Below are 355,088 nucleotides of genomic sequence, written 5' to 3'. Positions count from 1 at the left end.
AATTGCCGTCGAGCCCTCGCTCATCCCCTAGTGGCCAATCTTGCGGCTTGGCTGCACGGGGTTGCTGATCCCGGACACCGATCCCGGCGAGAATCCTTGCCGTCAGAGAGGTGTCCGCTTAGCAAGCTAGGACGTACTTTCGTAGCGTTCAAGCGCGAGGGCACTGCCCTGGAATGGAATGAAGGCTACAGATATCTAAGCCTAAGGCAGTAGCAAGACACTTGAGTTTTATAAAGTGAGTAGCTGGCCAATCAAACCTTGAAATGCTCCACTAGATTTTGTTGGTGATTGGCGAGACGGTTCAGGTCCTGACTGACCTGTGCCGACTGATCCGCTTGGCCAGAAAGAGACTCCGTTACGTCCCGTATGGCTGCCACGTTGCGATTGATTTCCTCAGCCACGGCGCTCTGCTCTTCTGCTGCACTGGCAATCTGCATATTCATATCGGTGATTACCGCGATAGCGTCACCAATACTCTTGAGCGCAGCTACAGCATGCTCCACTTTCGCAACACTGCCTTGAGCATGTGTGTGGCTGTCATGTATCGACTCAACGACCTCGCGGGTATTCTTCTGCAACCCTTCGATCACCTCTCGGATTTCTTCGACCGAATCCTGGGTGCGCCTGGCCAGATTGCGGACCTCATCTGCCACCACGGCAAAACCTCGTCCAGCATCTCCGGCGCGTGCAGCCTCAATTGCGGCGTTCAGCGCCAACAGATTCGTCTGTTCGGAAACCGCTCGAATGACCTCCAACACCGAGCCAATACGCTCACTGCTGTTAGCTAGCGTCCGGACCTGAGCCATGGCCGCGCTCATCTCGCTTGAAAGCTGCGAAATCGCTTGAGTCGTGACATCTATTACAGCCAGCCCATCGCGTGACGCCTGATCGGCGTTGCGTGCGGCTTCGGCCGCCATGGCCGCACTGCGAGCGACGTCCTGTGCTGTCGCACTCATCTCGTTCGAAGCCGTCGCGACCTGCTCGACCTCATGGAATTGCTGATGCATACCCGAACTGGTCTGACTGGCGATGGCTGCCGCTTGATTCGCCGTGCTACGTGCGTCCAGCACCGAGCTCTTAACGTCCGCGAAAATAGGCTGGAGCTTGTCGAGAAATCGGTTGAACCAACCAACGAGCTCTCCAAGTTCATCTTGATAACCATATTCAAGGCGCCGTGTCAGATCACCCTCTCCGGAAGCAATATCCTTGAGCATGTTCGCAACGCCTGTAATTGGCCGAGTCACGCCTCGGGCCGTCAGTGACACCAGGAGTAATCCCAGGATCGCTGTACCCAAGCCGATGACTAACTCCAGCCAAGCGCCTTCGGACTTGCGCGCATCCATTTCAGACTCCAGCGCCCTGGCCGGCGCCAGCAGAACGTTCGTCGGCATTTCCAGAATGATTGCCCACGCTTTAGAGCCCGGTATGGGTTCGAAGGGCGCCAGAACCTGCAGGCTACCTCCCGCATCACGTTTGGTGATCCGTCCCTGATTGAGCAGGCTCTTTATATCTGGCGCCGCTTCAGGGAAGACCTGGGCCAACTGATCGCCAAGTCGAGCAATGTCCCGGCTGTGCCCTGCAAACAAACCTGCTGGCGTGACGATGCTGATCCCACCTTGTCCCTCGAAAAGCCCTGCGCTGCCACTTAGAGCCAGCTCCTGAAGCGTACCGATGCGGATATCCATCCCCACTACGCCAAGCACTTTCGCATCGTCAATCACCGGAAAGGCGAGCGTCGTGATCAGTTCTTTCTGACCCGATGTTTCATCGAAGTAGGGTTCCAGCAGGCAGGGTTCTCGGCTCTGCAGCGGGCAGTGGTACCAGGTGTTGTAAGGGCTGCCATCGAGCATGGGGGTGGTGTCGTTAATCACTGCTTCGGAAGGCGCCAGACCGCTGATCTGACCGTTTTGCTGGGCCCAATAGGCAGAGAAACGCCCCACTTCATTACTGGCTGCATCGGATTGGCCCAGAAACTGAGTGTCCTCACCGATGGCGTTCGGCTCGGCGATCATGTAGATGCTCAGCAACTGAGGGCTCGCCTGCAGTGCTTCTTTTACTTGCTGATTCAGGTTAAGGCGCACTACGCCAGGCTCGATTTGTAATTCCCGAGCTAGCTTGAGAGTGGCAATTACCTGTCGAGTCAGGTTCGCCCCATCCTTATAGGACGACAGGAAGTAACGCTGAATCATCAAGGCTTGCGCCTTACCTTCACCTTCCAAGCGCTCTTGCGCGGAAGTCGCCAGCATTTGCGTACTGGTCGCTTTTACCAGTTCAGTGGAGACACTCATGCGATGCAGCGAAACACCTATAAGGATCGCTACGGTCGCTAACAGGCAGAGCCCCGCAAGAAGTGTAATTTTCCATTGAATGGACAATTTGTTCACGAGCATGGTGAGCGTCCCTGAGCAGGCGGCGAGGTGTGCTGAAACATGACCTATGACTGCTGCAACTTCCGTTTCTTAAGCGTTTGCCCCAGACAATATGCAGACCTCTGAGAATCGCTGGATTCACTTATCAATCTGCATGCTTCAGCTCAGGAGTTTTCTGGGGCCAACGCTGACAGGCACAGGCGTTGTGAAACTTGGTAAGTTTGCGTGACCAGCGCTCACTGCACCGAGAACCTCATACGCTCAGACACAGGTATTTGATCTCCAGGTAATCCTCGATACCGTATTTGGAGCCTTCACGGCCCAAGCCCGAGGCCTTCATGCCGCCGAACGGTGCGACTTCATTGGAAACAAGACCGGTGTTGACGCCAACCATGCCGTATTCCAGGGCTTCCGCCACACGGAACACACGGCTCAGGTCACGCGCAAAGAAGTACGAGGCCAGACCGAACTCGGTGTCGTTCGCCATGGCGATGACTTCAGCTTCGTCTTTGAAACGAAACAGTGGAGCCAGTGGGCCGAATGTCTCTTCCTTGGCCACGGCGGCATTGTTTGGCACGTTGGTCAGGATGGTCGGCTCAAAGAAGTTGCCTTCGATGGATTTGCCGCCGGACAGCAGGGTGGCGCCTTTGGCAACTGCGTCGGCAATATGTTCCTTGACCTTGGCCACGGCTTTTTCGTCGATCAGGGGGCCGGCGTTGGTGTCATCTTCCAGACCGTTACCGACCTTCAATTTGGCCACAGCCACCTTCAGCTTCTCGGCGAATGCGTCGTAGACCGAATCCTGGATGTACAGACGGTTGGCGCAGACGCAGGTCTGGCCGTTGTTGCGGTACTTGGAAATGATTGCGCCTTCGACGGCCTTATCCAGATCTGCGTCGTCGAACACGATGAACGGCGCGTTACCACCCAGTTCCAGCGAGACCTTCTTGATGTCCTTGGCGCATTCGGCCATCAGCTGACGACCGATTTCGGTCGAGCCGGTGAAGGTCAGTTTGCGTACGATCGGGTTGCCGGTCAGCTCGCTGCCGATGTCGCCGGCGCTGCCAGATACCACGTTGAATACGCCATTCGGGATGCCGGCACGCTGCGCCAGTTCAGCCAAGGCGAACGCGGTGAATGGGGTTTGCGAGGCAGGCTTGAGTACCATGGTGCAACCGGCGGCCAGGGCCGGGCCGGCTTTACGGGTGATCATCGCGGCCGGAAAGTTCCAGGGCGTGATGGCGGCGGTGACGCCAATCGGCTGTTTCATCACGATCAGGCGCTTGTCCGGCTGGTGTCCTGGAATGACGTCACCGTAAATACGCTTGGCTTCTTCGGCGAACCACTCGATAAAGGAAGCGGCGTACACGATTTCACCCTTGGCTTCGGCCAATGGTTTGCCTTGCTCCAAAGTCATAAGACGCGCCAGGTCGTCCTGATTCTCGATCATCAGCTCGAACCAGCGACGCAACTTGTTCCCACGCTCCTTGGCGGTCAGCGCACGCCAAGCTGGCAGTGCCTTGTCCGCAGCTTCTATGGCACGGCGGGTTTCGGCTGCGCCCATTTTCGGCACGCTGCCCAGAATCTCGCTCGTTGCCGGGTTGTCGACCTTGATTGTCTGACCACTGTCCGCGTCAACCCACGTACCATCGATGAAGGCCTGCTGGCGGAACAGCTGAGAGTCTTTGAGTTGCATGATGAACTCCGATTTCAATACGGGAAGGCTGGCGACACCGCTGTGCCGCCATTGAGACAAGTTGCTAGCGACGGATCAGACCAGAGCACTTCTTCTCTTGATTTCACTGTTGAGAATGAAATCATTTTCCGAGTAGTCCACCGGACAATCGATCACGTGCACGCCTGGCTCGCTGATGCAGCGCTGCAACAGTGGCAGGAAGCCCTCGGCGTTTTCCACGCGATGGCCCTGAGCGCCGTAGCTTTGCGCATACATGACGAAGTCCGGGTTGCCGTAGTCCAGGCCAAAGTCGGTGAAGCCCATGTTCGACTGCTTCCAGCGAATCATGCCGTAGCCGCCGTCGCGCAGGATGATGACCGTCAGGTTCATCTTCAGGCGTACCGCAGTTTCCAACTCCTGGCTGTTCATCATGAAACCGCCGTCACCACACACCGCGACGACCGGGCGATCCGGACAGACCAGGTGCGCCGCCATGGCCGACGGCAAGCCAGCGCCCATGGTGGCCAGAGCGTTGTCGAGCAGCACGGTATTCGGCTTGTGCGCCTTGTAGTTGCGCGCGAACCAGATCTTGTAGATGCCGTTATCCAGCGCGACGACGCCATCGGATGGCAGGGCCTGGCGTACGTCGGCGACGAAGCGTTGCGGGTAGATCGGGAAGCGGCTGTCGTCAGCTCCCTCGACAATCTGCTCTTCATTGGCCTCGCGAATCGTCATCAGTCGGCTGAAGTCCCAATGTTCCTGAATCTGCAAGGCTTCGCCGATCTGCCAAACGGCGTTGGCGATATCGCCGATCACTTCCACCTGTGGGAAGTACACGGCATCGACTTCGGCGGAACGGAAGCTGATATGGATAACTTCGGTACCGCCACGCATCATGAAGAACGGTGGCTTTTCGATTACGTCGTGGCCGATGTTGACGATCAGGTCGGCGGCCTCGATGGCGCGGTGCACGAAATCGCCCGCGGACAGCGCGGCGTTGCCCAGGAAACGTGGATGACGCTCATCTACCACGCCCTTGCCCATCTGGGTGGTGACGAAGGGTATGCCGGTCTTGTCGATCAGTTGCTTGAGCACCTTGGCGGTCATCTTGCGGTTGGCGCCAGCGCCAATCACCAGAATCGGAGTCCGGGCGTTCTGCAGTTTCTCGACCGCACCTTCAATCGCCTTGTGCTCGGCCAGCGGACGACGGTGCAGGCTCGGTGGGATCGGCGTGCTTTCGGTCTGCTCGGCGGCGATGTCTTCCGGCAGTTCCAGGTGCACGGCACCGGGCTTTTCTTCTTCAGCCAGGCGGAAAGCTTCACGCATGCGAGCCGGAATGTTGTCGGCCGAGGCGAACTGGTGGGTGTATTTGGTGATGGGAGCCATCATCCCGCATACATCGATGATCTGGAACCGGCCCTGCTTGGACTTCTTGATCGGCTTCTGGCCGGTGATCATCATCATCGGCATGCCGCCCAGATAGGCATAGGCACCGGCGGTCACCAGGTTGGTGGCACCAGGACCGAGGGTCGACAGGCTGACGCCGGTCTTGCCGGTCAGGCGGCCGTAGGTAGCGGCCATGAAACCTGCGGACTGCTCATGACGGGTCAGTACCAGCCTGATCTTCGATTTGCGCAGCGACTCCAGCAGGTCGAGGTTTTCCTCTCCCGGAATGCCGAATACGTACTCGACACCTTCGTTTTCCAGGCATTGCACAACAACATCAGCGGCCTTGGCCATTGCTTCACCTCACTGTCTGTAGGCGCTTGCGCGCGATTTAAGGTTGAGGTACCGCCACGCCAAAGATGCCGTTCTGGTCTTCATCCTCTCCCGCACTGAAAGCTGCTGCCTCGATGTGATAGACCGTCGGCTCTTCCGAAAAATATTTCTCCAGAGCCAGCATGAAAGCCTGGTGGTCGTCACTCGCTTCGAAACCCGGCGTATGGTCCTCAAGTGACGCCCAGCGCACGATCAGGTTGAAGCGCTCGGGGCTTTCGATACCGGGCGCGAGCATGTGGCCGCCATAACCCTTGGCGCGGCGAAGCAGAGGCGCAACCTCGGCAAATGCACGTTTGAACTGTTCAACTTGTTCGATGTGAACGGGCAGCAGAGCGATTTCATAAATCATGGGGGGCACTCCTTCATATTTAGTTGAATGATTAAAAGTGCACGCTTATGGGGCGAGCGAGGGCTCGACGGCAATCGCGACTTTCCCGCGAAGACCGTTGTTAGGGGTCTCCAGCAGCGCATGCGCGCTTGCAATGTCAGCGAGCGAGTAGACCGCGCCAACATGGGGGCGCAACTGGCCGCGCTCGACCAATGCCTTCAGTTCATCGAGCTTGCCGCGGTTCTGGCGGGTGAAGACGAAGTGGTAGCTGGCGTTCTTGCCCCAGGCCTGAATGAGGTTCTGCGGCTTGGCGATGTCCACGATCGAAACCACGCGGCCGAGCTGGGCGAGCGCGTCGGGGCTGCGGGTCAGGGTGTCGCCGCCGATGGTGTCGAAGATCACATCCACGCCGTGGCCATCGGTTTCTCGCAGGATGGCGTCAACGTAATCCTCTTGTTCGTAGTCGATGACCACGTCGGCACCCAGTCCCCGGGCGAACTCGAAGTTCGCTTCACGCACGGTGGTGAACACCCGGGCGCCAATGGCTTTGGCCACCTGGATCGCCACGTGGCCGACGCCACCGGCGCCGCCGTGGATCAGAATGCTTTCCCCGACCCTGAGCGATACGCGCCCGACCAGCGCTTCCCAGACCGTTCCGCCGACCAGCGTCAGGCTTGCCGCCTCGAGGTGGCTCAGCGATGCCGGCTTCTTGCCGATGATGCTTTCGGACGCGACGTGGTACTCGGCATAACTGCCGTCACCTTCGAAAATCTGCGTGGTGTACCAGACTTCGTCGCCTGGCACGAAGCTCGTCACACCCGGGCCGACGGCTTCGACGACACCGGATACGTCATGCCCGGTAATGGCGGGAAGGGGCACGTAGTCGACGTAGTCGCCGCGACGCACCTGGTAATCCAGCGGGTTGATGGAGGTTGCGTGAACCCGCACCAGCACTTGGCCTGCCTGCGGTACGGGTTTGGCCACTTCGCTCAGTTCGAATGCGTTCGGGCCGCCAAAGGATTTGAGTACTTGCGCTTTCATTGTAAATCCTCGTATCTATGAGGCTTGAGAGTGCTCAAGCCGAGCATGTTTCTTTCAGCATGCGATTCACAAAGAGGTCGCAGGCAGCGCTCTTGCTTGTTCCTCTGGCCGCCGGGTAGAAAAGCGTATTACCAGCGGCAGTCATTTGCATTGGACCAAACGATGGTTCTGGAATCAGGGTGTTGTGATAAGTTCAGATGCGCAGGCGTGCGGCAAGACTGAGCGTACTGGCGAGACTTCAAGAACAAACTTACGGAGTTCTTCAGGCCTTGCACGTCGGCAGATGTCGTGTCGTCTGCGGAGCATCAGTGACTATGGTGTTCACGGGCATTTCCTTATTCAGGCGGTTACTTACTCGATAGCTTGAAGTGATTCCGGCAGGACCTGGCCACCATCGATAATCAAGCTTTGCCCTGTGATGTAGCCGGCTTCGCGGCTGGCAAAGAACATGACAGCGCTGGCAACGTCTTCGGGAGTACCCAGGCGCTTGGCCGGAATCGAAGCGGCTACGCCGGCCTGGTACTCGGCATCCACATCCAGGAAGCCTTCGGTGATGATGTTGCCGGGGAGTACCGCATTGACGGTGATGCCGTCCTTGGCCAATTCGATCGCCGCAGTGCGCATGAAACCCAACTGCGCTGCCTTGCTCGCGCCGTAATGAACCCAACCGGGTGAACCGGTGACGGGGCCCGTGATCGATGAGGTGAGGATCACTCGACCGTATTCGGCTCGTCGCAGGAGGGGAAGGGCGGCTTGCACGCACAGGAATGTGCCCTTGGCATTGGTTGCCAGCACCCGATCCCAATCGGCTTCGCCCAGGTTTTCCAGGGTCGAACTGGGGAAAATGCCAGCATTGCAGCACAGCACGTCGAGCCCACCGTGCATCTCATCCAGAGTACGCATCAATGCCTTGACGGAAGCGGAGTCAGCCACATCGGCGGCCACCCCTTGTACGTGCAGCCCATCAGCGCGCATACCGGCTGCGACGGCTTCGACCTTTTCAGCGTTGCGGGCGGTGATCAACACGCGCGCGCCCTGAATAGCAAACTGCCTGGCAATTCCAAGGCCTATGCCACTGCTGGCACCGGTGATCAGGACACTCTTGCCACTTAATGACGAGAACATCTGCACAGCTCCTGTCCAATTAGGTTGACTGGCATCGTCAGTCAAACCGTGGATACACGCTTGACCGCTTGGCACATTTTTGTGCTCAGCGATCAAAAACCAATAAAAAACAGGGTCTATGTTTTGCAGTTCAGTCATCGACTGGCTTTCAAGTATCAGCGTTGGCCGCTCCACCTGGCCTCCTTGAAGTTGTCACTGATTCGAGGAAAACCGATAGAAAGAGACCGGTGGTCGCTGATAATTCTGTCTGTATCGAATGTTGATAAGCTGAGTGAGATGTCCCCACAGGATGTGTTAAGAGCGGCATGAATTTTGCTTTGATGTTGTGCTTGTCAAAACCGACCTAGCGGTCTCATCAGCATTCATGTGAGAGGTTGCCATGCAACTTGCCACTACGCGACGACTCGCCGATCAGCTTCAATCCATTGGAGTCCTCAGTTCGGCTGCGACGGGCCTGGCTGAATTCATCCAGCAGAAAGGTGGCGATGCAGACCGAATCTTCGGTCATGCGGGGTTCGACCCTGAGCATCTGCAGCATCCAACGTTGAGCCTTGATCTCAAGCAGTATTGCGCTGTTTTCGAAGAGGCCGCACGCCAGACCCAGGATGACAATTTTGGTTTGCGCTACGGTAATCAGTTCAAGCCCGACAGCCTGGGTATGCTCGGCTATGTCGGCATCTGTTCGGAAACCCTGGGAGACGCACTGCGTAACGTGGTGAAGGTGTTTCCTGTCCATCAGCAAGGCAGTCTGCTGCGGCTTGAGGTGGTGGGCGAATGGTGTCGGCTCGATTACCAGGTCCAGTACGGTGCGATATTTCGCAAGCGTCAGGACGCTGAATTGTCCATTGGCATGTTCACCAACTTGATGCGTCACGCACTCGGCCAGAAATGGGCCCCTGAGCAGGTTCATTTCGAGCATCCTCAGCCGGAGGCCTGGCACGAGCACTGTAAGGCCTTCGATGCTCCCGTCTTCTTCGGCCAGCCTTGCAATTCGCTGATGTTCAGGAAGAGTGCGCTGGAGAAAGCCATGCCCGATCGTGATGGTCGCCTGCTGGCCATCGTCATGGAAAGCATGGAACTGTTGGCGCGCCAGTGGGGCGAACAGCAGGGGGGGCATGGCATCATCAACGATGTGCAGGCGCAGATCCGAATTCAGCTGGCCGAGGGTGAGCCCAGTCTCGAGCAAGTGGCGGACCTGCTGAATCTTACAAGCTGGAGCTTGCAACGACGGCTTGGTGAGAAAGGATTGACCTTCTCCGCTCTGGTCGAAAAGGTGCGCCAGGAACTGGCCCAGTACTACCTGACCCGGACGAGCTTACCCATCTCCGAGCTCGCACTTCTGCTTGGTTATTCAGAAACCAGTGCTTTTTCGCGCGCTTTCCGGCGTTGGCACGGGGCGAGCCCGAAACAGTGGCGCAAGTCTGACGCGTAATTCGGTCGGCATCTCAGGACCCGATGCCGCCGCCAAAGCGCTATTTCTTGAACGTGTCCTCATTTCGTTCATGACGCATCATCGTAGTGCGACCTGGGCGAGCCCATCGTTCAAATATCGCCGGCATAGATCAACGCTTTGTTTAGCCCAGTTCGCACCCAGGTTGCGTACTTGCTGGGTGTCAGCATGGGTTCCGGTCCAGGCCAGAAGCTGGATGCGCCGCTGGATGATGAAGGTCGGGATCATGGCAATGTCGTACGCCGTCAAACGATTAACCGCTGCATAACCGGCCAGCCAATGTTCGATCCAGTCATTCAGTCGATCATGATGCTCGTAGAAGCTCAGGGCTGAAGCCAGGTCATGCATGTACCAGCCAAAACCGCAGTCATCGAAGTCGATAACGTGCGTGTGTTCATGATCGACCAGCAGATTGGCCAAACGCAGATCGGCATGAATCAAACCGTAACGCTTGGCGTCCTGACCGTAGCTCGCCAGCTCGTTCTCCACGCGCTGTAACACCTCCTCGATCAAACCAAACGCGCTGCTGTCCAGATTGACCGCATCTCGCCAGTTGCCCCAGTGCCCCTCGGGGCCGACCATGCTTTGGTGATTCCAGACAATCCGGCGAAAGTCGGCAGGACGCTGCCATTGCTGGCTGTGCTGATGCAGCTTTGCGGTAATGGCGCCCAGCCGCATGAAGGCACTGACGTCGACATCTGCAGTGGGCTCGGCCCCGTTGACCCAGTTGAACAGCACCAGATTGAGTTCCTTGCCAACTCCTATCTCAGCACTCTGCACATAGTGCCCGTCCAGGCCAATGATGGGCCGCGGAACTCGAATGCCTGATGCCTGCAGAGCGCTTAGCCAGTCCAGTTCGCTCTCGATATCGGACCGCTGGTGATAGCCATGCTTGTGCACGCGCAGGGCATAACGATGCCCGCTCGGTGTGTCGATACGATACGTAGCGTTCTCGGAGTGACACAGCAGTGTTACTTGCCCTTGCACATGGGGTGGGTAGCAAAGCGCGAGCATGCGAATCGCCACATCTTGCAGGGTCTGAAGGCCGATCTCTTCTTCTTTTGCAGTGCTCATGTGCCAGCTCCAGCGTGTTCTGAGGAAAGTCAGCATCAGGATGGAGAGACTGTCGCGGGTGTGCTTGACCCTGGGAGGGGGGAATCTGACTGCAGAGGACAATTACAAGATCCAAGTCGAAAAGTTGACCGCAGCGCAGATAACGAATCTGCCAAGGTCAAGTCACGAGAAGAAACCAGCGGCACTATCTCCATCACGCATCTGATACCTGGATGCCGCTTCCGGTACTTCTTTGCACGTCTAGTGAGGCCGTTCACCATGTTGAAAACCAACGCTTTTTCGCAGGAAAGCAGTCACTCACTCTCGCCGCGTACCCGCGAGATGATCGAGCGTCGGCGGCGTTTGCTAGGCCCTGGCTATCAATTGTTCTATCAGAACCCGCTGCACCTGGTGCGTGGTGAAGGTGTCTGGGTCCACGATGTCGATGGGCAGCGCTACCTGGACGTCTATAACAACGTGCCCTCGGTCGGACATTGCCATCCGCATGTCGTCGAGGCGCTGTGTCGTCAGGCGCGCCTACTCAATACGCACACTCGTTACCTGGACGACAACATCCTGGATTTCGCGGAGAAACTGCTGAGCACCATGCCCGCCGAGTTGAGCCAGGCAACGTTCACCTGCACCGGCAGCGAGGCCAACGACCTGGCCGTGCGTATCGCCCGTGGATATACCGGCGGTACGGGTGTGATCGTGACCCGCTACGCCTATCACGGGCTTACCGCCAGCATTGCCGAGTTGTCCTCTTCGCAGTTCTCGCAGATCGCGGCGAGCCCTTGTGTGCGCACGGTTGCGGCGCCGATACATAGCCCGGAAAACCCCGATGAAGTCGGCCGACGTTTCGCTGCCGATGTGCGTGCTGCGCTGGCTGATATGCGCAGTCACGGTATCAAACCGGCGGCACTGCTGCTGGACTCGTTCTTCACCAGCGATGGCGCTTTCTTCGAACCATCCGGTTTCTTGCGCGAAGCCGTCGAGGCCGTGCGAGAGGCCGGCGGCCTGTACATCGCCGATGAAGTCCAGCCGGGCTACGGGCGTTCGGGACGTCATATGTGGGGCTTCCAGTGCCATGGTCTGGTCCCGGATATCGTCACCCTGGGCAAGCCGATGGGTAATGGCCACCCTACCGCTGGTATCACGGTCAAGCCACAGATCCTTGAGCGTTTCGCCAACGAGTCCGGCTATTTCAACACCTTTGCCGGTAATCCGGTTTCGTCCGCTGTTGGCTTGGCGGTGCTGGAGGTGATCGAGCGGGAAAACCTCATTGCCAATGCCCACGAGTCCGGCAAGTTCATGCTCGATGGGCTCAAACACCTGGCCGCACGCCATCCGGTCATCGGTGATGTGCGCGGCATGGGGCTGTATCTGGGCGTCGACTTCACTGCTCCAGATGGCACGCCTGATGCCTCGACCGCTGCAAAAGTGGTCAATGGACTGAGAGAGGAGCATGTACTGATCGGTGCTGCCGGCCCACACGTCAATACCCTCAAGATCCGCCCACCGCTGGTATTCCAGCGCGAGCATGCAGAGATCTTCCTGAACAGCCTGGAGCGTGTGCTCGAGCGACTCTGACCGGCGCAGCGGTGCTGCGCTCGACAATCACAACAACAATGTCACGGAGAACACCATGATCTACGCGAAACCCGGAACACCCGATGCGGTCATCCAACTCAAGCCGCAATATGGCAACTATATCGGTGGAGCGTTCGCGGCCCCGGTCAAAGGCCTGTACTTCAGCAATACCAGCCCGGTCGATGGCTCGTTGATCGGTGAGTTCCCACGCTCGGGCAGCGAAGATATCGAGTTGGCCCTGGATGCCGCCCATGCTGCTGCCGGCGCCTGGGGCCGCACCAGCGTGCAGGAACGTTCGCATATCCTGCTGAAAATCGCCGACCGTATCGAGACCAATCTCGAGCTGCTGGCCGTGGCCGAAACCTGGGACAACGGCAAGGCCGTTCGCGAAACCCTGAATGCCGACGTACCCCTGGCCGCCGACCACTTTCGCTACTACGCAGGGTGCATCCGCGCCCAGGAAGGCAGCGCCGCTGAAATCGATGAACACACAGCGGCCTATCACTTTCACGAGCCCCTTGGCGTGGTCGGGCAGATCATTCCGTGGAACTTTCCGTTGTTGATGGCCGCCTGGAAACTCGCTCCCGCCCTGGCCGCAGGTAACTGCGTGATCTTGAAGCCTGCCGAGCAGACGCCGTTGTCGATTACCGTGCTGATGGAACTGATCGGCGACCTGCTGCCGCCGGGCGTGCTCAATGTGGTGCAAGGCTATGGCCGCGAAGCCGGCGAGGCCCTTGCCACCAGCAAGCGTATCGCCAAGATCGCCTTCACCGGCTCCACTCCGGTGGGTTCGCACATTCTCAAGTGCGCCGCCGAGAACATCATCCCCTCGACCGTTGAACTCGGCGGCAAGTCGCCGAACATCTTCTTCGAAGACATCATGAGCGCCGAGCCGGCCTTTATCGAAAAGGCCGCCGAAGGCCTGGTGCTGGCGTTCTTCAACCAGGGCGAGGTGTGCACCAGCCCGTCGCGCGCGCTAGTGCAGGAGTCCATCTACCCGCAGTTCATGGAAGTTGTGCTGAAAAAGGTGCAGCAGATCAAGCGCGGCGACCCGCTGGACACCGACACCATGGTCGGTGCCCAGGCCTCTCAGCAGCAGTTCGAGAAGATCCTCTCGTACATGGACATTGCCCAGGAGGAGGGCGCTGAGTTGCTGACCGGTGGCAAGGTGGAGAAGCTCGAAGGCTCTTTGGCCACCGGCTATTACATCCAGCCGACCCTGCTCAAGGGCCACAACAAGATGCGCGTGTTCCAGGAGGAGATCTTCGGCCCGGTAGTGAGTGTCACCACCTTCAAGGATGAGGCCGAAGCCCTGGCCATCGCCAATGACACCGAGTTCGGCCTGGGCGCCGGGGTGTGGACTCGCGACATCAACCGTGCCTACCGAATGGGTCGCGGCATCAAGGCTGGCCGCGTATGGACCAACTGCTACCACCTGTACCCGGCACATGCCGCATTTGGCGGCTACAAGAAGTCCGGGGTAGGGCGCGAGACCCACAAGATGATGCTCGACCACTACCAGCAGACCAAGAACCTGCTGATCAGCTACGACATCAACCCGTTGGGGTTCTTCTGAGTACTGCCATAGCCACTCTCTATTTCGCCTCACGCCGCCGTGCAGGTGCATGGCGGCCGTCATGAAGAGGACCCGACTTATGTCCATTGAACAAGAACAAACAATCAGCTTCGCACGCGGTGTCGAAACTGAAAGTGTCGATGCGCAGTATTTCCAGAATCGACAGTTGAAGCAGGGTGCAGCGGGATGGGTGCTGCTTATCGGTCTGGGTGTTGCCTATGTGATATCGGGAGATTTTGCCGGCTGGAACTTCGGCCTGGCCCAAGGCGGGTGGGGCGGCATGTTCCTCGCTACCTTGCTGATGGCTGCCATGTACTTGTGTATGTGCTTCTCCATGGCTGAGTTGTCTTCGATGATTCCAACCGCCGGTGGCGGTTACGGCTTTGTCCGCACAGCCTTCGGGCCTTGGGGCGGGTTCTTCGCTGGCGCTGCGATCCTGATGGAGTACGCCATCGCGCCAGCCGCTATCGCGGTTTTCATAGGCGCCTACTGTGAATCACTGTTCGGCGTTGGTGGCTGGCCGATCTACCTGGCGTTCTACACGGTGTTCATCGGTATCCATGTGCTCGGTGCGGGAGAGGCCCTGAAGGTGATGTTCGTCATTACGGCAGTGGCGGCCATCGCACTTGGCCTGTTCATCGTGGCTATGGTTCCGCACGTCGAGGTCGCCAACCTGTTCGATATCCCGGCGAGTGAAGCCATGGGCGCCAGCAGCTTCCTGCCATTTGGTTATGTCGGTATCTGGGCTGCGATTCCTTACGCGATGTGGCTGTTCCTGGCCGTGGAAGGTGTCGCTCTGGCTGCAGAGGAAACCAAGAACCCTACACGCGATCTGCCACGTGGCTTGATCGGCTCTATGCTGGTGCTGCTGATCTTCGCTGCGTTGATTCTGTTTGTAGGTCCGGGAGCGGCCGGTGCCCAGGCGCTGATGGATTCCGGTAATCCGTTGGTGGCGGCCCTGGAGGCAGTGTATGGAGGTTCGACCTGGATGAGCCAGTTCGTGAACCTGGTTGGCCTCGCCGGGCTGATCGCCAGCTTCTTTTCGGTCATCTATGCCTATTCGCGGCAGATCTTTGCCCTGTCGCGCGCGGGCTACCTGCCACGCAAGCTGTCGGTCACCAATCGCAACAAGGCGCCGGTCCATGCGCTGGTGGTACCGGGTGTCATCGGCTTCGGCCTGTCGCTGACGGGGCAGGGTGACCTGCTGATCCTGGTCGTGGTCTTCGGCGCGACGTTGTCCTACGTGCTGATGATGGCGGCGCATATCTCCCTGCGTATCCGTCGCCCGGACATGCAGCGTCCCTATCGCACGCCAGGCGGCATCGTCACGTCATCATTCGCCTTGATCCTGGCGGCGATCGCCCTGGTCGCCGGCTTCCTGGTAGACCCGAAAGTGATGATGGGTACTGCGGCAATCTACGGGCTCTTCATTGCCTACTTTGCGTTGTACAGCCGTCACCACCTTGTATCCGGCACACCAGAGGAAGAGTTCGCGGCTATCCAGAAAGCCGAAGAAGCGCCTCATTAGTCGCCAGGCGAGGCCTTTCAACACCTGAATCAGAGCTAACAATCAGCCACTGATGGCTACCTGCTTGGCGGGTAGCCTTCCTACAGGAAAACCTCATGTCGATTTTCGAAACTGGCCTGACGCCCTTGGTGGTTAACCACGTAGCGCTCTCACCGCTGAGCTTCATCGAGCGCACCGCAGCTGTTTACGGACAATATCCTGCCGTCATCCACGGTCCCTTAAGACGCAACTGGCAAGACACCTACGCGCGTTGCCGGCGTCTTGCCAGTGCGCTCAGTCGCCGGGGCATCGGTAAGGGCGATACGGTTGCGGTGATGCTGCCCAACATCCCGGCGATGCTCGAAGTGCACTTTGGCGTGCCGATGATTGGCGCGGTGCTCAACACGCTGAACGTACGCCTCGATGCGTCGGCGATTGCCTTCATGCTTGAACACGGCGAGGCGAAGGTGTTGATCACTGACCGCGAGTTCCACACCGTGATCCGTCAGGCCCTGAGTTTGCTGGCGCATCCGCCATTGGTGGTCGATGTCGACGACCCCGAGTACGGCGAAGGCCAGGCGGTCAGCGACCTCGACTACGAGGCCTTCCTCGCCGAGGGCGACCCCGAATTCGCCTGGCAGTGGCCGGAGGACGAATGGCAGGCCATCAGCCTCAACTACACCTCCGGCACTACCGGTAACCCCAAAGGCGTGGTCTATCACCACCGTGGCGCCTTCCTCAACGCCATGGGCAACCAGATGACCTGGGCGATGGGTAACCATCCGGTGTACCTGTGGACGTTGCCGATGTTCCACTGCAATGGCTGGTGCTATCCCTGGACCGTCACCGCGCTGGCCGGTACCCACGTCTTCCTGCGCCGGGTCGAGCCGCAGAAGGTGCTGAGCCTGATTCGCGAGCACCGTGTCAGCCACCTGTGCGGCGCGCCAATCGTGCTCAATGCGCTGGTCAATTTGCCGGATACAGACAAGGCGCTCATCGAGCATCCGGTCGATGCCATGGTGGCCGGAGCAGCACCGCCGGCGAAGGTCATTGGCGCGGTTGAGGAGATGGGCATCAAGGTCACCCATGTGTATGGGCTCACCGAAGTCTATGGGCCAGTGACGGTGTGCGCGTGGCATGGTGAGTGGGATGACAAACCGCTCGACGAGCGCGCCAGGATCAAATCACGTCAAGGGGTACGCTATCCGACACTGGAGGGGCTGATGGTGGCTGATCCGCAAACCTTGCAACCTGTGCCGAACGACGGGATTACCCTTGGCGAAATCTTCATGCGCGGCAACACGGTGATGAAGGGCTATCTGAAAAACCCTGATGCGACCCGTGAGGCTTTCGCTGGAGGTTGGTTCCACACCGGCGATCTCGCTGTCCGACACCCGGACGGCTACATCGAAATCAAGGACCGACTGAAGGACATCATCATTTCCGGCGGCGAAAATATTTCCACCATCGAGATCGAGGGTGTTCTCTATCGCCATCCGGCCGTTCTGGAAGCTGCGGTAGTCGCTCGGCCGGACGAGAAATGGGGGGAAGTACCTTGTGCGTTCATCACCCTTAAAGAGGGGTATAGGGCCACTCGAGAGGAGGACATCGTTGGATTTTGTCGCGAGCAGCTGGCCAGTTACAAATTGCCTAAAACCGTGGTGTTCCGTGAGCTACCGAAGACCTCGACGGGCAAAATACAGAAATACTTGCTGCGCGACTGGGCCAGGGCGCTCTGACAAAGTCCGCGGCCATGGGCGCTTGTGTATACGTTGGCGTTTTGGTGCAACCCGCGTACAGCGAGCCTTGTTGAAAACTGTGGAGAGGGACGTGCATCGTCCTGGCAGCGGCAAGGTACCAACCAGTACAAGCAGGGTGAGCGAACTCGCCCACGGGATCCGCTTCATCCAACCACTAACCCATTCGGTGGTAATGGCAGTGCTGTTTTGTAACGCACCTGCTTCAGCGCAAAGCTCGAGCGGATGTTCGCGACACCGGGGATTTTGGTCAGATGATCAAGGATGAAGCGCTCCAGCGCCTGAATGTCAGGCACTAGCACGCGTAGCAAGTAATCGGCGTCTCCTGTCATCAAATAACATTCCATCACCTCCGGCCGCTCGGCAATGGCGCTTTCGAAACGCGCCAGTGCATCGACCACCTGTTTTTCCAAGCTGACGTGAATGAACACGTTGACATGCAGACCCAGCAGCTCCGGGGCCAGCAGCGTGACCTGCTGACGAATCAACCCAAGCTCCTCCATGGCCTTGACCCGGTTGAAACAGGGGGTAGAGGAAAGATTGACCGCGCGCGCCAGTTCGGCATTGGTTATGCGCGCATTCTCCTGCAGCCGGTTGAGAATCACGATGTCGGTCCTATCAAGCTTGCGCATTAAACTTTTCTCCATAAATCAACAACAGAAGAATATTTGACTAAAACTCCGCTGTTTTACAAGTCAATTAGGAAAGTATCTCCGCCTCAGGACCATTAGGCTGTTCTGTACCCACTAATTGCTTCAGGAGGTCATCATGACGACCTGCCCGCAAAGCCTGAGTACCGAGGCTCGAAACGCTCCAATATCCGACCGCATTTTGCTGACCCCTAGAGTCAAGGGGATCGCGTTGCTGCTCTTGGCGATCCTGGTATGGGGCGTCAACTGGCCGGTCATGAAGGCGGGACTTGATCACGTCACCCCCGTTTGGTTCTCAGCCAGCCGCTTCGCACTTGGCGCCTTGTGCCTGTTCCTTCTGCAATTGGCGACCGGCACCCTGTACCGACCCCGTCGGCGCGATTTGCCACTCTTGCTGAGTGTTGGTCTGTTACAGATGCTTGCCTTTACACTGCTCGGCGCGCTGGCCATGACGGACCTCCCAGCGGGTCGCTCGGCTGTGCTCGCCTACACGACTCCGCTATGGGTGACTCCATTGGCCGTGCTCGTCTTTCGTGAACGTCTGGCCCCTCGTCAGCTGTTCGGCGCCGCCCTCGGCATGTTCGGCGTAGCCGTGTTGTTCAACCCGCTGGCGCTGGACTGGAACAATGCGAACCTAGTGCGCGCAAACCTGATGTTGCTGATCGCATCGGCCTGCTGGGCGCTGTGCATTCTGCACCTGCGCTACGCAAACGTACGCGCTACGGCCTATGAGCTTGCTCCTTGGCAAATGCTCGTCGCTGCCATTCCCCTGCTGGTGCTCGCACGAATCGTCGAGGGGCCATTCACAGGCGATGGCTCAATGACGTTCTGGCAGATCGTTTTGTTCGTCGGCCCGCTGGCGACTGCTTTTTGCTTCTGCGCCGTCAACGCCGCAAGCATGTGGCTACCGGCTACGAGCATGTCACTGGCCATGTTGGGTGTGCCGCTGGTGGGCTTGATTAGCTCGGTGTTCTGGTTTGGTGAGAGCTTGAGCATCAGTCTCATTGCCGGTGTGCTTGCGATCTCTGCAGGTATTCTCCTTGCCATGTTGAAGACACGAGCCGGCGGAACATCGTGAACAATCGAACGGCAAGCTCACACCTTGCCGTCGCTGATCCGACAGTCAGTTGCGAGGCAGCCAGAAGGTGAATTGATGAGCGGCGCACCTCGGATCAGTACGGCACTAAACGCAGCGCCAGGTAGACGGCGATGCCATGGTTTGGGCCAGGTGAACACCGACCCTTTTGATGGCACAAAGTGCGTGCATCGAGCTTTGATCGAATACGGCTACCGATGATTTCGGTATCGGCCCGCTTGATAGGGCTTTCTACCGCGATAGCCGCTCAAACTCAGCAGTTCTGCGCCTATTTATGGCGGACGCGAAGTGTTGCTTTGAACGTCGCAGCTCTGGCGTTCCAGAAAGTTGTCCTGAGCCAGGCATAGCAATGCTTGTGTTCGCAGCTCGGTGGTGATCAGCCAGGCATAAGGTCGCGTGCCGCCACTACTTTGGCCATAGCATCCGTAAACGGCGGATTTCTTTCAAATGATTCGATCATCAACTCCGAGAGGATGCGCACTTTTTGCGCTGGGTGCGCGCTGGGCGGCCGCACGATGTAAACGTCTCCTACAGGCAGTGGATAGCGAGTCATGATCGGAACGAGTGCACCTGACGCCAGATATTCATAAGTGACACAATCGGGGAGCCACGCAATACCGAGCCCCGCTGCCGCAGCACTGGCCAGCGCCGCGCCGTTATCGCTCTTGAAGCGTCCCTGCGGCTGCACGGTGATGACCTTGTTTCCATCCATGAAGCGCCAACTTTCGGCGCCGAGCAACGCCTGGTGGGCGGCGATTTCGTCCGGCGTCTCGGGGGCTCCATGTGCCCTGATGTAGTCCGGGCTGGCGACGAGCTTGCCGTAAATCTGGCCCACTCGTTTCGCCAGCAGGTTCGAGTCGCGTAGGGCGCCGACCCGGATGGCACAATCGAAGCCTTCCGCGACCAGGTCGACGAAGCGATCTCCGTAGGCCGCATCAATCTGAAGACAAGGGTAGCGGCGTGCCATCTCAGCAAGCACGGGGGCAAAGTGTATCGGGCCGGAGGAAAGCGGCACTGCGACCCGCAATCGACCACGAAGATCCCCGGTGGGAAGAATCGTTTCTCTGGCTGTCTCAATCTCGGCACTGGCTCGGGCCGCATGTTCCCGGAATGTCATACCCGCTTCTGTAAGCGCGGCGCCGCGGGTGGTTCGTGCAAGAAGCTGGATGCCAAGGTCCGCTTCCAGTCGGAACAGTCGCCGACTGACGATTGATTTGGAAACTCCAAGGTGGCGCGCGGCGGCTGAGATTCCGCCAGCATCAGCGACCTCAACAAATGTTTGCAGGTCTTCGAGATTCAATCCGGCGTTCCCCATTCCGCGACACAGCTAGGCGCAGAGCGACACTACCCCATCGTTAATCGCGACAGCAATACTGTGTTCAAGCAGCGTCGCCTCACAGCCTGATCGGCGACAGTCAAAAATGTACAGCTCTGCGTAGGTGCCTAACATGATGAACAGAAATGATTTGCGTCGGGCGGATATCAATCTGCTGGTAGTTTTCGAAACCATGATGCACGAGCAAAATGTTAGCCGTGTCGGCGAGAAACTGTTCCTTGGGCAACCAGCAGTCAGCGCTGCCTTGGGGCGCCTTCGCCACCTGTTCGATGACCCCTTGTTCATTCGCACCGGGCGGGTAATGGAGCCTACATCCCGCGCCCAAGAAATTTTCTCCAACCTGACCCCTGCGCTTGACAGTATTGCTGCTGCGTTGGGCAAGTGTCAGGCGTTCGACCCTACAACGAGTGAGGCCACTTTTCATATTGGTCTTTCCGATGACGTCGAATACGCCTTGTTACCCACTCTGCTACGCCGCCTACGCGTCGATGCACCGAACATAAGGCTTGTGGTACGTCGCGCCGATCAATGGCAATTGCCCCAGCTGCTTGCATCCGGGGAGATTTCGCTTGGCATCAGCCATGCCTTGCAGCTGCCGGCCAACGCGCGGAGTAAGCATTTGCGGTCGATTCGCCCGATGTTGCTGCGGGCTGACTCACAGGCTGGCGCACTGAACCTGGAAGAGTTCTGTCGGCGGCCCCATGCCGTGGTGTCGTCCATGGGCAACGTTATCGAGAATGCCGACCGGGCCCTCCATTCGCTTGGGCGTCAACGTAAAGTCGTACTCGCGGTGCCGCAGTTCAGCGCCTTACCCATGCTACTCGAAGGCAGCAGCATGATTGCCATCGTGCCGGAATATGTTGCTCAGGCCATGTCTGGACCGGGGGGCTTGAGAGCTGAAGCCGTGCCAGTTGCACTTCCTCAGCAAGAGCTATCGATGGTCTGGAGAGGGGCTGCTCACAGTGATCCGGGCGAACGGTGGTTGCGTTCGCGATGCTGCACTTTATTAGGGAGGCGGCCCGAAGAACCTGTTTCCCAGGATCTATCGAGTGTAATGATTGCGGCCGCTGCCTGATCGGACGTTCAGGGTTCCCATCGAACTCGATGGTCTATGCCGCCGAAGGCATGGATGAAGACGCACTCTACAAACACATCAAAGGCATCCTGGAAGAACGCTAGGTCCGGTGGGGCGTGCCGTCTGATGGCTATCGATCAGCTACCGGATGGCCGCTGGAAAGTCGATGTGGAACCCATCAAGGGCAAGCGCTTTCGCAAGACGTTCAAGACCAAGGGTGAAGCCCAGCGCTTCGAAGCATCCTGCAGGGGCAAGGTGGTCGAAAACCCAGACTGGTCGCCCAGGCCGAAGGACCGTCGCACGCTCGATGCTCTGGCCAAGCGCCTGCGAAATCCCCGGGGCGCCAAGCTCGACCCACACAGCTACGCTCAGGATCGCCGGATCAGGCTAGGGGAGGGCGCCGCCCAAGGCTGAACAACGAATTGGGCAACCTGCGTGCGGTCTACAACGCGCTGCGTGGTTTGGGTGTGATCGACTGCGCCAACCCGCTCGCCCTGGTGAAGCCGCTCAAGTTGCAGGAACGGGAGTTGTCCTGGCTGACCACCGAACAGATCGCCGAGCTGCTGGAAGAGATACGGCGCGGCTGCGACAACCCGCACGTCGAGATAATCGCTCTGATCTGTCTGGCTACCGGTGCTCGATGGTCAGAGGCTGAGAAGCTGAAACCGACCGGCCTGCGCAATGGCGTTATCACCTTCAGCGGAACCAAGAACGGCAAGGTTCGTTCGGTGCCGATCACTGCAGAGCTGGAAGCCAAGATCGTCAGGCACTGGAAGCAGCACGACCAGCCAAACTCGGCCATCACCTCGTTCCGCCGAGCCTTGGCCAGGACGACTATCCGCTTACCGAAAGGCCAGGCCGCCCACGCCCTCCGACATACATTTGCCAGCCATTTCATCCAGAACGGCGGGAACATCCTCAACCAGCAGAAAGTCCTGGGGCATTCCAACCTGGTCATGACCATGCGCTATGCGCACCTGGAGCCGGATCACCTGCAGGATGCTGTTAGGTTTGGACCGCTTAGTTAGGCTTAGGCGGTTAACAAATAAAAAAGGCCGGCAATGCCGACCTTTTCACTACACGACCAGATTCAGGCCCAGAGCGGTAGGATTCGCTCTAGCATCTCCCTTTCTTGGCTTGACCCGGTGGGCAGTGGGGTGGACCGCCGCCGCCGTCGCCAATATCAATGCCTATGCCTGGTAGCCTCAAGCTACAGCCCGAAATAAGAACCGCAGCCATGATCAGGGCGACAATTCGTGTGGTCATTTAGCAATTTCCTTTCATACGATGCCCTGGTGGGCAAAAATTTCCGCCGCGATGATCGCCGATGTCTAAGCGAATGGCGTCTGCGTCACCTATACGGGCGTGAACGCCTGGCGCGCTGAAGCTGCAGCCAGTCAGCGCAAGAACCGACACAAGCGTTATCAATGTCATGTAATTCATTGTTGTGCACCTGAACTCAAGCGCTGCAGTTCGGCTACCCGTAAACGGAGTTCGCAGCTACTTGAGTCGTTGGACGCTTGGGTTTGATGTCCGTTCCGTTGGCTGGGCACGGTGAAAAAACCGTTTCGACACCTTTTCGATGCCCAAAGAAAAACCCCTGACTTTCTCTAGGAAAATCAGGGGCTTATTTGGTGGAGCCGGGGGGATTTGAACCCCCGTCCGCCAGTTCTCCACTGTCGGTACTACATGCTTAGCCGTGTCTATTGAGTTAACCCTCAGCCGCCCGACGGGCAGGGTGCATTGGGCGAGTTGTGTAAGTTTTAGCCACTTCGTCCACAACGTACTACGCGGCGATCCTGTTCTGCATGACAATCACTTCAGGTTTACAGGCATCCCCTAGTGATCGCTGGAGCCGAAGCTACCAGAAGGACTAGTCGCGCCGCTTACGCAGCGAGAGCGTAGCCCTCGTAGTTTTCGTCATTGGCAACTATAGAAAGTTGCAACAGTTGATTTACGACTTCTGTTACCAAGTCGGCATGCACCTCGAGCTTCGCTACCGGCGTCGAATCCTAATCGGCCCCAAAACTTTTCGGTTACAGATAGGACGCTGAGTGTACGGCAAAGGTTCCTCAGCGTCGACTGCGGATTCCATCACGGGAAGCTATGATGGCGCCTCGCATCCGCCCGCGCCCTCTGCAAAGGAGCCGTAATGCCGAGTTCTAGCCGCTACCCTCTACGTCAGTGGATCTGGCGAGCGTTCGTGCAAAGCGCGCTGATCCCGCTGATTCTGGTGGAGTCGGTGCTGATCGCGGTATATCTGCTGAGCAATCAGGCGATTCGTGACGCGCAGATCGAGCATCTGCAGGAAACGGCCGTGAAAGATCTGGCTAGTGCCGCGTTGCGCGAAGCGCAGATCATCGACGGGCGGCTGCGCTCTATCGAGTCGCTGGTGCAGGTGTACCGCGATGGCGCTCACAAAGCGCTGCTCGATACCCGTTTTCAAGCAGACGAACTCGAGCACCAACGCCATGCGATCACTGACAGTGGCGTGTTCTATACCCGTAGTGATGACGGGCGCGCGGCATCCTTCTACGCCAACAGCACGCCACTTGCCCAACAGGATCACGCCAAGGTCATGCGTCTGTCGCAACTCGATCCGCTGATGCGTTCGATTAAGCAGGCCAGCCCCTTGGTAGCAGCGCTGTATTTCAATACCTGGGACAGCTACAACCGCATCTATCCCTGGTTCGATACGCCCGCGCAGTATCCCCACGACATGGTGATACCCGATTACAACTTCTATTACCTCGCCGACGCCAAGCACAACCCCGAACGCAAGGTGATGTGGACCGAGGTTTACCTCGACCCGGCAGGCCTAGGGTGGATGATGTCGGCCATTGCCCCGGTGTATCGCGATGACTTTCTCGAAGGCGTGGTCGGTCTGGACGTGACCGTCAGCCAGGTACTGGGCGAGATCGCTGAGCTCAGCGTGCCTTGGCGGGGCTACGCGATGCTGGTCAGCCATGACCACAACATCATGGCGCTGCCGAAGGCCGGGGAGTTGGATTTCGGCCTGCGGGAGTTGACCCAGTACTCCTACGAGGAGGCTGTGCGCCGTGAGGTACTCAAGCCCGAGGACTTCAACCTGGCCAAGCGTGAGGGTATGGAGCCATTGCTGCAGGCGATGAACGCGGGCAATGGCAACGTGCAGGAGGTGCTGCTCGGCGGCCGCAAGCAACTGGTGGCCTGGAGCGAAATACCGCAAACCGGCTGGCGCTTGCTGCTGGTGGTGGACGAGGAGCAGATTTTCCAGGAAACCAACCAGTTGGCCGAGCGTTACATGCAGATCGGCTACCTGCTGATTGCCGGTCTGGTAGCGTTCTATCTGCTGTTTTTCGCCCTGATGTGGCTGCGTTCGCGCAAGCTGAGCAAGCAGCTGGCCGAGCCCATCGATGGCATCGTCGACATGGCGACCAGCCTGGGGCAGGGCAAATATTTGCCAGCCGTGCCGGGCAGTCATATCGCCGAGGTCAGTCGCCTGGCCGATGCCGTGCAGCAGGCCGGCAAGCAGCTCAAGGCCAGCGAGCATGAGCGGCAGGAGGCGCAGAGCATTCTGCAACTGGTGCTGGAGAGTACAACTGAAAGCCTCTGGCAGATCGACACCACTGATCTGACCATCGATCTCAGTGAGCGCTTCGTTCGACGTTTTGGCCTGGGTGCGAATCACTTGACGCTGAGCGAGTTCAACCAGCGCGTACACCCCGACGATCTGGAACGTCTGCGTCACCTGCGCAAGCTGTTCGCTGACAGCGGCGAGGAGTACTTCGACGCAGAGTACCGCTATCTCGATTGTCGCGGCGATTACCTCTGGCTGCTCAGCCGTGGCAAGGTCCTCGCGCGCGACGCGAGCGGTTGGCCGCTGCGCATTGCAGGCACGCACGTCGACATCACTCGGCTCAAGCAGGTGCAGGAAGAACTGCGCCACGCCAGCCTTGAGGCGCACGCGGCCAGCCAGGCCAAGAGCCGCTTTCTGTCGAGCATGAGCCACGAACTACGCACACCGCTCAACGCCATCCATGGTTTCGCCCAGTTGATCGAGATGGAAGCGCAGGACAAGCAGGACGCCAGGCTGGAGACCGATTACGCGCGCGAAATCGTCACCGCCAGTCGCCATCTCACGTCATTGGTCGACGACATTCTCGACCTGTCGAGTATCGAGAGTCGGCGCCAGCAGTTGCAATTCCAGGCTATCGAAATCGGCACGCTGCTCAGCGGTTGTGCAGAGCTGGTACAGCCCGAAGCGCAGCAGAAACAGCTGCAACTGCAGGTGATGGAGGCGGCCAACCCGCCCTTGTTTGTGCAGGGCGACCCGCGCCGGGTACGACAGATTCTGCTCAACCTGCTGTCCAATGCGATCAAGTACAACAGCCCGCGCGGCATGATCCGCATGGGCTACGAGGTGCGTGCCGACTGTGTGCGCTTGTGGGTGGACGACACTGGGCCGGGTCTTTCCAGCGAGCAGCAGGCGCAGTTGTTCAAGCCGTTTCAGCGTCTGGGCCGGGAGAGCTCGAATATTCCCGGCACCGGTATCGGGTTGGTGCTTTGCCGCGAGCTGGCCACGCTGATGGAAGGCGAAATTGGTGTGCGTAGCGAGCCCGGTGTCGGTAGTCGTTTCTGGCTCGACATACCCAGTGCAGCCAGCCCCGATGTGTTGGGTGACGAGACTGCCGAGGTGCCGGCGCAGGCTGTGCAAAATCTGGTGCACGTGCTGTGCGTGGAGGACCACCCGGCCTGCATGAAGATCCTGCAGGCATCGTTGCGTGAGTTTGCCGAGGTTCGGGGCGTGAGTTCATGCCAGCGGGCGCTGGCCGAATTGCAGGAAAGTGAGCCTGCATTGGTGTTGCTGGATATCGATCTGCCTGACGGCAATGGGCTGGATGTTCTCGACGCCATGCGCGCTGAGCCGCGTTTGCGTGATGTGCCGGTGATGGTGATCAGCGCGGTGGCCGACGCACGTTTGCTCGAGGATGCCAAGGCGCGCGGCGCTTCGGCCTGCCTGAGCAAGCCGGTGGATCTGCAGGAAGTGCGTCAGGTCGCGCTGGGCTTGCTGTACAGCGGTTATTGAGCGAGCCCAGCGTGATTCATTCGCTGGCGGCCAGCAGGTCGAGGGCCTCGCCCAGCACCTTGACCGACTCGGCATGATCCCCGGCCTTGTGCAGAGCTTCGCCTTCGGCGCGCAGCTCCTGCACCTTGGCCAGTACCTCGGGGTCGGCGGGCGGATCGCTTTGCAGCAGTGCGTCGATCTTGGCCATGTCCTGCGGACAATGCATGGCCCACAGCGGCAGGCTGATCAGGGCAGCGGCGAGAAACATGAGTGTGCGGCGCATGGCGACTCTCCTGAAACGGGTGGCGGGAATTTCAGTATAGAAGCCTGTTGTCTGCACGTTGGTGTTCAGTACTGATACCAGCGCAGCTCCAGCTTCACTTCGTTTACCGGGCTGGCCAACTGGCTGAACTCGCGCTGCGCGCTGAGGCGCAGGCCGAGATTGCGTGACACTTCCCACTGCTGGTTGAGCGACAGACGCCGGCGAACTTCGCCGTTGTGAAAGTAGTCGCCGGCCATTTCCAGAGTCAGGTTGCCCAGCGGGTTGCGCCACAGCATCCCGCCATTGAAGCCCAGAGCAGGGGAAATCACTGCAGCGAAGTCCTCGTTGTATTCCAGGCGTGCAGTACCAAGGGCGAAGCCGAGCAGGTTGTCGCGCAGTTGCCAGGTGGCGCCAGCGCCGCCACTGATATGGCCGACCAGCGGGGTGTCGCCATCTTCGCCGAGTACCCGCTCCAGGCCGCCGCCGATCTGCCAGGACAGCGGCTGTAGCAGGGCGTTGCGCGGTGTCAGCGAGCGGATGTTGGCCAGGTCCAGGCGCTGCAGCTGCCAGTGGTTGTTCTCGTACTGACGCAGCTTGAGCTGGAGAATCTCGATCTGTGCGCCGAGGGGGAAGCCATCTAGATTGTCGTTCAGGTCGTGGTAGGCCATGCGCAGGCCGTACTCGGCGAAGGCGCGCTCGTCACGGCTGCCGCCGGCCAGCTGCCAGGTGCGCGATTGATGGCCTTCCTCGGGCAGCGGCGGACGCTCAACGTCCAGTGCCGGCGGCGGATTGCGGCTGATGGCGCCGAGCAGCTGGAAACTGCGCTGGGCGTTGCTGCTGCGCTCTTCGTCGTTGGCGTGGTAGCGCACCAGGCGGAAGGCAGCATCCTGCATCAAGGCACGGCGCTCGGCGGGCAGGGCGGTGAAGGCGGCGTCGCCCAGTTGCGCGGGATCCTGGCTCAGGCGCAGTACCCAGTCCTGCTCGTTGGCGTCCAGCGGGGCGGCACGCTCCAGCAACTCGCGCTCACGCGACGGGCGATAGTCGATGTGCTCGATCAGCCCGGCGTCCTTGACCGCGCGCACGGTGTCGGTGGGGATGGCGGTGAGCGGGAAGTGCTCGGTCAGCTCGATGCCGGGGCGGGCGATTTCCAGCAGCTCGAGCAGGCGGTAGGAGCAGTTCTCGTCGAAGAAGAAGTAGTCGAAGCGGATCTGCTTGAGCTCCCAGACGTGCTCGACCATGCGCGCAGTTTCTTCCGGCGTCAGGTTCAGGCGGTATTCCCACAGGTCGCGGTTTTCCAGGCGGTTGTACTCGCTGAGCTTGTCGCGGTAGGGCACCAGAGCGAACAGGCCGGGGTAGCCGCCCATCAGGCCACGCCAGGCATAGAGGATGCTGTTGTCGTCACCTTCGATGAAGGCGCCGAAGTTCAGCGCATAGCTCAGCAGCGCGGTGTTGTGGCTGTCGATGTCGGGCTGGTCGATGCGCAACAGGGTATGGCCGAACATCGACGAGGGGCTGTTCAGGTAGGCCGCGGGGAACACCAGCACCGTGCTGTGCGGATTGACGTCGGCGATCCACTCGCGGTATTCGGCGCAGTCCGGGTTGGGCAGGTCGTCGAGCTGCAGTTGCGCTTTGAGCCAGCGGGTGCGCGCCGGGTAGATGCACTGTGGGTGGCGGTCGCCCAGTTCGGCGGGTTGGTACAGCGCCTGCAGGGTCGCCTGCAGTTCGGCTGCAGGGTCGCTGTCGCCTTCTTCTGCGAGGAAGAAATCGTCGTCGTCGACATAGCTGCGCCAGCCGCCGAGCTTGCCGGTCTCGTAGTGGCCGAGGGCGATCCAGTAGGAGTCGTTGGCCAGTTGTTCGAGCGTGGCAGCATGCAGGGGAAGACTGAGGCTCAGGGCAAGGACGGTGAATATCCGTTTCAAGATCGCTGTTCTTCTGGTCATGGCGGTGGCCGAGCTTTGGCCAGGCTGTCGAGTGGTGTCAAGGCAGTCGAACAAGACATTTCGCGCAAGTGCTGACCCGCGTCAGTCACGGGTTTCGCGCAGCGCATCACACTGAGCGCTCTTCAACGCAAGGAGATAGCTCATGGCTCACCGTGATGTGCTGGACGCTCTGCTGCATGACTACACGACCCGTGCCGAGGCGATTCGCCGCGATCTGGGGCGCATCCATTCGGCGGATTTCGCCGAGCAGGCGCAGCAGCGGCAGAATGACGAAGTGCTCGAAGCGCTGCTGGCTGAGGCCGAACAGGGAGCGCTACTGGTGCGCCAGGCGCAGCAGCGCCTGGCCGAGGGGCGCTATGGCGAGTGCCTGTGTTGTGGCGAGCCGATCGAAGCGGCGCGTCTGGCAGCCCTGCCAGTTGCCGAATACTGCCTGGGGTGTGCGCAGTTCAACTGAGCGGCTGCTCCACCTCTTGCAGCAGGCGCCGGGCGGCTGAGTCGGCGGCATCGATGTAAGGTTGCAGGACGCTGGCCGCACCGGCGCGAGTGAAGGCCTCCAGATCACCTTCGCGGAAGGCGCTGAGGGTGACGTTGCCGCGAAAACCGGCGCTGCGTGCGGCGCGCAGGAGCAGTGCATTGACCTCGCGCTGCGGAATGGTGCTGACCAGTGCACGCGCCTGTTGCAAGGGCAGATGGGCGATGAAGTCGGCATCTTCGGCATCGCCATAGCACACCGCCAGGCCTGCCCTGCGGGCGCTTGCCAGGGCCTGCGGGTCAAAGTCCACGCCCAGCACGCGCAGCCCTGCATCCTGCAGGCGATGGGCCAGTTGGCGACCATAGCGCCCCAGGCCATACACGATGACTTCCGGTCGGGTGTGATCCGGAGCGTTGTCCTCGGCGTTTTCGCGGTGGGCTACGCGCCGTTCGAATATCCCTAGCCAGGGAGAAAGGCGCTCGAACAACGGCTGCGCGTACAAGATCATATAGGTGGACAGGGTGATGGTGATGATCCCCACCAGAGTGGTCAGCCCCAGCGCTGCGCTGCCCACATGGCCGAGGCTGATGCCCATGGCGACGAAGATGATCGAGAACTCGCTGATCTGCGCCACTGTAAGTCCGGCCATGAAGCCGGTGCGTTTGCGATAGCCCATCGCGCCCATGATGGCCATGACGATCAGCGGGTTGCCGATCAGCACGAATAGCGACAGCAGCACGGCGCTGCCGATCTGTTGGTGCAGGTAGGAAAAATCCAGCTGAATGCCCAGATGCAGGAAGAAGAACAGCAGAAGGAAATCGCGCAGGCTGGTCAGCCGACTGGCGATGGCTTCACGCAGTGGCGTCGACGCCAGGCAGAAGCCTGCGATGAACGCGCCCAGCTCCTTGGACAGACCCAGCGCCTCGGCGCCGCCGGCCAGCAGCGTGCCCCAGGCGATTGCCACCAGCATCAGCAATTCCGGCGAGCGGGCCATGGGCGCCAGCAGGCGCGGCAGGACGAAGCGCACCAGCAGGTAGAGCAGCACAAGGCTGGCCAGCAGCGCGCCGACCAACGCCAGTGGTGGCAAGCCAATCTTTTCGCTGCTGGCTGGTTGATACAGGCTGATGACCAGCATGGCCAGCACCACGGCGATGTCCTGCACGATGAGAAAGCCCATGGCGATGCGCCCGTGCAGCGAGTCGATCTCGCCTTTGTCCGACAGCAGCTTGACGATGATGATGGTGCTGGAAAATGTCAGCGCCACGGCCACGTAACCAGCACTCGCCCAGTCCAGCCCCAGCAGGCGGCACAGGACCAGACCGGCGATGATGGTGAAGCTCAGTTGCCCCAGGCCGGTGGCCAGGGCGACGGCGCCCAGGGTGCGTACCAGATGCATGTCCAGCTTGAGGCCGACGACGAACAACAGCACCGTGATGCCGATTTCCGACAGCAGGCTTATCGAGCTGTGATCACCGGCCAGATTCATCGCAGCTGGGCCGGCGATGATACCGACCAGGATGTAGGCGATGATCAGTGGCTGGCGCAGTCGTACGGCGAGCATGCCCAGCAGAGCAGACAGGCTGAGCAGGGCGGCGATTTCCTGAAAGGCACTCATAGGCAAGGCTCTCGATTGTGGTGCTGCCCGTCGTGGCCACAGGCTTTGCAGAGGAACTCGTGAAAGCTTATTGCAGACCCGATTTAGCGTATTGCCATGAATCAAGCCTTGATCCCTTTCGCGCCACAGGCCCAGAATCACCCCATGTTTTGCGGAAACTTCCGCCCGCTATAAGGATCGCCAATGTCCAAGCGTAGCCTCGATGCTTTGCGCCTTGTCCCCGACTCACTGACCCGCCCCTTCGCCCCCGAGCAGTTCAACTTCAGCAGTACCGATGATCTCGAACCTTTCCGCGGCGTACTGGGCCAGGCCCGCGCGGTCGAGGCCCTGCAGTTCGGCGTGGCCATGCCGCGTCCAGGTTATAACGTTTTCGTCATGGGCGAGCCCGGCACCGGGCGCTTCTCCTTCGTGCAGCGCTACCTCAAGGCCGAAGCCAAGCGTATGGAAACCCCGGCCGACCGGGTCTACGTCAACCATTTCGATGAGCCGCGCGAACCACGTGCACTGGAACTGCCATCCGGCACCGCGAGTGCGTTCATCGCCGATATCAATCAGTTGATCGACAACTTGCTGGCCACCTTCCCGGCGGTATTCGAAACACCGACCTACCAGCAGAAGAAGAGCGCCATTGATCGCAGTTTCAACAAGCGCTACGACCAGGCACTGGACGTGATCGAGAAGCTGTCGCTGGAGAAGGGGGTGGCCCTGTACCGCGACAGCACCAATATCGCCTTTACCCCAATGGCCGAGGGCAAGGCGCTGGACGAAGCCGAGTTCGCTCAGTTGCCGGAGGCCGAGCGCGAGCGCTTCCACGCGGATATCGCAGCGCTGGAGGAGCGCCTGAACGAAGAGCTGGCCAGCCTGCCACAGTGGAAGCGCGAGTCGAGCAACCTGCTGCGTCAACTCAATGAAGAGACCATCACCGTTGCCCTGCAACCCCTGTTGGCCCCATTGTCGGAGAAGTACGCGGAAAACGCAGGTGTCTGCGCCTATCTGCAGGCCATGCAGGTCAACCTGCTGAAAACCGCCGTCGAGCAACTGGTGGATGTCGACAAGGCCGACCCGCAACTGCGCAAGCTGCTGGAGGAAATGTACTGCCCAAGTCTGGTGGTCGGTCACCACGCCAACGGCGGTGCACCAGTGGTGTTCGAGTCGCACCCAACCTACGACAACCTGTTCGGCCGCATCGAATACAGCTCCGATCAGGGCGCGCTGTATACCAGTTACCGCCAGCTGCGCCCCGGTGCGTTGCACCGTGCCAACGGTGGCTATCTGGTGGTCGAGGCGGAAAAGCTGCTCAGTGAGCCTTTCGTCTGGGAAGCGCTGAAGCGCGCCCTGCATTCGCGCCAATTGAAGATGGAATCACCGCTGGGGGATCTCGGCCGTATTGCGACCGTCACACTCAACCCGCAGGTCATTGCGCTGCAGCTGAAAGTCATCATCATTGGCTCGCGTCAGCTTTACTACGCGCTGCAGGATGCCGATCCAGACTTTCAGGAGATGTTTCGCGTACTGGTCGATTTCGACGAGGACATCCCGCTTGCCGAAGAAAGCCTGGAGCAATTCGCGCAGTTGATGAAAACGCGTACCTCGGAAGAGGGCATGGCGCCCTTGACCGGCGCTGCGGTGGCGCGCCTGGCCACACACAGCGCGCGTTTGGCCGAGCACCAGGGACGCCTATCGGCGCGCATCGGTGACCTGTTCCAGCTGGTCAGCGAGGCCGACTTCATTCGTCAGCTCGCCGGGGAAAACATCACCGACGTCGGCCATATCGAGCGCGCGCTCAAAGCCAAGGCCACGCGCACCGGACGTGTGTCGGCGCGGATCATCGACGACATGCTGGCCGGCATCATCCTCATCGACACCTGCGGCGCTGCCGTCGGCAAGTGCAATGGCCTGACCGTGCTGGAAGTGGGCGACTCGGCCTTCGGTGTGCCGGCACGGATTTCCGCCACCGTCTATCCGGGCGGCAGCGGCATCGTCGATATCGAGCGCGAAGTCAGTCTTGGCCAGCCGATTCACTCCAAGGGCGTGATGATCCTCACTGGCTTTCTCGGGAGCCGCTATGCCCAGGAATTCCCGCTGGAAATCTCCGCCAGCATCGCCCTGGAGCAGTCCTACGGTTACGTCGACGGCGATAGCGCCTCGCTTGGCGAGGTCTGCACGCTGATCTCGGCGTTGTCACGCACCCCGCTCAAGCAGTGCTTCGCCATCACCGGTTCGATCAACCAGTTCGGCGAGGTACAGGCGGTCGGCGGTGTCAACGAAAAGATCGAAGGCTTCTTCCGTCTCTGTGAGGCACGGGGCCTGACCGGCGAGCAGGGGGTGATCATCCCGCACTCCAACGTCGCCAATCTGATGCTCGACGACCGCGTATTGCAGGCGGTGCGTGCGGGGCAGTTCAACGTTTATGCCGTGCGCCATGTCGATGAGGCGCTGAGTCTGCTCGTTGGTGAGGCGGCTGGCCATCCAGACGAAAAGGGTCGCTTCCCCAAAGGCAGCGTCAACGCCCGCGTGGTCGAACGTTTGCGCGATATCGCCGAGATCGGGCTGGAGGAGGAGATCAAACCGGCCGACGCGGACAAGGCGAAAGCCGAAGCTGAGGCGGCCGCGGCGAAACCGGCCAAGGCACCACGGCGCAAGAAAGGCGAGGGTGAGGGCGCAACGAGCTGATCATATCTTGCACGATTGTCCCGGATTGTCCCGGATTGCCCCGGGACAGACGCGCAGGCGTTCTTGCTCACGTCTCATGCACAGGGTTATCCACAGATTGCGTGGATAACTTTGGCCTTCACAGTTCGGCCACTCGGGGTGTAGGCTGGAACCTGGATTCCGCGAGGGTCGCCGCCATGCCGCGTAGCCTCTGCCTCACCCGCCAATGCCTGGGCCTGGTCACCCGCATCGAGTGCGCGATCAAGCCACTGGCAGGAGACAACGGACGTTGGACACTGCTTTGCGCTGCCGGTATGTCGGGAGCACAGCCCTCGGCTATCAAGGCGCAGGGCCCGTTCTATGGACCTTCTGTCGCTGAGGACGCGCTTACGGCGATTGCCGAGAGCCTGGCCCTGCAAGGCTACATAGAATGCTGCGAACCGCCGATCTGGTGTTTGCATCTGCAGGCCGAACTACGTCGTGTCAACGGCGAACGCCACAACCCCTCCGGACCATTCCAGCGTCACCCCGAAACCGATGGACAAAGCTGAAACGCCTGAAGCAAGGCGCTTTCGGGCAATCCTGACATTACTGCTGGGCTGGGGTTATCCACAGTACCAGGGGCACCTTCTGTTGGTGCAGTGCGATGGGTATACTCGCCGCGATTTTCCCATCCTTCAGTGAGTTCTCCATGGAACGCTTCATCGAAAACGCCATGTACGCATCGCGCTGGTTGCTGGCGCCGATCTACTTCGGTCTCTCTCTTGCAGTGCTGGCATTGTCGGTCAAGTTCTTCCAGGAGCTTTACCACATCCTGCCGCAGATATTTTCCCTCGCCGAAGCCGACGTGATCCTGAAGCTTCTGTCGCTGATCGACATGGCGCTGGTCGGTGGGCTGCTGGTCATGGTGATGCTGTCCGGCTACGAGAACTTCGTTTCACGCCTGGATATTCACGAAGGCACCGAGAAGCTCAGCTGGCTTGGCAAGATGGACTCCAGTTCGCTGAAGATGAAAGTGGCGGCGTCCATCGTGGCCATTTCGTCCATCCACCTGCTCAAGGTGTTCATGGATGCGAAGAACTACGATCTGGAATACCTGAAATGGTATGTGCTGATTCACCTGACGTTCGTCGGCTCTGCCTTCGCCATGGGCTATCTGGACAAGGTCACCAAGCACGACTGATCCGAGGCCGCTTCACAACCGCCCGTCCGAATGCGACGGGCGTTTTGTTTTTTGGACTTGAGCTTTCTCTTTGTTGTACAAGAATCAATTTTGTATAGGCTCTTGTACAATTTAAGGTAGGAGGCAAGACCGATGAATCTGCATGATCTGTCCGCTCACGCTCACGCCGGACGCGTCGAAGAACTCAATCTGATCTCACTGGAAGGTGGCATTTATCTCCTCGAAGCGAGGATGGAGGGCCGCGCTCATCCGATTCTTACCGACAGGGGCAGCACGCTGAACCTGCGTTCGGTTGAGCATGCGCGTGACGTTCTGCAGGAGATGCCGGCGCTACCTTTCTTTCTGGTGCACAGCTCGGTACATGACGAGATGTGCGGCATGCCATCGGCCGACAATAGCCTGCGCGTGCCCATCGCCTTTCGTTCCGGCTGGTGACGGCAGCCTTCGCACCGGCCGCGACGTTGCAGGGTAAAGCCCTGGCGGTCGTGGAGGTGAAGACCACTGGGGCTCACCCGGCACGTGATGCCATCTGGGAGCTGGCGATCATCCAGGTCGATGCTGAGGGCTGTGTCGTGGAGCGTCTGCACTGGCTGTTCGAGCCCGGTGTCGCTTTGCCTGTGCACTTGCTCAACCTGAGTGGTCTGCATCCACTGGAATTACGCGGTCAGCCGCGTATCGAGAGCGAGGCGCATGCGATAGCCGCTGCCATTCGCGGCCGCGTGCTGGTTGGCCACAACCTTCGATTCAGTCTGGCGTTCTTACGTCGCGCACTGCCTGACTGGAGGACGCAGCGCTCGCCGCAGCTCTGCACGCTGCGCCTGGCCCGATCGGTTTTGCCGGAGCTGGCAGGTGCCGGTTTCGATGCGCTTTGTGCGCATTTTGGTATCACGCGTTTCTTCCGTGACCGCGCCGTGCCGGACGCAGAGGCCGTGCTGGCACTGGCTCGGCATTTGCTGCAGCAGGTCGCCCCGGCGGCGCTGGGGCATCAGCTGCGAAGCGCAGCACGGCCTCCGTTGCTGGCCGCAGAGCGTTTCGCCCAGTTGCCGGAACGTCCAGGGGTTTATTACTTCCTGGGCGACGGCGATGCGCAACTGTATGTGGGCAAGAGTCGCAACCTGCGCCGCCGGGTGATGTCGCACTTTCAGAACGATCACCGCGACCGCCGCAGCCTGCAGATGGTGCAGCAGATCCGCGATGTGCAGGTGGCAATCACGGCCGGTGAGTTGGGGGCTCTGTTGTTCGAGTCTGCCGAGATCAAGCGTCTGCAACCCCTGTACAACCGTCGTCTGCGCAAGCAGCGCGAGCTGTTGACCTGGGCGCTGGCGGGCGAGCCTGGCGATCTGCGCATCGAATTGCTCCAGCACCAGGCTTTGACGCCAGGGCTCAGGCAGGCCGGATTGTTCCGCTCGCGACATCACGCGCGTCAGTGGCTGCTTGAGCAGGCGCGGCAGCGACGCTTGTGCCTGCGTGTGCTCGGTCTGGAGGAGGGCGACGGTGCGTGCTTCGCCTATCAGCTGGGGCGCTGTGCCGGCGCCTGTTGTGGCGAGGAGTCGCGGCAAGCACACGATGAACGGTTACTCGCAGGCGCCGAACATCTGCAAACCCAGGCCTGGCCATGGGCCGGACCGGTCGCCCTGGTCGAGCGTGATGACCAGCACGGTCTCACCCAATGGCATGTGCTCGATCAATGGCGCCATCTCGGCACGGTCGATGGCCTCGAGCATGCCCGGTCATTACTGACCAAGCGTCGTGGCGGTTTCAACCTCGACACCTATCACATCCTGCTCGGCCACCTGCGCCGCCATCCGAATATGGAGATCGTGCTGCTGTGAGTGTTCGTCGTCTGCTTCTCATTCTGGGTGACCAGCTCACTGATGGCCTTGGTGCGTTGGGCGACATCGACCCGGAGCAAGATCATGTGCTGCTGGCCGAGGTGATGGAGGAGGCCAGCCATGTACCGCACCATCCGAAGAAAATCGCGCTGATCTTCAGCGCCATGCGCCATTTTGCCGAAGCGCTGCGCGAGCGGGGCATCCAGGTGCACTACGTGGCACTGGATGATCCGGACAACATTGGCTCGCTGCCTGGCGAGTTGCTGCGCTGGACGCAACGGCTCGATCCTGCCGAAGTGCATCTGACCGAGTGCGGTGACTGGCGTCTGGAGCAGGCGTTGCGTCATTGCGGCGTGCCGATTCACTGGCACCCGGACAGTCGTTTTCTCTGTACTCGCGAAGCTTTTGCCGTCTGGGCCAAGGGGCGCAAGCAACTGCGCATGGAGTTTTTCTACCGTGAGATGCGTCGCGACAGTGGCCTGTTGCTCAACCCCGATGGCACACCAGAAGGAGGCGCCTGGAACTTCGACGCCGACAACCGCAAGTCGTTGCCAAAAGGTGTGCATCCGCCTTTGCCGTTGTGCGTCGAGCCGGACGCCATCACGCGTGACGTACTGGCGTTGGTCGGGCAGCGTTTCGCTAGTCACTACGGCAGCCTGGAGGGGTTCGATTATCCGGTGACCGCCGAGCAGGCCGAGCGCCTCTGGCAGCATTTCCTCGACAATGGCCTGGCCGACTTTGGTGACTATCAGGACGCCATGGCCGATGGCGAACCCTTTCTCTTTCACTCGCGCATCAGCGCCGCGCTGAACATCGGCTTGCTCGACTTGCGGCGGATCTGCGCCGAGGTCGAGGCGGCCTATCGCGCCGGCGACGTGCCGCTGAACGCCGCCGAGGGCTTCATCCGCCAACTGATCGGCTGGCGCGAGTACGTGCGCGGTATCTATTGGCTGCGCATGCCGGAGTACGCCGAGGGCAATCGCTTCGGCAATTCACGTGCGCTGCCGGCGTTCTACTGGACCGGCAAGACGCGGATGAACTGCATGCGCCAGGCCATCGGACAGACCCTGGAGCATGCCTACGCGCACCATATCCAGCGACTGATGGTGACCGGTAATTTCGCCTTGCTCGCGGGCATCGCACCCAAGGATATCTGCGACTGGTACCTCGCTGTGTACATGGATGCCTTTGATTGGGTCGAGCTACCCAACACCCTGGGCATGGTGATGCATGCCGACGGTGGCTACTTAGGTTCCAAGCCGTATTGCGCCAGCGGCCAGTACATCAAACGCATGTCCAATCATTGCCAGGGTTGCAGCTACAAGGTGAGCGAGAGCACCGGTGAGTCGGCCTGCCCCTTCAATGCGCTGTACTGGCATTTTTTGATGCGCCACCGCGAGCCCCTGGAGCGCAACCCGCGTATCGGCATGGTCTACCGCAACCTGGCGCGCATGACCGAGGCCAAGCAGCAGGCGCTATGGGACTGGGGCGAGCACCTGCTGGCGAAACTCGATGCCGGAGAAATGCTGTGAAGAAGACTGAGCTGCCGGTGAAGACCTGTGCGGTCTGCGGCCTGCCGTTCAGCTGGCGCAAGAAGTGGGCGCGCTGCTGGGACGAGGTGCGTTATTGCTCCGAGCGCTGCCGGCGTTCGCGTAAGCCGGGAGCATCCTAGGTACCCGCGGCGAGCAACGCCGAGCCCTGTATCTGTGCTAGTCTGGCCGGCCTTTTTCACAGCCCCAAGCGGAGCCTTTCATGTCCGAACTCAACTTCAGCCCCGATCTGTCCTCCGATGAAGGTCGTGTCAGCTACGGCATCGGTCGTCAACTCGGTGGTCAGTTGCGTGACAACCCGCCGCCCGGCGTTGACCTGACGGCCATCCTCGCCGGCCTGACCGACGCCTTCAGCGGCCAGGCCAGCCGTGTTTCCGAGGCCGAGCTGGGCGCCAGCTTCAAGGTCATCCGCGAAATCATGCAGGCTGAAGCGGCCGCCAAGGCCGAAGCCGCTGCTGGTGAAGGTCGTGCCTACCTGGCCGAGAATGCCAAGCGCGAAGGCGTGACCGTATTGGCCTCCGGCCTGCAGTATGAAGTGCTGGTCGCTGGCGAGGGCGCCAAGCCATCTGCCGAGGATCAGGTGCGTACCCACTACCACGGCACGCTTATCGACGGCACCGTGTTCGACAGCTCCTACGAGCGCGGCCAGCCGGCTGAATTCCCGGTTGGTGGCGTGATTCCGGGCTGGGTCGAGGCGCTGCAACTGATGGGCACCGGCAGCAAATGGCGCCTGCACGTGCCGAGCGAGCTGGCCTATGGCGCCCAGGGCGTCGGCAGCATCCCGCCGCACAGTGTGCTGGTATTCGATGTCGAGCTGCTCGACATTCTGTAAGCGAAATGCGTAGGTAAGTCGTAGGGTGGACAACGCTGTTTTTGTCCACCACGGTGACGGTGGACGGATGAAGCGTCGTCCACCCTACGCCATACAAAACGACCCTTCTGCAGCGTAGAAGGGCCGTTTTGTCTTTCAGGACGGGCGCAAGGCCCGTGCGTAGCAGTACAGAAACAGGCTGCGCACCAGCTCCTTGAGCACGATAGGTTCGCTGGAGCTGAGCTCGTGCAAGTCCAGGTCGCCCTGGTCGCGCAGTTCGTCGAGGGCTTCTTCTTCCAGCATGGCGCAGACCTCCCCGGTTTCGCGGTTGAGGATGCGCAGGTATGGATGCGGGCGGTCCAGCCAGGCATCGATCAGGTAGGTCATGGCAGGTCTCCTTGGCTGTCATTACGTAACTGAGAATAATTCCTATTACGTAAATAGCAAGGGTTAATTGCGACCTTTTGTCGTTTGCCTGTTCTCAGTGGGGGCGGACATGTCGAATGTTTGTCCGCCCTGTGTACCTACCCCGCTAGCGAGCGGGAGGGCCGTAGCCTGCGTTACGGCGTCTATTCTGCTGCCCAGGCTGTCGGCGCTGGGGCGAACCGCGCGCTGCGTGCCACGCCGGTCCGCTGGTCGGCTCATGAGCCCAGGCGGCGAGTCACTTCGCCCAGTTGCCCGGACATGTCGTGCAGGTTGCGGCTGGCCTTCTGCGTGCGCTCGACGTTGTCCTGGTTGGAACTGGCGATGGCGGTCAGCTCGGTGAGGTTGCGCGAGATGTCCTCGGCTACCGACGTTTGCTCTTCGGCTGCCGTGGCAATCTGCTGGTTCATGTCGCGGATGGCCTCCACTGCCTCGGTGATGCGCTGCAGCATGGCGCCGGCTTCGGTGACCTGGATCACACCCTGTTCGCTGCGCTGCTGGCCGCTCTCGATGGCGCGTACAGCGTTCAGTGCGCCGTTCTGCACGGTATCGATGATCTGGTTGATCTCGGCGGTGGACTCGGCGGTGCGCTGGGCCAGGGTACGTACCTCGTCGGCGACCACGGCGAAACCACGGCCCTGTTCGCCGGCACGCGCGGCTTCAATGGCGGCGTTGAGGGCTAGCAGGTTGGTTTGTTCGGCGATGCCGCGGATCACCTCCAGCACCTTGCCGATGCGCCCGCTGTCGCTTTCCAGGCGACGGATTACCTCGGCGGTATTGGCGATCTCGCCGCGAATGTCGGTGATGGTGGCGATGGTCGATTGCATCACCGTGCTGCCCTGGCGCGCCGAATCGTCGGCATCGTTGGCCGCGTTCGCGGCGTCGGCGGCATGGCGTGCGACTTCCTGGGCGGTGGCGGACATCTCGTGCATGGCGGTGGCGACCTGATCGGTACGCTCGAACTGCTCGCTGACGCCCTCGGTCATGCGTGAGGCGATGGCGTTCAACTCGCTGCTGGCGCTGTCGAGGTTCTGCGTACTGTGGTGCAGGCGCTCGCTGGTGCTGGCGAGGAAGTCGCGCAGGGTATTCGCGGCGCGCGCCAGCAGGCCAAGCTCATCCTTGCGGGTGCTTTCCACGCGTTGGCCGAAGCGGCCTTGGCTGAGCTGATCGACATGGCCGATCAGATGGCGGATGGGGATGATCAGATTGCGATTGACCAGCCACAGACTGAATACGGCGATGACCATGGCCGCGGCCAGCATCACGAGGGTGCCGCTGAGAATGGTGCGCGCGGCGCTGGCATTGATCTGCTCGGCCTGGCTCAGGCTGTTCTGGCGCAACTGCTCGACCAGCGCGGTCATCTGCTCGCTGGCGGCGCGGTCGATGCCTTTTACCGCCGCATCGCCAGCCTGGGCATCGGCACCGGCGGCGACGAAGGCGTCGCGGCCCTTGCGATAATTGCCGCCGAGCGCCTGATGTTCGCTGCGCAGGCGCTCGACCTGCGTCTTCAACGCCGGGTCCGCAGCGGCGACTTGGGTCAACTGACCGAGAAGGTCCTGCACCTTGCGTTCCTGCGCTTCGAACTGGCCCCAGTAGCGTTGCAGGTTGGCGCTGTCCTGGCCGCGCAACAGGACGTTCTTCCATTCCTGCACCTGGATCTTGAATTCGACATTGGCCGCGTCGATCAGGCGCGAGGATTCCAGCGGTCCGTCGAGCAGGCCACGGTAGGACTGAATGCCGCTGGAGAGGAAGCTGAAGCAGGCCAGTGCGGTAATCAGGATCAGCGCCAGACTGCCGCCGAGCAGGGCGAGAATCTGCGCGCGCAGGGATTTTTGCAGGAACATGATGGGATGCCTCGGAGGTCAGGCGGAGCGGGACATATTCAGCGTAGACGGTGAATGTTGCAGATTTGTGAAACGTCTAGACGTGTCCGGCAAATGGCCATGAGCAGGCCAGGCCCTGGCGGGGATTCCGATGCTTGAATGATTGCGCAATCATCTTAATCTGGCTCGGGTTGTCCATCTTCGGCGGCCCATCGGGGCGCCGAGTTTCATCACGAGGAAGATGTCATGACCGATAACGTCGCTCCACGCGCCGACGACGACCGTATTACCTGGCTCAGCCTGCGCTCGGTAGCGCTGCCGCTGGCCAACCCGATCAGCGATGCCAAGGTGCTGACCGGACGGCAGAAGCCGATGACCGAGATCGCCATTCTGATCGCCGAGATCGAAACGTGCGATGGTCACCGTGGCCTGGGCTTCAGCTATTCCAAGCGCGCCGGTGGTCCCGGCCAGTTCGCCCACGCACTGGAGGTGGCGCCTAACCTGATTGGCGAGAACCCCAGTGATATCGCCAAACTCTGGGACAAGCTGTGCTGGGCTGGCGCTTCGGTCGGTCGCAGCGGCTTGGCGACCCAGGCCATCGGTGCTTTCGACGTCGCCTTGTGGGATCTCAAGGCGCGCCGCAGTGGCCTGTCACTGGCACGTTTGCTCGGCAGCCATCGCGATTCGGTACGTTGCTACAACACCTCCGGCGGCTTTCTGCACACACCGCTCGATCAGTTGCTGAAGAACACCGACATTTCCCGCGAAAAGGGCATTGGCGGTATCAAACTCAAGGTCGGCCAGCCCGACTGGGCGCTGGATATCCACCGCGTCAGTACCGTGCGTGAGCATCTGGGCGAGAGCTTCCCGCTGATGGTCGACGCCAACCAGCAATGGGACCGTCCGACCGCGCGGCGCATGTGCCGACGCCTGGAACCCTTCGACCTGATCTGGATTGAGGAGCCGCTGGACTGCTACGACGCGGAAGGCCATGCCGAGCTGGTGCGCCTGTTCGATACGCCGATCGCCACCGGTGAGATGCTCACCAGCCCGGCCGAGCACTGGGAGTTCATTCGCCAGCGCGGCGCCGACTTCCTCATGCCCGATGCGCCGCGTGTCGGCGGTATCACGCCCTACCTGCGCGTGCAGACGCTCGCCGAGCAAGCCGGCATGACCCTGGCACCGCACTTCGCCATGGAGCTGCACGTGCACCTGGCCGCGAGCCACACGCGCGAGCCCTGGGTCGAGCATTTCGAGTGGTTGGAGCCGCTGTTCAACGAGCGTCTGGAAATTCGCGACGGACGCATGTTGGTGCCGACTCGTCCAGGCCTTGGCCTGAGCCTGAGCGAGCAGGTTGCCGGCTGGACGGTGCAACAGGCGGAAGTCGGCAAACGCGCTTGAACGTCAGTTCTGCGGATAGATGTCGCGAGCGGCCTGGCGCACGGCAGCGATCATCGACGGCAAGGCAGGGTTGTCGTTGTCGTCGCGCCATACCAGATGCAACTCCCCGCATACGCCTGCCGGTAGCGGCAGGTCGCGGAAACGCACCTGCTCGAAGCGGATTGCACTGGCGCTGCGTGGCACCAGTGCCAGCCCCATGCCGGCATTGACCAGCGACAGGATGGTCAGGGTCGAGCCCAGCGCCTGAACGAATTCAGGCTGGATGCCGCTTGCGCGAAACAGGCCGGTGTGCAGTTCGTTAAAGGGCTGCCAGGCGGTATGCGCGTAAAGAATGAAGGGCTGACCATGGAGCATATCCAGAGTCGGCCTTGCGTGTTGCGCCAGCGGATGTCCGGCGGGCGCGGCCAGCACGAAGGGTTCGCGCAGCAGGCATTCGCTGATCAGCCCGGGTTGCTGCAAGGGCGCGCGCACGATGGCCAGGTCCACGCGCCTGGCGCGCAGTGCCTGCACCTGTTCGAAGGTGCTCATTTCCAGCAAGGCGATATCCACGCCCGGGCGTTCACGTTTAGCCTCAGTTATCGCGCGTGGCAACACGTCATACACCGCGCTGGCGACGAAGCTGATATTGAGCGCGCCACTTTCGCCGATGGCGGCCAGCCGGGCGCTCTGCGCGGCGCGGTGGGCCTGATCGAGCAGCGCCTGGGCTTCGACGAAGAAGGCACGGCCAGCCGCCGTCAAGGCAACCGAGCGGGTGCTACGGGTGAACAGGCTCACGCCAAGCTGATGTTCGAGCAACTGGATCTGCCGGCTCAGCGGCGGCTGGGTCATGTTCAGGCGTTCGGCGGCGCGACGGAAATTCAGCTCGGCGGCCAGGGTGGTGAAACAGCGCAGTTGAGCCAGGTCGAACATTGATTCATTTCAGGTATCAAACTAGTGGTTTATTAGATTAGACCTGGATCAATGAGCGCGTCCATTATCTTGCTCAAGCCGCTGCAGTGGCGTTGTAGAGGGCTGGAGACGAAAGAGGCGGGAGTCGGAAATGAACCGCCCCCTGAGCAGAGGGGGCGGCAAGGTGGTGGGTGTCAGGTGCGCAGGATTTCGTTGATCGCGCTGGGTTTGGGACGCAGCGCGCTGAACACCTGCCAGAGTATGAACGCCAGGGCCAGGCCGAGGAAGGTGCCGGCAATCGGATTGGTGAAGAACTCGGCGAAGCTGCCGTCCGACAGCATCAGGCCACGGCGCAGGTTGGTTTCCGCCATTGGCCCGAGGATGAAGCCGATGATGAACGGCGCCGCTGGCATCCCGGCCTTGACGAAGGCATAGCCGAGCAGACCGAACAGCAGGATCGACCAGACGTCGAACAGGCGGCTGGACAGGCCGAAGGCACCGACCACGCAGAGCACCAGAATGATCGGCAGCAGAATGTGCTTGGGCACGTCGAGCAGCTTGATGAACAGGCGCAGGCCGTAGAACTCCATGAACAGCATCATGCAGGTGGCGACGATCAGCGCGGCGAAGATGGTGTACACCAGCGGACCTTGGCTGATGAACAGTAGCGGGCCGGGCTGGATGCCGTGGATCAGGAAACCGCCGAGCATGATCGCGGTCACGGTGTCGCCGGGGATGCCCAGGGTCATCAGCGGCATCATGGCGCCACCGATACCGGCGTTGTTGGCCGTTTCACTGGCGACCACGCCGCCGATGTTGCCCTTGCCGTAGGTGTGACCGTCTTTCGCGCGCTTCTTGGCGATGATGTAGGACACCAGGTTCGAGGTACCGGCACCGATGCCCGGCAGGATGCCGATACCCAGGCCGATCAAGCCGGAGCGGCCAGCGTTGGGCAGTTGTTCGCGGAACTCCTTGAGCGAGAAGCCGAAGCCCTTGATGTTCTTCATGCTCACCGACCTGGCCTTGCCCTGCACGGCATGACGGCCGCTCTCGGCGAGCTTGATGATCTCGGCCACGGCGAACATGCCGATCATCACTGTCAGCATCGAGAAACCGCCGTTGAGCTCGCTGACACCGAAGGTGAAGCGGCGCACGGCCTCGACCGGTGCAATGCCGACGGTGGACACGGCGATACCCAGCGCACCGGCGAACAGCCCCTTGACCATGGAACCAGCGGATAGAGTGGCGATCAGGGTCAGGGAGAACACCGCAATGGCGAAGTATTCATGCGGGCCGAAGCTCAGGGCCACCTTGGCCAACTGCGGGGCGATGAACATCAGCGCGACGATGCTGAAGATGGTGCCGAGGAAGGAAAACACGATACCGACGCCCAGCGCCTTGACGCCGTGGCCCTTTTCCATCAGCGGGCCGCCATCGAACACAGTCGCGATCGATGACGGCGTTCCTGGAATCTTCAGCAGAATCGCCGAAATCAGCCCGCCCGAGGTGGCACCGATGAACAGCGCGACCAGCAGGGAAAGACCCGCCTGTGGGCCCATGGTGAAGGTCAGCGGCAGGCACAGTGCTACAGCCATGGTCGCGGACAGGCCGGGTACCGCGCCGAAGACGATGCCCATGGCCACGCCGACGGCCATCAGCATCATGATGTTGAGTGAAAAAACGGCACCGAAGCCTTGCTGCAGTAATTCGAGCATGGTCGATCCTCAGATGAAGTTGTTCAGCAGGCCAGCGGGCAGCAACAGATCGAAGGCCTCGCGGAACAGCAGGAAGATGATCGCAGAGCAGGCAACGGCAATCAGCAGATAGGTCAGGTGTCTGGCTTTCTGGTTTACCGGCGTCAGCACGAGGAACTGCAGATAGAGGTAAACCACGGTCATGATCGGGAAGCCCACTGGGCCGAGCAGGGCCATGTAGCCGAGGATCAGGCCGAGGGTCTTGAAGACGGTCTTGGGTTCTATGACTTCAGCCGGTTGCTCTTCAGCTTCTGTCGGCACCGGACTTGCGGGTTCGGCGGCAACCTTGGGTTTGGCAAAGGCGCTGATCAGTTGCATCACGCCAAGCAGAGACAGGAATCCGGCCAGCAGTTTCGGCAAAGTGGCCGCATCGACACCGTCATGGCCAGGCAACTGTTGCGCCATGACCAGGTAGGCAAGGCTGGCGCCGAGCATGGCGATGCCAATGATCAGTTCTTTTTTGTTGAGGGTGTTCATCATGTACCTCGATGTTCTGAGGCGCAGCCCCGGCCCGAATCGATCGGGTCGGGGCTGCGTTATGGCTTACTTGGCCTTGCGCAGCTCATCCTTGAACTGCATGAAGTCTTCGCGGGTCTTGGCCAGAATCTGCTTGGTCTCTTCGGTGCCGTAGAACGCGACCGGTTGCTTGAACTTCTTCAGGTCTTCGGCGTACCCAGGTTGCTCGGTGATCTGCTTCATGATGTCAGACATCTTCTTCACGATTGCCGGGTCGGTGCCTTTCGGGAAAGCCACGACATAGGGCTTGTCCATGGTGATGTCCAGGCCTTGCTCCTTGAGGGTCGGAACCTCGCCGAGCATGGCGTTGCGTTCCTCGTTGGGCTGGCCCAGTGCGACCATTTGCCCGCCCTGCACGTAGTCCTGTACGGAACCATAGGTGATGGCGCCCATGTCCAGACGACCACCGAGCATGCCGACCACGCGGTCGGATACGGTGCCACCGTCGACCATCTTCAGTTTGATACCGGTGAGTTTTTCCAGCATCAGGCCCTGGATGTGGGAGAAGCTGCCCATCTCTGTGCCGTAGGTAATGCTGCCGGGGTTGGCTTTCGACTTGTTCACCAGGTCCTGCATGCTGCTCACGCCGGATTGTTTGGAGGCAACGAATACGGTGCTCTTGTCGACGCCAGCGATGCAGGAAACATCGAAGGTCTCGAAGCTGTCTTCGGTCAGGCCGGCCACTTCGTTGACGATCAGCTGGCCCGGGTGGGTGAAGAGAATGGTGTTGCCATCCGCCGCTGCGCCCTTGACCTGTTCGGCTGCCAGGGTGCCACCACCGCCAGCGACGTTGGTCACCACCATGGTCTTGCCGGTGATCTCGTTGAAGTACTTGGCCATCATGCGGGCGTTGAAGTCGGTGTCGCCGCCGGGGTTGGCGATCACCACCACCTGGATTGGGCGAGTCGGCCACTTGACCTCATCGGCGAGGGTGGCGGCGTGGGTGACCAGGGCGCCGACACCGACCAGGGCAGAAAGGAGAGAAGCGCGGAATGTTTTTTTCATTGGAATACTCCGGTTTGGGATGAAAGCCGCGCGAGTCAGTCGCGGCCGAGGCTGGGACGTTTCGGGTCGTACTGCCAACCCGGAACCAGGTATTGCATGGCCATGGCGTCGTCACGCGCGCCGTTGGCCACCTTTTTATAGAGCTCGTGAGCGGCCATGATTCGCTCCATGTCCGGCTCGATGCCGAGGCCGGGCTTGTTGGGAACCTCTACCTGACCACCGATGATCTGCAGCGGTTCGCGGGTCAGGCGCTCTTCGCCTTCCTGCCAGATCCAGTGCGTGTCGATGGCGGTGACGCGGCCCGGCACGGCTGCGGCGGCATGAGTGAACATGGCCAGGGAAATGTCGAAATGGTTGTTGGAGTGCGAGCCCCAGGTCAGGCCGAATTCCTCACACACCTGGCCTAGGCGGACGGCGCCCTGCATGGTCCAGAAGTGCGGGTCGGCCAGTGGAATGTCCACCGCCTCGAGGCGCAGTGAGTGGCCCATTTGCCGCCAGTCGGTGGCGACCATATTGGTGGCGGTAGGAATGCCGGTGGCACGCTTGAACTCGGCCATCACCTCGCGGCCGGAATAGCCGTTCTCCGGGCCACAAGGGTCTTCGGCGTAGGCCAGCACATGGTTCTGGCCTTGGCACAGGGCGATGGCTTCATCCAGCGACCAGGCGCCGTTGGGGTCGAGGGTGACGCGGGCGTCAGGGAAGCGCGCCTTGATCGCGCGGATGGCATCCATTTCCTCGGCGCCACGCATCACGCCGCCTTTGAGCTTGAAATCGTTGAAGCCGTAGCGCGCATGGGCGGCTTCGGCCAGGCGGGCGATGGCCTGCGGTGTCATCGCGGCCTGATGGCGCAGGTGATACCAGTCGTCCGCTGAGCCTTTGCCGGCGAGGTAGGGCAGGTCGCTGCGCTGGCGTTCACCTATATAGAAGAGGTAGGCGAGCATCGGCACGCTGTCGCGTTGCTGGCCGCTGCCAAGCAGTTCGCAGGCCGGCACGTCCAGATGTTGGCCGAGCAGGTCGAGCAGGGCGGCTTCTACTGCGGTGATCACGTTGTCCAGGCGCAGGTTGATCTCGTGCGGCTGCTTGAGCACACGTGCCTCGGATTCGGATGTGACCTGATGCTGGGTGGTCTGTGGCCCTTTGGCCGGCCCGGCGATGGCCTGGCGCAGACTATTGAGGATGTGGTTGTAGCGGCCGACCGGTTGGCCGATCACCAGTTCGCGGCAGCGTTCCAGTGTCTGACGGATGCCTTCGCCACCGGGGACCTCACCACAGCCGATGCGTCCGGCATTGTCCTTGAGCAGCACCAGATTGCGGGTGAAGTAGGGGGCGTGGGCGCCACACAGGTTTAGCAACATGCTGTCATGGCCGGCAACCGGGATGACTTGCATCTCGACGATCTGAGGTGTGCTGTTGCGGGGGGCTTCGTACATCTTGGCAGGGGCTCCGGACTTGGTGCGGCCCTCGGCCGCAATGGCGAAGGTACGGTTCAGTCGTGCACCGGGATCAGGAAGCGATCCGCGCTGCAGCAAGCTTGAGCATGGGCAAGGATGGCAACGAAGCCAGTGCAGGCTGCGCCGTGCTGACGGGGGCTGGCAGCGATGTAACGATGCGCACGTTGGCAGCAGGTAGCGGCAGTGAAGGTCTGTGACATGACCTGGCCTCGTTTGTTTTTATTGGAATGTCATAAGTTGTCGTATGACTTGGTGAAATTAGTACCAGTCTGTTCCTGACCTGTCAACGCTGCTCATGACCAATGATGATTGCGCTGCCATTTCCGTTGGCGTGATCATGGAGCCTGCTCTAGTCTGAGCTTGGCGCTTGTGTAGCGGTTTTCTGGATAGGCGGGCGAGGGGAGGGAAATCTTCGACGAACGGACGATATAAAAACTGGTGTTTTTTTTGTTGTTGTACGATAACGTATCTCCACAGCTGCGGCTGACGCTATTCCTCACAACTCGCTTTACTAGGGTGTTCGCATAATGAATCCACAAGAACTTAAGTCCATCCTCTCTTCTGGTCTGCTGTCTTTCCCGGTGACCGACTTCGATGCCGCCGGTGATTTCAATCAGGCCGGCTACGTGCGCCGCCTCGAGTGGCTGGCGCCTTACGGTGCTTCCGCCCTGTTCGCTGCCGGTGGTACTGGCGAGTTCTTCTCCCTGGCGCCGGACGAATACAGCGCCGTGATCAAGACAGCCGTTGATACCTGCGAGAAGTCCGTGCCTATCCTGGCTGGCGTTGGCGGCCCGACTCGCGTTGCCATCCAGATGGCGCAGGAAGCCGAGCGTCTGGGCGCCAAGGGCTTGCTGCTGCTGCCGCACTACCTGACCGAAGCCTCTCAGGACGGCGTCGCCGCTCACGTCGAGCAGGTCTGCAAGTCGGTGAAGATCGGTGTGGTGATCTACAACCGTAACGTCTGCCGCCTCAATGCCAATCTGCTGGAGCAACTGGCCGAGCGCTGCCCGAACCTTATCGGCTACAAGGACGGCCTGGGCGACATCGAGCTGATGGTGTCGATCCGTCGCCGCCTGGGTGAGCGCCTGACCTACCTCGGCGGCCTGCCGACCGCTGAAGTCTATGCTGCGGCTTACCGAGCGCTGGGTGTTCCGGTCTATTCCTCGGCTGTGTTCAACTTCATCCCGAAAACCGCCATGGACTTCTACCGCGCCATTGCCGCAGAAGATCACGCCACCGTTGGCAAGCTGATCGACGATTTCTTCCTGCCTTACCTGGATATCCGCAATCGCAAGGCCGGCTATGCCGTGAGCATCGTCAAGGCTGGTGCCAGGATCGTCGGTTACGACGCTGGTCCGGTCCGTGCGCCGCTGACCGATCTGCTGCCGGACGAGTACGAAGCCCTGGCCAAGCTGATCGAAGCGCAGGGCGCGCAGTAACACCGCAGGTGGCCGCTCGCGCCTGCGAGCGGCTCAGTCGCGCTCCGGCAGGCCGGGAGCGACCGCGCTGAACCATTGTCGAACCCGCATAAGAACAACAGGGTAACGCTCATGACTTCACAGATTCCTGCCGCTGTCGGCACTCCGCTGATCACCGAGCTGCAAGTCGTACCGGTAGCCGGTCAAGACAGCATGCTGCTCAACCTGAGCGGAGCCCACGGCCCGTATTTCACTCGCAACATCCTCATTCTCAAGGACAGCGCCGGCCATGTCGGTGTCGGCGAAGTCCCCGGCGGCGAGGGCATTCGCAAGACCCTCGAAGACGCACGCTCCATGCTCGTCGGCCAGCCGGTCGGCAACTACAACGCATTGCTCAATCAGGTGCGCCGCGCCTTCGCTGATCGCGATTCCGGCGGTCGCGGCCTGCAGACCTTCGACTTGCGCATCACCATCCACGCCGTCACCGCGCTGGAGTCGGCGCTGCTCGACCTGCTCGGCCAGCACCTCGGCGTACCAGTCGCCGCCCTGCTTGGCGAAGGCCAGCAGCGTGATGCGGTGGAGATGCTCGGTTATCTGTTCTTCGTCGGTGACAAGGACAAGACCGACCTCGCTTACCGCGACGAGCGCGATGCCGACGATGCCTGGGAGCGTGTGCGTAATCAGACCGCGCTGACCCCGGAAAGCATCGTCCAACAGGCCGAGACCGCGCATGCGCGCTATGGCTTCAACGACTTCAAGCTCAAGGGCGGCGTGCTGCATGGCGAAGCCGAAGTCGAGGCAATTCGTGCCCTGGCCGCGCGCTTCCCCGAGGCTCGTGTGACGCTGGACCCCAACGGCGGCTGGTCGCTGGATCAGGCCATCGCCCTGTGCCGTGACCTGCATGGCGTGCTGGCCTATGCCGAAGACCCTTGCGGCGCCGAGAACGGTTATTCCGGTCGTGAAGTGATGGCCGAGTTCCGCCGCGCCACCGGTCTGCCCACCGCGACCAACATGATCGCCACTGACTGGCGGCAGATGGGCCACACCATCTCCCTGCAATCGGTGGACATTCCACTGGCCGACCCGCACTTCTGGACCATGGCCGGTTCCGTACGTGTGGCGCAGATGTGCAACGACTGGGGCCTGACCTGGGGCTCGCACTCGAACAACCACTTCGACATCTCGCTGGCCATGTTCACCCACGTCGCCGCCGCTGCACCGGGCCGAGTGACCGCCATCGACACGCACTGGATCTGGCAGGATGGCCAGTACCTGACGCGCAACCCGCTGCGTATCGAAGGTGGCCTGGTGCAAGTGCCGAAAACGCCGGGTCTGGGCGTCGAGCTGGACTGGGACGCACTGGCCAAGGCGCACGAGCTGTATCAGGCCAAGGGCCTGGGCGCACGTGACGACGCGGTGGCCATGCAGTACCTGATTCCGGGCTGGACCTTCAATAACAAGAAGCCCTGCCTGGTGCGCTGACGGAGTCGGTCGCCATGCGACCTTCCCGTTGAGTCGGTGGCCCGGTGCCTTGTGCCGGGCCTGTCGTCCCCTACGCGAGCTTTGCCGATGCCAGATGCCAAACCGGGGCGGGTGCGCTACAGCATCCTGCTGATGCTGTTTCTGGTCACCACCATCACTTTCGCCGATCGCTCCAGCCTCTCCGTCGCCGGTTCGGCGATGCAGGCCGGCCTGGGCATCGACGCGGTGACGCTTGGCTACATCTTCTCGGCATTCGGCTGGGCCTACGTGATCGGGCAGATTCCTGGCGGCTGGCTGTTCGACCGCTTCGGCACCAAACCCGTCTATACCCTGGCGCTGTTCATCTGGTCGGCCCTGACCCTGCTGCAGGGTTTCGTTGGCTGGCTTCCGACCACCTGGGCGGTGACCTCGATGTTTTTACTACGGCTACTGGTGGGTTTCGCCAGCGCGCCGTGCTTTCCCGGCAACGCCAGGATCATCGCCTCCTGGTTTCCCACCGCCGAGCGCGCCACCGCCACGGCCATTTCCAGTTCGGCGCAGTACGCCGCCACCGCGCTGTTTGCCCCATTGATGGGCTGGGTGGTGCAAACCCTGGGGTGGCAAGCGGTATTCATCGTACTCGGTTGCCTCGGTCTGGCGCTGTCATTGCTGTGGTTGAAGCAGCTGTACGGGCCACGCCAGCACCCGCGTATCGAGGCGGCCGAGTTGGCGTACCTGGAGCGCGGCGGGGCACTGATCGATCTCGAAGGGCAGCGTGGCAGTACAGGCGGCTCGCAGTGGCGATACCTGGGCCTGCTGCTGCGTCAGCGCACGATGATTGGCATCTATCTCGGTCAGTACTGCAACAACGCCATTACCTACTTCTTCCTGACCTGGTTCCCCGTCTACCTGGTGCAGGCGCGCGGCATGAGCATTCTCGGTGCCGGTTTTGCCGCTGCATTGCCGGCTATCAGTGGCTGTGTCGGCGGCGTGCTTGGCGGGCTGTTGTCCGACGGCATGCTGCGTCGCGGTCATTCGCTGACCCTGGCGCGCAAGCTGCCGATGGTGCTCGGCCTGCTGCTGTCGAGCAGCCTGATGCTGTGCATCTTCGCCGACAGCGACACTGCTGTGGTGGCGCTAATGGCCCTGGCGTTCTTCGGCAAGGGCCTCGGCTCGCTGGGTTGGACGTTGGTGGCCGACACCTCGCCACGGCAGATCCTTGGCCTGTCCGGTGGGTTGTTCAACACCTTCGGCAACCTGGCGGCGATCACCACACCCATCGTCATCGGCTACCTGGTCAGCCATACCGGTTCTTTCGATGCGGCATTGGCCTATGTCGGCCTCAATGCCCTGCTGGCGGTCGTCAGCTTCGGCCTGATCGTCGGCCAAATTCACAGGGTCGAGCTCGGCGCAGGAGGGGGCGATGATGCCACTCCCTCCAAGCCTGGCTCGGTATCCTGAACGCACAACAGGAGCACGCAGCATGCAGTTGATTCCCCATCAGGATTCGCCCCGCTACATCCGCCTGCACCCGACCGACAACGTCGGTGTGGTGGTCAATGACCAGGGCGTCGCCGCTGGCGGCCAGTTCGACGATGGCCTCAAGGCCGCCGAAGGTATCCCGCAAAGCCACAAGGTGGCGCTGGTGGACATCGCCGAAGGTGGCGAAGTGGTGCGCTATGGCGAGGTGATCGGTTATGCACTGAAACCCATCGTCGCCGGTAGCTGGGTCACCGAACAGGTGCTGCGCATGCCCGAGCCACCTGTGCTGGACAACCTGCCCAAAGCGACGATCAAGACCTCGCCCGGCGAGCCGCTGCAGGGCTACAGCTTCGAGGGCTTCCGCAACCCGGATGGCACGGTCGGCACGCGCAATATCCTCGGTGTCACCACCACCGTGCAGTGCGTGGTCGGCGTGCTCGATCACGTGGTCGAGCGCGTGCGCAAGGAACGCCTGCCCAAATACCCCAACGTCGACGATGTGGTGGCGCTGTCGCACAGCTACGGCTGCGGCGTGGCAATCAACGCGCCGGACGCCGTGGTGCCGATCCGCACCCTGTACAACATCAGCCGCAACCCCAACTTCGGCGGGCAGGCACTGGTGATCAGCCTCGGCTGCGAGAAGCTGCAGGCCAGCCAGTTGATGGATGGTGATCAGCTCACCAACGGCATGGACGAGGAGGACTGGCTGTTCCGCCTGCAGGATTCCGGCACCGGTTTCACCGGCATGGTCGAGCAGATCATGGGCATGATCGAGGAGCGCCTGAAGGTGCTCGATCAGCGTCGCCGCGAGACGGTGCCGGCTTCCGAACTGGTGGTCGGCATGCAGTGCGGCGGCAGCGATGCCTTCTCCGGCATCACCGCCAACCCGGCTCTGGGGGTGGCCGCCGATCTGCTGGTGCGCGCCGGCGCCACCGTGATGTTCTCCGAGAACACCGAGGTGCGTGACGGCATCCACTTGCTCACGCCGCGCGCCGCCAGCGTCGAGGTAGCCGATGCGCTGATCCGCGAGATGGACTGGTACGACCGCTATCTGTCGCGCGGCATGGCCGATCGCAGCGCCAACACCACGCCGGGCAACAAGAAGGGCGGGCTGAACAACATCGTCGAGAAGGCCATGGGCTCCATCGCCAAGTCCGGCAACAGCCCGATTGCCGGCGTCGTGGCGCCCGGTGAGCGCATCCGTGGCAAGGGCCTTTGGTTCTGCGCCACGCCGGCCAGCGACTTCATCTGCGGCACCCTGCAACTGGCGGCGGGTATGAACCTGCACATCTTCACCACCGGTCGTGGCACGCCCTATGGCTTGTCCATGGTACCGGTGATCAAGGTGGCCACGCGCACCCAGCTGGCCGAGCGCTGGCCGGACCTGATCGACGTCGACGCCGGGCAGATCGTCTCCGGGCATATGACCCTGGAGGAAATGGGCTGGCATATCTTCCAGCTCTACCTGGACGTGGCCAGCGGTCGCAAGCAGACCTGCGCCGAACACCTGCGCCTGCACAACGACCTGGTGCTGTTCAATCCGGCGCCGGTGACCTGAGATGAGTGGCCTGCCCGATGATCTGCTCCAGGCGCTGCGCGACGTGGTCGGCGAGGCCGGCCTTATCCTCGATGCCGAGCGCATGCAGAGTTACCTGAGCGACTGGCGTGGCGCCTATCGCGGCCAGGCGGCTGCCGTGCTGCGGCCGGCCTCGACCGAGGAGGTCGCTGCCGTTGTGCGTCTGTGCGCGCAGGCCGGCGTCGCGCTGGTGCCGCAGGGCGGCAATACCGGCCTGTGCGGCGGCTCTATTCCGGACGACTCAGGGGCGCAGATCGTGTTGTCGCTGACGCGCATGAAGCGCATCCGTGAAGTGGACGTGGCCAACGAAACCATTACCGTCGAGGCCGGGGTGATCCTGCAGCAACTGCAGGAGGCCGCCGCCGAAGTCGGCCGGCTGTTCCCGCTGTCGTTGGGTGCTGAGGGCAGCTGCACGGTCGGTGGCAACCTGGCGACCAATGCTGGTGGCACCGCCGTGCTGCGTTACGGCAACATGCGCGACCTGGCGCTGGGGCTGGAAGTGGTGCTGCCCGACGGGCGCATCTGGGACGGCCTGCGCGGCCTGCGCAAGGACAATACCGGCTATGACCTCAAGCACCTGTTCATCGGCAGCGAGGGTACGCTGGGCATCATCACCGCCGCCGTGCTCAAGCTGTTCCCGGCGGTGCGCAGCCTGACTACCGCCTGGGTGGCGCTGCCCAGCCCACAGGCAGCCGTCGAGCTGATCGGGCAGATGCGCGGTTTGTGCGGCGACCGCCTGACAGGTTTCGAGCTGATGTCGCGGCAGAGCGTCGAGTTCGTCCTGCGCCATGTCACCGGCGTCAGCGATCCCTTCACCGAAGCGCATCCCTGGTACGTACTGATCGAACTGAGCGATACCCAGTCCAATGCGCCGTTGAACGAGATGCTCGAGCAGGGCATCGGCGAGGCGTTCGAGAAGGGCATGGTGTTGGATGCTGTGCTGGCTGGTAGCGATGCGCAGGTGCGCGCCTTGTGGGCACTGCGCGAGGGCATCTCGGAGGCGCAGAACCACGAGGGGCCGAGCCTCAAGCACGACATCAGTGTGCCGGTCAGCCGTATTCCCGACTTCATTGCGCGTACCGACCAGGCGCTGCTGCAGGCCTTTCCTGGCGTCCGTATCGTGGCCTACGGGCACGTCGGCGACGGCAACCTGCATTACAACATCAGCAAGCCAGTCGGCGCCGAGGATGGCCCGTTCAGGGCGCAGGCCGAGGCGATCATGCGGGTGATCTACGATCAGGTCCTGGAAGATGCCGGCAGCATCAGCGCCGAACATGGCCTGGGCCAGTCCAAGCGGCTGGCCGCGCAGCACTACAAGGCGCCGTTGGAGCTGGAACTGATGGGCCGCATCAAGCAGGCGCTGGATCCATCCGGGCTGATGAATCCGGGCAAACTGCTGTAGAACGCATGATCGAAACAGGAGGAACCATGAGCAAACTCAAGGTGCTGCAGATCGGCCCGCTGAGCGAACGCTTCAATCGCGAGCTGGCCGACGAATACGAGGTCAGTGCGCTCTGGCAGCAGGCCGAGCCACTGGCCTTTCTGCGCGAGCAGGGCGAGCAGTTCATCTACATGGTGTCTTCGGCGCGTTTTGGCTGCACGGCTGATCAGCTGGTGCTGCTGCCGAATCTGCGCGCCATCTGCAGCTTCGGTGTCGGCTACGATCCTTATCCGCTGGATCTGCTGCGTGACCGTGGCATCGCCCTCAGCACCACGCCGGACGTGCTCAACGACTGCGTGGCTGATCTGGCCATGGGCCTGATGATCGACAGCGCGCGGCGTCTGTCCGAAGCGGATCGCTTCGTGCGCAGCGGCGCCTGGAGCAGCACCACGGGCTTCCCGCTGGCGCGTCGGGTCAGCGGCAAGCGCCTGGGCATCGTCGGCCTCGGCCGCATCGGTGAAGCAGTAGCGTTGCGCGCTTCGGGGTTCTCCATGCCGGTGCGTTACCACAACCGCCGTGCGGTCGAGGGCAGCGCTTATCAGCACGAACCCGATCTGCTGGCACTGGCGCGCTGGGCGGACTTCCTGGTGCTGACCTGCCCGGGTGGCAAGGGTACCCATCACCTCATCAACGCCGAGGTGCTCGAAGCGCTGGGGCCTGATGGCTTCCTGATCAACGTGGCGCGCGGCTCGGTTGTTGAAGAGAGCGCACTGATCACAGCACTGCAAAAGGGTGTGATTGGCGGTGCGGGCCTCGACGTCTTCGAGCGCGAACCTCAGGTGCCGGCTGCATTACGTGAGCTGGACAACGTGGTGCTACTGCCGCACGTCGGCAGCGCCAGTGCCGAGACCCGCCAGCAGATGGCTGATCTGGTGCTGGACAACCTGCGCGCCTTCATCGCCACTGGCAGGTTATTGACTCCGTTGTAGAGCGGGTGCAACCCGCCAATCAAGGCGGCGGGTTTGACCCGCCCTACGGCTTCGCGTGTATTCATGAAAGGCCGCTGAATACGCCGGGCGGCATCTGCAGCCTGGCCTATCGTTACATCGCCACAAGCGCTGTAATCGTTTTCTAACTCACTGCCGCATCCTCGGCGCATCACAAGTGCGTCGTTTTTTCTCCTGTGCGCTGATGTGGCTGCCTCATGCCCTGTAAACTGTGACGTTTTCCGCAGGCAAGGACTCTCACCGTGCAGTCGGTCATCTCCATTTCGCAACTGAACAAGATCTATGCGTCCGGGCACCCGGCCCTGCAGGGCATCGACCTGGATATTCGCCAGGGCGAGATCTTCGCCTTGCTCGGCCCCAACGGCGCGGGCAAGACCACCCTGATCAGCATCATCTGCGGCATCGTCAATCCGGGCGAGGGCCGGGTGTTGGTGGCTGGCCACGACATCGTCCGTGACTACCGCGCGGCCCGCTCGCAGATCGGGCTGGTGCCGCAGGAGCTGGTCAGCGACGTGTTCGAAACCGTCTGGGCGACGGTCAAGTTCAGCCGTGGGCTGTTCGGCAAGAAACCCGATCCGGCCTATCTGGAGCAACTGCTCAAGGACCTGTCGCTGTGGGACAAGCGGGACGCCAAGATCATGGAACTGTCCGGCGGCATGAAGCGCCGGGTGATGATCGCCAAGGCCCTCTCGCACGAGCCGCAGATTCTCTTCCTTGACGAGCCCACTGCCGGTGTCGACGTCGAGCTGCGCCGCGACATGTGGAATATGGTGCGCCGCCTGCGCGAACGCGGTGTGACCATCATCCTGACCACCCACTACATCGAGGAGGCCGAGGAAATGGCCGACCGCATCGGGGTGATCAGCAAGGGCCGGATCATCCTGGTGGAAGACAAGCAGGTGCTGATGCACAAGCTGGGCAAGAAGCAGCTGACCCTGCATCTGCAGCAGCCGTTGTCCTGCGTACCGGCCGAGCTGGCGCGTTATGGTCTGGAGCTGGTGGATCAGGGGCATGCGCTGGTGTTCACCTTCGATGCCCAGCACGAGAACACCGGCATCGCCGAACTGCTGCGTGAACTCGCCCAGCACGGCATTGACTTCAAGGACCTGCAGTCGAGCCAGAGTTCGCTGGAGGAGATTTTCGTTTCATTGCTGGAGGAGTCGCGCGCATGAACCTGTATGCCATCAAGGCCATCTACCTGTTCGAGCTGGCGCGCACCTGGCGCACCCTGCTGCAGAGCATTGCCACGCCGGTGATCAGCACCTCGCTGTATTTTGTGGTATTCGGTTCGGCCATCGGTTCGAGCATGACCCAGGTGCAGGGCGTGAGTTACGGCGCCTTCATCATTCCGGGGCTGATCATGTTGGCGCTGCTGACCGAGAGCATTTCCAACGCTTCGTTCGGCATCTACATGCCCAAGTATTCCGGGAGCATCTACGAGCTGCTGTCGGCGCCGGTGTCCTACTTGGAGATATTGATCGGCTATGTTGGCGCGGCGGCGACCAAGTCGGTGATCCTTGGTCTCATCATCCTGCTCACGGCGCGACTTTTCGTCGATTTCGAGATTCAGCATCCCATCTGGATGGCGGCGTTTCTGGTGCTGACGGCGCTGACCTTCAGCCTGTTCGGCTTCATCATCGGCGTGTGGGCCGATGGCTGGGAGAAGCTGCAGATTGTCCCGGCGCTGATCGTCACGCCGCTGACCTTCCTGGGCGGCGCCTTCTATTCGATCAGCATGCTGCCGCCGGCCTGGCAGACGGTGACCCTGTTCAACCCGGTGGTGTACCTGATCAGCGCGTTCCGCTGGAGCTTCTACGGCGTTTCCGACGTCAATGTCGGCGTCAGCCTGGCGATGGTGCTGGGCTTTCTGGCGCTGTGCATTTTGCTGGTGGGCTGGATCTTCAAGACCGGTTACCGGCTCAAGAGCTGATGCCGGGCGCGAGCGCGGCATTCGCGGCTGAAGTCGCGAAACGGTAGAAACGAAGGGGCACATCATGTGCCCCTTGTTCATGTCAGCATGGTCATTTTTTTCATCCACCACCGAGGTGGATCGATAAGCATGCAGGGCGGGTTAAACCCGCCATGAAGGGGGCGGGTTGCAGCCGCCCCACGGCTTCCGTTTGGCGGCGATCAAGGTCGATTCGTCGCGGCTGGAGCCTCTCCCACAGATGCCTTGCCTCGTTCACTTCACCCGCAGTTCGCACTCGAAGGTTTCGGCCGGCGGCACGTTCGGCTCCCAGGGTTGCTGGTAGGTCAGTAGCAGCCGGCCTTCGCCCGGTTCGCGAGCGCTGAAGCGCCAGGTGGAAATGCCGCCAGCACCCACCAGTCCGGCGTCTTCCGGATTGCTGTACACCTCCGGGCCAAGACTTTGCAGCACGTTCGGCGCCGCGTCGCGCACCTCCCAGCGAAAGCCGGTAGTGGGGTTGCTGGGCAGGCTGAGAATCAGTTGCTGGCCCTTGTTCAGCGTCAGCGGGCACTGCCGGTCCTTCTTCAATTCCAGCGTACCGGATTGATGGGCGCAGGCCGTAAGCAGGGCCAGGGCGGGCAGGGTAAGCAGGCGCAAGGTGGCGTGCATGATGAACTCCAGTCGAACAAAACCTGGCCCAGCATAGCCGCACCGAGGTGCGGCACGCGAGCCGGAGGGTGCGCCGTGCGCACCTTGGTCAGTCGAACAACACCTTGGCTACGTCACCATAGCGTTTGGCGAAGTGCACGGTCAGGCCTTCCTTGAGGTAGTCTGGTAGTTCCTCGTAGCTGCCGCGATTGGCCTCAGGCAGGATCAGTTCGTAAATCTTCTGCCGCCGCGCCGCGATCACCTTCTCGCGCACGCCGCCGATGGGCAACACCTGGCCGGTGAGGGTCAGTTCGCCAGTCATGGCCACGCCTTTCTTCGGCGCCTGGTTGCGCGCCAGGGAGAGCAGGGCGCTGGCCATGGTGATGCCGGCGCTGGGGCCGTCCTTGGGTGTAGCACCTTCCGGCACGTGCAGGTGGACGAAGGCCTGGTCGAAGAAGGTCGGGTCGCCACCGAACTGCTTGAGGTGCGAGCTGACGTAGCTGTAGGCGATCTCCGCCGATTCCTTCATGACCTCGCCGAGCTGGCCGGTAAGCTTGAAGCCGCGATTGAGCGTGTGGATGCGCGTCGCCTCGATCGGCAGGGTGGCGCCGCCCATGCTGGTCCAGGCCAGCCCGGTGATCACCCCGGTGCCGGCCAATACCCGCTCGTTGCGGAACACTGGCATGCCCAGGGCTCCCTCCAGGTCCTTGGCGCCGATGTGAATCTTCGCCTCGGGATCGTCCAGCAACTTCACCACCGACTTGCGCACCAGCTTGCCCAACTGTTTCTCCAGCTGACGCACGCCGGCTTCGCGGGCGTAGCCCTCGATCACTGCGCGCAGCGCCGCGTCGCTGATGGCCAGGCGCGCTTTCGGTACACCCGCTTTTTCCAACTGCTTGGGCCACAGATGGCGCTTGGCGATGGCGAGTTTTTCCTCGGTGATGTAACCGGACAGGCGGATCACTTCCATGCGGTCGAGCAAGGGCCCGGGGATGGAGTCGAGGGTGTTGGCGGTGCAGACGAACAGCACCTTGGACAGGTCCAGGCGCAGGTCCAGGTAGTGGTCGAGGAATTCGACGTTCTGCTCCGGGTCCAGCGTTTCCAGCAGCGCCGAGGCGGGGTCGCCCTGGTAGCTGGTGCCCATCTTGTCGATCTCGTCGAGCATGATCACCGGGTTCATCACCTCGGCTTCCTTCAGCGCCTGCACCAGCTTGCCGGGCATGGCGCCGATGTAGGTGCGGCGATGGCCCTTGATCTCCGCCTCGTCGCGCATGCCGCCTACCGAGAAACGATAGAACGGCCGGCCGAGCGATTCGGCGATGGACTTGCCGATGCTGGTCTTGCCCACGCCGGGCGGACCGACCAGCAGCACGATGGAACCGGCGATCTCGCCTTTGAAGGCACCGACGGCAAGGAACTCGGTGATGCGCTGCTTGATGTCGTCCATGCCGGCATGGTGCTTGTCCAGCACCTTGCGCGCGCGGCCCAGATCGAGCTTGTCCTGGCCCTGTACACCCCAGGGCAGGGCGGTGGCCCAATCCAGGTAGTTGCGCGTGACGGCGTACTCGGGCGAGCCGGTCTCGAGGATCGACAGCTTGTTCAGCTCCTCATCGATGCGCTTCTGCGCCGGTGCAGGCAGGGTCTTGCCTTCGAGGCGGGCAAGAAATTCCTCGCGATCCGCGCTCTTGTCATCCTTGCTGATGCCCAGCTCCTGCTGGATCAGCTTGAGCTGTTCCTTGAGGAAGAACTCGCGCTGGCGCTCGCCAATCTGCTTGTTCACCTCGGCCGACAGCTCTTTCTGCAGGCGGCCGACCTCGACCTCCTTGCGCAGCAGCGGCAGCACCTTCTCCATGCGCTTGAGCATGGGCACGGTGTCCAGCACTTCCTGCAGCTCATGGCCGGAGGCGGTGGTCAGGGCTGCGGCGAAATCAGTGAGCGGCGAGGGCTCATTGGGACTGAAGCGATTGAGGTAGTTCTTCAGCTCCTCGCTATACAGCGGGTTGAGCGGCAGCAGCTCCTTGATCGCATTGATCAGCGCCATGCCGTAGGCCTTGACCTCGTCACGCGGGTCGGCCGGCGGCTGGGGATATTCGACTTCGGCCAAGTACGGACCGCGACGGCTCAGCCAGCCGCGAATACGCACGCGGGTCAGTCCCTGGGCGACGAACTGCAGTTTGCCGCCTTCCTCGCTGACGTGGTGTACACGCACCAGAGTGCCGTGCTCGGGCAGGCTGTCCAAGTCGAACTCGCCGTTCTCATCCGGTGGGTTGTCGACGAAGAACACCGCCAGGCACTTGTGCTCGGTGTTGTCCACGCGCTTGAGCGTGCGCCCCCAGGGGTGCTCGTTGACGATCACCGGCAACACCTGCGCGGGGAAGAACGGGCGGTTGTTGATGGGTATGATGTAAAGCTTGTCCGGCAGCCTTTGTGCGGGCAGCACCAGGCCGGTGGTGGATTGCACGTTGTCGTCGACAGCTTCGGAGTGGATGTCCTGATCGTTCATGGAGCACCTTTGCTTGCACGTTGGTTGCTACATGGGGCGACCTCGGGATTATTTCAACGTTTCAGTCGAGGCTCAGGCGAATGCCCAGCAGGCGCTGTTCGATCAGTGGGGTGAGCAGGGCGAAGCACTCGCCGGGCGCCAGGCGAATCTGCGTCGACTCGATCAGATCACTCTGCAGGCGCTCGATCAGCGCGAGCAGATGCGCGTCCTGCTCCTGATCGAGCATGCGGTTGCAGAGAAAGCGCAGTTGCATCTGCAGGCCGGGCGGGCAGCGTTCGTAATTGGCCGCGCGCACCGCCAAGCCACGCAGCCTGGCGAGGTCTTCGAGCGAGCGGCAGGCTTCGCCGATCCCGCGAATTCTGGGGTGATGCTGACGGTAAAGACGATCCTCGAGCTGTTCGATCACCGCCAGCAGAGTTTCGATCAGTCGGCAGTGGGCATCGAAGTCGGCGGGTTTGCGGCGCAACTGTGGCCAGTGTTGTTGTAGAGGGGGTAGTTGCATGCTGGCACCAGGCCAATTCAGCCAGAGCTGATCCAGCTGCTGCGCCTGCGCATTGCGCAGCGCGACGCTCGCGGCATCCTGCTGCGCGCCCAGCCCGCGATGTTTCTGCAGGGCCTGCAGCAGGTCGAGGCAGCGCTGCACGATCTCGGTATCCGCCTGTTTGTTGGCTTTCAACTGGCGATTTTCTGCGCGGTGGGTGAGCCAGTAGCTCAGCATGAGCAGCACGACCAGCAGGGGCAGAAAAATGAGGGCGGCATCGCTCATTGGGGTTCGCTTGTTGTGGTCGGTCGAGAGGGGCGAAGCAACTCTCCTGCCATTTGCCGGGGTTGCGTAATTCGGCTCAGCGAAGGTTCCCGGATGCACAGTAATAGAGCCTGAAGGTGTTCGGAGCTGCGACTTGGTGCGTTGGTTTTCAGGTGCATTGGTTGCTATAGGTGCAACCATTTCGCTGATAGGTGGTTGCGGCGTTTTTGCTTGGAAAGGAGTAAAGTGCAACCCTTGTTTCGTGCCGCCAGTCTTTTGCGATGCTGCAAGCCCGTGTGATCCGCCTGGATGAACAGGCCCATGAACATGCCCATGACCATCACCAGTTGGTGATGTCTCTGGTCGGCCGCGCCGAATTCGAAGTCGGCGGTCGTGGTGGCGAGGTGTGCCGCATGCGCGCCTGCCTGGTGCCGGGCGATGCGGCCCACCAGTTTGCCGGTATGGGCGACAACCGCATGCTGATTCTCGATCTGGACGAACAGGACACCCCCAGCGAAGACCTGGAGCTGCTCCACCGTCTGTTCGAAACACCGCGTTATCCCGCCCTCGATGTCGATTTCCAGCACCTGCTGAGCTATGCCGGCGCAGAGCTGGAGCGCTACGGCAGTGACTCGATCCTGGCGCGCTCTCTTGGCGGCGTTCTGTTACGTGCCCTGCATCTGCGCCTGTTCGGCGAACAGCGCCGGCAGCCGCAAGGGTCACTGGATCTGCAGCGCCTGGATGATTACATCGGCGAGCACCTGGCGCGGCGCATCAGCGTCGCGGAGCTGGCGCAGGAAATGTGCCTCAGCCCCAGCCACTTCCACGCCCAGTTCAAGGACAGCGTCGGCCTCACGCCCCACCAGTACCTGCTCCAGACCCGCCTCGACCGCGCTGCGCGCATGCTGCGCGAAAGCAACCTGCCGTTGGTACGCATCGCCGAGGAGTGCGGTTTCTCCAGCCAGAGTGCGCTGACCACCGCCATGCGCCGCTACATGGGCCTGACGCCGAAGCGACTGCGCGCGGCCTGATCGGTAGAGGCGCTGTATCTATGCTGTCGTAGCCTGGATGCAACCCAGGAATCACCGTGTACGGATTTGCGAGGGTTGCAGTCCGTGGGGTGGGTTAGCCGCCTGTCACTTTTTTGATCACGCCACCGCATCTGCAGCGGCGTAACTCACCATTGGCGCAACGTGATCCATCGCTTGGTGGGTTATGCGACGCACCACGACAGCGCTTGCTTGTCGATCCGCTTCCCGCGTCGCTAACCCACCCTGCGAGAAGCCGTGCGACCGACATTTGATCCGTGTCGCGACGCTAGGCGTAATTTTGCGGGCTCAACTGACGCTCGATCAGCTCGATAAGGATGTGCAAGGTCTTGATGTGCAGTTCCTGCACGCGGTCGGCGAAGTCACCGCCCGGGGCGCAGATGCACACGTCGGCCAGGCTTTCCAGCAGCGAGCCGGGTTTGCCGGTCAGGGCGATCACCTTCACACCCAGGGTCTTGGCGACTTCGGCGGCCTTGACCACGTTGGGGCTCTTGCCGCTGGTGCTGATGGCGATCAGCACGTCACCTTCGCGGCCATGGGATTCGATGTAGCGCGAGAAGATGAAGTCGTAGCCGAAGTCGTTGGCCACGCAGCTGATGTGGCTGGGGTCGCTGATCGACACGGCAGCGATGCCCGGACGGTTCTTGCGGTAGCGCCCGGTCAGTTCCTCGGCGAAGTGCATGGCATCGCACATCGAGCCGCCATTGCCGCAGGAGAAGGCCTTGCCCTTGTGCTCGAAGCTCTCGACCAGCAGTTCGGCGGCCTTCTGGATATTGCTCAGGGTCTGTTCGTTGGCGAGGAAGGCCTCCAGCGCGCGCTGGGCTTCCTGCAGGCTGTTGCGGATATGTTCGATCATCGCGTCTCAGAACCTCAAGGGAGTTCAGGGCTGGAATAGAAGGCCGTCAGCACTTTCACCAGGTGCTCCAGGTCGTGGCTGCCGGCCAATTCGCGAATCGAGTGCATGGCGAAGGTGGGCAGGCCGATGTCGACCGTGCACACGCCGAGCTGGCTGGCAGTGATCGGGCCGATGGTGGAGCCGCAGGCCATGTCGCTGCGCACTACGAAGCTTTGCACCGGCACTTCGTTTTCCAGGCACAGGTGGCGGAAGAAGCCGGCGGTTTCGCTGTTGGTGGCGTAGCGCTGGTTACTGTTGATTTTGATCACCGGGCCAGCGTTGAGTTTGGGCCCGTGGTTGCCGTCGTGCTTGTCGGCGTAGTTCGGGTGTACGCCGTGAGCGTTGTCGGCCGATACCAGCAGCGAGCGTTGGATGGTGCGGACGAAGGCGTCGCCGTCTGGCAGCACGCGGCGCAGCACCTGCTCGAGGAAGGGGCCGTCCGCGCCACAAGCCGAGCAGGAGCCGACTTCTTCGTGGTCGGTGCAGACCAGTACACAGGTTTCCTCGTCGTCCGCGTCGATCAGCGCCTGCAGGCCGGCGTAGCAGGACAGCAGGTTGTCCAGGCGCGCGCTGGCGATGAAGTCCTGATTGAGGCCGACGATGGCGGCGCTCTGAGTGTCGTAGAAGCTCAGTTCGTAATCGAGTACCGCGTCCGGGTTGAAGTCGTGCTCCATGGCCAGCTGTTCGGCGAGCAGGGCGCGGAAGTCGGCGGTTTCGCTGCTGGCGAGCTGGGCGAGGATCGGCGGTAACTCGTTCTGCGGGTTGATCGCCCAGCCCTGGTTGGCCTCACGGTTGAGATGGATGGCCAGGCTGGGGATCACGGCGATGGGCTGGTAGAAGTCGATCAACTGGCTCTCGACCTTGCCGTCGCGGCGGTAGGTCACGCGGCCGGCCAACGACAGGTCACGGTCGAACCAGGGGGCGAGCAGGGCACCGCCGTAGACTTCCACGCCGAGCTGGAAGAAGCCCTGACGCTGCAGCTCGGGGTTTGGCTTGACGCGCAGGCACGGGCTGTCGGTATGCGCGCCGACCAGGCGAATGCCGCCATCTACGGCCGGACGCTTGCCCAGCTTGAAGGCGATGATCGAGGAGTCGTTGCGGGTCACGTAATAGCGGCCACCGGCTTCGGTGTGCCAGGGCGCGCGTTCGTCGAGGTGCCGATAACCGGCAGCTTCCAGGCGCATCGCCAGGCTGGTGGTGGCATGGAAAGGGGTCGGCGAGGCGTTGAGAAAATCGAGCAGGCCTTGGATCAGTTCTTCGCGCATGTATCACTCCGGACAGCGATGGCGCAGTGTAACCGTTTTGCCTGTTCTTGGCAGAACGGCGCGTGCATGGCCCGGATAGAGAGCGGCAATATTGCGTGCGGCACGGCAGCATCGGGTGATGGCTGCACGGAACAAAAAAGCGGATACCGACAGAGCCTCGACCTGCCGGTATCCGTGCGCTGCAAATCAGAATTTGTAGGTGGCCGAGAGGCTGAACACGTCACCCTTGGCTTTCACCTCGCCATCCATGCTGGCGCCGCCCAGGCGGTCCTGGTTGACGGTGCGCAGGCGCGCCTTGTCGACGAACTGATGGGAGTAGGCGGCGTCGATGCTCAGGTTTGGCTCGGACGCGAAGCGGTAGCTGCCGCCGAAAGAGACGAAGGTGCGGTCGCCATCGGGAATCCGCGCGTCACGGGTGGAGTTGCGCGTGGGCGTCTGATCCAGCGCCACACCGGCACGCAGGGTGAGCTCGTTGGTAACGCGATAATCGCCGCCGATCGAGTACATCCAGGTGTCCTTGTAGTCGTAGGGAATGACCACCAGGGTATTACCGTTGGATTCGAGCTTGAGCTCCTTGAACGATGACCATTGTGTCCAGGTAACGCTGGCTCCCAACGAGAAGCGGTCGTTGAACTCATGGACCCAATCCAGCGTGGCGCTGGCAGGTACATCCAGGCGGGACTTGGCGTCGGCACCGTCCGGGTTCAGATTCAGGCCGGGGAAGGCCAGTTCGATGGCGGTGGCATCGCCGAATATCGGAGGAAACAGCGGGTTGGTCAGCAGATCATAGGAATATTGATCTGCATGGATGTTGTAGTCCCCTTCGAGCTTGTTGCGAATGCGGGCGTGATAGTTGATGCCCAGGGTGTCGCGCTCGGTAGGTTTCCACGCGACACCGGCAAACCAGCCGAAAGAGGTGTTGTCCACCTTCACCCGGATCAGTGCGTCGCTGATACCTGGTGGCAGGCCCAGCGGCAGTTGGGACGATGGGGTGCCGGCAGCGGCCAGCAGATCGAGGTTCTGGCTGATAAAGCCCTTGGTGTGCTGGACGATGACGCCACCGCCGACGGCGAAGGCATCGTTGACCTTGAAGGACAGGGAGCCAGTCAGGCCGACGGTCTCGATCTTGGTATCGACCGCGAAGTCCTGACCTTTCCAATCTCCATCCCAGGTGGTTTGCGCGCCCATGGGCACCACCTGGCTCAGGCCGAAGCTCAGTCGATCGTTGATCGGCATGACCAGAAAGCTGGTGGGCAGCGCCTTGCCGAAACCACCCTGACCGCCATCGTTGGTGATGGGACCGTTATCGATGATGTTGCCGGTCGGGTTACCGGCCGGGTCAAATTCCAGGTCGCGATCCGAGCGCGGGTTGCCCTGATTGTCATAGACGTTGCCTTTGTACTTCAAACTGATCCGTGCATGGTGCACGGACACCTGAGCGACGTTGTGGTCGATGAACGCCATGGCGGCAGGGTTGTTGAAGGCGGCGCTGGGGTCGTTCTTCCACATCGACCCGCCAGCGAATGCTCGGCCCCAGCCTGGCGTGCCGTAGGTTGGAACACCGAATGCGCCCGCCTGAACCTGGGAGGCGGCCAACATGGAACCTGCCAGGGCGGCAATCCAGAGAGTTCGGTGTGCGTTGGCAGAGAGAATATTATTTTTATTGCGCATGGCTGATCTCTTTTGTCTGAGAACTTCATTACTTCCAATAACCCGCGTCCGCATCGAATCGATCAATAACGGCGCGGGTTACTACTACGTGCCGGCCTGCACCTGTCAGTTGACCGAAATGGCCGGCGCCTGAACGTTCAGAGAACGGATATTGCAGTTGCCCGCCAATGCCTGTGCGGAGGTGACGCGCAAGGTGTGGTTGGAGTTGGTCCATTGCACATTGATGGTGGTCGGGCCTGCGCAGTTGGAGGCCGGGATCAGGGGCGGAGCACCGGCGATGGTGAAGCCAACGCCGGATACGGTACCGAGCCAGGTCTCGCCACCGTCGGTGGTGGTGCTCGGAGTCAATGTCCACGGCAGGCCGGTGATGCTCGGCAGGGCGCACAGGCCACTGCCACTGACGGTTACGGTATTGATATTGGCGCTTGCCCCACCGGCATTGATGGTGCCGTTGAAGACCACGTTGCAGTTCACCGTTGCGCCAAAGGACGAAGGTCCCGAAACACCGATGGTGCCCGTTGCGGTGAACGGGGAGCCGCCAGTGATGGTGGCCGCCGAGGCCATGCCGGAAATACCCAGGCCGATTGCCAGAGCACCGATGACACTTACCAGTTTGTTGTTTTTCATTGTTTCCTCACTAACAGATTGTTGTTGTATGTATGGCTGTTACGAGACGCACAACAAAACACAGACCTCTCTCTTCCAGCCCGAACTTCCCGAACAGTCCCGAATGCTTTTTCAGGCCGGCGCTCGGGATACAGCTAACTGAATGCAGGTGTTGCCATGTGCATGCAGTTGGCTGTTTTGCAGGCGAAGCAAAAGTTCGCCGAATCGCGGTGAAACGTCCTTATTTCTTGCCGGGTGTAATGGCTGAAGAAATAGAGTGGAAGACTGCAGCATGCCGAGGCGTGACGTGATTTCGCCCAGGCAGGAAACAGGCGCGGATGAAGAGTTGCCTAGCGAGCAGTTCCATCTGGTTCAAGCTCCCTGTCATGTTGGTGGCAGGACCGTTCGAGTTGAGCGATATGCAGACCATGCGGTGCAGTCGGCGGGCTCGTTGTCTGCCTCTAAGGTAATCTTCCGGGGCGAAAGAAAACCCCAGCCAAGGATGGGTTGGGCTGCTGACCGATCGATCAACTGTGAATAACCGGGAAGAAGGTACACACCGCCTGTCGCCGATCCCTACCAATGGATGGGGGCGGTGTGATCAGTTTGGGACTCGTACGTAACCGGGCTCGAGCCCGAAGACTTCCAGCCCATCAGGCATCGAGCGTCCGGCCTCGACTTCGACCACGCTGACGGGATGCTGGGGTGCGCTGCGGTAGTCCAGCAGCCACTTGTCCCCGGCTCGACGCATTGCGGCGGCGGGCACAACCAGCGCTTCGGGGTTGTGATAGGTGAGGATGCTCAGCTTGGCGCTCATGCCCAGCCTGACCTGGCGCATCTGCACTTCATCCAGTTCCGGGATGCTCACCACGACTTCGAACTGGGAGCTACCACCGGGGACGCTACCGCCAAGGGCCTGGCCGCCCACCGCCATGACCTTGCCTTGCAGGTGCTGGTCATCGAAACCGTCGCCGGTAACGTCGACCGGCTGGCCTTCTTTCAGCTGGTTGACGTCCAGTTCGGCGACTCGGGCAATGACGCGCAGTCCCTCGATGCTGGCGAGGCCGAACAGGGGCTGGCCCTGGCTGACTCGGCTACCTGTCTGCAGCGGGCCTTTGGCTGCCTCTTCGGCGCTTATGCCGGGGGCCTGCACGACGATGCCGGAGAACGGCGCAAGGATCTCTCCTGAGGTTATCTGTCGGCTCAGGGCCGCGTGCTTGACCTCGGCATTGGCCAGCTCCATCTCGGCGATCTGCCGGTACTCGCCGCGGCCGCGCTCGAGCACGGCTTGCAGCTCCGCTTCTGCGGCCTGCAGGTCCATGCGCTGCAGCTGTGTCTGTCGTTCCAGCTCTTCCAGTTCGTTGCGGGCCACGATGCCTCGTTCATGCAGCGAGCGCGTGTCCTTGAGTTTCTGTTCGTTGCCGTCCAGGCCCATCTGCACGCTGCGCAAGGCGCGCCGCGCCCGGCTTACCTCCTGTCCCGCCTCCCAGTCCTGAAGTTCGCGCACCGTGCGACGGGCCTTGAGCAGCGTGGAAAGGGCATCACGCACCTGCACCTCCAGCTCGCTGGCATCCATGCTGAGCAAACGCTCGCCCTTGATGACTCGTTGCCCAGGTTCGACGAGGTTGCTGGCGATGTTGCCGCCAAACGGAGCATTGATGCTGACGGTGCGCTCTGGCTCTATGCGGCCGACCAGACCGATACGGTGCTCCAGGTTGCTCGGCTGCACGGCCAGCCAATGCCCGGAGGGTGGTTCGGCAGTGGCGCGTGGCTGCATCTGGAACGACAGCGCTGCGATGCCCGCCAGCAGTGCGAGTCCGGTGATCATCAGGCGCGGTAGGCGCCAGTGTTTGCGCTCAGTGGTCATTGAGAATGATGTCCCAGCTTTCCAGTGTCATGCCCAGGGTCAGGTCCAGCTGCGTCTGCGCGTTGAGGTAGGCGATCACGGTGCTGAGACGAGCGTTCTCGGCGTTCTGCAGATCGCTTTCGAAGCTCAGCACCTGAAAGTTGCTGGAGCGTCCGGCCGCCAGCTTGTCCCGTTCGATCGCCAGCTTGCGCCTGGACAGTTCCACGCCACGCTGGGCGATTTCGTACTGGCGCCAGCGGGTGCTCACATCCCGTATGACATCCTTGACGTTGCGAATCAGTGCCTGCCTGGCATCGGCCAACTGCAGTTGCTGATCTTCGACGTTGACTCGGGCATGTACTTCTCCCTGGCGTCTGCTCAGATCGCCGATGGGGATGTCGAGCCGTATGCCGGCATAGCTGTCCCAGCTGCGATCTGCGCCATTGCCATAGGTCGAGCCGTAGCGATCTCTGGCCTGATTTGCACCGACTTCGAGCGACAGATCCCAGAGGCTCTGGTTCTTGGCGAGCAGCAGGTTGATGTCCGCTTGCTGGCGCATGATCAACTGGCGCAGAAAGTCGGGTTGCTGTCGCTCGGCCAGACTGATGGCCTGGCTGGGGTCGATCTCGATCGCTTCAGCGTGCAGGGCGTCGGTTGCCCGCACTGGCGAAGAGAGGTCCAGCGCGAGCAGGCGCAGCAGCTCCAGGCGGCTGCTGTCGACCAGATTGGCCGCTTCCTCGACGCCCAGCTCCTGGCTGGCCAGGCTGGCTTCGGTCTGCACCACCTCGAACTCCGCCATCCGCCCGGCTTCGATCATCGCCTGGTTGACGCTCAGCAGCTCTTGCGAGCGCTGAAGGGCAGCCCTGGCGATACCCAGTTGCTCCTGGGCTCGCAGCAGCTCGCGGTATGCGAAGATGATCGCCGCGACGGTCTGCGAGATGCCGGCCTTGAGGCCGAGCCTGTTGGCCTCTTCGGTCAGTTGCGCGAGTCGCAGTGGCGCGGTGGTGACGTCGCGTCCAGCGCCACGCAGCAGCGGCTGGATGATGCTGAAGTCGACGCCGTCGTTGCGGCGCCAACCTGCCTGGTCGGCTTGCGAGTGGAACTTGCTCCAGCCTAGGCTGACTACGGTGCCATATTCTCCCAGCACGGTCGCTGTGGCGCCGAACTGACCCGCACGCTGACGATCGGCATGCCCCCGCGAGGCTCGGTAGCTGTTGGAGAGGTACAGTTTGGGATTGAACGCATCTTCCGATACCCGCAGGTCGAACTTGTCGGCAATGCGCCAGAGATAGGCGCTCTTGATCGAGCGGTTGTTGCGCAGCCCAAGAAACACCGCGTCGACCAGCGACAGGTCGGCCATCTGTTCACTGAGCAGTTCAGCGGGCGCGGGATTGGGCATGCTGGGTGCCGAAGGGCGCAAGGGTTCTTCCCGCCATGCCTGTGCTGGTGCGCTGAGGGTGACGATGAGGAGAGCGCCGAGCGCCAGTCGCCTACTCATCGCGCAGCGCCTCTACCGGTTGCAGGCGCGAGGCGGCGACGGCCGGATGCAGACCGAAGAACAGGCCGACCAGTACCGTACTGCCGATGCCCAGGGGCAGCGCGCCGGGGGCCAGAAAGAATGCCCAGCCAGACAGCTGCGCATAGCCCCAGCCGCCCGCCATACCGAGGACGGCGCCCAGCAGCGCGCCAACGCTGGTCAAGGCCACGGCTTCGACCAGGAACAGGTTGCGGATATCTCTGCGCCGTGCACCCAGGGCCAGGCGCACGCCGATTTCCCGGCGGCGCTCGCTGACGTTCATCAGCATCACGTTCATCACCCCCACACCGCCACCGATCAGCGAGACGACGCCGAGCGCTGCCAGCAGGTAGGTGAAGGTTCGGGTCTGCTGTTGCATGCCCTCGAGGATCTGCTGCGCGAAGATCAGGGTAACCGGAGCATCCCCAGCGATGCGCTGGGCGAGAGTCTGGCGCAGTTGCTCGCCGGCCTGGATGACTTCTTCGGCGCTGTTGGCGCGGGCCACGACGTGGCTGATCTGTGGTACGGGATTGATGCGCGTCATGCCCTCCATGGGGATGAACAGCGTTTCGTTGGCATTGAACGGCAGGAGCATGCCGGGGGCACCTTCCTGGAGAATGCCGACGACCCTGAATTGATAGGACTGCAGGCGTAGCTGGTCACCCGGTTGCAGCGGATCATCCGGTAGGCTCAGGGCCTGTGCCAGCGAGGCGCCGATGACCACATAGGCTTCCTTGCGGTCGAACTCCGACAGCGAGCGACCGCTGGCGATATTCAGGCGTGCGGCCTCGAACAGTGCCGGGTCGGCGCCGATGATGTTGGCGTTGCCGACCCGTCCCTGGAAGATCGCCGGTGCGCCATAGGTCATCACCGGAGACAGGCTGGCAACGGCCGGGGTTTGCCGACTCAGTGCTTCCACGCTCAGACGCAGGGGCAGGCCGTCGCGCCCGGTGGGTTGTGGTGGCAGCTGCAGCACCAGGGTATCGCTGCCCAGGTTGCGGAAGATGGCAATCGACTGCGCTGCGGCATTGCCGCCGATGTTGAGCAGGGCCACCACCGAGCAACTGCCCATGACGATGCCCAGCAGGGCCAGCAAGGAGCGCCGACCGAGCATTCGCAGGCTGTTCAGCGCCTCGAGCAGTATCTGTGCGGCGCTCGGTCCGCTGCTGAACGGCATGCTCAGGCTCATGCTGAGCCGGCCTCGCGCAGCAGCCCCTGATGCACCTCGACCCGGCGCGCCAGGCGGTTGGCGATCAGGGGGTCATGGGTGACCACGATCAGCGTGACGCCTTGCTCGCGGTTGAGCTCGATCAGCAGTGCCATGATCTCTTGGGCCGTGCTGGCATCGAGGTTGCCGGTCGGTTCGTCGGCGAGAATCAGTGCAGGCTTGCCGACCAGCGCGCGGGCGATGGCTACGCGCTGGCGCTGCCCACCGGACAGGCTGGCGGGACGATGTTCACTGCGTTCGCCCAGGCCGACCCTGACGAGCATGGCGTGCGCTTGCTCGCGCGCCTGACGGGGCGCGATGCCGCGATAGGTCAGGGGCAAGGCGACGTTGTCCAGCGCGCTGAGGCGGGGAAGCAGGTTGAAGCTTTGGAAGACGAAACCGATCAATTGGTTACGCAAGGCGGCCAACTGGTCAGGGCTGGCCTGGGCGACGTCGATGCCATTGAGGCGATAGTTGCCGGTATCGGGCAGATCGAGCAGGCCGAGTACGTTGAGCAGGGTGCTCTTGCCCGAGCCGGAACTGCCGAGGATGGCGCAGCTTTCCCCATGCGCGATCCGCAGGCAGACGTCGCCGAGGATGTGCAGCGTCTTGTCGGCAAGCCGGTAGTGCTTGCCAATGTGCTGCAACTGGATGAGCTGTTCTTCGTTATTGTTTTCGAGCATCCCGATGCCACTGCCTGCGTCCATGTCGATGAACCACTGAGCATCGCCTTGTCAGGCATTTCCTGGCGCCGAGGCCTCCGGGAAATCAAAGGGCAGTCGTCCCTCTGAAAGCGGCCGCAACAGGGCCATGCCCGATAGCAGGATTGGCAGCGCTGGCTTGTCTGTAAAGCCAACTTTCTTCTGGTTCGGTTGGGCAGTGTTACCGATGCTCACACTGCCTGTGCAGAGCGGGTGAGCATGCCAAGACAGGTGCTGGATGAGGGCAGCGGGCTGCCCTCGACGCCGACGGCCGATCAGAACGGCGCGGGGCACTCGAAGCGCATGCGTTCGCCCGTTTGCGGGTGGGTGAGGGCGAGCATGCTGGCATGCAGGCACAGACGCTCATGGGCGGCCAGGGCCTGCTCATGGGCGTAGAGGCGGTCGCCCAGCAGCGGGTGACCGATAGACAGCATGTGCACGCGCAACTGGTGCGAGCGTCCGGTTATGGGCGTCAGTTCGACCCTGCACCAGTCGCCGCAGCGCTCGACGATGCGCCAGTGGGTCAGTGCATGCTTGCCCAGTTCATGATCGACGACATGGCGTGGCTTGGTCGGCGGGTCGTAGCGCAACGGCAGGTCGATGCTGCCACTGTCGGCCTGCGGCTGGCCCCAGCACAGGGCGGTGTAGGCCTTCTCGGTTTCACGGTCGTGAAACTGGCGTGACAGCTCGCGGTGGCTGTCGGCGTCACGGGCCAGGACGATGATGCCGGAGGTTTCCCAGTCCAGCCGATGCACGATGCGTGCTTCCGGGTAGCCGTTTTCCTGCAGGCGGGTGACCAGGCAATCCTTGTTGTCATCGGCGCGGCCGGGCACCGACAGCAGCAGGGTGGGTTTGTTGATCACCAGCAGGGCGGCGTCCTGGTGGAGAATTTCGATCTGGCTCAGCGGCATGGGGCATTCTGGTTGGATTGGGCGATAAAAGCGAATGGCGGCCGTAAGGCCGCCATTCGTATGATCCAGTTAAAAAACCATCCTGGGCGCTGCGAGCTAGAGCCATGCAAGGCAAAAATAGGCGAGGAAGCGGAGTGTACTTTTGTACATGAGCATTCCGAGCCTGTTTTTAACGCAGCAGGGCCAACGCGCAGCAAGTCCAGATAGATTTTTCAACGATCCGGCAGGGTAATGTTCAACTCCAGGATCGAGCAACTGCCCTGGTTTTCCAGTGCGACCTGGACCTGATCCGATTCGATGTTGACGTACTTGCGGATCACTTCCACCAGCTCCTGCTGCAGGGCAGGCAGGTAGTCCGGCTGGCTGCGCTGACCACGCTCGTGGGCAACGATGATCTGCAGGCGCTCTTTGGCGATGGATGCGGTGGTTTCCTTCTTGCGCGAACGCAAGAAGTCAAAAATATTCATTCTCGACCTCCAAACAGGCGCTGCAGGAAGCCCTGCTTCTTCACATCCAGGAAGCGGTGTGCGACTTCCTTGCCAAGCAGGCGATCGACTGCGTCGCTGTAGGCCTGGCCGGCATCGCTCTGGTCATCGAGGATGACCGGGATACCCTGGTTGGATGCCTTGAGCACGGCCTGGGATTCGGGGATCACGCCGAGCAGGCGGATGGCGAGGATTTCCTCGACGTCTTCGACGCCGAGCATCTCGCCCTTGGTGACGCGCTCGGGGTTGTAACGGGTGAGCAGCAGGTGTTCCTTGATCGGCTCTTCGCCTTTCTCGGCGCGGCGCGATTTGCTCGCCAGTAGGCCGAGCATGCGGTCGGAGTCACGTACCGAGGACACTTCCGGGTTGGTCACGACGATGGCTTCGTCGGCGAAATACATCGCCAGGTGTGCGCCTTTCTCGATACCGGCCGGCGAGTCGCAGACCACGTATTCGAAATTCTGCGACAGCTCGGTGATGACCTTCTCGACGCCTTCCAGGGTCAGCGCGTCCTTGTCACGGGTCTGGCTGGCGGCCAGCACGTACAGGTTCTCGAGGCGCTTGTCCTTGATCAGGGCCTGGGTCAGGGTGGCTTCGCCGTTGACGACGTTGACGAAGTCGTACACCACGCGGCGTTCGCAGCCCATGATCAGGTCGAGGTTACGCAGGCCGACGTCGAAGTCGACGATGACGGTCTTGTGCCCGCGCAGGGCGAGGCCGGTACCAATGGCAGCGCTGGTGGTGGTTTTACCGACGCCACCTTTGCCGGAAGTGACTACGAGGATCTTGGCCAAGGTGATTCACCCCAAAAAATGAAAATAACGCGGGAGTCCGTCGGCCAATCGAGGCTTCCAGATGCCCTTTTTGTGTCCGTAAAAAGTGGCCGCAGTATCCGTTAAAGGCGGGTGATGTTCAACACGTCACCCGACAGGCTGACGTGCACTGCATCGCCCCACAGCGGGTCGCGGCGCAGGTCTTCGGCGACCTTGTAATGGCCGGCGATCGACAACATTTCGGCGCCCATTTGCTGACAGAAAATCCGTGCCTTGGTGTTGCCCTTGATGCCCGCCAGGGCGCGGCCACGCATGGGCGCGTAAACATGGATGTTGCCATCGGCGAGAAGTTCCGCCCCGGCGCTGACCGGTGCCAGCACGATCAGATCGCCACCCTGGGCATAGATCTGCTGGCCGCCGCGCACCGGGCTGGTGATGATGCGGCTGGGTTTGTGCTCGGGTTCGGCCGGTTTCTCTTCGATTTTCCTTGGCGCTGGATCGAGGAGACGTTCACGTGCACCGGAAGGCGGCAGCACCGGCAGATCCATGGCTTCGGCAGCGGCGACGTCGCTCTCCCGTGAGGCACGGATAGCCAGGGTGCGCAGGCCATGGCGGCGGCAGACGGCCATCAGCTCGGCCAGATCCAGCTCACCTTCGCCTTCCGGCAGTTTGTCCAGGGCCAGCACCAGCGGCGTGTTGCTGAAGAAGGCCGGGGCCTGGGCGACTTTTTCCGTCAATTGCGCGTCGAGGCGTTCGAGATCGTTGTGCGCCAGTTCCATCACGGTGATGGCGAGCATGCTGCCCTTGAGCTGGAATACGGGGTCTTGGGCGAGGAGGTCGGCTTGGCTCATGGTGGTGCGATGGGCCTTCTGGCGAGTCAAAAGATGCCCGGACTTATAGCGACATAGGCCGCATGCCGCAAGCTGCGCAAGTCAGTGAGTCAGGGGCGGGATGAACGCTTGGCTGTCGATTCGCCGTCGCGATCTGCTCTGCTGGCAGTGCTGTCAGCGAGCTGGCTGGGAAAACTGCGTTAGAATGTGCGGCTTTGCAAGTGATCGGAAACGTCTCATGGATCGCCCCCGCTTTCGCGCCTGTTTTCTTCATCCGCGCTTCTGGCCGCTGTGGCTGGGCTTAGGGTTGCTATGGCTGGTGGTGCAGCTGCCGTATGGCGCACAGCTGAAACTGGGGCGGGCGCTGGGTTGGCTGATGTACCGCACGGCAAGCTCGCGCCGGCAGATCGCCGCGCGCAATCTGGAACTTTGCTTCCCCGGCAAGAGCGCTACCGAGCGCGAGCGCCTGCTCAAGGACAACTTCGCCTCCACGGGTATCGCCTTCTTCGAGATGGCCATGAGCTGGTGGTGGCCCAAGGCACGCCTGGCGCGGCTGGCGCATGTGGAAGGTCTCGAACATCTGCAGCGGGCGCAAGCCGCGGGGCAGGGCGTGATCCTGATGGCGGTGCACTTCACCACCCTGGAGATCGGCGCGGCGCTGCTCGGTCAACTGCACACCATCGACGGCATGTACCGCGAGCACGACAACCCATTGTTCGACTTCATCCAGCGTCGTGGCCGTGAGCGCCACAACCTCGATGCCAGCGCCATCGAGCGCGAGGACATTCGCGCCATGCTCAAGGTGCTGCGTGCCGGCCGCGCTATCTGGTACGCGCCGGATCAGGACTACGGCCGCAAGCAGAGCATCTTCGTACCGCTGTTCGGCATTGCGGCGGCGACGGTGACTGCCACCAGCAAGTTCGCACGTCTGGGCAAGGCACGCGTGGTGCCTTTCACCCAGCAGCGCCTGGCTGACGGTAGTGGTTATCGTCTGGTAATCCATCCACCGCTCGAAGGCTTCCCCGGTGAAAGCGAAGAGGCCGATTGCCTGCGCATCAACCAGTGGATCGAGCAGGTGGTCAGTGCCTGCCCCGAGCAATACCTGTGGGCGCACCGGCGTTTCAAGACGCGCCCCGAGGGCGAAGCGAAGCTGTACGGTACGCGCAAGTAGCGCACCTATACTCAACAGAAAATCAGGATTGGCCGATGACAGCAGCTGCCCACCCCCATGAGCCCGTCACCGGGCTGATTCTTTCCGGCGGTGGAGCGCGGGCGGCCTATCAGGTCGGGGTGTTGGCAGCCATCGCCGATCTACTGCCGGACGCCTCGCACAATCCCTTTCCAGTGATAGTCGGCACCTCGGCCGGGGCAATCAATGCCGTCGGCCTGGCCTGTGGCGCGCTGCAGTTCGGCGAGGCGGTGCGGCGCCTGACCTCGGTCTGGCAGGGCTTTCACACCCATATGGTGTACCGCAGCGACTGGCCTGGCGTGCTGCGTCAGGCGGCGCGTTTCGTTGGCCATAGCTTGCTCGGCCTGGGCCGCGATGTTCCGGTGGCCTTGCTCGACAGTTCGCCGTTGCGCGAGTTGCTGGAGCGCGAACTCGACTTCTCCGGCATCGCCGCAGCCGTGCGCCATCGCCAGCTGCGAGCGGTAGCAGTGACGGCCTTCGGCTACGAAAGCGGTCAGACGGTGACCTTTTATCAGGGCCGCGCCACCATCGACCCCTGGTTCCGCCATCGTCGCGTCGGTGTACCGACTCGTCTGCAGCTGGATCATTTGCTGGCCAGCGCATCGATTCCGCTGATTTTTCCGCCGATGAAGATCAACCGTGAATATTTTGGGGACGGCGCGGTGCGCCAGGCGGCGCCGATCAGCCCGGCGTTGCACCTGGGTGCCAGTCGCGTGTTGGTGATCGGCGTGAGCGGCAATGCCCAGCTCGAACCCGATGCCGAGCTGCCGCGCGTGATGAGCACCCGGCCGCCGAGCCTGGCGCAGATCGGCGGACACATGCTCAACAGTACCTTCATCGACAACCTGGAAACCGATATCGAGCTGCTCGAACGACTCAACCAGATGAGCGCACTGGTGCCGCCGGAGCGGCGTCCCCGTGGATTGGGGTTGAACCCGGTGGACGTGCTGGTGATCGCGCCGAGCCAGCCGCTGGATCAGATCGCCGCCCGTCATCAGCGTGAGCTGCCCAAGGCGCTACGCCTGTTTCTGCGTGGCCCAGGGGCGACCAAGGCCGGCGGTGCAGGCGTACTCAGCTATCTGCTGTTCGAGCCCGGTTACTGCAGTGAACTGATCGAGTTGGGCTATCAGGATGCGATGACGCGCAAGGCCGAACTCTGTCGTTTTCTCGGGCTGGTCGAAGTGGCGCAGCCTGCCTGAGCCGCATCGTTTGATAGTTGGTAGGGTGTGCTGCGCGCACCGGGTGGCTCCCCTGCTGGCAGGCGGTGCGCGCGGCGCATCCTACGGCTTGTCGGCTCTGGTGTTTCAGGCCAGTACGCCATCACGAAAATCGCGCATGGCTTGCTCGATTTCCTCGCGGCTGTTCATCACGAACGGTCCGTACTGCACGATGGGTTCGTTCAGTGGTGTACCAGCGATCAGTAATACCCGTGCGCCATGGGTGCTGGCCAGGTGCAGCTCACCTTCGTCGGATAGCCGCACCAGACGCCCGGCGCTGACCGGTTGTGCACTGGCCTCGGGCAGCTCGAGCAGGCCTTGGTAAACGTACAGCATGACCCGCTGACCATCGGCCAGGCGCGGTGCGACCTTGCTGCCGGCCGGCAGGTGCAGGTCGAACAGCTGAGGCTGGGTGTGTGGACGCTGCACGGCGCCGGCCTGGCGAATCTCGCCGTCATCGAATTCACCGGCGATCACCACCACCTCGGCGCCGGACGCCGTGGTGATGCGCGGGATGTCGGTGGCTGGAATGTCGCGATAGCCCGCTTCACCCAGCTTGTCCTTGGCCGGCAGGTTGAGCCAGAGCTGGAAGCCACGCATGGCGCCGGACTCCTGCTCGGGCATCTCGCTGTGGATGATGCCGCGCGCAGCCGTCATCCATTGCACGCCGCCGCTGCCGAGCAGGCCGACGTTGCCCAGGTGATCTTCGTGGCGCATGCGCCCTTCGAGCATGTAGGTGATGGTTTCGAAGCCGCGATGCGGATGCGGCGGGAAGCCGGCGATGTAGTCGTCGGGATTGTCGGTGGAAAACTCGTCGAGCATCAGGAACGGGTCGAAACGCTCCAGGCCAGGCCCGCCGATCACGCGGTTGAGGCGCACACCGGCGCCGTCTGAGGCGGGTTGGCCAGGCTGGATACTGATGACGCGGCGTTGCGAGGTCATGGCGGGCTCCTTGAAGGGTAGGAATGACGCCATGCTAGTCGCATTGAATCGATATTTGGGTGGAAAATTCACCGCCAATGCATCGATAATTTCGATGCATTGGCGAAGGTCAGTCAGCAATCTTCAGCTTGCGCGACTCGTGATAGAAGTAGCGGATCTTCTCGTACTCGAACGGCGAGTTGAGTTGGCCATAGCGGAAGCCGGTATTGGCGCGGGTGTCGACGATGCGCAGTGCGGTGATGCCGGGATTGCTGCGACTGGCGTCGGCCACATCGAGGTAATTGACCGCATTCTCCAGGCCGTAGTCCGCCACCAGCCCACCGGTGTCGCGCAGGTTCGACGGCCCTAGCAACGGCAGCATCAGGTAAGGCCCAGCGGGTACACCGTAGTAGCCGAGGGTCTGGCCGAAGTCTTCGCTCGATCGTGGCAGGCCCATTTTCGTCGCCGGGTCCCAGATACCGCCGACACCCAGGATGGTATTGAACAGCAACCGCGCGGTGCTGTTCATCGCGCGTTGGCCCTTGAGCTGCAGCACGCTGTTGGCCAAGGTGGGAATTTCGCCGAGGTTGTTGAAGAAGTTGTGTACGCCGGTTTGCACCAGGTCCGGCGTGACATAGCGGTAGCCGTCAACCACGGGCAGGAACACCCACTGATCGAAACGGTAGTTGAAGTGGTAGACGCGGCGGTTCCACGACTCCAGCGGGTCATAGACCTGCAGGGCGTCGCTGGAGGCTCGCTCGAATTCCTGTTGATCCAGCCCCGGATTGAACTGCAGATTCTGCAGCGGGTTGGTGAAACCGTCTGCGTCGACCTGGCCCTCGGCCAGTGTCTGCCCGCTGGCCAGCAGCAGGGCGATGATAAGCGTGCTGTGTTTAACCACGGAAGAACTCCAGCATGGCGTCGGCGTTGACGCGATAGTTGAGGTTGCCGCAGTGCCCGCCGCGCGGGTAAAGGGTCAGGCGGTCGCCAAAGGTGCGGCGCAGGAAGCCGATGTCGCCCTGGCCGAGGATCAGGTCGTCGGCATTGTGCATCACCGAGACCTTGTCGCTGCCTCTGAGGTAGTCCTCCAGCGCATACAGGCTGCTCTTGTCGACCAACTGGTTGAGGCTGCCGCCATCGTATCGAGCACGCCACATGGGCATCAGTTGCTCGGCGATATAGCAATCGAAGTCGCAGCGCAGAGCCATCTGGAAGAACGGCGTGAGACTGGTGCTCTCGGTGATGCGGTAGTCGCGCGGGGTAATCAGGCCACGGCGGTTGAGCAGGTCCGAGGTGAACACGATGTCGGCAGACGAGAAGCGGAACGAGGTGCCGATCAGCATGGCCATCTGTTCGTCCGAGAGCCGCTCCGTGGACTGCTGGAAGTCGTAGAGCATGGCCTCATTGATGTCCAGATAGCCCTTGTCATTGAAGTAGCGGGTCAGCTTGCTCAATACCAGGTCATAGAAGTTGGTGCTGTTGTCGATGCCCTGGACCTTGGTCTGCACCAGTTTGTCCAGATTGGTGATGGAGGTGTAGAGGTTGACTGGCGGGTTGAGCAGCAGCACGCGTTTGAAATCGAAGGCGCGGCGGGTTTCATCGAGCTGGCTGACAAAGGCGGCATGCAACGCGCCGAGGCTGTAACCGGTTAGCAGGAACTCGCTGACGTCGAGCTTCGGGTGTTGGGCGCGTACGGCCTGCATCACGCGGTATAGGTCGTCGGCATCGTCCGGGCTGTAGCCAGGTGTGGCGAAGCGCGAGGCGGCGGCCATGAAATCGTAGCTGGTTGGCGATGACAGCTGCACGACGTGGAAACCGGCGCCGTAGAACAGCTTCTTCAGGTATTCGGTGGTGCCGCTGGCGTAGTGTGCGCCAGTGCCAGCGATGATGAAGATCAGCGGCGCACGGCCATTCTGCTGGGCCAGACGGTAGTGCAGTTTGGTCACCGGCCAGAAATTGTCCAGCAACTCGAACTCGCGATCCGGGCGCAGGCGTACCGAGTAGTCGCTTTGTCTGATGTCACCGTCGGCAGGGAGCTCCGGGCGTAGCTCGGGTGGCGTGGTGGCGATGGTCGCCTCGAACGGGTTGGCCAGTGGATAGCCGTAGCTTTGCGCATCCACATCGGCGGCCATCGCTGAGGCACAGAAGGCCAGGCCACCGAGCAAGGCGGCGAGTCGGACAATGCTGGGCATGTGCTAAGTCCCTTTGAATAAGAGAGCGTCTGGATTGAACAGCTGGCTTATGACAGCAACAAGCTGGGCAAAGTGCCAGACTATCCTGCCTTATCGCAGGGGAACTTGAGTAATTTGAGTGAGGCGTCGCTGGCGTCTGGCCGGTTGCAGGCTTTTCCAGTCAGGCGTGATGGTGCAGCCAGGCATGTTTGGGACGCTCTGCCGACGGCTGACGACGGCGCTCGAAACGTTGCCAGACCTTCTCGTGGAAGTAGAAACCCACCGAGTTGCACAGCGGCTCGATCGCTGCCACCAGGCTACTGGCTGCCACGCTGCCGGTCAGTGCATAGGTGACACCGAAGGCAATGCAGAAGTGCATGATGGTGAAGGTCAGTGTCTTGAGCATGCTGCACCTCGTTGAGAATCATTTCGTCATGTGGAACAGACTAGTCCTGTTCGCCAGCGCTGGGAAATGTGGGCTTTGCATGGTTTTGATAGTCAAGGTCAATCGATTTTTGTGTTCATAAAGTCTCTTTCTATTTATTTTGCCCCAGGGTGGCTGCGTTAAGGTGGTGCCCTACTTCGATGGAGTCGGACGATGCAGATCAGTGATATTCCCTTTGGCGTGACGGACTGGGCGGCGATAGCGACGACCGAACATCCGGGTGAGCGTGGCGTGGCACGCTGGCGCACGGGTCAGTTCGGCGCGCTGCGTGTGCGTATGGTCGAGTATTCGCCGGGCTATCTCGCCGACCACTGGTGTCACAAAGGGCATGTGCTGTTGTGCCTGGACGGTGAGTTGACCACCGAGCTCGAGGATGGCCGGGTATTCGTGCTCAAGCCCGGTATGAGTTATCAGGTGGCGGATGGGGCCGAGGCCCATCGTTCCTCGACAACATCCGGCGCACGCCTGTTCGTGGTGGACTGAGCCGCGATGCTGTGGCGCATGGCTGCTGACGCCCTGGTTCTGGTGCACCTGGGCTTCATCCTGTTCGTGCTGCTGGGTGGCTTGCTGCTGCTGCGTTGGCCGCGGTTGTTCTGGCTGCACCTGCCTGCAGTAGTCTGGGGCATCGTGGTGGAGTGCTTGCATCTGGGTTGCCCGCTGACGCCCTGGGAAAACCAGATGCGCCGAATGGCCGGGCAGGCGGGCTATGAGGGCGGCTTCATCGAGCACTACCTGATACCGCTGATCTATCCGGCTGGGCTCACGCCACAGATTCAGCTCTGGCTGGGCGCGATCGTGGTGCTGGTCAACCTGATCGTTTACGTCTGGCTGATCTGGCGCTGGCGCAATAAGGCTTGATCCCGATTTGCCCTGCCTATTCATAAGTCTGATGAAGGCGCGGGAGCTTTATTGCCTTCGCTACACTGGCAGCCATTGCAACCAGACATTGAAGGCAGGGCTGCTATGCAAAACCGCATGATGATCACTGGCGCAGGCTCCGGCCTGGGACGCGAAATTGCCCTGCGTTGGGCGCGCGAGGGTTGGCTACTGGCGCTGGCCGACGTCAACGAGGCCGGCCTGACCGAAACCTTGAAATTGGTACGCGAGGCCGGTGGCGACGGCTTCACTCGTCGCTGCGACGTGCGTGACTACAGCCAGCTGACCGCCCTGGCGCAAGCCTGCGAAGAGCAGTTCGGTGGCATCGACATCGTCGTCAACAACGCCGGTGTCGCTTCCGGCGGCTTCTTCAGCGAGTTGTCGCTGGAGGACTGGGACTGGCAAATCTCGATCAACCTGATGGGCGTGGTCAAAGGCTGCAAGGCATTTTTGCCGCTGCTGGAAAAGAGCAAGGGCAAGATCGTCAACATCGCCTCCATGGCCGCGCTGATGCAGGGGCCGGGCATGAGCAACTACAACGTTGCCAAGGCCGGCGTGGTGGCCCTGTCGGAAAGTCTGCTGGTAGAGCTGCGTCAACTGGAGGTTGGCGTGCATGTGGTCTGCCCGTCGTTCTTCCAGACCAATCTGCTGGATTCCTTCCGTGGCCCGACCCCGGCGATGAAGGCGCAGGTTGGCAAGTTGCTGGAAAGCTCACCGATCAGCGCGTCTGATATCGCCAATTACATCCACGATGAGATGGCCAAGGGCAGTTTCATGATTCTGCCGCACGAAATGGGTCGTATGGCCTGGGCGCTGAAGCAGAAGAACCCGCAGGCGCTGTACGACGAAATGGCCAGCATGGCCGAGAAAATGCGTGGCAAGGCCAAGCCTGCCAGCTGATCACAAGGTCAGCTATTTGCACCTGCAGGCTTGCCTGGCATGGCCTGCAGGGGTAGGGTGGCCGCCCCGGCCTGCCTGCCGTAATGACTTCGGATAACTCGTGAAACCTGTCCCTCGGGCCCTGTTGCTGGTGGCCCTGGTGCTGGCGGCGATCAATTTGCGCCCCGGCATCACTTCCCTCGCGCCGCTGATCGAGCGCATCGCTGCGGAGCTGTCGCTGAGCCGCAGCTTCATCAGCCTGACCACGGCCTTGCCGGTGCTGTGCATGGGTCTGCTCGCGCCCTTGGCGCCGCGCCTGGCGATGCGCTGGGGCCTTGAACGCACCATCGTGCTTTGCCTTGGGCTTATTGGCCTGGCGCTGCTGGCGCGTCTGGCTGCGCACCAGAGCGTGGTGCTGATCGGCAGTGCCATCGCTTTGGGAGCCGCCATCGCGGTTGCCGGGCCTTTGTTGTCGGGCTTCATCAAGCGTCACTTCGCCAGCCAGATGGGCCGTGTGGTGGGCTGGTACTCACTGGGCATGGCCATCGGCGGTGCTGGCGGTGCGGTGCTCACGGCTCCGGCTACGGCGCTGTTTGGCGATGCCTGGCACCTGGGGCTGGCGGTGTGGGCCGCGCCTGCGTTGTTCGGGGTGATGCTTTGGCTGTGGTTACCCAATCAGGCCAGCGCCGCTGACGAGCAGGAGGGCGGTGGTTTGCCCTGGCGGCAGCCACGCGCCTGGCTGATCAGCTGCTTCTTCGCCATTCAGGCGGGCTTGTTTTATGCCATCGCGACCTGGGCGGTAGCGCGCTATCACGAAGCTGGGCTGAGCATGCTGCGCAGTAACTCGCTGCTCAGTCTGGCCATGCTCATGGGGCTGCCCAGCTCGTTTCTGCTGCCCTGGCTGGCACAGCGCTATAATGCGCGCTATCCACTGCTGCTGGCGTGCGGGGCGGTCACCTGCGGTTGCCTGGCGATGGTCACCTTCACGCCGCGCTTCGTTCCCGAATTGTGGGCGGTGATTCTGGGCTTTTCGCTGGGCGGCTCCTTCGCCCTGTCGCTGGTGCTGCCGCTGTACGAAGCCGGCTCGCCGCTGGCGGTCAGCCGCTGGACAGCGATGATGCTGTTCACCGGTTACAGCCTGGGCTGCCTGACGCCCATTCTCACCGGGCTGGCACGTGATCTGTCCGGCAGCTACCGTCTGCCATTCGCGGTGCTCACCGGACTGGCACTGGTGATGACGCTAGTGGCCTGGCTGTTGGGCCGTAGCCGACGCCAGGCTCGCTGAAGAATTGGCAGCAGTTCCTTTCTTGCCCAGACGTGCTGTGTTAGAAGGCGTTCTGCTTTTTCAGGAGTGCCGGTGTGGAGTCCGAATCCATCGTCTATGGCTGCATCCGCGACTGGCCCTCGGATGATCCCGAGTTGCGTCGCCTGCGCCGTGAAACCAACCATGGCGTGCTGGCCGAGTTGCCGGCCGGCGAGCTCTGGCCGTTTCTCGGCCGCGAGATGTTCTCTTTCTGCGACCTGCCCGGTGCCGGGCTCTACCAGACCCAGGTGATTCACTTCGGTGCCAGCTATGGCGCGATCGAGTACGAGTGGAACCTGTGGATCGAAGCCTTCGAGGCGCTGCTCAAGCGCCTGTATTGGGCCAGCGCGGTTGTGCACCTGGAAACCGAGCTCAATGGCATGCACACCTTCCGCTGGGAGTCCGATAGCGGCTTTCACAGCCCGCAGGAGGGGGGGTTACGCGTGCGCTGCGCCTGGGAGCGTGAAGGCGCCTTGCGCGGTTAGGGGACGAGAATGATCAACTATCTGTGGTTCCTGCTGGCGGCCTTGTTCGAGATCGCCGGTTGCTACGCCTTCTGGATGTGGCTGCGGCTCGATCGCAGTGCCTGGTGGGTGCTGCCTGGATTGGTCAGCCTGGCGCTGTTCAGCCTGATTCTGACCCGCGTCGAAGCCTCGTTCGCCGGTCGCGCCTATGCCGCCTATGGCGGTGTGTATATCGTCGCTTCGCTGGTGTGGCTGGCGCTGATCGAAAAGACCCGGCCGATGCTCAGCGACTGGTTGGGCGCTGCGCTGTGCCTGGCAGGCGCCACCATCATCCTGCTGGGACCGCGGCTGCATGCCTCCTGATCTTCTTATAAGTATCGGAAGTAAAAAGTTCCGCTGTCATCAAATCTTTATATATCAGCAACTGAGCTGAAATAACCCCTCGCCAAGATTCCCCCAGCACGAACGAGCCAATAGCTCGGGTGTTTTCAACACTAAAAGTCCAACAGGGGAATTTCTCGATGATCCGTAAGCACTTCGCCGGTTTCGTAGCCAGCGCCCTGGCTCTGGCCGTTTCCGCCCAGGCTTTCGCCGGTACTGTCACCACTGACGGCGCCGATATCGTGATCAAGACCAAAGGCGGTCTGGAAGTCGGTACCACCGACAAGCAGTTCGGTTTCAAGATTGGCGGCCGTCTGCAAGCAGACTACAGCACCTTCGACGGCATCTATACCGTGAACGGTGACAACGCCGATGCTGCCTACTTCCGCCGCGCTTTCCTCGAGCTGTCGGGCTATGTCTACAAGGACTGGGCTTACACCTTCAGCTACGATTTCTCTCACAACGCCGGCAGCTCTGAAGATGGTTACTTCGACGAAGCTTCCATCGCCTACAACGGTTTCGCTCCGGTCTCCATCAAGGTAGGTCGTTTCGACCCTGAATTCGGTCTTGAAAAAGCCACGAGCTCCAAGTGGGTGACTGCTCAGGAGCGTAACGCTGCTTACGATCTGGTTGACTGGGCCAACGCCCATCAGAATGGTCTCGGTATCCAGGTTTCTGGCAGCGCAGGTGATTCGCTGTACGGTTCCTTCGGTCTGAGCGCCAAAGACCAGAACGATGTCGATGGTGAAAGCACCAAGCAATTCAACCTGCGCGGTGTTTTCGCTCCGATGCACGAAGCCGGCAACGTTCTGCACTTCGGTGTCAACTACGCCCAGCGTGACCTCTCCGACACCGCGTTCGACGCCCGTATTCGCAGCCGTATGGGCATGCGTGGCGTGAGCACCAGCGGTGGTAACGATGCGGGTACCAACGGCAACCGTCTGGTTCTGGGTGGTACCAACGTTTCGCCGGCAGGCTCCTACGACAACGATAGCGCCCTCGGTGTTGAAGCCGCATTCGCCATGGGTCCGTTCTCGATTCAAGGCGAATACATCAAGCGTGAAATGGAAGCTGACAGCGCTGCCTTCGACGATATCGAAGGTGATGGCTACTACGCTCAGGTGGCGTACACCCTTACCGGTGAAGCCCGTGGCTACAAGCTCGGCAAGTTCGACAGCATCAAGCCCAGCAACAAGCAGATTGGCGCCTGGGAGCTTTTCTACCGCTATGACCACCTGTCGGTAGACGACGACAACGGTGCTCGTGCAGCTATCAGTGACATTGAAGCCAAGGTCCACAATTTGGGTGTCAACTGGTACGTCAACGACTCCGTCAAGATCAGCGGTGTCTACGTCAAGGCCAAGGTCGACAACTCCACCAACGCCAATGGCGACGACGACGGCGACGGCATGGTATTCCGTGCTCAGTATGCGTTCTAAGTAATACCTGGTTGCTCCTTTGAACCCCGCCATGTGCGGGGTTTTTTATTGTTACCAGCTTGGCGCCATGTAGCCGAAAACATCGCCATTTCATTCGCCGTACATTTCAACTGAACAAAAAAGCCCCAGACCTGCTGGGGCTCTCTGACCTCTGCGATCAGTTTTGCTTCTGGAAACGCTCCAGTGCTTCTTCGATAAGCTGTCGCGCCTCGGCTGCATTGCCGTAGCCATTGAGTTCGACTTTCTTGCGACCTTCCGGCAACTGCTTGTAGACGCGAAAGAAAGCTTCGATGCGCTGGCGTTCAATCAGAGGCAGGTCATCGACATCGAGGATCTTGTCGTAAGTCGGATCGACATCACTGCTGGGGACACCGATTATCTTCTCGTCCGCCTCCCCACCGTCGATCATTCTCAGCACCGCGACCGGGCGGAACTTGATCAGCACCCCTGGATGCAGCGCTTCGCGGGTGAGTACCAGCGCATCGAGCGGATCACCGTCGCCACCCTGGGTGCGTGGCAGCGAGCCATAGTTGGCTGGATAGGCAACCGGCATCGACTGGAAACGGTCGACGAAAACCAGACCTTCTTCGTTGATCTCGTATTTGGTGATGCTGCCGGCTGGAATCTCGACTGCCATGTGCACTTGATTCGGTGCGTCTTTTGCCTGCGCTGCATGGAAGGGATGAACGATACCAGGCGCTGCGAGGGCGCCGGGGGCGACGAAGCTGATGGCAACGCCGAGGGCAAACAGTGATTTACGCATGATGAGTCCAGAGAAGATTGAGGGGTAATAAGCCGGCAGCCATCTTGCTGGCGCCTTGTTAGAGATATATTGCAGTCTGGCTTCTGGGATTCAGTTCATGCCCCTCACCATCATCGACTCGCTTCAAACGTTACCCGCCGACGTCTGGGATGGGCTGCTGATACAGCCACAACCCTTTCTGCGTCATGCCTTTCTCAGTGCGCTGGAGGACAGCGGCAGCGTCGGTGGCCGCAGTGGCTGGCAGCCCTCGCACCGGCTGTGGTGCGATGAGCACGGCAAGGTGCAGGCAGCATTGCCGGCTTATCTGAAGCAGCATTCCTACGGCGAATACGTGTTCGACCATGCCTGGGCCGATGCTTGCCGGCGCGCCGGTATCGGCTACTACCCCAAACTGCTGGGCGCCGTGCCGTTCTCTCCGGTGAGCGGAGCACGCTTGCTGGGTGATGCCCGTGCGGCCGGGGAGTTGCTTGACGCGCTGACAGCCGGATTGAGCCAGGAAGCGTTGTCGAGCCTGCACATCAATTTCACCAGCCCGGCCTGTGATGCCGTGATGGCACAACGACCGGGGTGGCTGGAGCGCTTGGGTTGCCAGTTCCATTGGCACAATCGGGGTTACCGGGATTTCCAGGACTTTCTCGATGCGCTCAGTTCGCGTAAGCGCAAGCAGATGCGCAAGGAACGTGAACAGGTGGCGGGGCAGGGCATCGAGTTCGACAGGCGCCTGGGCGGCGAATTGAGCGAGGCGGACTGGGATTTCGTCTATCACTGCTACGCCAACACCTACCACGTACGTGGCCAGGCGCCCTATCTGACGCGGGACTTTTTCAGTCTGCTGGCTGAACGCATGCCCGAGATGATTCGGGTGGTGTTCGCGATGCAGCGTGGCCGTGCGCTGGCCATGGCCTTCAGCCTCGCCGATGGCGATACCTTCTATGGCCGCTACTGGGGTTGTCTGGCCGAATTCGATCGGCTGCATTTCGAAACCTGCTTCTATCAGGGCATGGAGTTGGCCATCGCCGAAGGTCTGCAGCGCTTCGATGCCGGGGCGCAGGGCGAGCACAAACTGATCCGGGGCTTCGAGCCGGTTCTCACCCGCTCATGGCACTATCTCCGTCACCCGGGACTGCATGCTGCCGTTGTCGATTTTCTCGAACAGGAGCGCTCTGGCATGCGGGTTTACGCGCAAGAGGCGCGAAGCTATCTGCCTTTTCGCCAGCCTGACAACGGCTGATCGAGCGATCAGGTTATCGGCGGAGGGCCGAAACAGCTGTTTGCCGGAAGTTCCCCGAGTCGGAGATTTCTGTAAAAACTCCAGAGCTTTCAGCAAGAAGCCCGCTCGCTTCTGCCACTAAATTCCGCCCTTCACTTTCGTTACGACCGTTTTTGTCTGCGTCTATTGGTCAGACCAGCATTGCTGGGCTAGACCGATAAGAGAGGTTCTTGCAGTCGAACTGTGGTGGTAACGCGATTCGGTGGCCGCAGGCGCAAGCCAGGGAGGTCAGGGAAAGTGCTCAGGCACTTGCCGATGCAGTGACGAGGTGGTGGAGGTTTCACTGCACCGGTATCTGCCTCGATCATGCCCACTCGATATCGGTGTGACGAGGAAGAGAGACCGGAGCCCCGCATCCGCAAAAGCGGGTGCACTTTGCCAATCAGGGCACGGTGCCCGAGAACAACAAACGAGAGGGGAGCCCCCCAAAATGACAGCTAGTACTCCAATGCTCGTCACCTTCGTGGTGTACATCGCAGCCATGGTGCTGATCGGCCTGATCGCCTATCTGCGTACCAAGAACCTTTCCGACTACATCCTGGGTGGCCGCAGCCTCGGTAGCTTCGTTACCGCGCTGTCCGCCGGCGCCTCCGACATGAGCGGCTGGCTGCTCATGGGCTTGCCGGGCGCGATCTTCGTCGCCGGCATTTCCGAAAGCTGGATCGCCATAGGCCTGGTCATCGGCGCCTACCTGAACTGGTTGTTCGTCGCCGGTCGTCTGCGCGTGCAGACCGAGCACAACGGCAACGCCCTGACCCTGCCTGACTACTTCACCAATCGCTTCGAAGACAACAGCCGCATTCTGCGCATCTTCTCGGCGCTGGTGATCCTGGTGTTCTTCACCATCTACTGCGCCTCCGGCGTGGTGGCCGGTGCTCGCCTGTTCGAAAGCACCTTCGGCATGTCCTACGAGACTGCGCTGTGGGCCGGCGCCGCAGCGACCATCGCCTACACCTTCATAGGCGGGTTCCTGGCGGTGAGCTGGACCGACACCGTGCAAGCCACGCTGATGATCTTCGCCCTCATCCTCACCCCGATCGTGGTGATGATCGCCACCGGTGGTTTCGATCCGGCCATGGTGGCGATCGAGGCTGTCGACGCCACCAACTTCGATATGCTCAAGGGCGCCACCTTCGTGGGGGTGATTTCGCTGATGGCCTGGGGCCTTGGCTACTTCGGCCAGCCGCATATCCTGGCGCGCTTCATGGCCGCCGATTCGGTCAAGTCGATCCCGGCTGCTCGCCGTATCTCGATGACCTGGATGATCCTGACCCTGGCGGGTGCCGTTGCCGTAGGTTTCTTCGGTATCGCCTACTTCGCGGCGCACCCGGAAGTGGCTGGCCCGGTCGCCGAGAACCCGGAGCGCGTGTTCATCGAGCTGGCCAAGTTGCTGTTCAACCCCTGGATCGCCGGTATCCTGCTGTCCGCCATCCTGGCTGCGGTGATGAGCACCCTGAGCTGCCAACTGCTGGTGTGCTCCAGTGCGCTGACCGAAGACTTCTACAAGGCCTTCCTGCGTAAAGACGCTTCGCAGACCGAGCTGGTCTGGGTCGGCCGCGCCATGGTGCTGCTGGTCGCGTTGGTCGCCATCGCCCTGGCGGCCAACCCGGACAACCGCGTCCTGGGCCTGGTGTCCTACGCCTGGGCCGGCTTCGGCGCTGCGTTCGGTCCGGTGGTCATTCTGTCTCTGCTGTGGAAGGGCATGACCCGCAATGGCGCCCTGGCTGGCATGCTGGTCGGTGCCGCTACCGTGATCGTGTGGAAAAACTGGATCGGTCTGGGTCTGTACGAGATCATCCCGGGCTTCATCCTCGCTACCCTGGCCATCGTCATCTTCAGCCGTATCGGTCAGGCGCCGAGCCAGTCGATGCTGAGCCGCTTCGACAAGGCCGAGAGCGAATACAAGTCGGCGTAACCTTGCCGGCCTGACCCAAAGGCGATGACTGCTCGGCAGTCATCGCCTTTTTCGTTATGGGGGTTCTAAGATAGGCCCACTCTTTTTTGACGGATGCTTTCATGACCAGCAACGACCCGCTCCACGGCCTGACCTTGAAGGCGATTCTCTCCGCTCTGGTGGAGCGCATTGGCTGGGAGGGCTTGGCCCGTCAGGTCGATGTCCGCTGTTTCAAGCACGAGCCGAGCATCAAATCGAGCCTGACCTTTCTGCGCAAGACGCCCTGGGCACGGACCAAGGTCGAGGAACTCTATCTGCAGCAATTCAAGTCCTGAGGTCGCTCAGGCCATCAGTTGAATTCGAGCCCCAGCGCCCGCAACGCCTGCCGATAGCTGTTGCCGGCCATGCGCAGGCCGTTGTTGTGGTTGGCGCCGTCGATCAGCAGCAGCTGCTTGGGTTCGTTGGCGGCGGCGAACAGCGCCTCGCTGAAGCGCGAGGGCACGTAGCGGTCGTCTCGCCCGTGGGCGATCAGCACCGGGATACCGACATCACCGATCTTGCCCAGCGAATCGAACTCCTGCGACAGCAGCCAGCGCACGGGCAGCGAGGTATTGGTTACCGCTGCCGCCACATCACCCAGGTTGGTGAAGCTGGACTCGACGATCAGGCCGGCGGCCTGAGCAGCCTCATCTTCGCCAGCCAGTTCGTGCGCCAGGTTGACCGCCACGGCGCCACCCAGTGAATGACCGTAGATGAAGCGCTTGTCCGCCTCTGGCTGCAGGCGTGCCAGGTGCTGCCAGGCGATCAGGGCGTCCTGGTAGACGCTACGCTCGGAGGGCAGGGCGCCTCGGCTTTGGCCGAAGCCGCGGTAGTCCACTGCCAGTACCGAGAAGCCCATGGCATGCAACTGTTCGATGCGAAACAGCTGGCCGGTCAGGTTCCAGCGCGAACCGTGCAGGTAGAGCAGTGCCGGGGCATCCTTGCGCGCCGCGGGCCACCACCAGGCATGCAGGCTTTCATCGGCCGTCAGGTTCGCGGACTGCAGTTGCACCTCCTCGAGGCCAGCGGGCAGACCACTGAACCAGCGGGCGGTGCCGGGTTCGATGCGAAACACCAGCTCGCGCTCGGTCTGCTCCAGTTTTGCGCAGCCAATCGGCAGCAATACCAGCAGGCAGGCCAGGATGATCAGGCTCAGGCGACGGCGGCGGAGCAGGGCGAACCTGGATGAGGACATCGGCGATACTCATGAACGACAACGGATGATGCTGCCATGGACTGCATATCCGGTGCCGGGTTTCGCCAGCCGCTGGTCGCTGTGGTTACCAGGTATTACCGCCGGCTGATCTGCGTTGCACTCAGCGGGGTGCTGCAGAGCGTGGCGCTGCCTGGTTCGAGATAGGGTGCGAGGATCGGCGCCATGCCCTTGAGCACCTGTACCGGTAGTGCCGAGGTGAAGGTGAAACGCTCCGCCTCGCGTCCCGGTACGAAGGCGGTCAGGGTGCCATAGTGACGAGGGCCGAGGAAGAACACGAAGGTAGCTGTGCGGTTCATCGCCCGCGAGCTGATCACCCGCCCGCCGGCGCCGACGCTTTCGATGCGGTTGTCGCCGGTGCCGGTCTTGCCGCCCAGGGTCAGATCACGGCCGTCCTGCAACTTGAAGGTGCCCTGCAAGCGCCTTGCGGTGCCGCCTTCGACCACCTGGGAAAGTGCATTGCGCAGCGCGGCGGCAACTTCCGAGGGCATCACCCGCCTGGCGCCGTGGGTGTTGCGCTCGACCCGCGTCTCGTAAGGCGTGTCGGCAGCAAAGTGCAGTTCGTCGATGCGCAGCACTGGTTGGCGAATGCCGTCGTTCTGGATGATGCCCATCAGTTCGGCCAGCGCTGCCGGCCGGTCACCGGAACTGCCTAGGGCAGTGGCCAGGGAGGGCACCAGGTGTTGGAAGGGATAGCCGAGGTTTTTCCAGCGTCGGTGAATGTCGGAGAAGGCCTCCACCTCCAGCATGATGCGGATGCGGCTGTCGCGGGCACTCTTGTGCCGGGTGCGCAGCAGCCAGCCATAGACTTCCTGGCGCTCGTCGACGCTGGCTGCCACTGCGTCGCTGAAGGTGGCCTGCGGGTTGTCGATCAGATAGCCCAGCAGCCACAGTTCCAGCGGATGCACGCGAGCGATATAGCCCTGATCCGGCAGGCTGTAGGCGCCAGGGCCGTAGTCCTTGTACAGACGCGCGATGCGTTGATCGGTGAGTTTTTCCTGTGGCAGTTGCGTCCGCAGAAAAGCGGCGAAGGTTTCTTCATCGGCCTGCGGCAGCAGGTAGCGGTGCACGGCGCCCAGGCGCACAGAGGTCTGGCGCAAGCCGCTGATGAAGGTCTCCAGGCGCTGCTGCTGCGGCTGGCCCTGGTATTTGCGCCAGAAACGCAGCAGGAAGGTGCGCCCCTCCTGGTCGGCGAAACGTTGCAGGTATTCCTGACGGCGTGGGTCCTTGTCGTCCTTGAGCAGTTCGGCGCTGTTCTGGTAGGTGCTGTAACGCACCAGGTCGCGCATCAGACGGACGAACGGAAGATTGATCGACTCGCGCAGGGATTCACGCAGGGTCGGGTTGCGGCCGTTGTCCTCGCGGCGGAAGTTGCCGAAGGTGTGCAGGCCGCCACCGGTGAAGAAACGTTCATGCGGGCTGGCCGAATAGCGTCGTTCCAGTGCGGCCTCCAGCATGCTGGCCAGATCACCGCCGGGGTTGGCCTGCAGATAGGCGACGGCCCAGTGGCTCAGGTAGTCCTGCGTGGCGATCTCGACGTTGCGCAGCTCGGCCAGGCTCTTGTCGGCATGGCGCTGATGCAGCTCGGCGATGATTTCGAGATAGGTCGCCAGCACCCGTAGCTTGGCGGTGGAGCCCAGCTCCAGCTTGCTGCCTTCGTTGATGTCGAACGGTTGATCGGTGCTGTCGGTCTGCACGCGCACTCGACTGCCTGTTGCCGTGCGTTCGAACAGGGTGAAGCTGTAGCGCACCTCGGCGGTCTTTTCCGGGGACAGCAGGCGCTCGCCGAACAGGCCGATCTTGCCAGTGAACTCGGGGTCGGCCAGGCGCTGCAGGTATAGGCTGGCATCCTGCTGAAGGTCGCGTTGCAGGGTGCTGCGTGCGGCCAGATCGAGGCGGTCCAGGTCGTACAGGGGCATGCCCAACAGGTTGGACAGGCGTGAGCGGGCTACGCTGATGCCCTTGTCGCTTTCCACCGGCCGTAGATTGGGCTCCAGTTGCCAGTCGCGGTATCGCAGCTTCTGCGTCAGCGCCGCGTCACGCAGTACGGGGTCGATCAGGCCGCCGGCAGCCAGCAGGCGGATATGACTCTCCGTCAGCGCCTCCATCTCCTTGCGTCCTTGCGCCAGGTAGTAGGAAGGACGACGCTGGGCAATCATCAGCGACAGCACCTGGCGCAGGGCCAGGCCACGTTCAGCCATGCTGGCGCCGGGCGTACGGCCAGGGTCGAGCAGCGCATTGCTGCGCTCGAAATCCGCGCCATACCAGATGCGCAGGCCATCGGCCAGGCCATGAACCTCGCCATGCCCCGGCGCTGCGGACAGCGGTACGCTGTTGAGGTAATCGCGCACGATGGTCTGACGTGCTTCGAGGGTCTCAGGTCCCTGTTGGTAGGCACGCACGCTGGCGGAGATCATCTGCCGCAGCTTTTCTTTCGCCGACAGCGTCAGGCCGTCGGGAGAGTGCCGGTACTTCTCCAGCTGGGTCGCCAAGGTGCTGCCGCCAGCAGACTGATCCTGCACATCGAGCACCTTGCCGATCTGCGACAGCGCGGCCATGGCGAACCGTGGCCAGTCCACCGCCGGGTTGGCGAGTGGCTGATCGCTATCGAGCAGATGACGGTTCTCGATGAACAGCAGGCTGCTCACTACCAGCGGCGCAATGCTGGCGAAATCGGCATAACCCTGTTGTGGATAGCGGAACTCGTAGAAGGGGGTGCCACGACAGTCGCTGATGCTGAGGCCGGTTTGGCTTTTCTCGGCGAAGGGCGGGAACAGGCCGCGACGGCTGTAGGCCATCAGTGCCGGAGAGAAGCGCGCCTGTTCGCTGATCAGGAAGTCGCGTTGTTGCAGGCGCTCCAGCATCAGTGGCAGGTAGGTGTAACCCTGACGTTTGTCGAAGGGGCCATCAGCCGGGTAGAGAATATCCGGGCTGGGCCCTGGCTCAACGCGGTAGGTGAGAGTAGCGGCATAGCGGCTCAATTCACGGGCCTGGAAGTGCGCGCTGCGCAGCTCGAAAAACAGCACAGCGGCTGCAGTGGCCAACACCGATGCCAGTAGCAGGTAAAGCACCAGACGCCAGCGGCGTGGTCGCGGGGCCGGCTTGTCATCGACCGCCGGCAAGACGTTCGACGCAAGTTCGCGGTGTTGAGGATCCGATTGCCATAACGCGCCCATAATCCACCGGCTTGGCCTATCTGCTCCACGGAAAACACGAGACTGTCACTCGCCGGGCTCTACCCCTGGCGCCTCGTCTACTTAGTTATCAGCTTAGCCGCTGTGAACGGGGCTGACCGGCGGCTTTGACGCAAAGCGTGTCGGGGCGGCCCGTTGGCGCTAGACTCGCGGCAACGCACAAATGCAGGGAATCAGCATGCAGCGCGACCACCGAGAACAGCTTCAGCAAAGCTGGCAGGCCAATGCCGATGCCTGGGCCGCTGCGGTGCGTGAGCAACGCATCGAAAGCCGGCGCCTGGTTACCGATGCCGCGATCATTCAGGCTGTCCTGGCGCTGCAACCCAGGCGGGTGCTGGATGTTGGCTGTGGCGAGGGCTGGCTGTGCCGAGGCCTGGCTGAGCATGGTATCGAGCCGGTAGGGGTGGATGCCTCGGCGCCGCTGATCGAGGCAGCTCGCGCGGCATGCGACGGGCGTAGCCAGTATCGCGTCTGTGGTTATGCCGAGCTGCAAGAGCATGCCGAGCAGCTCGGGCGTTTCGAGGTGCTGGTCTGTAACTTCGCACTGCTCGAGGAGCCGCTGCAGCCTATCCTGCGCAGCTTGCACGATTTGCTGGCGCCGGGGGGCAGTTTGCTGATCCAGACGTTGCATCCCTGGCGGGCCAGCCATGGCGAGCCTTATCAGGATGGTTGGCGGGTCGAGGATTTCGTCGGTTTCGGCGAGGGTTTCCAGGCGCCGATGCCCTGGTTCTTCCGTACCCTGCAATCCTGGCTGACGCTCATCGGTGAAACCGGCTGGCGCCTGGAGTGGCTGCAGGAGCCGTTGCATCCCGAGAGCGTTCAGCCGGTGTCCCTGCTGCTGTTGCTCAAGCCGCTCTGATCATGCAGGTGCTGCTCAATCTCGACGTTCCCGATCTGCCGGCGGCGGTTGCTTTCTACCAGCAAGCGTTCGGTTTCAGTGTTGGGCGCCTGTTGTTCGATGGTACGGTCGTCGAGCTGCTCGGCGCAGCTGTACCGCTTTATCTGTTGCACAAGGCCACAGCCACTCGACCTTGCCCCGAGGCAGGCGTGCAACGTGATTACCGCCGTCACTGGATGCCACTGCACCTGGATGTCGTGGTCGATGACCTCGACGCAGCGCTCGCTCGGGCACTCGCCGCAGGTGCCCGAGCTGAAGGCGAAACCAATGAATATGACTGGGGGCGTCTGGTCACGCTGAGTGACCCTTTCGGCCACGGGCTGTGCTTGCTGCAATGGCGTGGCGAAGGGTACGACCGGGTCAGCACCCACTTGGGAGAAAACGATGCGCAGAATTGAATTGGCCGGCATGCAGGTACCGATGATAGGCCAGGGGACCTGGCGCATGGGTGAAGATGAGCGCCAGCGCTCGCGTGAGGTTGCGGCGCTGCGTGAGGGGCTGGACCTGGGCTTGAGCCTGATCGATACCGCCGAGATGTACGGCGAGGGCGGCGCGGAACGTGTGGTGGGCGAGGCTATCGCCGGGCGCCGAGACGAGGTGTTTCTGGTCAGCAAGGTGTATCCGCACAACGCCAGTCGGGAGGGCGTACAGGCGGCCTGTGAGCGCAGCCTCAAACGACTGGGCTGCGAGCGTCTCGATCTCTATCTGTTGCATTGGAGCGGGCGCTACCCGCTGGCTGAAACAGTCGAAGGCTTCGAGCGCCTGCGTGAGCAGGGCAAGATCGGCGCCTGGGGTGTCTCCAACTTGGATCTGGATGATCTGCTCGAACTGGATCAGGCGGCTTGCCGAACCAATCAGGTGTTGTACAACCTGGAGGCGCGCGGTATCGAGTATGACCTGCTGCCCTGGCAGCAGCGCGCCGGTATGCCGCTGATGGCCTACTGTCCGCTAGGCCAGGCCGGCACGCTGCTTCACGAACCCGCAGTGCTTGAGGTAGCCCAGCGGCATGGGGTTACGCCGGCTCAGGTCGCACTGGCCTGGGTGCTCAGGCAGGAGGGCGTCATCGCCATTCCCAAGGCCGTGGGCAGCGCACATCTACGCGATAACGCTGCGGCAGCTTCCATTACCTTGACTGCGGATGATCTGGCCTTGCTCGACGCGGCTTTCCCGCCACCGCGCCGCAAGCAAGAATTGCAGATGGTATAGAGAGCAACGCCAGCCGGTAGGGTGCTGCGCGCGCACCGAGCCACCGGAAGGTCTGGAGTCCGCCCCGCGTCACGGCAAGCGGGTGCCAGCCGAAGGGGCTGGGTGTGCATGGCCAGGGCGGCCCCGCGACACCCCGCGGAACCGGGTGGGGCGCTTAGTTGGCAGGGTCGGCAGCCAGGCGACCGGCATCCTTGAGCAGTGCCTTGAGGAAGGCATCCTGCAACTCAGGGTCGTTGCGGGTCAGCTCGATCAGGCTCTGCTCCAGCTCGCTGGCCTCTTCTTCCAGGCCAAGATCGGAAAGGCGTTTGACCCGGTGTACCCACTGGTCAACATCGCCACCTTCGAGGTCATCGAAGATCAGGTCATGCGCTTCACGCAGCTTGCCGCGCAGGGTATGGCTGACCATAAGGGTCGTTTCCGCACGCGCGACATCGTCGCCCAGGCGATCTTCGACGCTCAACTGCAGCATGTTCAGGCGCGCGATGTCCTGTTCACTGAACGGGCTGTCGAGCAGGTTGAGGCGCAGCACCCCGCTGCTGTCCGTGAGCAGTTCGAATTGCTGATCGCCCGCCTTGACCTGTACCGGGCGCTCGGACCAGGGCAGGTTGGTGTACTCCATACGACGGTCCCGCTGCAGCTCCTCGATGTTCGCCAGGTTCTGCTCGGCGCGGCCGTTCGACTCGACGTTCATGAAGGGGTTCATGCCGGCCATACCGTAGCTGATCCAGCCACGGGTAGCGGTTTCCGGCAGGCTGCCGAGCAGCGCGACGTTGAGTATGTTGGCGCCCACGCCCGCAACCACCGCTACCGCACCCATCGGTACTTCATAGATCTCGCGCCAGGGCTGGTAGGGGGTATAGCGGTCGTAGCGACGAGTCACCTCGAAGGCTGTGACTTCGTAGCTCTTCTGGTCATGCACGCGCACGCGGCGTTGCGGTAGCTCCAGCACCTTGGGTTCGCCGGCATCGATCTGCAACTGGTGATCCAGCAGTTTGCGTTCGACGCGCTCCTCATGCTCGCTGCGTTGCGGCAGCTGATTGGCGCAGCCGCCGAGGAGGAGGGCGCCGCACAAGGCGGCGCCGGTCAGGCGAAGGTTGTTGCTCGTGTACATGATATCTCGGTAGGGCGCGATCAGCGGCTGATACGGGCTTGCAGGAAGGGCAGGATATCGGCCAGCGGCACGGCTTGCGCGTCGGTTTCGGCGCGGCTCTTGTACTCGAGGTTACCCTCGGCCAGGCCTCGGTCACTGACGACAACGCGGTGCGGAATGCCGATCAGCTCCATGTCGGCGAACTTGATGCCGGGGCTGGTTTTCTTGTCGCGGTCATCCAGCAGCACTTCGTAGCCAGCGGCGGTCAGCTCGGCATACAGCTTGTCGGTGGCCTCGCGCACCTGCTCGGTTTCGTAGCGCAGCGGTACCAGGGCGATCTGGAACGGTGCCAGGGCGTCATTCCAGCGGATGCCGCGTTCGTCGAAGTTCTGCTCGATGGCAGCAGCCACCACGCGGGAAACGCCAATGCCGTAGCAGCCCATGGTCAGGGTGACCGGCTTGCCGTTCTCACCAAGCACCTGGCAGTTCATCGCCTCGCTGTACTTGGTGCCGAGCTGGAAGATGTGGCCGACTTCGATGCCGCGCTTGATTTCCAGGGTGCCCTGGCCATCCGGGCTGGGATCGCCGGCGACGACATTGCGCAGGTCGGCAACCTCTGGCAGCGGCAGGTCGCGCTCCCAGTTGACGCCGAAGTAGTGCTTGTCTTCGATGTTGGCACCGGCCGCGAAATCGCTCATCAGGGCAACGCTGCGGTCGATGATGCAGGGTATCGGCAGATTGACCGGGCCCAGCGAGCCAGGGCCGGCGCCGATGGCGGCGCGAATCTCGGTTTCATTGGCCATCTGCAGCGGGCTGGCAACCAGCTCCAGGTTGGCGGCCTTGATTTCATTCAGTTCGTGGTCGCCGCGCACGATCAGGGCGATCAGCTTGCCTTCCTCGGCGGCGTGTACCACCAGGGTCTTGATGGTCTTCTCGATTGCCAGGCCAAAACCCTGAACCAGCGCGTCGATGGTCTTGGTGTCGGGCGTGTCGATCAGGCGCATTTCTTCGGTCGCAGCGCCGCGCGCTTTCTCGCGCGGGATGGCTTCGGCCTTCTCGATATTGGCGGCGTAGTCGGAGACATTGCTGAAGGCGATATCGTCTTCACCGGAGTCGGCCAGTACGTGGAACTCATGCGAGCCGGTGCCGCCGATGGAGCCGGTATCGGCCTGTACCGGGCGGAAGTTCAAGCCCAGACGGCTGAATACGTTGCAGTACGCCTGGTGCATGCGGTCATAGGTTTCCTGCAGGGATGCCTGATCCGCATGGAAGGAGTAGGCGTCCTTCATGATGAACTCGCGGCCACGCATCAGACCGAAGCGCGGACGGATCTCGTCACGGAACTTGGTCTGGATCTGGTACATGTTGATCGGCAGCTGCTTGTAGCTGTTCAGCTCGTTGCGGGCCAGGTCGGTGATCACTTCTTCATGAGTCGGGCCGACGCAGAATTCGCGATCATGACGGTCCTTGACGCGCAGCAGCTCGGGGCCGTACTGCACCCAGCGACCGGATTCCTGCCACAGCTCCGCCGGCTGAATGGCTGGCATCAGCACTTCAAGTGCACCAGCGGCGTTCATCTCCTCGCGCACCACGGTCTCGACCTTGCGCAGTACGCGCAGGCCCATCGGCAGCCAGGTGTACAGGCCGGAAGCCAGCTTGCGGATCATGCCGGCACGCAGCATCAGCTGGTGGCTGATCACCACGGCATCGGAAGGGGTTTCTTTCAGGGTCGAGAGCAGGAACTGACTGGTACGCATGTTTGGCCGTTCTGTCGGTTGCTAGGGCTTGGAATAGGCCGGCATTGTACGGTGCCTATACAGTGGCGTACAGGACGGGTGCAGGCGCGAAAGTGCTACTGCGCGTGCCGGGAGGATTAAAGAGTGGGATTGACTGCGCTTGAGGTTCAGAGCCTGATTCGAGCTGGGTTACCGATGGCCGAGGATATCGATCTGCGGATCGACCGTCTCGATGAAGACGGTGTGTTGGCGCGTGTGCCTTTTCACGCCAAATTGGTGCGTCCGGGTGGCACGTTATCGGGCCCGACCATCATGGCGCTGGGGGATGCGGCGATGTATGCGGTGGTGCTGGGTCGTCTCGGCCGGGTGGAAATGGCGGTAACATCCAATCTTAATATCAACTTTCTGGTCAAACCCAAGCCGGTGGACTTGTTGGCCGAGGCGCGCATATTACGCTTGAGCCGACGTCAGGCAGTTTGTGAGGTTTCGTTATATTCGGCTGGTAATGAGAATGAATTGGTGGCGCATGTGACGGGGACTTATGCTCTTCCATTGTAAATCTTGGATAAAAAGAAAAGGCCCGGAAAACCGGGCCTTTCTTATTCGAGCACTAACAGAGTCCTGAAATTACAGGATGCTCAGCGGGTACTCGAGGATTACACGAACTTCGTCGATCGACGGAGAACCGTAGTAGACACCGTCGCTGCTGCGATAGGTGGCTTGACGAACGCGCATGTTGAGGTCTTTGGCCGGACCGTTCTGAACGGTATAGCCAACCTGGATGTCGCGTTCCCACTCTTTGCCGCTATTGGTGGTGCCAGTATCAGCACCCGAGCCACTGATGTAGCGAGCCATGAACTTCAAACCGGGGACGCCGAAGTCAGCGAAGTCCAGGTCGTAACGCAGCTGCCAGGACTTCTCATCTTTGCTGTTGAAGTCCGAGCGCTGTACGGAGTTGGCCAGCCAAACAGTGCCGCCGCCGTCAACGCCGTAGTCATAGCCGCGGGTTTCAACGTCGCCATCATCGTTGATAAAGGTGTAGCCGCCATGGGACTTCTGATAAGCAGCAGTCAGAGTGTGAGCACCCAGGTTATAGGCTGCTGCGAGACTCCAGATAGTGTTGTCTTCGCTCTTGCCGGTGTTGGTGTACTCTTTATCGTAATCGGTCTTGTAGATGTTGAAGTCGAAGTTCAGGGACTGACCTTCGCTGATACCGAAGGTGTAGTTGAGGTTACCGTAGTACTTCTTGAACGAGTCTTCCACGTCGGAGTAGTACAGCGCAGCCGACAGATCATCGGTGAAGCTATAGTTGCCGCCAAATACGTCGGCACCTTTCAGGCCGAGGCTGTCGTGATAGGTCTGGTCCTGTGCATTGATGGCGGTGAAGCGGCCAGCATGCAGCTCAAGACCTTCGATTTCATTGCTGGTGACCAGGAAGCCTTCAGCTACTTCAGGCAGCAGGCGGCTGTCGTCAGTGCTCAGAACCGGAAGAGCGGTGAATTGATCACCGTATTTCAGCACGGTATTGGACAGACGCAGTTTTACTGCACCACCAGCTTCGGAGTAATCATCCTGCGAGCGACCGTCGCTGCCGGTGGGGAACAAGCCGGAACCGGAGCGGCCCTTACCACTGTCGAGCTTGATGCCCAGCAGGCCGATGGCGTCAACGCCAAAGCCGATGGTGCCCTGAGTAAAGCCGGACTCGTAGGTGGCGATGAAACCTTGACCCCACTCTTGAGGATCATCGTTACGGTCTGGGCCTGCGTTACGGAAGTCGCGGTAGAAGTACAGGTTGCGGCTCAGAACGTTCAGGCTGCTGTCTTCGACAAAGCCGTTGGACTCGGATTGCGCGCTGGCGAAAGCCAGTTGGCTGGTGCCCGCGGCTACTGCCAGGGCGATTACGCTCCACTTCATCACTTGCATCGTGATTGCTCCTTTGGTTTAGAAGAGTTGCGCTGCCCACTGTTTTGTTATATGGGCGGCTCTTTCTTTTTGTGTCGGCGGTAACTTATAGCACGCAGCCAATATTGGCGATAGTTGCAGTCTATTCATTACGACTTCGTTCATGCTGGTGTCGCATCGCATTAGGAGGAATGTCGCAAATCTGTAGCTCTGTCCTTGCGTTTCGTTATGCCAACGCTTTCGCGGCTCTGAGGTGTCTGGGGCCGCTGTTATTGATCGACTGCGCGGCTAGCCGAGCATTGCTTTCACAGATAGCAAAAGTCGTGCTCAAAACCTGGATGTCCCGCTAAAACCTTGATTTTCTGGCATGCAGTGTGTCGAGCAGCGACGCTGATCCCGCGTCTGGCGCGGGTTTGCCTGAGCGATGCCAGTTCTTCGCGTCCGGACAGCGGCTGGCGTTATCGTCTGCGTTCATATTGCTGCCCCGGTAACGCTTAGCAGTGTTTATTACGGGAAGAAACAAAATGGTGCACACCTGCGGTGCGCGTGCATTCGGGCTGCCTTGCGTTGGTGCGTGGTCGGCGGATGAAGTCTCGACTGAGCCAGCGTATGCTGCGCGCCATAGGTTGGCCCTCGCTGGGGCTACGCTTGATTGATTCCTTTATATGGAGGAGAGCCGTCATGTTCGCTCTGGATTCGCGTCTGCAGCAGGATTGCCTGTGGGTCGGGGATTTTCCCCTGTGTCGTTTGCTGCTGATGAATGACTCCAACTACCCCTGGTTCATCCTCGTGCCGCGACGTGAGGAGGTCAGTGAGCTGTTCCAGCTCGACGCTGACGATCAGCGTCAACTGTGGCAGGAAACCACGTTGCTGGCAGAGATCCTCAAGGACACTTTTGCCGCCGACAAGATGAACGTGGCTACGCTCGGCAATGTGGTCGGTCAGTTGCATATGCATGTGATCGTGCGTCGACGTGACGATGTCGCTTGGCCCGCTCCGGTGTGGGGGCGGCATCCTGCGCAGCCTTATGCCGGGCAGAAGGTGGGACAGATCATCGACAAGCTGCGCCTGGTGCTGACCGAGGATTTTCAGTTTGCCGGAGAGCCAGCATGAGTCTCGAGTCGCGGATCATGGAGCTGGAGAGCCGCCTGGCTTTTCAGGATGACACCATTCAGGCGCTCAGCGATGAGCTGGTCGAGCAGAACAGACGCATCGAGCGGATGCAGCTGCAATTGACGGTTCTGGCGCGACGCCAGGAGGAGTTGAGTGGTCAGGCGGGTATTGCCGAAGATGAAGCGCCGCCACCTCATTACTGATATGAAAAAGCCCGGTTTCCCGGGCTTTTCTTTGCGTGCAGCTCAGCGCCGCGAAGGGGCTGCAGCGATCACGTCTTCTGCCTGCAGGCCTTTGTCACGCTGCATGACCGAGAACTCCACGCGTTGGCCTTCGATCAGTACGCGGTGACCTTCGCCGCGAATGGCACGGAAGTGCACGAAGATATCGTCACCCGAGTCGCGGGAAATGAAGCCGAATCCCTTGGATGTGTTGAACCATTTGACGGTGCCGGTCTCGCGATCATCTGGCGTCACGCTGGTGCTGATACTGGCTTTTGGTGCGGACACACGTTGGTCTGCGCTGCGCGGCTGCGTGTTCAGTTGCGCTGCAAGGCTCAGTGCCACGGCGATTACCAAGGCCAGAAGCGGCAGCCAGATGGCGGGTTGGCTACCGATGCTTGGCAGCGGGGCAAGCAGGATCAGACTCTGTACCACGGCAGCCAGTATCAATAGAGCCGATGACAGCCCCTGCAGTTGCTGACGCGCGGCGTGGGTGTTCTGTTGTTGCGCTGCGGCAAGCAGGTTGAGCAGGCCGATGAGGACCAGATAAATGGCATCCGGGGTGGTCAGGAACGAAGTGGAAAAACCGGGTAAGGCAGACAGCAGCAGGGCGGCAAACCCTGTCACGAGATGGGTAATCTTCAACATCTTCGATGAACTCACTGATTGAATGATGACTCAAGGTGTTGCGGAGAGAGCGCGCTTCAAGGGCTGCCAGTCGAGCGGCAACGACGCGCGCCGGTATACAGGGGTAGCGACGCCGCAGAACGGTAATGCGGCGTGCAAGGCTATTTAACAGCAAAGGCGGGGGCTTCTCAAATCAAGCGCTTAGCATCGTTTCGCTGATAATCGGGTGGACCTGATTGCGGCCGGCGCGTTTGGCCTGATAAAGCGCGTCATCGGCCCGAGTGAGCAAGGATTCGAATGTGTCGCCTTCTTCGGCCATGGCGCAGCCGAAGGACGCGGTGATGCTGTCCAGAATCTGGTCCGTTCGTCTTACCTTGATCCTCAGTGACTGGATCTTGTGGCGCAGTTGTTCGGCGAAATCGAGAACTTCGTTGAGGTTGGCGCAGTTGCGCAGTACCACGCAGAACTCTTCGCCGCCGTAGCGCGCAGCAAAGGCCTCTGGTGGCAGCAGGTCGCGTAATAGTTGTCCGACGTGTTGCAGTACGCGGTCACCCAGTGGGTGGCCATATTGATCGTTGAACTGCTTGAAATGGTCGATATCCAGAATCACCAGCGCCAGGCCCTGCTGCGACTCGTTCAGGGCGCGCTCCAGCAGGCGGGTAAAGGCATGGCGATTGAATACGCGGGTCAGGCTGTCGAGTGTTGCTGCCAGATGTGCGCGTTCCAGTTGGCTGCGCAGGTGGGTGATCTCTTGCTGAGCGGCGCGTAGGCGATAGAGGAATTTTTCCTGCTGATCCTGCATCAGCTGGGTGCTTTCCTGCAGCTCGCTGAGCACGCTGGGTAGATCGTCGGTGATGGGTTCCTGCAGTGCGCTGAGGCCTTGGCTCAGGCTCTGCTGGTAATGCAGGCCGCCGATCACGCTGCGTGAGACGTCGCCTTCGATATCATCGACCAGCTCGATTACCTGCTGCTGGCCGGCGCGCGCTTCCTCCAGCTCGCCGCGGATGATGTAGTCGCGAAACAGCCGGCTGGCGGTTTCCGGCGGGAACACGTCGAAGTCTTCGACCACCTTGTCCAGGCGGCGGTTGAGCTCGGGTTCGCCGCCTCTGCTGTAGGTGTACCACAGCGCGTAGTGCACCGGATTTGGCGGTATGTCGTGGCGCATCATCAGCGGTACGGCCTGCTTCAGGAGTTCGGCCGCCTCGCGGGTTTCCTCCGGATACAGATCGATGATGCTGGGCGGTTTGGCTGGTTGACTCATGGGTGTCGAAAACTCAATGGCGAATGGCCAGAGCATAGATCAGGGCAAGGCTGCCTGCCTAATGAAAAGGCCCGGATCACCGGGCCTCTGAGTATCTCAAACAGCGAGCAGGCTGCGCAGCATCCAGGCGGTTTTCTCGTGTACCTGCATGCGTTGGGTCAGCAGGTCGGCAGTCGGCTCGTCGCTGACCTTGTCCAGCAGCGGGAAAATGCCGCGCGCAGTGCGTACGACGGCCTCTTGGCCTTGCACCAGTTGCTTGATCATATCGTCGGCGCTGGGTACGCCTTCCTCTTCCTTGATCGAGGACAGGCGGGCGTAGGCGGCGTAGGTGCCTGGCGCCGGGAAGCCCAGTGCACGGATTCGTTCGGCGATTGCGTCAACCGCCAGGGCCAGTTCGGTGTACTGACCTTCGAACATCAGGTGCAGGGTGTTGAACATCGGACCGGTGACGTTCCAATGGAAATTATGGGTCTTCAGGTACAGGGTGTAGGTGTCGGCCAAAAGGCGCGAGAGGCCTTCGGCGATGGCGGCGCGATCCTGTTCGGCGATTCCGATATTGATTTCCATGGTTTTTCTCCTTTCAGGTGAGCCCAGGGTGTCTATCCCGCAGTGTTGGTGAAAGCCTAACACGCAGGGCGTCGAGATGATCTTGGCTTATATCAATGAGAGCGATGTTTAGAGGCTATTGATAGCGGACGGTTCAATAAATCCTGCTTTGGCGGCGTCAATCCTGTGCGTGGCGCAATGCTCGTTCAGCCGTGCGCCAGCCTAGGCTTCTGCTGCAGAGTGCGATTGAACACCTCCACCCAATGGGCGCTGAATTGCTGGCCGGCAAGGTTGTTGATTTCCAGTATGGCGCGTAGCAATGGACGCTTGCTCAAAGTCTGGTGTGCACGTTCATGGGTCCTTGCGTCAAAGGTGTCGACGATATGCAGGATCAGTGCGCCTGGGGCAATCTCCTTTTCGCGCAGGCCTTTGGGGTAGCCAGAGCCGTCAGCGTGTTCCTGATGCTGGAGGATGATCTCCATGGCCGCTGACCAGTCAGGCATGCGTTTGAGCAGGTCGCTGGCCAGGCGTGGGTGGCCTTGCATCATGCGTCGTTCTTCGCGGTTGAAATGGCTTTGCTTGTGCAGGAGCTCCAGTGGCAGGAAGGCCATGCCCAGATCGTGCAAGCAGACTGCGGCCGCCAGTTGCTCTGGCTGCTCAGCGTATCCGCCCGCTGCATTGATGCTCAGTGCCAGTTCCAGCAGGCGCAGGTTGCGGCCTCGCCAGTAGGGGGAGCGCTGTTCGGCGGCCTCGGTCAGTGCGCAAAAGAACTGCAGGTCGGGCTGGATCACGATTGCGTGGCGTGCAAGCAGTGCTGCGCTTTTGCTGGGTTCCACTTCTTCGGTGAATTGCAGGCGAGTGCTGGGGTCCATCTGCTGCAGCAGTTCGAGGCGTACCTCGGTCTGTCGCTCATTCGGCGTCATGGCCAGCGCCTGAAGCGCGCCGCAGAGTCGGCTGAGCTGCGTGCTGTCCGGGGTGGCTTCGGCGCCGCCCAGGGCCTGAGCGACCAATGCCCGCAGATGGTCGAGGCTGAGCAGCAATATGTCCCCGAGCAGGCTGTCGAAGGTCAGGCGGCCCGAGCGCAGGGCATCGAGTACGTCTTCCATGGCTTGTGGCAGTGGCATCAGCTCGTTGAGCTCGACGTAACCAAGATTGCCCTTGAGCGTATGGATCAGGCGAAACAGCTCGCGCAGCCGTTCCGTGCTCTTTGGCGCTCGCTCCAGTTCGATCAGCAGTTGCTCGCAGCGGGGAAACTGCTCGGCGGCGTCAAGGCGAAAGTCTTCCAGTAGATCGCTGGACAGGTCGCTGCGATGGGGTCGGGCCATGGTCGTTCTCCAGACAGGAGGCGACCTTCATTATAGAAGCCATCTGCCGAGCGGCTGCGTCATGACGATTTACGCTATATAATCCCGCTCTTTATCGAAGCGCGGCGTACGGTTGGACGTTCGCTGTGGTGTAGCTCCTGCCCAGGGCGTTGGGGGCTGCCTGACCTATCCAAGACCTTAGAGAAGCGAAACACGATCATGATGCGCAGCCACTATTGCGGCCAGTTGAACGAGAGCCTGGATGGCCAGGAAATCACCCTTTGCGGCTGGGTACATCGTCGCCGTGACCATGGCGGGGTGATCTTCCTCGATATCCGTGATCGTGAAGGTCTGGCCCAGGTGGTGTTCGATCCTGATCGTGCCGATACCTTCGCCAAGGCTGACCGCGTGCGCAGCGAATACGTGGTCAAGATCACCGGCAAGGTGCGTCTGCGTCCAGCGGGCGCGGTCAACCCGAACATGGCGTCCGGCGCCATCGAGGTGCTGGGCTATGAGCTGGAAGTGCTCAACGAAGCGGAAACCCCGCCGTTCCCCCTCAATGAGTACACCGACGTTGGCGAAGAAACCCGCCTGCGTTATCGCTTCATCGACCTGCGTCGCCCGGAAATGGCCGAGAAGCTCAAGCTGCGCTCGCGCATCACCTCGAGCATCCGTCGCTACCTCGACGACAACGGCTTCCTCGACGTGGAAACACCGATTCTGACTCGCGCCACCCCGGAAGGTGCGCGCGACTATCTGGTGCCGAGCCGCACCCACGCCGGCAGCTTCTTCGCCCTGCCGCAGTCGCCGCAGCTGTTCAAGCAACTGCTGATGGTCGCCGGCTTCGACCGCTACTACCAGATCGCCAAGTGCTTCCGCGATGAAGACCTGCGCGCTGATCGTCAGCCGGAATTTACCCAGATCGACATCGAGACCAGCTTCCTCGATGAAAAAGACATCATGGACATCACCGAGACCATGGTGCGCAACCTGTTCAAGGAAGTGCTGGATGTCGAGTTCGGCGAGTTGCCGCACATGACTCTGGCTGAAGCCATGCGTCGCTTCGGTTCGGACAAGCCGGACCTGCGTATCCCGCTGGAACTGGTTGATGTTGAAGATCAGCTCAAGGACGTCGAGTTCAAGGTATTCGCCGGTCCGGCCAACGACCCGAAATGCCGCGTTACCGCGCTGCGCGTACCGGGCGGGGCGAGCATGCCGCGCAAGCAGATCGACGACTACACCAAGTTCGTCGGCATCTATGGTGCCAAGGGTCTGGCCTATATCAAGGTCAACGAGCGCGCTGCCGGCGTTGAGGGTTTGCAGTCGCCGATCGTCAAGAACATCCCGCTGGACAACATCAATGTCATCCTCGACCGCGTTGGGGCCGTCGATGGCGATATCGTGTTCTTCGGTGCCGACAAGGCCAAGATCGTCAGCGAGGCTCTGGGCGCTCTGCGCATCAAGCTGGGTCATGACCTGAACCTGCTGACCTGCGAGTGGGCGCCGCTGTGGGTCGTCGACTTCCCGATGTTCGAGGAGAACGACGACGGCAGCCTGACCGCCATGCATCACCCGTTCACCTCGCCGAGCTGCAGCCCCGAGGAGCTGGAGGCCAACCCGGCCGCTGCGCTGTCGCGCGCCTACGACATGGTGCTCAACGGCACCGAACTGGGTGGCGGCTCCATCCGTATTCATGACAAGGCCATGCAGCAGACCGTGTTCCGTGTGCTCGGCATCAGCGAAGAAGAGCAGCAGGAGAAGTTCGGCTTCCTGCTCGATGCGCTGAAGTATGGCGCACCACCTCATGGAGGCCTGGCTTTCGGCCTGGACCGTCTGGTGATGCTGATGACCGGTGCCAGCTCGATTCGCGAAGTGATCGCCTTCCCGAAAACCCAGAGCGCAGCCTGCGTCATGACTCAGGCGCCGGGCGTCGTCGACAACAAGTCGCTGCGCGAGCTGCACATCCGCCTGCGCGAGCAAGCCAAGGCCGAATAAGCCTGCAAAAGAAGCCTGGTGATCCCAGGCTTCTTCGTTATGGGGTGGAGAGACTCAAGTGCTTACGCCCCGGCAATTGTGAAACCTTATAGATGGAGTGAGTTATGGCTGGTCATTCCAAATGGGCCAACATCAAGCACCGCAAGGGGCGTCAGGACGCCAAGCGCGGCAAGATCTTCACCAAGCTGATTCGTGAACTGACGGTCGCCGCCAAGCACGGCGGTCCGATCCCGGCGGACAACCCGCGTCTGCGTCTGGCGGTGGACAAGGCGCTGACCAACAACATGTCGCGTGACGTGATCGACCGCGCCATTGCTCGTGGTGCCGGCAACAACGAAGCCGACAATGTCGTCGAGTTCAGCTACGAAGGTTACGCACCGAGCGGCGTGGCGATCATCGTCGAGGTGATGACCGATAACCGTAATCGCACCGCCGCCGAAGTGCGCCATGCCTTCACCAAATGCGGTGGCAACCTCGGCACCGACGGCTCGGTCGCCTACATGTTCGACCGCAAGGGGCAGATCAGCTTTGCGCCGGGTGTCGATGAAGATGCCCTGATGGAAGCGGCTCTGGAGGCCGGTGCCGACGATGTGGAAATGGGCGAGGACGGTTCGGGCCTGGTGTCGACCAGCTTCACCGAGTTCCATGCCGTCAACGAAGCACTTAGCGCCGCCGGTTTCAAAGCCGAGGAAGCGGAAATCGCCATGATCCCCTCGATCAGTGCGCCGATTGCCGACCTGGAAACTGCGCAGAAGGTGTTCAAGCTGATCGACATGCTTGAAGACCTGGATGACGTGCAGAACGTCTACCACAACGCCGAAGTCTCCGACGAGATCATGGAGCAGCTCGGCTGAAGCAGCTTGTCGCCCGGACGAGTAGGGTGGGACGGGCGGCGATCCGCTTCAGCCCACCATGGCAAACAACCCTGGTGGGCTGAAGCCCACCCTACGGCCACCCTACGGTTTTCTCGGGTTCCACCGGTGCGTCACGAGTGACGGCGCATTAGGACCCCCGTATACTCGCCAACTGGATAAATAGACAGTTGCTGATATGACCCTGATTCTAGGCATCGACCCAGGTTCGCGTATTACCGGCTATGGCGTGGTGCGCGATACCGGGCGTGGTTGCGAGTACGTGGCGTCAGGCTGCATTCGTACCGGTAACGGGCCATTGGCCGAGCGCCTGCAGATCGTCTTTCGTGGCGTCAGCGAGGTGATTCGCACTCATGGGCCGGTGACCATGGGCATCGAGCAGGTGTTCATGGCGCGCAATGCCGACTCGGCGCTCAAGCTGGGGCAGGCGCGTGGCGCCGCTATCGTCGCGGCGGTGGAGGCCGGGCTTGAGGTCAGCGAGTACACCGCGACCCAGGTCAAGCAGGCGGTGGTCGGTACCGGGGCGGCTGACAAGCAGCAGGTGCAGATGATGGTCATGCATTTGCTCAAGCTGGTGCAGAAACCGCAGATCGACGCTTCCGATGCATTGGGCATCGCACTGTGTCATGCCCATCACCGACAGAGTCTCATTCCCCATGGGCTCGCCGGCGCCAAGCGGCGTGGCGGCCGTCTTCGTTTGTAATCGGATTAAAGGAAAACAGTGGTGATCGGACGTTTGCGCGGCACCCTGGCGGAGAAGCAGCCGCCGCATTTGCTTCTGGATGTGAATGGTGTCGGTTATGAGCTGGAAGTGCCGATGACGACCCTTTATCGTCTGCCTGCGGTGGGCGAGCCGGTCACCCTGCACGCTCACCTGGTGGTGCGTGAAGATGCACACCTGCTGTATGGCTTCTTCGAAAAGCGTGAGCGTGAGCTGTTTCGCGAGTTGATTCGCCTCAATGGCGTTGGCCCCAAGCTGGCGCTGGCGCTGATGTCGGGTCTTGAGGTCGACGAGCTGGTGCGCTGCGTGCAGTCTCAGGACACGGCGGCCCTGGTCAAGGTCCCGGGTGTCGGCAAGAAAACCGCCGAGCGTCTGCTGGTCGAGCTCAAGGACCGCTTCAAGGCCTGGGAGTCGATACCGTCCATTGCGCCATTGGTGGTTGAACCTCAACTGGCTCAGGCAGTCTCAAGCGCGGAGAATGACGCCGTCAGTGCCCTGATATCCCTTGGCTACAAGCCGCAGGAGGCCAGTCGAGCAGTTGCCGTGGTCAAGGAGGACGGTCTGAGCAGTGAAGATTTGATTCGACGTGCGCTGCGCGGCATGGCGTAGGGTGGATGACGCCTTTTTCATCCACCAGCTTTTCGGGGGAAAACGCTGCGCGGTTTTCCACCCTGCATTGCAATTCAATGGACTCTAGTGGAACCCCTCGATGATCGAAGCCGATCGCCTGATAACCTCCAGCCCGCGTGAGCGCGAAGAGCAGCAGGACCGAGCCATTCGTCCGCTGCGCCTGGCTGACTACATTGGTCAGCCCGTGGTGCGTGAGCAGATGGCGCTGTTCATCCAGGCTGCACGGGGCAGGGCGGAAGCGCTCGACCATACGCTGATCTTCGGTCCGCCAGGCCTGGGCAAGACTACCCTGGCCAATATCATCGCCCAGGAAATGGGCAGCTCAATCAAGAGCACCTCCGGTCCGGTGCTCGAGCGGCCGGGTGATCTGGCCGCGCTGCTGACCAATCTGGAAAGCGGCGATGTGCTGTTCATCGACGAGATTCACCGTCTTTCGCCGGTGGTCGAAGAGGTGCTGTATCCCGCGATGGAAGACTTCCAGCTCGACATCATGATCGGCGAAGGTCCTGCCGCGCGTTCGATCAAGCTGGATCTGCCGCCCTTCACCCTGGTCGGCGCCACCACCCGTGCCGGCATGCTGACCAACCCGCTGCGTGACCGTTTCGGCATCGTCCAGCGCCTGGAGTTCTACGGCATCGACGACCTGGCCACCATCGTCTCGCGCTCGGCTGGTATTCTCGGCCTGCCCATCGAGGCCAAGGGCGCCTTCGAGATTGCCCGTCGTGCCCGTGGCACTCCGCGTATCGCCAACCGACTGTTGCGCCGTGTGCGCGATTTTGCCGAAGTGCGCGGTAACGGGCAGATCTCCCAGGCCACTGCCGATCAGGCCCTTAATCTATTGGATGTCGACGAGCGTGGTTTCGACCATTCCGATCGTCGCCTGCTGCTGGCCATGATCGAGAAGTTCGATGGTGGTCCGGTCGGGCTCGATAGCCTGGCGGCAGCCATCGGCGAGGAGCGTCATACCATCGAGGACGTGCTCGAACCTTATCTGATTCAGCAGGGTTATATGATGCGCACCCCGCGCGGGCGTGTGGTCACCCGTCACGCCTACCTGCACTTCGGGTTGAACATTCCCAAACGCGCTGGCGAGCAGGCCGGTGGCGATCTTTTCTCGGCAGGTGACGAATGACGAAAAAATTGTTACCGGGCCGGATTGGCAAGCAGCAGGCCGAGGACTAGAGTATGCGCGCGCCAAACGAAGTGCAGCCGTTCAGCCACCGTTGCCGGGTCTACTACGAGGACACCGACGCGGGCGGCATCGTCTACTACGTCAACTACCTCAAATTCATGGAGCGGGCTCGCACCGAGCGTCTGCGTGAGCTGGGTTATGCCCAGTCGACGCTTGCGGGTGAGGGCCTGTTGTTCGTCGTGCATTCTGCCGAGGCGCGTTATCACGCGCCGGCGCGCCTGGATGACGAACTGGTGATCAGCGCCGATGTGATCGAATTGAACCGTGCCAGCCTGCGTTTTCGTCAACAGGTCAGGCGGGCTGCGGATGATGTGCTGCTCTGCGAAGGGCAGTTTCTGGTGGCCTGTGTGCGCGCCGACAACTTGAAACCCCGGGCCATCCCCGAGACCCTGCGACACGCGTTCGCCGGGACGCAGGCGCCGGGCTTAATTGCAGCAGGAGAGTAAGCGTGGAAGCTAACGCCGTTGACCATATGTCGATGTGGAGTCTGATCAGTAACGCCAGCTTCGTGGTTCAGCTGGTGATGCTGACCCTGGTGGCCGCTTCGGTCATTTCCTGGGTGATGATCTTCCAGCGCAGTAATTCGATTCGCGCCGCCAAGCGTGCCCTGGACAACTTCGAGGATCGCTTCTGGTCCGGTATCGATCTGTCCAAACTATATCGCCAGGCGGGTAGCAACCCCGATCCGGATTCTGGTCTGGAACAGATCTTTCGTGCCGGTTTCAAGGAATTCTCCCGCCTGCGTCAGCAGCAGGGAGTTGACCCGGACGCGGTGATGGACGGCGTGGCTCGTGCCATGCGCGTGGCCATCTCCCGTGAGGAAGAGAAATTGGAAACCGCGCTGCCATTTCTCGCCACCGTTGGTTCGACCAGTCCGTACATCGGCCTGTTCGGTACCGTATGGGGCATCATGAACTCCTTCCGAGGTCTGGCTCAGGTGCAGCAAGCCACGCTTGCAACCGTGGCGCCGGGTATCGCCGAAGCGCTGATCGCTACCGCCATCGGCCTGTTCGCGGCGATTCCGGCGGTTATCGCCTACAACCGCTTCTCTGCCCGCAGCGAGATGCTGATCGGTCGTTACTACACCTTCGCCGACGAGTTCCAGGCCATCCTGCACCGCAAAGTGCACACCTCGGAAGACTAAGGCGAGCGAAGAGGACAGGTTTTAACCATGGCGAGAATTCGCAACAGACGCAAACCGGTTGCCGAGATGAACGTGGTGCCCTACATCGACGTGATGTTGGTACTGCTGGTCATCTTCATGGTCACCGCGCCGATGCTCAATCAGGGCGTCAAGGTCGATCTGCCCAAGGTCAGCAGTGAAGCGCTGCCGCAGGACAACGACGCCCAGGTGTTGACCATCTCCATCAAGGCCGACAAGACCTACTACTGGAACATGGGCAGCGAGGTTGACGTCGACACCGAGCAGGAGCGCGCCTCGACCCTCGAGCAGATGACGCAGGCAGTCTCGGCGATCATCGCCGAGAACCGTCGTCAGGGTAAGCAGGTGCAGGTGTTCGTGCGTGGTGATCGCACGGTCGATTACGGCACCGTGATGTCGGCTATGGGCGGTCTGCAGCAGGCCGACGTGGGCAACGTCGGACTGATTACCGAGGCTCCCTGATGCAGCAAACCGAGCGTCCGCAATCGGAAAGCTACTTCTGGCCCGTGGTTTGGGCGGTGGGTCTGCACGTCCTGATGTTCGCCATGCTGTTCGTCAGCTTCGCCTTCACACCCGAACTGCCGCCGGCGCGCCCGGTGGTGCAGGCTACGCTGTATCAGTTGCAATCGCAGAGCCAGGCCACCACGCAGACCACGCAAAAGGTGGCCGGCGAGGCGCAGAAAACCTCGGCACCGCAATTCGAGACCGAACGCCTGGAGCAGAAGAAGGCTGAAGAGCAGAAGGTAGCTGCAGCCAAGAAGGCCGAGGAACAAAAGCAGGCTGAAGAGGCTCGAAAGGCCGAAGCGGCGAAGAAAGCCGAGGCCGAGAAGGCCGCCGAACAGAAACGTCAGGCGGATATCGCGAAGAAGCGTGCCGAGGACGAAGCGAAGAAGAAAGCCGCTGAGGACGCCAAGAAGAAGGCTGCTGAGGACGCGAAGAAGAAAGCGGCGGAGGAGGCCAAGAAAAAGGCCGCTGCTGACGCCGCGAAGAAGAAAGCCGCCGAGGACGCCAAGCGCAAGGCCGAAGATGCACGACGCAAGGCCGCCGAGGATCAGAAGGCAGCCGCGCTGGCTGAGCTGCTGTCTGACAACGTGCAGAACCAGCAGGCGCTGGCCGAGACGCATGGCGACCAGGTGGCCGGCAACCTTGATGACCTGATCATCAAGCTGATTACCGAGAACTGGCAGCGACCGATGTCGGCGCGCCGTGGCATGAGCGTCGAGCTGCTGATTCAGATGCTGCCCGACGGCACCGTGACCAACGCCAGCGTGTCGCGCTCCAGTGGCGATGCGCCGTTCGACAACTCGGCCGTTGCAGCTGTACGTAACGTCGGGCGTATTCCCGAGATGCAACAATTGGATCGCGCTACCTTCGACCGTATGTACAGGAAGCGTCGCGTCATTTTCAAACCGGAGGATTGAGCTCTGTGAATACCCTGATTCGTACCGCCCTGCTGGGGCTGGTCATGCTGGTCGGTAGCGTCCAGGCGGCCGACCCGCTGGTGATTTCCCAAGGCGCTGACCGTGCCACGCCCATCGCCGTCGTGCCCTTTGGCTGGCAAGGCGGTTCGGTACTGCCTGAAGACATGTCGCAGATCATTGGCAACGATCTGCGCAACTCCGGCTACTTCGAGCCGATCCCGCGGCAGAACATGATCAGCCTACCGACTCAGGCCAGTGAAGTCATATACCGTGACTGGAAAGCCCTCGGTGCGCAGTACGTGCTGGTGGGCAACATCGTGCCCAATGGTGGTCGGTTGCAGATTCAGTACGCGTTGTTCAACGTCAGTACCGAGCAGCAGGTCATGACCGGCAATGTCGGCGGGGGCACTGATCAACTGCGTGACATGGCTCACCACATCGCTGACCAGTCGTTCGAGAAGCTCACCGGCGTCAAGGGTGCGTTCTCCACGCGCCTGCTCTATGTCACTGCCGAGCGCATGGGGACCAGCAATACTCGTTACACCCTGCAGCGCTCCGACTATGACGGTGCCCGCGCGGTCACTCTGCTGCAATCGCGCGAGCCGATCTTGTCGCCGTCGTTCGCGCCGGATGGTCGTCGCATCGCCTACGTGTCGTTCGAGCAGCGTCGCCCGCGCATCTTCGTGCAGCACATCGATACCGGTCGCCGCGAGCAGGTTACCAACTTCGAAGGTCTCAACGGCGCTCCGGCCTGGTCGCCGGATGGCAACCGCCTGGCCTTCGTGCTGTCCAAGGACGGCAATCCGGAAATTTATGTGATGGATATGGGCAGCCGGCAGATGCGCCGCGTCACTAACCATTACGCGATCGATACCGAACCCTTTTGGGGCAAGGACGGTCAGACTCTTTACTTCACCTCGGATCGTGCGGGTAAGCCGCAGATCTACAAGACCAACATCAATAGCGGGGCAGTGGAGCGAGTGACCTTCGTCGGTAACTACAACGCCAACCCGAAATTGTCGGCTGATGAAAAGACCTTGGTGATGATCCATCGCCAGGATGGTTTTACCGTGTTCAAGGTGGCTGCGCAGGACCTGGAAACCAACCGTTTGCGTATTCTTTCAGACACAAGTTTGGATGAGTCGCCCACTGTTGCGCCCAATGGCGCCATGCTAATCTACGCCACCCGCCAGCAGGGCCGGGGAGTCTTGATGTTAGCGTCCACCAATGGACGTGTGAGGCTCCCTCTTCCTACCGCTCAAGGCGAAGTTCGAGAGCCTTCTTGGTCCCCTTACCTGAACTGATGCGGCGTTACACCTTTATTGCTTAACACAACTGGGGTTCATTAGGAGTTACATGATGGAAATGCTGAAATTCGGTAAGTTCGCTGCACTGTCCCTGGCTCTCGCCGTTGCCGTAGGTTGCTCCTCCAAAGGCGGCGACGCTGCTGGTGAAGGTGCTGTTGACCCGAATGCTGGTTACGGTGCCAACACTGGCGCTGTTGACAGCAGCCTGAGCGAAGAAGCTGCTCTGCGCGCTATCACCACCTTCTACTTCGAGTACGACAGCTCCGACCTGAAGGCCGAAGCCATGCGCGCTCTGGACGTACACGCCAAGGACCTGAAAGGCAACGGCGCTCGCGTCGTTCTGGAAGGCCACGCTGACGAGCGCGGTACCCGTGAGTACAACATGGCTCTGGGCGAGCGTCGTGCCAAGGCCGTTCAGCGTTACCTGGTTCTGCAAGGCGTTTCCCCGGCTCAGCTGGAGCTGGTTTCCTACGGCGAAGAGCGTCCGGTTGCCACTGGCAACGACGAGCAGTCCTGGGCTCAGAACCGTCGCGTAGAGCTGCGTAAGTAAGCTGCCATGCGAGATTGCCGCCGTATCCTGACCCTTCTGACACTCGCCTTGCCGCTCGTGGCAATGGCGGAGGTTCCCGTACTGGAAAGCAGCTCCATGCAACAGGGCAGCAGCTATCCACCGGCGGGTTATGGTACGGCCGGCGCCTCCGCCGGGGCGGGTGCGCAAGCACCCGCTTCTGCGCAGGGTATGCTGTTCAACCAGCTCGAGCAGATGCAGCAGGAAATTGCGCAACTGCGTGGCATGGTCGAAGAGCAGCAAAATGAAATTCAGCGCCTCAAGCAGGAAGGCCTGGAGCGTTACCAGGATCTGGATCAACGCATTTCTTCCGGTGTTGCTGCCGGTGGAGCTCCTGCACAGAATTCAGCCGATGGCGCGGTAAACGCCAATGGCACCCCGACGCCCCCTGCAGCGCAGCAGCAGGCCAGCGCTGAGCCGGGAGATCCGGCCAAGGAAAAACTCTATTACGACGCCGCCTTCGACCTGATCAAGGCCAAGGATTTCGACAAGGCCTCGCAGGCATTTGCTGCCTTTCTCAATCGCTATCCCAACAGCCAGTACGCAGGCAACGCGCAGTATTGGTTGGGCGAAGTGAATCTGGCCAAAGGCGACCTGCAAGCAGCCGGCCAGGCCTTCGCCAAGGTCAGTCAGGCCTATCCGAGCCACGCCAAGGTGCCGGACTCACTGTTCAAACTGGCCGACGTCGAACGTCGCCTGGGTCACAACGACAAGGCCCGTGGCATCCTTCAGCAGGTCATCGCGCAGTACCCGGGTAGCTCGGCCGCTCAACTGGCCCAGCGTGATCTGCAGCGGCTGTAAGCCCAAAGTTGACGAAAAACCCGCGCCCGTCGCGGGTTTTTCTTATCTGGCCTCGCGTGATCCATTAGAATGCGCGGCGGCCCAGGTGGCAGGGTTTCAGCTCGGCTGATGTCCTTGTCGCAGTGCCTTGTCGAATGTCGGCCGCTGCCGGCGTTCCTGTCTTTCCACGCAACGGAGGCGGATGGCCTGTTTCGTCATCACGCTCGTGGCTACCATGCAAGAAACCCTGCGCATCACCGAGATTTTCTACTCGCTGCAGGGGGAAACGCGTACCGCTGGCTTGCCAACGGTATTCGTGCGCCTTACCGGCTGCCCCCTGCGCTGTCAGTACTGTGATACCGCCTATGCCTTCAGTGGCGGCGAGATCGTCACGCTGGACAGTATCCTCGATCAAGTGGCTGCTTATCGCCCGCGTTACGTCTGCGTTACCGGTGGTGAGCCGCTGGCTCAGCCCAACTGCATTGCCTTGCTCACGCGTCTTTGCGACGCCGGTTTCGAGGTGTCGCTGGAAACCAGTGGCGCGCTCGACGTCTCTGCGGTCGATCCCCGGGTCAGCAAGGTGCTGGACCTGAAGACCCCAGGCTCTGCCGAGGTGCAGCGCAACCGCTACGAGAACGTCCAGTGGCTGACACGCAACGATCAGGTCAAGTTCGTCATCTGCTCACGTGAGGACTACGACTGGGCGGTATCCAAGTTGATCGAGTACGACCTGGTCAGCCGAGCCGGCGAAGTACTGTTCTCGCCCAGTCACAAACAGGTCGATGCGCGTGCGCTGGCCGACTGGATCGTGACCGACAACCTGCCTGTACGCCTGCAGTTGCAGCTGCACAAGATTCTCTGGAACGATGAGCCGGGACACTGAACATGAACGACAAGAAAGCAGTCATCCTCCTTTCCGGCGGCCTGGACTCGGCCACCGTGGTGGCCATGGCCAAGGCCGAGGGCTACAGCTGCTACAGCATGAGTTTCGATTACGGCCAGCGTCATCGCGCCGAGTTGCAGGCAGCCGAGCGTGTGGCGCGGCAGTTGGGTGTAGTCGAGCACAAGGTGATCGGCCTGAACCTCAACGGTATCGGCGGCTCGGCGTTGACCGACAGCAGCATCGCCGTACCGGAATCCCCGACCGAGGGCATTCCTGCGACCTACGTGCCGGCGCGCAATACCGTGTTCCTGGCGCTCGCGTTGGGCTGGGCCGAGGTGCTCGCGGCACGCGATATCTTCATTGGCGTCAACGCGGTGGATTACTCGGGTTACCCGGATTGCCGCCCCGAGTTTGTCGACGCCTTCGAGCGTATGGCCAACCTGGCGACCAAGGCGGGGGTGGAAGGGCAGGGCTTCACCATCCGCGCACCGCTGCAGCAGATGAGCAAGGGCGAGATCATCCAGGCCGGTATGCGTCTGGGCGTGGATTACGCACTTACGGTCTCCTGCTACCAGGCCGATGATGATGGTCGCGCTTGTGGCAAATGCGACAGCTGCCGCCTGCGTGCAGCCGGTTTCGCCGCAGCCGGTGTGCCTGATGCAACGCGCTACTTCTGAAAAAAATTTCGCGAAGTGTTGATTTCCTGAATTAAATCAGTATCATGCGCCTCGCGTTGGGTCGTTAGCTCAGTTGGTAGAGCAGTTGGCTTTTAACCAATTGGTCGTAGGTTCGAATCCTACACGACCCACCAGATCGCAAAAGCCAGTCGTGAGACTGGCTTTTTTTTGCTCTCGGAAAAGCCCTCTGGCCAATGCCGTACCGCCTGTGGCGATGGGCAACCAGGGGGTATACTCGCAGCTCGCTCAAGAGCGCCGCAGGTTCGATGATATGACGCAGATTTCCGAACGCCTTCTGGTTCAGGCCCACCTCGATGCCAAACAGCCCAAGCCGCTGACCGCCGAGGAAGAGGCCTTCTATCGCCGTGAAATCGCCGCCGAGCTGAAGAAGCAGAACGCGGTACTGGTGGCGCACTATTACTGCGATCCGGTCATCCAGGCGTTGGCCGAGGAAACCGGTGGCTGCGTTTCCGACTCCCTGGAAATGGCCCGCTTTGGCAATCAGCACCCGGCGCAGACCGTGGTGGTGGCCGGGGTCAAGTTCATGGGCGAGACGGCGAAGATCCTCAATCCGGAAAAGCGCGTGCTGATGCCGACCCTGGAGGCGACCTGCTCGCTCGACCTGGGCTGCCCGGTGGACGAGTTCTCGGCTTTCTGCGATCAGCACCCTGAGCGCACCGTGGTGGTGTACGCCAACACCTCGGCCGCGGTGAAGGCGCGTGCCGACTGGGTGGTGACCTCCAGCTGTGCGCTGGAGATCGTCGAGAGCCTGATGGACAACGGTGAAACCATCATCTGGGCGCCGGACAAGCATCTGGGCAACTACATCCAGCGCGAGACCGGCGCCGACATGCTGCTGTGGGATGGCGCCTGCATCGTGCACGAGGAGTTCAAGTCCAAACAGCTGTTGGACATGAAGGCGCTGTATCCGGACGCCGCCATTCTGGTGCACCCGGAATCGCCGCAGAATGTGGTTGAGCTGGCCGATGCGGTGGGCTCGACCAGCCAGTTGATCAAGGCGGCGCAGACGCTGCCGAACTCCACCTTCATCGTCGCCACTGACCGCGGCATCTTCTACAAGATGCAGCAGTTGTGCCCGGACAAGACCTTCATCGAGGCGCCGACTGCCGGCAATGGTGCCGCCTGCCGCAGCTGCGCGCACTGTCCGTGGATGGCGATGAATACCCTGGAGCGCGTGTTGACTGGCTTGCGTCAGGGGACTGGCGAAATTCACGTCGACCCGGCGTTGATTCCCAAGGCGATCAAGCCGCTCAAGCGCATGCTCGACTTCACCCAGGCGGCGCGGATGAAGGTCGCCGGCAACGCCTGACTGACACTAGTCAAAACAAAGCCCAGCCAATGCTGGGCTTCTTGCTTTACGTAGCCCGGATTGCATCCGGGCTACGTCGGCTGCGTTAGCTCACCCAGTTTTCCGGCTCGTTGACCACATTAAGCAGCGCGCGCAGGCGGCCGTAGTCGCGCCCGTTGAAAACGAACGCCAGGCGGGTCAGGTGGCACAGTTCCGGCTCGTCGCGCTCCTGCTCGCAATGGGGCTGCTGGGTAAAGCCGCCTTCCTTGCACAGGCTGGCGAAGTCGCTGTCCAACTTGGCCAGAGCTGCCTCGTTGAGCGGATGATTGAGGCGGATCACGAAGCGATCCTTGAGCCAGCGGCTGGAGTGGAAGTTGCGGTAGAACCGGGCTATTTCTTCCACCGCCTCTTCGGCGCTGTAGACCAGGTGCATCAGGTTGAGGTCGGTGGGCAGGATATAGCCGTTGTCACCAAGCTGACGACGGATGAAGCCCAAGGCATCCTCCCAGTAGCTGCCGCCCGGTTGATCGAGCAGCACCACGGGCACCAGCGGGCTTTTACCGGTCTGTATCAGAGTCAGCACTTCCAGGGCTTCGTCGAGGGTGCCGAAGCCGCCGGGGCACAGCACCAGGCCATCGGCCTCCTTGACGAAAAACAGTTTGCGCAGAAAGAAGAAGTGGAACGACAGCAGGTGGTTGCTGCCACGCACCGTGGAGTTGGCCGTCTGCTCGAAGGGCAGGGTGATATTGAACCCCAGGCTGTTGTCCACCCCGGCACCTTCATGCGCAGCAGCCATGATGCCGCCGCCAGCGCCGGTGACTACCATCAGGTCACGGTGCGCCAGCCGTGCGCCCAGCTCGCGAGCCTGTTGGTACAGGGGATGGTCGGCAGGGGTGCGTGCCGAGCCGAATACCGTCACCTTGCGCCGCCGTTTCAGCTGTTCGAGCACGCCGAAAGCATTTTCCATCTCACGCAGGGTCTGCAGCATGATCTTGGCGTCCCAGCGGTTGCGATCCGCTTGAGCCATATGGAGCACGGTGCCTAGCATTTCCCGGTACAGCTGCAGGTTCGGGCTGTTACCGGGCGCTGCCAGCGCCACCAGCTCGTCGACCTTGCTGGTCAGGTCGACTTCGCTGGTTTGCACATGGCGAGACAGATAGTCGTCGGCTTCGTAAGGCATGAGGGCTCTCCTGTTCTGAGCCGGGCGGGCGGCTGATGCTGCTCACGCCCGGGCCGGTTTCTTGATTATGGAGTTTCATGGAGCTTGCCACAGCCAGGTTGCCGTTTCGCTGTCCCCTTTTCGTAAGCGGCGGTTACAGGGCGATCTGTTCACCCGGTTCGGGAATGTTGGCGATCCAGTTCAGGCGCTCGCGCAGAGCGGCTTGCAGGGCCTGCATCTTTTCCAGTTCGCCATGCACCAGGTACAGCTCGGGGTGATGGACGAACTGGCTGGCCCAGTCGAGCAGTTGCGATTGCCCGGCATGCGCGGAGAAACCACCTAGCGTATGCACCTTGGCTTTCACCGCGATGCGCTGGTGCAACACCTTGACCGTTTCGGCGCCATCGACGATCAGGCGACCCAGCGTGCCCTTGGCCTGGAAACCGGGGAACACCAGGTGGCAGTTCTCGCGCCAGAGGTTGTGCTTGAAGTGATGGACGATACGTCCGCCATTACACATGCCGGCACCGGCGATGATGATCGCGCCGCTCTTGATCCGGTTGATCGCCATCGATTCTTCGGCTGTCGGTGTGCAGCGCAACACTGGCAGCCAGTCCTCGATGCGCTTGACGCCCTTGGCAGTCAGTGCGGCGCGATCCTCGGCTGCGAACTGGTCATGGAAACGGCTGTAAATGGCGTTGGCACGGATGGCCATGGGGCTGTCGAGGAATACGGCCTGCTGCGGCAGTCTGCCTTCCTGGTAGAAGCGGCCCAGGTAGTAGATCAGGTCCTGCGTGCGCCCAACGGCGAATGACGGGATCAGTACGTTGCCACCTTCCTTGTGAGCCTGCTGCAGGATGTCTGCCAGCTCTTCCAGGGTCTCGTCGCTGGGACGATGGTCGCGGTCGCCGTAGGTCGATTCCATCAGCAGCACGTCCGCCTGGTTCAGCTGTGTCGGCGCCTGCATCAGCGGCGAGCAGGTGTTGCCCAGGTCGCCGGAGAAGACAAGGTGACGTCGCAGGTGGTGATCCTCTACCTGCATCTCGACGATCGCCGAGCCGAGGATATGGCCAGCATTGTGGAAGGTGACGTGCACGCCCTTGGCAACCTCGACCGCTGCGCCATAGGCATGCGCGCGGCGCTGGCTGAGGGCCTGCTCGGCATTGGCGATGGTGTAGAGCGGTTTGATCGCCGGCTTGCCCTGACGGGCGCGCCAGCGGTTCTCCCATTCGGCATCCTTTTCCTGCAGGAAGGCCGAATCCAACAGCATCAGCTCGAGCAGCTCGCAGCTGGCTTCGGTGGTGTGGACTGGGCCGCGATAGCCCTCGGCGACCAGACGCGGCAACAGCCCGCTGTGATCGAGGTGGGCGTGGGATATCACCACCGCATCCAGGCTGCTAGGGTCGAAAGGAAACGCACTGCGGTTCTGATCCTCTTCCTGGCGGCGTCCCTGATGCATGCCGCATTCAAGCAGCACCTTGGCGCCATCACGGCTTTCCACGAGGTAACAGGAGCCGGTGACCTGTTGAATCGCACCGAGAAAAGTGAGCAGGGCCATGGTTTTTTCCTTGTCTTGATGATGAAGCGAGTCTGCCGCTTCGAGCGGGAGCGGGTCTTGATGCAGGTCAGCTGGCGCTTTCTCCCAATGCCTAGACTGGAGATAGACATTCAGGAGATGACTCATGACTCAGCTATTGCCCGACGCCGCCACCTTGGCTCAGCACGCCCAGCAATATCCCGACTTTGCCCGCTGGCAAGCTGGCCACGGACCTGTCCAGCATAGCTCGCAGACCCGTGCCGCTGTCTTTCGTCTGGCTCATCAACTGGTACAGAATGGTATGCAGCCTGATCTGCCGAGCGTCTATCGCCTGTTGCGCGCTCTGGACTCGCTCACGGCAGCCGGCCTCTGGCTGGTGGTACACATGACTTATGCCCAGCGCGTTCGGCTCGATGGCCAGCCGCTGCAGGCCGATGACTTCAAGCCCGTGCCCGAAGGCCATACCGGCGGTGCGCTGAACATGGTGCCGGCCTATGCCGGCTATCTGACGCTCAATGCGCTGACGGGGGAAACGCGCGGCTGGTTGATGGGTCAGGGCCATTGCGTGGCGGCGATCGAGGCGCTGAACCTGCTGACCGGTAACCAGCATCCTGAGCAGGCTGCCCGCTACGCGTGTGACGAGATGGGCATGAGCCGCATGGTGGCGGACTTCTATAGCTACGCCCAGGCTGCGGATGGCAGCCCCGGTGTGCCGTTGGGCAGTCACGTCAATCCGCACACCGCTGGCGGTATCGCCGAAGGCGGATACCTGGGTTTCGCTGAGTTGCAGTACGCGCATCTGCCATTGCCGGGGGAGAAACTGGTGGCGTTCCTGTCCGACGGCGCTGCCGAGGAGCAGCGTGGCAGTGACTGGATGCCGCGTTGGTGGCGTGCCGAGGATTGCGGCGTGGCGCTGCCGGTGATGATCGCCAACGGCCGGCGTATCGAGCAGCGTACCGAGTTGGGCACGCTGGAAGGGCTGGAAGGCTTTCGCCGACATCTGCGTGGCTGTGGTTTCGACCCGGTGACCTTCGATGGGCGCGATCCGGCAGCCTTCGTCTGTGCGCTGTGGGAGATGGAGCAGCGCCTGGCGCGCCGGGTGAATGAGCTGAGCAACGAGTTGATCGGTTATCCCTTGCCCATGCCCTACGGCATTGCCGAGACCACCAAGGGCTATGGCTTCTTTGGCGCTGGCAGCAACGCCGCTCATAACCTGCCGCTACCGGCCAGCCCGGCGCAGGATGAGCACGCGCGCGAGCTGTTCAACCAGCATGCTGCGGCCTTGTGGGTAGAGCCGCAGGCATTGTCCGAGGCCTGTAGCCTGTTTGCATTGCGTGCAGGGCGGGTGCGGGAGCGTGACAATCCATTGGCTCGGCGTCAGCCAGCGCTGCCAGTGCAGCCGCAGTTGCACTTTCATGATCGGCCCTGTTCGCCCATGAGTGCGCTTGATCGTTATTTTGTCGATCTGGTGCGCGCCAACCCACAGTTGCGGCCGCGTGTCGGTAACCCGGACGAACTGGCCAGCAACCGTCTGAGCGGCGTGCTGGCAGCGCTCAAGCACCGCGTCAGCCAGCCAGAGAGTGAACAGGAGTCTCTGCACGGTGCGGTGATCACCGCGCTCAACGAGGAGGCTGTTGTCTCTGCCTGTCTGGCCAATCAGGGCGGCCTGAATCTGGTGGCCAGTTATGAGGCGTTTTGCGTGAAGATGCTCGGTGCCGTGCGCCAGAGTCTGATCTTCGCCCGCCAGCAGAAAGAGGCGGGACGTCCAGCCGGCTGGCTGGGCTGGCCGCTGGTGGCCACTTCGCACACCTGGGAGAACGGCAAGAACCAGCAGTCGCATCAGGACACCGCCTTCTGCGAGGCGCTGCTGGGCGAGATGCACGATGTCATGCGAGTGCTGTTTCCGGCCGACCACAATTCGCTGCTGGCCCTGCTTCCTGGCATCTACCAGGAACGCGGCCGGCTCGCTTGCCTGGTGGTGGCCAAACGTGAACAACCCTGCAGCTTCACCGTCGAACAGGCGCAGCAACTGGCCCGAGAGGGGGCATTGCTGGTTGATGCCGAAGGCGATGGTGAACCGGTGCTGCTGATTGCCAGCGGCAGCTATCAGCTGCACGAGATGCGTCGCGCCGCCGTTCGTCTGAGCGAGCAGGGTGTGGCCTGGCGTCTGATTTACTTGCAGGAACCAGGGCGCTTTCGTATGCCGCGTGATGCCTGGGAGGCGTCGAGTGTGGCCAGCGCCGCTCAGCGCGAAGCGCTGTTCCCGATTGCCTGTCGGCGGCGCGTTTTGCTTGGCCACATGCGGCCGGAAGCGGCCTTGGGGCATCTGTCTACGGTGCTTGGCGATGCCGCTACGTGTCGTGCGCTTGGTTATCGTAATCGTGGCGGCACTTTCGACGAAGCCGGCATGTTGTTCGCCAATGGCTGTACCTGGGCACATGTCCTGCAAAGCGTTGGCGAGGTGCTCGGCGTATCGATCGACGCCTGGCTGACGGTTGAGGAGCGTGCGGCTCTGGCAGGCAGAGGCAATCCTCTCTCCCTGCGTTGAGCCGGCGGACTGGGTCAATGGCAAGGGAGAGGCAGCTATGCCCAAGTTGATTCTGGAGATCGAAACGGACCTCCATCGCCTGCTGCAGCAGGCGGCGCGAACCAATCGACTGAGTCTGGAGGATGAATGTCGACGTCGCCTTGAGGGCGGTGTACGACGTTCGCGCTATATGGAGGCCTTGCTCGCCGAGCTGCGCGCCGATGAGGCGCAGCGCCGAGCGGAAAGGGACTGACGGCAGCCCTGGATCAGAGGCCGCAGTCGCTCTTGTCGAACACTTCGACGGTAACCGGGCGGTTGCTGCGGTACTCACTGAACTGGTAGCGCAGCTGTGCGCCCTGGGCCAACAGGTTGCGATAGCCCGGATTGCGGCAGACGCTGGCGGCCAGTTGCGCGCGCACGGTATCGGGGTTGCCGCGCATCTGCGCCGCATGCGCTTCGCGCACGCTGAGGTGGTTGATCAGCGTGTGACCTTCCACGGTATAGCCCTGATCGAGAATGTCCTCGTTGATCGCCCGCGGCGTGCCTTCGCTGCTTTGCCGGGCGACCTGCTCCAGCGTGCGAGTCAGCTCCATCTCCTTCAGCGAGGCTGCCTGGGCAGTGGGGAGCATCAGGCTGAGCGCGAGAGCGGGGAGGATGTAACGCAGCATGTCATGTGACTCCTGAAAGCGTGGACGATGATTGGACAGAGCCTCGCAGCGAATGTTCGCGCTGCTGGCCATTTGCCCGCCTGAAACTAAGTGTTACTGATGGGGACATGGTGGCCTGTGGCCGCCGCCCGTCACCACGACCAAAGGCCGGGGATCATCGGCCAAACCTGCACGTCACAGGCATTGAGCCGCCGTCGCAGTCGGACGTCGCCAGTAAAGACCTGCCTGAAGTCTGCCGCTGGTGCAGGAAAGACTGCGCGGTGTTCAAGCAGCGTGCAGGAGAATAACAATGACAATGCTCTTTCGGCGCTGGCCATCGCGGGTGATGGTCGGCAGTTTACTGGTATTGCCCGTTGCGCAGGTGCAGGCATCCGGTTATCACTTTGGTTCGCAATCGGTAGTGGCGCAGGGTTCGGCGCACGCCAACGGTGCTGAGGCGGCCGACCCTTCGACCATCTTCTACAACCCGGCTGGCCTTGCCCGGCTCAAGGGCACCCAGGTGAGCTCAGGCCTGAGCATCCTGCTGCCGGACGGCGACTACAAGGACAAGGGCAGTCGCGACGTGTTCGGCAATCCGGTATCGGGAGATGCTGGCGAATTCCTGCCTGATGCCGCCGCTGCGCCCAACTTCTATTTTTCCCATGAGATCAACGACCGAGTGACGGTCGGCCTGGGGATCTTTACCCCGTTCGGCGCCAAGCTCGACTACAAGGAAGACTGGGCCGGGCGCTACGGCATCCAGTCGGCCAGCCTGGAGACGGTGACCTTCAATCCGAGCATTGCCTTTCGCTTCAACGAACACCACAGCATTGGCTTCGGTGTGTCGGCGCAATACATCAAGTCGGTGCAGCGCGGTGCAGCGGATGTCAAAGGCGCGTCGCGGCAATTGGCTGGGCAGTTCGTCACTGCCAATCAGGATCTGACCGAGCTGGCTGCATCACCGCTTGGTCAGTTTGCCATTCCCTTGCTCTACGGTATCGATGTGCCCGGTGAGATCAGCAGTTGCGACGGTCAGGCCGATGACGCTTTCGTCGACTGTGTGGCGAAGAACTTCGCCGACAACGTCCAGGGCGACGGTTACTTCCGGGTCAAGGGCGATGATTGGGGGTTCGGCTGGAATATCGGCTACCTGTGGGAGCCGACCGAAGCGACGCGCTTTGGCGTGGCCTATCGTTCCAACATTCGCCACACCCTTGAAGGCGAGACAAAATGGAGCTTCGCCGGTGTGTCCGGCCGCGTGCCTTCACCCGATACCGATTTGAGCGGTGGCATCGATCTCGGCATCATCACCTTGCCGCCAGCCGATGCATTGGGGCAGGTGCTGGACCCGGACAACTGGGTCAATCCCGGCAATTTCGCCGGCTCCAGGCTGCACCCCAACTCCAAGGCCAAGACCGCCATCGATACACCGGAGATGCTCTCCTTCAACGCCTTCCACCAGCTCAACGACAAGATCGCGCTCATGGCGGATCTGACCTTCACTCGCCATTCGCGGCTCGACGAGGTGCGCATCGGTATCGATCAGGTGGCTGGCTATCCTTACTTCAATGGCGTTACCGAGGGCGACCTGAGCGTCAAGCAGGACTGGAAGGACAGCTACAAGATCTCTCTGGGCATGAACTACCAGTACAGTGATGATCTGCTGCTGCGTACCGGCGTTGCTTACGACCGCTCTCCCGTCAACTCGCCGCAGCTACGCCATCCGGCCTTTCCTGATGCGGATCGCTACTGGCTTTCGCTCGGCGCCAACTACAAGGTGATGCGCGACACCTCGCTGGATTTCGCCTACAGCTACGTGCAGTTTTCCAGCGGCAAGATGGACTACCAGGACGGCTGCTCCCCGGCCGGCTGGGTGCCAGGTGCCGGCGGGCTGTATCAGGACAGTGGAGTGCGCTGCACCGGCAACGGTGGCAACTACACCGGTGAGTACAACACCCACATCCACTTCATCGGTCTGGCCTTGAACCACAGCTTCTGAGCCATCTGAGTGACGAACGGGGGTGCTAGAATCGCCCCCCCCGTTCGCTGTCGTTACCGCCATGACCCATCCAGCCCCACATGCCGTCGCCCGCCTGCGCACAGAGCGCCTGGCGCGCAGCGTCAAACCCTTCATCGCCCGTGGCTCGCGTGCCGAGCGCTGCCCGCACTGCCGGGTGCAGCCTACTCATTGTCTGTGCGCCTGGCGCCCGCTGGTCGAGGCCAATGCCGCCATGTGTCTGGTGATGCATGACATCGAGGCGCTGAAACCGAGCAATACCGGCTGGTTGATTGCCGACGTGGTGCCGCAAACCCACGCCTTCGGCTGGGCGCGCACTGCCGTCGACCCGGCGCTGCTGGAGCTCTTGGCCGATCCGCAGTGGCAGCCTTATCTGGTTTTTCCCGGCGAGTACGTTGCGCCGCAGCGCGTGGTGGAGGAGGTGGCGCTGGCGCCCGGCAAGCGGCCGTTGTTCGTGCTGCTAGATGCCACCTGGACCGAGGCGCGCAAGATGTTTCGCAAGAGCCCGTATCTGGACGCACTGCCGGTGCTGAGCCTGACGCCAGCGCAGCTATCGCGCTATCGACTACGCCGCTCTACTCGCGGCGAGCACCTGTGCACCGCCGAGGTGGCTGCCATGTGCCTGGAGTTGGCTGGTGACCTGCGCGCCAGCGAGGCGCTGGACGATTATCTCGACGTTTTCAGCCAACATTATCTGGCTGCCAAACGGCGTCTGCCGCTGGATCTCAACGATCCTTTGCATCAGCGTTTACAGGCATACCGCTGAGTTCGAGCGGCAGTGGTTTTGGCCATAGTTGGGCCAATAGCATGCCGGCGAACATCAGCGCGCAGCCGAGATAGCCACGCAGTTCCAGCATTTCACCGAGCAGCAGGGCACCGGCGACAGCGGCGAATACGGCCTCCAGCGAGAGGATGATCGCCGCATGCGAGGCAATGGCGTGCTGCTGGGCGATGACCTGCAAGGTAAAGCCGATCGCCACGCCGAAAATGCCGCCATAGAGGATGGCCGGGCCTGCTTTGAGTATGCCCTCCAGCGTTGCCGTCTCGAACACCATGGCCAGTGACAGGCTGATCACGGCGCAGGTGGCGAACTGGATCAGTGCCAGACGCAGCGGGTCGTGGCGGCTGGCGAAAAAACCCACCAACAGCACGTGGATACCCCAGACGAAGGCGCCAGCCAGCTGCAACCAGTCGCCGGATGCCACGGTGAAGCCTTCGCCAACGCTGAGCAGGAACATGCCGACTACCGCCAGGCTGGCGCCCAGCCAGATGCCCAGGCTGCTTTTCTGGCCGATGAACAAACCGAGCAGCGGTACCACGATCACATACAAGCCGGTGATGAAGCCGGAGTTGGTCACGGTGGTGAACATCAGGCCAACTTGCTGCAAGTTGATACCGATCGCCAGAGCCAGACCCATGATGGCGCCACCCAGCAGCAGCCCGCGACTCGGTGCCGACCGGGGTTGCTGGCTGCGTCGCTGTATCAGGATGATCACCGGGATCAGCACAAGGCTGGCGAGGACGAAGCGCAGACCGGAATAAAGGAAGGGGCCGATATTTTCCATACCCAGTTGCTGGGCGACGAACACGCTTCCCCAGATCATCGCGGTAATCAGCATCAACAGGTCGGCGCGCAGGGCTTGGCTTCGCATTGGAGCGTCTCGGCGGTAAAGCTGGGCATCGTGCCGCAAAGCATTGAGCTTGACCACCCCGTCACAGCTCGGCATGCTGGGCGCCGCCGTCGGTCCGAGTGGGGAGTCTGTGATGCTGGATGTGCAGTCTTGAACGGATCTTCAGGCGAAAAGCACTGCCATACTCACCTCAGTGCCACTCATAACAAGAACAGGATCTGCCAATGGCCGCCTACGAAATCCTGATTGCCGACGACCATCCGCTGTTTCGCAGCGCGCTGCAACAAGCACTGACCCTGGGGCTGGGGCCTGAAGTGCGACTGGTAGAAGCCGCCAGCATCGCCGAGCTTGAAGGCCACCTGGCCGCCAAGAGCGACTGGGACCTGGTCCTGCTCGACCTCAATATGCCTGGTGCCTACGGCTTTTCCGGTCTGGTGCTGCTGCGCGGTCAGTACCCGCACATTCCGGTAGTGATGATCTCTGCCCAGGAAGAGGCTTCGGTGGTCAACCGCTCTCGTGAGTTCGGGGCCAGCGGCTTCATCCCCAAATCCAGTCCGCTGGAAACCCTGCAGCAAGCCGTGCGCCAGGTACTCGATGGCGATACCTGGTGGCCGCCACTGGCCGAGGAGGGCGCGCCGGTTTCCGCTGAGGCCAAGGCAGCCAGTGCCGGTCTTGCCAGCCTGACGCCGCAGCAGTTTCGCGTATTGACCATGGTCTGTGAGGGTTTGCTGAACAAGCAGATCGCCTACGAGCTGAGCGTCTCCGAAGCGACTGTCAAGGCGCATGTGACGGCGATTTTCCGCAAGCTGGGCGTGCGCACTCGCACGCAGGCGGCGTTACTGTTGCAGCAGATGGAGTCCATCCCCACGCAGTGAGAACTGTGCTGCGCGTCGGTGCTGCTGCGTTGAAAGCAAGCTCGGCTTGCTCATGTACAGCCAGTGAACTTTGCAGTCTCACTTGTTTTCACCTTGCATCTCTCTAGCTCGCGATCTCGTATATAGGCTCTCGCGCCGCGTTCTTCGGTGAGGCGACCATCGAGCGCATTTCCCTGGAGCGCCGCCTGCTGTCGAAGCACGCCAAGGACATAGGTAGCGCCGCGCAGTTCGTCGCGCTGCTCGGTCTGGGCAATCGTCCTCTTGAACTGAAACTCAGATGATCGGCGGCAGGACGATCTGATCGCTGCGGCTGACGCCAGCGGTCAGCGCGCGACACTGTTCGAGAAACTCGCGCATGGCCGCTGTCTGGTACTTCTGCTTGTGCCAGATGAAGTAGAACTGTCGGCGCAGGTCCAGCTCCGGAGTTTCCACTGGCATCAGGCTGCCACGGCGAAAGGCGTCGCGCAGCGCCAGGCGTGAGATGCAGCCGATGCCCAGGCCGGATTCCACGGCGCGCTTGATCGCCTCGGTGTGTTCCAGTTCCAGGCGGATATTCAGGTTGCGCGGGTGATGCCGCATGGCCTGGTCGAAGGTCAGTCGCGTGCCCGAGCCCTGCTCACGCAGAATCCAGGCTTCATGCGTCAGCTCTTCCAGGCTGGCACTGCCGCGCTGGGCCAGTGGATGCTGTGGCGCGCAGAACACCACCAGTTCGTCCTCGACCCAGGGTTGCACCTCGATATCCGGGTGCTGGCAGTCGCCTTCGATCAAGCCCAGGTCCAACTCGTAGTGAGCGATCTGTTGCACCACATGAGCGGTGTTATGCACCTGCAGCTTCACCCGGCATTCAGGGTGGTGCTGCATGAAGCTGCCAATCAGCAGGGTGGCCAGATAGTTGCCCACGGTGAGGGTGGCGCCGACGTTCAGCGAGCCATAACCACTCTTGCCCCCCAGCAGGCGTTCGATCTCGCGCGCCTGGTCGATCAGGGCTACGGCCTCGGGCAGTAGCTGTCGGCCCAGGGCGTTCAGCGCCAGGCGCTTGCCGGCGCGATCGAACAGCTGGCAGTCGGATTGACGTTCGAGTTCGGTCAGCGAAGTGCTGGTCGCAGACTGCGACAATGCGAGCGATTGCGCGGCACGAGAAACGCTCTCATGCTGCGCCACGGCGACGAATACCTGAAGTTGTCTGAGTGTAAATCGCATATCGATATAACCGATAACCTATATCTTGATAATCCACTTAACAGATATTGTTGCCGCGAATAGAATGCCGCGCAATCGCGTCTTTGGCGCTGAAGTTCTTCGAGGAAATCATCATGAGCAATATGAACGTCGAGCGCGTGCTCAGCGTCCACCACTGGAACGATACGCTGTTCAGCTTCAAGTGCACCCGTGATCCGGGCCTGCGCTTCGAGAATGGTCAGTTCGTGATGATCGGTCTGCAACAGGACAATGGCCGCCCGCTGATGCGCGCCTATTCCATCGCCAGCCCGAACTGGGAAGAACATCTGGAGTTCTTCAGCATCAAGGTGCCGGACGGCCCGCTGACCTCGCAGCTGCAGCACCTGAAGGAAGGCGACGAGATCATCATCAGCAAGAAGCCCACCGGCACGCTGGTGCTCGATGATCTCAACCCCGGCAAGCACCTCTATCTGCTCAGCACCGGCACCGGCCTGGCGCCGTTCATGAGCGTGATTCAGGACCCGGAAACCTACGAGCGTTTCGAGAAGGTGATTCTGGTTCACGGCGTGCGCTACGTGAACGAAGTGGCCTACCGCGAGTTCATCACCGAGCACCTGCCGCAGAACGAATTCTTCGGTGATGCGCTGAAGGACAAGCTGATCTACTACCCGACCGTGACCCGTGAGCCGTTCGAGAACCAGGGCCGTCTGACCGACCTGATGCGCAGTGGCAAACTGTTCGCCGATATCGGCCTGCCGCCGATCAACCCGCAGGACGACCGCGCCATGATCTGTGGCAGCCCGAGCATGCTCGACGAAACCAGCGAAGTGCTCGACAGCTTCGGTCTGAAGATTTCCCCGCGCATGCGTGAGCCGGGTGACTATCTGATCGAGCGCGCCTTCGTCGAAAAATAAGCGCCTGGTCAAACGACAAAGCCGCCCAAGGGGCGGCTTTGTCGTTGTAGGGTGCGCCGTGCCCACCGAGGGTTGTTCGTTTGAGCGCGGTGCACACGGCCTGGGCGGCCCCACGACACCCTAAGGTTTACAAGCGCTTGGCATCAATGATCAACACCGGCTCGCGCGGTACGTTCTGGTGCATGCCGCGGTTGCCGGTGGGCACCTGAGCGATCTTGTCCACCACGTCCATGCCACGGGTTACCTTGCCGAACACGGCGTAGCCGAAGTCGCGCGAGCCGTGGTCGAGGAATGCGTTGTCCTTGTGGTTGATGAAGAATTGGCTGGTGGCCGAGTCGCGTACCTGAGTACGGGCCATGGCCAGGGTGCCACGGACGTTGTGCAGGCCATTGTCGGCCTCGTTCTTGATCGGGGCCTCGGTGTCCTTCTGGCGCATGTCGGCATCGAAGCCGCCGCCCTGGACCATGAAGCCCGGAATCACACGATGGAACTGGGTCCCGGCATAGAAGCCACTGTCGACGTACTTGAGGAAGTTCTGCGTGCTGATCGGCGCCTTGTCGGCGGCCAGTTCGATTTCCACTTCGCCGAGGCTGGTGGTCAGCAACACCTTGGGGTTTTCCGCGGCGAGCAGACTGGTCGACAGCAGCAGGGCGCCGGCGGCGAGAACGAGTTGCTTGAGCATGATGGTCAGTTTTCCTTGTTGGCAGTTTCGCCGAGAAAGGCGAGCAGGGCGTTATTAAAGCGTTCCGGTTGATCCAGCGGTGTGGCGTGGCGCGAATTTTCGATCACCAGCAGGCGCGCGTTGGGCATTTCTGCCACGTACTCGCGCTTGCGTTCAACTGGCGTGTAGTCGCGGTCGGCGGTAATCACCAGGGTAGGACAGGTGATGTGATCGAGGCGTTCCCGCACGCCCCAGCCGATGATCGCGTCGAGGCTGGCGAGGTAGGCGCGTTTGTCGTTCTGCGGCCAGCGTTCTTCGATCTTGCGCCGCAAATCGGCCTGCTCGGGCTTGGGGAATAGCAGCTTGCCCAGCGCCCTGGCGATGGTTTCCAGGCTGAGCAGGCGCGACAGCGTCCAGCGCTTGCCAATTTCCAGCCAGTCCCGCGCGCTTTTGGCCTTCACCTCCGGGCCGCTGTTGACGATGGTCAGGCTGCGCAACAACTCGGGGCGGTCGACGCCAAGCTGGAAGCCGATCATGCCGCCCATGGAGATGCCCACCAGATGTACGGATGGCAGTTGCAGGTGTTCGATCAGGGCGGCGACATCCTCGGCGAAGTCGGCGATGTGATAAGCCTCGCGCGGCTTGTCCGAGCGGCCATGGCCGCGAACGTCCAGCGCCAGAACCCGATAATGCCGGGCGAGCACGGGAATCTGGTATTCCCAGTCGCGCGTGCTCGAACCCAGCCCATGCACCAGCAGCAGCGGCGCGCCGTGACCATAGTCCTCGTAGTGCAACTGGCAGCCATCGTTGTCGAAATAGGGCATGGAGGAGCTCTCAGTTGGTCGACTGCGGTGCGGCGAAGGGCGCGTCCAGAGGGGCAGCGTCGAAGTTCTTGATCAACTCGATGAGAATCTGTGTGGCCGGGCCGAGCACGCGCTCCTTGTTGCTATAGAGGAAGAAGCGCGGTTTGCGGATAGCGCCCTGAGTCAGCGGCAGAGGTTTCAGCAGACCATCCTGCAGTTCACGGACGATCAGATGGCGCGGCAGCCAGGCGAAGCCCAGGCCGCTGCTGACGAAGGTGCGCGCAGTCGGCAGGCTACCTACCGTCCAGCGCTGCTCCGCGCCCAGCCAGCCGGCATCCCGTGGCTGCAGACGGCCGGTATCGCGGGTGACCACCTGCATCTGGCCTTCAAGATCCTGGAAGCTCAGCTCGCGTTGCAGGCGATGCAGTGGGTGTTCCGGGTTTGCGACGGCGACGAACTCCACTTCACCCAGTTCGATACCGAGGTGGCCAGTGATGTTCAGTGCGCTGATAGCCAGGTCGGCGGTGCCTTCGAGCAGTACTTCCTCGACTCCGGACAGCACCTCCTCGCGCAAGCGCACGCGACAGCCACGGCTCTGCGGCATGAAGGCGGTCAGGGCGCGGACGATGTTGGCGGTGGGGTAGGCGGCATCCACCACCAGACGCACTTCGGCTTCCCAGCCCTGTTCCATGTGGTGAGCCAGGTCTTCCAGCTGGCTGGCCTGCTTGACCAATTGCCGCGAGCGGCGCAGCAGCACGTCGCCGGCCTCGGTGAGTACGGCCTTGCGCCCGTCGATGCGCAGCAGCGGTACGCCGAGCTGTTCCTGCATGCGCGCCACGGTATAGCTGACCGAGGATTGCGAACGGTGCAGCACGTCGGCGGCCTGAGCGAAGCCGCCCTGATCCACCACGGCCTGCAGCGTGCGCCATTGATCCAGGGTTACACGAGGAGCTTTCATCACATCATCCTGCTTGAGTCGGCTGTTATCGCCGACGATCTCCACCTACACTGGCGATCCCATGTTGGAGAGCACCGATGAAAAAAATAATCTGCTTGCTGTTCGCCTTTGTGCCGCTGGCCGCCAATGCCTATCCCATCGAGATGGAAAAACAGTTCAACGGCGCCGAGGTCTCCGCGACCACCCAGGAAATCGACCACAACATGGCGGCGCTGATGCTCTACAACTATGGTCAGAGCGAGGCCGAGTGCAGTGCGGTGTTTCGCAATGGCCCCGAAGCGCCACGCACCCGGCGTACCGTATTGGCACCTGGCGCCAGCAACAACATGACGGTCAAGTTCACCCGTAGCGTGATTCGCCTGCGGATCAACCTGACCTGCAACCTGAAGTGATGAAAGCCTAGATGCGATGGCTTGATAAATCAATTTAACCGATACATGTAAGCGGATATTTACGCTTTTTAATCGAAATTTGTATCTCTATTCTATGCTCCATCGACTCGTAACCCCCTCGATGGAGCATCAGCCATGTCCCGTATTCTCGTAATCGAAAGCAGCGCCCGCCAGCAAGGTTCGGTCTCCCGCGAACTGACTCAGCAATTCATCGCCAACTGGCAGGCTGCGCACCCAGCTGATCAGGTCCAGGTACGCGACCTGGCGGCCGAACCGGTTCCGCACCTCGACGCTACGCTGCTCGGTGGCTGGATGACCCCGAGCGAGCAACAGAGCGATGCCGAAAAAGCTGCCCTGGCGCGCTCCAATCAACTGACCGATGAACTGCTGGCCGCCGATGTGCTGGTGCTGGCTGCGCCGATGTACAACTTCGCCATCCCAAGTACCCTCAAGGCCTGGCTGGATCATGTGCTGCGCGCCGGCCTCACCTTCAAGTACACCGACACCGGCCCCCAGGGCCTGCTGACCGGCAAGCGCGCCTTCGTGCTCACCGCTCGCGGTGGTATCTACGCCGGTAGCGCGCTGGATCATCAGGAGCCTTACCTGCGCCAGGCACTGGCCTTCATCGGTATCCATGACGTGCAGTTCATCCATGCCGAAGGCCTGAACCTGGGCGCCGAGTTCAGCGAAAAAGGCCTGGCCAAGGCCAAGGCCAAGCTGGCTGAGGTGGCCTGATTAGCCAATCCGACTCTCCTGAGCGCCCGCTCGCGGGCGTGCTATGCCGGTCGCTTCGCGATGAAGTGACCGGCTTTTTTATGTGGCCGGTCAGCGCAGCCCGACGCATGGATTGTCCGGCGCAGGGGAACGCGCTAAGGTCGCCGCCTTCCTTCGGAGGTGGCTGTGCGATATCTGCTGATAGTGACCCTGCTGTGGGCTTTTTCCTTCAGCCTGATCGGTGAGTACCTGGCCGGTCGGGTCGACAGCTATTTTGCGGTTTTGACGCGCATCGTCATTGCCGGTTTGCTGTTCGTGCCGCTGACCCGTTGGCGCGGTCATGCTCCGGCGTTCGTGCGCGGCATGTTGCTAATCGGCGCCCTGCAGTTCGGCATCACCTACGTCTGTCTGTACCTGAGCTTCTCGGTGTTGACGGTGCCGGAGGTGCTGCTGTTCACCATCCTCACGCCGCTGCATGTGACGCTGATCGAGGATGCCCTCAATCGCAGATTCAACCCCTGGGCGCTGGTCGCCGCTCTGGTAGCGGTGCTGGGCGCCGGCATCATCCGCTACGACGGTATCAGCAGCGGCTTTTTGCTCGGTTTCCTGTTGCTGCAAGTGGCCAACTTCACCTTCGCAGCCGGGCAGGTGCTGTACAAGCATCTGCTGCTCAAACACCCCTCCACCGAGCCGCAATACAAGCGCTTTGGTTTTTTCTACCTGGGCGCGCTGCTGATCGCGTTGCCGGCGTTCCTGCTGCTGGGCAACAGCGAGCGTCTGCCGAGCACCATGCTGCAGTGGAGCGTGCTGGTCTGGCTCGGTGTGGTGGCGTCCGGATTGGGGCTGTACTGGTGGAACAAAGGCGCCAGCCTGGTCGATGGTGGCACCCTGGCGGTGATGAACAATGCACTGGTGCCTGCCGGCTTGCTGGTCAATCTGCTGATCTGGAATCACGACGCTGACCTGTTACGCCTGGCCTTGGGCGGTGCAGTGATCGCCGCTTCGCTGCCTCTGGTTCGTTTGGGGCGTACGCGCCATACACCTGCCGAGGTGCACTGATGCAACTGTCCGGACGGGGTGTGGCGCTATCGGTTGGCGCCTCGATGCTGTTTGCCGTGCTGCCTGGCTACGTGCAGTGGCTGACGCCGCTCGATGGTGTGCAGATATTCGCTCAGCGCGTGCTCTGGTCGATTCCCCTGGTCTTGCTGCTGGTGCTGCTGGCACGGCAGACCACCCTGCTGCGCGAGACCTTCGTGCGTCTGCGCCGCGAACCGCTGTTGTTGGCCGCCTGCCCGCTGGCGGCGGCGTTGATCGGCGTGCAGTGGGGGCTGTTTCTCTGGGCGCCATTGGCCGGGCACATGCTGGAAGTGTCCATGGGCTACTTCCTTCTGCCGTTGGCGATGGTGCTGACTGGCCGGCTGTTCTATGGCGAACGTCTGCGCCCGCTGCAGCAGTTGGCGGTGGCCTGCGCCATGCTTGGTGTGTTGCATGAGTTGTGGCGTACCCAGGCGTTTTCCTGGCTGACGCTGATCACCGCGCTGGGGTACCCGCCTTACTTCATGCTGCGTCGCTGGATGCGCCTGGATGCGTTGTCCGGTTTCGTGCTGGAGATGCTGGTGCTGGCGCCGTTGGCGATCTGGCTGATCGTCGCGTACGGACCGGTGGGGGCGTTCAGCGATCGCCCCTGGCTATGGCTGCTGGTGCCGGTGATGGCGTTGATCGGCACCCTGGCGTTCGCCGCCTACATGGCATCGAGCCGGCTGTTGCCATTGGGGCTGTTCGGCATTCTCAGTTATGTCGAGCCGGTACTGTTGTTCGTCGTGGCGTTGCTGGTGCTGGGCGAGCGCTTCGACAGCGGGCAATGGCTGACGTACCTGCCGATCTGGGGAGCCGTGCTGCTGGTCGGTTGGGACAGCGCTCGGCTGCTGCGCAAGCAGCAGCGCGATAGCATCAGGCCGCGTTGAAACGCGGCGCGGGGATCTGCGTCGGCACGTTGGCCTGCTTCTGCACCCGATAGTGCACCTGCAAGGTGCCACTGTTGAAGCGGCGTTGGTCGCTCAGGCTCAGGCTGCGTTCCATGCCCGTGGCCAGGAGCGGGATGCCAGCGCCGAGCAGGTGCGGCACCAGGTTGATCACCACCTCGTCGATCAGTCCGGCGGTGTAGCAATTGCCCGCCAGGAGGCTGCCACCGACCAGCCAGATACGCTGGAAGCCGGCCTCGCTCAGTGCCGCCACGGCTTGAGCGGGTGTGCAGTGGGTCAGCTGGACTTCGTCTGTGGCGCGCGGCAGGGCGAGGCGGGTCAGCACCACGCAGGGTTTTCCGGGGTAGGGCCATGGACCGCCGCGCTTGAGTAGTGCCTCGTAAGTACCTCGGCCCATCAGCAGCGCGTTGATGCCGGAGTAGAAGTACTGAAAGGCGTACTCTTCATCGGCCTGGCGTAGCGAGTTGAACCAGTCGATGCGCCCATCGGGGCGAGCGATATAGCCATCGAGACTGGAGGTGACGTGATAGATCAGTGACGGGTTCATCGTTGCACCTCGGACAGGCCATCTGAAGATTGGAGTGGCGCCGCCGAGACAAGTTCGTCGCGCGCCGTACCGCTTGTCGGATGGCCGCGCGACAGTCTCTCAGTCGAGGACGTTGCGCAGAATTTCGTAGACGATCCCGGTCGCGATGGCGACCAGCACCACGTCACGGCCGATTTGCTTCCATTCGTAGCCCTCGTAATAGGGCAGGCGCGAGATCAGGCGGCTGTCGAAGTTCTTGGCGATACCTGGTGGCAGCGGTTTGCCGCGAGCCAGGTTCTTGGCGATGCCCGGTGGCAGGGAGGAGGTCGGACCGATCCACTGACGATTGTCGCCGAGGATGATGCGCACCCTTCCAACATCCACGGTCGGGCCGCGCAGATCGATCTGAACGCCATCATGCTGGCCCGGTTTGCCTTTGCCGTGAGGCGGGTTGGCAAGCGCTGGCGATGCGGCCAAAAGGACGCACAGGCCGATACTGAGAGTGGTCTGGGGTTTGATGGGCATGGGGTAGCGCTCTTCGGGTGGTGATGCAGATTGGATATCTGGCGAGCGGTCTCGGTTCCGGTCCGCTCCTGCCGTATAGCGACTTCAGGCAACCGTCCGTCGTCGCCTGAGCGCGAGTTTCATGCAAAGAAATTCGGCCCCGACGGCGGAAACCGTTAGGCTATGCATCGTTTTGTCGATTTCTTTGAGGTAGTGCCCCCGTGTTTGCCCAATTTGCCCTGCATGAACGCCTGCTGAAAGCCGTGGCCGAGCTTAATTTCGTCGAGCCAACTCCGGTGCAGGCGGCAGCGATTCCGCCTGCGCTGGAGGGCAAGGACCTGCGGGTGATCGCCCAGACCGGCAGTGGCAAGACCGCCGCTTTCGTCCTGCCGCTGCTCAATCGCCTGCTCGGTGATGGCAACTCGCAGCAGCGCGTGAGCATTCGTGCGCTGATCCTGCTACCGACCCGTGAGCTGGCCCAGCAGACGCTGAAGGAAGTCGAGCGCTTCGCCCAGTTCACCTTCCTCAAGGCCGGCCTGGTGACCGGTGGCGAGGACTTCAAGGTGCAAGCCGCGATGATGCGCAAGATCGATATCCTGATCGGCACGCCGGGCCGTCTGATCGAGCACGCCAACGCCGGCAACCTGCCGCTGAACGAAGTCGAGGTGCTGGTGTTCGACGAGGCCGACCGCATGCTCGACATGGGCTTCGCCGAAGACGCTCAGCGTCTGGCCGAGGCCTGCGGTCCGCATCAGACCCTGCTGTTCTCCGCCACCACCGGCGGTAACGGCCTGCGCGAGATGGTCGCCAAGGTGCTCAAGGATCCGCAGCACCTGATGCTCAACAGCGTCAGCCAGCTCAATGAAGGTACCCGTCAGCAGATCATCACGGCCGACCATAACTACCACAAGGAGCAACTGGTCGACTGGTTGCTGACCAACGAGGCCTATGACAAGGCCATCGTCTTCACCAACACCCGTGTGCAGGCCGATCGTCTCTACGGCAAGCTGGTGACCGCCGGGGTCAAGGCGTTCGTGCTGCATGGCGAGAAGGACCAGAAGGATCGCAAGCTGGCCATCGACCGCCTGCGCCAGGGTGCAGTCAAGGTCCTGGTGGCCACCGACGTGGCTGCACGCGGCCTGGACGTCGAAGGCCTGGACCTGGTGATCAACTTCGACATGCCGCGCTCAGGCGATGAGTACGTGCACCGTATCGGCCGTACTGGCCGCGCCGGGGGCGAAGGCCTGGCGGTATCGCTGATCTGCCACACCGACTGGAACCTGATGTCGAGCATCGAACGCTACCTCAAACAGCGTTTCGAGCGTCGCACCATCAAGGAGCTGAAAGGCATCTACCAGGGGCCGAAGAACCTCAAGGCGTCCGGCAAGGCTGCCGGCAGCAAGAAGAAAAAGACCGAGAAGAAAGACCCGAAGAAAGCCACCGCTTCCAAGCGCAAGACCGGCCCGCGTCCTGCTGGCAAACCGTCTGTGCTGGTCAGCGCCGATGGCAGCGCGCCGCTCAAGCGCAAGAAGCCGGCTGCTGAGTGATCTGTCCGGCTGACTAATGTTGCAGCCCGGAACCGTAGGGTGCGCCGTGCGCACCAGATCCCTTGGCCGCTTCCGGATACTCGGATTACGTCTGCGGCTAATCCGGGGCTACGGCTGATCCTCTCGGTGCGCACGGCGCACCCTACTGCGTGGTTTTCATTCCACCCCGACGAAACCACCGGTCTGATGCTGCCATAGGCGCGCATACAGGCCGCCGTGAGCGATCAGTTCGGCGTGGGTGCCGGTTTCGATGACCTGTCCCTGATCGATCACCACCAGGCGATCCATCCGTGCAATGGTGGACAAGCGGTGGGCGATGGCGATCACCGTCTTGCCTTCCATCAGGCTGTCCAGGCTTTCCTGAATGGCCGCTTCCACTTCCGAGTCCAGTGCCGAGGTGGCTTCGTCCAGCACCAGAATCGGCGCGTCCTTGAGCAGCACGCGAGCGATGGCAATGCGCTGACGCTGGCCACCTGACAGCTTCACGCCGCGCTCACCGACCTGAGCATCCATGCCGCGCCCGCCCTGGCTGTCATCAAGGGTGGGGATGAAGGTATCGGCGCGGGCCTTGCGTACTGCTTGCCAGAGTTCGTCGTCGCTGGCGCCGGGTTTGCCGTAGCGCAGGTTGTCACGGATCGAGCGGTGCAGCAGGGCGGTGTCCTGGGTCACCACGCCGATGTTGGCGCGCAGGCTTTCCTGGGTCACCGTGGCGATGTCCTGATCGTCGATCAGGATGCGCCCGCTTTCCAGGTCGTACAGCCGCAGCAGCAGGTTGACCAGGGTCGACTTGCCGGCACCGGATGGGCCGACCAGGCCGATTTTCTCGCCGGGTGCAATGGCGATGTCCAGGCCGCTGATCACGCCGCCCTTCTTGCCATAGTGGAAGTGGATGTCCGCGAAACGCACGCTGCCTTGCGTCACCTGCAGCGGCTTGGCATCTGCGTGGTCGAGCACCAGGCGTGGCTGAACGATGCTCTGCATGCCGTCCTGCACGGTGCCGACGTTCTCGAAGATGCCGTTGACCACCCACATGATCCATTCGGCCATGTTGTTGATGCGGATCACCAGGCCCAGCGCCAGAGCGATGGCGCCGGTGGTGATCAGCGACTGGCTCCACAGCCACAGGGCCAGGGCGCCAGTGCCGACGATCAGTACGCCGTTGAGGCAGGTGATGAGAAAGTCCAGGGCGGTGATGGTGCGCGACTGCAGGCGGAATTTCTCGAGCAAGTCTTGCATGGCTTCGCGGGCGTAGCTTTCCTCTTCCTGCGAGTGGGCGAACAGCTTGAGCGTGGCGATGTTGCTGTAACCATCGACCACGCGCCCCATGACCTTGGAGCGCGCCGAGGAAGCGGCGGCCGAGCGCGCCTTGATGCGCGGCACGAAGTACCAGAGCGCTGCGCTGTAACCGACTATCCACAACGACAGCGGCACCACCAGGCGCAGATCGGCGGCAGCGAACAGATACAGCGCGCTGCCGGCGTAGACCACCACATGCCACAGCGCATCGATCACCTGCATGGCCGAGTCGCGCAGCGAGGGGCCGGTCTGCATCACGCGCTGAGCGATGCGGCCGGCGAAGTCGTTCTGGAAGAAGCTCAGGCTCTGCTTGAGCACGTAGCGGTGGTTCTGCCAGCGGATCAGGTTGGTCAGGCCCGGATTGACTGCCTGGTGCGTGAGCAGATTGTGCAGGCCGAACACCACGGGGCGGATGACCAGTGCCACCAGCACCATCCACAGCAGCGCGTTCTGGTGCTCGCTGAAGAAGCTGCTGGCATCCGTGCTGGCCTGGGCCATGTCGATCAATTGACCGAGGAAGCTGAACAGCGCGACCTCGATCAGGGCGGCGAAGAAGCCGATGATCAGCACCGCCAGCATCAGCGGCCACACCTGTTTCAGGTAGTGGCCGTAGAAGCGCAGCATGCCAGTTGGCGGGGCGACGTCGGAGCTTGGTTTGAAGACGTCGATCAGGGACTCGAAGCGGCGAAACAGCATTGCAGGCGTCCTGCCTCAATAGGATGGGACGCCGATAGTAACGCTGTCAGTGCGAGCGGGTCTCAGTTAAAAGTGGTTTCTGCAACTCGCCGGCCCAGGCCAGCAGTGGAACCTTCAGTTCGGGTTGCCAGATGCGCTTGAACAGCAGAGCCAGGTGTTCGGCCTCGCCGCGCTCGAAGGGCAGGCGGTCGATGCGCTCATGCACGTGCCACTGACCGTCCTGCAGGCGGGCAAAATCGAAGCGGAAGGGATGAAAGCCGGTCATGCCCAGGCGCAGATCGGTGACGATCAAGCGATCACCCACCTGGTCGTAGCGCAGCACGCCGCCAGTGAACCACTCCAGTCGCTGGTGCATGGACGAGTCCGTCAGTTGCTCGCGCAGGTGCGTGCCGCGCGGCAGGCGTTGCAGTTGCGGCGCCTCGTCATCGAACCAGCCGACCAGTGCTTCGTGATAGTCCTCGCCATCGAGCACGATGACGCGCCACAGCAGCGTGTTGAGCGGCGTCGGCGTAGTGAACAGCTGTTCGGCCTGGATGCCCTGGCGCGCCAGTTGGTGCTCCACGCGCTGCTCGGCCATGAATTTGCCGGTCAGGCTGAAGCCGATGTACAGCGTCGATACGGCCAGCGCCACGGCCGGTACACGCCAACTCTGCTCGCGCAGCCCGGTGAACAGGCTGATCAACACCGCTGCGATCAGCGGCACGGTATACAGCGGATCGATGATGAACAGGCTGGACCAGGCAGTGGGCGTTGGCATCAGCGGCCAGAACAACTGGGTGCCATAGCTGGTGAAAGCGTCAAGCAGCGGATGGGTGATCAGCACCAGCCACAATGTCAGCAGCAGGCGATTGGCCGAGTAGCCGGGGTGAGGGCGAAAGCGCCTGGCCAGCCAGGTCAGCAGCAGGGCAACGCCGCTGAGGACGAACAGCGAATGGCTGAAGCCGCGGTGGTAGGTCATGTTGGCCACGGCATCGCCGTATTCCATGACCACGTCCAGATCGGGAACGGTAGCGAGCATCGCGCCGTAGAGCAGAGCTTTGCGGCCCTGCCAGCGACCGAGCAACGCGCCCTGGATGCTGGCGCCGAGTACCGCCTGGGTTATGGAGTCCATCGAGTGCTTCCGGAAAAAGTCTGGCCGCTACGTTAGCCGAGGTGTCGAGCGAATGCCGTGGGGAAATTTCAAGCAAAGATTACAGCTGCGGCGGGTATCCTGATGTCCATGCCTTTCAAGAAATCACGGCCATGCTGATCGTCTCCAACAGTATTCACCTTCCCGATGATGAAATCGAACTGACCGCCATCCGTGCCCAGGGCGCCGGCGGGCAGAACGTCAACAAGGTATCCAGTGCGGTGCATCTGCGCTTCGACAGCCAGGCGTCGTCGCTGCCACCGTTCTACAAGGAGCGCCTGCTGGCGCTCGCTGACAGTCGTATCACCGCTGATGGCGTGGTGATCATCAAGGCGCAGCAGTATCGAACCCAGGAGCAGAATCGCGCTGACGCTCTCGAACGTCTTGTCGAGCTGATCCGCAGCGCCGGCAAGGTGGAAAAGAAGCGTCGCCCGACCAAGCCGACCCTGGGTTCGAAAAAGCGCCGCCTGGACGGCAAGAGCAAGCGTGGGGTGATCAAGGCGGGACGGGGCAGGGTGGATTTCTAGTGGCGCGTCAGCAGTCAGGTGCCGCAGAGGATGACAGCGGCTTTGCGTAGGGTGCGCCGCGCGCGTCGGCTTTGGTGCGCATGACCTAGGCGGCCCCGCGACACCCTATCCGCGTGCCGCCAGGTAGGCCTGGTAATCGGGAATGCGATACTCATGCTGTTGCTCCAGCAGGCTGCTGCTGAGCAGGTAGTCGGCGCTGCTCTCGTTGCAGGCGACCGGGATGTTCCACACTGCTGCGACGCGTAGCAGGGCCTTGATGTCCGGGTCGTGTGGCTGCGGCTCGAAGGGGTCCCAGAAGAACACCAGCATGTCCACGCGCTGTTCGGCGATGCGCGCGCCGATCTGCTGGTCGCCGCCCAGCGGGCCGCTGATCATGCTCTCTACCGGCAAACCCAGGCGCTTGCTCAAAAGCAGGCCGGTGGTGCCAGTGGCCAGCAGTTGATGGTTGGCCAGCCGCTCGCGCTGGCGTTCGCACCAATCCAGCAGGAAGCCTTTGCAGTGATCGTGCGCCACCAGGGCGATACGTTTGCGCGACGGCAACTGGGCGCTGGTGAAACTGATACGGCTCATCGAGCCTCCTCGTTCAATGCAGGCGGGCCAGGACCAGGCAGTTGTCCAGCATGCGGTTGGAGAAACCCCATTCGTTGTCATACCAGGCCATTACCTTGAGCAGCTTGCCGCTGACCTTGGTGTGGTTGGCGTCGAAGATCGATGACAGCGGGTTGTGGTTGAAATCGCAGGACACCAGCGGCAGCGCGTTGTAGCCCAGCACCGGGGACTTCTCGCTGGCGGCCTTGAGTAGGGCGTTGACTTCCTCGGCAGTGGTCTCGCGCTTGACCTGTAGAGTCAGGTCGACCAGGGACACGTTGATCACCGGCACCCGCACGGCCATGCCGGTGAGCTTGCCGGCCAGCTCCGGCAATACCAGGCCGACCGCTTCTGCGGCGCCGGTCTTGGTCGGGATCATTGACTGGGTCGCCGAACGCGCACGGTACAAATCGCTGTGGTAAACGTCCGAAAGGTTCTGGTCATTGGTGTAGGCGTGAATGGTGGTCATCAGCCCCTGTTCGATGCCCAGCTCGCGATGCAGCACCTGCGCCACCGGCGCCAGGCAGTTGGTGGTGCAGGACGCGTTGGAGATGATCTGCATGTCAGGCGTCAGCACCTGTTCGTTGACGCCATACACCACGGTGGCATCGGCGCCTTTGGCGGGCGCGGAGATGAGCACCTTGCGTGCGCCGGCTGCGAGATGCGCAGCGGCCTTGTCGCGTTCGGTGAATAGCCCGGTGCATTCGAGCACCACATCGACCTGATGGGTCTTCCAGGGTAGTTCGGCCGGATTGCGAATGGCGCTGACGGCGATGCGATCACCCCTGATCCACAGGCTTTCGCCGTCCACTTTAACTTCCTCGGGGAAATGGCCGTGGACGCTGTCATATTGCAGCAGGTGGGCATTGATCGCGCTGTCGCCCAGATCGTTGATCGCCACGACCTGCAGGTGCTGGCGATAATTCTGGGTATAGAGTGCGCGTAGCACGTTGCGCCCGATACGGCCGAAGCCATTGATGGCGATTCGTAGAGTCATGGTGAGGGTCTCGTCAAATTGTTGTTGTAATTACAAGATTATTCCCATTGCTCTAGAAATCAAGCCCGCTGAGTGGCAGTATTTTGTTGTAAATACGAACAGACGCTAGAATCTAGCCTGGAGATTCCACATGCATCCCCGCGTTGTTGAAGTTACCGAACGGCTTGTCGAGCGCAGTCGCGCCACGCGCCAGCGCTACCTTGAGATGATTCGTGCGGCTGCCAGCGAGGGGCCGCAACGTGGCAAGCTGCAGTGCGCCAACTTCGCTCACGGTGTAGCGGGTTGCAGTGGTCACGACAAGCAGACCCTGCGGCTGATGGATGCGGCGAACGTGGCCATCGTGTCTGCTTACAACGACATGCTGTCGGCCCATCAGCCCTACGAAACCTTTCCCGAACAGATCAAGCAGGCCCTGCGCGAGATGGGCTCGGTGGGCCAGTTCGCCGGTGGCGTGCCAGCCATGTGCGATGGCGTCACGCAGGGTGAGCCGGGCATGGAGCTGGGGATTGCCAGCCGTGAGGTGATCGCCATGGCCAGCGCCGTGGCGCTGTCGCACAACATGTTCGACGCGGCGCTGTACCTGGGTGTGTGCGACAAGATCGTCCCGGGGCTGGTGATGGGGGCGCTGCGTTTCGGTCATCTGCCGTCCATGTTCGTGCCGGCAGGGCCAATGACCTCGGGGTTATCCAACAAGGAGAAAGCCGATGTGCGCCAGCGTTACGCCGAGGGCAAGGCGACCCGTGACGAGCTGCTGGCTGCGGAAATGGCCGCTTACCACGGGCCGGGAACCTGCACCTTTTACGGCACGGCCAATACCAACCAGTTGCTGATGGAAGTGATGGGCCTGCACCTGCCGGGAGCTTCCTTCATCAATCCGGGTACGCCGCTGCGTGATGCGCTGACCCGTGAAGCCGCGCAGCAGGTCACGCGCCTGACCAGGCAGAGTGGCCAGTTCATGCCCATCGGCGAGATCGTCGACGAGCGTTGCCTGGTCAACTCCATCGTTGCGCTGCATGCCACGGGTGGTTCCACCAACCACACCCTGCACATGCCGGCCATCGCCCGTGCCGCCGGCATTCTGCTGACCTGGCAGGACATGGCCGATCTGTCCGAGGTGGTGCCGACCCTGGCGCACGTCTATCCCAACGGCAAGGCCGACATCAATCACTTCCAGGCCGCAGGCGGCATGGCCTTCCTGATTCGTGAGCTGCTCGACGCCGGGTTGCTGCATGAAGAGGTCAACACCGTGGCCGGGCGCGGGCTGTCGCGTTACACCCGCGAGCCCTTCCTGGAAGAGGGCAAGCTGGTCTGGCGCGACGGTCCGACCGAAAGCCTGGAGGAGAGCGTACTGCGTCCCGTGGCGCGGCCGTTCTCGGCTGAGGGGGGGCTGCGCCTGATGCAGGGCAACCTGGGGCGTGGGGTGATGAAGGTGTCTGCGGTGGCGCCCGAGCATCAGGTGGTGCAAGCGCCGGCGCTGGTGTTCGAGGATCAGCTGGATCTGGTCGAAGCCTTCAAGGCCGGCAAGCTGGAGCGCGATTTCGTCGCCGTGGTGCGTTTTCAGGGGCCGCGCAGCAATGGTATGCCGGAACTGCACAAGATGACGCCTTATCTCGGTGTGTTGCAGGATCGCGGTTTCAAGGTGGCGCTGGTAACCGATGGGCGCATGTCCGGTGCTTCAGGCAAGATCCCGGCGGCCATTCATGTGTGCCCGGAGGCATTCGATGGCGGGCCGTTGGCGCGGGTGTGCGATGGCGATCTGATACGCCTCGATGGTCTGACGGGAGAATTGCTGCTGCAGGTCGACGATGCCGAATTCGCAGCGCGCGAGCCGGCTGCGCGGCCTGCTCAGGCAATGGGTTGTGGGCGTGAGCTGTTCGCCTTCATGCGCCACAACTTCAGTTCGGCCGAGAAGGGTGCCAGTGCCTTTACCGAGAGTCTCGAGTCACTGATCTGAGGGGGAGGGTGGACAACGCGAAGCTTGTCCACCGTCTGTCCGAATGGTGGATGAAAAAAGCGTCATCCACCCAGGGGGCATCAGATGCCCTGCGGAATCTCTTCGCCGCCCAGTGCGGTGAACAGCTCCGGCAAGAACTCCACCAGCGTCATCATCATCAGGATGAAGCTGGCGTCCTGCTGAGCCAGGGCATCGTCACCGCCGTCCTGTTCGGCCTGCTCCTGCAGCACGTCTTCGAAACGCAGACGCTTGATGGTCAGCTTGTCGTCGAGCACGAACGACAGCTTGTCCTGCCAGGCCAGTGACAGCTGGGTGACCTGCTTGCCGGTGGACAGGTGCAGCTGGATTTCCTCGCTGGTCAGGTCCTGGCGCTTGCAGCGCACCACGCCGCCGTCCTCGTGGGTGTCGCGCAGCTCGCACTCGTCGAGTACGAAGAAGCCTTCGGCAGCGCTCTGATTCTTCAACCAGTCGGTGAGGGTGGCAGTCGGTGCGATCTTCACCGACAGCGGGCGTACTGGCAGCGAACCGATGGCTTCACGCAGTGTGGAGAGCAAGTCTTCGGCCTTCTTGGCGCTGGCGCTGTCGACCAGGATCAGACCCTGCTTCGGCGCGATGGCAGCGAAGGTGCCGGATTTGCGGATGAAGGCGCGCGGCAGGAAGGCCTGGACGATTTCGTCTTTGATCTGGTCGCGCTCTTTCTTGTACACCTTGCGCATCTGGGTGTTTTCGATTTCGTCGACCTTCTCCTTCAGCGCATCGCGCACCACCGAGCCCGGCAGAATGCGCTCTTCCTTGCGTGCGCCGATCAGCAGGAAGTCCCCGCTGACATGCACCAGCGGAGCATCGGCGCCCTTGCCGAAGGGCGCGTTGAAACCGTAGGTGGTCAGCTCCTGGCTGGCGCAGGGACGTGCCGGCTTGCTGGCCAGTGCGGTTTCCAGTGCTTCGGCGTCGAAAGGAATGTCCTGGGTGAGACGGTAGACCAGCAGGTTACGAAACCACATGAGCGGGTGATTCTCCATTGATGATGAAGTCGAGGGTTGGCGCCATCCTCGGGCTCTCCCGTTCGGGAAAGCCGGCGCGCAGCGACGGATGAAGGTGGCGGGCCATCAACAGGATCATGATCGGTCCGCCGGCACAGAGCGCGCATTATTCTCCGCTGGCGTGCTCAGGCCAACCCTGACAACGAGCCGCTGAGGAAATTCGCTGGTCTCGCCTAAGTTCTTGCTGCGGCGATAAATTTTTTTGTGAAGAGGGCTTGCCAAGGTCGGGATCGCTCTCTAGAATGCGCCCCACTTCGAGAGTGAAGGGTGATTAGCTCAGCCGGGAGAGCATCTGCCTTACAAGCAGAGGGTCGGCGGTTCGATCCCGTCATCACCCACCAATCTCGCAGTTACGCGCAGCGGTAGTTCAGTCGGTTAGAATACCGGCCTGTCACGCCGGGGGTCGCGGGTTCGAGTCCCGTCCGCTGCGCCATTCTTACCTCGCTTCATCCCCTCCTGTGACAACGCCTCGGCATACGCCGAAATCTTCGAAAAAATCCTTTGTTTGCTTGAACTTATGCGCATTGCTCGGCTCCTATGCCGTAGCCAGTGATTGCGGCGTACTGCTAAGCTCGCGCTTTCACACGACGGCCTTCGGGCGCATCTACAAGGAACAAGCATGAAACAGCATCGTTTGGCGGCAGCGGTTGCCCTGGTGGGCCTGGTGCTTGCCGGTTGCGATTCGCAAACCAGCGAAGTCGAACTCAAGAGCCCGGCGCAGAAAGCCTCCTACGGCATTGGCCTCAACATGGGGCGCAGTCTGTCCGAAGAAGGCATGGATGACCTGGATTCCAAGGCCGTCGCTCAGGGTATCGAGGATGCGCTGGCGAAGAAGGAGCCGCGCATCAAGGACGAAGAGATGGTCGAGGCCTTCTCCTTCCTGCAAAACCGTGCTGAAGAGCGCATGACTGCGCTGAACAAGGAAGCCGCTGAAGCCGGCAAGAAGTTCCTTGAAGAGAACGGCAAGCGTGAAGGGGTGGTGACCACCGCTTCCGGCCTGCAGTACGAAGTGGTCAAGAAGGCCGACGGCGCGCAGCCGAAGGAAAGCGACGTGGTGACCGTTCACTACGAAGGCAAACTGACCGATGGCAGCGTCTTCGACAGCTCCGTCGCGCGTGGTAGTCCCATCGATCTGCCGGTCGGCGGCGTGATCCCGGGCTGGGTCGAAGGCCTGCAACTGATGCATGTCGGTGAGAAGTACAAGTTGTACATCCCCAGCGAGCTGGCTTACGGCGAGCAGAGCCCGTCCCCGGCGATTCCGGCCAACTCGGTACTGGTATTCGACCTGGAACTGATCGCCATCAAGGATCAGGCAGCCGAGCCGACCGAGCAGTAACACTCGGTACTCGTTTACAGCGCCCCGTCTTGACGGGGCGCTGTCGTTTCTGGGGGTTGTAAACAAGGATGTGGAGATCAGGGTGTTACGCTTATGCACATCTCGGGAAACATTCCTAACAAATCTGGGCTACAACTGAGTCATGCTTGTGTCAATCAGCAACCTATTGATTTTCATAGATTTTATATGCTGTATAAAAAATATCCGATCTAAGTCCAGGCCCCATGCCACGGGGCTTTGATAAGCTTGTCGAAAGACTTTGCACAGATTTATCCACAGCTTCGGTGGATAAGCGAGGCAAGCCCTGATACTGCCTGGCTTGCCGAGGAGGCCGAATGAAAACTTCCTGGAAACTGACGCGTTACCTGCCGCTGGCGGCCCGCTTTCTGCGTGAAGGCCGGTTGCCGGAGTTGCTCCGCGCGCTGGCTGACAAGCGCACGCCCCAAGGACAACGCTTCGCTGCTCTCAAAGAGGACCTGCAGCTGCTGCGTGCACTCAGTCTGGCCTGGTTCAAGGGTGAGTACCGGCAGATCAGCAGTCAGGCGCTGTTGATGGTGGTGGCTGCACTGCTGTACTTCCTTACCCCGTTGGATGCCGTTCCCGACTGGCTGGTCGGCGTTGGTTTCGTCGATGACCTCGCCGTGCTGGCCTGGGTAATGCGCACCTGGCATGGCGAGCTCGAAGCCTTCAGGGCCTGGCGCGACCAACAAAGCCCGGAGCGTTTGGCGCTCATCGAGCAACTGCCGACAGCGGAGCGGGTCGATCCGCTGCACTCCTGACGGCTTCATCCAGCCATTGGTCGATCATGCGTTCATCACGCAGCTCCAGCAGTAAGGCGTCCAGTCGTTCTGCCGGGATGGGCAGGTGGCTGCTGTAGGCACAGTAGACCTCATAGCGCTGCACCACCCAGGGACTGAAGTGCAGCTGCATCTGTGGATGCTGAGCGAGCTTGTAGGCCAGGTTGCGCTGCATGTCGATCACCGCGTCCAGGCGCTGCCTGTCGAGCATGTGCAGGCTGGTATCCAGGTCGCGTACGTCCTGCCTGGCGACCTTGCCAGTGCTGAATGCGGTCATCAGGGGCTGGCTATATATGTAGCCGAGGCTGGTACCAAGCACCTTGCCGTAAAGACTGGCAAGGCTGGTCAGCTCCGGTTGGTCCGTGCGCTGCAGCAGGGCGTCCTGTTCGTCATAAAGTGCCGGTGACCAGTGATACTGTTGCGGCTGGCTGACCCATTCGGGGTTGGTGTTGCAGATCAGGTGCAGGCGGCCCTGTTGCAGGTAGGGCTCAAGCCGGTTGTTGGGTGTTTCGAGAAACTCAACGGGCAGGCCGAAGCGTTTGCTTATTTGCTGGCTGACTTGATAGGCCAGCCCATGTTCCACGTGCTGTTGTTCCAGGCCCACATAGGGCATGGAGTCGGCTGGGCCGTAACCCCACATCAGGCTTTCGGCGCTACAGAAGTTGCTCAGCAACCCGAGCGACAATGCGCATGATCTTCTCAAGGCGACTCCCCACGCAAGTTTACGGGGTCGTTTCCGCACAGATATGGCTGGCGCCGTAGTGTTGGAACCGTGCTTGATGCCCCGGCAGTATAGAGCACGCCTCAGGCGCCACACGCCTGTTAAGATGGCCGCGTGCAAGGAAGGGGTCGAGGTTGTCGGCCCTGCTTTCCAACGGAGAGACTCATGAGTGTGCAAATCATTGCCCGTGATGGCGAACCGGAATATGCGGTGCTGCCGTGGGCCGAGTATCAGGCCCTGTTGCAGGCCGCAGGTCATCAGCCGGCGGCACAGGCCAGCGCCGTTGAACAGCCGGTCGAGGCCAGGCGGCCAGCGCTCGGTCAGCTGCGCGCGCTGCGTGAGGCCAAGGGGTTGGCAGCAGAGAGTCTGGCGCGTAGCGTCGGGATCAGCCCGCACTACCTGGCGATGATCGAGAGCGGCGAGCGCCAACCCGATGCCGCGATTCTACGTTCGCTGGCCTGGGAGCTGGGTTTGGAGGGCTGGTCTTGAGCGTACGTATCAGCCGTCAACACTGGCAGGCACTGCTGACGGAGCTTGACGACGCTCGCCGTCAGCGTCATCTACTGACCTACCGCGCGCTGATCGAGCGTCTCGATCTACCCACGCCGGCCATGCAGACGCTGACCGCTGCACTGGAGCATCTGGCGGCACTGGATGCCCGCGCTGAGCGCCCGCTGCGCAGCGCGCTGGTGATCAGCCAGGGCGCCAGTCGCCTGCCGCGTACCGGATTCTTCGACTGCGTGACGAGCCTGGGACGCTTCAGTGGCGCTTCCGATGGCGTGGCGGCTGCATCCTGGCATGCTGCCGAGGTGGTCAGGGTGTTCGAGTTCGATTACCCCGCCGATGTCTAGGTGGCTCTGGCAGTTACGCGCACGCCTGGGCTACTGGCTGGCCCGACGTCTGTTTCATTTACCTGCGGCGCTGCGTCAGCCACGTTTGTGGCAATGGATGCAGGGCCAATACGGACGTATGGCCAATCTCGGTGACAGCACGGCGCAGAGCTTTTACGGCCATATTCTGCTGTTCAGGGGGCAGGGCCTCGGTGCGCGCGAGGAAGGGTTGAGGTTGTTACGCCTGGCTGCCAATGGCGGTGACGGCAAGGCCGCCTATCAACTGGGTGTGCTGGCCTTGCAGGGCGATACCAGGCATGCGCCGGATGCCGCGCAAGCAGTCCGTTGGTGGGAAATGGCACTGGCTGCCGGCCATCCTCTGGCTGCCAGCCGTCTGAGTCAGCTCTATCGCGATGGCGCTGCCGGGCTGGACGCAGACCTGCAAGTCGCCGAGCGCTATGCCGCCATGGCGGATGAGGCTACTCGCTCAGGCCGTTGAGCCTTCTAGGATATGCAGGCTGTAGCCAGGCACGGCCTTGGCCTGACGCTTGGCTTCAGAGGCCATTTCGGCCAGGCGCGAGGCATCTAGCTGGGCGCAATCTTGCGCTTTTACGTGCACCACGCCGATCGAAAGCGACAGCAGCGCATATTCCTGGCGTTGCCCGTGGCGGTTGTGGGCGATGAAGCAGCCGGCCTGAAGATGCTCGTCGCGATAAAAGCGTCGGCACTGATTCTGGAAATCCTCGACCAGCTTGCCGAGCTTTTCGCGCCAGTCTGGCGAGCCGAGCACCAGCATGAAGTCATCACCGCCGATATGCCCGACGAAATCGCGGGCCGGATCGACCCGATCATTCAGGCACTGCGCCAGGCACAGCAGCACCTCGTCGCCCTTGGCGTAGCCGTAGAGGTCGTTGAAGGGTTTGAAGCTGTCGAGATCCACATAGCACACCGCAGCTTCGCGCTGCTGTTGTAGCAGGCGGCCAAGGCATTGCTGGATCGGTACGTTACCCGGCAGCAGCGTAAGCGGATTGGCGTGACGGGCCTGCTGCAGCTTCTGCTCGGTGATCAGCTTGAGGACGTCAATCACCCTGCCCAGGCCCAGGTAGCGACCGTTCTGGATGATGATGAAGTCTTCCTCGATGCGCTGGCGCGCGCGGCTGGTGAGCAGGCGACTGACCTTCTGCAGGGACTGCGTCAGTTCCACAGCGAGAAAGTCCTGGCTCATCAGGCGGCTGATGGGTTTGCGCGCGAACAGGTCGGTGGCGAAGGGCTTGAGCAGCGCTTCGGACAGCGAGTGACGGTGGACGATACCGACCGGTTGGTGCTGCGTGTCCAGTACGGCCAGGGAGTTCAGGTTGGCCTGGGCACGAAATACGTCCAGCACTTCAGCGATGGCCGTGTGCTGATCGACCGCGGGCTGGTCGTTGAGCAGGGCGCTGAGGTCATGGTTATCCTCACTGAGACTGACCTGATTGCTCAGGACCTGAGGCAGCAGTTGGCGTGCATCGCGTGGCGGCTTTTCCTGGGGCCTGCTGAGCAGGTAACCCTGCACCAGGTCGACACCCATCTCTGCCAGTACGGCCAGCTCTTCGGGCAGTTCGATGCCTTCAGCTATCACTTGAGCCCGCGAGGCTTCGGCCATCTTCAGGATTGAGCCGACGAACTCGCGTTTCACCCCATCCTGATGGATGCCGTCGATGAAATGGCGGTCGATCTTCACGTAGTCCGGGCGCAGTTCCGACCACAGACGCAGGCTGGAATAGCCCGCGCCGAGGTCATCCAGGGCAATCGAGAAGCCCATGGCGCGATAGTGATGCAGCGCATTGTCGAGCAGGGCGAAGTCTTCAGTGGGCGATTGTTCGGTGAGTTCGATCACCACCTGGCTCGGTGGGATACCGTAAGCCTGCAGCAGTTTTAGGGTACGCCCTGGTTGGTGGCTGGGGTCCAGCAGCGACTCCGGCGAGACGTTGAGAAACAGTTTGCCCTCCAGCCCCATTGAGCTGAAGCCCTTGCAGGCGCTCTTGCGGCACGCCATTTCCAGCTCGCTCAGACGTCCTGCGTGACGGGCGACGGCGAACAGCGTCAACGGCGAGTGCAGTGGACTGTTGGAGGGGCCACGGGTCAGTGCCTCATAGCCGAGAATGCGCTGTTCGGACAGCGAGACGATAGGCTGGAACAGGCTGCTGAGGTCGCCGTGAGCGAGGATATTTCCCAGTGCGCTCAACTGCTCGGTGACGGTCATGATTTGCTCGATCTGCCGGAAACGAAAGGGCCGGCTTATGGCCGGCCCTTTATTTCACGACAGTTCGATGACGATTTGATGACGCTCGATGAGTCGTCTCAATGCAGCGCCAGTGACGGGTTCAGGCCCAGGTAGTCGAGCAGGATGCGTCCGCTCTCTGCCAGGTAGGCGTCATCTTCCGGCGTGCTCTTCTCATCGGCGACTGGCAGTGCGTCCTCGTCTTCTTTTTCCAGTTCCTTGAGCGGCTCTTCGCCCTTGGCCTGGCGGCGGTGATTTTCCAGTGCCAGCTGCTTGGCTTCGACCTCAGCCTGTCGCGTCCGGCGGGTTTGCTCGTTGAGGCTGACGGTGGTCTCCGCCATCAGCTTCTTGGCCAGAGTCAGGCGGTCACGAGTGAAGACGAAATCCGGGTCCTTCGCCGTGCGCAGATCGTGACGAGCTTTCAGCTCGGTCAGGAAGGGTTTGATCGGGTCCAGTTCGGGGGTGATCGCCGGGCGAATGCTGTCCCAGGGCAGAGCCGCAGGCAGCGCGCTTTCGCCGATGTCCTTGGTGTCCATCACGTCCGGGTAGGTGATATCGGGAATCACGCCCTGATGTTGAGTGCTCTGGCCGGAAACGCGATAGAACTTGGCCAGGGTCAGTTTCAGTTCGCCATGGTTGAGCGGCTGAATGGTTTGCACCGTGCCCTTGCCGAAGGTCTGGCCGCCGAGAATCAGCGCGCGGTGATAGTCCTGCATGGCGCCAGCGAAGATCTCCGAGGCCGAGGCGGACAGGCGGTTGACCAATACGGCCAGCGGGCCACTGTAGTAGACGCCCTTGTTCTCATCGGCGAGTACGTCGACACGACCATCGGCGTTGCGTACCAGTACGGTGGGGCCTTGTTCAATGAACAGGCTGGTCAGTTCGGTGGCTTCCTGTAGCGAGCCACCGCCGTTGTTGCGCAGGTCAATGACCACGCCATCGACCTTCTCGGCCTGCAGCTCGTCGAGCAGGCGTTTGACGTCACGGGTGGTGCTCTTGTAGTTCGGGTCGCCAGCACGGAAAGCCTTGAAATCGAGGTAGAAGGCCGGCAGCTCGATCACACCGAGCTTATAGTCACGGCCCTCGTGCTTGAGCTCCAGAACCTTCTTCTTGGCGGCTTGCTCTTCCAGCTTGACCGCTTCACGGGTGATGGTGACCACCTTGCTGGTCTGGTCGCTGGGCGGATTGCTGGCCGGGATCACTTCCAGACGGACGGTTGAGCCCTTCGGGCCGCGAATAAGCTTGACCACTTCGTCCAGGCGCCAACCGATGACGTCGACCATTTCGTCGTTGCCCTGGGCAACGCCGACGATCTTGTCTGCCGGAGCGATCTGCTTGCTCTTCTCGGCCGGACCGGCCGGTACCAGGCGTACTACCTTGACGTGCTCGTTGTCACTTTGCAGAACGGCGCCGATACCTTCGAGCGACAGACTCATGTTGATGTCGAAGTTTTCCGCGTTATCCGGCGACAGGTAGGTGGTATGCGGATCGTAGGTGGTGGCGAAGGCATTGATGTAGGCCTGGAACACGTCCTCGCCACGGGTCTGCTTGAGGCGCGCCAACTGGTTCTTGTAGCGCTTGCTCAGCAGTTCCTGGATGTCCTTGGTTTCCTTGCCGGCGATCTTCAGGCGCAGCACTTCATCTTTGACACGCTTGCGCCACAGTTCGTCGAGTTCAGCGCTGTCTTTGGCCCAGGGCGCTTTCTCGCGATCAACCTGCAATTGCTCGTCGGCAGTGAAGTCGATCTTGTCTACACCCTTGCCCAGCTCCGTCAGCGCATAGTTCAGGCGCTCTTCCATGCGGGTCAGGTTGCGGCGATAGATGGTGAAGCCCGGCTCGAGGTCGCCGCTTTTCAGCAGATCATCGAATTTGCTGCGCCACTGGTTGAACTCGGCGATGTCAGCCGCCGTGAAATAGCTGCGAGATGGATCGAGCAACTTCAGGTAGTTGTCATAGATCTGAATCGAGCGCTCGTCATTCAGCGGCGGCTTGTTGTAGTGGTGGCGGCGCAGCAGCTCCACTACGTTGAGGCTGGCGATCACCTGCTCGCGGTCCGGCTGCAGATAGTCCCAACTGGTCGCTGTGGTGGTCTTGGCCGCCAGCGGCAGGGCACTGAAGCCGATTACGAGGGCGAGGGCGGTGCTTGCAAGAGAGCGCTTCATGCTGATTCGACGTAGTGGCAGTTGATAACGCATATTAGGCCGTATTTGAGGGCGCCAGGTTCCGTTGGCGCTAGGCAAAAGCCCGGCGGTCTGCGCTGGGCTCGGTTCACTTGCACTATGGAGGCAGCATGAAGGCATTGCAAGGCGTCGAAGGGCGTGCAGAGTGGCTGGAACAACCGACGCAGGCCTGTGACGCGGGGCAGATTCGGGTCAAGGTGGCTGCAGCCGGGCTAAACCGTGCTGACCTGTTGCAGCGCGCCGGGCTTTATCCGCCACCGCCGGGTGCCAGCCAGGCGCTGGGCCTGGAGTGCGCCGGGGTGGTGGTCGAAGTGGGCGCCGGGAGTGCCTGGCAAGTGGGGGATCGCGTCTGCTGTCTACTCGCGGGCGGTGGCATGGCCGATGAGGTCGTACTCGATGCTCGCCACGCCATGCCGGTGCCAGAGGGTTTGAGCCTGGTAGAGGCGGCTGTGGTGCCCGAGGTATACGCCACCGCCTGGCTCAATCTGTTCCAGCTCGGGGCCCTGCGTCCCGGCGAGAAAGTCCTGCTACATGCCGGCGCCAGTGGTGTCGGCTCGGCCGCCATCCAGCTGTGCAAGGCATTCGGCAGCCCCTGCTGGGTCAGCGTTGGCTCACCAGAGCGGTTGGCTTACTGCGAAGCGCTCGGTGCCCAGGGCGGCGCCTTGCGCGGCGAAGATCTGCAAGCGCTGCGTGATTTCGGGCCGTTCGATGTGATCCTCGATCCGGTTGGCGGGCAGTACGCGGCACTCAATCTGGAATTGCTGGGCCGTGATGGTCGTTGGATCAATATCGGTTTGATGGGCGGACGCGAGGCCACCCTGGACCTGGCCCAGGTGCTGGGCAAGCGCATTCAACTTATCGGCTCGACACTGCGCAATCGTGACGATCAGTTCAAGGCCGATCTGTTGCGCGATCTGCAGCAGCAGGTCTGGCCGCTGTTCGCAGAAGGGCGCTTGAAGCCGCAACTCGAGCGCAGTTTTGCGCTCAAAGACAGCGAAGTGGCATTCGAGACACTCGCCGGTAATCAGGTTGCGGGTAAAATCGCGCTGCTTATCGATCCCGATCTTGTCTGAGCGAGAGCTCCAGCAGGCCGTTGAAAAACGTAGGCGAGGCAGCCAGTGCAATACCGATGGCGGCCCCACAAAAACAGGCGAAAAAGCGGAGTTTACGAGTTGTAAATGAGCATTTTGAGCTTGTTTTTAACGCAGCAATGGCAACGCAGGTAGTTTTCAACAGCCTGCTAGCCCGCGCCTGGCGCGGGCTCGGCCAACGATTGGCTCATTCAATCAATATCATGGCCGTAATCAATAAGCTTTTTTTCGTTAGGTCGCTAAGATACGTCCTGTAGATTTCAAACCCTCACAGAAACCTCAGAAGGAGTCAGAGATGTCCCTCATCAACACTCAGGTACAACCGTTCAAGGTCAACGCTTTCCACGCTGGCGAGTTCGTCGAGCTCACCGAGCAGAGCCTGAAGGGCAAGTGGTCGGTACTGATCTTCATGCCGGCTGCCTTCACCTTCAACTGCCCGACCGAAATCGAAGACGCTGCCAATAACTACGCCGAGTTCCAGAAGGCTGGTGCCGAGGTCTACATCGTGACCACCGACACCCACTTCTCGCACAAGGTATGGCACGAAACTTCGCCGGCCGTTGGCAAGGCACAGTTCCCGCTGATCGGCGACCCGACCCACCAGCTGACCAACGCTTTCGGCGTGCATATCGCTGAAGAAGGTCTGGCTCTGCGTGGCACCTTCGTGATCAACCCGGAAGGCGTGATCAAGACCGTTGAGATCCACTCCAACGAAATCGCTCGCGACGTTTCCGAGACTCTGCGCAAGCTGAAGGCCGCTCAGTACACCGCCGCTAACCCGGGTCAGGTTTGCCCGGCCAAGTGGAAAGAAGGCGAAGCCACTCTGGCTCCTTCGCTGGATCTGGTTGGCAAGATCTAAAAACGGCTTCAGAGCTGCTGCGCTCGGCTAGGCAGCGTTGTAATCAGACTCGGGCTTGTCATGTACTTCAGTACACTCCGCGCCCTCGCCAGATTACGCCTAGCCTAGCCGTCGTTCGCGACGCTCTGAAATCCGTTTTGCAATTGCTACCTGCGCTGTTTGGGCCATTAACCGGCCCTTGTGGTGCCCGATGCCCGGGCGCGATCCGCCCGGGCATTTTATTGCCCGAATTTTCGTATTTGAGGAATTTCCGCCATGTTGGACGCCAATCTTAAAGCCCAGTTGAAGGCCTACCTGGAAAAGGTCACCCTGCCGTTCGAGATCGTCGCGTCCCTCGATGACAGCGCGAAATCTCAGGAGCTGCTGGGCCTGCTTCAGGACATCGTCGGCCTGACCGACAAGATCATTCTCAAGACCGACGGCAGCGATGCCCGCCGTCCGTCCTTCGCCCTGAACCGTCCGGGTGAAGACACCGGCGTTGCCTTCGCCGGTATCCCCATGGGCCACGAGTTCACCTCGCTGGTGCTGGCGCTGCTGCAGGTGGGCGGTCATCCGTCGAAGCTGGACGCTGACACCATCGCGCAGATCAAGAGCATCGAAGGCACGTTCGCGTTCGAGACCTACTTCTCGCTGTCCTGCCAGAACTGCCCGGACGTGGTCCAGGCGCTGAACCTGATGGCCGTGCTCAACCCCAATATCCGCAATGTCTCCATCGACGGTGCGCTGTTCCAGGAAGAAGTCGAACGTCGCCAGATCATGGCTGTGCCGAGCATCTACCTGAACGGTGAGGTCTTCGCTTCCGGTCGCATGGAAGTGAAGGAAATCCTTGCCAAGATCGACACCGGCGCTGCCAACCGCGACGCCGAGAAGATGAGCGCCAAGGACGCCTTCGATGTACTGGTAGTCGGTGGTGGCCCGGCCGGTGCGGCGGCTGCCATCTACGCCGCGCGCAAAGGCATCCGTACCGCCATTGCCGCCGAGCGCTTCGGTGGTCAGGTGCTGGACACCATGGCCATCGAGAACTTCATCTCCGTCAAGGAAACCGAAGGCCCGAAACTGGTGCGCGCGCTGGAGGAGCACGTCAAGGAATACGAAGTCGACGTGATGAACCTGCAGCGCGCTTCGGCTCTGGTACCGGCCAGCAGCGAAGGCGGTCTGCATGAGGTTAAGTTCGAGAACGGCGCCTCGCTAAAGGCCAAGACCGTGATTCTCTCCACCGGCGCGCGCTGGCGCGAGATGGGAGTGCCCGGGGAGCAGGAATACAAGGCCAAGGGCGTGTGCTTCTGCCCGCACTGCGACGGCCCGTTGTTCAAGGGCAAGCGCGTGGCAGTGATCGGCGGCGGTAACTCCGGCGTTGAGGCGGCCATCGATCTGGCCGGTCTTGTTGCTCACGTGACCCTGCTGGAATTTGCCGACACCCTGCGTGCCGACGCGGTACTGCAGAAGAAGCTGGGCAGCCTGCCTAACGTGACCGTGATCAAGAGCGCGCAGACCACCGAGGTCAAGGGCGACGGTCAGAAAGTCACCGGTCTGGTGTACAAGGACCGCACCACCGAGGAGCTGCACACCGTCGAACTGGAAGGCATCTTCGTGCAGATCGGCCTGCTGCCTAACAGCGACTGGCTCAAGGGCAGCGTGGAGCTCAGCCGCTTTGGCGAGATCATCGTCGATGCCAAGGGCGCGACCAATATCCCTGGCGTGTTCGCGGCTGGTGACGTGACCACCGTGCCGTACAAGCAGATCGTCATCGCCATGGGCGAAGGCTCGAAGGCATCGCTGAGCGCCTTCGACCACCTGATCCGCCATAGCTGATCGGGCGTTGCAGAAATGAAAAGGCCACCCCATGGGGTGGCCTTTCTTTTTATGGCTACCCGAGGAGCCGCTTCGTAGGGTGCGCTGCGCGCACCGGTGCCTCGGGTCTGCTGGTGCGCATGGCGAACCCTACGAGTGGGGCATCCCTCAGCGCTTCAGGCCGCCCAGGGTCAGTGGCATCTGACGGTTCACATCCTTGTACAGCAGGTAGCGGAAGCGGCTCGGGCCGCCGGCGTAGCAGGCCTGCGGGCAGAAGGCGCGCAGCCACATGAAGTCGCCGGCTTCCACTTCGACCCAGTCCTGGTTCAGGCGATACACCGCCTTGCCTTCGAGCACGTACAGGCCGTGTTCCATGACGTGGGTTTCGGCGAAGGGGATCACGCCACCCGGCTCGAAGTTGACGATGTTGACGTGCATGTCATGGCGCATGTCGCTGATCTCGACGAAGCGCGTGGTGCTCCAGCGGCCTTCGGTGCCCGGCATGACGATCGGTTCGATGTCCTGCTCGTTGGTAACGAAGGCTTCCGGGTAAGGCACGCCCTCGACCGGTTGATAGGCCTTGCGCAGCCAGTGGAAGCGCACGGCTTCGTTGCTGTTGTTGCGCAGCGACCAATCGCTCTGCGGTGGGATGAAGGCGTAGCTGCCCGGACGCATGGCGTGCTGGGTGCCGTTGAGTGTCAGGCTGAATTCGCCTTCGACGACGAAGATCACGCCTTCGGCAGTGGCGTCCAGCTCTGGCTTGTTGCTGCCGCCGTTCGGGCCGACCTCGACGATGTACTGCGAAAAGGTTTCGGCGAAGCCGGTCAGCGGGCGGGCGATGACCCACATGCGCATGTTGTCCCAGAACGGCAGGTGGCTGGTGACGATGTCACGCATCACGCCTTTGGGGATCACGGCGTAGGCTTCGGTGAACATGGCGCGGTCGGTCAGCAGTTGATCCTGACCTGGGTGACCGCCATGCGGTGCGTAGTAGTAGGGCGATTTGCTCATCGAGAGATTGCCTCGGCGGGTGAATGGCGCGGGGTTCGATCCCCGAGCGGGAAATTGACTCCCAAGCACTATAGGAATTCACGGCTGGATTCTGAAATTAAATAGTAGAATGCCTGTCAGTGGCTTTCATGATGGGTGGCGATATGCTCGATCCGGTGCTGTTACGCAGTTTTCTCGCCGTGGTGCAGACCGGTGGTTTCACCCGTGCGGCTGCCAGTCTGCACCTGACGCAATCTACTGTCAGCCAGCAGGTGCGGCGTCTGGAGGAGCAGCTCGGTGCGGAGCTGCTCGACCGCAGTGGCCGCTACGTGGTGACCACCACCGAGGGTGAACGCCTGCTGGGTTACGCCAATCGCATCGTCGCACTGATGGACGAAGCGATGCTGGCATTGGGGCAAAGTGCGGTGGAAGGCGAAGTACGCCTCGGCGTGCCGGATGACTTCGCCGCCAACAGCCTGACGCCTTATCTGGCGGATTTCGCTGACGCGCACCCGGGCATTCGCCTGGAGATCACCAGCGGTCTCAGTCATGACGTGTGGCGCGCGTTCAATGCTGGCGAACTGGATCTGGCGTTGATCAAGCAGCGCGCTGGCAGCGCCAAGGGGCTGGCCAGTTGGGCGGAACCGCTGGCCTGGCTCGACAGCCGTGCGCGTCCGGTGCTGGCGCGTAATCCGGTGCCGTTGGCGGTGTTCCCGCCCAATGGCCTGTACCGTCTGGAGATGACTCACGCGCTGGACGCCATGGGCAAGCCCTGGCGCATCGCCTACGTCAGTAGCAGCCTGCCCGGCGTCAGCGCGGCCGCAGAAGGTGGGCTGGGTCTGACCCTGTTGCCGCGCCGGTTGATCACTGCCGCGCACCGTGAGCTGGGCGAGGCTGAAGGTTTCGCTCCGGCGGCGCCAGTGGAGGTGGCCCTGCACGCGCGCAACCAGTTGCCCGGTTACGCGCGGGAGTTGGCGGCGGCGTTGATCGAGGCCTGCGAAGGGATCATGGCCGGGTAGGGTGCGCCGTGCGCACCTTGAAACCAGTGTTTCGTCTCGTTGACCGTACACGTCGACGGTCGCGGGTGCGCACGGCCTGGGCGGCCCCGCGACACCCTACCGCCAACTGAGAATCGGCCAGCCGGCCTGTTCGGCGTGGGCGCGCAGAGTCGGATCGGGATTGACCGTGAAGGGCTTGTCCACTCGTTGCAGCAGCGGCAGGTCGTTGCGCGAGTCGGAATAGAAGCTGGCACCGGCCAGGCTTTCGTCCTGCTCGGTGAGCCAGGCGTTCAGTCGCGTGACCTTGCCCTCACGATAGGTCAGCACGCCCTGGGTGCGGCCAGTATAGAAACCGTGTTGCTGCTCCAGGTCGATGGCCAGCACCTCGTCGATGCCAAAGCGTTCGGCGATGGCGCTGACCAGGAAATGCGCCGAGGCCGAGATCACCAAGAGGCGATCGCCCGCAGCGCGGTGTGCCGCCAGCGTGCGACTGGCGTCGCTGTAGAAGATCGGCTCGATCACGTCCTCGACGAAGGGCTCGACCACATGGGCGACCTCCTCGGGCGTGCGACCGACCAGCGGTGACAGGGTGAAGGCCATGTAGTCTTCCATGGCCAGGGTTCCGGCGGCGTACTGGCGCATCAGCTCCTGTTCGTGGGCGAGGAAGGAGTCGCCATCGGCCCAGCCGATTTTCACCATTTCCTGGGTCCACAGGCTGGCGCAGTCACCGTTAATCAGGGTTTCGTCGAGGTCGAAAATCGCCAGGGCCATCACGCCACCTCCCGGATCGCATCGGCGCCAATCGCCAGGCTGACGTGCTGGCCGTCGTGGTGCAGGTCAGCGGCGGAGCGATTGAGTACGTCCACCAGCAGTTCCACGCCGCGCGCTTCGACGCGGTAACGGATGACGTTACCGAGCAAACTGTGGCTGCAGATCTGCGCCTCGATGCCACCGTCGGCGAAGTGGATGGCTTCCGGGCGAATCGCCACGCGGCTGCCGATCTGTTGGCCTAGCAGGCGGCTGGCGGCCTCGGCATCGAGCAGGTTGTAGTTGCCGATGAAACCAGCGGCAAAGGCGTCGGCCGGTGCGGTGTAGAGGGTCTCGGCGTCGCCGCTCTGGACGATCTGGCCACCATTCATCAGCACGATGCGGTCGGACAGGACCAATGCCTCTTCCTGATCGTGGGTGACGAAGATGGTGGTCAGGCCCAGTTCGCGCTGGATGGCGCGGATCTGTTCACGCAGGTGTTTGCGGATGCGCGCATCCAGGGCCGATAGCGGCTCATCGAGCAGCAGCAGGCGCGGGCGGGTGACCAGCGAACGGGCCAGGGCCACGCGCTGGCACTGGCCGCCGGAGAGCTGTTGCGGGTAACGATTGGCGTAGTCGCTGAGCTCCACCAGTTCCAGCACCTCGGCGACGCGCTTGCTGGCCTCGGCGGCTGGGACTTTCTGCATGCGCAGGCCGAAGGCGACGTTCTGTTGCACGGTCATATTGGGGAACAACGCATAGCTCTGGAACACCATGCCGATGCCGCGTTTTTGCGGCGGCATCGGCACCAGGTCCTGGCCATCGAGCAGGATCTGCCCGCCGTCGACTGCAGTGAGGCCAGCGATGCAGCGCAGCAGGGTGGACTTGCCGCAGCCGGACGGCCCGAGCAGGGTGATGAATTGGCCCTGGCCAATCTCGATATTGATGTCGGTGAAGATGCGGGTCGGGCCGTAGCTTTTGTGCAGGTTCTGGATATGCAGAAAACTCATGACTTGTCCTTGTTCAGACGGTTGGCTGCCCAGGTCATCAGCAGCACGAACATGAAATAGGAAATCACCAGGGCACTGGTGAAGTGGCCGCTGTCGTTACGCATGTTGTACAGGTACACCTGCAGCGTCTCGTAGCGGCTGCCCACCAGCAGGTTGGCGAAAACGAATTCGCCGAACAGGAAGCTGAAGGACAGGAACACCGACACCATCAAGCCCTTGCGCAGATTCGGTAGCACCACCATGAAGGCAGCGCGCCAGGTGCTGGCGCCGAGCAGGTGGGCGGCGTCCATCAGGTCGCGCAGGTTGATCGCCTGCAGGTTATTGGTGATGGCCCGGTACATGAAGGGCAGGGCGATGGTGAAGTAGCAGCCGATCAGGATCCATGGCGTACCGAGGATCGGCAGTGGGCCGGACGCGAACAGCTGCATCAGGCCCACCGAGGACACCACCGGCGGAATGGCGAACGGCAGCAGGATCAACACGTTCATCACGCCGTCGAGCTTGGGGAAGTGGTAGTTGACCACGAACAGCAGCGGCAGGATCAGCAGCAGCGCCAGTGCCAGGGCAGCGATGCACACCAGCAGTGAGCGGCCAAAGGCGGCGAGAAAGCGCGTGTCGCTCCACAGTGCCACGTACCACTTGAAGGTGAAACCGCTGGGCAGGATGGTCGCCGACCAACTGGTGGACAGCGAGTACACCAGAGTGCCGAGCAGCGGTAGCAGCAGGATCAGAAACAGCAGGTAGACCACCAGTTGGTGGAACAGCGGCGAGCGTTTTTCAGCGGGTGACATGGTAGCTCCGGCGCAGCAGCCATTGGTGGACGAGGGTGATCAGGGTCATCAGACCGACCAGTACCATGGCCAGGGCGCTGGCCATGTTCGGGTCGAGGAAGATGTCGCCGGAGACCATCGCCGCGATACGGATCGGCAGGATGTTGAAGTTGCCGGTGGTCAGCGCGTACACCGTGGCATAGGCGCCCAGGGCGTTGGCCAGGAGGATGACGAAGGTGCCGAGCAGCGCCGGTGTGAGCACCGGCAGGCCGATGTGGCGCCAGAACTGCCAGGTGCTGGCGCCGAGCAGTTCGGCCGACTCGCGCCAGTCTTCGCGCAGGGCGTCAAAGGCCGGATAGAGCAGCAATACGCCAAGGGGAATCTGGAAGTAGGTGTAGAGGACGATCAGGCCGGTCTTGGAATAGAGGTTGAAGTCCTCGATCACGCCCATCTGCTTGAGCAGGATGGTCAGCGCGCCGTTGAAGCCGAGCAGGATGATGAAGGCGAAGGCCAGTGGCACGCCGGAGAAGTTGCTGGTCATGTTGGAAAACGCCATGACGAAATCGCGCAGGCGGCTGCTGACCTGGCGCAGCGAGTAGCTGCCGATGATGGCGATGACGATGCCGAACAGGCTCGACCAGAAGGCGACCTCCAGGCTGTGGCGCATGGCCTGGCGGTAGAAGGCCGAGGAGAAGGCCTGCTGGAAATTGCCCAGTCCCCAGCCCTCTGCGGTATTCAGGCTGTTACTTGCCACCCAGACCAGCGGTGCGATCTGGAAGGCGAAGAAGAACAGGGCGAAGGGTACCAGGCACAGCAGTGCCCAGCCCTTGCTGGAAATGGTCGACTTCATGCAAGCAGCTCCCTGCACCAGGGTTTGTCGTGGGCCGCGCCGAGTAGCTGGCAGATGGTGCCGCATAACTCGGTCTGTTGAGGGCGGGCTGCAGGATCGAGACTGAATGCGCTGCCGAGGACGATCAGCGGTACTTCGCGCTCTTCCGGTAGCACGCCGTTGTGGCTGCGGTCGTTGTTCATGCCGTGGTCGGCAGTCACCAGGATCTGGTAACCGGCGTCGAGCCAGGTCTGGATGTATTCGGCCAGCAGCACGTCGGCCATGCGCGCGGCGTTGCGGTACTGCGAGCTGTCGAGGCCGTGCTTGTGGCCGGCATCGTCGATGTTCATCGGGTGCACCAGCAGCAGGTTCGGCGCATGAAGCTGGCGCAGGCTGTCGGCGTCGGCGAACAGGTGCGAATCCGGGTAATGGTCGGCGTAATAGAAGTGGCCGTGCTGGATCGGCAGCGACTCATCGCAGGTATGGCGGTCACGAGCGGCCTGGAAGGGCGCGCGGTTGTACAGCTCGCTGACCCAGTGATAGGCGGCAGCGGCAGTGCTCAGGCCGGCGTCACGGGCGTAGTGGAAAACGCTGCGCTGATTCGACAGACGCACCACATCGTTATTGACGATGCCGCTGTCGATGGGCGCGACGCCGGTGAGGATGCATTCGTAGAGCGGACGGGACAGTGCCGGCAGCGCGCAGTCCAGCTTGTACAGCGCGGCGCGCCCGGCCTGGCAGTAAGCCAACAGGTGGCCCAGCGCATGCTGGGCCACCTGATAGCTCAGGCCATCCAGTACCACCAGGATGACGTTGTGCTTCATGGGGTTCTCTCTTTCGCTCGTAGCCCGGATGCAATCCGGGGGCGTACTTGACGATTGCCCCGGATTTCATCCGGGCTACGGATCAATGGTGTCGCGGCCGCGTCAATTCATATTGATGATCACGTGTTCCTGCCACAGGCGCGGCAGGGCCTTGGAAGTGGCTTCCCAGGCAGCGGCATCCTTGATCGGCTGGACCTTGGCGTACTGCTCTTGCGGCAGCAGCTTGGCCTGCACCTCGGCCGGCAGATCGATGTGCTCGGCTCGGATCGGGCGGGCGTTGCCCTTGGCCAGGTTGATCTGCCCGGCATCGCTCAAGATGTACTCGCGGGTCAGCTTGGCGGCGTTGGGGTTCTTCGCCCACTTGTTGATGATGGTGCTGTAGCCGGAGATCACCGAACCGTCGGACGGGATCAGTACCTCGAAGCGCTCGGGGTCGATCTGGTCACGGTAGGACAGGCCGTTGAAATCCCAGACGATGCCGACTTCCACTTCGCCCTTTTCCAGGGTCTGGATGGTCGGGTTGGCCAACGACAGGCGACGCTGTTTGGCCAGTTCGCCGTAGAAATCCAGGGCCGGCTGCACGTTGCTCTCGTTGCCGCCCATGGCGATGGCGGCGGCCAGAACACCGTTCACGGCTTGCGCGGCAGTGCTCACGTCACCGGCGGACACCTTGTAGGTGCCGGTCTTGAGATCGGCCCAGGAGCGCGGGATGTCCTTGACCAGTTGCTTGTTGACGATGAAGGCGATGGAGCCGGTGTAGGCCAGCATCCAGTGACCGTCCTGGTCCTTGGCCCAGTCGGGAATCTGCGCCCAGGTGCTCGGCTTGTACGGCTGGGTCACGCCCTGCTGTACGGCGATGGGACCGAAGGCTGCGCCGACGTCGCCGATGTCGGCGGTGGCGTTTTCCTTCTCGGCGGCGAACTTGGCGATTTCCTGCGCCGAGCTCATGTCGGTGTCCTGGTGCTTGAGGCCGTAGAGCTTGGCCAGGTCCGCCCAGGTGTCTTTCCAGTTGGCCCAGCTGTCGGGCATACCCACGCTATTCACCGCGCCTTCGGCGCGTGCGGCCTTTTCCAGTGCCTGCAAGTCGGTGCCTTCGGCCATGGCGGAAGTTGCCAGAGCGATGGCCGAGCCCATCAGTGAAGCCAGCAGCAGTTGTTTCATTGGAAACTCCTTTGCAGTGAGAGTGTTGGTCTAGATCAGCAATACCCGAGCCAATCTAAGCGCCTTCGATGACAGTTTTATGTCCAGCCACGGCGGGCAGATGTCTAGCTGCAGTCAGCTGGCGCGCTCATCAAGCGTAGACCATGGATAAGTCGCTGATTTATTGGGCTGTGAGTGGATGTGGCGGTGGCATGCAGCGTGCTTGCAGCAAGGCTGTCATCTATCGGTCATCTAGACTGCCTAGTCTTGTAACCCGTTTGAGTGAGTGACTTTTGCCCTGTAATGGGGCTGGACTAGTCCAAAAGGGGAAATGTTGATGCGCGAAGAAGCGCCACGGGCCGTAACCCTCATCTGCCGCGCGTTGCAGGAGCAGATCGACCGGGGCCTGTTGCCCTCCGGCAGCAAGTTGCCGGCCGAGCGCAAGCTCAGTGAGTTGTTCGACACCACGCGTATCACCCTGCGCGAGGCGCTCGGCCAGTTGGAGGCGCAGGGGCTGGTCTATCGCGAGGAGCGACGTGGCTGGTTCGTTTCGCCGCAACGGGTGGCCTACAACCCTCTGGTACGTACCCACTTCCACGCCATGGTGGCCGAGCAGGGGCGGGTGCCGGCGACCGAGGTCCTGAGTGCGCGCCTGATGCCGGCTAGCGCGCAGATCTGCCAGGTTCTGGAGTTGCCGGCGCTGTCGAGCGTCTATCAGGTGTGCCGCGCACGGCGCATCGACGGGCGCCTGGTGCTGTATGTCGAGCACTACCTGAATCCGGCCTACTTCCCAGGCATTCTCGAGTTCGACCTGACTCGCTCGCTGACCGACCTCTATGCCAGCGAATACGGTATCCACTACGGCCGTGTGCGCTTCGACATGGTGCCCACGGCCCTGCATGCCGAGGCGGCGACCAGCCTGAAAGTTTCACCCGGCAGCCCGGCGCTGCGCATCACCCGCGTCAACCGTGACCAGCACGGACGCATCATCGACTGCGATCTGGAGTTCTGGCGCCACGACGCTATTCACGTCAGCGTCGAAGTCCCGGAGTAGGGTGCGCCGCGCGCACCGGGGTGGCCGGCAGATTTCGAATCGCCAGTGCGCAAGAAGGGGCGGGTTCTATCCGGGGAGGCTGGTGCGCACGGCGCACCCTACCGTTCGTCGGCTGCGAAGATGTTTTTTCGGCCAATGTCGAAATGAGCGCGCCGCGTTCGACTATCCAGTATCCACCGCCAAGGAACTGGAGTGCGTCATGAAATACCTCTGTCTCGTCTACGCCAACGAACAGGCGCTGCACAGCTCTCCCGACAGCCCGCATGACAGCGAGTGTCACGCCTATGCCCAGCGTGTGCAGGAGAGCGGGCGGATGCTCGCCGCCGAGGCGCTGCAGTCGGTACAGACCGCCACTACCGTGCGCATGCGTGGCGGCAAGCTGGACATCACCGATGGCCCCTTCGCCGAAACCAAGGAGCAGCTCGCCGGCTTCTACTTGATTGAGGCGCGCGACCTCAACGAGGCCATCCAAATCGCCGGTCACATTCCCGCCGCCCGTGTCGGCTGTGTGGAAGTGAGGCCGGTTCGCCAACTGGATGTCGACCCGGCCGCTCAACACTGAGCTGCCCTCGTTCAGCAGGAGAACCTTCATGGACCGTCGTTATATCCCCGAGGTCGCCACGCGTGAGCAGTGGCTGGCCGCTCGCAAGGCGCTGCTCGAACATGAAAAGGCGCTGACCCGCCAGCGTGACGCGCTCAATCGCGCCCGCCGTGCCCTGCCAATGGTGCTGGTGGAAGAGGACTACCGCTTCCAGGGCCCACAAGGTGAAGTCGGCCTGGAGGCGTTGTTCGACGGGCGCAGCCAGTTGATCGTCTACCACTTCATGTATCACATGGACCGTGGCGAAGGCTGCGACGGCTGCTCCTGTCTGGTGGATAACATCGGCCACCAGTCCCACCTGCATGCCCGTGACACCAATCTGGTGCTGGTTTCGCGGGCGCCGCTGGCTGATCTCGAAGCCTTCAAGCGGCGCATGGGCTGGACGCTGCCCTGGTACAGCGCCTACGGCAGTCGCTTCAACTACGACTACCACGCCACCACCGATGAGCAGGTCGCGCCGGTCGAATACAACTACCGCGACAAAGACGAGCTCAAGCGCCTGGGCCTGACCTATCACATTCAGGGCGAGCAGCCCGGTGTCAGCGTGTTCCTACGCGACGGTGGGCGCATCTATCACACCTATTCCACCTATGGCCGAGGCGTGGAGATGCTGATGAGCAGTTTCCACTTCCTCGACTTCACGCCTTTTGGCCGCGGCGAGGGTTGGGATGGCATGCCCGATCTGGACGGCAAGGGGCTCAACTGGACGCGCCTGCACGACGAGTACGAACAGAGCGCGCCCACCCACGACTGCTGCGGCCACAAGGCCTGAACCTCAGCGAAGGAGAACGACATGAGTCAGCACGAACTGCAAGATGCCCTGAACAGCTGGACCGAAGCCTGCCGCAGCAAGGACGTGGCACGCATCATGAGTCATTACGTGGAGGATCTGGTCGCCTACGATGCCGTCGGGCCGTTACGTTTCCTGGGGCGCCCGGCGTACCAGGCGCATTGGCAGGCCTGCATGGAAATGTGCAGTGGTGAGGGCCGCTTCGAACCGCACGAGCCGACCTTCACCGCCAGTGGCGACCTGGGCGTGACCCACTACCTGCTGCACTGCGGCGGTACCAATGACAAGGGCGAACTGGAAACCTGCTGGATGCGCGTGACCCAGTGCCTGCGTCGCGAGGGTGGTCGCTGGCTGATTTTCCACGAGCACTTCTCGGCGCCTTGCGATATGGAAAGCGGCAAGGCCCTCTTCGACCTGCAGCCCTGAGCGCCCGTTCAAAGCCTGCTGGGCGTCGGCCAGGCTGCGTTGAAGCAAGGCTCGTGCACGAGTCCGAGCCAGCCGCCCCATCAAAGTGCTCATGTACAGCCAGTAAGCTGCGCTTTTTCGCCCCCGCCTGACGCTCGCTCGTGAGGCGCTGAGCGGATTCCAGTTGGCTTTGCGGCAACGAGCTACTGACGACCCAGCGCCATGCAGGACGGCTCGTAGTTCTGCTGGCAGGCACTTTGGTACAGGCGCTGGGCCTGGTCTGGGTCACGCGATACGCCACCTTCGCCGCGACGGTAGAGGTTGCCCAGCACATGCTGCGCCATCGGGTTACCTGCGGCGGCTGACTGGTTGAGGTACTTGAGCATGTCACGCTGGTTGGCGAACTCTGGGGCGTCACGGCCGGTATAGAGGTACGCCAGGCTGACCGCAGCCATGGCGTGGCCCTTGTCTGCAGCCTGCTTCCACCAGTATTCGGCCTGCTTGAGGTTCTTCTCCGGCTGACCGACGAAGTAGCTGCTGCCGAGTTGGAACTGGCTTTCCAGATCGCCGCGTTGGGCTTTTTGGCGCAGCTGATCCTGCTCGGTCTGGGTGACGGGCTGTTCGACCTGCGGCTGTTTTTCCGGTGCGGTGGAGTCGGCTTCCCGCCCGGCGCAGCCCGCCAGCAGCGCGAGGGCGAGCAGGGCGGTGATAGCGTGACGCGGGCTGATCGGGCTGGGCATGGCAGTGACTCCGTAGGCAAGAAACAGGGCAAGTCGCTATTAGGCCTGCCTTGCTCACCATAGTTCGCTCCGATCCGTCTGTGCAGTGTCGACTTCACACTCGCGTCCTGAACTGCAATCCTGAGCGCTGATTTCGCTTACGAGGTAGTCATGAAGATCAGCGCGGATTTCGACAGTGGCAACATTCAGGTCATCGATGCCAGTGACCCGCAGCGCGTACTGCTGGCCATGAGGCCGGACCTCAACAGCCATCATTTCCAGTGGTTTCACTTTCAGGTCGATGGCCTCCAGCCTGGTCAGGGTTATGGATTTTGTCTGACCAACGCCGGGCAATCGGCCTACAACCGCGCCTGGGACGGTTACCAGGCCGTGGCCAGTTACGATCAGCAGGATTGGTTTCGCGTACCGACCCGTTATCAGGATGGTCAGCTGGACTTCGAATTGCAGGCCGAGCACGAGCGCATCTGGTTCGCCTATTTCGAGCCTTACCCGCGAGCACGGCATGAACGCCTGATTGCCAACGCACTGGAGCGCGGCGCCGAACTGGTGGCCAGCGGCAGAAGCCTGGAAGGCCGTGATATCCAGTTGCTGCGCATCGGTGGCCAGGCGGGCGCTGCGCGCAAACTGTGGATCATCGCCCAGCAGCACCCGGGTGAGCATATGGCCGAGTGGTTCATGGAGGGGCTGATCGAGCGTTTACAGGACCCACAGGATGCCGAGATCGCCGCGCTATTGGCCGAGGCCGAGTTCTATCTGGTACCGAACATGAACCCTGACGGCGCCTATCGCGGTCATCTGCGCACCAACCATGCCGGGCAGGACCTCAATCGCGCCTGGCAGTCGGCCAGCTCCGAGCGTAGCCCTGAGGTGTTGTTCGTGCAGCAGCACATGCAGCGCATCGGCGTCGATCTGTTCCTCGATATTCATGGTGACGAAGAGATCCCTCACGTGTTCACCGCCGGTTGCGAGGGTAATCCGGGCTATACCCCACGGCTGGCTGCTCTGGAAGAAGAGTTCCGTAGCCGCCTGATTGGTATCGGTGCCGAGTTCCAGACCCGTTTCGGTTATCCGCGTGACGAGCCAGGCAAGGCCAACCTGACCCTGGCTTGCAATGCCGTGGGCCAGGCCTTCGATTGCCTGTCGTTCACCATCGAGATGCCGTTCAAGGACCACGACGACAGTCCACAGCCGCGCACCGCCTGGAATGGCGCACGCTCGCAGAAGTTGGGACAGGACGTGTTGACCGTGCTGGCGCAGATGGTCGCGACCTTGAGGTAGGGTGCCATGTGTTCCGCATCATCGATGCGCATGACAGGTAGGGTGGACCACGCTTCACCGGTCCACCGCTCTGGTGGATGTAAAGAGCGACATCCACCCTACGTTTTCCCAAGGCAAGCTGCCTGTGCGGTTGGGGAGAGGCAGCCATTTTCCAGGCAAAAAAAGCCCGTCACGAGGACGGGCGTAAAGTGCCGTTAACACACAGGAGTCAATAGGACGCAGTGAGGCGTCCGGTATTACAGAATCGACAGCGGATAGTTGAAGATCAGGCGGTTCTCGTGCAAATCCTGGCCAACGTCGCGGCGGACGTTGGAGTTACGCCAGCGAACGTTGAGGTTCTTCAGAGTGCCTTCCTGAATGGTGTAGGCCAGTTCGGTCTCTCGGCTCCACTCTTCGGCATCGGTACGGCCGCCGGCATGGATGTTGGAGCCGCTGGTGTAGCGGTTCATCAGGGTCAGGCCCGGGATGCCGAGACCGGCGAAGTTGTAGTCATGACGCAACTGCCAGGAACGCTCCTCGGGGCTGTCGAACGCCGACAGGAAACCGTCGTTGACCAGGGTGCCGCCACTGGCGCCGTCGATACGCAGGAACTTGGTGTCACCGCTCAGTCGCTGGTAGGTGACCTGGAAGGTGTTGTTGCCTCTCTTGGCCGACAGCGCACCTTGATACACCTTGTTGTCCAGGTCGCCGGCCTTGGCCGCGCCTTCGTCCTTGCCGTTGAAGTAGCCGAGATTGGCGCCCAGTACCCAGTCACCGACAGGCTGGCTGTGGGTCAACTGCAGGAAGCTCTGTTGATAAACATCTTCCAGGCGAGCGTGCCAGGCGCCGACCATGGTGTTGTTGCCGTTGAAACGGAACTCACCACCACCGAAGTTGAAATCATCGCCCTCCACGCCACCGAACGACATGTCTTCACGGCTGGCATCGTTGCGCTGGCTGTTCTTCCAGAACTGGCCGCCGTACAGGGTCAGGCCGTCGATCTCGTTGGAAGTCAGCTGGGCACCCTGGAAGGTTTGCGGCAGCGAACGACCGTCGTCGGCGCGCAGGATCGGCAGCACGGCGAACCATTCGCCGACCTTCAGCTCGGTCTTGGAAATCTTGGCCTTGGCGGCCACGGCGGTGCGGCCGAACTGGTCGGCGGCCTGGCCATCATCGTGGATCGGCATCAGTTGGGTGTTGGCGGCGCCACGGTTGCCATCCAGCTTGATGCTGTACAGACCGAGCACATCGAGGCCAAAGCCGACGGTGCCCTGAGTGAAACCGGAGCGGGCATCGAGGATGAAGTTCTGCGTCCAGCCTTCGGCCTGGCCCTGGCGCTCACCGCGGATCACGGGGTCGGTGCCGTTCAGGTAGTTGCGGTTGAAGTAGTAGTTGCGCAGGCCGAGGGTGACCTTGGCGTCTTCGACGAAGCCGGCAGCGTGCGTGGTGGTCGGCATAACCAGGGCCAGAGCCGTGCTACCAAGCAGGGCCAATGGAATGATGTTGCGTGCGGTCATTGTTGTTGTGCTCCCAGTTTTTGAACGAACCATCCCCTGCCGGTCTGCATCAGGACCTGCATGATGGGAATGTTGTGTTTGCCCCGTAGAGGGCGATAGCCCGGCCGAACGCGGCCGGTCATTGCTGGTGGCTGACGTCAGCCTCCGGCGAATCCGGTTCTATGGCGTGTGGCGGCGATGGGTGCCGAGCAGGCGAGGGGCTGCTGCGCTGAGGGAGAGGCAAGGATAGTCATGTCATGGCCCTGATTCTTGTTGTTATCGTTGTTATATGTCGTCATACAACTTGCTGGATTATCGACAGCCTTTTTATTGCTTGTCAACGTATGGCTAGACGAAAGTCTGAGGAGGTTATCCCCGTATAGCGGTGCTATTGGCGATGTCATGGGCTTTCAGCGCGGTTCCGTGCAGAACCGGTAAGCCATCTGGTATCGAATTTGTTGTGTGATAACGTATGACAAATTCACTTACGTCCAGGGTTTATCCATGCCGCATTGCCTGATCGAAGCCGCCCGCGAGGTGAGTGAGCTGATTGCACCGCAGGAGCTGGTGCAACTGGTGCATGACCAGGCAGCTGAGGCGGGGCTGTTCCAGCCCGGCGAGGTCAAGGTGCGCCTGAGCCTGTACGAGCACCACTGCGTGGGTGGCGAGCCGGGGTTGTTCGTGCACCTGATCTTCTACGTGCTGGCCGGGCGCAGCGATGACGACAAGCGGGCGCTGTCGCGGCGTATCGTGCGCGCACTGGTCGAGCGCCTGCCGCAGGTGCCGGCGATCTCCCTGGACGTGCGCGACATTTGCCGCGAGGTGTTCAGCAACAGGCGCAACTGCCTGGACGATTAATCCGTCTCCAGCAGACGTGCCCCCGCACCCTGTTCACCGAGTTCGTCGCTGGGGTTGCGCAGTGGGCAGTCCTGCATCGACAGGCAACCGCAACCGATACAGCCGGTGAGCTGGTCGCGTAGCCGCGTCATTTGCTCGATGCGCGCGTCCAGGTCGTGCTGCCACTGCGCTGACAGTCGCTGCCAGTCCGCAGCCGTGGGGATGTGGTTGCAAGGCAGCGTGCTCAGCGCCAAACCGATATCGGCCAGGGGAATACCCAGGCGCTGCGCCACCTTGATGAGCGCTACGCGGCGCAGCACATCGCGTCGATAACGCCGCTGATTACCGGCATTGCGTTGGCTGTGGATCAAGCCCTTGGCTTCGTAGAAATGCAGTGTGGAAACCGCCACGCCACTGCGCTCGGCGACCTGGCCGACGCTCAGCGGACGTTCGTGAAAGGCGCGGTGCATGTCCATGATAAATTCCTGTTGACCTCAAGTTAAGTTGAGGTTTTACCCTCGCTGGCCTTGATAGACAACACCGAGGGCAATTCCATGCAGGACCGCATCCGACTGGTACTGATTTACGGCAGCGTGCGTGAAGAGCGCTTTTGCGACCAGGTGGTGGCGTGGGCGCGCGAACAGATCGAGCAGCGCAGCGAATTCGAGCTGAGCCTGGTCGATCCGGCCGTGATGTTTCGCCAGCCTGGCGAGTCGCAGGCGCTTGCTGAACGCCGGCATCAATCGCTGCAGCAGTTGCTGCGCGCCGACGCCTTTCTGATCGTCACCCCGGAGTACAACCACGGCTATCCGGCCGCGCTCAAGCAGTTCATCGACGAGGTGCCGGCATCCTGGGAGGCGCGGCCGGTGGGGTTCGTCAGCTATGGCGGAGTATCCGGCGGATTGCGCGCGGTGGAGCAACTGCGCCAGGTGCTGGCCGAGTTGCATGCGATGACGGTGCGCGGCTCGGTGAGTTTCACCAATGCCTGGGAACAGTTCGATGACCAGGGACGATTGAGTGAGCCGCGGCGTGCCAACTCGGCGTTGGCCCACACGCTGGTGCAGTTGAACTGGTGGGCACAGACACTACGCGCCGGACGCGAGCGTGTGCCCTATGAGCGGATCAGAGGGTAGAAACGCCGTAGCCCGGATACAAGCCGGGAGCTCTTGAGGGCATCCCCAGGTTGCATTTGGGCTACGAGAGTGGCGATGCGCAGGGCGGGTGCAACCCGCCAGATCCATGCGGCGGGTTTCACCCGCCCTACGCCATTGCCCTTCCCCATGAGCGGGAAAGTGAGCGAATCAGCCGCGGTAGTAGCGCTGCGGCACGAACGGGGTCTTGGCCACTTTCATCGCCACGCGCTTGCCGCGCACCACGGCCCAGACATCGCTGTCGATGGCGGTGTGGCTGGCGTTGACGTAACCCATGGCCACCGGCGCGCCGAGGGTCGGGCCGAAGCCGCCGCTGCACACCTGGCCGATCACCTGGCCGTCTGCATCGACGATTTCCGCGCCTTCACGCACCGGTACACGCTCTTGCGGCAGCAGGCCGACGCGCTTGCGCGCCACGCCTTTTTGCTGCTGCTCGAACACGCGCTCGGCGCCCGGGAAGTTGCCGGCGCGCTCGCCATCGGCACGACGCACCTTGGAGATGGCCCACAGCAGGCTGGCTTCGATCGGCGTGGTGGCGCTGCTCATGTCGTGGCCGTACAGGCACAGACCGGCTTCCAGGCGCAGCGAGTCGCGCGCACCCAGGCCGATGGCCTCGACTTCCACTTCGGCCAGCAGGCTTCGGGCCAGGGCTTCGGCCTGGTCGACGGCGACGGAAATCTCGAAACCGTCTTCGCCGGTGTAACCGCTGCGGCTGACGATGCACTCGCTGCCCAGCAGGCGCACGCGGGCAACCTGCATGAAGGTCATCTTGCTAACCTCCGGTGCCAGGCGCGCCAGTACCTCGACCGCTTTCGGGCCTTGCAGGGCAAGCAGGGCGCGCTCCTCGAACAGGCACTCGATCTGGCACTGCTCGCCGATGTGCTTCGTGAGGTGTGCCAGGTCCTGATCCTTGCAGGCGGCGTTGACCACCAGGTACAGGGTGTCGTCACCCAGGTTGGCGACCATCAGGTCGTCGAGGATGCCGCCCTGGGCATCGGTGAACATGGCGTAGCGCTGCATGCCCACCGGCAGGTCGATGATGTCCACCGGCACCAGGGTTTCCAGGGCGCGCGCGGCGTGCTCGCCACGCAGCAGGATCTGGCCCATGTGCGAAACGTCGAACAGGCCGGCGGCCTCGCGGGTGTGCAGGTGTTCCTTCATCACGCCCAGCGGGTACTGCACGGGCATGTCGTAGCCGGCGAAGGGCACCATGCGCGCGCCGAGTTCGAGGTGCAGAGCGTGCAGCGGAGTCTTGGCGAGAGTTTCAGTGGTCATGTCGATTTCCTGTTGGGTGCGCCGCGCGCACCGGTTGGGGCCGCCGCGCGGCCCGTGGTCAGTCGGGTATCAGTCAGCGTAGACCGGGAAGGTGGCGCAGAGGTCGGCGACCTGACCGCGCACGCGCTCGTTCACGGCCGGGTTTTCCAGGTCGTCGAGGATGTCGCAGATCCAGCCAGCCAGGGTCCGGCATTCGCCTTCCTTGAAGCCGCGAGTGGTCACCGCCGGAGTGCCGATACGGATGCCGGAGGTAACGAACGGCGACTGCGGGTCGTTCGGCACGGCGTTCTTGTTGACGGTGATGTGGGCAGCGCCAAGGGCTGCGTCAGCCGCCTTGCCGGTCAGGCCCTGCTTGACCAGGCTGATCAGCATCAGGTGGTTGTCGGTACCGCCGGAGACCACGTCATAACCGCGCTCGACGAAAACCGCCGCCATGGCGCGGGCGTTGTCGATCACCTGCTGCTGGTAGGTCTTGAAGCCCGGCTCCAGCGCTTCCTTGAAGCACACGGCCTTGGCCGCGATCACATGCATCAGCGGGCCGCCCTGGGCGCCCGGGAATACGGCGGAGTTGAGCTTCTTCTCGATCTCTTCGTTGCCCCGCGCGAGGATCAGGCCGCCGCGCGGACCGCGCAGGGTCTTGTGCGTGGTGGTGGTGACCACATCGGCGAACGGCACCGGGTTGGGGTACAGACCGGCCGCGACCAGACCCGCGACGTGGGCCATGTCGACGAACAGCAGGGCACCGACCTTATCGGCGATGGCGCGGAAACGGGGGAAGTCCAGCACACGCGAGTAAGCCGAGAAACCGGCGACGATCATCTTCGGCTTGTGCTCGATGGCCAGGCGCTCGACCTCGTCGTAATCGATCAGGCCGTTCTCATCGATGCCGTACTGCACGGCGTTGTACAGCTTGCCCGAGGACGACACCTTGGCGCCGTGGGTCAGGTGGCCGCCATGGGCCAGGCTCATGCCGAGGATGGTGTCGCCCGCGCTCAGCAGTGCGAGGTACACGGCGCTGTTGGCCGATGAACCGGAGTGCGGCTGGACGTTGGCATAGTCGGCGCCGAACAGGGCCTTGGCGCGCTCGATGGCCAGTGCCTCGACCTTGTCCACATGCTCGCAGCCACCGTAGTAGCGCTTGCCCGGATAGCCTTCGGCGTACTTGTTGGTCAGGCCACTGCCTTGCGCCTGCATCACGCGCTGGCTGCAGTAGTTTTCCGAGGCGATCAGCTCGATATGGTCTTCCTGGCGCTGTTCTTCGGCCTGGATTGCCGCGAGCAGGGCATCGTCATAGCCCTGCAGTTGGTCGTGCTTGCTGAACATGGTGAGGCCCTCTTTATCGTTTTTCTCGGGATGCAGACGGCCCGCCCCGGTGAGGGGAGCCGAAAGGAACTGGATGAAGCGAAGAACGGTTCCCTCTCCCCTCGGGGAGAGGGCTAGGGAGAGGGGGCTGCGTAGACAACCGCTTTACCCTCTCCCCCGGCCCCTCTCCCATAAATGGGAGAGGGGAGACAAGCGCCTTACGCGTCCTGATACGCCTCGATGGACGGGCAGGCGCAGACCAGGTTGCGATCGCCGTAAACGTTGTCCACGCGGCCTACCGGCGGCCAGTACTTGGCCTCGATCAGGCTGGCCAGCGGGTACACGGCCTGCTCGCGGCTGTAGGCGTGGTGCCACTCGCCAACCAGTTCCAGGGCGGTGTGCGGCGCGTTCTTCAGCGGGTTGTCGTCCTTGTCCAGACGGCCCTGCTCGACCGCGCGGATTTCCTCGCGGATGGCGATCATGGCGTCGCAGAAGCGATCCAGCTCTTCCTTGGACTCGCTCTCGGTCGGCTCGATCATCAGAGTGCCGGCCACCGGGAAGGACATGGTCGGAGCATGGAAGCCGAAGTCGATCAGGCGCTTGGCCACGTCGTCGACGCTGATGCCGCTGCTGTCTTTCAGCGGACGGATGTCGAGGATGCACTCGTGCGCCACCAGGCCGCCTTCGCCGGAGTACAGCACCGGGTAGTGCTCTTCCAGACGACGGGCGATGTAGTTGGCGTTGAGGATGGCCATCTGCGACGCACGCTTGAGGCCGTTGCCGCCCATCATGGTGATGTACATCCAGGTGATCGGCAGGATGCTGGCGCTGCCGAACGGCGCGGCGCTGACTGCACCGATCTTGCGTTCCATGTGGCCATGGCCCGGCAGGAACGGCGCCAGGTGCGATTTGACGCCAATCGGGCCGACGCCCGGGCCGCCACCGCCGTGCGGGATGCAGAAGGTCTTGTGCAGGTTCAGGTGCGACACGTCGCCGCCGAACTGACCCGGCGCGCAGAGGCCGACCATGGCGTTCATGTTGGCACCGTCGATGTACACCTGGCCGCCGTTGTCGTGGATGATCTGGCAGATCTCGCGGATGCCTTCCTCGAACACACCATGGGTGGACGGGTAGGTGATCATGATCGCGGCCAGGCGATCCTTGTGCTCTTCGGCCTTGGCCTTCAGATCGGCGATGTCGACGTTGCCGCGTGCATCACAGGCGGTCACCACCACGCGCATGCCGGCCATGGAGGCGGTCGCCGGGTTGGTGCCGTGGGCCGATTGCGGGATCAGGCAGATGTCGCGCTGATCGTCGCCACGGCTCAGGTGGTAAGCGCGAATGGCCAGCAGGCCGGCGTATTCGCCCTGGGAGCCGGCGTTGGGCTGCAGCGACACGGCGTCGTAGCCGGTGGCGGCGCAGAGCATGGCTTCCAGTTCACTGGTCAGCTGGGTGTAACCGGCGGCCTGCTCGACCGGAGCGAACGGGTGCAGGTTGCCGAATTCCGGCCAGGTGACCGGGATCATCTCGCTGGCGGCGTTGAGCTTCATGGTGCAGGAGCCCAGCGGGATCATGCTGCGGTCCAGAGCCAGGTCCTTGTCCGCCAGCTTGCGCAGGTAGCGCATCAGCTCGGTTTCGCTGTGGTAGCGGTTGAACACTTCGTGCTGCAGGATCGCCGATTGGCGCAGCAGGCCTTGCGGCAGGCGGCTGGCGATCTGCGCGGCCAGATCATTGACGGCCGGTGCAGCCTGGTCAGCGGAGAAAAGGTTCAGCAGCGCCTCGACGGCGGCCTGGTCGGTGGTTTCGTCCAGCGACAGACCCAGACGCTCGGCGTCGATCTCGCGCAGGTTGATGCCGGCAGCACGGGCCTTGGCATGCAGCTCGGCGGTCTTGGCGCCGGTCTTGATGCTCAGGGTATCGAAGAAGTGCTGCTGCTCGACGCTGTGGCCCAGCTTGGTCAGGCCCAGGGCGAGGATGGCGGTGAAGCTGTGGATGCGCTGCGCGATCTCGGTCAGGCCTTTCGGGCCGTGGTACACGGCGTACATGCTGGCGATGTTGGCCAGCAGCACCTGAGCGGTACAGATGTTACTGGTGGCCTTCTCGCGGCGGATGTGCTGCTCGCGGGTCTGCATGGCCAGGCGCAGGGCCGGCTTGCCGAAACGGTCGACCGACATGCCGACCAGGCGGCCCGGCATGTCGCGCTTGAACGCGTCGCGGGTGGCGAAGTAGGCGGCGTGCGGGCCACCGAAGCCCAGCGGCACACCGAAACGCTGGGCGCTGCCCAGGGCGACGTCGGCGCCGAACTCGCCCGGCGGGGTGAGCAGGGTCAGGGCCAGCAGGTCGGCGGCGACGGCCACCAGGGCATTGGCGGCGTGGAAACGCTCGACCAGGGCGCGGTAATCGAAGATGTCACCGTTGCTTGCCGGGTACTGCAGCAGGGCGCCGAAGTAGGCGCTGGCGTCAGTGATGGCGGCTTCGTCGCCGACTTCGATGTCGATGCCCAGCGGCTCGGCGCGGGTGCGCAGCACGTCGAGGGTCTGCGGGTGGCAGTGCTGGGAAACGAAGAAGGTGTTGGCAGCCTTATTCTTCGACAGGCGCTTGCAGAAGGTCATGGCTTCGGCGGCAGCGGTGGCTTCGTCGAGCAGCGAGGCGTTGGCGATCTGCATCCCGGTGAGGTCGCTGATCAGGGTTTGGAAGTTCAGCAGCGCTTCCAGGCGGCCCTGGGAAATCTCCGGCTGGTACGGGGTGTAGGCGGTGTACCAGGCCGGGTTCTCCAGCAGGTTGCGCAGGATCGGGCTCGGCGTGTGGGTGCCGTAGTAACCCTGGCCGATGTAGTTCTTGAACTGCAGGTTCTTGGCGGCGATGGCCTTGATCTTGGCCAGGGCGTCGGCTTCCGACAGGCCCGGCTGCTCGCCGAGGATGCTGGTGCCCTTGATGCTCTCGGGAATCACGGCACCGGTCAGCGCGTCGACCGAGTCATAGCCGAGCAGTTCGAGCATGGCGGCGGTGTCGGCATCGCGCGGGCCTATATGGCGGGCGATGAATTCGTTCTGGGTATCGAGCTTGGTCATGGCGGTCACTCAGGCGTCGGCGTTGGCATTCAACAGACGATCATAGCCGGCCTTGTCCAACAGGTCGGCCAGCACGGCGTTGTCGGCCAGGCGCATGCGGAAGAACCAGGCCTTGTCCAGCGGCGACTCGTTGACCAGCTCCGGGCTGCCTTCCAGGTCGGCGTTGACTTCGACGATCTCGCCGTCCAGCGGCATGACGATGTTGCTGGCGGCCTTGACCGACTCCAGCACCGCTACTTCCTCGCCCTGAGCGTAGGACTTGGCTTCCGGCAGTTGCACATACACCACGTCGCCGAGCGCGTCCTGGGCGTAATGGGTGATGCCGACGGTAACCAGACCATCGTTGTCCAGACGCAGCCATTCGTGATCGGCGGTGAAACGCAACTCGCTCATGTCAATTCCTCAGGGGTAATGGTGTTCGCTTCTAGGTGGCGAACAGGTAAGTCGAGCTATAGCAATGCTGGTGCCAATGTATAAATAGTTAATAAAATCAATTACTTACGATGTTTCTTGGGGGTTGTACACAGTCAACTGGAACGATATCGATACGAATCCAGGTGTCGCAAATGGAAAAGTTGAAGTCGCGCCAGGCAGGGCGTGGCTTTCGCTGGTCTGTTGCTGAATCGTTACGGTGTAATGATATCGATACGTCATCTGGGTGGAACCGCTCACGGGTATCGAGGGTCGGTAACCGGGATGCTTTGTAAACAAGGAGATAGACCGACCATGAGACCCCTGATTCCCCTGGCATTCGCGCTGCTTGGCGCCACCAGCCTGCAGGCCAGCGAGACCGTCACCGTGACCCTCGAACAGGCCACCGAAAACGGCACCGACGCGCCTGTCGGCACCGTGACCATCAGCCAGTCGCCCCATGGACTGGTGTTCACCCCTGATCTGCAGGGCCTGGAACCGGGCGTGCATGGCTTTCACGTGCACACCGCGGCCAACTGCAATGCAGTCGAAGTGGACGGCAAGCTGACACCCGCTGGCGCTGCCGGCGGCCACTGGGACCCGCAGAATGCCGGGCGCCACGGCTTCCCCTGGGAGGACGACGCCCACCTCGGTGATCTGCCGGCGTTGCTCGTCACCGAAGACGGCCAAGCCAGCCAGCCGGTACTGGCGCCACGACTCAAGCGCCTGGAGGACCTGCATAACCGTTCGCTGATGATTCATGCCGGCGGTGACAACCATGCCGACCACCCGCAACCGCTGGGCGGCGGCGGGGCGCGTGTGGCCTGCGGGGTGATCAAGGTGCCGACCAGCACCACGCCGATCTGACTTAATGCCGAGAACCGTAGGGTGGGTTAGCGGCGCCAATAGGTGAGCTCTCAGACGCTGCGGTCGTGGTGCGCCGTGTAACCCACCGGGCGATCTTCCGCGTTGCGCCAATGGAGGGTTATGGCGCATCGGACCCTGTGGGATTTTTCGTATTCAAGACAGGCGCCTAACCCACCCACCGGGCGAGTGCGTCAGTGCTTGCCCGGTATCCCGTACTTGCGTAGGCGCTTGGCGATGGCGGTGTGCGAGGTGCCCAGGCGGACGGCCAACTGGCGACTGGACGGGTGGCTGTCGTAGAGCTTTGCCAGCAGCGCCTTCTCGTATTCGTCCATGGCCTGTTCCAGGCTGGCGACTTCACCTACCACCTTCGGTGCCACTTCGGTGCCGGCGATATCCAGATCATCCATCTCCACCCAGTTGCTGTCGCAGATCGCGGCGGCGCGGAAGATCACGTTCTGCAATTGGCGCACGTTGCCCGGCCAGCGTCCGGCCAGCAGCGCCGGGAAGGTGGCCGGCGCCAGGCGGCAGGGCAGGCGCTGGATCTGCGCGCAGGCCTGGGCCATGAAATGCTGGGCCAGCAGCAGGATATCCTGGCCGCGCTCACGCAGCGGCGGCACTTCCAGATTGAGCACATTGAGGCGGTAGAACAGGTCCTCGCGGAAGCTGCCTTCAGCGACCATCTTTTCCAGGTCGCGGTGGGTGGCGCTGAGGATGCGCACGTCCACCTTCACCTCGCGGTCGCCACCGACGCGGCGGAAGCTGCCGTCGCTGAGAAAGCGCAGCAGCTTGGCCTGCAGATAGGGCGACATCTCGCCGATCTCGTCGAGAAACACCGTGCCCTGGTTGGCCAGTTCCAGCAGCCCCGGCTTGCCGCCGCGCTGGGCGCCGGTAAAGGCGCCGGGGGCGTAGCCGAACAGCTCGCTCTCGGCCAGGTTCTCCGGCAGGGCGGCGCAGTTCAGCGCCAGGAACGGCGCAGTGCGGCGCACGCTGACCGTATGACAGGCGCGTGCCACCAGCTCCTTGCCGGTGCCGGTTTCGCCGTGGATCAGCAGCGGTGCATCGAGCGACGCCACACGCAGCGCGCGGGCCTTGAGCGCGCGAATCGGCGCGGACTCGCCGAGCAGCGAGTCGAAACCCTCGGCATGATCATGATGCAGCGCGGCCAGACGCTGGCCCATGCGGCTCGGTGCGTAGAGCGTGAGCAGGCCGCCGGTCAGGCGACCGTCTTCGGTGATCGGCTGGGCATCGAGCAGCAGCGGCTGGCCGGCGAAATGCACCTCGCGCAGCGGCTGATGAAAACCGGCGGCGAGCAGCGATTGCTGCAGTGCGTCATCGGCGAACAGCGCGGCGATGCTCAAGCCTTCGGGCGGGCGGTTGCACATGTCCACCAGCGCCGGGTTGGCCAGCAGCACGGTGGCGCGGTCATCCACCGCCAGCACCGGGTCGGGCATGGCCGCCAGCAAGGCATCGAGCTGCAGGCGACGGCGCTGGCCGGGCAGGATGTCCACGACTTCCACGCTCTGCACGCCATGCACCTGCAGCAACGCGCCGCGCAGTTCCTCGAGCACCGCCGCGCTGAGGGTCGGTGCGTCGATGTAGACGTTTGGCGGTACCATCTCCACCGCATCGAGGTTCAGATTGCGCCCGCCCAGCAGCGCCAGGACTTCCTGGGTGATGCCGACGCGGTCGATGAAACTGACGTGGATGCGCATTGATGACGGTCGAAATGGGCGAACAGGCGGCGATTATGCCTGCTCTGCCCGACATGAGGAAAAGGGCAACCGCGTGAGTACAGAAAAACCGAGCCGCGCCGACTACCACCGCGAGCACCAGGCCCGCGCCGAAGCCGAGGCCCAGCGCCTGCTGGCGCGCAAATCCGAGCTGCAAGGACGCTGGCTGCCCTGGGTGGCGCAGGAGCTGTACCAGCTCAGCCCGCCGGAATTCGCCAACATGGTGCGCCGCGAGTTGCAGCGCCTTTCTTAGCCCGGATTGCCCCCGGTCTACCAGGGCGCAGGCGTGTGGGAGGTCCGTAGGGTGCGCCGCGCGCACCAGCCGTACATCGGTGCGCACGGTCCAGGTGGCCTCGCGACACCCTACGCGCTACGACCGCTTGCGCGCACAGCGGCTCATATCCACCTTACCCACATAGGGGTTGCCCCAGCCCATCACGCACGCCACCTGCTGGTTGCGCTGGCGCTCCCAGGGTTCTACCGGGTAGGCCTTGCTCCACGCCTGGTAGAGCTGCCGATCCTGCTTCGACAGGCGCAGCGTGTAGCGGTCGGCCATGTAGAAATAGGTGCGTGCGATCATTCCGCGAATGGTCGGGCGCGGCATCACCTTGCGCGCCTTGAAGTCCACCACCGTCTGGCAGCGGCCATATTGATGTGGCTTCTGCGGCAGCCAGGCGAAGCTGTAGTTGCTGCGGTCCCCGTTCACCTCGCCGATGCTCGGCACCAGGTTGTGCAGGTCCGCCTCGGCCTTGCGGAACTGCGCATCGTTGGCTGCACAGTGCTTGCGCCCGCCTTTCTGCCAGCACTGGCGCTGATGGCCGATCACCCAGGCGGGGACGATATGTTCCCACTCGATGCGCTGGGCGCGATTGGCGTTCTTGCGTGGCGTGTAACCACAGGAACGCAGATCGACCCGATTGCCGCTGTACTTGCAGCCGCAATAGAACTCGGTGGATTGCTGCTCATACAGCGGCCAGGCCAGGCGCTTGGCCTCGGCGAAAGTGGCGGGTGCGGCGTGCAGGGAAAGGGCTGTGAAACAGCAGAGCAGGGGCAGTAGGCGTCGAATCATGGGGCGGCAGAGTAGCCGTCACCGCTGTCGATGTGAAGACGGAAATTTCAGGTTTTTCAAATGCTTGCGTGATGGCTAGAGGCCTTGATTGCGGGCTGGCCGACGCGCCGGCTGTTGCTCAGGCCGTCAGCCTGCAAGCAGCACGGGCGCCCTCTCGCCCTGCACTCAGCTGAACCTCGGTAAGCGCTGATCGGCCTCGTTGCCCTCACTCTGGGCCGGCTGCGGTAGGCCTGCGACCTTGAGCACCGGCATCCTCTCGCCCACCAGGCGCAGATCGCGACGGGGCAGGGCGAAGCGCACATCCAGCTCGCGCAGGGCATCGAGCAACTGCAGGTTGATCTCCTGCTGGATGTCCATGTACTGGTTGTAATCCGACGTGAGCACGATATAGACCACCTCGAAGGTCAGCTGGCTTTCATCGAAACCGAGAAAATGCGCGCGGTCGAAGCGGGTCTTGGGCGTGGCGCGGATGATATCGCCGACCGTCTCCGATACCTGGCGGACCTTGTCGCTGGGCGTGTCGTAGTTGATGCCGAACTTGAAGACGATGCGGCGGGTGTCCATGCGCTTGTAGTTGTGTACGACCTGGCGCAGCAGGTCGGCGTTGGCACACACCACCTGCTCCCCGCTGAGGCTGCGAATGCGCGTGGTCTTCAGGCCGATATGCTCGATGGTCCCGGCCACCTCGCCGAACACCACGAAGTCACCGATCTCGAAGGGCTTGTCGACGCCAATCGACAGCGAGGCGAACACATCGCCGAGCACCGTCTGCACCGCCAGCGCCACGGCGATACCGCCGACACCCAGGCTGGCCACCAGCGCGGTGATATCCACCCCCAGATTGGCCAGGATCGACAGCAGCATCACCGACCACACCACGATCAGAATCATGATGCTGATGATGGTGGTCATCACCGGGTTGTAACTGCCACCGTTCCTGCCCATCACCAGGCTGCGCGACCACAGGCGTACGCCGCTATCGACCCACAGCGCCACCTGCAAGGCCAGGGCAGCGAACCAGGTATGGCTCAGTGCGCTGTGCCAACTGCCGGGCAACTCCGGTAGGCGCAGCGCCAGTAACAGGGAAAAGGCCAGCAGCAACAGGCGGTTGGTACGGCCGATCACCACAGCGACGAAGTGCTGCCAGTTGCCGTCCTGGTCCTTCGACCAGGCCTTGAGCCGCTTGTGCAGCGTATTCACCAGGGTACGCAGCACGCTGTAGATCAGTACCGTGGCGACCACCACGATCGCCACGTTGAGCCAGAGATCACGCTCGAGCCAGATAGTCCACTGTTCCATCGCCGGGGCCTCCAGAAAAAAGACGTACAGGGTTCTGGTGGCGTTGAGGGGCAGAAGTTCCTGGGAAAGGGTGAGCGGTTTTGGTTAGTTGAGAGCAGGGGTAATGGAACCCTTTGCGGCCCCTTGCTGTGATCCGCAACGCCCGGCTTTACTGGCCTTGGAGCCCTGCCGGTGCAGCATTTTCCCGCTATGCCTTGCAGTGGCTTCGACACTTTTTCGACACACAGGCTTGACGAGGCAAATTCGCTATAATGGCTCTTGGCTATCAGGCTTTGCCTTATAGCTTTAGAACACCACATAAGCTTTAAGGAGGAAGTATGCGAATCAAGAATATCGCCAAGGTGGCGATGGCCATGGTTTTTGCTGTTGGCTGCCAGGTTGGTTTGGCGCAGTCTGCGTTTGTCGTTACTGCTTCTGCAGGAAGTGAGCCGGTGGCCCATGGGGGCGGCTGCCGTAAAGACTCGCCGCCTGGGAAATGCTGCCACGCTGGTTCTCAGCCTTTTCACTGCCATTGATTAGGCCAAGCCCTATCAGACTCTGGTAGGGCTTATATGTCCTCTGGCTTTTCGCCTATCAATATCGCTTTTCCCGTATCACCACGGAGGAAAAGGGGACAGATTTATTTATGGTACAGCGCCACTGGTCTAAAAATAAATCTGTCCCCTGTTTTCCATGCTCGCTGCTAGACGAGTTTTAGAACTGCCTCGACCTCCTCGTCGAACATTCCGCCAGTAGGAGAAAATCCGAGCTTTTCATAGAATACCTGTGGACTTCCCGGTCCAACGCCATAGCTGGTGTAAAGTTCTCTAGCACCTTTTGCCCGCAGAAGTGCTGCGATTTTTATGATCGCTTGTTTTCCAAACCCTTGGCCCTGAAAGGGCTTCGCGATCATGAAACGCCATAAATATGGGCCTGGGCAATCGATGCCGTCGTCCCAGTCCGATCCTTCATGCACCATGACGAACCCGATTAGGAACTCGTCCGCATAAACACCACGGAACCAAGCCGATTGCGAGCAAAACCCCTCCGCAATCGATGTCCCGTTGTCTGCGACAAACTCTCTCTGTTCGTCGGATAGCGTGTCGCTAAGCTCGCAAATTTCAGAAACATTTGCTGACGTGACCCGTCGAAATGTTACCTCTGAGTCATTTGATGGATATTCCATGTAGATCTACTCATTGGGCTGTCAAAAAAAACGTAACGCGAAAACATATCATTACGTTTGCACCGACAGCATCTTTGCAAATGTATCTTTTTGAGACGGAACCAAAGTAGAAGGAGGCAGATGTATTTTTAACTGTGGTTCGTCTGGAGGATTTGAACTCATGCCGACGGCTCGACATTGCTCCGCAGTCGTCCGCTTTCCCAAGTAAATCAGCCTGTTGCGGCCTGCGCGCTACCGAATTGGCCGGCTATGCCTTGCTGTGCCTGCGACACTTTTGGGGCACGGCCATCCATGCCGAGGTAATCGAACCCTTTCCAGCCCCATGCAGTGATCTGCAATGCACGGCTTTACTGGCCTCGTAGCCCAGCCAATACAGCATTTTTCCGCTATCCCTTGCAGTGATTTCGACACTTTTTCGACACGCCGTCTGGACACTTTTCAAGCCTGCCAGTAGCGTCTGGCCATTACGTTGCCTTGGCTGATCGGCTGCGTTGTCGTTTTCCGCCAACCCGGAGTCGCGTTCCTCCGTCTTGTCTTCAAGCGAATCAAGGCTTTACTGCATGACAAGGAACGTTATCCGACATCGCCAAGGTGTGTTATGCGACAGTAATGTCGCCTAATTAATAGTTAGGCATCAGCAGATGACCACTGAGATCGGAGAGTTCCGCCAAATGCTTGATGCCGGTCGGCGCTATTTGACAGGGACGTGCTCGATCCAGGAGCTCAATGGTCGCGTCAGTGAGCTCGCCACAGCAGCAAAGTTCTGGGGTGGTCACCCTGCGCTCGCTCAGATCGCTGCCGATTGGTCCGTTATGGTTGACCGGCGTTGGAACGAGTGGGGCCATTGTCCCAATCCAATCTCAGAGCAGGAGTTTTTGGCATGGCTTGAGGGACAACTCAGTTCTCTCGGGCAGATGCCTAACAATTCATTCAAGCCGAACCTGCTTCGCGGCTCGGCTTAATTCCGGTGGTAGGCGTTTAGATCATCATGCTTGGACTGTTCAAACCCAAACAATCACCTAGCAATGCCAAGCTCTTTAGGCTCACTTTGCATGTTTTGCGTGGGAGCAATAAAGAAATGCCTCAAAATTTGGTCGGAGCGCACGTTCCAGTATTCGTCGCCGCGGCAGATCATGAGGCTGCGGCTTTCGCCGCGGTTTCAAAGCTCACTTCTCAAGGGTTCGAGTTCGTCGATATCTCCGACGGAAAAATTCAAGAGCTTGATCCTCGCAAGTGGGATGCCTTCGTGAAGGAAGCTTGGGCAGATTTCGAGCAATACTTTCCCAAGCAATCCCAGGTGGTAAGCGAGCTTGATAGTGGCTTCTCGTTTGTCGGCCCATTCGCCAGTTATGAAGCCAGCAAAAACGCCTAACCCGGCAGCCGAGAGGGCCGGCCACAAGCTTCGCTTGTGGTTCCCTGCGCTTCGCTCCGACCGCCCCTCACTTCTACGTTAGGAGCCCTGTATGAACTGGGTGCGAGACTCAAAAACCCTCAAAGACTTTCTGTCCTTGGTAATAGTTCATGCACCAGATGATTTTCCAGAAGAAGATTATCTGAAAGCTGATGAGCAACTGAATCTTGAGCGGGCTTTTGCAGAGCTCAGAAAAGGCGTAACTGTCTTAGCCTCATCTAACTCAAAAATTGAGGTTGATAGCAAGCTTAATGCAATCTTGGATAAGGCGCTTCTAGCCTATCGCTCTGGCGATGACATTCAGGGGGCGCATACACTGCATGAGTTCGAGAAAATAGCTTTCAGCAAGGACTCCTAATAATGCGTTCAAATCGTTCGCTGCGCTCACCGGTACGGGCTAAAGCCCGCCCCTTAACCAAACGTTAGGTCTCATAATGCGCTCACTTGCTCATCTAGAACGCATATTCGCATTGGGAGCACACTCTGTTGGTACTGCACACTTGTTGTTCAACGGCTCTCTCTCGGCACAATCGGATGGCCGTTCTGCGCTTGAGCACCATCTTGGCTACAAAATCCCCGATGAAATCGCTACCTTCATAAGTATTTTTGGTGGCACTGAATTGTTCGTTGATAGCTTTGGTCTTGGTATAAAAATCCTGCCTTTCCAAAAAATATATGAAACAAATATCGGCATGGAGGAATTTAAGGAGCAGTTTTTCCCGAGGTACGTGATATTTGGCTTTGATTCAACCGATGACATGCTCTGCCTATACTGTCATGAGAGCAATGTGCATTTCGGCATCTTAGATCATGAAGCGTGGGGTCAACCTGACATCTGGGCGAGTGAAGCAATGATCTTCGTGAAATTCTCAAATTGGCTGGATTTTCTGATCGAGACCGGGGAAGCAATTCCGCCTTCGGCGCTGAGATATGAAACCTAACTAGTGGTTCAAATTGTTCGCTTCGCTCATTGGGACGGGCTAAAGTTCGCCCCTTAACCAAACGGTAGACGTCTTGGAGGCCCTGTTGAAAGTTCCGGATAAATATCATGGCTACGAGTGCGCCGAGTACTTTGTCGACTGCTGGGCTGAGTGCGGATATTTTGACGATAAATCGCAAACCCAAATCGTTACACCTCTCGGTGAGGCATATGAAGATCGAGAGATCGGCTTCTTTGCCATCGGCCGCTCCGGAGTGGATAGTATCGATTTCGGGTATCGAAAGGGGCATATGGGCCTCTGGGCCTTCCATCCCATCGATCAGGAGTTCCAACTCATGGCGGTTACGATCATGGAGCTTGTCGACGGTTGGTGCTCCGGCAAGCTGGCGGTCTGACGCCTAACAACTCACTCAACCTCGTTCGCTTCGCTCACTGGACTCGCAAAAGCTACGCTTTTGCTCGCCGGTTAGCTCAACTGTTAGGCTCCAACGTATGATCTCTAAGCTTGAGTTAGTCCAGATGATATGGGGCATTGTTTGTCACGATAAATACTGGACTGAGCTGAATACACAAATGCTAAATAGTGGCGAGGTTCTGGTTGAAAAATCAGAGCAGGAGTTTGCGCGAAAAATCGCTTGGCTACTAAGCGAAATTAGGTCAGAACTAGTCCTATCTGGGGAACCAACCCGCCTTGATATTCCCGCCCTAGTGTTGGGGGGCTCTCTTCCAAAAGAATTAGGTAGCGAGAAAATTACAGAGAAAATTGAGGCTTGCAGGCAATATGCGAAGCGTCTATCTAATGCCTAACAAACGGCTCAAAGCGCTCACTTCGATTGCTTCACTCGCGCTTGCCTCCATTTATTCGGGCATACCAGCGCCTAGCTGCTTCCTGGGTGATCGCTATCCCGCGTTAGGTTGGCTCAAGTTTCGGTTGGCTTCATCGTAGTCAGGGCTGGTCTGGCCAATCTCGGGCGCTATTTGCCCGCTCGCGATCCAGAAGGCGTATTGAGGGAACATCTGCACAATGGCCTCAATGTCCTGCTCGTTGGCTCGTCGCTTTCCATTTCTCAGGTGATACCAGCTGCTGCGATCAATGCCTGTCAGCTTCTCAAGCTTAGGGGCTGAGAGCTTCTTTCTGTCCCATACGTCTATCAATCGTTCTCTGATCATTCCTTGGTTACTTGCTCTGATTCCTTTCCGTACGGGCATACCAGCGCCTAGCTGCTTCCTGGGTGATCGCTATCCCGCGTTGGGTTGGCTCAAGTTTCGGTTGGCTTCGTCATAGGCTGGGCTGGTCTGGCCGATCTCGGGTGCGGTTTGGCCGCTGGCAAGCCACATCACATACTGCGGGTACAGCTTTACCAGTACCTCCAGCTCTTCCGTGCTCATACGCACGTCTTTGAATCTCACGGTGTGCCAGCGATTTAGGCCGATATCGCTGTGCTTGATCAGCAGGTCAAAGCCTGCCTTAGCAATCAAGGTTCTAGCGCGCTGCTGGATTGATTCCATAACGATCTAAAAATACTCCACTGAAACTATTTCACCACGGCGGGCGCGTTGATATGCTTTGTTCAGTGAACATATTTCACTGATCGCAAAGCACTGACAATGCCGAACATAGTGGATCAAAGCTGATGGATACGGAAGGTCTCGACCCTCAAAAGCTGCACGGTGCCCCGCCCTTGATGCCGTGGCAGAAGTTCGCCGAGTGGATCGGCATGGGCGACGAACCCATCGTGGTACGCACCTGGGTAGAACGTAACTACCTGCCTTCGCAGAAGGTCGGCAAACGCACCATGGTCAACGTGGCGTTGCTGACCCGCCAGCTACTGGAACAGGAGTGGACGCTGTGAGCCGAACAGACCCGCAATTCAAGCTGCGCGTACCGCCCGAGCTGCGCGCCACGATCGAACAGTCCGCCTCCGCCTCGCGCCGTTTGATGAACGCGGAAGTCGTCATTCGCCTGGAAGCGAGCTACGCCCAGGACAACGCCGCCAAGGAGGGCACCCATGACCGCGACGAACGTAAGCCTCGACCCGTGTAGCGTGCAGACCGCCGCGCTGAGCGGTGTGTCGGTCGAAGGGGACATCGACGGGGTGGGCCGCCAGACCATCCCGAGCACGACGCTGGCTGACTGGCGCACGGTGAGTCTCGCCCATCTGCGCGCGGGTCCGGAGGAGAGCAGGGCCGTGTTGAGCGCGGAGGCCTACGCCCATGTCTAAGCCTGCCCTGGTGTTCGACCCCGTTACCGCAATCGGCTTCATCGGCCAGACGGTGCTCATGGAGCTGCGCTGGGACGATGACGACGACATGCTCTGGTGCTGCTATCACATCGTGGGTGTGGTGCTGCCGGTGCCGGGCGTGTTCGACCACGGCTACTTCCTGATCATGCCGCTCGATGGCAGCGAAGACCTGCCGCTGGAGGTCTACTTCGACAGCATCAACACCATCCGGGTCGTTCGTGATCGTCACACAACCGCCAAGGCGCGGGGCTGCCTGCCGCTGCCTTCGCTGTTCCAGGGCCAGATCAGTGACGGGCAGTGCGACCACCGGTAAGCCAGGTATCCAGCACGAAGCGCCAGGGACGTCGGTGCGGCCAAGGTGACTGATGGGTTGTCCGCCAGCACCTTTTTATCTGATCGCAACGCGCCCTTTTGCCCAGCCCACGCCCTTGCGGTCGAGCCCTTCAAACGCCAGAAACGAAAAAGCCCCGTCATCGATGACGGGGCTTTTTCCTGGTTGTCTGGAGCGGGTGATGGGAATCGAACCCACGGCTCTAGCTTGGGAAGCTAGGGTATTACCATTATACGACACCCGCAGCGGGTGCCTTTATACCGGAACTCGGCGGGGAAATGAAGGGCGAACCGGCGCTGGTCGTGCAGCCGGTTCGCGTCTGGGCCGGTTCATATGGCCATGGCCTGCAGTTCCTGCAGCTCGCCGCGTGTCGGCAGTTGCAGACGCTTGCCGGGGGCGTTGAAGAAGTCCAGCAGCACGCGTTGGGTCTGCAGCCAGGCGGCCTTGTGTTCCATGTCGAGGAAGTGGCCGGCGTCGTGGATCACGGCGAACTGGGCGTGGTCGATGTGCTGGGCGAACAGGCAGGCGTCTTCCACCGAGGTGTATTCGTCACGGTCGCCGTTGACGAATATCAGCGGGATGTCGATGGCCTGCAGGCATTCCTTGCCGCAATGCGCTTCCATGTTCAGCACCTGCTTGATGTGCGCGTACATCTGCCGGTACTCGTGTTCGTCGAGGGTGCTGACGTGCTTGTGGTTGAAGCGCTTGAACAGCGACGGCAGGTGCTTGCCGATGGTGCTGTTGACCAGCAGGGCGATGTTGTCGCGGTCTACCGAGCCAAGGAAGCGCAGGCCCTTGTGCAGGTAGTCGAGCATCGGCACGTTGAGGATCGGTGAGAAGGAGCAGATGGCGGCCTTCTCCAGCGTCGCCGGGCGTTGGGCCAGGGCGAGCAGGGAGGCGACACCGCCCCAGGAGAAAGACATCAGGTAGTTGGCGCCGTAGTGGTCGATCAGCGTGAGCAGGATCGCCGCTTCGTCTTCCTTGGTGAGGGGCGTGAAGTCGCTGTTGTGCGGTTTCGACTGGCCGGCATAGGGCAGGTCGAAGGCCACCACGTTGAACTGCGGCTGCAGGTACTTGACCGTTTGCGTGAACGAGGCGGTGGTCGCCAGAGAGCCATTGACCAGAATGATGGTCTTGCTTGCTGCCGGGTTGCCGTAGAACTCCGTGTGAACCTTGTGCTTCCTGTTGATCTCGACGACTGCGGTTTCTGGCCTCATGTCGTTTCCTCCTGGCGCAAGTGTGTCAAGGCGAGCGGGTGGCCGTTCGCATTTGATTGAGCAGTCAGAAAAGCGCCTGAGCGTGACAGCATGATGTCAGGCTGGAGATTTTTATAAATATAGGAATTTCAAGCAGTTAGGATCGAAACAGGCGAGCGCTCCAGGCCTTTTGCAAGGCCGTGGAGAGGGCGGTGTTACCAGGCAGGAATCCAGTCGGCGCAGGGCGCCAGCAACTGAAAGAACGTATCGCTGTCTCGTAGTGACCGGCTGGTCATCTCAAGACTTATGGTTCGATTCAAGCAGTTACCTTGCAGCCACGCAAGGGTGAGTCACATCTTTATCGGGCTTTATGGGTGCCGTTGGTCGGGTCGTGTGTGTTGCTGCGAGGAAGGGATCAAACGCTGGCGATTTCCGCCTCTGTCAGCGCGCGGTATTGGCCGGGCGCGAGCTGCGGGTCGAGGATGATTTCGCCCATGCTTTCACGGTGCAGGGCGACGACGCGATTACGGAAGTGGCCGAACATGCGTTTGACCTGATGGTAGCGACCTTCGAACAGCGTCAGCCGCGCTTGGTGGCTGCTCAGTACGTCGAGCTGGGCGGGCAGGGTGGTGAGGTCTTCGAAGGCGAAGTACAGGCCTTGGGCGAACACCTCGGCGTATTCGGCGGTGATCGGCTGCTCGGTGGTGACGTGGTAGACCTTGGGCTTGCGCTGCTGCGGCTGGGTGATGCGCCGTGACCAGCGCCCGTCATTGGTGATCAGCAGCAGGCCGCTGGTGTTCAGATCGAGGCGCCCGGCCAGGTGCAGGTCGTGCTTGTCCGGCTCGTCGAGCAGATCGAGTACGGTGCGGTGCGCGTCGTGCTCGGTGGCGCTGACCACGCCGACCGGCTTGTGCAGCATCCAGTAGCGCGCACTGCGTCCGGCTTGCAGCAGTTCGTCGTCCAGCTCGACGCGCTGGAAGTCGCGCACTTCATGGCGCGGGTCGTGGACGACCGCGCCGTCGACACGCAGGCGGCCGGCGCTGATCAGCAGGCGGCTGTCCTGGCGGCTGAAGCGGGGGAAGTTGCTGAGGAAACGATCCAGGCGCATGGCTCAGTCGCGCTCGCGGGGCTCAGTGGCTTTGAGCGCACCTGCGCAGGCCGGGCACAGGCAGGCCTGGTTGCGTTGCTCGGGCGTCAGGCGCTGCAGCGCGGCCGGGTCGATCTGCGCGTCGAAGCACCAGCAGGGCTCGTCACGCCCGGCGGCGACGCTGCACTGGTTGCTCTTGCCGCATAGCGGGCAGTGTTGTGTGTCCATCAGCGATCCCGGCAGACACGCTCGCGCCCGGCCCGTATGGCGCGGTACAGCGTGCGTGCGGTGTTGTTCAGCAGCAGGTTGTATGCCTCGCCACCCCAGCTGCAGAGAATACCGGACTGACGCAGTGTACTGCGCAGTTGCTGGACGAAGTCGTGCAACAGCCGCTTGCCGGCCAGCACTCCGTCACGCCGGAACGACGTCGCGGGCCATCATTGAAGAGATGAGGCTGGCGCGCACCGGGTCCTTCTGCAATTTCTGATGGGCGCTGTCGGAAATCAGCGGCAGCTGGGTGTTGATGATGCTGTCGCGGATGGAATCGCGCGAGGCGTGGTCGCTCAGCAGCGCGGTGGCGAGAAAGCCGCTGCCGAGCAGGAACAGGTGCAGTAATACCAACGAGGTTTGCGGCCGCTTGGGTCGCAGGGACATGGGTGAATCCGGGAGCGGGCTAATGGCGCGATGCTCGTGTGCCGGGAGGGGATAGCGCCAGTTGTGATCCTGATCGGTGCTGTTATGGGGTGGATGAAAGTTGGGGGTAATGCCAATCCGGCAAGGCGAGCAAAGCAGCCTTGCGTAGGCGCCCTGTCCCGGGGCGAAGCTTTGCGCGTCCGGGTCCGGCACCTTCGCGGCGGGATGCCGCTCCTGCAGGTTGGGTGTATCGGCATTTAACCGGGGGGCTGGTTTTCCTAAGGGATGTCGAGTTGCGTGGCGGTCTTGACCCTCTCCCCCAGCCCCTCTCCCGTAAACGGGAGAGGGGAGCAAGCGTTCAGGCGCCTGCGAGCTTTCAGGCTTCTTCCAGCACCACCACGCGCTGCCCGGCGCGCACGGGCGAGCCCGGTTGCACACGCACTTCGCGCACGGTACCGGCCATCGGCGCGGTGAGCGGGATTTCCATCTTCATCGACTCGAGGATCACCAGCACATCGCCAGCCTGCACCTGCGCGCCGGCTTCGACCTGCACCTGCCAGAGGTTGCCGGCGACATGGCTTTCGATGGCATGTTGCCCGGCCGCCAGTGGCGCATCCTCGCCCTGTTCCGGCGCGGCTTCCTCGACCTCGAAGTGGGCCTGGCCGCTGTCGATCCAGCGCTGGCGTTCGGCATCGAAGGCGGCGCGCTGCTGCTGGCGGAAGGCGTCGATGCCTTGCGCCTGGTCATCGAGAAACTGCTGGTAGTCGGCCAGGGCCAGTTCGCTGTGTTCGATGCGCAGCGGGTAGCGGCCGAGCGGGAAGTCGCGGCGGATGCGCAGTAGTTCGTCGGCACTCACCGGGTAGAAGCGAATCTGGTCGAAGAAGCGCAGCAGCCAGGGCTTGCCATCGAAGGCTTCGACCGTACGGTAGCGGTTCCACATCTGCAGGGTGCGACCGACGAACTGGTAGCCGCCGGGGCCTTCCATGCCGTACACGCACATGTAGGCGCCGCCGATGCCGACCGAGTTCTCCGCCGTCCAGGTGCGTGCCGGGTTGTACTTGGTGGTGACCAGGCGATGGCGTGGGTCGAGCGGGGTGGCCACCGGCGCACCGAGGTAGACGTCGCCCAGGCCCATCACCAGGTAGCTGGCGTCGAACACCGTGCGGTACACCTCGTCGAGGTTCGGCAGGTCGTTGATGCGGCGGATGAACTCCAGGTTGCTCGGGCACCAGGGCGCGTCCTTGCGCACGGTGGTCATGTACTTGTCGATGGCCAGCTGGCACGCCGGATCGTCCCAGGACAGCGGCAGGTGGACGATACGCGAGGGTACCTTCAGATCGCGTGCGGCGCACACGGCGTCCCATTCACCCGCGACGATGTCGAGCAGCGTCTGCAGGGGCAGGGTTTCCGGCTGGTAGTGCACTTGCAGTGAGCGAATGCCTGGCGTCAGGTCGATTACGCCATCGAGCTGCTTGGCCTCCAGCGCCTGCATCAGCGCATGGCCACGAAAGCGCAGCACCAGGTCGAGTTCCGGCGCCCCGATTTCCAGCAGCAGATGGGTGTCGCCGGACAGACGTGCAACCAGGCGGGTGTCGGCTTCGCCGATGTCGAGGACGATGGGAGAAGCCAACACTGAGCGGCTCCCTCTCCCGCTTGCGGGAGAGGGCTGGGGAGAGGGGCTTTGGCTGTTTTCAAGAACCCTCTCCCCCGACCCCTCTCCCATAAATGGGAGAGGGGAGACAAGCGCAAGCTCGCTGACTTCGAGAGCGCGCAGTTTGGCCAATTCCCGCGCCGAATCGACATCCACCGGTACGAAACGCACCTTGTCGCCGGCCTTGAGCTGGCCGAGCTGCCACAGGTCGGCCTCGATGATGGTCACCAGGCAGACGAAGCCGCCCAGGCTGGGGCCGTCCGGGCCGAGGATCACCGGCATGTCGCCGGTAAAGTCCACCGCGCCGATGGCGTAGGGGTTGTCGTGGATGTTGGACGGGTGCAGGCCGGCTTCGCCGCCGCTGTCGCGCACCCATTCCGGTTTCGGCCCGATCAGACGCACGCCCGTGCGGCTGGAGTTGAAGTGCACTTCCCAGTCGGTGGCGAGGAAGGTGTCGATGTAGCGCTCGCTGAAGTATTCCGGCGCGCCGTGCGGGCCGTAGATCACGCGCAATTCGCGCACGGCCGGCAGGGCCGGGCAGCATTCGGCGGGCAGTTGCGCGCCGGCCTCGCGGTTGGTGAGCGGCAGCAGGTGCAGCACATCGCCGGCACGCAGGGCACGACCGCCATGGCCGCCGAACTGGCCGAGGGTGAAGGTGCTTTTGCTGCCCAGGTAGTCTGGCACCTGGATGCCGCCGCGAATGCTCAGGTAGCTGCGTGCGCCGCTGCCAGCAATGGTGCCGAGCGCCAGGGTGCTGCCGGCCTGGATCAGCAGGGCGGTGTTCATCGGTCGTTCCAGGCCATCGACGGCCAGCGGAATCTCGGCGCCCGTGACGGCGACCACGGCGTCGCAGTTGAAGCGCAGCAGCGGGCCGCTCATGGTGATTTCCAGCGCGGCGGCGCCTTCGTCGTTACCGAGCAGGCGGTTGCCCAGGCGCAGGGCGCGGTCGTCCATCGGGCCTGATGGCGGTACGCCGACCGCCCAGTAGCCGAGTCGGCCAGGGAAGTCCTGCACGCTGGTCTGGGTACCGGCGCTGAGCACCTCGAAGGTGGTCGCCTGGTAGACGAGATTTTCCAGGCAGCGCGTCCAGGGCTTGCCACTGGCGAAGGGCGCATCGCTGAGAATCTGGCGCAGGTAGTCGCGGTTGCATTCCACGCCGTACAGCACGGAGTCGGCCAGGGCCTTGTCCAGCGCCGCACTGGCCTGTTCGCGGGTCGGCGCCCAGGTGATCAGCTTGGCGATCATCGGGTCGAAGTAGGGCGCAATCTCGCAGCCGGCTTCGACCCAGGTGTCGATGCGCAGGGCCTTGCCATCGGCTGCGGGGAAGCTTGCGGCAGTCAGCAGGCCGGGGCTGGGCTGAAAATCCCGGCCCGGGTCTTCGGCATACAGCCGCGCCTGGATGGCGTGGCCGCTGGGGTTTAGCTTTGCCGCCAGTTCGCCCAGCGGCGCCAGGTCGCCGGCTGCCAGCTCGATCATCCAGCGCACCAGGTCGACGCCCCACACCTGTTCGGTGACGCCGTGCTCGACCTGCAAGCGGGTGTTCACTTCGAGGAAATAGAAACGCTCGGCCTCGCCGTCGTAAACGAATTCGACGGTGCCGGCGCTGCGGTAATTCACCGCCTTGGCCAGCTTGATCGCCGCTGCGCACAGCTCATCCGCCATGCCGGCCGGCAGGTTCGGCGCCGGTGTTTCTTCCAGCACTTTCTGGTTGCGCCGTTGTACCGAGCAGTCGCGCACGCCAAGGGCGAGCACTTCGCCCTGGCCGTCGCCGAACACTTGCACTTCCAGGTGGCGGGCGCGTTGGATGTATTTCTCGATGAACACGCCGCTGTCGCTGAAGTTGTTCTGTCCCAGGCGCTTGACCGCCTCGAAGGCTTCGCCGAGTTCGGCCGCCGAACGGCAGACGCGCATACCGATGCCGCCACCGCCGGCGGTGCTTTTCAGCATCACCGGGTAGCCGACCTGCTCACCCGCAGTCAGTGCGGCGTCGAGATTTTCCAGCAACTCGGTGCCTTCGAGCATCGGCACGCCGTGCTGCCTGGCCAGGGCGCGGGCAGTGTGCTTGAGGCCGAACACGCGCAGTTGCTCCGGCGTCGGACCGACGAAGGCGATGCCGGCGGCTTCGCAGGCTTCGGCAAAGGCGGCGTTCTCGGAGAGAAAGCCGTAGCCGGGGTGGATGGCCCGGGCGCCGCTGCGCTTGGCGACGTCGAGGATTTTTTCCACAACAAGATAGGTCTGCGCGGCCGGGCCTTCGCCGAGGGAGAAGGCTTCATCGGCCTGCTGGATATGCAGGCTGGCGGCGTCGGCTTCGGAGTACAGGGCCACGCCGCCGACATTCAGTTCACGCAGGGTGCGCAGGATGCGGCAGGCGATGGCGCCACGGTTGGCGATCAGCAGTTTCTCGAACATATCCGCTCCCGAGACAGTTCAAAGCGGCTGCGCTCCACCATGCTGCGTTGGCCGCCAGTTCGAAATGCTCATTTGCTCCAGCAAACTCCGCTTTCTCACTGGCTGCCGCCTTGCCTGATGTTCGCTCGCGACGCTTTGCTCCTGCCTCGTATAGGTCGGCGGGCCGTCCCGCCGTCATTGGTCATGTGTCACGGTCGTCCGTGGCAGAAAATCCCGGTGGCTTGTCTCCCTCTCCCATTCATGGGAGAGGGCTGGGGAGAGGGGCGGTTGATGACATGTCCCTCTCCTCCGGCCCCTCCCGCAGGCGGGAGAGGGGAGTGCATCAATCAATCCCACACCAGCACTTCGGCGGGCGTCGGGTTCCAGCCGTTGCACGGGTTGTTCAACTGCGGGCAGTTGGAGATCAGCACGATGACGTCGGTCTCGGCCTTGAGCTCCACGTACTTGCCGGGCGCGGAGATGCCGTCCTCGAAGGTCAGGCCGCCCTCCGGGGTGACCGGCACGTTCATGAAGAAGTTGATGTTGGCGCCGATGTCGCGCTTGCTCAGGCGGCCGTCGTGCAGGCTGGCGCGCAGGAAGTTGTCGCGGCAGCTGTGCATGTAGCGTTTGTCCAGCGCGTAGCGCACGGTGTTGCTCTCCTGCGCGCAGGCGCCGCCCAAGGTGTCGTGGCGACCGCAGGTGTCGGCGACGATGGTCAGCAGCGGCTTGCCGAGGTTGGAGTAGAGCACCGTGCCGGTGGTCAGGTAGACGTTGTTCTGCCTGCGCAGGGTGCGTTGCGGGTCGAAGCGCTCGCGCGGGTTGCGTGCGGCGAAGAACAGGGTGTCGATCGCCTGGTTACCTTCGAGGTCATGCAGGCGCAGGGTCTGCCCGGCCTTGACCTCGAACAGGTAGGGTTCGCCCGCCGGGATGGTGTGGCGGAACACGGCGGTTTCGGGATGCAGGGTGCTGGCGGTCAGGGTCATTTCGGCAGCCCTCAGATGTACTGGCGTTCGGTGTTGTGAAAACCGCGGCCGTTCTCCGGGCGCGAGGTGCGGCAGAGCACGGTGATGCCGTCGCTGTCGACCCTGCTCCAGGTCAGTTGCACCGGCTTGGGTGCGTACTGCGGGTTGGGGTCCATGGGGTGCTGCAGCGCGGTGAGCACCACCAGGCAATCCATCGGCGCATACAGTTCGATGCAGTCGCCGGCTTTGCTGTTATCGGGCTGGAAGCGGAAGGCACCATCGGCATCGACGTCCACGCGGCTGAACAGGTTGAGGTTCATCAGCAGGTCGAGCAGGTTCAGGTCCCACTTGCCCATTTCCACCAGCAGGTTGTCCATGCCGTTGCGGAAGAAGCCGTTGCGCAGCTCCTGGTAGCGGCCCTGGCCGTACTTTTCCAGGACTTCCTCGGCATTCAGCACGCCGCCGAAGCTGTCGTGCCAGCCGCAGGTATCGGCGGTGATGGCGGCCAGCACGCGGCCCATGTCCGAGTACAGGCAGTGGCCGGCGGTGAGCTTGGCGGTGTGTTGGCATTTCAAGGTATCGGGAAGGTTCAGGCGCTCGCTTTTCTCGGCGGCGTTGAACAGCAGCAGGCTGACGTTGGCGCCGCCTTCGATATCAGTGATGCGCAGCAACTGGCCGCGCTTGAGCACGAAGGAGGTGTGGCCGCCACCGGGTACGGTCTCTTCGTACACAGTCGGGCGCAGGGTAAGGGCAGTGGTCATGGGTACCTCGGGATCAAAGCCTGGTCGTCAGGCGCCGCCAGGGGCGCCTGATCATCGTTGCGAGGGAGTGGGGGAGTACGCTTCAGAGCTTGCCGTCGACGGCCATCTGTATGTAGCTCGGGTCGAAGCGCAGCTTGATGTTGGCGCTGTCGCCGGTCGTCACGTCGCCCGCGAAGGTCATGCCGATGGCGTCTGCGCTGCGCGCGCCCTCACCGAGAATGCCGTGCTCGAAGCTGAAGTTGGCGACCTTGGTCATGGTCTCGGGCAGGGCGGGGCTGGTGACGAAGTCCAGGGTTTGCTTCGGCGTGTAGAACAGCTTGGTGGTCGCCAGTTGCGCCTGGTAGCCGGCCAGGTCGGTGCCGGAGGCCTTGGCCATTTCGGTCAGGGCTTCGGTGGCTTCGGGCGTGCCGGACTGCATCAGTTCGAGCATCTCGAACCAGGCGCCGACCAGGGCTTTGCCGAAGTCCGGGTTGTCTTTCAGGGTCTGGGTGTTGACCACCATCATGTCGAGGATTTCACCAGGGATCTTCGAGGAGTCGAAAACCTGGGTGCTGCCGGGCTGGGCGATGATCTCGGCGAGCATCGGGTTCCAGGTGGCGGCGGCCTGCACGCTGGGGGTGGTGTAGGCAGCGATGATGTCGGCGTCGGAGGTGTTCACCACCGTCACGTCGCGCTCGCTCATGCCCGCCGACTCCAGCGCCCGGGCGAGGAAGTAATGGGAGACCGACAGCTCCACCAGGTTGACCTGCATGCCTTTGATGTCGGCCAGGGTCTTGCCCTCGCCCTTGATCAGCAGGCCGTCGTTACCATTGGAGTAATCGCCAACGATCAGCGCGGTGCTGTCCACGCCACCGGCTGCGGGGATGGTCAGCGCGTCCATGTTGGTCATGGTGCAGCCGTCGAACTGGCCGACGCTGTACTGGTTGATGGATTCGACGTAGTCGTTGAGCTGCACGACATCGATGTCGATGCCGTATTTCTTCGCCCACTTGTCGATGATGCCGGAGGTGCTGGCATGGCCCCAGGGCATCCAGCCGGCGTAGAGCGTCCAGCAGACGCTGAAGCTGTCTTTCTTCTCGGCGTGAGCGCTGAAGCTGAGTACCGCGGCCAGACCGGCAGCGGCGAAGGAGAGCAGACGGTACTTGCGCATGTGGAACCTCCAGTCTTGGTGAGTACGGGCAGGAGTCGCGGCACGTTTCGAACCGTTCGAAAGGCGCGTTCTCCCGGGCTTTTATCCCGCCGTGTAACCTCACTGGAGGTCGATGACTCTCGGACCAGCACTTGCCGGGCAAGTCGGAACCCTAGTCATCCATTTCGCAAATTGTGGTGCCGCGATTCCGGGAAAACCCCGGTTGGAACCTGCACACTCAGGCAGTAGCGAATAGCGTGCCAGCTCGCCGAAGCCCGTGGCTGGGCGCTCTGGCGATGCCGTTGGCAGTCCGCGTGCTGCCTGATGGGGCCAGGGTGGTGCTCATTGCACCGTTCGGGGGCGATTCGGCCCGTGGCAGCGCAGCTTGGCGGCGTCAGGGCGGTGGCATGGAAATCGCTATCGGTCCTGCTGCAGGGACGGCCTTGCTGCTGCCCTCGGGACGACCCGACCCGCTGCTCGTCTGGACGACCAGGTAACTCACTTGTTCAAGGGAGATTGCCATGGCGCATACCCATTTCACCTCCATCCCGCTGATCGACGTTTCCGGTCTGTATGCCGAGCGCCTCGCCGAACGCCAGCGCGTCGCCGACGCGCTGGGACGCGCGGCTCGAGAGGTCGGCTTTCTGCAGATCACCGGGCACGGCATTTCCCGCGATCTGCGCGATGGCCTGATCAATCAGGCGCGCCGTTTCTTCGCCCGTCCGCTCGCGGAGAAGATGCGCTTCCATATCGGCCAGTCGAGCAACCACAGCGGCTATGTGCCGGAAGGCGAGGAGCAGTTCGTCGGCGGCAGCAAGGACCTGAAGGAAGCCTACGACGTCAATTACGACTACACCGAGGCGCCTCAGGTCTATCCGCTGCTGGGCCCGACCCAGTGGCCGGACTCGGCGGACTTCAAGCGTGAGGTGGGCGCTTACTACCGGGCGGCGCTGGCGCTGGGCGACACGCTGTTTCGTGGCTTCGCCCTGGCGCTGGGGCTGGCCGAGGACACCTTCGCCGGCATCACCCGGCAGCCCACCAGCCAGTTGCGCATGATCCATTACCCGCTCGATCCCGATCCGGTGGCCGACCGTCCCGGCATCGGCGCGCACACCGACTACGAGTGCTTCACCATTCTTCTGCCCACTGCCGAAGGCTTGCAGGTGCTCAACGGCGACGGGCAGTGGATCGACGTGCCGCTGGTCGAGGACGCCTTCGTGATCAATATCGGCGACATGCTCGAGGTGCTCAGCAACGGCCATTTCGTCGCCACCTCGCACCGCGTGCGCAAGGTCAGCGAGGAGCGTTTCGCCTTCCCGCTGTTCTGCGCCTGCGACTACCCGACGCGTATCGCACCGATTGCCGGCCTGGCACCACGTGGTGAGCGGGTGTACGCGCCGGTGAACTGTGGCGACCACCTGTTCGCGCAGACCGCGCAGACCTTCCGCTATCTGCGCGAGCGGCTGGAGGATGGCTCGCTGAAGTTGCCGGATGGCGCGGCGGGTTTGTCGAGTTTCGGCGCCTCCAGTGTCGGCCAGGGCCGCCGGGAGGTGACGGTATGAACCTGCTGGAACTGGCGACACGTTACCCACAACGCGCCGAGGGCGGCGTGCCGGACTGGATGCTCGGGCACTTTCGCCGGCGCACCATCAGCTTCGCCGATGGCCGCAGCGACGAGCGAACGCAGGTGCATTGGTTGCAGAGCCGCACTTTCACCATCGACCTGCGCCTGCCGGACGCACCCGCGCTGCCGGTAAGGGCCTGGCAGGACTACGATGCCGCCGAGTTGCGCCAGCTTGCCAACCATGAAGGCTGGGTGGCCGACAGCGTCTGGGAGAACGGCTACCTGAGCTGGCATGGTGGCGTGAGCCTGCAACTGCACAACCGCTGGCCGGAGCCGGCGCAGTTGCAGCGCATCGGCAACTGCATGATCGAGTTCGGCACCAGCGGCGCCTATGTCGAGGACTGGCGTTTGCAGGCCAGCAGCGGACCGTTGGTCGGCCTGCGTCTGGTGGAAGAATGCGACGCCGAAAGCGGCGAGGTGCTGCAGCGCGGTGGTGGCCTGATTCTCTGTGGCGAGCAGCTTGGCTGGGTGCAGGGGCGGGCGATTGAGCCGGGTGAATCGGCATTGCAGCTGCGCGAGCGAGCCGAGCGGGCGCGCGGAGATGGCGAGGCCCTGGCCGCGCTGTTCGACTGCGAGACCTCGCTGGCTTACGCCGATGAGCAGGGCTGCTATCAGGTGGCGCTGTCCACGGTGCCGGCGCGGGTGGGGCAGAGCATCTCGCTGGAAGGCTTCGAGCTGCCGGGCGCGGGGGGCGTCTGTCAGCACCTGCAACGCCCGGACGGCCGTGCGGTGGTGCGGACGTTCATCATCGATACGTTGGAACCGGACTGGCGGGCGGACCCGGCCACGCCTTGTACTGACGAGGCGCAGCGCTGGTTCGCTGCGGAAGGCGAGACGCTGTCGCGGTATCTGGAGGTGTTGAGCTAGTGGGGGCTCCCTTACCGGAGGCGCAGGCGGTGCGCATGGCACACCCTACGGGTTATCGCGCGGTTTGCGCGTCGTAGGGTGCGCTGTGCGCACCGAAGCCTTGGCCACGTATCTGGGGCCTTGCGATCAGTAGCCCGGATGCAATCCGGGGAAATGTGCTGGTGATCCCCGGATTTCATCCGGGCTACCGTTCGTTGCGTGCAGCGATACGCTCGGCCAGCTCGCTGGGCAATTGCACCTGTGCCCGGCGCGTTTCGTTCAGCGGGATGTCGTAGGTGATGCGTGCGCCGTAGGCGTTGGGTGCCTGCGGGTCGTGGCGAACCTTGTCGAACACCAGCAGGCGGGTGCCGAGGCTGAAACCTTCGGACAGGTCGTGGGTGACCATGAACACGGTCAGGCGGGTTTCCTGCCACAGCTCCAGCAGCAGCGCGTGCATGTCCTTGCGAATGCCGGGGTCGAGCGCGCCGAACGGCTCGTCGAGCAGCAGCATGCGCGGTTGCATCACCAGCGCCTGGGCGATGGCCAGGCGTTGCTGCATGCCACCGGAAAGCGCGCTGGGGAATTTGTTCAGGGCATGGCCGAGGCCGACCTTGGTGAGGATTTCCGCGGCGCGCTCGCGAGCTTCGCGTTTGGCCGCGCCGAACAACCGACCCAGCAGCTTCGATTTCGGCAGCTCCAGGCCCAGGGCGACGTTGTCCAGCACGCTCAGGTGGGGGAATACCGAGTAGCGCTGGAACACCACGCCACGGCTCGGATCGGGTTCGTTGGGCAGCGCCTGACCGTTCAGCAGCAGCTCGCCACGGCTTGGCCGTTCCTGGCCGAGCAGCATGCGCAGGAAGGTGGATTTGCCGCAGCCGGAGGCGCCGACCAGGGTGCAGAACTCACCCTCGTTGACCTTGATGTTGAGGCGTTCGAGCACGACCAGGTCAGCGTATTCCTGCCACAGGTTGCGCGCCTCGATGAAAGCGCCTGGCGACGAGCTGGTAGCCGTGCGGGGTTCGCTCATGGCAGGTTCACTCAGCGGGACGATGTGTTGGCTGAACAGGGTCATGCCTTGCCTCCTTCATGCCAGGGGAAGCACAGGCGCAGCGCCTGGCGCAGGCCCAGATCCATCAGCCAGGCCAGCAGGGTGATCCATACGACGTAGGGCAGGATCACGTCCATGGCCATGTAGCGACGTACCAGGAAGATGCGGTAACCGAGGCCATCGGTCGATGCGATGGCCTCGGCGGCGATCAGAAACAGCCAGGCCGAACCGAGCATCAGGCGCAGCGAGATCAGCAGGCGCGGCATCAGTTGTGGCAGCACCAGGCGCAGGATCAGCGTCCAGGAGTTGGCGCCCAGGGTCTGCGCCTTGATCAGCAGTTCGCCGGGAATCTCTCGGGCACGTTGCTCGATGTCACGAGCGATGCAGGGGGTGATACCGATGACGATCAGCATCACCTTGGACAGCTCGCCCAGGCCGAAGACGATGAACAGGATCGGCAGGATCGCCAGCGGCGGAATCATCGACAGCACCGTGAGCAGCGGCGACAGCGGCGCGCCGAACAACGGCACGCTGCCGGCGGCGATGCCCAGCACCAGGCCCAACAGCGCGGCGATGCCAAGGCCCAGACCCAGGCGTTGCAGGCTGGAGGCGGTGTCCTGCCAGAACAGATACTGGCCGCTGCGTTTGTCTTCGCTGAAGGCCAGGCGGTCGATGGCATCGACCATCTGGCTGGCGCTGGGCAGCAGCTTGTCGTTGGGGTTCTCGGCCAGGCGGCTGGTCGAGGCGCTGAAGTAGACGAACAACAGCAGCGCGAAGGGCAGCAGGATCAGCAGCAGGCGGCTGCTGCGATCCGGGTGGCGGTTGATCAGGCGCATGGATAGTCCTCGTCGGGCCTGGAACGAAATGCGTGCGCAGCTAGCAGGCGCAGTGGCGTGCTGATCTCGGGCCGTTGGGAGTGACGGCTGGCTGCCGCTGATGCGAGTGGGGCGTACCCATGATGAACCTCCAGTTTGACAGGGGCGGGCAGGAGTTCGCGGCGGTCCCCACGGATGGGGCGCGTTCTCCCGGGCTTTTGTCCCGCCGTGTAACCTCGCTGGAGGTCGCTAGCTCTCGGACCAGTCGCTCGCCTGTGGCGAGCCGGAACCCTAGCCGGCTATTGGCAAATTGTGGTGCCGCGATCCCGGCGAACCGGGGTGTTCCTGCACCTCAGGTCCGTAGCGAACATCGTGCCAGCTAGCCAAGGTGTCTATCTCGGGGTTTTCGTCGCTGCTTGCCGCAACAGGTGCGCGCTATTGGTGCGGCCTGTGACTGGTTTGCTGTGCGATGGGGCGTTACAGCGCCCCTTCGGCGGCCAGTTCCATGTAGCGATGGTTGAAGCGCAGCAGAATACGGTGCGGGTTGCCCAGCGGCTTCTCACCACTGAATTCCATACCCAGATTGGTCAGGCCCATGCCGCGCTTGCCCAGCAGGCCATGCACATCGGCAAAGCGCGCGACCCGTTGCATCTGGTCCGGCAGCTTGCCGGTGCGCGCGAAGTTCAGCGCGCTGCGCGGTGAGTAGAACGAGCGCAGGGTGCCTAACTGGGCGTCGAAATCTTCCGCGGTGGTGCCGGCGGCGGCTGCCATTCTGGCCCGGGCTTCACGACCGGCGGGGGTGGGCAGGCCGAGCAGGCGTTGGGTCTCGAACCAGGCGCCGGTCAGCGCGCGGCCGAATTCCGGGTGCTGGGCCAGGGTCTGGCTATCGACCACGGTGAGGTCGAGGATTTCGCCGGGAATCAGATTGGAGCTGAATACCTGGCTGACCTCGGCCTTGCGCCGGATCTCGGAGAGGATCGGGTTCCAGGTGATCACCGCGTCGCCCTGGCCGGCGAGGAAGGCATCAGCGATTTCGGTGTCGGAGACGTTGATGATGGTCACGTCGCTTTCATCGAGCAGGGCCCACTCCAGCGCGCGGCTGAGCAGGTAATGCGAGACCGAGTTCTCCACCAGCAGCACGCTCTTGCCTTTCAGGTCCTGGATTCTCTGGCCGCTGCCACGCAGCAGCAGGGCGTCGGCGCCGTTGGAGAAATCGCCGATGATCAGCGCGGTGCTGTCCTTGCCGGCAGCGGCGGGAATGGTCAGGGCGTCCATGTTGGTCATGCTGCAGGCGTCGAACTGACCGGCGGTGTAGCGCTCGATGGAAGCGACGTAATCCGGCACTTCCTGCACTTGAATGTCAATGCCGTACTTGTCCGCCCACTTCTTCACGATGCCCTGTTCGGCGGCGTAGCCCCAGGGCATCCAGCCGGCGAATATGGACCAGCATAGCGTGAAGGTTTTTGGCGCGGCCTGGGCTGTCGGAGCGCCAAGCAGGCAGGCGCAGAGCAGGACGGTGAGCAGGGAGCGAATGGACATGGAAACCTCGGGTCATGGACGAAAGCGGGAAAGCCGGCAGCCTGGCTGCGCGTTCTCCCGGGCTTTTATCCCGCCGTGTAACCTCGTGGCTTCCCGCCGCTGCATGAGGTCGCCCACTCTCGGACCAGCCACTCGCCTTCTGACGAGCCGGAACCCTAGTCGGCCATTACGATTCGCTACCACTGACGATCCTGTGCATGGATCGGCTTTCCGCGGCGCTGGGCAAGCGAATGCCATGCCAGCGACAGGGCAATTGTCCTGTGTGCTTGTGGTTTTGCGCCGTCGGTCACAGCCGACGAAATGAATCGCACCTGTTGCGTGCGGTGCTGTCTGATGCGTCAGGGATCACCATCCCGGAGGCCGACATCGGTCGGCGTCGTCCCAGCGGTCACAGGAGGCCGCCATGCCCTACAAGTTGCTGTTTTCCGCCTTGCTCTTGATGCTCTCCGGTTGCGCCGTTTATGGCGATGGCTACGACCGTGGTTATCACAACGGCCATGGCTACCGTTACCACGACGGTTACCGGCGCGATTACTACCCGCCGCCGCGCTACTACTACGAGGAGCGTCGGCATCATTACTACCCGGCTCCTCCGCGCTACGTACCGGCGCCGCCGCCGCGTCATCACTACGGCTATGATCGCCGTTATCGCGACAGCTACAAGCACCAGCAGCCGCGACATGACTATCGCCGCGACCAGCGTCGTCAGGAGCATCGCAGCGGGCATATTCAGCGCGGCTGGGAGGCAGGCCGCAACACGCAGCATCGTTTCTCCAACGGGCGCAGCCATAGCGAACAACGCCGTAGCGGCGAGCGCCGCTGGTAAGCCCTTCCTCAATCCGCCGCGTGCCCGGCACGCGGCGTTTGTTCATCCACCAGGTGACTTGCTGCGACCCTGACCTGCGCCGCTGGAGTCCTGGTGCGCGCGGCGCACCCTGCGATGCTGGTGTGAGAGGCTTCAGGCAGGGTGCGCCATGCGCACTGGCTGAAGGCGCTATTCCACGAACAACTGCTGCACCACCGAGAAATCCTGCTTGCCCTTGCCCTGCTTGAGCAGCAGACGGTAGAGCTGCAGCGCCAGGGCGCCCATCGGTGTGCTGTTGCCGCTGTGGCTGGCGGTTTCCTGGGCCAGGCCGAGATCCTTGGCCATCAGTTCGGCTATGAAACCGCCACTGTAGCCTTTCGATGCAGGGGCGGTTTCCATCACGCCGGGCCAGGGGTTGTACTTCTCCAGCGTCCAGTTGCCGCCCGAACTCTGACGCATGATCTCGGCCAGTACCGCCGGCTCCAGGCCGTTGGCGACGCCCATGGCCATGGCCTCGGCGGTGGCGATCATCTGCACGGCGAGCACCTGGTTGTTGCACACCTTGGCCACCTGGCCGGCGCCCTCGGGGCCGGCGTGGAAGATGTTCTTGCCCATGGCGGCGAGCAGCGGTCTGGCTTTCTCCAGCGTTTTGGCTTCACCACCCACCATGAAGGTCAGGGTGGCGGCTGCTGCACCGCCGGTGCCGCCGGAGACCGGCGCATCGAGCAGAGCGATGCCGCGCTCGCGGGCGGCGGCGTGCACCTTGCGCGCGGACTCCGGGGCAATGGTCGAGCACTCGATCACCAGCGTGCCGGCGGGCAGCCGCGCAAGCAGGCCTTCATCGCCCAGATACAAGCCTTCCACATGACGGCTGGCCGGCAACATGCTGATCACTACCTGTGCCTGATCGATGGCGTCGGTGGCGCTATCGGCCGCCACGGCACCTTCGCCAGCCAGGGTGTCGACGGCGCTGCGCACCAGGTCGAAGACTGTCAGCGGATAGCCCGCCCTGAGCAGGTTGCGGGCCATGGGCAGGCCCATGTGGCCGAGGCCGATAAAGGCGGTTTGGGTCATGGCAGCTTTCCTTTCTATTGGGCGCTTCGCGCATCGATTGTCATTGTTCGAGGATTGCGTGTGAGCTCTCCCGGATCGCATCCGGGCTACATGTAGGGTGCGCCGTGCGCACCGACCCGCGCTTACAGATCTGCCAACGGGTGTTCGCCCTCCCAGGCTGGCGCGAAGTGCGCTTCGACCACGGCGTCTGGGATGGCGGCCACGTCCGGCCAGTGCCAATGCGGTGTTTGATCTTTGTCGATCAGGCGGGCGCGCACGCCTTCGGGGAATTCCGGGTGGCGGCAGCAGTTCAGGCTCATGGCGTATTCCATGCGAAACACCTCGGCCAGCGAAAGGTGGCGGGCGCGGCGTATCTGCTGCCAGACCAGGTGCGCCGTCAGCGGGCAGCCATTGGCCAGGGTCTTGGCGGCGCGGGCGAGCAGTGCGTCGTCAACCGCTTGCAGTGCGTTGAGCGCGTGTACGGCAGCCGGCAGGTCGGCGACGTCGAGCAGCTCATCGATACGTTCGCGGCGCGGCAACCATTGGGCCGCCGGCAATTCGCCGCGTGCTTCGTTCTCCAGCGCCCGCAGCAGGCTGTGCAGTTGCAGGTCGGCGTGTTCGCGCCAGTTCAGCTGGACCAGGCCTTCGAGCAGCGCCTCTTGCTGGTCGTCGCGCAGAAAGCGGTCGGCCAGGTTCAGGTCCAGCGCATCGCGGGCATTGATGCTCGCAGCGGTGAGACCCAGGAACAGACCCAGGCGACCCGGCAGACGGGCGAGGAACCAGCTGCCGCCGACATCCGGGTACAGGCCGATATTGATTTCCGGCATGCCCAGTCGGCTGCTCGGGGTGACGATGCGGATGCCGGCGCCCTGCATCAGGCCCATGCCGCCACCCAGCACGTGGCCATGGGCCCAGCAGATCAAGGGCTTGGGGTAGGTGTGGATGCGATGGTCGAGGCGATATTCGTCGGCGAAGAAACGTCGCGCCAGGGCCGGTATTTCGCCTGGCTGTTCGCGACACTGGTTGACCAGTTGCACCACATCGCCGCCGGCACAGAAGGCCTTGGGGCCGTTGCCGCGCAGCATCACGCAGGCGATGTTCGAGTCTTCTGCCCAGGCCTTCAGGCGTTCGTCGAGTGCTTCGATCATCGGCAGCGTGAGCGCGTTGAGGCTCTTTTCCGCGTCCAGGCTGGCGATGCCGATGCGGTAGCCGTGCAGGCTGGGGCGTTCTTCGAATTGCAGGTTCATAGGGTCTTCCTGCGTAGGGTGGATGGCGCTTCATTCATCCACCGTGCGGGTTTGTGGTGGACGTAAAAAGCGACGTCCACCCTACGGAGCTTCGAATTGCGGTTCATAGGATCTCCCTGCGTAGGGTGGATGGCGCTTCATTCATCCACCGTGCGGTTTTGTGGTGGACGTAAAAAGAGACGTCCACCCTACGGGGCGTTACGGGCACGCTATTTGTTGCGCCACTGTGGATCGCGTTTTTCCAGAAAGGCATTGACCCCTTCGCGGGTGTCGTCAGCATCGAACAGGTCGACGAAGCGCTCGCGTTCTTCCGGCAGCCAGGTGTTGGAACCACGCTCGCGAGCCCCCTGGATCAGTGGTTTGATGGTGCGTACCGCCACCGGGCTTTGCCGCGCCACCTTGGATGCCAGCAGCAGGGCGGTGCCACGGGCTTCGCCGGTATCCACCACCTGCTCGACCAGGCCGATGCGCAGGGCAGTTTCGGCGTCGATGCGTTCGCCGCAGAGGATCATGCGCTTGGCCCAGCCCTCACCGATCAGCCAGGGCAGGGCCTGGGTGCCACCGGCGCAGGGCAACAGGCCAACGGCGGCCTCCGGCAAGGCCATCTGCGCCTGGCGTTCGGCGATGCGGATGTCGCAGGCCAGCGCGCACTCCAGGCCGCCGCCCATGGCGTAGCCGTTGATCGCGGCGATGGACACGCCGCGGAAATCGCGCAGGGTCTCGAAGGCCTCACCGAAGCGTCGGGCCATCTCGCGGGCACGGGCCTTGTCGCCATCGGCGAACATGTTCAGGTCGGCACCGGCGGAAAAGAACTTCGGCCCCTGGCCGGTCACCACCAGGGCATACACCTCGTCGTCACGGTTGAGGTGCTCGACCACCTGCTTGAGACCGATCAGCGAGTCGCGGTCCCAGGTGTTGGCCGGTGGATGGTTGATGGTGATCAGCGCGGTGTGGCCGTGCTTTTCCACGGTGAGCTTGTGGGTCAGGTCGAAGATGCCGGATTTATAGGTTTCGATGGCGGTGCTCATAACGGTCCTCGTCAATCTTCTCCCCTCAGCCATTGATGGGCGAGGGCGGGGAGAGGGGGAAACGGTTACAGCAGGCGATCGAGCATGCCGCCTTGCAGGAGCAGGCGGCGGGCGACGATCACCCGCATGATTTCGTTGGTGCCTTCCAGTATCTGGTGCACGCGGGCGTCGCGTACCCAGCGTTCCAGCGGATAGTCATTCAGATAGCCATAGCCGCCGTGCAGTTGCAGCGCTTCGTTGCACAGGTCGAAGCACTGGTCGGTGGCGAAGCGCTTGGCCATGGCACAGTACAGGCTGGCTTCGCCGTGGCCATGGTCGAGTTTGTGTGCGGCCAGGCGCACCATCTGCCGGCTGGCGGTCAGGGCGGTGAGCATGTCGGCCAGCTTGAACTGCAAGGCCTGGAACTGGCTGAGCGGCTTGCCGAACTGCTTGCGTTCTTCCACGTAGCGCAGGCTCTGCTCCAGCGCTGCCTGGGCCGCACCGAGCGAGCAACTGGCGATATTGATGCGCCCGCCATCGAGGCCCTTCATGGCGTAGACGAAGCCTTCACCTTCCGGGCCGATGCGGTGGCTGGCGGGAATGCGCACGCCTTCGAAGCTGATGGTGCGTGTCGGCTGCGCTTTCCAGCCCATCTTGTCTTCGTTGCGTCCGTAGCGCACGCCGGGCGCGTCGGCAGGTATCAGGAAGCAGGAAACGCCCTTGGCGCCATCCTCGCCGGTACGCGCCATGACGATCAGTACCTGTGTGCTTCCCGCACCGGAAATGAAGCACTTGCTGCCGTCGATCACATAGTCGTTGCCGTCACGCCGCGCGCGGGTTCTCAGGTTGGCAGCGTCGGAGCCGGCGTCCGGTTCGGTCAGGCAGTAGGAGGCCAGCAACTGGCCGTTGATCAGTCCCGGCAACCAGGCATCCTTCAGCGCCTGGTCGGCGAAGCTGGCGAGCATCCAGGTGGCCATGTTGTGGATGGTCAGGTAGGCGGTGGTGGCTACGCAGCCCGCCGCCAGTTGTTCGAAAATCAGTGAGCTGGAGAGCCTGGACAGGCCCAGGCCGCCATCTTCTTCGCGCAGATACAGTGCCAGGTAGCCCTGTTCGGCTGCGCGGCGAATCACTTCGACAGGGAAGTGCTGCTCGCGATCCCACTCGGCAGCGTGGGGCGTCAGCTCCCGCGCAGCGAAGGCGCGGGCGCTGTCGGTCAACAGGCGTTGTTCATCACTGAGTTCGAAGTCCATGGCATCTCATTGCAAGGTCAGGGGTTGGTCGCCGGCGCGGCGTTCGGCCTGCCACTCGGCGAGGTTGGGCAGCGCGCTGCTGGCATCGAGGCGGTCGACGATTTCGAAGTAGTCCTGCTTGAGCGGGTCCTTGAGCACCTCGTCGCGCGGCTTGACCTTGACCGCGTAGACCGTCTGCAGGTTCTGGTGGTCGAAGGTACGCCATTGCTGCTCGTCCTTGAGCAAGGTGTAGCTGTGGCCTTCCAGCGCCTTGATCAGCGCTTCGCTTTCGAGGCTCTTGGCTCGCGTGGCGGCGTCGGCCCATTGCTGGACGATGCTGTAGGCCGATGCGGCAGAGCTGGATGGGTACATCTCGTAGCGGGTCTTGAAGGCTTCGACGAAGGCTTCGCCACGAGCGGATTTTTCCAGCGCAGGGACACGCCAGGTCCAGGGTTCGGTGCCAATCACGCCCTGCATCAGGTTGGGACCGGCCTGTTCGACCATGCTCTGGGTCAGGTTCGGCGCGACGATCTGCATGCGCTCGGTCAGGCCCAGGTCCTTGGCGATGCGCATGGCGCGCACCAGATCTTCGCCGAACAGCACCAGGGCGAGGATCTCGGCGTTGCTGGCGGCGGCCTGGGTCAGCGCGTCCTGATAGTCAGCCAGGCGCGCACCCGGGAAGGGGATGCGTACGCTGGTGTGTTGGGCGGTATTGTCGGTGGCGGTGGCCTGACGCAGCGAGGCCTCGGTGGTGTGGCCCCAGGTGTAGTCGGAGGTGACATAGAAGTAGCGCTTGTTCGGCAGGGTCTTGCTCAGGTACTGGCCGAGCACCCGGGCGCTCATCCAGGCGTTGTTGCACTCGCGGAACATGTAGCGGTGGCCATCCTTGCCCGTGGTGTCATTGGAGTAGGTGAGGGTGCCGAAGTAAAGCAGGCCGTGCTGCTTGGCGCGCTTGCCTGCGGCGATGGCGACCGCACTGGAGGAGCCACCGAAGAGCATCGCCGCACCCTCGGCGGCCAGCTTGTCGACGTTCTTCTCCGCTTTGGCCGGGCGCGAGGCGGTGTCCTTGCTGGACAGGCGCAAAGGTCTACCCAGCACGCCACCAGCGGCGTTGATTTCATCGATGGCCAGCAGGGCTCCACGCATCTGCGCCAATCCCTCCTCCTTGTATGGTCCGGTGCGCGGGTAGTTGAGGCCGAGGGTGATAGGCTCGGCAGCCTGCGCACAGGCGGTAAGTGCGGCCCACAGGGCCAGTGTGGCGGACAGTTGGCGCATTGCAGTTCTCCTTGTTTTTGTTCTGCAGAGAACAGTTTTACGCCGCTCGTCCAGTTCGAGTGATCGTCTATTAGTCTAAGAAACGGTCACTCGGTTCTCATTTCAGCTGAATAGTCATGTTCGGGCCATCGCCGAGCGGTGTGTCGTCGAACCAGCGGCTGGTCACTGTCTTGGTTTCGGTATAGAAACGCACTGCCTGCTTGCCGTAGGCGTGCAGGTCGCCATAGAACGAGCCCTTCCAGCCGGTGAAGGAGAAGAACGGCAGCGGCACCGGAATCGGCACGTTGATGCCCACCTGGCCGACTTCAATCGCGTGCTGGAAATGCCGCGCAGCGCCGCCGGAGCGGGTGAACAGGCTGGTGCCGTTACCGTAGGGGCTGGCGTTGACCAGTTCGATGGCTTCTTCCAGGGTCGCAACCTCCATGCACACCAGCACTGGACCGAAGATCTCCTCGCGGTACAGACCCATCTTCGTCGTCACGCCACGGAACAGTGTCGGCCCGACCCAGTTGCCGTCCGGGTAGCCGTCCACCGCGCAGTGCGAGCCGTCGAGCAGGCAGTCGGCGCCTTCGGCCTTGCCTTCCTCTATCAGGCGCAGTACGCGCTGGCGTGCCTGTGGGCTGATCAGCGGGCCATAGGCGGCACCGCTGTCTTGCCAGTGACCAGGGCGCAGCTCGGCCATTTGCTTGGCCAGCTCGTCGATCCACTGTTTCGACTCGCCGACGAACACCGCCACGCTGATCGCCATGCAACGCTGACCGGCGGCGCCACAACTGGCACCGAGCAGGTTGCTGAGCACTTGATCCTTGGGCGCGTCGGGCATGATCACCATATGGTTCTTGGCCCCGGCGAAGGCCTGCACGCGTTTCAGATGCTGAGTGCCGGTGCGATAGACATGCTGACCTACCGTCACCGAACCGACGAAGGACACCGCGCGTACCAGTGGATGCACCAGCAGCGCATCGACCTGCTCGCGCCCGCCATGCAGCACCTGCAGCACGCCGGCCGGTGCGCCAGCTTCGAGGAACAGTTCGGCCAGACGATTGGGCGTCATCGGGTCCTGTTCCGAGGGTTTGAGAATGAAGGTGTTGCCGCAGGCGATGGCCAGCGGAAACATCCACAGCGGGATCATCGCCGGGAAGTTGAACGGGGTGATGCCGACGCACACGCCCAATGGCTGGATCCAGCTGGCGGTGTCGATCTCGCGGGCGACGTTCTCCACCGTTTCGCCCATCATCAGGCTGGCGATATTGGCGGCATGCTCGGCCACTTCGATACCGCGCCAGACGTCGCCCTTGGCGTCGGCGAAGGTCTTGCCGGTTTCCGCCGCGAGAATCTCCGCCAGCTCGTCGTGATGCGCCTTGAGCAGGTGCTGGTAGCGCAGCATCAGGCGGGCGCGCTCCGATACCGGTACTTCGCGCCAGGCGAGGAAGGCTTTCTGCGCACCGTTTACTGCCGCTTCGATTTCCTCGGCAGTGGCCTTGGGGGCGAGGGCGATTACCTCCTGAGTGGCCGGGTCGGTGACTTCGATCAGCTCATGGGCCTGGCTGGTTTGCCAGTGACCGTCGATCAGTTGCGGCAGGGTAATGGGCATGCTCGCCTCCTGTTGTTCTTGTATGGGTTTCTTTATAGCCACTCGCCGCCGCTTTGTGGATTGACGATCTTGGTCTTGAGATGGACGATCTTGTCATTCGATTCATTATGGAAGGAAGTGGTGGGTATGGGGCTGCGGGTGGAAACCTCCAATTGGCCGCTGCCGCTTGGCGGGCAGCGCTTCATCACGCCGCCGCGCTTGCGCCGCCTGCTGGCGCGCCATGCGCTGAGCTCAGGCTGCTATCTCCTGGCCATGGGCTTTTACCCGGAGGCGGCCGGGCACCAGATGCGGCGCCTGCAGCCGGACGATCACCTGCTGATCTATTGCCGTTCCGGCAGGGGTTGGCTGGAAACAGAGGATGGACGATTCGAGGTCGTTGCTGGCGATTTGCTGTTGCTGCCCAAGGATGCACCGCATGCCTATGGCGCCGACGCGCAAAGCCCCTGGACGATCTACTGGGTGCACTTCGACGGCAGTCTCGGCGAGGACTTCCTGCGCCTGATGGGCACTCAACCGCACCGGCGTATTGGCGTGCAGCCCAGGCTGATCGGCGATTTCGAGGCGTTGCTGGGCTTGCAGCGCCAGGGCTTGAACGCATTGCCCTTCATCCATGCTGCGCACCGCTTGCAGGCGATGCTCAGCTCGCTGGCGGTGCTGCCGGCGCGGGTCAGTCTGAAATCCGGGCGAGTGCTGGATATCGAAGCGGTGCAGGCGGTGATGCGCGAGCACCTGCACGGTAGCCTCAACCTCGACGAACTGGCGGCGCACTTCAAGCTGTCACGCTTTCACTTCGCCAAGACCTACCGCGCGCTGACCGGTCACGCGCCAATCCAGGACTTCATTCAGTTGAAGATGGCCTTGGCTTGCCGCCTGCTCGATCGCGGCGATATCGAGGTGCGTCAGGTCGCCGAGCAACTGGGCTATGAGGATCCGTACTACTTCTCGCGGCTGTTTCGCAAGGTGGTGGGCATGGCGCCCAGTCATTACCGGACGCTGCATCAGGGCTAGCCCGTACCCTGAGCGGTCACACTCTCGCGATGGTCGCCAGGCCGGTGGCCACCAGCTTTTCCTGGCCGTCTTTCACGGCGAACACGTCGGCTCGGCATACTGCCTGGCGCTGCCCGGCCTTGAGCACTTCGGCGCGGCACAGCAGGCGTTCGCCGAGCGCGGGTGCGAGCAGGTTGAGCTTGTATTCGCTGGTGACCACATCGCCAACCATCGACGCCGCTGCCCAGGCGCAGCCACTGTCGACCATGAAGCCGACTACCGCGCCATGCATATAGCCGTGGTGCTGGCACAGGTCGGGACGGCTGCGCACCTGCAGGCTGACCCGACCTGGCGCGAAGTCGAGCAGTTCGGCGCCGAGCAGTTGGGCAAAGGTGGAGTGGGCGAGCGCCTGTTCCAGGCGCTCGCGGCTGATACCGTTCGAGTCGCTCATGTGACCTCCTGCATGGGGCGTGCAGAAGAGTCTCAACCTGCTCCAGAGGGAGGACAAGCTGCATCCATGTGCCTGATGAGGCTGCATAGCAGGCGCTTCAGGCGAGCAGACGCTTCCACAGTTGCAGTTCGCCCGCCAGCTCCTGCCTCAGCTCGCCAAGTGGCTGCTCCAGCCCCAGTTTTACCTGCGCTGGTAGCTGCCCCTGTAGCGTCTGGCTCGTCTGCAGGGCGCTGGCAAGCAGGACCAGATCCGCCAGGTCGGCAGCGCCGTCATGCTCGCGCTGCCACTGTCCGTATAGACGGGTGGATTCGATGATCGCCGAGGGCAGTTGCCAGCGGGTCAGGACCAGAGCGCCGAGATCACCGGACAGGCGCTCGCACAGCTCTTGAAGCGTTTCGCTCTCTCGCGGCACGTTCGGCCAGTGCTCCAGCTCCGAAAGCAGCGGCAGGCTGCCGATGTCCTGCAGCAAGCCGCCGAGCATGGCATCGTCCAGTGACATGCCTGTGCGCTGCGCCAGTACCGCGCAGTGGGCGGCGCGCTCCCTGGCGCTGCGCCAACGAGCGCGAAATGCCTGCTGCAGCGCAGGTTCGGTGCTGGTGAACAGGTTTTGCAGGCTGAAGCCCAGCACCAGGTCTGCCAGTTGGCGGGTACCCAGGCGGCCGAGCAGTTCGCGTAGCGAGCTACAGGAGCGCTCCCCGCGCAGCAGAGGTGTATTGGAGAACTGCATCAGGTACGCGGCCAGCGGCGGGTCGCCAGTGATCACGCGGGTCAGTTGTTCCAGCGAGGTGCGTGGGTCGTCCAACAGCTTTCTGATGCGGACGGCGGCTTCAGGCATTTGCGGAATCCTGGCTTCGCCCTTCAGGAAACGGTTGAGCAACGCCATGCGCAGGGTATCGGTAGAAGTAGGCATCGGCTTGGCATCATCGATTGATACGGTTCCCGAAAGGCTAGCAAAGCATCCTTCGCCCTGCCGGCAAGCTCTTCCTTGACTTGCCTTGCTGCCTTCTCTAGCGTGCCTTCACTCGTTTTGTACCCGCAGGAAAACCGCATGACCGACGACCGCATCAAGCTCGAAGCCAGCTGGAAACACGCGCTGCGTGAGGAGTTTGACAAGCCTTACATGAGCGAGCTGCGTGCGTTTCTGCAGGCGGAGAAGGCGGCCGGCAAGGAAATCTATCCGCCGGGGCCGCTGATCTTCAATGCGCTAAACTCCACGCCGCTGGATCAGGTCAAGGTGGTGATCATCGGTCAGGACCCTTACCACGGTCCGGGCCAGGCGCATGGCCTGTGCTTCTCGGTGCAGCCGGGGGTGCAGACGCCGCCGTCGCTGGTGAACATCTACAAGGAGCTCAAGCGCGACCTGAACATCGACATTCCAGCCCATGGCTACCTGCAGAGTTGGGCCGACCAGGGCGTGCTGCTGCTCAACACCTCGCTGACCGTCGAGCGCGCCAATGCCGGCTCGCACGCGGGCAAGGGTTGGCAGTTCTTCACCGATCGGGTGATCGAGGTGGTCAGTGAACAGCAGCCCAAGCTGGTGTTCCTGCTCTGGGGCGCCCATGCGCAGAGCAAGCAGCGCCTGATCGACCCGACCAAGCACCTGGTGCTGCGTTCGCCGCATCCGTCGCCGCTGTCGGCGCATCGTGGCTTCATCGGCAATGGTCATTTCAGTCGCTGCAACCAGTTCCTCAGCCAGAACGGCATGGCGCCCATCGACTGGCGCTTGCCGGCGCTGTAGCGAGATCGCGTCGTAGGGTGCGCCGTGCGCACCGGCTCATCTGGTGCGTACGGCCTGGGTAGCCCCACGATCCCCTGAGTCTATCGGCTGCCGTTGTTTCAACGACTGACTACTGACTCGCCTCCCTGGCACTGCTGCGCAGCCAGGTCGGCATGAAGGCTTTCCAGGTGCTTGTCGGCTCGCTCCATCTGGCGTGAGTCTGCCTGCTCGACCAGATCGACGATCATCGCGGCCATGGCCTGACGGTTGCTTTCATAGCTGGCCTGATAGGCGCTGGTATAGAAGCGCTCGCGTTGTTGCAGCAGGGCGGTCATGCGCGCAGTGAAGTCATCGCCACGGCGTACTTCCAATGCCTCACGCAGAGCCTGTTGCCAGACCATGCGGTTTTCCAGCCAGATCTTGTTCTGTTCGCCCAGGCTCTGTGCCCAGCTCTGCACCCGTTCGCGCTGCCCGGCGTTCAGCGTGCCAAACCAGGGCTGCAGGCGCTCTTCCATGCGCTCGGCGCGCCGACTGACCTGTTCCTGCACGGGCGGCTCGAGAAACTCTTCACGCAGCTTGGCGTTCTGTTCGTCCATTGCCGCCAATAGCTGGTCGACCTGACGCGGGCTCAGGCCGCGCAGCAGTTCGATGGCGCTGGGTGTGATCTCCACGGCGATGCGCTGCATGGCTTGCTCGAAGTCGGCCAACTGGCTGGCCATCAGCTCGCTGTCACGGCTGCTCAGCGCCTGCTGACTGCGTTGCAGCCAGTCGAGATAACGCGGCAGCTCGACGCTGCAGTGCCAGGCCAGGTGCTCCTGCAGTTGGGGTTTGAGCCAGGCGCTCTGCTCGCTGGTCAGCGCCACGTAGTCGCCCAGCTTCCAGGGGATCAGCCAATCGAGGTTGCGATACGCCAGGCCGACACGGCTGCAGGCGCTCAGCAGCAGGGTGATGGCCAGTAGCAGGAGCAGAGGCTTGCGCATGAACGGGACTCGCGAGAGTAGAGCTGTTGAGACTAATACTGGGTGCATCTGACGCAAGAGGGTGGAAATATCCGCTTAAGAGTTCGGTGATGTGAGGTTTGGATCGCGCTTAAAAGGGGAGGTTCTTTGCATGGTGTGGGAAAGTGCAGATCGATACCGAACTGGCAAGTTTGTGTGCGTATCGCTTGCTGGCTTGGCACTATCCATTACCGCGTCTGCTGAACGTTTGGGTTGCGCCCCTTACGGGCGAAACCAAGACGAGAGATCGACACGCTAACGATCTTTACCAGGATATAAATAGCGCAAAAAACACACAAACTTACCAGTCCGGTGTCAAACGTATCCAAATACGGATAACCAATAAAAAACCGCCCCGAAGGGCGGTTTCCATGTCGCAGGTTGCGCTTAGCCACCGAGGTAGGCGTCGCGTACCTTGGGATCGTTGAGCAGCTCTTCCCCGCTGCCACGCATGACGATGTGGCCGTTCTCCAGCACGTAACCGCGATCCGCCAGCTTCAGCGCCTGGTTGGCGTTCTGCTCGACCAGGAACACGGTCACGCCGTCTTTGCGCAGTTGCTCGATGATGTCGAAGATCTGCTGGATGATGATCGGCGCCAGACCCAGAGACGGCTCATCGAGCAGCAGCAGGTTGGGCTTGCTCATCAATGCACGACCGATGGCGAGCATCTGCTGCTCGCCGCCGCTCATGGTGCCGGCGCGCTGGGCGAAGCGCTCCTTCAGGCGCGGAAACAGGTGCAGCACCTTGTCCAGTTGCTCCTGATTGTCCGCCTTGTCACCGAAGAAGCCGCCCATGGCCAGGTTTTCCTCGACGGTCAGGCGGGCGAACACGCGACGGCCTTCCGGCACGATGGCGATGCTCTTGCGCATGATCTCCGGGGTATCCATGCCCACCAGTTCCTCACCCAGGTAGCGGATGCTGCCGCTGGTGGCGCGCGGGTTGCCGCACAGGGTCATGAGCAGGGTCGACTTGCCGGCACCGTTGGCGCCGATCAGGGTGACGATCTCGCCTTTCTGCACTTCGATGCTGACGTCGTGCAGGGCCTGGATCTTGCCGTAGAAGGTTGAGACGTTGTTGAAGCTCAGCATGGATTACGCCTCCCCCAGATAGGCTTTGATCACGTCCGGGTTGTTGCGGATGTCGTCCGGCGTGCCGTCGGCCAGGGGAGTGCCCTGGTTGATCACGTAGATGTGGTCGGAAATGCTCATCACCAGCTTCATGTCGTGCTCGATCAGCAGCACGGTGACATTGTGCTCGTCACGCAGCACGCTGATCAGGGCTTTCAGGTCTTCGGTTTCACGCGGGTTGAGACCGGCGGCCGGCTCGTCGAGCATGAGGATGCTTGGGCGCGTCATCATGCACCGGGCGATTTCCAGGCGGCGCTGCTGACCGTAGGCCAGGGTGCCCGCCTCACGGTTGGCGAAGTCCACCAGGTCGACCTGCTCCAGCCAGTGGGCGGCGTAGTCCATGGCCTCGCGCTCGCTGCGGCGGAATGCCGAGGTCTTGAACAGACCCGCCAGGTAGCTGGTGTTGAGATGGCGATGCTGGGCGATCAGCAGGTTTTCCACCGCCGTCATGTCCTTGAACAGACGCACATTCTGGAAGGTGCGTACCACGCCCTTGCGGGCGATCTTGTGGCCGGGCAGGCCTTCGATCGCCTCGCCGTTCAGGCGGATGCTGCCGGAGCTCGGCTGATAGAAGCCGGTCAGGCAGTTGAAGACGGTGGTCTTGCCGGCGCCGTTCGGGCCGATCATCGACACCACCTGCTTTTCCTTGACATTCAGGCCCACCCCGTTGACGGCCAGCAGGCCGCCGAAACGCATGGACAGGCCGCTTACTTCGAGAATCGTGCGGCTCATCGCTTCAGCTCCAGGTGGGGACGTTGCATCGGCAGCAACCCTTGCGGGCGCCAGATCATCATGAAGATCATGACCAGGCCGAAGATCAGCATGCGGTACTCGCTCAGCTCACGCATCTCCTGCAGCATCACCATGACGATGGCGGCGAGGATAACGCCCAGCTGAGAGCCCATGCCGCCGAGTACGACGATGGCGAGGATCATCGCTGACTCGATGAAGGTGAACGACTCCGGCGTTACCAGGCCCTGGCGGGCAGCGAAGAAGCTACCGGCAAAACCGGCCAGGCTGGCACCGATGGTGAAGGCCGAAAGCTTGATCACGGTGGGGTTCAGGCCCAGCGCACGGCAGGCGATCTCGTCTTCACGCAGGGCTTCCCAGGCACGACCGATCGGCATGCGCAGCAGGCGGTTGACCAGGAACAGGGTCAGCAGCACCAGCAGTAACGCGATCAGGTAGAGGAAGATCACCTTGTACTGCGAGTTGTAGGCGATTTCGAAGTAGCCGTGGAAGGTCGGCATGTCGGCCGGCACGCGGCGCTCGAAGGACAGGCCGAACAGGGTCGGCTTGTTCTCGTTGGCGATACTCAGGCCGTTCGGGCCACCGGTCAGTTCGGTGAGGTTACGCAGCAGAATGCGGATGATCTCGCCGAAGCCCAGGGTCACGATGGCCAGGTAGTCGCCGCGCAGGCGCAGCACCGGGAAACCGAGCAGGAAGCCGAACAGCGCAGCCATCATCCCTGCGATCGGCAGGCACATCCAGAAACTCAGGCCGAAGTAATGCGAGAGGATCGCATAGCTGTAGGCGCCGACTGCGTAGAAACCGACGTAACCCAGATCGAGCAGACCGGCCAGACCGACCACGATGTTCAGGCCAAGGCCGAGCATCACGTAGATCAGGATCAGCGTGGCGATATCCACCGAACCACGACTGGCGAAGAACGGCCACACCAGCGCCACCATGACCATTGCCAGAATGATCCAGCGCTGGGTGGAGGGCAGGGTGAGGAAGTTACCGACCTGACCGGAGCCGCTGGGCAGCTTGGGCAGCTTGGCCCAGGTCGGAGTCAGTCGGTCACGCAGCAATTGCCAGAGGAAGATCAGCGTAGCAGCGCCGCCGATGCACCAGAGTTCGAAGGCACTTGCGCCTTCCACACGCAGGCTGATGCCGACGGTGGAGAGTTTCAGGCCCAGGACCGGGTAGGAAATGATCAGCACCAGCAGGGCGCTGAAAATCGCGGATTTGATGTTGCGGCTCATACCTTTTCCACCTCCGGGCGGCCAAGGATGCCGGTTGGACGGAACAGCAGTACCAGCACCAACAGGCTGAAGGCCACCACGTCCTTGTATTGATCACCGAAGATATCGGCGCCGAATGCTTCGGCAACGCCCAGCAGCAGGCCGCCGAGTACCGCGCCGGGGATGCTGCCGATGCCACCGAGTACCGCAGCGGTGAAGGCCTTGATGCCGGCGAGGAAGCCCAGGTGCGGGTTGATCACGCCGTAGTTCATGCCCAGCAGTACCGAGGCGATGGCGGCCAGCGCAGCACCGATGACGAAGGTCAGGGCGATGATGTTGTTGGTGTTGATGCCGAGCAGGTTGGCCATCTTCAGGTCTTCGGCGCAGGCGCGGCAGGCACGGCCCAGGCGTGAACGGGAGATGAACAGGGTCAGACCGATCATGGTGACGAAGGTGACGATAAAGATCAGCACCTGCATGTAGGACACCACCACGCCGTTGGCGGCGCTTTCACCGAAGACGAAATTGCCGGGCAGCAGGCTGGGAATGGCCTTGTCCTTGGAGTCCTGTGAGAGCAACACGGCATTCTGCAGGAAGATCGACATACCGATCGCGGAGATCAGCGGGATCAGGCGGTTGCCGCCGCGCAAGGGGCGATAGGCCACCCGCTCGATGCTGTAGCCGTAGGCGCTGGTGACGATCATGGTGGCAGCGAAGGCCGCGATCATCACGAAGGGCACGGCTTCCAGGCCGAACATGGCGAGGCCGGCGATAACGGTGAAGGCTACGTACGAGCCAATCATGTAAACCTCGCCATGGGCGAAGTTGATCATGCCGATGATGCCGTAGACCATGGTGTAGCCGATGGCGATCAGGGCATAGGTACTGCCAATGGTCAGGCCATTGATCAGTTGTTGTAGGTAGTGATAAAGATCAGGCATTGCCTAACTCCTGGGCGCTTGCGTAAAGCGGCGCTTGTGGCGCAGCGCGAGGCCGGAATTCTTCTAATAAACAAAGCCCACTGCTCGCGCAGTGGGCTTTGGCTCAGACAGGAAGCTTACTTGGCTTCGGACTTGGTGCCGTCCTGGTGCCACTCGTACACCACGAAGCTGAAGTCCTTCAGGTCGCCCTTCTCGTCGAAGGCCAGGGCGCCGGTGGGGGTGTCGAAGCTGTTGGAGCGCAGGGCAGCCGCTACCTTGGCGGTATCGGTGTCGCCGGCTTTCTCGATGCCTTCGGCGATGACCTGAACGGCAGCGTAGGCCGGGAACACGAACGGACCGCTCGGGTCTTCGTTCTTGGCCTTGAAGGCCTCGACCAGCGCCTGGTTCTTCGGATCCTGGTCGAAGGACTTCGGCAGGGTGACCAGCAGGCCTTCGGAAGCCGGGCCGGCGATGGCCGAGATTTCCTTGTTACCCACGCCTTCCGGGCCCATGAACTTGACGTTCAGGCCGCGCTCTTTGGTCTGGCGCAGCAGAAGGCCCAGCTCCGGGTGGTAGCCGCCGTAGTAGACGAAGTCGACGCCAGCCTGGTTGAGCTTGGCGATCAGCGCCGAGAAGTCCTTGTCGCCGGCGTTGATGCCTTCGAACAGAGAAACCTTCACGCCTTTGCCTTCCAGGGTCTGCTTGACCGCGGTAGCGATACCTTCGCCGTACTGCTGCTTGTCGTGAATGACGGCGACGTTCTTCGGCTTGACGTGGTCGGCGATGAAGTTACCGGCGGTCGGGCCTTGCAGGCTATCCAGGCCGATGGTGCGGAAGACCAGCTCGTAGCCACGAGCGGTGATGTCCGGGCTGGTGGAAGCCGCGGTGATCATCAGGATGCCTTCGTCTTCGTAGATGTCGGAAGCCGGCTGAGTGGAGCTGGAGCACAGGTGGCCAACCACGAACTTGACGCCGTCGTTGACGATCTTGTTGGCAACGGCAACGGCTTGTTTCGGATCGCACGCGTCGTCGTAGACCACGCCTTCGAGCTGGGCGCCATTGACGCCGCCGGCCTTGTTGATCTGTTCGATGGCCATCTTGGCGCCGATGAATTGCATCTCACCGTACTGAGCAACGGCACCGGTCACCGGACCGGCCAGACCGATCTTGATGTTGTCGGCCGCCATCGAATAGCTGGCCGCCCCCGCCAGTGCCATTGCCGCGAACAGCTTGGAAATCTGCTTAGTAGCCTTGTTCATGAGTGCTCCACTCTTGTGTTTTTCGTTGTTGTAGTTCTTGCGGCCGAAGCTGCAGAACCGGGTCTGTTACCCCGGTAATGCCTCCGGCAACTGTACCGGAACAGTGTAGAGCGCGGATTTGCGCCTTGAAAAGCCGGCAGCTGGAGGCGATACGTGGGGTTGTCGCTAAATTGCAAGGAATGTATAGAAAAACGGCGTGGCCTGGGTCGGCTGGCGAGCGTCGCGCGGTTGCCAGGGCAGTTGCCGACGCTATCATTGCGCGCCTGTATTCAAAGCCATCGACACGGGACACACCATGACGGATCAATCTAGCACCCTCTATGCCAAGCTGCTCGGTGAGACAGCGCCGATTCGTTGGCAGGAACTGCAGCCGTTCTTCGCTCGCGGTGCGCTACTCTGGGTCGAGGGTGGCGAGGATCTGGTGGCGGTCGCGCATGCCCTGGCCGAGAACGATCAGGCTCGAGTTGCGCAATGGATGAACCAAGGCCTGCTGCGCAAGCTCGAAGATACACGTGCCGGAGATCTGCTCGCGCGCGACCCCCAGTTGTGGGCAGTCGTGGTCGCCCCCTGGGTGTTGGTACAGGAAAGGGCAGGGGATTCAGCTGTGCACTGAGATGGTGCAATGCAGGGCTATGAGCAGCGAGCTAGACTCCTCCCACGCTCCCGTCAGGGAGTTTCTCGCAGTGCCACGGCAAAGGAGTGAGCCCCATGTTCGAACCTGGTCACCTGCACCGCAGCAATCCGCCTGGCCTGGGCGGGCAACCTGGTTACAGCATCGATTTCTACTATGAGGTGCGCAAGGATTCACAAGAAGGACCCATGCTGCATGGGCGCCTGGTCGGCGAGATCGAGGGCAGGGCATTCGAGGAAGTCTTCGAAATGCATCGCGATACCGCGTTCAACTTCGCCAGCGTGATCTCCCGCCTGGTAGCCAAGCATGGCTTGCCGCCCAACCACAGCCCGATCATGCGTGCCCATGCCGAATACGATGCGCTCTTCGAAGACATCCGCGCCAAGTTGCACGCCAAGCCGGGTGAAGCGGTGGACCTCGATCACCTGGAGCGCGACGGTCCGACGTGACCCCTGGCTGTTCGAGGACGAAAAAAAACCGGATGCTCAGATCCGGTTTTTTCATTCTCGTGTCGTGTCTCAGGCAGCGACGAAACCTGCAGGATAGGCCAGCGAGGCTTGGCTGCTCTGCACTTCGGCGATGGTTTCGCGAACGACCTGTTTGGCCAGGCAAGCGCACTTGCCACACTGGCTGGCGATGCCGAGCGTGCCGCGCACTTCACGGTAGCTGCAGCAGCCTTCGTAGACCGCATCGCGGATTTGAGTATCGGTGACACCTTCACAGAGGCAGACGTACATAAGCAAGGCTCGTCTTGGTGGTTCTGTTCGATGGATCGGATACTAATGTTAATGAGAATGCTTGTCAAAGATCGATTGCGAATGCTCGCATCTCCTGACGAACGGTGTATGAGCGCCGTTGCGCAGATGTGAAAAAACCGGCCTTGGCCGGTTTTTTCATTGAAGGGTGAATGTGCAGAGGCTCACTGATCGAATTCGTCCCAGCCGCCCATTTCCTTCCAGCGATTGACGATGCCGCAGAACAGCTCGGCGGTCTTCTCGGTGTCGTAGCGCGCCGAGTGTGCTTCCTTGCCATCGAACTCGATACCGGCTGTCTGGCAGGCCTTGGCCAGCACGGTCTGGCCATAGGCGAGGCCGGCGAGGGTTGCGGTGTCGAAGCTGGAGAACGGGTGGAAGGGATTGCGTTTGATGCCGCAGCGCGCCACCGCCGCATTGAGGAAACCGAGGTCGAAGCTGCTGTTATGGCCGACCAGAATCGCGCGCTTGCAGCCAGCCGATTTGATCGACTTGCGCAGGCCCTTGAAGATTTCGCCCAGCGCGTGCTCCTCGCTCACTGCCATGCGCAGCGGGTGGTCGAGCTTGATGCCGGTGAATTCCAGCGCGGCCTGTTCGATGTTGGCGCCTGCGAAGGGTTCGATGCGGAAGAAGTGGGTGTGATCCGGATAGAGGAAGCCGCTCTCATCCATGGCAATGGTGGTCGCAGCGATTTCCAGCAGGGCATCGGTGGCGCAGTTGAAACCACCGGTTTCCACATCCACTACCACCGGTAGATAACCGCGAAAGCGTGCGGCCATGGGCGTGCGCGGGCCGGACGGCAGGCTGGGCTCGAGTTCGTCGTCGTAGTTGTCTTCGCTCACGCCTGGGCCTCCAGCAATTTCCAGCGCAGGGTTTCGCCGGCGCGCAGCGGCACCACGCTGTTGTCGCCCAGCGGCAGGGTGGCCGGCACGGTCCACTCTTCGCGCACCAGGGTAATGCTGTCGCTGTTACGCGGCATGCCGTAGAAGTCCGGGCCGTGGAAGCTGGCGAAGGCTTCCAGCTTGTCCAGCGCGCCGCGCTGTTCGAAGGCTTCGGCATACAGCTCGATGGCCGCATAGGCGGTGTAGCAGCCGGCGCAGCCGCAGGCGGCTTCCTTGGCGTGCTTGACGTGCGGCGCCGAGTCGGTGCCGAGGAAGAACTTGGGGTTGCCGCTGGTGGCAGCGTCGAGCAGGGCTTCCTGATGCACGTTGCGTTTGAGGATCGGCAGGCAGTAGAAGTGCGGGCGAATGCCGCCGACCAACATGTGGTTGCGGTTGTACAGCAGGTGGTGCGCGGTGATGGTGGCGCCGACGTTGGCCGAGGCGGCCTCGACGAACTGCACCGCGTCACGGGTGGTGATGTGCTCGAACACCACTTTCAGCGTCGGGAAGCGGTCGACCACACGGGTCAGGTGCTCGTCGATGAAGGTCTTCTCGCGGTCGAATACGTCGATCTCGGCGCGGGTCACTTCGCCGTGCACCAGCAGCAGCATGCCGACTTCGGCCATCGCTTCGAGTGCCGGGAAGATCTTGTCGATGCTGGTCACGCCCGAGTCGGAGTTGGTGGTAGCGCCGGCCGGGTAGAGCTTGGCCGCATGCACGAAACCGCTGGCCTTGGCCGCGCGTACGTCTTCGGGGCTGGTGTTGTCGGTGAGATAGAGCACCATCAGCGGCTCGAAGCGACTGCCCGCCGGGCGCGCCGCGAGGATGCGCTGACGATAGGCGTCGGCTTCGGCGGCATTGCGTACCGGCGGAACCAGGTTGGGCATGATGATGGCGCGGCCGAAAGTGCGCGCGGCGTCGCCGACGGTGTGTGGCAGCACCGCGCCGTCGCGCAGGTGAATGTGCCAGTCATCGGGACGCAGGAGAGTCAGGAGGTCGGACATGGAGGCTTCCAGGCGGGTAAAACGTGGCCGCATGGTAACTGAAAAGCGCCTGTTCGCGCTCGCGGCGACGCGACAATTGCACGCAGGGGGTCAAGTTTCCGCGCGCCTGACCGATACCCCGTAAGAATGCCGTGAATCGCCGTGGAGTCGACCGTGCGTGCGCCCAATTTCCTTCTGATCAGCCTGCTGGCTGGCATGCCTTTGTGCTTGCCAGCGCATGCCATCAGCTTCCAGACGCGGCTGGAAAAGGTGGAGTGGACGGTCGAGGGTGATCAGTTCGAGTGTCGCCTGAGTCAGCCGATCAGCAATTTCGGCAGTGGCGAGTTCGTACGCCGCGCGGGTGAACAGGTCACCTTTCGTCTCAAGGCACGCGAGCGCTGGATGGGCGCCGGTTCGGCGACCTTGCTGGCGGCGGCTGCGCCCTGGCAGCCAGGGCGCGGCGACATCAACCTCGGCGTGGTCAGCGTCGGCAATGGTGAGGTGCCGTTCAACAGCTCGCAGGAGCAGGGTTCGCGGCTGCTCACCGGTTTGCTCGAAGGGCGCAGCCCACTGGTACGTCATCGCACCCTCAACGGGGGCGATAATCTGGAAGTGCGTTTGCTGCCGGTGAAGTTTCACAAGGCCTATGACGATTACCAGGCCTGTATCGCCAAGTTGCTGCCGGTCAATTTTGATCAGATTCGCCAGGCGCAGATCGGTTTCCCGGGGGGGGGCATCGATCTCGATCCGATGGCCAAGGCCAAGCTCGACATCATCCTCGACTTCGTCAAGGCCGACCCGAGCATCAACAGCTTCCAGATTGATGGTCATGCCGACAACAGCGGTAATCGTCTGACCAATCGCGACCTTTCACGTCGTCGTGCGCTGGCCGTGCAGGAGTATCTGGTGGCCGGTGGCGTACCGGTCGAACAGATCACCATGCGCTTTCATGGCGAGCGTTACCCGCTGGTGCCAAACAACAACGAAGCCAATCGCGCCAAGAACCGTCGTGCGACCCTGCGCCTGGATCGCGTGCCCGCTCCGGAAGTCCCGGTACAGAGCGAACCGCAAGTCGCTCCACCGAGCCCCCCGGTCGATCCGGCCGGAAGTACGCCCTCCTGAGGCAAAAACGCCCATTCTCGCCGTCGCTTCGTCGTCACAAGCTGTCGCGCCCCTGTAAATTGCCCCGCAGGGTCAGTAGAATCACCGGTTTTATCGTACAACCCGTGGAGTGATGGCATGGCGGACGTCAAAAAGGTAGTTCTGGCCTATTCCGGTGGCCTGGACACCTCGGTGATCCTCAAGTGGCTGCAAGATACCTATAACTGTGAAGTGGTGACCTTCACCGCTGATCTCGGCCAAGGCGAAGAGGTCGAACCGGCCCGCGCCAAGGCTCAGGCGATGGGCGTCAAGGAAATCTACATCGACGACCTGCGCGAAGAATTCGTCCGTGACTTCGTCTACCCGATGTTCCGCGCCAACACCGTCTACGAAGGCGAATACCTGCTGGGTACTTCCATCGCCCGTCCGCTGATTGCCAAGCGTCTGATCGAAATCGCCAACGAGACCGGCGCCGACGCCATCTCCCACGGTGCGACCGGCAAGGGCAACGATCAGGTGCGTTTCGAGCTGGGCGCCTACGCGCTGAAGCCAGGTGTGAAAGTCATCGCCCCATGGCGTGAGTGGGACCTGCTGTCGCGCGAGAAGCTGATGGACTACGCCGAGAAGCACGCCATCCCGATCGAGCGCCACGGCAAGAAGAAGTCGCCGTACTCCATGGATGCCAACCTGCTGCACATCTCCTATGAAGGCGGCGTGCTGGAGGACACCTGGACCGAGCACGAAGAAGACATGTGGAAATGGACTGTCTCCCCTGAGGCAGCACCGGATGCACCGACTTATATCGAGCTGACCTACCGCGCCGGCGACATCGTCGCCATCGACGGCAAGGCCATGAGCCCGGCTACCGTACTGGCTGAATTGAACCGCATCGGTGGCGAGAACGGCATCGGCCGTCTGGACATCGTCGAGAACCGTTTCGTCGGCATGAAATCCCGTGGCTGCTACGAGACGCCCGGTGGCACCATCATGCTCAAGGCCCACCGCGCCATCGAGTCGATCACCCTCGACCGTGAAGTGGCGCACCTGAAAGACGATCTGATGCCGAAGTACGCCAGCCTGATCTACAACGGTTTCTGGTGGAGCCCGGAGCGTCTGATGCTGCAACAGATGATCGACGCGTCGCAGGCCAACGTGAACGGCGTGGTACGCCTGAAGCTGTACAAGGGCAACGTCATCGTCACCGGCCGCAAGTCCGACGATTCGCTGTTCGACGCCAACATCGCGACCTTCGAGGAAGATGGCGGTGCCTACAACCAGCAGGACGCCGCGGGCTTCATCAAGCTCAACGCCCTGCGCATGCGCATCGCCGCCGGCAAGGGCCGTAAGCTGGTCTAAGCTGAGTCAACTGCGCTACAAGGACCCCGGCCATGTGCCGGGGTTCTGCTTTCTAAAGGAGTAAACCCGATGAGACTGCTGCACACCATGCTGCGCGTCGGCGACCTGGACAAGTCCATCGCCTTCTACACCGAAGTCCTGGGCATGACCCTGCTGCGGCGCAAGGACTACCCGGACGGTCAGTTCACCCTGGCGTTCGTCGGCTACGGCGACGAGGCGCACAACAGTGTGATCGAGCTGACCCACAACTGGGGTGTGGACAGCTATGAGCTGGGTAGCGGCTACGGCCATATCGCCCTGGAAGTCGAGGACGTCTACAAGGCCTGCGAGGACATTCGCAGTCGTGGCGGCAATATCACCCGCGAGCCCGGTCCAATGAAGCATGGCAGCAGCATCCTGGCCTTCATCGAGGACCCGGACGGCTACAAGGTCGAGCTACTCTCGCCGTCTCGCCGCGACTGATCGCCCGATACACAAAGCCCCGCAATCAACGGGGCTTCTTCTGTGCAACTCGATAATCAGATATCGAAATCATACTCGGCCAGCTGTTTGTGCAGGCGACGCTCTTCGAGGAAGTTGTCGATGATACGGCGCTTGGTCAGATTGGTCTTGGCGACCTCTACCACAGGCTCGGCATCGTCCGATTCTTCCGCGACAAAGTCTTCGTCCAGCTCGAGGTCTTCTTTGTCAGTACTCATCTATTCCACTCCAGGCCAGTTACCGGGGCCGTTTGCGCACCTTATAGCGGCAAAAATTGAGCGGGTAAAAAAGATTTTTTCAATCAGGAGATCGTCGGATTCTATGGCTGATCAATCATCGGAAGTCTTGGCCTTGTACTCGCACAGATCTTCGATGCGGCAGGCGCCACAACGTGGTTTGCGCGCGGTGCAGACATAGCGCCCGTGCAGAATCAGCCAGTGGTGGGCGTCGAGCAGGTAATCCTTGGGCACGAACTTGAGCAGCTTCTTCTCCACCTCGACCACATTCTTGCCCGGTGCGATGCCGGTGCGGTTGCTGACGCGGAAAATGTGCGTGTCCACGGCCATGGCCAACTGGCGGAAAGCGGTGTTGAGCACCACGTTGGCAGTCTTGCGGCCGACGCCTGGCAGGGCTTCGAGATCCTCGCGGTTGTCCGGCACCTGGCTGCCGTGTTTCTCGATGAGGATGCGGCAGGCCTCGATGACGTTCTTTGCCTTGCTGTTATAGAGGCCGATGGTCTTGATGTACTCGGAGAGTCCTTCGACGCCCAGGGCGTAGATCGCCTCCGGCGTATTGGCGACCGGAAACAGCTTGGCCGTGGCCTTGTTGACGCTGACATCGGTGGCCTGGGCCGACAGCGTCACCGCCACCAGCAGTTCGAAGGGCGAGCGGTAGGCTAGCTCGGTTTTCGGCTCGGGGTTGTCTTCGTGCAGGCGGCGGAAGATTTCCAGGCGTTTGGCAGCATTCATGGTGTCGGATTTCAGGCGTGGCCCGGATGCAATCCGGGGTGGGTATTTGGCATTCCCGGATTGCATCCGGGCCAGGTTCGGTCGCTCGCTTGCGGTGTCATTCGATCACGCCGGTGACCCGCACGCGGCGGCTTTGTGCCGGCTGATCGGGGGCGACGGCCTTGGCGCGTTCTGCGGCGATCTGGTCGATGCGGTTCTTGCCGGCGATCAGCAAGCCCAGGACGATAAAGGCACCCGGAGGCAGGATGGCCAGCAGAAACCCTTTGTAGTCATGCACCAGAGTGAGTTTCCAGTCGGCGGCAATCGGGCCGAACAGCAGGTGCATGTTGGCCAGCAGCGCGCCGGTGCCGAGCAGTTCACGCACGGCGCCGATCAGCACCAGCACCAGGCCGAAGCCCAGGCCCATCATCAGGCCGTCATAGGCCGCGCGGGCCGGATCGTGCTTGGCGGCGAAACCGTCGGCACGGCCGAGGATCACGCAGTTGGTGGTGATCAGCGGGATGAAGATGCCGAGAATCTGGTACAGCTCGTAGGTGTAGGCCTGCATCAGCAGTTCGATGCAGGTGGTCAGCGCGGCGATGATCATGACGAAGGCCGGCAGACGCACGGCGGTGTTGACCACGCCGCGCACCAGCGATACGGCGGTGTTCGAGCACACCAGCACCACGGCGCTGGCCAGCGCCAGGCCAAGGGCGTTGACTGTGGAGTTGCTTACCCCGAGCAGCGGACACAGGCCGAGCAACTGCACCAGCGCCGGGTTGTTCTTCCACAGGCCGTTGAGGCTGATTTCGCGGTAGCTGGTCATTGCTCGTCCTCCGCCAGGCCCAGCAGGTGGGCGCGGTGCGTGTCGAAATAGCGCAGGGCGCCGTGCACGGCCTTGACCACCGCGCGCGGGGTGATGGTGGCACCGGCGAACTGGTCGAAGTCGCCGCGATCCTTCTTCACCGCCCAGCGGTCTTCACCAGGGTCACTCTGGGACTTGCCCTCGAAGCTGCGTACCCAGTCGCTCTTGGCCAGTTCGATCTTGTCGCCCAGGCCGGGTGTTTCCTTGTGGCTGAGCACGCGCACGCCAGCCAGGCGGCCATCGGCGAAGATGCCCACCAGCAGGTGGATGGCGCCGCTGTAACCGTCGGGAGCGGTCACCGGCAGGATCAGCGCGTTGGGCTGGCCACCCTTGAGCGCCAGATAGGCCGACTGCGGGCTGCGATGACCCAGTTCAGGGGCGTTGAGTTCGATGCGGTTGTCCAGCAGGTGGTTGTCATAGCTGCCTGCTGGGAGTATTTCGGCCAGCGCGCGCACTTGCGCCTCACGTTCGGCTGCGGCGATACGCTCGGCAGTGCCCTGTTGCAGCAGGGCAACGCTGCCGACGGTGCCGATGGCGAACAGGCCGAGTACCAGAGCGTTCTTCAGCATCGAGCGGCTGATTTCCGGCAGCATGTTCATTCTCCCAGCTTGAAGCCGCTGTTGGGCTTGCGGTGGCCGTAGCTGCGCGGCCGCGTGTAGTAGTCGATGGTCGGCGCCGCCAGGTTCATCAGCAGCACGGCGAAGGCCACCGCGTCCGGGTAGCCGCCCCAGGCGCGGATCACGTAGACCAGCACGCCGACGCCGATGCCGAACACCAGGCGCCCCAGGTTGCTGGTGGCACCGGAAACCGGGTCGGTGACGATGAAGAAGGCGCCGAGCATGGTGGCGCCGGTCAGCAGGTGGAACAGCGGCGAGCCGTTGGAGTCCGAGCCGCTGCCATTCCAGAACAGCAGGCTCATGACGAACAGCGCGGCGAGCATGCCCAGCGGTGCGTGCCAGGTGATCAGACGCTTGTGCAGCAGGTACAGGCCGCCAGCGAGAAACGCCAGGTTGACCGCCTCGCTGCCGGCTCCGCCGAAGTGACCGAAGGCTGCATGGCTGGCGTGTAGTTCGTCGATGGTCAGGCTTTTGTTGACCTTGAGTGCGTCCAGCGCGGTGGCTTGCGCCCAGCCGTCTGGGAGACTGGCAATGCCGAGTATGTGCTTGAGACCATCCAGCGCGGCGACGCCGTGTGGCGCCGGCCAACTGGTCATCTCCACCGGGAAGGAAATCAGTACCACCACGTAGCCGACCATGGCCGGGTTGAACGGGTTCTGCCCGAGTCCACCGTAGAGTTGCTTGCCGAAGCCGATGGCGAAACCGCAGGCGACCAGGGTCAGCCACCAGGGCGAATAGGGCGGCAGTGCCAAAGCCAGCAGCACGGCGGTGACCAGGGCGCTGTAGTCCTTGAGGAAGAACGCCAGCGGGCGCTGGCGCGCGGTCAGCAGCGCGGCTTCGAAGCCCAGCGCGCAGAGGCAGGCCCATACCAGATTGAACAGCGTGCCGGCGCCGAACAACCAGGTCAGGGCGAGGATGCCCGGCACGGTGGCCAGCAGCACCTGCAGCATGATCTGCTGGGTACGGTTGCTGCCCGTGGCGTGGGGCGATGTGATGCGGGGCAGGGCCATCGGCGCTCCGGTGGTTCTGTTACTGCGCTCGTAGTGATCGCAGTTGATGTTCATTCCCCGGATTGCATCCGGGCTACGGTTGTCTGTGTCGCCCGGCTGTTCCGGCGCGATGGGTTTCTTTTGTAGCCCGGATGCAATCCGGGAGAGGCGTTACGGCTGGTATTCCGCCAGCTTGCGTTCGGCCTTGGCCAGGCGTGTGCGGGCCTGCTCCATCGCATCGGCTGCGGCGTTGTCATCACGCTCCAGCTTGCGCAGATCGGCGCGGGCGAAGGCCACTTCGGTTTTCAAGGCTTTCAGTTCGGTATCCACGCCGGGGCGTTCGCTGCGCACCAGCTCCGGGGCCGGTTTGTCCGAATTCGCTTCGGCAGCATGCAGGGCCTGCTCGGCAGTGGCCAGGGCATCGCGTAGTGGTTGCAGCGCGCTTTCGTCGCTGCCGGCCTTCTCGGCCTTTTTCAGCTCCGCACGTTTCATCGCCAGCTCGATCTTGGCCTTTTTCAGTGCGTCGTCACCAGCAGGTTTGGCAACTGGCGCAGGCGCCTGGTTTTGCAGATCAGCCAGGGACTTCTCGGCGGCCTCAAGCTGCTGGCGCACGCGGGCGATCTCGGCTTGCTGCTCGTCGTCCGGGGCTTCGATCTTTTCCAGCTTGCGCAGCTGGGCCTTGAGCATGGCCGCTTCGATCTTGGCCTTCTTCAAGGCTTCCTCGCCGGCTGGCTTGGGTGAGGGAGCAGGTGCAGCAGCCTGGGCATCGGCCAGGGCCTTCTCGGCGGCTTCAAGCTGCTGGCGCAGGCGGGCGATTTCGGTTTGTTGCTCGTCGTCCGGGCTGTCGAGTTTCTCCAGCTTGCGCAACTGGGCCTTGAGCATGGCGGCTTCGATCTTGGCTTTCTTCAGCGCATCGTCACCGGCGGGTTTGAGTGCCGGTGACGGTGCAGCAGCCTGGGCATCGGCCAGGGCCTTCTGCGCTGCCTCGGCGGCGGCGCGCAGCTCATTGACCTGGGCCTGCAGCTCCGGCGTATCGTGTGCGGCCAGCTGTTTTTCCGCTTTTTTCAGCGCGACCTGGGCCATGCTGGCTTCGATCTTGAGCTTCTTCAGCGCTTCGTCGACCGGCGCGGCTGCCGCTACAGCTGGTGCATCGGCTTGCGCGGCTTTGGCACGGGCGGCTTTCTCGGCGCGGGCCTTGCGCTCGGCTTCCTTCTGCTCCTCGGCGCGGCGCAGGCGTTCCTGGCGCTGCTCGAAGCGCTGCCTGGAGTGCTCGGCCTTGAGTTGCTTCTGTTCCAGCTCGCGGATGTCCGCCTTGGCTGCGCGGTAGTACTGCACCAGCGGAATGCTCGATGGGCAGACGTAGGCGCAGGCGCCGCACTCGATGCAGTCGAACAGGTTATGCGCCTTGAGTTGCTCGTGCTCCTGGCCGAGGGCAAAGAAATGCAACTGCTGCGGCAGGAGGCTGGCCGGGCAGGCTTCGGCGCACTCACCGCAGCGGATGCAGGGCATGGCTGGCGGAGGTGGCGGCAGCTCGGCGGCGGTGCTGGCCAGCAGGCAGTTGGCAGTCTTGATCAGCGGTACGTCAAGGCTGGGCAAGGTAAAGCCCATCATCGGTCCGCCCATGATCAGTCGGTTGAGTTTGGTCTTATCCAGTCCGGCAAAGGCCAGCAGTTCGCCCACTGGCGCGCCAAGCAGTGCCTCGACGTTTCCCGGGCGTGCCAGCGCCTCGCCGGTCAGGGTGGTGACGCGCGAAATCAGCGGCTTGCCAAGTACCACTGCGTCGTGAATGGCCGCGCAGGTACCGACGTTCTGGCAGAGGATACCGATATCGGCCGGCAGCCCGCCCGAGGGCACCTCGACACCGGTGAGAATCTGGATCAGTTGCTTCTCGCCGCCAGACGGATACTTGGTGGGGAATACCCGCACCTGGTAGCTGCGCTCACTGCAGGCGCCGCGCACGGCGGCGATGGCCTCGGGCTTGTTGTCCTCGATGCCGATCAGCACCTGATCGGGCTGGATCAGCTGAACCAGGATATCGATGCCGGACACCAGTTCAGTTGCGCGCTCGCGCATCAGCAGGTCATCGGCGGTGATATAGGGCTCACACTCGGTGCCGTTGATGATCAGCGTGTGAATCTTCTGCGTCGGGCGCGCAGTGAGCTTCACCGCCGTGGGGAAACCGGCGCCGCCCAGGCCGCTGATGCCGGCCTCGCGGATCAGCGCCAGCAGCTCGGCCGACTCCATATGCCGGTAGTCGGTGTGCGGCGTCAGTTCGATCCATTCGTCCAGGCCGTCGCTGTCGATGACGATGGCCGGCGCCCGCATGCCGGAGGCATGCGGGTAGGGCTGCGGGCCGATAAAGCTGACGGTACCGGAGGTCGGGGCATGCAGCGGCGCGCTGACGAAGCCGCTGGCCTCGGCGATCTTCTCGCCCTTGCGCACCCGTTGGCCGACGACCACGCAGGGCTCGGCGACGGCACCGATATGCTGGCCGAGCGGCAACACCAGGCGCTTGGGCAGCGGCGCCCGCTGGATCGGCGTGCGATTGGACAGTTCCTTGCGCTCGGCCGGGTGGATGCCGCCGGGGATATCCCAGATCCTTTCCTGCGCGCTCATGCCGCCTGCTCCCGGTCACTGGCGATCAGTTGGCCGGGTGCCAGCGGCTTGTCCCATTTCCAGTTCTGCACGGTGCTGCCGACCTCGATCATGTCGATGCAGTCCACCGGGCAGGGTTCGACGCACAGGTCGCAGCCGGTGCACTCGCTGATGATCACCGTGTGCATCTGCCGCGCCGCGCCGACGATGGCGTCCACCGGGCAGGCCTGGATGCACTTGGTGCAGCCGATGCACTCGGCCTCGCGGATGTAGGCGACCATCTGCGGCTTCTCGCCTTCCACCGCATCCAGCGGCTCTGCCTCGACATCCAGCAGGTCGGCCAGCGCCTGGATGGTCGCCTCGCCGCCGGGTGGACACTTGTTGATCTTGTCGCCGCCGGCGATCGCCTCGGCGTAAGGTTTGCAGCCTGGGTAGCCGCACTGGCCGCACTGGGTCTGTGGCAGCAGGGCGTTGATCTGCTCGGCGATGGGGTCGCCTTCGACCTTGAAGCGCACCGCAGCGAAACCGAGGATGGCACCGGCGATCAGGCACAGGCCGAGCAGCGCGAGTACGGCGATGAGGACCAGGCTCATAGCTTGATCAACCCGGCAAAGCCCATGAACGCCAGCGACATCAGGCCGGCGGTGATCATGCCGATGGCCGCGCCCTGGAAGGATTTCGGCACGTCGGCGATGGCGATGCGCTCACGCATGGCGGCGAACAGCACCAGCACCAGGGAGAAACCCAGACCCGCAGCGAAGCCGTTGGCGGTGGCGGTGATGAACGTGAACTCGGCCTTGTTGGCGTTGAGCAGGGCGACGCCGAGGACGATGCAGTTGGTGGTGATCAGCGGCAGGAAGATGCCCAGCACGCGATAGAGCAGCGGACTGGTCTTGTTCACCACCATCTCGGTGAACTGCACGGTGACCGCGATCACCAGAATGAAGCTGATGGTGCGCAGGAATTCCAGATCCAGCGGTTTGAGTACGTACTGCTGCACCAGGTAGCTGCACATGGCGGCCAGGGTCAGCACGAAGGTGGTGGCCAGGGACAGGCCGATGGCGGTTTCGATCTTCTTCGACACGCCCATGAACGGGCACAGGCCTAGGAACTGAACCAGCACGAAATTATTGACCAGGATGGCGCTGACCATGATCAGGACGAGTTCGGTCATCGGGTTGCCGTCGAGTGCGCAAAGGCCATAGGAAAAGGGCGCCTATTATCGGGAAGCCGCCCCGGCCATACAAGCCGGATGCGGCGAATTGCCTACCCTTGGCGACCTCGCGTCGCAAGCAGTATGGATCTTTTCAGCGGCTGGCGAGGCGTTTCCACAGCTTGCGCAAACCCAGTGCCACGGGGAACAGTACGATGAGGAAGGGCAGGCTGTAGCCGATGAACTCGATCAGGTTGGCGGTGCCTTCGGCGAGGTTGTCCGTCAGGCGCGAGAAGGCGTCGCCGATGCGGCCCAGGGGCGAGCTTTCGTAGGGGCTGCTGAAATTCAGGGTCAGGAGGTTGGTATCCAGACGCCGCTGCTGTTGGGCAGCCTCTTGCGCCAGTACCTGCAGTTGCACTTCCAGGGCGGCCTGCTCACGGGCCAGAGCCAGTAGGTCGGCCACGGCCAGGTCATCGCGCTTTTCGAACTGTTGCAGGGTCTGTTGCTGGCGCAGCAGTTGCTCGCGCTGGCGCCGGTTGTCGTTCACGGCCTGGGCCAGGTCTTCGGCGCGGGTGGTACGGTGGGTCAGCTCGCCGCCCTCGCTGGCCAACGCGGTGATGGCCTCGACGCCGTCCGGCACGATGCGCAGGGTCAGTTCGCCGTGAGGTGCTCGGCCGCTGCTGTGCTGGGCGGCAATCAGGTTGCAGGTGCCGAAGCGCTCGGCCAGGCAGGCTTCGCGCGTGGCAGCGATACGCTCGCCGATCTGCTCGGCTGCCAGTTCGATGCCTGCATGGTGTTCGTAGGCCAGGTAGTTGCCGGCCTTGTTGCGTTCACCTTGCAGGGCGCCGCCGAGCGGGGCGCCCGATTGCTCCGAGCAGCCGGCCAGCAAAGCCAGCAGCGGCACTACCATCCATGGTTTCATCCTTGCCTCCTGGCGCTTGGCTTACTTGACGCGCTGACCCGGCTTGGCGCCGCTGTCCGGGCTGAGCAGGTAGATGTCCTCGCCACCGGGGCCGGCGGCCAGGACCATGCCTTCGCTGATGCCGAACTTCATCTTGCGCGGCGCCAGGTTGGCGACGTACAGGGTCAGGCGGCCTTCCAGCTTGCTCGGGTCCGGGTAGGCGGACTTGATGCCGGAGAATACGTTGCGCTTCTCGTCGCCAATATCCAGCGACAGGCGCAGCAGCTTGTCGGCGCCTTCGACGAACTCGCACTTCTCGATGAGGGCGATACGCAGGTCGACGGCAGCGAAGGCGTCGAAATTGATCTCGGCAGCCAGCGGGTCCTTGGCAAGTTCGCCATTCCCCTGTGGCTTGGGCGCTTCGGCGGCCAGGTCTTCCTTGGAGGCTTCGATCATGGCTTCGATCCTTGCTGGCTCAATGCGGGTCAGCAGTGGGTTGAACGGGTTCAACGGGTGATTGGCCAGCGGCAGCGCCAGGTCGGACCAGGTTTGCGGTTTCACGTTGAGGAAGGCTTCTGCTTCTGCGGCCAGCTTCGGCAGCACCGGCTTGAGCATGATCACCAACTGGCGGAACAGGTTGATGCCCAGCGCGCAGATTTCCTGCACCTCGGCCTGCTTGCCTTCGATCTTGTTCAGGGCCCAGGGCGCCTTGTCGGCGATCCAAGCGTTGGCGCGGTCGGCCAGCGCCATGATCTCGCGCATGGCGCGGGAGAAATCACGCGCCTCGTAAGCGTCGGCGATGCTCGGCGCGGCGGCCTGGAACGCTTCCCACAGCTCGGGCTCCGGGTTGGCGGCGACCAGCAGGCCGCCATTGCCCTTGTGGATGAAGCCGGCGCAGCGGCTGGCGATATTGACCACCTTGCCGACCAGGTCCGAGTTGACCTTCTGCACGAAGTCCTCGAGATTCAGGTCGAGGTCGTCCACGCCACGGCCCAGCTTGGCGGCATAGTAGTAGCGCAGGTACTCCGGGTTCAGGTGATCGAGGTAAGTGCGTGCCTTGATGAAGGTACCGCGCGACTTGGACATCTTCTGCCCGTTCACCGTCAGGTAGCCGTGCACATTCACCGCGGTCGGCTTGCGGTAACCGGCGCCTTCGAGCATCGCGGGCCAGAACAGGGCGTGGAAGTTGACGATGTCCTTGCCGATGAAGTGGTACAGCTCGGCGTTGGAATCCTTGCCCCAGAACGCGTCGAAGTCCAGTTCCGGACGGCGCGCGCAGAGGTTCTTGAAGCTGGCCATGTAGCCGATCGGTGCATCCAGCCAGACGTAGAAGTACTTGCCCGGCTCGCCGGGAATCTCGAAGCCGAAGTAGGGCGCATCGCGGGAGATGTCCCACTCCTGCAGGCCGCTGTCCAGCCACTCGGCGAGCTTGTTGGCCACGGCGTCCTGCAGGGTGCCGCTGCGCGTCCACTGCTTGAGCATGGCTTCGAAGTCGGGCAGCTTGAAGAAGAAATGTTGCGACTCCTTGAGCACCGGCACCGCACCGGAAATGGCCGAACGCGGGTTCTTCAGCTCGGTCGGTGCATAGGTAGCGCCGCATTTCTCGCAGTTGTCGCCGTACTGATCCTCGGCGGCGCACTTCGGGCAGGTGCCCTTGATGAAGCGGTCGGCGAGAAACATGCCTTTCTCGGGGTCGAAATACTGGGTCACCGCACGGGTGGCGATATGGCCAGCCTCGCGAAGTGCCAGGTAGATGGACGCCGACAGCTCGCGGTTCTCCTCCGAGTGGGTGGAGTGGTAGTTGTCGAAGTCCACGCCGAAGTCGGCGAAGTCGGCGGTGTGCTCGGCCTGCACGTTGGCGATGAGCTGCTCGGGCGTGATGCCTTCCTTCTCCGCACGCAGCATGATCGCCGAGCCGTGCGCATCGTCGGCACAGACGTAGATGGCCTGGTTGCCACGCAGCTTCTGGTAGCGCACCCACATGTCGGTCTGCACGTACTCGAGCATGTGGCCGAGGTGGATCGAACCGTTGGCGTAGGGGAGGGCGCTGGTAACGAGAATCTTGCGGGCTTCGGTCATGGTGATCGGCTGCACTGGTAAAACGAGGGAAGTCGGCAACTATAAAGCAGCGGCAAGCTGCAAGCCACCTGCACCAGGCAAGCGCGGTCGATGTACCGCGCATGGCTCGTTGCTGCTGCTATGATGCCGGCCTGTTATTGCGCTGCCTTCTGGAGTCCATGCATGAGTGCCGTCACCCGCGAAGCGGTCGAAGCCTGTCTGCGTCAGTTCACCGATCCTCATCTTGATCAGGACCCGGTCAGTGCCGGTTGCCTGCGTGAAGTCGACATTCAGGGCGCGCGCGTTTGCGTGCGTTTGCAGCTCGGTTATGCCGCCGGCCTGTTCAAGAACGGTTGGGCGCAGATGCTGCAGATGGCGTTGGAGAACCTCGATGGTGTCGACAGTGCGCAGGTAAAGGTCGATTGCGTGATCGACTCGCATCAGGGCCAGGCCCAGGTGCCGGCACTGGCCGGGGTCAAGAACGTGATCGCCGTGGCCTCGGGCAAGGGCGGTGTAGGCAAATCTACAACCGCAGCCAACCTGGCCTTGGCCCTGGCGCGTGAAGGCGCGCGTGTGGGCATTCTCGATGCTGATATCTACGGCCCCAGCCAGGGCATCATGTTCGGCATCGCCGAAGGTACGCGGCCGCAGGTCAAGGATCAGAAATGGTTCGTGCCGCTCGAGGCGCATGGCGTGCAGGTGATGTCCATGGCCTTTCTCACAGACGACAACACGCCGATGGTGTGGCGTGGGCCGATGGTCAGCGGCGCCTTGCTGCAATTGATTACCCAGACTGCCTGGAACGATCTCGATTACCTGGTGGTGGACATGCCGCCGGGCACTGGCGACATCCAGCTGACCCTGGCGCAGAAGGTGCCGGTGGCTGGCAGCGTGATCGTCACCACGCCACAGGACCTGGCTCTGCTGGATGCCAAGAAAGGCGTGGAGATGTTCCGCAAGGTGCATATCCCTGTGCTTGGCGTGGTGGAGAACATGGCCGTGCACATCTGCTCCAACTGCGGCCATGCCGAGCATTTGTTCGGCGAGGGCGGTGGTGAGAAGCTGGCCGCGCAGTATGGCGTGGAGCTGCTGGCCTCGTTGCCGCTGTCGATGGCCATTCGCATGCAGGCCGATGATGGCAAGCCAACCACGGTGGCCGATCCGCAAAGCCAGATCGCCATGATCTATCAGGACCTGGCGCGCAAGGTTGGCGCGCGTATCGTCCTGGCTGGCAAGCCGGCGATGCCCAGTATCGAGATCAGTGAGGACTGACAGCAGCCGCGCAGCGGCTTTCTAATGACCCTCTCCCATGAATGGGAGGGGAGACAAGCACCGTCCAGACACCCACAAAAAAGCCCCGCACTAGGCGGGGCTCTTTTCAAGCAGGTCAGCTCAGGTTAGACAACCTGAACTTCCTCAGCTTGCATGCCTTTCTGACCACGAGTGGCCACGAAAGTCACTTGCTGGCCTTCTTTCAGGCTCTTGAAACCATCGCTCTGGATGGCTTTGAAGTGTACGAAGAGGTCGTCACCGGATTGCGGGGTGATGAAGCCGTAGCCTTTCTCATCGTTGAACCACTTGACGGTGCCAGTCTGACGATTGGACATGTGATGTCTCCTAACAAAAGTAATAACAGCCCTGGAAAAGCCCAGGCCGGGACTGAGTGCAACGAGTACTAGGAGTCGGACGATGTTTGGATCGAGATCTAGGCATCAAGTAGCGATTCGCGGTGACACATGCAGCACAGTGGGGACACCATACGTGTTTTTATCGCCAAGTGCGAATGCTCGATGCAGCTTTTTTGCAAATAATGGTCGATAGGGGCGCCGGCAATCTTTGAAGCGTGGCGTCTGCATCGGTAAGATGCGCTCACTTTTCTTGTAACCGCCTACTCAGGACACCTCGCCATGAGCATCAAATCGGACAAGTGGATTCGCCGCATGGCCCAGGAACACGGCATGATCGAGCCTTACGTCGAGCGCCAGGTACGCGGTGCCGACGACAGTCGCGTCATCTCCTACGGTGTTTCCAGCTACGGCTACGACGTACGTTGCGCGGATGAATTCAAGGTGTTCACCAACATCCACTCGGCCATCGTCGACCCGAAGAATTTCGATGAGAAGAGCTTCGTCGACATCAAGAGCGACGTCTGCATCATTCCGCCTAACTCCTTCGCACTGGCGCGTACGGTCGAATATTTCCGCATCCCGCGCGACGTGCTGACCATCTGCCTGGGCAAGAGCACTTACGCGCGTTGCGGCATCATCGTCAACGTCACGCCGCTGGAGCCGGAGTGGGAAGGTCACGTGACCCTGGAGTTCTCCAATACCACCAACCTGCCGGCGAAGATCTACGCCAACGAAGGCGTGGCGCAGATGCTGTTCCTGCAATCCGACGAGGCTTGTGAGGTGTCTTACCGCGATCGCGGCGGCAAGTACCAGGGGCAAACCGGGGTAACCCTGCCCAAGGCCTGATTACCGTAGCGTTGTCAGAAAGCCGGGCTCAGCCCGGCTTTTTTGTGCGCGCTAGCACTTGGTCGGGTAGCCTGAATTTCCTGCTCATGTGGGGCTCCACCTGTAACAGTCCACGTTCAGGAGAACGACTCATGTCTTTGCCCGATATCAATGCGGGAGGTATTCCCGGCCAGCCCGAGCCCGATATCCCCGACCAGCCAGGAAGGCCCTTGCCGCCGCAGGAACCGGGCGAGCCGACACTGCCCGATCAACCACCGCCGGCTCCGGTTGCCCAGTGTCGGCCTCGTGAGGGCTTTGAGCGCCTCGCTGCGTCAGCAGGGCACATGGCCGGGGAGTGGCATTGATTTTCAGTGCAGACGAAAAAGCCGGGCGATGCCCGGCTTTTTCTTTCCACCCTACGGCGCTCAGGGTACCAGCGGCAGTTCGCGTTTGTGGCGCGTGTTGTCGTAGGTGCGAACGATGGTGGCGTAGGCTTCGTCGCTGACTTTCTCGCCATGCAGGAAGGCGTCGATTTCTGCGTAGGTGACGCCATGCGCCTCCTCGTCCGGTTTGCCCGGGCGCAGTTCTTCCAGGTCGGCGGTCGGCGTTTTCATTACCAGGTGCTGTGGTGCACCCAGGTGCGCTGCGATGGCACGCACTTGTTTCTTCACCAGGCCGGAAAGCGGTGCAAGGTCGCAGGCGCCGTCGCCGAACTTGGTGAAGAACCCCATTACCGCTTCGGCGGCGTGGTCGGTGCCGATCACCAGGCCATTGTTGGCGTTGGCAATGGCGAACTGGGCGACCATGCGGATGCGCGCCTTGATATTGCCGACGACGAAATCGCGACGGGCGTCGGTCAGTTTCTGCAGGTGAGTGACCTGCTCGCCGAGGCCGGAGACGCTGCCTGCGATGTTCACCTTGTCTTCTTCATCAGCGCGGATGAATTTCAGTGAATCCTGGGCGTCATGTTCGTCGTGCTGGGCGTTGTGCGGCAGGCGCACGGCGATGAAGCGGTAAGCAGCATCGCCAGTTTCGGTGCGCAGCTCCTCGACCGAGAGCTGTGCCAGGCGCCCGGCAGTCAGCGAGTCGACACCGCCGCTGATACCTAGAACAAGTACTTTGAGGCCGGAATTCTTCAGGGTGTTCTTGATGAAGGTCTTGCGCCGCTCGATCTCTGCGCTCAGCGCGGCGTCGTCGGCGAACGGCGGCACCACGTCGAGGGCGGCGGCGATTTCGGCTTGGCGGTTGCTCATGTCTGGCTCCTCACTGGGTAACGCGAAAGACGTGTTTCAGGTAATGGACGAAGTTCTCGTCGCGGCATTGAGTCTTGCCGGGCGTATCGGAGATTTTCGCCACTGGCTGACCATTGCAGGCGATCATCTTGATCACAATGTTCATGGGGGTGACGCCGGGGATGTCACAGGTCAGGTTGGTGCCGATGCCGAAGCTTACGTGGATTCGCCCGGAAAGTGCACGATAGAGCTGTAGCGACTTGGGCAGGTCGAGCCCGTCGGAGAACACCAGGGTCTTGCTCCTGGGGTCGATACCGAGTCTCTCGTAGTGGGCGATGGCTTTTTCCGCCCACACCAGAGGGTCGCCTGAGTCGTGGCGCAGGCCGTCGAAGAGCTTGGCGAAGTACAGATCGAAATCGGCCAGGAAGGCATCCATGGTGATGCAGTCGGTCAGGGCGATGCCGAGCAAGCCGCGGTATTCGCGGACCCAGCAGTCGAGGGCGGCGATCTGGCTGTCGATCAGCCGTGGGCCGAGCTGCTGATGCGCCATCAGCCACTCGTGGGCCATTGTGCCAATGGGCTTGAGGTCGAACTCGCGCGCCAGGTGCACATTGCTGGTGCCGACGAAGCGACCGGGGAAATCGCGCTTGAGGATATGCACCGCCTGCTCCTGCACGCGGTAGGAGAAGCGCCTGCGGGTACCGAAATCAGCCAGCTGGAAACCGGCCAGCTCGCTCGGCGAGGCTTCAGCCTTGAGCCAGTCGAGCTTCTCGTACAGCCGTTCGGCGGCCTGCTCCAGCAGCACTTCGCGGTAGCGATAGCGGTTGCGTACTTCGCTGACGATGGCCAGCAGCGGTACCTCGAAGAGGATGATGTGCAGCCAGGGGCCGCGCAGGCGGATGTTCAGCTGACCGTCTTCGATGCTGGTGTGCACGTAGCGCAGGTTGAAGCGGAACAAACTCAGAAAGCGGATGAAGTCCGGCTTGATGAAGGGAATGCTTTCGAGAAAAGCGAGCTGATCGATACTCAGGCTCAGCTCGCTCAAGCGTTCGATCTGGTAGCGAATCTCGGCCAGGTAGGGCGTCAGGTCCTCGCTGCTGCGGCAGCGGAATTCCCATTCCACTTCTGCGTTGGGGTAGTTGTGCAGCACCGCCTGCATCATGGTCAGCTTGTAGAAGTCGGTGTCCAGCAGGTTCTGCACGGTGCGTTCGGCGAAGATGCTCTCGCTCATCGCAGATTCTCCTTGGCTAGGGCGCCATCCAGCTCTTCCAGGCTGGCGGCCAGGGTAATGCCCTGTTCGCGCATGGCGATGCAGGCGGTTTCGGCTGTTTCGCTGGCAATTGCGCGGCAGGCCGGTAGATGCACGATCACCTCGAAGCCGGCACGGCGCAGCTGCAGAGCGGTGGTCTTGACGCAGTAGTCCAGAGCCAGGCCGCCTACCAGTACAAGGCCGACGTCATTTTGCCGGAGAAATTCGATCACGCCCGTGCTGCGCTTCTCGGCCAGGTCGTGATAGCAGGCGCCGTAGGGGTGCAGGTCCGGCTCAACGCCTTTCCACACGAAGTAGTCGTAATCCAGTGGCGCTGGCAGGCCATCGAGCAATTCGAAGCCAGGCGTGCCGGGCACGCAGTGGCTGACCCAGGTCAGGTCGGCATTGGCCAATGGCAGGGGCTGCAGCATCTGCGCGTGTTCTGGCACCACCCAGGCGGCTTGCGGGCTGTGGGCATCCTTGCTGCCGATGCGCAGCTGGGCGCGAGCGGCCAATTGATTCAGTGCCGGGACGATGGCGTCGCCCTCGGGCACTGGCAGCTCGTTGGGGCACAGCGGGGTGAAGCCTTTCTGGGCATCGACATCGAAGCTGGCGATCTTCATGGCGCCCTCCGTCTCGTGGGTGAGTGACTACATATTTCATCTGATGAAATATGTAGTCAAGTGTTTTCACCAAATCCTGCGTGAAAAAAAATGAGTTATTGGTCAAGATGGAATAAGTATATGAAGGAGCAAGTGACGGGATGAGTGCAGTGGAGGTTCTGGCCGGGGTGGATATCGTTGCCCTGCGCCTGAGCGAGGAGGGGGCGTTGCAGGTGCTGCTGCTGCGTCGCCAGCGCGAACCCTACGCAGGGCAATGGGCGCTACCGGGCGTGCTGGTCAATGGTCGTTGCGTCGATGCCAGCCTGGACGCCGCCGCTGCCCGTGCGCTGGCTGACAAGGCGCGCCTGCAACCGCAGTATCTGGAGCAGGTAGCGACGGTGGGCAATGGCGTGCGTGATCCGCGCGGCTGGTCGTTGAGCACCTGCTATCTGGCGCTGCTGGCGCCTGATGCCGTACCGCAAGATGAAGGTTTGCGCTTCGCCGATCTGGCGCTCATAACTGCAGGGCAGCAGGCGTTGCCATTCGACCACACGCAACTGGTGCGCCTGGCGTCCGAGCGATTGCGCGGCAAGTCGGTCTACAGCTCCCTGCCTCTGTACCTGCTGGCGCCGCGATTCACCGTCACCGAAGCGCTGACGGCGTTCCAGGCTTGTCTGGGCGAACCGGTGCAGCACACCACCTTGCGCGGGAGGCTGGAGCGGATGAAGGCGCAGGGTTGGATCAGTGATACCGGCGAGAAGAATTATCCGAAGATGGGGCGCCCGCAGAGTCTGCTGGAGCATCGCCCGCAAGAGGGTGAGGCGTTTATCTTCGACCGTAGCCTGCTGGCCTAGCAGGCCATTGAAAAACTACCTACGTTGCCATTGCTGCGTTAGAAAGAGACTCGCGTGCGAGCCCAGTCAAAATGCTCATTTACAGCTCGTAAAGTCGACCGCGACTCCGACCGTTTTTCGCCTGTTGTTGCGGGGCCGCCACCGGTATTGCCCTGGCTGCCTCGCCTACGTTTTTCAACGGCCTGTTTGCAGGCGCTCTCTGAATTGCGGGCAAAAAAATAGGCGCCAGAGGCGCCAGGGGAGCATTTCAATCGATGCATGGTCTTTGAGACTGCTTCGTTCGGGAAGTTCCATCCGATGATAGAAAAAAGCCATCTTTTTTCTACGAGCAAAAGAAAAGGCGCCAGGGGCGCCTTAAAACGATGATCTATGGAGTAAGTCGATCATTCAGAGTGAGGCGCTGAGGGAAAGGTTCAGCGCCGCCCGACGAACGGTCATTACTTGGCCGGCATCAGCAGCAGGCGCTGGTTGCCGTAGACCTTGTCCAGGTTCTGCGCTTTGAACGGGAAGCTCATGTAGCCACCTTTCAGCCATGATTCGATGCCGTCGGCATAGTGTGGGCTGGCCGGGTTACCGGACTGACCCGAGCTGTTGACGCCAACCAAGGGTTCGTCCGCGGCAAAATCCACCACGATGCGCATCGCCGGGATCAGGAGGGTGTTGAAATCCTGGCCCCAGGCGTAGGCGGATACGTTCAGCGTGCTGTGGTCGCCCCCGGCTGGATAGGGGCCGCGATCCAGATAACCTTTCAGGGCATTGATGCTGGTGCGCTGGCTGGCGCTCATGTAAGGCGCCATGCGCGTGGTGTCCGTTACCCACTCGTAGGTGTGCAGCTTGCCCCATTGCCAGTTGCGACGCTCGACGCCCAAGCGGCTTTCCAACAGCTCGATGCTGGCGGCCAGGCTGCGCGCGAGTATGGTCGGTTTATCCTCCTGCTCTGGCGTGCGGATGTCGTTCCAGAACGGGCTGTCGGCACGGCCAAGGAGATGATCGGCCTGCGCCGAGTAAGAGGTGTTGGCGGTTTGCACCAGCGCCTTCCAGGCCGGACTGTCTTCCGGGCCCAGCTCGTCGAGGAAGATCTGCCGCGCGCTTTCATGCAGGAAGGCGCCGTAGATGGCGGCATCGGCCGAACCGGCGGCGAGCTTGCCGTCGAACGCCAACAGACGCTTCAGGGCTTCATCGGCCCGTGCGCGCTGGCCAGCGGGCAGGGCAGTGATGGCTTGGCGCAGCGAGTCGTGCATGACCGGGTCATTGAACATGGCCTGCAGTTTGGCGACGAAGGGGGAGGTCTGGTCGTACTGCATGGCGATCATGCTGCGGCCATCGTGACGGCCATTGCCTGCCAGCTCGGCGATGCGCTCGGCGCGTTCCGGGTAGTACCAGGAACTGGACAGCTGCATGCCATAACCGGGCGGCACGCTGCGCTCATTGGCAGTGCCCAGCCAGCCTTGCGGCGGGTCCTGATCGTAAGGGTGCAGCATCGGGTCGGCGAAGCCATCCCAGGCGTAGCGCTCGTCCCAGCCGGGCGAGGGCAGCAGGCCGCGACCTTCGCGGCGGTTCGGGTAGCGACCGGTGACCTGCCAGCCGATGTGCTGGGCATCGGCGAAGACGATGTTCAGCGGCATGGCGCGGATTTCCCGCGTCGCCTCGAAGGCCTGGTCCACCGACTGCGCGCGCGATAGGTCGAAGAAGGCATCGAGGCTCTGGTCACGCTCGAACTGCGTGGTTTTCAGTGCCAGGCCATAACCGCTCTGCAGCGCCAGGGGCTGCAGCATATGCTTGCGTTCGCCCAGTACCGAGTTGAGCAGCGGACCGTTGCGGGTCTCGTAAAGTGTTTCGCGGATCGGGCGCTGGCCACGGATGAAGAACGTCTCCTGGCGCTCGCTGACCGGCAGCCACTTGCCGCCGGCCTGATACATCAGGCGGCTGCCCTCGCGCTTGATACGCTCCAGGTAGATATCCTGGTTGTCGCCCATGACCATGGTCATGCCCCAGGCCAGCTTGCCGTTGTAGCCGGCGACCACGGCCGGCACGCCCGCCAGGGACACGCCGGCGGCCTGGTACTTGGGCGAGCGGATCTGCACGAAATTCCACAGCGAAGGCATGCTCAATGGCAGATGAGTGTCGTTGGCCAGCAGGCTCTTGCCGCCACGGCTACGCTGCGGGGCGATGACCCAGTTGTTCGAGGCGGCGACGCCGAGCATGTGCTGTTCGGCGATCTGCGCCGCAGTGCGGGAAATCGCCTGCAGGCCCGGCAACTGGCCCTTGAGGTCGAGGCCGACGAGTTTTTCCGCCTCGGCAAAGGGCAGCGGTTCGTCCGGGTAGATCGGCAGCAGCCAGGGCAGCTTGTCGGTGCCCACCTGCTGGGCCATGGTCAGCGCGGCAATCTCTTCCTGCAAGTTCACCGCGAGGCCGAAGTTGAGCAGACAGAACAGCAGCACCGAGTCCTCGGGCTTCCAGTACTCGGGGCGGTAGCCGGACTCGGCCAGATCCATCGGTAGGCGATCACGGTAGCGGAACAGGTAGGCATTGACGCCGCGCGAATAGACCTCGAAGAAGCGCTTCAGGCGTGGTGAGGCGTCGGCGTAGAGAATTTCCGCATTCTTTTTCAGGTTGACCGCCCGCATGAAACGGTCCATTTCCAGCACGCCGGGCCCGGCCATCTCGGCCAGGCGACCCTGAGCCAGCAGGCGCATGCCGACCATCTGGCTGAGACGGTCACCTGCATGCACGTAGCCCAGGGTAAACAGCGCGTCGTGGAAATTGCTCGATTCGATCAGCGGCATGCCGAGAGCATTGCGCCGCACCGACGCACTTTCGGCCACGCCCTGAATGCGCTCGACACCGCGCGTCGGTGGCACGCTGTCGGCATAGCGGCTGTTGAGCAGGGACTGGCAGCCGGCGAGGCTAATCAGTGAGGCGGCAATAGTCAGGCGAGCCAGCGTGCGCATGGCGAATTTCCTTGGTGTGCGGACGGTCGGGGCCGGTCGTGCAGTGAGCGACCACAAAGGCGCCAAGGTAATGAGGCTGGTGATGCCTGGCAAGAGGCCTCAGACGCTCGTCTGAGGCCTCTTCAGCCCTTCGTCCAGCAACCAGCGAGCGGCGATGCGTGCGGCGGCCTTGTGCTGCAGTTCCAGCTCGTTGAAGCGTTTTTCGAAGCGGCGCCGTTCGGCCTTGTCCAGGGCCTTCCAGCCCGCATGCGTGGGCACCTCGGCGGTCGCCTCGAAGAGCAGATGGAATACCTGGCAGCGGCTGTCATTGCTCAGGGCGCTGTCATAGTTGTCGAGCAGCACCTTGATGCGGATGGCGCCTTCGATCAACGGCAACTGCTCGTCGAGCAGGCTGCTGGCGAGGATGTGCAGATCGCCACCGATGCGTTGCTGGCGCTCGTGCTGCGCTTCGTCGCGCACGCGCTGGTTCGCCCATACACGGCGCCACAGGTGCCAGGCATAGGCGGCCAGCGCTACGATCAACAGCAGACCGGTCAGCAGCAAGACAAGGGTCAGAGCATCCATGCGCAGTTCAGGCGCCGTGGCACTTCTTGAACTTCTTCAGGCTGCCGCATGGGCAGGGATCGTTGCGGCCGACATCCTTCAGCGTGTTGCGTACTGGCTCCTGATGGCCATGGTTGCAGTGCGGGCCGTGAACATGGCCGTGATCGTGATGATCGTGGTCATGGTTGCAGTCAGGGCCGTGGACGTGGGGTTGGTTGCTCATGGTGTTACTCATGCAGGTTATTCGGGGATGAAATCACCGGGGATTATCTCGCCATTACGCGCCATGTGCACGCTGCGGCCGAACAGCATGCCGGTTTTTACCTCGCCCTTGAGGCTGTAACGAATCGGTACGTTCGGTTTTTCCAGTGCCTTGACGATCTGCCGCACATGGCGCCAGAGGTTGGTGCGCACCGGCACGTCGAAGGTGTGGTGGCCATGGGCGGGCACGGTGAACCACTCGTTGGAGTAGCCTTCGGCCAGCTGGATACCGTTGAGATGGACGTTATAGTCAAGCCCGCGCACCGGCAGGCTGACGCCGTTGGGATTGTCGATTCGAAAGCGCAGGCGGAACTCCTGTTCGAGCAGCCTGGCCTTGACCACATCAACTTTGATGAGTTGGACGTCCGGGTCCTTGAAGCCACCTGTCATCCAGGTGGAGCATCCTGTCAGGCCTGAAAGCAGGCCAAAAAACATCAATAGGCTGATAATTCTTATCATTTGCGCCTGAGAAAACATTTCATACCCCCATTGCGGCTCAGTGTAACAAGCAAGCGCTTGGCTGCAACGGGGAAGCACTCATTATTTTCAATGAGATATTGTGGCGGTTTCGGGATGCTGGTGATCGGGAGAGCATGAATGAGAAGCCTGCAGTGTCAGGGCAAAGGAACCTGCGCCATACTGAGCGGCGAATAGGACAGGAGTGTGACCATGAGTCGCTACGAGATCGCCTTCTCCGGGCAACTGGTGCCGGGCGCCCAGCCAGAGCTGGTCAAGGCCAATATGGCCAAGCTGTTCCAGGCCGATGCTCAGCGCATCGCTCAGTTGTTCTCCGGGCGCCGCATCGTGATCAAGAACAACCTCGACGCCGCCGGGGCGGAGAAGTACCGCGCGACCCTGGAGCGGGCCGGTGCGCGGGTCGAAGTCGTCGATATGGACGCGCTGATCGAGGAGGTCGAACTGGCTCCGCCGCCGCCCGTAGAGCCGGAGCCTGCTCCGGCATCAGCACGGGTTGTGGCCAAGCCAGGGCGCCTGCAGATCGCGCCACGAGATGAGTACATGGCCGCGTTCAGTGATGTAGATGCCCCGGATTTCGATATCGCTCCGGTGGGCAGCGATCTGCAGGACGCCAGGCCCGACGCTGCAGCACCTCAGGTCGATCTGTCGCAGTTCAGTCTGGCGCCCGTCGGTAGCGATATGGGGCAAGCCAAGCCTGCGACTCCGGCGGCTGCACCAGATACATCGCACCTGAAGCTGCAGGACTAAGCATTCATTCGCCTGGTTTGAAACGCCGTGAGTTGAGCCTGCAGCCACGGCGTTTTTGCGTTCAGGGCAACTAACCCTCCTTGCACGCGGCTGCGGCTTCCTCGGGCTTGAGGTTGCGCACGCTGGTGAAGAACAGTTCGCAGGTTTGCAGCTTCTCCGTTACCTGCCATTTTTCGGTGCAGGTATTGAGCGTCTGCTGCGGATCACTTGTCGGCTGTTGGCCCATGCCGGCCTGCCAGCAGGCGGCGCTCAAGTCCTGTCCCATGACCTTGATCCCGGCTGCGTTGGCAGCCCCCTTGTTGCCTTTGTTATTGGCTGGATCGGCCGCATACCAGATGTAGCTGGGATGATTGGCGCCGAGCACGTAAACCTGCTGGCCGGGGGCTGCATCGATCTGGCCGAGCCCCAGCACCGGCAGATTGACGCCGTACTGTTGCTTGATCCAACTGCGCACCGGGCTGCCGAAGGCGACCATTGGCAGGCTGGCATCGTTCGGCCCGGCGCTGAGTTCGCTGACCATGCGCCGCTGATAGCTGGTGAAGTAGTTGTACACGCCCTCCAGTGCGCTGCCGGCGCTGGCCGGGGCGGCGATGGGGGCGATGTCGATAATGGTCTGGTAGGCGGGGGTGTGTTCCGCCTGTACACCATTGAAACCAAGCAGCGAGGCCCAGCGATCGGTGGTGCTCGAACGCAGATAATCCTGAGCCTGAGTCAGTGAGTAGTCCGGTGGGAAGTGCAGCAGCTCGACGCTCTTGCGATTCTCCAGGGCCATGCCCAGCGGCAGGAAGAAGTACCAGTTGTACTGCCATTTGCCGTCACTATTGAGCTGGCTGGCGCCTTGATAGGCCAGGTCACCGGCATCGAGCAATTGCAGCAGGGGTTTGCCGTAATCCTCTGGCGTGCCGTCGAAATGGGCATGAATGCGTTCCCCGTTGCGTGTTACGCGCACGCTAGCCTGGGGGTAACCATCGCGTGTCAGGCTCTGTTGCAGGTAGTGTTCGACCGTCTGTTCCAGCGTCCAGTCGCGGTAGCAGATCACACTGCAGTTATTCGGGTAGGCGAACAGGCGGCTGACGCGCTGGCTGTCGCCCAGATCCAGCGTTTCCCCTTGCAGCCCATCGGGCTGGTTGGCGCAGCCTACTAGCAGGCCAGCCAGGATAAGAGCGATACCCCTTTTCTTGTGCATGACTTTCTCCTTGTTGAGTGTCCTCGCGGGACGTATCAACTCAAGCAGAAAGCAGGATTAACGCCAATCAGCCATTCAGGTAGGGCGCGCAGCACTTCTTGAACTTCTGCCCGCTCAGGCAGGGGCAAGGGTCATTGCGTCCGGCCTTCAGTGGTGCCGTCGGGTCGAGGAAGAACCAGCGCCCGTCCACCTGAACGAAAGCGGAGCATTCGCGGTGACGATGTTCGCCGTTGTTATCGTGCCAGCGGGCGACGAAAGTGACCTGGGCGTGCTCCGGCTTGCCGCCAAATACCTCGCTACCCTCGACTTCCAGACCCAACCAGGTGCTCTGCGCGCTCCAGGCGGCCATCGCGTCGCGGTCGAGCGCCTGTTGCTGAGCGGGCAAGGTGGTGGCCACCAGGTAATCCACCAGGCCCAGTACATAAGCGGTGTAGCGCGAACGCATCAACAATTGCGCGCTGGGTGCGTGGGTGCCTGCGTGATAGTGGCCGCAGCACTGGCTCAGCAGGTTGCCGCTGCCGCAGGGGCAGTTGGGATCGAGTGGGCTCATCGTTCTACCACCAGTACTTGCCGAAATTTTCCGGGTTAGCCCAGAACTTTGCATTCAACCAGTCGGGAACTTGCTTGTAATCGAGTAGATCATAGGTGAACAGATGCAGGGTCTGTCCCTCGCGCTGGAACTGTTCACTGGCTTGCATGGCCAGGGCGAAAAAGTCGGTTTCCTGCCACTCACCTGCCTTGAGGTCGAGCAACACGGCGACCCGGCTGGCGTTGAGGTTGCGAATGCCACCCAGTAGTTGCAGTCCTGCGCGTTTGGGTAAGTGCTCCAGACAGTCGACCAGAATTGCCAGGTCGAAGCGCTGTGCGGCCAGTTCAGGCGCCAGGGGAGCAGCAGGTGCGGTGGTGACCTGACACTGCGGGTGGGCGCTGTGAAAGGCGTTGACTGCGGGTAGCTCGCTTGCGCCGAGTAACAGCAGTTTCTCGGGGGTATAGCGGGCAAGCAGTGCCGCAATGGCTTGCTGTGGAGTACGGGTGCTAAGGCTGGCGGTCATCGAACTTCCTCGAAAAGTCTGCAAAGACTAACGTGGTGTCGGTATCAGGCCTAGAGTGAGAGAAAATTATCCGCAGAAGCTGCTATAGCTGGCGGATTGTACAACTCCTGTCTTTACTACTATCGAGTCGGTTATGCGCCGATGAACATTGGAGACCTAAAGTATGAGTATCACAAGGAACGCAGTACCCCTGATTCTGGCTAGCACCTTGCTGACCGGTTGCGCCGGCCTGCAGAAAACCGACTGGCCCACCTGCGCAGCTGTAGGCGGTGTTGGTGGTGCGGCGTTAGGGGCCATCGAAAGTTCTTCCTGGGCTGGCGGCGGTGCGGTGTTAGGTGCCGGTATGGCTGCCGCCTACTGCTGGGTACATGGTGCCGAAGAGCAACAGGTTGCCGTCGTCGAAGAAGTCGTTGTCGAGGAGATGGCAGTTGCCGAACCGGCCGAGGCCGTTCGTGTCGAGCTGGACGTCAAGTTCGACTTCGACAAGGCCCAGGTCAAGCAGGAAAGCTATGGCGACATCAAAGCTCTGGCCGACTTCATGAAACAGTATCCGCAGACCAGCACCGTGGTTGAAGGTCACACCGACTCCGTGGGCAGCGATGCCTACAACCAGGGTCTTTCCGAGCGCCGCGCCAGTGCCGTGCGTGAAGTTCTGGTCAACCAGTACGGTGTCGAGTCCGGCCGCGTGCAGGCAGTGGGTTATGGCGAGAGCCGCCCGGTTGCCGACAACGCCACTGCCGATGGTCGTGCCATCAACCGTCGCGTGGAAGCCGAGGTCGAAGCTCAGCCGTAAGGCGCTTCATGTAAGCCAAGTCAGGTGTCACCCGCGAAGGCCCGACCGACTTCCATCGGTCGGGCCTTTTCTTGTATGAAATCCTGCTGCCGTCTTTACTCCTGTGATACCGGCCACATGCCGGTATCACAGGAGACACCGCCATGAGAATCCAGCTTTCGAGGGTTTTACCCTTTCTCCTGGTCAGCAGTGTTCTCTCGGGTTGTGCCACGACTTCCAGCACGGGAGACGCGCCGCTCAACCAGGGGAACTGGCCCCTGTGCAGTGCGATTGGAGCTTTGGCCGGTGGCGGCCTCGGCGCAATCGAAAGTTCCACCTGGGCAGCAGGCGGTGCGGTAGCCGGCGCTCTGCTGGGCACCATCATCTGTTACGCGCAGGACGGCGACGAAGATGGCGACGCTGTGTTCGACCGCCGTGATCGCTGCCCCGATACGCCAGCGGGTATTGTTGTAGGCCATAACGGCTGCCCTTTGCCGCAGTACCCCGCCAGCGTTGCGGCCGAGCCGGCGATGGAGCAGCAGGTGCAGGATGAGGTCATCGTGCTCAGCGATCTGGGAAATGTACTGTTCGCGTTCGACTCAGCCGAGCTGACGGGTGAGGCGCGGCGCTTGCTTGCCGATGTCAGTACCCGTCTGACCGGCGCCAGTCTGGTCGCAGTCAAGGTCGTCGGACATACCGATAGTGTCGGTTCTGATGCCTACAACCAGGCATTGTCCGAACGCCGTGCACGCAGTGTTGCCGACTTCCTCGTCGCCCAGGGTGTGCCAGCCGGCAAGCTCAGCACGGAAGGCCGTGGCGAAAGCCAGCCGGTGGCGGACAATGGCAGCGATGCTGGCCGCGCACAGAACCGCCGCGTCGAGTTGTACGTTTCCCGTTGAAGCAAAGCGGCGCCCCACAGGTCATCGCAGACCTGGGGGTGTCGCTTCTGTGGCGGGCGACAGGTGAAGTCATGGAAAATAATCTCGCGCTCTGGTGGTCAGCGCCGCGACCGGTTAACGTGCTGCGCTATTAGAAAAACCAGAGCAAGAGGGCGGGGATGAAAGCATTATTGGGGGTGGGCAAGGCGCTGGCCTTGGCCTTCTGGTTGGTATTCGGGGCGGCGCTTGCCAAGCGTTTTGGTGCACCGTTCGAGCAACTCGTCTATCTGCTCGGGGCCTTTCTTGCACTGCTGCATGGGGCGCAGTTGTGGCTGTTCTCTGGTCTTCTGTCCGGTCGCGCCAGCCCCTGGCTGGATCGTGCACAGATCCTGCTATTCGGCATTTTTCACCTCTATCCGCTGAAGGCCGAGCAGGCGGGCGAGAGCCTGGCTGCAGCGCATGAGGAGGCTGCTCATGCGTAGTCTGGCTTTGTTGTTCTGCCTGTTCGCAGGTACGTCGTTGGCCGCTACGCAGGTCAAGGTGTCGCCCAATACCTTGATGCGTCTGCCGGTCGCCAGTAGCAGCCTGCAGCTCGAGCGGCTGGAGGTGGCGGACCAGGCGACCCTGATGATCCCAGCCACGGTGACCGAGTTGCGCATTGGCGAGTTGCTGATGGGCCGCGACGCGCGTATTGGCGTAGCGCCCAGCGATCAGCCGCTGCGTCTGCTAGTCGAGGATGCTGATATCGGTCCGGGCGCCTGGATCAGCGCCAAAGGTGCGGCCGGTACTTACACTCGGCCGGCTACTGCTGGGCGGGAAATCAATCTCAAGCTGCACAAGCTGACATTCGAATCGCTGACCCTCGATGTACGGGGTGGGCAAGGCAGGCCGGGTTATGCCGGGCTCGATGGTGCGCATGGCAAGCCAGGTGGTTGCACCTGGGGCCAGGCCAGTGCCGGCCACGATGGTCAGGACGGTACCGATGGCCATGAAGGCGCAGCAGGTGGCAAGGTGGTCCTTGAAGTGCCGCACCATGTCGAGGTCGAGCGCATGCAGGTGTTGCTCGACGGCGGCGCGGGCGGTGCAGCCGGCTCGGCGGGGCGCCCCGGCCGTGGCGGTGCCGCCAAGGGCTGTCTGCTCTACGGCGTGGAGGGTGCGGCCGATGGCAAACCCGGTCAGCCCGGACGCGAAGGTGCAGCGGGTCGCAGCGGTGCCGTGCAGGTGTTTCGTTTCTAGATAGCCGTCGCTGCCTTCGTTTTCATGTACAAACCAAGGCAACCGCATCAATCAGAATGACGGACGCATGGCGGCCAGTGTCATCAGTGCCAGGCCGATCAGCAGGTTGCTGCCCACGACCTTGCGAATCCGCCCCAGCACTTCGCCGCCTGCCGGCCAGTTCTCGGCCTCCACGGCGCGCCGCAGTTGCGGTAACTGAAGTGCCTGAATACGCAGGAACAGGGCGAGCATCACCAGATACAGGCCCATCATGATATGCACGTAGCGCGGCGCGGCGTCGAAACCGCTGTAGCTCATGTGCAACATGCCCAGCCCGCTCAGTGGCAGGGCCGCTACCGCCAGCCAGACCCAGACGAAAAACCGCCTGAACACACTCAGCCACAGGCGCAGGCGCGCTGGCGGTTCCAGTATTTCGACCGCTGCCGGGCGCAGGATCATCCAGGCGAAGAACATGCCGCCAACCCAGACGACGGCGGCCAACAGGTGAAGTGCGTAGAGCGGTGCGTAGGGGGTCATGCGGTATCTCCGGAGGGGCCGTCTGGCAGCTCGGTTCATTCGATAGGCACGCGAGTCAGCGCCAGATCGACAGGCGCGCTATGATAGCGACCGCTCCGCGAATACTGAAAATTTATCCAGCCTTTTTCGTTTCAGAATCCATGCTCAGTACCGAACTCAAGTCCCAGATCCAGGGCGCCTACTCGCGCTTTCTCGAAGCCAAGTCGCTCAAACCGCGCTATGGCCAGCGGCTGATGATCGCCGAGATCGCCAAGGTGCTCGGCACCATCAAGACCGATGACGAAGGCAAGCGTCTGGGGGATCCTGCCGTCGTGGCGGTCGAGGCGGGCACCGGTACCGGCAAGACGGTGGCCTACAGCCTGGCCACCATTCCCACGGCCAAGGCCGCCGGCAAGCGTCTGGTGATCGCCACTGCCACCGTGGCGCTGCAGGAGCAGATCGTGCACAAGGATCTGCCGGATCTGTTGCGCAACAGCGGCCTGAATTTCAGCTTCGCCCTGGCCAAGGGGCGCGGCCGTTACCTGTGCCTGTCCAAGCTCGACCACCTGCTGCAGGACGGCGCCGCGCAGAGCGCCACCGCGCAGTTGTTCGAGGAGGAAGGCTTTCGTATCGATGTGGATGAACAGGGGCAGAAGCTGTTCACTGCGATGATCGAGAAACTCGCTGGCAACAAATGGGATGGCGACCGCGACAGCTGGCCGGAGGAGCTGGAGGACGTGCGCTGGGCGCAGCTGACCACCGATCACAGCCAGTGCACCAACCGCCATTGCCCGAACTTCCAGCAGTGCGCCTTCTACAAGGCGCGCGAGGGCATGGGCAAGGTCGATGTGATCGTCACCAACCACGACATGGTGCTGGCCGACCTGGCGCTCGGCGGCGGCGCGGTGCTGCCCGACCCGCGCGAAACCATCTATGTGTTCGACGAAGGCCATCACCTGCCGGACAAGGCCATCGGCCACTTCGCCCATTTCACCCGCCTGCGCTCGACCGCCGACTGGCTGACCCAGATCGACAAGAACCTGACCAAGCTGCTGGCGCAGAACCCGCTGCCAGGCGATCTCGGGCGGCTGATCGAGCAGGTGCCGGAACTGGCCCGCGAGCTGAAAACCCAGCAACAGTTCATGTTCGCCGCCTGCGAGCAGATCGCCGACTTCAAGGCCGGCGAGGACATGGAAGGCCGCGAGCGCCCGCGTCACCGCTTCGTCGGCGGCGTGGTGCCGGAGCACCTGACCGAACTGGGGCTGGAGCTGAAGAAGGGCTTCTCCAAACTCAACGACCTGTTCACTGGCGTTACCGAGCTGCTCAAGGAAGCGATGGATGGCGAGGGCGCGGTGGGCATCGCCAGCCACCAGGCCGAGGAGTGGTACCCGCTGTTCGGTAGCCTGATGGCGCGCGCCAAGGGCAACTGGGAGCTGTGGCTGGCCTTCACCGCCGAAGATCCTGAGGAAAGCCCACCCATGGCGCGCTGGCTGACCTTGGCCGAGAGTGGTGCGCTGTTCGACATCGAGGTCAACGCCAGCCCGATCCTGGCCGCCGAAACCCTGCGCCGCAACCTGTGGAACGTCGCCCATGGCGCCCTGGTGACCTCCGCCACGCTGACTGCGCTGGGCACCTTCGACCGCTATCGCATGCGTGCCGGGCTGCCCAAGGTGGCGGTCGCCGCCATTGTGCCGAGCCCCTTCCACCATGCCGATGCAGGCCTGTTGCGGGTGCCTGATCTCAAGGCCGACCCACGTGAAGCGGCGGCACATACGGCGGCCATCATTCGTGAGTTGCCGGATCTGGTGGCAGGCAGTCGCGGTACGCTGGTGTTGTTCTCGTCGCGCAAGCAGATGCAGGACGTGTTCGACGGCCTCGATCGCGACTGGCGCAAACGCGTGTTCATTCAGGGCAACCTGTCCAAGCAGGAAACGCTGAACAAGCACAAGGCGCGCGTCGACTCCGGCGAGGAAAGCGTGTTGTTCGGTCTGGCCAGTTTCGCCGAGGGCGTCGATCTGCCCGGCGCCTACTGCGAACACGTGGTGATCGCCAAGATTCCCTTTGCCGTGCCCGATGACCCGGTGGAGGCGGCGCTGGCCGAATGGATCGAGGCACGCGGTGGCAATCCCTTCATGGAGATCGCCGTGCCGGACGCCTCGCTGCGCCTGGTGCAGGCCTGCGGTCGTCTGCTGCGTACCGAGGCCGATCGCGGCACCATCACGCTGCTGGATCGGCGTGTGGTCACCCAGCGCTATGGCAAGGCGATTCTCAATGCGTTGCCGCCGTTCCGCCGGCAGATCGACTGATCGAGCCTATTCGCCGCCCCTGTTGCGTTGCTCCAGTTCATCACCCAGGCGGCCCAGCACTGGCCGAATGCCGGCGCGGTGGGCGGCGCGGGCGATGGCGTGAGCGGCCAGCGGGGCGCTGGCCAGCAGAATCAACAGGCCGATAAAGGCCTCCAGCGCCAGCTCGCCACTGCTGGCCAAGGCCACTGCGCCAAGTAGCAACACGGCGCCAAGCACGCCGGCCTTGCTTGCCGCGTGCATGCGGCTGTAGCTATCGGGCAGACGCAGTACGCCAATTGCGCCGAGCAGAGAAATCGCCGCACCGCTCAGTACCAGCAGTGAAGCCAGCCAGGCTTGTACGTCGTTCATGGGCGCTCCTCGCTTTTTTCCGGCATCTGGCTGTGGGCGTCATCGAACAGGAAAGCAAAGGCCGCCGTGCCGAGAAACGACACCAGTGCCAGCAGCACGGCGACGTCGACGAACAGCGCTTCGCCGCGCATCAGGCACAGCAGCGCCATGGCAGCGACCGCTAGCAGGGTCAGGGCGTCGATGGCCACCGCGCGATCTGGGCGACTCGGCCCGCGCAACAGGCGATACAGCGTGATCAAACCGCTCAGTGCGAGCAGGGCAGCAGCCAGGGGCAATACCCATGCTGCTCCGGCCAGGTGCAGGGTCATGACGTTGCTCCTTCGGCTTTGCCGGCATCTAACCAGGCCAGCAGACGGCGTTCCAGCTCGATGAGGATGTCGATCACGTCCTCACGGCGACGGGCATCGAGGGTGTGGATATAGAGCAAACCTTGCTCCTCGTCATAGTCTAGGGCCAGGGTGCCGGGAGTCAGGGTCAGCAGCGTGCCGAGCAGGGTGACCTTGTCCACTTCCCGGCGGGTCACCGGGTAGGCCAGCACGGCCGGCTCCACCTCGATCCGACGCGCCAGTATCAGCGTGGCGACCTGATAGGTTGCAAGAAACACCTGGGCGATGAACCACAGGCAGAAACCGACGCCATGCTCCAGGCTGCGTGCGTAACGGCCCAAGCGCTGGACTGCCAACCCCAGCAGGCGAGCGCTCAGGTAGAGCAGGGCGAAGGCCAGCAGAGCGCCGCCCAGATGACCGGCGCCGAGGCTCCAGGCCAGGCCAGCGCTGGTCAGCAAATGAATGAGAAACAGCATCAGGTACCTCCTGCGCCGGTAAAGGGTTGCAGATAGGCTTGCGGGTCGGCGAGCTGCGCTGCGGCCGCCACGGCATAGTCGATCAGCGGGCCGGCGCCCAGGCCGATCAGCACGGTCAGCAGCGCCAGGGCACTCATCCCCAGCCAGGCCGCGCGTATGCCGATAACCGCTTGCAGCGCCTCTTCACCTTCTGGATGAGGCTTGAGAAAGGCTTCGTTCCAGATCTTGTTCATCGACAGCAGAGTGAACACGCCGGTCAGCAGGGCGATGCCCGCCGCCCACCAGGCAGCGGCATCCAGGCTGGCCTTGACCAGCAGGAACTTGGCCCAGAAACCGGACAGCGGCGGAATGCCTGCCAGCGACAGCGCGGGAATGGCGAACAGCAGCGCCAGCCAGGGCATACGCCGATAGAGCCCGCCCATGTCGGCCAGGCGCTCGGAGCCGCAGATGCGCGCCGCCAGGCCGCCGATGAAGAACAGGTTGGCTTTCACCACTATATGGTGGATCAGGTAGAACACCGCGCCGGCCAGCGCCAGCGGGGTGGCCAGGGCCAGGCCGAGGATCATGTAGCCAACCTGGCTGACGATGTGGAACGACAGGATGCGGCGCACCTCGGTCTGCGCCGCCGCACCCAGTACACCCACCAGCATGGTGGCGCAGGCGACCCACAGCAGCAGTTGATGCGGCAGGCCGTACTCCGGCCAGAGCAGGGTCACCATGCGGATCAGCGCGTACACGCCGACCTTGGTCAAGAGCCCTGCAAACATCGCCGAAACCGCCGTCAGGGCAACGTGGTAGGTGGCCGGCAGCCAGCCGAATACAGGGAACAGCGCGGCTTTTATGGCGAATGACAGCAGCATCAGCAGCAGCGCCGGCGTCACGCCCGGTGGCGCCTCACCGCTGCGCATGATCACCGCCAGTTCACCCATGTTCAGCGTGCCGCTGGCGCCGTAGACCAGGCCGGCGGAGAGCAGGAAGATCAACGTGGCGAACAGGTTGAGGGCCACGTAGGTCATGCTGCCGGCCAGCCGGCGGCTGCCGCCGCCGAGCGCCATCAGGGCGAAGGAGGCGATCAGCAGCACCTCGAACCAGACGTAGAGGTTGAAGATGTCGGCGGTGATGAAGGCGCCACAGATGCCCGTCAGCAGGCCCTGTATGAACAGGTGGAAGTCGCGTCCGATCGTGCTGTCGTTGTCCTTGGCCACGCCATAGAGCAGGGTAACCAGTGCGACCAGGGCACTGATGGCGATCATCACGGCAGAGAGGCGATCGATCACCAGGCTGATGCCGAACGGTGCCTGCCAGTTGCCCACCTGACCGCTGAGCACCACACCCTGCGCGGCCTGCCAGACCAGCACCAGGCCGACGGCCAGCAGCAGTGCGGTGCCACTCAGGCTGAGCACGCGCACGGCCAGCAGGTGGCGGCGCAGGATGATTGCCAGCAGCAAACTGCACAGGGGCACGAGGATCGGCGCAACGAGTAACGCGTGATTCATCGGCGAGCCTCCGCGCCATTGGCGTCGTGTTCATGCTCGCTGTCGTGCCAGTCCGGCGCCGGTTGCTCGGTGATCGAGCTGACCGAGTCGGTGGTCTTGTCGCCATGCAGTTCGCGGGTGCGCTTGAGCAGCGCCAGGGCAAAGATGAACAGGCTGAAACCGATGACGATGGCGGTCAGCACCAGGGCCTGCGGCAGCGGGTTGGCGGTGCTGGCAGCGTTGCCAGCCTCGACGAATGCCGGGCGCTCGCCGAAGAAACGTCCGGCGGTGAGCACCCCCAGGTTGATAGCGTTACCCAGGACCACCACGCCCAGCACGACGCGCTTGAGGTTGCGGTCCAGAAGCATCCACAGGCCCAGACCCGCCAGGCCTCCGGTCGTGATTGCGGCTAACCATTCCATTACTGGCGAACTCCCGTCAGCTTGTCGATCATGTGCAGGGCAGAGCCGAACACGGTGAGGAATACGCCAACATCGAAGAGCAAGGGCGTGCCCAGCGGCAGCCCGCCGGGGAAGGTCCACAGGCCGGTCAGAAATGCGTTGCCCGCGATCAGGCCAAGAATGCCGGCACCCGCCGCGCAGCCCAGGCCGATACCGATCAGTTGCGCAGGCGCAATGGGCAGCACCCGGCGAATCTGCCCGTGGCCGTAGGTCAGCACCAGCAGAATCAGGCCGCAGGCCGCCACCAAGCCGCCAATGAAACCACCGCCAGGCAGGTTGTGACCGCGCCACAGCACTAGTAGCGAGGCGGCCAGCATCAGCCAGGCCAGTGGGCGCAGGCCCTGGCGCAGCAGCGGCGAGGTGAAGGCATCTTCACCGCTGTGTTCGTTGCCGAAGCGCCGGCCAGTGCCCAGCAGGCTGGCCGCCGCAAGGGCAGAGAGGGCGACCACGAGGATTTCGCCCAGGGTATCGAAAGCACGGAAGTCAACCAGGATGACGTTGACCACGTTATGCCCGTGACCTCCCGGCAGGCTGTTGGCCTGATACCACTGCGCGATTTCGCCCGGCAGTGGCAGGCTTACCGCCAGCAGCAGGGCGCCGGTCACGCTGAGACCGAAGAGGATCGCCACACTGGCGTGCAGGCGGCGCTTCCATGGGGCGCGTGCGCCGCTGGCTGGCACCGTGGGCATCTTGCGAAACACCAGGGCCAGGAAGATCAGGCTGAGGGTTTCCACCATCAGCTGGGTCATCGCCACGTCCGGTGCATTGACCGAGACGAACACCAGTGCCAGGCCCAGGCCGCAGGCACCCAGTGCCGCCAGCAAGGTAAGCCGGCCGGGCAGGAACGCCGCTGCCACGCCGCCAGCCAGTGCCAACAGGCAGCCTGCCAGACCCAGTGGCGAGATCGGGCTGTAGCTGGCCTGCAGCAGTTGCGGCAGAGCAGGCACCAGGCCTACCGCCAACAGGCCGCCGACCGCCAGGGCCAGCAGTACCAGATGCTGACGCAGCGAGCCGTGCTGGAAGCGGGCGGCAAGCAGCCCGGCGAAGTGGAACACGCGTTTGAGCAGACGATCCCAGATCAGGTCGCCACTGACGTTCCAGGCTGCGTTGGCGCGATCGAGCAGCCGCCTGACGCGGTCGCGCATCACGTAGAACAGCACGCCCAGTGATACGGTCAGCAAGCTGGCCAGCAGCGCAGGGGTAATGCCGCCCCACAGGTACAGGTGCACATCCACCGGGCCGCGCGCGACAGCCTGCACCGCGTTATTCACCAGCCAGGTTTCCGGCCATGCATTCCAGGCGCCGAGCAGGAAACCGCCGATGGCCAGCAGCATCGGTCCCAGCCACATCGGAAAACCAACTTCATGTGGCGTGCGCGGATAGTCGCCGCGCTTGCCGAGGAAGGTCTGCAGGAATACCAGGCCGGCAGCGGCGAAGAGCAGGGCGTTGGTGAGAATCATCACCAGCGTCACCGCCCAGCCGATATGACCCATCTCGATCAGGCCGGTGTACTTGAACTCCTTGGCGATGAAGCCGAAGAACGGCGGTAGCCCGGCATTGGAGAATGCTGCCAGGGCCACGGCCGCGCCAGTCATCGGCATGAAGCGGATCAAACCGCCCAGGCGCGCCAGCTCGCGAGTGCCCGTGGCGTGGTCGATGGCGCCGACCGCCATGAACAGCGCACCTTTATAGAGAGAATGCGCCACCAGATAGAGCACGAACGCCTGCAGGCCATAGCTGGTGTTGGTACCGATCAGCATGGTCAGTTGGCCCAGCACGGTGACCGTGGTGTAGGCCAGCAGGCGTTTGAGATCGGTCTGGCGGAAGGCCAGGAAGGCGCCGAGCACCGCAGTGGCCGCGCCGAAGGTAATCAGCAGGGTGCCCCAGCCGACGGAGCCACCGAGCACCGGGTTGAGACGGGCCAACAGGTAGATGCCGGCTTTTACCATGGTCGCCGAGTGCAGGTAGGCCGACACCGGCGTCGGCGCGTTCATTGCGTTGGGCAGCCACAGATGGAAGGGCACCTGCGCCGATTTGGTGAAACAGCCCAGCAGTACCAGGGCGATGATCGCCGGCAGCAGCACATGGCCTTCGATCTGCTCGGCGTTGAGGCTGGAGAACTGCCAGTTACCCGTCGCGCCACCGAGCAGAATCAGCCCTGCCAGCAGAGCCAGGCCACCGCCGCCGGTGATCAGCAGCGCCTGCAATGCCGCGCGACGCGATACCGCTTTGTCGTGTTGAAAACTGATCAGCAGAAAGGAGGCGATACTGGTCAGCTCCCAGAACACGAACATCGCCACCAGGTCGTCGGCCAGCACCAGACCGAGCATCGCCAGCATGAACACCAGCAGGTAGGCGTGAAAGCGGCCGAGGTGGGCGTGGCTGGACAGATAGCTGCCGGAGTACAGCACGATCAGACTGCCGATGCCGCTGATCAGCAGCGCGAACAGTAGCGAGAGACCGTCCAGGCGCAGGCTCAGGTTGATGCCCAGCGCCGGAATCCAGCTCAGGCTCTGCATCACGCTGTCGCCGCCGGCTATCAGCGGGATCTGTTGCACGAACCAGATGAAGGCCACCAGCGGCGCCAGCATCAGCAGCCAACCCGTGCGAGCGCCCAGCAGACGCGTCAGGCCGGGTGCCATGATGGCAGCCATGGCGATCAGGGACAGTAGGTAGAGCACTCGTTTCTCCTGTGCCGAGCATCGAATCCAGGGCGGCGCGATGATCACGCCTGCCTCTGGAGCCGGCGTTTGCCGGTCTGACACGGGAGGCAAGGTCATCGCTCATATCAGGCCGCACTTTTTTCAGCATAGAAAAAACCAATCGAAGATCGCTATTTTATGAAGTTTCAGAACATTGCATGATAGGCGGCTGCCATTGTCGGCAGCATCTGGCCAAGCGATGACACGGGAGAACAGCGTGCAGATTCAGGGCTATTTCGACTTGCGCTTCGAGACGGTGAGGGACGCATTCGCCGCTTTGTTCGATGACGCGCAGGAACGGGGCGCGGCCCTGTGCGTGAAGGTCGGCGGGGAAACCGTGCTCGACCTGTGGGCCGGGGTCATGGACAAGGACGGCCAGCAGGCCTGGCACAGCGACACCATCGCCAATCTGTTCTCCTGCACCAAGCCCTTCGCCGCCGTCGTCGCTCTGCAACTGGTGGGCGAAGGCAAGCTTGATCTGGATGCCCCGGTTTTGCGCTACTGGCCTGAGTTTGCAGCAGCCGGCAAGCAGCGCATCAGCGTGCGTCATCTGCTCTGCCACCAGGCAGGGTTGCCGGCGTTGCGCCAGACACTGCCTGCCGAGGCGCTGTACGACTGGCAAACCATGACCGACGCGCTGGCGGCTGAAGAACCCTGGTGGCCGCTGGGTGATGGTCACGGCTACGCGCCCATTACCTATGGCTGGCTGATCGGTGAGCTGATTCGACGCGTCGAAGGCCGTGGTCCGGGCGAGAGCATCGCCGCCCGCATCGCCAAGCCACTGGGGCTGGATTTCCATGTCGGCCTGGCTGACAGCGAGTTCGAGCGCGTCGCCCATATCGCTCGCGGCAAGGGCAATCTCGGCGACGCCGCAGCGCAGCGCCTGCTCAAGGTGATGATGAGCGACGCCACTGCCATGAGCACACGCTCGTTCACCAATCCGCCGTCGATCATGACCAGTACCAACAAGCCCGAGTGGCGGCGCATGCAGCAACCAGCCGCCAATGGGCACGGCAACGCGCGCAGCCTGGCGGGCTTCTACGCCGGTCTGCTCGACGGCAGTCTGCTCGATGCCGACCTGTTGGGCGAAATGACCCGTGAGCACAGTGTCGGTGACGACAAGACCCTGCTGACCCGCACGCGTTTCGGCCTGGGCTGCATGCTCGATCAGGCCGATGTGGCCAACGCCACCTATGGCATGGGGGCAAAAGCCTTCGGTCATCCCGGTGCCGGTGGTTCCAGCGGCTTTGCCGACCCGGAACGGGACCTGGCATTCGGCTTCGTCACCAACAATCTAGGACCGTTCGTCTTGATGGACCCCCGCGCGCAGAAACTTGCGCGCCAGATTGCGGACTGTATCTGATTGAAACGGCTAAACTTGCGCCAACGGTTCAGTACCAACCATAACGATCCGACCATTAGATTTGCGTGACCTCGGGGGCTACATGCGCGCCAACAAGATTTTTGCCTTTACCTGCTGCCTGCTGATGGCTGGCTGTGCCGGATCGGAAAAGAAGGAAGCCGCCAAACCGGCGGTGATGCCGCCGCCTCAGGTAACCCGCGCCTGGCTCGACGAATACGAGCCAAAACTGCGTGAAGCGGTCAAGGGTAGCCAGTTCGAGTTCGAGCGTCGTGAGAATCTGTTGGTGGTGACTGCGCCGGTGCAGAGCTCCTTCAATCCTGATCGCCCGCACATGCTGGTGCCTGCCAGCCTGGGGCCGATCACCCGCGTGGCGAAATTGCTGGAAACCGATGAGGATATCGCAGTGGTGGTTCTTGGCCATGCCGATAGCAGCGGCAATGCTGCGCTCAACCGTGACTTGAGCCAGCAGCGCGCGCGCGCCGTGACGTCCATCTTCCGTCTCAGCGGCCTCAAGCAGAATCGCCTGCAGGTCATGGGCTTGGGCTCCGATATGCCGCGTGCTGCCAATGACAGCGCCGCTGGCCGTGCACTCAACCGCCGTGTGGAAATCCTCCTGACTTCGCGTGACACCATGCAGGGCCTGATCGCCAAGTACAGCCAACCGGCCAAGCCGCAGCTCAAGGATGCGCCCAAGGTAGCTGCCGCAGATCAAGGAAAAGTGAGCAAGTCGGAGTAAGCTTGCGGGCATTTCCACCCTGCGCGGGCAGGCACTAGAAACCAGGCGGATTGGTTTCAGGCTCTGCCCTGAGGAATTGCCATGACCCAAACCTTGGCCGATATGCGCCGTGACTACACCCGCGACGGCCTGAGCGAAACCCAGGCCCCGCTGGAACCCTTTGCCCTGTTTCGCCAGTGGTTCGATGACGCGGTCAAGACCGAGCAACTGCCGGTCGAGCCTAACGCCATGACCCTGGCCACCGTCGATGAAGATGGCCGCCCGCACTGCCGGGTGCTGCTGCTCAAGGGGCTCGACGAACGTGGCTTCACCTTCTTCAGCAACTACGACAGCGCCAAGGGTCGGCAACTGGCGGCACGCCCGTTCGCCGCGATGACCTTCTTCTGGCCCAGCCTGGAACGCCAGGTGCGTATCGAGGGGCGGGTCGAGCAGGTCACCCCGGCCGAATCCGACGGTTACTTCCAGGTACGCCCGCTGGGCAGTCGCATTGGTGCCTGGGCCTCGCCGCAGAGCAAGGTGATCCGCGACCGCGCCGAGCTGGAGAACCTGCTGGCGGAAACCGAAAAACGCTTCCTCAACCAGACACCGCACTGCCCGCCGCACTGGGGGGGCTACCGCCTGCTGCCAGAGCGCATCGAGTTTTGGCAGGGTCGCCCCAGCCGCCTGCACGACCGCCTCAACTACCGCTTCAAGGGCGAGGCCTGGATTCGCGAACGGCTGGCGCCCTGACAGCCAGGCAGGCGTAGCGAGCGCGCCGGTCGGTTACTTTCAGGTTTCTGATGTGTCTGCTTGCCTTGGAATGGGTTGCTTTGAGGGCGTCTGGATGGGGCCTCTTCGGTCTGCCCACCTCTTACCACCGAGCATGCCATCCACCAATAAGGCTGTACGAAACGAGCACATGAGATACCCTTGCGCGACGAACCAACCAGGACGCTGCGAACCGAACGATGGGTTTTGAACAATTAGCCGAGCTACGTGACCGCCTGCGCGCCGAGAAGCAGCAGGTACAGCAGGTAAAAACCGAAAGCGCGAAGCCGCAAAAGCGCAAGGCGCCGACCAAAGCCAAGCCGCGCGAGCAGGATCCTACCGTCGAGGCGATCTGGCGGTTGCAGAAGCACTTCCCCTTGGCCTTCCCGGTCAATCCGGCGCCCAAGGTGCCGTTGAAGGAGGGCATTCTCAAGGATGCCGAGCAGCATCTGCAGTTGCTCGGTATCACCGCTGAGCAGCTCAAGGCGGGTATTGCCGCCTGGTGCCGTGGCGGTCGCTACTGGGCTGCGATGACGGAAAATGCACCGCGTCTGGATCTGCAAGGCCAGCCCGTTGGCGTGGTGACGGCGGCGCAGGCGCTGCATGCCAGGCAGCAGGCCAGGCGGCACCGTGCCGAGGCTCGGCGCAATCAGGCCAAGGCAAAAGCGCCTGCGGACGACAAGGCCGCCGAGAGCGTTGTGCAGCCAAGCACGGAGTAAGCCCTCTGGTAGCCTGATGGTTCTCAGGCTCGCTGGCGTCTCGATGGCCGCATCGTGAAGCGCCGCTGATCGGCCTACAATGGCGGCCTCACTCGCGAGGCCGCTTCCGATGCTCGAACTCGACTCCACTCTGGCGCAGCATATCGTCGACCGCGCCATGGCCATCCTGCCGCACAACATCAACGTGATGGATGCGCAGGGCATGATCATCGGCAGCGGTGACCCCAGCCGCCTGCACACCCGACATGAAGGTGCACAACTGGTACTGGCCAACCGGCGCGTGGTGGAGATCGACGCTCAGGCAGCGGCGTGCCTGCGTGGCGTCAAACCCGGTGTCAACCTGCCGTTGCTGCACGCCGAGCGCCTGATTGGCGTGCTCGGTATCACGGGTGATCCTGAGGTCGTGCGGCCTTATGCCGAACTGGTGCGCATGGCTGCGGAGATGCTGGTCGAGCATCGCGTTCTGCAAGCCGAACGGCACTGGCAGCGGCATCAGCAGGAAGCCTGGTTGCGACAGCTGCTCGACCCCATGCTGCGCCTGTCCAGTCTCGAGGTCGATGCTGAACGCCTGGGCCTGCAACTGACCTGGCCGCGACAAATGTGCCTGCTGCAACTCGATGGTGAGGGCGATCCGCTGCCGCGCCAGGCGCGTCTGCTCGCCGCTCTGGGGGGCAAGAGTGAACATCTGGTAGCGCCGCTCGGGCGTCACGAACTGCTCTGGTGTCGACCTTACAGCACCACGCGCGATGATCGTGCCTGGCTCCTGCAGGCTGACGAGCGCGAGTGGGGCGTGAGTTCGCTTGCGCTCAGCGATCCCCTGCATGATCTGACCGAGCTGCGCCAGGCCAGCCTGGCTCTGCGCGATCTTCAGGCCTACGGTCAGGCACGTTTTCCTGGTCGTCGCCTGCTGCGCCTGGACGAGTTGCGCCTGCCGACGTTGCTCTATGCCCAGCGCCACAGCTGGTTGCTGCAGGGCTGGTTGGCACCCTTGCGTCAGGTGCTGACGCAGGACTCACAAGGCACGCTGAGGGCCACGCTGGAAGCCTGGTGTGCGCATGACGGCCAGGTGCAAGCCTGTGCGCAGGCGTTGGGCATTCATCGCAATACGTTGCGCTATCGTCTGGAGCGCATCGCCGAACTCAGTGGCCTGGACCTCAATCGGCTGGATCAGCGCCTGCAGCTATCCTTGGGGCTGGGCTTGCTGGAACCCACCGAGGCGGCTCAGTTGAACGCTCGGTAATCTGCTCCCGTTGGTGGAGGCGGGCCGACGGCCTTTGTGCGATTGCACAGCCTCCTGGGCTTGGCTTTGGCTGTTTTAGTGCCAGCGCACAGGGCGAGGCTGGGGTTGGCTGAGCCACAATGTGGCGCCTCTCGGCATTCCCATCCGGGCCCTGCGCCCGCCATAACAACAATGAGGAGACTGGTCATGGGCCTGGTCCTGATTCTGGTGGCACTGATCGCGTTCATCGTGCTGTCCACTACCCGTTTGAAATTGCACCCCTTCCTGGCATTGCTGGCCGCTGCGCTGATCGCCGGTTTCGCCTACCAGCTGCCCGGCGGCGAAATCATCAAGACCATGACGGCCGGCTTCGGCGGTATCCTCGGTTACATCGGTATCGTCATCGTCTTAGGCACCATCATCGGCGTGATCCTCGAGCGCAGCGGCGCTGCCATCACCATGGCCGAGACGGTGATTCGTCTGCTGGGCCAGCGTTTCCCCACCCTGACCATGTCGATCATCGGCTATCTGGTGTCGATTCCGGTGTTCTGCGACTCCGGCTACGTCATTCTCAACTCGCTGAAGAATGCCCTGGCCGCCCGCATGAAGGTGTCCGTGGTGGCCATGAGCGTGGCTCTGGCCACCGGCCTGTATGCCACTCACACCTTCGTGCCACCAACTCCCGGCCCGATTGCTGCGGCCGGCAACCTGGGCCTGGAAACCTCGCTGGGTCTGGTGATCCTGGTCGGTTTACTGGTCGCTGCGGTCACTGCCGTGGCCGGTATGCTGTGGGCCAACCGTTTCCTCAAGCAGAACGACCACGAATTGCTGGAAGAAGCGCCGAGTGAACTGCTCGCCGATAACGTCGATTTCGATGCGCTGCGTGCCCGTTATGGCAAGCTGCCCAGCGCCTGGCAGGCATTCTCGCCAATCTTCGTGCCCATCATTCTGATCTGCCTGGGCTCGCTCGCTGCTTTCCCGAGCAAGCCCTTCGGCACTGGCGCATTCTTCGACGTGCTGAGCTTCCTCGGTCAGCCGGTTGCCGCACTGCTGGTAGGCCTGGTGCTGGCGTGCTCGCTGCTCAAGGGCGAAGGCAAGCGTCAGCAGTTCCATGACTATGTCGCTCATGGCCTGAAAGAGGCGGCGCCGATTCTGCTGATCACCGGTGCCGGTGGCGCCTTTGGTGCCATTCTCAAGGCAACCGCGCTGACCGGCTACCTGGGCGACACCCTGTCGGCGCTGGGTATTGGCCTGTTCATGCCGTTCCTGGTGGCTGCCGCGCTGAAGAGCGCCCAGGGTTCCTCCACCGTTGCCCTGGTCACCACCTCGGCGATGGTTGCGCCACTGCTGGGCAATCTGGGGCTCGACAGCGAGATGGGTCGCGTGCTGACTGTAATGGCTATCGGCGCCGGTGCAATGACCGTTTCTCACGCCAACGACAGCTTCTTCTGGGTCGTGACCCAGTTCAGCCGCATGAAAGTGGCGACCGCTTATCGCGCCCAGACCATGGCGACCCTGATTCAGGGTATTGCCGGTATGGCCGCTGTCTGGTTGCTTAGCCTGGTTTTGCTGTAATCCCGCATTAACAGACCGTTCAAAAGCTACCTGCGTTGCCATTGCTGGGGTAAAAACAGGTCCGTGCGCGAGTCCGATCAAAATGCTCATTTACAGCTCGTAAAGTCGAGCGCGACTCCGACCGTTTTCCGCCTGTTTTTGTGGGGCCGCCATCGGTATTGCACTGACTGCCTCGCCTACGTTTTTCAACGGTCTGTAACCGGCAGGCGGCCACGGTCGCCTGCCTCCTTTCGAGGTACCTATCATGAAAATCGTCATTGCTCCTGATTCCTTCAAGGAGAGTCTCAGCGCGCCTGATGTAGCGGCCGCCATCGCCCGTGGTTGGCAGCAGGTGTTTCCCGAGGCCGAGTGTTTGCTGCGACCAATGGCCGATGGTGGCGAGGGTACGGTCGATGCGTTGCTGGCCGCCGTGGGTGGCGAGCGTCGTGAATGCGACGTGCGCGGCCCCATGGGTGAGCCGGTCAAGGCGCATTGGGGCTGGCTGGGGCAGGGTACGGCGGTCATCGAGATGGCGGCTGCCAGCGGTCTGCACTGGGTGCCGCGTGAACAGCGCGACGCCCGTGTGGCCAGCAGCTTCGGCACTGGTGAGCTGATCCGTGAGGCGCTGGATGCCGGTGCTACGCGAATCATCCTGGGGCTGGGCGGCAGTGCCACCAATGATGCCGGTGTTGGCCTGTTGCAGGCGCTGGGGATGCGTTTTCTCGATGCACGGGGGCGTGAGCTGACGCCGGGCGGCGCGGCCTTGGCCGGTCTCGACCAGCTTGATCTGAGCGGGCTGGACGCGCGTCTGCTCAAGGTGCAGATCGAGGTCGCTGCCGATGTCGACAATCCCTTGTGCGGGCCACGTGGCGCATCTGCGGTGTTCGGTCCGCAGAAGGGCGCTACGCCTGAGCATGTCGCCGAGCTGGACACGGCACTCGGCCACTTCGCCCGTATCGCAGCGGCGACGCTGGGCGAGAATCACGCCGAGTTTCCCGGTGTGGGCGCCGCGGGAGGTCTCGGTTTCGCTGCGCGTGCCTTTCTCAAGGCAAGTTTCCGCCCCGGTATCGCGCTGGTGGCCGAACTGTCCGGCCTCGCCGCAGCAGTGGAGAACGCGGATCTGGTGATTACCGGGGAAGGGCGCATGGATGCCCAGACCCTGCACGGCAAGACACCGGTCGGCGTAGCGCGCGTGGCGCGTGCGGCCGGGGTGCCGGTCATCGCCTTGTCCGGTAGTCTGGGTGACAACTATCAGGCGCTGTACGACGCGGGTATCGAAGCTGCATTCAGCCTGGCGCCGGGCCCGTTGTCCCTGGAGCAGGCGATGGCCGGCGCGGCAGCTGAGTTGCAGGCGCGCACGACGGATATCGCCCGGCTCTGGCGCCTCGCGCGGTCCTGATAGGGCGAACCTGGCTGAACTGGGTCTGTCTGAAATAACTATTGTTAAGGCTCTGCCGTGACAGATACGCTCGCCCGGCGTCTAATGGATCGAGATACCTCTGGAGGAATTGCTATGCGTAAACCCACTCTGCTCATTACCTCGCTGGCCGCGATGCTGGCCCTCGGGGGCTGTCAGTCCAGCCTGACTGGCGATACCTACAGCCGCGATGAGGCCCGAGCGGTGCAGACGGTACGCATGGGCACCATTGAGTCGCTGCGCCCGGTCAAGATCGAAGGGACCAAGACACCGATCGGTGCGGGTGCCGGTGCTGTGGTTGGCGGTATTGGTGGTAGTGGCCTTGGTGGCGGGCGCGGCAGTGCAGTGCTGGCTGTGGTCGGTGCTGTTGCCGGCGGTCTGTTGGGCGCCGCGGCTGAAGAAGGCCTGACCCGTACTCAAGGTGTTGAGATCACCGTGCGAGAGGACGACGGTACCCTGCGCGCCTACGTCCAGGAAGTCGAGCCGAACCAGGTGTTCCGCGTCGGCGAGCGCGTGCGCATCATGACGGTCAACGGTACCAGCCGCGTTACTCACTGATCGTTACAAGCCAGCCGGAGTAGCTTTGGTTGCTCCGGCTTTTTGTTGTCTGTCATCCCCGGCCGACAACTCGTCGGGCTTGCGCAAAAAAGTGCTCCCGGCAATTTTTTGTGGCCTCGCTATAGTGGTGCTCGGCTGTCAACAACACTTCCAGCAGTCTGCATGTTACCAAGTGTGTTTAACGATAATTCAATGCATGACGTTGTGTTGATAGTTATGGATAATCGGCCGTTATGCTTGTGCCGACAACGACTTAGCTGAACCGTTGTGGTGCATGAACTATCACCGTCAGGGACTTGCGACTCCAATTCTCGTCGTTGGGTCAGCTGGTCTGGCGTGCCTGCTTAAGGGGTTTTCCGATGGCGCTTGCGCTGATTGTCGCCTTGCCATTTCTTGGGTTGTTTCTGCCGGTGCTTGCCGATCGGCTCGGACGCTCGGCCTGTGCTGCGGCTGCGGCTATAGCGCCCATCGTGGCGCTGGTGCTGCTGTTCAGCTACCAGCCTGCGGTGTTCGCAGGCGAGGTGTTGCGGGTAAAGCTGGAGTGGCTGCCGCACCTGGGGCTGAATCTCAGTCTGCGCCTCGATGGTCTGGGTTTTCTGTTTGCCCTGCTGATTCTCGGCATCGGCCTGTTGGTCATCCTCTACGCGCGCTATTACCTGGCCAAGACCGAGCCGATGGGGCGTTTCTTCGCCTTCCTGCTGCTGTTCATGGGCGCCATGCTCGGTGTGGTGCTGTCGGAAAACCTGCTGCTGATGCTGATGTTCTGGGAACTGACCAGCTTGTCGTCGTTCCTGCTGATCGGCTTCTGGGGTTCGCGCTCCGATGCCCGCAAGGGCGCGCGCATGGCACTGGCGATCACCGGTGGCGGTGGCCTGGCGCTGCTCGCCGGTATCCTGCTGATCGGCCACATCGCCGGTAGCTTCGAGCTGTCTCAGGTGCTGGCGGCCGGCTACGCGATTCGTGCGCACGAGCTGTATCCGCTGGCGCTGGTGCTGGTGCTGCTGGGTGTATTCACCAAGTCGGCGCAATTCCCTTTCCACTTCTGGCTGCCGCATGCGATGGCGGCGCCGACACCGGTATCGGCCTATCTGCACTCGGCGACCATGGTCAAGGCCGGGGTCTTCCTGCTGGCGCGTCTGTACCCGGCGCTGGCCGGTTCCGAGTGGTGGTTCTACATGGTCAGCCTGACCGGTCTGGCCACGTTGCTGGTGGGTGCCGGCATGGCGCTGTTCCAGCATGACCTGAAGGGCCTGCTGGCGTATTCGACCATCAGTCACCTGGGCCTGATCACCCTGCTGTTCGGCCTGGACACCCAGCTAGCGGCTGTCGCAGCGGTGTTCCACATCATCAACCATGCGACCTTCAAGGCTTCGCTGTTCATGGCAGCGGGCATCATCGACCACGAAACCGGTAGCCGCGACATGCGGCGAATAAACGGTTTGTGGAAGTACATGCCACATACGGCCGTGCTGGCGATGGTGGCGGCCTCGGCCATGGCAGGCGTGCCGTTGCTCAACGGCTTTTTGAGCAAGGAAATGTTCTTCACCGAAACCCTGCACCAGCACCTGCTGGGCGGTTTCAACTGGGTGATTCCGGCTGCTGCGACCTTGGCCGGCGTGTTCTCGGTGGCCTACTCGCTGCGCTTCATTCACGACGTGTTCTTCAACGGGGAGCCGATCGACCTGCCCAAATATCCGCCGCACGAGCCGCCGCGCTACATGAAAGTGCCGGTCGAGGTGCTGGTGTTCCTCTGTCTGCTGGTCGGCATCGTGCCTGCCTATACGGTAGCGCCGTTGTTGGCCGCCGCAGCAGCTTCGACGCTGGGTGGTCAGTTGCCCGAATACAGCCTGGCGGTCTGGCACGGCTTCAACCTGCCGCTCCTGATGAGTTTCGTTGCGCTGTTCGGCGGGATAATCGTCTACGCCTGTCGCAAACCGCTGTTCCGCTGGTATGAAGGTTTGCCGACCCTGGATGCCAAGGACGTCTTCGACCAGGTGGTGCGCTACATGACGCGTACGTCCGTGCGTATCACCGCGTTTCTGGAGTGCGGTTCGCTGCAACGCTACCTGGCCTGGATGCTTGGCAGTGCCCTGATCCTGGTAGTGGTCGCGCTGTCGCCGCTCGAGCAGTTGGCCGGTAGCGTGCCGATGACCCCCATCGATCCGCTGACCGTCATGGGTATGCTGATCCTGATGGTGACTGCGGTGCTTACCGTGTTTTTCCACCGCCGCCGTCTGGTGGCGCTGATGATTCTCAGCGCCGCTGGTCTGATGGTGGCGCTGGCTTTCGCCCGTTTCTCCGCCCCGGATCTGGCGCTGACCCAGCTGTCGGTGGAGGTGGTGACCATCATCCTGCTGATGCTCACCTTGTACTTCATGACCGACCGTACCCCGGCCGAGTCCAGCAGTCTGCGTGGCCTGCGCGATCTGGTCCTGGCGCTGGGCAGCGGCACCATGGTGGCGATGCTGACCTACGCCGTGCTGACCCGCCCTTACCAGAGCATTTCCTCGTTCTTCCTCGAGAACAGTGTCTCCGGGGGCGGCGGTACCAATGTGGTCAACGTGATTCTGGTGGACTTCCGTGGCTTCGATACCCTGGGCGAGATCACCGTGCTGGCGATTGCCGCCATCGGTATCTACGCGCTGCTGCATGGTCTGCACCTGCCGCACCCTGCCCATGACAAGAACGGTCGTCCGTGGTCGACCGATGCCCATCCGATGATCCTCGACAACCTGGCGCGTGCCATGCTGCCGATGGCACTGCTGATTTCGGCGTTCATCTTCCTGCGCGGGCACAACCTGCCGGGCGGTGGCTTCATCGCCGGCCTTATCACGGCGGTGGCGTTGATTCTGCAATACATCTCCCACGGTGTGACCTGGACCCAGGAGCGCCTGAAGTTCAGCTATCACGCCACCGCCGGTTGGGGCGTGCTGATTGCCGGGTTGACGGGGCTGGGCAGCTGGCTCTTCGGCTCGCCGTTCCTGACTTCGGCGTTCGGCCACTTCCATATTCCGCTGATTGGCGAAATCGAGTTGGCCACCGCGATCCTCTTCGATCTTGGGGTGTATCTGGCCGTTGTTGGCGCCACCCTGCTGATTCTTTCCAACATCGGCCATGTCAGTCAGGACGAGTCGTGCAAGGAGGTCATCTGATATGGAGGCTGTATTCGCAATCACCCTCGGGGTGCTGACTGCCAGCGGCGTCTACCTGCTGCTGCGTGCGCGCATCTTTCCGGTGGTGATGGGGCTGACCCTGATCTCCTATGCGGTCAATCTGTTCATCTTCGCCATGGGCCGGCTCGGCACGGGTGTGCCAGCGGTTATCGGCAAGAGCGCCGAGTACGGTGACCCGCTGCCACAGGCACTGGTGTTGACCGCCATCGTCATCGGTTTCGCCATGACCGCGTTCGTCGTGGTGCTGGCCCTGCGTGGCATGGGTGAACTGAAAACCGATCACGTCGATGGCGAGGAGCCGCGCGCATGAGTCACGCCATCATCCTCCCCGTTCTGCTGCCGCTGTTCTTCGGCGCGCTGTTGCTGGTCGGCCACGGCTGGTCGCGTGACGTGAAGCGGGGTATTTCCCTGGTTGGCTGCCTGACGTTGCTGCCGCTTTGCCTGTATCTGGTGTGGCTGGCCGGAGCGGGACAGTTGCAGGTTTATGCGCTGGGCAGCTGGGCTGCGCCATTCGGCATCATGCTGCTGCTCGACCGCTTCAACGCGGCACTGTTGCTGCTCACCTCGCTGCTCGCCTGCTTCGCCCTGGTTTATGCCTGTCGCGGTGACGATGAGCGCGGGCCGAACTTCCATGCGTTGTTCCAGTTTCAGTTGCTGGGCATCAACGGCGCGTTCCTGACCGCCGATCTGTTCAACCTGTTCGTGTTCTTCGAGGTCCTGCTGATCTCCTCTTATGCATTGCTGCTGCATGGCAACCGCGCCAATCAGGTCAAGGCCGGCGTGCATTACGTGGTGCTCAACCTGCTGGGCTCGTCGTTCTTCCTGATCGGCGTGAGTTTGCTGTATGGCCTTACCGGCACCCTGAACATGCCGGACCTGGCTGTGCGCGTGGCCAGCGCCGATGTTGCCGACGCGCCGCTGATCAAGGCTGCTGCCTACCTGCTGCTGATCGTCTTCGGCCTCAAGGCTGCCGTGCTACCGCTGTGCTTCTGGCTGCCGCGCGCTTATGCTGCAGCGCCTGCTTCGGTGGCGGCGTTGTTCGCGATCATGACCAAGGTGGGCTTCTACGCCATCGTCCGTGTGTTCACGCTGGTGTTCGGCGAAGAGGCCGGGCCACTGGCCAATCTCGGCCATGAACTGCTCTGGTGGCTGGCACTGCCGACCATTGCCTTCGGTGTGATTGGCGCCTTGGGTGCGCGGCAGTTGCAGGCGCTGCTGGCCTATCTGGTGCTGGTCTCGGTGGGCACGCTGATGGCCGGCTTCGCCATCGGTAACGTCGCGGCGTTGAGTGCTGCGCTTTATTACATGGTGCACAGCACGTTGATCAGCGCCGCATTGTTCCTGTTGGCGGGGCTGGTGGTCGCCCAGCGTGACTGCGCCGGTGGCGATCTGCAGCAGGAGCGTGTGCTGCGTCAGCCGCTGGTGCTGGGTTGCATGTTCTTCTTCGCCTCCATTTCCGTGGCCGGGTTACCGCCGTTCTCTGGTTTCCTCGGCAAGATGTTGCTGCTGCGGGCGGCGGAGCCGGGGTGGCAGGCCTGGAGCCTGTGGCCGGTGGTGCTGATCGGCGGTCTGCTGACCCTGGTGGCGTTGAGCCGCGCCGGTACCAGTCTGTTCTGGCTCGGTCAGCAGGCGGACGCAGCCCCTTCGACCGCTGCTCCGGCTGACCGCGTCAGCCTCCTGGCTGCGCTGGGCCTGTTGCTGGCCAGCCCGCTGCTGTTGATCGGCGCTGCCCCGATACTGGCCTACCTGGAGGCTGCAGCGGCGCAGTTGCTTGATCTGCAACCCTATCTCTCGATCATCGCTGGAGGTGCGGCATGAAGCGTTTCTTCCCCCACCCGCGGATGATGCTGGTACTGACGGTGCTCTGGCTGCTCTTGGCCAACACCTTCAATCTGGGCCATCTCCTGCTCGGGCTGTTTCTGGGGTGGTCGATCGTGCACCTGTGTGGCGATTTCCTGCTGAGCGTGCCGAAGGTGCGCAAGCCCCTGGGGCTGCTGCTGTTCATCGGCAAGGTGTTCTACGACATCGTGGTGGCCAATCTGCAGGTTGTGAAGCTGGTGTTGGGGCCGAAATCGCGGCTTGAACCGGCATTCGTCGAGGTGCCGGTCGAGATCGAGGATGAGTTCGTGCTGTCGACTCTGGCCTGCATCATCTCGCTGACCCCCGGCACGGTTTCTGCCGGCCTCAGCTCAGACCACAAGACACTGCTGCTGCACGGGCTCAACGTGCCGGATCGAGACGAACTGATCGCGGCGGTCAAGAGCCGTTACGAAACGCCGCTGCTGGAGATATTCGAATGCTCGAGAACGTAGTCTTTCTGTGCATGGGCATCCTCACGCTGGCCATGCTGCTCAATGTCGCGCGTCTGGTCGAAGGGCCGAGCGTGGTCGACCGTGTCCTGGCCCTGGATACCCTGTACATCAACGCGTTGGCGCTGATCGTGCTGTTTGGCATCTGGCTGGCATCGGATCTGTTCTTCGAGGCTGCACTGCTGATCGCGGTGATGGGCTTCGTCGGTACGGTTGCAGTGGGTAAGCACCTGCTGCACGGCGACATCATCGATTAAGGGGGAATGACCATGCCGTTCTGGCTGGAGTTGTTGATTTGTGCCTGCCTGATTCTTGGCAGTCTGTTCGCCCTGGTGGGTGCCATCGGTCTGTATCGGCTGCCGGACTTCTTCACCCGCCTGCACGGGCCGACCAAGGCCACGACGCTGGGCGTCGGCGGTACGCTGATCGCTTCGATGCTGTTCTTCGCGCACCACACCGGCAACCTCAGCCTGCACGAACTGCTGATCACCCTGTTCCTGTTCCTGACTGCGCCGGTCAGTGCGCATATCCTGTCCAAGGCCGCGATGCAGCAGAAGGTCGAGTTGACCGAGCGCACCCGTGGCCAGCCTTGGGACGATGACCACTGATCCACTGTCAGGCATCTCTTGCGTCTGGCTGTCACTGTCGTCAGGCAATTACCCGCTCTAGACTGCGCTCTTGAATCAAACGAGGTATTGCCTCAGGGGAGTCAGGGGATGAGCGAGCTGGTCATTCGTCAGGCCTGTGTCGAGGATATCGAGGCGCTCTGCGCGGTGATTCTCGAGCATGGGCCCAACCCCTGGAATCATTTGCCCGAAGTCGAGGTTCGCCAGCACCTGCAGGGTGTTGCAGCCAGCACGACGCTGGCCGTACTGGCCGAGGAGCAGGGACAACTGCTGGGTTTCGTCAGCTATCGCCTGACGCAGGATTTCGCCGCTCATCAACCTGCGGCGCGTGCCGGGCAGGTGCATGGCTATATCTGCGAAGCGGTGGTGCATCACAACTGCGTTGGCCGAGGTCTGGGGGCGCGTCTTCTGCGTGAGGCCGTCACCGAGCTATGGCGGCTGGGCGTCAGCGATATCTATATCGATCGTCACGAGGAGAACGCGGCATCGGCGGGGATGATGCGCAAGGTCGGCTTCACCGAGCTGTTGACCTACGCCGACCCGGCGCGTCGACCGAATGGTTCGCGGCGTTCGACCCTGTGCTGTCTGCGGGTCAGGCAATGATTCGGCGACTGCTCGCTATGGCTGTGCTGGCCGCCGCACAGATGCTGCTGGCGTTGATGCTTTACCGCAGCGCCATCGAGGCCTATCGGCAGATGTTCGGCGCGATTCGCCGCGATATCAGCTATGGCCTGCAACTACAGCACTCGTTGTATCTCTTCGGCGCTCTGGCTGTGTGCAATGCTGTCTGGTTGTTGAGTTGCCGTAGTCGGCGCAGCGGGCTGATCGGTTTTGGCGTCTGCCTGTTGCTCTGGGCGACATTCTGGGCCAATACCTTCGCCAGCATGCCGTACCGCAGCCTGTTGGTGGTTGGGGTTGGCACGCTGGCGTTGGTCATGCCACTGCCCCTGCTGATGCGTTTCAGTACAGTTGGGTGGGTTAGGCGCTTGTCGAATAGGTGAATGAGCCCGTACGTCAAGGTGCGTCGTAACCCACCATTGGCGCAGTGCAGGACAATCGCCTGGCGGGTTACGCGGCGCGGTGATCAGACATCCGCAGGTTTGGCGCCGCTAACCCACCCTACGGGTTGGCTGATCCTGGGAAGGTTCAGCGATTCAGCCCGAGCATGTCCTTGGCCACCGCCTCGGCCACGCGAATGCCATCGACGCCAGCAGAGAGAATGCCGCCGGCGTAGCCCGCGCCTTCCCCGGCCGGGTAAAGGCCCTTGAGATTAAGACTCTGCAGGTCATCGCCGCGGGTGATGCGCACCGGCGAGGAGGTGCGCGTCTCGATACCGGTGAGTACCGCATCGGCCAGGTCGAAACCCTTGATCTGCTTGCCGAAGGCCGGCAATGCCTCGCGGATGGCTTCGATGGCGAAGTCCGGCAGCGACGGTGCCAGGTCACCCAGTTTCACCCCCGGTTTGTAGGAGGGCTGTACTTCGCCGAGAGCGGTGGACGGAGTGCCTTTGATGAAGTCGCCGACCAGTTGCCCCGGCGCTTCGTAGTTGCGCCCGCCAAGTACGTAGGCGTGCGATTCCAGCTGCTCCTGCAGTTCCACGCCGGCCAGAGGGCCGCCAGGATAGTCCTGCTCGGGCGTGATACCCACGACGATGCCGGCGTTGGCGTTGCGCTCGTTGCGCGAGTACTGGCTCATGCCGTTGGTGACCACGCGCTCCGGCTCGGAGGTGGCGGCGACCACGGTGCCGCCTGGGCACATGCAGAAGCTGTAGACCGAGCGGCCGTTGCTGGCGTGGTGTACCAGCTTGTAGTCGGCAGCGCCGAGTTTCGGGTGGCCGGCGTACTTGCCCAGGCGCGCGCGGTCGATCAGCGACTGCGGGTGCTCGATACGGAAGCCCACCGAGAAGGGCTTGGCCTCCAGGTACACGCCACGGGCATGCAGCATGCGGAAGGTGTCGCGCGAACTGTGGCCGAGTGCGAGCACGACATGGCGGCTGATGATCTGCTCACCACTTTCCAGCACCACACCGGTGAGTTGGTCGTCTTCGATCAGTAGATCGCTGACGCGCTGCTGGAAGCGCACTTCGCCGCCGAGGGCCTTGATTTCCTCGCGCATGGTGGCGACCACGCCGGTCAGGCGGAAGGTGCCGATATGCGGCTTGCTGACGTAGAGAATTTCGTCCGGTGCGCCGGCTTTGACGAACTCCTGTAGCACCTTGCGCCCGTGGTGATTCGGGTCCTTGATCTGGCTGTACAGCTTGCCGTCGGAGAAGGTGCCAGCGCCGCCTTCGCCGAACTGCACGTTGGAAGTCGGGTCGAGCACGTTCTTGCGCCACAGGCCCCAGGTGTCCTTGGTGCGCTGGCGTACTTCCTTGCCGCGCTCCAGTACGATGGGGCGCAGGCCGGCCTGCGCCAGGATCAGCGCCGCGAAGATGCCGCAGGGGCCGAACCCGACGACGATGGGGCGTTCTTCCAGTGGCGTTTCTGCCTTGCCGACCGGCTTGTAGGTGATGTCCGGTGCCGGGCCGACATGCTTGTCATCGCTCAGGCGAGCGAGCAGTGCGGCTTCGTCTTTCACCTCGCAGTCGAGGGTGTAGATGAAGGGCATGTCGCCGAACTTCTTCCGTGCATCGTAGCTGCGCTTGAACACGCTGAAGGCCAGCAGGTCGGCGTCGTCGATGCCCAGGCGCTGAACGATGGCCGGGCGCAGGGCCTCATCGGCATGGTCGAGGGGTAGTTTCAGTTCGGTCAGGCGAAGCATGGGCGGTGTCCTGGTTGGCCGGTGGTGATCCAGCAAGGTAAAGAAGGCCGGCGATTGTACGGGATTCGCGGTCCGGGTGGAGAGGACAGCATTCTCGAACTACTGACGGCTTTGCTCCGTTGAGCGTAGGTGAACGATGCCTCGAACGCTGTGCGAGCACGTGCTCAGCCGCGCTGACGTTCGATTGCGCGACCCCGAATGAACATCAGGGCAGCGCCCGCGAAGGCTGCTGTCGCTGCATAGACGATCACGGCTTGCGAGTCTAGGCTGTCGATGATCAGCCCTCCTAGAACCGCTCCTGCAGCAATGGCGACCTGGAAGGTCGATGACAGCAGGGCGCCAGCGCTTTCGGCGTGATCGGCGGCGGCGCGCGCGTTCCAGATCGAGATCGATACCGGGAAGGCGCCGAACGCGAAGCCCCACAGCGCAATCGCGACGAAGGCAACGTCAGCCTGTGTGCCGAACAGGATCAGCGTGAGTGCAACGGCAGCGATCAGGAACGAGCAACTGCTGACTGCCCAGGCTGGACTGCGCGCGGCGACGGCGCCGCCGGCAAGGTTGCCGAAAAAGCCGCTGACACCGAAGGCCAGCAAGGCAAGCGAGACGGTCGCGACATCCAGGCGGGGAACCTCCTCGAGGAAGGGACGAATGAAGGTCAGAGCGGCGAAGTGCCCGGAAATGACCAGAAGCCCAGTGCAGATGCCGACGACGACCGCACGCCGCGTCAGCGCTGCCTTGAAGGAGGCCAGGCCTGGCGCTGCTGTGGCCGGCAGTTCGGGCAGGGTCAGCATCTGAATCACCAGCGCCACCACGCCAATACCGGACGCGGCCAGGAACGTTGCCTGCCAGCCCCACAGTTCTCCCAGGTAGGCACCCAGCGGGGCCGCGAAGATGGTTGCGAGCGAAATCCCCATCATGATTATCGAAATGGCACGCGGCACCTTGTCTGGGGGCACCAGGCGCAGGGCGAGCGCTGCCATCATGGCCCAGAAGCTGCCGAGGGCGAAGCCCAGCAGTCCACGCGCGATCAGCAGCACCGTGATGTTTGAGGCATAGGCCGAAAGGATGCAGGAGAACACCAGCATGCCCATCAACCCCCAGACGATCTTTTGTCGATCCAGACGGCCCGAGAACAGCACCACCAGCGGTCCGGCGAATGCGGCGACCACGGCGGTGGCGGTGATGGCCTGGCCCACCGCACCGTTGGATACGCCCAAGTCGGCGGCCATCGGCGTCAGCAGGCTGATCGGCAGGAATTCCGCCGTGACCAGGCCGAAGGCGCCCAGGGCAAGAGAGATGACGGCCCACCACGCAGCAGACATGGATCTGGTGTCAGCAGTAGATGAATCGGTATGGGGCATGATGAAATCCTTCATTTTTTGTCTTCCGGTAGCTCAGCCGAACTGCACCAGTTCGAGCGAGGGCAACGGCCCACCGGGGAATTGCGTCAGGCGCCCACCTTCGGCCAGCTCGCCAAGGTCGATAGCGGCGAAGCCAAGCTCATCGATCAGTGCGCTGACCTGGTTTTTCGCGCGATTGTCGTCACCCGCCAGGAACAGCACACGCCGGCCGCCGCGCTCGGCGGGATCGGCGATGAGCAGTCTGGGGTTCAGGTGATTGAACGCCTTCACTACATGGGCGCCCGGTACCAGGTCGGCAAACACTTCGCTTGAGGTGCGGCCATGCAGATCGATAGGGTTGAACAGCGGCGCTTCGATCGGGTTATTGCTGTCGATGACGACTCGCCCGGCGAAGTCCGCAAGCCCAGACAGCGCGGCTGGCAGCTTCGACCAGTTCACCGCGACCAACACGATGGGCTGCGCTGCCGCCTGTTCACGGGTGCCGGCACGGATGCTCGGGCCGATGGATTGTACAAGGGCTTGCAGGCTCTCTGGCCCTCGGCTGTTGGAGAGAATTGCCGGAATGTTCCGACGCGCCAGGGCGCGTGCGAAGGTCGCGCCGATATGGCCGGCACCGATGATGCCGATGGAGGGCAATTTGCTCATGCTGGGACTCCTTGAGGCCAGAAGTGTCGGAAAACTGTGGGGCAGGCTGACTGGCCTGCCCCGGCAGACTCAAGAGGTCAATCCGCCGTCAGCGAGGATGTCCGCACCTGTGATGAACGAGGCTTGCGGGCTGGCGATGAATGCCACGAGGCTGGCAATTTCGTGTGGCTCTCCATAGCGACCCACTGCCATACGGGGGGTCAGGAGCTGGGCAACCTCGCTATCGGCCGGGTTCATGTCGGTGTTCACGGGGCCGGGGTGGACGCTGTTGACCGTGATTCCGCGTGGCCCCAGATCATGTGCCAGGCTGCGGTTGAAACCGGCGACGGCGCCTTTGGTCAGGCTGTATGCGGCAAGTCCGGGCACACCTGCGTACTTGGTGACCGAGCTGGCTATGTGGATGACGCGACCGCCCGCCTGCATGTGCTTTACCGCTTCCTGGGTGGCGACGAATACACCGGTCACGTTGACCGCGAGTAGCTTCTGGTAATCCTCGAAGCTGGTTTCTTCGAACTGGCTGAATACGCCGATACCGGCGTTATTCACCAGAATGTCGAGGGCCCCGAACGCTTCCACCGTCTTCGCGACGGCGGCACGCACGGCCTCGGGATCAGCTGCGTTGGCCTGGATTGCCAGTACGCGACCGCCTGCCGACTCGATGGCAGCTGCGGTTTCTTCTGCCTGTTGAGGGGAGCTGTTGTAGGTGAAGGCAACCTTGGCGCCGTCGGCGGCCAGGCGTTTGGCGATAGCTGCGCCGATGGAGCGAGAGCCGCCTGTTACGAGAGCCGTCTTGCCGGCCAGGGGAAGGGTTTGGGAAGAGGTTACGTTGCTCATGATTCACTCCGTTTGATTGCCGAAACATTCGGTGGAGTGACTATCGCGTTTTCATTCTTCTTTGATTAGCAGCTAATCATTTGGATTATCTTCAAGTGTCTGTTTAAAATCGGCCTATGGAAACATTGGCCAACCTGGAATCATTCGTGCGCAGTGCCGAGAGTGGCAGTTTCTCGGCGGCAGCGCGCCGGCTTTCGCTCACGCCGGCAGCGGTGAGCCGCAACGTCGCCATGCTGGAGCGCAACCTGGGTGTAAGACTGTTCCAGCGCTCGACACGCAAGTTGACGCTGACCGAGGCGGGCGAGGCTTTCTTGGCTGCGGTTGGCGGCAATCTGGAGTCCTTGCAGAACGCCATTGCAGCGGTATCAGCCGATGATGGCCAGCCGGCTGGTGTGCTCAAAATCAGCGTGGCGCCATCCTTCGGGATCGGTTACCTGCTGCCTTTGTTGCCCGAGTTCCTGCAGCGCTATCCCCGCGTTCGCCCTGAATGGCATTTCGAGAACCGTACGGTCGACCTGATCGCCGAAGGCTACGATGCCGCCATCGGTGGTGGTTTCGAGCTGGCAAGCGGTGTGGTCGCCCGCACACTGGCGCCGCTGCACGTTGTTGCCTTTGCCTCTCCCGCTTACCTGGCACGGCACACTTTGCCAGCCGACCCATCAGGTCTGATCGAGTTGGACTGCATTGTCATGCGTTCGCTGTCGTCGGGTCGTATCCGTACCTGGAACATGCGCAATGCGCAGGGCGATGAAGTGATCGCGACGATGCGCGAGACCGTAGTGGTCAATGATCCAACTGCTGTGCGAGAGGCTGCGCGGTTGGGCCTGGGGGTGGCGATGCTTGCCGTACCCGATGTACTGTCCGGGCTGGAGTCGGGTGAGCTGGTACGGGTGCTGCCGCGCTGGTGGGCGGATGCCGGCGCGTTGTCGCTGTATTACCCCAGTCGTCAGTTGATGCCAGGCAAGACGCGCAGCTTCATCGACTTCGTGGTCGAGGCCTTCCAGCGCGAAGACTATGCACGGCGTTTTGCCGGGAGTTTGGGCTAGCTGAACGGTTCGTGCCGGTGCAGCGACTCAGCGTCACCGGCACGACTGATGGTCAATTACGCATGGCACCGAAATGGGCGCAGCCACGCAGCACCTGGCCATCGAGGCGCAGTTCGGCGCTGAGGTGGTTGACTGCGCCGCTCATGCCGTCGACGCAGCGCTGCGGTGCCACCCACAGATCCAGACGCTGGCCGTTGGCTTCACTGCTGAAGTTCAGGCGGCCATCCGGCAGCTGTTCTTCCAGGTAAGGCAGGGCTAGCGGCTCGTGCCTGGGGCGGTTTAGCACCAAGCCCTTGCTGCCGACTTCCAGTTGCCAGAACGGTTCGTTGCCGCTGGCACGCAGGGTCAGGCGTTTGAAGTTGAGGTCGTCGCAGCCATGCCCTTCGCCCTGCAGGCGATAGATCTGGCTGACCTCGAAGCGACCATCGTTGCCTTTGCCCTGGCTGCCGCCCAGGCGACCGGCCAGATCGGCGAACAGGCTGGCCTGGCCATCGCTACCGAGCTGCATGGCTTCGCGCTCGATGCCTGTACCGTCGCCATCGATCAGCACGAAACGGCGCTGCTCCTGGCAAGGGGTGAAGACCAACTGGCCATTTTCGACCTGTACCTGCCCTTGCAGACGGGTTGCCGGTGGCGGGCCTTCCGGTTTGCCGGTGTAGACCTGGCATGCCGCCAGAAGTGGGAGCAGGGCGACGCTGGTAAGCAGGGAGCGAGTGATGGACATGGGTCTCTCCAGATACGAGTGGCCACCATAGCCACAGTGCGACCTCGGCTCAAGCCGTGAGCATGAAAGTCGCGCAGCGACGTCCTCCCTTTTGTCCTTCTCCCTCTGGGAGAAGGTGACGCGAAGCGCCGGATGAGGGGGCATACCACGCAGGCTTTCATTGTTCGGCTGCTGTTGCAGCATGCCCTGGCTTTGACTGAGCCGCTCGAGTACGGCCTAATTCGCCCGTTCATAACCTGTCGAGCACCTTTTGCAATGCCCAGCCCCGCCATGCGCCCCAGTACCCTTCATCTGCCCCAGGGCAACTGGGCGACGGTGCTTGATTGCCTGTGCGATCACTTTCCCGCCATCGACCGCGCCACTTGGTTGCAACGTATGGCGCGCGGCCGGGTGCTGGATGCTGACGGTACGCCCATCGGCGCTGAGCATCCCTATCGGGTTGGCCTCAAGGTGCGTTACTTCCGTGAAGTGCCGAACGAGACGCCGATTCCTTTTGAGGAGCAAGTGCTTTGGCAGGACGAGCACCTGCTGGTCGCCGACAAACCGCACTTTCTGCCGGTGATGCCGGCCGGCGAATACGTCGAGCAGACGCTGCTGGCTCGGTTGATCAAGCGCACCGGCAATCCCGATCTGGTGCCGATCCACCGCATAGATCGGCTGACCGCCGGCCTGGTGCTGTTCTCGGTCGATCCGGCCAGTCGCAGTCATTACCAGGCGCTGTTTCGTCAGCGTGCGGTGGAAAAATACTACGAGGCCATCGCCCCGGCTTTGCCGCAGCTGCAGTTTCCCTACTTGCATCGGTCGCGGATGGTCGAGGGCGAGCCGTTCTTCCGTATGCAGGAGGTGCAGGGTGAAGCCAACAGCGAAACGCGCATCGACGTGCTGGAACGACGCGCAGAGCTGTGGCGCTATGGGCTGTCGCCGGTGACCGGACGCAAGCATCAACTGCGCGTGCACCTGGCCGGGCTCGGGGCGCCAATCGTTGGCGACGATTTCTATCCGCAACTGCTGGAGTCGCGCAATCAGCCGGATGACTACAACAACCCCCTCAAACTGCTGGCGCGCGGCCTGCGCTTCGTCGACCCGCTCAGTGGGCAGGCTCGCGAGTTCTCCAGTCAGCTGCAGTTGCAGTGGTAGCAAGGGCGCGCACCTGAAAGAGGTCGTAAAAAAGCCCGCACAAGGCGGGCCAAGCTTCAGCATCGGTGCTACTGAATCAGTCCGAATTCATCAGCCAGTTTTCTGTACTCGGCTACCTGTTCATAGACGAACTGTTCCAGCTCCGCCCCGGTCTTCGAGAGTGGCAGCAGATCGAACTGCTCGCGCTTGGCGTTGAAGCCGTCATCAACAAGTAGCGTTTCGAAGCGTTCCTGCCACCATTTGAAATCATCGTCACTGACTTCAGGGCCCATGTAAAAACCTCTGACGATAGGCCAGACAACGTCATGACCTTGTTCCTTAGCCGTGGGAATATTGGCCATCTTCCCGGGCAGCCGCTCTTCGGACAGCACCGCGAGAATACGAACATTGCCGGCATCGAGCTGCGCAGTCGCCTCGCCGAAACCGCTCACGATCGCCTGAACATGTCCGCCGAACAGGGCTGTCATCGGTTCGCCGCCTCCTTCGAAGGCTACATACCTCAGCTTCTCTGGCTTGATGCCGGCACTGCGTGCGACCAGTGCGGCCTGCATCCAATCCTGGCTACCGACGGTGCCGCCTGCACCTATCACCAGCTCTGAAGGTGCCTGTTTGAGTCGTGTAATCAGCTCATCGAAGGTTTGGAGGGGGGAGTCACGATGAACGATAACGGCACCGTAATCCGTGCCGATAGCGGCCAGCCAGCGAACGGCTTTTTCGTCGTAGCGACCAAACTTGCCTTGCGCCAGATTCAATAGCGAGCCGCTTGACCAGGCAGTGATCACGCCTGGTGCTTTGGGGCGTAAAGCGACCACCGCGTTGTACGCGACGGCACCGATGCCGCCGGGCATATAGGTGACGCGCATCGGAGCCTTGAGCAGGCCGGCATCCTTCAGGCCGCCCTGCGCGAGTTTGCAGGTGATGTCGAAGCCCCCGCCGGGCTTTGCCGGTGCGATGCATTCGGGGCGTTTGGGTTCGGCAAGTGCCATGCCGGCTGCAAGCAGGCCTGAGGTCAGCAACGCTACGTAGGTGAGGCGATTGTTCATGTGTTCTCCTGTGGAGTTTTATTGTGGTTCAGGCTGAGACACCGCTGGCGGCGTCGACTGCAACGAGCGGGACGCACTGTGCATCCCGCCTGTTTTGGGGCGGTTCAGTCACTGCCGAGCTTGAGGTTGTCCGGCTGGCGTTTCTCGATTGCGTGCTTGAGCAGCGCCGCGCTGCGGAAGATGCCGTGGGCGAACTTGCCGTAAGGCATGGTCAGGAAGAACGCCATCACCGTGCCGAGGTGGACCGCCAGTAGTAGGGCCATCGCGCCGCTATCGCGCCAGGCCAGCAAGGCCAGGCCGGTCAGGCTGATCAAGAAAAGCAGTACGATGAAGCCACGATCCATGGGGGCCTGGGCACGATCACCATGCTCCGGGTCACGGCGATAGTTGAGACACAGCAGCCCCGCAGGCCCGATCAGCAGACCAATACCACCCAGTGTGCCGAGCACCACCGGCAGGCTGAGCAGCGGATAGGGCGCCTGCAGACCGAGCAGATAGTGGTAAAGCGTGGCCACGCTGGTGGAGGCGAGGCACAGCATGAAGCCGTAGAAGGTGAAGTGGTGGAAGCGACGACGCCAGAGCGTGAAACGGTCACTCTCGTTGTTGCAGCCTTCGCCATGACCACCGTCGAGGTACTTGAGCTTTAGTACCGCCCCGGAGGCTTCCGCAATGGCGGCTCCGCTGGCCAGCGCTTGTGCATCGGCGGGGCTGATCGCCCGCCAGAAGCGGGTGACACCGATGGCCAACGCCAGGATGGCGAAACCGAAGGCGCCGCCGAACATCAGCGCCAGCGTGTTGTGCGGGAATATCGCGTAGAAGTTACCGGCCAGCGGTCCGGGAAACAGCGTGCCTTTGACCAGCAGGGTCAACAGCAGGAACAGTGCCAGCGAGGCTGCCAGGGCGAGCGACAGGGTCAGGCCGTTACGTTCGTAGAGTTTGCCGAGCCTGCCTGGCCAGGCGTACTCGACATAGGTATTGAGACGAACCTTGGCCATGGCTTGCGGCACGTTCACGGCGAACTCATGCGGCGCGGCGTACTGGCAAGCATGCAGGCAGGCGCCGCAGTTATGGCAGAGGTTGGCCAGGTAATGCACGTCGGCCTTGGCGAAGTCCAAGCGGCGGGTCATGGCCGGGAAGACGGCACAGAACCCTTCGCAGTAACGGCAGGCGTTGCAGATATGCATCTGCCGATCGACTTCGGCTTCATGCACGTTCAACAGGGGAATCAGGTCTTGCTGTGCTGCGCTTTGGCTTGGAGAGGTGGCTTGTAAGATTTCAGGCGATTGCACGGGACTCTCCAGCGCTTGTTGTGGTGGTGCCATGACCGGCTGCTGCGGCAGCCTGAGTACCAGCGATGCGACCGAAGGCCGTACCGATGGACATGCCGACGCCGGCCGTATAGCCCTTGCCGAGGACGTTGCCTGCCATCATTTCCCCGGCGACGAACAGGTTCGCGCTGGGCTTGTCGGCGAAGTGGACGGCGGCCGTATCGTTGGTCTTAAGGCCTAGGTAGGTGAAGGTCACTCCCGGCCTGAGCGGGTAGCCATAGAAGGGCGGGGTATCGATGGGGCGTGCCCAGTTGGTCTTGGCCGGCGTCACGCCTTCGGTGCGGCAGCCGTCGAGGCTGGTATGGTCGAAGTCGCCGCCCACGCAGGCGCTGTTGTAGGCGTGCAGAGTCTTCACGAAGGTTTCGAGCGGTAGGCCGAGTTTGCCGGCGAGCTCTTCCAGGCTGTTGGCCGTGGTACCGGGAAATACCGGCGGCATGAAACGCCCGATGGCCTTCTGATCGATGATCGAGAAGCCTGTCTGCCGGGGTTGCTGTGCGACCAGTCGCCCCCAGATGGCGTAGCGCTTGGGCCAGAAGTCCTCGCCCTCGTCGTAGAAGCGTTCACCCTCGCAGTTGACCACCACGCCGAGCGATACGCAGTCGATGCGGGTGCAGATGCCACCGTCGTAGAGCGGTGCGCGGGCGTCGATCGCGACCATGTGCGCCTGGGTCGGGTCGCCAATGGTGTTGGCGCCGGCATCGATCAGTTTGCGCAGCAGCACGCCGTTGTTGAAGCGCGTGCCGCGAATCAGGAAGTTGTCCGCCGGCCATTCACCGCGTTCGTTGACGCCCCAGGCTTCGCGCAGCCATTCACGATTGGACTCGAAGCCACCGGCTGCCAGCACGCAGGTGCGCGCTTCGATGCGCTCGGCCGGATGCTGTTTGCCATCGATCTGCCGCGCGGGAATGTGTGCTGCGACGAAGCGGTTGCCGTCCAGTTCGATGTCGTCGACCGGCGCATCGTAGCGGACCTGTACCCCCAGGCGTTCGGCGCTGCGGTAGTAGGCGTTGACCAGCGCTTTGCCGCCACCCATGAAAAAGGCGTTGGTGCGTGCAACGTGCAGGGCGCCTGACAAAGGAGGCTGGAAGTGCACGCCGTGGCTGCGCATCCAATCACGACACGACGATGAGGCGCGAATGACCAGGCGCGCCAGGTGCTCGTCGGTCTGCCCGCCGGTGACCTTGAGCAGGTCTTGCCAGAACTCTTCTTCGGGGTAGGCGTCGATGAGGACGTCCTGCGGGGCTTCATGCATGCAGCGCAAGTTGCGGGTGTGTTGGGAATTACCACCACGCCACTTGCGGGGAGCGCTCTCCAGCAGCAGCACACTGGCGCCTGCTTCACGGGCCATCAGGGCTGCGCACAAGGCTGCGTTACCACCGCCTATAACCAGAACATCGATCATCTCGTCTCCTCGTTTTCAGAGGAGCACTAGCTGATAGCTCCCCTGTAGGTGGGGACTTTAAGAGGCGCTTGTGGGGCTCGAAAGACCAGGAATGCCGGGGGGTATTCAGAATTTCTAAACACCCAGGGGCGCGTCAGATAGCGTGTTCGTCCAATAGCTGGGCGCCTGGCCAGCGAGCGCTGGCGACCAGTTCGCGGGTCGTATCCAGGATTGCGACGCGAGCGGCCAGTGCTGCCGGGGACAGCTCATCGTCCGGTAGAGACACCAGTAGATTTCGTCGGCCCGCGTGGGCATCGGCAATCTGCATCACGTTCAACCCTTGCTCGCCGGCCCTGGCCGCCACTGCACCCGGTTGGATGGTTGCGGCGTAACCGGCCTTGACCGTATCCATCAGCAACGCCAGGCCGTCGACATTCATCACTACGTTGGGCTCGCAGCGTGACTGGGCGAAGGCATTGTTGATGGTGCTGCGCAGCCCGTGCTGCCCGCTGGGCAGCACCAGCGGCACCTGTGTCAGTTGCTCGAGCCTGACGTTTTCTCCTGCAGGTACGCCGTGCAGGTTGGCGGCCGAGATCAGAAACAGCTTCTCATCGAGCAGCGGTCTGACGCGGCAACGCCTGCCCGGGTCGCTGTGAAAGAGGATCGCCAGGTCGAGCTGGCGGGCATACAGCTGGCTGGTCAGATAGCCGGACAGCATCTCTACCAGATGCAACTGGATGTTCGGGTAGCGTTGACGCATCACCGCGATCAGGGGCAGGGCAAGCACGGAGGAGGTGCTGGGTGCGAAGCCCAGGCTCACGTAACCGCTCATGCGTTCTCTTTGCGCGGCCTGAGCGGCGTTTTCCGCCTGGCGCAGGGTGAGCTGGGCGTGATGCTGGAACGCTATGCCGGCGGGCGTGGGGGACACGCCGGTGCTGCTGCGCGTCAGCAGCCGGGTGCTGAGTTCGTTCTCCAGCTTGCTGATCTGCTGGCTCAGAGCCGAGGTTCCCACGTTCAGCTCCAGAGCCGCACGGCCGAGGCTGCCATGCTCGACGACCTTGAGAAAGTAGCGCAGTTGTCTCAGTTCCATCGTCTGTCCGTCATCGGTGGGGGCCTGTCGAGAATTGTGACCTGGCTGAAGAAGAAAAGGACCTGCTGGATCGCAAGGATAAAAAAAGCCCGCATAAGGCGGGCTAGGTGTGGCGCTTGCACCAGAGCTTGAATAAGGGTTCTGCAAGGAACATCACCAGAAACAGCCGTAGCACCTGCAATGCAGTGACCAGCGCAACCGATAGCTGCAAGGCTTCGGCGGTCAGGCACAGCTCGGTAATGCCGCCTGGCATCATGCCCAGCATCAGTGACAGGTGGTCTTCGCCGGCCAGCCAGCCGAGCACCTCGCCGAGCACGGCAGCGGCGAGCATCGCCAGCAGGGTGAAGGCCAGCACACGGGCGAGAAAACCCGGCGCGCTGCGGAAGAAGGCACGGTCGAAGTGACAGCCCAGGGCGCAACCAATCAGCCACTGGCCGAGCTGGCCGAGGCCTTGCGGCAGGCCCAGATGCAGATCGAAACTGGCGCTGGCTAAGGCGCAGGCAGTCAGTGGGCCGAGCATCCAGGGGTTGGGTTGTTTCAGGCGGCCCCAGAGCATCGCCAGCACCGCGCCGGCCGCGAGCAAGCCGATCAGCCAGGTCCAGTCCACCGGCGCGCGAGTCGGGGCGCTGACGGCGGGCAGGCCCCAGGTAAACAATGCCGGGATCAGCAGCACCACCAGCAGCAGACGCAGGCTGTGCGCCGCCGCCACGCGCGCGGGTTGGGCATCGTGACGCAGCGCCAGGTTGACCATCTCGCTGGCACCGCCAGGCATGCTGGCGAAGAAAGCGGTAGCGCGGTCGACGCCGGCACGGCGCAGGATGGCGATGCCGATCAGGCTCAGAAGCAGCGTGCCGAAGGCGCCCATCACGATCACGGGCAGGTGGCTGAGCACCTGTTCCAGCACGTCGCTGGTGAAGTGCAGGCCGATGCCGCTGGCCACCAGCCATTGGCCGGCCTTGCGCCCGCCCGGCAGTTCACTGAAGGCGCGATTGGTCAGGCAGCGCACGACGATTACCGCCAGCAAGGATCCGACCATCCACGGCAAAGGCCAGCCGGCGAGGCTGGCCAGGTAACCGCCGACCGCTCCGGCCAGCGGTGTTACCCAGAGGTCACGCGGCAGAGGCATCAGCCTGGGCCTTGATCTGCTTGCGTCGACGCATCCAGCGGATGCCCGGCAGGGCCAGCATCAGCACGACAAGCGACCACAGCACCAGAGTGATCGGGCTGCCCCAGAGGATGCTCAGCTCACCCGCGGAGATCGACAGGGCGCGACGCAGGTTGTCCTCCATCATTTCACCCAGCACGAAGCCGAGGATCACCGCCGAGAGCGGGAAGTCCAACTTGCGCAGGATATAGCCGAACACACCCAGACCGATCATCAGCACCAGGTCGAAGGTGGTGCTGTGCACCGCATAGACGCCGACCATGCTGATCACGGTGATCGCAGGTACCAGCACCCAGTTCGGCACGCTGAGCATGCGCGAGAACAGGCCGACCAGCGGGATGTTCATCACCAGCAGAATGATGTTACCGATGAACAGCGAGGCGATCAGGCCCCAGACCACGTCTGGCTGTTGCTCGAACAGCAACGGGCCGGGGGTGATGTTGTACAGCGTCAGTGCGCCGATCATCACCGCTGTGGTGCCCGAACCCGGTACGCCAAGGGTCAACATCGGGATCAGCGAGCCGCAGGCCGAGGCGTTGTTGGCCGACTCAGGTGCAGCAACGCCGCGCAGATCACCGTCTCCGAACTTGCCGGTGTCACCAGCCAGGCGCTTTTCGGTCATATAGGTCATGGCGCTGGCGATGGTCGCACCGGCACCCGGCAGTACGCCAATGACGAAACCGGCGACCGAGCTGCGAATCATGGTCCAGAAGGTGAAGCAGTATTCCTTGAAGTTGAACAGCACACGACCGCTGGCTTTCACCGCCTTCTGGCCGTTGTGGGTGTTTTCCAGCATCAGCAGAATCTCGCTGACACTGAAGAAGCCGATCACCACGATGACGAACTGGATGCCGTCGGACAGACTGACGCTGTCGAAGGTGAAGCGGTAGACCCCTGTGGTGGAGTCCACCCCGACCGTGGCCAGGGCCAGGCCGATCAGCGCCGAGAGCAGGGTCTTGACCGGCTTGTCGCCGACCATGCCGCCGAGGCAGGCAATCGCGAAGATCATCAGCACGAAGTACTCGGCCGGACCGAATGCCACCGCCCATTTCGCCAGAATAGGCGCGAACAGCACCACGCCGCAGGTGGCGATCATGCTGCCGGTGAAGGAGCTGACTGCAGACAGTGACAGGGCGATACCCGCCTTGCCCTGACGTGCCAGCGGGTAGCCGTCGAGAGTGGTCATCACGGCGGCTGCGTCGCCGGGAACGTTGAGCAGGATGGCGGAAATACGTCCGCCGTACTCGCAGCCCAGGTATACGGCAGCGAGCAGAATCAGTGCGGTTTCCGGCGGCAGGCCAAGGGCGAAGGCCAGCGGCAGCAGCAGGGCGACGCCGTTGATCGGGCCCAGGCCTGGTAACAGGCCGACGATGGTGCCAACGAAGGCACCGAACAGGGCAACCAGCAGGTTGGTCGGCCGGGTGGCGACGTCAAAGCCCTGCATCAGAAAATGTAAAGTTTCCATCTCAGCTCTCCACCAACGCTTCGAACACGCCCAGTGGCAGCGGAACGTCTAGCGCGTAATCGAACAAGGCATACAGCAGCACGCCCATCAGGACGCCGCTAATCAGGCACGGCAGCGCACGACCCGTGAACAGCAAGCCCAGGACGAAGGTGGCCAGTGCAGTGCTGAGGACGAAGCCCAGGGGCTCGAAGAGCAGGGCGTAGGCCAGCAGCGTGAGGATGCACAGGCCGCTGCGTAGCAGTGCCTGGCGGGTGAGTTTCTCGGTGTCCGCGCCTGGCTTGAACACCAACCAGGCAGCACCAGCGCCCATCAGTGCCAGCAGTAACAAGGGATAGGCACGAGGACCAACCGGGTCATAGGCGAAGGGAGCCTGGAAGCCCCAGGCGACGACTGCGAGGCAGGCGCACAACAGCAGCCAGATCGCAGCGAACAGGCGAACGTACATAGCAATGATCTCTTGCGTAGGGACAGGATCGAACTGCAGTGCAGTTCAATTGCGGGCTCGGCAGCGGGCGACGCCGAACCCGCTAATGCACTTATTCCTGCATCAGGCCAAATTCACCGGCCAGGGTCTTGTACTCAGCGACCTGCTTGAACACCAGGGTCTTGAGTTCATCACCGGTCACCGACAGCGGCAGCAGATCGCGTTGTTCACGCAGCTTGGCGAAGTCTTCACTGGCCAGCAGGGTGTCGAATTGCTGCTTCCACCAGTCGAACTGCTCATCGCTGACTTCCGGGCCCATGTAGAAGCCACGGATCACTGGCCAGGTGATATCGTAGCCCTGCTCCTTGGCAGTCGGGATTTCGGCCAGCTTGCCCGGCAGGCGTTCATCGGAGAGTACCGCGAGAATGCGCACTTTTTTCGCTTCCAGCTGCGGGGTGACTTCACCGAGGCCGCTACTGGTGACCTGCACGTGGCCGCCAAGCATCGCGGTGAGAGTCTCGCCGCCGCCTTCGAAGGCGACATAACGCAGGTTTTTCGGGTCGATCCCGGCCAGGCGGGCGATCAGCGCGGTCTGCATCCAGTCCTGCCCACCGATGGTGGCGCCGGCGCCGAAAACGATGCTGGATGGGTCTTTTTTCAGAGCCTGGACCAGGTCATCGAGGTTCTTGTAGGGAGAGTCGTCGCGTACGGTGATTGCGCCGTAGTCGGTACCGACGGCGGCCAGCCAGCGTACGGCGTTCTCGTCATAACGACCGAACTTGCCCTGGGCCAGGTTCAGCAGCGAGCCCGAGGAGAAGGCAGTGATGGTGCCTGGGTCCTTGGCGCGCTGGGCGACCACGGCGTTATAGGCCACGGCGCCGACGCCGCCCGGCATGTAGGTGACGCGCATCGGCGCCTTGAGCAGACCTTCATCCTTGAGGCCACTTTGCGCCAGCTTGCAGGTCAGGTCGAAGCCACCACCGGGCTTGGCCGGGGCGATGCATTCGGGGCGCTTGGGTTCGGCAGCCAGCAGTTGACTGGCAAAGGCCAGGCAGGCAGTCGCCAGTGCGGCGCGGGTCAGGGCAGATTTCATGATGGATGATTCCTCGCGAGTCTTGTTGTTTACCAGATCGGCAGGGTGTAGCCGACGATGACACGGTTCTCGTCCGCGTCGCGGGCGAAGTCAGAGCGGAAACTGGCGTTGCGCACACGTACGTAGAGGTCCTTGAGTGGGCCGGTCTGCACCACGTACTTGAACTCGATGTCGCGTTCCCATTCGCCGCCACGGTCATCGGAGCCGGCCACACGGGCGTCATCGCCACGGATGTAGCGGGTCATGAAGGTCAGGCCGGGCACGCCGATGCTGGCGAAGTTGTAATCGTAGCGGGCCTGCCAGGAGCGCTCGTCGGCGTTGGCGAAATCGTTGATCTGCACGAAGTTGACCAAAAACGGATCGCTGCCATCGATGTAGGCAAAGCCGGTGTCGCCGTTCATATCCTGGAAGCCCAGGCCGAACTTGTGGCTACCCAGGCCGTAGCTGACCATGGCGTTGAAGGCCTGATTGTCGACCTTGCCGGCGTTGGCTGCGCCGCTGTCACGGCTGACGATATAACGCACGTCGCTGCTCAGGGTGCCGGCACCGACCTTGTGGCTGCTCAGCAGGCCGAAGAAATGCTGGCGATAGATGTCATCCAGATCGGCAAAGTAGTAACGGCCGGTGAAACCGGGAGCGAACTTGTAGTCGACGCCGGCGAGGTCCAGGTGGTCGGCTTCGACGCCGGAGGCGAAGCGGCGGTTCTTGGCGTTGAGCACCATCTCTTCGGAGTTGGTCGAAGCGCGGTCTATGACCTTGTCCAGACGACCGCCGGTGAAGGTCAGGCCTTCCAGCTCGGAGGAGGTCAGCAGGCCGCCTTCGAATACCTGCGGCAGCAGGCGGCTGTCACTGGCCTTGACCACCGGCAGTTCCGGCACGTGCGAGCCGTAGCGCAGTTCGGTGGCAGAGACCTTGACCTTGCCCGTCAGGCCCAGGCGGCTGAATTCGTCGGCAGAGCGGCCATCGTCGTGGACGGGGAGCAGGTCGGTGCCGGTGCGGCCGCGACCGGAGTCGAGCTTGAGGCCGAGCAGACCCATGGCGTCGACACCGAAACCGACGGTGCCTTCGGTGAAGCCGGACTGCAGGTCAAGGCGAAAGCCCTGGCCCCATTCTTCACGCTTGTTCTGGCCGTCGAACTGGCGGAAGTCGCGGTTCAGGTAGATGTTGGTAGCGGTGAGGCTGGCGCTGCTGTCTTCGATGAAGGCGGCGTTGGCGAGGGGGGCAGCGCCGGTGGCGGCGATGGCCAGGCAGAGCAGGCGGACAGGCGGCAGGGCCTGGCGTGAGGCTGCGAGCATCATGTGGTCTCCGTTTTTGTTCTTGTCGCGACCTGGCACCACTGCCAGGTCACTTGAGCAGGTGGATCGAGCCACCTTGAAGCGATGCTATTAGGGCAAGCTTTCACTAGGCTTTCATGAACGAAAGATTTTCATGATTCTTTGTCGTTGCATTTCAGCAATTCACAGCAGTCGTGACGGCGCTAAACTGCGCGCCTTTAACGATGCTGAAGTCGGAGGTGGCGGTGCGGATTCTGCTGGTCGAAGACCATCCGCAATTGGCGGAAAGCGTGGCCCAGGCGCTCAACGGTGCAGGCTGGACGGTGGATGTGCTGCACGATGGCGTCGCGGCTGACCATGCGTTGTGCAGCGAAGAGTACGCGCTGGCGATTCTCGACATCGGGTTGCCTCGTCTGGACGGCTTTGCCGTGTTGGCGCGCCTGCGTGACCGCGGCCAGACGTTGCCGGTACTGATGCTGACTGCGCGTGGCGAGGTCAAGGATCGTGTACATGGCCTCAATCTCGGCGCCGATGACTACCTGGCCAAACCCTTCGAACTGGCCGAGCTCGAAGCGCGGGTCAAGGCACTGCTACGGCGCAGCATGCTCGGTGGCGAGCAGCTGCAGCGCTGTGGCGACCTGGTCTACGACCTCGGTGCGCGTCGTTTCAGCCTCGATGGCGAGGCGCTCAGCCTGACAGCTCGGGAACAGGCGGTGCTGGAGGCGATGATTGCCAGGCCGGGCAGAGTGATGAGCAAGGAGCAACTGGCGGCGCAGGTGTTCGGTCTGGACGAGGAGGCCAGCCCGGATGCCATCGAAATCTACATTCACCGTCTGCGCAAGAAGCTCGAGGGCAGCGCCGTGCGCATCGTCACCTTCCGTGGCCTTGGCTACTTGCTGGAAGCGGTCGAGGCATGAGTCGGGGCGTCAGTTTGCGTGGGCGCCTGCTGCGGCGCTTGGCGCTGCTGCTGTCGCTGATCCTGCTGCTGAGCAGTTTCAGTGCCTACTGGAATGCAAGAAGTGCAGCCGATACCGCCTATGACCGCACGTTGCTGGCATCGGCGCGCGCGGTGGCCGATGGTCTGTATGCCGATGATGGCCGCTTGCATGCCAATATTCCTTATGTGGCACTGGATACCTTCGCCTACGACAGCGCCGGGCGCATCTACTACCAGGTGCTCGACTTGCAGGGTAATCAGGTCTCGGGTTATGAGGACCTACCACCCGCGCCGCCGGGTACGCCGCGAACTGACGATTATCCGGCGCTGGCGCACTTCTACGACGCCGAGTACCGCAGTCAGGGCGTGCGTGTTGTCAGCCTGCTGCAGCCGGTCAGCGAGCCGCAGCTCAATGGCATCGCTGAGATCCGTGTGGCAGAGACACAGGGCGCGCGCGAGCGCATGGCCCGTGAGCTGCTGATAGGCACCCTGTGGCGCATGGGGTTGCTCTCAGTCAGTGCGCTGCTGCTGGTTTGGTTGGCTGTGAACCTGGCCTTGCGACCGCTGGAGGCGCTGCGCCGGGAGGTGGCCGAAAGGGCCAGCGACGACCTGCAGCCGCTGTCGGACAGTGGTCTGCCGCGCGAGGTGTTACCGCTGGTAGAGGCGTTGAACCAGTTCAACGAGCGCTTGCGAAGCCTGTTCGAGCGGCAGTCGCAGTTCATAGCTGATGCCGCCCATGAGTTGCGCACGCCGCTGGCCGCGCTGAAGGCGCGTATTACCTTGGGCTTGCGTGCCGAACAGCCAGAAGAATGGCGCAGCACTCTTGAGCAGGTGGCGCAGCAAGGTGACCGTCTGACTTCGCTGGCCAATCAACTGCTGTCCTTGGCGCGTATCGAGAGTGGTGCGCGAGCCATTACCGAAGGCGGTGCCGAGCGTATCGACCTCAGCCAACTGGCGCGTGAGCTGGGCCTGGCCATGGCGCCACTGGCTCACGCCCGTGGTGTCGCACTGGCGCTGGAGGCCGATCAGCCGGTGTGGATAGATGGCGAGCCCACGTTGCTCAACGAGTTGCTGAACAACCTGCTGGATAACGCGCTGGCGCATACGCCAGCCGGTGGCAACCTGATCATCCGCGTACTGGCGCCGGTGGTGCTGGAGGTCGAGGATGACGGTCCGGGCATTCCCGAGGCCGAGCATGAGAAAGTCTTCGAGCGTTTTTACCGGCGCAGCAGCCTGGGTAATGGTGCAGGCCTGGGACTGGCCATCGTAGGCGAAATCTGCCGCGCCCATCAGGCTCGAATCAGCCTGCATCAGGCGCACCCGCATGGCCTGCGCGTGCGTGTCGAATTTCCGCTATCAGTGGCTGAGGCTTAGCGGCTGCTCGATCTCCAGCAGGTACTGGGAAACCTTGCCGCTGTCGCGCAATTGATTCAGGCCACGATTGAAGCGCTGCATCAGGTCGGCATTGCCCGGTACCTCTCGCGACAGCAGCAGATGCAGGCTGTCGCTGCGCAGGGGCTTGCGATGAAAGCTCAGGCGCTGGCGTTCGACGGCGCTGAATTTCTGATAGAGCAGGTCGAAGCCCACCACCTTGTCCACAGGAAACAGATCGACCTTTCCGGCCAGCAACTGACGCAAGCCCTGTTCATCACCGGTCAGGCGCGCCACCTCGAGTTCACCGGCGGCTTCGGCGCGTTCAAAGGCTTCGCCATAGTCATAGCCACGAGTGCCGGCAATGCGCAGGCCGCGCAGATCCTCGACATCGTTCCAGTCAAACGCATGGTTCTTGCGATGAAACAGGTAGTAGCCGCTTTCGACCACCGGTTCGCTGATGTGAAAGCGCTGTTCACGTTCGGGGTTGGCAAGCCAGACGGCGCTGCCGTCGCGCCGGCCCTGTTCGGCCATTTTCAGCGAGCGTGCCCAGGGGTGAAATTCCCACTGCACTTCGACGCCCTGCAGCGCGAACGCCTCGGCGACGATGCGTGAGGCCACGCCATGGTAGGGTAGGGTTTCACCGAGATAGGGCGGCCATTCGCCGTTGGTCAGACGTACCTGTTCGGCAGCCTGGGCGCAGCCGAGCAACAGGACGAGCAGGACGAATGCGTAACGCATGGCTCTACTTCCTTGAGCGAATCGTTCGAGTGTAGAGGCATTTTGTGATCTACATCCCTGTAGATCACCCTTCGGGCCGTCGCGCAGCGACGTCAAAAATTGCTCCCGACAATTTTTTGCCATCCGTGGCGAGATACTTTTATTGCAGCATGCTCATGGCCGCTTCCATGGCGGCGGAGAGGTCTTCGTCGGCCTGCATGTCGACCTGCGGGTCAAGGCCGAGCTTGGTGAACGCCGGCACCTTGCTCCAGTCCAACTGGGTGTAGGGGTGCTCGCTGCCCAGGTAGCTCTGCAGCGTGGCGACCTGGACGATATCGACGTAATCGACCTTGGCCGAGTCGCGCGTGAAGTCCAGGTACTGGCTCGGCACGATGGCGATAGGCTCGGGGAACTCCCAGGTGCGCAGGATCTTGTCGCCGATGATCGGGTGAATCTGCTCGATCACGTGGTTGAGGCTGATTGAGTCGGCCAGCAGTTCGTTGTGCTCTTCGGCGTAGGTGAGGATCGGCAGCACACCGATCTGGTGCACCAGGCCAGCGAGCGTGGCCTGGTCCGGCATCAGGCGGGTGTAGTGACGGCACAGCACGTGACAGATACCGGCGATCTCGGTGCTTTTATTCCATACCTCGCGCATCTTGCGATCGACCACGTCGCTGGTGGCCTGGAACATCTGCTCCATGGCCAGGCCTGTGGCCAGGTTGCAGGTGTAGTTGATGCCCAGGCGGCTGACGGCCATCTGCAGGTCGGTGATTTCCTTGTTGCTGCGTAGCAGCGGGCTGTTGACCACCTTGATGATGCGCGCGGTGAGGGCAGCGTCGTTACCGATTACCTTGCTGATCTGCGGGATGCCGATATCCGGGTCTTCCGCTGCTTCACGCACACGCAATGCCACCTCGGGCAGGGTGGGCAGCACCAGCTCATCGTTCTCGATGGCGTGGATCAATTCCTGTTGGACTTTTTCGGCAAGCTTGCTCATGAAATGGCTCTCTTAGGCAATCCGATACGGTGCCGGGGAAGTTTAGTCAGCGCTGGATTTCCAGATTGGCGTCCAGCTGATAAGGCAGATCGAGCAGGGTCAGTGTCGGGCCTTCACTGCTGCCGAGATGAATGCGGCCGTCGTGCACGGCGTCTTCCTGCAACACGGCGAGCAGCTCGACGGCGTCGCCGGCTTGGGCTGCCAGCACCACTTCGCCAACGCTGGAGCCATGTACCGGTGAGAACAATTCAACGCCGACCGCCGGTAGCTCTGCAGTGACCAGACGCAGGCGCTGCAGGCGGCGCTTGAGCTTGCCCAGGTACTGCATGCGCGCGACGATTTCCTGGCCGGTGTAGCAGCCTTTCTTGAAGCTCACACCGCCCAGGGCTTGCAGGTTGATCATCTGCGGGATGAACAGCTCACGTGTGGCGCCGAACACCTGGCCCACGCCCGCCCGTACCTGGGCCAGTAACCAGTCGTTCAGTGGCGCCTGCGGCAGCTGGGCGGCCAGGCGGGCTTGCAGCTTTTGCGCGTCCTCTGCTGGCGCCCAGAGTTCGGCGCGGCCATCGCTCAGGCGTATGGCGAGCAGTTGGCCGGCGCTGGCCATGGAATCACTGGCGGTGCCCAACTGCAGATCGAGCTCGCTCAGCACGGCATCGGCGCCCGCCAGACCAAAGCGGACCCAGGCGGCGCTTTCGTCGCTGAGCCTGGATTTGGAGAACACTGCATATTTCTGCAGATCGGCCTGCTGCGACTCGATCAGCTCGCGCGCCATGGCCAGCAGGTAGCCGTCTTCCACCGGGACGATGCGAAAGCTCGACAGCATGCGGCCCTTGGGCGTGCATCGGGCGCCAAGGCTGGACTGGCTGGCACTGAGGTAATTGAGATTGCAGGTCACTTGGCCCTGCAGGAACTTGGCTGCGTCCGCGCCGCGTACTGCGAGCAGGCCTTCGTGATCGAGGAGTGTGAAGTAAGCGCTATCGGCCATGGTGCAAATCGAATCACTGAATAAAGGTCAGGGCCCTCATCATAGTGGGCGGGGAGGGGCCTTGTCAGCGCAATTGCGCAGCGTCTCGGTGAACAGCGAGGCAATTCATCGTTATACTGCCGCCCTCGTTCGAGGAGTCCGTTGCATGGTTGAGCAAAGTGAACTGAATCGCCTCTTCTGGCATAGCCGCCGGGGCATGTTGGAACTGGACGTGCTGCTGGTGCCTTTCGTCAGGGAGGTGTACCCGAGCCTGGATGCCGAGAACCAGGCGCGCTACCGCAAGCTGCTGGAGTGCGAGGATCAGGACATGTTCGGCTGGTTCATGCAGCGCGGCGAACCCGATGATGCCGACCTGCGCCACATCGTGCGAATGATCCTGGACCGTGTCCAACCCAAGTGATCTCTTCGAGTGCCGTTGGCGGCCATCGCGCTGGCTGCTGAGGCTCTATCTGTCGGTCCTGGCGCTGGCCTTGCTGGCGCCGTGGCTGGCCGACATTCCCATCTGGTCAAAGCTGCTGTCACTCGCGGTGTGCCTGGCACATGCGGCCTGGGTGCTGCCGCGACATGTCCTGTTGACTGCACCGCAGGCCATCACCGGGTTGCGCCGTGATGGGTTCGGCTGGCATCTGTACAGTGCTGCAGCTGGCTGGCAGGCGGTGCAGCTGCGCCGTGACAGTCTGGCGTTACCCCTGGCGGTCGTGCTGCGCTATCGCCTGCCAGGCCAGCGTTTCAGTCGCGGGCTGTGCATTGCCCGCGATATGCTGGCGCCCGAGCAGCACCGGCGCCTGCGTTTGCGCCTGAAGTTCAGCCGGCGGCGCTGGGCTGAGCCTGGGACGGCGGCGTCAGAATAGTATCGCGGGCTTCGGCCAACAGCTCGGGATAGTCGAGGGTGTAATGCAGCCCGCGGCTTTCATGGCGCTGCATGGCCGAGCTGATCATCAGCTCGGCGACCAGTGCGAGGTTGCGCAGCTCGATCAGGTCGCGACTGACCTTGTAGTTGCTGTAGAACTCGTCGATCTCGTCCAGCAGCAGGCGCACACGGTGTTGCGCGCGCTGCAGGCGCTTATTCGTGCGTACGATGCCGACGTAGTCCCACATGAAGCGGCGCAGCTCATCCCAGTTGTGGGCGATGATCACGTCCTCGTCTGAGTCGGTCACCTGGCTGGCGTCCCAGCCCGGCAGGTTGGCGGGCATATCGATGGCGTCCAGCTGCCCGGTGATATCGGCGCAGGCCGAACGCGCATAGACGAAGCATTCGAGCAGTGAATTGCTGGCCATGCGGTTGGCGCCATGCAGGCCAGTGAAGCTGGTTTCGCCGATGGCATAGAGGCCAGGCACGTCAGTGCGACCATGCTGATCGACCACCACGCCGCCGCAGGTGTAATGCGCCGCCGGTACGACCGGGATGGCCTGCTTGGTGATGTCGATGCCAAAGCCCAGGCAGCGTTCGTAGACGGTGGGGAAGTGACTCTTGATGAACGCGGCCGGCTTGTGACTGATGTCCAGGTACACACAGTCGACACCCAGGCGCTTCATTTCATGGTCGATGGCGCGGGCAACGATATCGCGCGGCGCCAGCTCGGCGCGCTCATCGAAACGCTGCATGAAACGTTCGCCGTTGGGCAGCTTGAGCAGGCCGCCTTCGCCGCGCACGGCTTCGGTGATCAGGAAACTCTTGGCCTGCGGGTGATACAGGCAGGTAGGGTGGAACTGGTTGAACTCCAGATTGCCGACGCGACAGCCGGCACGCCAGGCCATGGCGATGCCGTCGCCACAGGCACCGTCCGGGTTGCTGGTATAGAGGTAGACCTTGGCCGCGCCGCCGGTGGCGAGAATCACGAAGCGCGCGCTGAAGGTGTCCACTTCACCGCGGTCACGATCCAGTACGTAAGCGCCCAGGCAGCGCTCGCCACCCAGGCCGAGCTTGCGCTCGGTGATCAGGTCGACGGCGACGCGCTGCTCCAGCAGTTCGATGTTCGGGCGTTGCCGGGCCTGTTCCAGCAGGGTGTTGAAAATTGCAGCGCCAGTTGCGTCGGCAGCATGGATGATGCGTCGATGGCTGTGGCCGCCCTCGCGGGTCAGGTGGAACTCGAAGCCGCCATCCTCGCGCGCGGTTTCATCGTCCCGGGTGAAGGGGACGCCCTGGTCGATCAGCCACTGGATGGCCTCGCGGCTGTGTTCTACGGTGAAGCGCACGGCGTCTTCGCTGCACAGGCCTGCGCCGGCATTTAGGGTGTCGGCGACGTGGGATTCGACCGTGTCGGTATCGTCCAGAACGGCTGCCACGCCACCTTGCGCCCAGTAGGTCGAGCCATTGGCCAGCTTGCCTTTGCTCAATACTGCGATGCGCAGATGGGAAGGCAGGGTGAGGGCGAGTGTCAGGCCAGCGGCGCCGCTGCCGATGACCAGAACATCGTGCTGCAAGTGTTGGCTCATGTCCGAGTTCCGCGTGAAAGCGAGCCCTAGTATATAGAGAGGGGCAGCGGCACAATAGGTGGCTTATGACCGACCACGGTGCTCGGGAACTTTCTTAGTCATTAAGGTTCCATAGAGGGTCGCCCATATAAGGGAGAGCGCTTGCGCGTGCCTGCATCTGAAGTCAGCAGAAGATGTGGAAATGAGCGGCGATAAGATTATTTGCGCGAGCGGAAAGGTTTCGCTCGCGCCATTCCAGGCAGAGGGAAGAAAACTCTGCGGGAAGCTTGCTTGGAGGGGAGAACTTTTGCGTAAGACCCGAGTCTATCTTGGCAAGCTGATTCGCTTACGGGCGCAAACCTCCTCCGAGCGTTACGAGGAGAGTGCATGCTAACCCAGGAAGATGATCAGCAGCTGGTCGAGCGAGTGCAGCGTGGTGACAAGCGTGCCTTCGATCTGTTGGTGCTGAAGTATCAGCACAAGATCCTCGGTCTGATCGTGCGATTCGTGCACGACACCCACGAGGCTCAGGATGTCGCTCAGGAGGCTTTCGTAAAAGCCTATCGAGCGCTTGGAAACTTTCGCGGTGACAGCGCGTTCTATACATGGCTGTACCGCATCGCCATCAACACGGCGAAGAATTATCTGGTGTCCCGCGGTCGGCGGCCGCCGGATAGTGATGTCAGTAGCGATGACGCGGAGTTCTATGACGGCGATCACGGCCTCAAGGACATCGAGTCACCGGAGCGGACATTGTTGCGCGACGAGATCGAAGCCACCGTGCATCGAACCATCGCCCAGTTGCCGGATGATCTGCGCACGGCCCTGACCCTGCGTGAGTTCGAAGGTTTGAGTTACGAGGACATTGCCGGCGTCATGCAATGTCCGGTCGGTACGGTACGTTCGCGGATCTTCCGTGCGCGTGAGGCAATTGATAAGTCCCTGCAGCCTCTGTTGCAGGAAACCTAAGGCAGCGGCGACAGCCAAGAGAGGAACACCATGAGTCGTGAAACCCTGCAGGAATCGCTGTCCGCGGTGATGGATAACGAAGCGGACGAACTGGAACTGCGGCGTGTGCTCACAGCCGATGGCGAGCTGCGTGGCACCTGGTCGCGTTACCAGATCGCCCGTGCAGCCATGCATCGTGAGCTGTTGGTGCCGCAGCTGGACATTGCATCTGCGGTTTCCGCGGCGCTGGCCGACGAAGCCGCCCCGGCACGCAAGGCGCCGATCTGGCGTAGTGTCGGGCGTGTTGCCGTGGCAGCATCGGTGACCGTTGCAGTGCTGGCGGGTGTGCGCTTCTACAATCAGGATGACCTGAGTGGCGCTCAACTGGCCCAGCAGGAAGCTTCTCCGGTACTCTCGGTGCCGCAGGTGCAAGGTCCTGCGCTGCTCGCTGGCTACAACAGCAGCGAGGAAGCCGGTGAGCCTGCCGAGGTGGGTACCGCCAGCTGGCATGAGCAGCGCTTGCCGAGCTACTTGCGTCAACATGCGCAAGAAGCCGTGATGGGTACCGGTGAAACCGCGCTGCCTTATGCTCGTGCTGCAAGTCTGGAAAACCGCTAAGCGCTAAGGAGTCACATGCGCGCGATTCCCCTCTATCTTCTCGGTGGTCTGCTGGCGTTGCCGGTTCAGGCCACTGAGGTGCAAGACTTGCTCGGGCGCCTCGCTGCGGCAGAGCGCCAGCAAAGCTTCCAGGGCACGTTCATCTATGAGCGCAATGGGAGTTTTTCCACTCATGCCGTGTGGCATCGGGTAGAGGAGGGGGGCGAAGTTCGCGAGCGCCTTCTGCAGCTCGATGGGCCTGCCCAGGAGGTGCTGAAAGTCGATGGTCAGGCTCAGTGCGTCAGTGGCTCGTTGGCCGACCAGGTCAGTGAGGGACAGGCCTGGCCTGCTCGGCAGTTGGATGCCGAACAACTGAACAGTTGGTATGACATCCGGGTCGCTGGTCATTCGCGCATTGCCAATCGTCCGGCCGTCGTGCTGGTGTTGGCACCGAAGGACCAGCATCGCTACGGCTTCGAATTGCATCTGGATCGTGAGACCGGTCTGCCGTTGAAATCCTTGTTGTTGAACGAGCGCGGCCAGCTTTTGGAGCGTTTCCAGTTCGCTCAGCTGGATGCGTCGGTACCTACTGAAAATGCCATGCAGCCGAGTTCGAGCTGCAGGCCGGTTCGTTTCCGCGCTGCCGACAGCATGGCCGAAGGTAGCTGGCGATCCGACTGGTTGCCGCCGGGCTTTACCCTGACCACTGCGCAGGTGCGCCGCGAGCCCACCGCCGATGACTCCGTCACCTACCTGATGTACGGCGATGGGCTGGCGCGATTCTCGGTTTTTCTCGAACCGCTGAAAGGTCGCGCCGTCGAGGACGCGCGCAGTCAGCTGGGCCCGACCGTCGCCGTTTCGCGGCGGATGAGTACCGATGCAGGTGACGTGATGGTGACCGTGGTTGGTGAGATTCCTCTGGGAACTGCCGAACGCATCGCCCTGTCCATGCGCGCCGGAGAGCCTGAACAGGCTAGCCAATGATCGAGGAGCAGGGGCGTGTAGTGGCGCTCGAGCCCGGCGCTGTCTGGGTCGAGACACTGCGCAAGAGCACCTGCTCCAATTGTTCGGCCAATGCCGCCTGTGGTCAGGGCTTGATGGAGCGTCTCGGTATAGGCCGGCAGCGCGGCTATGTGCGTGCGCTCAGTCAAAAGCAACTGGCGATTGGCGATAGCGTGATCATCGGTGTGCGTGAGGATCTGCTGGTGCGCAGTTCTCTGCTGGTTTATCTGCTTCCGCTTCTGGGGCTGTTCGCCGCCGCGCTGTTGGCGGATGGTCTGGGTCTTTCCGAACCTCTGGTGATTCTGGCTGGCCTCAGTGGCCTGTTCGCCAGTTGGCTGATAGTTCGTTGGCGCGCCGCTCGCGTCGCCGAGAACCCCTCTTTGCAGCCCGTTGTCCTACGTACGCTGCTGGTCACTGTGCCAGCGGCCGATTAAGAGTGTCCGAGTTTTACATGGGGAGTCGTAGTTCGATGAGAAAACTCAAGTCCATTGCGCCGTTGTTGGCGGTTGCCTTGCTCTGGGGGCAAAGTCTGTTGGCTCAGGCCAACCTACCTGATTTCACCGATCTGGTAGAGGAGGCCTCGCCTGCGGTGGTCAATATCAGTACCCGCCAGAAGATGCCCGAGCGCGCCGTTGCCGGGCAGCCGGGCTTGCCTGATCTGGAAGGTCTGCCGCCGATGTTCCGTGAGTTCTTCGAACGCAGCATCCCGCAGGTTCCGCGTAACCCGGGTGGCCGCCAGCGCGAAGCGCAGTCGCTGGGCTCCGGGTTCATCATCTCGCCGGACGGCTACATCATGACCAACAATCATGTGGTCGCCGACGCCGACGAGATCATCGTGCGTCTGTCCGATCGCAGCGAGCTGGAAGCCAAATTGATTGGTGCCGATCCGCGCAGCGACGTCGCGCTGCTCAAGGTCGAGGGCAAGGACCTGCCTGTGGTGCGCCTGGGTAAGGCTGATGACCTGAAGGTTGGCGAGTGGGTGCTGGCTATCGGTTCGCCGTTCGGCTTCGATCACTCGGTGACGGCAGGGATCGTCAGCGCCAAGGGGCGCAACCTGCCGAGCGACAGCTACGTGCCGTTCATTCAGACCGATGTGGCAATCAACCCGGGTAACTCCGGCGGCCCACTGTTCAACCTGCAGGGTGAGGTGGTGGGTATCAACTCACAGATCTTCACCCGCTCCGGCGGTTTCATGGGGCTGTCCTTTGCCATCCCGATGGAAGTGGCCATGCAGGTGGCCGACCAACTCAAGGCTGATGGCAAGGTGACCCGCGGCTGGCTCGGTGTGGTGATTCAGGAAGTGAACAAGGATCTGGCCGAGTCCTTCGGTCTGGACAAGCCGGCTGGCGCGCTGGTCGCGCAGGTGCTGGAAGATGGTCCGGCGGACAAGGGCGGCCTGCAGGTGGGGGACGTGATCCTCAGCCTCAATGGCAAGCCGATCATCATGTCTGCTGATCTGCCGCACCTGGTCGGCGGCCTGAAGCCGGGTGAGAAAGCCGAGATGGATGTCGTGCGTGATGGCTCGCGCAAGAAGCTCAACGTCACCGTCGGCACGTTGCCGGAGGAGGGCCAGGAACTGGCATCGTCCGGTTCGGCGCAGGGTGGTGAGCGCAGCAACAACCGCCTGGGCGTCACGGTAGTGGAGCTGACCGCCGAGCAGAAGAAAGGCCTCGACCTCAAGGGTGGGGTCGTGGTCAAGGAAGTGCTCAATGGTCCTGCGGCCATGATTGGTCTGCGGCCCGGTGACGTGATCACGCACCTGAACAATCAGGCCACGGACTCCACCAGCGCCTTCGCTCAGGTGGCGCAGGAGCTGCCGAAGAATCGTTCGGTGTCGATGCGGGTGCTTCGTCAGGGGCGCGCCAGCTTCATCACCTTCAAGCTGGCCGAGTAATCCAGGCACGTTGAGGAGGGCGCTTTCGGGCGCCCTTCTTCGTATCTGCACCAGCGCTGTGCAGGCGTGACGCGGTCGCGAGGGATCGGGTACAATCTGCGGCTATTTTCGGCAAGCGTCTTGCCCGTGCCTTCTTTGAGTGTTGATCTGTGAGTGACCTGAGTCATATCCGCAATTTTTCCATCATTGCCCACATTGACCACGGCAAGTCCACCCTGGCTGACCGTTTCATTCAGATGTGCGGCGGTCTCACCGCGCGTGAAATGGAGGCTCAGGTCCTGGACTCCATGGATCTGGAGCGTGAGCGCGGCATCACCATCAAGGCCCACAGCGTCACGCTGCACTACAAGGCGCAGGACGGCAAAACCTATCAGCTGAACTTCATCGATACGCCCGGCCACGTCGACTTCACCTACGAAGTCTCGCGTTCGCTGGCGGCGTGCGAAGGTGCGCTGCTGGTGGTCGATGCCGGGCAGGGTGTCGAGGCGCAGTCCGTTGCCAACTGCTACACCGCTATCGAGCAGGGCCTCGAGGTCATGCCGGTACTTAACAAAATGGACTTGCCACAGGCCGACCCGGACCGCGTCAAGGACGAGATCGAGAAGATCATTGGCATCGACGCCACCGACGCCGTGGCCTGCAGCGCCAAGAGCGGCATGGGTGTGGACGAGGTGCTCGAACGCCTGGTGCACACGATTCCTGCGCCGACGGGTGATATCGACGCACCGCTGCAGGCGCTGATCATCGACTCCTGGTTCGACAACTACCTGGGCGTGGTCTCGCTGGTACGTGTGCGTCATGGCCGAGTGAAGAAGGGCGACAAGATTCTGGTCAAGTCCACCGGCAAGGTGCACCTGGTCGACAGCGTCGGTGTATTCACCCCGAAGCACACCGCCACCGCTGACCTCAAGGCTGGTGAAGTAGGCTTCATCATCGCCAGTATCAAGGATATTCACGGTGCGCCGGTGGGTGACACCCTGACCCTGTCTTCGACCCCCGAGGTCGAAGTGCTGCCGGGCTTCAAGAAAATCCAGCCGCAGGTCTACGCCGGTCTGTTCCCGGTCAGCTCCGACGACTTCGAGGACTTCCGCGATGCCCTGCAGAAGCTGACGCTGAACGACTCTTCCCTGCAATACATGCCGGAAAGCTCCGATGCCCTTGGCTTTGGCTTCCGTTGCGGCTTCCTCGGCATGCTGCACATGGAGATCATCCAGGAGCGCCTGGAGCGTGAGTACGACCTCGACCTGATCACCACCGCGCCGAGTGTGATCTACGAGCTGGAACTCAAGACCGGCGAAACCATCGTCGTCGACAACCCCTCCAAGCTACCGGACGTTTCTTCGGTCACCGATTTCCGCGAGCCGATCGTCAATGCGACCATCCTGGTGCCGCAGGAGCACCTGGGTAACGTCATCACTCTGTGCATCGAGAAGCGCGGTGTGCAGCGCGACATGCAGTTCCTCGGTAGCCAGGTGCAGGTGCGCTACGACATGCCGATGAACGAAGTGGTGCTGGACTTCTTCGACAAGCTCAAGTCCACCAGTCGCGGTTATGCGTCGCTGGACTATCATTTCGATCGCTACCAGTCGGCCAACCTGGTCAAGCTGGATGTACTGATCAACGGTGACAAGGTCGATGCCCTGGCATTGATCGTTCACCGCGACAACGCGGCCTACAAGGGCCGTGCGTTGACCGAGAAGATGAAGGAACTGATTCCTCGGCAGATGTTCGATGTGGCGATCCAGGCAGCCATTGGTGGCCAGATCATCGCGCGGACCACTGTCAAGGCGCTCAGAAAGAACGTACTGGCCAAGTGTTACGGTGGCGACGTGAGCCGTAAGAAAAAGCTGCTGGAGAAGCAGAAGGCCGGTAAGAAACGCATGAAGCAGGTCGGCAACGTGGAAATTCCACAAGAAGCCTTCCTTGCCGTGCTCAGGTTGGATAGCTAAGGCTCTATGTCGATCAATTTCCCGCTCCTGTTGGTTATCGCGGTTGCCGTTTGCGGCTTCCTGGCCCTGATCGATCTGATCCTGCTGGCTCCGCGCCGCCGTGCGGCGATTGCGGCGTACCAGGGGCGGGTCGACGACCCCGACGACAGGGTGCTGGAGCGCCTGAACAAGGAGCCCTTGCTCGTCGAGTACGGCAAATCCTTTTTCCCGGTGCTGGCTATCGTGCTGGTGCTGCGCTCGTTTCTGGTCGAGCCGTTCCAGATTCCTTCCGGGTCGATGAAGCCGACCCTGGAAGTGGGCGATTTCATCCTGGTCAACAAGTTCGCTTACGGCATTCGCCTGCCGGTGATCGACGAGAAGATCATCGAGGTAGATAACCCGCAGCGCGGCGATGTGATGGTGTTCCGCTACCCCAGCGACCCGAGCATCAACTACATCAAGCGCGTGGTCGGTCTGCCGGGTGATCGTGTCGAGTACACCCAGGGCAAGCGTCTGCTGATCAATGGTGAGCCGGTGGCCGAGAAGCTGATCGGCGAAGAAGCGGGCAGCCTGGGCAGTGCGATGCTCTACCAGGAGCGCCTCGGTCAGGTCGAACACACCATTCGCAAGGAAATGACCCGCATGCGCCGCGAGCCTGGCGGCCAATGGGTGGTGCCGGAAGGGCACTACTTCATGATGGGCGACAACCGCGACAACTCCAACGACAGCCGTTACTGGCGTGATCGTCATATCCCTCAGGAGCTGTGGGGCATGGTCCCGGACGATCATATCGTCGGCAAGGCCTTCGCCATCTGGATGAGCTGGCCAGAACCCAAGACCAGCAATCTGCCCAATTTCTCTCGGGTCGGCCTGATTCATTGAGCACTGGCGCGCTGTTCAATACAGCGCCGCAGGCTATAAATAGTCTAGCCGTCAGGCTTTCCAACAAGACCGTTCATTGGGGATACACATGACTTTCGCGCGCTCGCAGCAGGGGCTTTCCATTCTGGGTTGGCTGATGGTTCTGGCCGTGGTGGCATTCTTCGCCAGCACTGCATTCAAGGTGATGCCGCACTATCTCGACTATATGTCGCTGGAGAAGATCATCACGTCGGTGGAAACCGACAAGGCGTCGGATGTGCGCACCGTCGGTGAGTTTTACAACCATGTGAGCAAGGGCATGCAGGTCAACAACATTCGTGACCTGAACATGCGCGACGCCTTGCAGGTGAAGGTGGAGAACAACGAGTTTCTGGTCCACCTCAAATATGAAAAACGCGAGCCGCTGATCGAGAACCTCGATCTGGTGGTGAATTTCGACAAAGAATTTCGTGTACGGATGCCGTGAGTCCAAATCTGTCCCGCCTCGAGCGCAAGCTCGGCTATAGCTTCAAGGACCAGGACCTGATGGTCCTGGCCCTGACCCATCGCAGTTTCGCCGGCCGCAACAATGAGCGGCTGGAATTTCTCGGTGATGCCATCCTCAATTTCGTAGCCGGTGAGGCGCTGTTCGAGCGCTTCCCGCAAGCCCGCGAAGGCCAGCTATCGCGCTTGCGCGCACGCCTGGTCAAGGGCGAGACGCTGGCCGTGCTGGCGCGCGGTTTCGAGCTGGGCGAATACCTGCGCCTGGGCTCCGGTGAGCTGAAAAGCGGCGGGTTTCGTCGCGAGTCCATCCTGGCCGATGCCCTGGAGGCGCTGATTGGCGCCATCTATCTGGATGCCGGTATGGATGCGGCACGCGAGCGCGTGCTGGACTGGCTGACCGGCGAGCTGGACGGCCTGACCCTGGTCGACACCAACAAGGATCCGAAAACGCGGCTGCAGGAATTCCTTCAATCGCGTGCCTGTGAGCTGCCTCGTTACGAGGTGGTGGACGTTCAGGGTGAGCCGCACTGCCGTACCTTCATGGTCGAGTGCCAGGTTTCCCTGCTCAATGAAAAGACCCTGGGCCAAGGCGGCAGCCGGCGTATCGCCGAGCAGGTCGCTGCGGCTGCGGCGCTGATCGCCCTCGGGGTGGAGAATGGCAATGACTGATACACCTATGACCCGCTGCGGCTACGTCGCCATCGTCGGCCGGCCCAACGTGGGCAAGTCGACGCTGCTCAACCACATCCTCGGGCAGAAGCTGGCGATCACCTCGCGCAAACCGCAGACCACCCGCCACAACATGCTCGGGATCAAGACCGAGGGCGAGATTCAGGCTGTCTACGTCGATACGCCCGGCCTGCACAAGCAAAACGACAAGGCGCTGAACCGCTATATGAACCGCAGCGCCTCCACCGCGTTGAAGGACGTCGATGTGGTGGTGTTCGTGGTCGACCGCATGCGCTGGACCGACGAAGACCAGCTGGTGCTGGAGAAGGTGCAGCACGTCAAATGCCCGATCCTGCTGGCGGTGAACAAATCCGACCGCCTGGAAGACAAGAGCGAGTTGCTGCCGCACCTGAGCTGGCTGGCTGAGCAATTGCCGCAGGCCGAGATCGTGCCGATCTCCGCGCTGCAGGGGCAGAACCTCGACACCCTGGAGAAGCTGGTGGGCGAGCGCCTGCCGGAGTCCGAGCATTTCTACCCGGAAGACCAGATCACCGACCGCTCCAGCCGTTTTCTGGCTGCCGAGCTGATCCGCGAGAAGATCATGCGTCAGCTCGGTGCCGAGTTGCCGTACCAGATCACCGTGGAGATCGAGGAGTTCAAGCAGGAAGGCCGCATTCTGCATATCCACGGTCTGATCCTGGTGGAACGTGACGGACAGAAGAAGATCATCATCGGCGACAAGGGCGAGCGCATCAAACGCATCGGCCAGGAAGCGCGCAAGGACATGGAAACCATGTTCGACTCCAAGGTGATGCTCAATCTCTGGGTCAAGGTCAAAGGTGGCTGGTCCGACGACGAGCGCGCCCTGCGCTCGCTGGGTTACCTGGATTGATCGGGTCGCCATGCGCATCCTTGTCGTTGCTCATGGCGCATTCTGGCGGTTACCCACATGATTCCTGCCGCCTACGTTCTGCATAGTCGTCCGTACAAGGAAAGCAGCGCCCTGGTGGATTTCTTCACCGCCCAGGGCCGCGTACGTGCCGTGCTGCGCGCTGCACGGGGCAAGGTCGGCAGCATTGCCCGGCCTTTTGCGCCGCTGGAGCTGGAACTGCGTGGGCGCGGCGAGCTGAAGACTGTCGGCCGCCTGGAAAGCGCCGGCATTCCTCTGTTGTTGACGGGCGAGGCGCTGTTCTCAGGGCTCTATCTCAACGAACTACTGATTCGCCTGCTACCGGCCGAAGATCCGCACCCCGTGATGCTCGAACACTACGGTCTGACCTTGCAGGCACTGGCTGCCGGCCGGGCGCTGGAACCGCTGCTGCGTGCGTTCGAATGGCGCCTGCTGGATGAGCTGGGCTATGGTTTCGCCCTGGATCGTGACCAGCACGACCAACCCATCGATCCCACGGCACTTTACCGCTGGCAGCAGGACATCGGCCTGGTGCCGGTGGTACAACTGCAACCCGGTGTGTTCCAGGGCAGCGAGCTGCTGGCCATGGCCGAAGCCGACTGGCAGACGCCAGGTGCGCTGGCCGCTGCCAAACGTCTGATGCGTCAGGCGCTGGCACCCCATCTCGGCGGCAGGCCCCTGGTCAGCCGCGAACTTTTCATGACGCTCAAGGAGTCCAAGCGTGACTGAGGCCAATCGTATTCTGCTCGGCGTGAACATCGACCACGTCGCCACCCTGCGCCAGGCTCGCGGTACACGTTACCCGGACCCGGTCAAGGCTGCGTTGGACGCCGAAGAAGCCGGTGCCGATGGCATCACCGTGCACCTGCGTGAAGATCGCCGTCATATCCAGGATCGCGATGTGCGCGTGCTGGCCGACGTGCTGCAGACGCGGATGAACTTCGAAATGGGCGTCACCGATTTCATGCTCGGTTTCGCCGAGCAGATTCGCCCGGCGCACGTGTGTCTGGTGCCGGAAACCCGTCAGGAGCTGACCACCGAAGGTGGTCTGGACGTGGCCGGGCAGGAAGCGCGTATCGCCGCAGCGGTCGAGCGTCTGACCCTGGCGGGCTGCGAGGTCTCCCTGTTCATCGACGCCGAGGAGCGGCAGATCGAAGCGGCCATGCGTGTCGGTGCGCCGGTCATCGAACTGCACACGGGGCGTTACGCCGATGCCCATACGGCTGAAGAAGCTGCGCATGAGCTGTCGCGCATTCGTGATGGCGTCATCTGCGGTCTGAACCACGGGTTGATCGTCAACGCCGGCCACGGCCTGCATTACCACAATGCCGAAGCCGTGGCGGCGATTCCCGGCGTCCACGAACTGAACATAGGCCACGCCATCGTCGCTCATGCCCTGTTCGTCGGCTTCAAGCAGGCAGTCGCCGAGATGAAAGCGCTGATCGTCGCCGCAGCCAATCGCGGATAAACGCGGACGCGCGGAATCGCCTGGCCGATCAACTGTCGACCGGCCGACCTCTCGTAGGGTGTGCTACGCGCACCAGGCCGGCACCGCGGTATGCCCGGTGCGCACGGCCTACCCTACTCAGTTGTGCAGGGCTCAGCCCTGCGTGAACGCCTGAATCATTTGCGTGGCGAGCGCCTCGATCGCGTCGTTGCGCTGATGACCGCGTATCAATTTGATGTGGTACTCACCCAGTGCGGGCAGGCCCTGTTCCGCTCCCAGTCGACGCAGTGGCGGCTTGACCAGGCTGCGCGGGAAGGGCGCGATGGCCAGATCGGCCATCATCGCCGCTTCCTGGCCGGCGCATTGCTCGCAGGAGTAGGCGATGCGATAGGCCATACCCTGGCGATCCAGCGCATCGATCGCAGTTCTGCGCCAGGCGCAGCCCGGGTTGGCCAGCGCCAGCGGCAGGGGCGAGCGCTGTACGGCCAGGCCGCCATCGCGTCCGGCCCAGACCAGTTCCTCGGAATAGATCACTTCGCCGCGAGAGTCATCCAGGCCGTCGTTGCCGGCGTTGATCAGGGTCAGATCCAGCTCGCCGGCATCCAGCTTCGCCACCAGATCCACGCTGCGGCCCACGTTCACTTCGACTTCCACGGCCGGATGGCTGCGCGCGAACAGGGTCAGTACGCCTGGCAGCACGCGGTCGCCGATGTCGTTCGGCGTGCCGAAGCGCACGCGGCCAGTCAGTGTAGGGGTGAGAAAGCGCGCCACCGCCTCCTCGTTGAGCTTGAGCAGACGCCGGGCATAGCCCAGTAGCACCTCGCCTTCGGCGGTCAGGCGAACCTGTCGTGGCTCGCGGATGAACAGGCGCTGGCCGAGGGTTTCCTCGAGCCGCTTGATCTGCAGGCTGACGGCCGCCGTGCTGCGAAATACCTGTGCCGCGGTGCGGGTAAAGCTGCCGCTATCGGCGATGGCGACGAAGGTGCGTAGCACATCGCTTTCCAGAAGCGGCGGTGAGATGGGGGCTATCGCGTTCATGATCGTTAAATATTACTTAACCAAAGGTTTTATATTTGTCGTTTGTTTGAACGATAGGCGCGTTTCATCCTGATCGCAAGCCCGGCACGAGCGGGCAGCGAAAAGGAGGAAAGTTCATGAACAGTACGCGCAAGCCCGACAAATCGCGGCCGGCCATGCCCGAGTTCTACATGCCGGCCATGTGGCCGCTGGATCTGCAGAACGCCATCGTCGACTGGATCGGCGCCTGGTTCTGGCGTCGGCGCATGCGTCGTCTGCTGGCGCAGGACATCGAGGGACGGATTCGTCTGGGCAGTGCTCGTGGCGTGGTGGAGCAGGGCGCAGGCGAGCCGCTGCGGCTGATCGCGCAGCGGCGGGCGCGTTGGCTACGCCCCTAGGCCGCCGCCCTCAGGGCTTGCGCGCGATCAGCACGGCGCGGGTCGGTGCCGGCAGTCCTTCGACGGTGCGACTGTGATCGGCCGGGTCGAGAAATTCCGGCAGCGACTGGAAGCGCATCCACTCGGTGGCGCGTTGCTCTTCCACCGAGGTGGTGCTGACGTCCACGCAGCGCACGTCCTCGAAACCGGCGCGGCGCAGCCAGCGCTCCAGCGCCGGTACCGAGGGCAGGAACCAGACGTTGCGCATCTGCGCGTAGCGATCCTCGGGTACCAGTACCTGCTCGGCGTCGCCTTCGACCACCAGGGTTTCCAGCACCAGTTCGCCGCCCTTGACCAGGGCATCCTTGAGGTCGAGCAGGTGATCGATGGGCGAGCGGCGGTGGTACAGCACGCCCATGGAAAACACCGTATCGAAGCCCTGCAGCCTGGCCGGCAGTTCCTCGAAGGCCAGCGGCAGGTGCCACACCGGTTGATCCGGCAGGTAGCGCTTCATCGCCAGGAACTGGCAGAGGAACAGCCAGTTGGGGTCGATGCCGACCACGCTGTCGGCACCCGCACCGAGCATGCGCCACATGTAGTAGCCGTTACCGCAACCGACATCGAGGATGCGCTTGCCGTCCAGGTTCAGATGCGGGGCAACGCGCCGCCATTTCCAGTCCGAGCGCCACTCGGTGTCGACATGCACGCCGAACAGCTCGAACGGGCCTTTGCGCCAGGGGATCAGCCCCCGCAGGGCGGTATCAAGCTGCGAGCGACTCGCCTCGTCGCTGGCGCCGCCAAAGGCGAAGCGCTGAGCCAGCTCCACGTCGCTCACCGGCAGATCCGGCAGGGCTTGGACGGCGCCGTACCAGCGCGCCAGGTCGCCATGACCGATGGCCAGCTTGGCATCGAGCTGGCCGGGCAGGTCGGCCGCCCACTCCTGCAGCGGGGTGCCGGCCAGTTGCGCCTGCAGGGCATCGAGGTCCAGGTCGCGCATCATGGCAGGGCCACCAGCGAAGCGAAGTTCAGGCACTGGAACCATGGCACCACCTTGCTGAAGCCAGCGGCCAGCAGGCGCTCGCGGTGCTGCTCGAGGCTGTCGGGCAGCATCACTTTTTCGATGGCGCTACGCTTCTGCGCGATTTCCAGCTCGCTGTAGCCGTTGGCGCGCTTGAAAGCCACGTGCAGTTCGGTCAGCAGGTCATGCTCGGCTGCATCCTCGAAACGCAGCTTTTCCGAAAGGATCAGTGCGCCACCGGGCAGCAGGGCGTGGCGAATGCGTGTGAGCAGCTCCAGGCGCCGCTCCGGCGGGATGAACTGCAGGGTGAAGTTGAGCGTGACCAATGAAGTGGGCTGCAGGTCGAGGGCAAGAATGTCGGCCTCGATCACCTCCACCGGCAGCAGCTCCTGGAACATGGCGTCCTGGGCATGCAGGTATTCGCTGCAGCGCGCGACCATGGCCGGCGAGTTGTCCACGGCGATCACCTTGCCGCCATCGACGCGCACATGGCGGCGCAGCGCCTGGGTCACTGCACCGAGCGAGGCGCCGAGGTCATACAGTGTCGTCTGCGGCTGGGCGAACTGGCTGGCGAGCACGCCGATGTTCTCGACGATGGTCGGGTAGCCCGGCACCGAGCGCTTGATCATGTCGGGAAACACCCGCACCACGTCCTCGTTGAAGACGAAATCGGGCACCTCGGGCAGAGGCTGTGCGAATAGACGATCAGATTCTTGGCTCACGGCAGTCGCAACGGGTAGCGGAAAAGGCCGGCATTTTAGCCAAGTGTGGCGCAACAGTCAGGCGCTGTTGCGGCGTTGGAAGACCGAGGCAGCGATGCCCCACTGGCCGAGCCAGTAAGTGAGGATGATGGCGTAAGGCGCGGCGTCGAAGCTGGTGACGAAGCGGTCGATGCCGATCAGGCTGTCGGACAGCACGAAGAGTGTCGCGCCGCCAGCGGCGAGCCAGGTGGAGCGCGGCTGCAGCTGCGGCTGGCCGATACGAGCCAGGGCGCGCCAGAGCATCAGGCTGATTGCCGTGGCATAGCAGGCCACTGGGATCAACAGCTCGCCCAGGCCGCTGCTGGCCAGTATGGCGAACATTGCGCCACCGGCGATCAGCGCCAGCAGCAGGGCGGGCAGAGCCGGTTGCCGGCTGTCGGAGCAGTAGGCGCGCAGGTAGGCCAGATGGCCGAGCAGGAAGGCGCCGAGGCCGAACACGAACAGGTCGCCCGGCCAGTCCAGCAGAATGTCGCCGGCCAGGGAAAACACCAGGCCGATGCCGATCCAGCGGCGATAGGTGCCCACCGGCGCCTGGCGCAGCCAGAGCAGCAGGGCGATCACCGGGATGCCCTTGGTCAGCAGGCTGAGCTGCGCATCGCCGGTGACCCGGCCGTAGAGAAATACCGCAGCACCCACCAGACCGAGCAGCAACCAACGCATAGCAGGACTCCCTTCGTTATTGGAATGGCGCGACTATGCCCAGCGACCGAACGGATGCCAATGCGAGGGGTGCCAAATCGAGGGGCGGATCATGCCGCTACTCGACGTCACCGAGAGTATTGGGCAACGTATGCGTTCGTTCAGGAGAAGCGCATGTCGATATCGCCACCTGTCACCGAGCTGATCGCGCGGCTATACCGCGAGGAATCACGGCGCGTGCTCGCTACTCTGATCCGCCTGCTGGGTGACTTCGACCTGGCCGAGGAGGCGTTGCACGAGGCATTTCGCAGCGCGGTCGAGCAATGGCCGCAGAGCGGAGTGCCGGACAACCCACGTGCCTGGCTGGTCTCTGCCGGACGCTTCAAGGCCATCGACAGCCTGCGTCGGCAGCGTCGCTTCCAGCCGCTGGATGAACAGGTCGAGCTGTCCGACGAGAGGGGGATCGAAGAGGGCGAGCTGCTCGAAGACGACCGCCTGCGCCTGATCTTCACCTGTTGCCACCCGGCGCTGGCCAGTGACGCCCAGGTGGCATTGACTCTGCGCGAGGTATGCGACCTGAGCACCGAGGAGATCGCCCGCGCCTTCCTCTCCAGCCCATCGACCTTGGCCCAGCGCATCGTGCGGGCCAAGGCGAAGATTCGCGACGCGCGCATCCCTTACGAAGTGCCGGGACGCAGCGAGCTGCCCGAGCGGTTGGAGGCGGTGCTGCGCGTTGTCTATCTGGTGTTCAACGAAGGCTACTTCGCCAGCTTCGGTGACTCGCTGACCCGCAGTCAACTGTCCGACGAGGCGATTCGTCTGGGCCGTTTGCTGCTGGAGTTGCTGCCCGAGCCGGAAGTACAGGGGCTGCTGGCGCTGATGCTGCTGCACGAGTCGCGCCGTGCTGCACGCAGCGGCGCCGATGGTGAGGTGATCCTGCTGGAGGCTCAGGATCGAGGCCTGTGGAATCGCGAGCTGATCGCCGAAGGCGAGGCTCTGGTGTTGCAGGCGCTGCATTCGCGGCGTTTCGGTCCTTACAGCCTGCAGGCGGCGATTGCTGCGGTGCATGCCGAGGCGGCCAGCCTGGAGCAAACCGACTGGCCGCAGATCGTCGGCCTCTATGACGAGCTGCTACGGCTGCAGCCTTCGCCGGTGATCGAACTCAACCGCGCCGTGGCGCTGGCCATGCGTGACGGTGAGCAGGCAGGGTTGGAGGCAATCGACCGTCTGCTCGCCACGGGTGGGTTGGACGGTTACCACCTGGCCCATGCGGCGCGAGCCGACCTGCTGCGCAGGCTGGGCCGGAGCGAGCAGGCGATTGCAGCCTACCGCCAGGCCCTGGCGCTGGCGCAACAGGGGCCTGATCGGCAGTTTCTGCAGAAAAGGCTGGAGGAGTTGGGTGCCTAGCACCTGTATCCGCAGCCCGGATGCAATCCGGGGATGGCGCACTCCCGGATTGTATCCGGGCTACTGGGCTTGTAGGGCTGCACGTAGGGTGTGCTGCGCGCACCAGCATTATTGTGCGCGCAGGAGGTGCGCACGGCGCACCCTACGGTGGTTTCGGGCTTAGCCCGCCACCAGTACGCGAATCGCTTCCAGGCGCAGGGCGGCCTTGTCGAACATCGCCAGGCTCTGTTCGCGCTGCTCGCGCAGGGCGTCGATCTCGCTGTCACGCACGCTCGGGTTGACCGCACGCAGGGCGACCAGGCGCGCCAGTTCCTCGTCCAGTTCGGCGATCAGGCGACGCTTGGCTTCGGCTACACGCTCGACGTGACGCGGCGTGACCTTGGCTTCGGCGTCGTTGATCTGCTTGGCCAGCACGTCGCGCTGGGCCTGGACGAACTTGTTGGCGCTGGCGCGCGGCACGCTTTCCAGCTGGTCGTTGAGGGTCTCGAAGCCGACCTTGGCGGCCAGATCGTTGCCGTTGGCGTCGAACAGGCAGCGCAGCGCCGCCGGTGGCAGGAAACGCCCCAGTTGCAGCTTGCGCGGGCCAACGACTTCGCTGACGTAGAGCAGCTCCAGCAGCACGGTGCCAGGTTTGAGCGCCTTGTTCTTGATCAGCGCGACGGCGGTGTTGCCCATCGAGCCGGACAGCACCAGGTCCATGCCGCCCTGCACCATGGGGTGTTCCCAGGTGAGGAATTGCATGTCTTCGCGGGCCAGGGCCTGCTCGCGATCGTAGGTCACGGTCACCGCCTCGTCGTCGCCCAGCGGGAAGCTGGCGTCCAGCATTTTTTCGCTGGGGCGCAGGATCAGGGCATTGTCGGAGTGGTCTTCGCTGTCGATGCCGAAGGCGTTGAACAGCTCCTCCATGTAGATCGGCAGGGTGAACTGATCGTCCTGCTCGAGGATGGCTTCTACCAGCGCCTCGCCTTCACCGGCGCCACCGGAGTTCAGCTCCAGCAGACGGTCGCGGCCGCTGTGCAGCTCGCCTTCCAGGCGGATGCGTTCGGCGGTGGCTTCGTCCACCAGTTGCTGCCACTCGCCGTCATCGCCGTTTTCCAGCAGCGGCAGCAGGCGCGGGCCGAACTGGTGCTGCAGGGCGTTGCCGGTGGGGCAGGTGGCGAGGAAGGCGTTCAGCGCCTGGTGGTACCACTGGAACAGGCGTTCCTGCGGGCTGTTCTCCAGGTAAGGTACGTGCAACTGGATGCGGTGCTTCTGGCCGATGCGGTCGAGACGGCCGATGCGCTGCTCGAGCAGGTCCGGGTGGGCCGGCAGGTCGAACAGCACCAGGTGATGGGCGAACTGGAAGTTGCGGCCTTCAGAACCGATTTCCGAGCAGATCAGCACCTGTGCGCCGAATTCTTCGTCGGCGAAGTAGGCGGCGGCGCGGTCGCGCTCAAGGATGCTCATGCCTTCATGGAACACCGTGGCGGGGATGCCGGAGCGCACGCGCAGGGCGTCTTCCAGATCCAGCGCGGTCTCGGCGTGGGCGCAGATCACCAGCACCTTGAATTTCTTGAGCATCTTCAGGGTGTCGATCAGCCATTCGACGCGCGGGTCGATGCGCCACCAGCGCTGTTCTTCATCGACATTGTCCTGCGCCTGGTAGCTGACTTCCGGGTACAGCTCGGCGTGCTCGCCCAGCGGCAGCTCAAGGTATTCGTCGGGGCTCGGCAGCGGGTAGGGGTGCAGTTCGCGTTCGGGGAAGCCCTGTACGGCGGCGCGGGTGTTGCGGAACAGCAGACGGCCGGTGCCGTGGCGATCCAGCAGCTCGCGTACCAGGCGCGCGCGCGCTTCGTTGTCGCCGGTATCGATGGCGTCGAGCAGTGCGCGCCCTTCATCGCCGAGGAAGCCGCCGATGGCATCGCGGGCCTGGGCGCTGAGCTTGCCCTGGTCGAGCAGTTCCTGCACCGCTTCGGCGACCGGGCGGTACTGGCTGCTTTCGGCGCGGAAGGCTTGCAGATCATGGAAGCGGTTAGGGTCGAGCAGGCGCAGTCGGGCGAAGTGGCTGTCCTGGCCGAGCTGTTCCGGGGTGGCGGTGAGCAGCAGCACGCCGGGGATGACCTCGGCCAGTTGCTCGACCAGCGCGTACTCGGCGCTGGCCTGCTCCGGGTGCCAGACCAGGTGGTGGGCTTCGTCGACCACCAGCAGGTCCCAGCCGGCGGCGAACAGTGCGTCCTGGGCCTTCTCGTCGTCCTTCAGCCATTCCAGGGCGACCAGCGCCAGCTGGCAATCCTCGAAGGGGTTGCTGGCGTCGCTTTCCATGAAGCGCTCGGCGTCGAACAGGGCGACATCGAGGTTGAAACGACGGCGCATTTCCACCAGCCACTGGTGCTGCAGGTTTTCCGGCACCAGGATCAGCACACGGCTGGCGCGACCGGAGAGCAGCTGACGATGAATCACCAGGCCGGCTTCGATGGTCTTGCCCAGGCCCACTTCGTCAGCCAGCAGTACGCGCGGGGCGATGCGGTCGGCCACTTCACGGGCGATGTGTAATTGGTGGGCGATCGGTTGCGCGCGCGCACCGCCGAGCCCCCAGAGAGACGACTGCAGCAGGCGGCTGTTGTGTTCGAGGCTGTGGTAGCGCAGGGCGAACCAGGCCAGCGGGTCGATCTGGCCGGCGAACAGGCGGTCGCTGGCGAGACGGAACTGGATGAAGTTCGACAGCTGGGTTTCCGGCATGGTCACCGGCTGATGCTGGGCGTTGAGGCCGTGGTAGACCAGCAGGCCATCGATGTCCTCGACTTCCTGCACGGTGAGCTTCCAGCCCTCGAAATGAGTGATCTCGTCACCCGGCGCGAAGCGCACACGGGTCAGCGGGGCATTGCGCGTAGCGTACTGGCGGGTTTCGCCGGTGGCCGGGTAGAGCACGGTGAGCAGGCGGCCGTCCTCGGCGAGGATGGTTCCCAGACCCAATTCCGCCTCGCTGTCACTGATCCAGCGTTGCCCCGGTTGATATTGCGCCATGCCTGCCTGTCTCCCGCGTGAAAAAGCCGACTATGTTAACGGATGCGGCGCCACGGCCAAAGCGGTCATGGCACTATTGCCGTGCGGCTTAGTCAAAAGTGTAGCGAGCGCCGGCTAAAGTCGCGGCGCACGGGGCCGACAGCCTGACCAAAGGAGGTGCTGCAACGTGCTACCACCTATCCCCCATAGCCTGGTGCCGGTCACTGCCACGCAGGACATGATCAAGCCCAAGCCCGAGATTCCTCCAGTGACCCCGGTCGAGGCGAGTGCCAAGGAAAGTGCGCTGAGCCTCGACAAGCGCCACCCGCAGGAAACCGAGGAGCTGCTGCGCGAAGAACAGCGCCGCCGCCAGCGGCGTGGCTACACCCCTGAACAGTTGGCCGAGGCCGAGCCGGAAGAGGTGGAGCAGGCACTTGGTGATCTGCCCCGGCAAGGGCTGTGGGTAGACGTTGAAGTCTGATTAAAAGTCTGTTGCGCGTCGGCCCTGCTGCGTTAAAAGCTAGCGAGTAATGCTCATGTACAAAAGTACAGTCGAGCGCGGCCCCGGCCGTTTCTCGCCAGTTTGATTCGCTGGCGCTCACCCTTCGGGCCAGCCTTCGGCTGTTACATCCGTTGGTCGTTGCGCCTTGCATGGCTCTAGCTCGCGAGACTTTTAGCTTTTGCTAGGTATTAGCTCCGGAGTGTTGTCATGCTGTTCGCCGACCCCTTGCCCGTACTCGCCGATGCCGAACTGGATTATCTGCCCGGCTGGGTCGACGCTGCCCTGGCCGACAGCTGGCTGCAGGCACTGGTCGAGCAAACGCCCTGGCAGCAACCCGAGTTGTTCATCCATGGTCGCTACCACCGAACGCCACGGCTGACGGCCTGGTATGGCGACCCCGAGGCGCGTTACCGCTATTCCGGGAAGATTCACGAGCCCTTGCCCTGGACGCCACTGCTGAACGAGATTCGCCAACGGGTCGAGAGAGAAGTCGGGCAACCGCTCAATGCCGTGCTGCTCAACCATTACCGCGACGGCCAGGACTCCATGGGCTGGCACAGCGATGCCGAGCCGGAGCTGGGGCGTGATCCACTCATCGCCTCACTTAACTTGGGCGGCAGCCGGCGCTTCGACTTGCGCCGCGTCGGCAGCACGCGTATCGAGCACTCACTGACACTGGAACACGCTTCGCTACTGGTCATGCGCGGGCCGACCCAGCATCATTGGCAACATCAAGTGGCGAAGACGCGCCAAGCCTGCGCGCCACGCCTGAACCTGACCTTTCGCCTGATTCGGTTTCCGCTATGAGCCATGACGACAAGCTGATCGATTTCGCCGCCGAACGCGACAAGCGTATCCACGACCTCAACGACAAGCGCCTCAACGAGATGCGCCAAGTCTTCGAGCAGGTATTGCCGATTGGCAAGGCGAAAAAGAAGTCCAAGAGCAAACCCAAGAAACGCTGATCCCCTCCTTTAAATCGTTGTGCACGGCTGCCAGGCCGTGCTTCGCGCCTCGTACCCTCTCGATTTCTTGATCTGGGTCAGTATTGCCCCTGACCCGGGCACGCCTGCTCGTCGGCCATTGATCCAGATCAATTTTCCCGCCGCCAGCGCTGATAACGTGAAGCCATCCCAGACAGACAGGCATAACAGGAGGCAGCCATGTTCGTCGATACAGTGGTTCTCGCCGGAGTCGGCACCGTACTTCTGATGGTCGCGTTCTTCGGGGGTGTTGGTTACTTCATCTGGAAGGATGCGCACAAGCGCAAGCAGAGCTGATCCTTCCGGTTCACAGGGCACGCAAGGCAATTCGGGCGACTTCGGTCGCCCTTTTTTTGTTTGCACGCTGCCTGCCTGAGATCACGCTCCTTCTGGACATAAATACTTAGCTAGCTAATAATTGAGTTTCGCATGGAGGCGCAACCCAATCGCTACAGCTATGTTCAGAGCTGAGATTCTTTCAGGTAGCCACCGTGCGTGATTCCTTGCTGGCGTTTCTGGCGCCAAGCTCGCAAGCCGTTCAATTCGCCATCAAGACCCTGCTCGGCGGTGGTCTGGCGTTGTGGTGCGCGCTGCGTTTCGGTCTGGAACAGCCGCAGTGGGCGCTGATGACCGCCTTCATCGTCGCCCAGCCGCTGTCCGGCATGGTGGTGCAGAAGGGCCTGGCGCGGCTGCTCGGCACGCTGGTCGGTACGTTCATGGCCGTGGTGATGATGGGGCTGTTCGCCCAGGCGCCGCTGCTGTTCTTGCTGGCATTCGCCCTGTGGTTGGCGCTGTGCACGGCATCCTCGACCATGCTGCGCAGCGCCTGGTCCTACGCCTTCGTGCTGGCCGGCTACACCGTGGCGATCATCGCCTTGCCGGCCATTGGCAAGCCGCATGTGGTGTTCGATGAGGCCATCGCCCGCTGCACGGAAATCTGCCTGGGCATCATCTGCGCGACCCTGAGCAGCGCCTTGCTCTGGCCGCAGCGCGTCGAACGGCAACTGGCGCAGCAGGCGCGCAACGCCTGGCAGGCCGGCGTCGCGGCGTCGCGCCAGGCGCTGGCGGGTGAGGCCGACCCGCGGCAAGGCTTGCTGGAAGTGCTGGCGCGCATCGTCGCCGTGGATGCCCAGCGGGAGCACGCCTGGTTCGAGGGCGCGCGCGGTCGCCAGCGTGCCGTGGCACTGCGGGTGCTGAGTCGCGATCTGCTCGGCATGTTGCGCCTGGCCCGCGGTGTGGCGCGGCAGTGGCGACAGCTGAGTAGCGCCGAGGCACAGGCTGTCGCGCCCTGGCTGCAGATGGTGGATGAGCGCCTGCAGCAGGAGCAGCCATCAGGCTTGCTGGAACTGGTCGAGCAACTGCGCCAGACAGCGCAGGACGAAGAGCTGAGCAGTGGCCAGCAGCTGTGCCTGGAGCGGCTGATGGTGCTGCTGCTGCGTGTAGAGGATGCCAGCCGTGCCTTGCGCGCGGTCGAGGAGGGCAGGGCACCGGCCGATGCGCCGCGCGCCTTGTCCTGGCACTACGATTGGCAGGCCGCGCTGGTCTATGGCTCGCGCAGCGCGTTGACCTTCCTGACCCTGGCGGCGTTCTGGCTGGCCACTGGCTGGACCCACGCCACCGGCGCGCTGCTGCTGGCCTGCGTGGTCTGCAGCCTGTTTGCCCGCCTCGAGGCCGCGCCGCAGATCGGCATGATGTTCCTGCGCGGCATCTTCTACGCGCTGCCAGTGGCGTTCTTCGTCGGGCAGATTCTGATGCCGCAGATCGATGGCTTCGTGATGCTCTGCATGGTGCTGGGCGTACCGCTGTTCTTCGGTGTGCTGGGTATGGCCAAGCCGGCGACGGCCGCCACCTCCACCTCGTTCTGCCTGCACTTCATCGTGCTCTGTCTGCCGGCGCCGGGTGTCGGCTACAACGTCGAGTTCTTCCTCAACGAAGCGCCCGGCATGCTGATGGGCGTCGGTTGTGCGGTGATGGCCTTCAAACTGGTGGTGTTACGCAATCCGGTCTGGCATGGCCGCCGCCTGATGCAGGCGATCCTGACCGACCTCGGGCGGCTGACCCGTCGCGATCTGGGGCGCGCCGAGAACTGGTTCGGCGGACGTATGGCCGACCGTCTGTTGCAGCTGGCGCGGCATTACCCTGCGCGGCCGGACCAGGCGCGCAGCCGCTGGGACGATGGCGTGGCCGGCCTCGATCTGGGCGACGAGTTGCTGCATCTGCGCAAGTGCCTGGCCAATGCAGACGCCGGCCTGGCAAGGTCGCAGCAGCGTTTCCTGGAATACCTCGATGACGCGCTGGAGCGTGGCCCCGCGCCGGGCCGTGAAGACGATCTGAATGCAGCTGTGGCCGAACTGCAGGAGTCCCTGCGCGCCTGCACGCCCAGCATCGACAAGCGCCTGGCCGAGGCGGCGCTGTTGCAGCTGCAGAACGGCTGGCGCCAATGGTGCCATCTGAAGGGAGAAACCCATGGGGTTACATGAATGGTCGCTGGGCGGCGTGCTGCTCAGCCCGATGGCGGCCTACGCGCTATTGGCGCTGCTGCTGACCGGCGTGTTGCGCCTGGGGCTGCAGCACATCGGGCTGTCGCGTTGGATCTGGCACGAAGCCCTGTTCGATTGTGCCTTGTATGTCTGTGTCCTAGCGGCCGTGATTGCCGTGCTGGGGCGGTAAGGAGAGAAAGCATGCGTTCGACCATTCGAGTCGGCATCACCCTGGCCATGGTGGTTGCGGCGATCTTCGCCGGCTCCTGGATCTGGCAGCACTATATGTACTCGCCCTGGACGCGCGACGCCCGCGTACGCGCCGACGTGGTGACCATCGCCCCGGACGTGTCCGGCTGGGTGGTCGAGCTCAAGGTGCGCGACAACCAGCAGGTCAAGGCGGGTGACCTGCTGATGAGCATCGATCGCGACCGCTATCAGGCGGCGGTAGAGAAGGCCAAGGCGGTGGTGGATATTCGTCGCCAGCAATTGAGCCTGCGCGAGCACGAGGCCTCGCGCCGTTCCCGCCTGGGCGCCCAGGCGATCAGTGCCGAGCTGCTGGAAAACGCGCAGATCAATGCCGAGATGGCGCGCAGCGAGTACCGTGAAGCGCAGGCTGATCTGCGTGTGGCCGAGCTGAATCTGGCGCGCAGCGAAGTGCATGCCCCGCGCGATGGGCAGATTACCAACCTGGTGCTGGCGCAGGGCAATTACGTGAATGCCGGGCAGGCGGTGATGGCGCTGGTCGATACCCAGTCGTTCTACGTACAGGCGTATTTCGAGGAGACCAAGCTGCCGCGCATTCAGGTCGGCGCGCCGGTGGAGGTCTGGTTGATGGGCGGTGACCAGCAGCTTCGTGGCGAGGTGGAGAGCATCAGTCGCGGCATCACCGACCGCAACGCCAGCCCGGACGGGCAGTTGCTGGCCGATGTCGAGCCTACCTTCAACTGGGTGCGCCTGGCGCAGCGTATTCCGGTACGGATCAAGCTGGATCAGGTACCTGAGGACACGCTGCTGAGTGCTGGCATGACTGCCAGTGTGCGTCTGGACTAGCGCGCCTCGCGGCGAATGGCCCAGGCAACGTATTGATCGCTCCCACGCTCCGCGTGGTAGCACAGTCCAGTTCGTAGGGTGGACAACGCGAAGCTTGTCCACCGTCTGTACTGACGTGATGGTGGATGAAAGAAGCGTCATCCACCCTACGACGAAATGAGCGTGCTCAGTGCGTAGGGTAGAAAACGCGAAGCTTGTCCACCGCTTGGACTGACGCAATGGTGGATGAAAACAGCGTCATCCACCCTACGATTAAATGAGCGTGATCAGGCGCGCTCGATCTGTGCCGGTGTGCGGCGCATCAGCACCTTGCCGTGGCGTACCGATACCAGCGCATGGCCCTGGCTGCGCACCATCTCGTAATCGTCCGGTGCTGACAGGATCAGCAGGTTGGCAGGACGACCCACTTCCAATCCATAACGCTCGCCGAGTGCCAGCGCACGGGCCGAGTTGTCGGTGATCAGGTCCAGGCTGCGCTTGAGGTCTTCGTAGCCAAGCAGGTGGCAGTTCGTAGGGTGGACAACGCGAAGCTTGTCCACCGTCTGTACTGACGTGATGGTGGATGAAAGAAGCGTCATCCACCCTACGACGAAATGAGCGTGCTCAGTGCGTAGGGTAGAAAACGCGAAGCTTGTCCACCGCTTGGACTGACGCAAGGGTGGATGAAAACAGCGTCATCCACCCTACGACTAAATGAGCGTGATCAGGCGCGCTCGATCTGTGCTGGCGTGCGGCGCATCAGCACCTTGCCGTGGCGTACCGATACCAGCGCATGGCCCTGGCTGCGCACCATCTCGTAATCGTCCGGTGCTGACAGGATCAGCAGGTTGGCAGGACGACCCACTTCCAATCCATAACGCTCGCCGAGTGCCAGCGCACGGGCCGAGTTGTCGGTGATCAGGTCCAGGCTGCGCTTGAGGTCTTCGTAGCCAAGCATGTGGCAGATGTGCAGGCCGGCTTCGAGGATGCGCAGGATGTTGCCGTTACCCAACGGATACCAGGGGTCGACGATGGAATCCTGGCCGAAGCAGACGTTCATCCCGGCGCGGTCGATCTCCGCCACGCGGGTCAGGCCACGGCGTTTCGGGTAGGTGTCGAAGCGGCCCTGCAGGTGAATGCTCTCGGTGGGGCAGGAGATGAAGCTGATGCCGCTCATCTTCAGCAGGCGGAACAGCTTGGAGCAGTAGGCGTTGTCATAGGAGCCCATGGCCGTGGTGTGGCTGGCGGTCACCCGCGCACCCATGCCTCGCACGCGGGCTTCCTCGGCCAGCACCTCGAGAAAACGCGACTGCGGGTCGTCGGTCTCGTCGCAGTGCACGTCCACCAGGCAGCCGGTGCGTTCGGCCAGATCCATCAGAAACTTGATCGATGACACACCCTGGTCGCGGGTGTTCTCGAAGTGCGGGATGCCGCCGACCACGTCGGCGCCCAGCGCGATGGCCTGCTCCATCAGCGCACGGCCACCCGCGTAGGACTCGATGCCCTCCTGCGGGAAGGCGACGATCTGCAGGTCGATCAGGTGACGGGTTTCCTCGCGCACTTCGAGCATGGCCTTGAGCGCGGCCAGGGTCGGGTCGGTGACGTCGACGTGGGTGCGCACGTGCTGGATGCCGTGGTCGACCAGCATGTCGATGGTCTTCCTGGCGCGGGTCTTGGTGTCTTCATGGGTGACCAGCGCCTTGCGCTCGGCCCAGCGCTCGATGCCCTCGAACAGCGTGCCGCTCATGTTCCAGGCCGGCTCGCCGGCAGTGAGGGTGGCGTCGAGGTGAATGTGCGGCTCGACGAAGGGCGGCACGACGAGATTGCCGGCAGCGTCCAGATCGCCTTCGGCGATGGGGTGCAGCGTATGTTGGACGTCGATGGCGGCGATGCGCTCGCCGTCCAGGGTGATGCGGTGCAGGCCGTCGCGGCCGCGCAGGCGGGCATTGTGGATGATCATCGGGGTTCCTCTCAGGCAGGCGACGACAGGCGCCGGATCAACAGCGCAACGCTGATGTTCAGGCGGTCGTGCGGGTCTTCGAACGAGCAGCCGGTCAGCGCTTCGATGCGCTGTAGACGGTAGCTCAGGGTATTGCGGTGAACGTTGAGGCGCTGTGCGGCCAGGGCCAGGTTGCCGTTCTCGGCGAACCAGGCTTCCAGCGTCGGCATCAGCACGGGTTGGTGGCGCGAATCGTCGCCAATCAGCGGGCCGACCACGCGCTCGACGAAGCGATCGAGCAGGCTGCGGTCGCGGATCGCGCCGAGCAGCTCCAGCACGCCCAGCTCATTGAAACTGCACAGGCCCAGGCGCTCCGGGAAACGCTGCGCCACGGCCAGGGCCTGGCGCGCCTCCCCCAGGCCCTGGGCGAAACGCGGCGCCTCACAACCGGTGCTGCTCAGGCCGAGAAACAGGCGTAGCGGGCCAAGTTGCGGGCGCAGTTCGTCGAGCAGCATGGTCATGGCCAGGCGGTTGTTTGCTTCGGCTTGGCTATCGGGGCAGGGCAGCAGGGCGATCCAGTGGCGGCCTTGGCTAACCAGTGGCAGCGCGTCACCGAGTTCGCCGAGGCTCTGTTCCAGGCGCCGTTGCAGCAATTGCTGGCAGCTCTGCAACTGGCGCTCGGCGTCTTCGTCGGGCAGGTCGCCGAACAGTTGCTCGCTGCCGTCGAGACGCAGCAGCGCCACCTGACGCGGTACGTGCAGCGCCAGGCCGAGGCTGTCGCCGCGTTGCAGCAGCACGTCGAGCGACTGGTAGTCACCGTCGAGTACCTGCTCCAGCACATGCTGGCGCGAACGGCCGAGCTGCTGCGCCTGTACCAGCGCGGTGCCGATGGCCTGGGTGACGACCACCATCTTCAGCGCGTAGGGCTGCTCGATCAGCGGCAGGTTCAGGCGCTCGGCTTCGGCGATGACGCTGGGCGGGATGGCCTGGATGAACTCGGCGCCGGTAAGGATGACCAGGCCAGCGACCACGCGCTCATGGCCCTCGCGCACCAGGCGCAGCAGGTTGGCCTCGTCGCGCGGGTGGTTGATGCCGGTGACGAAGATCAGCTCGCCGCCCATCACCCAGTCGGCGATGCCTTCGTTCTCGGCCACGTAGGGCCAGCGCACGGCATTGTCGCGCCCGGCCTGGCCAGCACGCAGATGCATGCTGGCCAGGCCGGGCAGGGCGAGCACGTCGGCGACGGTCAGGCTCACGCGCCAGCGACCTGCTGGCGGCCGGCCAGGGCCTTGTTCAGCTCGAACAGCACCACATAGGCCAGGGCAGCCACGGCGATGCCCACCAGCGGCGCGACCCAGGGCGAAAAGTAGGCGCTCACCGCACCGATCAGGTAGGCGCCCAGGCCGACCCAATTGAATGCGGGCAAGCGCACATCGGCCAGTTTCGGGTAGCGCGCGCGGTGGCCGTAGAAGAAGTCGGCCATGATCACGCCGCCAATCGGCGGGATGATCGAGCCGAGCAGGATCAGGAAGGGAATCAGCATTTCGTACATGCCGCCGATGGCCAGCAGGGTACCGATGCCGGCGCCGACCAGGGTCACGGTCTTGCGCTTGCCGGTGCGCAGCAGGTTGCAGCCGGCGGCGGCGAAGTTGTAGATGGTGTTGTCCTGGGTGGTCCACAGATTGAGAAACAGCATGACCACAGCGGCCATGGACAGGCCCTGCAGCACCAGCACTTCGACCACGTCCGGTTGCTGATAGACGATGGCGCCATAGGCACCGGCGACGATCATCAGGCCATTGCCGATGAAGAAGCCGAACAGGCTGGCCAGCACCGCGACGCGGCCGCTCTTGGCGAAACGCGTCCAGTTGGTGGCCTGGGTGGCGCCGCTGACGAAGGTGCCGAACACAAGGGTAATGGCCACGCTCAGGCTCATGCTTTCCTTGGGCTCGACCGCGAGCAGGCCAGCGAGGCCGCCGATATCACGGGTGGCGATCCACAGCGAAGCCACCAGCAGCACCAGCATGGCCGGCACGGCGACGCGCGAGAGCAGATCCAGCCCCTTGTAACCGACGAAGGCGGTGAGGCAGAAACCGAAGCCGAACAGCACCATCAGTGGGATGGTCAGGCTTTCGGGCAGGCCGAGAATCTTCACCAGGACGATGGCAACGGTCGCCGTGCCCCAGGCGTACCAGCCGATCTGCGTGAAGCCGAGAAGCATGTCGGACAGCTTGCTGCCCACTTCGCCGAAGCAGAAACGCCCCATCAGCACCGAATTCAGCCCGCTGCGGCAGGCGATCAGGCCCAGCACGGCGGCATACAGACCGAGCAGCAGGTTACCGATCACCGCAGCCCAGAGCAGGGTGGTGAAGTCGAAGGCCATGCCGATCTTGCCGCCGGCGAACATGGTGGCGGTGAAGAAGGTGAAACCGAACAACAGGATGGCGGTGGAGAACAGCCCCTTGCGCGCGCCATTGGGCACCTCGCTCAGGGGGTAATCGCTATCGGGGGTGACGTTGCTCATGGACCTGGCTCCGGTATGGATGGTGAAGCCTTGGCGATAGCAGGGGGCGTGCCAGAAAGCAGTGCAGCAGGCCACTTGGCAAGGTGGTCAAAGGGTTTTGTGCGAAGTGCACAAGGAAACACGCTTATGCAGCGCCAGGTCGCTCAAGGTTTGTGAGTGTAGAACAAAAGTGGTGCGCGACGCTGCGGTCTCGCACCAGTGTGTGGCGGATTTTGTTGGCTGTAGGCGCTGCGCCAACTTGAACGCTGTACTGGCTTAACCTGGCACCCTAAACCGAAAAAGTCTGAACAGTCTGCTGGGAAAATTGATACGACAGTGATGAGGACGCGAAACAAGGAGGTTAGGTGCGAAGTGCCACAGGTCAGTTAACCTATGGCACTCGCCAGTAGAAGGCTGTCGGGACTAGGAAGCTAGCTTTTTGGCTCTCTGGATGTTTTTCTGAGCCATCTCATATATGTCCTCATGCTGAGGAAGTACTCTTTCGTAATGTCTAATAGCCTTTTTGTGCTTGCCCATATCAAAATAGGCATTCCCCAGGTTGTAATTTAATATTGAGCTATCAGGCTTGTGCTTGAGGGCCGCAATTAAACATACAGCTGATTTGTCAGGCATATTCATTGTCGAATAAGCATTAGCCAAAGCGCAGCAGGCCTCAAGGTCATCCTCTCGGCTTTCTAGCGATTTCTTAAATGAGTGTGCTGCCATTTCATAGTTGGACTGCTTGAAGAATATATCCCCAACAATGTACCAGGCATGATTTTCATCACTCTGAAAATCTCTTTTTATGGCGCCCCTGGCTTTGTCATATATCTTTCCAAGAGCATCTTCATGCCTTTTGTCGCGTAATAAGTCATGAATTTCTATGAACGGGTCATTCATCGTTATCACCTGCTAGCAGCTTAGGTCGCCACCGTATGGCCAATTCGGGTTGCAGAGGGTGGGAATTACCAAGCATGGATCAAGCATAAATGGTATTGGCATTCTAAATCTAATACCGCCTTTAGGACGCCTCGAGTGCTCTTCACCATCGGGATGGCCAACATTTCGCTCTCGTTCGCCGCTGGGTTTTCGTTCATCCGCACCTTTTCTTTTGTTTGGGTTCTCGGGCTTCTGATACTTATCTTTTGCAAGCCCCGCAAGATCATAGAAGTTGATCGGGTTATTTTCTGTATACAGATACAGCTTGTTCAAGCCGCTCTGTTGGGGGGAGTCGTCAACTAATCCTAGCTCTACTGCTAGCGCCAGCTCCGGATCATCGAAATCATAGGTCAGGCCAACAGGGTCACTTTCGACATACCGCCCAGTCTGCGGGTCGTAATCGCGGAAGTAGTTGTAAACTAATTCTTGGTACGCCCCCTGGCTCTTGAGCTACCTGTCGGCTATTCCGCCCTGAACGAAGCCTACTGCTGGGGATTCAGAGTCACCTCAGGCTCTGGTTCTTCCGGCGCATGCAGATCGGCGTAGATGTTCTCTGCTAGCGCAATATCTTCATCCGTCAGGTGCTGGAACAAGCTCGTCCGCTTACGCTTGGAGACACGCCCGCTGTTCTCGTAAATCACCGCAATAAGTAGCTCAAGATCCCGGTTCGACAGATCCAGTTCGCGATTCATTTGCTCTTTGAACCTATCGCGCCTGACCAGATGGTTGACCTCATCACGCATGAGTCCATCCAGAACTCGTGCAGCGCTTTTATTGACCTCGCCCTGCAGATCAGTGAAGTCCAGGTGGGCGAACAGATGGGCATGCGCCTCATCCAGTTCAGGGTCGCTGGCCAAGTCCCTCCGGTGGTACTGCGTAGCGCTAAGTAGCCGCCGTGACAGTGCGTTGAGGGTGCCTATGTAACTTTCCAGGTTGACTAGAAGGCCAGCAGAGATGGGCAGGATGATGCCCTGCAGTTTGAGACCTTCATTGGCCAGAATGTCCTGCATGATGAAGCGGGACAACCTGCCATTTCCGTCCATGAAAGGATGGATGTAGATGAAGCTGTGCGCGATCGCGTTTAGCTTCACTAGCGCTGGGGCATCACTGCGCATGACGCGTTCACGCATGACAAACCATTCCTCCATCATCTCAGGCACTGTTTCCGGCGCCGGCGGGATCAGATGGATCAGATCGCCGCGGCCGAGCCAGTTCTGCAGATACCTGTATGCGCCAATGGATGGATCAGGGCGCCCCGAGCCGAGGGCTATCCGGTGGATGTCGAACAGAAACTCTTCATCCAGCGGACGCTGACCCGCCTGTTCCAGCACTCGGACAAAGCGCAAGACTCGATCAGGTGTTGGACGCTCATGCTCGATCTCATAGGAGCTGCGAGTCTCGGTGGTCAGCAGGTATTGTGCCGCTCTAGCAATCTCGGTGACCGAGAAATCAACCATCTGGTCATGCATGCGCTCGACTATTTGCGTATTCAGCAGACTGTCGTCTGCCCAGCCCCAGCGGCTAATCAACGCTGAAAGCCGAGGCGTTCCCAAGAGATTCATCCGCACGCGATGCCTGCGCGACATCTCTTCTGGGCCGGTGAAATACTTCTCCGGTGGCAGCAGGTGCTCATAGGGAATGTTCTGGGCGGCGTCGGGCAGAGGCAACGGGTGGCCTGCAATGTGCTCGCAGATATACCAGAGCCGGCGCAGATAGCCGCTGGCTGGCTTCTCAGCGATTGCCGCCACCAGGTCATCCCGGACAGCGGGAATCTGGAAGGCGCGCTCCAGGACACCCAGATTTACCCCTTCGTACGAAAGCGCAAAGAGCATCTGGTCGATGGGGCGCTGCTCTCTGGCGTACCCCTTGGTGAAGACCTCTACCTTCACTCCACCAGCGGACTGAGAGAGCGCTTGGCGCGAGCCTATGACACACTCACGATCAAGCGGCACACAGCGAAGATCGAGGGCGTTGATCAGCCAGCTGTATCCGGCTCGCTCAATGGGTTGCCGCATGGCGAATTTCCTATAGGGAGCGCGAGAAAACTATAATTTACACGGTTTTCTTGGAAAAACTTATAGTCAATTGCCCAGGCCATGAGCATCAAAGAGTTGACCAAGGAGGCGAGACAGACCACCGGTACTGCCTAAAGGTTATTTAATATCGCGCCGCAGTTTGATCTGATCGACGCGGATGCGGTCAATCACCTCACATCTTTAACACTCCACCACTGAAACGGCTCGTACCTCACTTCGGCTTGAGGACAGTACTGCTTCGTTTTCAGGTCGAAGGCGGCGTTCATGTTCATGGCAGCCGCTTCAATTTGTGGTGCCAGGGAGACCTGGCCCAGCCGTTCATAGGCGTTACGTAACAACAGTCACCTGCGGCATCGGCGGCATGGTCACGGTCTGCTCGCTGCCCGGGGCGAGCACTTCAGCTTCGCCGTCGACCACTTGCTTGCCGTCCTGGTTGAACACGCGGGTGGCGATGCGCACGCGGTTCTTCGGCAGTTTTTCCAGCACTTCCAGCTTCACCGTCAGGGTGTCGCCGAGCTTCACCGGGCGAGTGAACTTGAGCTGCTGGCCGAGGTAGATGGTGCCCGGGCCGGGCAGGCGGCAGGCGATGGCAGCGCTGATCAGCGCGCCGGTGAACATGCCGTGGGCGATGCGCTCCTTGAACATCGTCTCGGCGGCGAAGGCGGCGTCCAGGTGCACCGGGTTGTTATCGCCGGAGACGGCGGCGAACAGCTGCACGTCGCGCTCTTCCACGGTTTTCTCGAAGGCCGCTTGCTGGCCGACGCTGAGGGCTTCGTAGGGGATATTGGTGATCTGTGTCATGGGCACTCCTTGATTGGGCTTCGACCCTGGCTCAGCGCCTGCTGCAGCCAGTCGATCAGGTGGGCGGTGACCTCGTCGCGATTGCTCTCGTTGAGCAACTCGTGACGGGCCTCGGGATAAATCTTCAGTTGCACGTCGTGCACGCCGGCCTCGCGCAGGGCGCCAGCCAGATCACCCAGGCGCTTGCCGTCGCTGACCGGGTCGCGCGAGCCGCCGATCACCAGCAGCGGCAGGTCGGCATCGATCTGCGCCAGGTTGCTGGTCGGGGTGATGTGCTGCAGGCCTTCGAGCAGGTCGCACCACAACTGCGTGGTGCAGACGAAGCCGCACAGCGGATCGGTCACGTATTTGTCCACTTCCGCCGGGTCGCGGCTGAGCCAGTCGAAGGCTGTGCGGTTGGGCCTGAAGGCCTTGTTGAACGAGCCGAAGGAGAGAAAATCGATGACCTTGCTGCGCCCCTTGGGGCCCAGGCGCCAGCGCTCGAAGCCGGCGATCAGCCTGGCGACCCTGTACAACGCCACGGGCTGGTAATTGGAGCCCGACAGCACGGCGCCCTGCAGGCTGCAGCTGTGACCCAGCAGGTAGGCCATGCCGATGTAGCTGCCCATGCTGTGGCCGAAGAGGAAGATTGGCGTATTCGGATGCTGCTGGCGAATGTGGTGGTTGAGGGTGGACAGGTCGCCGACCACCTTGCTCCAGCCGTCTTCATCGGCGAAGTGGCCAAGGGTGCCGCGCTCGGCGGTGGCACCATGGCCGCGCTGGTCCAGCGCGTAGAGCGCGAAGCCCGCCGCTACCAGGACTTCGGCCAGGCGTACGTAGCGCAGGCTGTGCTCGGCCATGCCATGGGCCAGCATGACCGCCGCGCGTGGCGGCTGGTCGCCAAACCAGTGATTGACCTGCAATGGCGTGCCATCGCTGGCGTTGATAACGAAGGCGTCGTGGCGCATGGCGAATCCTTGTGCCGGGAGTTGGCGGCATTGTGCACTCTGGCTGTCATCAGGCAAAGCTCAGTCGAATTTTCATCGAGCCGCAAAGATCGGTTACGAATCACTGCATTTATTGCGAAATTCAGCCCATCAATGACGCCTTCGAGCTATTTGCGGCGCCGCTCTGAACTGCTACTTTCCGGGCAGTCCCGCACCGCGGGCCAGATCACTTCAGGGGAAGAGGACAAGAACAATGCAACCTGATTTCTGGAACGACAAGCGCGCGCCCGGCGTGCCCAACGATATCGACCTGTCCAGCTACAAGTCGGTGATCGAAGTATTCGAGCGCTCATGCAAACGTTTCGCCGACCGTCCGGCCTTCAGCAATCTCGGCGTCACGCTGACCTATGCCGAGCTGGATCGTCTCTCCGCGACCTTCGCCGCCTACCTGCAGAAGCACACCGACCTGAAACCGGGTGATCGTATCGCGGTGCAGATGCCCAACGTGCTGCAGTATCCGATCGCCGTGTTCGGCGCCATGCGCGCCGGGCTGATCGTGGTCAACACCAACCCGCTGTATACCGCGCGCGAGATGCGCCACCAGTTCAAGGATGCCGGGGTGCGTGCACTGGTGTACCTGAACATGTTCGGCAAGCTGGTGCAGGAAGTGCTGCCCGATACCGAGATCGAGTACCTGATCGAAGCCAGGATGGGCGACATGTTGCCGAGCCTCAAGGGCTGGCTGGTCAACACCGTGGTGAAGAAGGTCAAGAAGATGGTGCCCGACTACCATCTGCCCCAGGCCATTGCCTTCAAGCAGGTGCTCAAGCAGGGCCACGGCCAGACGCTGACGCCGGTCAAGGTCGGTCATGACGACATCGCCGTGCTGCAATACACCGGCGGCACCACCGGCGTGGCCAAGGGCGCCATGCTCACCCACGGCAACCTGGTGGCCAACATGTTGCAGGTGGACGCCTGCCTGGCGCAGCTCGGTGAAGACGGCACGCCGCTGATGAAGCAGGGCCAGGAGATCATGATCGCGCCGCTGCCGCTTTACCACATCTATGCCTTCACCGCGAATTGCATGTGCATGATGGTCAACGGCAACCAGAACGTGCTGATCACCAATCCACGCGACATCCCCGGCTTCATCAAGGAACTGGGCAAGTGGAAGTTCTCCGCGCTGCTGGGGCTGAACACCCTGTTCGTTGCGCTGATGGATCACCCCGAGTTCAAGAACCTCGACTTCTCCAACCTCAAGGTCACCAACTCCGGTGGTACCGCGCTGGTCAAGGCGACTGCCGAGCGCTGGCAGCAGATGACCGGTTGCACCGTGGTCGAAGGCTACGGCCTGACCGAAACCTCGCCGGTGGCCAGTACCAACCCCTACGGCGACAAGGCGCGTCTGGGCACTGTCGGCATTCCGGTGCCGGGCACGGCGTTCAAGGTGATCGACGACGACGGCAACGAGATGCCGCTGGGTGAGCGCGGCGAGTTGTGCATCAAGGGGCCGCAGGTGATGAAGGGCTACTGGCAGCGTGAGGAAGCGACCGCCGAAGTGCTCGACGCAGAAGGTTGGTTCAAGACCGGCGACATTGCCGTGATCGACGCCGACGGCTTCGTGCGTATCGTCGACCGCAAGAAGGACATGATCATCGTCTCGGGTTTCAACGTGTACCCCAACGAGATCGAGGACGTGGTCATGGCCCACCCGAAAGTCGCCAGTTGCGCGGCCATCGGCGTGCCGGACGACAAGTCGGGAGAGGTGGTCAAGCTATTCGTGGTGCCGCGTGACGGCGGCGTGACCGTCGAGGAGCTCAAGGCCTACTGCAAGGAAAATTTCACCGGCTACAAGGTGCCCAAGCACATCGTGTTCAAGGACTCGTTGCCGATGACCCCGGTCGGCAAGATCCTGCGTCGCGAGCTGCGCGACATCGCCTGACCCAAAGCCCCTCCCCACTGTTGGGGGAGGGGCTTTCCCGCCTCAACTGCCGTCGGGCAGTGTAATTGTTGTGATTTAGTAACTACCCTCGCGTGTTTCATGCAGCCCAGTGCTGCATCACCGGCAGAGACGAGCTAGGCTCTACGCGCTGTAATATGCGCGCTAGAGGCTTTTCGCGGGTTCACGAAGATAAGGATCATCTGTGACTGCGCGGTCTTTTTCGGTCACTTTTGCGACTCTTGAGCCCATGTTTGGTGCTAGTCGGCCTCTGGCAAAGCTGCTACTCTCGGCGCGCTTCCGGGCCCCTGGGTCAGCGGGAAAGCGAGCTATACACACAACAAACAACCGCCCTCGCGCGGTGAAGATCAGCTGTTGCTTAGGAGTGGGCTTCCATGACCGAAAACTTCTGGAAGGACAAGTATCCCGTTGGGGTTGCTGCCGAAATCAATCCCGATCAGTACCCGAACATCCTCGCGGTACTGAAAGAGTCCTGCCAACGCTTCGCTGACAAGCCTGCTTTCAGCAACCTGGGCAAGACGCTCACCTACGGCGAGATCTACACGCTGTCCGGTGACTTCGCCGCCTACCTGCAGAAACACACCGATCTCAAGCCCGGCGACCGTATCGCCGTGCAACTGCCCAACGTGCTGCAGTACCCCATCGTGGTATTCGGTGCCATGCGCGCCGGCCTGGTGGTGGTCAACACCAACCCGCTGTACACCGCGCGGGAGCTGGAACACCAGTTCAATGATTCCGGCGCCAAGGCGCTGATCTGCCTGGCCAACATGGCCCACCTGGCCGAACAGGTCGTGCCCAAGACGGGCGTGAAGACGGTGATCGTCACCGAAGTCGGCGACATGTTGCCGACCTTCAAGCGTCTGCTGGTCAATGCCGTGATCAAGCACGTGAAGAAGATGGTGCCGGCCTATAACCTGCCCAAGGCAGTCAAACTCAACGATGCCCTGGCCAAGGGCCGTGGCCAGAGCTTCAGCGAAGCCAATCCGAACAATGGCGATGTCGCCGTGCTGCAGTACACCGGCGGCACCACTGGCGTGGCCAAGGGCGCGATGCTCACCCATCGCAACCTGGTGGCCAACATGCTGCAGGTCAAGGCGCTGATGGGCGCCAACCTCGATGAAGGTTGCGAGGTGCTGATCGCGCCGCTGCCGCTTTACCACATCTACGCCTTCACCTTTCACTGCATGGCGATGATGCTGATCGGTGGCCACAACATCCTGCTGACCAACCCGCGCGACCTGCCGGCCGTGGTCAAGGACTTGGCCAAGTACCGCTTCACCGGTTTCGTCGGCCTCAACACCCTGTTTGTCGCCCTTTGCAACAACGAGGATTTCCGCAAGCTGGACTTCTCCAGCCTGAAGCTCACCGTTTCCGGCGGTATGGCCCTGCAACTGGCAACCGCGGAGCGTTGGAAGGACGTCACCGGTTGCGCCATCTGCGAAGGCTTCGGCATGACCGAGACCAGCCCGGTGGCCACGGTCAACCCGTTCAGCGCCATCCAGCTCGGCACCATTGGTATTCCGGTGCCCTCGACCCTGTGCAAGATCATCAACGACGATGGTCAGGAACTGGCCATCGGCGAGATCGGCGAACTGTGCGTGAAGGGCCCGCAGGTGATGAAGGGCTACTGGCTGCGCCAGGACGCCACCGACGAAATCCTCGATGCCGAAGGCTGGCTGAAGACTGGCGACATCGGTCTGATCCAGGAAGATGGCTATCTGCGCATCGTCGACCGCAAGAAGGACATGATTCTGGTGTCCGGCTTCAACGTCTACCCGAACGAACTGGAAGACGTGCTGGCGACCCTGCCCGGTGTGCTGCAGTGCGCCGCCATCGGTATTCCGGACGAAAAATCCGGCGAAGCGATCAAGGTGTTCGTGGTGGTCAAGCCGGGCGAGAGCGTGACCAAGGAGCAGGTGATGGAGCACATGCGCGCCAACCTCACCGGCTACAAGGTGCCCAAGGCCGTTGAGTTCCGCGACGTACTGCCGACCACCAACGTCGGCAAGATCCTGCGTCGCGAACTGCGTGACGAAGAGCTGAAGAAACTGGGCAAGAAGTGATTCGGGCCCGCTGATACGAAGAACCCGCCACGGCGGGTTTTTTGTTGTCTGGCAGTCGAGGGGGCGGCCTTTCAGGCTGAAATGACGTGAACAAGCGCTTATCTGCCGTCATTGGTCATGGCGGGTTGTGATTTGAGCAGGTGGAGGAAGTTCATTCATTGAATTGATGCAGCTGGTCATACCAGTTTTTGCTTGTGTCTGTTCTTTTGACGTCACCATCTTGGCAATATGAAGGCTCGGTAACATCAAAATGCCGGTAAAGGTGTACTGCCAATGATCTTCTCCCTGCGTCTACGCGCCAAAGTGCTGGTTCTGGCTTTGGGCCCTATCTGTTTATTGACCCTGTTGCTCAGCACTATCGCCTTCGTCGTACTCGGTAATCTGGCCGATCATCAGGAGGCGCAGACCCGCGCCAAGCTGGTGGCGGACCGCAAGGCGGAGATCAAGCAGTACGTGGAGCTGGCAGTCAACGCGATTGCCCCGATCTACCAGGCCTCTGCCGACGGCGACATGGACGCGCGCGCCCAGGCCGTCGAGGTGCTCAAGCGTCTGGCCTACGGTGCGGATGGTTATTTCTGGGGCTATGACAGCAACGTGCGCCGCATTCTGCAGGGCAACACCAACGATCGCATCGGCGAGGACTTCAGTGGTTTCCGTGATCCCAATGGTATTTACGCCATTCGGGAGTTGGTGCGAGCCGGTATGGATAGCAGCCACTACGTCGACTACAGCTTCGTGCTCGGCGACGGCAAGATGCTGGTGCCCAAGGTCGGTTACTCGCACTACCTGCCCAAGTGGAAGATGGTCTTCGGCACCTCGGTCAACCTCGACGGGGTCGAACGTGATGTCCAGGCAGCGCGTGCGCAGTTCCAGCAAAGCGTCGATCGCCTGCTGATGGTCATGTTTGGCTCCGCGATTGGCCTGCTGCTGGTGCTGGCTCTGCTGTCCCTGCCACTGGCTGCATCGATCACCAAACCGGTGCAGCTGATCAAGAGCAAGCTCGATGACATGGCGGCGGGAGAGGGTGACCTGACCCAGCGCCTGCCGGTGACCAGTCAGGACGAGCTGGGCGAGCTGGCAACGTCGTTCAATGCGTTCGTCGCCAAGATTCATGCATTGGTGCAACAGGTGTCGGTGACCACCGATCAGCTCTTCGGGCTGGTCGGCAATGTGTCCAGTCAGGCGCAGCGCTCCGAACAGGCGATGGCCGGGCAGCGTCACGAAACCGATCAGGTCGCAACCGCCATCAATGAAATGTCGGCTGCTGCTCATGAAGTGGCGCAGAGCGCCCAGCGTGCCGCCGAGGCCGCGCGCGAGACCGATCAGCAGGGGCAGGATGCCAAGCGCGTGGTCGATGGCAGCATCGCGCACATTCACGAGCTGGTCGGTGAAGTGCGCAGCAGCAGCGAATCGCTGGATAGCCTGCGCCGTGACGTACAGGGCATTGTCAGCGTGCTGGAAGTGATTCGTGCAATCGCCGACCAGACCAACCTCCTGGCCCTCAACGCCGCCATCGAGGCTGCGCGAGCCGGTGAGGCTGGGCGTGGCTTCGCCGTGGTGGCCGATGAAGTGCGCGCCCTGGCCAGTCGCACCCAGCAGAGCACGGGTGAGATTCAGAGCATGATCGACCGCCTGCAGCAGGCGACGGGTGAGGCCGTGGCGGCGATGCAGCGCGCAAGCCAGATGGGCGACAGCACCCGCGAACAGGCCAGCCATGCCGGTGAGGCGCTGGATAGCATCGCGGTGCTGATCGGCACCATCAACTCGATGAACGCGCAGATCGCCAGTGCCGCCGAGGAGCAAACCGCCGTGGCCGAAGAGATCAACCGCAGCGTGCACCAGATCGCTGTCGCCGTGGACGAAGTCGCCAGCGATGCCGCGCAGGGCGCGCAGGCCGCGCGCGACCTTGATGGCCTGGGCGGGCGCCTGCAGGGCCTGGTTGGCCAGTTCCGCGTCTGAGTCGCGAGCGCTTCAGTCCGTCACGACACCGCGACCCGGGTGTTGATGAGCAGGCCTCAAGCGCACGGCCATGACCATCAGCACCACGCTTGCCGACGCCATCAACTGCCAGCTCAGGCTCAGGTCCGGGCTGTAGCGGCGCAATACGCCTGCCAGCAAGGGCGCGCATGCGGCGATGAGGTAGCCTCCGCCCTGAACGAACGCCAGCAGGTCGCCGGTTTGCTCAGGGTCCTCAAGATGGTCCTGCGCCACCACCAGCGACAGCGGAAACAGACCGCCAATACCGACACCGAGCAAGAGGGCGACGAGCACCACCAGGGTCTGTGGTGCCAGCTGCAAAACCAGCAAGCCGGTAAAAAGCGACAGCAGCACCAGTGCCAGTAGCGGGCGTCGATCAGGGAAGCGAGGCAGCACACTGGAGAGCAGCAGGCCGGCGACTACCTCGCACAGCGTCAGTGCAGCCAGCAGCAGGCCGCTGCTCTGCGCACTCCAGCCCAGGGCCGTGTAGTAAGGCGGCAGCCAGGCCAGCACCAATGTGTAGCCGGCCGTACCAATGCCGAAGAAACTCATCAGCAACCAGGCCCTGGGCCAGCGCCAGAGCACCAGGGGCGGCGTGGTCGTGGTCGTGGCCATGGTCACCGCTCTGCCTGGCGCTGCCCGGCGCCATAGCGCGGCGGCGAGCACGGCCGGCAGTGCCCAGCTCGCCAGCGCCCACGACCACCCGAGCGAGTGGGTCAGCCAGGGTGTGAATGCCGCGCCGAAAGCCGCGCCTGCCATGATCGCGCAGCTGTAGAAACCGATCAGGCGGCCGCTGTCCGAGGCGAAGCGCGACTTGATCAAGCCCGGCAGCAGAGCCTGCACGAACGCGATACCGGCGCCGGCCAGCAAAGCGCTGGCGATCAATGGCGTGGCGCTCGGCAACAGTCCGCGTAATAGGCAGGCCAGGGCGATCAACACGGCGCCGAGGAAAATTCCGGCGCTGTCGCCAACGTGCCGGCGAAGCGAGCCGGCGACCAAGGCGCCCAGCCCCATGATCACCACGGGCAGGCTGGTCAGCAGGCTGGCGCCGACATGATCCAGGCCGGTGTCGAACTGGATGCGGTCGAGCAACGGGCCGATGGCCGCCAGCGCCGGGCGCAGATTGAGGCCGAGCAAGACGATGGCGAGCAGTAACAGGGTCTGACGCTTCATGCCTCCGCCTCCTTGGCACCACGCGAGGCCACCAGCAGTACACCACCGACGATGCACACGGCGGCCAGCCACATCGACAGGCTGCCGCTCTCACCGAACAGGCCGATGGCCATGGCCGCGCCAATGATCGCCGCCACCGAGCCTAACTGGCTGAGGAACACGGCGCCGGCGAGCTTCTGCAGCACGAAGAACAGCGCATAGACCATGGCGAACAGCGCCATCTGCGCGGCCAGCAGCGCGATCGTGGCGGTATCGTGCAGGCGAGGTTGCAGGTCCAGTCCCAATCCACTCAGGGGCACCAGCAACAAGGCGCCGCCGAGCAGCATGCCCGGCGCCAGAGACAGCGGGCTTGCGCCCTGCGGCCAGTAACGCGAGCGGTAGATATTGCCCAGTGCCAGGAACACCGGCACGCACAGCGCCGCCAGCACCCACAGCAAGGGACTGTCGCCGCTGAGCAGCTTGCCCAGCGCCAGCAGGATGCTGCCTAGCAGGCCGACGCAGATGCCCAACAGGCGAATCCGGCTGAGGCCTTCCATGCGCAGGGCCAGTGCCAGCAGGTAGGTGACCAATGGCGGAAAGGCCAGGCACATGGCCGCGAAGCCGGCACCGACATGTGGGATCGAACTGAACATCAGGCCATTGGGCAGGGTGATGCTGAGTAACCCCGAAGCCAGGTAGTAGCGCAGCGAGGTAGCGCCCAGGCCGGGCCGCTCACCGCGTAGCCAACTGAATGCCAACAACAGCAGACCGCTGCCAAGCAGGCTCCACAGCAGATAGGCCAGGGGTGGCCAGCCCAGCGTGCCGGCGATCTTCACCAGATTGGTGGTCAGCCCCATCAGTGCACCGATGGTGAATAGCAGTGACAGGGCCAGAAATGGTCTGGAGCGGGAACCGGGCATGGTGATGCCTCCTTGGCGTGAATGCGTTACGATGGTGACATTCTTTTTGAAAAGTATCTTGATGGCAAGATAAGTCGAGGGCGATATGCAAGACCGTGCACAACAGGCTGCCGAACAGTGGCAGCAGCAACGACCCGATCTCGATGCCTTCTCCATGGCCGTCATCGGCCGCCTGGGTGAGTTGAGCCTGATGATCAGCCGCGACCACCTGCTGCCGTTCTTCGCCGAGCACGGGCTGCAGGCCGGCGAGTTCGACCTGCTCGCCACTCTGCGCCGCTCGGGTGAACCCTATGCGCTGATGCCGACTGCGTTGTACGAGGCCGCGATGATTTCCTCGGGCGGCATGACCAGCCGTATCGACCGTCTTGAGAAGTCCGGCCTGATCGAGCGACGCAAGCACCCCAGTGATCGTCGCGGCGTGCTGGTGGCATTGACCCTGGCTGGTTTCGAGCTGATCGACGGCATCATGGCGGCCCATGTGGGCAACCTGCAGCGCGTGCTTGCAGGATTGACCAGCGATGAGCAGCGCACGTTGCATGAATTGCACGGCAAGTTGCTGGCGGGGTTGGCTGAGCGAGACGGGGAGTAGTTGTGTCGATGGCTCCCACGCTCCGGCGTGGGAGCCAGCCCGTGACGCTCTGCGTCACCGCACAGCGCGCAACCGCCCGTGGTGGACGCTGGAGCGTCGAGGGCTGGATGCCCACGCGGAGCGTGGGAACGATCGATATGGGTCGATACAGATATCAGACGCACCATTGCGCAGAGCCCTGGCGGAAATGCAGATGTAGCGCGGTTTTTTCCCTGGGCAGCGGTCTTCCGTGAGGGCGGGGCAGAGCGCAACCGTCCAGCGCCAGCCACTTGCTCGGCTCACATCCGATGATGTTCCACCAGGAAATCCACGAACACCCGCACCCGTGCCGGCATCGCCGAACCGCCCACGAACACCGCATGAATCGGCTCCCGATCACCGGGATTGAAGGTTTGCAGCAGCGGCACCAGATCACCGCGCTGCAGGTCCTCGGTCACACTGAATTCGCCGATGCGTGCGATGCCGGCGCCGACCCGGGCGAACTGCGCCAGCGCCTCGCCGCTGCTGCACTCGATGTTGCCGCAAACCTTCAGGGAGAACGCCTGGCCGTCGCGGGTAAAAGGCCAGTTGGGTTCGGCGCGGCGGAAGTTGAAGCGCAGGCAGTTGTGTTGCAACAGGTCTTCCGGCTGCTGCGGCGTGCCGTGGCGTTGCAGGTAGTCGGGGGAGGCCACCACCACCTGGCCGGTTTCGCCGACCTTGCGGGCGGTCAGCGGGCTGTCCGGCAGGTGGCCGAAGCGCACGGCTACGTCAGCCTGGCCGCCGAGGATGTCGACCACTTCGTCGCCCAGGCTGAGGTCGACGGTGATGTTCGGGTAGCGCGCACTGAAGGCGGCCACCAGCGGCACGATGGCCAGCCGGCCATGGCCGAGCGCGGCACTCACACGCAAGCGACCCCGTGGCACGCCCTGGTCGGTGATGGCTTCCTCGACTTCCGCCATGTCGGCGAGGATGCGCCGGGCGCCGCGCAGATACGCCTCGCCCTCGGCGGTGAAGGTGATCGCGCGGGTGGTGCGCAGCAGCAGGCGGGTGCCAAGGCGCTGCTCGGTGCGCGCGATGATCCGGCTGACGGCCGAGGGTGTCAGTCCTAACGCTCTCGCCGCAGCGGACAGGCTGCCTTCCTCCGCCACGGTGGCGAACACCACCATCTCACCTGACCTGCCGTTGAAGTCCATTTGTGCTCCGTAAGCAAAGGTGTTTGCCAGAAATGCCATCTACCGCCGGTAAAGGCTGGATCGTAGCATTCGCGGCATAGATGAGGAGCCTTTCCATGAGTATCAATCCACCCCTAGTTGCACTCGCCATCGGAGCCTTCGGCATCGGTGTCACCGAGTTCGCCCCCATGGGCATGTTGCCGGGTATCGCCAGCGATCTCGGCGTTTCCATTCCGGCTGCCGGTCTGCTGGTCAGTGCCTACGCGCTGGGCGTGCTGCTTGGCGCGCCACTGATGACCCTGACCACCGGCAAGATTCCCCGGCGCTACCTGCTTATCGGGCTGATGGCCATCTTCACCTTGGGCAACCTGATGTCCGCCCTGGCGACCGATTACACCAGCCTGCTGATCGCCCGCGTGGTGACTTCGCTGAACCACGGCGCCTTCTTCGGCGTCGGCTCCATCGTCGCCGCCAGCGTGGTCGCGCCAGACAAACGTGCAGGGGCGGTGGCCGCCATGTTCATGGGCCTGACCCTGGCGACCATCGGCGGTGTGCCACTGGCAGCCTGGTTCGGTGAAGTGCTCGGCTGGCGCACGGCGTTCTGGGGTATCACTGGCCTGGGTGTATTGGCCATGCTCGCGCTGTGGTTCGCCCTGCCCAACGTGCCGCTGCCGAAGAGCGACGGCGTGCTGGCGGAAATCCGCGTGCTGGGCCGTGGCCCAGTGCTGGCAGCCCTGGCCCTGACCGTGATTGGTTCCAGCGCGATGTTCACCGTGTTCACCTATATCGCGCCGATCCTCAGCAGCGAGACCCAGGCCTCCACCGCCTTCATCACCGCCATGCTGGTGCTGTACGGCATCGGCCTGACGTTGGGCAACGTGTGGGGCGGCAAGGCGGCGGATCGCTCCGTCGACCGCACCCTGATCGTCTCGCTGAGTGCGCTGATCCTGGTTTTGCTGGCCTTCACCGTATTGATGCGCTGGCCGCTGCCAGCCGCCGTGGCCATCCTGATCTGGGGCATCGCCAGCTTCGCCATCGTGCCGCCGCTGCAGATGCGTGTGATGGAAGCCGCCCACGACGCCCCCAATCTGGCCTCGGCAGTGAATATCGGCGCCTTCAATCTGGGCAACGCCATCGGCGCGGCGCTGGGCGGCGCGGTGATCAACGCGGGGTTGGGCTATCCGGCGATCTCGCTGGCCGGTGCGGCGATGGCCGGGCTGGGGCTGCTGATGGTGCTGGGGTTTGCCTGGCGTTCCAGGGCGGTGGCGGCTGCGGCGATCTAAGAGAGCGACAATTGGGAAGGGGCGGATTAAATGAATCCACCCCTTTCCGGTTTACGCCTTCGCAGCAGGGCTCAAGCGAAAGCTGACACCCATGCGGTTGAACGCGTTCATGGCTGCGATAGCGGCCGTGAGGTCGACCAGGTCTTTCGGAGTGAATGCGGACGATGCCGCGGCATAAGCTTCATCGGACACATGCGTTTCACCAACCAGGGTCACTTCTTCCGTCCAGGCCAGGGCGGAACGTTCCTGGTCGGAAAACAGATGCGCGGCCTCATGCCAGACTGGCACCAGAACGAGCTTATCTACTGACATACCTCCCTTGATCAGATCTCGCGAATGGATATCGATGCAGTGCGCGCATCCATTGATTTGCGATGCCCGCAAGAACACGAGATGTATGAGTTGAGACGGCAGGTTCGTTCCGGTGGTGACGTAATGGTGCAGCCCACCCAGTGCTTTTGCTGCACCCGGTGAAGTCTCAAACCAATTCAGACGAGTCATAGAGCAGTACCCTTTGTGGATGGGGGAGTCGGTAAGGTCTGCTCAATTAAGACAACTAAGAGGATCAAGGTATTGATCCAATTAAAGGCTTAATGAACGGTCCACTTTGTGGCATGGCCGTTGTGGCTTTTGATGCCCTTGGCTCATGGCTGCTCAGCTCTGTGAACGGAATACGATGGCTCCCACGCTCCGGCGTGGGAGCCAGCCCGTGATGCTCCGCGTCACCGCATGGCGCGCCACTGCTCGTGGTAGACGCTGGAGCATCGAGGACTGCATGCCCACGCAGAGCGTGGGAACGATCAATTAAGAGGCGAGGGCATGCCCTCGCCTGAGTCGTTACAACCGCAACTCCGTGCGCAGAGCCTGATGCCCGCCGCCCAGCGGCGAGCACAGGCGCTGGTGGATGCGGCTGAGAAAGCCCGTCTCGAAGGCATGGCGCTGCGCACCTGGCGGATAGAGCTGGCGCTCCAGCAACAGATTGGCCCACAGCCAGCCACTGTTGGCGTCGTCCAGCCAGGCCTGCGCAGTCTGCACGCCGTGACCGAAGCTCGTCTGGCAATCGGTGTTCCAGCCGAACTCGGCGGGCGGTTGCCCGTCATGGCCGGGCAGGTGGGTGAAGTGTCGTTGCAGCTCATTCATGCTCGGCCCTCCAG

Annotated in this window: 348 protein-coding genes, 4 tRNA genes, 1 other RNA gene, 8 pseudogenes and 3 riboswitches; of the genes and pseudogenes, 177 read left to right on the top strand and 184 right to left on the bottom strand. The window is 62.2% G+C overall.

The window, feature by feature from the left end; translation table 11 throughout:
• Positions 1 to 251: 251 nt before the first annotated feature.
• The 7 genes and pseudogenes from H3221_RS25810 to fabG all read right to left on the bottom strand — a co-directional run bounded on the left by H3221_RS25810 (position 252) and on the right by fabG (position 8,455).
• Positions 252 to 956 carry a methyl-accepting chemotaxis protein gene (locus tag H3221_RS25810; protein WP_397428026.1) on the bottom strand — a complete coding sequence of 235 codons (705 nt, stop codon included), beginning with the start codon at positions 954 to 956 and terminating at the stop codon, positions 252 to 254.
• Positions 957 to 1,157: 201 nt separating this feature from the next.
• Positions 1,158 to 2,189, bottom strand: a pseudogene (locus tag H3221_RS25805) (PDC sensor domain-containing protein); the annotation flags it as partial.
• Between the two features lie 433 nt (positions 2,190 to 2,622).
• Positions 2,623 to 4,065, bottom strand: coding sequence for an NADP-dependent succinate-semialdehyde dehydrogenase (gene gabD, locus H3221_RS11700; protein ID WP_196477208.1), 1,443 nt, complete (start codon positions 4,063 to 4,065; stop codon positions 2,623 to 2,625).
• A gap of 75 nt (positions 4,066 to 4,140) precedes the next feature.
• The gene (locus H3221_RS11695) at positions 4,141 to 5,784 is read right to left on the bottom strand and encodes an acetolactate synthase large subunit (RefSeq protein ID WP_196477207.1); all 1,644 of its coding nucleotides are present in this window, start codon (positions 5,782 to 5,784) and stop codon (positions 4,141 to 4,143) included.
• 37 nt (positions 5,785 to 5,821) lie between these two features.
• Complete coding sequence (locus H3221_RS11690) at positions 5,822 to 6,172, bottom strand: antibiotic biosynthesis monooxygenase family protein (RefSeq protein ID WP_196477206.1); 351 nt, start codon at positions 6,170 to 6,172, stop codon at positions 5,822 to 5,824.
• Between the two features lie 45 nt (positions 6,173 to 6,217).
• Positions 6,218 to 7,192, bottom strand: coding sequence for a zinc-dependent alcohol dehydrogenase family protein (locus H3221_RS11685; protein WP_224490561.1), 975 nt, complete (start codon positions 7,190 to 7,192; stop codon positions 6,218 to 6,220).
• 351 nt (positions 7,193 to 7,543) lie between these two features.
• Positions 7,544 to 8,455 carry a 3-oxoacyl-ACP reductase FabG gene (fabG, locus tag H3221_RS11680; protein ID WP_224490559.1) on the bottom strand — a complete coding sequence of 304 codons (912 nt, stop codon included), beginning with the start codon at positions 8,453 to 8,455 and terminating at the stop codon, positions 7,544 to 7,546.
• A 241-nt stretch (positions 8,456 to 8,696) separates the two neighbouring features.
• Between fabG and qhpR the strand changes: the two genes are divergently transcribed.
• Positions 8,697 to 9,749 carry an AraC-like transcriptional regulator QhpR gene (gene qhpR, locus H3221_RS11675; RefSeq protein ID WP_196477000.1) on the top strand — a complete coding sequence of 351 codons (1,053 nt, stop codon included), beginning with the start codon at positions 8,697 to 8,699 and terminating at the stop codon, positions 9,747 to 9,749.
• 78 nt (positions 9,750 to 9,827) lie between these two features.
• On the opposite strand, the gene H3221_RS11670 is transcribed toward qhpR, so the two are convergent.
• On the bottom strand, positions 9,828 to 10,841 hold the full coding sequence (locus H3221_RS11670) for a phosphotransferase enzyme family protein (protein ID WP_196476999.1): 1,014 nt from the start codon (positions 10,839 to 10,841) through the stop codon (positions 9,828 to 9,830).
• 258 nt (positions 10,842 to 11,099) lie between these two features.
• Between H3221_RS11670 and H3221_RS11665 the strand changes: the two genes are divergently transcribed.
• The 4 genes from H3221_RS11665 (at position 11,100) to H3221_RS11650 (ending at position 17,232) form a co-directional block, all read left to right on the top strand.
• Positions 11,100 to 12,410, top strand: coding sequence for an aspartate aminotransferase family protein (locus H3221_RS11665; protein ID WP_196476998.1), 1,311 nt, complete (start codon positions 11,100 to 11,102; stop codon positions 12,408 to 12,410).
• Between the two features lie 55 nt (positions 12,411 to 12,465).
• Positions 12,466 to 13,986 carry an acetaldehyde dehydrogenase ExaC gene (gene exaC, locus H3221_RS11660; RefSeq protein WP_196476997.1) on the top strand — a complete coding sequence of 507 codons (1,521 nt, stop codon included), beginning with the start codon at positions 12,466 to 12,468 and terminating at the stop codon, positions 13,984 to 13,986.
• Between the two features lie 79 nt (positions 13,987 to 14,065).
• Positions 14,066 to 15,514, top strand: a complete 1,449-nt coding sequence (gene eat, locus H3221_RS11655) for an ethanolamine permease (RefSeq protein WP_196476996.1) — start codon at positions 14,066 to 14,068, stop codon at positions 15,512 to 15,514.
• 95 nt (positions 15,515 to 15,609) lie between these two features.
• Positions 15,610 to 17,232, top strand: a complete 1,623-nt coding sequence (locus H3221_RS11650; protein WP_196476995.1) for an acyl-CoA synthetase — start codon at positions 15,610 to 15,612, stop codon at positions 17,230 to 17,232.
• Positions 17,233 to 17,396: 164 nt separating this feature from the next.
• On the opposite strand, the gene bkdR is transcribed toward H3221_RS11650, so the two are convergent.
• Positions 17,397 to 17,882: a Bkd operon transcriptional regulator BkdR gene (bkdR, locus tag H3221_RS11645; RefSeq protein ID WP_196476994.1), complete on the bottom strand. Its 486-nt coding sequence runs from the start codon at positions 17,880 to 17,882 to the stop codon at positions 17,397 to 17,399.
• Between the two features lie 136 nt (positions 17,883 to 18,018).
• On the opposite strand from bkdR, the gene H3221_RS11640 reads away from it, so the two are divergent.
• A complete protein-coding gene (locus tag H3221_RS11640; RefSeq protein ID WP_196476993.1) occupies positions 18,019 to 18,978 on the top strand; it encodes a DMT family transporter in 960 nt (319 codons plus the stop codon).
• Positions 18,979 to 19,372: 394 nt separating this feature from the next.
• Here H3221_RS11640 and H3221_RS11635 read toward each other — a convergent pair whose 3' ends face one another.
• Complete coding sequence (locus tag H3221_RS11635) at positions 19,373 to 20,296, bottom strand: LysR family transcriptional regulator (RefSeq protein ID WP_196476992.1); 924 nt, start codon at positions 20,294 to 20,296, stop codon at positions 19,373 to 19,375.
• Between the two features lie 148 nt (positions 20,297 to 20,444).
• Between H3221_RS11635 and H3221_RS11630 the strand changes: the two genes are divergently transcribed.
• Both H3221_RS11630 and H3221_RS11625 read left to right on the top strand, forming a co-directional pair.
• Entirely contained in the window at positions 20,445 to 21,407 is a 963-nt protein-coding gene (locus H3221_RS11630; RefSeq protein ID WP_196476991.1) for a LysR family transcriptional regulator, read from the top strand.
• A 126-nt stretch (positions 21,408 to 21,533) separates the two neighbouring features.
• A pseudogene (locus H3221_RS11625) lies at positions 21,534 to 22,435 on the top strand (phage integrase).
• A gap of 88 nt (positions 22,436 to 22,523) precedes the next feature.
• Here the strand turns inward: H3221_RS11625 and H3221_RS11620 are convergent.
• Together H3221_RS11620 and ssrA are read right to left on the bottom strand one after the other, a co-directional pair.
• Entirely contained in the window at positions 22,524 to 22,673 is a 150-nt protein-coding gene (locus H3221_RS11620; protein WP_224490557.1) for a hypothetical protein, read from the bottom strand.
• 366 nt (positions 22,674 to 23,039) lie between these two features.
• Positions 23,040 to 23,431, bottom strand: a transfer-messenger RNA (tmRNA) gene (gene ssrA / locus H3221_RS11615).
• Positions 23,432 to 23,559: 128 nt separating this feature from the next.
• On the opposite strand from ssrA, the gene H3221_RS11610 reads away from it, so the two are divergent.
• Positions 23,560 to 26,475 (top strand): hybrid sensor histidine kinase/response regulator, encoded by a 2,916-nt coding sequence (locus H3221_RS11610; RefSeq protein WP_196476990.1) that lies wholly within the window; start codon positions 23,560 to 23,562, stop codon positions 26,473 to 26,475.
• A gap of 16 nt (positions 26,476 to 26,491) precedes the next feature.
• Here the strand turns inward: H3221_RS11610 and H3221_RS11605 are convergent, their stop codons facing one another.
• Both H3221_RS11605 and H3221_RS11600 read right to left on the bottom strand, forming a co-directional pair.
• A complete protein-coding gene (locus H3221_RS11605; RefSeq protein ID WP_160020751.1) occupies positions 26,492 to 26,737 on the bottom strand; it encodes a hypothetical protein in 246 nt (81 codons plus the stop codon).
• Positions 26,738 to 26,802: 65 nt separating this feature from the next.
• Positions 26,803 to 28,638, bottom strand: a complete 1,836-nt coding sequence (locus tag H3221_RS11600; RefSeq protein ID WP_450091412.1) for an Lnb N-terminal periplasmic domain-containing protein — start codon at positions 28,636 to 28,638, stop codon at positions 26,803 to 26,805.
• A gap of 160 nt (positions 28,639 to 28,798) precedes the next feature.
• On the opposite strand from H3221_RS11600, the gene H3221_RS11595 reads away from it, so the two are divergent.
• On the top strand, positions 28,799 to 29,110 hold the full coding sequence (locus tag H3221_RS11595) for a TraR/DksA family transcriptional regulator (RefSeq protein ID WP_196476988.1): 312 nt from the start codon (positions 28,799 to 28,801) through the stop codon (positions 29,108 to 29,110).
• Here H3221_RS11595 and H3221_RS11590 read toward each other — a convergent pair.
• Complete coding sequence (locus H3221_RS11590; RefSeq protein ID WP_196476987.1) at positions 29,103 to 30,743, bottom strand: cation:proton antiporter; 1,641 nt, start codon at positions 30,741 to 30,743, stop codon at positions 29,103 to 29,105. The two genes, H3221_RS11595 and H3221_RS11590, sit on opposite strands and share 8 nt — an antisense overlap.
• Before the next feature lie 183 nt (positions 30,744 to 30,926).
• Here H3221_RS11590 and H3221_RS11585 point away from each other — a divergent pair, with 183 nt between their 5' ends.
• The 8 genes from H3221_RS11585 (at position 30,927) to H3221_RS11550 (ending at position 38,792) form a co-directional block, all read left to right on the top strand.
• Positions 30,927 to 33,416 (top strand): Lon protease family protein, encoded by a 2,490-nt coding sequence (locus H3221_RS11585; RefSeq protein ID WP_196476986.1) that lies wholly within the window; start codon positions 30,927 to 30,929, stop codon positions 33,414 to 33,416.
• Positions 33,417 to 33,592: 176 nt separating this feature from the next.
• Positions 33,593 to 33,946 (top strand): PA4575 family protein, encoded by a 354-nt coding sequence (locus H3221_RS11580; RefSeq protein ID WP_160020746.1) that lies wholly within the window; start codon positions 33,593 to 33,595, stop codon positions 33,944 to 33,946.
• 140 nt (positions 33,947 to 34,086) lie between these two features.
• Positions 34,087 to 34,578, top strand: a complete 492-nt coding sequence (locus H3221_RS11575) for a TIGR00645 family protein (RefSeq protein ID WP_196477001.1) — start codon at positions 34,087 to 34,089, stop codon at positions 34,576 to 34,578.
• A 132-nt stretch (positions 34,579 to 34,710) separates the two neighbouring features.
• Positions 34,711 to 35,013 (top strand): DUF6482 family protein, encoded by a 303-nt coding sequence (locus H3221_RS11570; protein ID WP_196476985.1) that lies wholly within the window; start codon positions 34,711 to 34,713, stop codon positions 35,011 to 35,013.
• Positions 35,010 to 36,410, top strand: coding sequence for a 3'-5' exonuclease family protein (locus H3221_RS11565; RefSeq protein ID WP_196476984.1), 1,401 nt, complete (start codon positions 35,010 to 35,012; stop codon positions 36,408 to 36,410). Before H3221_RS11570 ends, H3221_RS11565 begins: the two co-directional genes overlap by 4 nt.
• Complete coding sequence (locus H3221_RS11560; protein ID WP_196476983.1) at positions 36,407 to 37,942, top strand: cryptochrome/photolyase family protein; 1,536 nt, start codon at positions 36,407 to 36,409, stop codon at positions 37,940 to 37,942. Before H3221_RS11565 ends, H3221_RS11560 begins: the two co-directional genes overlap by 4 nt.
• Positions 37,939 to 38,082 carry a DUF2256 domain-containing protein gene (locus H3221_RS11555; RefSeq protein WP_196476982.1) on the top strand — a complete coding sequence of 48 codons (144 nt, stop codon included), beginning with the start codon at positions 37,939 to 37,941 and terminating at the stop codon, positions 38,080 to 38,082. The genes H3221_RS11560 and H3221_RS11555 overlap by 4 nt, the downstream gene beginning before the upstream one ends.
• A gap of 80 nt (positions 38,083 to 38,162) precedes the next feature.
• Positions 38,163 to 38,792 carry an FKBP-type peptidyl-prolyl cis-trans isomerase gene (locus H3221_RS11550; RefSeq protein ID WP_072422851.1) on the top strand — a complete coding sequence of 210 codons (630 nt, stop codon included), beginning with the start codon at positions 38,163 to 38,165 and terminating at the stop codon, positions 38,790 to 38,792.
• 135 nt (positions 38,793 to 38,927) lie between these two features.
• Here H3221_RS11550 and H3221_RS11545 read toward each other — a convergent pair whose 3' ends face one another.
• Positions 38,928 to 39,158, bottom strand: coding sequence for a PA4570 family protein (locus H3221_RS11545; protein ID WP_004423370.1), 231 nt, complete (start codon positions 39,156 to 39,158; stop codon positions 38,928 to 38,930).
• Between the two features lie 254 nt (positions 39,159 to 39,412).
• Positions 39,413 to 41,038 (bottom strand): methyl-accepting chemotaxis protein, encoded by a 1,626-nt coding sequence (locus H3221_RS11540; RefSeq protein ID WP_196476981.1) that lies wholly within the window; start codon positions 41,036 to 41,038, stop codon positions 39,413 to 39,415.
• A gap of 225 nt (positions 41,039 to 41,263) precedes the next feature.
• Between H3221_RS11540 and H3221_RS11535 the strand changes: the two genes are divergently transcribed.
• The gene (locus tag H3221_RS11535; protein WP_196476980.1) at positions 41,264 to 42,418 is read left to right on the top strand and encodes an L-talarate/galactarate dehydratase; all 1,155 of its coding nucleotides are present in this window, start codon (positions 41,264 to 41,266) and stop codon (positions 42,416 to 42,418) included.
• 3 nt (positions 42,419 to 42,421) lie between these two features.
• Here the strand turns inward: H3221_RS11535 and H3221_RS11530 are convergent, their stop codons facing one another.
• From H3221_RS11530 to H3221_RS11510, 5 genes are all read right to left on the bottom strand, one after another.
• Positions 42,422 to 43,327 (bottom strand): LysR family transcriptional regulator, encoded by a 906-nt coding sequence (locus tag H3221_RS11530; RefSeq protein WP_196476979.1) that lies wholly within the window; start codon positions 43,325 to 43,327, stop codon positions 42,422 to 42,424.
• A 173-nt stretch (positions 43,328 to 43,500) separates the two neighbouring features.
• Positions 43,501 to 45,021 carry a tripartite tricarboxylate transporter permease gene (locus tag H3221_RS11525; protein WP_196476978.1) on the bottom strand — a complete coding sequence of 507 codons (1,521 nt, stop codon included), beginning with the start codon at positions 45,019 to 45,021 and terminating at the stop codon, positions 43,501 to 43,503.
• Positions 45,022 to 45,030: 9 nt separating this feature from the next.
• Positions 45,031 to 45,537 (bottom strand): tripartite tricarboxylate transporter TctB family protein, encoded by a 507-nt coding sequence (locus tag H3221_RS11520; RefSeq protein ID WP_196476977.1) that lies wholly within the window; start codon positions 45,535 to 45,537, stop codon positions 45,031 to 45,033.
• Between the two features lie 66 nt (positions 45,538 to 45,603).
• On the bottom strand, positions 45,604 to 46,581 hold the full coding sequence (locus H3221_RS11515; protein WP_196476976.1) for a tripartite tricarboxylate transporter substrate binding protein: 978 nt from the start codon (positions 46,579 to 46,581) through the stop codon (positions 45,604 to 45,606).
• Positions 46,582 to 46,616: 35 nt separating this feature from the next.
• Positions 46,617 to 48,011, bottom strand: coding sequence for an enolase C-terminal domain-like protein (locus tag H3221_RS11510; RefSeq protein WP_224490556.1), 1,395 nt, complete (start codon positions 48,009 to 48,011; stop codon positions 46,617 to 46,619).
• 62 nt (positions 48,012 to 48,073) lie between these two features.
• On the opposite strand from H3221_RS11510, the gene H3221_RS11505 reads away from it, so the two are divergent.
• From H3221_RS11505 to H3221_RS11465, 9 genes are all read left to right on the top strand, one after another.
• Positions 48,074 to 48,229, top strand: a complete 156-nt coding sequence (locus H3221_RS11505; protein WP_196477223.1) for a hypothetical protein — start codon at positions 48,074 to 48,076, stop codon at positions 48,227 to 48,229.
• 330 nt (positions 48,230 to 48,559) lie between these two features.
• A complete protein-coding gene (gene kdgD / locus H3221_RS11500) occupies positions 48,560 to 49,471 on the top strand; it encodes a 5-dehydro-4-deoxyglucarate dehydratase (protein WP_196477224.1) in 912 nt (303 codons plus the stop codon).
• Positions 49,472 to 49,582: 111 nt separating this feature from the next.
• A complete protein-coding gene (gudD, locus tag H3221_RS11495) occupies positions 49,583 to 50,932 on the top strand; it encodes a glucarate dehydratase (RefSeq protein ID WP_224490554.1) in 1,350 nt (449 codons plus the stop codon).
• A gap of 87 nt (positions 50,933 to 51,019) precedes the next feature.
• Positions 51,020 to 52,372 carry an MFS transporter gene (locus H3221_RS11490; RefSeq protein ID WP_196475312.1) on the top strand — a complete coding sequence of 451 codons (1,353 nt, stop codon included), beginning with the start codon at positions 51,020 to 51,022 and terminating at the stop codon, positions 52,370 to 52,372.
• Between the two features lie 22 nt (positions 52,373 to 52,394).
• On the top strand, positions 52,395 to 53,951 hold the full coding sequence (garD, locus tag H3221_RS11485; RefSeq protein ID WP_196475313.1) for a galactarate dehydratase: 1,557 nt from the start codon (positions 52,395 to 52,397) through the stop codon (positions 53,949 to 53,951).
• Position 53,952: 1 nt separating this feature from the next.
• A complete protein-coding gene (locus H3221_RS11480; RefSeq protein WP_196475314.1) occupies positions 53,953 to 55,371 on the top strand; it encodes an FAD-binding oxidoreductase in 1,419 nt (472 codons plus the stop codon).
• Between the two features lie 26 nt (positions 55,372 to 55,397).
• Positions 55,398 to 56,339 (top strand): 2-hydroxyacid dehydrogenase, encoded by a 942-nt coding sequence (locus H3221_RS11475; protein ID WP_196475315.1) that lies wholly within the window; start codon positions 55,398 to 55,400, stop codon positions 56,337 to 56,339.
• 260 nt (positions 56,340 to 56,599) lie between these two features.
• Positions 56,600 to 57,529 (top strand): ABC transporter ATP-binding protein, encoded by a 930-nt coding sequence (locus H3221_RS11470; protein WP_160020726.1) that lies wholly within the window; start codon positions 56,600 to 56,602, stop codon positions 57,527 to 57,529.
• Positions 57,526 to 58,287, top strand: coding sequence for an ABC transporter permease (locus H3221_RS11465; RefSeq protein WP_017678012.1), 762 nt, complete (start codon positions 57,526 to 57,528; stop codon positions 58,285 to 58,287). The genes H3221_RS11470 and H3221_RS11465 overlap by 4 nt, the downstream gene beginning before the upstream one ends.
• Positions 58,288 to 58,539: 252 nt before the next feature.
• On the opposite strand, the gene H3221_RS11460 is transcribed toward H3221_RS11465, so the two are convergent.
• From H3221_RS11460 to H3221_RS11450, 3 genes are all read right to left on the bottom strand, one after another.
• On the bottom strand, positions 58,540 to 58,932 hold the full coding sequence (locus H3221_RS11460) for a protease inhibitor I42 family protein (protein WP_192983754.1): 393 nt from the start codon (positions 58,930 to 58,932) through the stop codon (positions 58,540 to 58,542).
• A gap of 88 nt (positions 58,933 to 59,020) precedes the next feature.
• Positions 59,021 to 61,414, bottom strand: a complete 2,394-nt coding sequence (gene lon / locus H3221_RS11455; RefSeq protein ID WP_196475316.1) for an endopeptidase La — start codon at positions 61,412 to 61,414, stop codon at positions 59,021 to 59,023.
• Positions 61,415 to 61,475: 61 nt separating this feature from the next.
• Positions 61,476 to 62,180, bottom strand: a complete 705-nt coding sequence (locus tag H3221_RS11450) for a hypothetical protein (protein ID WP_196475317.1) — start codon at positions 62,178 to 62,180, stop codon at positions 61,476 to 61,478.
• 260 nt (positions 62,181 to 62,440) lie between these two features.
• Between H3221_RS11450 and H3221_RS11445 the strand changes: the two genes are divergently transcribed.
• A complete protein-coding gene (locus tag H3221_RS11445) occupies positions 62,441 to 63,190 on the top strand; it encodes a helix-turn-helix transcriptional regulator (protein WP_196475318.1) in 750 nt (249 codons plus the stop codon).
• A 286-nt stretch (positions 63,191 to 63,476) separates the two neighbouring features.
• On the opposite strand, the gene lpcA is transcribed toward H3221_RS11445, so the two are convergent.
• The 12 genes from lpcA to minC form a co-directional block, all read right to left on the bottom strand.
• Positions 63,477 to 64,064 (bottom strand): D-sedoheptulose 7-phosphate isomerase, encoded by a 588-nt coding sequence (gene lpcA / locus H3221_RS11440; RefSeq protein WP_196475319.1) that lies wholly within the window; start codon positions 64,062 to 64,064, stop codon positions 63,477 to 63,479.
• 14 nt (positions 64,065 to 64,078) lie between these two features.
• The gene (locus tag H3221_RS11435) at positions 64,079 to 65,368 is read right to left on the bottom strand and encodes a M18 family aminopeptidase (RefSeq protein WP_196475320.1); all 1,290 of its coding nucleotides are present in this window, start codon (positions 65,366 to 65,368) and stop codon (positions 64,079 to 64,081) included.
• Positions 65,369 to 65,554: 186 nt separating this feature from the next.
• Complete coding sequence (locus tag H3221_RS11430) at positions 65,555 to 67,039, bottom strand: outer membrane protein transport protein (RefSeq protein WP_397428023.1); 1,485 nt, start codon at positions 67,037 to 67,039, stop codon at positions 65,555 to 65,557.
• Between the two features lie 105 nt (positions 67,040 to 67,144).
• On the bottom strand, positions 67,145 to 67,666 hold the full coding sequence (gene praB / locus H3221_RS11425; protein WP_160020714.1) for an alkane oxidation protein activator PraB: 522 nt from the start codon (positions 67,664 to 67,666) through the stop codon (positions 67,145 to 67,147).
• A 580-nt stretch (positions 67,667 to 68,246) separates the two neighbouring features.
• The gene (locus H3221_RS11420) at positions 68,247 to 69,512 is read right to left on the bottom strand and encodes an efflux RND transporter periplasmic adaptor subunit (RefSeq protein ID WP_196475321.1); all 1,266 of its coding nucleotides are present in this window, start codon (positions 69,510 to 69,512) and stop codon (positions 68,247 to 68,249) included.
• Positions 69,502 to 70,989: a TolC family protein gene (locus H3221_RS11415; RefSeq protein ID WP_196475322.1), complete on the bottom strand. Its 1,488-nt coding sequence runs from the start codon at positions 70,987 to 70,989 to the stop codon at positions 69,502 to 69,504. The genes H3221_RS11420 and H3221_RS11415 overlap by 11 nt, the downstream gene beginning before the upstream one ends.
• Positions 70,982 to 72,196 carry an ABC transporter permease gene (locus H3221_RS11410; RefSeq protein WP_224490551.1) on the bottom strand — a complete coding sequence of 405 codons (1,215 nt, stop codon included), beginning with the start codon at positions 72,194 to 72,196 and terminating at the stop codon, positions 70,982 to 70,984. Before H3221_RS11410 ends, H3221_RS11415 begins: the two co-directional genes overlap by 8 nt.
• Positions 72,193 to 72,897: an ABC transporter ATP-binding protein gene (locus tag H3221_RS11405; RefSeq protein ID WP_397428025.1), complete on the bottom strand. Its 705-nt coding sequence runs from the start codon at positions 72,895 to 72,897 to the stop codon at positions 72,193 to 72,195. Before H3221_RS11405 ends, H3221_RS11410 begins: the two co-directional genes overlap by 4 nt.
• Positions 72,898 to 73,190: 293 nt before the next feature.
• Positions 73,191 to 73,844: an RluA family pseudouridine synthase gene (locus tag H3221_RS11400; RefSeq protein ID WP_318011451.1), complete on the bottom strand. Its 654-nt coding sequence runs from the start codon at positions 73,842 to 73,844 to the stop codon at positions 73,191 to 73,193.
• Between the two features lie 194 nt (positions 73,845 to 74,038).
• A complete protein-coding gene (gene minE / locus H3221_RS11395; protein ID WP_003241592.1) occupies positions 74,039 to 74,293 on the bottom strand; it encodes a cell division topological specificity factor MinE in 255 nt (84 codons plus the stop codon).
• Positions 74,290 to 75,105 (bottom strand): septum site-determining protein MinD, encoded by an 816-nt coding sequence (gene minD, locus H3221_RS11390; protein WP_160020711.1) that lies wholly within the window; start codon positions 75,103 to 75,105, stop codon positions 74,290 to 74,292. Before minD ends, minE begins: the two co-directional genes overlap by 4 nt.
• 101 nt (positions 75,106 to 75,206) lie before the next feature.
• On the bottom strand, positions 75,207 to 75,935 hold the full coding sequence (gene minC / locus H3221_RS11385; protein ID WP_192983728.1) for a septum site-determining protein MinC: 729 nt from the start codon (positions 75,933 to 75,935) through the stop codon (positions 75,207 to 75,209).
• A 217-nt stretch (positions 75,936 to 76,152) separates the two neighbouring features.
• Between minC and H3221_RS11380 the strand changes: the two genes are divergently transcribed.
• Both H3221_RS11380 and H3221_RS11375 read left to right on the top strand, forming a co-directional pair.
• Entirely contained in the window at positions 76,153 to 77,085 is a 933-nt protein-coding gene (locus H3221_RS11380; RefSeq protein WP_196475324.1) for a lipid A biosynthesis lauroyl acyltransferase, read from the top strand.
• 35 nt (positions 77,086 to 77,120) lie between these two features.
• Positions 77,121 to 78,302 carry a patatin-like phospholipase family protein gene (locus tag H3221_RS11375; RefSeq protein ID WP_196475325.1) on the top strand — a complete coding sequence of 394 codons (1,182 nt, stop codon included), beginning with the start codon at positions 77,121 to 77,123 and terminating at the stop codon, positions 78,300 to 78,302.
• A 105-nt stretch (positions 78,303 to 78,407) separates the two neighbouring features.
• Here H3221_RS11375 and H3221_RS11370 read toward each other — a convergent pair whose 3' ends face one another.
• The 4 genes from H3221_RS11370 to H3221_RS11355 form a co-directional block, all read right to left on the bottom strand.
• Positions 78,408 to 79,262, bottom strand: coding sequence for a pirin family protein (locus tag H3221_RS11370; protein ID WP_196475326.1), 855 nt, complete (start codon positions 79,260 to 79,262; stop codon positions 78,408 to 78,410).
• 109 nt (positions 79,263 to 79,371) lie between these two features.
• Complete coding sequence (locus tag H3221_RS11365) at positions 79,372 to 80,121, bottom strand: MlaA family lipoprotein (RefSeq protein WP_224490568.1); 750 nt, start codon at positions 80,119 to 80,121, stop codon at positions 79,372 to 79,374.
• A gap of 13 nt (positions 80,122 to 80,134) precedes the next feature.
• Positions 80,135 to 81,433 carry a serine/threonine protein kinase gene (locus tag H3221_RS11360; RefSeq protein ID WP_196475327.1) on the bottom strand — a complete coding sequence of 433 codons (1,299 nt, stop codon included), beginning with the start codon at positions 81,431 to 81,433 and terminating at the stop codon, positions 80,135 to 80,137.
• 160 nt (positions 81,434 to 81,593) lie between these two features.
• Positions 81,594 to 81,818, bottom strand: a complete 225-nt coding sequence (locus tag H3221_RS11355) for a DUF2061 domain-containing protein (RefSeq protein WP_196475328.1) — start codon at positions 81,816 to 81,818, stop codon at positions 81,594 to 81,596.
• 192 nt (positions 81,819 to 82,010) lie between these two features.
• On the opposite strand from H3221_RS11355, the gene H3221_RS11350 reads away from it, so the two are divergent.
• From H3221_RS11350 to H3221_RS11320, 7 genes are all read left to right on the top strand, one after another.
• Positions 82,011 to 82,340 carry a DHCW motif cupin fold protein gene (locus H3221_RS11350; protein ID WP_196475329.1) on the top strand — a complete coding sequence of 110 codons (330 nt, stop codon included), beginning with the start codon at positions 82,011 to 82,013 and terminating at the stop codon, positions 82,338 to 82,340.
• 6 nt (positions 82,341 to 82,346) lie between these two features.
• Entirely contained in the window at positions 82,347 to 82,715 is a 369-nt protein-coding gene (locus H3221_RS11345) for a DUF2784 domain-containing protein (RefSeq protein WP_021488320.1), read from the top strand.
• 105 nt (positions 82,716 to 82,820) lie between these two features.
• A complete protein-coding gene (locus H3221_RS11340) occupies positions 82,821 to 83,633 on the top strand; it encodes an SDR family oxidoreductase (RefSeq protein ID WP_021488321.1) in 813 nt (270 codons plus the stop codon).
• A 100-nt stretch (positions 83,634 to 83,733) separates the two neighbouring features.
• The gene (locus H3221_RS11335; RefSeq protein WP_031306446.1) at positions 83,734 to 84,897 is read left to right on the top strand and encodes an MFS transporter; all 1,164 of its coding nucleotides are present in this window, start codon (positions 83,734 to 83,736) and stop codon (positions 84,895 to 84,897) included.
• 74 nt (positions 84,898 to 84,971) lie between these two features.
• Positions 84,972 to 85,400 carry a hypothetical protein gene (locus H3221_RS11330; RefSeq protein ID WP_021488323.1) on the top strand — a complete coding sequence of 143 codons (429 nt, stop codon included), beginning with the start codon at positions 84,972 to 84,974 and terminating at the stop codon, positions 85,398 to 85,400.
• Between the two features lie 9 nt (positions 85,401 to 85,409).
• Positions 85,410 to 85,742 carry a YnfA family protein gene (locus H3221_RS11325; RefSeq protein WP_196475330.1) on the top strand — a complete coding sequence of 111 codons (333 nt, stop codon included), beginning with the start codon at positions 85,410 to 85,412 and terminating at the stop codon, positions 85,740 to 85,742.
• Between the two features lie 158 nt (positions 85,743 to 85,900).
• Positions 85,901 to 87,199 (top strand): OprO/OprP family phosphate-selective porin, encoded by a 1,299-nt coding sequence (locus H3221_RS11320; protein WP_196475331.1) that lies wholly within the window; start codon positions 85,901 to 85,903, stop codon positions 87,197 to 87,199.
• 157 nt (positions 87,200 to 87,356) lie between these two features.
• Here the strand turns inward: H3221_RS11320 and H3221_RS11315 are convergent, their stop codons facing one another.
• Positions 87,357 to 87,962, bottom strand: coding sequence for an inorganic diphosphatase (locus H3221_RS11315; protein ID WP_196475332.1), 606 nt, complete (start codon positions 87,960 to 87,962; stop codon positions 87,357 to 87,359).
• A gap of 97 nt (positions 87,963 to 88,059) precedes the next feature.
• Here H3221_RS11315 and H3221_RS11310 point away from each other — a divergent pair, with 97 nt between their 5' ends.
• The 3 genes from H3221_RS11310 to H3221_RS11300 all read left to right on the top strand — a co-directional run bounded on the left by H3221_RS11310 (position 88,060) and on the right by H3221_RS11300 (position 91,461).
• A complete protein-coding gene (locus tag H3221_RS11310) occupies positions 88,060 to 89,193 on the top strand; it encodes a GNAT family N-acetyltransferase (RefSeq protein ID WP_196475333.1) in 1,134 nt (377 codons plus the stop codon).
• 469 nt (positions 89,194 to 89,662) lie between these two features.
• Positions 89,663 to 91,147, top strand: coding sequence for a sodium/proline symporter PutP (putP, locus tag H3221_RS11305; protein WP_196475334.1), 1,485 nt, complete (start codon positions 89,663 to 89,665; stop codon positions 91,145 to 91,147).
• Between the two features lie 101 nt (positions 91,148 to 91,248).
• Complete coding sequence (locus tag H3221_RS11300; protein WP_196475335.1) at positions 91,249 to 91,461, top strand: VF530 family protein; 213 nt, start codon at positions 91,249 to 91,251, stop codon at positions 91,459 to 91,461.
• A 14-nt stretch (positions 91,462 to 91,475) separates the two neighbouring features.
• Here H3221_RS11300 and H3221_RS11295 read toward each other — a convergent pair whose 3' ends face one another.
• Both H3221_RS11295 and H3221_RS11290 read right to left on the bottom strand, forming a co-directional pair.
• Positions 91,476 to 92,360: an alpha/beta hydrolase gene (locus H3221_RS11295; RefSeq protein WP_196475336.1), complete on the bottom strand. Its 885-nt coding sequence runs from the start codon at positions 92,358 to 92,360 to the stop codon at positions 91,476 to 91,478.
• A 95-nt stretch (positions 92,361 to 92,455) separates the two neighbouring features.
• On the bottom strand, positions 92,456 to 95,554 hold the full coding sequence (locus H3221_RS11290; RefSeq protein ID WP_196475337.1) for a transglycosylase domain-containing protein: 3,099 nt from the start codon (positions 95,552 to 95,554) through the stop codon (positions 92,456 to 92,458).
• Positions 95,555 to 95,750: 196 nt separating this feature from the next.
• Here H3221_RS11290 and H3221_RS11285 point away from each other — a divergent pair, with 196 nt between their 5' ends.
• From H3221_RS11285 to H3221_RS11275, 3 genes are read left to right on the top strand one after another with little or no spacing between them, the layout of a single operon-like run.
• On the top strand, positions 95,751 to 96,431 hold the full coding sequence (locus H3221_RS11285; protein WP_196475338.1) for a class I SAM-dependent methyltransferase: 681 nt from the start codon (positions 95,751 to 95,753) through the stop codon (positions 96,429 to 96,431).
• Positions 96,432 to 96,433: 2 nt separating this feature from the next.
• Positions 96,434 to 96,868 carry a VOC family protein gene (locus tag H3221_RS11280; protein WP_196475339.1) on the top strand — a complete coding sequence of 145 codons (435 nt, stop codon included), beginning with the start codon at positions 96,434 to 96,436 and terminating at the stop codon, positions 96,866 to 96,868.
• On the top strand, positions 96,855 to 97,676 hold the full coding sequence (locus tag H3221_RS11275) for an aldo/keto reductase (RefSeq protein WP_196475340.1): 822 nt from the start codon (positions 96,855 to 96,857) through the stop codon (positions 97,674 to 97,676). The genes H3221_RS11280 and H3221_RS11275 overlap by 14 nt, the downstream gene beginning before the upstream one ends.
• A gap of 154 nt (positions 97,677 to 97,830) precedes the next feature.
• Here H3221_RS11275 and H3221_RS11270 read toward each other — a convergent pair whose 3' ends face one another.
• Both H3221_RS11270 and H3221_RS11265 read right to left on the bottom strand, forming a co-directional pair.
• Positions 97,831 to 98,787 carry a hypothetical protein gene (locus H3221_RS11270; protein WP_196475341.1) on the bottom strand — a complete coding sequence of 319 codons (957 nt, stop codon included), beginning with the start codon at positions 98,785 to 98,787 and terminating at the stop codon, positions 97,831 to 97,833.
• A 20-nt stretch (positions 98,788 to 98,807) separates the two neighbouring features.
• Positions 98,808 to 100,523 (bottom strand): proline--tRNA ligase, encoded by a 1,716-nt coding sequence (locus H3221_RS11265; RefSeq protein WP_196475342.1) that lies wholly within the window; start codon positions 100,521 to 100,523, stop codon positions 98,808 to 98,810.
• Positions 100,524 to 100,652: 129 nt separating this feature from the next.
• On the opposite strand from H3221_RS11265, the gene H3221_RS11260 reads away from it, so the two are divergent.
• Entirely contained in the window at positions 100,653 to 101,060 is a 408-nt protein-coding gene (locus tag H3221_RS11260; RefSeq protein ID WP_196475343.1) for a PaaI family thioesterase, read from the top strand.
• A 69-nt stretch (positions 101,061 to 101,129) separates the two neighbouring features.
• Here H3221_RS11260 and H3221_RS11255 read toward each other — a convergent pair whose 3' ends face one another.
• Positions 101,130 to 102,425 carry an OprD family porin gene (locus H3221_RS11255; RefSeq protein WP_196475344.1) on the bottom strand — a complete coding sequence of 432 codons (1,296 nt, stop codon included), beginning with the start codon at positions 102,423 to 102,425 and terminating at the stop codon, positions 101,130 to 101,132.
• A 660-nt stretch (positions 102,426 to 103,085) separates the two neighbouring features.
• Here H3221_RS11255 and H3221_RS11250 point away from each other — a divergent pair.
• Together H3221_RS11250 and H3221_RS11245 are read left to right on the top strand one after the other, a co-directional pair.
• Positions 103,086 to 103,517 (top strand): HIT family protein, encoded by a 432-nt coding sequence (locus H3221_RS11250; RefSeq protein ID WP_196475345.1) that lies wholly within the window; start codon positions 103,086 to 103,088, stop codon positions 103,515 to 103,517.
• Positions 103,514 to 103,720: a SlyX family protein gene (locus H3221_RS11245; RefSeq protein WP_004423461.1), complete on the top strand. Its 207-nt coding sequence runs from the start codon at positions 103,514 to 103,516 to the stop codon at positions 103,718 to 103,720. The genes H3221_RS11250 and H3221_RS11245 overlap by 4 nt, the downstream gene beginning before the upstream one ends.
• Before the next feature lie 42 nt (positions 103,721 to 103,762).
• Here the strand turns inward: H3221_RS11245 and H3221_RS11240 are convergent, their stop codons facing one another.
• From H3221_RS11240 to H3221_RS11225, 5 genes and pseudogenes are all read right to left on the bottom strand, one after another.
• Positions 103,763 to 103,993: a cold shock domain-containing protein gene (locus H3221_RS11240; RefSeq protein WP_162237607.1), complete on the bottom strand. Its 231-nt coding sequence runs from the start codon at positions 103,991 to 103,993 to the stop codon at positions 103,763 to 103,765.
• A 132-nt stretch (positions 103,994 to 104,125) separates the two neighbouring features.
• Positions 104,126 to 104,386, bottom strand: a pseudogene (locus H3221_RS25675) (cold shock domain-containing protein membrane protein); the annotation flags it as partial.
• Between the two features lie 172 nt (positions 104,387 to 104,558).
• Positions 104,559 to 105,626 (bottom strand): GGDEF domain-containing protein, encoded by a 1,068-nt coding sequence (locus H3221_RS11235; RefSeq protein ID WP_196475346.1) that lies wholly within the window; start codon positions 105,624 to 105,626, stop codon positions 104,559 to 104,561.
• A gap of 96 nt (positions 105,627 to 105,722) precedes the next feature.
• A complete protein-coding gene (locus tag H3221_RS11230; RefSeq protein WP_196475347.1) occupies positions 105,723 to 106,193 on the bottom strand; it encodes a Dps family protein in 471 nt (156 codons plus the stop codon).
• Between the two features lie 185 nt (positions 106,194 to 106,378).
• Positions 106,379 to 107,497 (bottom strand): HD domain-containing phosphohydrolase, encoded by a 1,119-nt coding sequence (locus H3221_RS11225; RefSeq protein WP_196475348.1) that lies wholly within the window; start codon positions 107,495 to 107,497, stop codon positions 106,379 to 106,381.
• Between the two features lie 198 nt (positions 107,498 to 107,695).
• Here H3221_RS11225 and aspS point away from each other — a divergent pair, with 198 nt between their 5' ends.
• The 16 genes from aspS (at position 107,696) to nadA (ending at position 121,014) form a co-directional block, all read left to right on the top strand.
• Positions 107,696 to 109,471: an aspartate--tRNA ligase gene (gene aspS, locus H3221_RS11220; protein WP_196475349.1), complete on the top strand. Its 1,776-nt coding sequence runs from the start codon at positions 107,696 to 107,698 to the stop codon at positions 109,469 to 109,471.
• Positions 109,472 to 109,575: 104 nt separating this feature from the next.
• The gene (locus H3221_RS11215; RefSeq protein ID WP_160020681.1) at positions 109,576 to 110,325 is read left to right on the top strand and encodes a YebC/PmpR family DNA-binding transcriptional regulator; all 750 of its coding nucleotides are present in this window, start codon (positions 109,576 to 109,578) and stop codon (positions 110,323 to 110,325) included.
• 196 nt (positions 110,326 to 110,521) lie between these two features.
• A complete protein-coding gene (ruvC, locus tag H3221_RS11210) occupies positions 110,522 to 111,046 on the top strand; it encodes a crossover junction endodeoxyribonuclease RuvC (protein WP_017361755.1) in 525 nt (174 codons plus the stop codon).
• Between the two features lie 21 nt (positions 111,047 to 111,067).
• Complete coding sequence (gene ruvA, locus H3221_RS11205) at positions 111,068 to 111,673, top strand: Holliday junction branch migration protein RuvA (RefSeq protein ID WP_160020680.1); 606 nt, start codon at positions 111,068 to 111,070, stop codon at positions 111,671 to 111,673.
• Between the two features lie 100 nt (positions 111,674 to 111,773).
• Complete coding sequence (ruvB, locus tag H3221_RS11200) at positions 111,774 to 112,826, top strand: Holliday junction branch migration DNA helicase RuvB (protein ID WP_160020679.1); 1,053 nt, start codon at positions 111,774 to 111,776, stop codon at positions 112,824 to 112,826.
• A 53-nt stretch (positions 112,827 to 112,879) separates the two neighbouring features.
• The gene (gene ybgC, locus H3221_RS11195; protein WP_160020678.1) at positions 112,880 to 113,332 is read left to right on the top strand and encodes a tol-pal system-associated acyl-CoA thioesterase; all 453 of its coding nucleotides are present in this window, start codon (positions 112,880 to 112,882) and stop codon (positions 113,330 to 113,332) included.
• A 2-nt stretch (positions 113,333 to 113,334) separates the two neighbouring features.
• Positions 113,335 to 114,030 carry a protein TolQ gene (gene tolQ / locus H3221_RS11190; protein ID WP_037003717.1) on the top strand — a complete coding sequence of 232 codons (696 nt, stop codon included), beginning with the start codon at positions 113,335 to 113,337 and terminating at the stop codon, positions 114,028 to 114,030.
• 27 nt (positions 114,031 to 114,057) lie between these two features.
• A complete protein-coding gene (gene tolR / locus H3221_RS11185; RefSeq protein WP_021488348.1) occupies positions 114,058 to 114,510 on the top strand; it encodes a protein TolR in 453 nt (150 codons plus the stop codon).
• Positions 114,507 to 115,469 (top strand): cell envelope integrity protein TolA, encoded by a 963-nt coding sequence (tolA, locus tag H3221_RS11180; protein ID WP_196475434.1) that lies wholly within the window; start codon positions 114,507 to 114,509, stop codon positions 115,467 to 115,469. Before tolR ends, tolA begins: the two co-directional genes overlap by 4 nt.
• Positions 115,470 to 115,474: 5 nt before the next feature.
• Positions 115,475 to 116,773, top strand: coding sequence for a Tol-Pal system beta propeller repeat protein TolB (tolB, locus tag H3221_RS11175; protein WP_196475350.1), 1,299 nt, complete (start codon positions 115,475 to 115,477; stop codon positions 116,771 to 116,773).
• A gap of 55 nt (positions 116,774 to 116,828) precedes the next feature.
• On the top strand, positions 116,829 to 117,326 hold the full coding sequence (pal, locus tag H3221_RS11170) for a peptidoglycan-associated lipoprotein Pal (RefSeq protein WP_160020676.1): 498 nt from the start codon (positions 116,829 to 116,831) through the stop codon (positions 117,324 to 117,326).
• A gap of 6 nt (positions 117,327 to 117,332) precedes the next feature.
• Complete coding sequence (gene ybgF / locus H3221_RS11165) at positions 117,333 to 118,145, top strand: tol-pal system protein YbgF (protein WP_196475351.1); 813 nt, start codon at positions 117,333 to 117,335, stop codon at positions 118,143 to 118,145.
• Positions 118,146 to 118,359: 214 nt separating this feature from the next.
• Positions 118,360 to 119,007: a 7-carboxy-7-deazaguanine synthase QueE gene (queE, locus tag H3221_RS11160; RefSeq protein ID WP_196475352.1), complete on the top strand. Its 648-nt coding sequence runs from the start codon at positions 118,360 to 118,362 to the stop codon at positions 119,005 to 119,007.
• A 2-nt stretch (positions 119,008 to 119,009) separates the two neighbouring features.
• Positions 119,010 to 119,684, top strand: a complete 675-nt coding sequence (gene queC, locus H3221_RS11155; protein WP_196475353.1) for a 7-cyano-7-deazaguanine synthase QueC — start codon at positions 119,010 to 119,012, stop codon at positions 119,682 to 119,684.
• A 58-nt stretch (positions 119,685 to 119,742) separates the two neighbouring features.
• Positions 119,743 to 119,818, top strand: a tRNA-Lys gene (locus H3221_RS11150).
• Between the two features lie 137 nt (positions 119,819 to 119,955).
• Entirely contained in the window at positions 119,956 to 121,014 is a 1,059-nt protein-coding gene (nadA, locus tag H3221_RS11145; RefSeq protein ID WP_196475354.1) for a quinolinate synthase NadA, read from the top strand.
• Between the two features lie 85 nt (positions 121,015 to 121,099).
• Here nadA and H3221_RS11140 read toward each other — a convergent pair whose 3' ends face one another.
• Together H3221_RS11140 and H3221_RS11135 are read right to left on the bottom strand one after the other, a co-directional pair.
• The gene (locus H3221_RS11140; protein WP_196475355.1) at positions 121,100 to 122,173 is read right to left on the bottom strand and encodes an LOG family protein; all 1,074 of its coding nucleotides are present in this window, start codon (positions 122,171 to 122,173) and stop codon (positions 121,100 to 121,102) included.
• 133 nt (positions 122,174 to 122,306) lie between these two features.
• Positions 122,307 to 123,710 carry an MBL fold metallo-hydrolase RNA specificity domain-containing protein gene (locus H3221_RS11135; RefSeq protein ID WP_196475356.1) on the bottom strand — a complete coding sequence of 468 codons (1,404 nt, stop codon included), beginning with the start codon at positions 123,708 to 123,710 and terminating at the stop codon, positions 122,307 to 122,309.
• Between the two features lie 124 nt (positions 123,711 to 123,834).
• Here H3221_RS11135 and H3221_RS11130 point away from each other — a divergent pair, with 124 nt between their 5' ends.
• Together H3221_RS11130 and H3221_RS11125 are read left to right on the top strand one after the other, a co-directional pair.
• Complete coding sequence (locus H3221_RS11130; protein WP_196475357.1) at positions 123,835 to 126,237, top strand: phosphoketolase family protein; 2,403 nt, start codon at positions 123,835 to 123,837, stop codon at positions 126,235 to 126,237.
• Positions 126,238 to 126,274: 37 nt separating this feature from the next.
• Entirely contained in the window at positions 126,275 to 126,469 is a 195-nt protein-coding gene (locus tag H3221_RS11125; RefSeq protein ID WP_196475358.1) for a hypothetical protein, read from the top strand.
• 13 nt (positions 126,470 to 126,482) lie between these two features.
• Here the strand turns inward: H3221_RS11125 and H3221_RS11120 are convergent, their stop codons facing one another.
• Entirely contained in the window at positions 126,483 to 126,884 is a 402-nt protein-coding gene (locus H3221_RS11120) for a quorum-sensing-regulated virulence factor family protein (RefSeq protein ID WP_160020668.1), read from the bottom strand.
• 289 nt (positions 126,885 to 127,173) lie between these two features.
• On the opposite strand from H3221_RS11120, the gene H3221_RS11115 reads away from it, so the two are divergent.
• Positions 127,174 to 128,862 carry an OmpP1/FadL family transporter gene (locus H3221_RS11115; RefSeq protein WP_196475359.1) on the top strand — a complete coding sequence of 563 codons (1,689 nt, stop codon included), beginning with the start codon at positions 127,174 to 127,176 and terminating at the stop codon, positions 128,860 to 128,862.
• A 61-nt stretch (positions 128,863 to 128,923) separates the two neighbouring features.
• Positions 128,924 to 129,646, top strand: a complete 723-nt coding sequence (locus H3221_RS11110; RefSeq protein WP_196475360.1) for a tRNA-uridine aminocarboxypropyltransferase — start codon at positions 128,924 to 128,926, stop codon at positions 129,644 to 129,646.
• On the opposite strand, the gene H3221_RS11105 is transcribed toward H3221_RS11110, so the two are convergent.
• The gene (locus H3221_RS11105) at positions 129,606 to 130,532 is read right to left on the bottom strand and encodes a DMT family transporter (RefSeq protein ID WP_196475361.1); all 927 of its coding nucleotides are present in this window, start codon (positions 130,530 to 130,532) and stop codon (positions 129,606 to 129,608) included. The genes H3221_RS11110 and H3221_RS11105 overlap by 41 nt on opposite strands.
• Positions 130,533 to 130,735: 203 nt before the next feature.
• Here H3221_RS11105 and erdR point away from each other — a divergent pair, with 203 nt between their 5' ends.
• Both erdR and H3221_RS11095 read left to right on the top strand, forming a co-directional pair.
• Entirely contained in the window at positions 130,736 to 131,386 is a 651-nt protein-coding gene (gene erdR / locus H3221_RS11100) for a response regulator transcription factor ErdR (protein ID WP_160020664.1), read from the top strand.
• Between the two features lie 149 nt (positions 131,387 to 131,535).
• Positions 131,536 to 131,667, top strand: a pseudogene (locus H3221_RS11095) (diacylglycerol kinase); the annotation flags it as partial.
• On the opposite strand, the gene H3221_RS11090 reads toward H3221_RS11095, so the two are convergent.
• Positions 131,660 to 132,586 (bottom strand): LysR family transcriptional regulator, encoded by a 927-nt coding sequence (locus H3221_RS11090; protein WP_021488363.1) that lies wholly within the window; start codon positions 132,584 to 132,586, stop codon positions 131,660 to 131,662. The pseudogene H3221_RS11095 and the gene H3221_RS11090 sit on opposite strands and share 8 nt — an antisense overlap.
• A 113-nt stretch (positions 132,587 to 132,699) precedes the next feature.
• On the opposite strand from H3221_RS11090, the gene fpr reads away from it, so the two are divergent.
• Complete coding sequence (gene fpr / locus H3221_RS11085) at positions 132,700 to 133,479, top strand: ferredoxin-NADP reductase (RefSeq protein ID WP_026041990.1); 780 nt, start codon at positions 132,700 to 132,702, stop codon at positions 133,477 to 133,479.
• A 127-nt stretch (positions 133,480 to 133,606) separates the two neighbouring features.
• Here the strand turns inward: fpr and H3221_RS11080 are convergent, their stop codons facing one another.
• The 3 genes from H3221_RS11080 to H3221_RS11070 are packed head-to-tail and all read right to left on the bottom strand — an operon-like array spanning position 133,607 to position 135,901.
• Complete coding sequence (locus H3221_RS11080) at positions 133,607 to 134,161, bottom strand: peptidylprolyl isomerase (RefSeq protein WP_196475362.1); 555 nt, start codon at positions 134,159 to 134,161, stop codon at positions 133,607 to 133,609.
• Between the two features lie 5 nt (positions 134,162 to 134,166).
• A complete protein-coding gene (locus tag H3221_RS11075) occupies positions 134,167 to 134,964 on the bottom strand; it encodes an alpha/beta fold hydrolase (protein ID WP_196475363.1) in 798 nt (265 codons plus the stop codon).
• Positions 134,965 to 134,974: 10 nt separating this feature from the next.
• Positions 134,975 to 135,901 (bottom strand): LysR family transcriptional regulator, encoded by a 927-nt coding sequence (locus H3221_RS11070; protein WP_196475364.1) that lies wholly within the window; start codon positions 135,899 to 135,901, stop codon positions 134,975 to 134,977.
• 77 nt (positions 135,902 to 135,978) lie between these two features.
• On the opposite strand from H3221_RS11070, the gene H3221_RS11065 reads away from it, so the two are divergent.
• The 4 genes from H3221_RS11065 (at position 135,979) to rarD (ending at position 138,971) form a co-directional block, all read left to right on the top strand.
• Positions 135,979 to 136,293, top strand: coding sequence for a 3-phosphoglycerate kinase (locus H3221_RS11065; RefSeq protein ID WP_160020659.1), 315 nt, complete (start codon positions 135,979 to 135,981; stop codon positions 136,291 to 136,293).
• A gap of 135 nt (positions 136,294 to 136,428) precedes the next feature.
• Positions 136,429 to 137,028, top strand: a complete 600-nt coding sequence (locus H3221_RS11060) for an FMN-dependent NADH-azoreductase (protein ID WP_192983636.1) — start codon at positions 136,429 to 136,431, stop codon at positions 137,026 to 137,028.
• Positions 137,029 to 137,193: 165 nt separating this feature from the next.
• Positions 137,194 to 138,066 carry a carboxylate/amino acid/amine transporter gene (locus tag H3221_RS11055; RefSeq protein WP_196475365.1) on the top strand — a complete coding sequence of 291 codons (873 nt, stop codon included), beginning with the start codon at positions 137,194 to 137,196 and terminating at the stop codon, positions 138,064 to 138,066.
• Entirely contained in the window at positions 138,066 to 138,971 is a 906-nt protein-coding gene (gene rarD, locus H3221_RS11050) for an EamA family transporter RarD (RefSeq protein ID WP_196475366.1), read from the top strand. Before H3221_RS11055 ends, rarD begins: the two co-directional genes overlap by 1 nt.
• On the opposite strand, the gene H3221_RS11045 is transcribed toward rarD, so the two are convergent.
• Together H3221_RS11045 and H3221_RS11040 are read right to left on the bottom strand one after the other, a co-directional pair.
• A complete protein-coding gene (locus H3221_RS11045) occupies positions 138,958 to 139,536 on the bottom strand; it encodes a dihydrofolate reductase family protein (protein ID WP_196475367.1) in 579 nt (192 codons plus the stop codon). The two genes, rarD and H3221_RS11045, sit on opposite strands and share 14 nt — an antisense overlap.
• A gap of 99 nt (positions 139,537 to 139,635) precedes the next feature.
• On the bottom strand, positions 139,636 to 140,040 hold the full coding sequence (locus H3221_RS11040) for an anti-virulence regulator CigR family protein (protein ID WP_196475368.1): 405 nt from the start codon (positions 140,038 to 140,040) through the stop codon (positions 139,636 to 139,638).
• A 200-nt stretch (positions 140,041 to 140,240) separates the two neighbouring features.
• Here H3221_RS11040 and H3221_RS11035 point away from each other — a divergent pair, with 200 nt between their 5' ends.
• Complete coding sequence (locus H3221_RS11035) at positions 140,241 to 141,566, top strand: DEAD/DEAH box helicase (RefSeq protein WP_196475369.1); 1,326 nt, start codon at positions 140,241 to 140,243, stop codon at positions 141,564 to 141,566.
• A gap of 156 nt (positions 141,567 to 141,722) precedes the next feature.
• On the opposite strand, the gene H3221_RS11030 is transcribed toward H3221_RS11035, so the two are convergent.
• Together H3221_RS11030 and H3221_RS11025 are read right to left on the bottom strand one after the other, a co-directional pair.
• Positions 141,723 to 143,558 carry an ABC transporter ATP-binding protein gene (locus H3221_RS11030; protein WP_196475370.1) on the bottom strand — a complete coding sequence of 612 codons (1,836 nt, stop codon included), beginning with the start codon at positions 143,556 to 143,558 and terminating at the stop codon, positions 141,723 to 141,725.
• Positions 143,559 to 143,604: 46 nt separating this feature from the next.
• On the bottom strand, positions 143,605 to 144,669 hold the full coding sequence (locus tag H3221_RS11025) for a metal-dependent hydrolase (protein ID WP_196475371.1): 1,065 nt from the start codon (positions 144,667 to 144,669) through the stop codon (positions 143,605 to 143,607).
• Between the two features lie 131 nt (positions 144,670 to 144,800).
• On the opposite strand from H3221_RS11025, the gene arfB reads away from it, so the two are divergent.
• Positions 144,801 to 145,214 carry an alternative ribosome rescue aminoacyl-tRNA hydrolase ArfB gene (arfB, locus tag H3221_RS11020; protein WP_196475372.1) on the top strand — a complete coding sequence of 138 codons (414 nt, stop codon included), beginning with the start codon at positions 144,801 to 144,803 and terminating at the stop codon, positions 145,212 to 145,214.
• A 105-nt stretch (positions 145,215 to 145,319) separates the two neighbouring features.
• Here the strand turns inward: arfB and H3221_RS11015 are convergent, their stop codons facing one another.
• A complete protein-coding gene (locus H3221_RS11015) occupies positions 145,320 to 145,784 on the bottom strand; it encodes a methylglyoxal synthase (protein WP_196475373.1) in 465 nt (154 codons plus the stop codon).
• 13 nt (positions 145,785 to 145,797) lie between these two features.
• Positions 145,798 to 146,799, bottom strand: a complete 1,002-nt coding sequence (gap, locus tag H3221_RS11010; RefSeq protein ID WP_196475374.1) for a type I glyceraldehyde-3-phosphate dehydrogenase — start codon at positions 146,797 to 146,799, stop codon at positions 145,798 to 145,800.
• Between the two features lie 130 nt (positions 146,800 to 146,929).
• Here gap and edd point away from each other — a divergent pair, with 130 nt between their 5' ends.
• Positions 146,930 to 148,753, top strand: a complete 1,824-nt coding sequence (gene edd, locus H3221_RS11005; RefSeq protein ID WP_196475375.1) for a phosphogluconate dehydratase — start codon at positions 146,930 to 146,932, stop codon at positions 148,751 to 148,753.
• Positions 148,754 to 148,833: 80 nt separating this feature from the next.
• Here edd and rdgC read toward each other — a convergent pair whose 3' ends face one another.
• Together rdgC and H3221_RS25610 are read right to left on the bottom strand one after the other, a co-directional pair.
• Positions 148,834 to 149,754, bottom strand: coding sequence for a recombination-associated protein RdgC (rdgC, locus tag H3221_RS11000; RefSeq protein ID WP_160020646.1), 921 nt, complete (start codon positions 149,752 to 149,754; stop codon positions 148,834 to 148,836).
• Complete coding sequence (locus H3221_RS25610; RefSeq protein WP_263482740.1) at positions 149,741 to 149,872, bottom strand: hypothetical protein; 132 nt, start codon at positions 149,870 to 149,872, stop codon at positions 149,741 to 149,743. The genes rdgC and H3221_RS25610 overlap by 14 nt, the downstream gene beginning before the upstream one ends.
• A gap of 186 nt (positions 149,873 to 150,058) precedes the next feature.
• On the opposite strand from H3221_RS25610, the gene H3221_RS10995 reads away from it, so the two are divergent.
• From H3221_RS10995 to H3221_RS10980, 4 genes are all read left to right on the top strand, one after another.
• A tRNA-Val gene (locus H3221_RS10995) sits at positions 150,059 to 150,134 on the top strand.
• 15 nt (positions 150,135 to 150,149) lie between these two features.
• Positions 150,150 to 150,226 (top strand) — tRNA-Asp (locus H3221_RS10990).
• Positions 150,227 to 150,412: 186 nt separating this feature from the next.
• Complete coding sequence (locus H3221_RS10985; protein WP_196475376.1) at positions 150,413 to 151,129, top strand: FKBP-type peptidyl-prolyl cis-trans isomerase; 717 nt, start codon at positions 150,413 to 150,415, stop codon at positions 151,127 to 151,129.
• 335 nt (positions 151,130 to 151,464) lie between these two features.
• A complete protein-coding gene (locus H3221_RS10980) occupies positions 151,465 to 151,908 on the top strand; it encodes a YkvA family protein (RefSeq protein WP_196475377.1) in 444 nt (147 codons plus the stop codon).
• On the opposite strand, the gene H3221_RS10975 is transcribed toward H3221_RS10980, so the two are convergent.
• Entirely contained in the window at positions 151,859 to 152,629 is a 771-nt protein-coding gene (locus H3221_RS10975; RefSeq protein WP_224490549.1) for a substrate-binding periplasmic protein, read from the bottom strand. The two genes, H3221_RS10980 and H3221_RS10975, sit on opposite strands and share 50 nt — an antisense overlap.
• A gap of 183 nt (positions 152,630 to 152,812) precedes the next feature.
• On the opposite strand from H3221_RS10975, the gene H3221_RS10970 reads away from it, so the two are divergent.
• The 3 genes from H3221_RS10970 to H3221_RS10960 are packed head-to-tail and all read left to right on the top strand — an operon-like array spanning position 152,813 to position 153,976.
• Positions 152,813 to 153,136: a helix-turn-helix domain-containing protein gene (locus tag H3221_RS10970; RefSeq protein WP_196475378.1), complete on the top strand. Its 324-nt coding sequence runs from the start codon at positions 152,813 to 152,815 to the stop codon at positions 153,134 to 153,136.
• Positions 153,133 to 153,498 carry a hypothetical protein gene (locus H3221_RS10965; protein ID WP_074675518.1) on the top strand — a complete coding sequence of 122 codons (366 nt, stop codon included), beginning with the start codon at positions 153,133 to 153,135 and terminating at the stop codon, positions 153,496 to 153,498. The genes H3221_RS10970 and H3221_RS10965 overlap by 4 nt, the downstream gene beginning before the upstream one ends.
• Positions 153,491 to 153,976: an SEL1-like repeat protein gene (locus H3221_RS10960; protein WP_196475379.1), complete on the top strand. Its 486-nt coding sequence runs from the start codon at positions 153,491 to 153,493 to the stop codon at positions 153,974 to 153,976. The genes H3221_RS10965 and H3221_RS10960 overlap by 8 nt, the downstream gene beginning before the upstream one ends.
• Here H3221_RS10960 and H3221_RS10955 read toward each other — a convergent pair.
• Both H3221_RS10955 and H3221_RS10950 read right to left on the bottom strand, forming a co-directional pair.
• Entirely contained in the window at positions 153,965 to 155,719 is a 1,755-nt protein-coding gene (locus tag H3221_RS10955) for a bifunctional diguanylate cyclase/phosphodiesterase (RefSeq protein WP_196475380.1), read from the bottom strand. The genes H3221_RS10960 and H3221_RS10955 overlap by 12 nt on opposite strands.
• 98 nt (positions 155,720 to 155,817) lie before the next feature.
• Positions 155,818 to 157,899 (bottom strand): carboxy terminal-processing peptidase, encoded by a 2,082-nt coding sequence (locus H3221_RS10950; RefSeq protein ID WP_196475381.1) that lies wholly within the window; start codon positions 157,897 to 157,899, stop codon positions 155,818 to 155,820.
• Between the two features lie 128 nt (positions 157,900 to 158,027).
• On the opposite strand from H3221_RS10950, the gene H3221_RS10945 reads away from it, so the two are divergent.
• The 3 genes from H3221_RS10945 (at position 158,028) to ahpF (ending at position 161,679) form a co-directional block, all read left to right on the top strand.
• Positions 158,028 to 158,990 (top strand): NAD(P)H-quinone oxidoreductase, encoded by a 963-nt coding sequence (locus H3221_RS10945; protein WP_196475382.1) that lies wholly within the window; start codon positions 158,028 to 158,030, stop codon positions 158,988 to 158,990.
• 313 nt (positions 158,991 to 159,303) lie between these two features.
• A complete protein-coding gene (gene ahpC / locus H3221_RS10940; RefSeq protein WP_160020638.1) occupies positions 159,304 to 159,867 on the top strand; it encodes an alkyl hydroperoxide reductase subunit C in 564 nt (187 codons plus the stop codon).
• A 255-nt stretch (positions 159,868 to 160,122) separates the two neighbouring features.
• Complete coding sequence (gene ahpF / locus H3221_RS10935; RefSeq protein WP_196475383.1) at positions 160,123 to 161,679, top strand: alkyl hydroperoxide reductase subunit F; 1,557 nt, start codon at positions 160,123 to 160,125, stop codon at positions 161,677 to 161,679.
• Between the two features lie 147 nt (positions 161,680 to 161,826).
• Here the strand turns inward: ahpF and H3221_RS10930 are convergent, their stop codons facing one another.
• Entirely contained in the window at positions 161,827 to 162,669 is an 843-nt protein-coding gene (locus H3221_RS10930) for a bifunctional allantoicase/(S)-ureidoglycine aminohydrolase (protein WP_196475384.1), read from the bottom strand.
• Between the two features lie 143 nt (positions 162,670 to 162,812).
• On the opposite strand from H3221_RS10930, the gene H3221_RS10925 reads away from it, so the two are divergent.
• Positions 162,813 to 163,667 carry a LysR substrate-binding domain-containing protein gene (locus H3221_RS10925; RefSeq protein WP_196475436.1) on the top strand — a complete coding sequence of 285 codons (855 nt, stop codon included), beginning with the start codon at positions 162,813 to 162,815 and terminating at the stop codon, positions 163,665 to 163,667.
• A gap of 96 nt (positions 163,668 to 163,763) precedes the next feature.
• Here H3221_RS10925 and H3221_RS10920 read toward each other — a convergent pair whose 3' ends face one another.
• From H3221_RS10920 to H3221_RS10895, 6 genes are all read right to left on the bottom strand, one after another.
• Positions 163,764 to 164,417, bottom strand: coding sequence for an HAD family hydrolase (locus H3221_RS10920; protein ID WP_196475385.1), 654 nt, complete (start codon positions 164,415 to 164,417; stop codon positions 163,764 to 163,766).
• Positions 164,417 to 165,403, bottom strand: a complete 987-nt coding sequence (locus H3221_RS10915; protein WP_196475386.1) for an ABC transporter ATP-binding protein — start codon at positions 165,401 to 165,403, stop codon at positions 164,417 to 164,419. Before H3221_RS10915 ends, H3221_RS10920 begins: the two co-directional genes overlap by 1 nt.
• The gene (locus tag H3221_RS10910) at positions 165,400 to 166,194 is read right to left on the bottom strand and encodes an ABC transporter permease (RefSeq protein ID WP_196475387.1); all 795 of its coding nucleotides are present in this window, start codon (positions 166,192 to 166,194) and stop codon (positions 165,400 to 165,402) included. The genes H3221_RS10915 and H3221_RS10910 overlap by 4 nt, the downstream gene beginning before the upstream one ends.
• The gene (locus H3221_RS10905) at positions 166,181 to 167,023 is read right to left on the bottom strand and encodes an ABC transporter permease (RefSeq protein ID WP_196475388.1); all 843 of its coding nucleotides are present in this window, start codon (positions 167,021 to 167,023) and stop codon (positions 166,181 to 166,183) included. Before H3221_RS10905 ends, H3221_RS10910 begins: the two co-directional genes overlap by 14 nt.
• Positions 167,020 to 167,826, bottom strand: a complete 807-nt coding sequence (locus H3221_RS10900) for an alkaline phosphatase family protein (RefSeq protein ID WP_196475389.1) — start codon at positions 167,824 to 167,826, stop codon at positions 167,020 to 167,022. The genes H3221_RS10905 and H3221_RS10900 overlap by 4 nt, the downstream gene beginning before the upstream one ends.
• Positions 167,827 to 167,928: 102 nt before the next feature.
• Entirely contained in the window at positions 167,929 to 168,987 is a 1,059-nt protein-coding gene (locus tag H3221_RS10895; protein WP_196475390.1) for an ABC transporter substrate-binding protein, read from the bottom strand.
• Between the two features lie 316 nt (positions 168,988 to 169,303).
• On the opposite strand from H3221_RS10895, the gene H3221_RS10890 reads away from it, so the two are divergent.
• The 4 genes from H3221_RS10890 (at position 169,304) to H3221_RS10875 (ending at position 171,837) form a co-directional block, all read left to right on the top strand.
• Complete coding sequence (locus H3221_RS10890) at positions 169,304 to 170,020, top strand: UTRA domain-containing protein (RefSeq protein ID WP_196475391.1); 717 nt, start codon at positions 169,304 to 169,306, stop codon at positions 170,018 to 170,020.
• Between the two features lie 199 nt (positions 170,021 to 170,219).
• Positions 170,220 to 170,582 carry a YciI family protein gene (locus H3221_RS10885; protein WP_196475392.1) on the top strand — a complete coding sequence of 121 codons (363 nt, stop codon included), beginning with the start codon at positions 170,220 to 170,222 and terminating at the stop codon, positions 170,580 to 170,582.
• Between the two features lie 28 nt (positions 170,583 to 170,610).
• Positions 170,611 to 171,393 carry a DUF899 domain-containing protein gene (locus H3221_RS10880; protein ID WP_196475393.1) on the top strand — a complete coding sequence of 261 codons (783 nt, stop codon included), beginning with the start codon at positions 170,611 to 170,613 and terminating at the stop codon, positions 171,391 to 171,393.
• A gap of 21 nt (positions 171,394 to 171,414) precedes the next feature.
• Complete coding sequence (locus H3221_RS10875) at positions 171,415 to 171,837, top strand: YybH family protein (protein WP_196475394.1); 423 nt, start codon at positions 171,415 to 171,417, stop codon at positions 171,835 to 171,837.
• 182 nt (positions 171,838 to 172,019) lie between these two features.
• Here the strand turns inward: H3221_RS10875 and H3221_RS10870 are convergent, their stop codons facing one another.
• Positions 172,020 to 172,556 (bottom strand): tetratricopeptide repeat protein, encoded by a 537-nt coding sequence (locus H3221_RS10870; RefSeq protein WP_196475395.1) that lies wholly within the window; start codon positions 172,554 to 172,556, stop codon positions 172,020 to 172,022.
• A 150-nt stretch (positions 172,557 to 172,706) separates the two neighbouring features.
• Between H3221_RS10870 and H3221_RS10865 the strand changes: the two genes are divergently transcribed.
• Positions 172,707 to 173,834 (top strand): M14 family metallopeptidase, encoded by a 1,128-nt coding sequence (locus H3221_RS10865; RefSeq protein WP_196475396.1) that lies wholly within the window; start codon positions 172,707 to 172,709, stop codon positions 173,832 to 173,834.
• A 236-nt stretch (positions 173,835 to 174,070) separates the two neighbouring features.
• On the opposite strand, the gene H3221_RS10860 is transcribed toward H3221_RS10865, so the two are convergent.
• The gene (locus H3221_RS10860) at positions 174,071 to 175,330 is read right to left on the bottom strand and encodes an OprD family porin (protein WP_196475397.1); all 1,260 of its coding nucleotides are present in this window, start codon (positions 175,328 to 175,330) and stop codon (positions 174,071 to 174,073) included.
• Positions 175,331 to 175,813: 483 nt separating this feature from the next.
• Here H3221_RS10860 and H3221_RS10855 point away from each other — a divergent pair, with 483 nt between their 5' ends.
• Entirely contained in the window at positions 175,814 to 176,167 is a 354-nt protein-coding gene (locus H3221_RS10855) for a 5-carboxymethyl-2-hydroxymuconate Delta-isomerase (protein ID WP_192983554.1), read from the top strand.
• Here the strand turns inward: H3221_RS10855 and soxR are convergent.
• Positions 176,164 to 176,616, bottom strand: coding sequence for a redox-sensitive transcriptional activator SoxR (soxR, locus tag H3221_RS10850; RefSeq protein ID WP_397428024.1), 453 nt, complete (start codon positions 176,614 to 176,616; stop codon positions 176,164 to 176,166). The two genes, H3221_RS10855 and soxR, sit on opposite strands and share 4 nt — an antisense overlap.
• A gap of 84 nt (positions 176,617 to 176,700) precedes the next feature.
• Between soxR and H3221_RS10845 the strand changes: the two genes are divergently transcribed.
• Complete coding sequence (locus H3221_RS10845) at positions 176,701 to 177,279, top strand: NADPH-dependent FMN reductase (protein WP_196475399.1); 579 nt, start codon at positions 176,701 to 176,703, stop codon at positions 177,277 to 177,279.
• Positions 177,280 to 177,447: 168 nt separating this feature from the next.
• Here H3221_RS10845 and gcvT read toward each other — a convergent pair whose 3' ends face one another.
• The 4 genes from gcvT to gcvH form a co-directional block, all read right to left on the bottom strand.
• Positions 177,448 to 178,572: a glycine cleavage system aminomethyltransferase GcvT gene (gene gcvT, locus H3221_RS10840; RefSeq protein ID WP_196475400.1), complete on the bottom strand. Its 1,125-nt coding sequence runs from the start codon at positions 178,570 to 178,572 to the stop codon at positions 177,448 to 177,450.
• A 69-nt stretch (positions 178,573 to 178,641) separates the two neighbouring features.
• A complete protein-coding gene (gene glyA / locus H3221_RS10835) occupies positions 178,642 to 179,895 on the bottom strand; it encodes a serine hydroxymethyltransferase (RefSeq protein WP_196475401.1) in 1,254 nt (417 codons plus the stop codon).
• Between the two features lie 197 nt (positions 179,896 to 180,092).
• On the bottom strand, positions 180,093 to 182,945 hold the full coding sequence (gene gcvP, locus H3221_RS10830) for an aminomethyl-transferring glycine dehydrogenase (protein WP_196475402.1): 2,853 nt from the start codon (positions 182,943 to 182,945) through the stop codon (positions 180,093 to 180,095).
• Positions 182,946 to 182,954: 9 nt separating this feature from the next.
• A complete protein-coding gene (gcvH, locus tag H3221_RS10825) occupies positions 182,955 to 183,338 on the bottom strand; it encodes a glycine cleavage system protein GcvH (RefSeq protein WP_179590260.1) in 384 nt (127 codons plus the stop codon).
• Positions 183,339 to 183,671: 333 nt separating this feature from the next.
• On the opposite strand from gcvH, the gene sodC reads away from it, so the two are divergent.
• Positions 183,672 to 184,223: a superoxide dismutase family protein gene (gene sodC / locus H3221_RS10820; RefSeq protein WP_196475403.1), complete on the top strand. Its 552-nt coding sequence runs from the start codon at positions 183,672 to 183,674 to the stop codon at positions 184,221 to 184,223.
• Positions 184,224 to 184,414: 191 nt separating this feature from the next.
• Here sodC and H3221_RS10815 read toward each other — a convergent pair whose 3' ends face one another.
• Positions 184,415 to 185,935, bottom strand: coding sequence for a sigma-54-dependent transcriptional regulator (locus H3221_RS10815; RefSeq protein WP_196475404.1), 1,521 nt, complete (start codon positions 185,933 to 185,935; stop codon positions 184,415 to 184,417).
• A 73-nt stretch (positions 185,936 to 186,008) separates the two neighbouring features.
• On the opposite strand from H3221_RS10815, the gene H3221_RS10810 reads away from it, so the two are divergent.
• The gene (locus tag H3221_RS10810) at positions 186,009 to 186,206 is read left to right on the top strand and encodes a hypothetical protein (protein ID WP_196475405.1); all 198 of its coding nucleotides are present in this window, start codon (positions 186,009 to 186,011) and stop codon (positions 186,204 to 186,206) included.
• A gap of 117 nt (positions 186,207 to 186,323) precedes the next feature.
• On the opposite strand, the gene H3221_RS10805 is transcribed toward H3221_RS10810, so the two are convergent.
• Positions 186,324 to 187,022, bottom strand: a complete 699-nt coding sequence (locus H3221_RS10805) for an endonuclease (protein ID WP_196475406.1) — start codon at positions 187,020 to 187,022, stop codon at positions 186,324 to 186,326.
• Between the two features lie 165 nt (positions 187,023 to 187,187).
• The gene (locus H3221_RS10800; RefSeq protein ID WP_196475407.1) at positions 187,188 to 188,321 is read right to left on the bottom strand and encodes a mechanosensitive ion channel family protein; all 1,134 of its coding nucleotides are present in this window, start codon (positions 188,319 to 188,321) and stop codon (positions 187,188 to 187,190) included.
• Positions 188,322 to 188,638: 317 nt separating this feature from the next.
• Here H3221_RS10800 and H3221_RS10795 point away from each other — a divergent pair, with 317 nt between their 5' ends.
• Positions 188,639 to 188,836 (top strand): hypothetical protein, encoded by a 198-nt coding sequence (locus tag H3221_RS10795; RefSeq protein WP_196475408.1) that lies wholly within the window; start codon positions 188,639 to 188,641, stop codon positions 188,834 to 188,836.
• A gap of 167 nt (positions 188,837 to 189,003) precedes the next feature.
• On the opposite strand, the gene H3221_RS10790 is transcribed toward H3221_RS10795, so the two are convergent.
• The gene (locus H3221_RS10790) at positions 189,004 to 189,486 is read right to left on the bottom strand and encodes a GNAT family N-acetyltransferase (RefSeq protein ID WP_196475409.1); all 483 of its coding nucleotides are present in this window, start codon (positions 189,484 to 189,486) and stop codon (positions 189,004 to 189,006) included.
• A 641-nt stretch (positions 189,487 to 190,127) separates the two neighbouring features.
• On the opposite strand from H3221_RS10790, the gene H3221_RS10785 reads away from it, so the two are divergent.
• The 6 genes from H3221_RS10785 to H3221_RS10760 all read left to right on the top strand — a co-directional run bounded on the left by H3221_RS10785 (position 190,128) and on the right by H3221_RS10760 (position 192,644).
• Positions 190,128 to 190,448: a hypothetical protein gene (locus H3221_RS10785; RefSeq protein WP_196475410.1), complete on the top strand. Its 321-nt coding sequence runs from the start codon at positions 190,128 to 190,130 to the stop codon at positions 190,446 to 190,448.
• Positions 190,449 to 190,474: 26 nt separating this feature from the next.
• Positions 190,475 to 190,858 (top strand): hypothetical protein, encoded by a 384-nt coding sequence (locus H3221_RS10780; protein WP_196475411.1) that lies wholly within the window; start codon positions 190,475 to 190,477, stop codon positions 190,856 to 190,858.
• Between the two features lie 91 nt (positions 190,859 to 190,949).
• Positions 190,950 to 191,255, top strand: coding sequence for a hypothetical protein (locus H3221_RS10775; protein WP_196475412.1), 306 nt, complete (start codon positions 190,950 to 190,952; stop codon positions 191,253 to 191,255).
• Between the two features lie 76 nt (positions 191,256 to 191,331).
• A complete protein-coding gene (locus H3221_RS10770; RefSeq protein ID WP_196475413.1) occupies positions 191,332 to 191,838 on the top strand; it encodes an SMI1/KNR4 family protein in 507 nt (168 codons plus the stop codon).
• Between the two features lie 85 nt (positions 191,839 to 191,923).
• Positions 191,924 to 192,232 carry a hypothetical protein gene (locus tag H3221_RS10765; protein ID WP_196475414.1) on the top strand — a complete coding sequence of 103 codons (309 nt, stop codon included), beginning with the start codon at positions 191,924 to 191,926 and terminating at the stop codon, positions 192,230 to 192,232.
• A 97-nt stretch (positions 192,233 to 192,329) separates the two neighbouring features.
• A complete protein-coding gene (locus tag H3221_RS10760; RefSeq protein ID WP_139183730.1) occupies positions 192,330 to 192,644 on the top strand; it encodes a hypothetical protein in 315 nt (104 codons plus the stop codon).
• A 432-nt stretch (positions 192,645 to 193,076) separates the two neighbouring features.
• Here H3221_RS10760 and H3221_RS10750 read toward each other — a convergent pair whose 3' ends face one another.
• Complete coding sequence (locus H3221_RS10750; RefSeq protein ID WP_196475415.1) at positions 193,077 to 193,346, bottom strand: hypothetical protein; 270 nt, start codon at positions 193,344 to 193,346, stop codon at positions 193,077 to 193,079.
• 125 nt (positions 193,347 to 193,471) lie between these two features.
• On the opposite strand from H3221_RS10750, the gene H3221_RS10745 reads away from it, so the two are divergent.
• Genes H3221_RS10745 through H3221_RS10730 form a run of 4 tightly spaced genes read left to right on the top strand, consistent with a single transcriptional unit; the run spans position 193,472 to position 194,393 of the window.
• On the top strand, positions 193,472 to 193,690 hold the full coding sequence (locus tag H3221_RS10745) for a hypothetical protein (protein ID WP_059390727.1): 219 nt from the start codon (positions 193,472 to 193,474) through the stop codon (positions 193,688 to 193,690).
• Positions 193,687 to 193,881: an Arc family DNA-binding protein gene (locus tag H3221_RS10740; RefSeq protein ID WP_196475416.1), complete on the top strand. Its 195-nt coding sequence runs from the start codon at positions 193,687 to 193,689 to the stop codon at positions 193,879 to 193,881. Before H3221_RS10745 ends, H3221_RS10740 begins: the two co-directional genes overlap by 4 nt.
• The gene (locus tag H3221_RS10735) at positions 193,847 to 194,059 is read left to right on the top strand and encodes a hypothetical protein (protein ID WP_196475417.1); all 213 of its coding nucleotides are present in this window, start codon (positions 193,847 to 193,849) and stop codon (positions 194,057 to 194,059) included. Before H3221_RS10740 ends, H3221_RS10735 begins: the two co-directional genes overlap by 35 nt.
• Positions 194,052 to 194,393, top strand: coding sequence for a hypothetical protein (locus H3221_RS10730; protein ID WP_196475418.1), 342 nt, complete (start codon positions 194,052 to 194,054; stop codon positions 194,391 to 194,393). Before H3221_RS10735 ends, H3221_RS10730 begins: the two co-directional genes overlap by 8 nt.
• A 188-nt stretch (positions 194,394 to 194,581) precedes the next feature.
• Here H3221_RS10730 and H3221_RS10725 read toward each other — a convergent pair.
• The 10 genes from H3221_RS10725 to H3221_RS10685 all read right to left on the bottom strand — a co-directional run bounded on the left by H3221_RS10725 (position 194,582) and on the right by H3221_RS10685 (position 204,239).
• Positions 194,582 to 194,655, bottom strand: a tRNA-Gly gene (locus tag H3221_RS10725).
• A gap of 85 nt (positions 194,656 to 194,740) precedes the next feature.
• Positions 194,741 to 195,628 carry an alpha/beta fold hydrolase gene (locus H3221_RS10720; RefSeq protein WP_196475419.1) on the bottom strand — a complete coding sequence of 296 codons (888 nt, stop codon included), beginning with the start codon at positions 195,626 to 195,628 and terminating at the stop codon, positions 194,741 to 194,743.
• 394 nt (positions 195,629 to 196,022) lie between these two features.
• Positions 196,023 to 196,715: a pseudouridine synthase gene (locus H3221_RS10715; protein ID WP_196475420.1), complete on the bottom strand. Its 693-nt coding sequence runs from the start codon at positions 196,713 to 196,715 to the stop codon at positions 196,023 to 196,025.
• A 3-nt stretch (positions 196,716 to 196,718) separates the two neighbouring features.
• Positions 196,719 to 196,922: a cysteine-rich CWC family protein gene (locus H3221_RS10710; RefSeq protein WP_045734414.1), complete on the bottom strand. Its 204-nt coding sequence runs from the start codon at positions 196,920 to 196,922 to the stop codon at positions 196,719 to 196,721.
• Entirely contained in the window at positions 196,922 to 197,101 is a 180-nt protein-coding gene (locus H3221_RS25605) for a nucleotidyl cyclase domain-containing protein (RefSeq protein ID WP_196475437.1), read from the bottom strand. Before H3221_RS25605 ends, H3221_RS10710 begins: the two co-directional genes overlap by 1 nt.
• 4 nt (positions 197,102 to 197,105) lie before the next feature.
• On the bottom strand, positions 197,106 to 197,348 hold the full coding sequence (locus H3221_RS25600) for a hypothetical protein (protein WP_397428015.1): 243 nt from the start codon (positions 197,346 to 197,348) through the stop codon (positions 197,106 to 197,108).
• A gap of 355 nt (positions 197,349 to 197,703) precedes the next feature.
• Positions 197,704 to 201,387 carry an urea carboxylase gene (gene uca / locus H3221_RS10700; RefSeq protein WP_196475421.1) on the bottom strand — a complete coding sequence of 1,228 codons (3,684 nt, stop codon included), beginning with the start codon at positions 201,385 to 201,387 and terminating at the stop codon, positions 197,704 to 197,706.
• Between the two features lie 326 nt (positions 201,388 to 201,713).
• Complete coding sequence (locus H3221_RS10695; protein WP_196475422.1) at positions 201,714 to 202,349, bottom strand: urea amidolyase associated protein UAAP2; 636 nt, start codon at positions 202,347 to 202,349, stop codon at positions 201,714 to 201,716.
• Positions 202,350 to 202,360: 11 nt separating this feature from the next.
• Positions 202,361 to 203,089, bottom strand: coding sequence for an urea amidolyase associated protein UAAP1 (locus H3221_RS10690; protein WP_196475423.1), 729 nt, complete (start codon positions 203,087 to 203,089; stop codon positions 202,361 to 202,363).
• A gap of 82 nt (positions 203,090 to 203,171) precedes the next feature.
• Positions 203,172 to 204,239, bottom strand: coding sequence for a putative urea ABC transporter substrate-binding protein (locus tag H3221_RS10685; protein ID WP_196475424.1), 1,068 nt, complete (start codon positions 204,237 to 204,239; stop codon positions 203,172 to 203,174).
• 68 nt (positions 204,240 to 204,307) lie between these two features.
• Positions 204,308 to 204,405, bottom strand: a riboswitch (guanidine-I (ykkC/yxkD leader).
• A 334-nt stretch (positions 204,406 to 204,739) separates the two neighbouring features.
• Here H3221_RS10685 and H3221_RS10680 point away from each other — a divergent pair.
• Both H3221_RS10680 and H3221_RS10675 read left to right on the top strand, forming a co-directional pair.
• Positions 204,740 to 205,780: an isopenicillin N synthase family dioxygenase gene (locus H3221_RS10680; protein WP_196475425.1), complete on the top strand. Its 1,041-nt coding sequence runs from the start codon at positions 204,740 to 204,742 to the stop codon at positions 205,778 to 205,780.
• The gene (locus H3221_RS10675; protein WP_196475426.1) at positions 205,777 to 206,709 is read left to right on the top strand and encodes a hypothetical protein; all 933 of its coding nucleotides are present in this window, start codon (positions 205,777 to 205,779) and stop codon (positions 206,707 to 206,709) included. Before H3221_RS10680 ends, H3221_RS10675 begins: the two co-directional genes overlap by 4 nt.
• Before the next feature lie 184 nt (positions 206,710 to 206,893).
• Here H3221_RS10675 and H3221_RS10670 read toward each other — a convergent pair whose 3' ends face one another.
• The 3 genes from H3221_RS10670 to H3221_RS10660 all read right to left on the bottom strand — a co-directional run bounded on the left by H3221_RS10670 (position 206,894) and on the right by H3221_RS10660 (position 210,090).
• On the bottom strand, positions 206,894 to 207,715 hold the full coding sequence (locus H3221_RS10670; protein WP_196475438.1) for an ABC transporter ATP-binding protein: 822 nt from the start codon (positions 207,713 to 207,715) through the stop codon (positions 206,894 to 206,896).
• 41 nt (positions 207,716 to 207,756) lie between these two features.
• Positions 207,757 to 208,572: an ABC transporter permease gene (locus H3221_RS10665; RefSeq protein WP_196475427.1), complete on the bottom strand. Its 816-nt coding sequence runs from the start codon at positions 208,570 to 208,572 to the stop codon at positions 207,757 to 207,759.
• A 184-nt stretch (positions 208,573 to 208,756) separates the two neighbouring features.
• A riboswitch (guanidine-I (ykkC/yxkD leader) is annotated at positions 208,757 to 208,857 on the bottom strand.
• 171 nt (positions 208,858 to 209,028) lie between these two features.
• Positions 209,029 to 210,090 (bottom strand): putative urea ABC transporter substrate-binding protein, encoded by a 1,062-nt coding sequence (locus H3221_RS10660; RefSeq protein WP_196475428.1) that lies wholly within the window; start codon positions 210,088 to 210,090, stop codon positions 209,029 to 209,031.
• Positions 210,091 to 210,142: 52 nt separating this feature from the next.
• A riboswitch (guanidine-I (ykkC/yxkD leader) is annotated at positions 210,143 to 210,260 on the bottom strand.
• A gap of 233 nt (positions 210,261 to 210,493) precedes the next feature.
• On the opposite strand from H3221_RS10660, the gene H3221_RS10655 reads away from it, so the two are divergent.
• A complete protein-coding gene (locus tag H3221_RS10655; RefSeq protein WP_196475429.1) occupies positions 210,494 to 210,916 on the top strand; it encodes a hypothetical protein in 423 nt (140 codons plus the stop codon).
• A 168-nt stretch (positions 210,917 to 211,084) separates the two neighbouring features.
• Here the strand turns inward: H3221_RS10655 and mmsB are convergent, their stop codons facing one another.
• From mmsB to H3221_RS10625, 6 genes are all read right to left on the bottom strand, one after another.
• Positions 211,085 to 211,969: a 3-hydroxyisobutyrate dehydrogenase gene (gene mmsB, locus H3221_RS10650; protein ID WP_196475430.1), complete on the bottom strand. Its 885-nt coding sequence runs from the start codon at positions 211,967 to 211,969 to the stop codon at positions 211,085 to 211,087.
• 122 nt (positions 211,970 to 212,091) lie between these two features.
• Positions 212,092 to 213,195 (bottom strand): enoyl-CoA hydratase/isomerase family protein, encoded by a 1,104-nt coding sequence (locus H3221_RS10645; RefSeq protein ID WP_196475431.1) that lies wholly within the window; start codon positions 213,193 to 213,195, stop codon positions 212,092 to 212,094.
• A 209-nt stretch (positions 213,196 to 213,404) separates the two neighbouring features.
• Positions 213,405 to 214,223 (bottom strand): enoyl-CoA hydratase, encoded by an 819-nt coding sequence (locus tag H3221_RS10640; RefSeq protein WP_196475673.1) that lies wholly within the window; start codon positions 214,221 to 214,223, stop codon positions 213,405 to 213,407.
• A gap of 65 nt (positions 214,224 to 214,288) precedes the next feature.
• On the bottom strand, positions 214,289 to 215,452 hold the full coding sequence (locus H3221_RS10635; protein ID WP_196475674.1) for an acyl-CoA dehydrogenase family protein: 1,164 nt from the start codon (positions 215,450 to 215,452) through the stop codon (positions 214,289 to 214,291).
• A 6-nt stretch (positions 215,453 to 215,458) separates the two neighbouring features.
• The gene (locus H3221_RS10630) at positions 215,459 to 216,706 is read right to left on the bottom strand and encodes an ABC transporter substrate-binding protein (RefSeq protein ID WP_196475675.1); all 1,248 of its coding nucleotides are present in this window, start codon (positions 216,704 to 216,706) and stop codon (positions 215,459 to 215,461) included.
• 97 nt (positions 216,707 to 216,803) lie between these two features.
• On the bottom strand, positions 216,804 to 218,300 hold the full coding sequence (locus tag H3221_RS10625) for a CoA-acylating methylmalonate-semialdehyde dehydrogenase (protein WP_196475676.1): 1,497 nt from the start codon (positions 218,298 to 218,300) through the stop codon (positions 216,804 to 216,806).
• Positions 218,301 to 218,426: 126 nt separating this feature from the next.
• On the opposite strand from H3221_RS10625, the gene H3221_RS10620 reads away from it, so the two are divergent.
• Positions 218,427 to 219,308 (top strand): AraC family transcriptional regulator, encoded by an 882-nt coding sequence (locus H3221_RS10620; protein ID WP_196475773.1) that lies wholly within the window; start codon positions 218,427 to 218,429, stop codon positions 219,306 to 219,308.
• A 16-nt stretch (positions 219,309 to 219,324) separates the two neighbouring features.
• On the opposite strand, the gene H3221_RS10615 is transcribed toward H3221_RS10620, so the two are convergent.
• Both H3221_RS10615 and H3221_RS10610 read right to left on the bottom strand, forming a co-directional pair.
• Positions 219,325 to 219,738 (bottom strand): PaaI family thioesterase, encoded by a 414-nt coding sequence (locus H3221_RS10615; RefSeq protein ID WP_074675450.1) that lies wholly within the window; start codon positions 219,736 to 219,738, stop codon positions 219,325 to 219,327.
• Between the two features lie 97 nt (positions 219,739 to 219,835).
• Complete coding sequence (locus tag H3221_RS10610; RefSeq protein ID WP_196475677.1) at positions 219,836 to 220,648, bottom strand: HDOD domain-containing protein; 813 nt, start codon at positions 220,646 to 220,648, stop codon at positions 219,836 to 219,838.
• Between the two features lie 138 nt (positions 220,649 to 220,786).
• On the opposite strand from H3221_RS10610, the gene ung reads away from it, so the two are divergent.
• Positions 220,787 to 221,476: a uracil-DNA glycosylase gene (ung, locus tag H3221_RS10605; protein WP_196475678.1), complete on the top strand. Its 690-nt coding sequence runs from the start codon at positions 220,787 to 220,789 to the stop codon at positions 221,474 to 221,476.
• 98 nt (positions 221,477 to 221,574) lie between these two features.
• Here the strand turns inward: ung and H3221_RS10600 are convergent, their stop codons facing one another.
• From H3221_RS10600 to H3221_RS10575, 6 genes are all read right to left on the bottom strand, one after another.
• A complete protein-coding gene (locus tag H3221_RS10600) occupies positions 221,575 to 222,435 on the bottom strand; it encodes a DUF6279 family lipoprotein (protein WP_196475679.1) in 861 nt (286 codons plus the stop codon).
• 405 nt (positions 222,436 to 222,840) lie between these two features.
• Entirely contained in the window at positions 222,841 to 223,542 is a 702-nt protein-coding gene (locus tag H3221_RS10595; RefSeq protein ID WP_072422687.1) for an ABC transporter ATP-binding protein, read from the bottom strand.
• 3 nt (positions 223,543 to 223,545) lie between these two features.
• Complete coding sequence (gene livG, locus H3221_RS10590; protein WP_192983466.1) at positions 223,546 to 224,313, bottom strand: high-affinity branched-chain amino acid ABC transporter ATP-binding protein LivG; 768 nt, start codon at positions 224,311 to 224,313, stop codon at positions 223,546 to 223,548.
• On the bottom strand, positions 224,310 to 225,569 hold the full coding sequence (locus H3221_RS10585) for a high-affinity branched-chain amino acid ABC transporter permease LivM (protein WP_192983463.1): 1,260 nt from the start codon (positions 225,567 to 225,569) through the stop codon (positions 224,310 to 224,312). The genes livG and H3221_RS10585 overlap by 4 nt, the downstream gene beginning before the upstream one ends.
• Positions 225,566 to 226,489, bottom strand: coding sequence for a high-affinity branched-chain amino acid ABC transporter permease LivH (livH, locus tag H3221_RS10580; protein ID WP_004423699.1), 924 nt, complete (start codon positions 226,487 to 226,489; stop codon positions 225,566 to 225,568). Before livH ends, H3221_RS10585 begins: the two co-directional genes overlap by 4 nt.
• 116 nt (positions 226,490 to 226,605) lie before the next feature.
• A complete protein-coding gene (locus H3221_RS10575; protein WP_196475680.1) occupies positions 226,606 to 227,727 on the bottom strand; it encodes a branched-chain amino acid ABC transporter substrate-binding protein in 1,122 nt (373 codons plus the stop codon).
• Positions 227,728 to 228,022: 295 nt separating this feature from the next.
• On the opposite strand from H3221_RS10575, the gene H3221_RS10570 reads away from it, so the two are divergent.
• Positions 228,023 to 228,340: a DUF2288 domain-containing protein gene (locus tag H3221_RS10570; RefSeq protein ID WP_196475681.1), complete on the top strand. Its 318-nt coding sequence runs from the start codon at positions 228,023 to 228,025 to the stop codon at positions 228,338 to 228,340.
• A 95-nt stretch (positions 228,341 to 228,435) separates the two neighbouring features.
• A complete protein-coding gene (locus H3221_RS10565) occupies positions 228,436 to 228,807 on the top strand; it encodes a DUF5064 family protein (RefSeq protein WP_192983458.1) in 372 nt (123 codons plus the stop codon).
• Positions 228,808 to 228,876: 69 nt separating this feature from the next.
• On the opposite strand, the gene H3221_RS10560 is transcribed toward H3221_RS10565, so the two are convergent.
• The 3 genes from H3221_RS10560 to pyrC form a co-directional block, all read right to left on the bottom strand.
• On the bottom strand, positions 228,877 to 229,095 hold the full coding sequence (locus H3221_RS10560; RefSeq protein ID WP_004423711.1) for a bacterioferritin-associated ferredoxin: 219 nt from the start codon (positions 229,093 to 229,095) through the stop codon (positions 228,877 to 228,879).
• Between the two features lie 182 nt (positions 229,096 to 229,277).
• Positions 229,278 to 229,952, bottom strand: coding sequence for a ribonuclease T (gene rnt, locus H3221_RS10555; protein ID WP_004423716.1), 675 nt, complete (start codon positions 229,950 to 229,952; stop codon positions 229,278 to 229,280).
• Positions 229,949 to 230,995: a dihydroorotase gene (gene pyrC / locus H3221_RS10550; protein WP_196475682.1), complete on the bottom strand. Its 1,047-nt coding sequence runs from the start codon at positions 230,993 to 230,995 to the stop codon at positions 229,949 to 229,951. Before pyrC ends, rnt begins: the two co-directional genes overlap by 4 nt.
• Before the next feature lie 153 nt (positions 230,996 to 231,148).
• On the opposite strand from pyrC, the gene H3221_RS10545 reads away from it, so the two are divergent.
• From H3221_RS10545 to gloA, 3 genes are all read left to right on the top strand, one after another.
• Positions 231,149 to 232,096 carry a flagellar protein MotY gene (locus H3221_RS10545; RefSeq protein WP_397428013.1) on the top strand — a complete coding sequence of 316 codons (948 nt, stop codon included), beginning with the start codon at positions 231,149 to 231,151 and terminating at the stop codon, positions 232,094 to 232,096.
• A gap of 117 nt (positions 232,097 to 232,213) precedes the next feature.
• Entirely contained in the window at positions 232,214 to 233,431 is a 1,218-nt protein-coding gene (locus H3221_RS10540) for an argininosuccinate synthase (protein ID WP_192985836.1), read from the top strand.
• Positions 233,432 to 233,500: 69 nt separating this feature from the next.
• Entirely contained in the window at positions 233,501 to 233,893 is a 393-nt protein-coding gene (gene gloA, locus H3221_RS10535) for a lactoylglutathione lyase (protein ID WP_196475683.1), read from the top strand.
• A 56-nt stretch (positions 233,894 to 233,949) separates the two neighbouring features.
• Here the strand turns inward: gloA and H3221_RS10530 are convergent, their stop codons facing one another.
• From H3221_RS10530 to metG, 10 genes are all read right to left on the bottom strand, one after another.
• Positions 233,950 to 234,129 (bottom strand): PA3496 family putative envelope integrity protein, encoded by a 180-nt coding sequence (locus H3221_RS10530; RefSeq protein ID WP_160020561.1) that lies wholly within the window; start codon positions 234,127 to 234,129, stop codon positions 233,950 to 233,952.
• 111 nt (positions 234,130 to 234,240) lie between these two features.
• On the bottom strand, positions 234,241 to 234,879 hold the full coding sequence (gene nth, locus H3221_RS10525; protein WP_196475684.1) for an endonuclease III: 639 nt from the start codon (positions 234,877 to 234,879) through the stop codon (positions 234,241 to 234,243).
• A 97-nt stretch (positions 234,880 to 234,976) separates the two neighbouring features.
• A complete protein-coding gene (locus H3221_RS10520; protein ID WP_196475685.1) occupies positions 234,977 to 235,684 on the bottom strand; it encodes an electron transport complex subunit E in 708 nt (235 codons plus the stop codon).
• Entirely contained in the window at positions 235,681 to 236,316 is a 636-nt protein-coding gene (gene rsxG / locus H3221_RS10515) for an electron transport complex subunit RsxG (RefSeq protein WP_196475686.1), read from the bottom strand. The genes H3221_RS10520 and rsxG overlap by 4 nt, the downstream gene beginning before the upstream one ends.
• 2 nt (positions 236,317 to 236,318) lie before the next feature.
• The gene (locus tag H3221_RS10510) at positions 236,319 to 237,350 is read right to left on the bottom strand and encodes an RnfABCDGE type electron transport complex subunit D (protein WP_196475687.1); all 1,032 of its coding nucleotides are present in this window, start codon (positions 237,348 to 237,350) and stop codon (positions 236,319 to 236,321) included.
• A 150-nt stretch (positions 237,351 to 237,500) separates the two neighbouring features.
• A complete protein-coding gene (gene rsxC / locus H3221_RS10505; RefSeq protein WP_196475688.1) occupies positions 237,501 to 239,945 on the bottom strand; it encodes an electron transport complex subunit RsxC in 2,445 nt (814 codons plus the stop codon).
• Positions 239,942 to 240,517 carry an electron transport complex subunit RsxB gene (gene rsxB / locus H3221_RS10500; RefSeq protein ID WP_196475689.1) on the bottom strand — a complete coding sequence of 192 codons (576 nt, stop codon included), beginning with the start codon at positions 240,515 to 240,517 and terminating at the stop codon, positions 239,942 to 239,944. The genes rsxC and rsxB overlap by 4 nt, the downstream gene beginning before the upstream one ends.
• Positions 240,514 to 241,098, bottom strand: a complete 585-nt coding sequence (gene rsxA, locus H3221_RS10495; RefSeq protein WP_021488430.1) for an electron transport complex subunit RsxA — start codon at positions 241,096 to 241,098, stop codon at positions 240,514 to 240,516. The genes rsxB and rsxA overlap by 4 nt, the downstream gene beginning before the upstream one ends.
• A gap of 133 nt (positions 241,099 to 241,231) precedes the next feature.
• Complete coding sequence (locus H3221_RS10490; protein WP_196475690.1) at positions 241,232 to 241,999, bottom strand: DUF4349 domain-containing protein; 768 nt, start codon at positions 241,997 to 241,999, stop codon at positions 241,232 to 241,234.
• A 21-nt stretch (positions 242,000 to 242,020) separates the two neighbouring features.
• Positions 242,021 to 244,057 carry a methionine--tRNA ligase gene (gene metG, locus H3221_RS10485; RefSeq protein WP_196475691.1) on the bottom strand — a complete coding sequence of 679 codons (2,037 nt, stop codon included), beginning with the start codon at positions 244,055 to 244,057 and terminating at the stop codon, positions 242,021 to 242,023.
• A gap of 162 nt (positions 244,058 to 244,219) precedes the next feature.
• Here metG and apbC point away from each other — a divergent pair, with 162 nt between their 5' ends.
• Positions 244,220 to 245,308 carry an iron-sulfur cluster carrier protein ApbC gene (apbC, locus tag H3221_RS10480; RefSeq protein ID WP_196475692.1) on the top strand — a complete coding sequence of 363 codons (1,089 nt, stop codon included), beginning with the start codon at positions 244,220 to 244,222 and terminating at the stop codon, positions 245,306 to 245,308.
• A gap of 125 nt (positions 245,309 to 245,433) precedes the next feature.
• Here the strand turns inward: apbC and H3221_RS10475 are convergent, their stop codons facing one another.
• On the bottom strand, positions 245,434 to 245,643 hold the full coding sequence (locus H3221_RS10475; RefSeq protein WP_004423761.1) for a cold-shock protein: 210 nt from the start codon (positions 245,641 to 245,643) through the stop codon (positions 245,434 to 245,436).
• 300 nt (positions 245,644 to 245,943) lie between these two features.
• Between H3221_RS10475 and dcd the strand changes: the two genes are divergently transcribed.
• A complete protein-coding gene (dcd, locus tag H3221_RS10470) occupies positions 245,944 to 246,510 on the top strand; it encodes a dCTP deaminase (RefSeq protein ID WP_004423764.1) in 567 nt (188 codons plus the stop codon).
• A gap of 86 nt (positions 246,511 to 246,596) precedes the next feature.
• Positions 246,597 to 246,782 (top strand): annotated as a pseudogene (locus H3221_RS25800) (hypothetical protein); the annotation flags it as partial.
• A gap of 132 nt (positions 246,783 to 246,914) precedes the next feature.
• On the opposite strand, the gene nadE reads toward H3221_RS25800, so the two are convergent.
• Genes nadE through H3221_RS10455 form a run of 3 tightly spaced genes read right to left on the bottom strand, consistent with a single transcriptional unit; the run spans position 246,915 to position 249,593 of the window.
• Complete coding sequence (gene nadE / locus H3221_RS10465; RefSeq protein WP_196475693.1) at positions 246,915 to 247,742, bottom strand: ammonia-dependent NAD(+) synthetase; 828 nt, start codon at positions 247,740 to 247,742, stop codon at positions 246,915 to 246,917.
• A gap of 10 nt (positions 247,743 to 247,752) precedes the next feature.
• Positions 247,753 to 248,952 carry a nicotinate phosphoribosyltransferase gene (gene pncB / locus H3221_RS10460; protein ID WP_196475694.1) on the bottom strand — a complete coding sequence of 400 codons (1,200 nt, stop codon included), beginning with the start codon at positions 248,950 to 248,952 and terminating at the stop codon, positions 247,753 to 247,755.
• On the bottom strand, positions 248,949 to 249,593 hold the full coding sequence (locus tag H3221_RS10455; RefSeq protein ID WP_196475695.1) for a nicotinamidase: 645 nt from the start codon (positions 249,591 to 249,593) through the stop codon (positions 248,949 to 248,951). Before H3221_RS10455 ends, pncB begins: the two co-directional genes overlap by 4 nt.
• A gap of 140 nt (positions 249,594 to 249,733) precedes the next feature.
• Between H3221_RS10455 and H3221_RS10450 the strand changes: the two genes are divergently transcribed.
• Entirely contained in the window at positions 249,734 to 250,426 is a 693-nt protein-coding gene (locus H3221_RS10450) for an NUDIX hydrolase (RefSeq protein ID WP_196475696.1), read from the top strand.
• 437 nt (positions 250,427 to 250,863) lie between these two features.
• Here the strand turns inward: H3221_RS10450 and H3221_RS10445 are convergent, their stop codons facing one another.
• The 4 genes from H3221_RS10445 to H3221_RS10430 all read right to left on the bottom strand — a co-directional run bounded on the left by H3221_RS10445 (position 250,864) and on the right by H3221_RS10430 (position 254,658).
• The gene (locus H3221_RS10445; protein ID WP_196475697.1) at positions 250,864 to 253,377 is read right to left on the bottom strand and encodes a penicillin acylase family protein; all 2,514 of its coding nucleotides are present in this window, start codon (positions 253,375 to 253,377) and stop codon (positions 250,864 to 250,866) included.
• A 99-nt stretch (positions 253,378 to 253,476) separates the two neighbouring features.
• A complete protein-coding gene (locus H3221_RS10440) occupies positions 253,477 to 253,941 on the bottom strand; it encodes a DUF2489 domain-containing protein (RefSeq protein WP_196475698.1) in 465 nt (154 codons plus the stop codon).
• A 7-nt stretch (positions 253,942 to 253,948) separates the two neighbouring features.
• Entirely contained in the window at positions 253,949 to 254,143 is a 195-nt protein-coding gene (locus H3221_RS10435; RefSeq protein WP_037001315.1) for an SEC-C metal-binding domain-containing protein, read from the bottom strand.
• 17 nt (positions 254,144 to 254,160) lie between these two features.
• The gene (locus H3221_RS10430; RefSeq protein WP_160020541.1) at positions 254,161 to 254,658 is read right to left on the bottom strand and encodes an LEA type 2 family protein; all 498 of its coding nucleotides are present in this window, start codon (positions 254,656 to 254,658) and stop codon (positions 254,161 to 254,163) included.
• Positions 254,659 to 254,850: 192 nt separating this feature from the next.
• Here H3221_RS10430 and H3221_RS10425 point away from each other — a divergent pair, with 192 nt between their 5' ends.
• Positions 254,851 to 255,405, top strand: a complete 555-nt coding sequence (locus tag H3221_RS10425) for a hypothetical protein (RefSeq protein WP_196475699.1) — start codon at positions 254,851 to 254,853, stop codon at positions 255,403 to 255,405.
• A gap of 70 nt (positions 255,406 to 255,475) precedes the next feature.
• Here the strand turns inward: H3221_RS10425 and H3221_RS10420 are convergent, their stop codons facing one another.
• From H3221_RS10420 to H3221_RS10410, 3 genes are all read right to left on the bottom strand, one after another.
• Entirely contained in the window at positions 255,476 to 256,591 is a 1,116-nt protein-coding gene (locus H3221_RS10420) for a hypothetical protein (protein ID WP_196475700.1), read from the bottom strand.
• Positions 256,592 to 256,658: 67 nt separating this feature from the next.
• The gene (locus H3221_RS10415) at positions 256,659 to 257,141 is read right to left on the bottom strand and encodes a YchJ family protein (protein ID WP_196475701.1); all 483 of its coding nucleotides are present in this window, start codon (positions 257,139 to 257,141) and stop codon (positions 256,659 to 256,661) included.
• A 4-nt stretch (positions 257,142 to 257,145) separates the two neighbouring features.
• Entirely contained in the window at positions 257,146 to 257,643 is a 498-nt protein-coding gene (locus tag H3221_RS10410; protein ID WP_196475702.1) for a DUF6231 family protein, read from the bottom strand.
• 439 nt (positions 257,644 to 258,082) lie between these two features.
• Here H3221_RS10410 and H3221_RS10405 point away from each other — a divergent pair.
• The 4 genes and pseudogenes from H3221_RS10405 to H3221_RS10390 all read left to right on the top strand — a co-directional run.
• Positions 258,083 to 258,436 (top strand): annotated as a pseudogene (locus tag H3221_RS10405) (OmpA family protein); the annotation flags it as partial.
• 143 nt (positions 258,437 to 258,579) lie between these two features.
• Positions 258,580 to 259,314 (top strand): OmpA family protein, encoded by a 735-nt coding sequence (locus H3221_RS25670; protein WP_196475704.1) that lies wholly within the window; start codon positions 258,580 to 258,582, stop codon positions 259,312 to 259,314.
• Between the two features lie 158 nt (positions 259,315 to 259,472).
• A complete protein-coding gene (locus H3221_RS10395) occupies positions 259,473 to 259,775 on the top strand; it encodes a DUF1145 domain-containing protein (protein ID WP_196475705.1) in 303 nt (100 codons plus the stop codon).
• Complete coding sequence (locus tag H3221_RS10390; RefSeq protein WP_192981356.1) at positions 259,768 to 260,529, top strand: collagen-like protein; 762 nt, start codon at positions 259,768 to 259,770, stop codon at positions 260,527 to 260,529. The genes H3221_RS10395 and H3221_RS10390 overlap by 8 nt, the downstream gene beginning before the upstream one ends.
• 51 nt (positions 260,530 to 260,580) lie before the next feature.
• Here H3221_RS10390 and H3221_RS10385 read toward each other — a convergent pair whose 3' ends face one another.
• Positions 260,581 to 261,045, bottom strand: a complete 465-nt coding sequence (locus tag H3221_RS10385; RefSeq protein ID WP_160020533.1) for a CopD family protein — start codon at positions 261,043 to 261,045, stop codon at positions 260,581 to 260,583.
• A gap of 140 nt (positions 261,046 to 261,185) precedes the next feature.
• Between H3221_RS10385 and dinG the strand changes: the two genes are divergently transcribed.
• A complete protein-coding gene (gene dinG, locus H3221_RS10380; protein WP_196475706.1) occupies positions 261,186 to 263,330 on the top strand; it encodes an ATP-dependent DNA helicase DinG in 2,145 nt (714 codons plus the stop codon).
• A gap of 6 nt (positions 263,331 to 263,336) precedes the next feature.
• On the opposite strand, the gene mnhG is transcribed toward dinG, so the two are convergent.
• From mnhG to mbhE, 6 genes are read right to left on the bottom strand one after another with little or no spacing between them, the layout of a single operon-like run.
• Complete coding sequence (mnhG, locus tag H3221_RS10375; RefSeq protein ID WP_196475707.1) at positions 263,337 to 263,678, bottom strand: monovalent cation/H(+) antiporter subunit G; 342 nt, start codon at positions 263,676 to 263,678, stop codon at positions 263,337 to 263,339.
• Complete coding sequence (locus H3221_RS10370; protein WP_160020531.1) at positions 263,675 to 263,986, bottom strand: monovalent cation/H+ antiporter complex subunit F; 312 nt, start codon at positions 263,984 to 263,986, stop codon at positions 263,675 to 263,677. Before H3221_RS10370 ends, mnhG begins: the two co-directional genes overlap by 4 nt.
• Entirely contained in the window at positions 263,983 to 264,480 is a 498-nt protein-coding gene (locus tag H3221_RS10365; protein ID WP_196475708.1) for a Na+/H+ antiporter subunit E, read from the bottom strand. The genes H3221_RS10370 and H3221_RS10365 overlap by 4 nt, the downstream gene beginning before the upstream one ends.
• Positions 264,480 to 265,976 carry a proton-conducting transporter transmembrane domain-containing protein gene (locus tag H3221_RS10360; protein WP_196475709.1) on the bottom strand — a complete coding sequence of 499 codons (1,497 nt, stop codon included), beginning with the start codon at positions 265,974 to 265,976 and terminating at the stop codon, positions 264,480 to 264,482. The genes H3221_RS10365 and H3221_RS10360 overlap by 1 nt, the downstream gene beginning before the upstream one ends.
• Complete coding sequence (locus H3221_RS10355; protein WP_021488444.1) at positions 265,973 to 266,377, bottom strand: sodium:proton antiporter; 405 nt, start codon at positions 266,375 to 266,377, stop codon at positions 265,973 to 265,975. The genes H3221_RS10360 and H3221_RS10355 overlap by 4 nt, the downstream gene beginning before the upstream one ends.
• The gene (gene mbhE / locus H3221_RS10350) at positions 266,377 to 269,097 is read right to left on the bottom strand and encodes a hydrogen gas-evolving membrane-bound hydrogenase subunit E (protein ID WP_196475710.1); all 2,721 of its coding nucleotides are present in this window, start codon (positions 269,095 to 269,097) and stop codon (positions 266,377 to 266,379) included. Before mbhE ends, H3221_RS10355 begins: the two co-directional genes overlap by 1 nt.
• 238 nt (positions 269,098 to 269,335) lie before the next feature.
• On the opposite strand from mbhE, the gene H3221_RS10345 reads away from it, so the two are divergent.
• The 16 genes from H3221_RS10345 to H3221_RS10270 all read left to right on the top strand — a co-directional run bounded on the left by H3221_RS10345 (position 269,336) and on the right by H3221_RS10270 (position 284,540).
• Positions 269,336 to 270,481: a serine hydrolase domain-containing protein gene (locus H3221_RS10345; protein ID WP_196475775.1), complete on the top strand. Its 1,146-nt coding sequence runs from the start codon at positions 269,336 to 269,338 to the stop codon at positions 270,479 to 270,481.
• A gap of 82 nt (positions 270,482 to 270,563) precedes the next feature.
• Positions 270,564 to 271,217 (top strand): OmpA family protein, encoded by a 654-nt coding sequence (locus H3221_RS10340; protein WP_196475711.1) that lies wholly within the window; start codon positions 270,564 to 270,566, stop codon positions 271,215 to 271,217.
• Between the two features lie 81 nt (positions 271,218 to 271,298).
• Positions 271,299 to 271,946: a pyridoxamine 5'-phosphate oxidase gene (pdxH, locus tag H3221_RS10335; RefSeq protein ID WP_160020525.1), complete on the top strand. Its 648-nt coding sequence runs from the start codon at positions 271,299 to 271,301 to the stop codon at positions 271,944 to 271,946.
• A gap of 218 nt (positions 271,947 to 272,164) precedes the next feature.
• A complete protein-coding gene (locus H3221_RS10330; RefSeq protein WP_196475712.1) occupies positions 272,165 to 272,683 on the top strand; it encodes a ProQ/FinO family protein in 519 nt (172 codons plus the stop codon).
• 109 nt (positions 272,684 to 272,792) lie between these two features.
• Positions 272,793 to 273,923, top strand: a complete 1,131-nt coding sequence (locus H3221_RS10325) for a sugar diacid recognition domain-containing protein (RefSeq protein ID WP_196475713.1) — start codon at positions 272,793 to 272,795, stop codon at positions 273,921 to 273,923.
• A gap of 186 nt (positions 273,924 to 274,109) precedes the next feature.
• Entirely contained in the window at positions 274,110 to 275,477 is a 1,368-nt protein-coding gene (locus H3221_RS10320) for a GntP family permease (protein ID WP_192981324.1), read from the top strand.
• A 244-nt stretch (positions 275,478 to 275,721) separates the two neighbouring features.
• Entirely contained in the window at positions 275,722 to 276,855 is a 1,134-nt protein-coding gene (locus H3221_RS10315; protein ID WP_196475714.1) for a glycerate kinase, read from the top strand.
• Positions 276,856 to 276,969: 114 nt separating this feature from the next.
• Complete coding sequence (locus H3221_RS10310) at positions 276,970 to 277,431, top strand: outer membrane lipoprotein (protein ID WP_196475715.1); 462 nt, start codon at positions 276,970 to 276,972, stop codon at positions 277,429 to 277,431.
• 359 nt (positions 277,432 to 277,790) lie between these two features.
• On the top strand, positions 277,791 to 280,583 hold the full coding sequence (locus H3221_RS10305; protein ID WP_196475716.1) for a monovalent cation/H+ antiporter subunit A: 2,793 nt from the start codon (positions 277,791 to 277,793) through the stop codon (positions 280,581 to 280,583).
• 1 nt (position 280,584) lies between these two features.
• The gene (locus tag H3221_RS10300) at positions 280,585 to 280,914 is read left to right on the top strand and encodes a Na+/H+ antiporter subunit C (RefSeq protein ID WP_074860431.1); all 330 of its coding nucleotides are present in this window, start codon (positions 280,585 to 280,587) and stop codon (positions 280,912 to 280,914) included.
• Complete coding sequence (locus H3221_RS10295; RefSeq protein WP_196475717.1) at positions 280,911 to 282,422, top strand: monovalent cation/H+ antiporter subunit D; 1,512 nt, start codon at positions 280,911 to 280,913, stop codon at positions 282,420 to 282,422. The genes H3221_RS10300 and H3221_RS10295 overlap by 4 nt, the downstream gene beginning before the upstream one ends.
• A complete protein-coding gene (locus H3221_RS10290; RefSeq protein WP_196475718.1) occupies positions 282,419 to 282,916 on the top strand; it encodes a Na+/H+ antiporter subunit E in 498 nt (165 codons plus the stop codon). The genes H3221_RS10295 and H3221_RS10290 overlap by 4 nt, the downstream gene beginning before the upstream one ends.
• Entirely contained in the window at positions 282,901 to 283,170 is a 270-nt protein-coding gene (locus tag H3221_RS10285; protein WP_013714638.1) for a K+/H+ antiporter subunit F, read from the top strand. Before H3221_RS10290 ends, H3221_RS10285 begins: the two co-directional genes overlap by 16 nt.
• Before the next feature lie 12 nt (positions 283,171 to 283,182).
• Positions 283,183 to 283,521, top strand: a complete 339-nt coding sequence (locus H3221_RS10280; RefSeq protein WP_192981316.1) for a Na+/H+ antiporter subunit G — start codon at positions 283,183 to 283,185, stop codon at positions 283,519 to 283,521.
• 108 nt (positions 283,522 to 283,629) lie between these two features.
• On the top strand, positions 283,630 to 284,142 hold the full coding sequence (locus H3221_RS10275; protein WP_196475719.1) for a GNAT family N-acetyltransferase: 513 nt from the start codon (positions 283,630 to 283,632) through the stop codon (positions 284,140 to 284,142).
• 17 nt (positions 284,143 to 284,159) lie between these two features.
• Entirely contained in the window at positions 284,160 to 284,540 is a 381-nt protein-coding gene (locus tag H3221_RS10270) for a hypothetical protein (protein ID WP_224490546.1), read from the top strand.
• A 145-nt stretch (positions 284,541 to 284,685) separates the two neighbouring features.
• Here H3221_RS10270 and H3221_RS10265 read toward each other — a convergent pair whose 3' ends face one another.
• From H3221_RS10265 to H3221_RS10250, 4 genes are all read right to left on the bottom strand, one after another.
• Positions 284,686 to 286,299 carry an NAD(P)/FAD-dependent oxidoreductase gene (locus H3221_RS10265; protein WP_196475721.1) on the bottom strand — a complete coding sequence of 538 codons (1,614 nt, stop codon included), beginning with the start codon at positions 286,297 to 286,299 and terminating at the stop codon, positions 284,686 to 284,688.
• A gap of 164 nt (positions 286,300 to 286,463) precedes the next feature.
• Complete coding sequence (locus tag H3221_RS10260; RefSeq protein WP_224490545.1) at positions 286,464 to 287,675, bottom strand: MFS transporter; 1,212 nt, start codon at positions 287,673 to 287,675, stop codon at positions 286,464 to 286,466.
• Between the two features lie 18 nt (positions 287,676 to 287,693).
• Complete coding sequence (locus H3221_RS10255) at positions 287,694 to 288,296, bottom strand: NADPH-dependent F420 reductase (RefSeq protein WP_196475777.1); 603 nt, start codon at positions 288,294 to 288,296, stop codon at positions 287,694 to 287,696.
• Positions 288,297 to 288,374: 78 nt separating this feature from the next.
• On the bottom strand, positions 288,375 to 289,139 hold the full coding sequence (locus H3221_RS10250; RefSeq protein ID WP_196475722.1) for a 3-oxoacyl-ACP reductase family protein: 765 nt from the start codon (positions 289,137 to 289,139) through the stop codon (positions 288,375 to 288,377).
• 116 nt (positions 289,140 to 289,255) lie between these two features.
• On the opposite strand from H3221_RS10250, the gene H3221_RS10245 reads away from it, so the two are divergent.
• Positions 289,256 to 290,185 (top strand): LysR family transcriptional regulator, encoded by a 930-nt coding sequence (locus H3221_RS10245; protein WP_160020508.1) that lies wholly within the window; start codon positions 289,256 to 289,258, stop codon positions 290,183 to 290,185.
• A gap of 52 nt (positions 290,186 to 290,237) precedes the next feature.
• Here the strand turns inward: H3221_RS10245 and H3221_RS10240 are convergent, their stop codons facing one another.
• Positions 290,238 to 290,909, bottom strand: coding sequence for a COG3650 family protein (locus H3221_RS10240; protein WP_196475723.1), 672 nt, complete (start codon positions 290,907 to 290,909; stop codon positions 290,238 to 290,240).
• A 255-nt stretch (positions 290,910 to 291,164) separates the two neighbouring features.
• On the opposite strand from H3221_RS10240, the gene H3221_RS10235 reads away from it, so the two are divergent.
• Positions 291,165 to 292,046 (top strand): pseudouridine synthase, encoded by an 882-nt coding sequence (locus tag H3221_RS10235; protein WP_196475724.1) that lies wholly within the window; start codon positions 291,165 to 291,167, stop codon positions 292,044 to 292,046.
• 68 nt (positions 292,047 to 292,114) lie between these two features.
• Here the strand turns inward: H3221_RS10235 and H3221_RS10230 are convergent, their stop codons facing one another.
• The 9 genes from H3221_RS10230 to H3221_RS10190 form a co-directional block, all read right to left on the bottom strand.
• Positions 292,115 to 293,089: a Bug family tripartite tricarboxylate transporter substrate binding protein gene (locus H3221_RS10230; RefSeq protein WP_196475725.1), complete on the bottom strand. Its 975-nt coding sequence runs from the start codon at positions 293,087 to 293,089 to the stop codon at positions 292,115 to 292,117.
• Between the two features lie 104 nt (positions 293,090 to 293,193).
• Positions 293,194 to 294,378, bottom strand: coding sequence for a tricarballylate utilization 4Fe-4S protein TcuB (gene tcuB / locus H3221_RS10225; protein WP_318011450.1), 1,185 nt, complete (start codon positions 294,376 to 294,378; stop codon positions 293,194 to 293,196).
• The gene (tcuA, locus tag H3221_RS10220; RefSeq protein WP_196475727.1) at positions 294,365 to 295,819 is read right to left on the bottom strand and encodes an FAD-dependent tricarballylate dehydrogenase TcuA; all 1,455 of its coding nucleotides are present in this window, start codon (positions 295,817 to 295,819) and stop codon (positions 294,365 to 294,367) included. The genes tcuB and tcuA overlap by 14 nt, the downstream gene beginning before the upstream one ends.
• A 133-nt stretch (positions 295,820 to 295,952) precedes the next feature.
• On the bottom strand, positions 295,953 to 296,888 hold the full coding sequence (locus H3221_RS10215) for a LysR family transcriptional regulator (protein ID WP_196475728.1): 936 nt from the start codon (positions 296,886 to 296,888) through the stop codon (positions 295,953 to 295,955).
• 103 nt (positions 296,889 to 296,991) lie between these two features.
• On the bottom strand, positions 296,992 to 298,014 hold the full coding sequence (locus tag H3221_RS10210) for an AbrB family transcriptional regulator (RefSeq protein WP_196475729.1): 1,023 nt from the start codon (positions 298,012 to 298,014) through the stop codon (positions 296,992 to 296,994).
• Complete coding sequence (locus H3221_RS10205; RefSeq protein ID WP_196475730.1) at positions 297,998 to 299,518, bottom strand: tripartite tricarboxylate transporter permease; 1,521 nt, start codon at positions 299,516 to 299,518, stop codon at positions 297,998 to 298,000. Before H3221_RS10205 ends, H3221_RS10210 begins: the two co-directional genes overlap by 17 nt.
• A 1-nt stretch (position 299,519) precedes the next feature.
• The gene (locus tag H3221_RS10200; RefSeq protein WP_004423860.1) at positions 299,520 to 299,963 is read right to left on the bottom strand and encodes a tripartite tricarboxylate transporter TctB family protein; all 444 of its coding nucleotides are present in this window, start codon (positions 299,961 to 299,963) and stop codon (positions 299,520 to 299,522) included.
• Between the two features lie 91 nt (positions 299,964 to 300,054).
• On the bottom strand, positions 300,055 to 301,035 hold the full coding sequence (locus tag H3221_RS10195; RefSeq protein WP_004423862.1) for a Bug family tripartite tricarboxylate transporter substrate binding protein: 981 nt from the start codon (positions 301,033 to 301,035) through the stop codon (positions 300,055 to 300,057).
• Between the two features lie 29 nt (positions 301,036 to 301,064).
• Positions 301,065 to 302,330 carry an OprD family porin gene (locus H3221_RS10190; RefSeq protein ID WP_039964498.1) on the bottom strand — a complete coding sequence of 422 codons (1,266 nt, stop codon included), beginning with the start codon at positions 302,328 to 302,330 and terminating at the stop codon, positions 301,065 to 301,067.
• 224 nt (positions 302,331 to 302,554) lie between these two features.
• On the opposite strand from H3221_RS10190, the gene H3221_RS10185 reads away from it, so the two are divergent.
• Positions 302,555 to 303,226, top strand: coding sequence for a response regulator (locus tag H3221_RS10185; protein WP_196475778.1), 672 nt, complete (start codon positions 302,555 to 302,557; stop codon positions 303,224 to 303,226).
• Positions 303,223 to 304,620: a sensor histidine kinase gene (locus H3221_RS10180; RefSeq protein ID WP_196475731.1), complete on the top strand. Its 1,398-nt coding sequence runs from the start codon at positions 303,223 to 303,225 to the stop codon at positions 304,618 to 304,620. Before H3221_RS10185 ends, H3221_RS10180 begins: the two co-directional genes overlap by 4 nt.
• Here the strand turns inward: H3221_RS10180 and H3221_RS10175 are convergent.
• The 3 genes from H3221_RS10175 to ygfZ all read right to left on the bottom strand — a co-directional run bounded on the left by H3221_RS10175 (position 304,603) and on the right by ygfZ (position 307,322).
• Complete coding sequence (locus H3221_RS10175; RefSeq protein ID WP_196475732.1) at positions 304,603 to 305,358, bottom strand: substrate-binding periplasmic protein; 756 nt, start codon at positions 305,356 to 305,358, stop codon at positions 304,603 to 304,605. The two genes, H3221_RS10180 and H3221_RS10175, sit on opposite strands and share 18 nt — an antisense overlap.
• 139 nt (positions 305,359 to 305,497) lie before the next feature.
• Positions 305,498 to 306,334, bottom strand: a complete 837-nt coding sequence (locus H3221_RS10170; RefSeq protein WP_196475733.1) for an HDOD domain-containing protein — start codon at positions 306,332 to 306,334, stop codon at positions 305,498 to 305,500.
• A 46-nt stretch (positions 306,335 to 306,380) separates the two neighbouring features.
• Complete coding sequence (gene ygfZ / locus H3221_RS10165; RefSeq protein WP_196475734.1) at positions 306,381 to 307,322, bottom strand: CAF17-like 4Fe-4S cluster assembly/insertion protein YgfZ; 942 nt, start codon at positions 307,320 to 307,322, stop codon at positions 306,381 to 306,383.
• A 145-nt stretch (positions 307,323 to 307,467) separates the two neighbouring features.
• Between ygfZ and H3221_RS10160 the strand changes: the two genes are divergently transcribed.
• Together H3221_RS10160 and H3221_RS10155 are read left to right on the top strand one after the other, a co-directional pair.
• A complete protein-coding gene (locus H3221_RS10160; RefSeq protein WP_160020496.1) occupies positions 307,468 to 307,722 on the top strand; it encodes an FAD assembly factor SdhE in 255 nt (84 codons plus the stop codon).
• On the top strand, positions 307,706 to 308,173 hold the full coding sequence (locus H3221_RS10155) for a protein YgfX (RefSeq protein ID WP_196475735.1): 468 nt from the start codon (positions 307,706 to 307,708) through the stop codon (positions 308,171 to 308,173). Before H3221_RS10160 ends, H3221_RS10155 begins: the two co-directional genes overlap by 17 nt.
• Here H3221_RS10155 and nadB read toward each other — a convergent pair.
• Positions 308,127 to 309,758: an L-aspartate oxidase gene (gene nadB / locus H3221_RS10150; protein WP_196475736.1), complete on the bottom strand. Its 1,632-nt coding sequence runs from the start codon at positions 309,756 to 309,758 to the stop codon at positions 308,127 to 308,129. The genes H3221_RS10155 and nadB overlap by 47 nt on opposite strands.
• 366 nt (positions 309,759 to 310,124) lie before the next feature.
• Between nadB and rpoE the strand changes: the two genes are divergently transcribed.
• The 12 genes from rpoE (at position 310,125) to pdxJ (ending at position 320,518) form a co-directional block, all read left to right on the top strand.
• Positions 310,125 to 310,706 carry an RNA polymerase sigma factor RpoE gene (rpoE, locus tag H3221_RS10145; RefSeq protein ID WP_196475737.1) on the top strand — a complete coding sequence of 194 codons (582 nt, stop codon included), beginning with the start codon at positions 310,125 to 310,127 and terminating at the stop codon, positions 310,704 to 310,706.
• Between the two features lie 30 nt (positions 310,707 to 310,736).
• Complete coding sequence (locus H3221_RS10140; RefSeq protein ID WP_196475738.1) at positions 310,737 to 311,303, top strand: sigma-E factor negative regulatory protein; 567 nt, start codon at positions 310,737 to 310,739, stop codon at positions 311,301 to 311,303.
• A 15-nt stretch (positions 311,304 to 311,318) separates the two neighbouring features.
• Positions 311,319 to 312,266, top strand: coding sequence for a MucB/RseB C-terminal domain-containing protein (locus H3221_RS10135; RefSeq protein ID WP_196475739.1), 948 nt, complete (start codon positions 311,319 to 311,321; stop codon positions 312,264 to 312,266).
• The gene (locus H3221_RS10130; protein WP_196475740.1) at positions 312,263 to 312,718 is read left to right on the top strand and encodes a SoxR reducing system RseC family protein; all 456 of its coding nucleotides are present in this window, start codon (positions 312,263 to 312,265) and stop codon (positions 312,716 to 312,718) included. Before H3221_RS10135 ends, H3221_RS10130 begins: the two co-directional genes overlap by 4 nt.
• Positions 312,719 to 312,753: 35 nt before the next feature.
• On the top strand, positions 312,754 to 314,178 hold the full coding sequence (locus H3221_RS10125; RefSeq protein ID WP_196475741.1) for a DegQ family serine endoprotease: 1,425 nt from the start codon (positions 312,754 to 312,756) through the stop codon (positions 314,176 to 314,178).
• A 149-nt stretch (positions 314,179 to 314,327) separates the two neighbouring features.
• On the top strand, positions 314,328 to 316,127 hold the full coding sequence (lepA, locus tag H3221_RS10120) for a translation elongation factor 4 (protein WP_196475742.1): 1,800 nt from the start codon (positions 314,328 to 314,330) through the stop codon (positions 316,125 to 316,127).
• 6 nt (positions 316,128 to 316,133) lie between these two features.
• Entirely contained in the window at positions 316,134 to 316,988 is an 855-nt protein-coding gene (gene lepB / locus H3221_RS10115) for a signal peptidase I (RefSeq protein ID WP_196475743.1), read from the top strand.
• Between the two features lie 88 nt (positions 316,989 to 317,076).
• Entirely contained in the window at positions 317,077 to 317,454 is a 378-nt protein-coding gene (locus H3221_RS10110) for a DUF4845 domain-containing protein (RefSeq protein ID WP_017677761.1), read from the top strand.
• Positions 317,451 to 318,140, top strand: a complete 690-nt coding sequence (rnc, locus tag H3221_RS10105) for a ribonuclease III (protein ID WP_017677760.1) — start codon at positions 317,451 to 317,453, stop codon at positions 318,138 to 318,140. The genes H3221_RS10110 and rnc overlap by 4 nt, the downstream gene beginning before the upstream one ends.
• On the top strand, positions 318,127 to 319,032 hold the full coding sequence (era, locus tag H3221_RS10100; protein ID WP_196475744.1) for a GTPase Era: 906 nt from the start codon (positions 318,127 to 318,129) through the stop codon (positions 319,030 to 319,032). Before rnc ends, era begins: the two co-directional genes overlap by 14 nt.
• Positions 319,033 to 319,089: 57 nt before the next feature.
• The gene (gene recO / locus H3221_RS10095) at positions 319,090 to 319,779 is read left to right on the top strand and encodes a DNA repair protein RecO (RefSeq protein ID WP_196475745.1); all 690 of its coding nucleotides are present in this window, start codon (positions 319,090 to 319,092) and stop codon (positions 319,777 to 319,779) included.
• Positions 319,772 to 320,518, top strand: coding sequence for a pyridoxine 5'-phosphate synthase (gene pdxJ, locus H3221_RS10090; protein WP_196475746.1), 747 nt, complete (start codon positions 319,772 to 319,774; stop codon positions 320,516 to 320,518). The genes recO and pdxJ overlap by 8 nt, the downstream gene beginning before the upstream one ends.
• A 132-nt stretch (positions 320,519 to 320,650) precedes the next feature.
• Here the strand turns inward: pdxJ and H3221_RS10085 are convergent, their stop codons facing one another.
• Positions 320,651 to 321,535, bottom strand: coding sequence for a LysR substrate-binding domain-containing protein (locus H3221_RS10085; RefSeq protein WP_196475747.1), 885 nt, complete (start codon positions 321,533 to 321,535; stop codon positions 320,651 to 320,653).
• Between the two features lie 116 nt (positions 321,536 to 321,651).
• On the opposite strand from H3221_RS10085, the gene H3221_RS10080 reads away from it, so the two are divergent.
• Positions 321,652 to 321,912, top strand: coding sequence for a hypothetical protein (locus H3221_RS10080; RefSeq protein WP_196475748.1), 261 nt, complete (start codon positions 321,652 to 321,654; stop codon positions 321,910 to 321,912).
• 10 nt (positions 321,913 to 321,922) lie between these two features.
• Here the strand turns inward: H3221_RS10080 and cmoB are convergent, their stop codons facing one another.
• The 3 genes from cmoB to H3221_RS10065 are packed head-to-tail and all read right to left on the bottom strand — an operon-like array spanning position 321,923 to position 324,330.
• On the bottom strand, positions 321,923 to 322,891 hold the full coding sequence (cmoB, locus tag H3221_RS10075; RefSeq protein WP_196475749.1) for a tRNA 5-methoxyuridine(34)/uridine 5-oxyacetic acid(34) synthase CmoB: 969 nt from the start codon (positions 322,889 to 322,891) through the stop codon (positions 321,923 to 321,925).
• Positions 322,888 to 323,631, bottom strand: coding sequence for a carboxy-S-adenosyl-L-methionine synthase CmoA (gene cmoA / locus H3221_RS10070; RefSeq protein WP_196475750.1), 744 nt, complete (start codon positions 323,629 to 323,631; stop codon positions 322,888 to 322,890). The genes cmoB and cmoA overlap by 4 nt, the downstream gene beginning before the upstream one ends.
• 57 nt (positions 323,632 to 323,688) lie before the next feature.
• Complete coding sequence (locus H3221_RS10065) at positions 323,689 to 324,330, bottom strand: lysoplasmalogenase (protein WP_196475751.1); 642 nt, start codon at positions 324,328 to 324,330, stop codon at positions 323,689 to 323,691.
• A 153-nt stretch (positions 324,331 to 324,483) separates the two neighbouring features.
• Here H3221_RS10065 and H3221_RS10060 point away from each other — a divergent pair, with 153 nt between their 5' ends.
• Positions 324,484 to 325,716, top strand: coding sequence for an RNA polymerase sigma factor (locus H3221_RS10060; protein WP_196475752.1), 1,233 nt, complete (start codon positions 324,484 to 324,486; stop codon positions 325,714 to 325,716).
• Between the two features lie 159 nt (positions 325,717 to 325,875).
• Here the strand turns inward: H3221_RS10060 and rapA are convergent, their stop codons facing one another.
• Positions 325,876 to 328,719 (bottom strand): RNA polymerase-associated protein RapA, encoded by a 2,844-nt coding sequence (gene rapA, locus H3221_RS10055; RefSeq protein ID WP_196475753.1) that lies wholly within the window; start codon positions 328,717 to 328,719, stop codon positions 325,876 to 325,878.
• A 166-nt stretch (positions 328,720 to 328,885) separates the two neighbouring features.
• Here rapA and H3221_RS10050 point away from each other — a divergent pair, with 166 nt between their 5' ends.
• The 7 genes from H3221_RS10050 to H3221_RS10025 all read left to right on the top strand — a co-directional run bounded on the left by H3221_RS10050 (position 328,886) and on the right by H3221_RS10025 (position 333,716).
• Positions 328,886 to 329,179, top strand: coding sequence for an aspartate-semialdehyde dehydrogenase (locus tag H3221_RS10050; protein WP_196475754.1), 294 nt, complete (start codon positions 328,886 to 328,888; stop codon positions 329,177 to 329,179).
• A gap of 228 nt (positions 329,180 to 329,407) precedes the next feature.
• On the top strand, positions 329,408 to 330,007 hold the full coding sequence (locus tag H3221_RS10045; protein ID WP_196475755.1) for an alpha-ketoglutarate-dependent dioxygenase AlkB family protein: 600 nt from the start codon (positions 329,408 to 329,410) through the stop codon (positions 330,005 to 330,007).
• Positions 330,004 to 330,165, top strand: coding sequence for a hypothetical protein (locus H3221_RS10040; RefSeq protein ID WP_093049229.1), 162 nt, complete (start codon positions 330,004 to 330,006; stop codon positions 330,163 to 330,165). Before H3221_RS10045 ends, H3221_RS10040 begins: the two co-directional genes overlap by 4 nt.
• Before the next feature lie 198 nt (positions 330,166 to 330,363).
• Complete coding sequence (gene ccoM, locus H3221_RS25665) at positions 330,364 to 330,480, top strand: cytochrome c oxidase subunit CcoM (RefSeq protein WP_017361612.1); 117 nt, start codon at positions 330,364 to 330,366, stop codon at positions 330,478 to 330,480.
• 194 nt (positions 330,481 to 330,674) lie between these two features.
• Positions 330,675 to 332,663, top strand: coding sequence for an FUSC family protein (locus tag H3221_RS10035; RefSeq protein ID WP_196475756.1), 1,989 nt, complete (start codon positions 330,675 to 330,677; stop codon positions 332,661 to 332,663).
• The gene (locus H3221_RS10030; RefSeq protein WP_196475757.1) at positions 332,650 to 332,853 is read left to right on the top strand and encodes a DUF1656 domain-containing protein; all 204 of its coding nucleotides are present in this window, start codon (positions 332,650 to 332,652) and stop codon (positions 332,851 to 332,853) included. Before H3221_RS10035 ends, H3221_RS10030 begins: the two co-directional genes overlap by 14 nt.
• A gap of 11 nt (positions 332,854 to 332,864) precedes the next feature.
• Positions 332,865 to 333,716 (top strand): efflux RND transporter periplasmic adaptor subunit, encoded by an 852-nt coding sequence (locus H3221_RS10025; RefSeq protein WP_196475758.1) that lies wholly within the window; start codon positions 332,865 to 332,867, stop codon positions 333,714 to 333,716.
• 266 nt (positions 333,717 to 333,982) lie between these two features.
• On the opposite strand, the pseudogene H3221_RS10020 reads toward H3221_RS10025, so the two are convergent.
• From H3221_RS10020 to H3221_RS09985, 8 genes and pseudogenes are all read right to left on the bottom strand, one after another.
• A pseudogene (locus H3221_RS10020) lies at positions 333,983 to 334,222 on the bottom strand (cytosine deaminase); the annotation flags it as partial.
• Positions 334,223 to 334,419: 197 nt separating this feature from the next.
• Positions 334,420 to 335,655 carry a cytosine deaminase gene (gene codA / locus H3221_RS10015; protein WP_196475759.1) on the bottom strand — a complete coding sequence of 412 codons (1,236 nt, stop codon included), beginning with the start codon at positions 335,653 to 335,655 and terminating at the stop codon, positions 334,420 to 334,422.
• A gap of 11 nt (positions 335,656 to 335,666) precedes the next feature.
• Complete coding sequence (locus tag H3221_RS10010; protein ID WP_196475760.1) at positions 335,667 to 336,890, bottom strand: PucR family transcriptional regulator; 1,224 nt, start codon at positions 336,888 to 336,890, stop codon at positions 335,667 to 335,669.
• Positions 336,887 to 338,158, bottom strand: a complete 1,272-nt coding sequence (gene codB, locus H3221_RS10005) for a cytosine permease (protein ID WP_196475761.1) — start codon at positions 338,156 to 338,158, stop codon at positions 336,887 to 336,889. Before codB ends, H3221_RS10010 begins: the two co-directional genes overlap by 4 nt.
• Positions 338,159 to 338,560: 402 nt before the next feature.
• Complete coding sequence (locus tag H3221_RS10000) at positions 338,561 to 339,037, bottom strand: tetratricopeptide repeat protein (RefSeq protein ID WP_196475762.1); 477 nt, start codon at positions 339,035 to 339,037, stop codon at positions 338,561 to 338,563.
• 521 nt (positions 339,038 to 339,558) lie between these two features.
• Positions 339,559 to 341,091 (bottom strand): Fic family protein, encoded by a 1,533-nt coding sequence (locus tag H3221_RS09995; protein WP_196475763.1) that lies wholly within the window; start codon positions 341,089 to 341,091, stop codon positions 339,559 to 339,561.
• 348 nt (positions 341,092 to 341,439) lie between these two features.
• Positions 341,440 to 341,913 carry a MaoC family dehydratase gene (locus H3221_RS09990; RefSeq protein WP_196475764.1) on the bottom strand — a complete coding sequence of 158 codons (474 nt, stop codon included), beginning with the start codon at positions 341,911 to 341,913 and terminating at the stop codon, positions 341,440 to 341,442.
• Positions 341,910 to 342,860 carry an alpha/beta hydrolase gene (locus H3221_RS09985; RefSeq protein WP_196475765.1) on the bottom strand — a complete coding sequence of 317 codons (951 nt, stop codon included), beginning with the start codon at positions 342,858 to 342,860 and terminating at the stop codon, positions 341,910 to 341,912. The genes H3221_RS09990 and H3221_RS09985 overlap by 4 nt, the downstream gene beginning before the upstream one ends.
• Positions 342,861 to 343,092: 232 nt before the next feature.
• Between H3221_RS09985 and fadD2 the strand changes: the two genes are divergently transcribed.
• The 4 genes and pseudogenes from fadD2 to H3221_RS09970 all read left to right on the top strand — a co-directional run bounded on the left by fadD2 (position 343,093) and on the right by H3221_RS09970 (position 348,821).
• Positions 343,093 to 344,781: a long-chain-fatty-acid--CoA ligase FadD2 gene (gene fadD2 / locus H3221_RS09980; protein ID WP_160020468.1), complete on the top strand. Its 1,689-nt coding sequence runs from the start codon at positions 343,093 to 343,095 to the stop codon at positions 344,779 to 344,781.
• A 392-nt stretch (positions 344,782 to 345,173) separates the two neighbouring features.
• On the top strand, positions 345,174 to 346,862 hold the full coding sequence (fadD1, locus tag H3221_RS09975; RefSeq protein WP_192981263.1) for a long-chain-fatty-acid--CoA ligase FadD1: 1,689 nt from the start codon (positions 345,174 to 345,176) through the stop codon (positions 346,860 to 346,862).
• Between the two features lie 273 nt (positions 346,863 to 347,135).
• Positions 347,136 to 347,657, top strand: a pseudogene (locus tag H3221_RS26005) (cache domain-containing protein); the annotation flags it as partial.
• Between the two features lie 6 nt (positions 347,658 to 347,663).
• A complete protein-coding gene (locus tag H3221_RS09970) occupies positions 347,664 to 348,821 on the top strand; it encodes a methyl-accepting chemotaxis protein (protein WP_450091411.1) in 1,158 nt (385 codons plus the stop codon).
• 12 nt (positions 348,822 to 348,833) lie between these two features.
• Here H3221_RS09970 and H3221_RS09965 read toward each other — a convergent pair whose 3' ends face one another.
• Together H3221_RS09965 and H3221_RS09960 are read right to left on the bottom strand one after the other, a co-directional pair.
• On the bottom strand, positions 348,834 to 350,012 hold the full coding sequence (locus H3221_RS09965; protein ID WP_196475767.1) for a cyanate transporter: 1,179 nt from the start codon (positions 350,010 to 350,012) through the stop codon (positions 348,834 to 348,836).
• Positions 350,009 to 350,911 (bottom strand): DMT family transporter, encoded by a 903-nt coding sequence (locus tag H3221_RS09960; RefSeq protein WP_196475768.1) that lies wholly within the window; start codon positions 350,909 to 350,911, stop codon positions 350,009 to 350,011. The genes H3221_RS09965 and H3221_RS09960 overlap by 4 nt, the downstream gene beginning before the upstream one ends.
• Positions 350,912 to 350,996: 85 nt before the next feature.
• On the opposite strand from H3221_RS09960, the gene H3221_RS09955 reads away from it, so the two are divergent.
• On the top strand, positions 350,997 to 351,500 hold the full coding sequence (locus tag H3221_RS09955) for a MarR family winged helix-turn-helix transcriptional regulator (RefSeq protein WP_196475769.1): 504 nt from the start codon (positions 350,997 to 350,999) through the stop codon (positions 351,498 to 351,500).
• A gap of 278 nt (positions 351,501 to 351,778) precedes the next feature.
• Here H3221_RS09955 and H3221_RS09950 read toward each other — a convergent pair whose 3' ends face one another.
• Entirely contained in the window at positions 351,779 to 352,672 is an 894-nt protein-coding gene (locus H3221_RS09950; RefSeq protein WP_196475770.1) for a LysR family transcriptional regulator, read from the bottom strand.
• A gap of 95 nt (positions 352,673 to 352,767) precedes the next feature.
• On the opposite strand from H3221_RS09950, the gene H3221_RS09945 reads away from it, so the two are divergent.
• Entirely contained in the window at positions 352,768 to 353,934 is a 1,167-nt protein-coding gene (locus H3221_RS09945) for an MFS transporter (protein WP_196475771.1), read from the top strand.
• 51 nt (positions 353,935 to 353,985) lie between these two features.
• On the opposite strand, the gene H3221_RS09940 is transcribed toward H3221_RS09945, so the two are convergent.
• Together H3221_RS09940 and H3221_RS09935 are read right to left on the bottom strand one after the other, a co-directional pair.
• Positions 353,986 to 354,435, bottom strand: coding sequence for a carboxymuconolactone decarboxylase family protein (locus H3221_RS09940; protein WP_196475772.1), 450 nt, complete (start codon positions 354,433 to 354,435; stop codon positions 353,986 to 353,988).
• Between the two features lie 336 nt (positions 354,436 to 354,771).
• The coding region (locus H3221_RS09935) for a LasR-specific antiactivator QslA (RefSeq protein ID WP_318011449.1) at positions 354,772 to 355,088 on the bottom strand (317 nt) is incomplete at its 5' end.

Source organism: Pseudomonas chaetocerotis, from assembly GCF_015712105.2.
GTDB classification, from domain to species: Bacteria; Pseudomonadota; Gammaproteobacteria; order Pseudomonadales; family Pseudomonadaceae; genus Aquipseudomonas; species Aquipseudomonas chaetocerotis.
Note: the sequence above shows the minus strand (reverse complement) of the source record. Positions and strands in the feature narration are given on the sequence as shown.

Coding starts and splice junctions, on each gene's coding strand:
- H3221_RS25810 (WP_397428026.1), bottom strand. CDS start 956: ATGAGTGCGACAGCACAGGACGTCGCTCGCAGTGCGGCCATGGCGGCC.
- gabD (WP_196477208.1), bottom strand. CDS start 4,065: ATGCAACTCAAAGACTCTCAGCTGTTCCGCCAGCAGGCCTTCATCGAT.
- H3221_RS11695 (WP_196477207.1), bottom strand. CDS start 5,784: ATGGCCAAGGCCGCTGATGTTGTTGTGCAATGCCTGGAAAACGAAGGT.
- H3221_RS11690 (WP_196477206.1), bottom strand. CDS start 6,172: ATGATTTATGAAATCGCTCTGCTGCCCGTTCACATCGAACAAGTTGAA.
- H3221_RS11685 (WP_224490561.1), bottom strand. CDS start 7,192: ATGAAAGCGCAAGTACTCAAATCCTTTGGCGGCCCGAACGCATTCGAA.
- fabG (WP_224490559.1), bottom strand. CDS start 8,455: ATGACTGAACTGCAAAACATAGACCCTGTTTTTTATTGGTTTTTGATC.
- qhpR (WP_196477000.1), top strand. CDS start 8,697: ATGCAACTTGCCACTACGCGACGACTCGCCGATCAGCTTCAATCCATT.
- H3221_RS11670 (WP_196476999.1), bottom strand. CDS start 10,841: ATGAGCACTGCAAAAGAAGAAGAGATCGGCCTTCAGACCCTGCAAGAT.
- H3221_RS11665 (WP_196476998.1), top strand. CDS start 11,100: ATGTTGAAAACCAACGCTTTTTCGCAGGAAAGCAGTCACTCACTCTCG.
- exaC (WP_196476997.1), top strand. CDS start 12,466: ATGATCTACGCGAAACCCGGAACACCCGATGCGGTCATCCAACTCAAG.
- eat (WP_196476996.1), top strand. CDS start 14,066: ATGTCCATTGAACAAGAACAAACAATCAGCTTCGCACGCGGTGTCGAA.
- H3221_RS11650 (WP_196476995.1), top strand. CDS start 15,610: ATGTCGATTTTCGAAACTGGCCTGACGCCCTTGGTGGTTAACCACGTA.
- bkdR (WP_196476994.1), bottom strand. CDS start 17,882: ATGCGCAAGCTTGATAGGACCGACATCGTGATTCTCAACCGGCTGCAG.
- H3221_RS11640 (WP_196476993.1), top strand. CDS start 18,019: ATGACGACCTGCCCGCAAAGCCTGAGTACCGAGGCTCGAAACGCTCCA.
- H3221_RS11630 (WP_196476991.1), top strand. CDS start 20,445: ATGATGAACAGAAATGATTTGCGTCGGGCGGATATCAATCTGCTGGTA.
- H3221_RS11620 (WP_224490557.1), bottom strand. CDS start 22,673: ATGACCACACGAATTGTCGCCCTGATCATGGCTGCGGTTCTTATTTCG.
- H3221_RS11610 (WP_196476990.1), top strand. CDS start 23,560: ATGCCGAGTTCTAGCCGCTACCCTCTACGTCAGTGGATCTGGCGAGCG.
- H3221_RS11605 (WP_160020751.1), bottom strand. CDS start 26,737: ATGCGCCGCACACTCATGTTTCTCGCCGCTGCCCTGATCAGCCTGCCG.
- H3221_RS11595 (WP_196476988.1), top strand. CDS start 28,799: ATGGCTCACCGTGATGTGCTGGACGCTCTGCTGCATGACTACACGACC.
- H3221_RS11590 (WP_196476987.1), bottom strand. CDS start 30,743: ATGAGTGCCTTTCAGGAAATCGCCGCCCTGCTCAGCCTGTCTGCTCTG.
- H3221_RS11585 (WP_196476986.1), top strand. CDS start 30,927: ATGTCCAAGCGTAGCCTCGATGCTTTGCGCCTTGTCCCCGACTCACTG.
- H3221_RS11580 (WP_160020746.1), top strand. CDS start 33,593: ATGCCGCGTAGCCTCTGCCTCACCCGCCAATGCCTGGGCCTGGTCACC.
- H3221_RS11575 (WP_196477001.1), top strand. CDS start 34,087: ATGGAACGCTTCATCGAAAACGCCATGTACGCATCGCGCTGGTTGCTG.
- H3221_RS11570 (WP_196476985.1), top strand. CDS start 34,711: ATGAATCTGCATGATCTGTCCGCTCACGCTCACGCCGGACGCGTCGAA.
- H3221_RS11550 (WP_072422851.1), top strand. CDS start 38,163: ATGTCCGAACTCAACTTCAGCCCCGATCTGTCCTCCGATGAAGGTCGT.
- H3221_RS11545 (WP_004423370.1), bottom strand. CDS start 39,158: ATGACCTACCTGATCGATGCCTGGCTGGACCGCCCGCATCCATACCTG.
- H3221_RS11540 (WP_196476981.1), bottom strand. CDS start 41,038: ATGTTCCTGCAAAAATCCCTGCGCGCGCAGATTCTCGCCCTGCTCGGC.
- H3221_RS11535 (WP_196476980.1), top strand. CDS start 41,264: ATGACCGATAACGTCGCTCCACGCGCCGACGACGACCGTATTACCTGG.
- H3221_RS11530 (WP_196476979.1), bottom strand. CDS start 43,327: ATGTTCGACCTGGCTCAACTGCGCTGTTTCACCACCCTGGCCGCCGAG.
- H3221_RS11525 (WP_196476978.1), bottom strand. CDS start 45,021: ATGCTCGAATTACTGCAGCAAGGCTTCGGTGCCGTTTTTTCACTCAAC.
- H3221_RS11520 (WP_196476977.1), bottom strand. CDS start 45,537: ATGAACACCCTCAACAAAAAAGAACTGATCATTGGCATCGCCATGCTC.
- H3221_RS11515 (WP_196476976.1), bottom strand. CDS start 46,581: ATGAAAAAAACATTCCGCGCTTCTCTCCTTTCTGCCCTGGTCGGTGTC.
- H3221_RS11510 (WP_224490556.1), bottom strand. CDS start 48,011: ATGTACGAAGCCCCCCGCAACAGCACACCTCAGATCGTCGAGATGCAA.
- kdgD (WP_196477224.1), top strand. CDS start 48,560: ATGAATCCACAAGAACTTAAGTCCATCCTCTCTTCTGGTCTGCTGTCT.
- gudD (WP_224490554.1), top strand. CDS start 49,583: ATGACTTCACAGATTCCTGCCGCTGTCGGCACTCCGCTGATCACCGAG.
- H3221_RS11490 (WP_196475312.1), top strand. CDS start 51,020: ATGCCAGATGCCAAACCGGGGCGGGTGCGCTACAGCATCCTGCTGATG.
- garD (WP_196475313.1), top strand. CDS start 52,395: ATGCAGTTGATTCCCCATCAGGATTCGCCCCGCTACATCCGCCTGCAC.
- H3221_RS11480 (WP_196475314.1), top strand. CDS start 53,953: ATGAGTGGCCTGCCCGATGATCTGCTCCAGGCGCTGCGCGACGTGGTC.
- H3221_RS11475 (WP_196475315.1), top strand. CDS start 55,398: ATGAGCAAACTCAAGGTGCTGCAGATCGGCCCGCTGAGCGAACGCTTC.
- H3221_RS11465 (WP_017678012.1), top strand. CDS start 57,526: ATGAACCTGTATGCCATCAAGGCCATCTACCTGTTCGAGCTGGCGCGC.
- H3221_RS11460 (WP_192983754.1), bottom strand. CDS start 58,932: ATGCACGCCACCTTGCGCCTGCTTACCCTGCCCGCCCTGGCCCTGCTT.
- lon (WP_196475316.1), bottom strand. CDS start 61,414: ATGAACGATCAGGACATCCACTCCGAAGCTGTCGACGACAACGTGCAA.
- H3221_RS11450 (WP_196475317.1), bottom strand. CDS start 62,180: ATGAGCGATGCCGCCCTCATTTTTCTGCCCCTGCTGGTCGTGCTGCTC.
- H3221_RS11445 (WP_196475318.1), top strand. CDS start 62,441: ATGCTGCAAGCCCGTGTGATCCGCCTGGATGAACAGGCCCATGAACAT.
- lpcA (WP_196475319.1), bottom strand. CDS start 64,064: ATGATCGAACATATCCGCAACAGCCTGCAGGAAGCCCAGCGCGCGCTG.
- H3221_RS11435 (WP_196475320.1), bottom strand. CDS start 65,368: ATGCGCGAAGAACTGATCCAAGGCCTGCTCGATTTTCTCAACGCCTCG.
- H3221_RS11430 (WP_397428023.1), bottom strand. CDS start 67,039: ATGCGCAATAAAAATAATATTCTCTCTGCCAACGCACACCGAACTCTC.
- praB (WP_160020714.1), bottom strand. CDS start 67,666: ATGAAAAACAACAAACTGGTAAGTGTCATCGGTGCTCTGGCAATCGGC.
- H3221_RS11420 (WP_196475321.1), bottom strand. CDS start 69,512: ATGACCACTGAGCGCAAACACTGGCGCCTACCGCGCCTGATGATCACC.
- H3221_RS11415 (WP_196475322.1), bottom strand. CDS start 70,989: ATGAGTAGGCGACTGGCGCTCGGCGCTCTCCTCATCGTCACCCTCAGC.
- H3221_RS11410 (WP_224490551.1), bottom strand. CDS start 72,196: ATGAGCCTGAGCATGCCGTTCAGCAGCGGACCGAGCGCCGCACAGATA.
- H3221_RS11405 (WP_397428025.1), bottom strand. CDS start 72,897: ATGCTCGAAAACAATAACGAAGAACAGCTCATCCAGTTGCAGCACATT.
- minE (WP_003241592.1), bottom strand. CDS start 74,293: ATGAATATTTTTGACTTCTTGCGTTCGCGCAAGAAGGAAACCACCGCA.
- minC (WP_192983728.1), bottom strand. CDS start 75,935: ATGAGCCAAGCCGACCTCCTCGCCCAAGACCCCGTATTCCAGCTCAAG.
- H3221_RS11380 (WP_196475324.1), top strand. CDS start 76,153: ATGGATCGCCCCCGCTTTCGCGCCTGTTTTCTTCATCCGCGCTTCTGG.
- H3221_RS11375 (WP_196475325.1), top strand. CDS start 77,121: ATGACAGCAGCTGCCCACCCCCATGAGCCCGTCACCGGGCTGATTCTT.
- H3221_RS11370 (WP_196475326.1), bottom strand. CDS start 79,262: ATGACCTCGCAACGCCGCGTCATCAGTATCCAGCCTGGCCAACCCGCC.
- H3221_RS11360 (WP_196475327.1), bottom strand. CDS start 81,433: ATGCCCAGCATTGTCCGACTCGCCGCCTTGCTCGGTGGCCTGGCCTTC.
- H3221_RS11355 (WP_196475328.1), bottom strand. CDS start 81,818: ATGCTCAAGACACTGACCTTCACCATCATGCACTTCTGCATTGCCTTC.
- H3221_RS11350 (WP_196475329.1), top strand. CDS start 82,011: ATGCAGATCAGTGATATTCCCTTTGGCGTGACGGACTGGGCGGCGATA.
- H3221_RS11345 (WP_021488320.1), top strand. CDS start 82,347: ATGCTGTGGCGCATGGCTGCTGACGCCCTGGTTCTGGTGCACCTGGGC.
- H3221_RS11340 (WP_021488321.1), top strand. CDS start 82,821: ATGCAAAACCGCATGATGATCACTGGCGCAGGCTCCGGCCTGGGACGC.
- H3221_RS11325 (WP_196475330.1), top strand. CDS start 85,410: ATGATCAACTATCTGTGGTTCCTGCTGGCGGCCTTGTTCGAGATCGCC.
- H3221_RS11320 (WP_196475331.1), top strand. CDS start 85,901: ATGATCCGTAAGCACTTCGCCGGTTTCGTAGCCAGCGCCCTGGCTCTG.
- H3221_RS11315 (WP_196475332.1), bottom strand. CDS start 87,962: ATGCGTAAATCACTGTTTGCCCTCGGCGTTGCCATCAGCTTCGTCGCC.
- H3221_RS11310 (WP_196475333.1), top strand. CDS start 88,060: ATGCCCCTCACCATCATCGACTCGCTTCAAACGTTACCCGCCGACGTC.
- putP (WP_196475334.1), top strand. CDS start 89,663: ATGACAGCTAGTACTCCAATGCTCGTCACCTTCGTGGTGTACATCGCA.
- H3221_RS11300 (WP_196475335.1), top strand. CDS start 91,249: ATGACCAGCAACGACCCGCTCCACGGCCTGACCTTGAAGGCGATTCTC.
- H3221_RS11295 (WP_196475336.1), bottom strand. CDS start 92,360: ATGTCCTCATCCAGGTTCGCCCTGCTCCGCCGCCGTCGCCTGAGCCTG.
- H3221_RS11290 (WP_196475337.1), bottom strand. CDS start 95,554: ATGGGCGCGTTATGGCAATCGGATCCTCAACACCGCGAACTTGCGTCG.
- H3221_RS11285 (WP_196475338.1), top strand. CDS start 95,751: ATGCAGCGCGACCACCGAGAACAGCTTCAGCAAAGCTGGCAGGCCAAT.
- H3221_RS11280 (WP_196475339.1), top strand. CDS start 96,434: ATGCAGGTGCTGCTCAATCTCGACGTTCCCGATCTGCCGGCGGCGGTT.
- H3221_RS11275 (WP_196475340.1), top strand. CDS start 96,855: ATGCGCAGAATTGAATTGGCCGGCATGCAGGTACCGATGATAGGCCAG.
- H3221_RS11270 (WP_196475341.1), bottom strand. CDS start 98,787: ATGTACACGAGCAACAACCTTCGCCTGACCGGCGCCGCCTTGTGCGGC.
- H3221_RS11265 (WP_196475342.1), bottom strand. CDS start 100,523: ATGCGTACCAGTCAGTTCCTGCTCTCGACCCTGAAAGAAACCCCTTCC.
- H3221_RS11255 (WP_196475344.1), bottom strand. CDS start 102,425: ATGCAAGTGATGAAGTGGAGCGTAATCGCCCTGGCAGTAGCCGCGGGC.
- H3221_RS11250 (WP_196475345.1), top strand. CDS start 103,086: ATGTTCGCTCTGGATTCGCGTCTGCAGCAGGATTGCCTGTGGGTCGGG.
- H3221_RS11245 (WP_004423461.1), top strand. CDS start 103,514: ATGAGTCTCGAGTCGCGGATCATGGAGCTGGAGAGCCGCCTGGCTTTT.
- H3221_RS11235 (WP_196475346.1), bottom strand. CDS start 105,626: ATGAGTCAACCAGCCAAACCGCCCAGCATCATCGATCTGTATCCGGAG.
- H3221_RS11230 (WP_196475347.1), bottom strand. CDS start 106,193: ATGGAAATCAATATCGGAATCGCCGAACAGGATCGCGCCGCCATCGCC.
- H3221_RS11225 (WP_196475348.1), bottom strand. CDS start 107,497: ATGGCCCGACCCCATCGCAGCGACCTGTCCAGCGATCTACTGGAAGAC.
- aspS (WP_196475349.1), top strand. CDS start 107,696: ATGATGCGCAGCCACTATTGCGGCCAGTTGAACGAGAGCCTGGATGGC.
- H3221_RS11215 (WP_160020681.1), top strand. CDS start 109,576: ATGGCTGGTCATTCCAAATGGGCCAACATCAAGCACCGCAAGGGGCGT.
- ruvC (WP_017361755.1), top strand. CDS start 110,522: ATGACCCTGATTCTAGGCATCGACCCAGGTTCGCGTATTACCGGCTAT.
- ruvB (WP_160020679.1), top strand. CDS start 111,774: ATGATCGAAGCCGATCGCCTGATAACCTCCAGCCCGCGTGAGCGCGAA.
- ybgC (WP_160020678.1), top strand. CDS start 112,880: ATGCGCGCGCCAAACGAAGTGCAGCCGTTCAGCCACCGTTGCCGGGTC.
- tolR (WP_021488348.1), top strand. CDS start 114,058: ATGGCGAGAATTCGCAACAGACGCAAACCGGTTGCCGAGATGAACGTG.
- pal (WP_160020676.1), top strand. CDS start 116,829: ATGGAAATGCTGAAATTCGGTAAGTTCGCTGCACTGTCCCTGGCTCTC.
- ybgF (WP_196475351.1), top strand. CDS start 117,333: ATGCGAGATTGCCGCCGTATCCTGACCCTTCTGACACTCGCCTTGCCG.
- queE (WP_196475352.1), top strand. CDS start 118,360: ATGCAAGAAACCCTGCGCATCACCGAGATTTTCTACTCGCTGCAGGGG.
- queC (WP_196475353.1), top strand. CDS start 119,010: ATGAACGACAAGAAAGCAGTCATCCTCCTTTCCGGCGGCCTGGACTCG.
- nadA (WP_196475354.1), top strand. CDS start 119,956: ATGACGCAGATTTCCGAACGCCTTCTGGTTCAGGCCCACCTCGATGCC.
- H3221_RS11140 (WP_196475355.1), bottom strand. CDS start 122,173: ATGCCTTACGAAGCCGACGACTATCTGTCTCGCCATGTGCAAACCAGC.
- H3221_RS11135 (WP_196475356.1), bottom strand. CDS start 123,710: ATGGCCCTGCTCACTTTTCTCGGTGCGATTCAACAGGTCACCGGCTCC.
- H3221_RS11130 (WP_196475357.1), top strand. CDS start 123,835: ATGACTCAGCTATTGCCCGACGCCGCCACCTTGGCTCAGCACGCCCAG.
- H3221_RS11125 (WP_196475358.1), top strand. CDS start 126,275: ATGCCCAAGTTGATTCTGGAGATCGAAACGGACCTCCATCGCCTGCTG.
- H3221_RS11120 (WP_160020668.1), bottom strand. CDS start 126,884: ATGCTGCGTTACATCCTCCCCGCTCTCGCGCTCAGCCTGATGCTCCCC.
- H3221_RS11115 (WP_196475359.1), top strand. CDS start 127,174: ATGACAATGCTCTTTCGGCGCTGGCCATCGCGGGTGATGGTCGGCAGT.
- H3221_RS11110 (WP_196475360.1), top strand. CDS start 128,924: ATGACCCATCCAGCCCCACATGCCGTCGCCCGCCTGCGCACAGAGCGC.
- H3221_RS11105 (WP_196475361.1), bottom strand. CDS start 130,532: ATGCGAAGCCAAGCCCTGCGCGCCGACCTGTTGATGCTGATTACCGCG.
- erdR (WP_160020664.1), top strand. CDS start 130,736: ATGGCCGCCTACGAAATCCTGATTGCCGACGACCATCCGCTGTTTCGC.
- H3221_RS11090 (WP_021488363.1), bottom strand. CDS start 132,586: ATGCGATTTACACTCAGACAACTTCAGGTATTCGTCGCCGTGGCGCAG.
- fpr (WP_026041990.1), top strand. CDS start 132,700: ATGAGCAATATGAACGTCGAGCGCGTGCTCAGCGTCCACCACTGGAAC.
- H3221_RS11080 (WP_196475362.1), bottom strand. CDS start 134,161: ATGCTCAAGCAACTCGTTCTCGCCGCCGGCGCCCTGCTGCTGTCGACC.
- H3221_RS11075 (WP_196475363.1), bottom strand. CDS start 134,964: ATGCCCTATTTCGACAACGATGGCTGCCAGTTGCACTACGAGGACTAT.
- H3221_RS11070 (WP_196475364.1), bottom strand. CDS start 135,901: ATGAAAGCTCCTCGTGTAACCCTGGATCAATGGCGCACGCTGCAGGCC.
- H3221_RS11065 (WP_160020659.1), top strand. CDS start 135,979: ATGAAAAAAATAATCTGCTTGCTGTTCGCCTTTGTGCCGCTGGCCGCC.
- H3221_RS11060 (WP_192983636.1), top strand. CDS start 136,429: ATGTCCCGTATTCTCGTAATCGAAAGCAGCGCCCGCCAGCAAGGTTCG.
- rarD (WP_196475366.1), top strand. CDS start 138,066: ATGCAACTGTCCGGACGGGGTGTGGCGCTATCGGTTGGCGCCTCGATG.
- H3221_RS11045 (WP_196475367.1), bottom strand. CDS start 139,536: ATGAACCCGTCACTGATCTATCACGTCACCTCCAGTCTCGATGGCTAT.
- H3221_RS11040 (WP_196475368.1), bottom strand. CDS start 140,040: ATGCCCATCAAACCCCAGACCACTCTCAGTATCGGCCTGTGCGTCCTT.
- H3221_RS11030 (WP_196475370.1), bottom strand. CDS start 143,558: ATGCTGTTTCGCCGCTTCGAGTCCCTGATCGACGTCTTCAAACCAAGC.
- H3221_RS11025 (WP_196475371.1), bottom strand. CDS start 144,669: ATGGACTCCATAACCCAGGCGGTACTCGGCGCCAGCATCCAGGGCGCG.
- arfB (WP_196475372.1), top strand. CDS start 144,801: ATGCTGATCGTCTCCAACAGTATTCACCTTCCCGATGATGAAATCGAA.
- H3221_RS11015 (WP_196475373.1), bottom strand. CDS start 145,784: ATGAGCCGTATCAGTTTCACCAGCGCCCAGTTGCCGTCGCGCAAACGT.
- gap (WP_196475374.1), bottom strand. CDS start 146,799: ATGACTCTACGAATCGCCATCAATGGCTTCGGCCGTATCGGGCGCAAC.
- edd (WP_196475375.1), top strand. CDS start 146,930: ATGCATCCCCGCGTTGTTGAAGTTACCGAACGGCTTGTCGAGCGCAGT.
- rdgC (WP_160020646.1), bottom strand. CDS start 149,754: ATGTGGTTTCGTAACCTGCTGGTCTACCGTCTCACCCAGGACATTCCT.
- H3221_RS25610 (WP_263482740.1), bottom strand. CDS start 149,872: ATGATCCTGTTGATGGCCCGCCACCTTCATCCGTCGCTGCGCGCCGGC.
- H3221_RS10985 (WP_196475376.1), top strand. CDS start 150,413: ATGAAACAGCATCGTTTGGCGGCAGCGGTTGCCCTGGTGGGCCTGGTG.
- H3221_RS10980 (WP_196475377.1), top strand. CDS start 151,465: ATGAAAACTTCCTGGAAACTGACGCGTTACCTGCCGCTGGCGGCCCGC.
- H3221_RS10970 (WP_196475378.1), top strand. CDS start 152,813: ATGAGTGTGCAAATCATTGCCCGTGATGGCGAACCGGAATATGCGGTG.
- H3221_RS10960 (WP_196475379.1), top strand. CDS start 153,491: ATGTCTAGGTGGCTCTGGCAGTTACGCGCACGCCTGGGCTACTGGCTG.
- H3221_RS10955 (WP_196475380.1), bottom strand. CDS start 155,719: ATGACCGTCACCGAGCAGTTGAGCGCACTGGGAAATATCCTCGCTCAC.
- H3221_RS10950 (WP_196475381.1), bottom strand. CDS start 157,899: ATGAAGCGCTCTCTTGCAAGCACCGCCCTCGCCCTCGTAATCGGCTTC.
- H3221_RS10945 (WP_196475382.1), top strand. CDS start 158,028: ATGAAGGCATTGCAAGGCGTCGAAGGGCGTGCAGAGTGGCTGGAACAA.
- ahpC (WP_160020638.1), top strand. CDS start 159,304: ATGTCCCTCATCAACACTCAGGTACAACCGTTCAAGGTCAACGCTTTC.
- ahpF (WP_196475383.1), top strand. CDS start 160,123: ATGTTGGACGCCAATCTTAAAGCCCAGTTGAAGGCCTACCTGGAAAAG.
- H3221_RS10930 (WP_196475384.1), bottom strand. CDS start 162,669: ATGAGCAAATCGCCCTACTACTACGCACCGCATGGCGGTCACCCAGGT.
- H3221_RS10925 (WP_196475436.1), top strand. CDS start 162,813: ATGCTCGATCCGGTGCTGTTACGCAGTTTTCTCGCCGTGGTGCAGACC.
- H3221_RS10920 (WP_196475385.1), bottom strand. CDS start 164,417: ATGGCCCTGGCGATTTTCGACCTCGACGAAACCCTGATTAACGGTGAC.
- H3221_RS10915 (WP_196475386.1), bottom strand. CDS start 165,403: ATGAGTTTTCTGCATATCCAGAACCTGCACAAAAGCTACGGCCCGACC.
- H3221_RS10910 (WP_196475387.1), bottom strand. CDS start 166,194: ATGTCACCCGCTGAAAAACGCTCGCCGCTGTTCCACCAACTGGTGGTC.
- H3221_RS10905 (WP_196475388.1), bottom strand. CDS start 167,023: ATGAAGTCGACCATTTCCAGCAAGGGCTGGGCACTGCTGTGCCTGGTA.
- H3221_RS10900 (WP_196475389.1), bottom strand. CDS start 167,826: ATGAAGCACAACGTCATCCTGGTGGTACTGGATGGCCTGAGCTATCAG.
- H3221_RS10895 (WP_196475390.1), bottom strand. CDS start 168,987: ATGAAACAACTGCTGCTGGCTTCACTGATGGGCTCGGCCATCGCTCTG.
- H3221_RS10890 (WP_196475391.1), top strand. CDS start 169,304: ATGCGCGAAGAAGCGCCACGGGCCGTAACCCTCATCTGCCGCGCGTTG.
- H3221_RS10885 (WP_196475392.1), top strand. CDS start 170,220: ATGAAATACCTCTGTCTCGTCTACGCCAACGAACAGGCGCTGCACAGC.
- H3221_RS10880 (WP_196475393.1), top strand. CDS start 170,611: ATGGACCGTCGTTATATCCCCGAGGTCGCCACGCGTGAGCAGTGGCTG.
- H3221_RS10875 (WP_196475394.1), top strand. CDS start 171,415: ATGAGTCAGCACGAACTGCAAGATGCCCTGAACAGCTGGACCGAAGCC.
- H3221_RS10870 (WP_196475395.1), bottom strand. CDS start 172,556: ATGCCCAGCCCGATCAGCCCGCGTCACGCTATCACCGCCCTGCTCGCC.
- H3221_RS10865 (WP_196475396.1), top strand. CDS start 172,707: ATGAAGATCAGCGCGGATTTCGACAGTGGCAACATTCAGGTCATCGAT.
- H3221_RS10860 (WP_196475397.1), bottom strand. CDS start 175,330: ATGACCGCACGCAACATCATTCCATTGGCCCTGCTTGGTAGCACGGCT.
- H3221_RS10855 (WP_192983554.1), top strand. CDS start 175,814: ATGCCGCATTGCCTGATCGAAGCCGCCCGCGAGGTGAGTGAGCTGATT.
- soxR (WP_397428024.1), bottom strand. CDS start 176,616: ATGCACCGCGCCTTTCACGAACGTCCGCTGAGCGTCGGCCAGGTCGCC.
- H3221_RS10845 (WP_196475399.1), top strand. CDS start 176,701: ATGCAGGACCGCATCCGACTGGTACTGATTTACGGCAGCGTGCGTGAA.
- gcvT (WP_196475400.1), bottom strand. CDS start 178,572: ATGACCACTGAAACTCTCGCCAAGACTCCGCTGCACGCTCTGCACCTC.
- glyA (WP_196475401.1), bottom strand. CDS start 179,895: ATGTTCAGCAAGCACGACCAACTGCAGGGCTATGACGATGCCCTGCTC.
- gcvP (WP_196475402.1), bottom strand. CDS start 182,945: ATGACCAAGCTCGATACCCAGAACGAATTCATCGCCCGCCATATAGGC.
- gcvH (WP_179590260.1), bottom strand. CDS start 183,338: ATGAGCGAGTTGCGTTTCACCGCCGATCACGAATGGCTGCGTCTGGAC.
- sodC (WP_196475403.1), top strand. CDS start 183,672: ATGAGACCCCTGATTCCCCTGGCATTCGCGCTGCTTGGCGCCACCAGC.
- H3221_RS10815 (WP_196475404.1), bottom strand. CDS start 185,935: ATGCGCATCCACGTCAGTTTCATCGACCGCGTCGGCATCACCCAGGAA.
- H3221_RS10805 (WP_196475406.1), bottom strand. CDS start 187,022: ATGATTCGACGCCTACTGCCCCTGCTCTGCTGTTTCACAGCCCTTTCC.
- H3221_RS10800 (WP_196475407.1), bottom strand. CDS start 188,321: ATGGAACAGTGGACTATCTGGCTCGAGCGTGATCTCTGGCTCAACGTG.
- H3221_RS10795 (WP_196475408.1), top strand. CDS start 188,639: ATGCGAATCAAGAATATCGCCAAGGTGGCGATGGCCATGGTTTTTGCT.
- H3221_RS10790 (WP_196475409.1), bottom strand. CDS start 189,486: ATGGAATATCCATCAAATGACTCAGAGGTAACATTTCGACGGGTCACG.
- H3221_RS10785 (WP_196475410.1), top strand. CDS start 190,128: ATGACCACTGAGATCGGAGAGTTCCGCCAAATGCTTGATGCCGGTCGG.
- H3221_RS10780 (WP_196475411.1), top strand. CDS start 190,475: ATGCTTGGACTGTTCAAACCCAAACAATCACCTAGCAATGCCAAGCTC.
- H3221_RS10775 (WP_196475412.1), top strand. CDS start 190,950: ATGAACTGGGTGCGAGACTCAAAAACCCTCAAAGACTTTCTGTCCTTG.
- H3221_RS10770 (WP_196475413.1), top strand. CDS start 191,332: ATGCGCTCACTTGCTCATCTAGAACGCATATTCGCATTGGGAGCACAC.
- H3221_RS10760 (WP_139183730.1), top strand. CDS start 192,330: ATGATCTCTAAGCTTGAGTTAGTCCAGATGATATGGGGCATTGTTTGT.
- H3221_RS10750 (WP_196475415.1), bottom strand. CDS start 193,346: ATGGAATCAATCCAGCAGCGCGCTAGAACCTTGATTGCTAAGGCAGGC.
- H3221_RS10745 (WP_059390727.1), top strand. CDS start 193,472: ATGGATACGGAAGGTCTCGACCCTCAAAAGCTGCACGGTGCCCCGCCC.
- H3221_RS10735 (WP_196475417.1), top strand. CDS start 193,847: ATGACCGCGACGAACGTAAGCCTCGACCCGTGTAGCGTGCAGACCGCC.
- H3221_RS10730 (WP_196475418.1), top strand. CDS start 194,052: ATGTCTAAGCCTGCCCTGGTGTTCGACCCCGTTACCGCAATCGGCTTC.
- H3221_RS10720 (WP_196475419.1), bottom strand. CDS start 195,628: ATGAGGCCAGAAACCGCAGTCGTCGAGATCAACAGGAAGCACAAGGTT.
- H3221_RS10715 (WP_196475420.1), bottom strand. CDS start 196,715: ATGCGCCTGGATCGTTTCCTCAGCAACTTCCCCCGCTTCAGCCGCCAG.
- H3221_RS10710 (WP_045734414.1), bottom strand. CDS start 196,922: ATGGACACACAACACTGCCCGCTATGCGGCAAGAGCAACCAGTGCAGC.
- H3221_RS25600 (WP_397428015.1), bottom strand. CDS start 197,348: ATGTCCCTGCGACCCAAGCGGCCGCAAACCTCGTTGGTATTACTGCAC.
- uca (WP_196475421.1), bottom strand. CDS start 201,387: ATGTTCGAGAAACTGCTGATCGCCAACCGTGGCGCCATCGCCTGCCGC.
- H3221_RS10695 (WP_196475422.1), bottom strand. CDS start 202,349: ATGACCCTGACCGCCAGCACCCTGCATCCCGAAACCGCCGTGTTCCGC.
- H3221_RS10690 (WP_196475423.1), bottom strand. CDS start 203,089: ATGACCACTGCCCTTACCCTGCGCCCGACTGTGTACGAAGAGACCGTA.
- H3221_RS10685 (WP_196475424.1), bottom strand. CDS start 204,239: ATGCGCAAGTACCGTCTGCTCTCCTTCGCCGCTGCCGGTCTGGCCGCG.
- H3221_RS10680 (WP_196475425.1), top strand. CDS start 204,740: ATGGCGCATACCCATTTCACCTCCATCCCGCTGATCGACGTTTCCGGT.
- H3221_RS10675 (WP_196475426.1), top strand. CDS start 205,777: ATGAACCTGCTGGAACTGGCGACACGTTACCCACAACGCGCCGAGGGC.
- H3221_RS10670 (WP_196475438.1), bottom strand. CDS start 207,715: ATGAGCGAACCCCGCACGGCTACCAGCTCGTCGCCAGGCGCTTTCATC.
- H3221_RS10665 (WP_196475427.1), bottom strand. CDS start 208,572: ATGCGCCTGATCAACCGCCACCCGGATCGCAGCAGCCGCCTGCTGCTG.
- H3221_RS10660 (WP_196475428.1), bottom strand. CDS start 210,090: ATGTCCATTCGCTCCCTGCTCACCGTCCTGCTCTGCGCCTGCCTGCTT.
- H3221_RS10655 (WP_196475429.1), top strand. CDS start 210,494: ATGCCCTACAAGTTGCTGTTTTCCGCCTTGCTCTTGATGCTCTCCGGT.
- mmsB (WP_196475430.1), bottom strand. CDS start 211,969: ATGACCCAAACCGCCTTTATCGGCCTCGGCCACATGGGCCTGCCCATG.
- H3221_RS10645 (WP_196475431.1), bottom strand. CDS start 213,195: ATGAACCTGCAATTCGAAGAACGCCCCAGCCTGCACGGCTACCGCATC.
- H3221_RS10640 (WP_196475673.1), bottom strand. CDS start 214,223: ATGAGCACCGCCATCGAAACCTATAAATCCGGCATCTTCGACCTGACC.
- H3221_RS10635 (WP_196475674.1), bottom strand. CDS start 215,452: ATGGACTTCGAACTCAGTGATGAACAACGCCTGTTGACCGACAGCGCC.
- H3221_RS10630 (WP_196475675.1), bottom strand. CDS start 216,706: ATGCGCCAACTGTCCGCCACACTGGCCCTGTGGGCCGCACTTACCGCC.
- H3221_RS10625 (WP_196475676.1), bottom strand. CDS start 218,300: ATGCCCATTACCCTGCCGCAACTGATCGACGGTCACTGGCAAACCAGC.
- H3221_RS10620 (WP_196475773.1), top strand. CDS start 218,427: ATGGGGCTGCGGGTGGAAACCTCCAATTGGCCGCTGCCGCTTGGCGGG.
- H3221_RS10615 (WP_074675450.1), bottom strand. CDS start 219,738: ATGAGCGACTCGAACGGTATCAGCCGCGAGCGCCTGGAACAGGCGCTC.
- H3221_RS10610 (WP_196475677.1), bottom strand. CDS start 220,648: ATGCCTACTTCTACCGATACCCTGCGCATGGCGTTGCTCAACCGTTTC.
- ung (WP_196475678.1), top strand. CDS start 220,787: ATGACCGACGACCGCATCAAGCTCGAAGCCAGCTGGAAACACGCGCTG.
- H3221_RS10600 (WP_196475679.1), bottom strand. CDS start 222,435: ATGCGCAAGCCTCTGCTCCTGCTACTGGCCATCACCCTGCTGCTGAGC.
- H3221_RS10595 (WP_072422687.1), bottom strand. CDS start 223,542: ATGCTGAGCTTCAACAACGTCTCAACCTTCTACGGCAAGATCCAGGCC.
- livG (WP_192983466.1), bottom strand. CDS start 224,313: ATGAGCCGCACGATTCTCGAAGTAAGCGGCCTGTCCATGCGTTTCGGC.
- H3221_RS10585 (WP_192983463.1), bottom strand. CDS start 225,569: ATGAGCCGCAACATCAAATCCGCGATTTTCAGCGCCCTGCTGGTGCTG.
- livH (WP_004423699.1), bottom strand. CDS start 226,489: ATGCCTGATCTTTATCACTACCTACAACAACTGATCAATGGCCTGACC.
- H3221_RS10575 (WP_196475680.1), bottom strand. CDS start 227,727: ATGAACAAGGCTACTAAGCAGATTTCCAAGCTGTTCGCGGCAATGGCA.
- H3221_RS10570 (WP_196475681.1), top strand. CDS start 228,023: ATGACGGATCAATCTAGCACCCTCTATGCCAAGCTGCTCGGTGAGACA.
- H3221_RS10565 (WP_192983458.1), top strand. CDS start 228,436: ATGTTCGAACCTGGTCACCTGCACCGCAGCAATCCGCCTGGCCTGGGC.
- H3221_RS10560 (WP_004423711.1), bottom strand. CDS start 229,095: ATGTACGTCTGCCTCTGTGAAGGTGTCACCGATACTCAAATCCGCGAT.
- pyrC (WP_196475682.1), bottom strand. CDS start 230,995: ATGTCCGACCTCCTGACTCTCCTGCGTCCCGATGACTGGCACATTCAC.
- H3221_RS10540 (WP_192985836.1), top strand. CDS start 232,214: ATGGCGGACGTCAAAAAGGTAGTTCTGGCCTATTCCGGTGGCCTGGAC.
- gloA (WP_196475683.1), top strand. CDS start 233,501: ATGAGACTGCTGCACACCATGCTGCGCGTCGGCGACCTGGACAAGTCC.
- H3221_RS10530 (WP_160020561.1), bottom strand. CDS start 234,129: ATGAGTACTGACAAAGAAGACCTCGAGCTGGACGAAGACTTTGTCGCG.
- nth (WP_196475684.1), bottom strand. CDS start 234,879: ATGAATGCTGCCAAACGCCTGGAAATCTTCCGCCGCCTGCACGAAGAC.
- H3221_RS10520 (WP_196475685.1), bottom strand. CDS start 235,684: ATGACCAGCTACCGCGAAATCAGCCTCAACGGCCTGTGGAAGAACAAC.
- rsxG (WP_196475686.1), bottom strand. CDS start 236,316: ATGCTGCCGGAAATCAGCCGCTCGATGCTGAAGAACGCTCTGGTACTC.
- H3221_RS10510 (WP_196475687.1), bottom strand. CDS start 237,350: ATGGCCCTGCCCCGCATCACATCGCCCCACGCCACGGGCAGCAACCGT.
- rsxC (WP_196475688.1), bottom strand. CDS start 239,945: ATGAGCGCGCAGGAAAGGATCTGGGATATCCCCGGCGGCATCCACCCG.
- rsxB (WP_196475689.1), bottom strand. CDS start 240,517: ATGAGCCTGGTCCTCATCGCCGTACTCGCGCTGCTCGGCCTGTGCCTG.
- rsxA (WP_021488430.1), bottom strand. CDS start 241,098: ATGACCGAACTCGTCCTGATCATGGTCAGCGCCATCCTGGTCAATAAT.
- H3221_RS10490 (WP_196475690.1), bottom strand. CDS start 241,999: ATGAAACCATGGATGGTAGTGCCGCTGCTGGCTTTGCTGGCCGGCTGC.
- metG (WP_196475691.1), bottom strand. CDS start 244,057: ATGACCGAAGCCCGCAAGATTCTCGTTACCAGCGCCCTCCCCTACGCC.
- apbC (WP_196475692.1), top strand. CDS start 244,220: ATGAGTGCCGTCACCCGCGAAGCGGTCGAAGCCTGTCTGCGTCAGTTC.
- H3221_RS10475 (WP_004423761.1), bottom strand. CDS start 245,643: ATGTCCAATCGTCAGACTGGCACCGTCAAGTGGTTCAACGATGAGAAA.
- dcd (WP_004423764.1), top strand. CDS start 245,944: ATGAGCATCAAATCGGACAAGTGGATTCGCCGCATGGCCCAGGAACAC.
- nadE (WP_196475693.1), bottom strand. CDS start 247,742: ATGAGCAACCGCCAAGCCGAAATCGCCGCCGCCCTCGACGTGGTGCCG.
- pncB (WP_196475694.1), bottom strand. CDS start 248,952: ATGAGCGAGAGCATCTTCGCCGAACGCACCGTGCAGAACCTGCTGGAC.
- H3221_RS10455 (WP_196475695.1), bottom strand. CDS start 249,593: ATGAAGATCGCCAGCTTCGATGTCGATGCCCAGAAAGGCTTCACCCCG.
- H3221_RS10450 (WP_196475696.1), top strand. CDS start 249,734: ATGAGTGCAGTGGAGGTTCTGGCCGGGGTGGATATCGTTGCCCTGCGC.
- H3221_RS10445 (WP_196475697.1), bottom strand. CDS start 253,377: ATGCGCACGCTGGCTCGCCTGACTATTGCCGCCTCACTGATTAGCCTC.
- H3221_RS10440 (WP_196475698.1), bottom strand. CDS start 253,941: ATGGATGCTCTGACCCTTGTCTTGCTGCTGACCGGTCTGCTGTTGATC.
- H3221_RS10435 (WP_037001315.1), bottom strand. CDS start 254,143: ATGAGCAACCAACCCCACGTCCACGGCCCTGACTGCAACCATGACCAC.
- H3221_RS10430 (WP_160020541.1), bottom strand. CDS start 254,658: ATGTTTTCTCAGGCGCAAATGATAAGAATTATCAGCCTATTGATGTTT.
- H3221_RS10425 (WP_196475699.1), top strand. CDS start 254,851: ATGAGTCGCTACGAGATCGCCTTCTCCGGGCAACTGGTGCCGGGCGCC.
- H3221_RS10420 (WP_196475700.1), bottom strand. CDS start 256,591: ATGCACAAGAAAAGGGGTATCGCTCTTATCCTGGCTGGCCTGCTAGTA.
- H3221_RS10415 (WP_196475701.1), bottom strand. CDS start 257,141: ATGAGCCCACTCGATCCCAACTGCCCCTGCGGCAGCGGCAACCTGCTG.
- H3221_RS10410 (WP_196475702.1), bottom strand. CDS start 257,643: ATGACCGCCAGCCTTAGCACCCGTACTCCACAGCAAGCCATTGCGGCA.
- H3221_RS25670 (WP_196475704.1), top strand. CDS start 258,580: ATGAGAATCCAGCTTTCGAGGGTTTTACCCTTTCTCCTGGTCAGCAGT.
- H3221_RS10395 (WP_196475705.1), top strand. CDS start 259,473: ATGAAAGCATTATTGGGGGTGGGCAAGGCGCTGGCCTTGGCCTTCTGG.
- H3221_RS10390 (WP_192981356.1), top strand. CDS start 259,768: ATGCGTAGTCTGGCTTTGTTGTTCTGCCTGTTCGCAGGTACGTCGTTG.
- H3221_RS10385 (WP_160020533.1), bottom strand. CDS start 261,045: ATGACCCCCTACGCACCGCTCTACGCACTTCACCTGTTGGCCGCCGTC.
- dinG (WP_196475706.1), top strand. CDS start 261,186: ATGCTCAGTACCGAACTCAAGTCCCAGATCCAGGGCGCCTACTCGCGC.
- mnhG (WP_196475707.1), bottom strand. CDS start 263,678: ATGAACGACGTACAAGCCTGGCTGGCTTCACTGCTGGTACTGAGCGGT.
- H3221_RS10370 (WP_160020531.1), bottom strand. CDS start 263,986: ATGACCCTGCACCTGGCCGGAGCAGCATGGGTATTGCCCCTGGCTGCT.
- H3221_RS10365 (WP_196475708.1), bottom strand. CDS start 264,480: ATGCTGTTTCTCATTCATTTGCTGACCAGCGCTGGCCTGGCCTGGAGC.
- H3221_RS10360 (WP_196475709.1), bottom strand. CDS start 265,976: ATGAATCACGCGTTACTCGTTGCGCCGATCCTCGTGCCCCTGTGCAGT.
- H3221_RS10355 (WP_021488444.1), bottom strand. CDS start 266,377: ATGGAATGGTTAGCCGCAATCACGACCGGAGGCCTGGCGGGTCTGGGC.
- H3221_RS10340 (WP_196475711.1), top strand. CDS start 270,564: ATGCGCGCCAACAAGATTTTTGCCTTTACCTGCTGCCTGCTGATGGCT.
- pdxH (WP_160020525.1), top strand. CDS start 271,299: ATGACCCAAACCTTGGCCGATATGCGCCGTGACTACACCCGCGACGGC.
- H3221_RS10330 (WP_196475712.1), top strand. CDS start 272,165: ATGGGTTTTGAACAATTAGCCGAGCTACGTGACCGCCTGCGCGCCGAG.
- H3221_RS10325 (WP_196475713.1), top strand. CDS start 272,793: ATGCTCGAACTCGACTCCACTCTGGCGCAGCATATCGTCGACCGCGCC.
- H3221_RS10320 (WP_192981324.1), top strand. CDS start 274,110: ATGGGCCTGGTCCTGATTCTGGTGGCACTGATCGCGTTCATCGTGCTG.
- H3221_RS10315 (WP_196475714.1), top strand. CDS start 275,722: ATGAAAATCGTCATTGCTCCTGATTCCTTCAAGGAGAGTCTCAGCGCG.
- H3221_RS10310 (WP_196475715.1), top strand. CDS start 276,970: ATGCGTAAACCCACTCTGCTCATTACCTCGCTGGCCGCGATGCTGGCC.
- H3221_RS10305 (WP_196475716.1), top strand. CDS start 277,791: ATGGCGCTTGCGCTGATTGTCGCCTTGCCATTTCTTGGGTTGTTTCTG.
- H3221_RS10300 (WP_074860431.1), top strand. CDS start 280,585: ATGGAGGCTGTATTCGCAATCACCCTCGGGGTGCTGACTGCCAGCGGC.
- H3221_RS10295 (WP_196475717.1), top strand. CDS start 280,911: ATGAGTCACGCCATCATCCTCCCCGTTCTGCTGCCGCTGTTCTTCGGC.
- H3221_RS10290 (WP_196475718.1), top strand. CDS start 282,419: ATGAAGCGTTTCTTCCCCCACCCGCGGATGATGCTGGTACTGACGGTG.
- H3221_RS10285 (WP_013714638.1), top strand. CDS start 282,901: ATGCTCGAGAACGTAGTCTTTCTGTGCATGGGCATCCTCACGCTGGCC.
- H3221_RS10280 (WP_192981316.1), top strand. CDS start 283,183: ATGCCGTTCTGGCTGGAGTTGTTGATTTGTGCCTGCCTGATTCTTGGC.
- H3221_RS10275 (WP_196475719.1), top strand. CDS start 283,630: ATGAGCGAGCTGGTCATTCGTCAGGCCTGTGTCGAGGATATCGAGGCG.
- H3221_RS10270 (WP_224490546.1), top strand. CDS start 284,160: ATGGCTGTGCTGGCCGCCGCACAGATGCTGCTGGCGTTGATGCTTTAC.
- H3221_RS10265 (WP_196475721.1), bottom strand. CDS start 286,299: ATGCTTCGCCTGACCGAACTGAAACTACCCCTCGACCATGCCGATGAG.
- H3221_RS10260 (WP_224490545.1), bottom strand. CDS start 287,675: ATGAAGGATTTCATCATGCCCCATACCGATTCATCTACTGCTGACACC.
- H3221_RS10250 (WP_196475722.1), bottom strand. CDS start 289,139: ATGAGCAACGTAACCTCTTCCCAAACCCTTCCCCTGGCCGGCAAGACG.
- H3221_RS10245 (WP_160020508.1), top strand. CDS start 289,256: ATGGAAACATTGGCCAACCTGGAATCATTCGTGCGCAGTGCCGAGAGT.
- H3221_RS10240 (WP_196475723.1), bottom strand. CDS start 290,909: ATGTCCATCACTCGCTCCCTGCTTACCAGCGTCGCCCTGCTCCCACTT.
- H3221_RS10235 (WP_196475724.1), top strand. CDS start 291,165: ATGCCCAGCCCCGCCATGCGCCCCAGTACCCTTCATCTGCCCCAGGGC.
- H3221_RS10230 (WP_196475725.1), bottom strand. CDS start 293,089: ATGAACAATCGCCTCACCTACGTAGCGTTGCTGACCTCAGGCCTGCTT.
- tcuA (WP_196475727.1), bottom strand. CDS start 295,819: ATGATCGATGTTCTGGTTATAGGCGGTGGTAACGCAGCCTTGTGCGCA.
- H3221_RS10215 (WP_196475728.1), bottom strand. CDS start 296,888: ATGGAACTGAGACAACTGCGCTACTTTCTCAAGGTCGTCGAGCATGGC.
- H3221_RS10210 (WP_196475729.1), bottom strand. CDS start 298,014: ATGCCTCTGCCGCGTGACCTCTGGGTAACACCGCTGGCCGGAGCGGTC.
- H3221_RS10205 (WP_196475730.1), bottom strand. CDS start 299,518: ATGGAAACTTTACATTTTCTGATGCAGGGCTTTGACGTCGCCACCCGG.
- H3221_RS10200 (WP_004423860.1), bottom strand. CDS start 299,963: ATGTACGTTCGCCTGTTCGCTGCGATCTGGCTGCTGTTGTGCGCCTGC.
- H3221_RS10195 (WP_004423862.1), bottom strand. CDS start 301,035: ATGAAATCTGCCCTGACCCGCGCCGCACTGGCGACTGCCTGCCTGGCC.
- H3221_RS10190 (WP_039964498.1), bottom strand. CDS start 302,330: ATGCTCGCAGCCTCACGCCAGGCCCTGCCGCCTGTCCGCCTGCTCTGC.
- H3221_RS10180 (WP_196475731.1), top strand. CDS start 303,223: ATGAGTCGGGGCGTCAGTTTGCGTGGGCGCCTGCTGCGGCGCTTGGCG.
- H3221_RS10175 (WP_196475732.1), bottom strand. CDS start 305,358: ATGCGTTACGCATTCGTCCTGCTCGTCCTGTTGCTCGGCTGCGCCCAG.
- H3221_RS10170 (WP_196475733.1), bottom strand. CDS start 306,334: ATGAGCAAGCTTGCCGAAAAAGTCCAACAGGAATTGATCCACGCCATC.
- ygfZ (WP_196475734.1), bottom strand. CDS start 307,322: ATGGCCGATAGCGCTTACTTCACACTCCTCGATCACGAAGGCCTGCTC.
- H3221_RS10160 (WP_160020496.1), top strand. CDS start 307,468: ATGGTTGAGCAAAGTGAACTGAATCGCCTCTTCTGGCATAGCCGCCGG.
- nadB (WP_196475736.1), bottom strand. CDS start 309,758: ATGAGCCAACACTTGCAGCACGATGTTCTGGTCATCGGCAGCGGCGCC.
- rpoE (WP_196475737.1), top strand. CDS start 310,125: ATGCTAACCCAGGAAGATGATCAGCAGCTGGTCGAGCGAGTGCAGCGT.
- H3221_RS10140 (WP_196475738.1), top strand. CDS start 310,737: ATGAGTCGTGAAACCCTGCAGGAATCGCTGTCCGCGGTGATGGATAAC.
- H3221_RS10135 (WP_196475739.1), top strand. CDS start 311,319: ATGCGCGCGATTCCCCTCTATCTTCTCGGTGGTCTGCTGGCGTTGCCG.
- H3221_RS10130 (WP_196475740.1), top strand. CDS start 312,263: ATGATCGAGGAGCAGGGGCGTGTAGTGGCGCTCGAGCCCGGCGCTGTC.
- H3221_RS10125 (WP_196475741.1), top strand. CDS start 312,754: ATGAGAAAACTCAAGTCCATTGCGCCGTTGTTGGCGGTTGCCTTGCTC.
- lepB (WP_196475743.1), top strand. CDS start 316,134: ATGTCGATCAATTTCCCGCTCCTGTTGGTTATCGCGGTTGCCGTTTGC.
- H3221_RS10110 (WP_017677761.1), top strand. CDS start 317,077: ATGACTTTCGCGCGCTCGCAGCAGGGGCTTTCCATTCTGGGTTGGCTG.
- era (WP_196475744.1), top strand. CDS start 318,127: ATGGCAATGACTGATACACCTATGACCCGCTGCGGCTACGTCGCCATC.
- recO (WP_196475745.1), top strand. CDS start 319,090: ATGATTCCTGCCGCCTACGTTCTGCATAGTCGTCCGTACAAGGAAAGC.
- H3221_RS10085 (WP_196475747.1), bottom strand. CDS start 321,535: ATGAACGCGATAGCCCCCATCTCACCGCCGCTTCTGGAAAGCGATGTG.
- H3221_RS10080 (WP_196475748.1), top strand. CDS start 321,652: ATGAACAGTACGCGCAAGCCCGACAAATCGCGGCCGGCCATGCCCGAG.
- cmoB (WP_196475749.1), bottom strand. CDS start 322,891: ATGATGCGCGACCTGGACCTCGATGCCCTGCAGGCGCAACTGGCCGGC.
- H3221_RS10065 (WP_196475751.1), bottom strand. CDS start 324,330: ATGCGTTGGTTGCTGCTCGGTCTGGTGGGTGCTGCGGTATTTCTCTAC.
- H3221_RS10060 (WP_196475752.1), top strand. CDS start 324,484: ATGTCGATATCGCCACCTGTCACCGAGCTGATCGCGCGGCTATACCGC.
- rapA (WP_196475753.1), bottom strand. CDS start 328,719: ATGGCGCAATATCAACCGGGGCAACGCTGGATCAGTGACAGCGAGGCG.
- H3221_RS10045 (WP_196475755.1), top strand. CDS start 329,408: ATGCTGTTCGCCGACCCCTTGCCCGTACTCGCCGATGCCGAACTGGAT.
- H3221_RS10040 (WP_093049229.1), top strand. CDS start 330,004: ATGAGCCATGACGACAAGCTGATCGATTTCGCCGCCGAACGCGACAAG.
- ccoM (WP_017361612.1), top strand. CDS start 330,364: ATGTTCGTCGATACAGTGGTTCTCGCCGGAGTCGGCACCGTACTTCTG.
- H3221_RS10030 (WP_196475757.1), top strand. CDS start 332,650: ATGGGGTTACATGAATGGTCGCTGGGCGGCGTGCTGCTCAGCCCGATG.
- H3221_RS10025 (WP_196475758.1), top strand. CDS start 332,865: ATGCGTTCGACCATTCGAGTCGGCATCACCCTGGCCATGGTGGTTGCG.
- codA (WP_196475759.1), bottom strand. CDS start 335,655: ATGATCATCCACAATGCCCGCCTGCGCGGCCGCGACGGCCTGCACCGC.
- codB (WP_196475761.1), bottom strand. CDS start 338,158: ATGAGCAACGTCACCCCCGATAGCGATTACCCCCTGAGCGAGGTGCCC.
- H3221_RS10000 (WP_196475762.1), bottom strand. CDS start 339,037: ATGAATGACCCGTTCATAGAAATTCATGACTTATTACGCGACAAAAGG.
- H3221_RS09995 (WP_196475763.1), bottom strand. CDS start 341,091: ATGCGGCAACCCATTGAGCGAGCCGGATACAGCTGGCTGATCAACGCC.
- H3221_RS09990 (WP_196475764.1), bottom strand. CDS start 341,913: ATGACACAGATCACCAATATCCCCTACGAAGCCCTCAGCGTCGGCCAG.
- H3221_RS09985 (WP_196475765.1), bottom strand. CDS start 342,860: ATGCGCCACGACGCCTTCGTTATCAACGCCAGCGATGGCACGCCATTG.
- fadD2 (WP_160020468.1), top strand. CDS start 343,093: ATGCAACCTGATTTCTGGAACGACAAGCGCGCGCCCGGCGTGCCCAAC.
- fadD1 (WP_192981263.1), top strand. CDS start 345,174: ATGACCGAAAACTTCTGGAAGGACAAGTATCCCGTTGGGGTTGCTGCC.
- H3221_RS09970 (WP_450091411.1), top strand. CDS start 347,664: ATGGTCTTCGGCACCTCGGTCAACCTCGACGGGGTCGAACGTGATGTC.
- H3221_RS09965 (WP_196475767.1), bottom strand. CDS start 350,012: ATGAAGCGTCAGACCCTGTTACTGCTCGCCATCGTCTTGCTCGGCCTC.
- H3221_RS09960 (WP_196475768.1), bottom strand. CDS start 350,911: ATGCCCGGTTCCCGCTCCAGACCATTTCTGGCCCTGTCACTGCTATTC.
- H3221_RS09955 (WP_196475769.1), top strand. CDS start 350,997: ATGCAAGACCGTGCACAACAGGCTGCCGAACAGTGGCAGCAGCAACGA.
- H3221_RS09950 (WP_196475770.1), bottom strand. CDS start 352,672: ATGGACTTCAACGGCAGGTCAGGTGAGATGGTGGTGTTCGCCACCGTG.
- H3221_RS09945 (WP_196475771.1), top strand. CDS start 352,768: ATGAGTATCAATCCACCCCTAGTTGCACTCGCCATCGGAGCCTTCGGC.
- H3221_RS09940 (WP_196475772.1), bottom strand. CDS start 354,435: ATGACTCGTCTGAATTGGTTTGAGACTTCACCGGGTGCAGCAAAAGCA.